Annotated in this window: 417 protein-coding genes, 3 tRNA genes, 2 pseudogenes and 1 riboswitch (1 of these 423 only partly in view); of the genes and pseudogenes, 225 read left to right on the top strand and 197 right to left on the bottom strand. The window is 53.8% G+C overall.

Annotated elements, in window-relative coordinates; genetic code table 11:
* Window positions 1-23: 23 nt before the first annotated feature.
* The 9 genes from ABJV08_RS09555 to aroA all read right to left on the bottom strand — a co-directional run bounded on the left by ABJV08_RS09555 (window position 24) and on the right by aroA (window position 11,490).
* Entirely contained in the window at window positions 24-1,634 is a 1,611-nt protein-coding gene (locus ABJV08_RS09555) for a BCCT family transporter (RefSeq protein ID WP_348036741.1), read from the bottom strand.
* On the bottom strand, window positions 1,631-3,628 hold the full coding sequence (locus tag ABJV08_RS09550; RefSeq protein WP_348036743.1) for a sulfotransferase: 1,998 nt from the start codon (window positions 3,626-3,628) through the stop codon (window positions 1,631-1,633). Before ABJV08_RS09550 ends, ABJV08_RS09555 begins: the two co-directional genes overlap by 4 nt.
* Window positions 3,629-3,702: 74 nt before the next feature.
* Entirely contained in the window at window positions 3,703-6,330 is a 2,628-nt protein-coding gene (locus ABJV08_RS09545) for a TonB-dependent receptor (RefSeq protein ID WP_348052552.1), read from the bottom strand.
* A 307-nt stretch (window positions 6,331-6,637) separates the two neighbouring features.
* Window positions 6,638-6,723 (bottom strand) — tRNA-Leu (locus tag ABJV08_RS09540).
* A 97-nt stretch (window positions 6,724-6,820) separates the two neighbouring features.
* Window positions 6,821-7,102 (bottom strand): integration host factor subunit beta, encoded by a 282-nt coding sequence (locus ABJV08_RS09535; protein ID WP_348039356.1) that lies wholly within the window; start codon window positions 7,100-7,102, stop codon window positions 6,821-6,823.
* A 228-nt stretch (window positions 7,103-7,330) separates the two neighbouring features.
* Window positions 7,331-9,034, bottom strand: coding sequence for a 30S ribosomal protein S1 (gene rpsA, locus ABJV08_RS09530; RefSeq protein WP_348039355.1), 1,704 nt, complete (start codon window positions 9,032-9,034; stop codon window positions 7,331-7,333).
* 208 nt (window positions 9,035-9,242) lie between these two features.
* A complete protein-coding gene (cmk, locus tag ABJV08_RS09525) occupies window positions 9,243-9,887 on the bottom strand; it encodes a (d)CMP kinase (protein WP_348039354.1) in 645 nt (214 codons plus the stop codon).
* Window positions 9,884-10,144: a hypothetical protein gene (locus ABJV08_RS09520; RefSeq protein ID WP_348039353.1), complete on the bottom strand. Its 261-nt coding sequence runs from the start codon at window positions 10,142-10,144 to the stop codon at window positions 9,884-9,886. The genes cmk and ABJV08_RS09520 overlap by 4 nt, the downstream gene beginning before the upstream one ends.
* Window positions 10,144-11,490, bottom strand: a complete 1,347-nt coding sequence (aroA, locus tag ABJV08_RS09515; protein WP_348039352.1) for a 3-phosphoshikimate 1-carboxyvinyltransferase — start codon at window positions 11,488-11,490, stop codon at window positions 10,144-10,146. The genes ABJV08_RS09520 and aroA overlap by 1 nt, the downstream gene beginning before the upstream one ends.
* A gap of 183 nt (window positions 11,491-11,673) precedes the next feature.
* On the opposite strand from aroA, the gene ABJV08_RS09510 reads away from it, so the two are divergent.
* The 5 genes from ABJV08_RS09510 to ABJV08_RS09490 all read left to right on the top strand — a co-directional run bounded on the left by ABJV08_RS09510 (window position 11,674) and on the right by ABJV08_RS09490 (window position 15,980).
* Window positions 11,674-12,000, top strand: a complete 327-nt coding sequence (locus ABJV08_RS09510; protein ID WP_348039351.1) for a TIGR02300 family protein — start codon at window positions 11,674-11,676, stop codon at window positions 11,998-12,000.
* A 50-nt stretch (window positions 12,001-12,050) separates the two neighbouring features.
* Window positions 12,051-12,126 (top strand) — tRNA-Ala (locus tag ABJV08_RS09505).
* 117 nt (window positions 12,127-12,243) lie between these two features.
* Window positions 12,244-13,428, top strand: coding sequence for an NAD(P)/FAD-dependent oxidoreductase (locus ABJV08_RS09500; RefSeq protein ID WP_348039350.1), 1,185 nt, complete (start codon window positions 12,244-12,246; stop codon window positions 13,426-13,428).
* A gap of 99 nt (window positions 13,429-13,527) precedes the next feature.
* Window positions 13,528-15,504: a DEAD/DEAH box helicase gene (locus ABJV08_RS09495; protein ID WP_348039349.1), complete on the top strand. Its 1,977-nt coding sequence runs from the start codon at window positions 13,528-13,530 to the stop codon at window positions 15,502-15,504.
* An 8-nt stretch (window positions 15,505-15,512) separates the two neighbouring features.
* Window positions 15,513-15,980, top strand: coding sequence for a YaiI/YqxD family protein (locus ABJV08_RS09490; protein ID WP_348039348.1), 468 nt, complete (start codon window positions 15,513-15,515; stop codon window positions 15,978-15,980).
* A 6-nt stretch (window positions 15,981-15,986) separates the two neighbouring features.
* On the opposite strand, the gene ABJV08_RS09485 is transcribed toward ABJV08_RS09490, so the two are convergent.
* The 3 genes from ABJV08_RS09485 to ABJV08_RS09475 all read right to left on the bottom strand — a co-directional run bounded on the left by ABJV08_RS09485 (window position 15,987) and on the right by ABJV08_RS09475 (window position 20,959).
* Entirely contained in the window at window positions 15,987-17,927 is a 1,941-nt protein-coding gene (locus tag ABJV08_RS09485) for a hypothetical protein (protein WP_348039347.1), read from the bottom strand.
* Between the two features lie 135 nt (window positions 17,928-18,062).
* Window positions 18,063-19,859, bottom strand: coding sequence for a proprotein convertase P-domain-containing protein (locus tag ABJV08_RS09480; protein WP_348039346.1), 1,797 nt, complete (start codon window positions 19,857-19,859; stop codon window positions 18,063-18,065).
* Between the two features lie 338 nt (window positions 19,860-20,197).
* Window positions 20,198-20,959, bottom strand: coding sequence for a 16S rRNA (uracil(1498)-N(3))-methyltransferase (locus ABJV08_RS09475; protein WP_348039345.1), 762 nt, complete (start codon window positions 20,957-20,959; stop codon window positions 20,198-20,200).
* A 102-nt stretch (window positions 20,960-21,061) separates the two neighbouring features.
* Between ABJV08_RS09475 and ubiA the strand changes: the two genes are divergently transcribed.
* The 4 genes from ubiA to ABJV08_RS09455 all read left to right on the top strand — a co-directional run bounded on the left by ubiA (window position 21,062) and on the right by ABJV08_RS09455 (window position 25,196).
* Window positions 21,062-21,970: a 4-hydroxybenzoate octaprenyltransferase gene (gene ubiA, locus ABJV08_RS09470; RefSeq protein ID WP_348039344.1), complete on the top strand. Its 909-nt coding sequence runs from the start codon at window positions 21,062-21,064 to the stop codon at window positions 21,968-21,970.
* A 95-nt stretch (window positions 21,971-22,065) separates the two neighbouring features.
* Entirely contained in the window at window positions 22,066-23,082 is a 1,017-nt protein-coding gene (locus ABJV08_RS09465; RefSeq protein WP_348039343.1) for an aldo/keto reductase, read from the top strand.
* 17 nt (window positions 23,083-23,099) lie between these two features.
* On the top strand, window positions 23,100-24,035 hold the full coding sequence (locus ABJV08_RS09460; RefSeq protein ID WP_348039342.1) for a nitronate monooxygenase family protein: 936 nt from the start codon (window positions 23,100-23,102) through the stop codon (window positions 24,033-24,035).
* A 27-nt stretch (window positions 24,036-24,062) separates the two neighbouring features.
* Window positions 24,063-25,196, top strand: coding sequence for an NADH oxidase (locus tag ABJV08_RS09455; RefSeq protein WP_348039341.1), 1,134 nt, complete (start codon window positions 24,063-24,065; stop codon window positions 25,194-25,196).
* A gap of 68 nt (window positions 25,197-25,264) precedes the next feature.
* On the opposite strand, the gene ABJV08_RS09450 is transcribed toward ABJV08_RS09455, so the two are convergent.
* From ABJV08_RS09450 to ABJV08_RS09440, 3 genes are read right to left on the bottom strand one after another with little or no spacing between them, the layout of a single operon-like run.
* Window positions 25,265-25,765 carry a hypothetical protein gene (locus ABJV08_RS09450; protein ID WP_348039340.1) on the bottom strand — a complete coding sequence of 167 codons (501 nt, stop codon included), beginning with the start codon at window positions 25,763-25,765 and terminating at the stop codon, window positions 25,265-25,267.
* A gap of 30 nt (window positions 25,766-25,795) precedes the next feature.
* Window positions 25,796-26,176 carry a VOC family protein gene (locus tag ABJV08_RS09445; RefSeq protein ID WP_348039339.1) on the bottom strand — a complete coding sequence of 127 codons (381 nt, stop codon included), beginning with the start codon at window positions 26,174-26,176 and terminating at the stop codon, window positions 25,796-25,798.
* Window positions 26,173-26,574, bottom strand: coding sequence for a VOC family protein (locus ABJV08_RS09440; RefSeq protein WP_348039338.1), 402 nt, complete (start codon window positions 26,572-26,574; stop codon window positions 26,173-26,175). The genes ABJV08_RS09445 and ABJV08_RS09440 overlap by 4 nt, the downstream gene beginning before the upstream one ends.
* Before the next feature lie 165 nt (window positions 26,575-26,739).
* Between ABJV08_RS09440 and soxR the strand changes: the two genes are divergently transcribed.
* Window positions 26,740-27,210: a redox-sensitive transcriptional activator SoxR gene (soxR, locus tag ABJV08_RS09435; RefSeq protein ID WP_348116264.1), complete on the top strand. Its 471-nt coding sequence runs from the start codon at window positions 26,740-26,742 to the stop codon at window positions 27,208-27,210.
* 3 nt (window positions 27,211-27,213) lie between these two features.
* Here soxR and ABJV08_RS09430 read toward each other — a convergent pair whose 3' ends face one another.
* Entirely contained in the window at window positions 27,214-28,728 is a 1,515-nt protein-coding gene (locus ABJV08_RS09430) for a DUF2306 domain-containing protein (protein ID WP_348039336.1), read from the bottom strand.
* Window positions 28,729-28,863: 135 nt separating this feature from the next.
* Between ABJV08_RS09430 and ABJV08_RS09425 the strand changes: the two genes are divergently transcribed.
* On the top strand, window positions 28,864-29,418 hold the full coding sequence (locus tag ABJV08_RS09425; RefSeq protein WP_348039335.1) for a MarR family winged helix-turn-helix transcriptional regulator: 555 nt from the start codon (window positions 28,864-28,866) through the stop codon (window positions 29,416-29,418).
* Between the two features lie 160 nt (window positions 29,419-29,578).
* Here ABJV08_RS09425 and smc read toward each other — a convergent pair whose 3' ends face one another.
* The 4 genes from smc to ABJV08_RS09405 form a co-directional block, all read right to left on the bottom strand.
* The gene (gene smc, locus ABJV08_RS09420) at window positions 29,579-33,016 is read right to left on the bottom strand and encodes a chromosome segregation protein SMC (RefSeq protein WP_348039334.1); all 3,438 of its coding nucleotides are present in this window, start codon (window positions 33,014-33,016) and stop codon (window positions 29,579-29,581) included.
* A 72-nt stretch (window positions 33,017-33,088) separates the two neighbouring features.
* On the bottom strand, window positions 33,089-33,832 hold the full coding sequence (locus tag ABJV08_RS09415; RefSeq protein ID WP_348039333.1) for a thioredoxin domain-containing protein: 744 nt from the start codon (window positions 33,830-33,832) through the stop codon (window positions 33,089-33,091).
* 34 nt (window positions 33,833-33,866) lie between these two features.
* Window positions 33,867-34,559: a thioredoxin domain-containing protein gene (locus tag ABJV08_RS09410; RefSeq protein WP_348039332.1), complete on the bottom strand. Its 693-nt coding sequence runs from the start codon at window positions 34,557-34,559 to the stop codon at window positions 33,867-33,869.
* The gene (locus tag ABJV08_RS09405; protein WP_348039331.1) at window positions 34,556-35,215 is read right to left on the bottom strand and encodes a DciA family protein; all 660 of its coding nucleotides are present in this window, start codon (window positions 35,213-35,215) and stop codon (window positions 34,556-34,558) included. Before ABJV08_RS09405 ends, ABJV08_RS09410 begins: the two co-directional genes overlap by 4 nt.
* A gap of 27 nt (window positions 35,216-35,242) precedes the next feature.
* Here ABJV08_RS09405 and ABJV08_RS09400 point away from each other — a divergent pair, with 27 nt between their 5' ends.
* The 4 genes from ABJV08_RS09400 to ABJV08_RS09385 are packed head-to-tail and all read left to right on the top strand — an operon-like array spanning window position 35,243 to window position 39,637.
* Entirely contained in the window at window positions 35,243-36,310 is a 1,068-nt protein-coding gene (locus tag ABJV08_RS09400; protein ID WP_348039330.1) for an A/G-specific adenine glycosylase, read from the top strand.
* Window positions 36,307-37,650: a serine hydrolase domain-containing protein gene (locus ABJV08_RS09395; RefSeq protein ID WP_348039329.1), complete on the top strand. Its 1,344-nt coding sequence runs from the start codon at window positions 36,307-36,309 to the stop codon at window positions 37,648-37,650. The genes ABJV08_RS09400 and ABJV08_RS09395 overlap by 4 nt, the downstream gene beginning before the upstream one ends.
* Before the next feature lie 57 nt (window positions 37,651-37,707).
* Window positions 37,708-38,613, top strand: a complete 906-nt coding sequence (gene nudC / locus ABJV08_RS09390; protein ID WP_348039328.1) for an NAD(+) diphosphatase — start codon at window positions 37,708-37,710, stop codon at window positions 38,611-38,613.
* Window position 38,614: 1 nt separating this feature from the next.
* The gene (locus ABJV08_RS09385; RefSeq protein ID WP_348039327.1) at window positions 38,615-39,637 is read left to right on the top strand and encodes a glutathione S-transferase N-terminal domain-containing protein; all 1,023 of its coding nucleotides are present in this window, start codon (window positions 38,615-38,617) and stop codon (window positions 39,635-39,637) included.
* Here the strand turns inward: ABJV08_RS09385 and ABJV08_RS09380 are convergent.
* Window positions 39,634-40,047, bottom strand: a complete 414-nt coding sequence (locus ABJV08_RS09380; RefSeq protein WP_348039326.1) for a DUF1489 domain-containing protein — start codon at window positions 40,045-40,047, stop codon at window positions 39,634-39,636. The genes ABJV08_RS09385 and ABJV08_RS09380 overlap by 4 nt on opposite strands.
* Window positions 40,048-40,243: 196 nt before the next feature.
* On the opposite strand from ABJV08_RS09380, the gene ABJV08_RS09375 reads away from it, so the two are divergent.
* Window positions 40,244-40,660, top strand: a complete 417-nt coding sequence (locus ABJV08_RS09375; protein ID WP_348039325.1) for a hypothetical protein — start codon at window positions 40,244-40,246, stop codon at window positions 40,658-40,660.
* Here ABJV08_RS09375 and mgtE read toward each other — a convergent pair.
* Window positions 40,650-42,059, bottom strand: a complete 1,410-nt coding sequence (gene mgtE / locus ABJV08_RS09370; protein WP_348039324.1) for a magnesium transporter — start codon at window positions 42,057-42,059, stop codon at window positions 40,650-40,652. The two genes, ABJV08_RS09375 and mgtE, sit on opposite strands and share 11 nt — an antisense overlap.
* Before the next feature lie 161 nt (window positions 42,060-42,220).
* Here mgtE and ABJV08_RS09365 point away from each other — a divergent pair, with 161 nt between their 5' ends.
* Together ABJV08_RS09365 and ABJV08_RS09360 are read left to right on the top strand one after the other, a co-directional pair.
* Window positions 42,221-42,670, top strand: coding sequence for a peptidylprolyl isomerase (locus tag ABJV08_RS09365; RefSeq protein WP_348039323.1), 450 nt, complete (start codon window positions 42,221-42,223; stop codon window positions 42,668-42,670).
* Window positions 42,671-42,679: 9 nt separating this feature from the next.
* Window positions 42,680-43,243, top strand: a complete 564-nt coding sequence (locus ABJV08_RS09360; protein ID WP_348039322.1) for a carboxymuconolactone decarboxylase family protein — start codon at window positions 42,680-42,682, stop codon at window positions 43,241-43,243.
* On the opposite strand, the gene ABJV08_RS09355 is transcribed toward ABJV08_RS09360, so the two are convergent.
* Window positions 43,240-44,118 (bottom strand): LysR substrate-binding domain-containing protein, encoded by an 879-nt coding sequence (locus ABJV08_RS09355; protein ID WP_348039321.1) that lies wholly within the window; start codon window positions 44,116-44,118, stop codon window positions 43,240-43,242. The genes ABJV08_RS09360 and ABJV08_RS09355 overlap by 4 nt on opposite strands.
* Window positions 44,119-44,525: 407 nt before the next feature.
* Between ABJV08_RS09355 and ABJV08_RS09350 the strand changes: the two genes are divergently transcribed.
* Complete coding sequence (locus tag ABJV08_RS09350) at window positions 44,526-46,790, top strand: CDC48 family AAA ATPase (protein ID WP_348039357.1); 2,265 nt, start codon at window positions 44,526-44,528, stop codon at window positions 46,788-46,790.
* Here the strand turns inward: ABJV08_RS09350 and ABJV08_RS09345 are convergent.
* Together ABJV08_RS09345 and ABJV08_RS09340 are read right to left on the bottom strand one after the other, a co-directional pair.
* Complete coding sequence (locus ABJV08_RS09345; RefSeq protein WP_348039320.1) at window positions 46,787-48,148, bottom strand: MFS transporter; 1,362 nt, start codon at window positions 48,146-48,148, stop codon at window positions 46,787-46,789. The two genes, ABJV08_RS09350 and ABJV08_RS09345, sit on opposite strands and share 4 nt — an antisense overlap.
* An 18-nt stretch (window positions 48,149-48,166) precedes the next feature.
* Entirely contained in the window at window positions 48,167-48,487 is a 321-nt protein-coding gene (locus tag ABJV08_RS09340; protein ID WP_348039319.1) for an antibiotic biosynthesis monooxygenase, read from the bottom strand.
* A 105-nt stretch (window positions 48,488-48,592) separates the two neighbouring features.
* On the opposite strand from ABJV08_RS09340, the gene ABJV08_RS09335 reads away from it, so the two are divergent.
* From ABJV08_RS09335 to ABJV08_RS09325, 3 genes are all read left to right on the top strand, one after another.
* Complete coding sequence (locus tag ABJV08_RS09335) at window positions 48,593-49,219, top strand: methyltransferase domain-containing protein (RefSeq protein ID WP_348039318.1); 627 nt, start codon at window positions 48,593-48,595, stop codon at window positions 49,217-49,219.
* 110 nt (window positions 49,220-49,329) lie between these two features.
* Window positions 49,330-52,242, top strand: coding sequence for a pitrilysin family protein (locus tag ABJV08_RS09330; RefSeq protein WP_348052554.1), 2,913 nt, complete (start codon window positions 49,330-49,332; stop codon window positions 52,240-52,242).
* Between the two features lie 39 nt (window positions 52,243-52,281).
* Window positions 52,282-52,581, top strand: a complete 300-nt coding sequence (locus ABJV08_RS09325) for a hypothetical protein (protein WP_348041251.1) — start codon at window positions 52,282-52,284, stop codon at window positions 52,579-52,581.
* Window positions 52,582-52,658: 77 nt separating this feature from the next.
* Here ABJV08_RS09325 and pal read toward each other — a convergent pair whose 3' ends face one another.
* The 12 genes from pal to ABJV08_RS09265 form a co-directional block, all read right to left on the bottom strand.
* Window positions 52,659-53,165 (bottom strand): peptidoglycan-associated lipoprotein Pal, encoded by a 507-nt coding sequence (gene pal / locus ABJV08_RS09320; RefSeq protein WP_348041293.1) that lies wholly within the window; start codon window positions 53,163-53,165, stop codon window positions 52,659-52,661.
* 75 nt (window positions 53,166-53,240) lie between these two features.
* Window positions 53,241-54,581: a Tol-Pal system beta propeller repeat protein TolB gene (gene tolB, locus ABJV08_RS09315; protein ID WP_348041249.1), complete on the bottom strand. Its 1,341-nt coding sequence runs from the start codon at window positions 54,579-54,581 to the stop codon at window positions 53,241-53,243.
* A gap of 10 nt (window positions 54,582-54,591) precedes the next feature.
* A complete protein-coding gene (locus tag ABJV08_RS09310; protein ID WP_348041247.1) occupies window positions 54,592-55,398 on the bottom strand; it encodes a cell envelope biogenesis protein TolA in 807 nt (268 codons plus the stop codon).
* A gap of 15 nt (window positions 55,399-55,413) precedes the next feature.
* The gene (tolR, locus tag ABJV08_RS09305) at window positions 55,414-55,866 is read right to left on the bottom strand and encodes a protein TolR (RefSeq protein ID WP_348041245.1); all 453 of its coding nucleotides are present in this window, start codon (window positions 55,864-55,866) and stop codon (window positions 55,414-55,416) included.
* Window positions 55,867-55,868: 2 nt separating this feature from the next.
* Window positions 55,869-56,516: a protein TolQ gene (tolQ, locus tag ABJV08_RS09300; RefSeq protein WP_348041291.1), complete on the bottom strand. Its 648-nt coding sequence runs from the start codon at window positions 56,514-56,516 to the stop codon at window positions 55,869-55,871.
* 64 nt (window positions 56,517-56,580) lie between these two features.
* On the bottom strand, window positions 56,581-57,045 hold the full coding sequence (locus ABJV08_RS09295) for a YbgC/FadM family acyl-CoA thioesterase (protein WP_348041243.1): 465 nt from the start codon (window positions 57,043-57,045) through the stop codon (window positions 56,581-56,583).
* 132 nt (window positions 57,046-57,177) lie between these two features.
* A complete protein-coding gene (locus ABJV08_RS09290; RefSeq protein WP_348041241.1) occupies window positions 57,178-57,765 on the bottom strand; it encodes a hypothetical protein in 588 nt (195 codons plus the stop codon).
* Window positions 57,762-58,115 (bottom strand): TraR/DksA family transcriptional regulator, encoded by a 354-nt coding sequence (locus ABJV08_RS09285; protein WP_348041239.1) that lies wholly within the window; start codon window positions 58,113-58,115, stop codon window positions 57,762-57,764. Before ABJV08_RS09285 ends, ABJV08_RS09290 begins: the two co-directional genes overlap by 4 nt.
* Window positions 58,112-59,458, bottom strand: a complete 1,347-nt coding sequence (locus ABJV08_RS09280) for an amidohydrolase (RefSeq protein ID WP_348041237.1) — start codon at window positions 59,456-59,458, stop codon at window positions 58,112-58,114. The genes ABJV08_RS09285 and ABJV08_RS09280 overlap by 4 nt, the downstream gene beginning before the upstream one ends.
* 24 nt (window positions 59,459-59,482) lie before the next feature.
* Window positions 59,483-59,875 carry a VOC family protein gene (locus ABJV08_RS09275; RefSeq protein WP_348041235.1) on the bottom strand — a complete coding sequence of 131 codons (393 nt, stop codon included), beginning with the start codon at window positions 59,873-59,875 and terminating at the stop codon, window positions 59,483-59,485.
* A gap of 11 nt (window positions 59,876-59,886) precedes the next feature.
* A complete protein-coding gene (locus ABJV08_RS09270) occupies window positions 59,887-60,285 on the bottom strand; it encodes a VOC family protein (RefSeq protein ID WP_348041233.1) in 399 nt (132 codons plus the stop codon).
* A 193-nt stretch (window positions 60,286-60,478) separates the two neighbouring features.
* On the bottom strand, window positions 60,479-61,021 hold the full coding sequence (locus ABJV08_RS09265; RefSeq protein ID WP_348041231.1) for a DUF3617 domain-containing protein: 543 nt from the start codon (window positions 61,019-61,021) through the stop codon (window positions 60,479-60,481).
* Between the two features lie 139 nt (window positions 61,022-61,160).
* On the opposite strand from ABJV08_RS09265, the gene uvrB reads away from it, so the two are divergent.
* Window positions 61,161-63,338, top strand: coding sequence for an excinuclease ABC subunit UvrB (gene uvrB, locus ABJV08_RS09260; protein ID WP_348041229.1), 2,178 nt, complete (start codon window positions 61,161-61,163; stop codon window positions 63,336-63,338).
* Window positions 63,339-63,451: 113 nt separating this feature from the next.
* Window positions 63,452-64,261, top strand: coding sequence for a methyltransferase (locus ABJV08_RS09255; RefSeq protein WP_348041227.1), 810 nt, complete (start codon window positions 63,452-63,454; stop codon window positions 64,259-64,261).
* Between the two features lie 512 nt (window positions 64,262-64,773).
* Here ABJV08_RS09255 and ABJV08_RS09250 read toward each other — a convergent pair.
* Window positions 64,774-65,388: a redoxin domain-containing protein gene (locus ABJV08_RS09250; RefSeq protein WP_348041225.1), complete on the bottom strand. Its 615-nt coding sequence runs from the start codon at window positions 65,386-65,388 to the stop codon at window positions 64,774-64,776.
* Between the two features lie 43 nt (window positions 65,389-65,431).
* Window positions 65,432-67,534: a protein-disulfide reductase DsbD domain-containing protein gene (locus ABJV08_RS09245; RefSeq protein ID WP_348041223.1), complete on the bottom strand. Its 2,103-nt coding sequence runs from the start codon at window positions 67,532-67,534 to the stop codon at window positions 65,432-65,434.
* 83 nt (window positions 67,535-67,617) lie between these two features.
* On the opposite strand from ABJV08_RS09245, the gene ABJV08_RS09240 reads away from it, so the two are divergent.
* On the top strand, window positions 67,618-69,291 hold the full coding sequence (locus tag ABJV08_RS09240) for an alkaline phosphatase family protein (RefSeq protein WP_348041221.1): 1,674 nt from the start codon (window positions 67,618-67,620) through the stop codon (window positions 69,289-69,291).
* 27 nt (window positions 69,292-69,318) lie between these two features.
* Here ABJV08_RS09240 and ABJV08_RS09235 read toward each other — a convergent pair whose 3' ends face one another.
* From ABJV08_RS09235 to ABJV08_RS09215, 5 genes are all read right to left on the bottom strand, one after another.
* Window positions 69,319-70,263 (bottom strand): right-handed parallel beta-helix repeat-containing protein, encoded by a 945-nt coding sequence (locus ABJV08_RS09235; RefSeq protein WP_348041219.1) that lies wholly within the window; start codon window positions 70,261-70,263, stop codon window positions 69,319-69,321.
* Window positions 70,264-70,396: 133 nt separating this feature from the next.
* A complete protein-coding gene (metH, locus tag ABJV08_RS09230) occupies window positions 70,397-73,012 on the bottom strand; it encodes a methionine synthase (RefSeq protein ID WP_348041217.1) in 2,616 nt (871 codons plus the stop codon).
* 102 nt (window positions 73,013-73,114) lie between these two features.
* Window positions 73,115-74,164, bottom strand: coding sequence for a homocysteine S-methyltransferase family protein (locus ABJV08_RS09225; RefSeq protein WP_348041215.1), 1,050 nt, complete (start codon window positions 74,162-74,164; stop codon window positions 73,115-73,117).
* Window positions 74,161-75,117, bottom strand: coding sequence for a methylenetetrahydrofolate reductase (gene metF, locus ABJV08_RS09220; RefSeq protein WP_348041213.1), 957 nt, complete (start codon window positions 75,115-75,117; stop codon window positions 74,161-74,163). Before metF ends, ABJV08_RS09225 begins: the two co-directional genes overlap by 4 nt.
* Window positions 75,114-76,133, bottom strand: a complete 1,020-nt coding sequence (locus ABJV08_RS09215) for a metalloregulator ArsR/SmtB family transcription factor (RefSeq protein ID WP_348041211.1) — start codon at window positions 76,131-76,133, stop codon at window positions 75,114-75,116. Before ABJV08_RS09215 ends, metF begins: the two co-directional genes overlap by 4 nt.
* 236 nt (window positions 76,134-76,369) lie before the next feature.
* Here ABJV08_RS09215 and ABJV08_RS09210 point away from each other — a divergent pair, with 236 nt between their 5' ends.
* Together ABJV08_RS09210 and ABJV08_RS09205 are read left to right on the top strand one after the other, a co-directional pair.
* Window positions 76,370-76,771, top strand: coding sequence for a hypothetical protein (locus tag ABJV08_RS09210; protein WP_348041209.1), 402 nt, complete (start codon window positions 76,370-76,372; stop codon window positions 76,769-76,771).
* Between the two features lie 89 nt (window positions 76,772-76,860).
* Window positions 76,861-77,055 (top strand): hypothetical protein, encoded by a 195-nt coding sequence (locus tag ABJV08_RS09205; RefSeq protein WP_348041207.1) that lies wholly within the window; start codon window positions 76,861-76,863, stop codon window positions 77,053-77,055.
* A gap of 3 nt (window positions 77,056-77,058) precedes the next feature.
* Here the strand turns inward: ABJV08_RS09205 and ABJV08_RS09200 are convergent, their stop codons facing one another.
* Window positions 77,059-77,997 carry a serine hydrolase gene (locus ABJV08_RS09200; RefSeq protein ID WP_348041206.1) on the bottom strand — a complete coding sequence of 313 codons (939 nt, stop codon included), beginning with the start codon at window positions 77,995-77,997 and terminating at the stop codon, window positions 77,059-77,061.
* A gap of 308 nt (window positions 77,998-78,305) precedes the next feature.
* Window positions 78,306-79,517 carry a phosphatidylserine/phosphatidylglycerophosphate/cardiolipin synthase family protein gene (locus ABJV08_RS09195; RefSeq protein WP_348041205.1) on the bottom strand — a complete coding sequence of 404 codons (1,212 nt, stop codon included), beginning with the start codon at window positions 79,515-79,517 and terminating at the stop codon, window positions 78,306-78,308.
* 150 nt (window positions 79,518-79,667) lie between these two features.
* On the opposite strand from ABJV08_RS09195, the gene rpoZ reads away from it, so the two are divergent.
* Window positions 79,668-80,015 (top strand): DNA-directed RNA polymerase subunit omega, encoded by a 348-nt coding sequence (rpoZ, locus tag ABJV08_RS09190; RefSeq protein ID WP_348041203.1) that lies wholly within the window; start codon window positions 79,668-79,670, stop codon window positions 80,013-80,015.
* A gap of 96 nt (window positions 80,016-80,111) precedes the next feature.
* On the opposite strand, the gene ftsH is transcribed toward rpoZ, so the two are convergent.
* The 6 genes from ftsH to ABJV08_RS09160 form a co-directional block, all read right to left on the bottom strand.
* Window positions 80,112-82,064: an ATP-dependent zinc metalloprotease FtsH gene (ftsH, locus tag ABJV08_RS09185; RefSeq protein WP_348041201.1), complete on the bottom strand. Its 1,953-nt coding sequence runs from the start codon at window positions 82,062-82,064 to the stop codon at window positions 80,112-80,114.
* A gap of 166 nt (window positions 82,065-82,230) precedes the next feature.
* Entirely contained in the window at window positions 82,231-83,184 is a 954-nt protein-coding gene (tilS, locus tag ABJV08_RS09180; protein WP_348041199.1) for a tRNA lysidine(34) synthetase TilS, read from the bottom strand.
* Window positions 83,185-83,187: 3 nt separating this feature from the next.
* On the bottom strand, window positions 83,188-84,060 hold the full coding sequence (locus tag ABJV08_RS09175) for a hypothetical protein (protein WP_348041197.1): 873 nt from the start codon (window positions 84,058-84,060) through the stop codon (window positions 83,188-83,190).
* Window positions 84,061-84,192: 132 nt separating this feature from the next.
* Window positions 84,193-85,029, bottom strand: coding sequence for a RodZ domain-containing protein (locus tag ABJV08_RS09170; RefSeq protein WP_348041195.1), 837 nt, complete (start codon window positions 85,027-85,029; stop codon window positions 84,193-84,195).
* Window positions 85,030-85,201: 172 nt separating this feature from the next.
* Window positions 85,202-87,484: a phosphoenolpyruvate--protein phosphotransferase gene (gene ptsP / locus ABJV08_RS09165; protein ID WP_348041193.1), complete on the bottom strand. Its 2,283-nt coding sequence runs from the start codon at window positions 87,482-87,484 to the stop codon at window positions 85,202-85,204.
* Window positions 87,485-87,596: 112 nt separating this feature from the next.
* Complete coding sequence (locus ABJV08_RS09160) at window positions 87,597-87,749, bottom strand: YdcH family protein (protein ID WP_348041192.1); 153 nt, start codon at window positions 87,747-87,749, stop codon at window positions 87,597-87,599.
* 193 nt (window positions 87,750-87,942) lie between these two features.
* On the opposite strand from ABJV08_RS09160, the gene ABJV08_RS09155 reads away from it, so the two are divergent.
* Window positions 87,943-88,140, top strand: a complete 198-nt coding sequence (locus ABJV08_RS09155) for a DUF465 domain-containing protein (RefSeq protein WP_348041191.1) — start codon at window positions 87,943-87,945, stop codon at window positions 88,138-88,140.
* A gap of 159 nt (window positions 88,141-88,299) precedes the next feature.
* Window positions 88,300-88,755, top strand: coding sequence for a DUF1465 family protein (locus ABJV08_RS09150; protein ID WP_348041190.1), 456 nt, complete (start codon window positions 88,300-88,302; stop codon window positions 88,753-88,755).
* Window positions 88,756-88,770: 15 nt separating this feature from the next.
* Here ABJV08_RS09150 and ABJV08_RS09145 read toward each other — a convergent pair whose 3' ends face one another.
* Window positions 88,771-89,871, bottom strand: a complete 1,101-nt coding sequence (locus tag ABJV08_RS09145; RefSeq protein ID WP_348041188.1) for an alkene reductase — start codon at window positions 89,869-89,871, stop codon at window positions 88,771-88,773.
* Between the two features lie 130 nt (window positions 89,872-90,001).
* Between ABJV08_RS09145 and ABJV08_RS09140 the strand changes: the two genes are divergently transcribed.
* The 6 genes from ABJV08_RS09140 (at window position 90,002) to ABJV08_RS09115 (ending at window position 95,287) form a co-directional block, all read left to right on the top strand.
* Window positions 90,002-90,667, top strand: a complete 666-nt coding sequence (locus tag ABJV08_RS09140; protein ID WP_348041186.1) for a COQ9 family protein — start codon at window positions 90,002-90,004, stop codon at window positions 90,665-90,667.
* Between the two features lie 121 nt (window positions 90,668-90,788).
* Window positions 90,789-91,058, top strand: coding sequence for a FeoA family protein (locus tag ABJV08_RS09135; RefSeq protein WP_348041184.1), 270 nt, complete (start codon window positions 90,789-90,791; stop codon window positions 91,056-91,058).
* A gap of 3 nt (window positions 91,059-91,061) precedes the next feature.
* A complete protein-coding gene (locus ABJV08_RS09130; RefSeq protein ID WP_348052559.1) occupies window positions 91,062-92,921 on the top strand; it encodes a ferrous iron transporter B in 1,860 nt (619 codons plus the stop codon).
* 45 nt (window positions 92,922-92,966) lie between these two features.
* Window positions 92,967-93,500, top strand: coding sequence for a single-stranded DNA-binding protein (gene ssb / locus ABJV08_RS09125; protein ID WP_348041180.1), 534 nt, complete (start codon window positions 92,967-92,969; stop codon window positions 93,498-93,500).
* 74 nt (window positions 93,501-93,574) lie between these two features.
* Window positions 93,575-94,543: a M28 family peptidase gene (locus tag ABJV08_RS09120; protein WP_348041178.1), complete on the top strand. Its 969-nt coding sequence runs from the start codon at window positions 93,575-93,577 to the stop codon at window positions 94,541-94,543.
* 15 nt (window positions 94,544-94,558) lie between these two features.
* On the top strand, window positions 94,559-95,287 hold the full coding sequence (locus ABJV08_RS09115; RefSeq protein ID WP_348041176.1) for a class I SAM-dependent methyltransferase: 729 nt from the start codon (window positions 94,559-94,561) through the stop codon (window positions 95,285-95,287).
* On the opposite strand, the gene ABJV08_RS09110 is transcribed toward ABJV08_RS09115, so the two are convergent.
* From ABJV08_RS09110 to ABJV08_RS09090, 5 genes are all read right to left on the bottom strand, one after another.
* The gene (locus tag ABJV08_RS09110) at window positions 95,284-95,745 is read right to left on the bottom strand and encodes a DUF3237 domain-containing protein (RefSeq protein ID WP_348041174.1); all 462 of its coding nucleotides are present in this window, start codon (window positions 95,743-95,745) and stop codon (window positions 95,284-95,286) included. The two genes, ABJV08_RS09115 and ABJV08_RS09110, sit on opposite strands and share 4 nt — an antisense overlap.
* A 42-nt stretch (window positions 95,746-95,787) precedes the next feature.
* The gene (ribA, locus tag ABJV08_RS09105) at window positions 95,788-96,867 is read right to left on the bottom strand and encodes a GTP cyclohydrolase II (RefSeq protein WP_348041172.1); all 1,080 of its coding nucleotides are present in this window, start codon (window positions 96,865-96,867) and stop codon (window positions 95,788-95,790) included.
* Window positions 96,864-97,658 carry an exodeoxyribonuclease III gene (gene xth / locus ABJV08_RS09100; RefSeq protein WP_348041170.1) on the bottom strand — a complete coding sequence of 265 codons (795 nt, stop codon included), beginning with the start codon at window positions 97,656-97,658 and terminating at the stop codon, window positions 96,864-96,866. The genes ribA and xth overlap by 4 nt, the downstream gene beginning before the upstream one ends.
* Before the next feature lie 289 nt (window positions 97,659-97,947).
* Entirely contained in the window at window positions 97,948-98,577 is a 630-nt protein-coding gene (locus ABJV08_RS09095) for an outer membrane lipoprotein carrier protein LolA (RefSeq protein ID WP_348041168.1), read from the bottom strand.
* An 81-nt stretch (window positions 98,578-98,658) separates the two neighbouring features.
* Complete coding sequence (locus ABJV08_RS09090; protein WP_348041289.1) at window positions 98,659-100,974, bottom strand: DNA translocase FtsK 4TM domain-containing protein; 2,316 nt, start codon at window positions 100,972-100,974, stop codon at window positions 98,659-98,661.
* Window positions 100,975-101,147: 173 nt separating this feature from the next.
* Between ABJV08_RS09090 and ABJV08_RS09085 the strand changes: the two genes are divergently transcribed.
* A complete protein-coding gene (locus tag ABJV08_RS09085; protein ID WP_348041166.1) occupies window positions 101,148-102,380 on the top strand; it encodes a UbiH/UbiF/VisC/COQ6 family ubiquinone biosynthesis hydroxylase in 1,233 nt (410 codons plus the stop codon).
* Here ABJV08_RS09085 and ABJV08_RS09080 read toward each other — a convergent pair.
* Window positions 102,377-103,144 carry an SDR family NAD(P)-dependent oxidoreductase gene (locus ABJV08_RS09080; RefSeq protein WP_348041164.1) on the bottom strand — a complete coding sequence of 256 codons (768 nt, stop codon included), beginning with the start codon at window positions 103,142-103,144 and terminating at the stop codon, window positions 102,377-102,379. The two genes, ABJV08_RS09085 and ABJV08_RS09080, sit on opposite strands and share 4 nt — an antisense overlap.
* 66 nt (window positions 103,145-103,210) lie before the next feature.
* Complete coding sequence (locus ABJV08_RS09075; RefSeq protein ID WP_348041162.1) at window positions 103,211-103,891, bottom strand: OmpA family protein; 681 nt, start codon at window positions 103,889-103,891, stop codon at window positions 103,211-103,213.
* A gap of 155 nt (window positions 103,892-104,046) precedes the next feature.
* Between ABJV08_RS09075 and ABJV08_RS09070 the strand changes: the two genes are divergently transcribed.
* Window positions 104,047-105,363, top strand: a complete 1,317-nt coding sequence (locus ABJV08_RS09070) for a hemolysin family protein (RefSeq protein ID WP_348041160.1) — start codon at window positions 104,047-104,049, stop codon at window positions 105,361-105,363.
* Here ABJV08_RS09070 and ABJV08_RS09065 read toward each other — a convergent pair whose 3' ends face one another.
* The 3 genes from ABJV08_RS09065 to ABJV08_RS09055 form a co-directional block, all read right to left on the bottom strand.
* Window positions 105,364-105,936, bottom strand: a complete 573-nt coding sequence (locus ABJV08_RS09065; protein ID WP_348041158.1) for a hypothetical protein — start codon at window positions 105,934-105,936, stop codon at window positions 105,364-105,366. It abuts the gene before it with no gap.
* 148 nt (window positions 105,937-106,084) lie between these two features.
* The gene (locus ABJV08_RS09060) at window positions 106,085-106,849 is read right to left on the bottom strand and encodes an OmpA family protein (RefSeq protein ID WP_348041156.1); all 765 of its coding nucleotides are present in this window, start codon (window positions 106,847-106,849) and stop codon (window positions 106,085-106,087) included.
* A 180-nt stretch (window positions 106,850-107,029) separates the two neighbouring features.
* A complete protein-coding gene (locus tag ABJV08_RS09055) occupies window positions 107,030-108,778 on the bottom strand; it encodes a VWA domain-containing protein (RefSeq protein ID WP_348041154.1) in 1,749 nt (582 codons plus the stop codon).
* Between the two features lie 203 nt (window positions 108,779-108,981).
* Between ABJV08_RS09055 and ABJV08_RS09050 the strand changes: the two genes are divergently transcribed.
* Window positions 108,982-110,025, top strand: a complete 1,044-nt coding sequence (locus tag ABJV08_RS09050; protein WP_348041152.1) for an NADP-dependent oxidoreductase — start codon at window positions 108,982-108,984, stop codon at window positions 110,023-110,025.
* Between the two features lie 3 nt (window positions 110,026-110,028).
* Entirely contained in the window at window positions 110,029-110,748 is a 720-nt protein-coding gene (locus ABJV08_RS09045) for an SDR family oxidoreductase (protein WP_348041150.1), read from the top strand.
* Between the two features lie 84 nt (window positions 110,749-110,832).
* On the opposite strand, the gene ABJV08_RS09040 is transcribed toward ABJV08_RS09045, so the two are convergent.
* A complete protein-coding gene (locus ABJV08_RS09040) occupies window positions 110,833-111,765 on the bottom strand; it encodes a DUF1838 family protein (protein ID WP_348041148.1) in 933 nt (310 codons plus the stop codon).
* Window positions 111,766-112,267: 502 nt separating this feature from the next.
* Window positions 112,268-113,548 carry a phosphoribosylamine--glycine ligase gene (purD, locus tag ABJV08_RS09035; RefSeq protein WP_348041146.1) on the bottom strand — a complete coding sequence of 427 codons (1,281 nt, stop codon included), beginning with the start codon at window positions 113,546-113,548 and terminating at the stop codon, window positions 112,268-112,270.
* Here purD and xseA point away from each other — a divergent pair.
* The 3 genes from xseA to ABJV08_RS09020 all read left to right on the top strand — a co-directional run bounded on the left by xseA (window position 113,547) and on the right by ABJV08_RS09020 (window position 116,225).
* Window positions 113,547-115,034 (top strand): exodeoxyribonuclease VII large subunit, encoded by a 1,488-nt coding sequence (gene xseA, locus ABJV08_RS09030; protein ID WP_348041144.1) that lies wholly within the window; start codon window positions 113,547-113,549, stop codon window positions 115,032-115,034. The genes purD and xseA overlap by 2 nt on opposite strands.
* 112 nt (window positions 115,035-115,146) lie before the next feature.
* On the top strand, window positions 115,147-115,356 hold the full coding sequence (locus ABJV08_RS09025; RefSeq protein ID WP_348041142.1) for a DUF2093 domain-containing protein: 210 nt from the start codon (window positions 115,147-115,149) through the stop codon (window positions 115,354-115,356).
* Window positions 115,353-116,225 (top strand): M23 family metallopeptidase, encoded by an 873-nt coding sequence (locus ABJV08_RS09020; RefSeq protein ID WP_348041140.1) that lies wholly within the window; start codon window positions 115,353-115,355, stop codon window positions 116,223-116,225. Before ABJV08_RS09025 ends, ABJV08_RS09020 begins: the two co-directional genes overlap by 4 nt.
* Before the next feature lie 20 nt (window positions 116,226-116,245).
* Here ABJV08_RS09020 and ABJV08_RS09015 read toward each other — a convergent pair whose 3' ends face one another.
* Window positions 116,246-116,815 carry a hypothetical protein gene (locus ABJV08_RS09015; RefSeq protein ID WP_348041138.1) on the bottom strand — a complete coding sequence of 190 codons (570 nt, stop codon included), beginning with the start codon at window positions 116,813-116,815 and terminating at the stop codon, window positions 116,246-116,248.
* A 286-nt stretch (window positions 116,816-117,101) separates the two neighbouring features.
* Between ABJV08_RS09015 and ABJV08_RS09010 the strand changes: the two genes are divergently transcribed.
* From ABJV08_RS09010 to ABJV08_RS09000, 3 genes are all read left to right on the top strand, one after another.
* On the top strand, window positions 117,102-120,113 hold the full coding sequence (locus tag ABJV08_RS09010) for a TonB-dependent receptor (RefSeq protein WP_348041136.1): 3,012 nt from the start codon (window positions 117,102-117,104) through the stop codon (window positions 120,111-120,113).
* Between the two features lie 180 nt (window positions 120,114-120,293).
* Entirely contained in the window at window positions 120,294-120,593 is a 300-nt protein-coding gene (locus tag ABJV08_RS09005; RefSeq protein WP_348041134.1) for a hypothetical protein, read from the top strand.
* 64 nt (window positions 120,594-120,657) lie between these two features.
* Window positions 120,658-120,963: a hypothetical protein gene (locus tag ABJV08_RS09000; protein WP_348041132.1), complete on the top strand. Its 306-nt coding sequence runs from the start codon at window positions 120,658-120,660 to the stop codon at window positions 120,961-120,963.
* A 16-nt stretch (window positions 120,964-120,979) separates the two neighbouring features.
* Here ABJV08_RS09000 and ABJV08_RS08995 read toward each other — a convergent pair whose 3' ends face one another.
* Window positions 120,980-122,026 (bottom strand): hypothetical protein, encoded by a 1,047-nt coding sequence (locus ABJV08_RS08995; RefSeq protein ID WP_348041130.1) that lies wholly within the window; start codon window positions 122,024-122,026, stop codon window positions 120,980-120,982.
* Between the two features lie 37 nt (window positions 122,027-122,063).
* Entirely contained in the window at window positions 122,064-124,658 is a 2,595-nt protein-coding gene (gene clpB / locus ABJV08_RS08990; RefSeq protein ID WP_348041128.1) for an ATP-dependent chaperone ClpB, read from the bottom strand.
* A 158-nt stretch (window positions 124,659-124,816) separates the two neighbouring features.
* Between clpB and ABJV08_RS08985 the strand changes: the two genes are divergently transcribed.
* The gene (locus tag ABJV08_RS08985; protein ID WP_348041126.1) at window positions 124,817-127,027 is read left to right on the top strand and encodes an acylase; all 2,211 of its coding nucleotides are present in this window, start codon (window positions 124,817-124,819) and stop codon (window positions 127,025-127,027) included.
* Window positions 127,028-127,106: 79 nt separating this feature from the next.
* Here the strand turns inward: ABJV08_RS08985 and ABJV08_RS08980 are convergent, their stop codons facing one another.
* Window positions 127,107-128,369, bottom strand: a complete 1,263-nt coding sequence (locus ABJV08_RS08980; protein WP_348041124.1) for an acyl-CoA dehydrogenase family protein — start codon at window positions 128,367-128,369, stop codon at window positions 127,107-127,109.
* A gap of 240 nt (window positions 128,370-128,609) precedes the next feature.
* Between ABJV08_RS08980 and ABJV08_RS08975 the strand changes: the two genes are divergently transcribed.
* Window positions 128,610-129,035 carry a MarR family transcriptional regulator gene (locus ABJV08_RS08975; protein ID WP_348041122.1) on the top strand — a complete coding sequence of 142 codons (426 nt, stop codon included), beginning with the start codon at window positions 128,610-128,612 and terminating at the stop codon, window positions 129,033-129,035.
* A gap of 41 nt (window positions 129,036-129,076) precedes the next feature.
* Here the strand turns inward: ABJV08_RS08975 and nadB are convergent, their stop codons facing one another.
* Window positions 129,077-130,669 (bottom strand): L-aspartate oxidase, encoded by a 1,593-nt coding sequence (gene nadB, locus ABJV08_RS08970; protein ID WP_348041120.1) that lies wholly within the window; start codon window positions 130,667-130,669, stop codon window positions 129,077-129,079.
* Complete coding sequence (locus tag ABJV08_RS08965; RefSeq protein ID WP_348041118.1) at window positions 130,666-131,604, bottom strand: ABC transporter ATP-binding protein; 939 nt, start codon at window positions 131,602-131,604, stop codon at window positions 130,666-130,668. The genes nadB and ABJV08_RS08965 overlap by 4 nt, the downstream gene beginning before the upstream one ends.
* Window positions 131,605-131,759: 155 nt before the next feature.
* Between ABJV08_RS08965 and ABJV08_RS08960 the strand changes: the two genes are divergently transcribed.
* From ABJV08_RS08960 to ABJV08_RS08905, 12 genes are all read left to right on the top strand, one after another.
* Window positions 131,760-132,266, top strand: coding sequence for a DUF4402 domain-containing protein (locus tag ABJV08_RS08960; protein ID WP_348041116.1), 507 nt, complete (start codon window positions 131,760-131,762; stop codon window positions 132,264-132,266).
* A gap of 161 nt (window positions 132,267-132,427) precedes the next feature.
* Window positions 132,428-132,925 carry a DUF4402 domain-containing protein gene (locus ABJV08_RS08955; RefSeq protein WP_348041114.1) on the top strand — a complete coding sequence of 166 codons (498 nt, stop codon included), beginning with the start codon at window positions 132,428-132,430 and terminating at the stop codon, window positions 132,923-132,925.
* 107 nt (window positions 132,926-133,032) lie between these two features.
* Window positions 133,033-133,578 (top strand): DUF4402 domain-containing protein, encoded by a 546-nt coding sequence (locus tag ABJV08_RS08950; protein WP_348041112.1) that lies wholly within the window; start codon window positions 133,033-133,035, stop codon window positions 133,576-133,578.
* A gap of 67 nt (window positions 133,579-133,645) precedes the next feature.
* On the top strand, window positions 133,646-133,855 hold the full coding sequence (locus ABJV08_RS08945) for a zinc-finger domain-containing protein (protein ID WP_348041110.1): 210 nt from the start codon (window positions 133,646-133,648) through the stop codon (window positions 133,853-133,855).
* Between the two features lie 48 nt (window positions 133,856-133,903).
* Window positions 133,904-135,331 (top strand): metalloprotease TldD, encoded by a 1,428-nt coding sequence (gene tldD / locus ABJV08_RS08940; protein ID WP_348041108.1) that lies wholly within the window; start codon window positions 133,904-133,906, stop codon window positions 135,329-135,331.
* Window positions 135,332-135,432: 101 nt separating this feature from the next.
* Window positions 135,433-135,945, top strand: a complete 513-nt coding sequence (locus tag ABJV08_RS08935; protein ID WP_348041106.1) for a DUF924 family protein — start codon at window positions 135,433-135,435, stop codon at window positions 135,943-135,945.
* The gene (locus ABJV08_RS08930; RefSeq protein WP_348041105.1) at window positions 135,929-136,456 is read left to right on the top strand and encodes a CPBP family glutamic-type intramembrane protease; all 528 of its coding nucleotides are present in this window, start codon (window positions 135,929-135,931) and stop codon (window positions 136,454-136,456) included. The genes ABJV08_RS08935 and ABJV08_RS08930 overlap by 17 nt, the downstream gene beginning before the upstream one ends.
* Window positions 136,457-136,469: 13 nt before the next feature.
* Complete coding sequence (locus tag ABJV08_RS08925; RefSeq protein WP_348041104.1) at window positions 136,470-137,024, top strand: pyridoxamine 5'-phosphate oxidase family protein; 555 nt, start codon at window positions 136,470-136,472, stop codon at window positions 137,022-137,024.
* Window positions 137,025-137,030: 6 nt separating this feature from the next.
* Window positions 137,031-137,243 (top strand): DUF2007 domain-containing protein, encoded by a 213-nt coding sequence (locus tag ABJV08_RS08920; RefSeq protein WP_348041102.1) that lies wholly within the window; start codon window positions 137,031-137,033, stop codon window positions 137,241-137,243.
* The gene (locus ABJV08_RS08915; protein WP_348041100.1) at window positions 137,240-138,070 is read left to right on the top strand and encodes a patatin-like phospholipase family protein; all 831 of its coding nucleotides are present in this window, start codon (window positions 137,240-137,242) and stop codon (window positions 138,068-138,070) included. The genes ABJV08_RS08920 and ABJV08_RS08915 overlap by 4 nt, the downstream gene beginning before the upstream one ends.
* Before the next feature lie 142 nt (window positions 138,071-138,212).
* Window positions 138,213-138,551 (top strand): P-II family nitrogen regulator, encoded by a 339-nt coding sequence (locus tag ABJV08_RS08910; protein WP_348041098.1) that lies wholly within the window; start codon window positions 138,213-138,215, stop codon window positions 138,549-138,551.
* A gap of 15 nt (window positions 138,552-138,566) precedes the next feature.
* Window positions 138,567-139,877: an ammonium transporter gene (locus ABJV08_RS08905; RefSeq protein WP_348041096.1), complete on the top strand. Its 1,311-nt coding sequence runs from the start codon at window positions 138,567-138,569 to the stop codon at window positions 139,875-139,877.
* 167 nt (window positions 139,878-140,044) lie between these two features.
* On the opposite strand, the gene ABJV08_RS08900 is transcribed toward ABJV08_RS08905, so the two are convergent.
* The 7 genes from ABJV08_RS08900 to ABJV08_RS08870 form a co-directional block, all read right to left on the bottom strand.
* On the bottom strand, window positions 140,045-141,631 hold the full coding sequence (locus ABJV08_RS08900; protein ID WP_348041094.1) for a GMC family oxidoreductase N-terminal domain-containing protein: 1,587 nt from the start codon (window positions 141,629-141,631) through the stop codon (window positions 140,045-140,047).
* On the bottom strand, window positions 141,565-142,530 hold the full coding sequence (locus tag ABJV08_RS08895) for a sterol desaturase family protein (protein WP_348041092.1): 966 nt from the start codon (window positions 142,528-142,530) through the stop codon (window positions 141,565-141,567). The genes ABJV08_RS08900 and ABJV08_RS08895 overlap by 67 nt, the downstream gene beginning before the upstream one ends.
* Before the next feature lie 47 nt (window positions 142,531-142,577).
* Window positions 142,578-143,006 (bottom strand): TIGR01244 family sulfur transferase, encoded by a 429-nt coding sequence (locus tag ABJV08_RS08890; protein WP_348041287.1) that lies wholly within the window; start codon window positions 143,004-143,006, stop codon window positions 142,578-142,580.
* 92 nt (window positions 143,007-143,098) lie between these two features.
* A complete protein-coding gene (gene recQ, locus ABJV08_RS08885; RefSeq protein WP_348041090.1) occupies window positions 143,099-144,889 on the bottom strand; it encodes a DNA helicase RecQ in 1,791 nt (596 codons plus the stop codon).
* 90 nt (window positions 144,890-144,979) lie between these two features.
* On the bottom strand, window positions 144,980-146,785 hold the full coding sequence (locus ABJV08_RS08880; protein ID WP_348041088.1) for an ABC transporter ATP-binding protein/permease: 1,806 nt from the start codon (window positions 146,783-146,785) through the stop codon (window positions 144,980-144,982).
* Window positions 146,786-146,854: 69 nt separating this feature from the next.
* Window positions 146,855-148,957, bottom strand: coding sequence for a TonB-dependent receptor plug domain-containing protein (locus ABJV08_RS08875; protein ID WP_348052573.1), 2,103 nt, complete (start codon window positions 148,955-148,957; stop codon window positions 146,855-146,857).
* A 133-nt stretch (window positions 148,958-149,090) separates the two neighbouring features.
* Window positions 149,091-149,360: a hypothetical protein gene (locus ABJV08_RS08870; protein ID WP_348041084.1), complete on the bottom strand. Its 270-nt coding sequence runs from the start codon at window positions 149,358-149,360 to the stop codon at window positions 149,091-149,093.
* A 78-nt stretch (window positions 149,361-149,438) separates the two neighbouring features.
* On the opposite strand from ABJV08_RS08870, the gene ABJV08_RS08865 reads away from it, so the two are divergent.
* The 4 genes from ABJV08_RS08865 to ABJV08_RS08850 all read left to right on the top strand — a co-directional run bounded on the left by ABJV08_RS08865 (window position 149,439) and on the right by ABJV08_RS08850 (window position 153,729).
* Window positions 149,439-150,257, top strand: a complete 819-nt coding sequence (locus ABJV08_RS08865) for an SDR family NAD(P)-dependent oxidoreductase (RefSeq protein ID WP_348041082.1) — start codon at window positions 149,439-149,441, stop codon at window positions 150,255-150,257.
* Window positions 150,258-150,398: 141 nt separating this feature from the next.
* Window positions 150,399-151,415 carry a toll/interleukin-1 receptor domain-containing protein gene (locus ABJV08_RS08860; RefSeq protein WP_348041080.1) on the top strand — a complete coding sequence of 339 codons (1,017 nt, stop codon included), beginning with the start codon at window positions 150,399-150,401 and terminating at the stop codon, window positions 151,413-151,415.
* Entirely contained in the window at window positions 151,415-153,181 is a 1,767-nt protein-coding gene (locus tag ABJV08_RS08855; protein ID WP_348041078.1) for a TRAFs-binding domain-containing protein, read from the top strand. Before ABJV08_RS08860 ends, ABJV08_RS08855 begins: the two co-directional genes overlap by 1 nt.
* The gene (locus tag ABJV08_RS08850; RefSeq protein WP_348052576.1) at window positions 153,178-153,729 is read left to right on the top strand and encodes a nuclear transport factor 2 family protein; all 552 of its coding nucleotides are present in this window, start codon (window positions 153,178-153,180) and stop codon (window positions 153,727-153,729) included. Before ABJV08_RS08855 ends, ABJV08_RS08850 begins: the two co-directional genes overlap by 4 nt.
* A gap of 23 nt (window positions 153,730-153,752) precedes the next feature.
* On the opposite strand, the gene ABJV08_RS08845 is transcribed toward ABJV08_RS08850, so the two are convergent.
* Both ABJV08_RS08845 and ABJV08_RS08840 read right to left on the bottom strand, forming a co-directional pair.
* On the bottom strand, window positions 153,753-154,460 hold the full coding sequence (locus ABJV08_RS08845; RefSeq protein ID WP_348041074.1) for a DUF3592 domain-containing protein: 708 nt from the start codon (window positions 154,458-154,460) through the stop codon (window positions 153,753-153,755).
* A 96-nt stretch (window positions 154,461-154,556) separates the two neighbouring features.
* A complete protein-coding gene (locus ABJV08_RS08840; protein WP_348041072.1) occupies window positions 154,557-156,080 on the bottom strand; it encodes a fumarate hydratase in 1,524 nt (507 codons plus the stop codon).
* A 754-nt stretch (window positions 156,081-156,834) separates the two neighbouring features.
* Here ABJV08_RS08840 and ABJV08_RS08835 point away from each other — a divergent pair.
* From ABJV08_RS08835 to ABJV08_RS08810, 6 genes are all read left to right on the top strand, one after another.
* Entirely contained in the window at window positions 156,835-158,829 is a 1,995-nt protein-coding gene (locus tag ABJV08_RS08835; RefSeq protein ID WP_348041285.1) for a ribonucleoside-diphosphate reductase subunit alpha, read from the top strand.
* Window positions 158,830-158,866: 37 nt separating this feature from the next.
* Window positions 158,867-159,262 (top strand): membrane protease subunit, encoded by a 396-nt coding sequence (locus ABJV08_RS08830; RefSeq protein WP_348052578.1) that lies wholly within the window; start codon window positions 158,867-158,869, stop codon window positions 159,260-159,262.
* A 146-nt stretch (window positions 159,263-159,408) separates the two neighbouring features.
* A complete protein-coding gene (locus ABJV08_RS08825; protein WP_348041068.1) occupies window positions 159,409-160,461 on the top strand; it encodes a ribonucleotide-diphosphate reductase subunit beta in 1,053 nt (350 codons plus the stop codon).
* Window positions 160,462-160,547: 86 nt separating this feature from the next.
* A complete protein-coding gene (locus ABJV08_RS08820) occupies window positions 160,548-161,504 on the top strand; it encodes a DNA cytosine methyltransferase (protein ID WP_348041066.1) in 957 nt (318 codons plus the stop codon).
* A 28-nt stretch (window positions 161,505-161,532) separates the two neighbouring features.
* On the top strand, window positions 161,533-162,393 hold the full coding sequence (locus ABJV08_RS08815; protein WP_348041064.1) for a NaeI family type II restriction endonuclease: 861 nt from the start codon (window positions 161,533-161,535) through the stop codon (window positions 162,391-162,393).
* 352 nt (window positions 162,394-162,745) lie between these two features.
* The gene (locus ABJV08_RS08810) at window positions 162,746-163,132 is read left to right on the top strand and encodes a DoxX family protein (protein WP_348041062.1); all 387 of its coding nucleotides are present in this window, start codon (window positions 162,746-162,748) and stop codon (window positions 163,130-163,132) included.
* 109 nt (window positions 163,133-163,241) lie between these two features.
* Here the strand turns inward: ABJV08_RS08810 and ABJV08_RS08805 are convergent, their stop codons facing one another.
* Window positions 163,242-164,099 carry a hypothetical protein gene (locus tag ABJV08_RS08805; RefSeq protein ID WP_348041060.1) on the bottom strand — a complete coding sequence of 286 codons (858 nt, stop codon included), beginning with the start codon at window positions 164,097-164,099 and terminating at the stop codon, window positions 163,242-163,244.
* Between the two features lie 185 nt (window positions 164,100-164,284).
* Here ABJV08_RS08805 and ABJV08_RS08800 point away from each other — a divergent pair, with 185 nt between their 5' ends.
* Window positions 164,285-164,746, top strand: a complete 462-nt coding sequence (locus tag ABJV08_RS08800; protein WP_348041058.1) for a DUF1294 domain-containing protein — start codon at window positions 164,285-164,287, stop codon at window positions 164,744-164,746.
* Window positions 164,747-164,773: 27 nt separating this feature from the next.
* Here the strand turns inward: ABJV08_RS08800 and ABJV08_RS08795 are convergent, their stop codons facing one another.
* Window positions 164,774-165,145 carry a hypothetical protein gene (locus ABJV08_RS08795; RefSeq protein ID WP_348422304.1) on the bottom strand — a complete coding sequence of 124 codons (372 nt, stop codon included), beginning with the start codon at window positions 165,143-165,145 and terminating at the stop codon, window positions 164,774-164,776.
* Window positions 165,146-165,372: 227 nt separating this feature from the next.
* Between ABJV08_RS08795 and ABJV08_RS08790 the strand changes: the two genes are divergently transcribed.
* Window positions 165,373-165,729: a hypothetical protein gene (locus tag ABJV08_RS08790; RefSeq protein ID WP_348041054.1), complete on the top strand. Its 357-nt coding sequence runs from the start codon at window positions 165,373-165,375 to the stop codon at window positions 165,727-165,729.
* Between the two features lie 76 nt (window positions 165,730-165,805).
* Here the strand turns inward: ABJV08_RS08790 and ABJV08_RS08785 are convergent, their stop codons facing one another.
* The gene (locus ABJV08_RS08785; RefSeq protein ID WP_348041052.1) at window positions 165,806-165,928 is read right to left on the bottom strand and encodes a hypothetical protein; all 123 of its coding nucleotides are present in this window, start codon (window positions 165,926-165,928) and stop codon (window positions 165,806-165,808) included.
* Between the two features lie 24 nt (window positions 165,929-165,952).
* A complete protein-coding gene (locus ABJV08_RS08780) occupies window positions 165,953-166,075 on the bottom strand; it encodes a hypothetical protein (RefSeq protein WP_348041050.1) in 123 nt (40 codons plus the stop codon).
* A gap of 237 nt (window positions 166,076-166,312) precedes the next feature.
* Between ABJV08_RS08780 and ABJV08_RS08775 the strand changes: the two genes are divergently transcribed.
* The gene (locus ABJV08_RS08775; RefSeq protein WP_348041048.1) at window positions 166,313-166,531 is read left to right on the top strand and encodes a hypothetical protein; all 219 of its coding nucleotides are present in this window, start codon (window positions 166,313-166,315) and stop codon (window positions 166,529-166,531) included.
* A gap of 36 nt (window positions 166,532-166,567) precedes the next feature.
* Here ABJV08_RS08775 and ABJV08_RS08770 read toward each other — a convergent pair whose 3' ends face one another.
* Entirely contained in the window at window positions 166,568-167,344 is a 777-nt protein-coding gene (locus ABJV08_RS08770; RefSeq protein WP_348041046.1) for an SDR family NAD(P)-dependent oxidoreductase, read from the bottom strand.
* Window positions 167,345-167,574: 230 nt separating this feature from the next.
* Between ABJV08_RS08770 and ABJV08_RS08765 the strand changes: the two genes are divergently transcribed.
* On the top strand, window positions 167,575-167,982 hold the full coding sequence (locus ABJV08_RS08765; RefSeq protein ID WP_348041044.1) for a glycine zipper 2TM domain-containing protein: 408 nt from the start codon (window positions 167,575-167,577) through the stop codon (window positions 167,980-167,982).
* Window positions 167,983-168,109: 127 nt separating this feature from the next.
* Here the strand turns inward: ABJV08_RS08765 and ABJV08_RS08760 are convergent, their stop codons facing one another.
* From ABJV08_RS08760 to ABJV08_RS08675, 18 genes are all read right to left on the bottom strand, one after another.
* Window positions 168,110-172,288 (bottom strand): hypothetical protein, encoded by a 4,179-nt coding sequence (locus ABJV08_RS08760; RefSeq protein ID WP_348041042.1) that lies wholly within the window; start codon window positions 172,286-172,288, stop codon window positions 168,110-168,112.
* A 17-nt stretch (window positions 172,289-172,305) separates the two neighbouring features.
* Window positions 172,306-174,402: a hypothetical protein gene (locus ABJV08_RS08755; RefSeq protein ID WP_348041040.1), complete on the bottom strand. Its 2,097-nt coding sequence runs from the start codon at window positions 174,400-174,402 to the stop codon at window positions 172,306-172,308.
* A gap of 5 nt (window positions 174,403-174,407) precedes the next feature.
* Complete coding sequence (locus tag ABJV08_RS08750; protein ID WP_348041038.1) at window positions 174,408-176,450, bottom strand: heme-binding protein; 2,043 nt, start codon at window positions 176,448-176,450, stop codon at window positions 174,408-174,410.
* Between the two features lie 11 nt (window positions 176,451-176,461).
* Window positions 176,462-177,868, bottom strand: coding sequence for a multiheme c-type cytochrome (locus ABJV08_RS08745; protein WP_348041036.1), 1,407 nt, complete (start codon window positions 177,866-177,868; stop codon window positions 176,462-176,464).
* A gap of 319 nt (window positions 177,869-178,187) precedes the next feature.
* Window positions 178,188-179,627 carry an aldehyde dehydrogenase family protein gene (locus ABJV08_RS08740; protein WP_348041034.1) on the bottom strand — a complete coding sequence of 480 codons (1,440 nt, stop codon included), beginning with the start codon at window positions 179,625-179,627 and terminating at the stop codon, window positions 178,188-178,190.
* Window positions 179,628-179,638: 11 nt separating this feature from the next.
* A complete protein-coding gene (locus ABJV08_RS08735) occupies window positions 179,639-181,285 on the bottom strand; it encodes an acetolactate synthase large subunit (protein ID WP_348041032.1) in 1,647 nt (548 codons plus the stop codon).
* 143 nt (window positions 181,286-181,428) lie between these two features.
* Complete coding sequence (locus tag ABJV08_RS08730) at window positions 181,429-182,379, bottom strand: D-2-hydroxyacid dehydrogenase (protein ID WP_348041030.1); 951 nt, start codon at window positions 182,377-182,379, stop codon at window positions 181,429-181,431.
* A 111-nt stretch (window positions 182,380-182,490) separates the two neighbouring features.
* On the bottom strand, window positions 182,491-183,942 hold the full coding sequence (cysS, locus tag ABJV08_RS08725) for a cysteine--tRNA ligase (RefSeq protein WP_348041028.1): 1,452 nt from the start codon (window positions 183,940-183,942) through the stop codon (window positions 182,491-182,493).
* Between the two features lie 58 nt (window positions 183,943-184,000).
* Complete coding sequence (locus tag ABJV08_RS08720; protein WP_348041026.1) at window positions 184,001-195,355, bottom strand: hypothetical protein; 11,355 nt, start codon at window positions 195,353-195,355, stop codon at window positions 184,001-184,003.
* A gap of 52 nt (window positions 195,356-195,407) precedes the next feature.
* Window positions 195,408-197,201 carry a ShlB/FhaC/HecB family hemolysin secretion/activation protein gene (locus ABJV08_RS08715; RefSeq protein ID WP_348041024.1) on the bottom strand — a complete coding sequence of 598 codons (1,794 nt, stop codon included), beginning with the start codon at window positions 197,199-197,201 and terminating at the stop codon, window positions 195,408-195,410.
* 103 nt (window positions 197,202-197,304) lie between these two features.
* Complete coding sequence (locus ABJV08_RS08710) at window positions 197,305-198,063, bottom strand: hypothetical protein (RefSeq protein ID WP_348041022.1); 759 nt, start codon at window positions 198,061-198,063, stop codon at window positions 197,305-197,307.
* Window positions 198,064-198,091: 28 nt separating this feature from the next.
* A complete protein-coding gene (locus ABJV08_RS08705; protein WP_348041020.1) occupies window positions 198,092-200,146 on the bottom strand; it encodes an adenylate/guanylate cyclase domain-containing protein in 2,055 nt (684 codons plus the stop codon).
* Window positions 200,146-203,214 carry a CHAT domain-containing protein gene (locus tag ABJV08_RS08700; protein WP_348041018.1) on the bottom strand — a complete coding sequence of 1,023 codons (3,069 nt, stop codon included), beginning with the start codon at window positions 203,212-203,214 and terminating at the stop codon, window positions 200,146-200,148. Before ABJV08_RS08700 ends, ABJV08_RS08705 begins: the two co-directional genes overlap by 1 nt.
* A gap of 269 nt (window positions 203,215-203,483) precedes the next feature.
* Window positions 203,484-204,155 carry a nitroreductase gene (locus ABJV08_RS08695; RefSeq protein ID WP_348041016.1) on the bottom strand — a complete coding sequence of 224 codons (672 nt, stop codon included), beginning with the start codon at window positions 204,153-204,155 and terminating at the stop codon, window positions 203,484-203,486.
* A 4-nt stretch (window positions 204,156-204,159) separates the two neighbouring features.
* Window positions 204,160-205,980 carry a cobaltochelatase subunit CobT gene (gene cobT / locus ABJV08_RS08690; protein WP_348041014.1) on the bottom strand — a complete coding sequence of 607 codons (1,821 nt, stop codon included), beginning with the start codon at window positions 205,978-205,980 and terminating at the stop codon, window positions 204,160-204,162.
* An 81-nt stretch (window positions 205,981-206,061) separates the two neighbouring features.
* Window positions 206,062-208,185, bottom strand: a complete 2,124-nt coding sequence (locus ABJV08_RS08685) for a transglycosylase domain-containing protein (protein WP_348041012.1) — start codon at window positions 208,183-208,185, stop codon at window positions 206,062-206,064.
* Between the two features lie 54 nt (window positions 208,186-208,239).
* A complete protein-coding gene (gene cobS / locus ABJV08_RS08680) occupies window positions 208,240-209,223 on the bottom strand; it encodes a cobaltochelatase subunit CobS (protein ID WP_348041010.1) in 984 nt (327 codons plus the stop codon).
* 54 nt (window positions 209,224-209,277) lie between these two features.
* Window positions 209,278-209,889, bottom strand: a complete 612-nt coding sequence (locus tag ABJV08_RS08675) for a DnaJ domain-containing protein (RefSeq protein WP_348041009.1) — start codon at window positions 209,887-209,889, stop codon at window positions 209,278-209,280.
* A 112-nt stretch (window positions 209,890-210,001) separates the two neighbouring features.
* Between ABJV08_RS08675 and ABJV08_RS08670 the strand changes: the two genes are divergently transcribed.
* Window positions 210,002-210,277 carry a BolA family protein gene (locus ABJV08_RS08670; protein WP_348041283.1) on the top strand — a complete coding sequence of 92 codons (276 nt, stop codon included), beginning with the start codon at window positions 210,002-210,004 and terminating at the stop codon, window positions 210,275-210,277.
* Window positions 210,274-210,639 (top strand): cupin domain-containing protein, encoded by a 366-nt coding sequence (locus ABJV08_RS08665; protein WP_348041008.1) that lies wholly within the window; start codon window positions 210,274-210,276, stop codon window positions 210,637-210,639. Before ABJV08_RS08670 ends, ABJV08_RS08665 begins: the two co-directional genes overlap by 4 nt.
* 22 nt (window positions 210,640-210,661) lie before the next feature.
* On the opposite strand, the gene ABJV08_RS08660 is transcribed toward ABJV08_RS08665, so the two are convergent.
* Both ABJV08_RS08660 and ABJV08_RS08655 read right to left on the bottom strand, forming a co-directional pair.
* Window positions 210,662-211,066 (bottom strand): hypothetical protein, encoded by a 405-nt coding sequence (locus ABJV08_RS08660; protein WP_348052582.1) that lies wholly within the window; start codon window positions 211,064-211,066, stop codon window positions 210,662-210,664.
* Window positions 211,067-211,085: 19 nt separating this feature from the next.
* Complete coding sequence (locus ABJV08_RS08655) at window positions 211,086-212,147, bottom strand: DUF2332 domain-containing protein (RefSeq protein WP_348041005.1); 1,062 nt, start codon at window positions 212,145-212,147, stop codon at window positions 211,086-211,088.
* Between the two features lie 45 nt (window positions 212,148-212,192).
* Here ABJV08_RS08655 and hisG point away from each other — a divergent pair, with 45 nt between their 5' ends.
* The 12 genes from hisG (at window position 212,193) to ABJV08_RS08595 (ending at window position 223,106) form a co-directional block, all read left to right on the top strand.
* Window positions 212,193-212,843 carry an ATP phosphoribosyltransferase gene (gene hisG, locus ABJV08_RS08650; RefSeq protein ID WP_348020675.1) on the top strand — a complete coding sequence of 217 codons (651 nt, stop codon included), beginning with the start codon at window positions 212,193-212,195 and terminating at the stop codon, window positions 212,841-212,843.
* The gene (gene hisD / locus ABJV08_RS08645; RefSeq protein ID WP_348041003.1) at window positions 212,843-214,138 is read left to right on the top strand and encodes a histidinol dehydrogenase; all 1,296 of its coding nucleotides are present in this window, start codon (window positions 212,843-212,845) and stop codon (window positions 214,136-214,138) included. Before hisG ends, hisD begins: the two co-directional genes overlap by 1 nt.
* 23 nt (window positions 214,139-214,161) lie before the next feature.
* Window positions 214,162-214,686 carry a DUF1993 domain-containing protein gene (locus ABJV08_RS08640; RefSeq protein ID WP_348041001.1) on the top strand — a complete coding sequence of 175 codons (525 nt, stop codon included), beginning with the start codon at window positions 214,162-214,164 and terminating at the stop codon, window positions 214,684-214,686.
* Complete coding sequence (nusB, locus tag ABJV08_RS08635) at window positions 214,683-215,129, top strand: transcription antitermination factor NusB (protein WP_348040999.1); 447 nt, start codon at window positions 214,683-214,685, stop codon at window positions 215,127-215,129. The genes ABJV08_RS08640 and nusB overlap by 4 nt, the downstream gene beginning before the upstream one ends.
* Window positions 215,130-215,158: 29 nt before the next feature.
* Entirely contained in the window at window positions 215,159-216,082 is a 924-nt protein-coding gene (locus ABJV08_RS08630) for an alpha/beta hydrolase (RefSeq protein WP_348040997.1), read from the top strand.
* On the top strand, window positions 216,079-217,014 hold the full coding sequence (gene thiL, locus ABJV08_RS08625) for a thiamine-phosphate kinase (RefSeq protein WP_348040995.1): 936 nt from the start codon (window positions 216,079-216,081) through the stop codon (window positions 217,012-217,014). Before ABJV08_RS08630 ends, thiL begins: the two co-directional genes overlap by 4 nt.
* A 160-nt stretch (window positions 217,015-217,174) precedes the next feature.
* The gene (locus tag ABJV08_RS08620) at window positions 217,175-219,301 is read left to right on the top strand and encodes a sodium-translocating pyrophosphatase (protein WP_348040993.1); all 2,127 of its coding nucleotides are present in this window, start codon (window positions 217,175-217,177) and stop codon (window positions 219,299-219,301) included.
* A 169-nt stretch (window positions 219,302-219,470) separates the two neighbouring features.
* On the top strand, window positions 219,471-220,682 hold the full coding sequence (locus ABJV08_RS08615) for a GNAT family N-acetyltransferase (protein WP_348040991.1): 1,212 nt from the start codon (window positions 219,471-219,473) through the stop codon (window positions 220,680-220,682).
* Between the two features lie 2 nt (window positions 220,683-220,684).
* Window positions 220,685-221,560 carry a transcriptional regulator gene (locus ABJV08_RS08610; RefSeq protein WP_348040989.1) on the top strand — a complete coding sequence of 292 codons (876 nt, stop codon included), beginning with the start codon at window positions 220,685-220,687 and terminating at the stop codon, window positions 221,558-221,560.
* A 30-nt stretch (window positions 221,561-221,590) separates the two neighbouring features.
* Window positions 221,591-222,100 carry a hypothetical protein gene (locus ABJV08_RS08605; protein ID WP_348040987.1) on the top strand — a complete coding sequence of 170 codons (510 nt, stop codon included), beginning with the start codon at window positions 221,591-221,593 and terminating at the stop codon, window positions 222,098-222,100.
* 155 nt (window positions 222,101-222,255) lie between these two features.
* Window positions 222,256-222,756 (top strand): hypothetical protein, encoded by a 501-nt coding sequence (locus tag ABJV08_RS08600; protein WP_348040985.1) that lies wholly within the window; start codon window positions 222,256-222,258, stop codon window positions 222,754-222,756.
* A 38-nt stretch (window positions 222,757-222,794) separates the two neighbouring features.
* Window positions 222,795-223,106 carry a putative quinol monooxygenase gene (locus tag ABJV08_RS08595; protein WP_348040983.1) on the top strand — a complete coding sequence of 104 codons (312 nt, stop codon included), beginning with the start codon at window positions 222,795-222,797 and terminating at the stop codon, window positions 223,104-223,106.
* A gap of 6 nt (window positions 223,107-223,112) precedes the next feature.
* Here the strand turns inward: ABJV08_RS08595 and ABJV08_RS08590 are convergent, their stop codons facing one another.
* Window positions 223,113-225,668 (bottom strand): ABC transporter ATP-binding protein, encoded by a 2,556-nt coding sequence (locus ABJV08_RS08590; protein WP_348040981.1) that lies wholly within the window; start codon window positions 225,666-225,668, stop codon window positions 223,113-223,115.
* A 231-nt stretch (window positions 225,669-225,899) separates the two neighbouring features.
* Here ABJV08_RS08590 and infA point away from each other — a divergent pair, with 231 nt between their 5' ends.
* The 7 genes from infA (at window position 225,900) to ABJV08_RS08555 (ending at window position 231,492) form a co-directional block, all read left to right on the top strand.
* Window positions 225,900-226,118, top strand: a complete 219-nt coding sequence (gene infA / locus ABJV08_RS08585; RefSeq protein ID WP_066742521.1) for a translation initiation factor IF-1 — start codon at window positions 225,900-225,902, stop codon at window positions 226,116-226,118.
* 111 nt (window positions 226,119-226,229) lie between these two features.
* Window positions 226,230-226,799 carry a nucleoside triphosphate pyrophosphatase gene (locus ABJV08_RS08580; RefSeq protein ID WP_348040979.1) on the top strand — a complete coding sequence of 190 codons (570 nt, stop codon included), beginning with the start codon at window positions 226,230-226,232 and terminating at the stop codon, window positions 226,797-226,799.
* Complete coding sequence (locus tag ABJV08_RS08575) at window positions 226,792-227,790, top strand: ribonuclease E/G (protein WP_348040977.1); 999 nt, start codon at window positions 226,792-226,794, stop codon at window positions 227,788-227,790. Before ABJV08_RS08580 ends, ABJV08_RS08575 begins: the two co-directional genes overlap by 8 nt.
* Window positions 227,791-227,837: 47 nt before the next feature.
* A complete protein-coding gene (gene maiA, locus ABJV08_RS08570; protein ID WP_348040975.1) occupies window positions 227,838-228,470 on the top strand; it encodes a maleylacetoacetate isomerase in 633 nt (210 codons plus the stop codon).
* Window position 228,471: 1 nt separating this feature from the next.
* Complete coding sequence (locus ABJV08_RS08565) at window positions 228,472-228,882, top strand: GFA family protein (protein ID WP_348040973.1); 411 nt, start codon at window positions 228,472-228,474, stop codon at window positions 228,880-228,882.
* A 3-nt stretch (window positions 228,883-228,885) separates the two neighbouring features.
* Window positions 228,886-231,039 (top strand): TonB-dependent receptor, encoded by a 2,154-nt coding sequence (locus ABJV08_RS08560; RefSeq protein ID WP_348040971.1) that lies wholly within the window; start codon window positions 228,886-228,888, stop codon window positions 231,037-231,039.
* A 9-nt stretch (window positions 231,040-231,048) separates the two neighbouring features.
* Complete coding sequence (locus ABJV08_RS08555) at window positions 231,049-231,492, top strand: MarR family winged helix-turn-helix transcriptional regulator (RefSeq protein ID WP_348040969.1); 444 nt, start codon at window positions 231,049-231,051, stop codon at window positions 231,490-231,492.
* A gap of 52 nt (window positions 231,493-231,544) precedes the next feature.
* Here ABJV08_RS08555 and ABJV08_RS08550 read toward each other — a convergent pair whose 3' ends face one another.
* From ABJV08_RS08550 to ABJV08_RS08520, 7 genes are all read right to left on the bottom strand, one after another.
* Window positions 231,545-232,528, bottom strand: coding sequence for a type II secretion system F family protein (locus ABJV08_RS08550; RefSeq protein WP_348040967.1), 984 nt, complete (start codon window positions 232,526-232,528; stop codon window positions 231,545-231,547).
* A 21-nt stretch (window positions 232,529-232,549) separates the two neighbouring features.
* Window positions 232,550-233,521 carry a type II secretion system F family protein gene (locus ABJV08_RS08545; RefSeq protein ID WP_348040965.1) on the bottom strand — a complete coding sequence of 324 codons (972 nt, stop codon included), beginning with the start codon at window positions 233,519-233,521 and terminating at the stop codon, window positions 232,550-232,552.
* Between the two features lie 41 nt (window positions 233,522-233,562).
* Window positions 233,563-234,846 carry a pilus assembly protein CpaE gene (locus tag ABJV08_RS08540; RefSeq protein WP_348040963.1) on the bottom strand — a complete coding sequence of 428 codons (1,284 nt, stop codon included), beginning with the start codon at window positions 234,844-234,846 and terminating at the stop codon, window positions 233,563-233,565.
* A complete protein-coding gene (locus tag ABJV08_RS08535; protein WP_348040961.1) occupies window positions 234,846-235,445 on the bottom strand; it encodes a CpaD family pilus assembly protein in 600 nt (199 codons plus the stop codon). The genes ABJV08_RS08540 and ABJV08_RS08535 overlap by 1 nt, the downstream gene beginning before the upstream one ends.
* Before the next feature lie 21 nt (window positions 235,446-235,466).
* Entirely contained in the window at window positions 235,467-237,104 is a 1,638-nt protein-coding gene (locus ABJV08_RS08530) for a type II and III secretion system protein family protein (protein ID WP_348040959.1), read from the bottom strand.
* Window positions 237,104-238,063, bottom strand: a complete 960-nt coding sequence (cpaB, locus tag ABJV08_RS08525) for a Flp pilus assembly protein CpaB (protein WP_348040957.1) — start codon at window positions 238,061-238,063, stop codon at window positions 237,104-237,106. The genes ABJV08_RS08530 and cpaB overlap by 1 nt, the downstream gene beginning before the upstream one ends.
* A gap of 74 nt (window positions 238,064-238,137) precedes the next feature.
* A complete protein-coding gene (locus ABJV08_RS08520; RefSeq protein ID WP_348040955.1) occupies window positions 238,138-238,620 on the bottom strand; it encodes a prepilin peptidase in 483 nt (160 codons plus the stop codon).
* Between the two features lie 96 nt (window positions 238,621-238,716).
* Here ABJV08_RS08520 and ABJV08_RS08515 point away from each other — a divergent pair, with 96 nt between their 5' ends.
* The 3 genes from ABJV08_RS08515 (at window position 238,717) to ABJV08_RS08505 (ending at window position 241,045) form a co-directional block, all read left to right on the top strand.
* Complete coding sequence (locus ABJV08_RS08515) at window positions 238,717-239,673, top strand: alpha/beta hydrolase (RefSeq protein ID WP_348040953.1); 957 nt, start codon at window positions 238,717-238,719, stop codon at window positions 239,671-239,673.
* The gene (locus ABJV08_RS08510) at window positions 239,670-240,785 is read left to right on the top strand and encodes an FAD-dependent oxidoreductase (RefSeq protein ID WP_348040951.1); all 1,116 of its coding nucleotides are present in this window, start codon (window positions 239,670-239,672) and stop codon (window positions 240,783-240,785) included. The genes ABJV08_RS08515 and ABJV08_RS08510 overlap by 4 nt, the downstream gene beginning before the upstream one ends.
* An 83-nt stretch (window positions 240,786-240,868) precedes the next feature.
* Window positions 240,869-241,045 (top strand): DUF1508 domain-containing protein, encoded by a 177-nt coding sequence (locus ABJV08_RS08505; protein ID WP_348040949.1) that lies wholly within the window; start codon window positions 240,869-240,871, stop codon window positions 241,043-241,045.
* Here ABJV08_RS08505 and rnhA read toward each other — a convergent pair.
* The 3 genes from rnhA to ispH are packed head-to-tail and all read right to left on the bottom strand — an operon-like array spanning window position 241,042 to window position 243,418.
* Window positions 241,042-241,503, bottom strand: coding sequence for a ribonuclease HI (rnhA, locus tag ABJV08_RS08500; RefSeq protein WP_348040947.1), 462 nt, complete (start codon window positions 241,501-241,503; stop codon window positions 241,042-241,044). The genes ABJV08_RS08505 and rnhA overlap by 4 nt on opposite strands.
* A complete protein-coding gene (gene thrB, locus ABJV08_RS08495; protein WP_348040945.1) occupies window positions 241,500-242,459 on the bottom strand; it encodes a homoserine kinase in 960 nt (319 codons plus the stop codon). Before thrB ends, rnhA begins: the two co-directional genes overlap by 4 nt.
* Entirely contained in the window at window positions 242,459-243,418 is a 960-nt protein-coding gene (ispH, locus tag ABJV08_RS08490) for a 4-hydroxy-3-methylbut-2-enyl diphosphate reductase (RefSeq protein WP_348040943.1), read from the bottom strand. The genes thrB and ispH overlap by 1 nt, the downstream gene beginning before the upstream one ends.
* A 161-nt stretch (window positions 243,419-243,579) precedes the next feature.
* Here ispH and ABJV08_RS08485 point away from each other — a divergent pair, with 161 nt between their 5' ends.
* The 9 genes from ABJV08_RS08485 (at window position 243,580) to tatC (ending at window position 250,746) form a co-directional block, all read left to right on the top strand.
* Window positions 243,580-244,236 carry a hypothetical protein gene (locus ABJV08_RS08485; protein ID WP_348041281.1) on the top strand — a complete coding sequence of 219 codons (657 nt, stop codon included), beginning with the start codon at window positions 243,580-243,582 and terminating at the stop codon, window positions 244,234-244,236.
* A 72-nt stretch (window positions 244,237-244,308) separates the two neighbouring features.
* Window positions 244,309-246,030, top strand: coding sequence for an arginine--tRNA ligase (argS, locus tag ABJV08_RS08480; RefSeq protein ID WP_348040941.1), 1,722 nt, complete (start codon window positions 244,309-244,311; stop codon window positions 246,028-246,030).
* Window positions 246,031-246,057: 27 nt separating this feature from the next.
* Complete coding sequence (locus tag ABJV08_RS08475; protein ID WP_348040939.1) at window positions 246,058-246,696, top strand: SPOR domain-containing protein; 639 nt, start codon at window positions 246,058-246,060, stop codon at window positions 246,694-246,696.
* A gap of 124 nt (window positions 246,697-246,820) precedes the next feature.
* Complete coding sequence (gene nagZ / locus ABJV08_RS08470) at window positions 246,821-247,840, top strand: beta-N-acetylhexosaminidase (RefSeq protein WP_348041279.1); 1,020 nt, start codon at window positions 246,821-246,823, stop codon at window positions 247,838-247,840.
* Window positions 247,837-248,622, top strand: a complete 786-nt coding sequence (locus ABJV08_RS08465) for a ScpA family protein (RefSeq protein WP_348040937.1) — start codon at window positions 247,837-247,839, stop codon at window positions 248,620-248,622. Before nagZ ends, ABJV08_RS08465 begins: the two co-directional genes overlap by 4 nt.
* Window positions 248,623-248,668: 46 nt before the next feature.
* On the top strand, window positions 248,669-249,322 hold the full coding sequence (scpB, locus tag ABJV08_RS08460; protein WP_348041277.1) for an SMC-Scp complex subunit ScpB: 654 nt from the start codon (window positions 248,669-248,671) through the stop codon (window positions 249,320-249,322).
* Between the two features lie 25 nt (window positions 249,323-249,347).
* A complete protein-coding gene (locus tag ABJV08_RS08455; RefSeq protein WP_348040935.1) occupies window positions 249,348-249,578 on the top strand; it encodes a twin-arginine translocase TatA/TatE family subunit in 231 nt (76 codons plus the stop codon).
* A 35-nt stretch (window positions 249,579-249,613) separates the two neighbouring features.
* A complete protein-coding gene (gene tatB, locus ABJV08_RS08450) occupies window positions 249,614-249,973 on the top strand; it encodes a Sec-independent protein translocase protein TatB (RefSeq protein WP_348040933.1) in 360 nt (119 codons plus the stop codon).
* A complete protein-coding gene (gene tatC / locus ABJV08_RS08445) occupies window positions 249,970-250,746 on the top strand; it encodes a twin-arginine translocase subunit TatC (protein WP_348040931.1) in 777 nt (258 codons plus the stop codon). The genes tatB and tatC overlap by 4 nt, the downstream gene beginning before the upstream one ends.
* A 21-nt stretch (window positions 250,747-250,767) precedes the next feature.
* Here tatC and ABJV08_RS08440 read toward each other — a convergent pair whose 3' ends face one another.
* Window positions 250,768-250,893 (bottom strand): entericidin, encoded by a 126-nt coding sequence (locus tag ABJV08_RS08440; RefSeq protein ID WP_348040929.1) that lies wholly within the window; start codon window positions 250,891-250,893, stop codon window positions 250,768-250,770.
* A gap of 11 nt (window positions 250,894-250,904) precedes the next feature.
* Window positions 250,905-253,061: a TonB-dependent receptor gene (locus ABJV08_RS08435; RefSeq protein ID WP_348040927.1), complete on the bottom strand. Its 2,157-nt coding sequence runs from the start codon at window positions 253,059-253,061 to the stop codon at window positions 250,905-250,907.
* Window positions 253,062-253,193: 132 nt separating this feature from the next.
* On the opposite strand from ABJV08_RS08435, the gene ABJV08_RS08430 reads away from it, so the two are divergent.
* The 3 genes from ABJV08_RS08430 to ABJV08_RS08420 all read left to right on the top strand — a co-directional run bounded on the left by ABJV08_RS08430 (window position 253,194) and on the right by ABJV08_RS08420 (window position 255,707).
* On the top strand, window positions 253,194-253,667 hold the full coding sequence (locus ABJV08_RS08430) for a VOC family protein (protein WP_348040925.1): 474 nt from the start codon (window positions 253,194-253,196) through the stop codon (window positions 253,665-253,667).
* Window positions 253,668-253,734: 67 nt separating this feature from the next.
* Window positions 253,735-254,925 carry a formate-dependent phosphoribosylglycinamide formyltransferase gene (purT, locus tag ABJV08_RS08425; protein WP_348040923.1) on the top strand — a complete coding sequence of 397 codons (1,191 nt, stop codon included), beginning with the start codon at window positions 253,735-253,737 and terminating at the stop codon, window positions 254,923-254,925.
* 83 nt (window positions 254,926-255,008) lie between these two features.
* Window positions 255,009-255,707, top strand: coding sequence for a glutathione S-transferase family protein (locus ABJV08_RS08420; RefSeq protein WP_348040921.1), 699 nt, complete (start codon window positions 255,009-255,011; stop codon window positions 255,705-255,707).
* 19 nt (window positions 255,708-255,726) lie between these two features.
* Here ABJV08_RS08420 and ABJV08_RS08415 read toward each other — a convergent pair whose 3' ends face one another.
* Both ABJV08_RS08415 and ABJV08_RS08410 read right to left on the bottom strand, forming a co-directional pair.
* Window positions 255,727-256,644 (bottom strand): AEC family transporter, encoded by a 918-nt coding sequence (locus ABJV08_RS08415; RefSeq protein ID WP_348040919.1) that lies wholly within the window; start codon window positions 256,642-256,644, stop codon window positions 255,727-255,729.
* 21 nt (window positions 256,645-256,665) lie between these two features.
* Window positions 256,666-257,517 carry a crotonase/enoyl-CoA hydratase family protein gene (locus ABJV08_RS08410; RefSeq protein WP_348040917.1) on the bottom strand — a complete coding sequence of 284 codons (852 nt, stop codon included), beginning with the start codon at window positions 257,515-257,517 and terminating at the stop codon, window positions 256,666-256,668.
* Window positions 257,518-257,695: 178 nt separating this feature from the next.
* Between ABJV08_RS08410 and ABJV08_RS08405 the strand changes: the two genes are divergently transcribed.
* From ABJV08_RS08405 to ABJV08_RS08300, 22 genes are all read left to right on the top strand, one after another.
* A complete protein-coding gene (locus tag ABJV08_RS08405; RefSeq protein ID WP_348040915.1) occupies window positions 257,696-258,691 on the top strand; it encodes a cysteine synthase A in 996 nt (331 codons plus the stop codon).
* Entirely contained in the window at window positions 258,681-259,052 is a 372-nt protein-coding gene (locus ABJV08_RS08400) for a hypothetical protein (RefSeq protein WP_348040913.1), read from the top strand. Before ABJV08_RS08405 ends, ABJV08_RS08400 begins: the two co-directional genes overlap by 11 nt.
* Window positions 259,053-259,169: 117 nt before the next feature.
* Entirely contained in the window at window positions 259,170-259,844 is a 675-nt protein-coding gene (locus ABJV08_RS08395) for a DUF4350 domain-containing protein (RefSeq protein WP_348040911.1), read from the top strand.
* A 271-nt stretch (window positions 259,845-260,115) separates the two neighbouring features.
* Entirely contained in the window at window positions 260,116-260,619 is a 504-nt protein-coding gene (locus ABJV08_RS08390; protein WP_348040909.1) for a division/cell wall cluster transcriptional repressor MraZ, read from the top strand.
* Window positions 260,616-261,563 carry a 16S rRNA (cytosine(1402)-N(4))-methyltransferase RsmH gene (gene rsmH, locus ABJV08_RS08385; protein WP_348040907.1) on the top strand — a complete coding sequence of 316 codons (948 nt, stop codon included), beginning with the start codon at window positions 260,616-260,618 and terminating at the stop codon, window positions 261,561-261,563. Before ABJV08_RS08390 ends, rsmH begins: the two co-directional genes overlap by 4 nt.
* Complete coding sequence (locus tag ABJV08_RS08380) at window positions 261,560-262,162, top strand: hypothetical protein (RefSeq protein ID WP_348040905.1); 603 nt, start codon at window positions 261,560-261,562, stop codon at window positions 262,160-262,162. The genes rsmH and ABJV08_RS08380 overlap by 4 nt, the downstream gene beginning before the upstream one ends.
* Complete coding sequence (locus ABJV08_RS08375; protein WP_348040903.1) at window positions 262,159-263,877, top strand: penicillin-binding protein 2; 1,719 nt, start codon at window positions 262,159-262,161, stop codon at window positions 263,875-263,877. The genes ABJV08_RS08380 and ABJV08_RS08375 overlap by 4 nt, the downstream gene beginning before the upstream one ends.
* A complete protein-coding gene (locus ABJV08_RS08370) occupies window positions 263,864-265,306 on the top strand; it encodes a UDP-N-acetylmuramoyl-L-alanyl-D-glutamate--2,6-diaminopimelate ligase (protein ID WP_348040901.1) in 1,443 nt (480 codons plus the stop codon). Before ABJV08_RS08375 ends, ABJV08_RS08370 begins: the two co-directional genes overlap by 14 nt.
* Window positions 265,303-266,700 carry a UDP-N-acetylmuramoyl-tripeptide--D-alanyl-D-alanine ligase gene (gene murF / locus ABJV08_RS08365; protein ID WP_348040899.1) on the top strand — a complete coding sequence of 466 codons (1,398 nt, stop codon included), beginning with the start codon at window positions 265,303-265,305 and terminating at the stop codon, window positions 266,698-266,700. The genes ABJV08_RS08370 and murF overlap by 4 nt, the downstream gene beginning before the upstream one ends.
* On the top strand, window positions 266,700-267,770 hold the full coding sequence (mraY, locus tag ABJV08_RS08360) for a phospho-N-acetylmuramoyl-pentapeptide-transferase (protein ID WP_348040897.1): 1,071 nt from the start codon (window positions 266,700-266,702) through the stop codon (window positions 267,768-267,770). Before murF ends, mraY begins: the two co-directional genes overlap by 1 nt.
* Entirely contained in the window at window positions 267,767-269,101 is a 1,335-nt protein-coding gene (murD, locus tag ABJV08_RS08355) for a UDP-N-acetylmuramoyl-L-alanine--D-glutamate ligase (RefSeq protein WP_348040896.1), read from the top strand. Before mraY ends, murD begins: the two co-directional genes overlap by 4 nt.
* Before the next feature lie 44 nt (window positions 269,102-269,145).
* Complete coding sequence (locus ABJV08_RS08350) at window positions 269,146-270,357, top strand: putative peptidoglycan glycosyltransferase FtsW (protein ID WP_348041275.1); 1,212 nt, start codon at window positions 269,146-269,148, stop codon at window positions 270,355-270,357.
* Window positions 270,354-271,538, top strand: coding sequence for an undecaprenyldiphospho-muramoylpentapeptide beta-N-acetylglucosaminyltransferase (gene murG / locus ABJV08_RS08345; RefSeq protein ID WP_348040894.1), 1,185 nt, complete (start codon window positions 270,354-270,356; stop codon window positions 271,536-271,538). The genes ABJV08_RS08350 and murG overlap by 4 nt, the downstream gene beginning before the upstream one ends.
* On the top strand, window positions 271,535-272,941 hold the full coding sequence (murC, locus tag ABJV08_RS08340) for a UDP-N-acetylmuramate--L-alanine ligase (RefSeq protein ID WP_348040892.1): 1,407 nt from the start codon (window positions 271,535-271,537) through the stop codon (window positions 272,939-272,941). The genes murG and murC overlap by 4 nt, the downstream gene beginning before the upstream one ends.
* Window positions 272,942-272,955: 14 nt before the next feature.
* On the top strand, window positions 272,956-273,840 hold the full coding sequence (gene murB, locus ABJV08_RS08335) for a UDP-N-acetylmuramate dehydrogenase (RefSeq protein ID WP_348041273.1): 885 nt from the start codon (window positions 272,956-272,958) through the stop codon (window positions 273,838-273,840).
* The gene (locus ABJV08_RS08330) at window positions 273,837-274,757 is read left to right on the top strand and encodes a D-alanine--D-alanine ligase (RefSeq protein ID WP_348040890.1); all 921 of its coding nucleotides are present in this window, start codon (window positions 273,837-273,839) and stop codon (window positions 274,755-274,757) included. The genes murB and ABJV08_RS08330 overlap by 4 nt, the downstream gene beginning before the upstream one ends.
* Window positions 274,754-275,635, top strand: a complete 882-nt coding sequence (locus ABJV08_RS08325; protein ID WP_348040888.1) for a cell division protein FtsQ/DivIB — start codon at window positions 274,754-274,756, stop codon at window positions 275,633-275,635. Before ABJV08_RS08330 ends, ABJV08_RS08325 begins: the two co-directional genes overlap by 4 nt.
* A 57-nt stretch (window positions 275,636-275,692) precedes the next feature.
* Window positions 275,693-276,952, top strand: a complete 1,260-nt coding sequence (ftsA, locus tag ABJV08_RS08320; protein WP_348040886.1) for a cell division protein FtsA — start codon at window positions 275,693-275,695, stop codon at window positions 276,950-276,952.
* Between the two features lie 105 nt (window positions 276,953-277,057).
* Window positions 277,058-278,596, top strand: coding sequence for a cell division protein FtsZ (gene ftsZ, locus ABJV08_RS08315; protein WP_348116254.1), 1,539 nt, complete (start codon window positions 277,058-277,060; stop codon window positions 278,594-278,596).
* Between the two features lie 134 nt (window positions 278,597-278,730).
* Window positions 278,731-280,617 carry an SPOR domain-containing protein gene (locus ABJV08_RS08310; protein ID WP_348040882.1) on the top strand — a complete coding sequence of 629 codons (1,887 nt, stop codon included), beginning with the start codon at window positions 278,731-278,733 and terminating at the stop codon, window positions 280,615-280,617.
* Window positions 280,614-281,771 carry a deoxyguanosinetriphosphate triphosphohydrolase gene (locus ABJV08_RS08305; RefSeq protein WP_348040880.1) on the top strand — a complete coding sequence of 386 codons (1,158 nt, stop codon included), beginning with the start codon at window positions 280,614-280,616 and terminating at the stop codon, window positions 281,769-281,771. The genes ABJV08_RS08310 and ABJV08_RS08305 overlap by 4 nt, the downstream gene beginning before the upstream one ends.
* The gene (locus ABJV08_RS08300; RefSeq protein ID WP_348040878.1) at window positions 281,761-282,420 is read left to right on the top strand and encodes an NAD(P)H-binding protein; all 660 of its coding nucleotides are present in this window, start codon (window positions 281,761-281,763) and stop codon (window positions 282,418-282,420) included. The genes ABJV08_RS08305 and ABJV08_RS08300 overlap by 11 nt, the downstream gene beginning before the upstream one ends.
* 44 nt (window positions 282,421-282,464) lie before the next feature.
* On the opposite strand, the gene ABJV08_RS08295 is transcribed toward ABJV08_RS08300, so the two are convergent.
* On the bottom strand, window positions 282,465-283,295 hold the full coding sequence (locus tag ABJV08_RS08295; protein ID WP_348052591.1) for a caspase family protein: 831 nt from the start codon (window positions 283,293-283,295) through the stop codon (window positions 282,465-282,467).
* Window positions 283,295-284,296 carry a hypothetical protein gene (locus ABJV08_RS08290; protein WP_348040874.1) on the bottom strand — a complete coding sequence of 334 codons (1,002 nt, stop codon included), beginning with the start codon at window positions 284,294-284,296 and terminating at the stop codon, window positions 283,295-283,297. The genes ABJV08_RS08295 and ABJV08_RS08290 overlap by 1 nt, the downstream gene beginning before the upstream one ends.
* A 210-nt stretch (window positions 284,297-284,506) precedes the next feature.
* Window positions 284,507-284,608, top strand: a riboswitch (glycine riboswitch).
* Window positions 284,609-284,768: 160 nt separating this feature from the next.
* On the opposite strand from ABJV08_RS08290, the gene gcvT reads away from it, so the two are divergent.
* From gcvT to ABJV08_RS08250, 8 genes are all read left to right on the top strand, one after another.
* On the top strand, window positions 284,769-285,911 hold the full coding sequence (gene gcvT, locus ABJV08_RS08285) for a glycine cleavage system aminomethyltransferase GcvT (RefSeq protein ID WP_348040872.1): 1,143 nt from the start codon (window positions 284,769-284,771) through the stop codon (window positions 285,909-285,911).
* 24 nt (window positions 285,912-285,935) lie between these two features.
* A complete protein-coding gene (gene gcvH / locus ABJV08_RS08280; protein ID WP_348040870.1) occupies window positions 285,936-286,307 on the top strand; it encodes a glycine cleavage system protein GcvH in 372 nt (123 codons plus the stop codon).
* A 399-nt stretch (window positions 286,308-286,706) separates the two neighbouring features.
* Window positions 286,707-288,065, top strand: coding sequence for an aminomethyl-transferring glycine dehydrogenase subunit GcvPA (gene gcvPA, locus ABJV08_RS08275; RefSeq protein WP_348040868.1), 1,359 nt, complete (start codon window positions 286,707-286,709; stop codon window positions 288,063-288,065).
* On the top strand, window positions 288,062-289,645 hold the full coding sequence (gene gcvPB, locus ABJV08_RS08270) for an aminomethyl-transferring glycine dehydrogenase subunit GcvPB (protein ID WP_348040866.1): 1,584 nt from the start codon (window positions 288,062-288,064) through the stop codon (window positions 289,643-289,645). The genes gcvPA and gcvPB overlap by 4 nt, the downstream gene beginning before the upstream one ends.
* A complete protein-coding gene (locus ABJV08_RS08265) occupies window positions 289,642-290,625 on the top strand; it encodes a bile acid:sodium symporter family protein (RefSeq protein ID WP_348040864.1) in 984 nt (327 codons plus the stop codon). The genes gcvPB and ABJV08_RS08265 overlap by 4 nt, the downstream gene beginning before the upstream one ends.
* Window positions 290,622-291,227, top strand: coding sequence for a DUF938 domain-containing protein (locus ABJV08_RS08260; RefSeq protein WP_348040862.1), 606 nt, complete (start codon window positions 290,622-290,624; stop codon window positions 291,225-291,227). Before ABJV08_RS08265 ends, ABJV08_RS08260 begins: the two co-directional genes overlap by 4 nt.
* A gap of 67 nt (window positions 291,228-291,294) precedes the next feature.
* Window positions 291,295-292,869 (top strand): long-chain-fatty-acid--CoA ligase, encoded by a 1,575-nt coding sequence (locus ABJV08_RS08255; protein ID WP_348040860.1) that lies wholly within the window; start codon window positions 291,295-291,297, stop codon window positions 292,867-292,869.
* Window positions 292,870-292,948: 79 nt separating this feature from the next.
* Window positions 292,949-294,130 carry an acyl-CoA dehydrogenase family protein gene (locus ABJV08_RS08250; protein ID WP_348040858.1) on the top strand — a complete coding sequence of 394 codons (1,182 nt, stop codon included), beginning with the start codon at window positions 292,949-292,951 and terminating at the stop codon, window positions 294,128-294,130.
* Between the two features lie 110 nt (window positions 294,131-294,240).
* Here ABJV08_RS08250 and ABJV08_RS08245 read toward each other — a convergent pair whose 3' ends face one another.
* Window positions 294,241-295,980 carry an amidohydrolase family protein gene (locus ABJV08_RS08245; RefSeq protein WP_348040856.1) on the bottom strand — a complete coding sequence of 580 codons (1,740 nt, stop codon included), beginning with the start codon at window positions 295,978-295,980 and terminating at the stop codon, window positions 294,241-294,243.
* A 25-nt stretch (window positions 295,981-296,005) separates the two neighbouring features.
* Window positions 296,006-296,884, bottom strand: a complete 879-nt coding sequence (locus ABJV08_RS08240; RefSeq protein ID WP_348041271.1) for a DMT family transporter — start codon at window positions 296,882-296,884, stop codon at window positions 296,006-296,008.
* A 271-nt stretch (window positions 296,885-297,155) separates the two neighbouring features.
* Here ABJV08_RS08240 and ABJV08_RS08235 point away from each other — a divergent pair, with 271 nt between their 5' ends.
* The 8 genes and pseudogenes from ABJV08_RS08235 to ABJV08_RS08200 all read left to right on the top strand — a co-directional run bounded on the left by ABJV08_RS08235 (window position 297,156) and on the right by ABJV08_RS08200 (window position 305,035).
* Window positions 297,156-298,574: an aldehyde dehydrogenase family protein gene (locus ABJV08_RS08235; RefSeq protein ID WP_348116252.1), complete on the top strand. Its 1,419-nt coding sequence runs from the start codon at window positions 297,156-297,158 to the stop codon at window positions 298,572-298,574.
* Between the two features lie 207 nt (window positions 298,575-298,781).
* Window positions 298,782-299,720 carry a polysaccharide deacetylase family protein gene (locus ABJV08_RS08230; RefSeq protein ID WP_348040852.1) on the top strand — a complete coding sequence of 313 codons (939 nt, stop codon included), beginning with the start codon at window positions 298,782-298,784 and terminating at the stop codon, window positions 299,718-299,720.
* 10 nt (window positions 299,721-299,730) lie between these two features.
* The gene (locus ABJV08_RS08225) at window positions 299,731-300,969 is read left to right on the top strand and encodes a dipeptidase (protein WP_348040850.1); all 1,239 of its coding nucleotides are present in this window, start codon (window positions 299,731-299,733) and stop codon (window positions 300,967-300,969) included.
* Between the two features lie 5 nt (window positions 300,970-300,974).
* Window positions 300,975-302,117 carry an acyl-CoA dehydrogenase family protein gene (locus ABJV08_RS08220; protein WP_348040848.1) on the top strand — a complete coding sequence of 381 codons (1,143 nt, stop codon included), beginning with the start codon at window positions 300,975-300,977 and terminating at the stop codon, window positions 302,115-302,117.
* Between the two features lie 8 nt (window positions 302,118-302,125).
* Window positions 302,126-303,169, top strand: coding sequence for an enoyl-CoA hydratase/isomerase family protein (locus tag ABJV08_RS08215; protein WP_348040846.1), 1,044 nt, complete (start codon window positions 302,126-302,128; stop codon window positions 303,167-303,169).
* Entirely contained in the window at window positions 303,166-303,948 is a 783-nt protein-coding gene (locus tag ABJV08_RS08210) for an enoyl-CoA hydratase-related protein (RefSeq protein ID WP_348040844.1), read from the top strand. The genes ABJV08_RS08215 and ABJV08_RS08210 overlap by 4 nt, the downstream gene beginning before the upstream one ends.
* Window positions 303,941-304,831: pseudogene (gene mmsB / locus ABJV08_RS08205) on the top strand (3-hydroxyisobutyrate dehydrogenase); the annotation flags it as partial. The gene ABJV08_RS08210 and the pseudogene mmsB, both read left to right, overlap by 8 nt.
* Window positions 304,832-304,837: 6 nt before the next feature.
* Entirely contained in the window at window positions 304,838-305,035 is a 198-nt protein-coding gene (locus tag ABJV08_RS08200) for a hypothetical protein (protein WP_348040842.1), read from the top strand.
* On the opposite strand, the gene ABJV08_RS08195 is transcribed toward ABJV08_RS08200, so the two are convergent.
* Entirely contained in the window at window positions 305,032-306,567 is a 1,536-nt protein-coding gene (locus tag ABJV08_RS08195; protein ID WP_348040840.1) for a CpaF family protein, read from the bottom strand. The genes ABJV08_RS08200 and ABJV08_RS08195 overlap by 4 nt on opposite strands.
* Before the next feature lie 173 nt (window positions 306,568-306,740).
* Here ABJV08_RS08195 and ABJV08_RS08190 point away from each other — a divergent pair, with 173 nt between their 5' ends.
* The gene (locus ABJV08_RS08190; RefSeq protein ID WP_348040838.1) at window positions 306,741-307,661 is read left to right on the top strand and encodes a DMT family transporter; all 921 of its coding nucleotides are present in this window, start codon (window positions 306,741-306,743) and stop codon (window positions 307,659-307,661) included.
* Between the two features lie 19 nt (window positions 307,662-307,680).
* Here ABJV08_RS08190 and ABJV08_RS08185 read toward each other — a convergent pair whose 3' ends face one another.
* The 7 genes from ABJV08_RS08185 to ABJV08_RS08155 are packed head-to-tail and all read right to left on the bottom strand — an operon-like array spanning window position 307,681 to window position 312,937.
* Window positions 307,681-307,938 (bottom strand): ATP synthase F1 subunit epsilon, encoded by a 258-nt coding sequence (locus ABJV08_RS08185; RefSeq protein WP_348040837.1) that lies wholly within the window; start codon window positions 307,936-307,938, stop codon window positions 307,681-307,683.
* A gap of 5 nt (window positions 307,939-307,943) precedes the next feature.
* Entirely contained in the window at window positions 307,944-308,120 is a 177-nt protein-coding gene (locus tag ABJV08_RS08180) for a glutathione S-transferase (protein WP_348040836.1), read from the bottom strand.
* A gap of 2 nt (window positions 308,121-308,122) precedes the next feature.
* The gene (gene atpD, locus ABJV08_RS08175) at window positions 308,123-309,568 is read right to left on the bottom strand and encodes a F0F1 ATP synthase subunit beta (RefSeq protein WP_348040835.1); all 1,446 of its coding nucleotides are present in this window, start codon (window positions 309,566-309,568) and stop codon (window positions 308,123-308,125) included.
* A 25-nt stretch (window positions 309,569-309,593) separates the two neighbouring features.
* Complete coding sequence (locus tag ABJV08_RS08170) at window positions 309,594-309,896, bottom strand: hypothetical protein (protein WP_348040833.1); 303 nt, start codon at window positions 309,894-309,896, stop codon at window positions 309,594-309,596.
* Window positions 309,897-309,934: 38 nt separating this feature from the next.
* Window positions 309,935-310,810, bottom strand: coding sequence for a F0F1 ATP synthase subunit gamma (locus tag ABJV08_RS08165; protein WP_348040831.1), 876 nt, complete (start codon window positions 310,808-310,810; stop codon window positions 309,935-309,937).
* A gap of 30 nt (window positions 310,811-310,840) precedes the next feature.
* Entirely contained in the window at window positions 310,841-312,370 is a 1,530-nt protein-coding gene (gene atpA / locus ABJV08_RS08160) for a F0F1 ATP synthase subunit alpha (protein ID WP_348040829.1), read from the bottom strand.
* 12 nt (window positions 312,371-312,382) lie between these two features.
* Window positions 312,383-312,937, bottom strand: coding sequence for a F0F1 ATP synthase subunit delta (locus ABJV08_RS08155; protein ID WP_348040827.1), 555 nt, complete (start codon window positions 312,935-312,937; stop codon window positions 312,383-312,385).
* A gap of 292 nt (window positions 312,938-313,229) precedes the next feature.
* Between ABJV08_RS08155 and ABJV08_RS08150 the strand changes: the two genes are divergently transcribed.
* Together ABJV08_RS08150 and ABJV08_RS08145 are read left to right on the top strand one after the other, a co-directional pair.
* Window positions 313,230-314,255 (top strand): methylated-DNA--[protein]-cysteine S-methyltransferase, encoded by a 1,026-nt coding sequence (locus ABJV08_RS08150; RefSeq protein ID WP_348040825.1) that lies wholly within the window; start codon window positions 313,230-313,232, stop codon window positions 314,253-314,255.
* On the top strand, window positions 314,252-315,010 hold the full coding sequence (locus ABJV08_RS08145) for an isocitrate lyase/phosphoenolpyruvate mutase family protein (protein ID WP_348040823.1): 759 nt from the start codon (window positions 314,252-314,254) through the stop codon (window positions 315,008-315,010). Before ABJV08_RS08150 ends, ABJV08_RS08145 begins: the two co-directional genes overlap by 4 nt.
* Here ABJV08_RS08145 and ABJV08_RS08140 read toward each other — a convergent pair.
* Both ABJV08_RS08140 and ABJV08_RS08135 read right to left on the bottom strand, forming a co-directional pair.
* Entirely contained in the window at window positions 315,004-316,545 is a 1,542-nt protein-coding gene (locus ABJV08_RS08140) for a trypsin-like peptidase domain-containing protein (protein ID WP_348040821.1), read from the bottom strand. The genes ABJV08_RS08145 and ABJV08_RS08140 overlap by 7 nt on opposite strands.
* 104 nt (window positions 316,546-316,649) lie before the next feature.
* Window positions 316,650-318,815, bottom strand: a complete 2,166-nt coding sequence (locus ABJV08_RS08135) for a primosomal protein N' (RefSeq protein WP_348041269.1) — start codon at window positions 318,813-318,815, stop codon at window positions 316,650-316,652.
* A 66-nt stretch (window positions 318,816-318,881) separates the two neighbouring features.
* Here ABJV08_RS08135 and ABJV08_RS08130 point away from each other — a divergent pair, with 66 nt between their 5' ends.
* Window positions 318,882-319,562, top strand: a complete 681-nt coding sequence (locus ABJV08_RS08130; protein WP_348040819.1) for a DUF4197 domain-containing protein — start codon at window positions 318,882-318,884, stop codon at window positions 319,560-319,562.
* A gap of 164 nt (window positions 319,563-319,726) precedes the next feature.
* Entirely contained in the window at window positions 319,727-320,380 is a 654-nt protein-coding gene (gene fsa / locus ABJV08_RS08125) for a fructose-6-phosphate aldolase (protein WP_348040817.1), read from the top strand.
* Between the two features lie 50 nt (window positions 320,381-320,430).
* Here fsa and ABJV08_RS08120 read toward each other — a convergent pair whose 3' ends face one another.
* On the bottom strand, window positions 320,431-321,624 hold the full coding sequence (locus ABJV08_RS08120) for a penicillin-binding protein activator (RefSeq protein ID WP_348040815.1): 1,194 nt from the start codon (window positions 321,622-321,624) through the stop codon (window positions 320,431-320,433).
* Here ABJV08_RS08120 and rsmI point away from each other — a divergent pair, their 5' ends adjacent.
* The 3 genes from rsmI (at window position 321,625) to gshB (ending at window position 323,919) form a co-directional block, all read left to right on the top strand.
* A complete protein-coding gene (rsmI, locus tag ABJV08_RS08115; RefSeq protein ID WP_348040813.1) occupies window positions 321,625-322,470 on the top strand; it encodes a 16S rRNA (cytidine(1402)-2'-O)-methyltransferase in 846 nt (281 codons plus the stop codon).
* Window positions 322,467-322,820, top strand: a complete 354-nt coding sequence (locus ABJV08_RS08110; protein ID WP_348040811.1) for a YraN family protein — start codon at window positions 322,467-322,469, stop codon at window positions 322,818-322,820. The genes rsmI and ABJV08_RS08110 overlap by 4 nt, the downstream gene beginning before the upstream one ends.
* A 145-nt stretch (window positions 322,821-322,965) precedes the next feature.
* On the top strand, window positions 322,966-323,919 hold the full coding sequence (gene gshB / locus ABJV08_RS08105) for a glutathione synthase (RefSeq protein WP_348040809.1): 954 nt from the start codon (window positions 322,966-322,968) through the stop codon (window positions 323,917-323,919).
* 38 nt (window positions 323,920-323,957) lie between these two features.
* On the opposite strand, the gene ABJV08_RS08100 is transcribed toward gshB, so the two are convergent.
* From ABJV08_RS08100 to hemW, 4 genes are all read right to left on the bottom strand, one after another.
* Window positions 323,958-325,148: a GGDEF domain-containing protein gene (locus tag ABJV08_RS08100; RefSeq protein WP_348040807.1), complete on the bottom strand. Its 1,191-nt coding sequence runs from the start codon at window positions 325,146-325,148 to the stop codon at window positions 323,958-323,960.
* Window positions 325,149-325,275: 127 nt separating this feature from the next.
* Complete coding sequence (locus tag ABJV08_RS08095; protein ID WP_348040805.1) at window positions 325,276-326,193, bottom strand: tyrosine recombinase XerC; 918 nt, start codon at window positions 326,191-326,193, stop codon at window positions 325,276-325,278.
* A gap of 115 nt (window positions 326,194-326,308) precedes the next feature.
* Entirely contained in the window at window positions 326,309-328,096 is a 1,788-nt protein-coding gene (locus tag ABJV08_RS08090; RefSeq protein ID WP_348040803.1) for a long-chain-acyl-CoA synthetase, read from the bottom strand.
* An 87-nt stretch (window positions 328,097-328,183) separates the two neighbouring features.
* On the bottom strand, window positions 328,184-329,371 hold the full coding sequence (gene hemW / locus ABJV08_RS08085) for a radical SAM family heme chaperone HemW (protein WP_348040801.1): 1,188 nt from the start codon (window positions 329,369-329,371) through the stop codon (window positions 328,184-328,186).
* Between the two features lie 30 nt (window positions 329,372-329,401).
* Between hemW and ABJV08_RS08080 the strand changes: the two genes are divergently transcribed.
* Entirely contained in the window at window positions 329,402-330,031 is a 630-nt protein-coding gene (locus ABJV08_RS08080) for a CAP domain-containing protein (protein ID WP_348040797.1), read from the top strand.
* 33 nt (window positions 330,032-330,064) lie between these two features.
* Here the strand turns inward: ABJV08_RS08080 and ABJV08_RS08075 are convergent, their stop codons facing one another.
* The 4 genes from ABJV08_RS08075 to rph all read right to left on the bottom strand — a co-directional run bounded on the left by ABJV08_RS08075 (window position 330,065) and on the right by rph (window position 333,811).
* Entirely contained in the window at window positions 330,065-331,039 is a 975-nt protein-coding gene (locus ABJV08_RS08075) for a GDP-L-fucose synthase (protein ID WP_348040795.1), read from the bottom strand.
* Between the two features lie 4 nt (window positions 331,040-331,043).
* Complete coding sequence (gene gmd / locus ABJV08_RS08070) at window positions 331,044-332,165, bottom strand: GDP-mannose 4,6-dehydratase (RefSeq protein ID WP_348040793.1); 1,122 nt, start codon at window positions 332,163-332,165, stop codon at window positions 331,044-331,046.
* Window positions 332,166-332,408: 243 nt separating this feature from the next.
* Window positions 332,409-333,038, bottom strand: coding sequence for an RdgB/HAM1 family non-canonical purine NTP pyrophosphatase (gene rdgB / locus ABJV08_RS08065; RefSeq protein ID WP_348040791.1), 630 nt, complete (start codon window positions 333,036-333,038; stop codon window positions 332,409-332,411).
* 59 nt (window positions 333,039-333,097) lie between these two features.
* Window positions 333,098-333,811 (bottom strand): ribonuclease PH, encoded by a 714-nt coding sequence (gene rph / locus ABJV08_RS08060; RefSeq protein WP_348040789.1) that lies wholly within the window; start codon window positions 333,809-333,811, stop codon window positions 333,098-333,100.
* A 322-nt stretch (window positions 333,812-334,133) separates the two neighbouring features.
* Between rph and ABJV08_RS08055 the strand changes: the two genes are divergently transcribed.
* From ABJV08_RS08055 to ABJV08_RS08040, 4 genes are read left to right on the top strand one after another with little or no spacing between them, the layout of a single operon-like run.
* A complete protein-coding gene (locus tag ABJV08_RS08055; RefSeq protein ID WP_348040787.1) occupies window positions 334,134-334,685 on the top strand; it encodes a hypothetical protein in 552 nt (183 codons plus the stop codon).
* Window positions 334,682-335,731 carry a heat-inducible transcriptional repressor HrcA gene (hrcA, locus tag ABJV08_RS08050; protein WP_348040785.1) on the top strand — a complete coding sequence of 350 codons (1,050 nt, stop codon included), beginning with the start codon at window positions 334,682-334,684 and terminating at the stop codon, window positions 335,729-335,731. The genes ABJV08_RS08055 and hrcA overlap by 4 nt, the downstream gene beginning before the upstream one ends.
* 23 nt (window positions 335,732-335,754) lie before the next feature.
* Window positions 335,755-336,348, top strand: a complete 594-nt coding sequence (gene grpE, locus ABJV08_RS08045) for a nucleotide exchange factor GrpE (RefSeq protein ID WP_348040783.1) — start codon at window positions 335,755-335,757, stop codon at window positions 336,346-336,348.
* Window positions 336,349-336,375: 27 nt separating this feature from the next.
* Entirely contained in the window at window positions 336,376-337,002 is a 627-nt protein-coding gene (locus ABJV08_RS08040; RefSeq protein WP_348040781.1) for a DUF3885 domain-containing protein, read from the top strand.
* Window positions 337,003-337,064: 62 nt separating this feature from the next.
* Here the strand turns inward: ABJV08_RS08040 and ABJV08_RS08035 are convergent, their stop codons facing one another.
* Window positions 337,065-337,511, bottom strand: a complete 447-nt coding sequence (locus tag ABJV08_RS08035; RefSeq protein WP_348040779.1) for a hypothetical protein — start codon at window positions 337,509-337,511, stop codon at window positions 337,065-337,067.
* 122 nt (window positions 337,512-337,633) lie between these two features.
* Here ABJV08_RS08035 and ABJV08_RS08030 point away from each other — a divergent pair, with 122 nt between their 5' ends.
* A complete protein-coding gene (locus ABJV08_RS08030) occupies window positions 337,634-338,836 on the top strand; it encodes a PQQ-dependent sugar dehydrogenase (protein WP_348040777.1) in 1,203 nt (400 codons plus the stop codon).
* 13 nt (window positions 338,837-338,849) lie between these two features.
* On the opposite strand, the gene ABJV08_RS08025 is transcribed toward ABJV08_RS08030, so the two are convergent.
* Window positions 338,850-339,638 carry an SDR family oxidoreductase gene (locus tag ABJV08_RS08025; protein ID WP_348040775.1) on the bottom strand — a complete coding sequence of 263 codons (789 nt, stop codon included), beginning with the start codon at window positions 339,636-339,638 and terminating at the stop codon, window positions 338,850-338,852.
* Between the two features lie 247 nt (window positions 339,639-339,885).
* On the opposite strand from ABJV08_RS08025, the gene ABJV08_RS08020 reads away from it, so the two are divergent.
* On the top strand, window positions 339,886-341,238 hold the full coding sequence (locus ABJV08_RS08020; protein ID WP_348040773.1) for a serine hydrolase domain-containing protein: 1,353 nt from the start codon (window positions 339,886-339,888) through the stop codon (window positions 341,236-341,238).
* Here the strand turns inward: ABJV08_RS08020 and ABJV08_RS08015 are convergent.
* On the bottom strand, window positions 341,235-342,362 hold the full coding sequence (locus ABJV08_RS08015) for a serine hydrolase domain-containing protein (protein ID WP_348040771.1): 1,128 nt from the start codon (window positions 342,360-342,362) through the stop codon (window positions 341,235-341,237). The two genes, ABJV08_RS08020 and ABJV08_RS08015, sit on opposite strands and share 4 nt — an antisense overlap.
* A gap of 226 nt (window positions 342,363-342,588) precedes the next feature.
* On the opposite strand from ABJV08_RS08015, the gene ABJV08_RS08010 reads away from it, so the two are divergent.
* On the top strand, window positions 342,589-343,200 hold the full coding sequence (locus ABJV08_RS08010) for a PadR family transcriptional regulator (protein WP_348040769.1): 612 nt from the start codon (window positions 342,589-342,591) through the stop codon (window positions 343,198-343,200).
* Between the two features lie 7 nt (window positions 343,201-343,207).
* Here ABJV08_RS08010 and ABJV08_RS08005 read toward each other — a convergent pair whose 3' ends face one another.
* A complete protein-coding gene (locus ABJV08_RS08005; protein ID WP_348040767.1) occupies window positions 343,208-344,257 on the bottom strand; it encodes an alcohol dehydrogenase catalytic domain-containing protein in 1,050 nt (349 codons plus the stop codon).
* A gap of 78 nt (window positions 344,258-344,335) precedes the next feature.
* On the opposite strand from ABJV08_RS08005, the gene ABJV08_RS08000 reads away from it, so the two are divergent.
* Window positions 344,336-344,761, top strand: a complete 426-nt coding sequence (locus tag ABJV08_RS08000) for a MarR family winged helix-turn-helix transcriptional regulator (RefSeq protein WP_348040765.1) — start codon at window positions 344,336-344,338, stop codon at window positions 344,759-344,761.
* Window positions 344,762-344,780: 19 nt separating this feature from the next.
* Here the strand turns inward: ABJV08_RS08000 and ABJV08_RS07995 are convergent, their stop codons facing one another.
* From ABJV08_RS07995 to ABJV08_RS07985, 3 genes are all read right to left on the bottom strand, one after another.
* On the bottom strand, window positions 344,781-345,266 hold the full coding sequence (locus tag ABJV08_RS07995; protein ID WP_348040763.1) for a GNAT family N-acetyltransferase: 486 nt from the start codon (window positions 345,264-345,266) through the stop codon (window positions 344,781-344,783).
* A complete protein-coding gene (locus ABJV08_RS07990; RefSeq protein ID WP_348040761.1) occupies window positions 345,266-346,621 on the bottom strand; it encodes a GntP family permease in 1,356 nt (451 codons plus the stop codon). Before ABJV08_RS07990 ends, ABJV08_RS07995 begins: the two co-directional genes overlap by 1 nt.
* 97 nt (window positions 346,622-346,718) lie before the next feature.
* Complete coding sequence (locus ABJV08_RS07985; RefSeq protein ID WP_348040759.1) at window positions 346,719-347,879, bottom strand: indoleamine 2,3-dioxygenase; 1,161 nt, start codon at window positions 347,877-347,879, stop codon at window positions 346,719-346,721.
* Between the two features lie 271 nt (window positions 347,880-348,150).
* Here ABJV08_RS07985 and ABJV08_RS07980 point away from each other — a divergent pair, with 271 nt between their 5' ends.
* Complete coding sequence (locus tag ABJV08_RS07980) at window positions 348,151-349,539, top strand: MATE family efflux transporter (protein WP_348040757.1); 1,389 nt, start codon at window positions 348,151-348,153, stop codon at window positions 349,537-349,539.
* Between the two features lie 158 nt (window positions 349,540-349,697).
* Here ABJV08_RS07980 and ABJV08_RS07975 read toward each other — a convergent pair whose 3' ends face one another.
* Both ABJV08_RS07975 and ABJV08_RS07970 read right to left on the bottom strand, forming a co-directional pair.
* On the bottom strand, window positions 349,698-350,147 hold the full coding sequence (locus ABJV08_RS07975; RefSeq protein WP_348040755.1) for a vgr related protein: 450 nt from the start codon (window positions 350,145-350,147) through the stop codon (window positions 349,698-349,700).
* A 12-nt stretch (window positions 350,148-350,159) separates the two neighbouring features.
* Window positions 350,160-350,603 carry a copper chaperone PCu(A)C gene (locus tag ABJV08_RS07970; protein WP_348040753.1) on the bottom strand — a complete coding sequence of 148 codons (444 nt, stop codon included), beginning with the start codon at window positions 350,601-350,603 and terminating at the stop codon, window positions 350,160-350,162.
* Between the two features lie 192 nt (window positions 350,604-350,795).
* On the opposite strand from ABJV08_RS07970, the gene dnaK reads away from it, so the two are divergent.
* The 3 genes from dnaK to ABJV08_RS07955 all read left to right on the top strand — a co-directional run bounded on the left by dnaK (window position 350,796) and on the right by ABJV08_RS07955 (window position 357,104).
* Complete coding sequence (dnaK, locus tag ABJV08_RS07965) at window positions 350,796-352,739, top strand: molecular chaperone DnaK (protein WP_348040751.1); 1,944 nt, start codon at window positions 350,796-350,798, stop codon at window positions 352,737-352,739.
* 105 nt (window positions 352,740-352,844) lie between these two features.
* Entirely contained in the window at window positions 352,845-354,008 is a 1,164-nt protein-coding gene (gene dnaJ, locus ABJV08_RS07960; RefSeq protein WP_348040749.1) for a molecular chaperone DnaJ, read from the top strand.
* Between the two features lie 696 nt (window positions 354,009-354,704).
* Window positions 354,705-357,104 carry an EAL domain-containing protein gene (locus ABJV08_RS07955; protein ID WP_348040747.1) on the top strand — a complete coding sequence of 800 codons (2,400 nt, stop codon included), beginning with the start codon at window positions 354,705-354,707 and terminating at the stop codon, window positions 357,102-357,104.
* Between the two features lie 64 nt (window positions 357,105-357,168).
* Here the strand turns inward: ABJV08_RS07955 and ABJV08_RS07950 are convergent, their stop codons facing one another.
* The 4 genes from ABJV08_RS07950 to ABJV08_RS07935 all read right to left on the bottom strand — a co-directional run bounded on the left by ABJV08_RS07950 (window position 357,169) and on the right by ABJV08_RS07935 (window position 360,995).
* A complete protein-coding gene (locus tag ABJV08_RS07950) occupies window positions 357,169-357,945 on the bottom strand; it encodes a glucose 1-dehydrogenase (RefSeq protein WP_348041267.1) in 777 nt (258 codons plus the stop codon).
* A gap of 97 nt (window positions 357,946-358,042) precedes the next feature.
* Window positions 358,043-358,345, bottom strand: a complete 303-nt coding sequence (locus ABJV08_RS07945) for a hypothetical protein (protein ID WP_348040745.1) — start codon at window positions 358,343-358,345, stop codon at window positions 358,043-358,045.
* A 46-nt stretch (window positions 358,346-358,391) separates the two neighbouring features.
* A complete protein-coding gene (locus ABJV08_RS07940; RefSeq protein ID WP_348116246.1) occupies window positions 358,392-359,210 on the bottom strand; it encodes a hypothetical protein in 819 nt (272 codons plus the stop codon).
* Between the two features lie 120 nt (window positions 359,211-359,330).
* Window positions 359,331-360,995 (bottom strand): hypothetical protein, encoded by a 1,665-nt coding sequence (locus ABJV08_RS07935; RefSeq protein WP_348040741.1) that lies wholly within the window; start codon window positions 360,993-360,995, stop codon window positions 359,331-359,333.
* Between the two features lie 353 nt (window positions 360,996-361,348).
* On the opposite strand from ABJV08_RS07935, the gene ABJV08_RS07930 reads away from it, so the two are divergent.
* Window positions 361,349-362,587, top strand: coding sequence for an MFS transporter (locus tag ABJV08_RS07930; RefSeq protein WP_348040739.1), 1,239 nt, complete (start codon window positions 361,349-361,351; stop codon window positions 362,585-362,587).
* Window positions 362,588-362,620: 33 nt separating this feature from the next.
* On the opposite strand, the gene ABJV08_RS07925 is transcribed toward ABJV08_RS07930, so the two are convergent.
* Together ABJV08_RS07925 and ABJV08_RS07920 are read right to left on the bottom strand one after the other, a co-directional pair.
* Window positions 362,621-363,925: an aminotransferase class V-fold PLP-dependent enzyme gene (locus tag ABJV08_RS07925; protein ID WP_348040738.1), complete on the bottom strand. Its 1,305-nt coding sequence runs from the start codon at window positions 363,923-363,925 to the stop codon at window positions 362,621-362,623.
* An 81-nt stretch (window positions 363,926-364,006) separates the two neighbouring features.
* Window positions 364,007-365,920: a M1 family metallopeptidase gene (locus tag ABJV08_RS07920; protein WP_348040736.1), complete on the bottom strand. Its 1,914-nt coding sequence runs from the start codon at window positions 365,918-365,920 to the stop codon at window positions 364,007-364,009.
* Between the two features lie 374 nt (window positions 365,921-366,294).
* Between ABJV08_RS07920 and ABJV08_RS07915 the strand changes: the two genes are divergently transcribed.
* Window positions 366,295-368,550: an ATP-binding protein gene (locus ABJV08_RS07915; protein WP_348040734.1), complete on the top strand. Its 2,256-nt coding sequence runs from the start codon at window positions 366,295-366,297 to the stop codon at window positions 368,548-368,550.
* Window positions 368,551-368,587: 37 nt separating this feature from the next.
* Here ABJV08_RS07915 and ABJV08_RS07910 read toward each other — a convergent pair whose 3' ends face one another.
* The gene (locus tag ABJV08_RS07910) at window positions 368,588-370,048 is read right to left on the bottom strand and encodes a WecB/TagA/CpsF family glycosyltransferase (protein WP_348040732.1); all 1,461 of its coding nucleotides are present in this window, start codon (window positions 370,046-370,048) and stop codon (window positions 368,588-368,590) included.
* Between the two features lie 282 nt (window positions 370,049-370,330).
* Here ABJV08_RS07910 and ABJV08_RS07905 point away from each other — a divergent pair, with 282 nt between their 5' ends.
* The 4 genes from ABJV08_RS07905 to ABJV08_RS07890 are packed head-to-tail and all read left to right on the top strand — an operon-like array spanning window position 370,331 to window position 374,566.
* Window positions 370,331-371,596, top strand: coding sequence for an oligosaccharide flippase family protein (locus tag ABJV08_RS07905; protein ID WP_348040730.1), 1,266 nt, complete (start codon window positions 370,331-370,333; stop codon window positions 371,594-371,596).
* On the top strand, window positions 371,593-372,522 hold the full coding sequence (locus tag ABJV08_RS07900) for a glycosyltransferase (RefSeq protein WP_348040728.1): 930 nt from the start codon (window positions 371,593-371,595) through the stop codon (window positions 372,520-372,522). Before ABJV08_RS07905 ends, ABJV08_RS07900 begins: the two co-directional genes overlap by 4 nt.
* 29 nt (window positions 372,523-372,551) lie before the next feature.
* Window positions 372,552-373,544 (top strand): glycosyltransferase family A protein, encoded by a 993-nt coding sequence (locus tag ABJV08_RS07895; RefSeq protein ID WP_348040726.1) that lies wholly within the window; start codon window positions 372,552-372,554, stop codon window positions 373,542-373,544.
* A complete protein-coding gene (locus ABJV08_RS07890; RefSeq protein ID WP_348040724.1) occupies window positions 373,541-374,566 on the top strand; it encodes a glycosyltransferase family 4 protein in 1,026 nt (341 codons plus the stop codon). The genes ABJV08_RS07895 and ABJV08_RS07890 overlap by 4 nt, the downstream gene beginning before the upstream one ends.
* 112 nt (window positions 374,567-374,678) lie before the next feature.
* Here the strand turns inward: ABJV08_RS07890 and ABJV08_RS07885 are convergent, their stop codons facing one another.
* The 3 genes from ABJV08_RS07885 to ABJV08_RS07875 are packed head-to-tail and all read right to left on the bottom strand — an operon-like array spanning window position 374,679 to window position 378,471.
* A complete protein-coding gene (locus tag ABJV08_RS07885; RefSeq protein ID WP_348040722.1) occupies window positions 374,679-375,893 on the bottom strand; it encodes an O-antigen ligase family protein in 1,215 nt (404 codons plus the stop codon).
* A 38-nt stretch (window positions 375,894-375,931) separates the two neighbouring features.
* Window positions 375,932-377,344 carry a hypothetical protein gene (locus ABJV08_RS07880; RefSeq protein ID WP_348040720.1) on the bottom strand — a complete coding sequence of 471 codons (1,413 nt, stop codon included), beginning with the start codon at window positions 377,342-377,344 and terminating at the stop codon, window positions 375,932-375,934.
* A 2-nt stretch (window positions 377,345-377,346) separates the two neighbouring features.
* A complete protein-coding gene (locus tag ABJV08_RS07875; RefSeq protein ID WP_348040718.1) occupies window positions 377,347-378,471 on the bottom strand; it encodes a polysaccharide biosynthesis/export family protein in 1,125 nt (374 codons plus the stop codon).
* A 328-nt stretch (window positions 378,472-378,799) separates the two neighbouring features.
* On the opposite strand from ABJV08_RS07875, the gene ABJV08_RS07870 reads away from it, so the two are divergent.
* Entirely contained in the window at window positions 378,800-379,330 is a 531-nt protein-coding gene (locus ABJV08_RS07870; RefSeq protein ID WP_348040716.1) for a heme NO-binding domain-containing protein, read from the top strand.
* Between the two features lie 3 nt (window positions 379,331-379,333).
* The gene (locus ABJV08_RS07865) at window positions 379,334-380,764 is read left to right on the top strand and encodes a sigma-54 dependent transcriptional regulator (protein WP_348040714.1); all 1,431 of its coding nucleotides are present in this window, start codon (window positions 379,334-379,336) and stop codon (window positions 380,762-380,764) included.
* A 105-nt stretch (window positions 380,765-380,869) separates the two neighbouring features.
* Here ABJV08_RS07865 and ABJV08_RS07860 read toward each other — a convergent pair whose 3' ends face one another.
* The gene (locus ABJV08_RS07860; protein ID WP_348040712.1) at window positions 380,870-381,580 is read right to left on the bottom strand and encodes a phosphatase PAP2 family protein; all 711 of its coding nucleotides are present in this window, start codon (window positions 381,578-381,580) and stop codon (window positions 380,870-380,872) included.
* 404 nt (window positions 381,581-381,984) lie between these two features.
* Between ABJV08_RS07860 and ABJV08_RS07855 the strand changes: the two genes are divergently transcribed.
* Together ABJV08_RS07855 and ABJV08_RS07850 are read left to right on the top strand one after the other, a co-directional pair.
* Window positions 381,985-382,458 carry a BLUF domain-containing protein gene (locus ABJV08_RS07855; RefSeq protein ID WP_348040710.1) on the top strand — a complete coding sequence of 158 codons (474 nt, stop codon included), beginning with the start codon at window positions 381,985-381,987 and terminating at the stop codon, window positions 382,456-382,458.
* A gap of 144 nt (window positions 382,459-382,602) precedes the next feature.
* A complete protein-coding gene (locus tag ABJV08_RS07850; protein ID WP_348040708.1) occupies window positions 382,603-383,262 on the top strand; it encodes an SOS response-associated peptidase in 660 nt (219 codons plus the stop codon).
* A gap of 95 nt (window positions 383,263-383,357) precedes the next feature.
* Here ABJV08_RS07850 and ABJV08_RS07845 read toward each other — a convergent pair whose 3' ends face one another.
* On the bottom strand, window positions 383,358-383,873 hold the full coding sequence (locus tag ABJV08_RS07845) for a hypothetical protein (RefSeq protein WP_348040706.1): 516 nt from the start codon (window positions 383,871-383,873) through the stop codon (window positions 383,358-383,360).
* 426 nt (window positions 383,874-384,299) lie between these two features.
* Here ABJV08_RS07845 and ABJV08_RS07840 point away from each other — a divergent pair, with 426 nt between their 5' ends.
* Window positions 384,300-386,672: a sensor histidine kinase gene (locus tag ABJV08_RS07840; protein WP_348040704.1), complete on the top strand. Its 2,373-nt coding sequence runs from the start codon at window positions 384,300-384,302 to the stop codon at window positions 386,670-386,672.
* Window positions 386,669-387,280: a response regulator transcription factor gene (locus ABJV08_RS07835; RefSeq protein WP_348040702.1), complete on the top strand. Its 612-nt coding sequence runs from the start codon at window positions 386,669-386,671 to the stop codon at window positions 387,278-387,280. Before ABJV08_RS07840 ends, ABJV08_RS07835 begins: the two co-directional genes overlap by 4 nt.
* A 34-nt stretch (window positions 387,281-387,314) precedes the next feature.
* On the opposite strand, the gene ABJV08_RS07830 is transcribed toward ABJV08_RS07835, so the two are convergent.
* The 7 genes from ABJV08_RS07830 to ABJV08_RS07800 all read right to left on the bottom strand — a co-directional run bounded on the left by ABJV08_RS07830 (window position 387,315) and on the right by ABJV08_RS07800 (window position 397,854).
* Entirely contained in the window at window positions 387,315-392,066 is a 4,752-nt protein-coding gene (locus ABJV08_RS07830; protein WP_348040700.1) for a hypothetical protein, read from the bottom strand.
* A gap of 382 nt (window positions 392,067-392,448) precedes the next feature.
* Window positions 392,449-393,870: a sulfatase gene (locus ABJV08_RS07825; protein WP_348040698.1), complete on the bottom strand. Its 1,422-nt coding sequence runs from the start codon at window positions 393,868-393,870 to the stop codon at window positions 392,449-392,451.
* A complete protein-coding gene (locus tag ABJV08_RS07820) occupies window positions 393,863-394,369 on the bottom strand; it encodes a hypothetical protein (RefSeq protein ID WP_348040696.1) in 507 nt (168 codons plus the stop codon). The genes ABJV08_RS07825 and ABJV08_RS07820 overlap by 8 nt, the downstream gene beginning before the upstream one ends.
* A 544-nt stretch (window positions 394,370-394,913) precedes the next feature.
* Window positions 394,914-395,063, bottom strand: coding sequence for a hypothetical protein (locus ABJV08_RS07815; protein ID WP_348040694.1), 150 nt, complete (start codon window positions 395,061-395,063; stop codon window positions 394,914-394,916).
* Between the two features lie 42 nt (window positions 395,064-395,105).
* The gene (locus ABJV08_RS07810) at window positions 395,106-396,920 is read right to left on the bottom strand and encodes an asparagine synthase-related protein (RefSeq protein WP_348041265.1); all 1,815 of its coding nucleotides are present in this window, start codon (window positions 396,918-396,920) and stop codon (window positions 395,106-395,108) included.
* Between the two features lie 62 nt (window positions 396,921-396,982).
* Entirely contained in the window at window positions 396,983-397,399 is a 417-nt protein-coding gene (locus ABJV08_RS07805) for a lasso peptide biosynthesis B2 protein (protein ID WP_348040692.1), read from the bottom strand.
* A gap of 140 nt (window positions 397,400-397,539) precedes the next feature.
* Window positions 397,540-397,854 carry a PqqD family protein gene (locus ABJV08_RS07800; protein ID WP_348040690.1) on the bottom strand — a complete coding sequence of 105 codons (315 nt, stop codon included), beginning with the start codon at window positions 397,852-397,854 and terminating at the stop codon, window positions 397,540-397,542.
* Window positions 397,855-397,992: 138 nt separating this feature from the next.
* Here ABJV08_RS07800 and ABJV08_RS07795 point away from each other — a divergent pair, with 138 nt between their 5' ends.
* Window positions 397,993-398,685: a 2OG-Fe(II) oxygenase family protein gene (locus ABJV08_RS07795; protein ID WP_348040688.1), complete on the top strand. Its 693-nt coding sequence runs from the start codon at window positions 397,993-397,995 to the stop codon at window positions 398,683-398,685.
* On the opposite strand, the gene ABJV08_RS07790 is transcribed toward ABJV08_RS07795, so the two are convergent.
* Together ABJV08_RS07790 and ABJV08_RS07785 are read right to left on the bottom strand one after the other, a co-directional pair.
* Window positions 398,666-399,292, bottom strand: coding sequence for a sulfotransferase domain-containing protein (locus ABJV08_RS07790; RefSeq protein WP_348040686.1), 627 nt, complete (start codon window positions 399,290-399,292; stop codon window positions 398,666-398,668). The two genes, ABJV08_RS07795 and ABJV08_RS07790, sit on opposite strands and share 20 nt — an antisense overlap.
* Window positions 399,285-400,370 (bottom strand): putative 2OG-Fe(II) oxygenase, encoded by a 1,086-nt coding sequence (locus ABJV08_RS07785; RefSeq protein ID WP_348040684.1) that lies wholly within the window; start codon window positions 400,368-400,370, stop codon window positions 399,285-399,287. The genes ABJV08_RS07790 and ABJV08_RS07785 overlap by 8 nt, the downstream gene beginning before the upstream one ends.
* Before the next feature lie 151 nt (window positions 400,371-400,521).
* Here ABJV08_RS07785 and ABJV08_RS07780 point away from each other — a divergent pair, with 151 nt between their 5' ends.
* Window positions 400,522-401,577 (top strand): nucleotidyltransferase family protein, encoded by a 1,056-nt coding sequence (locus tag ABJV08_RS07780; RefSeq protein ID WP_348040682.1) that lies wholly within the window; start codon window positions 400,522-400,524, stop codon window positions 401,575-401,577.
* Between the two features lie 76 nt (window positions 401,578-401,653).
* Here ABJV08_RS07780 and ABJV08_RS07775 read toward each other — a convergent pair whose 3' ends face one another.
* Window positions 401,654-402,652, bottom strand: coding sequence for an alpha/beta hydrolase (locus tag ABJV08_RS07775; protein ID WP_348040681.1), 999 nt, complete (start codon window positions 402,650-402,652; stop codon window positions 401,654-401,656).
* 422 nt (window positions 402,653-403,074) lie between these two features.
* On the opposite strand from ABJV08_RS07775, the gene ABJV08_RS07770 reads away from it, so the two are divergent.
* The 3 genes from ABJV08_RS07770 to ABJV08_RS07760 all read left to right on the top strand — a co-directional run bounded on the left by ABJV08_RS07770 (window position 403,075) and on the right by ABJV08_RS07760 (window position 406,015).
* A complete protein-coding gene (locus ABJV08_RS07770; protein WP_348040679.1) occupies window positions 403,075-404,088 on the top strand; it encodes a serine hydrolase domain-containing protein in 1,014 nt (337 codons plus the stop codon).
* Window positions 404,089-404,419: 331 nt separating this feature from the next.
* Window positions 404,420-405,028 carry a DUF6445 family protein gene (locus tag ABJV08_RS07765; RefSeq protein ID WP_348040678.1) on the top strand — a complete coding sequence of 203 codons (609 nt, stop codon included), beginning with the start codon at window positions 404,420-404,422 and terminating at the stop codon, window positions 405,026-405,028.
* A gap of 39 nt (window positions 405,029-405,067) precedes the next feature.
* Window positions 405,068-406,015 carry an MBL fold metallo-hydrolase gene (locus ABJV08_RS07760; RefSeq protein WP_348040677.1) on the top strand — a complete coding sequence of 316 codons (948 nt, stop codon included), beginning with the start codon at window positions 405,068-405,070 and terminating at the stop codon, window positions 406,013-406,015.
* On the opposite strand, the gene ABJV08_RS07755 is transcribed toward ABJV08_RS07760, so the two are convergent.
* Window positions 406,016-408,367 carry a patatin-like protein gene (locus tag ABJV08_RS07755; RefSeq protein WP_348040675.1) on the bottom strand — a complete coding sequence of 784 codons (2,352 nt, stop codon included), beginning with the start codon at window positions 408,365-408,367 and terminating at the stop codon, window positions 406,016-406,018.
* 111 nt (window positions 408,368-408,478) lie between these two features.
* On the opposite strand from ABJV08_RS07755, the gene radA reads away from it, so the two are divergent.
* Genes radA through ABJV08_RS07735 form a run of 4 tightly spaced genes read left to right on the top strand, consistent with a single transcriptional unit; the run spans window position 408,479 to window position 412,581 of the window.
* The gene (gene radA / locus ABJV08_RS07750; protein ID WP_348040673.1) at window positions 408,479-409,843 is read left to right on the top strand and encodes a DNA repair protein RadA; all 1,365 of its coding nucleotides are present in this window, start codon (window positions 408,479-408,481) and stop codon (window positions 409,841-409,843) included.
* Window positions 409,844-409,852: 9 nt separating this feature from the next.
* Window positions 409,853-410,377, top strand: coding sequence for a CvpA family protein (locus ABJV08_RS07745; protein ID WP_348040671.1), 525 nt, complete (start codon window positions 409,853-409,855; stop codon window positions 410,375-410,377).
* Window positions 410,374-410,811, top strand: coding sequence for an iron-sulfur cluster assembly scaffold protein (locus tag ABJV08_RS07740; RefSeq protein ID WP_348040669.1), 438 nt, complete (start codon window positions 410,374-410,376; stop codon window positions 410,809-410,811). The genes ABJV08_RS07745 and ABJV08_RS07740 overlap by 4 nt, the downstream gene beginning before the upstream one ends.
* A gap of 21 nt (window positions 410,812-410,832) precedes the next feature.
* The gene (locus ABJV08_RS07735; protein ID WP_348040667.1) at window positions 410,833-412,581 is read left to right on the top strand and encodes a monovalent cation:proton antiporter-2 (CPA2) family protein; all 1,749 of its coding nucleotides are present in this window, start codon (window positions 410,833-410,835) and stop codon (window positions 412,579-412,581) included.
* Window positions 412,582-412,599: 18 nt separating this feature from the next.
* On the opposite strand, the gene aroB is transcribed toward ABJV08_RS07735, so the two are convergent.
* Both aroB and ABJV08_RS07725 read right to left on the bottom strand, forming a co-directional pair.
* Complete coding sequence (gene aroB / locus ABJV08_RS07730; RefSeq protein ID WP_348040665.1) at window positions 412,600-413,700, bottom strand: 3-dehydroquinate synthase; 1,101 nt, start codon at window positions 413,698-413,700, stop codon at window positions 412,600-412,602.
* Window positions 413,697-414,272 (bottom strand): shikimate kinase, encoded by a 576-nt coding sequence (locus ABJV08_RS07725; RefSeq protein WP_348040663.1) that lies wholly within the window; start codon window positions 414,270-414,272, stop codon window positions 413,697-413,699. The genes aroB and ABJV08_RS07725 overlap by 4 nt, the downstream gene beginning before the upstream one ends.
* A 228-nt stretch (window positions 414,273-414,500) precedes the next feature.
* On the opposite strand from ABJV08_RS07725, the gene ABJV08_RS07720 reads away from it, so the two are divergent.
* The 4 genes from ABJV08_RS07720 (at window position 414,501) to ABJV08_RS07705 (ending at window position 419,892) form a co-directional block, all read left to right on the top strand.
* Complete coding sequence (locus tag ABJV08_RS07720; protein WP_348040661.1) at window positions 414,501-416,366, top strand: hypothetical protein; 1,866 nt, start codon at window positions 414,501-414,503, stop codon at window positions 416,364-416,366.
* 39 nt (window positions 416,367-416,405) lie between these two features.
* Window positions 416,406-417,302: a tyrosine recombinase gene (locus ABJV08_RS07715; RefSeq protein ID WP_348040659.1), complete on the top strand. Its 897-nt coding sequence runs from the start codon at window positions 416,406-416,408 to the stop codon at window positions 417,300-417,302.
* Between the two features lie 31 nt (window positions 417,303-417,333).
* Window positions 417,334-418,281, top strand: a complete 948-nt coding sequence (locus ABJV08_RS07710; protein WP_348040657.1) for an acetyl-CoA carboxylase carboxyltransferase subunit alpha — start codon at window positions 417,334-417,336, stop codon at window positions 418,279-418,281.
* Between the two features lie 111 nt (window positions 418,282-418,392).
* On the top strand, window positions 418,393-419,892 hold the full coding sequence (locus ABJV08_RS07705) for a M48 family metalloprotease (protein WP_348040655.1): 1,500 nt from the start codon (window positions 418,393-418,395) through the stop codon (window positions 419,890-419,892).
* 67 nt (window positions 419,893-419,959) lie between these two features.
* Here the strand turns inward: ABJV08_RS07705 and ABJV08_RS07700 are convergent, their stop codons facing one another.
* Together ABJV08_RS07700 and ABJV08_RS07695 are read right to left on the bottom strand one after the other, a co-directional pair.
* Window positions 419,960-420,124, bottom strand: coding sequence for a Flp family type IVb pilin (locus ABJV08_RS07700; RefSeq protein WP_348040653.1), 165 nt, complete (start codon window positions 420,122-420,124; stop codon window positions 419,960-419,962).
* A gap of 112 nt (window positions 420,125-420,236) precedes the next feature.
* Window positions 420,237-420,410, bottom strand: a complete 174-nt coding sequence (locus ABJV08_RS07695; protein WP_348040651.1) for a Flp family type IVb pilin — start codon at window positions 420,408-420,410, stop codon at window positions 420,237-420,239.
* Window positions 420,411-420,502: 92 nt separating this feature from the next.
* On the opposite strand from ABJV08_RS07695, the gene ABJV08_RS07690 reads away from it, so the two are divergent.
* Window positions 420,503-420,913, top strand: coding sequence for a (deoxy)nucleoside triphosphate pyrophosphohydrolase (locus ABJV08_RS07690; protein WP_348040650.1), 411 nt, complete (start codon window positions 420,503-420,505; stop codon window positions 420,911-420,913).
* A gap of 20 nt (window positions 420,914-420,933) precedes the next feature.
* On the opposite strand, the gene ABJV08_RS07685 is transcribed toward ABJV08_RS07690, so the two are convergent.
* Window positions 420,934-421,800, bottom strand: coding sequence for a methyltransferase domain-containing protein (locus tag ABJV08_RS07685; RefSeq protein ID WP_348040648.1), 867 nt, complete (start codon window positions 421,798-421,800; stop codon window positions 420,934-420,936).
* Window positions 421,801-421,840: 40 nt separating this feature from the next.
* Between ABJV08_RS07685 and ABJV08_RS07680 the strand changes: the two genes are divergently transcribed.
* The 5 genes from ABJV08_RS07680 to ABJV08_RS07660 all read left to right on the top strand — a co-directional run bounded on the left by ABJV08_RS07680 (window position 421,841) and on the right by ABJV08_RS07660 (window position 424,366).
* On the top strand, window positions 421,841-422,578 hold the full coding sequence (locus ABJV08_RS07680; protein ID WP_348040646.1) for a ComF family protein: 738 nt from the start codon (window positions 421,841-421,843) through the stop codon (window positions 422,576-422,578).
* A 78-nt stretch (window positions 422,579-422,656) separates the two neighbouring features.
* Complete coding sequence (gene grxC, locus ABJV08_RS07675) at window positions 422,657-422,914, top strand: glutaredoxin 3 (protein WP_348040644.1); 258 nt, start codon at window positions 422,657-422,659, stop codon at window positions 422,912-422,914.
* 6 nt (window positions 422,915-422,920) lie between these two features.
* Window positions 422,921-423,754 carry a carbon-nitrogen hydrolase family protein gene (locus tag ABJV08_RS07670; RefSeq protein ID WP_348040643.1) on the top strand — a complete coding sequence of 278 codons (834 nt, stop codon included), beginning with the start codon at window positions 422,921-422,923 and terminating at the stop codon, window positions 423,752-423,754.
* The gene (locus ABJV08_RS07665; RefSeq protein ID WP_348040642.1) at window positions 423,751-424,245 is read left to right on the top strand and encodes a DUF1178 family protein; all 495 of its coding nucleotides are present in this window, start codon (window positions 423,751-423,753) and stop codon (window positions 424,243-424,245) included. Before ABJV08_RS07670 ends, ABJV08_RS07665 begins: the two co-directional genes overlap by 4 nt.
* A gap of 44 nt (window positions 424,246-424,289) precedes the next feature.
* Window positions 424,290-424,366: transfer RNA gene (locus ABJV08_RS07660), tRNA-Arg, on the top strand.
* A gap of 77 nt (window positions 424,367-424,443) precedes the next feature.
* On the opposite strand, the gene ABJV08_RS07655 is transcribed toward ABJV08_RS07660, so the two are convergent.
* On the bottom strand, window positions 424,444-425,544 hold the full coding sequence (locus tag ABJV08_RS07655; protein WP_348040640.1) for a helix-turn-helix transcriptional regulator: 1,101 nt from the start codon (window positions 425,542-425,544) through the stop codon (window positions 424,444-424,446).
* Window positions 425,545-425,626: 82 nt separating this feature from the next.
* Here ABJV08_RS07655 and cysD point away from each other — a divergent pair, with 82 nt between their 5' ends.
* The 4 genes from cysD (at window position 425,627) to ABJV08_RS07635 (ending at window position 429,707) form a co-directional block, all read left to right on the top strand.
* Window positions 425,627-426,541: a sulfate adenylyltransferase subunit CysD gene (cysD, locus tag ABJV08_RS07650; RefSeq protein WP_348040638.1), complete on the top strand. Its 915-nt coding sequence runs from the start codon at window positions 425,627-425,629 to the stop codon at window positions 426,539-426,541.
* Window positions 426,541-428,466, top strand: a complete 1,926-nt coding sequence (gene cysN / locus ABJV08_RS07645) for a sulfate adenylyltransferase subunit CysN (RefSeq protein WP_348040636.1) — start codon at window positions 426,541-426,543, stop codon at window positions 428,464-428,466. Before cysD ends, cysN begins: the two co-directional genes overlap by 1 nt.
* Before the next feature lie 8 nt (window positions 428,467-428,474).
* Window positions 428,475-429,206 (top strand): 3'(2'),5'-bisphosphate nucleotidase CysQ, encoded by a 732-nt coding sequence (locus tag ABJV08_RS07640; RefSeq protein WP_348040634.1) that lies wholly within the window; start codon window positions 428,475-428,477, stop codon window positions 429,204-429,206.
* Window positions 429,207-429,479: 273 nt separating this feature from the next.
* Window positions 429,480-429,707: a hypothetical protein gene (locus tag ABJV08_RS07635; protein ID WP_348040632.1), complete on the top strand. Its 228-nt coding sequence runs from the start codon at window positions 429,480-429,482 to the stop codon at window positions 429,705-429,707.
* Between the two features lie 162 nt (window positions 429,708-429,869).
* Here the strand turns inward: ABJV08_RS07635 and ABJV08_RS07630 are convergent, their stop codons facing one another.
* Entirely contained in the window at window positions 429,870-430,031 is a 162-nt protein-coding gene (locus ABJV08_RS07630; RefSeq protein WP_348040630.1) for a hypothetical protein, read from the bottom strand.
* 232 nt (window positions 430,032-430,263) lie between these two features.
* Here ABJV08_RS07630 and ABJV08_RS07625 point away from each other — a divergent pair, with 232 nt between their 5' ends.
* The 5 genes from ABJV08_RS07625 (at window position 430,264) to ABJV08_RS07605 (ending at window position 433,715) form a co-directional block, all read left to right on the top strand.
* Window positions 430,264-430,779: a helix-turn-helix transcriptional regulator gene (locus ABJV08_RS07625; protein WP_348040628.1), complete on the top strand. Its 516-nt coding sequence runs from the start codon at window positions 430,264-430,266 to the stop codon at window positions 430,777-430,779.
* A 62-nt stretch (window positions 430,780-430,841) separates the two neighbouring features.
* Window positions 430,842-431,180 carry a hypothetical protein gene (locus ABJV08_RS07620; RefSeq protein WP_348040626.1) on the top strand — a complete coding sequence of 113 codons (339 nt, stop codon included), beginning with the start codon at window positions 430,842-430,844 and terminating at the stop codon, window positions 431,178-431,180.
* 288 nt (window positions 431,181-431,468) lie between these two features.
* Window positions 431,469-432,236, top strand: coding sequence for a JAB domain-containing protein (locus ABJV08_RS07615; protein ID WP_348040624.1), 768 nt, complete (start codon window positions 431,469-431,471; stop codon window positions 432,234-432,236).
* Between the two features lie 435 nt (window positions 432,237-432,671).
* Window positions 432,672-433,256: a hypothetical protein gene (locus ABJV08_RS07610; protein ID WP_348040622.1), complete on the top strand. Its 585-nt coding sequence runs from the start codon at window positions 432,672-432,674 to the stop codon at window positions 433,254-433,256.
* A gap of 222 nt (window positions 433,257-433,478) precedes the next feature.
* Window positions 433,479-433,715, top strand: coding sequence for a hypothetical protein (locus ABJV08_RS07605; protein WP_348040620.1), 237 nt, complete (start codon window positions 433,479-433,481; stop codon window positions 433,713-433,715).
* 66 nt (window positions 433,716-433,781) lie between these two features.
* Here the strand turns inward: ABJV08_RS07605 and ABJV08_RS07600 are convergent, their stop codons facing one another.
* Window positions 433,782-433,937: a hypothetical protein gene (locus tag ABJV08_RS07600; RefSeq protein ID WP_348040618.1), complete on the bottom strand. Its 156-nt coding sequence runs from the start codon at window positions 433,935-433,937 to the stop codon at window positions 433,782-433,784.
* A gap of 333 nt (window positions 433,938-434,270) precedes the next feature.
* Between ABJV08_RS07600 and sthA the strand changes: the two genes are divergently transcribed.
* Window positions 434,271-435,692: a Si-specific NAD(P)(+) transhydrogenase gene (sthA, locus tag ABJV08_RS07595; RefSeq protein ID WP_348040616.1), complete on the top strand. Its 1,422-nt coding sequence runs from the start codon at window positions 434,271-434,273 to the stop codon at window positions 435,690-435,692.
* A gap of 1 nt (window position 435,693) precedes the next feature.
* The gene (locus tag ABJV08_RS07590) at window positions 435,694-436,803 is read left to right on the top strand and encodes a GGDEF domain-containing protein (RefSeq protein ID WP_348040614.1); all 1,110 of its coding nucleotides are present in this window, start codon (window positions 435,694-435,696) and stop codon (window positions 436,801-436,803) included.
* Window positions 436,804-437,395: 592 nt separating this feature from the next.
* Here the strand turns inward: ABJV08_RS07590 and ABJV08_RS07585 are convergent.
* The 13 genes and pseudogenes from ABJV08_RS07585 to flgB all read right to left on the bottom strand — a co-directional run.
* Window positions 437,396-438,241 (bottom strand): annotated as a pseudogene (locus tag ABJV08_RS07585) (flagellar motor protein MotB); the annotation flags it as partial.
* Window positions 438,242-438,244: 3 nt separating this feature from the next.
* On the bottom strand, window positions 438,245-439,108 hold the full coding sequence (gene motA / locus ABJV08_RS07580) for a flagellar motor stator protein MotA (protein ID WP_348040612.1): 864 nt from the start codon (window positions 439,106-439,108) through the stop codon (window positions 438,245-438,247).
* Between the two features lie 132 nt (window positions 439,109-439,240).
* On the bottom strand, window positions 439,241-440,089 hold the full coding sequence (locus ABJV08_RS07575) for a hypothetical protein (RefSeq protein ID WP_348040610.1): 849 nt from the start codon (window positions 440,087-440,089) through the stop codon (window positions 439,241-439,243).
* Window positions 440,090-440,114: 25 nt separating this feature from the next.
* Window positions 440,115-441,446 (bottom strand): flagellar hook-associated protein FlgK, encoded by a 1,332-nt coding sequence (flgK, locus tag ABJV08_RS07570; protein ID WP_348040608.1) that lies wholly within the window; start codon window positions 441,444-441,446, stop codon window positions 440,115-440,117.
* Window positions 441,439-441,738, bottom strand: coding sequence for a rod-binding protein (locus ABJV08_RS07565; protein WP_348040606.1), 300 nt, complete (start codon window positions 441,736-441,738; stop codon window positions 441,439-441,441). The genes flgK and ABJV08_RS07565 overlap by 8 nt, the downstream gene beginning before the upstream one ends.
* The gene (locus ABJV08_RS07560; protein WP_348040604.1) at window positions 441,735-442,868 is read right to left on the bottom strand and encodes a flagellar basal body P-ring protein FlgI; all 1,134 of its coding nucleotides are present in this window, start codon (window positions 442,866-442,868) and stop codon (window positions 441,735-441,737) included. The genes ABJV08_RS07565 and ABJV08_RS07560 overlap by 4 nt, the downstream gene beginning before the upstream one ends.
* A 21-nt stretch (window positions 442,869-442,889) precedes the next feature.
* Window positions 442,890-443,570, bottom strand: a complete 681-nt coding sequence (locus ABJV08_RS07555; protein WP_348040602.1) for a flagellar basal body L-ring protein FlgH — start codon at window positions 443,568-443,570, stop codon at window positions 442,890-442,892.
* A gap of 29 nt (window positions 443,571-443,599) precedes the next feature.
* Window positions 443,600-444,388 (bottom strand): flagellar basal-body rod protein FlgG, encoded by a 789-nt coding sequence (gene flgG, locus ABJV08_RS07550; protein ID WP_348040600.1) that lies wholly within the window; start codon window positions 444,386-444,388, stop codon window positions 443,600-443,602.
* Window positions 444,389-444,408: 20 nt separating this feature from the next.
* Window positions 444,409-445,155: a flagellar basal body rod protein FlgF gene (flgF, locus tag ABJV08_RS07545; protein WP_348040598.1), complete on the bottom strand. Its 747-nt coding sequence runs from the start codon at window positions 445,153-445,155 to the stop codon at window positions 444,409-444,411.
* A gap of 26 nt (window positions 445,156-445,181) precedes the next feature.
* A complete protein-coding gene (locus tag ABJV08_RS07540) occupies window positions 445,182-446,012 on the bottom strand; it encodes a flagellar hook basal-body protein (protein WP_348040596.1) in 831 nt (276 codons plus the stop codon).
* A gap of 42 nt (window positions 446,013-446,054) precedes the next feature.
* Window positions 446,055-446,723 (bottom strand): flagellar hook capping FlgD N-terminal domain-containing protein, encoded by a 669-nt coding sequence (locus ABJV08_RS07535; protein ID WP_348040594.1) that lies wholly within the window; start codon window positions 446,721-446,723, stop codon window positions 446,055-446,057.
* The gene (gene flgC, locus ABJV08_RS07530) at window positions 446,723-447,109 is read right to left on the bottom strand and encodes a flagellar basal body rod protein FlgC (protein WP_348041263.1); all 387 of its coding nucleotides are present in this window, start codon (window positions 447,107-447,109) and stop codon (window positions 446,723-446,725) included. Before flgC ends, ABJV08_RS07535 begins: the two co-directional genes overlap by 1 nt.
* 11 nt (window positions 447,110-447,120) lie before the next feature.
* Window positions 447,121-447,474: a flagellar basal body rod protein FlgB gene (gene flgB, locus ABJV08_RS07525; RefSeq protein ID WP_348040592.1), complete on the bottom strand. Its 354-nt coding sequence runs from the start codon at window positions 447,472-447,474 to the stop codon at window positions 447,121-447,123.
* A gap of 245 nt (window positions 447,475-447,719) precedes the next feature.
* Between flgB and ABJV08_RS07520 the strand changes: the two genes are divergently transcribed.
* The 8 genes from ABJV08_RS07520 (at window position 447,720) to ABJV08_RS07485 (ending at window position 454,077) form a co-directional block, all read left to right on the top strand.
* Window positions 447,720-448,415 carry a MotA/TolQ/ExbB proton channel family protein gene (locus ABJV08_RS07520; RefSeq protein ID WP_348040590.1) on the top strand — a complete coding sequence of 232 codons (696 nt, stop codon included), beginning with the start codon at window positions 447,720-447,722 and terminating at the stop codon, window positions 448,413-448,415.
* Between the two features lie 3 nt (window positions 448,416-448,418).
* Window positions 448,419-448,895 carry a hypothetical protein gene (locus ABJV08_RS07515; RefSeq protein WP_348040588.1) on the top strand — a complete coding sequence of 159 codons (477 nt, stop codon included), beginning with the start codon at window positions 448,419-448,421 and terminating at the stop codon, window positions 448,893-448,895.
* A gap of 80 nt (window positions 448,896-448,975) precedes the next feature.
* Window positions 448,976-449,473: a flagella basal body P-ring formation protein FlgA gene (locus tag ABJV08_RS07510; RefSeq protein WP_348040586.1), complete on the top strand. Its 498-nt coding sequence runs from the start codon at window positions 448,976-448,978 to the stop codon at window positions 449,471-449,473.
* A gap of 130 nt (window positions 449,474-449,603) precedes the next feature.
* Window positions 449,604-449,987, top strand: coding sequence for a flagellar biosynthesis anti-sigma factor FlgM (gene flgM, locus ABJV08_RS07505; protein WP_348040584.1), 384 nt, complete (start codon window positions 449,604-449,606; stop codon window positions 449,985-449,987).
* Window positions 449,984-450,295, top strand: coding sequence for a hypothetical protein (locus ABJV08_RS07500; RefSeq protein WP_348040583.1), 312 nt, complete (start codon window positions 449,984-449,986; stop codon window positions 450,293-450,295). Before flgM ends, ABJV08_RS07500 begins: the two co-directional genes overlap by 4 nt.
* 99 nt (window positions 450,296-450,394) lie before the next feature.
* Window positions 450,395-451,222: a transglycosylase SLT domain-containing protein gene (locus ABJV08_RS07495; protein WP_348040581.1), complete on the top strand. Its 828-nt coding sequence runs from the start codon at window positions 450,395-450,397 to the stop codon at window positions 451,220-451,222.
* 6 nt (window positions 451,223-451,228) lie between these two features.
* On the top strand, window positions 451,229-453,337 hold the full coding sequence (gene flhA, locus ABJV08_RS07490; protein ID WP_348040579.1) for a flagellar biosynthesis protein FlhA: 2,109 nt from the start codon (window positions 451,229-451,231) through the stop codon (window positions 453,335-453,337).
* Between the two features lie 62 nt (window positions 453,338-453,399).
* Complete coding sequence (locus ABJV08_RS07485; RefSeq protein ID WP_348422303.1) at window positions 453,400-454,077, top strand: sigma-70 family RNA polymerase sigma factor; 678 nt, start codon at window positions 453,400-453,402, stop codon at window positions 454,075-454,077.
* A 102-nt stretch (window positions 454,078-454,179) separates the two neighbouring features.
* Here ABJV08_RS07485 and ABJV08_RS07480 read toward each other — a convergent pair whose 3' ends face one another.
* A complete protein-coding gene (locus ABJV08_RS07480; protein WP_348052617.1) occupies window positions 454,180-454,995 on the bottom strand; it encodes a flagellin in 816 nt (271 codons plus the stop codon).
* Between the two features lie 301 nt (window positions 454,996-455,296).
* Here ABJV08_RS07480 and ABJV08_RS07475 point away from each other — a divergent pair, with 301 nt between their 5' ends.
* The 6 genes in view from ABJV08_RS07475 to ABJV08_RS07450 are tightly spaced (at most 14 nt apart) and all read left to right on the top strand, a layout consistent with a single transcriptional unit that may run on beyond the window.
* The gene (locus tag ABJV08_RS07475) at window positions 455,297-456,568 is read left to right on the top strand and encodes a sigma-54 dependent transcriptional regulator (protein WP_348040573.1); all 1,272 of its coding nucleotides are present in this window, start codon (window positions 455,297-455,299) and stop codon (window positions 456,566-456,568) included.
* Between the two features lie 14 nt (window positions 456,569-456,582).
* The gene (fliE, locus tag ABJV08_RS07470; RefSeq protein WP_348040571.1) at window positions 456,583-456,942 is read left to right on the top strand and encodes a flagellar hook-basal body complex protein FliE; all 360 of its coding nucleotides are present in this window, start codon (window positions 456,583-456,585) and stop codon (window positions 456,940-456,942) included.
* 3 nt (window positions 456,943-456,945) lie between these two features.
* Entirely contained in the window at window positions 456,946-458,700 is a 1,755-nt protein-coding gene (gene fliF / locus ABJV08_RS07465) for a flagellar basal-body MS-ring/collar protein FliF (RefSeq protein ID WP_348040569.1), read from the top strand.
* Window positions 458,693-459,748 carry a FliG C-terminal domain-containing protein gene (locus ABJV08_RS07460; protein ID WP_348040567.1) on the top strand — a complete coding sequence of 352 codons (1,056 nt, stop codon included), beginning with the start codon at window positions 458,693-458,695 and terminating at the stop codon, window positions 459,746-459,748. Before fliF ends, ABJV08_RS07460 begins: the two co-directional genes overlap by 8 nt.
* The gene (locus tag ABJV08_RS07455; RefSeq protein WP_348040565.1) at window positions 459,741-460,412 is read left to right on the top strand and encodes a hypothetical protein; all 672 of its coding nucleotides are present in this window, start codon (window positions 459,741-459,743) and stop codon (window positions 460,410-460,412) included. Before ABJV08_RS07460 ends, ABJV08_RS07455 begins: the two co-directional genes overlap by 8 nt.
* Window positions 460,405-461,373: the 5' portion of a FliI/YscN family ATPase gene (locus ABJV08_RS07450; RefSeq protein WP_348040563.1), read on the top strand. It continues 390 nt past the right edge of the window; the window shows 969 of its 1,359 coding nt (coding positions 1-969); it begins with the start codon at window positions 460,405-460,407; the stop codon falls past the right edge of the window. Before ABJV08_RS07455 ends, ABJV08_RS07450 begins: the two co-directional genes overlap by 8 nt.

The following is a 461,373-nucleotide window of genomic DNA, read 5'->3' as shown; positions in this document are numbered from 1 at the left end:
AAAGTAGGGCGATGCCCATTTCGTCATTCTGCAACAATCTCAGCCTTCAATAGCCGATATTCCGACATCAAACCTTTGAACAGGCTGTAACAACAGACCAGCAATACGAGCGTGAAGGGCAATCCGCTGGCGATCGTACCCGCTTGCAACGTTCCCAGCGCAACAGCGCCACCACCGATCAACAATGCCGCCGCGACCAGACCTTGCAGCACCGCCCAGAAAATGCGCTGTGCGACCGGTGCATCCGTTCTGCCCCCTGCCGTAATCGCATCTATCACCAGCGAGCCGGAATCCGACGAGGTTACGAAAAATACAATGAGCAGGATAATGGCGAGCGATGATGCAACATAGGGAAAGGGCATGTTCTCGAGCATCTGGAACAATACCAGGGGCGCTTCGGTGATGCCGGCCGGCAATTGGCCAATCCCGCCCTTGACCTGTTCCATCGCCGTCACACCGAATGTTGTGAACCATATGATCGCGACAATCACGGGTACGACCAGCACCACGGTCAAAAACTCTCTGATGGAACGGCCTCTTGATATGCGGGCGATAAACATTCCGACAAAGGGTGACCAGCTGACCCACCATGCCCAATAGAATATGGTCCAACCGTGATACCATGTCCGGTCTTCGCGATCGGTCCAGTCGCTCAGCGGAATGGCATATTCTACATAGCTTGCGATGGCTGTTCCAAATCCGCTGAAAATTTTCAATGTTGGTCCAGCCAGAAAAACAAATGCGAGCAGCAAGGCCGCCAACAGCATATTCACATTGCTCAACAATTTGATGCCGCCATCCATGCCCCGGACAACCGACACAATGGCGAGGGCGGAGATCAATGCAATGAGCAAAAGTTGGGACGTTAGCGTGGCTTCAAAGCCAAAAAGGAAGGACAGGCCTGTTGCCGCTTGTTGCGCGCCAAGGCCCAATGACGTTGCCAAGCCGAATAGCGTTGCGATCACCGCAAGTATGTCGATGATATGACCCGGCCAACCCCATATACGCTCTCCCAACATCGGGTAGAAGGCGGAGCGAATGGTGAGCGGCAATCCTTTGTTATAGGCAAAAAAGGCGAGGGCCAGGCCGATGACGGCATAGACTGCCCAAGGCGTTAGGCCCCAATGGAATACTGTTGCGCCCAGTGCCAAGCGCTCGGCCTCGGGTGTTCGGGCTTCGACATTCAGCGGTGTTCCGCCCCAATCGGTATAATAAGCCATGGGCTCGGCAGCACCATAAAATACCATGCCGATGCCGATCCCCGCAGAGAATAGCATGGCGATCCAAGATGCGGTGCCAAACTCGCTTTTGGCATCTGCTCCGCCCAGTCGAATTTTTCCCAATGGCGATACGGCAATGGCAACGCAGAACAGCAGCACGAAATTTGAGGCGAGGACGAAAAACCAGTCAAAATAGTTCAGCGTCCAGGCTTTGGTTGCTTCCAGACTGGTTTTTGCGCTGTCCGGAAACATCAGAGTCAGCGCAACAAATGCGATCACCAGAACTGCGCTGATGAAGAAAACGGGATTGTGCATCTCCAGGCCAAATGTATTCACATTGTCCTGACCGGCTTCGTAATCGGTCTCATAGTCAATATCGACCACGTCAATTGCCGCTGTTTCTGTTCCGCTCACTGTCGAGGCTCCAATATTTTGCTTCCCAGTGCATCTTTCAGCGGCTGCAAATGTGATTGATAGTGGCGCCAAAGATCGACGCTCGCTTTGGTAATGGGTTGGCGGACTTGTTCTGAGCTAGCGGTGCGCACGGCTCGTTCCGTTTGATGAAAATCGACACAGGCTTGTTCAAAAGGCAGACCCAGATAATCCAGCATCCGGCGCACTTGCCCTTCAAGATCATCCAGCACATCTTCATGCTGTACGCGCAAGACAGCATTGGGCAGCACGCTGTCCCAATGGTCCATCAGGCGCACATAGTCGCTGTAGTAGCGGCCAATTTCGTTCAGCCCGTATGTGAATTCTTGTCCTTCGGCGAACAGCTGTTTGAATCCGGAAAAGCAACAGGCCATTGGCTCCCGCCGGGCATCAATGATTTTTGCGTTGGGGAGAATGAGTTTGATCAGCCCTATATGCCGGAAATTATTCGGCATTTTGTCGATGAAAAAGGCAGCGCCTTGCCGATGAATGCGGGTGCTGTCGATAAAATCCTGCCCCATCTCACGCAATTGATCAGCACCAATATCGTGCAAATTGTCTGGATATAGCGAGTCATTGCTGGCCTGTTTCTGTCGCCGCAAGCGATGGGCGAGCGACAGGATGTTGGGCAATTCCAACGTGCCATCAATCTGACTGTGCGAAGCAAGAATCTGTTCCAGCAATGTCGATCCAGCCCGGGGCAGCCCCAAGATGAATATCGGGTCCGGCGCTTCGCATCCCTTGCCGGATTGCTTCGCGAAAAGGGCAGGGGTGCAGGCGGTGATCTGGTTGTCCAGTTCCGCCGTCATCTGGTCGGCGTCATAGCGGGACTGCAGCCGTTTCAATTCATTGCCGCGTTCATAATAGCCGAAGGATGCATTATAATCCTTGCGGTCTTCATAGGCCTTGCCCAGTGCGAAACAGATATGGATGCGGTTCTGATAGCTCAGCCGATTGCCTTGTTCCTGTGTTTCCATCAGGCGCAACTCGTCGTCGCTGAAACGGTAGGTTTTAAGATTGGCTAGTCCGTAATAAGCATCGCCATGACCTGGGTCTGACTTGATGGCATTTTGATAGGACAGGACCGCTTCTTCGTGGCGGCCAAAGGTTTTCAGCGCATGGCCTTGTGAAGTCAGTGTGACCGGATCTTCGGGAAGCCGCTGCAAGACTTTCTCAAACAGACTCAAGGCCTGTTCATAGTTTCCGGTCTGCATGGACTCGATGGCATAGAGCGACTGGAAAACAGGGTTTTCCGTATCGCGTTGATAGAGAAGTTCGCTTTGTTTCAACGCTTCGGAAAATTTCTGCCGCTTACGGAGGGTCTGAATATAGTCAATCCGCACCTGAATATTGTCCGGTTCAAACTCAATCGCGCTTTCCAGCAAGAAGTCCGCGTCTTCTAAGATACCCAATCGCGCGCCAATGTCGGCTAGTAACCGCATTGCTTCGACATGATGGGGATTCTGCTGGAGGAAATGGCGGCAGGCATTTTCCGCCTTGACCAGCTTGCCTTCGTGCAAGAGGTGCGACACGGCAACCAATGGTTTCGGCATTGCGGCAATGCGTTGTTCTTGTCCGCGCATCTCTAAGGCCGCCTGGCGGTGGCCCCAGCCTTCTAGAATCTCTGCTTGCGCCTTCCAGCTGGCTTGCAACACGGGATTGCAAAGGCAAGCGCGGCGATAAGCCGCGATGGCACTCTCAAGGTCGCCGATGGACTTTAGGATATGGCCTTCTTCCTGATAGGCTCTGCCGAAATCAGGAGACAGGCTTTTTAGCGTTTCGACGCTGGCCAAAGCTTCGTCATTATGTCCGCAATAGCGTTCGCAAACCGCTTTCATATAGAGCGCGTCGATGTGCTGAGGGTCGGTCTGTAAAGCCGACTTGGCACGATCCAGCGCATCTTGGAAACGGCCCTCGTACATCTGAGTCCGTGCCAGTTTTAGCTGTTCGTCTATATCAAGGCCAGTTTCAGACATTTATGTTCGGCTTGCTGTCCTTCAATAATAGGGGAAGCCTGCCCAAGGACAGGCTTCCCTTGAATGCGCTTGTCCTAGTAGTTGAACGAGACGCGTGCGCCAACGGTCAGTGGACGGTTCACAGTGACCCGTGCACGATCGTTGACGAAATTGCCGCTGACTTCTGCGCGTTCATCGGTCAAATTGTCACCGAAAATCTCGAAGGACCATTTGTCACTGCTGACGCCTGCGGAAAGGCCGAATGTGGTCCAGCTATTCAAAGTGATCCGGTTGATCTCGATAATGTCGGTTGCAGAAGAAGCAGAATGCGTAATCTGCGGCTGGACGTGAGCCGTCAGGCCGCCGAACGCTTCCCACTCATATCGCGCACGGATATTGCCTTGGAAGCTTGGTGCATAGGCAAGGCTGCGGCCCAATAAGACATCGTTGGTCGGTGTCAAAACGTCGGTAATCTCGGTATCAAGAATCGAGAAAGCCGCACTGACCGTCAAGCCGTCCAGAGAATATGGCGCGATCGTAATGTCCGCCTCGACGCCCTTGATTTCTGCATTGGCCGCGTTGTCCGAGAAGAACAAGTTGGTGATCGCAGGATCAAGGATGGTGGTCTGCAGGTTCTGGATATCGACAAAGAAGGCGTTACCATTGAAGCGCAATTGGTTGTCCAACAGCGACATTTTCCAGCCAAATTCGTAGTTGGTTACGTCATCGGTATCGAGAACGAACGGGACGTTAAAGCCATTGGGCCCCTGTGCGCCGCCGGGACGGTTCAACAAACCAGGACGGAAACCTTCCGAATAGGTTGCATAGAAAAGCAAATCATCGGTTGGTTTCCAAGTCGCGTTGATCTTGAAGATAAATCCATCCGTCGCCGCCTTGTCTGGAGCGTTCAGAGCATTGAAGACCTGTTGTGCCTGACCAGCGCTCAATCCTGCAGCCTGAATGTCGGCTACCGACTGACCCAGTGTAAACGTCTGGCGCAAGGCGTCAGTGCAGCTACCGATAAAAGTAAAACTTCCGTCACCATCATAAAGGTCGCTGATGTTCGTGCCGAACGCATTTTCGTCAACGCCGCTAGAGTTACAGAAAGAAGAGTTTGCACTTCCTTCCAGGTCGACTTCTACGTCATAATAGCGCGCACCCAATGTGATCGCGAATTGATCCGTAATATCATATGTCGCTTCACCAAATATGCCGAACTGCTTGTCGGTGCGGCGCACGTCATTGCGGAAAATAACGCCAGCCGGATATGCGGTGGTGTCGCTATTATAGGCAGTGGGTTGCGAGAAGTTTGCAGGAAAAGAACCGCCGAACAAATCAATCGCGGTGCTGCCAGGATATACGAAATCGTTGAATTCCCGCAATTCCAGGTCGCTGTAGAAACCACCAGCGGTTAAGCGCAATGGATTTTCGGCTGGCGTGTTGAAGCGCAGCTCGTGGGTCATCACTTCGGTTTCGGTGCGCGAATCTACGAAGAGATTCGGTGCTTGGCAGGTGCCGGTTGGTGCACCGCCGGGATAAGAAACTGAACCATCGCAAATATAGTAAGGCAGATATTGGCCGACGAACAGATAGTCGGAATAATCGACCCGCTGTGATGTTTCACGCTTGGTATAAGCGCCAGTATAGACCATTTCCAAGGCGCCAATGCGGCCTTCCAGGGTCCAACTGGTATTGCTGAAGTCATCTTTAATCTCATCGCGTTCAAAGCGTTCGATCTGCAAATCACCAAGCGTCGGATCTTCAAAGAAGACACCGTCAGAATCGAGACCCTGACGGGCATGCGCAACGGTCAGGCTCCAATCATTGGAAAACTCATATTTACCGCTCACCCGAAAGCCGAGATATTGCGTGTCGTTGAAGTTCTTCTCAACCAAAGCCGTATTGTCAGCCAGAATGAAATTCACGCCGGTCAAATCAGCACCGGCTTGCAAGCCGCCGCGGTTGCCGTTCACAGCAACGCCATTGTCGCGGATCGTTCCTGCGGGCCGGAAGCGGGCGCTTTCTGCAGTGCTACGGGTTCCAGCGACATTGTCGATATAGCCGCCCTTATTGTCAAAATAGCCAACCGCACGGATCGCAAAGCTATCCGTCACGGGAATGTTCAACATGGCTTCGATATTATAACTAGGGTCGCCGCTCTTCGTGAAAGAAACGCCTGACTTCACTTTGGCTTGAAACTGTCCGAGAACCGGCTTGTTGGTGATCAAACGCACCGTACCGGCCTGTGAACTCGCACCGAATAATGTGCCCTGTGGTCCGGACAAAACTTCAACACGCTCCAGATCGGCTGCATATACGTCAAGGTTACGGCCTGGTTGTGATACCGGTTGTTCGTCGAGATAGAGCGCCACGTTTGGAGCCAGTCCGGCAACGCCGGCAGTTGTCAGATTTGGTGTGGTCGATGCAAGGCCGCGAATATAGATCGTGCTTTGGCCCGGTCCACCCCCGCCGGCGGTAACGCCAGGCAGTTGCTGCAGATAGTCGTCAAAGACGGTGACGCCCAACTGGTCGAGCGTTTCTTCGCCCAAAGCCTGAACGGCGATAGGCACGTCTTGCATGTTGGCGCTACGCTTTGTCGCTGTAACGACAATTTCCTGCACACCCTTTTGCTGATCGCTATTGTCTGTCTCTTGCGCTTGTGCTGATGCACAGCCCATAGCCGCGATTACCGCGAGCGATGCGCTCGTTTTCAAATAAATCAAGATAAACCTCTTGTGGTTTCAATTAGAATTTTAGGGAAAAACACATCCGACCGGCAAAACCTATCGAACCCATTGCAAAGCCGAAAAAACTGTCCCCTGCGAACCCGGCCTTCAAATCTGGGGCCTTATAGCAGCTGATTCCCTTTTGTGAACCGTGGCGTCAATTCTTTGCACTATGATACATTTATTGGCTGATTTATGCGTGTTTTGAGAGTTAAGGGCCGGTAGGCTTTGTGGGGGGTCCCGAACCCGAGATGTTGATTTGATGCAACACTCATATTGTTACAAAAGCCTGTGGCCATAAAACTGGTGCGGACGGCGGGACTCGAACCCGCACACCCATTCGGATAGCAGATTTTAAGTCTGCTGCGTCTACCATTTCGCCACGTCCGCACCGGTAGCTCCAACTTTCGTCGGAGACTAGCGACAAGCATTATTGCGCGCGTGCGGTCAAGTGCATAGGCACTTTATGCATAAAAAATTTTCGATTTCAGCCTTTGTTGAGGCGCTCGCGGATTTCTTTGCCCGGCTTGAAATAGGGCACCCGTTTGGCGGGAACCTCTACCGATTCACCTGTTCGGGGGTTGCGGCCGACGCGCGGCTTGCGCTCACGTGTCGAAAAGGCCCCAAAGCCGCGTAGTTCAACCCGGCCACCGTCAGCAAGCTTCTGGCTGATCTGGTTGAAGAACAGATCGACAATTTTTTCAATTTCATCCGGTTTCAACTCCGGATTTTCTTCAGCGAGTTTCTCTAATAGTTCAGAACGTATCATCGGTGCGCCTTTCCGATTCTCAGTTGATCCAGCGACTCAATGTAGCAGAGACGCTGGAAGCATGGAGGTCTGCTTCTTCTATACATCTATAGATGGCAGAAATTGTGCCTATTTTCAATGGCGTTGGTAGAAATGTAAAATTCCGCTACGAAACTGGTCGTCGCAAAGAAAAAGCCCACCCCAAGCAAGGGGCGGGCTTTTCCGACATACCGTATTGTTATGGAAGAACTATTCTTCCTTCTTTTTAAGCGCAGCGCCCAAGATGTCGCCGAGGCTCGCGCCTGAATCGGTCGAACCAAATTGTTCCACAGCCTGCTTCTCTTCTGCCAGCTGATGCGCTTTGATCGAGAAGTTCGGTTTCTTCGAACGGTCGAAGCCGGTGATCATAGCGTCCAATTTCTGGCCAACCTGGAAGCGATCTGGACGTTGCTCGTCCCGATCACGGCCCAAATCGTTGCGTTTGATGAAGCCGGTTGCGCCGTCGTCGCCCATTTGGACTTCGAGGCCGCCATCGCGCACTTCGAGTACGGTGACGGTAGCAACAGAACCTTTTTTGAGCCCGCCGGTATCAGCGCCGCCCATTGCAGGTGCACCTTTTTCAAGCTGTTTCATGCCCAGAGAAATACGTTCTTTGTCGACATCGATGTCGAGAACGATTGCTTTTACCTGTTCACCCTTATGGTGGAGGTTGAGCGCGTCTTCGCCGGAAATGCCCCAAGCAATGTCTGACATGTGAACCATGCCGTCGACATCGCCTTCAAGGCCGATGAACAGACCGAATTCGGTAGCGTTCTTGACTTCGCCTTCCACAGTGGCGCCAACGGGATGCGTATCCGCAAAGTCGGTCCAAGGGTTAGACTGAGCCTGTTTCAGACCCAAGGAAATGCGACGCTTCTCGGTGTCGACTTCCAGAACAATGACTTCCACTTCCTGGGATGTGGAAACGATTTTACCGGGATGAACGTTCTTCTTGGTCCAGCTCATTTCGGAAACATGGACGAGGCCTTCGATGCCCGCTTCCAGTTCCACGAAAGCACCATATTCGGTGATGTTGGTAACCGAGCCGTTGAGCTTGGTGCCCACGGCATATTTCTCGGTCGCGCTGTCCCAAGGATCGCTTTCCAGCTGTTTCATACCAAGCGAGATGCGCTGGGTGTCTTTGTTGATCTTGATGATCTGGACTTTCAGCGTGTCGCCGATGTTGATCATTTCATTCGGGTGGTTGACCCGCTTGTAGCTGAGATCGGTAACATGGAGCAGGCCATCAATGCCGCCGAGGTCAACGAACGCACCATAGTCGGTGATGTTCTTGACGACGCCTTCGGTAACCTGACCTTCAGCCAAGGACTCAATAAGTCCGCTGCGCTGTTCGGCACGGGTTTCTTCAAGAATGGCGCGACGTGAAACAACAATATTGCCACGCTTGCGATCCATCTTGAGGATCTGGAAGGGCTGGGCAATGTCCATCAATGGTGTGACGTCGCGTACAGGACGGACGTCGACCTGGCTGCCGGGCAGGAAGGCTACGGCACCATCAAGGTCAACCGTGAAGCCACCTTTGACGCGGCCGAAGATAACACCTTCGACGCGATTGCCTTCGTCATATTCTTTTTCAAGCTTGTCCCAGCTCGCTTCGCGGCGTGCGCGATCGCGGGACAGCATGGCTTCGCCATTTACATTCTCGATGCGGTCGACATAGACTTCGACTTCGTCACCAACAGAAATTTCGGCTTTCTGACCGGGAGCGGCGAATTCGCGCAGCGCTACACGGCCTTCTGATTTCAATCCTACATCGATGACAGCCATGTCATTTTCGATGCCGGTTACGGTGCCTTTGACGACGCGGCCTTCAAAGCCTTGGTCTTCGCCACCGAGTGATTCGTTTAACATTGCCGCGAAATCGTCGCGGGTTGGAAATGCCGTTGAGGCCATATGGTTTAATCCTTGATAGTCAATTTGTCTGGCCAGGCGGTTGGTTCCGCCGGTCTTGGACCAAAATTGCCGCAGCCACCCCATGTGACCGCCGCATCCTTCAGAAAACTACCGATATTTGGTGGATGCGAGGCTAAGCACAAATGCCAAAAGCTGCGCCAAAGCCGAACCGGTTCCTTACCAATCCGTCTTGCACATCATTTGTCTGCTATGCCGGATCTTTGTGTTGCCGGCTGCTTTTCTTCGCATTCACCAAGGCAATCGCCTGCTGAATGGCGGCGTCTATAGTCAAATCGGTGGTATCAAGCAAGTCTGCATCTTTTGCGGGCTTGAGCGGCGCTGTATCGCGATTTTGGTCGCGCTCGTCGCGTTTCAAAATGTCGGCCAGAATATCATCAAAATTGGCGGGTTCTTTGCGTCGCTTCATCTCTTCAAAACGCCGCACCGCGCGCGCCTCTGATGAAGCCGTTACGAACAGTTTGACATCGGCATTTGGTGCGATGACGGTTCCGATATCGCGTCCGTCCAGAACCGCGCCCGCGGGCTGGGAGGCAAAGTCTTTCTGACGTTTGTCGAGCGCCCGTCGAACTTCCGGGTGGACGGAGACGCGGCTGGCCAAGCCGCCGACGATTTCGCTGCGCAGGCCGGGGTTGTTGAGCAGCGCGCTATCAAAAGTACAGGCAGCCAATGCATCAATAGCATTTGCAGAATCTCCGCCTTGCTCCCGGAGTGTCCAGCCGACTGCCCTATACAGCAGGCCGGTATCCAGAAAGGGTAGGTTGAAATGCTTGGCCAACTCCTTGGAGATTGTGCCTTTGCCAGAAGCGGTTGGGCCATCAACAGCGATGATCATGGTTGTTGCCTCGCATGGTTCTGATAGGCTTTCCAAAGACCGCCGACGGCGATGATGATCCAGACTATTTCCAGAAGGAATGACGCGAGATTGAAGTGGACCATCAGAGAGAGGGTTAATAAAAGCGCGCCCAGCAAGTTTGTGCCATTGTAAATGAAGGCGTTAACCGCTTTTGCATAGACGTTATAGGCATAAGCGGAGACGATCAATATACTGCCGATTATGCCGATGATATTGGCCAGGAATCCACTCATCATCAGGATGCCAGTCTGGTCAAAAGGTCACTAAAGCCCGGGAAACTGGTTTGCACTGGCGCAATATCGTCAATCGTCAGGCCTGATTTTGTCGCTAGCCCGGCGACCGCGAAACTCATGGCAATGCGATGATCGAGAGCGGTCTCGATCGCATGTTTGGTTCGACCGCCGGAGAGCGGCTTGCCGCCGCTACCTTCGATAATCAGGCCGTCTTCCTTCTCGGTTAATTCTACGCCGAGCAATTCAAGGCCTTTTGCCATTTGCGAGAGTCGGTCGGACTCCTTGACCCGCAACTCATGCAGGCCACGTGTTTTGGTTGTGCCGTTGGCGATGGCTGCTGCCACAAATAATATCGGAAATTCATCAATCATGCTGGGCGCGATATTGGCGGGCACGTCGATGCCGGTTAGCGCGCTATGTTTGATATGGATATCTGCCACTGGCTCGCCGCCAACCGTTCGATCATTCTCAAAACTGATATCGCCGCCCATCTGCTGCAATATTTCATACAGGCCGGCGCGGGTCGGATTGATTCCGACATTTTCGATGATGATATCCGACCCCGGCACGATCAAGGCCGCGACCGCAAGGAAAGCGGCAGAAGACGGATCGCCCGGCACTTTGATCTTTTGTGGCATGAGCTCGGCTTCGCCGGTTAGAGATATGACTCGGCTTCCTTCGGCATTTGTTTCTACCGTGATGTCGGCACCAAAGCCTTTGAGCATGGTTTCGCTATGATCACGCGTCAGCACCGGTTCTATGATCCGGGTAATGCCCGGCGTGTTGAGCCCTGCCAACAGGATCGCCGATTTGACCTGCGCCGAGGCCACAGGCAGGCGATATTCAAGAGGGACTGCGGGGCAAGTGCCGGTCACAGAAAGCGGCAAGCATGCTTTATGGTCCGAGGTTTCTCTGGCTCGAATATCCGCGCCCATTTGCGATAGCGGTTCTATCACCCGACCCATTGGCCGTTTGGATAGGCTAGCGTCTCCGGTGAACGTCGCACTGATTCCATGCGATGCGATCAATCCCATCAGCAAGCGGGTCGATGTTCCGCTATTGCCCATGTCGAGAGCATTGGTCGGCTGCATCAAGCCACCGACTCCGACGCCATATACGGTCCAGGCATCGCCTTTTTTGTCAATTTTTACCCCCATTGCGCGCAGGGCGTCGGCAGTTGCGAGGACGTCTTCGCCCTCCAGAAGGCCGGTGATCTGGCTTTTGCCAACGGCGAGCGCGGAGAATATCAAGGCCCGATGCGAAATGGATTTGTCTCCGGGAACGGAGATTTTACCGGCGAGCGGGCCAGACGGTTTGAACGTTGCTGGCGTTTGAGAGTTACTGGTCATGACAGAGCTTTATTAGCGGAACGCACAAATGATTCGTGCAGGAATATCAAACGGCTTTTGACAGCGCTGCAAAGCTATGGCAAGGCGCGCCGGATTTCGCGGCTGATTTCAACTAAGCTTGTATGGCCGCTTTGCAGACTTACCTATAAACGACTTGATTTAGACAGGATTTGGACACCAGCCATGGTTAAACCGGAATGGGGCACAAAACGCACATGCCCAAAATGTGGAACACGCTTTTACGATCTGGGCAAAGAAGACCCGGCAACCTGCGTTGAATGCGGGGAAAGCTTTGTGCCGGAAGCGGTTCTGAAGTCCAAGCAGCCTTTGCCTTTCGAAGCTGCGCCTAAGAAAGACGCCAAGAAGGAAGCGGATACCGTCGACGATGATGATTTGGACATCAACATCGATGATGATGAGCCGTCCCCTGACAATGAAGTTGACCTCGGCGGAGACGACGATTTGGGCGTCAGCAAAGGCAAGGGCGACGACGAGCGCGACGAAACCTAATTTTTGATTTGCATTTTGGAGCGCGTCTAGATTAAACGCGCTCCTCAAATGGGGCCTTAGCTCAGCTGGGAGAGCGCTTCGCTGGCAGCGAAGAGGTCAGCGGTTCGATCCCGCTAGGCTCCACCAATTTTTCGGAAAACAGCCCGTCCGGCGGACGGGCGACCGAAAAGTTCCCGAACGTAAGCGACGGGTCCGAAGCGGGCGGTACTCGCGAAACCTCTTTTCGTGAGTTTCCGATAGCCCATGTCCAATCTCCCAGCCCATTATGACGCGATCATCCTCGGTGCAGGCGGTGCCGGTCTGATGTGTGCCGCTGTTGCCGGACAGCGCGGCCGCAAGATCTTGCTCATCGATCACGCAGATGAGCCCGGTAAAAAAATCCTGATATCGGGTGGCGGGCGCTGCAATTTTACCAATAGTGGTACTGTGCCAGACCGCTATCTGTCGCAAAATAAGCATTTCGCGAAGTCGGCCCTGAGTCGTTATTCGGCGAGTGATTTTGTCGGACTGGTCGATCGTTATCATATCGACTGGCACGAAAAGACCTTGGGGCAGTTGTTCTGTGACGGTTCCGCGCGGCAGATTGTAGACATGCTGATGCAAGAATGCCCGGCTGATTCGGTCACGATGTCGTTCGGGAAAGCAATTTCCGATATCAGCAACAGCGATGGACGCTATCGGGTAGAATATGGCGGGCAGACTGCCTTCGCACCTTCGTTGGTTGTCGCCACGGGCGGGCCATCCATCCCGAAAATGGGGGCGACAGGATTCGCTTATGATCTGGCACGGCAATTTGGATTAAAGATAGTGGAACCTCGGCCGGCGCTGGTTCCGCTGACTCTGGGGGGAGAAGAAACCCTGTTCCGATCTCTGTCTGGTGTATCCGCCCCGGTAAACGCGGGATGCGGAAAGACAGCGTTTCGGGAAGCGGCGCTGTTTACCCACAAGGGATTGTCAGGCCCTGCCATCCTGCAGATTTCGTCTTATTGGCAACATGGGGAGGCGGTGGAAATTGATTTCCTGCCCGATTTGCCGGATGATTGGCTCCGTCAGGCGAAGAAGCAATTGCCCCGGCTATCATTGAAAAAGGCGATAAATGCCCATCTTCCAGCGCGATTGACGGAGACTTTGATCGAACGGATCGCGCTTGAAGGGGAATTGGGAAATCTAACCGATAAGAAGCTAGATGAAGCGGCCCGACGCTTGTCCCATTGGCGCTTCATGCCCAACGGGACCGAAGGCTTCGCCAAGGCCGAGGTGACGGCCGGAGGGATCAGCACAGCGGATCTTTCATCCAAAAATATGGAAGCTAGGCAAGTGCCCGGTTTTTATGCTATTGGCGAAGCGGTTGACGTTACCGGCTGGCTCGGTGGCTATAATTTTCAATGGGCTTGGGCAAGTGGCCATGCTGCCGGTAAGGCAATATGATCCCCGGAACGGACCCTTTAACAACATCATATTCTTCATAATCCGCAGGCGATTGGCATTTCCGCGCGGCTTTCACTTTTGCCACGGAATTCAAACATTATGCCTTTCTCCAAAATCTCTCCGCTTCTCGCTGAGGCGCTCACGGCGCGCGAATATGCTAAGCCTACACCCGTTCAGGCGGCTGTGCTTGAACCGAAAGCGGAAGGCCGCGATCTTATCGTGTCGGCTCAAACCGGTTCTGGTAAAACCGTAGCCTTTGGTTTGGCGATGGCGCCACAATTGCTCGATGATAACGGGCGTTTCCCGTTTCTGGTCGAGCCACTGGCATTGGTGATTGCGCCGACTCGTGAACTTGCCTTGCAGGTGAGTCGAGAGCTGACATGGCTCTATCAGCCTGCCGGCGCACAGATCGCTACCTGTGTTGGCGGTATGGATGCATCGAAAGAGCGGCGTCAGTTGCGCCGTGGCGCGCATGTCATTGTCGGGACTCCAGGCCGGTTGCGTGACCATCTGGAACGCGGAGCGCTCGACCTCAAAAACCTCCGGGCGGCCGTGCTCGATGAAGCGGATGAAATGCTCGACATGGGCTTTCGCGAAGATCTTGAAGAAATTCTGGATGCAACCGGCGAAGAACGGCGGACATTGCTATTCTCTGCGACTATTCCGAAACCGATTATCAATCTAGCCAAACGCTATCAGAATGATGCGCTGCGTATCTCCACGGTCGGCGAAGATCGCGGCCATGGCGATATTGCCTATCAGGCGATCACGGTCGCTCCTGCCGATACCGAGAATGCGGTGGTCAATTTGCTGCGCTTTCATGAAGCAGAATCGGCAATGCTCTTCTGTGGCACACGCGAGGCGGTCCGTCGCTTGCACGCCAGTCTGGTTGACCGCGGTTTTAGCGCGGTGGCGCTGTCGGGCGAACATACCCAGAGCGAACGCAATCAGGCGATGCAGGCCTTGCGGAGCAAACGCGCGCGCGTCTGTGTCGCTACCGACGTTGCGGCTCGTGGATTGGACTTGCCGACATTGAGTTTGGTGGTTCACGTTGAAATACCGCGCGATGCAGAGACATTGCAGCATCGGTCCGGTCGTACGGGGCGTGCTGGTAAAAAGGGTACAGCGGTTGTCATCGTGCCTTATCAGCGGCGCAAACGGGTTGAATCCATGCTTCGCGGCGCGAAAATCAATGCCGAATGGAGAGACGCACCGACACGCGCCGACATTCGCAAAAATGACGCAGAGCGTTTGATCGAAACATTGTTGCAGCCGGTCGAGATTGATGAAGATGATCTGGAACTGGCAAAGCGTTTGATGGCGGAAAAAACGCCGGAAGAAATTGCGGCCATGCTGGTGCAGTCTCATCGTGCAAAAATGCCTGCTCCAGAACAGATGCTCGATCGCGGGGCGCAATCTCAACCCGCTCCTGGCGGTCCACGTCCCGGCTTTGAGGATACAGTATGGTTCAAGATGAATGTCGGCCACAATCAGCGTGCGGATGCGCGTTGGCTCTTGCCGGTTCTGTGTCGCCGAGGTCATATCACCAAGAATGAAATTGGTGCGATCCGGATCAATGGTGACGACACCTTGTTCGAAATTCCGCGTCGGGTGGTTGCAAAGTTTACCGCTGCAATTGCTGAGAAAAGAGAAACGGGTGGGGATGATACCGACGATATCACAATCACCCAGTTTGAAGGCAAACCTCGCGATCAAGCCAAGCGCAACCGCAAGGGTGGCCGCGGCGACAATGCACGGGGCAAGCGCGACTACAGCAACGCCAGTGCAAAATATGGCGGCAAGAAATTCGGCAAGAACAAGAAGTTCGGTGACAAGAAATTTGGTGATAAATCCGGCGGCGGGAAACCATATCAGAAGCGCAAGCCTGACGGCGAAAGCGGCTCTGACGGTGGCGCACCGAAGCGCGAATTTGACGGTGGATTCAAAAAGAAATCCGACTTTAAAGGGGGCCGCAAATCTGGATCCAAAGACGGTTTCGGTGGTGGCGGTAAAAAGCCGCATCGCGGAAAACGCCCGTTTGAAGGTTCGAAGCCTAGCGGACCCAAATCCGACTGATCCGATCGATGTCGGGTGCTATTCAGATCCTGGTGGATGCGGACGCCTGTCCGGTGAAGGAAGAAATCTACCGTGTGGCCGATCGCCATGCGGTGGCGGTGGTCATCGTCAGCAACAGTCCGTTTCGGGTGCCGGTCCATCCTCTTATCAGCAGGGTTGTCGTCAGCGATGCCTTTGACGCAGCCGATGATTATATTGCCGAACGAACCGGTCCGCGCACTATCGTGATCACGTCAGACATTTTGCTGGCGGATCGTTGCGTGAAGGCCGGAGCAGCGGTGATCGCATCCAATGGCAAACCCTTTACCGCGGACTCCATCGGAGCCGCCGTCGCAACGCGGGCGATCATGGCCGATTTGCGCGCCGGCATGGGGACAGAAAATATTGGCGGACCACCGCCGTTCAGCAAAGCGGATCGTTCCCGCTTTCTGTCTTCTCTGGATGAAATATTGGTGCGATTAAAGCGCGCAGGCTAGCCTGTGCTAATCCACCGTGACCTGAAAAGTCACCGCAAAACTGTCGGGCGCGGCCAAGGAAGCAGCAGAAATCGAAACTGCTGATCCGCTCGCCGATGCACCATAAGGGTCGCCTTCGTCTGCACCGATAGCATTGTCATCCTCGGGCGTGGCCGCTGTGCCGCAATTGGCGCCACTGCGCATGGAACCTGCAACATAGGTCACATTCCCCGGAATAGTGTCTGTGGCAGACAATGACGTCGCGATGGGACCAGCGCTGTTTGAAATCAAAATACAATATTGAACGGTCGCACCGGGAATGGCCTTCGGATTGATTCCGCCACTGATCGGATCATTGAGCACCTGACTGATTTTGGTGACGCTCACATTCGCGCGGGTGACGTCGAAGAGAATCTCGTCAATGTTCCAGTAATTGGCTTCGATCTCAGGCACAGGCAGTCCATTGCGATGCGCCAGTCCATTCTGTGCACCGATGGTGCTGTTGCTTGCATCCTTAGCGAAAATCCGGACAATCCATCCGGTGCTGGTTACGGTCCCCAGCGGAATCGTATAGGTCGGCTGGGCGGGCACGCTGTTGTCATTGGTCCAGATTGCGTCTCCTGCCGTGGCATCGCCGTGCGTGCCATCATTGTATAAAATGATGTTGGACGCGACCAAGGTGCCGGTCTGGTCATAGACATTGGCCGTGACCGGATTGGTTGAAGCGGTTGGTGCCGCATCGACTTGAGCGCTGATGGACAAAGCCTGGCCGGGTGCGAAGACGCTGGCATCTGCTGGTGATGTTGTCACCACGCCAAAGGCTTCGGGCGTGCCCAATGTGCCATCGACAACAGACCATTCCAGATCATCGACCATGAACCAGCTGCGGAACGAAGAGGCATGGTTTGACGAAAAGCGGATTGTGACGGTTTGTCCTGCAAAGCTAGCCAGGGATTGCGAAAATTCCCACCAAGGTTCGCTGCCGCTAGTCACGGTCATGCCAGCCGTGTGAGTGCCCGCTGTCGTTAAGTCCCAGCCGTTATATGGTCCGTAACCGGAGTTGGTTCCATTTTGGCCACCTGTCCCGAAATTAGGGCTGAACGGACGGGTGGCATAATTACCTGCGGTTGGCCCGACAATCTCTGTTGTGGTTCCGCCAACCACCTCAATTCGCAAAAAGTCCCAACGGTTGGAACCATTTGCCGAACTATCCCAACCCTGTGCTTTCCAACGGACCGTGACATTCCCGGGATTGGTTACGGGAACCGTGAAGGTCCGGGTCAGAACCGCGCGATCGGTGCCGTTGCCATCGGCATTGGTTCGCGATCCGATCAGATAGGAAAAGTCGCCCGTGTTCGCGTTTCCGTTGGTGTTGACGGTTGTATTGTCCACAACGTTCACATTCTCATTGGGCCTGACTTCGGCATCATAGTTGGGTTGCGCCGTCCCGGCCCAGCCGGTCGGGTCTTCTTGTCCAGTGGTAGAACGCTCAAAATTGGCGTTAATCGGGGCCTGCGGATTGGCCGTTTTCGCGCCGTTCTGGATGATATCAAAATAGACATAATAGGTTTGGGCGCCGCCATCCTGCACAATCCACTTTATCTCGCCTCGGTCGTTGCCGGCTGCATCGGTGCTGTCGCCAAAAACCCGATCAGTATATTCTTGCGTGGTTGCGAGCGCACCATTGGGGCGAACCACGCGGACCGAATTGACATCAAATGTTCCGCTGATCCCCAATTGGGTCATCAGCGTAGAGAAGTTGACATCGATTTTGGCGGTGCTGTTTACGGTCGATGTGGCGGGTAGCGTCACCGGCACGCGATAGTGCCAATCCTGACCCGTCGAGACGCCATCGGGATCATACCATCCAGGCGGTGCAGGCGTTCGCAAATCGGCAAGCGCAGTCACCGCCGACAATCCGATGACGGCGAGCGCAATGCCCCAGTAAAATACTGTCTTTTCCCACATAACCGAAAAAAAATAACAGATTAAAGTGAAAAATCGTTAAAACTGCCGGTCTGCTAACTTGTTGATAACTAAGCGACAGACGATATTTTACATCGATTTTTCATCAAAATGTTCAGAACTTCTTCTCCGAACGCATCAATCGACGGTTACCTGAAAGGTCAGGGCATATGCATCTGCAGGTCCTAATGTTGCCGCGGTTGCTACCAGAGATGTGCCGCTTATCGATGCGCCAAAGGGGTCATTTTCATCGGCTCCCGTGGCATCATCATCTTCGACCGTGGCGGCAGAACCGCAATTGGCACCGCTTTTCATTGAGGCAGCCGTATATGTGACATTGCCTGGAATATTGTCTGTTGCGGAAACCGATGTCACGGTCGCGCTGCCAGCATTGGCAACCAATATGCAATATTGCAGGACAGCGCCTGGAATGGCTTTGGGATTTGTTGTGCCGCTGACGGGGTCGCTGACAACCTGACTGATTTTGGTGACACTCAAATTTGTCGCCGGGGAGCAATAGCTAAAGTCATAAATGTTCATAAACTGGTTGCCGGGATTGGTTGGCGCGGTGGTATGATTGCCATAGACAATCGTTACCGTGTCTACCGGCGATGAGAAGGTTACGACGACATTGCCAAAGACTTGATCACCGCTCGAGGAGCCGTCCCCAATCGCGGTATTGCCGATCACATAATTGGCCGTATTGTTCGTCAGAGTCGGAATAACCGTCGCGCCGTTAAATGATCCAGTAACGGTCACTTTGTCTGCCCATTGCCCAGCCCCGAAATCGATGTCGAACATGGTGAATTGCATGCCAGGAACGGCAGTGGGTAGGGTGAGAACTGTTGTGGATACATCGAATACGCTGCTGTTGTTCATGTTGAGAAATAGCGATTGCTGGCCTGCACCATTGCCACCGGTGTTCGTTGCATTGATAGCCGGGCTTCCCGTTACAAAGGCAACATCGGTGGTGAGAGCGTAGTTGATCAAGCCCAAGCCGGTGATTGTATAATTGTTGTTTGTCGTCCCCGCTGTCCAAGCTTTCCCATCCCAATCAAACACAATCGGGGTGTTTGGACCACAAATCACACTTAAATTTGGCGGAACGCCTGCAACTCGGGTGCCGGCAACGGTTAAGCTTCGCGCAGCATAGTCATCTTCCCCCGTCGCACCGTTGTTGACTGTCGAATCGATGTCAGAATGGGATGAAGCCGTAACTTCGGCGACATTGGTTATGGTTGCACCGGCGGTTGCGCTGACTGTCGCATTGATCGTCAGGGTTCTGGTCTGGTTTGGTGCGATTGATGGCACAGCCCAAATGCCAGTGCCTAAAGTATATGTTCCACCGCCAGCAGAGACCGTGTGGCTGGTATAGGTCAAGCCGAGTGGCAGCAAATCGCTTACAACGACACCGGTGGCGGTTTGAGGGGATGAGGCCGCGTTGTTGAGCGAGACCACATATTGGATTGCGGCGCCACTGGTTGGGGTTGCATTGCTTACCGTTTTTGTCACGGAAAGATCGGCATAATTGGTTGGTACTTGAGACAAGAACAGGTCTGCTTGATAGAATGTGCCTGAATCACCTCCAGCATCATCGCATATTTCCAAGGTCCATTGGCCCGCGCCTGTCGAGCTTTCTCCATTGAATGCATTGAGCGAACTTACCGGCGCAAAATCCCTTTGATAGCCGGGAACAACGGTGCCAGCAGTGGCGGTGTCATTTGCACTATGGGTGCTGACAGAAGTCCCTATGGCGCTATCGAGCAGCACATTGAAATTGTCTGCACTTCCGCCATTGCTGTTGACGATTTGTATGCGGGTTCCGGCAGGAGATGATAACCACATCCTAAGATCGGCACGCCAAGTGTGCGCCAAAAGCACACCAATGTTAACGTCAGAAACCGTATAGCTGGTGCCGACTGCAAATGTTCGCACAAAATAATTTCCTGGAGAACAAGCTGTCGCTCCATCGTTGATTCCACCTACGGCAGAATCAGTCGAATTGGTATATTGTGTTGTTTGCGCATGGGCTGCAGATGGCAGGAATGCGGCAAGCATCAATGCAAGCAGCACGGCGCAGCGTAGCAACGCATTGCTAGCGAAGTTTGATGCTCTATCGGTGATGAAAGTCTGGCCCCAATTCATTCGCCGGGCACTAGAAGATAATGGTTAAAATATGCCTAAATCAAACGCCTAGCTTTATAGAAAACAAGATTTTACACATGTTTCTAATCGCAGCATAAAGGCTTGAAAAATAGCGCTAGTTGGTGGTTTTATGCGGTCCAATCACCGCGTCCAGCCATCCATATGCTGACTGCCGCGACGACGGCGGTATCAGCGCGCAAAATTCTAGGGCCCAGTGAAATCGGAACCGCTTGGGGCAAAGCGCGAATGGCGGCATTTTCCTGATCGCTGAATCCGCCTTCCGGTCCAATCAATATGGCGGCGGGGCCTTCATGGGCGACCAGGGCTTTGCGAAAGCTGCCCTCGCCGGTTTCATGGATGCGCTCGTCGGCGAAGAACAGGTGGCGGTCTGTCGGCCAATCGGCGAGCAATTGCGCCAGACCAATCAACGGGTCGAGTATCGGCAAGGATGTCCGCTCGCATTGTTCTGCCGCCTCCACCATATGGGCGCGGAGCTTTTCGAACTTGATGGTCTGACCCTGTGTGCGGTCGGTTTGTACGGGAATGATCTTGGCAACGCCCAGTTCGGTTGCCTTTTCGGCGATCCAGCTAAACCGGTCCTTTTTGATCGGCGCGGTGCAAAGCCAAAGATCCGGAACCGCTTCCCGCTTCCTCGTTTTCCCGTCCACCAACAAGATCAGGTCGCGTTTGCCCAATGCCGTGACATGGGCAAGATATTCGCCGGTCCGGTCATCGAACAGCTTCACCGGATTCCCTTGCTTGATCCGCATGACCTTGAGCAGATAATGCGCATGGCTGCCATCCAGCCGGATTTCAGCGCCATCCGAAAGTTCGGCATCGACAAAAAGGCGTGGGGCGCTGCGCGGTGGATAGGCGGGTGTCGCTGGCATATATCGGGATATAACCATTCCCCTTGGGCTTGTCGAAGGGCGTTTTACGGTAAAGCCCATATGGGCTTCGACAGGCCTGACTTGAATGGATATAGCTATCGCATGACTCAAAATATCGTTCCCGATTCCGAACATAAGGGCATCATTGGCCTGTTGCCCTCGGTGGCTCGGCCTTATGCGCTGCTTGCCCGCTTTGATCGCCCGATCGGTTGGTGGCTGCTATATTGGCCCTGCGCTTGGAGCATTGCCTTTGCTGGCGGGGCAGTCGAGCGATGGGACTTGCTGGTCTGGCTGCTGCTCGGCGCGATTGTGATGCGCGGAGCCGGTTGCGTCTATAATGACATTGTCGACCGCAATCTCGACCGCAAGGTTGAACGAACCCGCTCCCGCCCGTTGGCGAGCGGTGCGACGTCTTTGAAAGCGGCCTGGATATGGCTGGGAATCTTATGTCTGATCGGCCTGCTGGTTTGGTTCCAGATCAACGGGACAGCGAAGATCGTGGCGCTCGGTAGTCTCGCCTTGGTTGCCGCCTATCCGTTCATGAAGCGGATCACCTGGTGGCCGCAGGCATGGTTGGGGTTGGTATTCAGCTGGGGAGCGCTGGTCGGCTGGCTGGCGATCGAACCGCAGTTTCACTGGGCGATGGGCTTGCTGTACCTCGGCTCGATCTTCTGGGTGATCGGATATGACACGATATACGCGCTTCAGGATCTGGAGGACGACGCCTTGGTCGGTATCCGCTCCAGCGCGCTGCGTCTGGGCGACAATGTGCGCTTCGGGGTGCTGGGCTTTTACATGATTGCACTCAGCAGCTGGGCTTTGGCCTTCTGGATGTTGCGACCGCAATGGCTTGGTCTTTTGGCTCTGGCCCCTATTGGTCTGCAACTGCTTTGGCAGGTTACGACGTTGAAAAGCAGTGACGGAGAGGATGCGCTCAACAAATTCCGGTCCAATCGCTTCGCCGGTTTTCTGATGTTTCTGGCATGTCTGGTTCTCGGACAGGCTGGCTAGTCGCCAAAGGGTTTACATTGCCCCTTGCAACTTATCAGGATTGTGGCAGTTAACCGCACAGTTAATTCTGATTCCCATGACCCGGAGCTTCATCGATGAAAAAACGCCGCTTGGGCAAAAGCCCGATATATGTTTCCGACATTTGCATGGGCACGATGACTTTTGGCAGCGGTGCCGATGAGGCGATGTCGCGCAAAATCATGGACGCTTCGGTTGATGCCGGCGTCAATTTTTTCGACACAGCAGAAAACTACCCTGTGCCCCCGAAACGGGAGTGGGCAGGGGAGACCGAGAAGATTGTTGGCCGCTGGATGAAGGACAAGGATCGCGACAGTCTGATCATCGCCACCAAAGTATCCGGCCCGAGCCATGGCTGGATCGAATCCTCGCAGCGGGCCGGCATGACCGCCATGGACCGGCACAATATCGTGAGGGCGCTGGATGCCAGTCTCAAGCGGCTCCAGACCGACTATATCGATCTATACCAGACCCACTGGCCCGATCATGGCACCGCCTATGATGAAACCATGGAAGTGCTGGACGAGGAAATCCGCAAAGGAAAGATTCGCGCCATTGGCTGTTCCAATGAAACCAGCTGGGGGTTGATGAAGTCTTTAGAGGCCTCCGAGCGGCTGGGCGTTACCCGCTATTGCACCATCCAGAATAATTTCAGCATGAACAACCGCCGGTTCGAGGATGAACTGGCGCAGGTATGCCGCGAGGAAGGGGTCAGTCTGATACCTTATTCGCCTCTGGCGGGCGGCGCGCTGTCGGGCAAATATAATGACGGTGCGACTCCGGACGGCGCGCGTTTCTCTGCCTATCTCAACATGGGCGGCCGGCAAAAGAAGATGGCAGAGCGTTTCGTTAATGCCAAGTCGGAGGAATCGACCAAGCGCTTCATGGCCATTGCTGATGAGCTTGGCGTTGCGCCGGTAACGTTGGCAACCGCCTGGTCCAAGCAACATGATTTTGTGGCATCGACTATCGTTGGCGCGACTCATACCGACCAATTGCCCGATATTTTCGCTGCTTCCGATCTGGAGCTTAGCCCCGAGATGATGAAGCGCATCTACAAGATCAGTCGGGAAATCATGTACCCGATGGGGTGATGTAAAAGGAATGACAGGTGAATAGATTTCTACAGCATAGCGGCGCAAAATATCCGATCGTGCAGGCTCCGATGGGCTGGATCGCGCGGTCGCAGCTGGCGTCGGCGGTTTGCAATGCTGGTGGTTTTGGTATCATCGAGACCAGCTCCGGCGAGACTGAAAATTGCATGGCCGAGATTGCCAAGATGAAGGATCTGACCGATGCGCCTTTTGGCGTGAACCTGCCTATCATGTTTCTGAAAGACCCGGCGATCCTGACCCGAGTCTGTGAATCCGGCGTCAAATTCGTAACAACATCCGCGGGCAGCCCGCGCAAATTTGTCGGACCGCTGCAAGAGGCCGGTATCGTCGTCTATCATGCTGTGCCGACCGTTGCGGCGGCAATGGGCTGCGTGGAAGCGGGCGTCGATGGTCTGGTTGTCGAAGGCGCCGAAGGCGGTGGTTTCAAAAATCCGGAAGAAGTGTCCACCTTGGTTCTGCTGCAGGCCATCCGCAGGCAGACGGATATTCCGATGGTCGCAGCGGGCGGGATCGCAGATGGCAAGGGCATGGCGGCGGCCTTTGCTCTGGGCGCGGAAGCCGTGCAGATGGGCACGCGTTTTGTGTCCAGCGCAGAAAGCCCGGTGCACCATAATTACAAGCAAGCGATATTGGATGCCAAGGAAACCGGCACTTATATTCTCAACAAAAAAGCATCACCCTGTATCCGTGCGTTGAAGACCGAACGGACAGCAAAAATTTACGAAGACGGCCTGATGCCGCCGGACACGTTCAAAGGCATAATGGATGTCTATTTTGGTGGCGATATGGAAGCGTCCGTTGGTCTTGCCGGACAATCTTCCGGTTTGATTGACAAGGTGAAAACTGCCAAACAGATTATCGATGAAACGGTGACCGAATTTTTTGAAATCACCGAACGATTGGGCGCGCTGAACGCCGCCAAGAATTTCTAGAAACATACAAAGAAAGAGGAATTTCCAATGAGTCAATTTCCCGATGCAAAGCAATTGTTCACGACCGTTACCGAAGACGGAAAATCGATCTTGTCGATCGAACCTTATGCCGTGCCGGAGCCGAAAGATCATGAAGTCGTCGTGCAATTGGAAGCCGTGCCAATCAATCCATCCGATCTTGGCTTGCTGACCGCTGCCGCCAATATGGACAGCGTGCGCAGCGAAACGGTTGATGGTCATCCTGCGCTGGTTGCGGATGTTGAACCTGCTATGCAGCCTTTCTTCAAAGGCCGTGCGGGCAAAAAGCTTGCTGCCGGTAACGAAGGCGCGGGTACTGTGGTTGCCGCCGGTTCTTCCGATGCAGCACAAGCCTTGATGGGCAAGACCGTCACCATCGTTGGCGGCGAAATGTACCGCACCCATCGGGTGATGCCGGCCGCGATGTGCGTACCGCTTCCTGAAGGCGCGCCGGCCAAGGAAGGCGCTTCCTTGTTCGTCAATCCGATGACCGTACAGGGCTTCCTGAACACCATGCGTGCCGAAGGGCATGAAGGTCTGGTCCACACCGCCGCGGCGTCCAACCTCGGCCAGATGCTTGCCAAGCTTTGCATCAAGGAAGGCGTGCCATTGGTCGCCATCGTCCGCAATGATGCACAGAAGAAGATCCTTACCGACATTGGCCTGACCCATGTGATTGACAGCAGCAAAGACGATTTCATGGAGCTGCTGATCGCGGCTCTGGCGGAAACTGGCGCGACATTGGGCTTTGATGCGATTGGCGGCGGCAAAATGGCGAGCTACATTCTCACCGCGATGGAAAAAGCCGCCGCAGTGCGCGGCGCTGAATTCAGCGTCTATGGCTCCACCGTCAACAAGCAGGTCTATATCTATGGCCGTCTCGACACCGGCGAAACCATCCTCGGCGGCGGTCTCGGCCTCTATTGGGGCGTTGGTGGCTGGTTGCTGACCCCGCATCTTGAGAAAGTCGGCATGGAACGGATGATCGAAATGCGCATGTACACCGTCGCAGAGCGGAACGGCATTTTTAACAGCGAATATAGCAGCGAGATCAGCCTGATGGACATGATCGATCCGGACATTGCCAAAGGCTATGAGAAGAAGGCGACCGGCGAGAAGGTGCTGGTTAATCCTAGCCTGTAGCGATTTTCATCAGAAGAATATTGTCACCCATCATGCTGAACCAGTTTGAGCATGATGGGTGATATCGATCACCCAGTTAGCATCGCAATGCGCGATGTGAACAGCCGCCAAAACAGCCGTAAACCAAATGTGCGATAGCTTGGCGCATCATCGGGCAGGGGCAGGTCCGAATTCCGAAATTGTGTCTGTGTCCGCATTTCAACCGCAGGGATATCTCCGGTAAAACGCTTGGCATAAGATGACGTCCAATGCCCTTTCGAAAATTTCAGAAACATCGCCGTGTTGCAGCAGGATGCGACCATGCGCCGGGTCCGCGCGTTGAGTGAATGCTGGTATGCTTGCAACAATTCGCCGCCTTCGATGCAGCGAAACCGATCGTCGCGATAGGTTAGATAGTGAGTGCCGTCATCCTCTTCGGTGACCTTTGACGCGCCATCCAGCACCTCCAGCAGCTTGGCTCCCGCCTGACAGTCATCACAGTAACAGACACCGCTGATGATCGGCTGCCCGATGCCCTGACAGCGCACTTTACCGCACTGGCAGGAGGAGATCAGGATATCATCGGTCATAGCATTTTCTAACGCGCAAACGGGTTGGTGTCACCCATAGCTCACCACCTCCCACTCTATGCCGTCCCAGTCGAAAAAATAGAAGCGTCGCCCCGGATCATAATCATCATGGTTGAACGGTTTTAACCCAGCGGCCACCACCTTTGGTTCGACCGCATCCAGATCATCGACCGTCACGCCGATATGGTTCATCGGCTGGCCCTTGTTGAAACCGGCCCCTGCGGCACGCACCTCCGGGTTGGTGTAGAGCGCGACATAATGGGTGTCAGTCCCGATGTGGATCGTATGGCCATCCGACATTGATGGCCCCTCCCACCGGATATGCCAGCCAAATAGATCGCTTAGCAGGGCGGCGCTCCTGTGCGGATCGCTGACCGTGATGTTCGCATGTTCCAATTGTCCTTGAGTCATTTTTCATTTCCTTTCTCCTTGGTTGAATGGTCGATCCGCCAGGGCGGAAAGCGGCGATTTTCGCCGCCGTAAAACAGGCAGAGCGGGTTGTCCGCCGGGTCATGAAGCCGCGCTTCGCGCCAGCCCCAGCTCTGGTCGGTCGGCTCTATGTCAAAGGCGATGCCCTCGTTTTCCAGTCGCGCGACGGTTGCGTCGAGATTGTCGCATTCGAAATAGATCATGGTCGTTTGTGGCCCGATCTTGTCGACCCTGTGCAGCGAAAAGGTTTCTCCGCTTGGCGTCTCGAACCGTGCATAGCGGGGCGGCGCATCCACAATCTGGGTGAGGCCCAATTGGCGGTAAAAGGCCACGGACCGGTCATAATCGATGCATCCGACGGTGACTTGATTGAGCTTCATATCCAAATTCCTTGTTGTTCCGGCATCGGTTCACTGGAAGGATTGGAAGCATGTTTGCCGTCTCGCGACCGGCCTTTGGAGCTTACCAATTCTCCATGCTTGCGATTCGTACAACCTCAAGTTAAGTTGAGGTCAAGCTATAATTTTCTCGCCCATTGCGCAGCCATGGAGGGGAGAGACTTGGAGATGAATATGTCCGAAACCAAAGCCCTGACCATCGGCGCGCTTGCCAGCCGTACCGGCCTCTCGGTCTCTGCCATTCGCTTCTATGAGGAAAAGGGGCTGGTCGAACCCTTCCGCTCCGCCGGTGGCCAGCGGCGGTTCCTGCGCTCGGACATCCGCCGGCTCAGCTTCGTCCTGATCGCCCAGCAACTGGGCCTGAGTATCGGCGAGATTGAAGGCCTGCTGGTCAGGCTACCCCATGGCCGAACCCCGACACAGGCCGACTGGACCCGGATCAGCAAGGCGATGCGCAAGGTGATCGAGGCCCGGATCGCGGAACTCGAAAGGACCCGCGACCGGCTGGATGGCTGCATCGGATGCGGCTGTCTCAGCCTGAAGAAATGCGCGCTCTATAATCCAGAGGACCGGGCCGGACTGAAGGGGCCGGGGCCAAGACTGGTCCTGGAGGATTGAGCTTCAGCTGATTTGGCGGGAGCGAGTCTCGCGGCTGTTGAACAGCAGGAAAAAGCCGGTGAACGTGGGGCCCAAAATCGCGCCGCCCGCTGCCAATATATAGCCGTGGCCGACATCAAGATATTGCGGCGGAATAACGTCCAGAGCATACCAAAGCGCATGCATCCACAGGAGTATGACCGGAGCGAAGGCGAAGTTGGAGGCAAAGACCATCACTTCATGCCAGAGATGTTCCCGCCCCAAATATTGGAACAGCAGTGCGATTGAGGGAAAGGCAATCATGGATATGCCGGACACCAAATAAAATCCGCCACCAGAGGTTACGGCCATGCTCGGTTCGCCCAGTTGCAGTCCCCAATAGATTTGGAAAACACCCGCCAATAGCGAGCTGCTATAAAAAGCGTTGCGTGCGTGTGTCGATTTCTCATCGCGGATCATCAGCCAAACACCGGAGACCATTGCGGTGCAGATCGCGGCGGTGAAGATGATGTTTTGCAAGGTTTTGCCATCAAATAATGCCAAGTCGGCGGCCAATGTGCTGGCAGGCACGATGCTGCTGGCTACCGACCAGCTGCCCAGTCCCGGAAAGATCATATATTGTGCCACGGCGGAGATCACGCCCATTGCCGTCAAGACCGTGACAGCGACGGAAAGCGGGCGGCTGGGCGGAATGATTGCTATGGGCTTGGATCTGACCGGTGAAGCGGCCCGGTTCCATGCGAAAATCAGATAACCAACCAGCAGGCTTTGCCAGAAGGTCAGGATATTGACCAGGTTGTTGACCTCTCCGTGTGTCAGGTGCGGGTAAATCGATCCGAATATGATCCAGTCCAAACGCTGTATTGGCGCATTGATGAAGGCGACAAATGTGTAAAGCTGAAAGCCGAAATGGAGCGCGAAATTGCGTTTCTTGATGAAGTAGATCGCCAGTGTCTGCGTGACCAGGGTGCTGATCACCAGGAACCACAGTTGAATGTAGAATGTGAACCCCTGAAACGTATCGGCAACGCCCGTGTGCAGCAGATGATAGATGCTGGCGAAGATCATCGTATAAGCCGCCAATATATAGGTCCCGCCAATGGCGCGATGGGCTTTGCGATAGCTCTTGCGGAAGCCGGGCCAAAACTGGAATATCCCCAAGATGATACAGGCCCCGCCCAAAAACATATGCAGGCTCAGGACGGATTTCTGAGGATCCGTCATCGAGGCATAATAGCGGGTCGGGTCGGTTGTCCCATTGGAGCCAAAGCCAAAGTAGGTGCCGGTTATGCCGGCCATGAAGTTGTTCCAATAGGGATAGGCCTGCTGAGTCTCTTCCGCGACGTCCGCATAGGGGACGCCGGCGTTCCCCTTAGCCTCGACACTGTCATATATGGCGACATAGCTCTCATCATAGCTTGATGGCAGCGTATGTTTGCCAGCTTCCATTGCCATGAACGCGTAAAATGCGATGCCCAGAGCGAAGATGATCCAGATCAGGTTCAAGCCCAGAGCCGATGGCCGTGTTTGCATTCTCATCGTTTACTCCGGATTGGTCCGCCCCACTTCTCTTCCCGTATATAGACTTAATGTTGCAAAAACAACATTAAGTTGTAACTGCAACATTATTGGCTAATCTCTTGTTTCCTGCAATCAAAGCGGATAGCAAAAATCATGGCGCCTCCACCGGAAGATATATTGCCCTCGACGATGTTCCTGTCGGACGTTGAAGACCAGAAAACGGGCGAACTGATGCAAACGATCAGCCTCTCGCGCAGTCCCCTGGCGTTGCTGTCCTTTGCCGCAAACCGTTTCACCGGTGCTGCCGCAGCCTTTTTTCAGGAGCAGAATGATCTTGGGTCCGTGGATTGGCGCATGCTGTTCATGCTCGCACAACAGCCCGGCATCACGGCGGCGCGCGCGTCCAAGACAATCGTTGTAGACAAAGGGCAGGTTAGTCGATGCCTGCATCGGCTGGCTAAAAGAAAACTGGCCATAGCCGGGGAATTGCATGCCAATGGGCGTAGCCGCGGCTGGCGCCTAACCGAGGCGGGTCGCGAAATGCACGACAAGATATTGCAGGCGTCGCTCGACAATCAGCAAAAGCTTCTCTCGGGATTTGCTCCAGAGGAAGTTGAGCAATTGTGCAGCCTTATTCAGCGGTTTCTCGTGAATCTGGAAGCGCTGGAATCCGAACCCGGTCCTGAATTACGCTTGGGTGATTCTTAGGTTCCTAAGGCGCAGTTTTCCGCGAACATGTTATTGCTTCTCTGGCAGATCGACTGGACTTTTTTTGGGCGCAGGATCCACCAGCATCAGGACTTCTCCTGCATCTGCTGTCTTTTATGTCAGCTTCCGATGGCTTTGGCGGAGACAATGCATAGACCGCTTACTCCGCTGCCAATAGTTCTTCCGCGGCATTCAGATCGACGGATACGAGCTGCGAAATTCCTCGCTCGATCATTGTGACGCCGAACAAGCGGTGCATCCGGCTCATCGTCACGGCATTATGGGTGACGATCAGGTAGCGCGTGTTGGTTTCCGCCACCATCTTGTCGAGCAAATCACAAAAGCGCTCGATATTCGCATCATCCAGCGGCGCATCGACTTCATCAAGCACGCAAATTGGTGCCGGATTGGTTAGAAAAAGACCAAAAATAAGTGCCACAGCGGTTAAAGCTTGTTCGCCGCCCGACAGCAGGGTGAGCGAGGTCAGTTTCTTGCCCGGCGGCTGTGCCATGATCTCCAGCCCGGCTTCCAGCGGATCATCGCTGTTGATCAGTTCCAGATGGGCTTTGCCACCGTCGAACAGCGTAGAGAAGAGCCGCTGGAAATGCTGGTCCACTTCCTCAAATGCGGCGAGCAGACGCTGGCGTCCTTCGCGATTGAGGCTTCCGATAGATCCGCGTAGCTGGTTGATGGCTTCGTTGAGGTCCTGACTTTCTTGGGTCGATTTTTCCCATTCGCCTTCCAGTTCGGCAAGTTCGTCGGCGGCGACCAGATTGACTGGGCCGATCCGTTCGCGGCTCAGCGTCAGCCGTTCCAGTTCCGCGGATTCCAGCGACGCATCGCCAACCGTCTTTTCATCAAACTCCAGTTTTCTCGGTAAAACCGCGGCGGGGCATTCAAACTTCTCTGCCGATATCCGGCCCATTTCCATCCGCCGCAGATCCTGATTTTCGGCGCGGGCTTTGGCGCCGGCGCGGGCCTCGCGCGCTTGGCTGAGCATTTCACTGGCATGGTTGAGCCGGCCTTCATGATCGCGCTGGGCCAGTTCCGCTGTTTGTAGGGCAGCATCTTTCTCCGCAACCTTTGCGGTGAGCGCGTCCTGCTGTTCCGACAGTTTGCTGACTTCTACCTCGATCACCCGCGGTCGATCGGCGAGATTCTCGACCTCGGTCTCGATGAGCGCGCCCCGCTTGGCCATTTCCGCCATGCGGGTTTCGGCTTCACCGGAGCGGTCCTGCCAGGACTTGATCTGGGCGCTGGCGACAGCCTTCTGTTCCTTCACCTGCGCCAGCTTCTGGTCGATCGAGGAGAGTGCTGCCTGAGAATTCATGACCTGACCACGCGCGGCATCGCGTTGATCCTGCAAGGCGGCCCGCGTCTGTTCCTGGGCCGCGCCATCCGGCTGGCTATTGCGTTCCTTTTTCGCAGCTTCCAGTTCGGTCAAGGCGGTCGCGGTTTCCGCTTTAAGCGCAGCGTCGCGTTCGGCCAGACTGGCGGTGCGCTTCTGCAGCCATGATAGCGCTTCCTCGGCTTGATCGGCTTCCCGCAGCGCCTGTCGCAGCGCTTCTTCGGCATCGCGTCGGGCATTGCGGGCGTCGGCCAAAGATGTTTCGATCGCAGACATGGCTTCGCGTTGTGCAACCAGAACTGTTTCCGCTGTGTCCACATCATTCTGTGCCGGGAGCAACAATCCCTGCAATTGCCGAAGCCGATTGGCCCGTACCAGCCGTTCGGCGCTGGCATTGCCGTCATCGCGCGCCACGAAGCCATCCCATCGGCGCAGAGCACCCGATTTGGTGACCAGACGCTGGCCCACTGCGAGTGTTTGCCCGTCATCGCTTTCCGCGACAAAAATCTGTGACAGGCGGTTGTGCAATTCCGTTGGTGCCTGAACCTGATCCAGCAAAGTTTCTGTTCGCGACGGTGCTGCACCAGAAGCGGAGATATTGCCGCCGCCCCAGAAACGGTCGCCATCTTCGCCAATGGATGCGAGCAGATCATCGCCCAGAGCCGCCGCCAAAGCGCGTTCATACCCGGCCGCTGCTTTGACCTGATCAATCGCTTTGTGAGTGCTTTCGGCTTTTGACAGCTCGCGATCCAAAGCATCATGTTCAGATTTCAAACCCGCCAATTCTGCCTTCAACGACGCAAGGCCGGATTGGGCCGAATCCCGGGCCGCATTGGCTTGTATCCGTTGTTCATCCAACGTCGCAATCTTGGCACCGCTGCTATCTGCCGTGGCTTGCGCGGTTTCCCGCGTGGCAATGGCTTCCGTGAGAGCGGCGTTTAATTGTGCTTCGTCGCCCATTTCGGCGCGTTCGGCATTCAGCCGGTCCAGCTCCACTGCCAGACGATCATGGCGTGCTTGGGCTGCGTCGACGGCGGCATTGGCAACCTTTATCTCCGCCTGGATGCGGGCTTCCTCGGCAACCGCCTTGGCGAGGTCAACTTCGGTTTCGCTGGCCGCCCGTTCCGCCTTCTCCGCGTCGCGTTCGAGACCGGGCCGTTCGTTGCTCAGGTCAGACAATTCTGTGGAGAGCCTCTTTTCATCTTGCTCCAGACGCGCCAGCGCTTCCATGGCATCGCGGGTCAGCTGGTCTTCGCGGGCATTGTCTTCCTGGATGCGTTGCGCTTGCGCTTGCAGATCGAGCAGCCGCGATTTCAGATTGTCCCGTTCGTTGGTCAGGGTCAGTAAACGGTGGCTGGATTCGCTGGCATCTTCGCGCGCGCGCTGGACCTCGTCGCGAAGTATGCCGAGCGCTTTGGCGCTTTCATTCTGCGCCGACACTGCCGCTTGCTGTTCATTCTGTGCCGCGTTGACTTTTGCTTCTGCGGTTTCCGCTTCGGCCCGGGCGACATCGGCGGCAGCGGCGGCCTCCTGCCAACGCGCATAGATCAGGCGGGCTTCAACTGTGGTAATTTCCGTGCTGAGTTTCTTGTAGCGTTCGGCCTGTTTGGCTTGCCGACGCAAATTGGCGGTGCGCTGTTCCATATCGCCCAATATGTCGTCGAGACGGGCGAGGTTCTTCTCGGCTGCGCGCAATTTCTGCTCTGCATCCTTACGGCGGACATGCAGGCCGGAAATGCCAGCGGCTTCTTCCAGCATTTCGCGCCGGGCTTCGGGTTTGGAAGAAATGATGTTCGATATCTTGCCCTGACTGACCAAGGCCGGGCTGTGCGCGCCGGTAGCGGCATCGGCAAAGATCAGCGCAATATCCTTGGCCCGGACATCGGTACCATTGGCGCGGTAGGCAGAGCCGGCGCCGCGTTCGATCCGCCGGACAATCTCTAGCTCGCTGTCATTGTCCCCGACATGCAGCGATGACACGTCGTTGGTTTCGCGCTCTGCGGTCAAGGACACTTCCGCGAACTGGCGTTCTGGTCGATCCTGTGTTCCGGCGAAAATCACATCTTCCATGCCAGCGCCACGCATCGACTTGGCGGAATTTTCGCCCATCACCCAGCGAATGGCTTCGAGCAGGTTGGATTTTCCGCAGCCGTTAGGGCCGACCACGCCGGTCAGCCCTTTCTCGATGCGCAGCTCTGCCGGATCGACAAAGCTTTTGAAGCCCGAGAGTCTGAGCTTCTTTATTTGCATGAAATAGGCTCCATGCAGCCTGTATCAGTCACCAAATTCAAATCGCACCCTCTCTCGCGATTGGTCCAGCGCTTATCGAGCGCCAGCCTCCTTCAGCTTCGTTTCCACCATGGTCCAATTTGCTGCATCGATTTTTTGTCCGTTGATCAGGAATGTCGGTGTTCCGGATATATCAAGGTCATCGACCGCTTTTTGCGTATCGGTCATCAGTTTTTCAGCGGCTGCCGTATCGGCCAAACATGCCTTTGCCTGATCTTCGGAAATGCCACGCTGTTGGAAAAAGCTGACCAGACCAAGCTGTTCAGCAAGGCGGACAAACCGCGTTTCCGGGGCAGCGCTCAATATGTTGGTATAGGTTGCTTCGCCCATCGCTTGCGCTTTTTCAAACATCGTGGCTTGATAGCCTAGGGCCTGTTCGGTCAAAGGGAAGAACGGGCCTTCGCCGCCGCAGCGGGACAATATGGCCGCAGAAAGATCCAGCGGATCGCGAACAAAATTGCGAATTTCAAAACTGACACGGCCGGTTTCGACATAATTGTCGCGCAGTGGGGCAAAGCCTTGTTCGCCAAAATCCTTACAATGCGAGCAGGTGATCGACATATATTCGACCAGTTTAATCGGTGCTTCAGGATTGCCCATGACAATGCCACCAGCTTCGGTTTTGGTCACTGTTTCAGACCATTTTGTCCCCGCGGGTGCTTCGACAGCTTCCGCGGCACCGGAGGAGCTTGCTCCGGCTTCGCCTTCGGTCGCCTCGCCACAGGCGGTCAGGGCCAAGGCCAGAGCCAAGGGAGCAATATAGTTGAAAGTGCGCATATTCATGTTCCTGTTTTCTAGAATAATCTAAATATTATTGGGGGAGGGCTACCAGATTGGGCCGCAAGGCTGTCCAGCTGTGAACCTTCGCAAGCGGTTTGCCAGCGATCGTGAAACTGGGCGTTCCGGTAAGTTTGAGTGTCTTTGTCGCATGGGTGGTCATGGCCAAAATTTTATCCTGCTCGGTCTTGTTCGACAGGCAGGCATTAATCTGGCTTGCTGAAAAACCCCGATCCTTCATCAAGGAATCAAGGCCGGCCGCAGCAGCGATTTTTTTCAACCGCTCCGGCACGGTCCCGTTGTTGAGAGTCTTCATGACCTCTGGAGAGGTCGACTGGAATGTCTTCAACCAACTTGACTGCTGGAGCAGCAATGCCCGGTGATTGCCGAAGAATTTCGTCCGGCCACCGCAGCGCGCCAGCATCGCCGCGGTCAGGTCAATCGGGTTGAGAATGAAATTCCGGATCTCGAAGCTGACGTGACCCTTTTTGATATAGTTTGCGGTCAGGGCTGTGTGGGAATCTTTTTCAAACGCCGCACAATGATTGCACGTGTAGCTCATATATTCTGCCAATTTATGCTTGGCGAGGGGATTGCCCATGACATGGCCGCCCATGGCCGAGTTGGTTACGCGCTGGGACCAGTCAGTTTCTTGGGCAGCTGCAGGTGAGGCTACCGCCACGGCTGTCACCAATGCCGAAGCAATATACGCGCTTCTAAACTTCATATCTGGTCCTTCTTCTTGTCACCGCCACCGATCTTGCCGATGACTTTTATACTCAATTGGCTATCGTTCTTAGGGTCCGATTCCGCCTTTGCAACCGCAGATGCTAGCGATTCCAGCACCCGGTTCAATTCCGCGTCGCCAATATCGCGCAGGTTTTCGCCCAGCTGGATTGGCGCAGGCTTGAGCGAGGCGGGCAGAGGAACCCTTTTTTCCTTATCTTTCTTAGGGGTTACAGTACCTTGTCTGAATCGTATCTGACTGATCGCGCCATAGCCGAAAAAGCGGTTTACCCTTTCGATAATATCCGGCGCGATATGCTGCATCATCGTCGCATAGGCACCGGTAACCAGCAAATGCAGTGTTCCGCCTTCTTTTTCTCCGCGCGGAAAGCGGATCGATTCGGGTAGGGATACTGCGGCATAGCGTTCGCCGACAATTTCTGCCCAGCGGCTGACCACAGAGCTTTGGATGAAACCATAGCGGCGAAAGGCCGCGCGACCGATTTCGGGCATCAGGTCGGAGATGCTTTTCGCCGGACCGCCCCGTGGCCTTTGGTATTTTTGATATTTCCGGACTGACGATTCTTTGGACACAGGCTTACCGGTCCGGGCGGTTTTCGCCTTTTCGTCGCCATTTGTGCCTATTTTCTTCGCCATATTGGTCTTTTATGGCATGGCGCGGCTATGGCCGTCGATAGTTTCCCCGCCAAAGCACGTAAAATTTCGACCAATATCGGTGCACATTATGTGGATAACGCGCGAATATTGCCCTGGCGATCGCCGCCGGGCAGCAATTTGCCCGATCCCTATCATGTCTGGCTGTCCGAAATCATGCTCCAGCAAACGACGGTTGGTGCGGTCAAAAGCTATTTCGACACATTCACCCAACGCTGGCCGACGGTTCAGGATCTGGCCGGTGCGAAAGAAGCGGATGTGCTGGCCGCCTGGGCGGGGCTCGGCTATTATGCGCGGGCGCGAAACCTCTATAAATGTGCGGTGTATGTCGCTGAAACATTGAACGGAATCTTTCCTCAGAAAGAGTCTGAACTTCTTAAGCTACCCGGTGTGGGAGCCTATACCGCCGCCGCGATAGCCGCGATTGCATTTGGCGAAAGAGCAGTGGTGGTGGATGCCAATATCGAACGTCTGGTGGCGCGGCTTTTTGCGATTGAGACGCCGCTTCCCAGAGGCAGGACGGAAATTCGGGCGGCGATGGATGCGATAACGCCACGCCACGGCGCCGGTGATTTTGCCCAGGCCTGCATGGATATGGGTGCGACGATCTGCACATCGAAAAATCCGAAGTGCGACATCTGTCCGGTGCAGAAACAATGCGCGGCTTTTGCTGGCGGCAATATGGAATATTTTCCGGTGAAGCCGCCGAAAAAGGATAAGCCCGTTCGCCGGGCGCGATTTTTCTGGATCGAGCAGAAAGGCAAAGTCTTGTTGGCGACGCGTCAACCGCAGGGCATGCTTGGCGGAATGCGGAGCTTGCCGGACGACGGGTGGGCGGCCGGAAATGATGGTCACGCCACACCGCCGATGACTGGGGAATGGCAAGTGCATGACAATGTTGTTCAGCACAGCTTCACCCATTTTTCGCTTGTGGTTGATTTGGCAGTTTATCGGAACGAAAAAATCGTTACTAACAACGATGATAATATCTGGTGGGCGCTGGATGATATAGCGAACGCGGGATTGCCGACGCTATATGCCAAGGCCGTGAAATGGAAATTGAAGGAACAAAAATGACCGCTGACACAAATGCAATATCATCGCTTGGATCTTCCTTTTCTCGACGCTCGGTGCTGGGCGGTATCGGCACAGGCGCTCTCCTTGCGGGAATGCCCGGCGTCGCTTTTGCCAAAGAAATGGGCGTTAGCTTTCCCGGTCTGACAAAGATCATCAATGAATATGTCGCGGACAAAAAAGTTGCCGGGATGCTGGCCATGATCGGCTTCGGTCAGGCGGAACCGCAGGTGATTTCAGCCGGCACCCTCAAACTTGGCGGCGACAAGCTGGTCGATACCAATACTTTGTGGCGGATGTATTCCCAGACCAAACCGGTTACCGGCATGGCGACGATGATGCTGGTTGAGGACGGTCTGGTGTCTCTGGACCAACCCCTGTCGGATTTCTTCCCCGAATTTGCGGATATGCAGGTGCTGGTCGATCCCGAAGGTGCACTGGACAAGGTCGAGCCGGCAAAGGCACCGATCACAATTCGCCAATTGCAAACCCATACTGCGGGGCTGGGCTATACGATTATTTCCAAAGGCCCGATCCAGAAAGCCTATCTAGAGGCAGGCCTGACCTCGGGCCGCGTGAGCCGCAGTCCGCTTCCCGGCTTCGATCGGGGGGCACCCACGCCGGATATCATGACGTTCATGAAACGACTGTCCGAATTGCCGCTGGTATATCAACCGGGAACGCAGTGGAGCTATTCCCTCAGCCATGATGTTTTAAGCGCCGTGATTGAAAAAGTCTCCGGCAAGCCGCTCGACCAGTTCCTGCAGGAACGGATGTTCGGGCCGCTGGGCATGGAGAGTATTTTCTACAATGTTCCGGCTGACCGGGCTGTCGATCTTGCTGACAATTATGCACCATTCGCCGGAACGTTGCTCCCGATCGATCCGGGCGCGACAAGTGTTTTCTTGGACAAGCCGCCCTTTGCTTTTGGCAGCACTGGGCTGGTTGGCACGGCGGGCGACTATGACAAGTTCCTGCAAATGCTGCTCGGCTTCGGCAAGGTTGGCGATGTTCAAGTGATGAAGCCCGATACAGTTAAACTGGGCATGTCAAACTTGCTGCCAGAAACGGCCAACACCAAAGGCACTTGGGTTGCCAATCACGGCTTTGGTGTCGGCGGACGCTCTGGCCTTGGCACCGCGGCTAGCCCTTCCGGTACATTTGGTTGGGGCGGCGCAGCGGGGACGTCTGCATTTGTCGACACAGTTCGCGGTTTCCGCGCGGGGGGCTATACGCAATATATTCCGTCGAACAGCTATCCGTTCCAATCGGACTTCCCGAAATATGTATATGCCGACCTGATCGGCAATGCGCAGGCGGGGGCGGGCAACACCAGTCCCTGAACCGCGAGGAATTGCTCGTATTCGAGCAGGCCTGAATGAAATTGTGCCGGAGATAAGATGCTAGAAGCCAAAAAAACGATCGTGCCGACCTTTGCCGGTGGAACTCTGGATCGTTCCGATCAGGTGCGGGTCAATCCCGACAAGCTGCGCGCAGCGATGATGAGCCCCAAGGCCAAGCTGCTCAAGCTTGATGGCCTGAATCCGGTTTTTGATGATCATGGTGATCTTGCCTGGGGCGCAGCTTATGAAGCGTCGCCGGACAATGATCTGCTTTTGCTGGGGATTGAAGACGAGGTACCGTATTTCGCCGAACTTAGCGGGGCGGGTGACGCCGGTCCCGCCGCCAATCGGGCGCTCTGGCAGATGCTGGGTTCCTTGCCAGCAGATCAAGCTGCCATTTACGCGACCGCTCGAAGCCTTGTCGATTGGCACGCGCGTCACCAATTTTGTGCGCAATGCGGGCAACCGACCGCCTCCCGCAAAGGAGGCTGGGCCCGGCTGTGTGATATTGAGAAAAGCGGCTGCGGCGCGGAACATTTTCCGCGGACCGATCCGGTAGCGATCATGTTGTCGGAATGCGAAGGCAAAGTGTTGCTGGGCCGTCAGCCGCGCTTTCCACCGAAAAGCTTTTCTGCGCTAGCCGGCTTTCTGGAACCCGGAGAAAGTATCGAAGGCTGCGTGAAACGGGAATTGTTTGAAGAAGCCGGGATCAAGGTTCGGGACGTTCGTTATGTTGCGAGCCAGCCTTGGCCTTTTCCGTCTTCGTTGATGATCGGCTGTACAAGCATGACAGACGACCCCACGCTGACGCTCGACGAAGAAGAAATCGAGGAAGCGGCCTGGTTCTCACTCGACGAGGTAAAGGCCGCAATGGCCGGTGATCGGGACGCACCTTTTGTCGCGCCGCCGCCGTTTGCGATTGCGCATGACCTGCTGCGCCACTGGATGGATTCAAAGGGCTGATATGACCGACCGGCTTGAACTTATGGGCGCGCCGGGCTCGCCTTATACCCGCAAAATGCTGGCGCTGTTGCGCTATCGCCATATTCCGCACAATATGATCTGGGGCGGTGCAATGGGAGCACCGGAAGGGTATCCCAAGCCCAAAGTACCGTTGCTGCCAACCTTCTATTTCCGCGATAGTGGCGGTGACCTTGAAGCGGTGGTGGATAGCACACCGATCATTCGACGGTTGGAAAAATGCTATGCCGGTCGCTCTGTCATTCCCGAAAATGAAGCCCTCTGTTTTCTCGATCTGCTGGTCGAGGACTATGCCGATGAATGGGTGACCAAGGCTATGTTCCATTTTCGTTGGGCGTTTCAGGCTGATGCCGATCACGCTGCGCCGCTTTTGATCCATTGGGCGAATCCGAATCTTTCCCAAGAACAAGTCGTCGGGATGGCGGCCCAATTTTCGAAGCGCCAGATTGATCGCCTTTATGTTGTGGGTTCTAACGAGATCACCGCTAAAACGATTGAGAATAGCTATGTCCGGTTGCTCGATTTGCTTGACTGTCTGATCCAGCAACAAGGCTTTATTCTGGGTGGTCGACCGTCAGCCTGTGACTTCGCCCTCTATGGCCAATTGACCCAGCTCACCCAAGTCGAGCCAACGTCGATGGCATTGACACGCAGACTGGCGCCGCGCGTGCGCGGATGGGTGGATCGTATGGATGATCTGTCCGGCCATCAGGATGGCGATTGGCTGGCCGATGATCAATATGGCGCGCTGGCGGAACTATTGACGGAAATCGGTCGGGTATACGCTCCCTTCTTGATCGCCAATGCTGCTGCAGTGGCTTCGGGCGCCAGTGACGTGAATACCGAAATTGATGGGCGGAAGTGGCAGCAACCGGTATTTGCCTATCAGGCGAAATGTTTGGTTGCCTTGCGGAATGGCTATCAAGCGCTGTCCGATGAAGCACGGACAAAGGTCGATGCTGTGCTGGCCGGAACGGGCTGTGAAACGATGTTTGCGGACAGCTAGACCAGCCCGAGATTAGCCAGTTCGCCAAGCATTTCTGCAGGCATTTCTTCTGCACCCTCTGCACCCCCGCCAAGATCGATCGGAGCGTCTTTCTCCTCAAGATAGCGCCAGCCCTGATGGGCGCGTTTGGGAATCGGCTGGACGGCAATCAGTTTCGGCTCCAGCCGGATCCATTGACGTCCTTCTCCATTGTCCATGAATCCGATAATCGGCGATCGGCCGACGATTTTCTTCGCGTGTATCCAGAAGAGCGAACCGCCCACCATTTCTTCGTGTCGTTTCGGCAGATAGCGGGTCGTGAGGCGCGCTTCGCCCCCGGTTTCCGCATGGCCTTTATGAGATTCGAGCCAATTGCGCAGCGTTGCGGGGCTTTCGCTGCGATAGGCAATCTTGGTCATGTTGAGTGGCATGAACCATATCTGTGGCGCGCGACCGGTTTAGTCAAGGTTAGTCCTGTTTGCTCATGGTTCGTCAAAACTATTCAGCATTAGTCCGCTGGCGGGGGCTCCGCGGTAGGACAATCGCATAGATCAAATTTGGTATTGCAAATGCTTCTCAATAGCATAATGTGGAGACAGAGAGAGTCGACTGTGGGAGAATATTAGGTTGGAAGAGATATTAGAAAAGCTGTTGTTGCCATCGCCGGACATCCGGACGCTGCCTGCGGTCGAAGCGAAATTGATCATTGCTTTCCGATTGGCGGTGGTCGCGAGCAAGAATGAATATGATTTCAAAGAGCGACTGGCTGACAGGCTTGGAGGAGAGCGGGCTGCGACGCGGATATTGATTTTGGCGGAGACGATCGGGGCTGCATGGCCGGAGCGGTTTCAGATTGGGCGACCGTGCTGTTCGCTGACGACCCCGGAAGAAATATGGCTGATTGCATCCATCCGCCTCGCCGCCGGCGGGAACCGGCCCGCTTTCGATTCGCTTAGCTGTGAAATGATCGGCGAGAGCGAAAGAGAACGAATCTATACTGATCTATGCGGGTTTGTTGCCGCTTATATGGGGACTAGAGGCTAACCATTCCGCTGCCGACGGCCAGGCTAAGGAAGGCCAGGAAGCCCATGGTGTCGGTGATCATCGTGACAAACACCGAAGAGGCCAAGGCCGGATCCTGATTGAGACGGTCGAGCATCACCGGCACGAATATGCCGGCAAAGCCAGCAATTACGATATTGATCAGCATGGCGAGGCCGATGACCCCGCCGAGCATCGGATTGGCGAACATTAGGCCGGTGCCCAGTCCCACTAGAACGGCAATGGTCGCGCCATTGAGTATGGCAATACGAAATTCTCGACCGATAATCCGGCGCGTGTTGGAGCGGGTCAACTCGTTCATCGCAAGCGCGCGGACCGAGACTGCCATAGTCTGGGTGCCGGCATTGCCGCCAATCGAGGCCACGATCGGCATCAGCACGGCAAGCGCAACCATTTGCTCGATAGCTGCTCCGAAAATCGAAATGACAAAACTGGCGACAAGCGCAGTGGCCAGATTGGTGACCAACCAGCGCACGCGAGCCTTGTAGCTATCGCGAATCGGTTCGTTAATGTCGCCGTCGCCGGCACCGGACAGCAGCAGTACGTCCTCGCTGGCTTCATCTTCCACAATGTGAAGAATATCATCGACGGTGATCATGCCGATCAGGCGGCCGTCGTCATTGACCACGGCTGCCGAGATCAGATTGTATTTCTGGAAACGGAGCGCCACTTCTTCCTGATCCATATCGACTGGAATCAGACTCTGTTCGCGCTTCATAACATCGGCAATTGCGATTTCGCGCGGAGTTCTGAGGATCCAGCTCAACTGGCAGGTGCCAATCGGCCGGAAAGCCGGATCGACAACATATATCTCCCAAAATTCGGTCGTCAGATCATCATTCTTGCGAAGATAGTCGATCAGGTCGCCCACCATCATATGCTCGGGCACCGCTACAAATTCGCGCTGCATGATCCGACCGGCGGTTTCCTCATCATAGGTGAGGGCGCTCTCGATCGCAGCGCGGTCTTCGGCATCCAGTTCGGCAAGGACGGCTTGCTGTTCGCCGACGTCGAGATCTTCGATGATTGCGACCGCGTCATCGGTGTCGAGCTGTTCTGTCAGGTCGGCAATCTGTCCGGCGTCGAGCACCTCGATCAGATCTTCGCGAACATGCTCGTTCATTTCTGCAAGCACGTCGGCGCTCACCATGTCGCCTAACGCACCAGCCAACGGCGCGCGCTCATCCTCGTCGACCAGTTCGAACAGATCGGCGATGTCGGCATTGTGCAGCGGGTTGACCAATTCCTGCGCGAGCGTGGAGTCATTCTCCTCCACCGCGTCGGAAACCGACCGCACAAATTCGTCGGTCAAACGGTTGTCACCGTCGAGAATATCTTCGCTGTCGAGAGCGGGGGATGGAGCGTCGTTTATATCGGTCATCGCGATGCTCCCCTTCTGCGCGCGTTTGGCTGCTTACTAGTCGTTTGGACGTTGCAATTGCAATCTTTTGTGACAATTTTCCGATGGCAGGGTGATTTTTTCAAACGCGTTGCCTATATGCGCCTCAAGAACGATTCAATGAACGCAAAGGAATAGACCTGATGGCTCACGAAAAAATGACACTCCACCTTGAAACCGGCGATGTAGAAATCAAGCTGCGCTCCGATCTGGCACCGAACCATGTTGCCCGGATTACCGAACTGGCTGCAGAAGGTTTTTATGATGGGGTTGTATTCCACCGCGTCATTGATGGTTTCATGGCCCAGGGCGGTGATCCTACCGGTACCGGCATGTCCGGCAGCGACAAGCCTGATATTGCGCAAGAATTTTCCGATGCGCCGCATGCTGAAGGCGTTTGTTCCATGGCGCGTACGATGGATCCGAACAGCGCGAACAGCCAGTTCTTCATCTGCCTCGACGACGCAAGCTTCCTTGATGGTCAATATACCGTCTGGGGCGAAGTCACCTCGGGCATGGAAGCCGTTCACGCGCTGCCAAAAGGCGAGCCACCAGCACAGCCGGGCGCGATCAAGTCCGTCACACTCGCCTAATCCTTACGGATGCGCATCGATAAACCCAGAGTCGCCCCGCTCGCCGAGTCTGAACTCGGCGATGAACATCGGGCGATGCTGGGCGATCGCTTCCGGTCCGGGAAAATCTTGAATATTTTCCGGACGCTGATTAAAGCGCCGCGGGCCTACAAGGCGTTCATGTGGTGGGGCGGCTACATCCTCTCCGACCATAATGATCTGCCGGCGCGCGAGCGCGAGATGATCATTTTGCGCACCGGCTTTAATTGGAAAGCGGGCTATGAATGGGCGCAACATGTCCGCATTGGCAAAGATTGCGGACTGACCGATGAAGAAATCGAGCGCATAAAGGCTGGTCCGGACGCTGCGGGCTGGACGCCACTCGAACAAGCTATGCTGCAGGCAACCGATGAGCTGACAGCAGGTGGCCATGTTTCGGATGCCACCTGGGACGCCTTAGGGGATCTGACCGAAAAGCAGCGGATGGATCTGATCATGACCGTTGGCCAATATACCCAGGTGTCGATGATGCTGAACAGCTTCGGCGTACAACTGGATGATGATCTGGTGCTGGACCATGATCTTAAGGCCTAGAGGCCCGCTTTTATAACCCAATCATGGAACACCCGCACGGCACGGTTCTTTTTATCGCGTTTGCGGCAAACGAACCAATAGCTGTAGGGGCTATCGACATCATGGTCGAACAGTCGAACCAGCCTCGGATCATTGGCATCGGAAAAATGACCGCCATGCATGATGGCAACGCCCAGTCCCTGCGCGGCGGCTTCCAACATCAACGGCCCGCTATCAAGATGGTCCACTCCGGCAGGCTCCAGATCGGGTAAACCGGTCGCCTCTTTCCACTGGTCAAAGGCGCGGGTCATATTGCTGTGGATCAGAATATTGTGATTTTTAAGGTCTTCGGGATGCGTGACGGCATTCGGTCCCTGCGTCAGTTCGACGGATGCGATCGCATAGACCTTGTTGCTGTCGAGCTTCACCGAATAGAGATTGGGATTAACATGGTCGCTGATGATGATGGCTGCGTCGACGGCATCTCCCAGCATGTTTTCAGCATGGGCCGACGTGTCGACATCAATGTGCAACTTGGGATATAACTTCTTTAATTCCGGAAGCCGCGGCAACAATCGTGTTGCGCCAAAAAGCGGGAGGACGCCAAGCCGGAGTCGCATCTCGCTGCCGGTGACGGTCATTTGATCCACCGCTTCGCCAATGGTCTCCATTGCCGGTGCAACGGTTTTTAGCAATGATTGCCCATCTTCGTTTAGAACCATCGACTGGTTTCGCCGTTCGAACAATTGTTTGCCGATATGATCCTCTAGCGATTTGATTCGTCGGCTGAGAGCTGGGGCAGACAAAGCCAGTTCTGCCGCCGCAGCCTTGGAAGAACCAAGGCGGGCAACACGAACAAAGGCTTCAAGAGCGCGAAGGGGAGGAAGACGCCGCATAGAAAGTTCAATATCGTGGCAAAATGCACTTTGTGCAATGCAAAATGATAGCAAAACTCCGAAACTACCGGAAAACCGTCACTAGCATTATTATTAAGTTGCAAGATATGCAATCTACAATGTTCTTTTCGCACTTGCACAATAAATCGATTCGATGCATTTAAGATGAGCCTTTCAGGCATCCTCTCCTAAAAACTTTTATAGGCCAGTTCTTCGGAACTGGCCTTTTTTTTTGGCAGATTTTGGCCACTCCGCTTTGCTTTTGAAAATCAGAGTCGCATATCGGTATCGCTATCCCTATCTTGTTGGGAACAATCAATTTGATATCGAGGAGATAAACCCCCTTGTCCGATCCAGCGCCTAGCAAAGACGAATCAGAAAAAGACAAGCAGCAGCTGAAGCTGCAGGTGGCCAATGCGAGACCTGAAGACAGTGGCCGGGGACTTGCGCGGCTATCCCGCGATAATCTCGGTACACTGGGATTGATAGAAGGCGACGTTGTTGAAATCGTTGGCAAACAGGCGACTCCGGCCCGGGCCGTCTTGCCTTATCCGGAAGATGAAGGCCTGGACTTTGTCAGGCTTGATGGCTTGCAGCGCGCCAATGCGGGCGTCGGAGCCGGAGATTTTGTCGAAATTCGCAAAGTTGAATCCAAGCCAGCCAAGAAAGTTGTGTTTGCTCCAGCCCAAAAAGACCTGCGTCTGCAAGGCAATGGTGGTGGCCTGAAGCGGAGCTTCATGGGGCGCCCCCTCAAAGCGGGAGATTTTGTTGCGACCCATGGTCAGCAACAAGTAGACCGCGGTGATATGCCGCCCCAATTGCGCCAGATGCTGGCGGCTCCGGCTTTTTCCTTGACGCAAATACGGCTCAATGTCGTTTCGACCGTGCCGAAAGGCATTGTCCATATCGACGAGGAAACCGAGGTTGAACTGCGTCCCGAATATGAGGAATCGACCGAGCATCGCCGCGCTGATGTGACCTATGACGATATTGGCGGGTTGCATGAGACGATTGATCAACTTCGCGAAATGGTCGAACTGCCGCTGCGCTATCCACAGCTGTTTACGCGGCTTGGCGTCGATCCACCGCGCGGAGTGCTTCTTCATGGCCCTCCAGGTACCGGCAAAACACGGCTTGCAAGGGCCGTGGCCAACGAGAGCGACGCCGAGTTTTTCCTGATCAACGGCCCGGAGATCATGGGCTCTGCTTATGGTGAGTCCGAGAAGAAACTGCGCGAAATTTTTGAAGCTGCTACCAAGGCTGCGCCGTCGATTCTGTTCATCGACGAGATCGATTCGATCGCACCAAAGCGCGGGCAAGTGCAGGGCGAGACGGAAAAACGTCTGGTGGCGCAATTGCTTACCCTGATGGATGGGTTGGAATCGCGAGTCAATTTGGTGGTTATTGCGGCTACCAACCGCCCCGAAGCCATTGATGAAGCGCTGAGGCGTCCGGGTCGTTTCGACCGGGAAATCATTGTCGGGGTGCCGGACGTTGCCGGTCGGCGAGAAATATTGGGCATTCATACCCGTGGTATGCCGATCGATAAATCTGTTGATTTGAAGGAGCTTGCGCGTACAACTTACGGTTTCGTTGGAGCCGATTTGGCGGCGTTGACCCGCGAGGCGGCAATTGAAGCCGTGCGCCGGATCATGCCAAAGCTGGATCTGGAATCGGAAACGGTGCCGCCGGAAGTGCTCGAAGAACTGATAGTCTATAGGCGCGATTTTGTGGAAGCCTTGAAACGGGTGCAGCCGTCCGCGATGCGCGAAGTCATGGTGCAGGCCCCAGATGTCCGCTGGGAAGATATTGGCGGGCTCGACGATGCGCAGTTGCGTCTGAAAGAGGGCATCGAGCTTCCGATGAAAAACCCGGAAGCCTTCACCCGGTTGGGCATCCGTCCGGCCAAAGGCTTTCTTCTCTATGGACCTCCGGGCACGGGCAAGACCTTGCTGGCCAAGGCGGTGGCTCGTGAAGCCGAAGCCAATTTCATAGCGACAAAATCGAGCGACCTGCTCTCCAAATGGCATGGCGAAAGCGAGCAACAGATCGCCCGGCTTTTTGCAAGGGCGCGGCAAGTGGCTCCGACGATCCTGTTTATCGACGAGATAGATAGTCTTGTGCCTGCCCGCGGTGGCGGCAGGGGCCAGTCCCAGGTGACCGAGCGTGTCGTTAATACGATTCTTGCCGAAATGGATGGGCTAGAAGAAATGCAGTCGGTGATTTTGATTGGTGCAACCAATCGGCCGGGGCTGGTTGACCCGGCATTGCTGCGGCCGGGCCGCTTTGATGAACTGGTCTATGTCTCCGTTCCGGATAAGGCTGGACGACGCCGGATATTGGCCATTCACACCTCCAAAATGCCACTCGGAAAAGATGTCGATCTCGATGAGATGGCAGAGAGGACCGACCGATATTCCGGTGCAGATCTTGAAGATCTTGTTCGTCGGGCAGGGTTGCATGCGCTGCGCGAATTTGGCGGACTGGTCGAAACGGTTCAGATGAAGCATTTCGAAAAGGCGCTGCAAGACAGCCGCGCTTCGGTCACGCCGGAAATGGAAGAAGAATATTCCAAGATGGAATCACAGCTGAAGCAAAATGCTATGCGCGCAGAGCCTATTGGCTTTGTCTCACCGGGTATGTTGACGCCGGTCAAGGACAGCAAGCACTAGCTTTCTGCCGTCATCCTGTCGTCGAGCTTGAGGGTTTTGAAGCCCCAGCCGAACAGGAAGACACAGACGGTTGTGGCTAGCCAGAAGGGCAAGGGGCCTGCGTAAGTGTATAGCAGGACCCCCAAAGCGGGAGAGGCAATGAAAGCCATGCCGTTTACCGATGCGACGATGCCGGCGACGCCATTTTGCTCTGACCGTTTCACGGCCAGTGATGCGCCTGCCGTGAAGCCCGGGCGGAACAAACCAAAGCCTAGCGACGCGATTGCAAATCCGATGATGATTCCGTGAAGATCGTGGGACATTCCGATGATGAAGCACCCCAGCGCGCCCAGCACCATGCCCCATAGGATCGAAGAGCGTGGGCCCATTTGAAGCAGCGGGATCAGCCCCCATTGTGCAAGCAAAGTCGCTGCTGCGCCGGCCATCAGCACGATACCGGTCATCTGGATGCCCATCTCCGGGTCTGCGCGCAGCGCGAGACGGTCGAGCACAAGAAAGCCGACGACTCCCAATATCAGCGCATGGGCGTTGCCACCCAGAATACCGGTGATCAGCCAAGGTTTGATACGGTCATCTCCCCAGCGCAATTGCGGCGGCAATTTGCTTTCCGCTTCGCTGCTATCATCTTCGTCTTTCAAGCTATTGGCAGATGGAGCCGAGCTATAGGGCTCCGATGTGACCACACCGCGTGCCGCATAGCCGGGATTATCATTGGGCAGTTTCAACGCCAGCGCGACCATCACGAGCAGGCCAATGGCGGCAAAAGCGAACATCGGGCTGGAGAGGCCCAGAGCAGGAAGGATCAGCAATGGCGCAATCGCCGGACCGACAATCGTGCCGAGGCCAAAAGAAGATGCAATCAAAGACAGTGCTTTGGTTCGATCGGCGCGGGCGGTTCGGGCCGCGACATAGGCTTGCACCGCAGGAGGAGCGGCCGAACCGAGGCCACCATATAGGCTCCGGAAAAAGGCGAAGAGGATGAAGGTCCAAAGCGCGCTATACCAGCCCAATAGGCCAAGAAACAGCGCTAGGCCTGCGAGCGCAAAGGATGCGGTAAAGCCTATCATGCCCAAGCGCATGAGGGCCTTGCGGCCGCGATGATCGGATTGCCGCGCCCATTTGGGGGCTGTGTAAACCCACAGCAGAGCCGACCAGCTGAACGCCGCACTGACCCAGAAATCTGGAATATCAAGCTGTGTCCCGATCGTCGGCAAGATAGATTGCATGGCTGTATTGCCGGACGCGGTCACCAGCATGACCGAAAACAGCACAGCCATGCGGGTGCTGTCGATGGGTTTGGCATCGGGATAGGACGATGTTTTCCGGTTTACAGAATCTATGTCAGGAGAATCAGCCATTGGCGTTCCTATGCCATGCTATTTCTGCCAGTCATAGCCACGTTCAACGCGGACGACATGAAGGCTGTAGGCGCTATACCATTTGCCGCGACCTAGATCACGGATAACGGCATGTTCTGGATTGTCGCGCCATGCCCGGGCACTGGCATCATCACGCCAATAGCTGACCGTAATTCCGAATCCATCGGGCGATCTGGCATGGTCTTCACCGAGATAGCCCGGCTGCTGTGCCGCCAGCGCCCCCATTGCTGACGCAGCCGCTTGATAACCATCCTCATCCACGCCGGTGCGTTGTGCGCAAAAGATAACCGCGATGGAGTCGTCCGGGTGAAGCAACATGCCATTCTTTTAGCGGGTCGGTTGCAACGGGCAACCGCTATTATAATTGTCACCAGCGCAGCAACGCCCTAGTAAGATAGTTTGAACTGTCACCGGAGAGTTGGATTGTCGAACACTGTTGCCAAAACGAAAATTGTCGACCGCATCAAGTCGGGGCTAGAGCGGCGGCTCGGCCCATGGGGTGTTTTCTTTAAGGGTTTTGTGAAGCACCCCGTGATGGTGGGTTCAATCATACCGTCATCGGATATCACGATCAAGAAAATGCTCGAACCGGTAAAATGGGACGAGTGCGATCTGTTTGTCGAATATGGCCCGGGTGTCGGCACATTCTGCCGTCCGGTGCTGGAGCGTATGAAGCCTGATGCGACATTGGTGGTGATTGATTTGAATCCGGATTTCATCGACTATCTTGGCAAGTCGATCCGCGATAGCCGCTTCTACCCCATTCATGGGTCGGCCGCCGACGTCCAACAGATTATTAGTGAGCTGGGGCACGAGAAAGCCGACTATATATTGTCCGGCCTTCCTTTCTCCACATTGCCCGATCAGCTCGGTCCGAAAATAGCCAAAGAGACATATGACGTCATCCGGCCAGGCGGGGCATTTCTGGTCTATCAATTCGTCAAGAAAGCCCGCGATTTCATGGAACCGCATTTTGAACAAATCGATAGCGGCTATTCATTCTGGAACATCTTGCCATGCCATCTGTTCTGGGGATGGAAAGCAAAATAGCTGTTCGTCGATGGATGAATGGCGTTCGTCGAAGCCGATGGCCGAGCAGGTCCGGTTTACCGGCATATCCGACAATATGTAATCCTATTTTGATTGAGAGGAATATCCTGATGTCCCGTTTGTCCCGTTCCCTATTGCTGGCGCTGACCACCACCGCTTTGACGGTCACCGCACCAGCTCTGGCCAAGCATCATGAAACGGCCGAACCAGCGCCGGTTAGCGAATTGGTGGACGCAGTCGATATTCCCTATGAAGAATTTACCCTCGACAATGGTTTGAAAGTCCTGGTTCACACCGATCGCAAAGCGCCCATCGTTGCGGTTTCGATCTGGTATGGTGTTGGCTCCGCCCATGAGCCGAAGGGCAAGACCGGCTATGCGCATCTGTTTGAGCATATCATGTTCAACGGGTCCGAAAATGCACCGGGAGACTATTTCGCACCGCTGCGGCAGATCGGTGCAACCGATCTCAACGGCACGACCTGGTTGGACCGGACCAATTATTTCCAGACCGTTCCGACCTCCGCGCTTGATGTGGCCTTGTTTCTAGAGAGCGACCGGATGGGGCATTTGCTTGGTGCCGTGACGCAAGAGAAGCTCGACAACCAGATCGGTGTTGTGTCGAATGAAAAACGCCAGGGCGACAACCGGCCTTATGGTCTTGTCGGCTATCGTCAGACCGAATTGCTGTTTCCTGCAGAACATCCCTATGGGCATGATACAATCGGCTCTCTGGAGGATCTCGAAGCGGCGTCGCTTGATGATATGAAACAATGGTTCGTTGATCATTATGGACCGAATAACTCGATCCTGGTGCTGGCCGGGGATATTGATACGGCGACGGCAAAAACGATGGTCAACAAATGGTTCGGCGCGATTCCTGCCGGCAAACCAATTCCCGAACTCAGCCCCACCTTGCCGACTTTGGACGCTCCGATCTACGAAGTGATGAAAGACAAGGTCGCAACCACACGCATTTACCGGAATTGGGTGGTGCCGGGCCTGAATGATCCAGACTATACGCCGCTTGATGTCGGCATGACGGTGCTCGGCGGGCTTGCCAGTTCGCGGCTCGACAATATCATGGTACGGGAAGAGAAAAATGCCGTGTCCGTTTCGGCCTATGTCATTCCGTTCGTGCACGGCAGCTTTGTCGAGATTTTGGCAGACGTCAAACCCGGTGAAGATGCGGATGTTGTGGCCAAGCGGCTTGACGAGATTATCGCAGATTTCATCGCCAACGGCCCGACCGAAGACGAAGTGCAACGCGTCGCAACACGCGATGCGGCGGCACGGATTGCTGGCCTCGAACAGGTTGGCGGTTTCAGCGGCAAAGCGGTCGCCTTGGCAAAGGGCAAGCTCTATTCCGACGATCCGGAATTCTACAAGAAAGAACTCAGCCGGCTGGCATCAACGACACCGGAAGCGGTGAAATCTGCTATGCAGAAGTGGCTAACCCGTCCGGTTCTCGGCATCAGAGTGGTACCGGGCGAACGCGATGAATATCAGGAAGTGGGCGCGGGCAAAGGTGCTCGTACCGGCGTATTGACGGCCCCCGCTTTTTATACGCAGGATGGCGAGCCTGCGACCGTGACCGCGCCAGACCGCTCCAAGTTACCGGCAGTCGGAGATATCCCGAACGTCGATTTTCCAGACGTCGAAACCGCAACCCTGTCCAACGGCATTAAAGTCCATTTCGCGCATCGCGATGCTGTGCCCATGACCCGCGTAACCTTGTCCTTCAACGCCGGCACGACCGCGGATTCTGCTGACAAGCTTGGACTGCAGAATTTCGTAACCGCCATATTGAAAGAAGGCACGGCCAGCCTGACATCTGTCGATATTGCAGAACAGCAGGAACGCCTTGGCGCTAGCATCGGCGTTGGCGGCAGCCGTGATCGGACCACCGTCAATCTGCGTGCCGTCAATCCAAATCTGGATGCTTCGCTCGACCTGATGGCGGACATTGTCAAAAACCCGGCGTTCCAGGCGGATGATATAGAACGCATCCGGACAAAGCAGCTGACCGCAATCGAGCGCGCGGGAAATAACCCGCTCAGCATTGCCAACAATATTCTGCCGCCGCTGCTCTTCGGCTCTGAACATCCTTATGGTCGTGGCCTGTCGGGCAATGGCACCAAGGAATCTGTTTCGGCGATCACGCGCGATGACCTTGCTGCCTTCCATCAACAATGGATGCATCCGGAAAAAGCGACCATCTTCGCAGCGGGCAGAATCGACAAGCAAGAGCTGGTCGATAAGCTGGAAATGCACTTTGGTCGTTGGCAGGGCTCGGGCAAAGCCGCACCGGCGAAAAATTTTGATGCAGCCATTCCCGAAGGAGAGGGCAGGGTCATTGCCATCCACCGGCCGAATTCCCCGCAATCGATGATTTTGGCGGGTCAGGTATTGCCTTATAAAGGGTCGGATGATCTATTGAAGCTCAATGCCGCCAATGAAGTTCTGGGCGGCAATTTCCTCTCGCGGATCAATATGGATCTGCGGGAAACCAAAGGCTGGAGCTATGGCACGCGGAACAGCATATTGCGCGGCGAAGACCGGGCGTTTTATACCATGCGGGCGCCGGTCCAAACCAACCAAACGGGCCCCGCTGTGACCGCGATCGATAGCCAGGTCCGGGACTTTCTGGGAGACAAAGGCGTAACAGCGGCTGAACTGGAACGCGCGGTCAACGGCAATGTCCGTCAATTGCCCGGCCAGTTTGAACGCACCACGAGCATTTTGAGCCAGATGCGGGCCAATGTAATGTTGGAACGGCCCTCCAACTATGCGGAAACCATCGCGGAGCGCTACAAGGCGCTTTCCGTAGAAGATTTAAACATGGCCATGGCGGACGCGGTGGACCCGGACAAATTCACTTGGGTGATTGTTGGTGACGTGGACAAAATCAAAAGCCAGCTGGACGCTTTGGATATGCCGGTCGAATATCGCGGCTATGAAGCTAGTGACACTGCTGTTAATAACGAAGGCAGTTCCAGCGATTCGGCGGTCAAAAAAAATTGATCACTCTTTTGCGGGCTAAGAAATTAAAAGGAGAAGAATATGTCTATTGCAGGTGTTTATGATTGCGTAACCAAATCCCCCATGGGTGATCAAAATTCAGTGCTGACGCTGGTTGTCGATGGCGACACGGTGACTGGCACCAATGCCGGCGCAACCGGTGCTATGGATGTTGAAGAAGGCAAAGTGGATGGCGACAGCGCCACTTGGGTCATGAACATGACCGTTCCTATGCCAATGAAACTAGAAGCCAGCGTAACCGTTGATGGTGACGCATTGACCGGTTCGGTTAAGGCTGGCGCGTTTGGCGAAATGGCGATGACCGGAACTCGTCAGGGCTAAGCTCCGTATCTTGATATAGAAAGGGCCGCTACCTAGGAAGGAAGCGGCCCTTTTTTTGTCTCTAATTTCAAACCGTCCTAGCGGACAACGATGCTCACAGCGCGGCGGTTTTGTGCCCAGGCGCTGGCGTTGGAAGCCAAAGAATCAGGGCGTTCCTTACCGTAGCTTACCGTTGTCATCCGTGACGGACTGACGCCCAGTGAAGCGAGATAGTTTTTTGCGGCATTGGCACGGCGTTCGCCGAGCGCCAGATTATAGTCCCGGGTGCCGCGTTCATCGCAATGACCTTCGATGGTGATCCGTGCATTGGGGTTCTGCGCCATCCACTGGGCCTGACTTTGCAAGATCGCCTGATCTTGTGAATCGACATTGAAGCGGTCCGTATCAAACAGAATTCTGTCAGACATTGTGTTGGCAAGGAAATCTCCCTGCGAACCTGGCATATAGCCCGGACCAACAGGGCCAGCCGGTGCTGGTGTCGGCGCGGTGCCTATTGGCGCAGGTGGCAATATTTCGGGTGCTTTTTTCGCGCAGCCAGCCAAAATCAAGCTGGTGGTAATCAGGAGGGGGGTCGCATATTTCATCATCATTCTGCTCCTAGTTTAATTTGCCCTTGGGTGAGTTATAACCTGTTTCCAGTGACTTGTCGCGTTTCTAATTCAGGGTAGCAATGGTCCCCATGCCGGATCCGAGCCATTGACCGGCGTCGGCAATTGACGTTCGTTGCGACCGGTTAGGTCAACTTGCCAGATACCGGTCTTGCCGCTTCCCCGTGTTGTACGGAAAAACTGGATTACCCGGCCGTTGGGCGCCCATGTCGGTGCCTCGTCCTGCCAGCTGTTGGTAAGCAGGCGTTGGCTCCCGCCGCTTGGTGTCATCACGCCGATACGGAAATTCCCTGCCATCTTGGTGAAGGCGATAAGGTCACCCCGCGGACTCCATTCCGGAGTCGCAAAGCGTCCGCCACCAAAGCTGATTCGCCGTTCATTCCCGCCATTGGCATCCATGACATAAAGCTGCTGGCTGCCCGAACGATCGCTTTCAAAGACAATCCGACCGCCGTCAGGAGAGAAGCTGCCGCCAATATCGATGCCGGGGGAGAAAGTCAGCCTTTGCGGATTGGACCCGCCGGCGGCCGACACTTTGTAGATGTCGGTATTGCCGGATATGGCCATGGAATAGAGGATCCATTTGCCATCGGGCGACCAGCGCGGTGCGAAGGTCGGGTTGGTGCTCTGGGTGATCAACCGCTGACGGCCGGTGCCGATATCATAGATATAGATACGGGGATTGCCGTCGAGAAAGCTCAGATAGACGATGCTCTTGTAGCTTGGCGAGAAGCGCGGGGTAAGCGCCGTTGCCTGACCGTTGGTGATGAACCGGTGATTGGCCCCATCACTATCCATGATGGCCAGTCTTTTGACCCGCTTTCCTTTGGGGCCGGTCTCGGCGATATAGGCGATACGGCTATCGAAAAATGGTGATTCCCCGCTCAATCTGGAATAGATGGCATCCGCGCATTTATGCGCAGCTCTGCGCCAGTCGCCGGGATCTACAACAAAGCCCTGCCGCGTCAATTCGGTTTCCAGAGCCACGTCGTAAAGATAGCAACCGACGGTCAGCTTGCCGTCACTATTGGCCCGCACGAAGCCCTGTATCAAGGCCGAGGCGTTGGTGCCGCTCCAATAAGGAAATTGCGGCGCGGTGACTTCGGAATAGCTGATCCCGCGCACCCGGTTGCGGCCCATTGGCTTGAACAGGCCGCTGGAACGCAGGTCACTGACGATCACATCGCTGATCTTGCCGCCCAGCTCGCTGGTGTTGCCAGCCGGCGTGTTCACGCTTTGCTGCGTTGGTAGACCGGGTACGGCGATGACCAGTTCGTCAGAGGCACTATTGTCGACATCAACGGTCAATTGGGCCTGCGCAACGGTGCTCAATCCTAAGCAGCCGACAAGGCCGAGGATCAATGTTCGAAAGCTAAAGGCGGCGCTTTGCATGGCTGGTCTCCTAGACACCAAGATACAGGACAGGTTTTATAACCTTCCATTCATCGTAAAATTTTTCTGGAAATGTTGTGTAAGGTGCTGCGAGCCGCACTGCGGCAATCGCGCGTTCCTTGTGAATATTCACTTGGGATCGGTTGCTGGGCGTAATGCCGGTCGTCGTCGCTGTTGGCGTGCCCACAATCCGACCTTTGCTATCGAGGCGCGCGGTCACGGTTGTGCGCAACAACTCTGCATCGGCGCCCGTTGGTGGCCGCCATTTGAGTTTGATCAACCGGTATAGTTCACGCTGCAAAGAGGCGACGGCCGCTGGCGAGGCCTTTGCCGCCGCGATATTCTGGTTGCGACTGACCGAAGGCGCATCGGTGACGCCTTTCAGGAAGTCATTGCCCAATCGCGATCCGCGCGGTTTGGTCTTCGGTTTTGGTTTCGCCTTGGGCTTGGGCTTTGGAGCAACGCTGGTCGGTTTGTCCGGCCGTCGGCGGGGTTTTTTGGACGCGGGAGTGGGCTTGACGGCAGGCTTTGGTTTCGCTTCCGCTTTTGGCGGTTCCGGCAGTGGCTCTGGTTCAGGTTCGACCAAGTTGCTTTCTTCCGGAGCGCCCAGTTCCGGCGCAACGCTGGTCGCCGGGGTGATCTTTGCAGGATTGGGGGCTGCGCTTTCGAGACCAACTTCATCGGCGATCATGACTTCGATCGGTTTGTTGCGAAAAGCATCGTTGGTGCTGCTCAGGACGCTCAACGACAGCGCGCCGAAAAGGGCCACATGACCCACAGCCGCTATTCCCAAGCCAATTTTTTCAGCTTTCTCCATATCAGCTGTCCACTATTATGGTGTCTCAGATGAACCGGTTGTGACCAGCGAGACCCGGTTCAGGCCAGCCCGGTTGAGTTCACCCATCACGCCCATGATCAGTCCGTAATCCAGCGTCTTGTCGCCGCGCAACATGATCTGGCGCGGATCTTCGGGGTTTTGGTTGGTAGCAATCTCCCGCAATCTTGCAGATAGGGCGTTGCGGCTCAATTCCTCATCTTCGATAAAGACCCGTCCATCGCTATCAATCGAAATCTGAACCGGTTCCTGATCTTGCTCCAGGGCATTGGCGCGGCTTTCCGGCAGGCTGACCGGTACGCCGGCGACGAGCAACGGCGCGGTCACCATGAAAATGATCAACAGCACCAGCATCACGTCAACAAAGGGGGTGACGTTGATCTCGGCCATGGGCGCGCGACCGCGACTGCCGCCGCGCCTGCCAATGCCTGATCCCATATTCATGCCCATGCTCAGTCTCCAAGCTCCAGTTCACGGCTGAGCGTCGCGTGGAAACCATCAGCAAAGCGACCCATGCGGGCCTCAAGCTTGTTCAGGCGATGGGAGAAGCGGTTATAGGCAATGACGGCCGGAATGGCGGCAAATAGGCCGATGGCGGTCGCAAACAGAGCTTCTGCAATGCCGGGCGCGACCACTGCCAGTGAACTATTCTGTTCTGCGGCAATGGCAGAGAAACTGCGCATGATGCCCCAGACGGTGCCGAACAAGCCGACAAAGGGAGCGACACTACCGACAGTCGCGAGAAAATTCAGGCGGTCCGCGATGCGATCCACTTCATGGGCAATGGTTGCATTCATAGCTGTTGCGAGGCGTTGCCGGGTTCCGTCTCTGTCGACAGGTCCCTTAGCGGTCGAACGGCGCCACTCTTTCACGCCGGCGGCTAAGACTTTTGCGCTGGGCAGGGATGACTTGCCATATTCGTCATAAAATCTGTCGATATTCTCGGTTTTCGAAAAGGCTTGTTCAAATTTTTCCGATTTGCGGGCGGTTTGCGAAATGGTCATGCCAAAGCTGACGATGATCGCCCAGGTCCATATGCTCGCCAACAGCAGTCCGATCATCACCGATTTGACAACAATATCGGCTTCCATGAACAGCATGAGAGGAGAGAAATTTCCGGCGGTCGCTCCGAGAGACAGTTGGTCTAGCAAGATTTGATATCCTTCATTTCGTAACGGCTTGATCCATGACGCTCGCGAAAGCCTTTGTCCACGCTTTCGGTTGCCGTCTTGGACGTCCTTCGGGGGTAAGAAAAGCAGCGTGAACAGAGGCTGACGTAATTTGGTCCGATCCTCGCATGATCTTCTGATCTATGACTACGCTGGCGGCGCGCAATTCCTCGACCGTGCTGATGACAATGAGATCATCATTCAACTTGGCGGGCAGAATATATTTCATCGTGAGATCAACGACCGCATAGACGCCTTCGCCGCTGTCATAAGCCGCGCCCTGATCCATATCGAGCAGGCGCAGCATGTCCGAACGAGCGCGCTCCATATAGCGGAGATAATTGGCATGATAGACGATGCCGGAGAAATCCGTGTCTTCGAAATAGATCCGGCAGGCGAAATAATGTTTCCCGTCCACAAAGCGGCCGTCCAATGGCTTGATATCGGCGGATGTTTCCATGGCCCGCACATTAGGGCGATGTTGTCTAACGCGAAAGGGTGAAATGCCACGCGATGATGCACTGAACGCAAATATGACTCGTTTGAACCGGCCTGCACCGCTTCGGATATTCCCAATTTCCAGGGCCCTAAACTATCGCTTTTCTGACGAGGACTTTTTCCTCCATCTGGTTATCAATCGCAGCAATAGAGCCAAAACCAACAGGCCAACGCCGATAATTCCAATGTGGCTCATTTGCGGGTCGCCCAGCCGACCAGCATAGGTGAGCAGATATATGAACCAGATATAGTGAATCCCGAAGCTGTGCAGATATTTCCATTTCGCGCCCAGCTTCTTCATCGACCAATTGTTGGACGTCAGTGCCATAAGGTAGATCAGCAGATAGGCGAGGCCGCCTCCCAATATGGTCACCACATCAGGCGGTGTCCCCGCGATGGCCAGGAAATAGGTCAATGCAACGAGATGCACGCTGTGCGTCCATGCAAAGGCCAGACCCCATTGGCGTCGTCGGCGAATCAAGGCTTTGGTGAGATTTCCTCGACAAATCTGATGCAGGCTCGATGCGAGATAGGCGATCAGAAACAGCGGAAGACCGACGCGTGACGTCCAGCGGGCGGCCAATCGCGCGCCTTCCAGATGATCCGATCCGGCCAAAAATCCCAACCCGACAGCGCCAATGCTCAGGCCCAGTCCCGCCAGCAACGGCAAGGCGCGGCTCATGACGCGCAACTTATGCAGAGCGCTGCGGCCGGATCAATTTCCAGTCGCCGAGAGGCAATGGGGTCGCCGCATTCCGCGCACCAGCCATATTCATCCTCGGTCATCCGGGTCAGTGCCATTTCTATCCGCGCCAGATCACTGGTCCGCCGCCGCGCTTCGGCCTGCGCCATTTCCTGCTGCTGCAAAGCATCCATGCGGGACAGCCGCCCGACGCTTTGCTGGTCGATCTCGACGCTATCGCCCCAGCTGGCGCCTTGCTTGTCACGGGCATTGAGCTCGACCTGCTGTTCCAGCAGTCGCTTTTTCAGGCTGTTGGTCTGGGAGCGAGAGAGCGTCTCGGCCAAGATCATTCCGTTCCCGGTGCGAGCAGGTCCAATGCTGCTGCGGTCATCGCTTCGGTTCCCAATGTCACGGATTCCCGCGGTGCAACTTTGAAGAAGGGCGAATGATGCGATGGGACCGGTGCTCCGCCAGCGTCTTCACGATCAAAGTCGGCTTGCGGCGTTCCGCCAACAGCAAAATAAACACCCGGAACGTCCGTATTGGGCTGGACGAAATAAGCAAAATCCTCTGCGCCCATGCCTTCGCGTGGCTTGTTGTCGAACACTGTGTCACCGAAGCGCGCGCTGAACAGATTCTGGATCCGCTTGGTCAGCGCTTCGTCATTATAATTGGCTGGTGTCGATTCATGGGAGACCTTGACCTCGGGCAATTTGTCTTCTGGCAAGCCATTCATACGGCCGACATTGGTCGCGATACGCTTTATGCCTTCGAGCAATTGCGCCCGCGTGTCGGCGTCATCAGAGCGGACGGTCAACTGCATGGTCGCTTTGTCGGAAATGATATTGTGCTTGAATCCGCTGTGGAAGGAACCAACGGTAATCACGCCCGGTTTCAGCGGTGCGATTTCCCGGCTGACGATAGTCTGCAGATTCATGATGATTTGCGCCCCCATCACGATCGGGTCTTTGCCCCGATGCGGAGATGCGCCGTGCGCCCCCACACCATGAACGATGATATCGACGCTGTCTGACGAAGAATAGCTGATCCCAGGAGAGAGTTCCAGTTTCCCGGTTGGCGTGTCCGCAGATACGTGAAAAGCCATCGCGAAATCGGGCTTGGGGAAACGGGTATAAAGCCCGTCGTCCAACATCAGCTTGGCACCGCCGATACGTTCTTCGGCGGGTTGTGCGATCAGCACCAATGTGCCGGACCATTGGGCCTTTCTCGCGGACATCTGTCGTGCTGTCCCGATGAGCGAGGTGATGTGCACATCATGACCGCAGGCGTGCATGACTGGTTTTTCTTCTCCGTCGATGCTGACCTGTTTGGCGGTGGACATATAGTCGAGTCCGCTGTCTTCGACGAGCGGCAGACCATCCATATCGGCGCGCAGCATCAGGGTTGGGCCATCGCCATTTTTCATCACCGCAACAACGCCAGTGCCGCCAACCTTTTCGGTGACGGTGAAACCCGAGGCACGCCATTGTTTGGCAATGATCGCAGCCGTGCGGGTTTCCTTATAGGATAGTTCGGGATTGCGGTGAAAATCGATGAACAGTGCTTCCAGATTCTGATCATAATCCGTTGCAACGGCAGCGGCGAGATCAGACGACCGCGCACTGTTCTGCGCCAATAGGGGTGTGGTCCAGATTAGAGCGGTTGTCGCGGCCAAAGCCAAAAGATGTTTCATGATTTTCCCCTATATTTTGTATCTCTATGCAGGGCCAAGGCGAAAAGCGCAAAGCTTGTTGCCTTCCGGGTCGCGAAAATAGGCTGCGTAAAATGCCATTGGACCTTCGTCGCCCCGGACACCGGGCGCACCTTCATCACTGCCACCCAGTTCAAGGCCTTTGGTGTAGAAGCCATCGACCTGTGCTCGTTCTTCCATCTGCAATGCGATCATATTGCCATTGCCCGCTTGGGCAGTTTTTCCGTTGTCAGGCTTGGTGATGGCAATGGATGGAGTTGTCATATCGACACCATATAAGGTGAAGCCATTTTCATCCATTTCCATCAGCCGTTTTGCGCCTAGCTCTCCGAGCAGCGCATCATAATAAGCACGCGCCTTGTCGATGTCATTGGTGCCGAGCGTTACATATCCAATCATATTTTCTCTCCTCAGTTTTTGACAGGTATCGATGCAAAATTGGTTTTGCAGACACAGATTTTATTATGGTCCGGATCGCGGAAATAGGCGCCGTAGAACATGTCCGGTGCGCGCCAGTCCGGATCGCCTTCATTGGCGGCACCCTGTGCAAGCGCACGGGCATGATAGGCATCAACTTCTTCGGTGGTGTCGCAGTGCAGAGCGACCATCGTGCCATTGCCAAAACAGGCTTCTCCGCCGTCATAAGGCGATGTGATACAAAGCATCGGTTCGCCCGGTGCTTCGCCATAAAACTGACCGCCTGCCGGTGTTTTGAACAGCCGCTTTACGGCGGTTCCTGCGAACAGCGCGTCATAAAATGCGAAAGCCTGATCCTTGTCCTTGGTGCCAAGCATTGTGTAAGCGATCATCTATTCTCTCCTGCCCATCAATCGGAGCGATTGATTCGGTTTTGGAGTGAAACCTATCATTCGCGGCAAGAGATGCAATGACCTGTAGGGTCATTCTTCCGGAGCCATCTCTGTGGATATCGCTTTCATGCAAAACAAAAAAGGCAGAAGCGATAAGCTCCTGCCTTCCTGTTTTTGGTCGATGTTGCTTGGCTTAACCAGCTGGGCAATCCCCAATGCGCTTGCCGCTGCTCTTGGCTGAAATATTCATTTTCATGCCTGCTGCGCCGCCATTCATATTCATCGTCATATCATAGCTGCTCGGACCATATTGTCCATCCATCGCCATGGTCATGCTACCGGGGGCACCGCCCATATTGCTGCAAGACATTTCAGACGATACAGCGCCGCCGCTCATGTCAAATTTCTTGACCTCGCAATTGTTTTTTTCCTGCGCGGCAAAAAACTGAGCACCGGGTTCTTCGGCTTCTTCCTTGGTGATGCAGGATTTGGTCGTCGTGACTTTGCCCTTCATGCTGTCCATAATACCAGCCGGTGTGCCTTCAGGTAGCCCATCGATTTTCACATCGACGATTTCCACGGTATTTTCCCATTCACCGGGCTCGAGCGTGACCTCATTCATTTCCTCGGCGACTTCCGCTGCGGTGATCTTGCCGTCCCCGTCATGGTCCGCACCTTTGTCCGAACAACCCGCCATCAGGCTAATTGCAGTCACAGATATAAGTAGTTTTTTCACGAAAATATTCCCTCAATTATGCGGACCCGCGAGGCATCTTAAACCGAAGCGTCACGGATGTAAATTTCCTATGATCCCAGTCTTGAGAAAAGGTCATTCTCAGGATGACAATGGACCCTTTTTGTTCCATATGTGTGACATGACAGAATTGGTGATCAGAAGAGGCTTGGCGGAACCGAATACGGACGAGGGTTTTGTTCCGCATAAGCCTAGCCGTCCGGAAAAATCGGAAGGCGGGAGGCCGTTCAAGCTGGTGAGCGATTTTGAACCCGATGGCGATCAACCGGCCGCGATCAAGGAGCTGGTTGCGGGCATGCGCGAAGAAGAACGCGACCAGGTGCTGCTAGGCGTCACGGGATCCGGCAAGACATTCACCATGGCCAAGATGATAGAAGAGTTGCAGCGGCCGGCTCTGATATTGGCGCCCAATAAGATTTTGGCGGCGCAGCTATATGGTGAGTTCAAAAATTTCTTTCCGGACAACGCCGTCGAATATTTTGTGTCTTATTACGACTATTATCAACCGGAAGCCTATGTCGCACGGTCGGATACCTATATCGAGAAAGAAAGCTCGGTAAACGAAGCCATTGACCGGATGCGCCACAGTGCGACCCGTTCGCTGCTGGAACGCGATGATGTGATCATCGTCGCGTCTGTCTCCTGTCTGTACGGCATTGGTTCGGTGGAAACCTATTCTGCGATGATCTTTGATCTCAAGACAGAGCAGACGGTGGATCAGCGGGATATCATCCGCAAACTGGTGTCGTTGCAATATAAACGCAATGATATGGCCTTCGCTCGCGGCAATTTCCGGGTCCGAGGGGACAATCTGGAGATATTTCCATCGCATTATGAAGATATGGCCTGGCGGATCAGCTTCTTTGGCGACGAGATTGAAGAAATTGTCGAATTTGATCCGCTGACCGGCAAGAAGGGCGCGACCCTGAACCGGGTTCGGGTCTATGCCAATTCGCACCATGTCACGCCGGGGCCGACGATGAAACAAGCGATGGAGGCGATCAAACTGGAGCTTGGCGTCCGGCTCAAGGAACTGGAATCAGAAGGCAAGTTGATCGAGCATCAGCGGCTGGAACAGCGCACCAATTTCGATCTCGAGATGATCGGGGCCACTGGAAGTTGCGCAGGAATCGAAAATTACTCGCGTTTCCTTACCGGACGTTTGCCGGGCGAACCGCCGCCGACCTTGTTTGAATATCTGCCCGAGAATGCGCTGCTATTTGTGGATGAAAGCCATCAGACGGTCCCACAAATCGGCGCCATGTCCAAGGGCGATCACCGCCGCAAGATCAATCTGGCGGAATATGGTTTTCGTTTGCCCAGCTGCATCGATAACCGGCCTCTCCGATTCAACGAGTGGGACGCCATGCGACCGCAAACCGTGAGTGTATCCGCGACGCCGGGCAATTGGGAAATGGAACAAACCGGCGGCGTCTTCAGCGAACAGGTTATTCGCCCCACCGGCCTGATTGATCCGCCGGTAGAGATTAGGCCGGTTGAGGATCAGGTGGACGATGTGATCAATGAAAGCCGCAAGGTGGCGGCGCAAGGCTATCGCACTTTGATCACGACGCTGACCAAACGTATGGCCGAAGATCTGACCGAATTCATGCATGAAGCTGGGGTGAAGGTCCGCTATATGCATAGCGATGTCGAGACGCTGGAACGGATTGAGCTGATCCGTGACCTCCGGCTTGGCGTATATGACGTGCTGGTCGGTATCAATCTCCTGCGGGAGGGGCTCGATATTCCAGAATGTGGGCTGGTGGCGATCCTCGACGCGGATAAGGAGGGCTTTCTGCGCAGTGAAACCTCCTTGATCCAGACGATTGGCCGCGCCGCGCGTAATGTTGACGGCCGCGTCATTCTCTATGCTGATCGCATGACCGGTTCGATGGAGCGCGCCATCAGTGAAACCGATCGCCGTCGCGAGAAGCAGGTTGAATATAATCTTGAGCATGGGATTACCCCGCTCTCGATCAAGAAAAATATTGGCGATATCGTCGCTCATGCCACGGCCAAGGATATGGTCACCGGTGCGGTCGACGAGGCAAGCGACACTCTTGTCGGTCATAATCTGAGGGCGCATATCGAAAGCCTCGAAAAACAAATGCGCGATGCTGCGGCTGATCTCGAGTTTGAGACCGCAGGCCGTCTCCGCGATGAAATCCGTAAGCTTGAGGCCGAGGAACTGGGCCTGCCCGCCGACTTGCAGGTTGCGCAACCCAAAGGCCGTGCCACCGAGGGCCGTCCAGGGACGCGCAAGGGCAAATATGGCAGGACCCAAAGAAAGATGTGATCGTCGATCCGTTCGACCAACGGCATGGCTTTATAGACCGACGACATGGCCACCGCTTGTGCCGATGACCGAGCGGGTCCATGATTGCTGCTAGTCTTTTGGGGATAAAAATTATGCGTGGATCGATGTTTTTGCCGCTGGCAACCTCTCTACTGGCACTCACTCTTTCGGCCTGTGCCGCAGTGTCGCCGGAAAATTCGTCCAGCACCGCCCCAGAAGCGGTCACAAAAATAGCGCCTGATTTCGCAGCTGCGGTTACCGCAGCCGGGCGGGGCGAGGCGGATGTCAAAATGGATGACAGCCGTAGTCCGGCCGAAATTCTGGGTTTCATGGGGCTCGAAACGGGCGATGTGGTGCTCGATATTTTTGCGGGCGGTGGCTATTATAGCGAAATATTGGGCCGGGCAGTTGGTCCGGATGGATCGGTCATTGCCGTTAATCCTCCGCAATTTGTCTCCAGCGATCAATCCAAAGCAAAATGGGCTGGCATTGCCAGCCGGCAAGCCAATGTCACCATGGTGCCTTCGCAACTGCCAGATTATAAAGCGGCGGCAAACAGCGTTGATTTTGCAATGCTCCATTTGATCTATCATGACTTCTATTGGTCAAGCGAACGGTTCAAATTTGAAAAAATGGATCCGGCCACTGTTCTGGAAAATCTATATGCGGGCATGAAACCCGGCGGCATTGTTGCCGTGATTGATCATGTTGGATCAGCCGGCGATACACGCGCTATAGTGGAAAAAACCCATCGCATAGATCCTGCGACGGCGCGCTCTGATTTCCTCAAAGCCGGCTTTGTTCTAGACGGAGAGAGTGATATGTTTGCCAACTCCGATGATGACCTCGACAAGAATGTGTTCGATCCGGCGGTTCGCGGCAAAACCGATCGCTTTGTGATGCGTTTTCGCAAACCTGGGTAGAATAAGCCGGACGCGAATCAACGCCAGTATAATTATCTGAAAAATATAGAAAAATTTGAACCGCCTGGAAGCATTGCGTTCGGGCCCGGATTTGCGTGATTTTGGGTTAACAAATATCCACAAAAAACCAGTGGCAGATCAACATCTTACACATCGATACATTAGTTTACAAGACCGTTCATCTCAGGTAGTCTAACGCGTCGGTATAGAGAGCATATCGAACAACAGAAAAGTCCATCCGCAGCGTTGTAGATGGATTTAGAAAGCTAGACCGGGGACGCCTTTAAGTAGGGTCGCACGTTGCCGGGACAGAGGTGGAGGCAGGCCCGAGTTGCGTATTGGGCCTGTCTCCCGACTATCAGAGTCAGCAGCGAATAGCATTGTTTCGCGATTGGGTCCGGGGACTTATCGACAGATGGCCTGCGGGGGTTTCATGCCGTCGTCTAATCTCCGGATCCGGGGACGCAGGGCTGGTGCGCGCGTAGAGTTTGCGCGTCAGTCCTGCACTCTATTCAGGATGCATATTTAACAGAGCAGCCATAAGGCCGCGCTTGCGCGATGCTGATCTTGTCGCCCGATTTCATCTCGTTCAGTGCGGCCAGAACATGATTGCGTGCGGTTTTGATATCGGCGGCATTCGCGGTTGGTTTATTATCGATGCCACCCTGATAAACCAAAATACCTTTGGCATTGATGATATACATATGCGGTGTGGTTTTGGCGCCATAGGCTTTGCCAACCAGACCTTTTGTATCGAGTAGATATTTGCTCGACTGAATTTTTTGAGTGGCGATCAGCGACTTTGCTTCGGCGCTGGTCATATGTCCCTGCTTGTCTTTTGCGCCGCTGTTGATTGTTAGCCAGACAGCGCCTTGCTTCCGGGCGGCTTTCTGCGTGGCTTGCATATTGCCGCTGTTATAATGTTTGGCGACAAAGGGGCAGCCGGGATTATGCCATTCCAGTACAACGGTCTTGCCGCGAAACTGCGATAGCTGGACCGTTTTCCCATTCACATCAGTGAGCTTGAAATCCTGGGCAAGGGCCCCGTTTTTCTGCGCGGCTGCCAAAGGGCTGGCCAGCGCGACGGCGGCGATGGTTGCAACGGTGGAAATATGAAAATTCGGCACTTTTTGTCTCCGTTCGTTCAAAGATGGAATCAAACTATCGATATCATACGGGTTTCGTGAGCAAGTCTGTCAATGTTGCGACCGTCAGAATCTGTGGAAGGATGACGGGCTCTTCACCAGGTGCATAGTAGAGATAGAGCGGAACGCCAGCCCGGCCGTGCTTTTCTAGAAATTTACTGATTTCAGGATCCGGGCGGGTCCAATCTCCCATTAGGACGGCAACCTTCGCTGCCGAAAAAGCATCTGCAGTCTCTGTCCGCTGGATCGCTGCGGCTTCGTTGGCTTTGCAGGTGATGCACCAGTCTGCCGTAAAATAGGCAAAGACAGGTTGGCCGGATGCGCGCAATTCTGAGAGGCGCGTCTCGCTGAAGGGCTCGCTGGGCAGGGTGGCGGTAGATGTGTTCGCCATTTTCTGGTCGTTCATGGCCGCTTCGCCGGGCAGGGCGGCAATTCCTAGAGCGATGGCGGCAACCATGGCGCCGCTGGTCGCCATACCACGGGAAAGGCCTTTCATCTGTCCGCCGCCGAACCACCAGAGGATCAAGGCGACGATGAGCAGGAATATCAGCGACAGTCCGAGTGCATCGGTTCCGATCTGACGGCCGAGGAGCCAGATCAGGCCAATGCTGGTGAGGAACATCGGGATCGCCATCGCTTTACGAAAACCGTCGAGCCATGCGCCCGGTTTCGGCAAGCGGCTTCGTATGGTCGGGACATAGGCAATGATCAGGAAGGGCAGGGCCAGTCCGACGCCAAGCCCGGCAAAAATCACCAGTGCGGCTATCGGCGGCAAGACAATCGTGGCACCCAGCGCGGCAGCCATGAAAGGGCCAGTGCAGGGCGTGGCGACGAAGGCGGCCAACGCACCGGTCCAGAAGGATCCGGCCGCGCCGTCTTTTTGGGCTAGCTTGTTGCCGAAATTGACATTGGGCAATTCGAATAGGCCGGCGAGGTTGAGACCGATCGCGGTTACCAAGGCGAGCAATATGAAGATGATCCGTGGGTCTTGAAGCTGGAAGGCCCAGCCGACTGCTGCGCCGCTGGCCCGGAGACCGAGCAAGACAGCACCAAGCGTCGTGGCGACCATGACGACCCCGGCAGTATAGGCCAAAGCATCGCGCCGAACGACGCTTTCGTTGCCGCCAGCTTTTGCCAGGCTGATGGCTTTCAGGCTGAGTATTGGGAAAACACAGGGCATCAGATTGAGAAGCAGTCCGCCCAATATCGCACCACCCAGTGCGAGGAACAATAGTGAGGCATTGGATTGCGCGCCGGAGCCGCCATCAATGGCTTTGGAATTGACCAAAGGCAGGCCCGACATCTCTACATCGCCTTTGCTGGCGGTGAACAGAAATCCTTTGTGATCGCCGACTTTTAAAATGCCTTCGATGCTCTCCAGAGCATCCCCGCGAGCACCGGTCTCCAGGATCACCCGGTCGCCGTCGCGATTGAATTTTTGTGGTGCAGCATAGTCAATAATGCCGTCTTCCTTGATGAAGAAATAGGCGTCGTCAATTTCGACATCGGCTGGCAGCGGGACCGACAGGCGGAAGATATCGTCGTTGACAGAAAAGCTTGCATCGCTGCCCAAAGGTCGCGGCAGGGCGGCGCGGAATCCGTTGAACCGTTCGTTCAATTTGATCGCGGCGTCTTCTCCAACGACCCGCAAAGTGATCGAAAGCTCGTCTTGCTCGGGTACGCAGATCTCATCGGTACAAGACAGCCATTCGGATTTCACGGATATTGGCAGCGATCCCAGCGGAACATCGTCTGCCAGAACCAGATTGACCAGAACCGCATAGTCGCCCTTATACACATAGTTCATGATGCCGGAGATCAGCAGCGTGTCCGGGACTTGAAATTGCGCTGGCTCTGCAGTGACTCCGGCGGGCAAGGTCCAGTTAAAGCTCATCCCGATGCCGGCATCACCGGGGTTTTCCCAGTATCCATGCCACGTTGGCTTCGGCTCCATGACAAAGGCGAGGGTCACCGATTGACCGGCCTGCGCCTCTTGTGATTCAGCGACCAATGTGGCGGGCACATTTAATTCGGTGTTGCCAAGCCGGTTTTGGGCCTCTGCCTCCGGTGCAAAGGCCAGCGTCCAGAATGCCAATATTATCGCGAGAATGCGAACGTCAAATGTCATAAAAACTCACTATTTCCTGTTTAACCGCATTAGGCTATTGGCTGACTGCTTTCTATAGCTGCTTTTACCAGTGAGGACCATTCGTGAGAAAATCTACCATCGTTACAGCCCTGACAGCGCTTATCACATTTTCGGGAACCGCAAATGCGGAAGATCACAGCGAAACAAAAAAATCGCAACCGAAATTGGTGGTGGCCATCTCGGTCGACCAGTTTTCTGCTGACCTGTTTAGCGAATATCGTAGCAGCTTTACCGGTGGCCTGAAACGACTGGCGAATGGCGTTGTGTTTCCTTCTGGTTATCAGTCCCATGCGGCGACGGAAACCTGCCCTGGCCATGCGACCATCATGACCGGCGTGCATTCCGGGCGCGCTGGGATCATTGCCAACAACTGGATCGACCTCTCCATCGAGCGGGATGACAAGACCGTCTATTGCGCGGAAGATGAACGCATCGAAGGCACTAGCTTTGGGGATATTACGGCGCCGATGCAGGGCGATTATGTGGCCTCCGCATGGCATTTGCTGGTCCCAACGCTGGGCGAACGGTTGCAGAAAATTTCCCCGAAATCGCGCAATGTTGCGGTGGCCGGCAAGGATCGCTCAGCCTTGATGATGGGTGGCAAAGGCGTGGACGATGTCTATTGGTGGAAAGGCAAAGGCTTTGCCACGCTTAAGGGGCGGAACATTTCGCCTTCGCTGACCGCTCTGAACAAGAGCATTGGCGAAAAAATCGATCGGGCGCGCCCGGCATATGCAACGCCGGCTCACTGCGCCTCTCGCAGCGCAAAAATCATGCATGGCGACGGCAAATCTGTGGGTGACTATGCGTTCCAGCGGCCGGATGGCGCTGCGCGAATTTTCCGCCTGTCTCCCGACTTCGACCATGCCGTGATTGCAGCGGCGACGGCGATGTTCGACGAACTCAAACTGGGCCGCGGAGAAGCAACCGACATATTGTCAATCGGACTTTCTGCTACCGATTATATCGGTCATGCCTTCGGGACAGAAGGCCTTGAAATGTGCATCCAGATGAGCGAGCTGGATCGCTCACTTGGTGAGTTTTTTGATATATTGGATGGCACTGGCGTCGATTATACCGTGATGCTGACCGCCGACCATGGTGGTCTTGATCTGCCCGAACGGATGAGCTTGCAAGGCATGCCATCAGCGGAACGGGTCGATGCCAATCTCAATGCCAAGACGATTGGCAAGAAAGTGGCTGAAACGTTGCAACTCACAGGGGACAAGCCGGTCCTTCATGCAGATGCTCCCTTTGGCGACTATTATGTCAGCCTGGATCTTACGGACAAGCAACGGACGCAGGTCAAAGATAGCGCCATGGCGCTCATCGCTGCCCATAGCCAAGTGGAAGCTGTGCTCGACCACGACGATCTTGCCGCGATTGCGGTGCCGAAAGGATCGCCCGAGGAATGGACTTTGGCACAAAGGGCGCGTGCATCATTTCATCCGGACCGGTCGGGCGATTTCATCGTCCTTCTGAAAAAGGCGATCACGCCTATTCCGACCACCGATCGTGGATATGTGGCGACCCATGGCAGCCCGTGGGATTATGATCGCCGGGTGCCCATCTTGTTCTGGCAGAAAGGCATCCAATCTTTTGAGCAGCCGCTATCGGTGATGACCGTTGATATAGCGCCGACCTTGGGTGCGCTCATTGGTGTGACGATTCCGGACGAAGAGACCGACGGGACATGTCTGGATATCGACGGCGGCGCTGCGAACAGTTGCGATTGAGCTAAGGGGAGGCCTTAGGCCCCAGACCTAGCGTCGCTGATAGCGGGTTAGGCCTTGGCCCAGGCTGTTGTTTGCAATGCGCAATTGATCACCGCTCCAGTCGGCTACAAACCAAGTGTTGCGCTTCACGCCTTTGGCTAGTGACGCGCTGTTGGAATGGATGTTCAGGCCCGCTGAACTATTGTTCTTGCCTTCTGCAGCCACCGCGACAAAAGCGCTCCAATTTTCTTTGTTCTGGCCCTGAACGAAGACATTGCCGCTAATCACGCCGGTGGCGCCGGCTGGCAGATCGATCATGTAATTGGTGGTGCGACCCTGGGTGTCGTCAAAACTATTGTTGGTGATGGTCGCTCGGGGAGACCGGCTTTTGACATAATGTCCGCCACTGCCTTTTTCAAAGCGGCTGTTGGTTACCTTCAGCGAACCGAAATCGCCGATATAGATGCTGTGCGCGCAGGACAGGCCGCGATCGCAGCGGCCCAAGCGCTGGAAGGTTGACCGGTCGATGACGATTTCGGCACTGCGGTCATCGGCGCTCAATATGCCTTGCTCTGCGTTGCGAAACATCGCGTTGTAAATATAGAGATCGCCGCGCTCGATGCGGATACCGGCGCCATTGCCATCCGCGACCTGCTGGTTCTGGAATATTATGCCATCGATGGTTGCCGCTTTGCCGCGCAAGACAAGCGATGCCTTGCCTTCACAAATGCCGCCATCGAGCACTGTTCTGCCGGGGATTTCGGCTTTATAGGTGATGCGCCCCGCTTTTTGAACGGCGCAATCGCCATAGGCTCCCGATGCCATGACAATTGTCGCATTATTGCCGCCAACCGCATCGACTGCATCCGACAACCGATAAAAGGATTCCCCGGTTTCCATGATCGTGAAAGGCGCATCGCTTTGAGCTTGCACGGCTGATGCAGCAGCAGAAGCCATTAAAATTGCGGCGATTGTCGAGGCCTTGCAGTTCATTTTGATCATCCTGAATAGGGAGAAAGACACAGTTTCACTATCGCTTGCAGCTATGTCAAACAATGCGAAAGCTTAGATTGTCCCAGATGAATTCAGCATGAGCGCAAAAGATTAACGGGTTAATCTGGCGCGATTATTCATTCAGATTGGGCCGCAACCATTGCCGCGCCTGGTCGATCGTGGTGTCCCGCCGGTTCGCATATTCTTCAACCTGATCCTCGCCAATGCGCGCCACGCCGAAATATTCAGAGTCCGGATGGGCGAAATAGAAGCCTGACACGGCCGCAGTCGGCGTCATTGCAAAGCCGCTGGTCAGTTCAATGCCGGTGTTTTCTGTCGCGTTCATCATGTCGAACAAGATCGGTTTCAGGCTGTGATCGGGGCAGGCCGGATAGCCGGGGGCCGGGCGAATACCTTGATATTTTTCGCGGATCAGATCTTTGTTGTTGAAATTCTCGTCAGCGGCATAGCCCCACAGATCCTTCCGGACATGCGCATGCATGCGCTCGGCAAAGGCTTCTGCCAGCCGGTCGGCCAAGGCTTTGAGCAAAATGCTGTTATAGTCATCCTTGTCCATTTCGAACCTCTGGACATGTTCATCAATGCCATGGCCCGTGGTGACTGCAAAACCGCCGATCCAGTCATCTTCGCTGTCGATGAAATCGGCGAGACAATTATTCGCTTTGCCGCCGCGTTTGACGACTTGCTGCCGAAGCATTGGCAGCACATGTTCTTCATTTTCCGGCGAAACCAGAATATCATCACCATCGCGTCGGGCGCGCCACAGGCCTGCGACTGCTTTGGCAGTAAGCCATTTTTCATCGATAATCTTGTCCAGCATCGCCTGTGCGTCACGGAACAGGTCAGTTGCGCTTTCTCCGACGATTTTATCGGTAAGGATCGCGGGATAGGTTCCGGCGAGCTCCCAGGCCCGGAAAAAGGGAGTCCAGTCAATATAGTCGCGCAGATCTGCGAGATCCCAATCGTCATATATGTGGAGTCCGGGTTTGGCAGGCGCCGGAGCCTTGCGGGTCATGTCGACCTTCGCCGCATTGGCCCGTGCCGCTTCCAGCGTTGCCAGTTTCTTGCCCGTCTTGCCGGCGCGCGCGATGCGCACCTGTTCATAATCTTCACGGGTTTTGGCGACAAAGTCGACTGCCTGTGTGTCACTGACCAATTGCGAGGCCACACCGACGGCGCGGCTGGCATCCAGTACGTGAATGGTCGGACCGGTATAGGCCGGCTCGATCCGCAATGCGGTATGGGTCTTCGACGTGGTCGCGCCGCCAATGAGCAGAGGCATATTCATTTTTGCCCGCTCCATTTCTTCTGCGACGGTCACCATCTCATCCAGCGAGGGCGTGATCAGTCCGGACAGACCTATAATATCCGCATCATTTTCGTTGGCGGCTGTGAGAATGTCGGTCCACGAGACCATGACGCCGAGATCGATGACCTCAAATCCATTGCACTGCAGGACCACCCCGACAATATTCTTGCCGATGTCATGCACATCGCCCTTTACAGTGGCCATGATGATCTTGCCCTTGCCCTTGGCTTTCTCGTCTTTCTCGGCTTCGATATAGGGGAAGAGATGGGCGACGGCCTTTTTCATGACGCGGGCGGATTTCACCACCTGCGGCAAGAACATTTTTCCTGATCCGAATAGATCTCCGACGACATTCATGCCATCCATCAGAGGCCCTTCGATCACTTCGATCGGACGACCAGCGCGACCTTTGACCGCTAGGCGCATTTCTTCAGTGTCTTCGATGATATGCGCGTCGATGCCTTTGACCAGAGCGTGCTCGAGGCGTTTGTTCACTTCATAGCCGCGCCATTCCGCCGCTGCTTTCTCCGCAACTTCATCCGTACCCCGGAATTTTTCGGCGAGCGTGATCAGCCGATCGGTTGCATCTTCGCGGCGGTCGAACACTACATCTTCGCAATGTTCGCGGAGTTCGGGGTTGATGTCATCATAGATATCAAGCTGACCGGCATTGACGATTGCCATATCCATGCCCGCCGGAATGGCGTGATAGAGAAAGACGCTGTGCATCGCGCGGCGCACCGGCTCATTACCCCGGAAACTGAAGGACAGATTGGATAGCCCGCCAGAAATATGGACATGCGGGCAGCGGGCTTTGATCTCGCGGGTCGCTTCGATAAAGTCGAGGCCGTAGCGGCGATGCTCGTCTATACCGGTGGCAATGGCAAAGACATTCGGGTCAAAGATGATGTCTTCGGGTGGGAAGCCAATCCCGGTGAGCAGCTTATACGCCCGTTCGCAAATTTCAATCTTGCGGTCTTTTGTATCGGCCTGACCGGTTTCGTCAAAAGCCATGACCACAACGGCAGCACCATAAGCCATGCACTTGCGGGCGTGATTGAGGAATTCCTCTTCGCCTTCTTTCATCGAGATGGAGTTGACGATGGGCTTGCCCGACACACATTTCAGGCCTGCTTCGATCACCGACCATTTGCTGCTGTCGATCATCACCGGCACGCGTGCGATATCGGGTTCCGCAGAAATCAGCTTGAGAAACGTCGTCATCGCATGATGAGCGTCGAGCAGCCCTTCATCCATATTGATGTCGATGATCTGGGCGCCATTTTCGACTTGCTGGCGGGCTACCTCGACGGCGGCTTCATAATCATCGTTGAGGATGAGCTTCTTGAAGCGGGCCGAACCGGTAACATTGGTGCGTTCGCCGATATTGACGAAATTAGTGGAAGAAAGCTGTGTCATAATATTGTGATGTTATCCGTTGGTCTCGAGCGAAGCCGGGAAAATTTGCTTTATGCTGTTCGCGCGCCTGCGTGGGGTCGCGCGTAAGATGGTGTCGATCGCTTATGCTGCCATGGTGAATGGTTCCAGTCCGGAGAGGCGTGTCTGGACATTGGTATCAGGGATCTTGCGCGGATCCTGATCGGCGACGGCATTGGCAATCGCATGGATATGCTCCGGTGTTGTGCCGCAGCAACCGCCGACGATATTGACCAGACCATCTTTCAGCCAGTCACCAATGAGCTCCGCTGTCTCGTCCGGCATTTCATCATATTCACCCAGGTCATTCGGCAGACCTGCGTTGGGATAGGCCATGATCAACGTATCTGCCTCTTTCGAAAGCATCGTCAGATGCGGCCGGAGCTGATCGGCGCCGAAAGAACAGTTAAGCCCTATGGTCAGCGGTTTCAGATGCCGGATCGCGTGCCAGAACGCTTCTACCGTATGACCGGAAAGATTGCGCCCCGACAGGTCGGTCAAGGTCATTGATATCATCAACGGAACGTCGCGACCGCATGCTTCCGCGGCTTCCATGGCTGCCATTCCTGCGCATTTGGCATTGAGCGTATCGAAGATTGTCTCGATCAACAAAAAGTCCACCCCACCGTCGATCAAGGCGTCGCATTGCGCGCGATACACACCCTTTAGAAAATCATAGTCGATTTCGCGGAAGCCCGGATCGTTAACATCGGGTGACAGAGAGAGCGTCTTGTTGGTGGGGCCGACAGACCCGGCAACAAAACGCGGCCGACCGTCCTTGGTTTCAGCCTTTTCACAAGCCGATCGTGCGATTTCGGCTGACTTTACGTTCAGATCACGGACCAGATGCTCGCAGCCATAGTCGGCCTGACTGATCTCGGTAGAGCTGAACGTATTGGTTTCAATAATGTCAGCCCCGGCTTCGAGATAGGACATATGAATCGCTTCAATAATATCCGGTCGGGTCAAGCTCAGAAGGTCATTATTGCCCTTTTGGTCATCGGTCAGTTCCAGATTACCGCGATAATCGCGCTCGCCCAAACCATAGTTTTGAATTGCGGTTCCATAGCCGCCATCGAACACCAATATACGTTCCGCTGCCAGTTTATGCAGTTGGTCGCGTGCGGTGGTCATGCGGCTTTCTCCTGGTGTTTGCCAACCGGCCGTTTGCCGAGCAGATGACATATGGCGTAGCTGAGCTCTGCTCGGTTGAGCGTGTAGAAATGGAACTGGCGAACGCCGCCGGCATAAAGTTTGCGACACATTTCTGCCGCTACGGTCGCAGCAATCAATTGTCGAGCCGAAGGATGGTCATCCAATCCTTCGAACAGATCATTCATCCATGGCGGTATTTCCGCGCCGCACATGCCTGCAAATTTGCGCGTCTGGGCGACATTGGAAACCGGCAAAATTCCCGGTACCAGCTCTGCATCAATGCCAGCCGCCGCTGCAGCATCGCGAAACCGGAAAAAGGCTTCAGCCGAAAAGAAAAATTGGGTGATCGCACGGCTGGCACCGGCATCCAGCTTGCGTTTCAGATTGTCCAGGTCGCTTTGCGGGCAATTGGCTTCGGGATGGGTCTCGGGATAGGCGGCGACCGAAATCTCAAACGGCGCAATATCGGTGAGGCCTTTGACCAGTTCTGCTGCGCTGGCATATCCTTGCGGGTGCGGTTCGAAAGTCTGACCGGCTGCGGGTGGATCACCGCGCAAAGCGACAATATGGCGAACGCCTGCATCCCAATATGCTTTTGCAACTTCCGCGATTTCGTCTTTGCTTGCATCGACGCAGGTCAAATGCGCAGCGGCCGGTATATTGGTTTCCTGTGCAATGCGCGCCACTGTGGCATGGGTCCGCTCGCGGGTGGTGCCGCCAGCGCCATATGTGACGGAAACAAAACGCGGATTGAGCGGCTCCAGCGTTACAACACTATCCCATAATGTCTGTTCCATCTTTTCCGATTTTGGTGGGAAAAATTCGAAGGAAACATCTGCATCCCCGCTCAATCCCGCAAACAGCGGAACATCAAGGGCGCGTTTGGCTTCTTCCAGCTCGCTTAAAGCCAAAGGCTTCGTTGATTTGTTCATGCTGTTGCTCTTTTCAAATTTTGATTTTCGGAGGCGATGTCATCGGAATTTGGGTTCAAAACAGGTATAGTAGACTTTCTGGCAACCCATATTTTTACGGTAAGTTCGCCGCCATCCAGAGTTCTGGTTTGCACCAGATCAAGCATTGATGATGTGAGCCAGCGTTTCATGCTGTCATCGCCAAAGCCGAGGCGGGCATGGGCATGTTCGGTGCGCAAATCTTCGCGGTCATGTGCAGCAAAATCCGCGATCAGCACCATCCCGTTGATTTTTAAAACCCGAGATACTTCAAGCAGCACAGCTTCGGGATGTTGCGCATAGTGCAAAACCTGATGCAGGATGACACTATCCATTACCCCGTTTTCAATCGGCAGTTGGGTGAAGTCACCTTGCCTCAACTCTGTTTTTTGCACCAAATTTGATTCGCTGGCGGTTTCGCTTTCAAGTAATTTCGCTCGCGCTAGTCGCAGCATTTCGGGACTTTTATCAATCGCAATGATCGACTGTGCCGAAGGACCGAATAGTTCGACCATCCGTCCTGTACCGGTGCCTATATCCAGCATCTTGCCGAGCTGCGCATCTCGCAGCAAAGCCAGCATCGCACGTTCCACTTCCGCCTCGGGCAAATGCAGAGACCGGATCGCGTCCCATTCTTCGGCATGCGCGGCAAAATATTCTTCGGCCATATCTGCACGCGCTTTGCGGACCAACGATAGCTGTTCCTGATCCTGCATGGCTTGCTCAGACTTCGCGACGGTGTCCGAACGAAATATGCGTCCCAATATTTCCAGTTCGACTGCCGGTCCTGGCTTTAGAAAGACCCAGCTGCCTTCCTTACGGCGCTCTGCAAGCCCGGCTTCATCCAGAATTCTGATGTGTCGCGAGATGCGGGGCTGGCTTTGGTCCAAAATCTGCGCAAGCTCGCCCACCGCAAGCTCCATCTTCTGCAGCAAGAGAACGATTCGCAAACGTGTTGGGTCAGCCAATGCTCTAAAAATGTTCAAGATATGGTCCATGTCAGCGGACGTATATAAAGAAATCTTTATATCTGGTCAATCGGCTTGATCTTCTAGGCTTGGCTTTTGTTTCTGTCGACGATCCTAGGAGATTTTACAAATGACTAAAATGGCAAAGGAGGTTCTTCATTGCGTTCATTCCTTCATACCGCTAAAGATAGCCGCCGTAGGTCATTGGAGGCAGAAAAACTCCCGTCCTGCTTGGTTTTTGAGGAATAAAATAGAGGGTTACCCCAATGAAAAAAGTTACAACATCAATCGTTTTGGCCGCTGCACTCGGCCTGTCCGCATGCTCCGGCGCAGACAATGCTGAAGCAGGCGCAGAAGAAGCAGTAGAAGGTGCTGAAGCAACAGCTGAAGAAGCTGCTGACGATGCAATGGATGCTGCTGAAGGCGCAACCGACGCAATGGGCGAAGCTGCTGCTGACGCAACTGCAGAAGCTGGCGCAGCCGCTGACGCTGCTGGTGAAGCCGCTGGCGAAGCTGTAGATGCTGCTGCTGGCGCTGCCGGTGATGCTGCTGACGCCGCTGCCGACGCTGCTGGTGATGCCGCAGACGCTGCTGGCTCTGCTGTTAAAGATGCCGCTGCTGGTGTCGTTGACAAAGCTGCTGACGCTGCGAAAAACGCAATTCAATAAGCTTTCATAAGCTTTGAGAAAAAGGGCTGTCTTCGGACGGCCCTTTTTTTTGTCTTTGGCTCAGTCTGGATTGGCTTTATGGAGCTGCAATGAGAAGCATTTTAACAGTCATAATATCGGCCGGCTTAGTGGCCTGCGGTCCTGCGCAAAATGATCCGGGCCCCGGCGGTGTAACCGTTGGTGAAGCACAAGCGCTGGATGAAGCTGCAAAGATGCTCGACGAGCGCAACGCGCCGCCCCAAATGATCGAGAATGCGGAGACGAGCCCGGCCGAAACCGAATAGGCGCTAGCTGCGGTGGTAGCGGCCGACGGCCCGTGTTACCGCTTGCATCAAACGCATCCGCTCTGGAATGGAAGCGGTTGTATCACCCAGCATCACAACAACCGCATAGCGGGTGCCATCTGGGGCGGTCATGATGCCGATATCATTATATCCGGTCGATACCGAACCGAGAACCTGACCCGTGCCGGTCTTGTGCAAAAATTCCCATCCTCCAGGAACGCCTGCCTTCAAGCGGTTCGGGCCGCTGCGCGTGCGCTTCAATATTGATTGCAGCAATCTTGTCGAATTGTCGGAAAGCAGCTCGCCGCGGGCCAACTTGTCTAGCGCGCGGACGATGGCAAGCGGACTGGCGCCATCAATAGGGTTAGCCAGATAGGCGTTGAGTGATTTGCGCCTTTGCTCGACGGGTATTTTGGCGCGCGCGGCATAAAATGTCCGGCGGTAGGAGAGGTTCTGTTTCCATTCCATTCCAGCAATGCCGCTTTGCAGCAACCGTTCGCCGGGGCCGAAGCGGATTTTCCCGAGCGAATTTTTGGAGATGAAGCGGCGGACGGCGTCCGGACCCCCGGCATGGCGCAGCAATGCATCATTTGCAGTGTTGTCGCTGCTGGCCAGTGCCTTTTCAAGCAAGGTATAAACCGACTTCACAACCGCGCCTTCGCGTTCCACTTCGACTGCCATGGGTTGATGGAAAACTGTCAGGTCTTCCTTGCCGATACGGATAGGGTCAGACAATGAAGCGCGGCCTTGATCGATTTTGTCGAGCAAGGTCGTAGCGACCCAGAGCTTGGAGACGCTTTGCTGTGGAAAATATTCGTCAATCCGGTGACCAATCTCCCATTCGCCGTCGATCCGCTTGACCGCGATTCCGGTCTTTCCCGGGAATTTGCGCCAAAGTTCGCTGATTTCGCGCACCAGGGCAGGGTCCGGGTTTTTTCGCATGTTTTTGGCGCTAACCGGTTGTGAAGGTGCGGGGTTTTGATAGGTGGGCGGTGTATCAGGACGCTGGACTCCTGGCCTGTCCGCCCCAGAGACGCATGCCGTCACCGTGACACTCATCAAAAATATCAATAAATGCCGAAAATTGATCATGGGGTTTCGAATAGCTGTAATTTTATTGTCCATATATTCTTCTAACGAAGCAACTCTGTCTGAACAGGGGCAAGGTTGCGGATTGCGGTGAACGATTCTCCTGCTGCGACAGATTGTGCGCGTTTCTCACAGAGGCTGCTGGTCTTGAGAAAGGCGGCCTATTTCTTGATGCCGAAATTGAGCCGGCGGGCTACGCTATAGTCTAGCGTGTTCACAAAGAAATAGGATATGGTCCAACGCAGACGGTTGAGAATAGACCGTCGGGATTTGTGCAGTTCCAGCGTGATCGTCTCTGCATCCTCGTGCAAAAGAGTGATCACTTCGCGTGCGTGATTGGCGAATGATTCATCTTCGATCCGCAACATCATTTCGACGTTGATAAACAGACTGCGCAGATCAAAATTTGCCGAACCGATATAGACGGCATCATCCACAATCACCAATTTCATGTGGAGTCGCCTGGGCTGAAACTCGAAGAGACTCGCCCGTCGTCGCAACAAATAGCCGTAGAGCAATCTGCTGGCGCCGATCGTCGCGGCATTGTCTGTTTTTCCCGGCAATATGATCCGACTCTTTCCTCCGCGCTTGGACAGGCCGCCAATGCGTCGCAAAAGCCCTTGCCCTGGAGAGAAATAGGCGGTGACCAAGTCCAGCTTCGTGCCTTTTTCAAGGTCTTTCTTGATTGTCCATGCCCAGTGGCTCAGCCGATTGCTTGGTCCGCCCAGCAGCCACCGAAACTGACCTTGCCCAGCGTGCCAGCCACGGATCATCTTTCGCAAAGCGCGAATATTGCCATTGTCCCGATAGACCCAATCCGACAAGAGCTGGAAATAGTTCGCTAGATTTGCGACTTCCGGTCCATTGATTTCTAGTCCGAGATCTTCCCAGCTTTCATCGCCTGAATCGCTATCTTCGTCCGGTTCGTGCAAATCGAAATATTGATCGGCAATGTTAAACCCGCCAATCAAGGCGCGTTGATCATCGGCAATCACCATTTTCTGATGGTTGCGTACGAAATAGCTGGAGGAAAAACGGGGACTGAAAATTTTGAATTTTCCGCCTGCAGCGATCAATGGATCAAAGAATGTGCGTGATGCTCCGTTGGATCCAAAGCTGTCGACCATCATTTCTACGGCTAGGCCACGCTCACAGGCGGCAACCAACTTGCCCAGAATCATCCGTCCCACATTGTCGTCCTCGAACATGTAGAAGAAAAGCTTGAGGCTTGTTCCTGCTCCATCAATCGTTTTTACGAGCGCGGAAAGCCGCTCGTCTGCGCTGTGGACAAGACGCAGCTGATTTCCACCGACATCGAACCATTGAGGTGCATCGGATTGCAATCGCTGGCTTTTCACGGTGGGACTTTTCATGGTTTCGGGGCATAGATTATCCCCGCCAAACCGACAATTCATAAGATTGCTTTGATATGTTGGAATGAGTCCAGATTTGTTGACAAATCGAGCCCTTAGCCTTAGAGGCAGGCCTCATTTTCCAAAAGTTTGCAGAATCAGGAGCGCCTTATGGCTCGCGTTACGGTTGAAGATTGCGTTGATAAAGTCACAAATCGGTTTGATCTGGTATTGTTTGCCTCCCAGCGTGCACGTGAGATTTCAGGCGGTGCCGAGCTGACTGTTGACCGCGACCGCGATAAAAATCCGGTTGTTGCGCTACGCGAAATCGCAGAAGAAACAGTCAAGCCAAAGGATCTTCAGGAAAGCCTGACTCAATCGCTTCAGAAGGTTCTCATCGATGATGATGATACGCCGGATGAAATCGGTTCGATCAGCCAGTCCGCTGAAGCGCTGCGTCTTACCGCCGCTGCGCCACCACGCAGTGCTGGTGTCGCCGGAGACTATGGTCGCCGCTAAATTATATGCTGACCGCAGAGGTTGATTTAGACAAAAGAAAAGGCCGCCGGGATCGTTCCCGAGCGGCCTTTTCTTTTGCCTATGGCTTTTGAGCCGCTAGGCGCCTTGTGGCTTTGGATCGCCAAACGGGCCCTTTTTGTTGCGTCCTGCTTTGGGGATGGATGCGCCCGCCGATGGAACGGCGGTCGGCTTGGCGACTTCCCCGTCCGGGCGATCGAATTTGCCCTTCTCGACCAATTCGTCAATCTCGTCACCGGATAGCGTTTCATATTCGAGCAATGCATTGGCGAGGGCATGGAGTTGCTTCTCATGCTTGGTCAGCACATGTTTTGCCCGATCATAGCTGTCATCAATCAGCTTGCGAATTTCCAGGTCGATTTTCTTCGCGGTTTCGTCCGACATATGGACGCGCTGCGATTGTGAATAGCCGAGGAAGGTTTCGCCTTGCTCTTCTTCATATTGCAACGGCCCCATCAAGTCGGACATGCCCCACTGGGTGACCATGTCCCGCGCGAGTTTGGTTGCATATTGGATGTCGCCGGATGCACCGGATGAGACTTTGTCATAGCCGAAGATGATTTCCTCGGCGACACGCCCGCCCATCGATACCGCCAGATTGGCATGCATCTTGTCACGGTGATAGCTGTAATTGTCACGCTCGGGTAAGCGCATGACCATGCCAAGCGCACGGCCACGGGGAATGATCGTTGCTTTGTGGATGGGATCGGAAGCTGGCTCGTGCACAGATACCAACGCGTGACCGGCTTCGTGATAGGCGGTCATCTTCTTCTCGTCTTCGGTCATCACCATGGACTTGCGTTCGGTGCCCATCATGACCTTGTCTTTGGCATCCTCAAACTCGCTCATCGCTACCATGCGTTTGCCGCGGCGTGCGGCCATCAGTGCAGCCTCGTTGACCAGATTGGCCAAGTCCGCGCCAGAGAAGCCAGGTGTGCCACGAGCGATTGTGCGGGCGTTGACGTCCGGAGCCAGTGGTACTTTTTTCATATGCACGGCGAGAATTTTCTCACGGCCTTCAATGTCAGGACGTGGCACGACAACTTGGCGATCAAAGCGGCCCGGACGAAGCAGGGCTGGATCAAGCACGTCGGGACGGTTGGTCGCCGCGATGATGATGATGCCTTCATTCGCTTCAAAGCCATCCATTTCGACCAGAAGCTGGTTTAGCGTTTGCTCGCGCTCGTCATTGCCATTGCCGAGCCCGGCGCCACGATGGCGTCCGACCGCGTCAATTTCATCGATAAAGACGATGCACGGTGCATTTTTCTTGGCCTGTTCGAACATGTCGCGGACACGGCTGGCGCCGACACCGACAAACATTTCCACAAAATCCGAACCGGAAATTGAGAAGAACGGTACACCCGCTTCGCCAGCAATAGCCCGTGCCAGCAGGGTTTTACCGGTACCAGGCGAACCAACAAGCAGTGCACCTTTGGGAATTTGTCCGCCAAGCTTGGCAAAGCGACCAGGGTTTTTCAGAAATTCGACAATCTCTTCGAGCTCTTCGCGGGCTTCGTCAATGCCAGCAACATCCGCAAACGTAACTTTGCCCTGCTTTTCGGTGAGCAGCTTGGCTTTGGATTTGCCAAATCCCATGGCGCCGGAGCCGCTGCCCTTCTGCATCTGACGCAGAACGAAAAAAGCGATACCGAGAATAAGGAGGAAGGGCAGGGATTGAACCAGAATGATCTGCCAGATGCTGGCTTGTTCTTGCGCCTTGCCACTATATTCAACGCCTTTTTCATCCAGCAGTTTGACGAGAGAAGGATCATTGCCGACGGGGGTGGTTGAGAACATATCGCCGTTGGTCAGTTCGCCAGTGATTTTATCCGGTGCGATAGCAACGCTTTTCACGCTGCCCTCTTCCACCTTGTTGCGGAACGAAGAATAGCTAATCCCTGACGCCGAGTCTGTCGCCGCGCCGGCGCCAAACATCGAAACGGTCAGCAACAGCGCTACGATCACGCCGGCCCAGATGAACATACTCTTCATCCAAGGATTGTCTTTGGGATCCTGTTCGTCATTCATTGCGCATCTTGTCCTGTAATCATTGTTTCAACGGATGACGGGCATCCAGCCGCTATTTTATCTACTGTAAAGATAGGGCTTTTCCTGTGGATGACAATATGAACGCCAATGTTTTTCCCAATCAGTGTGATCGAAACAGCCTGGGCCCATATAAAATGCCAATAACTCAGCTATTTCGCCGCTTTGGAGCGATTTGAAAGACCCAATTTCCGCCACCCTGACACAAGATGTCGCCGAGTGTTACTTTTTCACCTTTTTGCAGAGCGATGATTGTCTGGTCAATTTGGCCGCCGCGCGGCGATAAGGCTGGCTGACAGATATGCAGGCAGCGCAACAGAAGGCGCCGCTGAATTTCGTGCGGAAAGTCCGGTTTGGAGAGCTCACAACCTGTATCTGTGGTTCTTAGATGATCCACAGCAAGTTGCTCCACAATCCATTCAATGGCCTCGCGCGCCGCGCTCAATGCGCTCGCGCTCTGGCTCGCAAGGCTAGTGTCAAATCCCTCCAGGTCTTGAAGCGCGTTGCGCACCCGCACGCGATCATAGCTCTGATCCTGATTGGAGGGATCGTTGACAGCATCAATTTTGTAGGAAACCACGTAAGATTCCAGCTCTGGCTTTTGAATATGGAGCAAGGGGCGGATAATATTGCCGCGCTTCTCACGAATGCCCGACATGCCGTCGATTCCGCTCCCGCGCAAAATGCGCATGATCATGGTTTCCAACTGATCATCGGCATGGTGGGCGGTCGCCAGCCAGTGGATATGTTGATCCTTCATCCAGTCGTTCAGCAATCCGTAGCGCGCCTGTCTTGCGGCGCTTTGGATGCTGCCGCGGATCGGCACAACCGGCCTTAAAATGGCGTGAGATATGTCATGTTCTGCGCACAGCGATGCCACAAATTCTGCTTCTGACCGTGAGGCGGGACGCAGGCCGTGATCGACCGTCGCCGCGGCAATCTTTCCCGGATAGGCACGTTTTGCCAGCAATAGCAGGGCCAAGCTATCAGGCCCGCCAGAGACGGCGAGGCCCAATATCTCGTCATTTGTTTTGAATTCGGGAACCAGCCGATCAAGCGCTTGGACAAAAAGTTGGTCGAGCGAGGTGTTTCCCTTGTCCATCAACTATTTGCAGTTGGCAGCGGCCTTACCCGATCTCACCCGATTGGCCAGACGGCCGGCGGCAACGGCGGGATAGACATCCTGCATCTCTGCCAGCACGCGACAGGCGTCGTCTTTCTTGTTCAATTGGACCAACGCTTTGCTCAGAAAATAGAGGCTGTCAGGCGCGCGTTCGCCCCGTGGGGTTTTCTGGTAATTTTCATATAGCGCGACAGATGCCAGAGCCGGCTTGCCGTCATCAAGATAGGCACGCCCTAGCAAGTTCTGAGCAAAGCTCCCGCGTCTATGGTTAGCATATTTTTCGGATACTTTTTTCAACTGCGTCTGGGCTTCGGGAAAGAATTTTGCGTCCCATAATCTATAGCCATAAATATACGCATCTTCTGCTTCATCCCCGGTCTCAGGCATCACGATCGCGGCGACGCCTTCCACTCGCTCGGGGCTAGGAGCGGCTGTCGGTTGGGTCTTCGCGGCAGCGGTCGGTGCAACGGTTGCGGCAGATGTGCCAGCGCCCGCTGGGTCGGCGGTCGTTGCCTCGGTGGCGGCCAGACGATCCTCAAGCTTCTTCAAACGAAATCCATTTTCCTCAACTTGGCCGGTGAGGCTCGCGAGGCTGGTCTCTAGCGCATCCACCCGAGCGATGAGGTCGGAGACAGCCGAAGTTGTGTTGTTTTTTGTGACCGATGTCGGACCGCTTTTGTCGGCGATCTCGGGTTCGAAGAAACGGGTTGAACCACCAGGGAAAACCTTGCGTTGAACCGCACGCATTTCCTGCTCGAGCCGATCCACCCGCTTGTCTACATTTGCATTTTGCGCCGCTGCCGGTGTGCTGACAAGCAAGCTGGCGAACAAGATTGTGAAACCGAATGTTTTCATCGAAGCCTCCGCTGATTTATTGCCATATTAACCATATACTACGCTGAAAAGTAAAGAAAATTATGCCAGGTAACGGAATGTATCCCGATGCTCGCCACCCCTATCTTATCTTTTGATCGGCTTGGGCGTTCTTCACTCCGCCGATAAATCGGCAGCGGGATTGTCGGCTGCCCCGCGAGAGAGCAAGGCCGCTGCACTGACTCCAACATCTTTGATTGTCCGCTCGGCGGTGCCGAGTTGAGGGACAACCTGGCCATCGATCGTAACGGTGAGCGCATCCGGGCGTCCGGTCAAAATCTGCGGATTGACGGCATCAGAGGGCACTGTGAATGTGTCCCCGGCGGCCATTTCATTTTCGAACAGGCGCTTGCCTTCTTCATCATAGATTTTCATCCAGACTGTCTCGGTCGCCGTCAATATCACCGTGCCGCTGCTTGACGGTGTGGGCGCTCCGTTGTTCGCTGTCTGAGAATTGTTCGTTGATGAAGTGCTCTCTATTTCCGTTGTGGTTTCGTTTTCCGCGATTTGCGTCGGGTCACCCGGATTGAGGATCAATGTGCGCCAAACCAGATAGCCGACCAGAATCAGTGCGCCGACGCCCGCGGCAGTCCAAGCCAGATAACGCGGGGGAATAGAGGATGGGTTGGCTGGAGCATATCCGCTCATTTCGGGCTGATAAGCGCCATGGCCTTGTTCTTCCATTTCCGTGCGCAACTGGGTTCCGATGGAAGCGTCGCTCAGGCCAACGGTTCTTGCAAAGGACTTAGCAAAACCAATAGCATAGGTCCGCCCGGGCAAAGCTTCATAGTCACCGCTTTCGATGGAAGCGAGATGACGCTGAGGAATTCGGGTTTTTTTAGCGATCTCTTCCAGTGACAGATTTTTCTGTTCACGGGCGCGACGCAAGAGGTCTCCGGTGCTGTCCAGATTCGGTTCGACGGTTTCGTCGTCTTTGGTTTCTTCGGCCACGCAATACTCCTTTGGCCGGATCATTTGCGACCCTTTTCGCACTCCCCGGATTATGCACCGAAAAAAGCCACTATAGCTGGCAAAAGTCAATGACAATCATAGCAAACGTACGCCATTTTACGAATTCCCGCAAATCGATGAAAATTATGCAGCGGGATGATCATCAAAGTGACTAATCTAGGTCGATGCCATGCTGATTGGCCCATTGCTCCAGACGTGTCCTTGGATCGGCGGGGGCTTCCTTTAAAATCGCTTCAATTTCCGTTTCTACTTGGCTGAGATCTAGCGAACGGACCATGGCCTTAATGGGGCCAACCGATGCAGGAGTGATAGACAAATTGCGAATGCCCAAGCCCAACAGCGCCAAAGCATCCAGAGGTCTGCCGCCCATTTCGCCGCAAACACCAAGCGGAATATCAAACCGTCCGGCATTGTCGGACGCACGGCGCAAAAATCTTAATATGGCAGGGCTCATCCAGTCAAAGCGCTCGGCTAGTCTTGGGTTGCTGCGATCTGCGGCAAAAAGAAACTGCGTCAGGTCATTGGTTCCGATCGACAGAAAATCGAGCCGTTCAGCCATCAAATCAAGACATTCTGCCAATGCGGGAACCTCGAGCATCGCGCCATATCGGATTTGCGACGGCAGTCTTTTCTTCTGGCTGTGCAAATAGGCGCGTTGGCTTTCAAATACCGCCTTGGCTGCATCAAATTCCCAGGGTTCTGCGATCATCGGGAACATGACATTCAGCTTTCGTCCGGCCGCCGCCTCTATCAAGGCGCGTGCCTGCACTTTCATCAGCGCATCCCGTTCCAGACCTATGCGAATAGCCCGCCAACCCATTGCCGGATTGTCTTCCTTGGACTCACTGGCTTGAAAATAGGGGAGCGGCTTGTCCCCGCCGATATCAACCGTGCGGAATATGACCGGCTTGTCCCCCGCAGCATCCAGAACATCGCGGTAGAAACGGGTTTGACCAGCCCGGCCCGGCATAGTCGCGGCAACCAGAAACTGAAATTCGGTTCGGAACAGCCCGATGCCATCGGCACCGGTCAGGTTGAGCAGAGCCAGATCGTCTCGCAACCCTGCGTTGATATTCACCGTGATCCGAACGCCATCTTTCGTCATGGCTTCCTTGTCCCGCAATTCGGAATAAGCGGCGCGCTTTTTCTGGCTGAGTTCCAGCTGTGCTTCGAAAGCATCCTCAACGGAAGCTCCAGGCCTTACAAAGACAACATTTTCATCCACATTGAGCAAGAGATGGTCATCTTCCCGGACGACTTGCCGAATATTTTTCACCTGCCCGAGGATAGGGATCCCCATTGCCCGGGCAATGATCGTCACATGGGCGGTTAGAGACCCTTCTTCGAGAATGACGCCCTTCAACTTGCGGCGGTCATATTCGAGCAACTCTGCCGGGCCCAGATTGCGGGCAATCAGGATCGTGTCTTGCCGCAAACCCGTCTTGGCCGCGGTGCCCATTTGTCCGGAAACAATGCGCAACAGGCGGTTGGCCAGATCTTCCAAATCATGCATGCGCTCGGCCAATAAGGGATCGTCAATTTGCCGCATGCGCATGCGGGTGTGCTGCTGCACTCTTTCGATTGCCGCTTCCGCCGTGAGCCCGCTGTCGATGGCTTCATTAATGCGCCGGCTCCAGCCTTCGTCATAGGCAAACATCTTATAGGTCTCGAGCACTTCCTCATGCTCGCCTCCGACACCAAATTCAGCCTGGCTGGTCATCTGGTCGATCTGGTCGCGCATCTTGTCGAATGCCGAATAGACTCGATGTCGTTCTGCTTCGGTATCTTCCGCGACCGTATGTTCGATTTTTACCCGCGGTTGGTGGAATACAGCATGGCCACTGGCCTTGCCTTTGACCAACTGCAGGCCGCTCAGGCGGTCGGCGCTGTCGTCGAATGCGGAGGCTTCGTCAGCGAAATTGTCATCGACAAAATCGGCGCTGCTGATCAGTTCCGAGAGAACCATCGCTGCTGTTTCAAACGATTCGATTTCAACTTCCGAATAGCGCCGCGGTTCGACATGCTGGGCACATAATACGCCGATGGCCAGCTGGTTGCGGATGATCGGTACGCCGGCAAAGCTATGGAATTTTTCTTCGCCGGTTTCTGGTCGATATTGAAAATCAGGGTGGGTTGCGGCTTCGTCAAGGTTCAATGTTTCGACATTTTTTGCAATAAAGCCGGTCAACCCTTCGCCCATAGCCAGCTTGGTGACGTGAACGGCTTCTGCGTTGAGCCCGCGTGTTGCGAATAGCTCGAGGACACCATCCCGACGCAAATAGATGGAACAAACCTCGCTGCTCACTGCTTCCGCGATCGTATCAACGACCTGATTCAATTTTATCTGGGCGTTGCCGCGCGACGCCATGATGGACCGCAGGCCAGTTAGAATATTACGGGCCGTCTTTGTACTCGAGGGATCTGTTGTGGACATGATTATTGCCTAGCAGAAAGGCTAAGTCAGTGCGATGTTGAAAAATAAATCTTCTGCCAAAGCAGAATTTACTATTGTCCGGTTGGCTTGAACGGTCCGCGACAGACCGCTGTTAATCCATCAATTCTTCTTTCAGTCGAAGCTTCTCTTTCTTGAGACTATGGATTCGAATCGTGTCGGGACGTGGCCGGGTTTCTTCTTCGATAATCTTGCGTTCCAGCGCTTCATGTTTGTTGCGCAATGCTGACATGTGATTCTGAATCATTAAAGTCTCCTCAAAAATAATAAGATTGAAGTTGAAAGAGGATCAAAGCTTCCTTTCCTGCTGTGATAGCCAAAACCATCTTGGCTATGCGGCTTCATGACTGAATTGTCTTGGTTTCGACATGAACCATGAATAGGGAGAAGATTGCAAAATTGTTGTAGCGACGCAAGGGGGATATTGATCCAGAATGGGGATGAGCGATGAAGAGTTGCAGACGCGGCTCGAACTGCTGAAAATTGAGCATCGCGACCTCGACGAAGCCATTGGTGCGTTGATCGAAGCCGGTAATCCAGATCAATTGCGGATAGCGCGACTCAAGAAAAGAAAATTGCAATTGCGCGACCGCATCATCTTGATTGAAAATCAGCTCATTCCCGACATTATCGCTTGAAGTGCAAGCCGCTCTGCGGGTTAGACATTCGTTAACCAAAGCTATCCACCGGTTAACCCCAGCCCCCCTTGCGTGTCAGTTTGAAACATCCGCGCCAAGCAAATCCGTCAGCCCAAATTTAGCTGTCAAAGGGGCCAAATATTTTGCTACGAAGTGATCATGCCCGATCAAGATTCTCTTTTGACTCAGAAATTATTGGACGCACTTTATACCGAAGCGATGGTGCTTGCGGACGAAGCGCGATCCTATATCGAGTCCGGTCGATTCAATGAGGATTCCGATCACGACAATGTCCTCGCCGTTTCCTTTTCTTGTGAATCGTTGAAAGTCACCACCAGATTGATGCATTGCATCGCCTGGTTGCTGAACCAGAAAGCCTTGCACAGCGGAGAATTGACCGAAGGCGAGGCTTGGAACCGTGATCGCGAACTTGGCTATGCACCCGCAACCGATCAGCCGATGGTGGACTGCTTCCCAGAAGAAGCCCGACAGGTTGTCATGGCGAGCGAGGAACTGTTCCAGCGTCTGCAACGCCTGCAAGCACGCCTGCAACAGGAAATCGAGGCCGAGTCCGCGGTCCAAGATATGTTCCGCCGCTTACAAAGCGCTTTCTAGCCGAACGGGTGTCGTTCAGGCAGTCTCTGCCTTTTTTTCTTCCATTGTCGGATAGTCGATATATCCCTCGGGTCCCTGGCTATACCAAGTGGGGGTAAAGTCGATTGGGTTGAGTTCAGCGCCCGCCCGAAACCGTTCCGGGAGATCGGGATTGGTCATGAACGTCCGGCCGAAGCTTATCGCGTCTGCTTTGTTTTCGGCTAGTGCAGCGGTTGCATTTTCCTGAAAATAGTCACTGTTGAGAACCAGTGGGCCCTTGAACACCGGCCTGATATTAGGGCTCACCCGCGGCACATCGGTATTGCCATAAGTGCCGTGAGCAGGCGGCTCGCGCAGTTCAAGAAAGGCGATGCCGATCTTGTCGAGCAGTTTTGCTGCTGAGGTGAAGGTTTCGATGGGTGTTGCATCGTCGGCACCTTGGGAATCTCCATTGGGTGACAGGCGGACGGAAACCCGGTCGCTGCCCAATATGTCCACGAGACGCTGCGTTACTTCACCCAGCAAGCGGATGCGGTTTTCAATCGATCCACCATATTCATCGGTCCGCAAATTGGTGCCGGACCGGATGAACTGATCGATAAGATAGCCATTGGCAGCATGCAATTGCACACCGTCAAAGCCGGCCTTCAGAGCATTTTCTGCTGCATTTTGATAATCGTCCAACAGGCCAGGAATTTCAGAAACCTCTAGTGGACGGGCCTCGGCATAGTCTTTCTTGCCCAGATAGGTTCGGACGCTGCCCGGCGCGGTTGTGGCTGAGGCGGAGACTGGTTTTTCGCCATCCAGGAAATCGGGATGGACGATGCGACCCATATGCCAGAGCTGGCAGATGATCCGGCCACCTGCCTGGTGGACCTGTTCAACAACCGGTTTCCATGCTTCGGTTTGTGCGTCGTTCCAAATGCCCGGCGCAAAGGGTGTACCCAGGCCTTGCTGGCTGATCCCGGTGGCTTCGGAAATGATCACGCCTGCGCCGGCGCGCTGGCTATAATATTCACCCATCATCGGCGTGGGCACATAATCCATTGTTGAACGGCAGCGAGTGAGGGGGGCCATGAACACGCGGTTGGGGGCTTCGATAGCGCCAACGGTGATCGGATCGAACAATGTGGTCATGATAATATTTCCTGAAACAAGAGGCATGAAAAGTTAATCACACAGTTAAGAGGCGAGGCCTTCAAATGCAATGGTTTGAAACCCAGCAGTTTCTGTCTATATTGATAGCTCTAATTTCAAAGGAACACTCATGCCTGCATCGCTTCCCGAAGATCCGACCCTGGACGAAGTGCGTGTTTTTCTGGCGCCGCAATTGGCTGCGCAGGCTGCTTTTGACGGCTGGAATGAAACGGCTGTGCACGCTGCGGCAGAGTTGAACGGTGTCGATACTGATCTTGCCAGGCTAGCGTTTAACGCCGGCCCGGTCGATATGATTGATGCCTGGTTTCAGGCGGTTGATGCTAAGATGGCGGCGAAATATAGCGCCGATGAGCTGGCTGCGATGAAGGTGCGGCAACGGATAAAATTGCTGGTCGAGGCGCGGTTGGAAGCTGTTGAGCAGGATCGAGAAGGCTTGCGGCGCGCCGTGGCGATTCTGGCGGCACCGCCCCATTTGCGCAAAGCCGCCAAATTGGGCTGGCGTACCGCCGACACAATCTGGCGTCTCGCCGGCGACACGGCAACTGATTATAACCACTATACCAAACGGACGTTATTGGCGGGCCTCTATGGCAGCACGATCAGCGTATTTCTGGATGACGAAAGCGAAGCGTTCACAGAAACCCGAGCGTTTCTCGATCGCCGGATCGAGAATGTCATGCAGTTTGAAAAGATCAAAGCCAAGGTCACCAGCGGTGGCGGTGACCGGTTTAGCATGGCGCGCTTCATTGGACGGTTGCGCTATCGGGGAGCGTGACGAAGCGGCATTGATCCACTTTTGATGCCGCTGCAGGAAACTGTGCAAAAGTGAACAAAAGACTCGCCAAGCGCAAGTAGTATTGATAATCAATCGCAACTAGAAAGGCCGCGTTGCGATTATGCAAACACCCACAACTGTTGACCAACTGTCGCTGAAGCAGAGTGCTGAAATTGTGGCGATCGACTGGACTGCCATTTCCGAAACCGAAGGACGCCGGCTAAGGGCCCTTGGTATTGACGAGGGTGTCGCAGTTGAAAAATTGCACAAGGGCATGTTCGGGCTCAATGATCCTATCGCGCTCAGGGTTGGACGGATGATGATTGCTGTTCGCAAAGCCCATGCGCAGGCGATATCGGTTCAGCCGGTTGCGGCGACAATAGCCGCCTGATTGATGACCAAAGCTGCTCCCCTCATTGTCCTCGCGGGCAACCCCAATTCAGGCAAAAGTGCGCTGTTCAATGCGCTGACCGGCGCGCGTCAGAAAATTGCCAACTATCCGGGTGTCACGGTCGAACGTAAATCCGGGGGCTTTGATCTGGCCGATGGTCGCCCTGCAGAACTGGTTGATTTGCCGGGCAGTTACAGCCTTGATCCAACCAGCCCGGACGAAGAAGTCACGCGTAGCGTTATCATGGGATTGCAGGAGGGCGAGCGAAAGCCCGATGCGATCATTCTGGTGCTCGACGCGGCCAATCTTGACAACCATTTGCGCTTTGCGCTGGAAGTGATCGCGCTTGGCCAGCCAGTGATCGTGGCGCTGAATATGATGGACCTTGCCGAGCGGGACGGGTTGGTTCTGGATCCGGCGAAGCTGGAAGCCGCTTTGGGTGTGCCTGTGCTTCCAACGGTCGCGGTGCGCCGGCGCGGTCTGGACGCATTGTCTACAGCATTGGAGAGCCGCCTGCAGCAGAGCACACCAGCGGTTGAACCCGTGGTTGGCAAATTGCGGGATCACGGTTTGCGCAAGCAGGCCAAGCAGATTGCCAATCAGGCGATTGTTTCGGAAACCGCTGGCCGGCGATGGTCGGAGCGGGCGGACGGTCTTTTCCTGCACCCCTTTATCGGTCCGGTGATTCTGTTCGCCATTCTGTTTGTCATGTTTCAGGCCGTCTTTGCATGGTCCGAGGCGCCGATCGGGTGGATCGAAAGTGCGGGCGAATGGGCCGCTGCTGCGGTTGAAACCAATATGGCCCCAGGCTTCTTGCGCGATTTTATCATCGAAGGCGCCATTGGCGGCGTTGGATCCGTCGTGGTCTTCCTGCCACAGATTTTGATCTTGTTCCTGTTCATTCTCATCCTAGAAGCCAGCGGCTATATGACCCGCGCGGCTTTCATCATGGACCGGATGATGGCCAGTGTCGGGCTGTCCGGACGGAGCTTCATTCCGCTCCTGTCATCCTTTGCCTGCGCCATTCCGGGGATCATGGCGACGCGCAGCATTTCTGATCCGAGAGACCGGTTGACCACCATATTGGTCGCCCCTTTGATGACCTGTGCCGCTCGACTTCCGGTCTATGCGATCATCATCGGCGCGTTCATTCCGCCGACCGCAGTCGGTCCCGGCATCGGTCTGCAAGGGCTGGTATTGTTCGGCCTATATGTGTTTGGCATTGTCGGCGCGATGATTGTCGCTCTGGTGTTGCGGTCGACGGTGACCAAAGGGCCCAATAGCGGTTTCCTAATGGAAATGCCGAAATATCAGCTACCGCGTCCGCGCGACTTGCTGATCGGTCTTTGGCAACGCGCGTGGATTTTCCTGCGCCGCGCCGGGACGATTATCTTTGCCGCCACCGTGGTCTTGTGGCTTTTGCTTACCTTTCCCAAGGTACCGGAAGACAGCGCAATGAGTCAGGTTGACTATAGCGCGGCCGGACGGATCACCAATGTCATCGCGCCGATCGTCAAGCCAATTGGCTTTGATCGCGATATCGCGCTGGCCCTGATCCCGGCGATGGCGGCACGGGAAGTTGCTGTAGCAGCGCTGGCCACCACCTATGCGATTGATGCACCGGATGAAGAGGCCGAAGCAAAGTCCCTGACCGAGCGCTTGCAAAGCCGCTGGTCGCTGCCAACAGCACTGGCGTTTCTCGCCTGGTTTGTCTTCGCGCCGCAATGTATCTCCACCATCGCCGTTACCCGCCGCGAAACCAATGGCTGGAAGTGGCCGACCTTCATGCTCGTGTATCTTTTTGTACTCGCTTATGGTGCAGCCGGTATTACATATTGGAGTGCCGTCGCCCTCGGTCTATAGAGTCTTCAAGAATCGATAATCAGTCTAGTTTTTGGGGAATTTGAAATGGCCGGCGGCATCAACAAAGTTATCATTGTAGGCAATCTGGGTAAGGATCCGGAAGTACGGACCTTCGCCAATGGCGGCAAAGTCTGCAATTTCAGCGTGGCCACCAGCGAAAGCTGGAAAGACAAGCAAAGCGGCGAACGTAAGGAAAAGACCGAGTGGCACAATATCTCGATCTATAATGAAGGTCTCGCCGGGGTTGCCGAACGCTATCTGAAAAAAGGCAGCAAAGTCTATCTCGAAGGCAAGTTGCAAACCCGCAAATGGCAGGACCAGTCCGGCAATGACCGCTATTCGACTGATGTCGTGTTGCAGGGCTTCGACGCAAAAATGGAAATGCTCGACAGCCGTCAAGGCGGCGGTGGCGGCCAAGGTGGCGGCGGTTCCAATGACGGCTGGGGCGGAGGTCAAGGCGGCGGCGCACCATCCGGTGGTGGCGGCAACGACAGCTGGGGCCAAACCGGCGGCGGCTCAGGCGGTGGTCAGGGTGGCGGCGCTTTTGACAGCGACCTTGATGACGACGTGCCGTTCTAGGGCATTTCCCGGCAATGAAACTTTTCATCAATGAGTTTCTAGCAAAAAATCGAACCAATTTGTTTGCGGCCTTAATGGTCGCGGCGATTTTCGCTATCCCGGTTTTAGGTTTGATATGGCTGACGTCTGTGCCGGGCAGTTCCTATCGCGGGGCATTGCCGGAGCTTTCGTCAGGGGAAAATCTTGTTTCGCGCAATCTAGCCAAACATGTCTCCACCATCGGTGCAAAACCTCATAATATTGAGCATCTCGGGAATTTGAACGCAGCGGCTTCCTATATCGAATCCGAATTGAGATCCTTGGGCTACGATGTGGTGGAACAACCGTTTGAAGTTGACGGTACCATTGTTAAAAATATTGAGGTTGTAATTGATCCTGCAGAGAGTGACGCCCAGACTCTCGTGCTGGGCGCACATTATGACAGCTATGGACGAGCGCCCGGTGCCAATGACAATGGCAGTGGGGCTGCTGCTGCGCTAGAATTAGCCAGATTGCTGAAGAATCTCGATGGCAAGAGTCGGTTGCGCATTCGAATCGCTTTCTTCGTCAACGAGGAGCCTCCCTATTTTAAAACTGCGGATATGGGCAGCGCGGTCTACGCCAAAGCTTTAGCGGCCACAGATGAAAACGTTATGGGTATGATGTCGTTGGAAACTATGGGCCATTATAGCGACAGAGCCGGCAGTCAGAAATATCCGTTTCCGCTAAACCTTCTCTATCCCAATCAAGGAAATTTCATTGCCTTTGTCGGCGACACGTCCGCGCGATCCTTTGTGCGCAAGACGATAGAGGATTTTAGACAGACGACAAAGTTTCCGAGTGAAGGCGGCACAGCGCCGGCCTCTTTGCAAGGAATTGACTGGTCGGATCATAGATCGTTCAGTGCGCTGGGAATTCCCGCGTTCATGGTAACCGATACTGCAGCCTTTAGATATCCTCACTACCACGCACGAACCGATACACCGGACAAGGTGGATGCCGAGAAACTGGCGAGAGTGGTGTCGGGTTTGTCAGGAATAGTGCGTGCCTGGAGCCAGCCTTAACGCTAAGCTGCTTATGTGAGCGCGCTCTACGACAAGATTGGCGTTGGTTATGCAAACCTCCGCAAACCGGACATCAGGATCGCGCGCGCGATCCATGACGCGCTTGGTGATGCCAAGTCTGTTTTGAATGTGGGAGCTGGAACCGGTTCTTATGAACCTGATGACCGCGCGGTTACGGCCTTGGAACCATCGGCAGAAATGATCCGTCAACGGCCGCCGGGCTCTGCGAAGGCCTATCAGGGCTGTGCGGAAGATATGCCCTTTGCCGATGATCAGTTTGACGCCGCGATGGCGGTGCTGACAGTGCACCATTGGTCCGATCTTCAGGCAGGGCTTCTGGAGATGCGCCGGGTCACCAAAGGCCCGATGGTGATATTGACCTTTGATCCGGCGTCCCCCTATTTCTGGCTAGCGGACTATATTCTGGAGATCATTGAACTGGACCAGCCGATCATGCCAAAGCTGGGCGCGTTTGACCGGATATTGGGTGAAACCGAAGTCGAGATCATTCCGGTACCGCGCGATTGTACAGACGGCTTTCTGGGTGCCTATTGGCAACGCCCGCACGCGTATCTAGACCCGCGCGTCCGTTCGGCGATATCGACTTTTGCAAAGATCGACACGTTCGACGGTGCCCTGACAAAATTGGAGCAGGACCTGGCTTCTGGTGCCTGGCACGAACGCTATGGGCATTTGATGGAACAGGAGACTCTGGACGTCGGCTATCGTCTGGTGGTTGCTTAGCCGATTGCGAAGATCGAATAAACCGGGCCGCCTGCGGTTTGCTCTCCGGTTCCGGCTGCAACAACGTCGTTGAGCCAGAGATAGTTTTCCGCGCCAGACTCGAACTTCGCCGTCATCGCCAAGGAATATTCATCTGGTTTCAGCAGGTCACCCTTGGCAAGCTTGGCCATGGCTTCCGGTTTGGCCAGAAAGCGGCCTTGATAGTTGAGATAGATCATTGCCCCATCATCCGTTTTGAGGGGCAAGCGCACATCAATTTCCATCACGCCATCGGGCCGGTTGATCACCCAGTCCGCGCCGGGCAGGACCTTGCCGTTCAGCCGTTCGCCGGAAAAGCTACCGCCGGAGACCGGGGCAATACGCCGCAAACCGGCTGGTGTTTGACCCATGACCAGCATGCCCGCGAAGTCGACCGTCAAGGACATGTCTATCAGATGTTCGTGCTTGAGAACTGTCATGGAAATATCTTTTCTGTTGGTCCAGCGGGCTCGCGCCAAATGCTATAATTTGTGTCCGGTCCGGTCGCGCTTGGTATCGAGGTAGAATTCATTGTGCGGATTGGCGGCAATCTTGACCGGCAAGCGTTCTTCAACGGTTACGCCGGATGCTTCCAACCCTTCCACTTTTTCCGGATTGTTGGTCAGCAATTTGATCGTCGGCACGTTGAGCAATGACAGCATTCGTGCCGCGATGGAGAAATCCCGAGCGTCGATGGCAAAGCCCAGGCGCTGGTTTGCATCGACCGTGTCAAAGCCCTGATCCTGCAAGGCATAAGCGCGCAATTTGTTGATCAGGCCAATGCCGCGACCTTCTTGACGCAGATAGAGGAGCACGCCCCAGGTCGCTTCGCCCATCTGTCCTAGCGCCGCGTGCAATTGCGGTCCGCAGTCGCATTTCAGGCTGCCGAGGACGTCGCCGGTCAGGCATTCGCTGTGCAGGCGTACGATCGGGGTGCTGCTATCACGCTTGCCGACGACCAAGGCGATATGATCGGTCGCGTCGGCATCACTGCGGAATCCATAGATATGCGCTTCGGCGTTGGCAGCGACCGGGAGCCTGGCCTGGGCGCTGATGATCAGCGCATTGGCATCGGCATAGTCTGTCGCATCACCGGCTTGCACAATATCTTCCGCTGCATCGACAATGAGGAAAGCAGGAAGCAACCCACCCTGACGCGCGAACTCCATCGCCGCAGTGGCGGCTTGCGGGTTGGTCAGTGGTTCGCTGCGAAAGGGCCCCTTCATCGGATGGCGCATGTCGAGCACGGGATCGACGATGGCGATAATCTCGGCCGCGGTCACAGGTGCGGGCAGGCTGATCTGGATCGGCAGATTGGGATCGGCGGCTGCAAACTGGTTGAGCAATTTGAGGGTTGCCGCGCGGCTGGCGGAGATCAGCAGCGAGATTGCTCCGGTCGAGGGGAGAATCTCCTCTAGATTGCCGGTTTCCACCGGCAACAGGTTCAGCCGCGCGCCGTCGGTTTCGACGCCAATTGGCCAGCCCCGTCTCAGCGCGTCAATCGCGCGTGCTGCCCGGCGGGCCGCCGCCTTCCGGTCACCATCAAGAGGCGTTGTGTTCAAAATTCGAATTCCGTGATCAGGGGTGCGTGGTCCGACGGTTTGCCCCAGCTGCGCGCGTCTTCCAGCACGACATGACTGACCGCTTTGTCGGCCAGTTCCGGGCTGACCCAGACATGGTCGAGACGGCGACCTTTGTCCGATGCTCTCCAGTCCTTGGCGCGATAGCTCCACCAGGTGAAAAGCCGTTCGGGATCGGGAATAAGTTTGCGTCCGATATCGACCCAGCCATGCGCATCGCGAAGCTTGTACAGATGATCGATCTCGATCTGGGTGTGACTAACCACTTTGACCAGTGCTTTGTGGTTCCAGACATCGGCTTCCAGCGGTGCGACGTTGAAGTCTCCCATCAGGACTGTCGGTTCCTTCAAATTCTCTGACCATTCGGTCATCCGGCCGAAGAAATCGAGCTTCTGGCCAAATTTTGGATTCACTTCGCGGTCGGCCACTTCTCCGCCGGCGGGAATATAGACATTTTCGATGCGGACACCATTTTGCAGGACGGCACCGACATGGCGGGCTTCGCCATTATTCTGCCAGTCAAACCGTTCGTCCTTGTGCAAAGGAATACGGCTGATGATCGCAACGCCATGGTGCATGGGCTGTCCGTGCAATGCCATGTGATTATAGCCGAGGCGGCGAAACATGCCCTCTGGGAATTGCTCGTCACGAACCTTGGTTTCCTGGAGACACAGAACATCGGGTGCTTCTTCGGTGAGAAAGCGTTCGACGATGTCGATGCGGGCGCGGACGCTGTTAATGTTCCAGCTGACGACTTTAAGGGTATCACTCATGCGGAGTCTACTAGCCACGCTCGCACAGAAACCCAAGCCCAAAGGCGATAGGGGCATTCGGTTTTTTGCTGGATGGAGAAAGTAAAACCCCCACCTCCGGGGGCATTAAGGAGGTGGGGGTTAACTTGCGTTCGTCACGCACAGGATGGGTCGAAACATCGTTGGTCAGGTAACAGGGGGAAGACCTGACCGTCTCTTCTCATCCTGTAGACGGTTATACTCTGGTGTTTCTGTCGCGAGTATGAACGAAACGAACATGCTGTTCTGCTGAACGGCAGCCCGTCTCGGTTCATCGCTTGCCGCGGCGTTTCTTGCGCGGGTCGGTCCAGTTAAAGCGACTGTTGGCGATCGGAGCCCCGAATTTCTGATTCGAAAGCCGGATAGATGTCCGGTTGTTTTTCGAATCGAGCGATACCCATCCATCGAGACTCAGCCCGCCTGGCGCACCGGCCTTTTTGCTAAAAACCATTGTAATGACGCCATATTCCGGTCGTTTCGGGTCACTGACTTCGACGCTCAGCACCGCCGGATTGCGAGTCGGAATGATTTTCCCATATTTCGACAGATCTCGTTCCGGATTGAGCAACGCTGCAAGCGGGCTGTTGCGGATCGGCCAGCGCTGGACCTGATTGACCTCATAGTCGATCAGCGTCAGGGCTTTTCCATCCCCCACGATCAACATTTTGGCGTCTTTTTGATATTGAAACCGAATCCGGCCGGGCTGTTTTATGATGAGATTTCCGGTCAGCATCTGGCCGCTCCGGCTGGACTGACTGAAATTTGCGGTCATGGTCGACATGGCGCGCAAATGGGTCGAGATTTTGGCAAGATTGTCAGCAGGGCTTTGTTGGGCTGTGGCCGGCAGACTTGCGGTCAGGGCCAACGGCGCGGCGATCAATGCAAGACCATATTTCAACATTACAAAAACTCCAGATTATCTAGCCATTTGCCTAGCCCATGGCGATTGAACCGAGGCTTAATCACTCTGTCAGCATTGAGACTAGAGCGGTTCACCGCTTTGATCGCGCAGCACTTCGCGGCGACCGATATGGTTGGGCGCGCTGATGAATTCATCTTCTTCCATCCGGTCGATAATCCGGGCGGCGGTGTTATAGCCGATCCGCAACTGTCGTTGCAGCCAGCTGGTGGACACTTTCTGACTTTCGAAAACAATCTGGCAGGCTTGCGTATATTGGCGATCTTCCTTGCTGTCGCTCAGATCTGCGCCATCCAGGGCAAAGCTGCCATCTGCCGGTTCTTCGGTAACAGCCTGAATATAATCAGGGGCGCCTTGCGACCGCCAGTGATCGGCAACGCGCCGCACTTCGTCATCCGATACAAAAGGTCCGTGGACGCGGGTCAATTGCTTGCCGCCGGGCATATAAAGCATATCGCCCTTGCCGAGCAGCTGTTCTGCGCCTTGTTCGCCCAAAATCGTCCGGGAATCGATTTTCGAGGTTACGTGAAAGCTGATCCGGGTTGGCAGGTTGGCTTTGATGACGCCGGTGATGACATCGACCGAGGGACGCTGGGTGGCCATGATCAGGTGAATGCCCGCAGCCCGCGCCTTCTGAGCGAGGCGCTGGATGAGGAATTCAACTTCCTTGCCAGCGGTCATCATCAGGTCGGCAAGCTCGTCAACGATGATCACAATCTGCGGCAGAACCTCATAGTCCAGTTGCTCTTCTTCATAAATCGGGCGCGAGGTTTCCGGGTCATAGCCGGTTTGGACGCGGCGTCCGAGCGGCTGGCCCTTGGCTTTTGCGCCCTTTACCTTCTCGTTATAATTGGCCAGATTCCGCACCGAGATGGACGACATCATACGGTAGCGTTCTTCCATCTGTTCCACAGCCCATTTCAGCGCGCGAATGGCCTTGGTCGGCTCCGTCACAACCGGTGACAAGAGATGGGGAATATCGTCATAAGTGCTGAGTTCCAGCATCTTCGGATCGATCATGATCATTTTGCACTCGGTTGGCGTAAGCCGATAGAGCAGTGACAAAATCATGCAGTTCAAGCCGACCGATTTACCGGAGCCGGTGGTGCCTGCGACCAACAGATGTGGCATCGGTGCCAGATCGGCGATGACCGGATCGCCGGAAATATTCTTGCCCAAGATGATCGGAAGTTTGCCGGTCTGCTCTGCGAAGCTGTCGCTACCGACCATTTCGTGCAGCACAACCATTTCGCGATTGGTGTTGGGAAGTTCGATGCCCATGACGGTCCGGCCGGGGATAGCAGCGACACGGGCCGACAATGCCGACATATTGCGGGCAATATCTTCCGCCAGTTGGATCACGCGGCTGGCCTTGATGCCCGGGGCCGGTTCCAATTCATACATGGTGACAACAGGGCCGGGGCGAACCGCGTTGATCGTGCCTTTGACGTGAAAGTCGTCGAGTACGGACTCCAGCAAGCGTGCGTTGCGTTCCAGCCCGGCCTTGTCGATAACATTGTTGTTTTGCTCAGGCGCGGGCGTCAGCAGATCAAGCGAAGGCAATACATAGGGTCCGAAAAAGTCTCCCTGCTTGGCTTTGCCGGTACTGGCTTTCTTCGGTGGCAACGCGCGGTCGCTGATTTCCGGTGGTGGCCGGTTGTCCGGTTGCACCGATTTGCGCGGTGCAGGGTCTTTCTTTGGCTTGGCAGTGGCCGCAGGTTCGGGCTCGATGACCAAAGCATCTTCTTTTTCTTTCAGGCCGAACGGGTTTTTGACCGCTGGAATTTTGAGGGACGTGCCGGACAATAGCGGTTTGTCGAGCCGCAGGCTGGAATAGCCGAGGACCAGGCCACCGGTCAGAGTCAAAGCGATGATTATGCCAGAGATAAGGCCGCTCCAGCTGGCCGATATAGCGTTGAGGGCCGCGCCGGTTCCATTGGCCAGCAGCATCCCGGCAAGCCCGCCCAGGCCAGAGGGCAATTCCATTTCGGGTTCGGGAACCCAGAGCGCCAAAGCGATGCCAATCAGCAAGGTGGCGACCAGACACCAAAGCAATTGCTTTTTCCAGTCGGGCTGGGGAATATCCCGCCACAGGCGGTTTGCCATCACCAGCAGTAGTGGCAGAAACAGGATCACGGGCAGGCCGATTGTCAGTAACAATAGATCGGATAGATAAGAGCCAAAGACCCCCATCCAGTTGTTATCCACGCTGCCTGCGGATGTGCTGAACGATGGATCGCTGGGAGAATAGCTGAGCAAGGCCAAGGCGATAAATATGGTCGCCAGAAATATCGCTATGGCTCCGATAAGCGCACCGCTGCGCAATAGGCTGAGGCGCATGATCTCGCGCCAGTTTGCTTCATTGGCTTTTTCCGCCATCATATACTCCCGTGCGTCACCCCAGCCTAGGGCGAGCATTAACTATCTGCTCCTTTGCGCGAATCGGGGACTCGCCGTCAAGTTTCTTGGCGTTATTTTACTGGATTTGCCTTTCTTTCCATGTAGCGGATGCCTACCTATAGCCTATATTATGGCTCTGAAAGGCGGTCTCCGTGGCAATCGATTCTGGAAATAGTGATATCATCATATTGGGTGCGGGCATGATTGGCCTGACTCAGGCGCTGACGCTGGCTGCTCATGGATTGAAGGTTGCGATTATCGATCGGGCCGATCCGGTTGATCTGCTCAACCCCCAAAATGATGCCCGGGTTTCTGCCATCAACAGCGCTAGCTGGAATATGTTCGAGGCGATCGGATTGACCGACAAATTGAGGCCGCATGGTTGTGACATTGAAAAGATCTTGGTCAACGACGGTCTAAAGCCCGGGACTCTCGACTTTGTGCCGGCCGAAGATGAAGGCCCGATGGGCATCATGGTGGAAAATGCTGTGCTGCGCCGCTTGTTGTTTGAAGCCGTTCAGGCCCATGATGGCATCGCGCTGCACATGACGTCGCAAGTCGCATCCTGTGATCGCCAAGAGCATCAGGTCGAAATCATGCTCGATGACGGACAACAGCTTGCGGCTCCGCTTCTGATCGCAGCCGATGGCAGGGGTAGCCGGATGCGCGAGGAAGCCGGGATCATCATGGCGCACTGGCAATATGATCACAATGCGATCGTCTGCAAAATTGCGCATGAAAAACCGCATGGCAATGCTGCCTATGAACTGTTCTTCCCGTCGGGACCTTTCGCGATATTGCCGATGCTTGACGATGCCGAGGGCAAACACCGATCGGCAGTTGTGTGGACGGTCTCACGGAAAGACGGACCCGCCTTTGCCAATATCAACAAGCGTGCGTTCGTGGCTGAAATGATGAAAAAGACTGGTGGCTTTCTTGGTGAAATTGAGCTGCTCACCGACCGACCGACCTATCCTTTGGGTTTTCACCACAGTTCCCATCTGACCGCTGACCGTCTGGTGCTCATCGGGGATGCGGGCCATGGTATCCATCCGATTGCGGGGCAGGGGCTTAATCTGGGCTTGCGGGATGTGGCCGCGCTGACCGAATGTCTCGTCGAAGGCGCGCGGACCGGCCTTGATCTCGGTGATTCACAAATTCTTGCACGCTATGATCGCTGGCGCAGTCTCGACAATATGATGGTGTCTGCCGCGACCGATATTTTGACGCGCCTATTTGGTTTGCCGGGCGAAACCTCTTCAAAAATCCGTCGCATGGGTATCGGATTGGTTCAGCGCATACCGCCGCTCAAGGCCAAATTCATGGCCGAAGCAAAAGGCGAGACCGGTGATTTGCCAAAGCTGCTCAAGGGCGAACTGGTCTAGCGGGATCCCTGACCATCATCGATTTTGATGACTGTTCCCGTTACCGCGTCCGAAGACGGCGACACCAGAAACAAAAGGGTGCTATCCATCTGCTCCGGCTGACCCAACCGCTTGCGCGGGAAATGGACAGAGAAATCTCCCGACCGCTCTAGCATGCCATCCATCATGTCGGTGGCAAAGGCGCCGGGCGCGATCCCGTTCACGTTGATGTGGAATTTGGCCCATTCTACTGCCAGCGTTTCTGTCACTCTTACGAGACCGGCTTTGGTGGTGGAATATAGCGCCGCGCCATTGCCGTCATAACGTGTCGCCGCGATGGAAGAAATGTTGACGATCCGACCCGGCATTTTCTTTTCGATCAGCGGGCGGGCAAATTCGTTCGAGAGAATGAAAGCGCTTCGTAGATTTGTATCGAAGACATCATCGATCAGTTCGATCGACATTTTCGTAGCGCGCTCTGCATCCACAATCCCGGCGTTGTTCACCAATATATCCGGCTGGCCCAGCGCATCGGCTACCGTCGGTACGATGGCTTTGAGTTGGTCCGCATCCCGGACGTCTAACGCAAAGGCTTGCGCTTCTCCGCCATCGGCCTGGATCTGGGCGACCAACGCGTCCAACCTGTCTTTGCGACGAGCGGTGCAGGCGACTTTGGCACCGCAGGCGGCCAGAATTTTTGCGAAACGGGACCCGAGACCGGCTGAGGCGCCGGTAACAATGGCCGTACGACCTTTAAGGTCTAGCGAAAAATTGGGTGTGGTCATGAAAGGGCATCCTCTTCAAATTTTGTCGAGGATGCCCGCAATCATAGGATTAGCGCAAGCGCTATATTAGTTATTCAGGTCGCTTTGGGCGATCGGAACGATCTTGATTTCCACACGGCGGTTGGCTGAGCGGCCTTCCTCGGTGCTGTTGCTCGCAATCGGTTGGCTTTCGCCAAAGCCCTTTGTGGCCAGGCGTGCGCGTTGGACGCCGCTATTAGCGAGGAAATTGGCAACCGATTCAGCCCGTCGTTCGGATAAAGACTGGTTATAGGTGTCGCTGCCCGTGCTGTCGGTATGGCCGAGCACATCAACATAGCTTTTCTCATAGCTAGAGAGCGTGTTGGCAACGTCGCCGAGCGTGGCTTGAAAAGCGGGCGATATAGCGCTGCTGTTGACTGGGAATGTCACGTTGGATGGCATGTTGAGGATCAGATTGTCGCCTTCGCGGTTTACATCGATACCGGTGCCCGCCGTCTGTTCGCGCAATTTCTTCTCTTGCTCATCCATATAATAGCCGATGCCCGCTCCAGCGAGACCACCAAGGCCTGCACCCACGATTTTGGCGGTGCGATCATTGCGTCCGCCAAGAATATCACCGAGCAGATAGCCGCCGACGACGCCGCCTAGGCCGCCAATGGCGCTTTTTGAAATGGTCCGGTTTCCGGTTTCAGGATTGGTTACGCAACCACTTGTTAGTGCGAGAGCGCTTAGCGAAACGGCCGTAAATATTGATCTGTTCATCCGCATTTTCTTTTCCCTTATTGGTTGTTTTTGTTGATCAGCTCTAAGCCCCGCCGACCAGAAAGACGCAAATACCGCAGGATAAATGAATGGCAACTGACAGCAAACTTGAGATTTTGTAAAACTTGCTGCTAAAGGGCTTATGGCATTTCGCCCTTTAAATGGACAATATGACACCCTTTCCCTGGTTTGATGTTGCAATCATAATAGTGCTCGTACTGATCAATGGCGTATTTGCCATGTCGGAACTGGCGATCGTTTCCGCGCGCAAGGCGAATTTAAACAGCCTCGCGGATCAAGGCAGTCGCGGTGCGAAAACCGCGCTTCTGCTGGCGAGCGATCCCGGCAAGTTCCTGTCCACCGTTCAAATCGGAATCACTTTGATCGGTATTGTCGCCGGCGCATTTTCCGGCGCTAGTCTCGGTGGTCCGGTCGCGGAGCGTTTTCAAGCGCTGGGCATGGGGGCGGAAATGTCCTCCACGGTTGGATTCGTACTTGTAATTGGTTTGACGACCTATGCGTCGTTGGTGATTGGTGAACTTGTGCCCAAGCAGATTGCCCTGCGCTCGGCCGAGCGCATTGCGGTGACCATGGCGCAGCCGATGGCTATGCTCGCACGCATATCGGCTCCGCTGGTATGGTTGCTGGACAATAGCAGCGCCGCGATCTTCCGGTTGATGGGGATGAAACGCGACAAGACCAGCCATGTGACTGCCGATGAATTGCAGATGGTTTTTGCGGAAGCGACCCGCTCCGGCGTGATTGAAGAGCATGAACGTGCGGTTATCGCCGGTGTTGTTCGAATGGCGGATCGGCCTATTCGCGAAGTGATGACACCGCGGACCGAGGTCGACTGGCTGAACGTTGGAGCGACAACGGGGGAAATCCATAAATTGCTGATAGAATCACCGCATAGCCGGTTTCCGGTGGCGGAGGAGTCCGTGGATGACATCCTCGGTATCGTGCAGGCCCGCGATATTGTTGCGGCGCAATTGGGGGGAGAGACCCTGGACCTGCGTAAATTGATGCGTCCGCTCGAGAAAGTACCCGACCAACTCGATGCCCTTGATGCTCTGGACATTCTGCGGGCAGCCGAAGTGCCGATGGTGCTGGTGCATGACGAATATGGTCATTTTGAAGGCATTGTGACGCCCAATGACCTGTTGAGCTCCATCGCGGGCGAATTCGTGTCTGATCAGGATGAAAAAACCCAGCGCAGCCTTATCGAGCGGGCCGATGGCAGCTATCTGGTATCCGGGGCCATGGCCATTGACGCCTTGGCCGAACGGCTGGGAATCAGGCTGTCAGAAGACCGGGACTATGCGACGGTCGCTGGCCACGCCTTGGCCCAATTGCGTCACCTACCGGAAGAGGGCGAGACTTTTGAAGACCAGGACTGGCTGTTCGAGATTGTCGATATGGATGGCCGGAAGATCGACAAGCTGATCGTCCGCGGTAGCAATCCGGAAGTGGATTGATCAGAGCTTGCCGTATTTCTTCTCAAATCCGGCAATATCATCCTTGGCAAGAAACTTGGCCTGATCGATCCATGAGTCTCTGGTAATCCGCCCGCTGAACGTTCCGAGATATTGATCGACTTCGGCTATTTCAGCCTCTTTCCAATCTGCTACCTGATCGAAGCGCGTTACGCCGAGGCCGTTGAGAAGCGTGTTTAACTTCGGACCAACACCTTTGATAAGCCGCAGGTTGTCGGGCTCTCCAACAGCATCCGGTATTTTGGGTTTTGCGTCAGCAGGTGCAGCAGCTTTTGCAGCAGGCTTTGGCGCGACCGCAGCGGCGGTAGCGGCTACAGCTGCTTTAGGGGCTGGCGGAGTGGCTGGTGCTGGCGCTGGTGCGGGAGTTGGTGCCGGAGCGGGCGCTGGATCTTGGACAGGTTCGCCTGCCTTTTCCAGCAAGCCATCATCGCCATCAAAATTGTCAACTTCGGAAGCTTCCCGTCCGGTTGCAGCCCAGATCCAGAAAGCTGTAACCACACCAATGAGCAGTGCTATCAAATATAACAACCAGTTGGCCGTAATCAGCGTAATCATCGTATTAAACCCCGTTCTGAATTCTGTTTATCGCCGCTGTCGGCTAGAAACTTTCTGTGTCGCGGCCCCAGATAAGCCAGCCAATGGCGAGGCCAATTGCAAAAGTAACGAGCAGGAGCAACAGATTTTCAAGTAATAGTGGCATAGATCAATTCCCCTGTTGCGCTTTGGCATCATTTTGCGACGAACCGTTTGCAGCTCCGAGACGGAATTCAATCCGGCGATTTTGAGCATCGGCGGCGGAATCCGTGCCATCCGCGCTCGGTTTCGTCGAGCCATAGCCCGTGGCGCTGATCAGATTCTCTGACATTCCGCGTTCGATCAGTCCGGCTTTGATGCGATCGGCACGCTCTTGCGACATCGCCTTGTTGACTCCGGCATCTCCGTTGTCATCCGTATGGCCTTCAACCGCGATCGATAGGCCATCGCACGCTTTCAAAGCGGCATGAAGTTCGTCCAGGATAGCATTGGATTCCGGCGACACATAGGCACTGCCAGACCGGAAGTTGATTTTCTTGGCTGCGACAATTTTATCGATGTCGCCCTGACAGGTTTCGATTTTTGCCTGGGTGGCAGCCGTCACAGGAGGGGTGGCGGTGCCGTCACCATTGTCACTCGTCTCGGCATCAACGGCGCCTTTCCAACGTGCGCTGGAAACGCCAGGGATGGCCATGACCACGCTCATGGCTTCTTGCTTGGAACTGTCTGCCAGCTCACCGTCCAGAACGGCAGCGCGGGATAGAGGCGAACGATTGAAGCTAACACTTGCAGAATCAAGCCCCCGAGCAGCCAATTCCGTCTGCGCTTTTTGCTCCAGTCCGGATACAAAGCTCTCGCCCATGGCAGCATGGCCGACCAAAGCCAAAATCGCAGTTGCTGCTGCGCCGGTCAATATTTTGCTTCCGATTTCCACTAGATCACCTCAGTCATTGCTTTGTCCATTTCGAAACAATTGAACAAAATGGCCGATAACTTCCCTTGAGTCCAGTTTCTAGCTGGTAGGGTTGATCCAATGATGTAAAATCTGTCCCTTTATGAAACAGAGGGTTAATAGATAGGGTTAATAGAATTACCTATTTCGGTTCAGATATTTTCAACTTCGCGAGTTGCTGTTCGCCACATCATTCAGCTTGCGAAATTCTTGTCGCCAATAGTCCCCGCCATTGCCGCTGAGCCGTCCGATATTCTGAAAGCCATAGTCGCCGAGATATTTGTCCCCGCGCAATTTCTGACCAAAGGCAGCCACCGCGACGGCAAAGGCCATGTCGCCGCGCGGTTGCCGCGCATTGCTCAAACCATCCGCAGAAATCTGGCGGGTAATCAGACGCGACTTCGACTCTTCCGGCAATTTGTAGCGCAATTTCACATTGGCCATTTCGCCATTAAAGTCCGGTTGCCATTCGACCACACGATTGGCGGGATAGCGTCTCTCGGGAAGCCAGCCGGCGGCTTTCGTCGGCATGATTTCATAGAGCGCGGTAACCTGATGCCCGGCGCCAATGTCACCGGCATCAATTTTGTCATTGTTGAAATCTTCTTCGGCCAACAGGCGGTTCTCATAACCGATCAGGCGATATTCCTTCACATGGGCCGGATTAAACTCAATCTGGATTTTAACATCCTTGGCAATGGTGAACAGGGTCGAGCTGAGCTCTGATCCCAGCACTTTGCGGGCCTCCATGGCGCTATCGATATAGGCATAATTGCCGTTGCCTACATTGGCGATGCCTTCCATCAGTTCATCGCGAATATTGCCGCTGCCATAGCCTAGCATGGTCAGTGTCACGCCGCTCTCGCGCTGCTTGGCGACATATTTCTTCAGTTCATCGGTGTTGGATGTTCCGACGTTGAAATCGCCATCGGTGGCCATGATGATCCGGTTTATCCCGCCCTTGAGGAAATTCTGGCGGGCCGTCGAATAGGCCAGTTTCAGCGCATCACCACCTGCGGTCGATCCGCTGGCATAGAGGCAATCGACAGCCTCTTTGACATGGGCTTTGTTCGATGTCGGCGCGAGCAGCGTTCCGACCGTGCCCGAATAGACGACGATCGAAACCCGATCGTCGCGGCGCAATTCGCCGGCTAGGGCGGTCAGGGTCGATTTGACCAAGGGAAGCTTGGCTCGACTGTTCATCGAACCGGAGACATCGACCAAGAATACCAGATTGGCGCGGGGCCGCTCGGCGCTGTCGATATCATAGCCGCGGAGACCGATGCGCAGCAGCCGGCTGGACTCATTCCAGGGCGTTGCGCTCATATCGGTCGAGACGCTGAATGGCGTCGTCCGGTTTTTTGGCTTGGGATAGTCATAGCGGAAATAGTTGATCATTTCCTCGGTCCGCACCGCCGCTTCTGGCGGCAAGCGTCCTTCATTCAGAAACCGCCGGACATTGGAATAGCTACCGGTATCAACGTCTACGGCGAAGGTAGACACCGGTTCGTCAACCACCCGTTTGATGCTGGCGACCTCTTTGCCGTCATAGCGTTCCCGCTCCTGCAGTTGGGGGCGCGGCCGGGGGTAAGGATAAGGCGCAATGCTGCGTTCGGCAGCAGCAAAGCCGGCTGCTGTAGCTTGTTTTGCCGGAGCCACCTGTACCGGCGCAGGTGGCGGTGACGGAAGCGCATTTTGAACCGACGGTTTCCTTGAGTTCATGACTCCGGAGCTGGCTCGGCGGTTGCTATAACGGTTTTCATTGACCCGGGAGAAGATGCTGCAGTTTACCGGGTTCACAGCCGGTGGTCGCGCAATCGACCGCGCATCGGCGGCTGGGACGCTCGGCGCGCCCACAAGTCCGATAGCCGCCAATCCACAAATCGCTTTTGAAATAACATTATGCCGCATGATAATCCTTCCCATTCCAATCCCGCGACGAGTGGTGCCTGATCGAAGGTGACTGGAAAGTGAACGGATGATATGTTGTTACATGGAGGGGCTATCTGAAGGCCGGAGACCTTGAACCAATCTTGTTGATCTTTTGTAATCAAGATGCACTGTTGTCGGCAACTTCGGCCGTAAACACTCAATTCACAGAGGCATTCCGACCTATGAAGAACCTGCAATGGCAGCTGAAAGCCCACCCAACCGCCGATGAGACCGTCGGAGTGCAGCATTTCAATCTAGTAGAAAAGGAAGTTGTCGCGCCAGGGCCGAATGAGTTGTTGGTCCGTACGCTGGTGTTGGGAACGTCTCCCGCACAACGCGCATATACAATTGAAAACCCCCGCTTCCATGAAAGTCTCAAAATTGGCGATGTCATGCGTGGTCGGGGCATTGGGGTGGTTGAAAAATCGAACCATCCGGATTTCGCCGTCGGTGACTGGGTTGCTGGTTCGCTCGGCTGGCAGCAATATTCGATCCAGAAAATTGGGCTTGGCCCTAAAGGGACCGTAGACGTTCTGTCCGTACAGAAGGTCGATGACTCGATACGGCCTAGCAGTCTGCACCTCGGAGCTCTTGGCAATGCTGGCTATGCAGCGCTCTATGGCATGGAGGATGTTGGCCAGGTCTCCGCTGGAAAAACCGTCGTTATCTCAGCCGCCGCCGGCGGCGTTGGTTGCATGGCCGGTCAAATCGCAAAGGCCCATGAGGCGCGCGCCATTGGCATCGCGGGCGGTCCCGACAAATGTGACTGGCTTTGTCAGCAAGCGGGATTTGATGCGGCTATCGACTATAAAAATGAGGATGTTGCGGAGGCGTTAGATCGCCTGTGCCCCGACGGGATAGATATTTTCTTCGACAATGTCGGTGGTCCTATATTGGATATTGTGCTGCAGAGACTGGCAATGGGATCGCGGGTTGTTTTGTGCGGATTGATTGCAACGGAATATCTCACAGAACGTCCGCCCGGGCCTGCCTATTATTCAGAATTGCTTTACAAACGCGCGCGGATGGAAGGCTATGTGATCTGGGACCAAGTGCGTCGCTATCCCGCGTTTCAAGCAAAATTGAAAGCGTGGTATGACCAGCAATTGATAAAGCCGTTGGATGATATCTCTGTGGGGATCGAAACTGTGCCAGACGCGTTGTCCAGCCTGTTTAAGGGCGGTAATACCGGTATCCGGCTTGTCCGTGTTAGCGAGGATGATTAGGCAATGACGACAATATTGATCACCGGCGCAAACCGGGGATTGGGCCTGGGATTGACCCGGTCCTATGCGGAGCAAGAGGGCACTTCCATAATCGCCTGCTGCCGTTCGCCCGTTGATGCGGAAGAACTGCATGCGCTCTCGGCGGAGAAAGGCTCCATCCAAATCGAAGCGCTGGATGTCGCTGACGAACAATCAATCGCGCAATTGGGTGAGAGGCTCACTGGCAGACCCATTGACATTCTGATCAACAATGCGGGAATTTTTGGAAAGAACCCGCCGGCGACAACCGGCTTTACCGATCAGACATTCGGCAAGTCAGACTTTGAAGCCGACTGGATTGCTCCGTTTCGCACCAATGTAATCGGACCGATGAAAATCGTGGAAAGCCTGATCGAGAATATCGCAGCGTCGCATGAGAAAAAGGTCGTGATTGTGACCAGTATCATCGGGTCCATCTCGTCCGCCCACGGCTTCATGTTCGGCTATGCAGCCTCGAAAGCTGCGGCCAATATGACCGCCAAAAATCTGTCGGTGGCTTTGAAGCCCCAAAAGATAATCGTGAACCCTCTCCATCCGGGCTATGTGAAAACAGACATGAGCGGTGAAGGCGCAGACATCGATGTTGTGGAATCCATTTCGGGAATGCGGGCCCAGATCGATTCCATGACCATGGAGAAGACGGGTTGCTTTCTCTCCTATGACGGCAATGATCTACCTTGGTGACAGTGCACTGATCAATCCAGACTTTGGAATGCCCCGCACTGTCACCGTATAGATTGCGTGTCGCTATTGTCGCGCGAACGGCAATTATTCCCCTGAAACCGGCGTCTGTGTGGCCAAATAGTCCAACGTATCCAATCTGGGTTTTGTCCAGCTTTTCCGATCGAAAATTTCCGGCGTATATTTTTCAAAATCCGTCCGGATCTTGGCTGGCAGTTCATCCAGACTTTTGATTTTTGCGCCGCGTGCATTGCCATAGGTCCGTCCAGGCTTCAGGCCCATGCGCAACCAGGGGTGCCAGGTTGCCAAATTCTGGAAATGGCAAAAGGCCGGCGCAGAACTTAGGTTTTCGTTAAATGCATTCTTTGCATCAGCCGCAAACGTGGCTTGGGATTCCCAATAGGTGACAGGGCCGGAATAAGATTGGGGGTATTTTTTCTGATCGACGAAATTGGGCAGGACCATGCTCGCGATTGTTGGCACCATCAGCAGATTGCCAATTTGTTCCATGCGCAAAACCTGCGGCTCGAGATCGGCGTCTTTGGTGACCACGCCATCGGCGCCGACATTGACCGAAAATGGGCCGCCAAGAAAATTGAATACGTCGAGCTTTTCCTCAGTGACCGGGTTTTCCCAGAACTCGAGCGGTTCATCCGTATCAAATTTGCAATAATAGCCACATTCATAGGTGGTGGAATTATACATATTGTCTGCGGCAGGCGCCCAGTCCGCTACGGAGAGATGGTTCATGGTGAAAAACGGAACAAGGTTGCCGTCGCCCATATAGCCGTAGATGTTGAGCCGATAAAATTTTATCGAGACTTCTTCCTCGCACGATCCAATGACTCGTGCTCTCACCCGTGCGCGAACGGCCGGGTCTTCGAGGATTTCAGCAGTTTTGGGGTCAAAGCGAGCAAAGGATGGGCTCGCGCTCAGGCCAGCCATGCCTGCTAGGCCGGCACCTGCTGCGAGAGGCGCTGCCCCCAAAATGCCTCGTCTGCTAATCGGTAAATTTGCCATCGACTTTCCCTCTGTTTCAATTGTTTTGGTTTGGTGCTCGGCGCTTCTCTGTTGACGCTGGTTTCACCGAGCATTGGCATGTCTTTGGACGGGCGAATGCTAAAGCTGCTGATCGGAAGGGTATCGCTTTTCCTTGCCTGTCGCAGGAGTACGGCGGGGCTATTCGTTAGGCGAATAGTTTGTGATAAGCGTTTATCAAATACCCTGTCCCTCGGAGGGCAGGGCGTCAGCCGCTGTCCTACATCCGAGCCACTGGGTTATTGTCGAGGCCCTTTCTGCAACAGGCGCAGGACCGGCTCTTTGACAATTTGAACAATTGGCGCGGCTGGGTGCCGTTCGAATGTTTCAGTGGACCAGGCCTGGGGGCAGTTGGGTAGGTCACACTCGGTCGCCGACATATAGTCGAAAAAAGAGAAAATTCCCGGATTCCCGGGCAAAGGTCAAGGAAACAAAAAGCCATTCATTGTAAATTTCACGGCTTCGTGGGGAGCGGACAGAAGGCCTAATTCCCAGCTTCCCGAGCTACCTCGCGCCAGCCGATATCGCGACGGCAGAAGCCGGTGTCATATTCGATTTCGTCGACAGCGGCATAAGCTTTGGATTGCGCTTCGGTGGCGCTGTCGCCGAGGGCAGTGACGTTGAGCACGCGGCCGCCGGAGGAGATCAGCGCGCCATCGACTTCGGCGGTTCCGGCGTGGAATATTTTGGCGCCTTTACGCTCCGCCCGCCCGAGATTGCGAATCCGGCCGCCTTTTTCCGGCGTACCGGGATAACCGTTGGCGGCCATCACGACGGTGAGCGCGGTTTCCGGAGCAAAGACCGGGGCGCTGGTTTGAGCGAGATCGCCTTTCGCGGTGCGCATCAACAATTTGGCGAGATCGCTTTCCAGACGCATCATCAGCACCTGGCATTCCGGATCGCCAAAGCGGGCATTATATTCAATCAGCTGCGGGCCGGTCTCGGTCAGCATCAGTCCGGCAAACAGGACGCCGCTATAAGGCGTGCCTTCTGCAGCCAAAGTGTCAACGGTCGGCTGGATGATCTCGTCCATCACTTGCTTCTGCAAGGCGTTGGAGAGAACCGGGGCAGGACTATAGGCGCCCATGCCGCCGGTGTTGGGGCCGACATCGCCTTCGCCAACCCGCTTGTGATCTTGCGCGGTGCCAAAGGGGACGACGGATTTGCCGTCGGTAATGGCGAAGAAGCTGGCTTCCTCCCCGGTCAGAAACTCCTCGATAACCACTTCTGCGCCGGCTTCGCCAAAACTGCCGTCGAACATATCGTTGATCGCTGCAACGGCAGAATCACGGGTTTCGGCGATGATCACGCCTTTGCCCGCTGCGAGACCGTCGGCCTTGATGACAACGGGAATGGAGAAGTCATTCAGCGCTTTCAGGGCATCGGTTGCATTGGTGGTGCGGACGTAGCCAGCGGTGGGGATATTTGCCCGGGCGCATAGATCTTTGGTAAAGCCCTTGGACCCCTCAAGCTGGGCGGCGGCCTTGTCCGGTCCGAAAACAAATATGTCGGCGGCCCGCAGGCTATCACCAAGGCCATCGACCAGCGGCGCTTCCGGACCAACAACGACGAGGTCGATGCGTTTGCTGTGGCAGAATGCGACCACTGCGTCGTGATCCGCGGTGTCCAGTTTTACCAATTCACTATGCTGAGCGATGCCGGGATTTCCGGGTGTCGCATAGAATTTCTCGAGAGAAGGGGATTGCGCCAGCTTCCAGGCCAAGGCATGTTCGCGGCCGCCGGACCCGATCAACAGGATATTCATGGACGATTCCCTTTCTTTAGATGCGAAACTGTTAGCCGAGAGCGGGCAAGGTGACAACGCCCCGCCGTTGTCAGTTTCAGATATTTCTGGTGCGCTCAAGCGCGTAGTGGAGGATCGCTTTGGCTATGTCCGGATCCGCGGTGAAATTTCGGGCTTTAAGCGCGCTGCGTCAGGCCATGTCTACCTGGCGTTGAAGGATGACAAGGCCGTTCTCGACGGCGTAATGTGGAAGGGCAACGCAGGGCGTCTGCCGTTCCAGCCGGAAGATGGCATCGAAGTCGTGGTCTCGGGCAAGCTAACGACCTATCCCGGTCGCTCCAAATATCAGGTCGTCATCGACAAGATGGAACTGGCGGGCGAGGGCGCTTTAATGGCTTTGTTCGAGAAGCTGAAAGCCAAGCTGCTGGGTGAGGGCCTGTTCGATCAGAATCGCAAAAAAGCAATGCCGTTTCTGCCGAGGACCATCGGTATCGTGACGTCGCCAACGGGCGCTGTGATCCGGGATATACTGCATCGGCTCGCAGATCGCTGCCCCAGCCATGTGATTGTCTGGCCGGTGCTCGTTCAAGGGGAAGGCGCAGCGAAGCAGATAGCAGCGGCGGTCAATGGCTTTTCCAATATAGCGCCGGGCGGACCGGTCCAGCGGCCTGATCTGGTGATCGTGGCACGTGGCGGCGGTTCCATCGAGGATTTGTGGAGCTTCAACGAAGAAGCTGTGGTCCGAGCAGTGGCGGATTGTTCGATCCCGATCATCTCGGCAGTCGGCCATGAGACGGATACAACATTATGCGACTTTGCCGCCGACCTGCGGGCTCCAACGCCCACAGCCGCTGCTGAAATGGCCGTTCCGGTTCGCGCCGAGTGGTTGGCCACTTTATCGGAAAGCAAAGCAAGAATGGCGCGCAGCGTGCAGCGCGGCCTTATGACAGCACAGGAACGGCTAGAGGGGCAACGGCGGTTGATGCCGGCACTAACCGACCTTTTGCGGCCGCATCAACAACGGGTGGATGAAATGTCCGAACGGATGAAATATGGCATGAGCCAGAACGTCGCCCATGCCCGCACTCGTTTTTCCGCAAGCGCCGGCGCTTTGCGGCCTTCTATATTGAAGCAGCGGGTGGAGCGTTCACAAGAGCAGCTCAAACGACTCGATATGCCGGTCAGCTTGGTGCAACGCCCACTGGATGACGCGCGTCAAAGATTGAACGCTTTATGGCGGCTGGCCGAGCAATTGTCTCCCGATGGTCCTCTAAAACGTGGATATGCACGAGTATCCGGGCTGGATGGCAAGTTGATCGCCAATCGCGCGGCGGCGCTGAAGGCCGGTAGACTGGATCTGCATTTTCAGGATGGGGCCATTGGTGCTCAAGTGACGGAAGCCGGTTCGGAGGTGAAAGAGGTTGGTATCAAGACCAAAAAAACCTCCAAGACATCGGTCAATCGAGTCAAAAAGCCGTCGGATGACAGGCAGCGGGATTTATTTTAGAAGAAGTCTTGATATATGGGGTTGGCATTGACCGCTTCTGTGGCCAGCATTCCGGTGGTGCCAAGTGCGTTCGTAAATCGCCGGTAAAGAATTCAGGGAGTATAAGCGTCCAATGTTAATGTCCAATCGCAACAAGGTGGCAAAGCTACACTATATGCCCAATGGGTTTCGCCCTTTGTCTGGCGGGGACCATGTCTTATGCGCGGTTACCGGAGAAGCCATTTTGTTGGACGAGCTTCGCTATTGGAGCGTTGAAAAGCAGGAACCTTATGCAACGGCTCAGATTTCAGCGCGTGCACATCTGCCGGAAAATGAACAATGACCGGTCGGTTTCAACTCACGCTTGGCATGCTTGCAATTTCGGTCGCTGCGGTCCCTGCGGTTGTCGCTTACGCTGAAACGGATGGCGCTGAGCAATCCGCATTTCGGGAAGCGATCAAATTTGGTTTTTCGGGTGATGCAATTCAAGGTGGCGTCATGATTGGCGATGCGCCTTCCGGGACGCGCAGCCTGTCTTTCGACGGCGCGCCAGTGCCCATTGATGACGATGGCAAGTTCATCATCGCTTTTAACCGCGATGCCGGTCAGGCAGCGCAGCTGGTAGCGACGTTAGACAATGGTGAAACGGTCCGTAAATTTTTCAATGTCGCGCCGCGCAAATGGAAGATCGAGCATGTGGCTCTCAATCGGCGAGGACGTACCGCCAGTGCGGCGTTTAAGAAACGCCGGGCGCCAGAATTGGCCCAGATCAATGCAGCGCGTCGGATGCAAACCGATAGTGAGGGATGGCGGCAGACGTTTATTTGGCCAGTTAAAGGCCGGATATCGGGTATGTTTGGTAATCAGCGGATCTACAACGGATCCCCTGGCAGCTATCACAGCGGCACGGACATCGCGGCGCCGACAGGGACCTATTATGTCGCTCCTGCGGATGGAGTGGTTACACTGGCTGCGGCCAGCCCCTTCTCCTTGGAAGGAAATCTTTTGATGATCGACCATGGCATGGGACTGAACAGCGCATTTCTGCACAGTTCGAAAATATTGGTCAAGAAAGGGCAGCACGTGAAGCGCGGCGAGCCGATTGGCCGTGTCGGCTCAACCGGCAGCGCGACCGGGCCTCATCTGCATTGGTCGATGAAATGGAACAAGGCGCGAATCGATCCCATTCTGCTGACAGGACCCATGCAATAGTTGTTGATGTCTGGCCGGGGCTAATTGACGACCCTTTTGACCTTGAAGCCACGGCCGTCGTTGACCTTGGCCAGGAAGCTTCCCAACGAGCCACGCTTAATGACAATGCTATCACCTGTTTTAGGGCGTCGCATCGTGCTGCGGGCCGGCTCCGTCTGTTGCCATACCGCTCCATCTTCTAGGCGGATCAACCATTTGCCGCTCCGAATCGTTCGAGCAGACTTGATAACGCCTTCGACTTGCTCGATCTGCGCGCCTTCGTCGCCGTCACCGTCGAAGAGTTTGATTCTCGGTAATGTCAGTCCAAACAGACCGCGTCGGGCTTCTCGAACCTGTTCTCTGTCGGCAATGACGACCTTATTGGTTGCTTGGGCTGTTTCCAAGGCCGCGACCTTTTCATCATAACAAGCCAGCCGGGCCATAGACTCTGCCACATCCTTGCAGGCCACCAGGTCAGTATAGATTGTCGGCGGCGCGGTTAGCGCAGCTTTTTTGTCAGTTTCCTGCGCATCTGCAGGGGACGATAGGGTGAGGGAGGCGGCAGCGGCGGCCGAAAGTAAGCCCGCGATATGCAAATTAGAATGTGCCATTTGTATTTTTCCTGTCATCCATTTCCAAGTTCCTTTGGGCATAATCAATCGCGTCATCAGAGGCAATTCATTGTTGGTCCGGTGCTGATGGGTTGCTTGTCGTCAAACAGTGCAATGTAAAAAGATGTTGATTGGTTCCGATTTTGGCGGTTTCGAGACTGTGACAAAATAGTTACAATCTGTACAAAATCCGCCCTTTTGGCTGAACAGAAGCTTTACAGCTAAGGAGCCTTGTTGCAATTGGCGTCCAACTCGGTGGTCGAATCCGTGCGTTTGGGGCGTGCAGATGGCCATCGATCAACAACCGGGGATAGGTCATATTGGCCTACCTCTCCAGAATAAGGGACTGGATTACATGAGAAAATATTCAAACCTAAAGGCATCTGTTGCACCAATGGTGCTCGGACTCGCTATGGTTTCTACTCCTGTGCTCGCACAGGATCAGGACGTACAAGACGCAGACGCAGCTGACGAAAGCGTTATCGTTGTTACGGGTTCGCGCATTAGCAACCCTAACCTTGAGCTTTCCAGCCCAGTTGGTGTTGTCACTTCTGAAGAACTAGAGCTTCGCCAGACCAACACCGCTGAGCAGTTCCTTCGCGAACTTCCATCGGCTATTCCTTCAACCGGTTCTGCAGTGAACAACGGTAACGGCGGTTCTTCCTTCGTTAACCTTCGCGGCATCGGCTCTCAGCGTAACCTGGTTCTGCTTGACGGACGTCGCTTCGTTCCTGCTGACACAACCGGTCGTGTCGATCTTAACAGCATCCCACTCGCGGTCATCGAGCGTACCGACGTTCTGACCGGCGGCGCAACCACCACTTATGGTGCGGACGCTATTTCTGGTGTTGTTAACTTTGTTACCAAGCGTGACTTTGCTGGCGTTGAACTCAATGTCGGTAGCCAGATCACAGAGCAAGGCGACGGAAACGTATTCCGTACCGACCTGACCATTGGTGCCAACTTTGACGATGGACGCGGTAACGTTGTTCTGAGTGTTGGTTATCAGGATCAAGATCCTATCTTCCAGGGCGATCGTTCTTTCGGTGAATTTAACGTAAGCTCCTTCAGCGGAAATGCTGGTGGTTCTTCGAACGCTATCCCAGCCGTTATCGTTGGCCCAATCCCAGGTGGCTTCGGTCAGATTTCGCCAGACGGAACAGTTGTTCAGAGCGGCGTTTTTGATCGTCCGTTCAACTTCAACCCGTTCAACATTTTCTTGACCCCATTTGAGCGTTTCAACATCTACAGCTCGGGCCGTTATGAAATTAACGAAAATGTCGAATTGTTCTCGCAGGCTGTATTCTCGAAGCAGACCGTTAACACGATCATTGCTCCGGGTGGTTCGTTCTTCAACAACTATGACATCAACCTGAACAACCCAACCATTCCGATTGGCATTGCTAATCAGTTCTGTGCGGGTCTTGGTTTGACAGCTGCAGCTTGTACCGCTGGTATCAACACGCCATTCGGCCCAACCTTGGCTGATGGTTCGGTGAACCCTGACTTTGTGAACGTAAACACACAGGTTCGTCGTCGGACAATCGAAGCTGGTACGCGTCAATCTGCGTTTACCTCTACATTGTTCAACATCGTAGTTGGCGCACGTGGCGCGATCACCGACAACATCAGCTATGAAGTGTCGGGAACCTATGGCGAAAGCGAACGCATCCAGACCCAGACCGGTTTTGCGCGTCGTTCACGTCTTGATGATTCGCTTCAGGCTCTTCCAAACGGAACCTGTATTTCTGGAAATGCTGGTTGTGCTCCAATCAACCTTTTCGGTCTTGAAGGTAACCTTGGTACGCAGGATGCTATCGATTATGTGTTCAACCTCACACAGCAGGTTATCACCAGAACTTCGATCGCGACTGTAAACGGCACCGTAGTGGGCGACTTGGGCTTCGGCTTCTCGGAAACCCCAATTCAGTTCGCTGTTGGTGGTGAATATCGTAGCTTCGAGGCAACTCGGAACTCTGACTCCGCTTCGCAAACGCCAGGCGCTGTTGTTGGTGCCGGTGGTGCCGCTCCGGACATTGCCGGTTCGTACGACGTCTATGACGCATTTGGCGAACTTAGCATTCCGATTTTCGAAGGTGAATCTTTCGCAGAAAGCTTGACCCTTGATCTTGGTGCTCGTTATTCGGATTACTCGACTGCTGGTACCAAGTTTACTTGGAAAGCTGGCGGTACCTGGGAAGTCATTCCTGGTCTGACCTTCCGTGGTAACTATCAGCGCTCTTCACGCGCACCGAACATCGGTGAGCTGTTTGCGCCGGTTTCTACGGGCCTCAGCAACCTTGCGAATGACCCTTGTCAGGGCGCTGCTCCGGTTGGAAATGCTACCTTGGCTGCTGTTTGTATAGCTCAGGGTGCTCCTGCAGGTGTTGTCAATGCTGGTACAATTCTTCCACCGGCAGCTGGCCAGATTAACATCACCACCGGTGGTAATCCAAATCTGAGCACAGAGCAGGCAAACACATGGACAATTGGTACGGCTTTCCAGCCTGACGCAATTCCAGGCCTGTCGGTAACGGTTGACTATTGGAACATTAAAGTAACCGGCGCAGTATCTTCACCAACTGTTGGTGATGCGATTGCGGCTTGTTTCGACAATGCCAATGTTGCCAACCCGTTCTGTAGTTCGCAGTTCATCTCGCGTAACCCATCAACCGGTGGCTTGGACGGAGATCCTTCGAATACTAAGGGTCTTATCCTGCAACAGAGCAACCTTGGTACAATCTCAACCGATGGTGTTGATGTAAGTGTTCGTTACAACACCGACATCACCGACAACATCGGCTTGGCAATGTCCTTCGACGGTACCTGGACGAACAAGAACTTGTTCCAGGCATCATCAACTGCTCTTAACCGCGAATGCGTAGGCTTCTACTCGGTCAACTGTAATCCACAGTCCGAATTTGCCTTCTCTCAGCGTACGTCTGTGACGATTGATGAAGATTACACAATCTCTCTTCGCTGGCGTTATCTGAGTGGTGTTGAGCAAGAGCCACAGGACATTCTTGACAATGGTCAAGCGTTCATCGGTAACTCACCATTGTTCGGCGACGTCGACTTCACGCAGATCCCGGCGGAAAGCTATTTTGATCTTTCCTTCCAGTGGGACGTTAACGAGAATGTTCTGTTCACGCTTACCGCGCAGAACATCTTGGACAACCAGCCAACGGTTGTTGGTTCGAACATCGGTTCGACAGCGTTCAACTCCGGTAACATCTACCCATCATCATATGATGCACAGGGTCGTCGTTATGGCGCGAGCGTTAAGTTCAAATTCTAATCGCTTCTACAGTGATTGAAAAAGAGGGCGGGCCATTTGGTCCGCCCTTTTTTGTTGTCTCATTGAAATTTCACGACTGTCATGCTATCGTTTCTGCAGCAGAATCATCAAATTCAATGCATGTTCGACCTGGCAAAGGACTCGATATTTAGCCGGACCAATAAATAGTGGGTAACGTCTATGAAGTTAGCAAGGCATAGCGTGATTGCAGGAGCAATCGTCATTGCTGCATTGGCTGTTTCGCCGGCAGCGGCTTCTGACGAAGATAATGTTGAAGTTCAGGCGAAGAAGCCGAAGAAAATTTCGGACCGGCGTCATCCAGACTATGTCCGTTGTCGGTTAGAACCGATAATTGGTTCACTCACGCGAAAGCGTCGTGTATGTATGACCAATGCTGAGTGGGTCGATTATAGTCGCACTGGATCTCGAAACGCCAAGGAATTTGTCGATGACAACCAACCGGGCTTCATGATGCAATAACATAGGACTATTGAAAGATTCAGATTTCTGTGAATTTGTTAGCCAATAAAATACTGGAGTAGTTATGAAAATTCTTATTCAAACCTTGATTACGGGTGCATTCGCAGCAACCGCGTTGACGGTGCCTTCGGCATCAGCCGCTGTTGATAACAACGAAACCAAGACCGAGGCCAAAAAGCCTAAAAAAATTACGGATCGCCGGGATCCTAATTATGTCCGTTGTCGTTCTGAACGCGTTATTGGTTCTCTCACCAAAAAGAAACGCATTTGCATGACGAACGCAGAATGGGTTGTATACACGCGGACCGGTTCCAGGGATTCCAACCAGTTTGTGGAGGATATGCAGACTGGATTGAGCTCGAACAACTGACGGACTTTTGAGGCCGTTATTCGAACAGCCTGTATCCAATATCCATTTGGATATTTTGGCTATCGGCAACTGCCTTTGCCCATTGGGTGACCATGTCAATCTCTGCGCCGTGTAGCGCGGCCATTTCGGTCTGTTCTTCTTGCCGTGCCTTGGCATCGAATGTGCCGCCGCGCTTTGCCTGATCCAGTTTTGAATGGCTGTTGAAGGCAGGGCCATTCAGTGTTTCTGCGATTTTGTCATCATCCATATTCAGTCTGAAAAACCGATTGAGCGATTGGAGCGCTGTTCTCTGGTTTGACAGAAAGCTGTCACTGTCGAGCGTTGTAACGCGATCACTGCCAATGGTTTCAACGATCTTGGCAAAGGCGGCGTGCTGCGAAAGCCAGCCGATTGCCGCGACTTGGAGGTCGGTGAGCTGTAGCAACTGATCCTGAGAAAAACCGCCAATGGCATAGCCATCTTTCAAGGTTCCGATCAAAACGTCGCGCACCCAGATACGGCCCCACATTTCCTTTTTGACGATTGACTGCAGATAGGATTCCAACGGGGCGTATAACAATAAAGCCTTGGACTGTTGGCGCAATTGGAGCGCGGGAATTGCCAAGGGTGTGCAGATGTTCGATGGTTTGATGATGACGGACCGATCACCTTCCATCGGGCGGGCAAGAAGCTCGAGAGATTTATCGAGTACAGTTACCAATTTCTGTTTGTCGGCCCCACGTCGCCGCCAACCAATCATATCATTCAGAACCTGAGGCTCTTTCAATCCCATGGAAACGCCCGGAATGTCAAACGCGCGGGCCATCATCGTGGAGCAGCAATAAGCCGAGTGAAAAATGAAATGGATCGGCGACGTTTGCAGTGCCGTTGCTTCCAGATCTTTGCGGCTGATCAAGTCGAACCGGTCAACATCGGGCAAATGCTCATCGGTGATGAAGGTGCTATTGCGATGGACTTCCCGCGGCACATGGACGAAGCGAAATCCATCGGCAACCTCATCATAGCGATGCGCCAGATATGCGGCGTCGTTTATAATCTCAGCCTGTCTAGGGTCTACACTCATCCGTGCTATTTGCCTGTCGCAAGCCATTTGCGCAAGGTTAAGCTGCCTCGGTCGCCACGGGCTCCATCTTCAATGCACCGTCACCTTCGTCGATGCTGACCGTGCTATTATCCGGCACGTCACCCCGCAAGATAAGATCCGCCAAGGGGTCCTGAAGATATTTCTGGATGGCTCGCTTAAGCGGCCGTGCGCCGTAGACTGGATCATAGCCAACCCGGCCCAGCCAACGCCGTGCAGCATCGGTGAGGACAAGCTCAATCTTCCTGTCTTTGAGCAGTTTTTGCACCCGCAAAACCTGAATATCGACGATTGGAGCCATATGTTCTTCAGCAAGTCTATGGAACAGGATGATCTCGTCCAGACGGTTGAGGAATTCGGGACGGAAGTGCGCGCGGACGACTTCCATTACCTGCGGTTCGACATCCTTGACCTTTTGTCCGTCTTCGAGGTTCGCCATATATTGGCTGCCCAGATTGGATGTCAGGATTATCAACGTGTTTGAGAAGTCGACTTTCCGGCCCTGACCATCGGTCAAAATGCCGTCGTCCAGCACCTGCAAAAGCACGTTGAACACGTCGCCATGGGCTTTTTCAACTTCGTCGAACAGGATTACTTGATAAGGACGCCTGCGAACGGCTTCGGTCAATACACCGCCTTCATCATAGCCGACATAGCCCGGAGGGGCACCAATCAAGCGTGAGACGCTGTGCTTCTCCATATATTCCGACATGTCGATGCGAACCATCGCCTGATCATCATCAAACAGGAACCCCGCCAGCGCTTTGGTGAGCTCGGTCTTGCCAACACCTGTGGGGCCGAGGAAGAGGAAACTGCCCAAAGGCCGGCTCGGATCCTGCAAGCCTGCCCGGCTGCGGCGGACTGCCGCAGACACGGCGCCTATCGCATCGGTCTGACCAATGACGCGCTTGCCAATCAACTCTTCCATTGCCAGCAGCTTTTCGCGCTCGCCTTCCAACATTTTGTCGACCGGAATGCCGGTCCATTTGGAAACGACGGCAGCAATATCTTCGGAGGTAACCTCTTCGCGCAACATCGCGCCTTCTGTGGCTCCGGCGGCTTCCTCGAGCGCCTTCTCGAGATTGGGGATCGTACCGTAGCTTAGCTCCCCAGCCTTGGCGAGATCGCCTGCGCGTTCGGCCTGTTCAAGCTCTAAGCGGGCATGGTCCAATTGTTCTTTTAGCTGGGACTCTGCGTTGATCTTGTCCTTCTCGCCCTGCCACCGCGTTGTCAGTTCCGCAGATTGCTGCTCGAGTTCGGCCAGTTCCTTTTTGAGCGTTTCAAGACGGCCTTTTGAAGCATCGTCACTCTCCTTAGAGAGCGCTTCCCGCTCGATTTTGAACTGGATGATCCGTCGGTCGAGGGATTCAATCTCTTCCGGTTTGGACTCGACTTCCATACGGATGCGAGACGCGGCTTCATCCATCAGATCAATGGCTTTGTCCGGCAGGAATCGGTCGGAAATATAGCGGTTTGATAGGGTGGCTGAACTCACAAGCGCGCCATCGGTAATCCGTACACCATGGTGCAGTTCATATTTTTCTTTCAGCCCGCGGAGGATAGAAATCGTGTCCTCGACGGTTGGTTCACCAATGAACACAGGCTGGAACCGACGCTGTAATGCGGCATCTTTTTCTACATATTTCTGATATTCGTTGAGCGTTGTCGCGCCGATACAATGGAGCTCGCCGCGTGCCAATGCTGGCTTCAAGAGGTTGGACGCGTCCATCGACCCTTCCGAAGCACCTGCACCAACCAATGTGTGCATCTCGTCAATGAACAGGATGATTTCGCCATCGGCGCCGCGAACTTCATCGAGTACGCTTTTAAGGCGCTCTTCAAACTCGCCACGATATTTCGCGCCGGCGATAAGAGAGCCCATGTCGAGTGACATCAACCGACGATCCTTGAGACTGTCAGGCACATCGCCATTGGCAATACGCAGAGCCATGCCTTCCGCAATGGCGGTTTTACCGACGCCGGGCTCCCCGATCAGGACTGGATTGTTCTTGGTCCGGCGGGCCAATATCTGGATGGTGCGACGAATTTCTTCATCGCGGCCAATGACCGGGTCGAGTTTACCATCGCGCGCAGATTGCGTAAGGTCGGTGGTGTATTTTTCCATCGCTTCATAGGCATCTTCGGCCGATGCCGTGTCGGCGGACCGGCCGCCGCGCAAATCGTTGATTGCGGTGTTCAGGGCCTCTGCTGTCACATTGGCAGATTGAAGCGCTTTGCCGGCTGCGGTGTCCTTGGATAAGACCAGGGCGAGCAACAATCGTTCGACGGTGACATAGCTGTCTCCCGCTTTGTCCGCGATCTGCTCTGCCTGATCTAGAGCGCGAACGGCATCATTGTTCAGGCCGGGTGTCTGCTGCGCGCCGCCTCCGGACACTGCTGGAATTTTGGCGAGGACTGCATCAATTTCTTTATGCGCTTTCTTGGCGTCGCCGCCCGCCTTGGTAATCAACCCCGCAGCCATGCCCTCGTCGTCTTCGAGCAATGCCTTGGCGATATGCGCAGCGGTGATTTGCTGATGGCTCATCCGGATTGCTACGGTTTGAGCAGATTGCAAAAACCCTTTGGCACGGTCGGTGAATTTCTCAAGGTTCATCGGTTCATCCTGTTCAATCTTGGTCTCTTATCATAAATATGGTGTTGTAGTCGTGCAACACAACCACATTGATGCCTTTTTCCATCGAATTTATATGGTAAGCCCTCATCAGAGAAAAGTTTGTGCAGCCTATTAGGCTGTCGGAGAAGGAAAAATACGTGAAAACACTTAAGCGTACCGGCGTTGGATTGCTCATTGTCATCTTGCTTGCGGCTATTGGTCTCGCTCTATGGGAACCGTTGAGCATTGACGAAGCTGCTTCACCACCAGAAGCCACCTATGAAGCCCGGATTGTCCGCGATGATTTTGGCGTCCCACATATTTTCGGTAAGACCGACGCGGATGTCGCTTATGGTGTTGCTTATGCCCATTCGGAGGATGATTTCTCTACGCTGCAGGAAGTCACCGCAATGACGCGTGGCCGTATGGCTACGCTCAATGGCGCGGAAAGCGCGCCCATCGACTATATAGCGGCCCTGCTCGATGTGCGCGGCACCGTGACGCGCAAATATGATGATCTGCCGCCAGATGTCCGGGCGGTTCTTGATGGCTATGCATCCGGACTGAATGCTTATGCCAACGAGCATCCCGAAGAAGTCGAACTGGCCAAACTGTTTCCTGTAAACGGACCGGATATCGCTGCCGGATTTGTTTTGCGTTCGCCCTTTTTCTTCGGGCTCAACAACCCGATTCAAGCACTGGTCGAAAACAAGGATTTGCCCCGTGAGGGCGGCCCACCCTTGGTCGACGAACCCACCAAAAAATCCGTCCACCCCCTAAGCCCGGACAAGATGGTCGATGATAAGCAGATCACGCCTGTGGGCCCAGATCCAGATGAAAACGGTTCCAATGCATATGCTGTTGCACCGGAGCGCTCACCCGAGGGCAAGACTCGGCTGATTTCCAACTCGCACCAGCCATTGCGTGGCAATGTTGCCTGGTATGAGCTGGTTGTGCACAGCGAAGAGGGATGGGATTTTGCCGGTGCCAATTTCCCGGGATCACCGTTCCCGTTCCTGGGACATAATAAATATCTTGGCTGGACCAACACCGTGAACCGGCCGGATCTGATTGATGTCTACAAACTTACGCTTAACGAGAAGAAAGATGCATATCGTTTTGATGGCGAGTGGAAGCCACTCGAAAAGAAACGCGTCTGGCTGAAGATTAAATATGGTCCGTTCGTTATTCCTTATCCGCAGGTAGCCTATCGCTCTATCCATGGTCCGGTGATCATGAACGACAGCGGCGCTTATGCCGTCCGTTATGCCGGTATCGACCAGCTCGATATGCTGACCCAATATTATCGGATCAACAAAGCGAGCAATTTTGATGAATGGCAGGCCGCAATGGCCGGGCAGGGCGTTCCGGCCACCAATTTCATCTATGCTGATGCCGAAGGTAATATCGGGCTCTATTATAATGCGATGTTCCCGGATCGCCCGGAAGGCTATGACTGGCGTACGGTGTTGCCCGGCGACAGTTCCAAAGCATTGTGGCAAAAAACGTTGCCGTTCACGCGGGTTCCGGCACTGGTCAATCCAGCCTCGGGCTATGTTATGAACGCCAACAACACGCCCTATATTGCGGCGGGACCGGGAGATGAACTCAACGCTGACAATTTCTCGGCGCTGTTGGGAGTCGAAGGTGACCAGACCAATCGATCACGCCGTTCTATTGCCTTGCTGGAGAAGGCCAATGCCGACGGCAAGTTGACCGACGAGGAATTGTGGAACATCAAATATGACACCGGCTATGAAAAGGCGGGCTATGCGAAGGACTGGCTCGACAAGATTGCCGAACTGGACCTGAAGGACAGCGAAAAGCTCAGCAAAGCACAAGCACTGCTGGCGCAGTGGGACTGGAATTTGGATGGCAAGGGGTCGGCCGATGCGCTGGCTCTCATGGCCCTCCGTCCGGCCAACAAGGCTCATTACAATCGTGGAACCATTCCTGATCCACGACAGATATTGGAAGAAACGGTTGATCATCTGACGCAATATTTCGGAAAGATCGATCCTCCGATGATGGAGGTCTTGCGCATGCGGCAAGGTACGGTCGACCTGCCTGTTGATGGCGGGAATGATACGATCCGCGCATCGACACTCTGGGATGTGGAAGAGGATGGCCGGCTGTCTGTGCGCCACGGTGATAGCTATATCATGTTCATTGAATGGGCAAAGGATGGCCAAGTGCAATCCCGATCGATCCAGCCCTTTGGTGCCGCGACCACACGACCGGAATCTCCGCATTATACCGACCAGATGCAATTGTTTGTGGACAAGAAACTGAAATCTGTGTGGTTCGATCCAGCAGACCTTGAGAAGCACAAGACCAGTGACAAGATTGTCGGGACGGCCATCCAATAACGCCAACCGATCAATATCCCGAAAAGCAGAAAGGCCGGACAATCATGTCCGGCCTTTCTTGTTTCATGGGTGCGTGGTTTTAGCGCTGTGGCTTGTAACCTGCATTGGCCATTTCATTGCGACCAACCACCATATGGTGGACTTCGTCCGGACCGTCGGCGAGACGCAAAGTTCTCTGGTTGGCATACATGCGGGATAGCGGCGTCCATTGGGATACACCGGCAGCGCCGTGGATCTGGATGGCTTCATCGATAATCCGGCAGGTGATCTCAGGCACATAGGCTTTGACCATAGAAACCCAAACGCGAGCCTGTTTGTTGCCCATGACATCCATGGCTTTGGCAGCTTTGAGGACCATCAGGCGCATCGCTTCAATGTCGATCCGCGCACGAGATATAACTTCAAGATTTTTGCCGAGCAATGCCAAGGGTTGGCCAAAAGCTTCCCGGCTTCCGCCGCGATGAATCATCAAGTCCAAAGCTCTTTCTGCAACGCCAACACTGCGCATGCAGTGGTGGATCCTTCCGGGGCCCAGACGAAGCTGAGAAATTTCGAAGCCCCGGCCTTCACCCAAAAGGATGTTCTCTTCCGGCACCCGTACATTGTTGAATTTGATGTGCATATGACCATGCGGCGCATCGTCATCACCAAAGACATGCATCGGTCCGACGATTTCGACGCCTGGTGTATCGATGGGAACCAATATCTGTGACTGTTGTGAGTGTGATGGACCATCCGGGTTGGTTCTGACCATCGTAATCATGACCTTGCAACGCGGGTCGCCCGCACCGGAGATATAGAATTTCTCTCCGTTTATCACCCATTCGCCTTTTTCCAGGACGGCTTCTGTCCGAATGTTGCGAGCATCCGAAGAAGGATGGCCAGGCTCAGTCATGGCGAATGCAGAGCGGATTTTGCCTTCAAGCAGCGGAACGAGCCATTCTTGCTTCTGCGCGGTTGTGCCGACGCGTTCGAGCACTTCCATATTACCGGTGTCGGGTGCGCTACAATTCATACATTCTGATGCCAGTGGGTTTTGGCCCAGGATTCCAGCGATAAACGCATAGTCCAGGTTTTTCAGCCCTTCACCTGATTCCGCATCCGGCAGAAAAAAGTTCCAAAGCCCTTGTTCGCGCGCTTTGTTTTTCACGCCTTCCAGCAATTCCAATTGTCCAGGAACATAGCTCCAGCGGTCTTGGCGACCTTCTCCCATGGAAAAATATTGCTCAGTGATGGGGTCTACTTCCTCGGCAACAAATCGCTTTACCCGGTCATAAAGAAGCCGGCCGGCGTCGGACATTCTTAGGTCATTCATTTCTGAGTCATTGGGATCATGGGTCATTGTTGTTCCTTTTCTGGGCTGTTGAGACGGTCACATCCGATAGCAGAGTGACACAATTACGAGTCGTCAAATTAGTTCATTGTCAAACTATATCACAATGGCATAAGATGGCAATATCACAATAAATTCCCAGAAATACGATGAACATACCTTGCTGGATCTAATTCCAAGATCAATTATAATTCAAGAGTGAACTTATAATTGGTTCACAAACTACCAAAAATCCACTATTGATGAGAAATGTCGGCAAAAAACCTCAGATTTTATTCGCGGCTGCAAATTGCCGCGCACGCGCTCAAAAAAAGTTCGGATCGCCGGATGCTGGAGGTGGCCGGCGTCACAACGGCGCAAATGTCCGCCTTAGCCATTATCGCATCGGAAGAAGCGACAACGCAGACTCGATTGGCAAAAGAGCTCGGTCTTAATGATTCTGCGATTACCGCAATGATGCGCCGGCTTATCGACCTCAATTTGGTGGAACGGGTGCGAGATGACAATGATGGCCGGGCATGGTTGCTGAAGCTGACCAGCTTTGGCGACGAAGCCGCTAGAAAAGCCGCGTCGATCACGGATCAAACCAGTTCTAAAGTTGATGAGATGCTTGGCGAAAAAACAATTGCCACGGTTGTCGCGGCGATGGAGCTGATCATCAATGATTTGGATTGACGGCCAGACTTTGTACCTGTGAACCTGGAGTGCTGGTTCTGCTAAGGTGCTAAAACCGTATCGACGGCTTCATTTGCCAACTCCGGATAATCGGTAATATAATGCAATCCCCGACTTTCCTTGCGCGCCAGGGCTGATTTTACGATCAGATCCGCTACTTCGATCAAATTGCGCAACTCGATCAAGTCTTGGGTCACACGGAAATTTCCGTAATATTCCTCCACTTCGCCACGCAATAAGTTGATGCGATTCTGGGCGCGTTCGAGGCGTTTTGTGGTGCGGACGATGCCGACATAATTCCACATGAATCGCCGGATTTCGGTCCAGGTCTGTTTGATAACCACTTCTTCGTCGCTGTTGGTGACGCGGCTTTCGTCCCAAGGGCGGATCGGTGGCGGGGCAGGGAGGTCATCCCAATGTGCCTGTATGTCCCGCGCCGCCGCGTCGCCGAATACAAAACATTCGAGCAAGCTATTCGATGCGAGGCGGTTCGCGCCATGCAAGCCACTTTCGCTGGCTTCGCCCGCAGCATAAAGGCCCGGCAAGTCTGTGCGACCGGCCAGATCGATCAATATCCCGCCACAGGTATAATGCTGCGCCGGCACGACCGGGATCGGTCCGGTCGTCATATCGATGCCCAGTCCGATCAGCTTGTCATAGATGTTCGGAAAATGGCCTTTCACGAATTCTGGATCGCGGTGGGAGATGTCGAGATGGACATAGTCCAGGCCGAGCCGTTTGATCTCGTGATCATTGGCACGCGCCACGATGTCACGTGGGGCCAGTTCCATCCGCTCGGGATCAAAGCGCTGCATATAGCGTTCGCCCGCTTCGTCGTCTGCATCATCCGGCAACTTCAGATGTCCACCTTCGCCGCGAACGGCTTCGGTGACCAAAAAGTTTTTGACCTCGAGATTGTAGAGGCAGGTCGGATGGAACTGCATCATCTCCATATTGGAAACCCGCGCGCCGGCGCGCCACGCCATGGCAATGCCATCGCCGGTTGCCCCGCGCGGTGCGGTCGAGAATAAATAGGTGCGTCCCGCGCCGCCGCTGGCCATGATGGTCGCGCGCGATGTGAGAGTTTCGACATGACCGCTTTCATTGTCGAGCGCATAAACGCCCCAGACATTTTTAGCGCCGGTCGGTGTTTCTGCATGGCGATCGACGATCAGGTCAATCGCAACCATATGGGGGCGCAGCGTAATATTGGGGTGAGCCGCGGCCGTGTTTTGCAACGCCTCCTGCACCGCCCAGCCGGTTGCGTCATCGACATGGACGATCCGCCGGTGGCTGTGCCCACCTTCGCGGGTCAAGTGAAGCGCTTCCTCTTCTTCATTAAATGGCACACCCATATCGACGAGACGCTCGATCGCAGCTGGTGCATTTTCAACGACAAATTCTACGGTTTCACGGCGGTTCAGGCCTGCGCCTGCGCCCATCGTGTCGTTGATATGATTCTCAAATGTATCTCCGGCGTCAAGCACGGCTGCAATGCCGCCTTGGGCCCAGGCTGTCGAGCCGGAGGTCAGTTCACCTTTGGCAAGAACCAGCACTTTGTGGGTTCGGGCCAAAGTGATCGCGGCGCTCAGTCCCGCTGCACCGGAACCGATAATGATGACGTCGTGGGTCACGCTGCTCTGTCGCGGGTGAGGTTGAGGAACACATCCTCCAGATCCGCCTCTCTTGTAGTGACATCAACGATGGCGAAGCCACATTCTTGCACGGCAGCCATCACGCCGCCGGCATTGGTTCTATCTTTATTATAGGTGACCGCCACCGTCCGCGGACCGATAAATTCTGCTTTGTCGAAAAGCTCATTGGTAAAGGATGCGGCATCATTCGCTTCGCTTATGTCCCGGTCCAACGTCAATTCGACTAGTTTTTCGCGGGCCATGTCGACCAGCTCTGGAGTCGGTTTGTTGGCAATCAATTTGCCGTGATTGATAATCGCAATGCGTTCGCACAGATTCTCTGCTTCTTCGAGATAATGGGTCGTCAGGACAATTGTCACGCCCAGGTTGTTGAGTTCCTGTACATATTCCCAAAGCTGCTGCCGTAGATCGATGTCTACACCGGCAGTCGGTTCGTCTAGCACGAGTATCGGCGGCGAATGAACCATGGCCTTGGCAACCAGCAGCCGTCGTTTCATACCGCCCGACAAAGTGCGAGCGTAGGCATTGGCTTTGTCCCCGAGATGGACGGCTTCTAACAATTCCATCGTGCGGCGATTGGCTTTCCCGACGCCATAAAGCCCAGCTTGTACTTCCAGTGATTCAAAGGGCGTGAAAAAGGGATCAAAGATAATCTCTTGCGGTACGATTCCGATCGATGCCTTTGCATTGCGCGGGCTATCATCGATGTCAAAGCCCCAAATGCTTGCGCTGCCTCCGGTCTTGCGAACCATCCCGGACAAAATGTTGATGAGCGTTGATTTGCCGGCACCATTGGGGCCCAGAAGGCCAAAAATCGAACCGCGGGGCACTTCAAAACTGACGTCGTCGAGTGCCTGTTTGCCGCCGGTGTATGTTTTCGACAGATTCGTAATCGAGATTGCTGCATTGGTCATGGGCTGCGCATAAACATCTTGGCGAGGACAATCAAAGGCTTTGCTGCATATCGTTTCGATAGACCCTAATGTCAGGTTAACCCTTCTGATAAGTCTAAATTTGTCATGTTCCCCTTAGCTGCGGCAAAATGACCATTATCGGAAACCAGAACCACATGCGCAGAGCGATGCTTGTCACAGCATTACCGCTTGCGGCGCTGTGTTCGGCTGGTCCGCTAGCGGCGGCTTCAAATTCTTCTGACAGCAAAGTATCGGTGCGCAAGTCGGTGACCCTGAGTAAGACGTCTGACTTGATGTTTGGTGATTTTGCAGCAGGCACCACCAGAAGCATTTTTCGCCTCAATCCGCGAACGGGTGCACTGGTTCAGCGAAGCGGCGATGCGGTATCGTTGGGTGGTACACAGTCTCTCGCGTCTTTTGATGTGACCGGAACAGCGCGCCTTCGGGTCCAGATTTCGACCGGACAGAATAGGATATTCATCGTGCGGGATGGCGGAGCTGAGAGGATGCGCATAAATCGCTTCCGCTTTGACCGTCGCCGGAAAAGATTGAATGCAGCGGGCGAACGAACCTTCAATATCGGCGGACAATTGCGCATTGGCGCGAACCAGAGAGCCGGTGTCTATCGCGGTTCCTTTGAAGTGTCGGTTGATTATTTCTGACTGCTTCTGGCGGGGCTGCGGCTGATCCGATAATATGGTAAACCAGCGGTTAACCCTCAAATTCAAGAATATTTAGCAGTTTGGGCGTTATAGATCCTGCTGTGGGAAAAGAGACATCTTCAGTTCTGACCGGATGGTCAGGGATAAAGTGCGCGCTATTGATGCCGTTCTGTCTTGCTATGTTCGCGCCATCCACGGCTGCGGAGGCGGCCAGTCGCAACGGCCAGACTCGAACAACAGTCAGTCAAGCGGTGAGCATCACCAAAAATGCAGACTTGCACTTTGGGGATTTTGCCGCCGGAACCAGCCAGAGTCGTTTCCGGTTAAACCCTGCAAATGACACGGTCACTCAATTGAGTGGTAACGCTGTTCCTTTGGGCGGAAGCCAGACAGCTGCATCTTTCACTGCATTTGGTACACCGCTCTATAGAGTTCGGATGACGGTTAATCAGAATCGGATCGACTTGACCCGAGTGGGTGGCACCGAAACCATGCGGGTCGATCAATTCCGTTTGGATGGCGGCAATGGAACGCGCAACCGAACGCTCAGCGCAAGTGGATCCGTCGAATATAAAGTCGGGGGAAGGCTCACCATAAACGCTGGCCAAGCGGGCGGTGCCTATGCGGGAACGTTCAACGTCAACATCGATTATCAATGAAGAGAATGATCACTTTCAATAGATTACCCCGAAATTAACCAAGCGGGTAAAGGCAATATTACAACGTTTGATCTAGAGAAGTGATCAACCAAATTAGGGTAGATTTTGTGAAGACCAGAGACCAGATTTTACCGCGCCTGATCGGCGGCCTGTTTTTTGTGCTTGTCGCGTTGACGAGTGCACCGGCTGTCTTTGCCCAAACCGCAGCCGCTGATTCCAGCGCGATCACAATCGGCCCGCTTTCCGTAGTGAAAACCGCTGACCTTCAATATGGGAATATCATTGCCGGACCGACCAACGGCACAGTATTCATTGATACCCGAAACGGCAATGTAACCGCAGCCGGCGGCGCGACGCTTGCTGGCGGGGCAGTAAATCGGGCCAATTTCATTATCTATGGCGGACCAAACCAGATCGTCGAGATATCGATCCCCGGAGCGCTATGGGTAAACCATGCAAATGGTACGGACCGCATGCGGATCGATCAGTTGGCGATTGGCAACGGCAACCGGAATTTCAGCACTTTTGTGCGCGGCTTGCTCGGTACGCTTGGCATTTACAATCTGACCGTTGGCGGACGATTGCGTGTCAACGGCAGCCAACAGGAAGGCGCTTATACTGGCTCCTTCGTGATGACGGTCGATTATCTCTAATATTGGGTTGTTAAGGGTCGCGTGGGAAAATATTGCGCGACCGCACATCTGTTGCTAATTCAGCCGCATGATCGAATCTCCCGAAATAGTTAAAACCTCCAAAAAGCGCGTGTCCTGTGATGGCGCGACCGATATTCCGGGTGGTGCCGCGCTGGGTCATCCGCGTGTCTGGCTGGAAATCGATGAAAAAGGCTATGTCGAATGCGGTTATTGCGACCGGCGATTCGTTCTGGCCGGCGGACCGGCAGACATATCTCCGGTACAGTCCCAAGAATAATCCGACATAAGGGGTGCAAGCCACCCGATATATTTCTATATAGGCGGGATGATAGATAATCTTGACCCCCGCTCGTTTCTGTATCGCCCTGATGGCTTAGACCCGGATAAAGCCAAAGCGCTGGTTTCCCAAAGTCTCTCCGCTTGCGATGATGGCGAACTTTATTTGCAATATAGTGCCGTCGAGAGCTTTGGCTTTGACGATGGTCGCTTGAAGACAGCCGATTACAGCACCGATAGCGGCTTTGGCCTGCGCGGTGTCTCGGGCGAGATGACCGGTTTTTCCCATAGCAATGAAATCAGCGAGGCGGCTATTCGTCGTGCGGCGCAAACCTTGCAATTGTTGGACCCGGCCAAAGGAGAAAAAGCCGCGCCACCCCGAGGCAGCAATCGTCACCTTTATGGCGAAGCCAATCCATTGGAAGCGATTCCGTTCGCGCAAAAAGTCGCACTTTGCCAACAGATTGATACCGCGGCGCGCGCCCGAGATCCCCGTGTTTCGCAAGTGTCTGTCGGCCTGTCCGGCAGTTGGAGCGTGATTGAAGTTGTTCGTCCCGATGGTTTCGTTGCCACCGACGTGCGGCCGCTGGTGCGGCTCAATGTTTCGATTGTCGCCGAACAAAATGGCCGTCGTGAAAGCGGCAGTTTCGGTATGGGCGGGCGTTACCTCTATGATCAACTGTTTGAAGAGGCGCGTTGGGATCGGGCAATTGATGAAGCTTTGGCGCAAGCCCTGGTCAATCTCGAAAGCGTCGATGCGCCTGCGGGTGAACAGACTGTATTGCTTGGCCCCGGCTGGCCCGGCATCATATTGCACGAAGCCATTGGTCATGGTCTCGAAGGCGACTTCAACCGCAAGGGCACGAGCGCCTTTTCTGGAAAAATCGGCCAGCGCGTTGCTGCTCCCGGTGTCACTGTGGTTGACGATGGCTCGATCAAGGAACGGCGTGGCTCACTAAGCATTGATGACGAAGGCACGCCGACACAGGAAAATGTCCTGATCGAAGACGGCATATTGAAATGTTATATGCAGGATCGGCTGAACGCCCGTTTGATGGGAGTGCCGGCCACCGGCAACGGGCGCCGCGAAAGCTATGCCCACGCGCCCATGCCGCGGATGACGAACACGTTCATGCGGGGCGGTAAGGACGATCCGGACGAGTTGATGAGCCGCGTCAAAAACGGTATTTACGCCAAGAGCTTTGGGGGAGGGCAGGTCGACATTGTGTCTGGCAAGTTCGTCTTTTCCTGCACCGAGGCGTATAAGATTGAAAATGGCAAGCTTGGTGCTCCGATCAAGGGGGCAACATTGATCGGTGACGGTCCAACCGCGCTGACCAAAGTGAGCGGCATCGGGAATGATATGGCGCTCGACGAAGGCATTGGCATGTGCGGCAAGGGTGGGCAGTCCGTGCCCGCTGGTGTCGGACAACCGACCTTGCTGGTGGAAGGATTGACCGTCGGAGGGACGGCTTGAGCTTTCCGCGCATTATGTTTCCGCCAAAGATCCGAGATTGGATCGGATATGTCTGCTTCTAAGAGAATAGGTTCATCCCGGTGAATTGGCCCGAAGAAATATTGTTATTTTGGTTTCGCGAGCTCAACCCGAAAGACTGGTGGATCAAGAGCGACGCGATGGACACGATTTGCGAAACCCGGTTTCTGGATCTGTGGGAACAGCAAAAATTGAAGACCGCTCCGGATTTTCTCACGTCTCCAGAGACCGCGATTGCGGCCATCATTCTCTTTGATCAGATGCCGCGGAATATGTTCCGGGACCATCCCAACGCGTTTACTACAGACTATCTGGCGCAGCAGATTGCTGAAAAGGCCGTTGATCTGGAAATAGATCAGCATTTGCCTGAGCAGCAACGGGCATTTCTCTATATGCCGTTTATGCATGCAGAGGATATTCGGCTGCAGGATAAGTCTGTTGCTTTGTTCGCCGCCTTGGGCAGCAATCAGAAATTTGCCAATGAACATCGGGATGTTATCGCAAAATTTGGCCGCTTTCCTCATCGCAATGCAGTTCTTGGGCGTCCGATGAAACCGGGAGAGCAGGCGGCAATAGACGATGGCGCGAGCTGGTAGTCTGATGCCGATCGCTGCCATAAAACAGACTTGGCGGGCGCTGCTGATATGGCCCGATAGCGGCCGTTGGAAAGCGGCCTTTGGCGTTGCGCTGCCAACGACAGCAATCATCGCATTATGTGGCTATCTGGGGGGATGGCTTCGTTTTGACCCCGTGATGGACCTCCAGTCAGCGCTGGTTGCGGCCATGATCCTGTTCTTCATTCCCGCCTTGGTCGAAGAACTGGTCTTTCGCGGCGTGCTGCTATCCTGGTTCGCGACATTCTCCCAGCGCTGGGGAAACTGGCTTTCTGCCATATTGTTCACGCTATGGCATCCGTTTCAGGCGCTGACCTTTGGGCCGCCATGGTCTGCAATCTTTCTGCAGCCTTCGTTTCTATTTGCTACCTTCCTATTGGGCATTGTATTGATCCATGTTCGTATTGTTTCGCAGTCACTATGGCCGGTGATCGTGATACATTGGATATTGGTGCTGCTGTGGAAATGGTTTTTCGGCGGTCCGTTTTACTGAACAGGAAACTGCCATGGCGGAATTTTTTAATGCGTTGAATGATGATCATATCGCCTTCATTGCCAAACAACCGATGTTCTTTGTCGCAACGGCGGCTGCAGACAGCCGGATCAATCTGTCGCCGAAAGGCTATGACGCGTTTCGGGTGCTTGGCCCCGACCGGGTTGCTTATCTGGATCTCGGTGGATCTGGCAATGAGACGCATGCCCATCTGATTGCGGATGGACGGATCACCATCATGTTTAACAATTTTGCCAATCCGGCGCTGATCATGCGACTTTATGGCACCGGAAAGCCGGTGCTGCCGCAGGATGCGGGCTGGGATGAATTGGCAGCGCATTTCGATATTTTGCCGGGTACGCGCCAGATTTTCGATATAACGCTCGATAATGTGCAGACGAGTTGTGGCTGGGGCGTGCCGCAGATGGAGATGAAAGCCGAGCGCGAGACGCTGGTTAAATATCATCGTCAGGCTGATCCGGAAGCCTGGGTGGAAAAAACAGCAGACCGGGTGAAAAGTATCGATGGTTTGCCGACACGCGCGACGGACCGTTATTTTGGCGGATAATCGGTCATGAGCCTAGTCGAATTGTCTCGACATATGCATGGTGTGGAAGCCGAGATTGTCCGCGGTCGCCTTGAATCGGCCGGAATCGGCGCTGTCTGCTTCGATAGCAATGTTAATATTGCTGAGGGCGCAGGGATTGCATTGCCTGCCAGAGTGATGGTGCTGGCCGAAGACTTGGCCGATGCGAAAGCCATATTGGCAGAGGATGTGTCTCTATGAGCGATATCGGGAAAATTTCACTTGCGCTTGGCGGCGGCGCGGGCCTCGGCTGGACGCATATTGGCGTGTTGAGAGCGATTGATGAATCACCGCTCGAAATAGCCGCAATCGCGGGCACATCTATGGGTGCGATCGTCGGTGCAAGCTATGCCGTTGGCAGGCTGGACTATATCGAAGACATGGCGCGCAACGTGAATTTCCGCAAGATGCTGCGGTTCATGGATCCGCATTTCAAGCGCGGCGCCGTTATGGGCGCGCGCAATATCGAAAAAGAGCTGGAGACCGAACTCGGTCATCTCAACTTCGAAGACCTGCCGTTTCCGGTCGCGGCCGTCGCGGCTGATCTGCGGACAGGGGATACGATTGTGATGAAGTCGGGCAAGCTGGTGCCAGCGATCCGCGCATCCATGTCCTTGCCGGGCATATTTAAGCCCGTGGAGCATGAAGGTCGCCTGCTCGTGGACGGAGGAGCGGCGTTGCCCGTTCCTGTTTCACCGGTGCGAGAGCTCGCCCCGGAAGCCCTCTGCCTGTCGGTCAACCTGCAGGATGATTTTATAAACCGTTCGATTGCAGCGGGCATTGCCGTCAACAATGGCAAAGAGCCCAATAGTCTAGCCATCGTCAAGGCATCGGTGGGTCTGTCGTTGCGGAATCTCGGCCGCTATTCGCTGGCATTGGACCCGCCAGATTTTTTAATGTCTCCACCGGTTGGCCATATTGATATCCAGAATTTCACCCGTGCTGACGAACTGATCGATATCGGCCGGCGTGAAGCCGAAAAAATCATCCCGGAAATCCTGGCAAAATTGTCCGACTGTGCTGCCTAAATTTTGTGCATCAGTGCTGCGATGCACAAAATTTACTCTTTCTTAAGCGGTTGAGATTCAAGAAATCCCTTTGAATCCATAGTATTACGATTCTGGCACGCGCTTTGCGAGGTCCCTATTGGTAACAACAATAGGGGGCGTAATGAAATTTATCATAGCCATAATCAAACCGTTCAAGCTTGACGATGTTCGGGAAGCTCTGACTGGCGTCGGCGTGACCGGCATGACCGTAACCGAAGTCAAAGGCTTTGGTCGGCAAAAAGGTCAGACCGAAGTCTATCGTGGTGCGGAATATACCACCAACATGGTTCCGAAACTCAAAATCGAAGTGGCTTGTGCCAGCGCTGTTGCTGCTCAAGCGGTTGAGGCGATTCAAGCCGCTGCCGGGACGGAATCGATAGGCGACGGCAAGATATTCACGCTCGCGCTGGAAGACGCTGTTCGGATTCGGACCGGCGAAACCGGCGACACAGCAATATAATCGGGGAAACAGATAATGAGAAAATTTTTAACGATTTCTGCAGGATTGGCGGTCACGGCTGTCGCTGCTCCTGCGCTGGCGCAGGAGGCAGCTGAAGTGGCTGACCCAAGCGCCAATACAGCCTATATACTCAACACGCTTCTGTTCCTGATCGGTGGATTTCTGGTCATGTGGATGGCGGCCGGATTTGCGATGCTGGAAGCCGGCCTCGTTCGGTCAAAAAATGTATCCATGCAGTGTCTGAAGAATATCGGCCTCTATTCGATCGCCGGTATCATGTTTTGGGCTATCGGCTATTCAATCGCTTATCCCGGATTTGAAGGCGGCTTTATCGGTATCGCCGATTTCCCTTATGCCATGCAAGGCGTCGGAGAAGCTGACGTGGGCACTGGTTATTCGGTTGCTTCTGACTGGTTCTTCCAAATGGTCTTTTGCGCGACGACCGCTTCGATTGTTTCTGGCACCGTCGCTGAGCGCGTGAAGGTCATCCCGTTTTTCATTTTCGTATTCGTGCTGACCGGATTTATCTATCCTGTCGTCGTAAGCTGGGAATGGGGCGCTGGCTGGCTCGATGCGATGGGCTTCAGTGATTTCGCCGGTTCAACATTGGTCCACTCGACTGGTGGCTGGGCAGCTCTCGCTGGTGCATTGATCATCGGACCTCGTCTCGGACGCTATGTTAATGGCAAGATCACGGTCATGCCGGGTTCGAGCATTCCCTTGGCAACCTTGGGTACGTTCATCCTGTGGCTCGGTTGGTTCGGTTTCAACGGCGCATCGCAGCTCGCAATGGGCACGATCAGCGACGTCAGCGATGTGTCTAAGATCTTTGTGAACACCAATATGGCTGCGGCTGGCGGTGTTGTCGTAGCGATCATCCTGACCCAAGTGATGTACAAGAAGATTGACGTTACCATGGCGTTGAACGGTGCATTGGCTGGTTTGGTTTCGATCACGGCAGAGCCACTCACTCCATCGGTACCGCAAGCTTTGCTTATCGGCGGTGTCGGCGGCGCGATTGTTGTCTTCGCCGTTCCATTGCTCGACAAGCTGAAGATTGATGACGTCGTTGGCGCCATTCCGGTTCACCTTATGGCCGGCATCTGGGGCACGTTGATCGTTCCTTTTTCCAACACCGAGGTGCCATTTGTTGCGCAGCTAACCGGTGTTGTCGCAACCGGCGTATTCGTGATGATCGCGAGTTCGATCGTCTGGTTTGCAATCAAATATACCATTGGTGTCCGTCCATCGGAAGAGCAAGAAATGCTCGGCATGGATATCGCCGAGGTAGGCGTCGAAGCCTATCCGGAGTTTGCCAAAGGCTAACCAGTTTGGCGCTGACCTTCTCCTCCCATAATCGGGTCGGCGCCTCACCTTGTTCCTCCTGCGAACAAACAACTCATGGCCGGTGATGTGAAAGCATCCCGGCCATTTTTTGTGCGGATCAGAGAAAGTCTCAGCCCAGTCGTTGCCGACAAGAACCGGCGTTGGTCTTAGCGCATATCAGCCTTGATAAACTCTGCGACGCGCTCCCCGATGACGATACTGGTGGCATTTGTATTGCCACTGATGATCTCGGGCATGATCGAGGCATCTGCGATATAGAGGCCTTCCAAGCCGCGGAATTTCAAACGCGGATCGACGACGGCATCTTCATCCGCCCCCATCCGGCAGGTGCCGACAGGGTGGTATACAGTATCTGCACGATCCCGGATCAGCCCATCCAGCTCTGCGTCATTGTCTATGTCGATGGGATGGCGGTCCGTCGGTGAAAATTCCGTCAATGGTGGGGTTTCCAATATGCGTTTCATATGCCGAACCCCTTTGCGCAAGGTGGCGATATCCCGATCATCGTCGAGAAAATTCGGATCAATTGCTGGCGGCGCTGTGGGATCGCTATCGTTCAATCTGACCGATCCCTTGCTATAGGGACGCAAAACGCAGGCGTGGCAACTAAAGCCGTGGCCCTTGACCTTCTCGCGGCCATGATCTTCGAGCATTGCAGGCACGAAATGATATTGGATATCCGGTGCCGGAACGTCAGGGCCGCTGCTCCAGAAACCACCTGCTTCGGCATAAGGCGTGGTCATGATTCCTGTGCGCTTCATCCGGTGCTCCAGGATCGCTTTGCCCATGCGCATGGTGCCTTGTAGAGAATCTCCGATAAGCTCTTTGGACTCGGTCTGATAACCGGAAACAAAGTCGATATGGTCCTTCAGGTTCGCACCCACTTCCGTTTTGTCCAGCGCGACATCCACGCCCTTGTCTTTCAGATGCGCTGCGGGTCCGATACCGGAAAGCTGCAGAATATGGGGGGATCCGAACGCGCCAGCCGACAGAATGACCGCCGCCCGTGCGTTGATCGTTTCTTGCCCGGAGCCGCGCTTTATCTGTACGCCCGTAACGCGACCTTCCTTAACGATCAGCTTTTCGACCAGTGATTTGGTCTTGATCGTCAGATTGGCGCGAGAACGGGCCGGTTCTACATAGGCGCGTGCTGCAGACCAGCGTTCACCGGCTTTCTGGGTCACTTGATACAGGCCTATGCCTTCTTGTTTTTCTCCATTGAAATCATCGAGTATCGGCAACTGCAAGTTGCGCGCCGCTTCGACAAAGGCAAGACTGCCCGGGTTGGGCCATTTCTGATCGGACACGGAAAGCGGGCCGTCGCCGCCATGATAATCATCGCCGCCCCGAACATTGCCTTCCGATTTTTTAAAATAGGGCAGAATATCGTCATAGGACCAGCCGTCACAGCCCATGGCTGCCCAATTGTCATAATCCCATTTGTTGCCGCGAATATAAACCATCGCATTGATCGCGCTGGAACCGCCAAGACCCCGTCCCCGCGGTTGATAGCCGATCCGCCCGTTCAAACCCTTTTGGGGAATAGTATCAAATTTCCAATTGGCGTTCTTCAAAAGAAACGGCATCATCCCGGGTGTCTTGACGAGAAAATTGTCGTTCCGTCCGCCCGCCTCGATGAGGCAGACCGTGTGTTTTCCGTCTTCGCTTAACCGTCCTGCCGCTGCACTGCCGGCGGAACCGCCGCCGATGACGATGATGTCAAATTCTGCCATGTTTCATTCTCCTCTTTTGCCCAGCGCGCCTTTATGGTTTCGCTGCTCTCCCGGGAACCGTCATGGCTCCACCCCGGCGGTTTTATCAAATAGTTGATCTTGAAACGCCAAGGCGCACTCCAAAGGTCCCGGGCGATGCCGATCCATTCATGAAAGGCCGCCCATAGCAAGTTGAAACTTTGAAGGTTTTTGATGATGCCATATTGAATTTTCTCTGCATCGGTTTCAGGTTCGAACGTGCCGAACATCTTGTCCCAAATGATGAATACGCCAGCATAGTTGCGATCGAGATAGCGCGGGTTGGTCGCATGATGAACGCGGTGGTGCGAAGGCGTGTTCATCACCGCCTCGAACCAGTGCGGCATCCGGTCAATGGCTTCGGTATGGATCCAATATTGATAGACCAGATTGATGCCTGAAAGGAAAAAGACCAGCGCCGGAGGAATGCCAAGCCAGAACAGGGGAAGCGAGAAGATGAAGCTGAGGGCAAAAAAGCCGGTCCATGTCTGTCGCAAGGCGGTGGTAAGATTATAATGCTGGCTGGTGTGATGGATGACATGTGCGGCCCAGAACCATCGAACCCGATGTGCGGTGCGGTGGAACCAATAATAGGCAAAATCATCCAGCACGAAAGCAACAGGGACGAGCCACAAGAGGTTTTCCCAACTCGTCTCGATCTCGAAAATTCTATGCTCATAGACCCATAAGCTGAGGGCAAGCACAAATCCGCCGGTCAGGATTCCGGCAACGACGCTGCCCGTTCCCAATGCCATAGACGTGAACGCATCTTTGGTTTCATAGCGGATCTTGCTGTTTTTCCGACTCCACCACCATTCCAGCGCAACAGTGAGGACGAAGAAGGGAATAGCCCAAATGGTCGGAGATGGCAGGTTTTCCATGGACACAACTGCTTACACGAATGTCAGTGGCTGTCCAGTTTCAGGCGTTAATTCTCGCCGGTGAGCGCATCAATCATCGCTCGGATCGGCGTGATATCATAGCCTGCGTTGCCGGCTAGCCGGGCAATTTCTTCCGGTGCCACACCCTGTTTTGCTTGCGCCAGAGACCAGAGCAAGGTGGACCGTGTGCCGGAACGGCAATAGGCCAGCGTTTTTCCCTTGGCTTCGCCCAGAGCCGCAATCATCGCTTCTACCTGCGGAGCGGAAAAACCGCTGTGGGTGATTGGAATCGCAACATAGCTGATGCCAGCGGCTTCGGCTGCGGCTTCAATATCGGCGCTTTGTGGTGCGGAGGGCTCCTCGCCGTCGGGGCGATTGTTGATGATCAGAGTGACCCCTTCGGCCTTGGCCGCGGTGACATCATCCAAAGTGATTTGGGGTGAAACGCTGATCTTGTCATCAATTTTACGGAACATGCTTTGGGACTCCTCGGTCGGAATATTCGTGTCGGTAGATGTTGCGGCACCGCAGCCGATCAAGGCAATCGGTAATATTGCGGATAGAATTCTCATACACCCTCCTGCTGCGATTCCGAGACTTCTTGAATGACGGCCAAAAAGGCGTCGCCATGTTTTTCCAGTTTCGCCGCGCCGATGCCGGGCAGTTCGCTCAGCGCTGCGAGGCTATTGGGTTTCAGGCCGGTCATATCACGCAAGACGCTGTCATGAAAGATCACATAAGGAGGGACGCCCAGTTCCTTGGCCAGCTCCATGCGTTTTGCGCGTAAGGCCTCAAACAAGGGGTCACCAAAGGGATTGGGAGAAGCGCTGTTGCCGCGCCGTTTTCGCGATGCTCGCTTGGGTGGTTCAACGATGGCAATTTCTTGCTCGCCCTTGAGAATTTTGCGGGCATCGGGGCCGAACATCAGGCCGCCATGTTCGGTGTTGCGCAGCGCGTCGCGGAGCAAAAGTGATCGGGCTACCGGTTTGATCAAGGGCGATTCTTCTTCATCGACAATGTCGAAGACGGACAGTTGATCATGACCACGGGAAAGAATTTTCTCATCCTGTCGTCCAGTCAGCACGGCCTCGAGATGGGTGACGCCGAAGCTTTGTCCAGTGCGATAGACGGCGGACAAGAATTTGCGGGCGAGCTCGGTAACATTGCGGGTGATCGGTGCGTTCAAGCAGTTGTCGCAATTGCCACATTGTTCGGGCGGTTTCTCGCCAAAATGCCGGAGCAAGACCGTGCGGCGACATCCTGCCGCTTCGACCAGGCCGCCCAAAGCGGCCAGCCTCGTGCGTTCGCTGTCCATCCGCTTCTCATCGATTTCAGAAAGCCGTTGCCGCGCTTTGGCGAAATCCTCTGCACCCCAAAACATATGGGCTTCGGCCGGGTCGCCGTCGCGACCCGCGCGGCCGGTTTCCTGATAATAAGCCTCGATTGATTTGGGCAGGCCAGCATGGGCGACAAAGCGCACATCCGGCTTGTCGATCCCCATGCCAAAGGCGATGGTAGCGACCATCACCATATCCTCGGATGCGACAAAATCCGCCTGGTTCTGTTGGCGCACTTCGGGCGGCAGACCTGCATGATAAGCACGGGCGCTGCGCCCGGTGGCTGCAATCTGGCTGGCCATTTTTTCGGTCGCTGCCCGGGTTTGTGCATAGACGATCCCTGGGCCTGCGATGCGATCAACCAAGTCGCCAATCTGACGCGTCAGTCCGCTGCGCGGGCTCATGCTGTAGCGGATGTTGGGACGGTCGAAGCCTGCGAGGATCAGGCCATCTTGCTCGATGCCCAATTGAACCAAAATATCATCGCGCGTATGCGCATCGGCGGTGGCCGTTAGCGCCAGCCGCGGTACCGTAGCGAAATTGTCGAGAAGCGGACGGAGCAGCCGGTAGTCGGGTCGGAAATCGTGCCCCCATTCGGAAACGCAATGCGCTTCGTCGATTGCAAAAAGAGAAATGTCGGCCTGTTCCAGCAGCTCACGAAAATGGGGTTGCGATGCTCGTTCGGGCGCTGCGTAGAGCAGATCCAGCTCGCCTGCTTTCAGACGGGCAATCGTCTCGGCACGGTTGTCATCGGCAGAGGTGAGGGTGGCCGCCCTGATTCCCACCGCTTCGGCACTGCGCAATTGATCGTGCATCAGGGCGATCAGTGGTGAAATCACGATCGTCGTGCCGGAGTTTTTCATCGCGGGGAGCTGGTAACAGAGCGATTTACCGGAACCGGTTGGCATGACGGCCAGTGTATTTTGCTTTGCTATCACGCGCGTCAGGACATCGCCCTGCATGCCCCGAAAGCTGCTAAAGCCGAAAGTCGATTTGAGCAGAGGAAGGAGGGCTTCGGTCATTCTTCTTTCCCTAGCTAGAGACAGCTCTATGCGAAACCGCAAAAGCAGAATTGTCCGAAATTGTTGTTCCCGTGATCGGCATTTATGTGGCTAAGCCAATTCTCGCTCCTCCGCTTGCCGCTTCCACATATCCGCATAGAGTCCGCGTTTGGCTAACAACTGCCGGTGACTGCCACGTTCTGCAATGCGGCCTTCGTTGAGCACGATAATCTCGTCTGCATGGGTGATCGTCGAAAGCCGATGGGCGATGATCAATGTGGTTCGTCGTTCCGAAATTTTTGCCAGCGTCGCCTGGATTTCATCTTCTGTGCGGCTGTCGAGCGCCGAGGTGGCTTCGTCCAATATCAGCACCGGCGGATTTTTCAGCAGCGTACGGGCAATTGCGACCCGCTGTTTCTCGCCACCGGACAATTTTAACCCGCGTTCGCCAACCTGCGTATCATAGCCATCGGGCAGTTTGGCGATAAAGCCATCAAGGGCTGCTCCGCGTGCGGCTTCCTCAATCTCTGCCTGGGTCGCGCCTTCGCGGCCATAGCCGATATTATATCCGATACTGTCGTTGAACAGCACGCTGTCCTGCGGGACGATGCCGATCGCGCCGCGCAGACTGTGCTGCGTGACAGCGGCAATGTTCTGACCGTCGATCAGTATCTGGCCGGCTTGCGGGTCATAGAAGCGGAACAACAACCGCGCGATGGTCGACTTACCGGCCCCGGAAGGGCCGACAATGGCCAACGTCCCGTCCGGTGGAACCTCAAAATCAAGGCCATGTAATATCTGGCGATCTGCGTCATAGTTGAAAACCACATTCTCAAACTGCACTGCACCGTCGGAAACCTGCAGCGGCTTCGCGCCTGGCTGATCGATGACTTCTTGTTCCGTATCGATCAGCTTGAACATCGCGTCCATATCAACCAGCCCCTGTCGAATGGTGCGATAGACCATGCCAAGCAGATCCAGCGGCCGGAACAGCTGCATCAACAAGGCGTTGACCAGCACCAGATCGCCAACGGTCAAATTGCCTTGTTTCCATCCATAGACGCTGAACGCCATCGCGCCGATCATGGTCAGATTGGTGATGATGGATTGCCCGATATTGAGCAAGCCTAGCGAGTTTTCCGATTTGACTGCAGCATTCGCCCAGTCCTGCATTGCCTTGTCATACCGTTCGCTTTCGCGGCGCTCGGCGGTAAAATATTTTACCGTTTCATAATTTAGCAGGGCATCGACCGACCGGCCGATTACCCGCGTGTCCATATCGTTCATTTTCGCCCGGAGGGCATTGCGCCAGTCGGTCACTTTGCGCGTGAAGGTGATGTAGACCGCGACCATGGCCATGGTCGCGGCCACCAGCCCGAAACCGAATTTGATCTGAAAGATGATCAACACCGCAGTCAGTTCGACGATTGTTGGCGCGATGTTGAACAACAGAAAATAGAGCATGATATCAATGCTCTTGGTGCCGCGTTCGATGATCTTGGTCACTTCTCCGGTGCGCCGACCCAGATGGAACCGCAGCGAGAGGCTGTGGAGATGGGTGAAGACATTTGTGGCCAGGCGTCTTGCCGCTTGCTGGCCAACCTTTTCAAACACAATGTTCCGCAGATTGTCGAACATCACCTGACCGAAGCGGGCTAGGCCATAAGCGGCAACAAGAGCCAGCAATATGGTGAGTTCGGTATTCATGTCATCGCCGGACATGCCATCAACAACGGCTTTGTAGAGGAACGGCATTGTCAGGATGGCTGCCTTAGCGCAGAGCACCAGGAAGCCGGCTGCAATGATTCGCAACCGCAAGCTCGGCGCACCTTTGGGCCAGAGATACGGCAGAAAACGCTTAAGCGTAGGGATCATCGGCGGGTCAATTTGACCCTGGGTAGAATAATCAGGTGGCATGGATGCGGATGTAGGACCGCGCGTGCAGAAAGTCTATCCGGCTATGCGATGCACCAGTCCGGTGCGCGGTTAAAAGCTACCGCTCACCGTTAGGCGATAGATTAGTCCGAATTTGCGATTGCGGTTTTCGATAAAATTGATCGGACCATCGCGGCGCGCCACATAATCCGTTCTAACGAACCGGTCAGAACGGTTGAACAGATTCCCAAGATTCGCGTTCACCGTCAGGCCGAAGACATCCTTATGCTCAATGAAGACCGCTGCATAAGGGGCAAGCTCATCAAAGTCGGCTGTTTGATCCAGCCGTGTTTGCGGGAATCCATCAAATCTTTGTATACTGCCACCATAGGCGAAATTGGAATTGGGAATGTCGTGGCGGAAGTTGATCTCATATTCATATATGAAGTCATTGCTAATCCGTCGCTTCACGCCGGTTAGCGGGTCGAGCACGCTGCTGCGCCGGGCCTCTGCTTCGACATCGATCTTCGCGCCTTTCCAGCCCAAGGAGTCCAGCAAGAAGGTAGAAACGACAGAGATGCCATATTGTGTGGCGCTATCCAGATTCCCCAAAGCTTCGGTGGTTGCGGTGATCGGGATGGCGTCCACGATATCGCTGATCTTATTATAATAGCCCGTCACGGTCGTCGAGCCAAATGCGCCCAAATTGAAGGTGCCTTCAACTTCCGCATTCCAGCTTTGTGGCGGCACCAATGCGGGATTGCCCGCATTGCGGACATCATTGGAGACGTCGACGGACGCGACAAAGTCAAAGAAGTTGAGTTGGTCGACTTTGCGCTCAAGCTTGAAGCTGAAGTCCAGATCATCCTGGGGCTTCCACGCCAGTGAGATCGATCCTTTCGGCCGGATGAAGGAGCGCGTTTGTCCAAGCGGCCCATTCTGGCTGATCTGGCTATACTCGCCGCCCAAGGTAGTTTGCAGAGTCAGATTGTCGGTTAGCGCGCGTCCGTAGGTTCCGATAATTTCACCGCGATATTCCGTCACCTTGCTGTTTGCGTTGTCCAAGAGGATCGGTTGGAACACGCCTTGAGCATCGCGGACGAGCAACGCGCCCTCGCTTTCCAAGAAGTTATACGCGCCTTCCACATTGACGCCCCAGTCGGTTCCGCCATCGGTTTTCCAGCTATATTCGGCGCGCAACACAGATTCGCCTTCGTCGATGGTGCGATTAAACTGATTGCCGCGAGGCGGTGTTACGCCATCGGTGAATCTTTGCTCGAAAATATTCTCGAAGGGGCTGTGCTCCAATCGTTGCAGGCCGATCAATTTTAAGCGGCCACCGCCCAAATCAAACTCGTAGTCGGCGCTGACCTCTGCATTCCATTCGTTTTCGCGGCCGGCAAAATTTTCGGTTATATCCAGTTCGCCGGGCTTGCTGCGATCGGTGGCGACCCGTTCGCGAAAATGGTTGATTCCATATTCCGCGTTGATGTTGAATATCGAGCCCGTTGTGCTGGTCGACGTATAGGATGTGCTGAGCGTAGGGCGATCTCCGCGAACCCGGGCGACTTCATCGCGAATAAAATTGCGATCGGTAGCATTGGGGAATGTGATATGTTCGCGGCCCTGTGCGCCGTTGCGAAAAGCATCATTCTCTAGAGCAATGGTGAACTCGCCCTTGCCGAGCGGTCCGCTTATCGAAATGTCTCCGGCAAACCAGTTCTCGCCAGCCCGACGGAACTGAGGCTGCCATCGGAAGTTGCCGGTTACACCCCGGTCATCATCACCGTTGGTGACAACATTCAATACCTGTCCAGAGAGACCGCTAATACTCAACGTGGCTCCATCGACGATTTCAAGGCGGACGATATTTTCAACAGAGATGCGGCGCAGCATTGTAAATGCATCATTATTCTTGCCCGATATTCGGGCACCGTTGATCAGGACATTCTCATCGGCTTGGCCAAGACCACGTTCGTTGTTATCCCCTGTATCGACGATGAAGCCCGGTATCTGATTAACAATATCCAGCGCCGTCCGCGGATTGAACCGCTCGAACTGAACGACATCATAAATTTGGCGTCCGTTTTCGGTGCGGGGCTGCAAGTTGGATAGGGCGGGTGTTTGGGCATGGGCCGCCATGGGGAAGAGGCTTGAGGCGATTATTGCACTCATTGCAATGCCAACCAAAGCCTGGGTTCTATTGTTCAACATGCTTCCCCAAATAGTCCGTTTCGAATGAGGCGCTGCTATGCTCGATTGGTTGCAGTCGATACTGGCTTTCGATAAACTACATTCGTAGTCGGATAAACGGCTTTGCCCATTATGGCTGATAAGTCACTCAATCTTAGTGTTTGTTGGAAAATAGCACCCAGACGGCTGCACCATTGGCGAGCGTGTAGACAGAGTAGAAAATCACGGCGGTTAGCAGTCCCATACTGGCAAAAACCATGGCCGAGACGAGCATGAAAAATTCCAGAATATAGCTGCCATAGGGGCCCAGCACTTTGTTAAAACTGGTGCGCGCCTCGGCAATGATCGGATGCTTGCTCTCAAGCATAGCCTTGTGCATCGCAAAATTGGCGACGCCGCAGAGGAAGATGACAAAAACATACATGGGTTCAACATAAGCCCATTGTCTGTCATTGTCATGGGAACAAAAATAAACCTCCCAGTTGAGGTGAAGGAGCGGCATATGGATTTTGCAGGCAAGACGGCGGTCGTCACCGGCGGCGCAACTGGCATCGGACTGGCATTGGCCAAACAGATGGGCAGGGCGGGGGCTCGGATCATATTGTTTGAACCGCGAGAGAACCGCTTGCAGGAAGCAGTCGCAATCCTTGCTGAAGATAATATTGATGCGAAATATTTTGTCGGAGACGTCAGCAAGCCGGAGGAGATCGAGGCGCTCGCGGCATTCGCATGGGCGGAAAACGGACGCGGCGACATCATCATCAACAATGCCGGAGTGAGCGGTGGTCGCTTGTCGGTGCTCGATATGGACATGGAGCAGGCGAGGGCGCTTTACGATGTCAATTTCTGGGGCGCATGGAATGGCATTTCAACATTCGGCAAACGCTATAAGGCCGATGGTCTGCCTTCCGCAATCTATACGGTTGGTTCGGAGAACAGCTTGTTCAATGCTTTGCCGAAAACCGGTGGTGCATATGTATCCAGCAAACATGCCGTGCTTGGTTTGATGGATGTGCTGCGTCGCGAGGCTCCGGACAATATCGAATTGGGTCTGATCATCCCTGGTTGGGTGAAGTCGGAACTGTCAGAGCTGCAAGCCGACGAGGCAATGGATACCGATAAATTTGCCGCGACCATTTTCAAGCAGATGCAGGCAGGCGAATTTTATCTGGTCAGCCATGCCTATAACGTCGTGCGGATGGAAGAGCGTTGGGCCGAGGTTTATGGCGCTTACGAAAAATATGCACCGCGTCATGACGGCGATGAGGTCGGTGATGTCCAGCTTTGGGTGGAACGGATGCGGGCGACACGGAAAGGGTGACGCCGGTGTCGCTTCTCGACACCATGATCGGCGGGTAAAACGCAGGTGTAACGTTCGAGAATCCAACTCTCTTGTTCTGTTAAGCGCAGGATACTATGGTCACGTTGACAAAGGGATAGCCCCATTGGGGGGGGCAATGATATGGCAGATATTTTCATAAGCTATTCGCGAAACGACCGCGAACGATGCACGGCTATTCGCGACATATTGGAAAGTTTGAAAGTCAGTGTCTGGTTTGATGCCGGCATCGGAGCAGGTTCATCCTTTGACCGGGAAATCGAACGCGAAATTGAAGCGGCCAAGGCTTTGCTAGTTCTGTGGACGGAGGAGTCGGTGGAATCCGATTGGGTGCGCAACGAAGCGCGCACGGGCAAAGAACGCAGCGGACTGATCGCGGTGCAATTGCGACCCTGTACCTTGCCGCTGGAATTCCGGTCCGTGCAAGCGGAAGTCCTGCCGGAAGGCGCCGAAGGAACCGACAATGCGATCTGGATCGGTATATTGGAACGGATTGGTGAATTGCTCGATCGGCCAGGCCTGGTTGAATATACCCGATTGAAAGAAAAGAGCAGCGTCGCTGACTGGAAAAACTGGTTGGCGCGTTTTCCCAAAGACCCTCTGGTTCCTGATGTTATCGATAATCTCGTGGCTAGCGCTACGCCCGACATGAGCCAGCAACTGGCCGGTGAACGCGCAAAGCGTAGCGCGATGGAAGCGGAATTGGCGGAATTGGCGGCCGCCTCCAAAGCACAATCGGGCGAGTTTGCCACAGGCGCTCGTGAACTGGTCCGCCTGCGCCGCGAGCTGGATGAGGCGCAGTCGGGTCAGCATGACGCTGAGAGTGAACTGGCTCGGTTTCGAGAAGCCAGCGGAGGCAAAAACAATGGCGATGGCGAACTATCCGGCCTTGGCATTGTTCTGAACGATAAAATCGCAATCTATCTTGCCGCATTGCTGTGGATTGTGGCCATCCGGTTTTGCTGGGATCATCTGAACCAATTGATCAAGGGCTATGGTGCGCTCGGCGATGTGTTCTGGATAATATTCGGCATCATGACATTGGCCGTGCCGGCGACGCTGCTCACGATCAAGATATTGCGCAAACGGAAAGCTATGCAGCGGGAAGAAGAGACGTTGGCGCATAATGTTGCCGACTGATGGCGACCAATGATGCAACTGCTCTGACGAAAGCCGCTATTGATAGCGGCAATCTGCTACTGGCTTATGATACGGCAGTTTCGGCCCTTAGTGATGGCGATACGTCGATAGAATTGCGCCATCTCATGGTGCTCGCGCTCGCTCGAATGGGCAATGGTGAGCAGGCGCTTGAGCTTTTCCATCAATATGGTTTGGATTCTTCACCCGATGCCCACCATCGCGCGATCGCCGCACGAATATTGAAAGATGCGGCGCTGGCGACTGTGGAAGAGGCGGAGCGAAAATCCGCACTGCAGGAAGCGTATAAAGCCTATCGGCAGATATTTGAGGATAGTGGCGATGCCTATCCCGGGATCAATGCAGCAAGCTTGGCATTCCTCGGCGGTCTGGCGGAAGAAGCACAAAAAATTGTCGAGTCCATCCTCCAAATTCCTGCCATTGGACACCCAGGCAACTATTACGATCTGGCGACAAAGGCAGAAGCATATTTGATTGCGGGTCGGTTTGAAGAGGCTGCCGCAACATTGTCTGACGCCGGAGCAATGAAGGATGCGAATGCCGGCGCGCGCGCTAGCAGTTTCAAGCAATTGAAACTGGTCGGGCATGAGGCGGGGCTGGATAGAGAAGCAATCGATCAATTGCTGGCACCAATTTCACCACCCATGGTCATCCACTATTGCGGGCATATGTTTCTGGAAGGCGTTGAAGCGGAAGCCAGGTTGAGAGCGGCAGTCGATGACTATCTGAGCCGCAATGATGTCGGATATGCTTATGGTGCGCTCGCATCTGGCGCCGACATTCTGATCGCCGAAGCAGTGCTTGCCCGGGGAGGAGAGCTCAATGTGGTTCTTCCATTCATCCAGGAAGATTTTATAGCCCAATCCATTGTGCCGGCGGGCGAGGGTTGGTTGAAGCGTTTCGAGGCCTGTATGCAACAAGCCAATAGTGTCAACTATGCAACCGAAATGCACTATGTCGGTGACCCTGACCAATTTGGCTATGCTAGCAAGGTCTCTATGGGAATGGCCAGGCTCCGGGCACAATATCTCGGAAAACCCGCCCGGCAACTTGCAATATGGGATGGTGTGGACTCTTCAGGGCCAGCGGGAACCGGTGCCGATGTGGCGGCGTGGAAGGCCTTTGGAGGCGAAACCCATAGCGTGGATGCGGGCGATATCGATCGCAATCTAAGTGGTTCGCAAAATCCGGATGATGACCTGCACAAGCGGACCGTCGCAGCCATATTATTCACTGACTTTCCAGGATTTTCAAAGCTTGCAGAGACAGCATTGCCGGTGTTTTGGAACGGTGTGATGGGCAATATGGCGACGGTGTTGGAAAAATACCCGGGCCAAATTCTTGCCCAGAACAGTTGGGGAGATGCCCTTCTTGCCGTCACACCCGATGCGCCTTGTGCCGCCAGTCTGGCGTTAGAGCTTCACAGCTCGCTCCGAGATTTTGATTATGCATCATTGGGTATGGCCAAAAGTGGGGGCATGCGCATCGCGATCCACTATGGCCCAGCCTATGAAATTCGGGACCCGATTACCCAAAAGACAACATTATACGGCACAGAAGTGTCCCGGGCTGCGCGGATCGAACCGGTAACGCCTCCGGGCGCTGTGTTTGTGACTGAACCTTTTGCTGCAGTCTTGGCACTTGAGGCACCAGACCGATATCGATGCCGATATGTGGGAAAAATTGAATTTGCGAAGGGTTACGGCACTTACCCTATTTATCAACTGACGGATCGGAATCGGAATTGAGCAAATTTCGCAACCAAACGGGGAGAGGCTTCTCTGATTTATATCGCAAAAAATTGCGCCGATTTGATAAGCTATGCGGCAAATCCAAGCGGCTAGTTGCATTTTTCGCCACGCTGGCACTTGCAGCTTGCTCGCCGGCCAATGATGATCCTGAGACGAGTGCCGAAGCCGCTTTCGCAGACTATGTCGCGGCCTTGAACAATGGAGACGTAGAAGTAGCAGCATCGATCTATGATGACGCTGATGGGTTCCACTGGATCGAACGCGGCGCAGTGCAATATGCAAGTGCAGCCGAGGCTGCAAATTCGTTGAAGGCTTCACTACGGTCTGGTGGGAAGGCGAAGATGCGCACGGATAATGTTCATGTCGCCGAGATGGGCACAGATAGTGCGCTAGTCTCTGCACATTTCGAATATACGATGTTTGATGACGCGGACAAAGCGCTGTTTTCCTTTGACGGCTGGATGACCGTTGGCATGGTCAGGCGAAAAAACGGCTGGAAAATTGCCGGCGGTCAAACGGGACCCGGTGCAGCCGAACAAGAATGAAGACCCTGGTTCAACGGCCTGAGCTAAATGTTATCGGCCAACCATTCTACATCGAGCATATGGCGGGATGAATTGTTGGGATCGACCAATACTCGCAACTTCCTGTCGGGCAAATATTCTGTTGGATCGATCCAGACGGCTTTGCTCAAATATTGCTCCAGCTTACCGGTGAAGGGGTTCTTGCCCTGGGCCAGAATCCGATAAGGATTGCGACCATTCATGCTCTGCCCTAAATCTCGTTGAACCTCGAGAAAATCGACAGAAAATGCCGTGCCGTTTTCAAGCAACCATAATCTGGTCCGCGCTTTGTGAACTTGCCAGAAATACATCCCGCCGCCGATCGAAGAAAAGATGGTGCCCAGGCAGCCAAAGATGATCACCATGGCCCATCGGCCCCAAAAGTCATTTATGATGGCATCGGCCGGATTGTCGGGCGCATAAAGCAGGATGACGTCTTGCCCCTTTGAATAGCGCGGCGGATTGGAACCGACGCGATCGATAAATTCATGGGTGACGGCTTCGTCATCTGTAAACCGCACCAATGCGGAATATGTGTAGCTTGTGTTGCCATCCTTATTCTGCTGTTTGCGAACGAGATCGATGATCTGGCCTTCGGCCTCTTTCGCATCGGCGATAAAGTCGTTCTGATCGATATAGAGATAAGAAGTGGCGGCAAGCATCATCAAGCCGACCAGCAAGAAAATACCACCCACAGCCTTCACTAGATTCATCGATATCTCACTTAATCAAGCGCAATGGTTTTGCAGCGGATAATATATCCGAACTTGTGACTGATGATATCTGCCCGTTTCGCGGATGTTCGCCAGTCAAACCCCTTCGAGTAGCCCTTCCTTCTTGATCTTCTCCTGCCAGACCAGTGGTGCGAGATGGTGCACACTCGCTCCTTCGGCATCGACCGCTACCGTGACCGGCATGTCTTGCACTTCAAATTCGTAAATGGCTTCCATGCCGAGTTCTTCAAAGCCGACAACCTTCGAACCTTTGATCGCGCGGGACACCAGATAGGCGCTGCCGCCGACCGCCATCAGATAGGCGCTTTTGTGCTTCTTGATCGAACCGACAGTATCCAGTCCGCGCTCGGCCTTGCCAACCATTGCGAGCAAACCTTGTTCCAGCATCATGTCGGTAAACTTGTCCATCCGCGTGGCGGTGGTCGGGCCGGCTGGGCCAACCACTTCTTCACCAACCGGATCGACCGGACCGACATAATAGATAACGCGGCCTTTGAATTCGACCGGCAATTCTTCGCCAGCTTCCAGCATGTCCTTGATCTTTTTGTGCGCGGCATCGCGGCCGGTCAGCATCTTGCCGTTTAGCAACAAGCGGTCGCCATGTTTCCATGTTGCAACTTCAGCGGCATCGAGCTGGTCGAGATGAACGCGTTTGGCTTCCGATGATGGCGTCCAGTTGACGTCCGGCCATTCGTCGAGCTTCGGCGCTTCGAGATAAGCAGGGCCACTGCCGTCGAGCGTGAAATGCGCATGGCGGGTCGCGGCGCAATTGGGAATCATTGCAACCGGTTTGCCCGCAGCATGACAAGGCCAGTCATTGATTTTGACGTCGAGGATGGTGGAAAGTCCGCCCAATCCTTGTGCGCCAATGCCAAGTGCGTTGACCTTGTCGAAAATTTCGATCCGCATTTCTTCCATATCATTGCGCGGTCCGCGTTCTTTAAGTTGCCCCATGTCAATTGGATCCATGAGGCTCTGCTTGGCGAGCAACACGGCGCGTTCGGCGGTGCCGCCAATGCCAATGCCGAGCATGCCGGGAGGGCACCAGCCCGCGCCCATCTGCGGAACCATTTCCAGAACCCAGTCGATGATATTGTCGCTCGGGTTCATCATTTTGAACTTTGATTTATTCTCGGACCCGCCGCCCTTGGCTGCAACATCGACAGAGACTTTGTCGCCGGGCACCATCTCGACATGCAAGACGCTTGGCGTATTGTCTTTGGTGTTGCGCCGGGTGAAGGCAGGGTCGGTCAGGATCGAGGCGCGCAGCTTATTCTCTGGATGAAGATAAGCACGGCGCACACCTTCATCGACAATCTCCTGCATGGATTGCGATGTTTCATCGAGCCGACAATCCATACCCCATTTGACGAACACGTTCACGATGCCGGTATCCTGGCAAATCGGACGATGGCCCTCGGCGCACATTTTGGAATTGGTCAGGATCTGCGCAATCGCGTCTTTGGCAGCCGGGGACTGTTCTGCATCATAGGCTTTCCCGAGCGCGCGGATATAATCCATCGGATGATAATATGAAATAAATTGCAGCGCATCAGCGACGCTTTCGACGAGGTCGGCGGTCTTGATAGTGACGGTCATATTGGCTCCAAGAAACTGGCGATGGGCGATCCATCTGCCTTTTGGCTGATATGACTGTGCCGGGCAAGTTTTTGTCAGCAAGCAGCGTGACCTGCTGTGATGACGATGATCGGTTCCTTGTGGCTCGAAAACGAGTTGCTGGCACAATTCTTCTGATGTGCGGCTTTATGTGAATAAAGTTATCGACCACCAGATATGGTGTCATAATTTTGTCAACAGCCCCTGTGCATGATTTGTGGATAGTTTTTTTGTAAAATTTGCGAAGAGGTCTTGCACTTTGCCGGACGCTTAGAAGGTCCACGCGTCGCTGCAATGCAGCATGAATTGGCCCTCGACGAAGCGATTCATTTATACGACGAACGGAGTCGTTAAAATGTCATTTACCCTCTTGCATATAATTTCGATTCAGCCACTATAGGTTGTGGTTAGGCCAAGGGGGCATAGCAACTTATAGTGTTCGTCGTCTTTAACACCGACTCGGTGGACGTCTCCCCTTGCGCCAAAAGCAACGTAATATTCGGGGTTTTGGGCAGGAAAATAAATGCCCGCCGCGGTGCGAATACTGTTAGGATAAGGGCTTCGGCCCGAGTCGAACAAGACAGGAACAAACGCCCGCGAAAAATCCCGGTGGTCGACCGGCCTTCAGGCCGTTGTGATTGTTGGATTAGTAGAGTGAATTTAGGGGGCTTTGATGGATTTTAGAGATAACCGCGACAACGAGAATGTGTCCGGAACAGATGCGAGTGAGATGGAAATGGGCGCGGAAGTATTGGATACGCCAAAAAGCAAAGCCGAAAATTCAACACCAACAAGTGAACCGGAAGTCAGCAAAAAAGTAGCTGCTGAAACCGCGTCGGCGAAAGCCAATGACGAAAAAGAACTGAAAGCCGAGCGCGACAGCCACAGCGTTGAAAAACGCCGGTTCAAGATCGAGCAGGATGACAGTCGCGACGATTTGCTGACCGACTTCGGGAAAGAGACTCTCAAGGATCGCTATTTGCTGCCCGGCGAATCCTTTCAGGATCTGTTCGCCCGTGTTGCGGACGCTTATGCGGATGATCAGGATCATGCCCAGCGTCTCTATGATGCGATCTCCAAGCTTTGGTTCATGCCAGCAACGCCTGTGCTGTCCAATGGTGGCACCGGACGTGGCCTGCCAATCAGCTGCTATCTCAACAGCGTCGATGATAGCCTTGGCGGCATCGTCAACACCTGGAACGAAAACGTCTGGCTTGCGTCACGCGGCGGCGGCATCGGCACCTATTGGGGCAGCGTTCGCGGCATTGGCGAACCGGTTGGGTTGAACGGCAAGACATCGGGCATCATTCCTTTCGTCCGTGTGATGGACAGCCTGACCCTAGCGATTTCGCAGGGCTCGTTGCGCCGCGGTTCAGCCGCTTGCTATCTCGATGTTGATCATCCCGAGATTGAAGAATTTCTTGAAATCAGAAAGCCTTCTGGCGACTTTAACCGGAAAGCTCTGAACCTGCACCATGGCGTGTTGCTGACCGACGAATTTATGGAAGCGGTTCGCGATGGCACCGAATTTGACCTCAAGTCGCCCAAAGACGGTTCGGTCCGCGGCACGGTTGATGCGCGTAGCCTGTTCCAGAAGCTGGTCGAAACACGACTGGCAACTGGCGAACCTTATATCATTTTCAGCGACACGGTGAACCGGATGATGCCGAAACATCACCGCGATCTGGGTCTCAAGGTTTCCACCTCCAATCTCTGTTCAGAGATCACCTTGCCGACAGGCCGTGATCATCTGGGTGAAGACCGGACCGCCGTATGCTGCTTGTCCTCGCTCAATCTTGAAAAATGGGATGAATGGTCGGTCGAGAAGGGCTTTATCGAAGATGTCATGCGCTTCCTCGACAATGTGCTGCAGGACTATATCGACCGCGCACCGGATGAAATGGCGCGTGCCAAATATAGCGCAGAACGCGAGCGCAGCGTTGGCCTTGGCGTGATGGGCTATCACAGCTTCCTGCAGGCCCGCGGCCTCGGCTTTGAAAGCGCATTGGCAAAATCATGGAACTTCAAGATCTTCAAGCATGTTTCGGCGAAGGCGTCCGAAGCCAGCATGATGCTCGCGAAAGAGCGCGGACCTTGCCCCGATGCCGCCGATCAAGGCGTTATGGAGCGCTTCAGCTGCAAGATGGCGATCGCACCGACCGCGTCGATCAGTATCATCTGCGGCGGCGCATCGGCCTGTATCGAACCGATCCCGGCAAACATCTACACCCACAAAACGCTCTCGGGCAGCTTCGTGGTGAAGAACCCGCATCTCGAAAAATTGCTGCAGGAGAAGAGCAAGGATTCGACCAATGTCTGGAATTCGATCCTGGAGAAGGGCGGCAGCGTCCAGCATCTGGATTTCCTCAGCGCCGACGAGAAAGACGCGTATAAGACTAGCTTCGAGATTGATCAGCGCTGGCTGCTCGAACTCGCTGCCGACCGGACGCCGTTCATTGATCAGGCGCAGTCGCTGAACCTGTTCATCCCGGCAGATGTCGACAAATGGGACCTGTTGATGCTCCACTTCCGCGCATGGGAGCTGGGCATCAAGTCGCTCTATTATCTGCGTTCGAAATCGATCCAGCGCGCCGGTTTCGCCGGTGATGACTCGATGTCTAGCGAAGCCGGTGGCGGCGTCGAAGCCGACAATACGCTCGATCCGAAAACGGTCGAGCTAATGACCACCGCCGGTTCCACCGACTATGATGAGTGTCTCGCCTGCCAATAGGCAGCGAAGCATAGCGTATTAGGATTGAGCAAATTTCATGAGATTAGGGGCAGCAGGATATTTGGTAATTTTTGGGATCCTAGCGATCCTGATCATCTTGATCATGGCAGTCTATCCCCAATATCGTGTCTATTCTCAGCGATTGGCAGGGGAGGCTTCCTTGGCTGAAGCGCAGTCATCCCGACAAGTCGCGGTGCTTGAAGCGCGTGCCAAACGGGAAAGTGCAACGGAACTGGCCGCTGCTGAAATTTTGCGTGCCGAAGGCGCGGCCAAAGCCAATGCGATTTTGCAAGACAGTTTGGGCGGGCCGGAAGGATATTTGCGATATCTGCAGATTCAGGCACTGGAATCGTCCAAAGCGTCTTTAATTTACGTTCCAACCGAAAGCGGCCTGCCGATCACCGAGTCCGCTAGAATCAGACAAGCTCAATGACGGAAAATTGATGCAATAGACTTTGCCCACTGCCCCCTCCCTTTTGCTCCTTTTGGGAGGGGGTCGTTTTTTTCAGAGATCAAAGGGGTATTATCCATCCTTTCCAGCACGGGGAAAGCGACGAGTAAAGCGGAGAACGAGTTAATATGTCACTTCTGGAAGCACGCAAGACCTACAAGCCCTTTGAATATCCATGGGCCTATGAATTCTGGAAGCGGCAGCAGCAGATTCACTGGATGCCGGAAGAAGTGCCTTTGGGTGAGGATTGCCGCGATTGGGCGCAGAAGCTGACCGATCACGAGCGCAACCTGCTCACGCAAATCTTCCGCTTCTTCACGCAAGCCGATGTCGAGGTGCAGGATTGCTATCACGACAAATATGGCCGCGTGTTCAAACCGACCGAAGTCAAGATGATGCTGACCGCGTTCAGCAACATGGAAACCGTCCATATCGCCGCTTATTCGCATCTGCTCGACACGATCGGGATGCCGGAAAGCGAATATTCGATGTTCCTCGAATATGAAGCGATGAAGGACAAGCACGACTATATGGGCACATTCGGCGTCGAGAATGACGAGGATATTGCCAAGACGCTGGCGATGTTCGGCGGCTTTACCGAAGGCCTGCAGCTGTTCGCCAGCTTCGCGATGCTGATGAACTTCCCGCGCTTCAACAAGATGAAGGGCATGGGGCAGATTGTGTCCTGGTCGGTCCGCGATGAAAGCCTGCACTGCGAAGGCATTATCAAGATGTTCCACACATTCGTGCAGGAACGCGACTGCCTGACCAAATCGGTCCGCGATGATATTATCGACTGCTGCCAGAAAACCGTGCGGCTGGAAGATGCCTTTATCGATCTGGCGTTTAGCGACGGTCCGGTGACGGGCATGACCGCCAAAGAGATCAAGAAATATATTCGCTATATCGCCGACTGGCGTCTGGGACAGCTGGGCTTCCAGCCGATCTACATGATCGACGACCACCCGCTGCCATGGCTGGCGCCACTGCTCAACGGTGTCGAGCACGCCAATTTCTTCGAAGCCCGCGCCACCGAATATTCAAAAGGCGCGACCAAAGGCGAATGGAACGACGTCTGGTCCAGCTTTGACCAGCGCAAAGGCAAGGTCGCGAACGAAGACGAAGCGGTCGCCGATGACGGACCGGATATGTTTGCAGATGCAGGGGTTGCTGCGGAGTAGACTTAAGGCGGTAGCTTTTCGAGAGATTGATAAATCTTGACGTGAACAAATAAAGAACATAATCTGCGGAAAAGCAGGAGTTGAACATGCAATCCATCGAATTTTGCGCAGGGGCAGGCGGGCAGGCTTTGGGGCTGGAGCAGGCGGGTTTCTGCCACAATGCCTTGGTTGAGATAGATAAGGACTGCGCGGCAACGCTTAAATTGAATCGCCCTCACTGGGATGTCCGCTGCGAAGACATGAACGGGTTTGACGGTCGGCCCTTTGCGGGCACGGAATTACTCACCGCCGGGTTGCCTTGTCCACCTTTTTCAGTAGCTGGCAAACAGCTAGGTGAACTAGATGAGCGCAACCTGTTTCCCGCAGCGCTACGCTTGATAGATGAAATTCGCCCCAAGGCAGTAATGATCGAGAATGTTCGCGGTTTTCTCTCTGCAGTGTTTGAGGATTACCGACTGGAACTCAAGGCGCAGTTAAAAAAACTCGGTTACCATGTCGACTGGCGCCTGTTCAATGCATCCGATTACGGAGTCCCGCAACTGCGTCCGCGCGTTGTCATCGTTGCTATTCGGAACGACCTTGTTGAGGCCTTCGACTGGCCTACGCCTTATCCGCATAATCCGTTATCCGTCGGCGAAACACTCTACGACTTGATGGCTGCCAACGGCTGGCGCGGCGCACGTAAATGGGCTGATGCTTGCGATGATATCGCGCCGACTATTGTTGGTGGCTCCAAAAAGCATGGCGGGCCCGACCTCGGTCCGACTCGGGCCCGTAAGGCATGGGCTTCGCTCGGTGTTGAGGGTAAAAGCCTTGGCAACGATGCCCCCGGGCGCGATTTTATTGGGACGCCCCGCCTCACGGTCAGAATGGTCGCCCGCATTCAGGGCTTTCCCGATGACTGGCAATTCCATGGCAAAAAAACTGCCAGTTACCGGCAAGTCGGCAACGCGTTCCCGCCGCCAGTCGCGAAGGCTGTCGCTAATAATTTAAAAATTGCACTCGCGGTCCAGAAACTTTTTCCGGTTCGAGCTGTTGCCTAACCTATTCTCGAATAACGGATATCGTCCGTTGGCGTTGGATCACCAAGACTATTCCGATCTTTCTGCATTGGAAGCCGGACTTCTTGATGCTGTAGGCGGCAAAGAATTATTTGAAGAAAAGCTGCGAAGCTTTTTTAGGTCTGCAATCGATGAGGTAATTGATACTGCAAGGACGGGCCGGTTCTTTTTCAGTGATCTTGAGAAGACCGAGAAAACTTACCTTGGAACGAAATTCGAAATATTGCTTCGGGATTGGCTTCAAGTGCCAAAAGGTGTGGTCCTAGATCTCTTGATTGGAGATCTCGAAGTTGATGTGAAATCAACAACCGGGGGAGGTTCTGGCTGGATGATTCCGCCTGAGGCTTTTGAACAATTTTGCATATTGTTGAGGGTTAATGAGAGTTCGGCAAAATGTGCAGTTGGATTAGCAAGGGCGAGGCGACCCTATTTGCGTGATCGCCCTAATCGAGATGCGAAAACACAATTTTCAGCTGCGGGAACGAAAAACATCTGGTGGCTCGCATCCGAATTTGAATACACGCCCAATTTTTGGACGCTAATAGATGATGAATTACGGCAACGAATTATCTCCAGTGGGAAGGGAACAAAGCGCCTAGCGACATTGTTCGAAAATTGTCTTGGTCTCCCAGTTTCAAGGATTCAAGTTGCCGCGATCGCCGCTCAAGATGACTATATGAAACGAATTCGGAGAAATGGAGGTGCGAGAGATATTTTGGCGCCAAAAGGCATTGCGATTCTATATTCTGAAACTGATCGAGAATTGATGCATCAACTTGGACTGAAATTTGGATACCGGGAGTTCTTGTCGCATCGGGCATTGGATGATGGGCAGGCTGAACTATTACGAAAAGTAGGCCACATCGACTAAATCACAGCAGTTTCGGCGATAAAATATTGTAACTTTTTCCATCCCTCGGTCTTTAGACGTCTAGGCACAACACATCAATGCCGTCTTTCGTCATGCTGAACTCGTTTCCGAATCTCGCGAGGGTGCGCACTTTACCGTCGGAATCCTGAGCCAAAAGCCAGCGAAGTTAAACAAACTCAGGATGACGATTGGTTTGGTCCGCTTACCCTCTCGACCTCGCGCCGCATTCCCGTACACCCACCCCACAATAACTAAATCGGCAACAAATTGTTGCTCCGCGCCTGTCACCTCCCGCGTTGACGCCAAGGCAAGCGCGACCTAGTCTTTCTCCACCAAAAAATGGGGAGGAAAAATGATGAAATTTCTAGATGCTTATACCGAACATAGCTACGCGCTGCTGCGGATTGTCGCGGGGTTGGGCTTTATGGCGCATGGCGTGCACAAATTCTTCGGCTTCCCGATTGCTTTCGAATATCCGATGAACGCCATGACCTATGGTGCCGGCGCGATCGAACTGGTCGGCGGCGCTCTGATCATATTGGGCCTGTTTACCCGCCCTGCGGCCTTTATCGCTAGCGGCATGTCGGCGGTCGGCTATTGGCTGGTGCACGGCACAGGTGGTCTGTTCCCGCTTGCCAATGGTGGCGAATTGCTGATGCTTTATTGCTTCATCTTCCTCTTCATCGCCGCGCGCGGTGCCGGTATCTGGAGCATCGAAGGCAAGACGGCCAAGAGTTAAATCCAACGGGCCTAGGCTGTAAAAACAGGGGTGCAGGAAACCGGATCGGCGGCCCGCACCCCTATTGTTACCCATGTGGTCCCGCGCCGAGGGGGCGGGTGCAAAGGCGCTAACGTTTCTTGCGCTTCACCTTGAACACCTTCTTCTCCACATATTCCGGGAAGTTTTTGGAATAGGCATCTCGCAATTCCAGCTTCGCCGGCGCGATCATGTCTTCGGTCTTGGGTGGAAAATTTTCCAGTGGATTTTTGACCTGGCCCTTGCCGACTTTGGTCTGCTTTTCGCCATCAAATTCGCGGAAGATCCAGCCGGTGAACAGATTGCTGCCGTACATCATCGCCTTGTGATAGAAAATATGGGTGGTGAACAATTCGGCATAGCAGGGGGCTTTGGAGTCGGTGAGCCTTTGCTTCGCCTTGATTGTTTTGTTCATCGCCTTGGCCTTGGCTTTGATCTCCGGATCTTTCTTGGCATCATCATGGGAAGGCGAAGGATCCTCGACAATCACCTTATAGCCCTCCAGTTTGAGCAGTTTGGTGAATTCGAGTTGATCCAGCTGTTCCAGTTGGACGCGGGGACCCAGATAATCCTCCATCAGGTCCTTGACCGTGGCGACCTTGCCTTTGTTGACTTCCTGATCGGCAAGAACACCGACAACGCCAAAGCCTGACAGCAGGCCCATGTTGATGCCGATATAATTTTCTGTAGGCCAGACGTGCAATTCGCATATCGAGCCGTCGCTTGCCTTTGTGTAGACGGGCTCTGTTCCGTCGGCCGGGAGTTCGGGCCCTTCCGCGAGATCCTGCATTGGTGCAGGCTCTGGCCCAGCGCCTTGCGTTCCGGATGATTGTTCCGGTGTGATCATATCGGCTCGTGTGACCGGTTCAGCAGCATCCTGCGCCAGTGCCGGTGCAGTTAGGACCATCGAAGCCGCCAGCGCGGCTGAACCAAAAAGCGTGTTATTCATGAAATATGCTCCCCTAAGTCACTAAAGTTCAGCATGATTTTTGGGTAACGACAAGTAAATTGCTGGGCTGGGCACCTGTTCAATCCGCATCCCGTTTGTGCGAGCCTTCCAAGTTCGTGCATTTGGCCGCTTCAGTCAAAGCCGAGTTTCATGAGTCCTTAAGCCTGTCGGCGTAATTTCAGCCCATGCTAAACGCGACCAATATTTTTCTGGTGTTCCTCCTGATCAATGGGTGGACTTTCGTCCTCTTTGGTTGGGACAAGATACAGGCAGAAAAATTCCAGTGGCGCGTGTCAGAGGCGACGCTTTTGCGGCTTGCGCTATTTGGAGGGTCGCTGGGCGCTTATGCCGGCCGCGCGCTGTTCCGACACAAGACGCGCAAGCAGCCATTTGGTGCGCGATTGCAGGCGATCGCGATGGTCCAGCTGGTGGGACTGACTTTTGTCGGGGTCTTCCTATATCCATCATCGGGACAGGCGGGGCAGGCGGCCAATTTCGCTGCTCGTGATATGACTTACTATCCCAATTGTGATGGGGCACGGGATGCCGGCGCAGCCCCTATCCGGCGCGGCGAACCCGGATATCGCGGCGCTCTGGACGCCGATCATGATGGGATTGCCTGCGAACCCTATCGGGGATGTTACTAGAGCCGTCGGAATTGACTGGTCCCACTGTCAACGCCGTGGCGGTGGCAGCAATTGGCGCCAGTCGCCCCATAGGACCACCACCAGACATGCCGTGATGATCACCAGATCAACGATGGAATCATTGGGGCTATATTGAAAGCCGCCGAGCGCCGCCAATCCGGAAAGCGCGGCCCAGATCACGAATAGCTTGCGCCCACCGTCCCATCCTTTGACCAGACCGATGCCGGCGGCAAAAAGCAGCATCGGTACGATCATCATCATTACCGATCCAAGTCCGGGCAGCAGCATGAACATCGATGATGACAGCATTGGCGGCAGCGCGGGCAGGGGGATGGGGAGAAAGCTGAGCGCCGCTATTATGATGGCGCCCCAACCGATAGTGTCACGATATTTTTCCATGGTTGATCCAATATCACGGTTGACCATCTTTGCCATCCTCTCTTGCGATTTTCCGGACGCTGTCTCTGTCCTACAAAGGCTGGCCATGATAAAGGCAGAGACATGAGACGCTTTATAGCCACCCATGTGCAACCGCCTGTAAAAGGCCTGGAAACCACTATTTTTCATGGAGGAAGATTTCTTTCCTTTAACACTGTAAACTTTGTAAAGTTCAAGCGGGAGTCGATATGAAATTTGTTCGTACTATTTTCCTCCTGGCCGCTGCCTGGGGCTTTTTTGCACTGGTACCGGGTCTGTTTGCAGAACCGGGGCCGCGGCCGGAATATTATTACGGCTTTGTCGGGCTGGCGCTGGTGTTTCAGCTGATCTTTGTGATGATTGCGATCGACCCGCTTCGCTATCGCATGTTGGTGCCGATCGCCATATTGGAAAAACTGTCTTTTTTCCTGCCCGTCTCGATCCTCTATTTGCAGGGCCGGATGGCGCTAGGCCCCGTATTTTACGGCGCGATGGTCGACGGGCTGTTGATGCTGTTGTTCGGGCTGGCGTGGTTTCTGTTGCGCAAGGAAGCGAAGGCGGATTAGCACCAGTCGCGGGTGATGGTCTTAAGCTTGGGGTGGTTTGTCATGGTGGTCATCGGGCAACGCTATCCTCTGGTGATCAGATCACCAGGGATGCGCTGTTGTTGACGGCAGGACCGATGGAGGCGGTGAGCAAGATGGTGGCCGAGATGAAGGCGGCAAAGGCGGCGGCGATGCGGTTTTGAAAATCGGGGGATAACATGGTCTGGGTTCCTTTAATATTGGGTTATGCAACCAGGGTGGTGGCATTGTTGATTGCGGGACCGATGCTGGCGCTAACGAAAACAGCGGCAGTGAAAAGAGCGGCAAAAGCGGCGGCGACTTGGTTCTGGATGTTGATGCTTGTCATTTTGAGTTCCTTTTTGGTTCAATCTGTTTTTCCGCAATTTGTTTTGCGAAGATGCCAATAGCTTTGCACAGGCCGTGCCAGTTTATAAAAAACTATATAAAACAGATAGATAAGAATATATGGCGTTCGATGTGATATGAACGAAAACTGAATAATGGGGAAATATACCAATATTTGGCAACTGGCTTTGCAAGAGGTGGCGAGAAGTTGTTAACGCCCCGATGCTAGAGGCGACCGATGTTCGGACCGCGCCTCACCCGTGTCTTTGCCAGTCGCAACAATGCGCTATGGTGGTCAGCCATGGTGCTGGTCACCGCCTATTGCGTCGCCGCCGATCCGCCCGCCGAAGTGGCGCCAGTGACGGACGCTGCGGTTACACAGGCGGATAGACAGCCGGCCGACCCTTGGTCGGATGTGAAAGATGTCGCCAAGAAGCGCGAAGAATTGCTCCGCTAGACTTTCTTTAGATTGCCGCTGTTCAGCGTGGCAGCGTCAATATTGTGCGGTACCGCCGTCGACACTCAGCGTCGCTCCGGTAATGCCGGCGCCGGCTTCCGATGCCAAGAGCACTGCCATTGCCGCGACCTCTTCTACCTTGCCTGGCCGTTTGAGGGCGCTTTCCTGGGAGAACATATCGATCATCTCGTCAAAGGTCATGCCAAGGCCTTCAGCTGTGGCTGGGCCGCTTTCCATGATCAAGTCGGTCAGGATCAGTCCTGGGCAAATGGCATTGACCGTGATGCCCGAGGTGCCGACCTCCTGTGCCACGGCCTTGGTCATGCCGTTGATGCCATGTTTCGCAATCGTATAGGGCGCGAATGTGGGTTTGCCCATCTTGCCTTCGGTAGAGCTGATATTGATGACGCGGCCCCATTTCTGGGCGATCATTGGCTTAAGAGCCCGGCGGGTTGCCCAGAACGTGGCATAGATATTCCACTTCATCGCCTGGTCAAAAGACTCATCGGTAAGGTCGACAAGGGGTGCCAGATCTCCGGCGCCGCCAGCATTGTTAACGAGAATATCGATGGACCCGAAATGGGCGGTGGTCTTGTCGATAAAGGCTTCGACCTGATCCTGTTCCATGACGTCTCCGGCAACAAACAAGGCCCGGTCTCCGACATCAAGTTCGGCAATGACCTTCGCACCCTTGTCCGGATTGCGAGCCATCAGAGCGACATTGGCGCCTTCGGCCAGAAAGGCTTCGGCAATCCCGCGCCCAATTCCCGCTGTTCCACCCGTTATCGCTGCTGTCTTGCCGGTCAATTTCATCACTCATCCTCTTCGTTATTTTCCCGATTGCTATCGGACAGCAGGAAAGGCAGCAATGGCTTAAAACGCTAGTCCGGCCATTTTCAGAAGCATCATTCAGAAAAAGCGCTCCGAATATGAACCTGAGATAAAGTCACCATTCAGTCTCTGGTTAAGCCAACGCCGCTAGACCGAGCATCGATGAACAGCAATTGATTCGAATGTCGCAAAACCCTTTTGGAGTAGAGAAAATGATCAGCAAAATTTTGGGAAGCCTGGCAATTTCAACCGCAGCCATTGCAACTATGGCCTTCGCCACACCTGCAGAAGCGCGCGGTGGCTATAACAATGGCGGGTATTACGAACAGGTCCGCGGCAACGGATATCGTCAATATCGCCGGGGCGACACGTATCGCGGTGATCGTCGCTATCGGGATCGCCGTGATTATCGTGATCAGCGTCGTTATCGTAACAATCGCTATTCCAATCACCGTCGCTATCGGGGCTGTGATCGGGGAACCGGTGGTACAATAATTGGTGCCATCGCCGGCGGGTTGCTAGGGAATGAAGTGGCCGGTCGCGGCAGCAAGACCGAAGGAACCATCATTGGCGGTGCCGTAGGCGCTCTGGCTGGTCGCGCGATCGACGGCAACTGTTAGTCCTGGATCATTCCGGTCAACTCTTGAATGGCCTGAGTTAATATAAACAGAAAATATGATGACCCCCGAGTTGCTTACCGGGGGAAAGGGGGCCGGAGCTTTGGAGCTATCCGGCCCCCGACCATTTCTAGCGGTTGGTTAGCAGCGCAGGTGCTTCGCCAACCCAGTCAGCGATGTCGGGCTTGTCCTTGACGAAATATGGATCACCCTTGCTGTTCAGATAGAAGCGCTGCATTTCGCTGCGTGTGAAGGGTCTAGAACCAAGCCGTCCGAAGACCGCCATCTGCCCACCGGTCTCATCGACCGCGCGATCACGATCCAGCCCCTTAGACAATGCCAGAGCGGGCTTCGGAGTGCGGGCAAATGCTATCAGCTCCGGCTTCGGTGCCGGTGAGAAACCATAATAGTTTTTCTGACTATCCGGCGTGGTAAGCTGAATAACCTTCAAGCCATTGCGCCCATCTGCGACATAGGCAAACAAGGTCGCATTGGTTGAACCCACAATCACATCCTCTGCATCGTTCATCGTACCGCCAAAAGTTTCTTTCCGGTAGATTTCGGGCGCTTCCGGTCGGGTAATATTGGCTATCACCAATCCTTCGTCCTTAGCCGCGATATAGGCATATGTCCGCGCAAGATATAGGCGTTGGGCGTTGCGCAGCGCTATGGTGCCTGACGGTACCGCCACCGGATTTTCCATGTCGGTCACATCGAACAGCTTCACTCCATCGGTATCGGTGACCCAAAGATACCGGAATTGGAGCGCGGACGCCCGGGCATCTACCAGCGGAATGGTGATGACGTGGCGCGGTTCCAGAGGCTTATCAAGGTCGATCAGGGTTAACCCCTGGTCTGTGGTAATATAGGCATAATGGCCTGCGAGTGTGATATGGCGCGCGCCGTTCAACACCCCGTCTTCATTCCAGGTCAGGCTGCGCTTGAAGAAGTTGTTGCGGAACTCGCCATCAGCCAAAGTGTTGACGTCAACCAATATCAAGCCTTCCTCGCTGTCCGTGACAACCGCATAATTATATATCGGATGGAAGGCCTGCTCTTCGTTAACCTCACGAAGTTCTTTGGTGTTCCGCGTCGGCGCAATCGGTTGGTTGGTCGCCAGTGCCATGCAGGTCGCGTTCTTACTACTGACATGCGTATCATGGCCGAGTGAAGAGAATGGTGATTTGACGATTCTTTCAGAAAAGCCCTTGTTGCCGATCGAAGCGACATCATAAGCGCGGAATCCGCCTTTGCCTTCTGCAACGAACATATATTCGCCGCGCAGCTGCAAACAGCGGACTGCATCGCCGGTTCCCTGCACAACATTCTTAAATTCTTCGAGTGCCTTGGTTTCGCCGGACAGATTCTCATCAAGCGTGTCACCGCGCACCCAGTCAATCAGTTCCCGGTCATTGTCTTCCACATGCATCCGCCAATAATCGGGGTAGGCATATTTTTGAAGATAGGAACCGATAACCGCCTGAGGCTCATCCCATTCGGTGATCCGGACCGCTTCAAATCCCTTTTCAAGCCCGACCCATGCGTGGAGGCCTATGAAGTTGACGAAATTGGTGCCTTGCAACAGCGTTTGCGCCATGATTGCGTTGTTATCGTTGGTCTCGCTCACGTGGCAATCCGAGCATTGCTTGGTCTCGGTTTTCCGCACGGTGTGCGGGAAATGCGGCGCGAAGGCTTGTGATGAAAAGCCGATGCCAGAGATCGGAGGCTGCTGCACATAGATGCGTTCGCGGTTGATGTTGGTCGAGGACAGGATCAGCGCCGATGTGGAGCGAACCGGAGCAATGACATTGCCTTTGCTGGTCTGGTGACGGCCCAGTTGGAACATCTGGTCGCGGGCTACTTGTGGATTGTAAGTCGCATAGTTCCGGGTCGTACCGCCTTCATATTTGTGGTTGTCTGCTTGCCAGTTTGCTTCGATGGGAAGGTGACAACCTCCGCAGCTTGTCGTCCAGCTAAGGTGACAGGTGAAGCAGACCATATTCTCGTCTTTATGCGCCCGATCATCTTCCGATACGCCGCTACCGAACGCATATTTACCCGTTTCCGCTCCGGTTTTGGACATGAGCTTGGCCCGTGCTGCCTTCAGATTGAAGTCAGGATGGGAACGATCAACGCTGTTCTTGACCAAGCTAACCCGCCAGCTGAGCTCAGGGTCAATGATGGACCGTTGAACCAGGACGCGTTTGCCGCTGGGTTCTTTGAACCATTCAAAGCGCCGCTCGCCATTGGCATTGCGCAACAGGCCGAGGTTGTTGCCCTTTGGTCGAGCTGCGAGGTTGCTCGTCATTAGGGTCGGATATGCATCCGCTGTGCCATGGCAATCTTTGCAATTTATTTCGACAGCATTGGCAACTTCGCCGTAAATCAGGCCATTACCATGACTGTCTTGTGCGAAATGGCAATCGGCACATTGCATGCCCACTTCGGCATGAATGCTCATCATATGAACCGATTTACCGGGATTGATTCCAGGTTCGACAAATTTACCTTCGTCTTCCCTACGGAATTTTTCCGGATCGTCATTGGCGACGATATTCTCCGTATCGGTGCTGTAGCTAGCCTGATTGCCTTCAGCATCGAGCAGATTACCGTCGCGGTCGCGCTTCAGGATCGCCCGGAAGTTCCAGCCATGGCCGTGATAGTCGGCGAACTGCGTGTCTTTGGCATCACTGTTGACGTCGTAAACGTTCCGCAGGAAGTCAATGTCAGCCCAGAGGCCTTTCGGTGCAGCCCCTTCTGGGTTTCTGTCCAGAACTTTGCGAACTTCTTCGGCATCAGGGTATTTCTGTTGCTTATATTTCTTCTGATATTCTTCTTCGCTCATGCCTTCTGGCTTGGGACTCAGGTTATCCGGACCGGGCCACATATAGGGTGCGTCTGATTCATAATCCCACATGGTGTAGCCGAGATAGCTATTCAGGAAGATATTGGGTTGGTGCATGTGACAGTTCATGCACTGGGCGGTCGGAATAGCCCGAGTGAAGGCATGTTGAATCGGATGGCCTTTTTCACGTTTGGAAGGATCAATATCCGCTGCATGATCGTCGCCATGGGGTTTCTCGTCACCATGTGCGTCTTTGTCTTTTCCGTGGGCGCTGCCATAAGCACCCTTGGCGCTATAGGACGCATCATAAGTGCCATAGCTACCCAAACGATGCTCGCCTTCTGCGAGGTTGCGAATAGTCGGATCGATAGTCTGCGTTTGCCCGTCGCGACCGAATTTGGCCCAGATCGAACTGTGTCGCGGCTCGCGGTCATTGGCATAGACAACGTGACAGCCGGCGCAGCCTGACTGGCGATAGTCGCCGGGCTGATCATTGGTTCCCATGAACCACATGAAGGGATCGTTGAGACGGGTCTTGTGGATATTGAGCACCGGAATGGCGACGCGCAGGCCTGTGCCTGGCCCACGATTGGACTGCTTCAGGTCAGGACGTCCTGGCTCTTCCAGCCGCTGGATGATGCCGCCGATATTGGGCAGTCCTATCTCTGGGAACTGGGTGTTCACATTGCGGCCGCCGCGCTCAAACACCCGGAATACGTCGCCGGGAGGAACAACATGCCATGTCGGCAAGGGGTAAAGGATAGGAAGCGCACCGCGCTTCTTTTCGGCTTCAGTCACGCTGCCGTGCGGATTACCCGGCGATTTGATCGTCGCGGGTGCGCCATCGCGCGTATAGGCCTCGCCAAAGATATAATTTTTAAATGGAACAATACCGTTATTATAGGCCGCTCCGCCCCATAGCATAGCGCCGGTGGCCATCAGCGACCGTTCGGATGCTTCAATGATCTCCATATGGCAGGCACCGCAGGATTCACGAGCAACCCGATAATCAGACGGATTCACAAAGCGCACGAATTCGGGTGATTCCTTGTTCAACAGTCCATAGCTGCGCTTCGGATTGGCAGAAGAAGGCCAATGCCAGCTTTCAGGGTACTTCGGTAAAACATGCGCTTTTGTTAGCGCATCCATATAGGCGAGGCTGTTTTTGCCCCATTTGTTGTCCCCGACAACAGAGGCGTCACCACCGTGGCAATCCACACAACCCAGCACCACCGCTGGCGTCTCGTGCATGGTCTTTTGATCGGAATCCGTATGGCAGCTCTGGCAACCAATGCTCTTTGTCTGGGCTTCGTCCCACGTTTGGTTTTGGGGAGCAGGGGGCGTGAAGCTATAGTCGACCTTCTGGGCTTTCTCTTTGCCAGCGGCGAGCAGCATTGACGCTGGTGCAATGGTCAAAGCCAATGCGCCCAAGCTTGCGAGGATCAATTTGCTATTGCTTGTCATAATGTTCCGCCAGCGCATCAGAAGGCCAATATCGCGTTGAGCAAGATAGAATAGTGGAAGTCGCGTTTATCCGTTTGATCAAACAAATCCTTGAATCCTTTTCCGGGTATCAAAGCCGCGCCTGACAGGCGGAATACCATATTTTGTGTAGCTTTTGGCCGGTAAATTGCAGCCATCGAGAGATCCCAGCCAATGTCTTTTGGAATAGACCCTTCTACCCGCAGCGCTTCGAGGCTTTCCGTTTTGTGGAACCAAAGATGGTTCGCATTGGCGGAAATCCGAAAGTCTGGCGTGAGGTCCGCATCGACGCCAATCCCAGTCAAAATCGTACCGGGATTGTTGAAGTTGCTCTGTCCTTGCTCTTTTGACGAACGGAGCGAGTTGAGAATGCCATTGCGGCCGTTGATCGAGATTACCCGACCACCGCCAGCGAAGGGAATGGTCTGGCGAATCCAGTAGCTCGTATCGGCTCCGGCAAAAATCGGGTTTTCGAAAATAGCATCGAAACCCGCCTCGGTATTATTATATGGATTGCCGTCCCCACTGGCGAACAGGCCAGAAGCGCGGAAACGCAGGAAGTCGACATCATAGCTCGCTTCCAATGCGCCGAAATAAGCGGCGATATTGGCTGGCTCGCTGGTAAAAATACTGTTCCGGTCTTCGCCAAACGCGCCGTAAACCTGACCCGTGAGATTGATCCGTCCGATCCGTCCATCAAAAGCATAGCCCGGATAAACGACATCATAGGCGCGGCCCCTGAGGTCGCCGATCAAGGCCGGACGGACTGGAAAGCCATTGTCATCAATCTCTACATCAGACCGTTCACGGTTCATATTATAGGTAAGACTGAACTGGCTGGTTAGGCCGACAAAGGGCAAATCCTGCCGGTAAAGGTTGGCGAAGAAAATATAGCTTTCGCGCGGAGTCTGGGTGATGTCGTTTAGGCCGGAATTTGTGTCTTTTTCCAATTGGAGAAAGGCACCAAGATTATATTGGATCCGGTTGTTATCGCGAGTCCCGAACAGGCGAAAACCGAGCTGGTTATCCTGGAACAAAAAGCCGCGAAAATCAGCCTGCATCGGTTGAATACCGATACGGAAACTGTCGAAATCATAGCGTGCCGAGGTGTTCCGAATATGATAATCGAAAAATGCTTCCTGGACACCGACAAACCAGTCTGTCCGGTTGGACGTTTTGGATGGCTCGACGAACAGCACCCGGCGTTCGGGAACATTCACATGATTGATCTGAGTGGCCAATGTCAGGCGATATTCTACGTCAGGTGGTTTGTAAGCGGTCGACCCTTTGATCAGGGCAAAGCCGGTGATGAAGGTCTGGGCATAGACTTCTGATCCGGATCTGCCGAACACATCAAGGTTGTTCGGGCGTTCCGTCGTCTGGACGCCGACGGGTATCGGGAAGCTGCGCGGTTCGACGACTGTATCCGAGATTGCATTGACGATGAAAAACCAGTCATCGCCTTTTAGGAAGCCAGGTTTTTTGTCCGCCGGGATCGGCTTGTCACCCTTGAGAACATTTTGATTATAAGGGTTTAGCGTCGAGTGACAGTTGTTCCGCAAGGATCCGAACAGCGTATAGATTGATTCATCACCGCCTTTTGCCGGGCAAAGACTTTGCATGATCCGCCAGCGATCGGGGACCGGGAATTCGTCGGTTGGAAAGGCTTCCGGTGGCGGCGCGCTGATGGCTCCGGGATTGTTCTGGGTGACCGGATCGGGCAGCTCTTTTTGAACGCCTGGCCGGCGGCGACCATCGATTAGGACTTCATCGGCGGTTAGGTCGATAATATCCATTTCCAGCGGTGCAGGTTGAGCGGAAATGGAAGAATTGGAGGCATGTTTCGCCTCTGTGCTATCATCTGGCTCTAAGCCGTCTTTTTTGTCCTCTTCTGTGTCCGGTTCTGGTCCACCCATGCCCATTTTTGGACCAAAATTGTCAGAATGCGGCCTCGTCCAGTCGAAATCTTTTCCGGCCAGCAGAGCGGTTAGCGAAGATTCCATCTGCTGCACGGAGGCCTGCTGAGCCTCCATTTGCTCGGCCTGGCCTGACATTACCGCTAAGATCGGTACAAAGGAGGCAGAAAGTCCCGACATCCGCCCTAGAGTCCCTCGCAGACATTTTGTTCGGCCGTATCGAGGAACGGCGCAAAAGGGCAGCTGACATAGCGCAACCGAACATTCGCATTGCCGAGGTCTACGACCACATTGTCGGCTCGGATGGCCTTTGCTGCATTGCCGATTCCACCAACACGTAGGCCGGCATTGTGCAAGCCAAGAAAGCTCACCATGTCATCCTGATCAATTCCGTCACCCGATACACCAATGCCGCCGATGAGCGTGTCACCCCGATAAATTGGTACGCTGCCGGGAAATATCTGGATCCCGTTGGATAGGCGATTCTGGCCGCCGGTACCGGCTATCGTCGGTATTTCTGTACATTGTGGTCCGGTGTCGGCGCTGGCACCGCCGGAGCGGACATGCCCCACATGCTGCACAATATTCGGGAACACTAAGTCGAGTTGCAAGCCAACAGCGAACGGACTGAATTTTTCGGACTGTTCAATAGACAGAGGGCCGGGTGGACGTCCGACTTCGCCATCAGGAAAATAGGGGCGGGATAGATTGCCGCCGGAGCGATCGGCAAACGCCACCGTGCCGGTTAATGCATTGGGATCACCCAAAAAGGTGCGAACGCGTTGCACATGTGATGGCACATTGGCCAGATTCGCAAAAACTGGCGTAGCAAGCAATTGTTGGCCTGCGACCGCATTGGAGAAAAATGCCGCTGTTCTTGCTTTTTGTAGCGAAACGTCAGTGCCAAAAATCGGACCATCTGGCGAACGCACGATACCCAATATCTGACCATGGGTATCAACCACGCTGACAGTTGCCTGCATGCGGCTATCGAGCGGCTGCCGGATTTGCGCTCTTGAACGGCTGAGAACCTTGAAGGCCTCTTCCAGAACCGCGCGCACTTCGGTCGCCGTCAGGGGGGTGGTTACGGCAGCGCTATCGGTGCCACCGCGGATCGGGAAACGATTTGCACCCGTGCCATCGGTCAGCACGAACGCATCAGAATTGGTGAATTCGGCTGCGGTTGCGGCCCGAATTCCGGATGCTTCTGTACCATAAGCGGTGCCAGCGATGATCGGACCATTGGTATAGCCTTGAACGGTCGAAAGACTGCCAACGCTATTGTTTATTGCGGCAAAGTTGCTTTGTAGCGGCGACAGATCGGAAACCACCATATCGCTGAATCTCAAGGATGTTCCGTCTACCGATATCCGGTTTGCGGTTATCGAGGCAGGAGGCGCAAAGCCCTGAATGCCGGCAAGGGCAACCGCTTCTTCATCATCAACGTCGATATCGAGGATATTATTGTCAAACCCATAGTCCCCATCGCCCATGACACCGATGCCACCAACAACGACGCCGTCTTTATATATTGGAAAACCACCGGGATCAGCGGCCAATCCGAGCGGTGATCGTTTTGGGCCGATCAGCGACCCTACTCCGCCCGCCATATTGAAGCGCTGCGACAGGTCGGAGCAAGGCAATTGGCTGAATTGGACACCAAAAAGCGGTCCGCTTTCCAAACCAACGGTGGTCGGTGCGGGCGGAAAATGTTCTTGCGTGATCTGACTGGCCGTCCGCGAAGAAAAGGCGTTACCGCTGCTGGACAGATAGGCTCCGGTAACAGCCTTAGCGATAGCTGCGGCAGCCGCGGGGACTTGTTGGCCCTGAAGGCCGACCAAATCAGCCGGACTTGCCAAGCCGCCAATCTGTCTGTTGCTAATCGTGATTTCGGACGAATTGTTGTTCGAGCCGTTCATGTCAAACACGGCAAGAACGTTGCCGACTCGATCGACGACCGCGATTACAGAAGGGAGATTGCGCGCCTGCGCCTCACTCACAGCCTGGGCAATGATGGTTTGCACGTCCGTCACTGTCAAAGAACGTTGCGCCGGTGCCGTAAACAAACCGCCTGTTCCGGTCGGCGGGGTCGTTGGTGCCGGTGTCGGTGAGGGGGCTGGCGAAGGCGAGGGCGTTCCGCCAAAATCATTGCTGCCACCGCCACCACCACAGGAGGTGAGTACCAGCGCCGCAGCGGAAATTGCAGAGGTCAAAAATGGTTTACGCATGACCAAGGCCCCTATCTAAGTGAACGTATCGTACGGACGGCACCGCCCAATGCCCGACGAAATTTCAGAGGTTTATAAGCATTGGGCTCGGCGACAGCGGCATAAGCGACATTGATTTGCCCGCGCAGGCTAGCGGCTGCAGATTCGCTGACTTGACCGCTATTGACCAATCCGTTGAGCAAAGTGTCGACAGCCATGACCGACTGTACGCTGCCCTCATAGTCGGTGAAGCGGGGCGATATTGCTTGTCCGGCAATGGTCTCCATAATCTGAAATGTTTGTGCCCGACTAAAGTTTGCGCGGGAGAATCTGTCCGCAAGCTGTGCTGCATATTGCCGCAACCGCGCCGCTTCCTGGACAGCAGGGCCGCGTCCTTTTGCCATTGCTGCATGGAATGCGCGAGAGCGGCGATCGAATTCACCGGCAAGATCTGGCGCTGCCACTTTGATCGCAGCACTCAACATGATCATGTTCTCGTCATTATAGGGCGGCATGCCTTCGGGAATGGGGCGTCCAGGATTGTTGACCGATGTTGGACGGGCAGCAGGATCATCATAAATGCGGCGGTGGCAGCTGTGGCAGTCGTAGAAATAAAATTCAGGGAAAATACCCTCGGCACCGAAAGCAGGTTTTGTGAACAGGTTGAGCGAGCGTTCCAACGCCATCGCCTGACCCACAGCCCAGAATTGGACACTGTTCGTACGGCCCTTGCGGCGGACATAGTCCACATCCTCGTCATGATGCTGTTGCAATGTCGAAAACAGATCCATTTCAAAGGAGATACGCGGATGACCAGCGGCCATGATTCTATGGTCGACAAACTGACCCTTTTTCGCGCTGCCAAAGTGGCAATCGAGACAAACGCTCGCCCGAGCCTTTGGATTATCCAATGGAATCAATCCTTGCGAAACATTGCGCGCGTGATTGGCGCCCACGGCATAGTGGCTGGAAAGCCAACCCGATGAGGCTCCGTGACACGATTCGCAGCCAACCCCATCGTTGATCTGAAATCTAGGCCCTTTGCGGGTTACCGCTGTGGTGTGGCAGCCGATGCACTGGGATGAAGACGCTGCATCTTTGATCCCCAGTCGCTTGGCGATTGCAATACTCCGGGGTTCTTTGAGAACGCGGAAAGCGCGGCTGTGCGCGCCGCCGGGCGTGGATTCTTCTTGCCAGCGCATGATTTCGTCTTGCCTGACAATCTCGCCGTCGGCTTCCTGCCGTCCGTGGCAGGTGGAACCGCCGCATGTCGCCACGCCAAGATAAGTGCCGCTGGCAACATCAGGCGCCGCTTCTACTGGCGCGGTGCTTGCTACGGTTGATATGAATAAAGCTGTTCCGAGCAATGCCGAACAGAATAGGCTAGCGGCCAGTACTGACCAGCCAGGTACCCACGCAAATTTTTTCTTCGTTTGCATCGTTGCCCAATCCGGTTTTGAAACCGGTCCCCTTATCCAGCACGACGCGACCCTTGCCGTTAATAATAACGTTAAGGTTACCTATCCCCCAACCGATGCTCAATGCAAACGAAAATCGACCAATTTCTTTTATTTTTTAGGGTCTTGCCACTTGACTAGTGCCGTTACGGAAACACAGTGTGGCGCATAGGCAACGGTCCTGTGCCTTTGTCTATGATCTTATGCCATCGATTCGCGGGATAGGAGCAACGCCCGAAACTGAGCTGTCCAACCGAAGGCAAGAACGATCGCTCTTGCCCGCGGCTGATTCTCTCGGATTCTAGCCAGGCCGGCGGCGGACTACCAGATTGCGGATTTCGGTCATATCTTCCATCGCAAATCTTATGCCTTCGCGACCCAGGCCGCTGTCCTTGACGCCGCCATAGGGCATATTGTCGACCCGATAGGACGGCACGTCATTGATCACCACGCCGCCAACATCGAGACGATCCCATGCATCAAGCGATTTGAACAAGTCGCGCGTAAAGATACCGGCTTGCAGGCCGAACTTGCTGTCGTTGACCTCATCCATCGCTGCGCCAAAGTCGCTGAATTTGGACAATAATGCCAGTGGTCCAAACGCTTCTTCGCGATTGGCATCAGCATTGCGATCGACATTTTCCAACAGCGTTGCCTCGAGCATATTGCCGGTGCGATTGCCGCCGCACAACAAGGTCGCGCCGTCGGCGACCGCGCCTTCGATCCAGCCGTGGAGACGCTTTGCCTCGCCTTCCGAAATCATTGGGCCGATGAATGTGTTGCGATCTTTCGGATCGCCCGCGATCAGCGTTTTGGTTCTAGCGACCAGCATGTCTTTGAATTGGTCGTAGACAGATTCATGAACGATGATTCGCTGCACGCCGATGCAGCTTTGGCCAGACTGATAGAATGCGCCAAAGATAATCCGTTCGAGTGCATCGTCTAGATCGGCATCATGATCAACAATGACCGCTGCATTTCCGCCGAGTTCCAGGATCACGGGTTTCTTGCCAGCTTTTGCTTTCAAGTCCCAGCCAACGCCCGGCGACCCGGTGAAGGACAAGAGTTTCAGCCGCTCATCAACCGTGAACAGGTCAGCGCCATCGCGGCTGGCAGGCAATATAGAAAAAGCACCCTTCGGAAGATCCGTTTCAGCCAGAACCTCGCCCATGATGATCGCGCCGAGCGGTGTTTTGCTGGCCGGTTTCATCACAAAGGGGCAACCCACGGCAATCGCCGGTGCTATTTTATGTGCTGCCAAATTCAATGGGAAATTGAACGGAGAAATGAAGCTGCACGGACCGATGGGAACGCGTTTCCACATGCCCATATAGCCTTTGGCCCGTTCCGCGATGTCCAGCGGCTGTACTTCACCATAGTTGCGCACAGCTTCTTCGGCGGCGATGCGGAACGTATCAATCAGACGTCCGACTTCACCCTCTGCATCCTTGATCGGTTTGCCAGCCTCTACGCAAAGCGAATAGGCCAGTTCATCAAACCGTTCTGTGAACCGATCGACACAATGTTGCAGCACATTCTGCCGTTCATAGCTCGCCATAGCGGCCATTGGTTCGGCAGCGGCTACGGCTCCCGCGATGGCCTCTTCAATGACATCGGGTGTCGCGAGAGCGGTCCGGAAGGCGACTTCATTGGTAAATTTGTCGGTGACTTCCAGGTCAGTATTGGGCTGCACCGCTTCATTGTTGAGATAAAGCGGATAAACGTCTTTTAATTTTGTCATATGATCCTCACTCACACCTTCGCGCTGAGTTCCTTGATCTCGATATTCAAAATGCGATCATTGTCGGAATAATCTACCGGGCAATCGATCAGATGAACGCCTTCGCTGTTCAAGCATTTGTCGATTGTTTCTGCCAGATTTTGCGCGCTGGTGATCCGGTGGCCATTGGCACCATAGGATTCTGCATATTTGACAAAATCAGGGTTGCCATAAGTCAAACCCCAATCCTTGAAGCCCATATTGGCCTGTTTCCAACGGATCATGCCATAGCTGTTGTCGTTCAGCACCAGCACGGTGATGTTGAGTTTCAGGCGAACAGCGGTTTCCATTTCCTGGCTGTTCATCATGAAGCCGCCATCGCCACAGATCGCCATAACCTTGCGGTCGGGATAGACCATCGCCGACGCCATGGCGGAAGGAAGGCCTGCGCCCATGGTTGCCAGTGCATTGTCGAGCAATACCGTATTGGCTTCACGCGCTTTATAGTTGCGGGCAAACCAGATCTTGTAGACGCCATTGTCGAGACAAATAATACCGTCTGCTGGCATCGCTTCGCGCACGACTTTTACGAGATGCGGCGGATAGATTGGGTGACGCATGTCGTCGTCCATAGACGCGGTATGATCTTCTTCGGCCTTGCGTGCCTTGTACATTTTGTCGAAATTCCAGCTGCCGGATGGAACAATGTCCTCCTTCATCTGCCAGATTGCATTGCCGATATCGCCGATCACTTCGATCTGTGGATAATAGACCGGATCTACTTCTGCGCTGTTCATCGATACGTGGATGACCTCGGCGCTACCGGGGGCCATGAAAAATGGCGGTTTTTCGATCACGTCATGACCAACATTGATGATCAGGTCGGCTGACTCGATTGCCTGGTGGACAAAGTCATTCGCAGAAAGTGCTGCACAACCCATGAATTCTTTGTGGGTTTCATCGACGACGCCTTTGCCGAGCTGCGTGGTCACGAAGGGAATGCCGGTTTTCTCGATAAATTGCGTCAGCATGCGGCCGGTGGTTGTCCGATTCGCGCCGCCGCCGACAACGATGATCGGAGATTTGGCATTCTCGATTTTCTTGGTCGCCGCGCGGACCGCCTTGGCTTCTGCAACGGGGCGCCGGGTCAGGCTTGGAGTGATCGGGGTTGAGTCTGTTTCCTCATCCGCAATATCTTCCGGAAATTCTATATGGGTCGCACCGGGCTTTTCTTCTTCAGCCAGGCGGATCGCTTCGCGCACGCGGCTCGGGATATTGTCCGCAGATGCCAGTTGATGCGTGAATTTGGTAATCGGCCCCATCATGTCGACCACGTCGAGAATCTGGAAGCGGCCTTGTTTGGATTTCTTGATCGGTTTCTGGCCTGTGACCATCAGGATCGGCATGCCGCCCAATTGTGCATAAGCCGCAGCCGTCACAAGATTGGTTGCGCCGGGTCCAAGTGTTGCCATGCAGACACCGGTCTTACCTGTATGCCGTCCATAGGTCGCAGCCATGAAGCCGGCGCCTTGTTCGTGGCGGGTTAGAATGAGTTGGATTTTTGTGGAGCGCGATAAGCTGTCGAGCATATCGAGATTTTCTTCACCGGGAACGCCGAAGAGATATTCAACGCCTTCATTTTCCAGACATTCTACAAAAAGATCGGATGCTTTGGTCATGTGGGTCCTTCCCTGATCGTGATGACCAGTGCTTGTGCGAGTAAACGGCAGCGACCCCGATGACTCTCTTTCCCCTCAAGAAGGAGACTCACCTTACCCTATGTTCTTGGTTGATAAGTCAAAAAAGTCAGGAAGTCACCCCCTCAATATCCGCGATCAAAGTCGGCGACGGCAATCATCTTTTCGCCACTCTGAAATCGCTTTAGATTTTCGACAAACCGGGCCGCGGCGCGCTGGAACATGCCGGTTTGGGCCTGGCCGGATAAATGCATGGTGATGATGCAATTGGGGGCGGTCCAGAGCGGATGGTCCGACGGCAGTGGTTCGGGGTCGGTGACATCTAGCGCTGCCCCGCCGATCGCCTTGCTGTTCAATGCTTCCAGCAGCGCATCTTGATCCACCAATGATCCGCGTGCCACGTTGACCAACCAGGCAGAGGATTTCATGGCGGCAAATTCTTTCGTGCTCAGAAGATGTTTGGTTTCGCCTGTCGCGGGTGCCGAAACAAAGACCCAGTCAAATTCTCCAAGCCTTTCGCGCCAGTCGTCCAGCCCGATGACCTTGGGCTCGCCGGTCGCGGTCCGTCGGACGGCGGTGACATCGACATCAAAGCCGGAGAGTTTTTTCGCGATCTGTTGGCCGATACCACCAAAGCCGATAACCAGAGCTTTGGTGCCGTCAATCTCCGTGGTTCCAGGCGGTGATGCCAGCCAGTTGCGCTGACGTTGATTGTCGACAATGATATCGCTGCGTTTGGCCGCCATGAGCATCTGCATCACTGCAAACTCGGCGATCTGGGCGCTGTTCAAACCTGCACCGTTGGTCAGAATAGTGCCTTGCGCCTTCAGCTGATCGAGCGGAAAATGTTCCACGCCGGCATAGATGCTGTTGAGCCATTTCAAGTTGGTTGCAGCCCCGATGACCGCCGTCATCTTGTCCTTGTCATACATATCGAACCAGCCGATGTCGGCATATGGCGCGACCTCCATGGCTTCTTCGGTGCTGGTAAACCAGGTCACATCGAGGCCATCGCAATAGGGCTCAACCATCGGGCGAACGAGAGAAGCCATGGCGGCTTTTGGTTTGGTGGACATAGAGTTCGGCCTCCTAAAAAATTGTCATTCCCGCAAAGTACGGAATCAAGTTTCGGATTCAGATATTGCGTTGCTGGTTCCCCATCTTTGCGGAGGTACCAAAAAGAAAGTCTACAGCTCGATCTTCCAATCCCAACGCAACGGGTCGCCATCCATCAATTCAACGCCTTGGGCTGTGAGTTCATCACGAATGATATCGGCCGTTGCGAAATCTTTCTCTGATTTTGCTTTTTGGCGCTGGTCGAGCTTTGCTTCGATGGCGGTTTCATCGACCTCGGCATCCATGGGACGGACGCGCAACGCAGTACGCGTCAAAGAGGACAGTTCGAGACCCAAGACCGAGTCCATTTCTGACAGCAAGGTGAGTCTTTGATCAGCCGGCAATTTTTTGAGCGTGAGCAATTCTTCCAGCAGCGGCAAAGATTTGGAACTGTTCAAATCTTCGCTCAGGGCGGCATCGAATTTATCCTGCAACGCAATGAGGGCAGGATGTTCGATTGCCGCTGCGTTGGTCTCAGCCTTTTGCAACAACCGTTCCACGCCCATCACAATCCGCTTCAGCCGGGTCAGGGCAGCAACCAGATTGTCCCAGCTAAATTCTAGCTCGCTGCGATAATGGGCCTGCAGGCACATCATGCGATAGGCGAGGGGATGGAAGCCCCGGTCGATCAGAACCTGAAGGCGCAGAAAATCACCGCTGGATTTAGACATCTTGCCAGCCCGATCGATCAGGAAATTATTGTGCATCCAGATATTGGCACCGCTATGTTCCGAGCAATTATGGGCCTGGTTTTGCGCGATTTCATTGGGGTGGTGAATCTCGCGATGGTCGATACCGCCAGTGTGAATATCAAATGTTTCGCCAAGATATTTGATACTCATTTGTGAGCATTCCAGATGCCAGCCCGGCGCGCCCTTGCCCCAGGGACTGTCCCATTCCATTTGCCGGGTCTCACCCATGGGCGTCTTGCGCCAGATGGCAAAATCCTGTGGATTGCGTTTGCCTTCGACCGTGTCGATCCGACCTTCAATATCATCGCTTTGCGCCCCAGCGAGCCGACCATAATCGGGCACGGTGCTGACATCAAAATAGAGTCCGCTATCCAGTTCATAGCAATGCTTGTCGGCGATGCTCTTTGCAAATGCGATCATCTCTTCCACATGGTCGGTGGCAATCGCCCATTTCGCTGGCTGCCGGATGTTGAGACGTTCAATATCTTTCCAATAGGCATTGGTATAATATTGAGCGATATCCCAAGCTGACTTGCCGGATTGGGCTGCTGCTTTTTCCATCTTGTCATCGCCGGCATCTGCGTCGGAGGTCAAATGACCGACATCGGTTATGTTGATGATATGGGTGAGTATATGCCCCTTCCAGCTGAGCGTGCGGCCGAGCAAATCAGCAAAAATATAGGCGCGCATATTGCCGATATGTTGGTAATTATAGACTGTCGGCCCGCAGGTATAAACGCGGGCTTCGCCCGGATGAACGGGCGCGAAGGTCACCATCTGGCGACTGAGGCTGTTGAACAGTTTTAGCGGATGTGCGGCATTGTCATTCATGGTCTATCGCCTAATGGCTTTCCGCGCAAAAGGTCAACAGATCAATTGTAGGCTGCTATTATTCCGCCGGCTCGAGCTCTTCTTCTTCTTCTTCCTCGTCTTCTGCTTCGCTGACCCACAGGTCGTCATTGCCCGCGCCCGTCACCGGTTCGTCGATCAATGGTTCGTCGGCCAATTCCTCATTCTCTTTGATCTCGATGAGGTTGGTTGCAAACGGGTCTGCGGTATATTCTTCAGGAGTTACCTCTTCTTCAATCACGTCCTGAACTGAATCGCCAAGCACCGGCTCAGGAGTAGGCGTTGGAGTTGGAGTTGGGGTAGGAGTTGGGGTAGGAGTAGGAGTAGGGGTTGGGGTTGGGGTAGGCGTTGGAGTTGGAGTTGGAGTTGGAGTTGGAGTTGGTGTCGGGGTTGGCGCGCAACTCGCCGGGTTTGCGATAATGCAACCATTGATGGTCGATCCAACAGCAGCAGCGGTATTGATTGTGGTCGGTGCTATTGCGGCAATACCTGTATTCCCTGCAAGCACTCCGTTTGCGACAATGCCGATGGTCCCAGATGTTGGGCCATTGATAGTAAGCGTGTTGGCGACAAAGCCGCGCCGGTCATCAAAGTCTGTACCGTCGGCGGTGTTTTGAATGAACAGGCCAGTATCGACAGTGAATGTCAGACTGTCTGCCTGGAAGAAGCCATCCGCCAAAGTGATGCCATCATTATTGGCAAGTCTCGTGTCAGCATCTGCCGCATTCAAGCCCAATATATCGGCAGCGGCTGCATCGGTTGCAGCAGTGATAGTGAACGCTGAGAGCTCCATTGCGCCTGCAATGTTGCCACTCGCATCTTCGCTACGCAAATTGCCTCCATTTGCATTGATCCGAATATCGTTGCCCGCATCAATCGCTAGAAGGTTGTCGCTGCTCGCATTGGATAGCGTCAGTGCACCATCGATGCGGACATCATTTTCCGCTTCGAGGAACAAGCCTCCATCGGTGCCTATATTGCCGCCGCTTGCAGCGCCCGTGCCGGTCGCAACGGTCGCATTCAGGTCCTGCACGAGCAAATCAACATTGCCAGTGCCGGTGCCCAAGGCAGTCAACGTAAGGTCGCCGCCGCTTCTTATCCGGGTAAATTCATCGGCATCCAGGCTGAAACTGCTGGCTGTTCCGGTACCACCAAGGACAAACTGGCTGGTGCCGTCGTTGGAAATCAGGATGTCCTGCGTCAGATCGGATGTGCCCAACTGGGCGGTGCTGGCGATATTGATGTCGCCACCGAGTATCTGGATATCTGTTCCCGTTGCCTGGGCTTGTATGTCGACCAGATTTCCAGCTGTGATGGATAGGTTGGCCGCTGCGGTTGTCGCGCTTGCGACAATTGCATCGGTGGCCGCGGTGATCGTAATATTGCCGCCGCTGGAACTGATGGCCTGAGCAGAGACACCACCGCCCGACCCGGGCAATGCGCTGCCTCCGGATGGTCTCGTAAATGTATCGCTGATCGTTGCCGATCCGCTGGTACTCGCCAGAGTGATATCGCCGGTAGCATCTGCGCCGCGAACATTGAGGTTGCCGACGGTAGAGATGTCAACATTGCCTGCGGTTGCCTGTGCGCGGGCATTTAGATCATTTGTTGAGCGCAGCAGGACATCTTCGCCAAAGGCCTGAATATCTCCGCTGACATCGATATCCGTGCGGACAGCGATGGCGCCATTGGCGGCAAAGAGATCGACTTCATTGCCGGACACGGTGTTGAGCTCGATACCGTTATTCGCGTCGATACGAACCGATCCCTGACCGGTTTGTTGGGCTATGGCGGTATCAGCGATCAAGGCGCCGCCGACACGGAGGTCGATGTTGGTTGCACTGTCGATGGTTCCGGCCGTCAGATTGCTGGTTGCACCAACAGCTGATATACGCACGTTGGCGCCGCCGGTCACATCGCCCAATGTCACGGAGCGATTGGCATCAATCGATATGGCATTCCCGACGATATCACCACCGGTCAAGGTTCCAAAATTTGCATCAATGCCAACGTTGCCGGTCGCGTTTAGAAGACCAAAGTCAATCGCCCCATTGCTGGTAATATCAATGTCATCACCAGTGGCTGTGCCGATCGCAATTGCATCACCATCGATGGTGACATCGCCACCCGCTGCATTTTGAACATCAATATCACCACCGGTAATGCTGATGCTGCCTGCCGACACATCACCCAAGGTGACGTTAGCGCCATCAAAGGAGGCTGCCTCGGTGATGATCGCGCTATCCAGCGTCAAACCAAAGCGAGCGACAAAGGAACCCGTAAGATCTGATGTTACAGTTTCGCCCAATATCCCGCCATCCGCGCTCATCGCCATGGCGCCAGAGCTAGCTGCGGCGGTGAAGCTTATATTCCCGCCAGCATCAACGGTGAACGCACCGCCCTGAGCATTGAGATCGTCAAAGTCGACATTGCCGGTAGCGTCTAGATCGATCGCTCCGCCAACCGTTACAGCACCAACGACATCGACATCACCTGCTGTTGCATTGAGTGTCAGATTGCCGTCGATAGTGCCGTTGTTGAGCGCCACCGATTGACCGGTAATGCTGGTGTTGCCGCCGCTGATCGCGTTGGCGATCGTTGGTGTGCCGGTCGCCGCGATGGTGATATCATTGGTCGCATCTATGGTGCCAAAGCTTGCATCTCCGGCCGTTGCGTCCGCGGTAACCGATCCGCCAGAGGTGACATTGCCGATTGCAATGGCCTGTGCGGTTAGATCTACGTCGCTGTCGCTGTCGATATCACCAGGGCCGGTGTTCGCGCCAATGATTCCATTGACCGCGCTCAGCGCAATCGCGTTGGGTGAAGCCAGGGAGTTAAACAGAATATCGGTATCACTGGTGATGCTGAGGTCCGTCGCGCTGGCATCGCCGATGACGATATTGCCGCCCGTCAGGCTCAAAGCGTCGGCGGCGCTAAGATCACCGCCGTTGATGGCACCTACCGCAGTCATATTGATGTCGCTGGAGCTTGTCGCGCTGGTGAAGTTTATGTCCCCGCCAGCATCAGCTGTGAATGTACCCCCATTGGCTGCGAGCGAACCAAATCCGACATCGCCGGTTGCGTCCAGGTCAATGGCACCTCCGACGGTGACAGAACCGCTGCCATCGACATTGCCAGCCGTGGCATTAAGCGTCAGATTGCCGTCGATAGTGCCGTTGTTGAGCGCCACCGATTGACCGGTAATGCTGGTGTTGCCGCCGCTGATAGCGTTGGCGACCGTCGGCGTGCCGCCCGAAGTCACGGTGATATCTGTTGCGGCATCAAGGACACCAGTGGTCAGATTGGTGCCGGTAACAAGGGCGATGGATGCGAGCGAGCTTACATTCCCGACATTGCCTGAACCATTTGTCGCGGTTAAGCGCAGTGCCGTCGTATTGCCATTTGCTGCAGAAGCGATTTCGAAGCTGTCACTGGCGTTCACGACGATGCTCAAGCCCGCATTGAGTGCGCCGGTTGTTACGCTGCCGGCAGTCGCATCAATGGTCAGATTGTCGACTGCGGTTACGTCTCCAACCGTAACATCGGTGCCATCGATATCAACGAAAGCGCCGGCGCTGATGGCACTACCGGTAATCACGGTGCCGTTCACGTCGACCAGACGGTCGGCGGTGATCGTACCGAAGTTCACTGTGCCGCCCGCGTTCACGTTGACATCGCTCGCGCCGCCGCCGGAGGCGGTCAAATCGCCTGTTGAAATATTGCCATCCAGGGCACGTGCAAGAATTGATGTCCCTGTCACTTCACCGGTTGAAACGTCGCCGCCTGTGGAGAGAGCTTGAACAGAAGTGCCGGAGAGCGCGCCCGTTGATACGCTGCCATCAAAAGCGGTCAATAAAACAGCACCACTGGATGTAGTGTCGCCGGTGGTGATGTCGTCGGCTTCGATACGAACAAGTGAATTGCCTGTGATGTTGCCAAAAATTGCGGTTGCGGCATCGACATCGACTATTTCTAGCGCTGATAACAAGCCAATGTCTGCTGTACCGCCCGATGTCAGGTTTATGTTTCTATTGGCGCCGGCTCCATTCGCGGTGAGGGAATTGCCGGTTATGTCCGCTCCAGCGGTTAGACCGATTCCGCGCGCGTTGATGTCGGTGAAGTTGATCGAACCATTGTCGGCAGTAGCATTGAAATCAGAGACCGTGTTTGCCGTCTGGATGTTGATGTCGCCATTTTGTGATTCCAGACGCAAGCTGACATTGCCGGCTAACGTCTCAATGTCGAGATCACCGGCTGTTGCGGTTATGGTGCCCAATTGATCAGAAACGAGGCTGGTGACATCAATAGACCCGGCTGAAATCGTGGTCAGGAAATTGGAGGTCAGCGTGTCCGCTGTCAGCGCTCCTCCGACGGTCAGGTCCATAACGTCCGTTGATGTGGCTGTGCCCAGTGTGAGATCACCTGTGGCATTGATCTGCAAATTATTGGGCGCGCCGCCGGTTACCCCTAATGATTCAATGTTGTTCCCGAGAACATTGGCTGCGTTCACGCTAATGCTAAACGCGCTGACATCATTGAAGTTGAAATCACCAGTCACGCCAGAGGTAGTGGTCAATGATCCACTGCCGGTGATCTCATTCACAGCAATATTGCCGGTGGCATCCAAAGTGATGTTATTGTTGCCGCCGGATAAATCTCCAACATTTACGTCACCGCCAATGGCCTCGATATCCAATATATTTGTTGTGACCGCGTCACCACCACTCACATCGCCATTGGTCGCCAATATATCAATGCGACTTATCACGCTGGAACTGGCATTCAGGTCGGTGAAGGCAGCATTTTCGCCGCTTAGGAATATGTCGCTGGATCCCGTTGAGGTTCCCAAGAAAACATCACCGGGACCGGTCTGAGCCGCCAGCAGCTGAACCGAGCGCCCTGGCGCACTGATCGAACCGAAGCTGATATCATTGCCCGCCTCGACGCGGAACCGTTGGGCCGCGCCTTGGGTATAGGCGCCGATATTGATGCTGCCCGGAACCGTGTAGAGGCTCTCCGTCCCGCCGCCGACGAGGGCAACGGTGGTTAGCTGACCGCCGGTCGTGATCGAGGCGGCATTGATATCGGCTCCGACCGTGATGCCAATATCATTGGTGCTGTTGAGGGCTGCTGAACCCAATAGACTGCCAGCGGCTTGAATGGTAATCGCGTCGCTTGCGGCGGAAACCTGGGCCAGATCGACATCGCCTTCCGTGCTTTGCAAGGCCAAAACATTCGACGCGTTCAGAACAGTGGCGATACCATCGGTTCCCATGATGATGTCACGGCGCGTGGTCACCAATATTTCATTGGCCGTGACAGAACCGCTCTCGACGATCCCTTGTATCACATCATTGTTGCTGTTCTGGCCAATATGGACGAGATTCGTCGCATTGATCGCGCCGAAACAGGCGTTGCCTTGCACACATTGTGCGCTGAGCAGGCCGTTGTCATCAAATTGGGTGGCTCCATTGGCGGGCGCGTCATTGATATCCGCCAAAAGCGAATTGGCGGTGATCGTGCCGCCAAGCCCATCAATGGCATTGGCTGACATCACGACCGCGAAATCATTGGCGTTGATGTCGCCGGCGGCAACGATTGATGCAAAGGGTGTTAGGGTAGTCGAGATCAGATCAGCGGCTAGATCGCCTGCTCTGAGGAACAAGTTATTTGCATTGGGGAATGGGTTAACGGCACTTGGCGTCGTGGCCGCATTGGCTCCGGCAACGACACTCGCGCCAGATTCGACTATGATGTCATCGCCGGTTCGAACAGACAGTCCATTGTCCGATACAGTGCTGCTTCCGCTCACGAATCTGGCATTGCCGCCAGCGTTTACAAAAATACGTCCTGTTGAAGTTACATTACCATCGATGGTTGCGCCAAAGCTCGGATCGTAAACTGGGGTTGGGGTTGGCGTTGGGTCATAACCGGCGTTGATAGTAAGTGTGGGGCCCGTCACTATCGAGCCTGCACCGCCGGTAAACACAAAAGGTACGCCTGTGACAGCGGCATTGGTGACGGTGACATTTTGCAAAGCGGATAGATCCACGGCCCCGACGCCGACTATGTCTGCAATGGTAGCATTGCGTTCAGCGCGCACAGTGACTGTTTCGCCTGCATTAATCAGCGACCCATCCATGCTGTTGAAATCAAGCCCAGCATTGGCGTCAAATGTGCCAGTAACGTCAATTGAATTGACCAAAGTTGCATTGTTGGTGTGGGAAACAAAAATATTTTGCCCAGCAATCAGATCAGCATTGCCACCCACCACCATCTGGCCATCGCCATCAAATGTGTAGTTGATATCTCCTGCGACATTGACCGTTAGGTCGCCTGCCACGTCAATCACGCCGCTGTCACCGCTGACAAAAAATCCACCCAAAACCGAAGATGGGGAGCCAATACCGGTCCCAAGGTTTGTATCAAACGCATTCACCGTCAGGCTGTTGAGCGAGATTAGTCCAGCGGGGTCAGTGGATGTGTCGGTGATTTCAATTCTGCCACCAGCCCCAACGCCAACGAGCGGGCCTCCGCCGCCTGTTCCGTTAGATTCAATCAGGACGTCGTTAAAACTAACAATGCCGGGACTGCCTTCCTGGACTTCGACTAAGCCGGTGCCGCCTGTTCCATTGCCGCCGACGCCATCTTCGCCAGGATCCGCCGTAGGTGCGGAATAATAGCCAACGTTGCCAGCCATTCCGCCATCACCGCCCGTGCCTGCAGTTGTAATGGTGATATCGTCGCCTATCAGCGTACCGCCTTGAGCTAGAAGCCGGCCGACACCGCCAGTGCCATCACCGCCACTGCCACCATCACCTGAACTTAAGTCATAAGAATAACCGCCATCTCCCGCATTCCCGCCTGTCCCAGTGCTTGTCATGGAGAACGTACTGCCGGAGATATCAATGGTTCCTCCCGTACGAGCGAGCAATTCTACTGTGCCGCCGTTTGCGTTACCACCATTGCCACCATTGCCGCCATTATAGCTACCGAAGCTGCCATAGCCGCTTTCCCCATTCCCTCCAGTTGCATTGGCTTCTTGTGTAATGAAGCTTAGATCGATGCTTCCATTGTCGCCCGTTACCTGCAGCCTGGCTGTACCGCCCATTGCGCTACCGCCATTGCCACCATTGCCGTTAATTCCGTTCGAATAGCCACCGTTACCGCCAACCGCATTGGCTCTGATTTCTGGATCATCAAGGCTTACATTGGCATCATTGATGTTTATCGTTGCCAAGCCTGCGGTCGCATCACCGCCGGCTCCGCCGTTTAAGCCGCCGCCGCCGCGACCACCGGTTGCGCTAGCATCAACAATATATAACGGGTTGGTCAGGTCGTCTTGATTCAGATTGATCGTCGCATTGCCGCCCGATCCGCTGCCACCATCTCCTCCGTTTGTTATGGCCCCGCCCGTGGATGCGCTGTTGCTTCCGCCATTACCGCCGGTTCCAACAGATTGCACAGAAAGCTGACCAAAGCTTATTGTACCAGTTGTGTTGTTAAAGACGGCATCACCGCCAGTCCCATTGCCTCCGGTACCGCCAACACCGGCCGGCGTGGCACCATCGTCGAACGAGCTTCCAGCATCACCGCCAAAACCATCGGTACTGACTACCACATTTCCTGTTGAGACTGTGGATGTACCATCCAGATTGAACGTAGCGGTGCCGCCGGTTCCTGATCCACCGTCACCGCCATCTGTCCCGGATCCGTAACCGCCGCGACCTCCGCTATACGGAGCATTGCCGTTCGCTGAAACGGTCAATGTATTGGTCACCGTCAAAGTACCATCAATCGCATTAAATGTCGCATTGCCACCGAAACCGGCGCCACCATCGCCTGCTACTGTGCCATCATATGCTCGCCCGCCGCCGCCATCGCCGCCGATGCCATCGGCTGTCACGCTAAGCGTGTTCATTGTGGTATTGCCGCCGTTTAGGTTGAACGTGACATCACCGCCGACGCCGTCACCGCCATTCAGCGGGACGGCAGAAGGGGTGTAATAACCGGCATATCCATCTCCACCGGATCCGTCGGCTCCGAATTGAACAATGTCCGCCGCAAAAGTGCCCGAATTTATGTTAACAGTGATCGAACCCGCCGAGCCCAATCCAGCTGTTCCGTCAGCATCAGGGGCAATTTCTAACCCATCAAAAAGGGGCGGCGCGGGCGCGGCCTGCGCTTCTCCAATAAATGGTTGTACCACTCGCCCATCGGCATCAGCGCGGATATCGTCCACTTGAATCGATGCCGCGGCTCCGGTCAGTCGGAACTCTATTGCGCCACCAACACCTTCCCCACGCTCGAGCGCAGCGGCATCGCTGTTGTTGTTGCCTTGGCCATTGGCATCGATATCAATGTCACCGGTCAATGCCAGGCTGCTGTTATTCACGTTGATCAGAACATCCGATGCCCTTGCCGCTCCGCCATTGGATTCGTTATTTGCATTGCCGTCAATGGTAATACTGCCGCCCGTTAGAACTGCATTGTTGGTTGCATTAATCTCTATCGCACCAGAGCTAATTTCCGCGCCGCCACTATTATCCCGGAGGATCGTCGTATCCAGACGCAATTGACCGAAGTTGAAATTGCTATTGTCGACATTGATGATGATATCGCCGGTTGTATTCTGTGTGGGAGTTGTAAATCCACTGGCGGTGAATATGCCGGTTGAAGAGCCGTCCAGTGAAAGGGTGTTTTGGACATCCAATGTCGAACCACCGGTGACATTCAAGATATTGTCTTCACCGATACCAATCGTATTTATCGTTAGGCTGCCGTTCACATCCAACGTGCCGCCATTGATTATATCAAAGGTAAAAGTGCCAAGCTCATTCGGGTCAGCATTTGCTGATACGTCCAATGAAAAATCAAAATTTGTCCCAATATTCACGGTAGCATTGTCGATCAGAAAATCGACATTGGGGCCTGTCGCTAATCCTCTGATCGGGTCCCCATTCTCATCAAATCCGCCGCCGCCAAAGGACCGCGTACTGACATTCAACTCGCCAATATTATGAGTGCCGCCGGCAAAATTTATCGAAATGTCACCCGCTGTCGCATCATTGCTTTGAACGATCGAAGGGCTTGCCCCGCCCGAAGCGAAAACAGCGGCGATAATGTCGGTCCGTCCTCCAATGGACAGGCTTCCGTCCTGAATATCCACGTTGATATCGCCGCCAACACTGTCATTGCCTTCGCGGCCAATACCATTGCCTCCGATTTTGCCGTCATTGGCTGGTCGCACCTCGGCATCAAATTCCACATCGCCGGCAATGTTGATCGAACTCGCTGCGCCTGTCATCGTGACAGAAATATCTCCGGACTGCGCAAAGCCATTTAATATTTCGCCTTTGCCGCCCTGCGCATCGGTCAGGAATTCTGCGTTCCCATCAACTTGCAGTCTACCGCCGTCAGCAACAGTGATGTTAATATCACCGCTAACAGCATCTTGCCCGATACCGGTATTGCCATTGTTCCGAACTATGAAGAAGTCATCGAGACCCATTGTTCCGGCATCAACAGTGAGGTCTCCACCCACCACGATACGGCCCAAGGCGTCCACGTCAGCGGTATCGCGATCTACAAAGATATTGATGGTGCCGCCTTGGGTGTTGGTTCCTGCGCGGAGCGTCACGTCGCCGTCTGCGGATATCCGACCGCCGGCCGTACCACCAAAGTCAATTTGATTGATCGCGTTTAAATTGAAATCATATCCAACAGCGCCCGTGTTTAAGTTAATCGCCGAGTTTCCATTGACAACCGCGCTAATGCTGTCGCTCGCAAAAGCTTCGATATCAGAATTGAATGTGCCACCGGTAAATTGAATGTTGGACGAGTTGGTGTTGGTGGGATCACTAGCAAATTCAACCGTGCGATTGTTGACATTGGAACCAACCTCCACATCGAATCCGGCGCTCAGAATAACCTTGCCGTTGACAATATTTGCATTGGTGGCGGGCCTGTAACCAATGTCGCCGCCAACCAGCATGGTGACAGCCGTGTTTTTGGCAAGCGAAACCAAATATGTTGCTCGCAGGTTATTCCGAGTTTCGTTCGTATTGTTTGTCCCAGGATCGTCAGGGGTCGGCACAGCCGAATTGCCGGTTGTGGTGCCCGTGTGAACCACCCCGTTTGAATCGTCTGTACCTACGCCTATTGAAATATCAAAAAGGCCACTGTTGATGGTCAGGTTCGCCTGTTCCGCTCCAACATACGCAACAGAGCCATCTACGTCGACATTCCCACCTTGCACAACGCGCGGTGCCACAAGCGCGACATAGGCTTCGCCGCCGAAATTATTGGCATTGATCTGCTCGGTACCCGGACTCCCCGCCAAAAACGGCTCTATTGTAACGGCTCCGCTTGCTGCGCTGCCTTCAAACCGTATCTCGCCTGAGGGTCCGAACAATCCGCCGGCTACATTGATGGCGTTGGTTGTGAGCACGAGACTGCCAACATCAAAACGCGCATTTCCTCCCACGACAATGCCGCCAGGACTGTAGAACCAGACATTCCCGCCTTGCCGTGGAATAACCGCCAGCGGATTGGAAAAATCCGGTACCGTACTTGTGACATTCCCATCAAAACGGATTCCACGAGTCAAATCAGTCGGCACGATACGGTTAAGCACTGTGAAGCCAATACCACCAGAAAATGCGAGAGTATTGCCATCGGGCAGGAACGAGATGGCGCCCGTTCCGCTCTGATCGACGAGAGTCCAGTCAATGATAGTCTGACCCGTCAGTCCAGAAATGCTAGAGACTACCCCTCCTGGCGTGAAGGCACCGGCGCCGGATGTGAAAACCGGGTTGGCGTTGACAGCATGTCCACTGGCCGTTGGACCGGCCTGAGCCTGAACCAGACCGGGAACTGGCGCGTTGATCCTGATATTCTCCAGATCAATTGGTGAAGGTGCCGAGATTCTAATTTCGCTGGGGTTGAATTGCTCGCTGGGTGTATGCGGTTGATAGGCGGCAGGCAGCGAAACCGGGCTGCTGATCCGGATGTCCTGTGATGGAATTGGGGCAGCCGGGTTGGATATTCTCAAATTGCGTGGATTGAAGTCGGGTTGGGCAGCGGGTGCGCTGATCGGCACATCATTGACCGGCAAAGGAGTGATCGGCGCGGAAATCCGGACATTATTCCCTGCAACAGGGTTTAGCGGCGATGTTATTCTAACGTCACGGGCATGGAAATCCGGCGCGCGATTGTGTGGCGCGTTCTCGACCATCATATTGGGCGCGCGCAGCAAGGACTGAGCCTTCGCAGCTTGTGGCGCGGAGGCCAGCAGGAACGCCGCTGCGGCTATGGAACCGCTGGACCGCCAGCGCATTTTGCTGCCTGTTTTCAAACCTTTTTCCTGACTTTCGCTTTGCAGTCTTCTGGTCATGATTCTGTCCTTGATTCAACAGCGGCTGGTCTCGGGTTGAAAAATTCGGTCATTATCTACGCTTCCACGGGGCAAGCTGGACGGTCAGCGATAGCAAGACGCGCGCGCTATCTCTGCGGGTCTGGAAGGCCGAGCGTTTTAACGGTACGACGGTGGTCAAGTCGAGATTGGCTTGCTGGCCGATGGTGGCGCGGAACCCGCCGCCAGCGGAATAGAGCTTCTGTGGATCACCCGGAATATTCTTGTTCCAGACTCCCATCAGGTCAAAAAACAAATAGGGTTGGATCGCAACACCATTGGGCGTGTCAGGAATCAACGAGCCGTAGCTAACTTCGGTCTGCAAACCATAGCCGCTGTCGCCGATAATGGTTCCGGGATCATAACCACGGCCGGTGGTATAGTTGCCGCCGGAAATCTCTTCATAGGAAAACAAGGCGTCTGGCGAATATTGTAGCCGCGGCTTCAGGGTGAATGCCAGTAACGGCGTGGGTCGATAGTCGATTTTGGCTTGTCCTCGGACGACAAAGGCCGTCGGGTCGCCATCAGCCCGCGTTGGAAAAACGGTCTGGCCAATGCAGTTGACAAAGGCCGGGCCACACCCCTGGCTGGCGCCCAATATGTTCAGGCCCTGACGCAATTCTAGCGAGCCGCCAATGCCCCATTTGGGTTCGAAAGCGGAATAATCGCCCCGGCCGGAAATGCTTTCAGGATCAATCTGGTTAAAATCCATCCGCGCATAAGCAATGCTCAACCGGTCTTCATTGGTGCGGACGCCCAGGATGTCGGTGCGTTGGTCGATATAATCGAGACCGATGGTCCCAAAAATATTGCGCGATTGTTTGCGGACAAAGGGATAGTTCGCATAAGCGCCAGCCACCAGCGTTTCGGACCGGACATCAAATCCGCCAGCCAGTTCCGGTTTGGTCCAGGCATAGGTGAAATTGGCACCGAGTTTCAAACCTTCGCCACCAACCCGGAATTCATGGCTGGCTTGCAGAACCTGCTGTTCTTTGAAATCGGATGTTGAATAGCCACTGATGATGGTTTCATCACCCATTCCGGTGAGGCCGTTGAACCGGAGCCGCGCCAAGCCACCGAAGCGGCCAACTTCCTCGGATCCAAAATTCTGGATGTTGATATCGGCGTAAATTGGCGTGCGAACAACGTTGAATTCGCCAACCACTTCGCCAGGTTGTCCACCGGATTCGGCTGAAACCGGGCGCAGCGAAAGACGGACATCCAATCCTGGTATGTCACGCGCAAGCAACAGATACCGGTCTGCTACGTTGATATTGAAAACTTCCTGATCGGCGAGTTTCTGGATATATTTCTGCAACAGGCCTTCGGATGGTCCGGCATTGCCCCGGACTTGGACGGCAGTCATGCGCGCCATCAGTACATCGAAGCGCACTGTGCCTTCATCTATGGTTTGTGGCGGCACTTGGACGGCAGCCAAATAGCCTTGGCTCCGCAAGATGGTGGCGGCCCGGTCCCGGATATCGCAAACGATCGAAACAGGCACGTCTTTGCCTACATAATCTGCATAGGATGATGACAGGGATCCAGCATCAACCGACAACAGTCCCGAAAAATCGACATTTTTCAGGGTGAACCGGATATCGGTAAATTCTGGTCCAGCGAGCGGGCAGGCGGAACGTTCGATGTTTCCGTCTACCGACAACGTCTGTGCCTGGCCTTTCAGAGCCTCATCAACGACCCCGCGTTGAATTTCCTCCCGTGTCGGCGCGGCAACAGAAGTCTGTCCCCAGGCCGGCAGGCTTGTTGAAAATATGGCGCAGCTTGTCGCCACAGCAGTGAATTTGATTGTCGTCCGCGCTAGCGACATGTTTATCCCCGTTTTGCGATGATGCTTTGCGCGACCCAATATATCATCGTTTATTGATTCTGCCGTCTAGCCCTCATTCCGGACGGCAGAATATATTCAAATGTTAACCGTCAGTTGTTGGATTCTCATTGTTCATATTCAACGTTTCCACCAACAGATCCAACTGACCATCGCAACCGCTTTCGATTAGCATCGATGCTGCGTCATCAAGGTCGGTCGGCTTATTTTGCAAGACCACAAAATTCACTTCAACCGATTGCTGAACGCTTGATCCCAGCAAACGGTAGCTCTTGCCATCGGTAACCGGCAGAACATCCTTCGGCCACGCTTTGAGCGCGCTGCCTTTGCGCCACGCGATTTCGGTTACGTTGCCATTGGCTGGTTCGACAATCGATGCCGTTGCCGATCCGGTATAATCGGGCCGCCAGACGACAAGCGCGTTGGCATCCGCGACACAGAATTTTCCGCCTTTGTTGACATCGAGATACCAAAGATTTGGATTGCTCGGCGTTTTTACGGCGGTGCTAACGGCAGCACGGACCGCTCCGGTTCTCGCCCGACTGCTTCCCCGATTGCTGATGAAGCTTGAAAGCCGGCGCGATGCGCTCGATGCGGATCTGCTGCCTTGCGCAAGCGAAAATACGCCCGGGCCTTTTAGGATGCGCGTTCCTGATCTGGTCAGGACCGTGACTTTATCCTGAGCCTTTAGCGTGACTTTTGCATCATTCGCCATTTTTTTGCCGGCCGGATAGCTGCTGGCAGAGGGTCCGGTTGAACGCACAACCATATTCTGCGCCATTGCAACGCTGCCGGTGCCTAAAAGCAAAAGCGTGCCAAGCGCCGCTTTCGCAACGCGGGGCATGATGGTTGAGGATCTTGCCTGATTGTTCTTATCCAAGTGCATAGCTTTCTCCATTTTTTGTCTTTTTCAGTCGTTTGAGCAAATTCGCGAGGCCTAGATCCTCGCCATGATGCGTGATCATAGCATCCAGTGTCTGAACAGAAGCAATATCACCTGATTCATGGGCTGCTATGACTGCCGTCACTGCATCGCGATCTTTTTCTTCCCAGTCGGGAATAGGTTCAAATACTTCTACCGGCGTAGAGCGACCGCGCAGCGTGATCTTGCCCATCGGGCGGTACCAGTCAAGACCGGTTCGCTCCATGGCTTCCCGGCTCACCAATACTTTGGTGTCCAGCGCCTTATTGGCCGCTTCCAATCGTGCGGCGGTGTTCATCGCATCGCCGAGGGCGGTATATTGTATCCGGCCTTCGCCGCCAAAATTACCAACAATGGCATCACCATAATGCATGCCCACCCGCGTTCGACCGATGGGCGGTAAGCCTTCCGGAACATTTTTGCGAAAATCTTCGCCTGCCAGATATAGAGCATATGCCGCACGGGCTGCGCGTTCGCCATCATCGGGATAGGAGATCGGAGCGCCCCAGAATGTGACCAGCGCGTCGCCGACAAATTTATCGATGGTTCCGCCATATTGCAGTGCCACTTCGCTCAATCGATCCAGATAATCGTTCAGCAAGGTTGCGACCATCTCCGGTTCGATTGCATGGGTCAATTTGGTAAAACCTTCGAGATCGGTAAACACCGCGAATATTTTCCGCTTTTCGCCATGCAATGCCAGTTTCTCTGGATCCTTCAGAATTTCACTAGCAATGGATTTTGGCAGATATTTACCCAAAGCGCTCTGCGCAAAAGCCCGCTGTTTTGAATTGATGGTACGCGCTGCCGATCCGACAGAAGCATAGCCAAACAACCATCCTACCCCCCAGCCAAATGCAGGTAGCGAAAGCGTGTCCACACCAGTATTTTGCAATAGAAAGGGAAAAATCAGAAAAAATGCAAACTGGCCGATGAGCACCAGGCCAACTTTCCAGGCATTTCCGATGATCAAGGCCGACAAGCCACCACAAATTGCCACGATCAGGGCGCCAATCCAAAGCGACCAATTGGGAACGGGGGCTGGGAGGTCGTCGTTAAGCAACTGCGCAAGCATATGCGCGTGCACTTCCAGCCCGATCATCTTGCCATCATCCCCTTTGATGTCGGCCAATCCGCCGATCGGGGTTTCAAAACGATCGCGGTCGATAAAATCGCCGCCGATGAGCACATGTTTGCCGGCAATGAAAGAACCAAGCATGTCGGCGATTGCCGGGTCAGCGAAGCTTTCGATCGGAAATTTGTCGAACACCGGAACATCGGTTTCTGCAGGGACGTGATAACGGATCGCGCCATTATTCTCGGCAAATTTCGGGTTCGGAGCTGTCAGTGCAATTGCCATGAACGGGGGCGCGCCCGGCCGGTGTGGCGTCCATCGACGCTGCACGCCATCGCTATCGGTGTCCAACTTGATATTGGTCGGCTGGATATTCTCGCTGCGCGCGTCTTCAAAAAACTGCTGCAAAAATTCATGTTCGGCAAACGCAATTTCTGGATTTTCCACTGGGTCTGCATAGGCTAGAAAAGTAGGCGTTTTCATGCTCTTGAAGGCAGAAATGAGCAAGTCATCATCGTCTTGTGGCATGGTGAACAGAATATCTATTCCGATCGACTTAGGGCCTGCAGCATCGATTGTCTCAAGCGCCTGTGCCAAGATTGTCCGGTCAACCGGCGACCGTTGCCCCGTCAGTTTTAGCGTATCTTCGTTATAGACGATCATGACGATATTTTCGTCTTTTTCGATTTCCGGCGCGAACACCGATGCGCGCAAGTCGTACAATGCGCGCTCAGCTTCTTGGATCAACGGTGTTGTCCAGCTGAACCGCGCGACTAGTAGCGCAAGGATCATGAACAAGACAGTCGATGCGATGCGGATTGGGCCCAGTTGCTCGAACAGACGGCGCAAGGACTGCATCACCCCTTTTGCGCCTTCTTTGACATCACGGTTATTTTTAACCGGGTCAGTCTGAGCAACCGTCTGCGTCACTATTTCAACGCGGCTTCAGTTGATGTCGGCGGAGCAGCGGTAGTGCTGGCGGTTGCCGGGATCTTGTCGCCTGGCAAAAATGGTCTGGCACCGTCACCGATCAAGGCAAAGCCTGCCCAGTAATAAGGATGTGACGTTTCCGGATCATCCATCAATTCGAGCTGTGAGTTTCTTAGAGCTCCCGTAATCGAAAGCCCTCTACCGCCGCTGAACAGTCCGTTTATCAGCCGTTCTGTGGCACGAAAATCATCCGGTGCAGGCCAGTGACTGGCTAGCACCGACCGACCACCCGCTCCGATAAATGAGCGGACGAGGCCATCCAGAGCCGTTCCGCCACCGCTGCTAACACCAGCTTCGCGGGTGACTGCAATACTGGCTTTGCCAGCTGTGTCGCAGGCAGAGAGAATGACGATATCGGCATCGAGTTTGAGGTCAAAAATTTCATCAAATGCCAACAGGCCATCCGATCCGTTTTCTCCAAAAGACGTCAACAGAGCTGGCTTAGCGGGGCAAGACGGGCTGGGTGCGGTGACCAATCCATGCGTGGCAAAGTGCAGGATCCGATAATCGCTGATATTGTTATTCGACAAAATCGAGTTGTCCGTAAAGGCCGCTCCGGTGATGACATCCGAACTGTCTGCGCCGATTAGTTTCTGGGCCGCATGCAATTCGCTATCGGATATCGGGCTATTCCACTGGCTCAGCGGCCATTGGCAATTGGCGTTCGCATTCTGACCGCCACCACGGGTTCTGGCGACTTTGGTATTGGCCGCAATCGGCACATTTTTGCCAAGTCCCAAATATTGGCGCGAGGCCTTGGACTGCTGGGCCTGACGCGCGTCGGCGAAGGCCCTTGCAGAGACAGCCGTGCTGACCTCGAGGTCTTTACCAAGCCATTTGACGCCGGCAAAATCAAAGGGGTCGCCATCGATCGCTTTTGCCCTGTCCAGATATTCCGCCACCGATGCATCATCGGCAACGAGCAGGTTGATTGGCAAGCGTAGCATCGCTCCATCGGGTTCGAATATCAGATGGCTCTTGCTTGCCAGCTTGTCAGAAACCGGGGCAAAAAGATCGGAATATAAGGAGCGGGCCGCTTCGATGTCGAAAGGATAGGTGACATATTGTCCGTTCTCGAAAACCGAAATTGATGCGCGGATAGTATCAACTGTTTGGTCGAGCCCGGAATCCTTGAGCGGTACCCGATAGGTTTTTGCTTCGGACTGATCGGCATAGAACATGAAAATATCGCCGCCGACGATCGCCATGCGCATATAGGCTTCTGTCGGCTGCATTGTCCCGCGGAGCTCGCTGAGGCTCAAGAAACGATCCGCGACCGCTCTATATTGCGGAAATTCAGCAAGCTTGACCTGGGTAAACTGTTGGCTTTTTTCCAGTTCTTCTATTTCTGCAGCCAGATCGTTGCTCTGTTTGCTGACCGCGGCGCTCTGCTTCACTCTACCCAAAGCGGAGAAACGGATCCGTAAACGTTCAATGTTACGGGCAAGATTGGTGGACTGCCGGAACAAGCGAGAGGCTTCATCGGTGCCGCCGCTCAATTCACGAGACAGAACAGCCTGGGTTTCGGCGACCCCGGGGCGAACCAATATCTGGGAAGCTTTGAAAAATTGACTGTGGCCAGTCTCATCGGCGGCAAGCAGTTTAAAATAGGGTGCAAGCTGGTTTGCCATGCCCGAAATCGCGCTGCGCTTGCCCAATGAACTGTCAATAACCTCCGCATAAAGACGGCGTGCTTCGGATTCTTGTCCTTGACGCAGCAGAAAAGCTGCGAGACGAGCTTTCGCACCGTTTACGGCTCTTGTTTCGGGATATTGCAAGCTGAGCAAATCTAGCCCGTCGCGCAGCAATTGCTGTGCGTCATCATTGCGGCCTTCGGCTTCTGCAATCAAAGCCAATTCAGCCAATGTTTGCGCTCTTAGACGGGTTATTGACGTAACCCGGCCGTCCCGAACGGCTACAGCGCGGTTATAGGATGAGATAAGCGATGTTTGCGCAGTTTTTCGATCACCTTTCAAGCGTTGCGCGGTGCCCAAGAGTTGCAAGGCTTGCGCATCGATAATTTCGGCGCGCTCTTCCGCACTCAATTTTGTTTCGTCGACAAAGCCAAGCAAACTGCGAGTTCTGACGCTGCCATTGATCCTCGTGGAAATCGGAGCTGTGATTTCCAAACGTTCCGACAACGCGATCTGCTTTTCTAGCGATGTCTTGAGCGGTGTGTTGATCCGATCGATGGCAGAATTCAAAAGCCCCTGATTTAGCAGGTGCATCGCTTCAAAATTTCTTTGCAGCCGCTCTGTCACGGGATCTTGGCTGTCTAGCGCGCGAGCTTGTTTGAAGAGGTCATCCGCTTCCGCAAGTTCACCGAGATTGGATTTTTGCAAGGCACGATTGATCAGATATTCATCAGGGTTGATATCTTCTCCTTTCATACCGGAGGTGCGTTGTTGCAGCGTTTCGAAAAAGGCGGCTGCTTCCGCATAATTCCCGCTGAGGTTTCGCCGATAGCCCTCTGCCAGAGCCTGGCTTGGCTTGAGCGTTGCGGCCTGCACGCGAGCAAAAGCAAAAGGATCCTCTACCGACGTCGAGGCGACATCAATTTTGCCTTCGACGATCGTGTCATTCAAAACCGACTTGAGCGCCAACAAGGTCGCGCTGTCATAGGCCGCCAAGCCTTCGGCGATATAGGAGGTGCCATCCTGGCGACCTAGAATTTGAGAATAAGCGACCGGTTCTTCTGTAAGCGTGCATTCGGTGAGCCGAAAACCATCCAGTGTCGCTGGCCCCTGATTGCCGTTACAGGTAACAGGATCGCTGCGAAAAGGTGAAATACGGGTCAGGAGATCCTGCTCCGATGATCGCGATGCATATATAAAACCAACCGGTCTTGCAGAGTCGCGGCAAACAACCGCCCAACTGCGGTCGAACATATCTGCCTTTGCCTTATTCTCGATGCTGCGATCTTGCACTTGGCATAATATGCCTTCGCTGCTTCCGATCGCAAAGCTGTCACGTAATGATACTGGCGTACCTTGGGCAAATGCCGCCATTGGACTGGATGCCAATGCTAGTGCCAATAATGATGTGCCGATCTTGGTCCGGTGCACGTTTTTTCCCCAACAAAAATTGCGCACTGACAAGCCCCCTCAGACTTGTGCAATGCTTGTCGCGACCCAAAACACTGCTACAATTCCCACTGTTAGCCGCTTTTTCCGAGTCTTGGATAGTAAATTATCGACTCCGGCGCAGGATTGGGTGATCATTGTCACATTCCGGGACAAATATTGAGGTTTCCCCTGATATTCAGAGGCTTTACCGGTTAAAAACCACGTAACTTTATGGCGTCGTCAATCGCAACACGTGGCACTTCAAAACTGTTGATCGGAGCATCAGGGTCCCGATATCCGATGGCCATGCCACAAAAGAAAATATAGTCGTCACCAAGGTCCAGCAATTTACGCATATGGGTGCCGTACATGGCCCAGATTTCTTGAGCGCAGCTATCGAGGCCTTCTTCGCGTAACAGTAACATGACGGTTTGTAGCCACATGCCAATGTCTGACCATTGCGGCGGCCCCATATATTTCTTGGTATAAGTGAACAATTGCACCGGCGCGCCGAAGCTGTCCCAGTTCTGTGCCATTTGCGCTATGCGACCGGCGCTGTCCCCACGCTCCAGACCGACGCTGTTGAACATCTCCCTGCCAACGGCTCGACGCTGTTCTTCATAGCGGCCGTCCAGGTCTTTGGGGTAAATCGCATATTCTGCATTTTCACCCATGGGCGCTGTCGCCGCTTTGGCCTTTATCGAGTCGGTGATCCGGGTCAGCTCGTCGCCTGTGACAAGGACCGCATTCCAGGGCTGGGTGTTGCCGCCGGAAGGGGCGCGTTGTGCGGTTTCCAGCACCCGTTCGAGGGTGGTTCTGTCGACCGGCTTGTCAAGAAACTGGCGAACGGAACGGCGAGAGGTCACGGCTTCGGTTACGTTCATTCACTCAATCCTCATCAAATAATCCGGCGAGTTGCTCGACCATCGTTCCGCCCAATTGCTCGGCATCCATTATCGTCACGGCTTTCTTGTAGTAACGGGTCACGTCATGGCCGATGCCGATGGCGACCAATTGCACCGGCGATCGGCTTTCGATCCATTCGATCACCTTGCGGAGATGGTTCTCCAGATAGGCGCCATGGTTGACCGACAAAGTGCTGTCATCAACCGGCGCGCCATCGGAAATCACCATCAGGATGCGGCGTTCTTCTGGGCGTGCGATCAACCTGCTATGGGCCCAAAGCAGAGCCTCGCCGTCGATATTTTCCTTGAGTAATCCTTCTCGCATCATCAGCCCGAGATTTTTCTTGGCGTGGCGCCAAGGCTCATCCGCCTTTTTATAGACGATATGACGCAAGTCGTTGAGCCGTCCGGGATTGGCCGGACGATCTGCGGCGAGCCAATCCTCGCGGGTCTGGCCGCCTTTCCAGGCGCGCGTGGTGAAGCCGAGGATTTCGGTTTTGACTCCACAGCGTTCCAGCGTGCGGGCCATGATGTCAGCGGATATGGCCGCGATGGAAATCGGCCGTCCGCGCATCGATCCACTGTTGTCGATCAACAAGGTTACGACGGTGTCGCGGAAATCGGTTTCGCGCTCGATCTTGTAGGACAGGCTGTGCGAAGGATTGCTGACCACGCGGGCAAGGCGGGCGGCGTCTAGCATGCCTTCTTCCTGATCGAAGTCCCAGCTGCGATTTTGCTGCGCCATCAGACGGCGTTGCAGACGGTTGGCAAGCTTGGTCACAGCGCCCTGCAAATTGGTCAACTGCTGGTCGAGGAAAGCGCGAAGGCGCGCCAGTTCTTCTTCATCGCAAAGCTCGGTGGCGCTGACGACTTCATCATATTTCTCGGTCCAGGGCGCATAGTTGAAACCCGGGGGCAGGTCGGACATGGCCCGGTTGGGACGCACGGGCATCATGCCATCGTCGCCGGCATCCCCCATTTCCTCTTCCGCGCCTTCTTCCAGCTCTTCGGCGTTTTGTTCGCTTTCGCCGTCCTGAGACTCGTCATCGGATGGCTCTGAGCGCATTTCGGATTCGCCTTGATCGCCGGTCGCCTCTTCATCGGCGCCGTCATCCTGGCTGTCGTCACTCTCGTCTTCGCTATCGTCTTCGCTGTCTTCGGCTTCGGATTCATCGTCGCTTTTGATCAGGTCCAGATGTTGCAGCAACTGCGTCGATAATTTTGCAAAGCTCTGCTGATCATCAAGCGTCAGATTGAGGCCGTCCAGATCAGCGCCGGCGCCTTCCTCGATCCAGTCGCGGAGCATGTCGAGCCCCTTGATCGTTCCCGCTGGCGGTGCTTGTCCTGTCAGCTTCTCTCGCGCCAGCAGGGCGAGGGCGGTCGAAATCGGCACTTCATCCCGATTTTGGGCGCGGGCAATGGGGTCAGATCGCATCCGCATTTCCAGCGCGGAGTTTAGATTGTCCTTGGCACCGGACATGCTGCGCGATCCCAGTGCGTCGGTCCGCACCTGTTCAAGGGCATCGAAGCAGGCGCGGGCAATGGTTTCTTGCGGCGCATTCTTTCGATGCGTCGCTTCATCATGGTGGCGTAATTTCAAAGAGAAGCTGTCAGCAAAGCCTCTGGCCTCGGCTACTTGCGCTGGCGGTAGGTCACGCGCGGGCATCGGCACTTTGAGATGTTCGCCGGATTGTGATGGGGCTTCGGCTGTATAGGCTAGTTCCAGATCCGGGGCTTGGGCGAGCGCACGCGCCGTGCCGCCAAGCACGTCTTTCAAGTCATCAAGTTTGGAACGATCAGCCATAGAAGCGGATAGCATTAAGCGGAAAGGTCGGGGGAATCAAAGGTCTAATTTTCCGCTTTTTTGTTAGGCGGAGTGATGCCGTTAGGGATTCTGCCCCGAAGGGTTTTCCTCCGGGCGCCGTTCTATTGCCACGCCGTCGCCATCGATCCTCAAATCAATCGGAATGCCGCCGATCTCCGTGCCCAGACGGACGCCGGAATCACCATCTATTCTAAGCTCAGCATCACCGATATCGATCGGGATTTCCGGGACTGTGGGAAGGTCGAGCGGAATGATCGGGCCTTCAGGGTCGGGCTTTTTAACCGGCTTGGCGGGGCGAGCGGGTTTCTTGGCTTGCACGGCCTGCTGCATGAAGCCCTTCCAGATTCGTGCGGGCAGGCCGCCGCCACTGATGCCCTTGAGCGGACTATTGTCATCATTGCCGATCCAAACGCCGACAACCAGGCGCTTGTCGCCTTCTCCGGCATAGCCGACGAATAGTGCATCTCTATTGTTTTGGCTGGTGCCGGTTTTTCCGTAATTCGGGATCGACAGCATCGCGCGGCGTCCCGTCCCAGTATTGACCGCCGATCGCAGCAAAACCTCCATATTCTGGTGCGTGTCCGAGTCATAGCGTCCTGGCCAATCGAACAACCATTCGGCCCAGCTCTGCTCTTCTTTCTCAAAGGCATAAGGCTCTATCGGCCAACTGTTGCCGGCGACCCCTGCATAGGCGGCGGTCAGTTCCAGCAGATTTGTCGTCGACGTCCCGAGCGCCAGGCTTGGGTCATCCGTCGCCAGTTTTGACCTGATCCCCAAGTTCCGCGCTTCACGGATCACCGCTTTGTCGCCCACCTGGCCAAAGAGCCGGACAGCTGCGACGTTGCTTGATCGAGCGAAGGCTTCTTTCAGGCTGATTTCACCCCGATATTTTTCGCCGGAATTTTTGGGGAGATAGCCGCCTTTGGTGATCGGAGTGTCGTCGACCATATCATCCGCATCCATGCCCGAACGCAAGGCCGCCAGCCAGACAAACAGCTTGAAGGTAGAGCCGGGCTGGCGCTTTGCCTGGGTTACCCGGTTGAACGAGGATTTAGCATAGTCCTTGCCGCCAATCATCGCCACAATCTCTCCGTCGGGGCGCATGGCGACCAAGGCGACCTGCGCTTGACCAAGAGGCGCTCGGGCCACGGCTTTGCGGGCAATATCCTGCAAACGGGCATCGAGGGTGGTCGTCAGCGTCAGCTTTTCATAGCTTAGATCGGTCAAAGCCCGTGCCTGCGGCATCGCCCAGTCGGCAAAATATGTGCCGGTAGGTAGCGCATTTTTGGCCCGCACATCCAGCTTTGCCGGACCTAGCTCATCAGCTTCGTTTTGGCTGAGATAACCAACGCTGACCATGGCCGATTTGACGAGATTGGCCCGCTTTTCTGCCAGTTCCGGGTTGCGGGTCGGGGCCAGACGTGATGGCGCCTGCACCAGGCCAGCAAGCACGATGGCCTGTTCCAGCTTCAGATTTTCCGGCTGGCGGTAATAATAATGGAGCGAAGCGGCGCGCAGGCCGTAGACATTGTCTCCGAAATAGACGTTGGAAAGATAGCGTTCGAGTATCTCGTCCTTGGTGAGCCAAGTTTCGAGCCAGAAGGCGATCAGCATCTCCCGCGCCTTGCGGGTCAGGCTGCGTTCCGGGGTTAGAAATGTGGTTTTGGCCAGCTGTTGTGTGATCGTGCTACCGCCTTGGGTGATCCCGCTGCCCGCCATGTTGCTCCACAAAGCGCGAGCCAGTCCGCGTGGATCAATACCCCAATGGGAATAGAAGCGGCGGTCTTCGATCGCCATGAAGGCTTGCATCACATGGTCGGGAAGCTTTGCGACCTCCACAGGGGCGTCGACGACCGCGCCATTGCGCGCGAAGGGCTGGCCGTCGGATGTCAACAGCGTGATTTGCGGCGGTGCGATGGGTTGTAGTGATTTGGATAAAGGCGCGGTGATTGCAAGATAGGCGATCAGCAGGATGAAAATGAACAACCCCGCCGCAAGGGCCCGGCTGATCCACCACCACTTGACGCGCGGCTTTTTTAGCGGTGCAAGCGGTTCTTCGATGCGCGGCGGTATGGCATCGCCATAGGGCTGGTAGAATGTGGTTTCGGCAGCATTTTTGCGGCCAAAAGGCCAGTACCAGCGGCGATGCCGTTGTTCGGGGATAGAGGACTGCTCGTTCACCATTGCTGTATTATATCAATAATACGGTAATGACCAGTCAGAAAATGGAGCAGTCGACTAGCTGCCCATTATGCTTTCCGGCAAATCTTCGCCAAACACCCGCTGATAATATTCCGCCACCAGCATCCGCTCTGCTTCATCGCATTTGTTGAGGAAGGAGAGGCGGAACGCGAAGCCGATATTTTTGAAGATGGCCGCATTTTGGGCCCAGCTGATCACGGTCCGTGGGCTCATCACCGTGGAAATGTCGCCGTTAACGAAGCCATTTCGTGTGAGATCAGCGACCTTGATCATATTCTCTACCGTTTTGTCACCGGCATCCGGAACTTTGGACAGGATCACTTTTGCTTCGGTTGCTGCCGGCAGATAGTTCAGTGTCACCACGATATTCCAGCGATCCATCTGGCCCTGGTTAATCTGTTGGGTGCCGTGATACAGGCCGCTGGTGTCGCCGAGGCCAACCGTATTCGCGGTCGCAAAGAGACGGAAATGCGGGTTGGGACGGATGACGCGGTTCTGATCGAGCAGCGTCAATTTGCCTTCTGCTTCCAATATCCGCTGGATCACGAACATCACGTCCGGGCGACCGGCATCATATTCGTCGAACACCAATGCGGTTGGCGTTTGCAGTGCCCAAGGCAAAAGGCCTTCGCGGAATTCGGTGACTTGCTGGCCGTCCTTTAGAACAATCGCATCACGCCCGACCAGATCAATCCGGCTGATATGGGCATCGAGGTTGATCCGGATGCAGGGCCAGTTGAGGCGCGCTGCAACCTGCTCGATATGGGTCGATTTTCCGGTGCCGTGATAGCCTTGGACCATGACCCGGCGATTGAAAGCAAAGCCCGCAAGAATGGCCGTGGTGGTTTCCGGATCGAAAACATAGGAAGGGTCGAGATCGGGCACGCGCTCGTCTTTTTTGCTGAACGCTGGAATTTCCATGTCCACGTCCACGCCAAAGATTTCGCGTGCATCGACGGTCATGTCGGGCGCGTTTAAAACTGTTTCGCTGTTGCCGTCGGGATTGGGTAAATCAGTCATCGTCGTCCTTCAAAAATTCTCGGCTTCCTTATGCAATGCACAGGGGGCGAGCCACTATCTAAAATCTGGTGATTCCTTAAGCTGCGTATAGGCCTCGATCACTTTTGCCAACTGTTTCTCGTGGCTACGATCCCCGCCATTGCGATCGGGATGATATTTGCGGACCAGTGCGGAATAGGCGCGGCGGATTTCGCCGCGGCCAACGGATTGGGAAGCTTCGTCGCCAAGCCCTAGCGTCTTTAGTGCTTTCTGGTCTGCGCCGGATAAGGGTGGCCCCGCGGTTTGGTTGCGTTGAAGGCCGGCGGCAAATCGCGCGCCGATCGCATCCAGAGGGTCGGTAAAATCTGCCCAGGTGGGCGGCACATTGGGGCCGGTGTCATAGATTCGCCTTGTCGAATCCCATCCTCGCACCGGGTGCTGGGCATCGAAAATCTGTTCCTGATCCATGCCTTCGAAATAATCATAACCCTGATTAAACTCGCGAACATGGTCGAGACATAACCAGCGATATTCGCCCGGCCCGTCATAGCTGCGTCCGGACCCATAGATAGGCGGCGCGCGAAACTCGCCATTTTCCGGGCAGCCTTCGATCGCGCAGGGCTGATCCTCGGTTTCGACGCGGCCATGGAAGCGGTTCGATTTTCTTTTGGGGGGAATGTCTGTCAAATCCGTGCGAGCTGAGCCTGTTGAAGCCAGTCTTTCCTTTGTCGAGAAACGCCCTTCGACAGGCTTGGGGCGAGCGGTTATAGCAATGGTGAACGAGCAATATGGAGATTCGATGCCCAAAGGTCCAGTCCACAGCGAGATAGAAAAAAGGCTCACCGCCGAACTCGCGCCAATATCGCTGAACGTCATCAACGATAGTGCCAGCCATCACGGCCATGTCGGCGATGACGGCAGCGGAGAATCACACTTCACCGTCGAGATTGAATGCGCCGAATTTGCCGGCCTGTCGCGGCTGAACCGTCAGCGGATGGTCAACAAAGCGCTGGGCGATATGATGCGGGACAAAGTCCACGCTATGGCGATAAAGGCGAGGGCGCCCGGCGAGTGATCGAGAAAGTCAATCTTGCGGATGCCTTCGCCAGCTTCTCCGATCATTGGTCCCCGAAAATCGCCGGTGATATCAACGACGCACAGGTGAAGCTTGCCAAATTCGAGGGTAAGTTTGACTGGCATCACCATGATGAAGAAGACGAGCTGTTTCTGGTGGTCAAAGGCACGATGCGCATGGGCTTGCGCACCGGCGATATTGATGTCGGGGCAGGGGAGTTTATCATTGTTCCAAAGGGCGTCGAACATTGTCCGGAAGCTCTGGACGGCGAATGCCAAGTGCTTTTGCTTGAACCAAAATCGATCCTCAATACCGGCAATGTGGAAACCGACAAGACGGTTAGGGATCTCGATAGAATCTAGCCGAGTTGGCGGTGGTCTGGTTTCAATTTAACATTCGCAAAGGAATATCCTCTGTCCCGGGAATACCTTCATCACAATGCCCGGTCCGATCGCAGTCAAAATTCTCTTCGATAGTGTCGCGTACTGTTTCGAGTTTATCACATGGCACCCCCATTTCAGTTACAAAGCGCACCATTGGTTGGGGAAGGAATGTTCTAGACTTCTTGAGGAACATAGTGATTTCCTGAAGTTCACGGACTTCTTGGTTCCAGTAGGTTTGACCGCTTGAATCCAGCGCGATCTGATTTACTAAGATTAACTCATGCGCCCACGGGCCGCTATGGTCGGATTCCCAAGATGCGCGCGGCGGACTGCAAGCTTTATCGGCGTCGGCGTCCGCACAGCCTGTCATCAGTATGCAAATTATCAGGCTGGCAAAATATCTCATTGGAACAACCCTAGCCAGATCATTTTTGAAGATCAAACCACTCCACCCAAGCGCCATGGGCATGAGCGCGACCCAATAAGGCTTTCTCTTCATCGCCCGGCCAGTAGCGTATGATCAGTTCGTGGCTGAAGGTCTTGCGGTTGGTTTCCAGTGACATCCATGCCAGCGGCTTTTCTGTCGTAGCTTGTTTGCCAGCAGTCTCCATCGCCATGGTGATCCGGTCTTTGGTTTCCTGCGGCAGATATTGCCAGACGATCGAATGCATCAGCACCCGGGTGACGCCGCTTTCCTGTGGGCGGATTAGCTGATCTTCGACCCAGTCGGCGCCATCGGCTTTGGCGATATCCGGTGGATACTGTTTGGCGAGCGCAATGGAGGCTTCCATCCGTTCGAAACGCGCTGGCATTTCCGGCCAGATATAGCCCTTGAGCCGCGCGGCGGTTTCGTCATCGGTGAGGTCGATTGGATTTTGGTCGCAACCGAGGGCGCTGACAATGTCGACCGGAGCCTGCGGGGGAGGGGGACCGCGCCATTCGGGCTTGATCCGCATCGGGGAGTCTTCCGGCCCCGCCTGAATGCCATTCAGATCATAATGATAACGGCCCATCATCGTGTTCACGCCCGCGCTGGCGCCTAGTTCAAGCAGTTCGAATCGCGGACCGACATGACCCGACAGCCACAACAAACCAGCCATGAAACTGGCTGAACGGCCGGACTCATTGGTCTGGGGCGGGCTGTCAAACCAGGGGAGTAAATCGGTGTCATGATCGCTCACAACCTGTCCGACGAGACGATCGATCTGGTCCTGATCGGTGATGCGGCCTTCGTAAATCTCGGCCAGTCGCGGCTCTTTGCCGCTGAGATAAAGATGGTGGAGTCCGCCGGTGAGCCGCAGCGGCATGGCGTCTTCCAGCGGTTTTCCTGGCCAATTGGTGATTTTTTGCCCGCAGGCTGTTGGGCCATTGATGAGCGCCAATTGGGCGATAATGATAGAGGCGGTAACCGGGGCATCGTTGCGGCGACAATGTTCCGCCTGACCGCGCATTCCTTGCGCAATATCTTCAACGTCCAAAATGTCCATAACTCGTTGCCCTTTCATCTGCGAACCCGTAAAGCCGCGGCCATCATGGCCAAACCACTTATCTTTGCAATTCCGAAAGGGAGGATTCTGGACGATGCTTTGCCGCTCTTGGAGCAGGCGGGGATTGTGCCAGAGGATGCCTTTTTTGACAAGTCCAACCGCAGTCTGCAATTCGCGACGAATCTGCCCCATATGTCGATCATTCGGGTGCGGGCATTCGATGTTGCGACCTTCGTGGCCCACGGCGCGGCCCAGATCGGCATTGTCGGTTCTGATGTGATCGAAGAATTTGGCTATAGCGAGTTATACGCACCTGTAGACTTGGGCATCGGCCGCTGCCGCCTGTCGGTAGCGCAGCCGAAGGACGATGCGGAAGAGGTGGCGAATATCTCCCATCTGCGGGTCGCCACCAAATATCCCAATCTCACCAGCCGCTATTTTGAAGGCAAAGGCATTCAGGCGGAATGCGTGAAGCTCAATGGCGCGATGGAACTGGCGCCTTCGCTCGGCCTGTCGCGGCATATCGTCGATCTGGTCGAATCTGGCAGCACGCTGAAAGCCAATAATCTGGTCGAAACGGACAGGATATTGGATATTTCCGGCAGGTTGGTGGTCAACCGGGCGGCGTTCAAAATGCGCAGCGCCGAGTTGACGCCATTGGTGCAGAGGTTCCGCGAGCTGGCGGAGCAGGTCTGATGCCCTTGCGCATTGCCATCAGCGATTCCGGTTTTGCCGAGTCTTTTGACGCGCTTGTCAATGCCAGACGTGAGGCAGATGCCGATGTTTCCGCCGATGTGAAGGCGATCATTCAGGATGTCCGGGATCATGGCGATGAAGCGCTGTTGCGGCTCACGAGCAAGTTTGACCAGCATGATCTGGAGCAGACCGGCTGGCGCGTGGACAAGACTGAATCCGCTGCTGCATTGGAAGGATTGGAAGCATCTTTACGGGTCGCGCTGGAACTCGCAGCCTTAAGAATTCGTGATTATCATGAAGGGCAAGTTCCTGATAACAGGGACTATATAGATGAAGCTGGCGTGCGTATTGGCGCTCGCTGGAACGCCGTCGAGCGTGCGGGCATCTATATCCCCGGTGGCCGGGCAGCCTATCCATCGTCAGTATTGATGAACGCCATCCCGGCCAAAGCTGCGGGTGTCGATCATCTTGTCATGGTCACGCCGGCGCCCGGCGGAGAGATTAATCCTCTCGTGCTGGCGGCGGCGGAATTGGCCGGAGTGGACGAGATCTGGCGGATTGGCGGCGCGCAGGCCGTGGCCGCTCTAGCTTATGGTACCGAAAATATTGCACCGGTCGATGTTGTCACTGGCCCGGGCAATGCCTGGGTCGCCGAGGCGAAGCGACAGGTTTTCGGTGTTGTCGGCATCGATATGGTCGCCGGTCCTTCGGAAATTGTGGTCGTCGCCGATGGGAAAAATAACCCCGACTGGATCGCCGCCGACTTGCTCAGTCAGGCGGAACATGATCCGACCAGTCAGTCTATATTGTTCACAAATGATAGTGAGTTTGCAGATCAAGTATCTGAAAAAATTAATGAACAGTTAATGTCTTTTGCGACTTCGGCAACTGCAACGACCAGCTGGGATGACAATGGTGCGATCATTGTTCTCGACCGTCTCGAGCAAGCCGTGCCTTTGGTGGACCGGCTGGCCGCCGAACATCTGGAGCTGGCCATCGACGATCCGGATGGCTTGTTTCGAAAAGTCCGCCATGCCGGTTCCGTCTTTCTGGGTCGGCACACGCCGGAAGCCATCGGCGATTATATTGCTGGTCCCAATCATGTATTGCCGACCGGTCGGCGGGCGCGTTTTTCGTCCGGTCTTTCGGTCACCGACTTTATGAAACGCACCAGTTTCATCCACTGCGATGATCAGGCTCTCCGCAATATCGGTCCGGCGGCGGTTGCTCTGGCAGAGGCAGAAGGCCTGCCGGCCCATGCTGCGAGCATTCAAAAACGGCTCGACCGAAGCTGACAAATAACAGAAAGAACATGTCCATGACCATTTCATTATATGACGCCGTAATCCCGACCCAACTACAGATCATTGCCGCCGTCCGCGCGCTGGTCGATAAAGCCAAGGCCCATTGCGAGAGCGAAGGCACAGCGGCGGAAGAGATTATCGGCGCCCGACTGATCGAGGATATGCAGCCTTTTTCCTATCAGGTGAAATGCTGCCGTGAGCATTCGCTGGGCGCGATTGAAGCGGTGAGAGAAGGTGTGTTTACTCCAAGTCTGGTCGCGCCACCCAGCGATTGGGAAGGCTTGTACGAAAAACTCGATGAAGCCAAAGCCGGACTGGAAGCGGTTACGGAGGCCGAGATGGCGGGCTTTATCGGCCAGCCAATGGAGTTCCGCTTCGGTGAGATGGTGATGCCTTTCACGGCTGAGAATTTTCTGCTGAGCTTTGCACAGCCAAATTTCTATTTCCACGCCACCACGGCTTATGATCTGTTGCGTGAGCGCGGGTTCCAGATTGGTAAGGGTGACTTCCTGGGCACGCCACGGATGAAAAGAGCATGACCGCGAAATCGACATCCCGATCTGCTGCTCGGCTGGCAGCCGTTCAGGCACTTTTCCAGCACCAGATGGAGAAGACGCCGGTTCCGAAACTGCTGAAGGAATTCCACGACCATCGGCTGGGTCAAGAAATCGAGGATGATCAATATCATCCCGCAGAGCGAGACTTCTTTGATGATCTAGTGATCGGCGTAACGTCGCGACTCGAGGAAATCGACGGACTGGTGGATTCAAAACTCGCTTCCGGCTGGACATTGGGCCGCCTCGACAAGACAATGCTGCAAATATTGCGGGCCGGGACATTTGAATTGGTCGCACAGGAAGACGTACCAATCGCAACGGTGATTGACGAATATCTGGATGTGGCGCATGCATTCTTCAGCAAAAAGGATGCAGGCTTTGTCAACGGCTTGCTGGACAGCATCGCGAAACAAGTACGGGGCTGAACAAAACCCCGGCTGGCTTGGGGGTAAAAATGTCAGACTTTCTAGACCGGTTGGACCCTGACTTTCGCGATATCATCCTATCAGAGGGGCCCTTTCTTTTCGAGATATTGAGAACCGACGTGGATGGAGCGCGGGCTGCGCTGGACGCGCTTTTCGCTCAAATGGCTGCTGACACGCCGGAATATGAAGGTCAGAAAGACGAATATCATATGCCCGGATTGGACGGTGATCCGGATGTCGCGGTCATCGAATATCGTGCGCGGGATGTCCTTTATCCCGATTGCACGATTATCTGGTTGCATGGCGGCGGATATTTGATGGGCAGCGTCGATGATCTTTCCGCTCAGGGCTATTCTAACCTAGCGCCGGTGGTTTCGGTCGACTACCGGATGGCACCAGAATATCGCGCACCAGCGGCAGCGCGGGATGTCTGCGCGGTGATTGAGCGGGTGGCGAAAAACCGCAGTCCGCGCAAGATCATCCTTGCAGGCCCGAGTGCCGGCGGCGGCCTGGCGGCGAGCGCCGCGCTGCTGAACCGCGATCGTGGTGGCCCGGAAATCGCCTTCCAGTTGCTGATCTACCCGATGCTTGATGATCAGCACGATACGCCTTCGGGGCATATGGACATTCCTCCATCGACCTGGACACGCGCAACATCGCTATATGCCTGGTCCCTATATGCAGAAGAAGATGGTGCTAGTGCTTATGCTGCTGCGGCGCGGGCAACGGATCTGACCGGCCTGCCGCCTGCCTATATCATGTGCGGCGACCTCGACCTGTTTCTTGATGAAAATATTGCTTATGCCAATCGGCTCCGTTCATCGGGTGTACCGGTTGAGCTTGCTATCTACCCTGGTGCACCGCACGGTTTTAATGGATTTGCACCACGAGCGGCGGTCAGCAAGCGCGCCAACGCTTCCATTAGAATGGCACTGGAGCACGCCCTGTCTTGAGCGAGATCGCATTTCTTGACCGGTTAAAGGCCATCACGACCCATCCTGCCGCGCGCGGATTGGCCGATGATGTCGCGATGATGCCCTTTGGTCGGCACAAGCTGGTGATGACCCATGACATGATGGTGGAAGGCGTCCATTTTCTGCCGGACGCTGATCCCGCCGATGTGGCCTGGAAGCTGGTTGCCGTAAATCTCTCCGATCTTGCGGCAAAGGGCGCGAAACCGCTGGGTTTACTGCTCGGCTATGGTCAGGCCGCTAGTGATGCATGGGACGCGGCGTTTGTCGACGGCCTCAAGCAGGCGATCAACCATTTTGCTGTTCCGCTTCTCGGCGGTGACACGGTCGCGATGGGCGAGCAGGGCCTCCGAACCTTTGGTCTGACCGCCTTCGGTGAAGCAAAAGGCCATATCGTGCCGTCTCGCAGCAATGCCATGGCGGGCCATGCTGTCTATGTCACCGGAACGATCGGCAATGCATGGGCTGGACTGCAAATTGCAACGGGTGCACTGACATCCGTCGATATCGAAGTGACGGCGGCGCTGCTGAAAGCGCATACCCGTCCTATGCCAAAGCTGGATGATGGCCGGGCATTGTCCAATCTGGTCAGCAGCATGATGGATGTGTCCGATGGGCTCTTGCTTGATGCCTCGCGCATTGCAGCAGCCAGCGGTATTCAGATCGAGATTGATCTAGCGGAAGTGCCATTGTCCGAACAATATCAAACCCTTGTTGGTGATAGTCAGGACGCTCGCATCAAGGCCGCGACCGGCGGCGATGACTATCAACTGTTGCTCACTGCCAGTCCCGAAACGGTTCTGCCGGTTCCGCTGACCTGCATCGGAATCTGTCGTTCTGGATCGGGCATAGCTTTGCACAGCCATGGCGAACGACTGGATTTGCCCGAGCATTTGGGTTTCCTGCACGGCTGACCGTGTTCGACAACCGTTGATTGGATTGGTCGCAATCATCCTGTTAATGACTGGTTAAATCAAGGCTTGCACGATTTGCGTTCTCCGCCCTATAGCCATGAGGGACAGCCCCGCGTCTGATGGGGCGTTTTACTATAACAAACGGAGGGGATTTGAAGCGATGACCGTTGTCACCATTTCAATTTTATGCGGGTTTATCGCCATTGTTTATGGCTTTATAACCAGCCGCCAAGTGCTCAATGCGCCTGCCGGCAATGAAAAAATGCAATCTATAGCGGGCGCAATTCAAGAAGGTGCACAAGCCTATTTGAACCGCCAATATCGGGCCATTGGTATCGTCGGCATCGTTGTCGCGGTTCTGGTCTACATTTTCTTGGGGGCAATCTCGACGGTTGGCTTCTTGTTGGGCGCCATTCTTTCGGGCGTCGCGGGCTATATCGGCATGAACATTTCGGTTCGCGCCAATGTCCGCACCGCGCAGGGTGCTAGCGAAAGCCTACAAACCGGTCTCACCGTCGCGTTCCGCGCTGGTGCAGTAACAGGTATGTTGGTTGCTGGTCTCGCTCTGTTGGCGATCTCGATCTTCTTCTACGTGCTGACCACCCAGATGGGCATGGCTGCCAATGACCGGACGGTCATTGACGCTTTGGTCGCTCTGGCCTTCGGTGCTTCTCTGATTTCGATCTTTGCGCGTCTCGGCGGCGGTATCTTTACCAAAGCGGCTGACGTTGGCGCCGATCTGGTCGGCAAGGTTGAAGCGGGCATCCCGGAGGATGATCCACGCAACCCGGCAACGATCGCGGATAATGTGGGCGACAATGTTGGCGATTGCGCTGGCATGGCGGCTGACTTGTTCGAGACCTATGTTGTGACCGTTGGTGCCACGATGGTGCTTCTGGCGCTGCTCTTTGGTGACCTGGTCGGTAGCGCGATGCTCTATGACCTAATGTCACTGCCTCTTATCGTGGGCGGTGTGTGTATCCTGACCTCGATCATCGGTACTTACATGGTTCGCCTGGGCAGTGGCACGAACATTATGGGCGCGCTGTACAAGGGCTTCCTGACCACTGCCGTGCTTTCGATCCCGGCTATCTATTATGTCACCATGCGCACGCTGGGTGATATGGATACGCCCATCGGAACCGCGCTTGATGGATCTGGTGGCTTTACCGGCATGACCTTGTTCTGGTCGATGATGGTTGGTCTGGCTGTTACCGGCCTGATCATCTGGATCACCGAATATTATACCGGTACGGAATATCGTCCGGTGCGGTCGATCGCCAAATCATCAGAAACCGGCCACGGCACGAACGTGATCCAGGGACTGGCGATTTCGATGGAGTCCACGGCCTTGCCAACGCTGGTTATCGTCGTTGGTATTGTTGTCGCATATCAGCTTGCTGGTCTGATCGGCATTGCCTTTGCGGCAACCTCGATGCTGGCGCTTGCCGGTATGGTTGTGGCGCTGGATGCTTATGGTCCGGTAACCGACAACGCGGGCGGCATTGCTGAAATGTCCGGTCTGGAAGAAAGCGTACGGGATAAAACCGATGCGCTTGATGCTGTTGGTAACACGACCAAGGCTGTGACCAAGGGCTATGCCATTGGTTCTGCTGGTCTGGCGGCACTGGTATTGTTCTCGGCTTATACCGCTGATCTGAAGGAGTTCTTCCCGAACCTCGAAGTCAGCTTCAGCCTTGAAAATCCCTATGTGATTGTCGGTCTGTTGCTCGGCGCGCTCTTGCCATATCTCTTCGGAGCCATGGGCATGACCGCTGTGGGCCGCGCTGCGGGTGACGTTGTGAAAGACGTTCGCGCGCAATTTGCTGCTGACAAAGGCATCATGGATGGCACGTCGCGTCCGGACTATGCCCGGACCGTGGATCTGGTGACCAAGGCTGCGATTAAAGAAATGGTTCTTCCATCTCTGCTGCCGGTACTCGCTCCAATCGTGGTATATTTCGCGATCACGGCGGTTGCTGGTCAAGCCAATGGCTTTGCGGCTCTTGGTGCCTTGTTGCTTGGTGTGATCGTCTCCGGCCTGTTCGTTGCCCTGTCTATGACAGCGGGCGGCGGTGCTTGGGACAATGCCAAGAAATATATCGAAGACGGCAATCACGGCGGCAAGGGTTCAGAAGCCCATAAAGCTGCTGTGACCGGCGATACCGTTGGTGATCCCTACAAGGATACCGCGGGTCCAGCTGTTAACCCGATGATCAAGATCACCAATATTGTCGCACTGCTGCTTCTCGCAGCGCTCTATGCGGCACAGGGCGGCGTTCACTAGAACATCGACCTTATTGGTTTAAAACAAGACCCCGCCGGAAGCGATTTCGGCGGGGTTTTTTTGGGCTTAAGCCCGAGGTTTCCTGTCTGTTTAGCGTTAATCTCCTATTACCTCTTTTCCTGTAGTTCGAGGGCTTGAAGAAAAAATAGGACGGGCAGGCGGTTTTTTAATGAATTTGGGCGGGCTACAAAAGCTTGAAGGCAAGAATATCCGGGCCAATGGTTTCCGGGATAGCCTGTCTGCATCAAAGCCTCAGGCCATGTTCCATCCGGTGGCCGAACTGGATAACAATCTGGTGGACGCCTGGAGTGAGCTGGCCGGACAGGCGAGTGAACCCAATATCTTCTACGAACAATGGTTCCTGCGTCCTGCGTTGGAGAGACTGGACCATCACCATGATTTGCGGTTGTTTCTCCTGTGGGCCGGAGAGCCGCGCCATTCGCAACTGCTAGGTTTGCTTCCGATTAGCCCGGAGAGCCGGTTCGGTCGCTGGCCGGTGCCGCATGTGCAAAACTGGCTGCATCATAATTGTTTTCTTGGCACACCGCTGGTTCGGAAAGGTTGTGAACAGCTGTTCTGGGAACAGATGCTGAAGGCACTCGACAACGGCGAATGGCCGGGTTTCCTGCATATCAACGGTATGACCATTGGTGGGTCGTTGGATCAGGCGCTCCGTTCGGTTTGTAGTGAACAGAAACGCCGGTGCGATCTTGTGCATAGTGCAGCAAGGGCATTGTTGCAGAGCGATCAAGATGCAGAGACTTATTATAGTGAAACCGTGCGCGGTAAAAAACGCAAGGAGCTGCGGCGACAGGCCAAGCGCCTGGATGAACTGGGTGAAATTACCTTTTCCCTTCATCGCGACGCGAAGGGCCTGGATCAGTGGATCGACGAATTTCTGCAACTTGAGCAGCAAGGCTGGAAAGGCCATGGCGGATCGGCGCTGGATTCGTCTGAAGAAACGGGTGGATTTTTCCGCGATGCTCTGATTGGAGCTGCAGCGGCAGGGCAGCTGGAACGCCATGACATTCGCCTCGAAGGCACAGCTCTGGCAATGTTGGTGAATTTCCATAGCAACCGTGGCAGCTTTTCTTTCAAAACGGCTTTTGATGAATCCTTCTCGCGCTTCTCCCCCGGGGTTTTGCTGCAGTTGGAAAATCTCAAGATTCTCGAGAACCCGTCGATCGCTTGGATGGACAGCTGCGCGGCGGAAGGCCATCCGATGATCGACAGCCTGTGGTCCGGTCGCCGTCATATCGGGCGTTTCTCGATTGAATTGAAGGGCGTTTCCCGCCGTGCCATTTTTCGCGGTTTGCGGTTGGGCGAAGATCTGATGGCGCAGATCAAGGGGCGCGAAGTTTTTGATCCGACAGAGGTGTAGCAATGAATCAAATCACCGGAAAAGACGCGTTTCAGCGACAGGTTTTTGGCGAGGAAACCCGGCGGCAATTTGACGCCTGCTATCCCGAACAGCCGCAGGTGCTGGATCATAATATGGTGGCGCATGAACTGCTGACACTGGACGCGCTGGCACAGCTGGGCGAAGCGCTGCCAAAGGCAAGCGTCGAATATAATCCCGGTGACCTTCCTGTCGGTATCAAGCCGGAAGATGTGCCGGACAATGGGATGGCCATCGGCGACACGATCCGGATGATCGACCGTTCGGCCAGCTGGGCGGTACTGAAGAATATCGAGCAGATGCCCGAATATGAAGCCTTACTGCTGTCGCTGCTCTCGGAAATTCGTCCAATATTGGAGGCCAAGACCGGGAAGATGTTGAAGCCACAGGGCTTTATCTTCGTGTCCTCGCCCGATGCGGTGACGCCTTATCATTTCGATCCGGAGCATAATATATTGCTGCAATTGCGCGGTGAAAAATGGATGACCACATTCCCGGCTGGCAACGCCCGTTTTGCGGCTGACGAAATTCACGAAGGCTATCACGTCGGCGGACATCGCAACCTGGTCTGGCAGGATGATTTCAAGACCGATGGCACAAAATATCACCTGACCCCCGGAAAAGCGATTTTCGTCCCTGTCATGGCCCCGCATCATGTGCAGAACGGATCAGAGCCCAGCATTTCGCTCTCGATAACCTGGCGCAGCGACTGGAGTTTCGAAGAGGCAGACGCCCGGGCCTTCAATGGCTGGCTCCGCAAGCGCGGCGTGACGCCCAAAGCACCGGGCCGCTTTCCTGCGCGGAGCAAGGCAAAAGCGCTGGCGTGGCGGATTTTGCGGAAGGTTGGGATTAGTGGGTGACAATCAGTTGGAAGGGCATATTATTGAAGTATGTTAAATGAAGTTGATTGGCGAAATATCCAAGCTCTAGTTGATATGGAACAATCATTGAGCTCTCTCACTTTTTTTGAAGATATCCCCGATAAAACAAACCGAATTGAACGACGTAAATTTAGGTGTTTTCATGATTCGATGGTGATTTCCTATTGTCGACCCTTCACTGAATCCAAGGGTTTACCAAAGCTTTCATTGAAAAAACTAGGGGTTAAGTTGGACGATCAAGAGAATGTCTTGCACAAAAGACTATTCAAATATCGGAATGAAGTTGCAGCGCATACTGACAGAGATCGAATGCGAATTGCGCAAACTTCCTTCCAAGTTTCCGATAATATTCGTATCCCGCACATTGTGCATGATGAGTCGTTCGAGTTCCTTGATGACCTCCGCAAAATTGAAGACTTAGTACGTAAGATTTTACGGGCTTTATCAAGCTTTGTGTATGAACAAGTTCAGGATCAAGATGATGGTGCCATAAACTGGCGGGACCACCTAAGAGAATGAATTGTCATTGGCGATAAAAAGATACCATGCTCGTAATCGGCAAAGCCGAATCCTGTATGCTTGTCACATTGTAGTAACCGGCTAGGTTCACAGCCAATCTTGCTTGACATTCCCCCCACCACCGTCACTCTCTGCGACAAACAGGGAGAGAGATTTTGGCCGGCAACAACAGCGCAGCACCTATCAGCATGGACGCCTTTGTCGAGAAACAGGCGCGCGGGGATGCAGTGGTGAATATCGTGCTGGCGGGCGGTATCAATTATTGGCTGACCCGTGATTTGCTGTCTGTGCCTGCCACGCTGCCCTTTGGCGATTCTGCGACGAATTTGGGAGGCACTTTGATCGGCATTGCGGTGTTGATGAGTCTGTTGCTGACGTTGATTGTCTACGCAATCACAGTGTCGCAGCGCAAATCGGGAAAAATCACGCCGGAATTGCCGAAAGACAGGCGCGCGGGTTTTGCGCCGCTGCTTCTGGCGCTGAAACATCTGCTGCTGACGCTTGTTCCGGCAGTTCTGATCGGGATGCTGCTGCAAAATGCTGCGCCGGACCTGCAATTCTCGCCGATCATGTTTACCGCAATGGTCACGGTTATTGCTGCGGTGCTGGCCTATGTCATGTCCAAAAGTACGACGCGGGCGACGCTGCGCTTGTGAGCATTTGCAAAGTGGCGCTGTTGGTCTAGTCTCCCAACATGATCATTATCACTGCCACCATTTCCACCCAATTTGCGGCCAGCCGCGACGAAGTGCTTGCTCTGTGCACAGAGCATTGCATGCGTTCCCGCGCGGAACCGGGCTGTATTGCGCATCATATTCACGCCGACTGCGAGGATCCGGAGCGGCTATTCTTTTACGAAGAATGGCAGGATGAAGACGCTGTTGCCGCGCATTTTGCGATCCCAGAATCCCGCAGCTTCGTCAAACGCCTGACCACGTTGCTTGGCGAACAGCCTGAGATTAAAATGTCCCGAACGGAAGTTCTGTCGCCAACCGATCTGGTCTGACCAGACCTAGAACCGCTTGCGAAAATCAATCTCGATATAGCGACCGACCGGATCGACAAAGCCTTGCTGATAACTGAGCGGGATCAATCCATTGCCGTCGCGAACGGTCTGGATATCGTCAAAAATATTGTCCACCCGTAGGGCAATCCGACTGTTTTTCAGGAACGGGACATTCTTGGTTAGATTGCCGCGATCATCCATATTTATGAACAAACGGATGTTGAGCGTGGTCAGGTCCGAAAAGCGCAGGTCGGAACCGGTCAGGCCACCATTGACGCGGGTTGCGGTCTGGTGCTTGCCATTGATGCGAAAGCCCATGCCATTGTTGAACCAGCCACCGTTGACCTCAAATTCATGACGAGGACTGCCGCCGGTTGAACCGATGGCGGAGCCGTTCAGAAGATCCAGTTCATCGACGCCGTTGCGGATTTTAATGCGGTCTTCGAGCCTTATGGTGTGATAGGCAGATGCCTGCCAGCGTCCGCCGCGAGGGCGCCCGCCCGCGCGACGCGGAGGGCCTGAGCGAGCACCGGCTCCGGGCTGTCCCGGCTTTGCGGTGGGCCGTGTTGCTGGATTCCCGTCAGGAGCAGCTGCCTGAGGCGGTTTTGCATCTTGTGCCGTGCCACCCGGAGTGACTGCACCGGCTGGCGCTCCTGCACCAGCGGGCCGTGCGGCTCTGCCCTGTCCTCCCGGTCTGCCTCCGCGCCGTTGGCCGAAGCGTTTGGAGAAGTTGATGCCGTAGCGGATGCGTTCGCTGCTGACATTGGCATAGTTTACCGGTCGCCGATCAATTGCAGTCAGACGGCCGGTTGCGTCGCGGGTTACCCGGCCCGGGAAGGCTGCCTCAATTTCCGGAGTTAGCAAGGGGAAGCTGGATGCGACATCATTGCTGTAGTTGCGGAAATATTCGCCGAGAAAGGTCATGCCATCGATCCATGCCGGGCGATAATTGATCGCCAGCTTGATATCCCGACGGGTCTCCGCGGGAAGCGCCAGATTGCCGCCTGTGGTGATCGCGGCCAGTACGGTTTCGCCATTGGTGAAATCGAACAAGGTTACGTCTGGCGTGATGATCACCGGATTGCCCAGCTGTGCGATGCTGGGGGCTGCTTCCTCGCCGATCGCCGAAGCCGAGAGGACCAGGCCGTCAAATGGCTCCCAATTGAGGCCAAAACCAAATTCCACCAGGCCGCCGAAATCGGACAGGTCCGCATAGCCGACATTGCCGTTGATCGACAATTTGCCAATGGCTTCCACAACGTCAATATTCTCGTCCGCCAGCGGGATGTCGATATTGATGCCGGTGCTGAGCTCATCACGGCTAAGGTCTGTAGTGGTGAGAATGCCGCTGCGGGTTTCCTCGCTGTTCAAATCTTCCCGATCATAGCCACCGCGGATGGTGGTTGTGACTGTGCCGGATGGTAAAACGAAAAGAGTGCCGGAAAGTGTTGCGAGATTGGTGATGCTCTGATCAACAACCCGGGCAGTATCGGTGACCGGCGCACCAAGCAGATTGCCGAAATCGGCAGCAAGAGGATCGATTGAGCCTGCGTCAATTGCGGCTTGCAATGCGCTGCTGTCGCCGGACCGGTCGGTGTTGGTATTGACCTGCGTGCGGGCGTAGTCGCTGGTCAGTGACCAGCGCCAGTCGGCGATCGTGCCGTTCAATGTCAGGCCTGCCTGCGCGGTATTCGTTTCCTGCTCCCGGATCAGCGGGCCATATTGGGTGAAATAGCGGAACAGCGGAGCGCCGCCGACTTGCAGCGTTGCATTGGGAAGGCCCTGTAAGCCAAGGGATTTGTCATAAACATAACCACCATTGAGCGAGAGCGACATGCCGCTATCGAACGTCCGGCTGTAATTGGCATTCAACTCCACATTGTCGGACGGGGCAACCAATGTGCGAAACTCTCCTAGATTCACGAGATCGCCCGCTGCGTCCTGAATGATATCACGTTCATTTTCGGTGATTGCGGTGTTGTTTTGCCATTCCAGGTCAATATTGAGCCGGCTGTTTTTGCCGATGCGGGTAAGCGTAGTATCAACCTCTGAACGGCCCTGACCACCGCGCGTCGGAACGCCATATTCCGCCGAAACGCTGACCCCGGTATATTTGTCTTTGAGGATGAAATTGATCACGCGTTGATCTGGCCGATAGCCATATTGCAAAGCGAGTTCTTCCGGAAAAACCTGTACCGTGCGAATGGCTTCGGGAGGCAGGTCCCGTATCTCGCGAAAGCCGGATGTGCGTTGGCCGTTGATCAGAACAATCGGCCGTCCGTTACCCCGCCCTCGGCTCGAACTGGTCTGGGAAGAGATAGCGCCGAGCAAATCCTGTACCGAAGAAACGCCAAAACTGGCGATATCCTCTTCACTGAGTTCGACCACGGCGGGTATTTCGGTGATGACCGCGCCACGCGGCAGCTCGGCGGTGACGACGATCTCATCATCCTGATAACTGGTTTCTGGTTCAGCGGTTTGCGCGGTTGCGGTCGTCGCGACCAACAGATTGGCCAAGACCAAGGCGGATGAGCTGATGAGGAAGTTTGGGGGAGAGGACATCATTTGCTTCTTTAGTCTTCTTACTGGGGGAGGGAATATGTCCGAAATGCCATGTAAAATCAGTCTATGGTATAGTTTCTTTGTATTAAATTGTCGCAATAGAGTTGCGAGCGCACCGATAGATTCTATCATTTCGGTAGATGCAGCTAATCCTTCCCTTTTTGCACATTTGCCGTTATGGCGCACTGCAACACGCGGGATTGCCGCAATATTAGGGAAACGCAGCGCCATATGGCAAAAGAAGAATTACTGGAAATGAAGGGGATGGTTCGTGAACTGCTCCCCAACGCTATGTTCCGGGTCGAACTGGAAAACGGCCACGAGATTTTGGGTCACACTGCTGGCAAGATGCGCAAAAACCGCATCCGTGTTCTGGTCGGTGATGAAGTCCTCGTTGAACTCACCCCTTATGACCTGACCAAGGGTCGTATCACCTATCGCTTCAAGTGATGGTATGCCGTTCGTCCTGAGCGTGTCGAAGGACAGCGATCGGCAAAGATTGCATTGGCGTAAGCCGCTTCGACAGCCTCAGCTCGAACCGCTTAGAATGTATCTACCGATATGAAACTGGTTCTCGCCTCATCCAGCCCGCGTCGTCTGGAGCTGCTCGGTCGTCTGGGCGCAACCCCGGACCGCATAATCTCCCCCGATATTGACGAAGATCCTCGTGTAGGCGAATTGCCGCGCGATTATGTGCTGCGTATGGCGCAGGAAAAGGCATTGGCTGTCGATCGGGAAGACCAAGAGTTTCTGGTCGCTGGAGACACAACCGTAGCCGTCGGTCGCCGGATATTGGGACAAGCGGCCGATGCTGCGGAACAGCGTAAATTTCTGGAATTGATCAGCGGGCGGCGCCATCATGTGATGTCGGCGGTTTGCGTCATTGCAGCCGATGGCACCGCGCGGACCAAATTGTCGGACAGTATCGTGAAGTTCAAACGCTTCGAAGCCAGTGAGATCGACGCCTATATCGCGTCCGGTGATGGCGACGGCAAAGCCGGCGGCTATGCGATTCAGGGGCAGGCAGAAGCCTTCGTAACCTGGATGTCTGGCAGCTACAGCGGGGTCATGGGCCTGCCGCTTTATGAAACGCGCAATCTGCTGATCAGCGCGGGCTATCCCCTTGGCTGATTACGCAAATGGCTGGCTCTACGAAGCCGGGATCGGCGAGAACCGGGCGTTGCGGCTGGAAAATGACGAGCCTGTTCAGGTGCGGGTCGAGCGGGCAGATGGAAGCGCGAAGGCGGGTGCGGTCGTCAATGCGAAATTCACCCAGCAATGGGTTGCGGGGAGGTCCGGGATTGTCACATTGGCAGACGGGCAGGAAGCGCTGTTGCAGCCACTCCCCAAAGGACTGACTGAAGGGTCGGTGGTGCGGGTCGAGATCGTACGGGCGGCAATGGTGGAACGTGGCGGACAGGCCAAGCGGGCTAAAGCACGGCCGTCTGAGCCCGATAGAGCATCATGTAATGGCCTAGATTTGTTGGCCGAACTTGAGGCATCGGGACTGCCTGTCAAACAGGTTCATGCCCATGACGAAGATATCTTTGCCCAGCATGGCTGGCACGAATTCATCGAGCAAGCCGAAACCGGTCGGATCGATTTTGAAGGCGGGAGCCTCTTGATCTCCGTGACCCCAGCAATGACAGTGATCGATGTCGATGGACCTCTAGCGCCGGGGGAGCTAGCCAAGCGCGCCGCCGAGGAGATAGCTCAGGCGCTGGTGCGGTTCGAAATTACGGGCAATGTCGGCGTGGATTTTCCCACGCTGCAAGCCAAGACAGAGCGCGCCGCTGTGACCGCTATTTTTGATGAACATATGACCAGCAATTGCGAGCGGACGGCGATTAATGGCTTCGGTTTCATGCAAGTCATCAGTCGCAAGCTGCGGCCATCAGTGCTGGAAATCTTGCAGGCCAATCGCTCTACCAATGCTGCGCTGAATTTGTTGCGGCAGGCAGAGCGGGATCGCGGCACAGGTGCGTTGCGGCTGCAGGTACATCCGGCAGTGGCGAACAAATTGCAGGCTTCGGCTTTGGAACAATTGGCAAAACGGACAGGACGTTCGGTATCTGTTGAACCGCAAGGCGATATTCCGATCCATGGCGGTTCGATCGGCTAGCAATAGCCAAGCTTGCTTTTCCGCTGTCCAATCTTCAAAGCCAGTCCATGACAAATATCATTCTCCACGATTATTGGCGCAGCTCCGCGAGCTATCGCGTGCGTATCGTATTGAACCTGAAAAATGTGCCGCATGAACTGCGTTCGGTGAACCTGCTGGACGGCGACCACAAGGGCGCGGCTTATAAGGCGATCAATCCGCAAGGGCGGGTGCCGTCTCTCACCGTTGACGGAGAGGGTATTATCCAGTCGCTGGCGATCATCGACTATCTCGACGCGACTTTCCCCGAGCCCCCAATGGTCTCATCCGATCCGCTGGAACGTGCGAAAATATTGGGGCAGGCGTTGATCGTTGCGACCGATATCCACCCGATTAACAATATGGCAGTTGGCAATTATCTGAAAAGCGAATTTGGCGCGGATGGCAAAGGCGTGGTGAAGTGGATGCAGCATTGGATGCAAACCGGCTTTGCGGCCTTAGAGGAACTGGCACCCGACACAGGTCTGTTTGGCGGAGACACGCCTAACTTGGCGGATGTTTGCTTGGTCCCGCAAATGTATAACGCGCGGCGGTTTGAGACCGACTTGAGCGCCTTTCCCAAACTCGTGCGCATTGACGCAGCTTGCAATCAACTAGAGGCTTTTCAAAAGGCCACCCCAGAAGCGGTGAAGGGACAATGACATGAAAATCGAGGGCGGATGCTATTGCGGCGCGATACGCTACAAAGCCGAGGGTGAGCCGATGATGAAGGCAGAGTGTTTCTGCCGGGAATGCCAATATATTACCGGTGGCAACTCATTGCTCGCCATGGCGATGCCCGCGGATGGCTTTGCAATCACCAAAGGGGCCGTGAAAGGCTATAAACGAGCCGATCTTGAAAATGGTGTGACGCGGGAATTTTGCGCCGATTGTGGAACCCATTTAACCACGCGCGCGCCGGGCTTTGAAGTGGGCGTTATCCTGAAAGTAGGGACGCTGGATGATCCGAGTGTTTTCGGCAAAGCGGACAGCGCCAATTTTGCATGCGATGCGCAAGACTATCACAGGGTTCCGGACGATATGCCGGTTCATCAGAAGTGGATGCATAGCTAAGTCATGAAAAAATCAGTCTTGGTGTATCCGCTGCTAGCATCGGTGGCGTTTGTAGGCGTTCCGGCTTGGGGTCAGGAATCCTATCCTTGTGATATCCGCTATGAAACTTGTTCTGCACAGAGGCCGACAGAAGATTTGTCGCTGATTCCGAGCGCGATCACAGCTATTGATGTTATCGGCAACACATTAGAAGACCCGCTCGGCAATTGGGTCTATGCGCAATCGCAAGTGCCGACCCCGGAATCTGATCGCGTTGAAAACGCGCTCCGGTCGGTTCCTGGTCTGCAACAATTTCGTCGCAGCGACGGACGCTCTGCTAACCCGACAAGTCAGGGCATTACCTTGCGCGGATTGGGCGGCAATGCATCATCTCGCGCTTTGCTGTTGCTCGATGGTGTTCCGCAGGCTGATCCCTTTGGCGGCTGGGTTGCTTGGCCGGGCTATGACGCGCTGCCCATTCGGTCTGCCCGTATTCGCCGCGGTGGCGGCAGCGGTGCAGACGGGCAGGGCGCTATTGCCGGAACCGTTGAGCTTTTCAGTGACAATGTCGGCGACCTGATCGAACTGGGCGCTGCTTATGGCAGCCGCAACAGCGTCGATGCCGATCTTCTGTTCGGTCGCGAGCTAGGGCAGGGGCAATTGACCATCTCTGCCAACTATGCCCGCGGAGACGGTTTTATTCCGATTGCCGAAGGGCAACGCGGTTCTGTGGATCGGCCGGCGGAATATGAGCAAGCCGGTCTTGCCGTTCGCTTTGTTGCGCCTCTGTCGAACAATGTCGAATTGCAGAGCAATGTTCGCGCTTTTACCGATGATCGCGAACGCGGTTTTGCATTCAGCGAGAACCATAATGATGGTGCTGATGCCAGCATCCGTCTGGTCGACCGCAATTCCGACTGGCAATGGTCCGCTTTGGCCTATGTCCAGATCCGTAATTTCGATGTCAGTTTCGGCGGCGTTGCGGCGGATCGTAACAGCGTCAATCGTGTGTTTGAACAGTTTAATGTGCCGTCTACCGGCCTTGGTGCGCGCTTCGAAGTGCGGCCGCCGGTTGGCGAGGATGTTGAGCTAAGGATCGGTGGTGACTGGCGCAGGACCGAAGGCACGACCAATGAAAATTTCTTCTTCCTCGATAATGATACACCGCGCCGACAGCGCAGGGCAGGCGGCAGCACCGCTACCTTTGGCGGCTTTGTCGAAGCCAGTGTTCAGGCCAGCGACGCGCTTGTCCTGACAGGTGGTGGACGTCTTGACTTCTGGTCCATCGACAATGGTTTTCGCAAAGAGATAGAGCTGATCAACCCGTTCCCCGGGTCAGTGCGAACAGACGCACAATTTGCCAAGCGCAATGGCAGTGAATTTACTGGACGTGGAGGCTTTGCTTTTGATGCTTCCGATCAAATAACCCTTCGCGGCGCGGCCTATCTGGGGTGGCGCTTGCCGACCTTGAACGAACTGTTCAGGCCCTTTCGCGTCGGACCGGATGCCACGGCCGCGAACGAGCTGCTCGAACCCGAGCGAGTCAAAGGGGCGGAGCTGGGACTTGATTGGGACAGCGGTTATGTGTCGATTGGCCTGACCGCTTTTTACAACGAGTTGGATAATGCGGTGGCCAATGTCACCTTGGATAGCGGCCCCGGCCTTTTTCCCGGCGTTGGTTTTGTATCCGGCGCCGGTGTCTTCCGGCAGCGACAAAATCTAGACAATATCAGGTCAAAAGGTATCGAGATTGATACCGAATTCGATCTGAGCGAACTTGTCGAAGACCTATTGATCCGGGCGGCCTATTCCTATGTCGACGCCGAAGTGAATGCTTCCGGAGCGGCGGCTGGCGTCAACGGCTTCCGTCCTGCGCAAATACCGAAACATAATGCATCCGCTTCAGTGCGTTGGGAACAGAGCAATGGAACCGGTGCCGCTTTGTCTCTCCGCTATATCGGTGGCCAGTTTGAAGATGACCAGAATAGCAGAAGTCTAAAGGATGCTCTGACCATTGATGGCCGGTTGGGTTTCGCAGTAAATGAGCGTCTGTTGGTCGAAGGACGGATAGAAAATCTATTCAATGCCCGCATAGAGACTGCGATATCTAGCAACGGAATAATAGAACGCGCATTCCCCCGGACATTTTGGATTGGACTTCGCACCAAAATTGAATAAATATTGCTTATGACCTTTAAACTTGATGATTATCTGCCCTACCAGCTCTCGACGACGTCCAACGCCGTCAGTGACGTGATCGCTGGTGAGTATAAGAGCCTCTTTGGGCTGAAAATTCCGGAATGGCGCGTAATGTCTGTGCTTGGTGTGCGAGGCGCTTCGACCCAGAGACATCTGGTCGAAGCAACGTTGATGGACAAAGTGACCGTCAACCGTGCGGTAAAAAACCTGGTGGATCGCGCGTTGCTCGATCGCAGCCCCAATTCCGCTGATGGTCGTTCCCACCATCTGTTGCTCAGCGCGACTGGCCGTGACCTCTATGATCAGATCATGCCAGCGGCACAGGCGATGGAAAAGAAAATCATGGCGGTGCTTAGCCCGTCCGAGAAGACCGAATTGTCCGCCATGCTGGCAAAGATCAAGGAATCGGCCGACACCATCGCTGCAGAATGAAAAAGAGCGGCAGGTGAGTGCCGCTCTCTTGGTGTTTCGAATGGATTATTCGCTATAACATTGCATCGGATATCGAGCAGGCCGCAGGGCCGAGGATCACGATAAACAATGTTGGCAGAATGAACATGATCAATGGAATGGTCATGATGGCCGGCAACCGTGCCGCTTTTTCTTCGGCGCGCATCATCCGGTCATTACGAAATTCTGCAGAGAGTACCCGCAGAGCAGATGCCAGAGGAGTACCATATTTCTCTGTTTGGATCATCGTCGTTACCACGCCTTTGACATGGTCTAGGGCTACACGATAGGCGAGGTTTTCAAAGGCCTGTCGCCGCTCTGTCAGAAAACCCAATTCGATGGATGTCAGGGAAAATTCATCAGCCAGCTCCGGATAAGCGCCGCCCAATTCTTTGGAAACCCTGGCAAAGGCAGTATCGACCGTGAGACCGGCTTCCGCACAAATGACGAGCAGATCGATCGCGTCAGGCAAGCCTTTGCGAACCAAGTCCGTTCTTTTAGAGATCAGGTTGTTGAGGTAAATGTCCGCGCCCTTATACCCCAAGATAGTAGCGCCTGCAAAAGCAGCAAACCGTTTGATGTCGGTCGAGTCAGCCATATAGTCGAAAGCATAGATGGCCAGCGCTGCACCGCCACCGAACAGGATAGGCAAAACAAGTCGGCTGAAAATAATGACAAAGGCCAGATCTTTCGAACGGATGCCGGCCTGAGCCAGTTTTTGTTGCGCTTCTTGAACTTGGGTATCTTGCAGAACTTTCATCGACGACAACCAATTGCGCATGCGGTCGGTTGTATCGTTCTGCTGGACGAGCTTGGCCCGCTTTTTCGTCGAAGCCGTGATGCCAGCCTTTAGCTGCTCACGGCGCTCGTTGAGGGATTTTACCCGCTTTGCCATCGGGTCGCGCACGGTGATCGCTGCATAAATTGCAAAAAACACCGCACAAGCTGCAACGGCCGACAATATTGTCGCCACCCACAGCACGTCCACGCCTAATAATGTTGGTCCGCCGCTAGTCATGATTTGCTTTGCACCTTCATCTTAAATTTCAAAGTTGACCATTTTGGCCATGATGAATACGCCGATGCTCATCCAGCATAGTCCACCCAGACCCGCGATAATCAGGCGTTCTTCGTAGAAGAACCCAGCGAGATACAAAGGGTTCACCGAGTAAACCAAACCAAAGACGATGAACGGCAATGAGCCCACGATATAGGCAGACGCCTTGGATTCCGACGACATTGCTTTGATTTTCAGCTTCATCTGGCCACGTTTGCGCAGCACATCGGCAAGGTTTGACAGCGTTTCTGCCAAGTTACCGCCAGTTTCACGCTGAATGGCCAAAGTGATACAGAAAAACTTGAATTCAGGCGTTTCCATGCGCTTTGCGCTTTCTTGCAGCGCGTCTTCCATCGTCTGGCCAATCTTGATCCGATCAACCACTTTTTGGAATTCTTCACCAACCGGTCCGCCAATTTCTTTGGCAACAACCCCGATGGTTTCGGTGACTGGCAAACCTGAACGCAAGCCGCGGACCAGCAATTCGATCGCATCCGGAAAGGACGCCGTAAATTTGCCGACCCTTCGACTAATCATGAAGCCGACTACAAAGTGTGGCAATCCAGCGCCGACCAGAAGGCCGACTCCAATGCACAGCAATATGGGAGCGCCCTTGAGCAGCAAAAGGCCGAATATGATCAGGAACAAACCACCGACTGCGTAGAAAAAATAGGATAGCGGCCAGCTCTTGCCCGTTTTTTCCAAACGGATAGCCAGGGTTTCCATCCTGGTCATATTCTCGCCCTTGGGCCGCGTGGTTTTGCGGCGCGCGGACATGGCTTTCTTCATCTGCGCTTCGACACGCACATTGTCGCTTTCGGAATGGCGGAATTTTACCTTATCCAGTCTGCGCGCGCTTGCGCGGGACTGTGAAGGGCCAGCAAAGGCAACGCCGAGCAGCAGCAGAACCGCTAGAACGCCAGCACCCAATATTGCAGTTTGCATTATACCCATTGTCTAATTCCCTTTAAAGCTGAAGAAAGTTCGCACCGGCTTCAGGCTTTAGGAGCATCCTCTTTGACTTTTTTGGCAGGCAACATCGCTTTCAGACCGCCAAGCTTGCCCATGAACGATTTCTTCTCGTCCGCCGCTTCATCTTCGCCGCCATCGACGGAGCCGAGGACGAGGTTCGTCAGTTCAATTATTTTCGCTGAGGCTTTGCTCGATTTTCCGGCTTCAACCATCGCCTGACCCAATTTTGCTGCCTGCGCTGCCGTTTTAGGGTCGTTCGGAATCATGATGTCGATTTTGCGCTCGATGGAGTTTTCAAAATCCTGACGGCTAATTTCCAGATTGCTGGATTGAACCTTATTGGCAACGACATAGACTTTGCTTTGCGCCGCGTGTGATTTCAGCCAGGACAGCAAACGAATGCAGTCGCGGGCCGACGCCAGAGTCAGCTCCGTCACGATGACCGTCGCATTGACGTCGCCCAGGAGATGCGGATAGTTGATCAGCATATCACGTGGCAAATCGATCATGGTGCAATCGAAGGCTGCCCGGAATTCTTCCTGTAACTGGAAGAAGGCAGTGCCATCGGTCATCATCGGAGAATTGATCGGTGCTTCCGCAGAAAGCAGCGACAATTTGTCGTTGGCTTTGATCATGGCACGCTCAATGAAAAGGCCATCAATCCGGCTCGGATTGTCGATCGCATCGGTGAGGCCGCGACCGGGTTCCAGGTCAAGCGTCAAGGCGCCGGTGCCGAAATGGATGTCCAGATCGAGCAGAGCGGTAAAACGATCCCTGTCATTGCTAAGCAACCAAGCCAGCGATGTCGCGACTGTTGAAGCGCCAACCCCGCCGCGTGTTCCGATGACCGCTGTTGAAACATGCGGTTTCTCGGCTTGTGGATCGTCGGTTTTTGGTGCGTTGATCACCGCCTGTGCTTGCGACAATACGTCGCGCAGCTGTTCGGGACTAAACGGCTTCAGAAGATAGTCCTGCAAGCCGCTGACGATCAAATCGCGATATAGGCGGACGTCATTGACCTGGCCCATGGCGACCACAATGGTGCCCGGTTCGCAGACTTCAGCCAGCGAGTTAATGTCGTTGAGCGGATCGCCTGATTCTGACAGATCGACCAACAAGATATTGGGACTGGCGGACACGGAGAGGGTTTGGACGGCATTGCGCAGCCCACCCTTGTGACATTTGTCGACGGCCCAGCCCATTTCTTCAGCAACCGGACGGAGCAATTCCAGCGTGTCCTCATCGCAGACAAATGCGGCAAACGGATCACGCCCGTTGATTGAACCAGGTTTCCAGGGAGCGTTCATTATTGTCCTCCAACATTCTTGTCACGATAGGCGCGAATGGCTTTGGAAGCCTGCGACTGATCTTCACCATCGACTTTCTGTCCACGGACGAGATCTTCAGGATCTGCGATCATGGCAGCTAGAGTGCTGTTCGTTCCGCAACCATAGTTGGCGCTTGTGCGCGCTTGAAAATCTGTGTGGCTGCGATGGCTGAAGTCGGGGCATCCAGGAACGGTAGCTTTTGTCCGTGTTACAACAACCCGCATCAGGCCAGCAGCTACATAGCCGTTGGTAATAGGCGCTGTCTCGCTAACGAGCAGACCGTAGTCAGCAACAATCGCTTCGACCGCGTTCCTTGCAACGGTGCTTGCAGAATAGCTGGGATCATCGATCGAAACACGATCACCATAGCCCAGTTCCAGAGCGTCGAACCAACCGGAAAGGCGGTTTTTCTCGGAAGAGGACAATCCACCATTGCCAGCGTTTAGGTCCAGAACGAAGTTCGATTTGGAAACGACTGGTTGGCGTTCGCTATAGACGCTGCGGTTGGCGGTTGTGCTGCCACAAGCCGTAACCGAGAGCCCGAGGGCGGTGATGAGTGCCATTGAAACGATGCGCATGATCTGTTCTCCTGATCGAGCTTATTTGTCGAAACTGAAACCAGGGGCAGAGCCGCCGGATTTTTTGGATTTTTTGGATTTTTTCGCCGATTTGACAGGAGCTTTTGATTCCAGGCTACCGAAGGCTTGGCCCTTCGGTGTGGCTGGAGCCACAGTCGGTTTGGGTCGATCTCCGCCGGAACCGGAATGGTTGCGGTTCATCAAGAACCGTTCTGCATCATTGGCGGACTTAAAGCCGTCTGTTGGCAGCACGATCTCGCTGTCGCTCACTGGTTTCACCAGATACGGCGTCACCACGATCATCAACTCGGTTTCGTTGCGGCGATAGCCGTCGGATTTGAACAAGGATCCCAAGATCGGAACATCAGCAAGACCTGGTGTCTTGTCGATTGCCGAGTTGTAGGTGTTCTGCATCAGACCAGCGATCATGAAGCTTTCACCCGAACCGAGTTCCACAACGGTCTCTGCCCGTCGGGTAGACACTGCCGGGATGCTGAAGCCGTTCAGGACGACAGCGCCGTTCGAGGTGATTTCCGAAACCTCTGGTGCAACGCGAATGGAGATGCGTCCGTTGGAAAGCACTGTTGGTGTGTAAGACAGGCTCACACCATAGTTTTTATACTGAACGGAAACTTCACCCAGTCCGGTAGACATCGGAATGGGGAATTCACCGCCTGCGAGGAAGGTCGCGGTTTCACCCGAGATCGTGGTCAAGCTTGGCGAAGCCAGCGTGCTTACAAGGCCAACGCGCTCTGAAACATCAAATGCCGTCGCAATATCGAGGCCAAACAGGCGTCCTGCGGCTTGTACGGTGTTCAGGCCTCCTGTTCCAGGAGCGTAGTTGAATTGCGTTCCACCCTGAGTCACATATTGTCCGGTTGCCGGATTGAATGGCAAAGCGATCGAACCCGCTGGCAAACCAAAGAGCTGGGATGCATCGAGATTGGGAAAGGACGATGTGTCGAAGTTTGAAATCGTGCCGATTCCACGTCCCCGTGAAACACCAAATTGGAATCCTTGGGTTGTATCGCGGGTTAAAAGATTGCCGTTGATTTCTTTCGCCAGCGTGCGGCTGACTTCAGCAAAGCGGACCTTCAGGCTAACCTGCATAGGTGTTGCCGTTTTCAGGCGGCTGACCACACGGGCGCTATCGCCAACAAAGGCCTGTACCAGGTTTTCCGCCTCTTCCGCATCATCCGGATTGGCGATGGTGCCGGTCAACAGGATGAAGTTGTTGGTCGTGCTGACGGCGATGTTCGCTTCCGGCATGGCCAGGCTTAACATCTGGTCAATCGATGAGATTTCTGCGCCGACCGCCACTTCAGCCGAATAGACGACTTTGCCGGATGCGCTGGTTGCATAAAAGCTGGTTTGACCACCTTTTTTACCAAAAATATAGATTTGACGCGGTGAACGAACCTGAACATCAGCAATGTTGTTCTCAGCAATGAAGATATCTTCAATGGGTGAGGGCAACGTGATCAACTTGCCGCGGCCAACCGCAATTGAAATGCGGGAATTTGGCTGTGAGATGTTGACCGACTGAGCATTCAGCGGCGTGGTGCTGTTTGCAACCAGAGCCAGAGCGAGGGCAGCAATGACGGTAACGCCCATTGCCTTTTTCGCTGAACGGCTATGCTGTGCATATGGAACGGCCATTATTTGTCTCCAAACTGGATATCATTGACCGTATTGCCGCGAGCGACGCGAACAACAGGACCTTTGGGTTTTTCCTTCTGGGCCAGTGGCGGCGGCGAGCGCGTTTCAAAGCGCGACACGTCTCCACCCGTCGAGAAGGTTGATTTTTTGCTACTCGGGCGCGCGGCCAGCGAACGGATCATGTCGGCTTCAACAACGGGGTCATCCGTTTTTGGCAGCTTGATTTCGCCCGATGCTATGGCTTCTTCCAGTTCAGCAGCGCTGTCAGCCAGCGAACGAAGAGACAGGCTCAATGTACCCAGAGTCTGAGCAACAGAGATCTGCTCTGCAATTTTCGGAGTGGCTTCCAGAGTGACAAGCTTCGCTTTTTTGGCGATCTGTTGTCCGGCTTCATTTTTGCTTGCGGTCACCCGGTTGTCTGTCGCGAGGACACGGAGGTTGCGGATCACGGTCTCGGACACTTTGAGCTCTGGACCTTCGCCATTGACCGACTGGGTCAGCATCAAATCCACCCGATCGCCCGGGAAGACAAAGCCGGCTACGCCCGTAAGCCCTGATACAGGGATGGTGACTGCGCGCATGCCGGGGCCGAGCGCAGCGGCGAGAAATCCGCGATCACCCGGAGCAACAAGAGCGCCTTTGGTCATAGGCTGGCCAGCCGTGATCGGATTGCGAACAACCGTGCCAGCAAGTGTGTTCACATCTGTGCCTTCTTTCATGAAGTAAACGTCTTCAATCAAGTTTTTCGGCCATGGTTGGAAGCGGAAGCTATCGGGCGTGATAATCGTTCCAACGGGAAGGGCGCGGGTTGCGACGAGGACTTCCTCGCCCACGACTTCGGTTTTCTTTGCTTCCGCCTGAGGTGCGGCTGCACCATCAAACATGTTCTTGGCGAGCAATGCCGTGACCGCAGCCACGATCAACGCACCAACCAGCAAAATGATCTTCTTCTTGTCCATGACGTCTCACGCCTCCTGAATGCCCCCGCCGAAATGGTTCCATTGGCGGTCATTTCCTCTTTCGAGTAAAATGGTTAAAATATCGTTTGTGAACTTTGCCCCGTGATGCCCCAGATGGTCCAAAGCCCTGAAAAAGCGATGGCAACACCGTAAGGCACCTTTACTGGACCCTCAGTCTTTTTGATTTTCTTGCTGATCATCATTAACAATGTGAGCACGCCGCCGGCGATCGACATGATCACCAGTAGCTCGAGAAATGTCAGCCAGTGCATCCACAAGGCTAGAGCTGTCAGCAGTTTGACGTCGCCACCGCCCATCGCGCCGATCGCGAACATGCCGCCGAATATGGTAAATATGACAGCAGCCAAACCCAATTGGCCGATCATGTCCGGCCAAAATGCCATGCCACTGATGATCCAGAAGACCGGTGCGCCCAGACCAATGATAAGGTTGAGCCAGTTCGAAATACGACGGCTTTTGAGATCGGTGATGGCTGCTACAATTAGTGCAATTGCCAATCCGCCCCAGAGCAAGTAGATGAAGGTTTCGCTATCCATGGACAGGCTATCTAGTTAATTTGCCTTACCAAATAGTAACCACGATTCCCGGAACGAAAATTATCCTCCGACACGGCGATAACAATAAAGCGTGATATGACAGATTTGAAAGATGAAGGCTTTGATCGCAGATCGGTTCCGTTAGAGGCGTTAGAGACATCTTGGACGGGTCCAGACGGTTGGTCGTTTCGGAAACTGGATTGGCAGCAGGACAAACCGCGAGGCTCCATCCTGTTCATGACCGGTCGCGCGGATTTCTATGAAAAATATCTCGAGACCTTTCACGATTTTCACGAGCAGGGTTGGAATGTCACGACATTGGATTGGCGTGGGCAAGGCGGATCAGGCCGTTGCGGGCCGCATCCCCATGTCGGGCATATCGATGATTTTGCAACATGGGTCAGCGATCTGGTCGCGCAGTTTGAGCAATGGCGTAGCAGCCACCCCGGGCCGTATGTCGTCATAGGCCATAGCATGGGTGGGCATCTGGTGATGCGGGCCTTGACAGAACAACGCATTCAACCTGATGCTGCTATATTGAGCGCGCCAATGTTGGCTCCTGCTAGCGGATCCATGCCGGAATGGACGGCACAATCTATTGCCAAATTAATGTGCCTTGTCGGTCGCTCTGAGCGGCGTGCTTGGAAGCCTATTGAAAATCCACTGGAACCATATGTGCCCCGGCAGGAACTGCTGACCCATGATGCCGAGCGATATGCGGATGAATTTTTCTGGTTCCGAGACCGACCCTTTGTGCGGTTGGGACCTGCCAGCTGGCGCTGGGTGGAGCGGGCTTATGCCTCGACCAGAAAGTTGCGCAATCGAAAGCGGCTGATGCAGATGAAAATCCCGATTCTCGTGTTGGCAACGTCGACGGATGAACTGGTTGATCACGCGACGATCGAACGTGCGGTGCATTGGACGCCAAATGCCGAGATGAAATTATTCGGCGCTGAATCCGCGCATGAAATATTCCGCGAGGTTGATGATGTTCGCCAGGCTGCGCTCGCCGCTTGCTATGCTTTTCTGGATCGGGTGGCACCCGAAGCATGACGTCGTTTGATGTTGCCATCATCGGTTCCGGCATAGCCGGCGCCAGCATCGCCTCTGAAATTGGGGCCGATCGTTCGGTGCTGCTGCTCGAAGCGGAAGACCATCCCGGATATCATTCTACGGGTCGCTCAGCAGCGTTCTGGACGGAGACCTACGGTGGACCTCTGGTGACGCCTCTGACGTCAGCATCTCGGGCATTTTTGGACAATCCGCCAAAAGATTTTTCAGAAACAAGCTTCCTTCGACCGCGCGGTGCCATCAACATCGGTCGCGAGGACCAGGAAGATCTGGCTGACCAGTTTCTAGCGGATTTTGCCGATAGTGGCTTAGCTATGGAACGCTGGTCCTGGGAGAAGTCTATCTCTCTGTCTCCGGATTTGAAGCCAGTGTGGAAACACGCAATTTATGAACCGGAATGCTGCGATATCGATGTAGCGGCGTTGCATGCTGCCTATCTCAGGGATGCCAAGCGCAAGTCTGTGGAGTTGATTTGCCGCGCGCCGGTGACAAATATCCGGAAGAAGGATGATGCCTGGGAACTGGTTGCAGGCGATGAAATGTATCGCGCAACCATATTGATTAATGCGGCTGGTGCTTGGGCCGATAGCGTTGCCCGAATGGCCGGTGCCAAGCCTGTTGGCATCCAGCCGTATATCCGTAATATGGTGCAGATTGAATCCGACCCGCCTTCATCTCCTGATATGCCACTGGTCGTTGGGTTGGATGGAAGCTTCTATTTCAAGCCCGAAGCCGGCGGAGGCTATTGGATCAGCCCGCATGACGAATTGCCGACAGAACCATGCGATGTCGCACCCGATGAACTGAGTATCGCCATCGCCATTGATCGGTTTGAAAAGGCTGTGGATGTAGAGGTGAAGCGGGTCACCCGAAAATGGGCGGGCTTGCGTAGCTTTGCTCCGGACCGGCTGCCGGTCATCGGATTTGATTCGAAAGTTGCTGATTTCTTCTGGTTTGCCGGCCAGGGTGGTTTTGGCATCCAGACAGCCCCGGCTGCAGCAAAACTGGGCGGTGCCGCTTTGTTGGGACGGGCAGCAGATGCAAGTTTGCACGCTGTGGATGCTGGTCTTTATGCAGCCTCACGTTTTCGCTAGAAATCATGTTTTACATCTAGGCCATTGCACAGGCGGGTTGAAAGCGTAATAGTCTTGTCATCCATTGGAAGGAGAGCATGAGAATGGCGCATAAATTTGAAATCTGGAAAGATAAAAAGGGCGAGTTTCGCGTTCGTTTTAAATATAATAGCGAAGTCATTTTTTCGACCGAAGGCTATTCCAGCAAAGCCAGTGCCAAAAATGCGATCAGTTCAATCCTGAAGAACGGGCCGAAGGCAGAGATTGAAGATAATAGCTAGGAGCTGTAGCTATTGCCGCCGGCGTTGATAGCAGCGTCGCTGGCCAAAATATCTGCGCGCTCATTGTCAGCGTCACCGCTATGACCCTTGACCCAGTGCCATTCGATTTGATGGGGCTCGACAGCCTTTAGCAGGTCCTGCCAGAGGTCTGCATTTTTGACAGGCTTTTTTGCGGCCGTCCGCCAACCGTTTTTCTGCCAGCCAAATATCCATTTGGTAATACCATCTTTCACATAGGTACTGTCGATAGATAGCTTTATCTTGCACGGCCGTTTCAGCGTATTGAGAGCCTCGATCGCAGCGCGCAACTCCATTCGGTTGTTGGTGGTCTCCGGCTCTCCACCCGATATTTCTTTTTCTTTGTCGCCAAAGCGGATCAGCGCACCCCAGCCGCCTGGTCCAGGATTGCCCTTGCAAGCGCCATCGGTAGCAATTTCTACAATTTGTGTTTCGGTCATATGGTAAAAATTTCCGGATGAGCCTGATAAAATTGCAGACGATTGAGGAAGGCTTGAGGAGGCTTGCGTGTCACCAGAGCATCGGCCGGGGTGTTGATCCAATCAAAAGCGCGGGTCAGCAAGAAACGCAAGGCTGCCCCGCGGGCGAGCAGAGGAAGCGTTTTGCGTTCCGCCTCGCTGAGCGTGAATGCTGACTCATATCCCGCAATCAATGCCTTTGATAGCTGATCATCGAAAGCCGTGCCGTCTTCGGAAAAGCACCATGCCGCATGCGTGACGGCGAGATCATATGCGCGCACGTCGGTGCAGGAGAAGTAAAAGTCGATCAGGCCGGTTACCCGATCGCCAAGCATCAATACATTGTCAGGAAACAGGTCTGCATGAATGGCGGAGCGGGGGAGGTCATGCGGCCAATGTTCATCGAGATAATCGAGTTCCTGCGCAATCGCAGGGGATAGGCCTGGTGCAATCTCATCAAGTTGTTCGGGCCCGCATTGCTCCGCCAGCGCGCGCCATCCGTCATGATCAAGGCTGTTACGCCGTTCCATGTCAAAATCTGTTAGGGCACGGTGCATATCGCCCAACGCTCGGCCGGTTGCCTCAGCTTGGGCCTTTGTCGGATGGCTGACCGACACACCGGGTAAAAAGGTAATGAGACAGGCACTGCGGCCGCAAAGCTGGTGAATTTTTTGACCGTCGCGGTCCGGAATCATGGGCGGAACCAAACAATCATGCTTTGCCAGATGATCGAGCAGAGCGATAAAAAACGGCAGATCGGCCGGATCGACACGCTTTTCGTACAAGGTCAGAATATATTTGTCTTTTGTGGTTTCGAGCAGATAGTTGCTGTTCTCGACGCCCTCGGCAATGCCTTTGGCGGAGACGAGTGTTCCTGCATCGAAACGCGAGAGGAATACGGCGATGTCCTCTGCACTGACCTTCGTATAAACGGCCATCAGGCTGTTTCGAGCCCACGCGGAAGTTTGAAGATCATATTTTCAGCGGTTGTTTGAACCGTCTCCTCATTGATATCAAAATGCTCTGCAAGCAGGTTTTTAACCTCCTTCACCAGAATTTCCGGCGCGGAGGCTCCGGCGGTCAATCCAATTTTGCTGATGCCTTCCAGCCAAGCGGGGTCGATGTCTTCTGCGCGCTGAATAAGCTTTGCTTTAGACCCAATGCGCTCGGCAACTTCGACCAGACGTAGGCTGTTGGAGCTATTGGGCGCGCCTATGACCAAGACGAGTTCACAGGTTTCGGAAATTTTCTTCACTGCGTCCTGGCGATTGGAGGTAGCGTAACAAATATCCTCGCCTTTCGGACCGATAATATTGGGAAAGCGCGTCTGCAGTGCATCGACGATTGCATGGGTGTCATCGACGGACAATGTTGTTTGGGTTAAAAATGCGAGCGCTTCCGGGTCTTCCGGGTTGAGCGCTGCAACGTCGTCCAGTGTTTCAACCAAGGTCATCTGACCATCTTCGACCTGTCCGAAGGTCCCGATGACTTCAGGGTGATTGGCATGGCCTACGAAAATGATATGCCGGCCCGCATCGGTTTGCCGCTCTGCTTGACGATGGACCTTGGAGACGAGAGGGCAGGTCGCATCGAGATAATCAAGCCCGCGTTCTTCTGCTTTGTGCGGCACGGCCTTGGGCACACCATGAGCAGAAAATACCACCGGAACGCCATCGGGTACTTCATCGAGCTCTTCGACAAATATCGCGCCCAGCTTCTTCAATTCATCGACAACATAACGGTTGTGGACGATTTCGTGCCGTACATAGACGGGCGCGCCATATTTTTTGATTGCCAGTTCGACGATTTTTATTGCTCGGTCGACGCCTGCGCAAAAGCCGCGAGGCGCTGCCACAAGCAAGTCAATCTGCCGTTTTTGCTTATCTGAGTGAATCATATTTAGAGCCATAGGGAATAACTTCACCGGCGAAAAGCCTGTCTGTTCATCTTCTGGACGGTTGCACCGGATTAAAGGCACAGATAAGGGTTGCGAAACTTTTATCGATGCGCATGAAGCCTATGTGTGTTGCCCGAGATTAAAGGCAAGGATTGAGAATGATGGTGAATGGCCGAGTGAAAAAAATGATTTTGGCGGCGGTCACGGTTTTGGCTGTTTCCGGTTGTGCCAGAGATGGCGCACTGGATGTTAGTTCAGGTGTCGGTGTTTCGGTGACCCGCACCGGGTGTCCGCCGGTCGCCGTTCCAGACCACACTGGCGATGTTACCATTTTTAGCCCGGTAAACAGCACCGATGCCAATGCGATTGACGTTGTTGCAAATATCACCAATGTTCGATCGACTTGCAATAGCGAAGGCGCGCGGATTTATTCCGAAGCGACCTTTGACATTCGTGCTTCAAGAACGCGAACAAATGGCGCGCGGACGGTTACAATTCCCTATTTCTCGACCGTTGTCCAAGGCGGCACCGCGGTGGTGGCAAAGCGCGTTAAAAATGTGACATTGCAATTTGCTGATGGTCAGTATCTGGCGACGGCTTCGGGCAAAGCTGGCTCTTATATTGACGCATCTGCTGCTCGTTTGCCGGAAGACGTGATTGAGCGCCTGACCCGACGACGCAAAGCCGGTGACCCGGATGCTGCGCTTGATCCGTTGGCTGATCCCGCGATCAAATCAGCCGTTGCGCGCTCCTCGTTCGAACTTCTTATCGGTTTCCAGCTTACCCAGGCGCAGTTGCAATATAACGCCACGCGATAGGGTTGCCGGAATTGTTAATTAGACGAGCCTGAACGGATCGGGCCGTTTTCTCTATGACGAATTGAACCAATCATGCTGTTCCAGATTTTCCAGAAACATGTCGATGCAATATTGGATGCCCTAACCGAATCCGGTGTGTTGCCGCCCGGGGTTGACCGCTCCAATGTCACGTTGGAACCGCCCCGTGATCCCGCTCATGGTGATCTGTCGACCAATGCCGCAATGGTATTGTCGAAAGCGGCTGGGATGAAGCCGCGCGATCTGGCTGAGCAAATTGCAGAAAAGCTTGGTGCGTTGGATGATGTGCAATCGGCCGACATTGCTGGACCCGGATTTATCAATTTGCGCGTTGCGGCGCCTGTGCTGGTTGGTGAACTGCTGGAAATCGCGCAATTGGGCTCTGAATATGGCCGGTCGGACAAGGGCAAAGGCGTTACCGTCAATGTTGAATATGTGTCTGCCAACCCAACGGGCCCGATGCATATGGGACATTGCCGCGGTGCTGTTGTCGGCGATGCGCTGGCCGACCTGCTGGAAGCCATCGGCCATAAGGTCATCCGGGAATATTATGTCAATGACGCTGGATCTCAGGTCGATACGCTCGCCCGTTCGGCGCATTTGCGTTATCTGGAAGCGCAGGGCGAAGATATCGGCGCTATCCCAGAGGGCCTTTATCCGGGCGACTATCTGAAACCGGTCGGGGAGGCTTTGGCCGCCGAATTTGGTGACAAATATAAAGATTGCCCAGAATCCGATTGGCTTCTGATTTTCCGTAAGGCCGCCGTGGCCAAGATGATGGATATGATCCGTTCGGATCTGGCACTCTTAGGAATAGAGCACGATGTTTTCTCGTCTGAAGCTGAACTGCATGAAGCAGGCAAGGCCGACATCGCCGAAGCAGAACTGCGGTCTCGCAATCTGGTCTATGACGGCGTGCTGGAACAGCCCAAGGGCAAAGTGATCGAAGATTGGGAAGCGGTTGAACTGCCATTGTTCAGGTCCACCCAATTTGGTGATGATCAGGATCGTCCGATCAAAAAATCCAACGGTCGCTGGACCTATTTTGGCGGCGACCTCGCCTATCATTTCCAGAAAGCCCAAGCGGCTGATGAACTTATCGATATCTGGGGCGCCGACCACAGCGGAACCGTGAAGCGGATCAAGGCTGCTGTGGCGGCGTTGACCGAAGGCAAGACCAAATTTGATGTGAAGCTGGTCCAGATGGTGCGTTTGTTGCGCAACGGTGAACCGGAAAAAATGTCCAAACGCTCAGGCAATTTTGTCACCATCGCAGATATGGTCGAAGAAGTCGGCAAGGATGCGGTGCGTTTCACGATGTTAACTCGCAAGGCGGACGCGCAGATGGATTTTGATTTCGCGAAGGTCATGGAAGCCTCTCGCGAAAACCCTGTCTTCTATGTGCAATATGCGCATGCCCGGATCCAGTCGACCTTGCGCAAAGCAGCGGACGAAGGGCTGATGCCTTCGGTTGATCATCTCGACCGCTTCGGTGATGAGGAAATGGACCTCATCAAGATGGCGGCACAATTCCCGCGCATTGTCGAATCTGCAGCAGCGTCACGTGAGCCACATCGAGTCGCATTCTATCTAAATGACCTCGCAGCAGCGTTTCATGCTTATTATAATTTGGGCAATGATCGGCCTGAGAAGCGGATCATAATGGTTAACGACCCGGAAACCACATCGGGAAGGCTTTTCTTAGCCAAGAATATAGGGCAGACTGTCAAGAACGGTCTGGCACTTATGGGGGTTGAGGCCGCAGAATCGATGTGAGAAGCCCTTTGGCCAACGGAGCGTAAAATGTCAGATACCACCCGCGAAAGTCTTGATCTGGACGATGAAGATCGTTTGCCATGGCTGGAAACAGCTGAAGATTATGATGAAGATGGAGAATATTCACCGGTACGGGTGACGTTGTTCGTTTTGGCAGGCGTATTGTTGCTCGGCGCCATAGTCGGCGGCATATATTGGTTGCAGAACCGAGATGGCGGTGGACTGGATGGCAATGGCGAGCTGATCGCCGCACAGGAAGGCGACTATAAAGTGCGTCCTGACGATCCGCAGGCAAAGCAATTTGAAGGCGAGGGCGATGCTAGCTTCGCGGCGAGTGAAGGCGAAGAAACGCCTGCGCAACTGGGCAATCCCGAGCAGGCAGAAGCGCCGATTCGCAAATCCGATGCGGCGCCTGCGGCAGATGCAGCCGGTTCCGTTTTGATCCAGCTTGGTGCTTTCAGTTCAGCTGGTCTCGCTGATAGCAGCTGGTCTGGCTACGCGCGGCGCTTTGAATCGATCGGTTCTCTGCCGAAAAAAATTCTGCCCGGTTCGGTCGATGGCGGTACGATATACCGCTTGAACGCCGTGGCTCCAAGCCGTGAAGCGGCGCAGCAGATTTGTAACAATCTAAAGGCTGCTGGTGAAAGCTGCCTGGTGGTTCGTTAGGCCGTTCGCCAGTTTTGAGAAAATTGATGGTTGAAGCGTTGTGGATAACGGCGCTTTCGCCTTTACCCGGTCGCGAAACGGCGCAAGTATAAGATATGTTGCGTGAGAAGATATTATCATGGCTATGACACCGGCTGTCTTTGGAATTCAGGGCCTAAGCCTGACAGCAGACGAAAAGGCCTTTTTCCGGGATAGTGATCCCGCGGGATATATTATTTTTGGCCGGAATATCGATAGCAAAGCGCAATTGCGAGCGCTGACGGACGAATTGCGCGCGGTCCATGGTCGCGATGATCTGGCGATTTTGATCGATCAGGAAGGTGGCCGCGTAGCGCGGATGCAGGACCCGGTCTGGCCGAAATTCCCGGCGGGGGAAGTTTTTGACAAGCTTTATGATATTGCCCCGGCCACCGCGATTGAAGCGGCGCGGCTCAATGCACAAGCGATTGCCACCAGTTTGCGCGAAGTCGGTATCACGGTGGATTGTCTGCCACTGCTAGATGTCCGTCAGCCCGATGCGAACAATGTCATCGGTGACCGCGCGCTGGGCAGCGAACCGATGCGGGTTGCTGCTCTCGGTCGGTCGATATTGGATGGCCTGCAACGCGGCGGCGTCGTCGGCGTGGTGAAACATCTGCCAGGCCATGGCCGTACCAGCGTCGACACGCACAAGGCATTGCCGACGGTGACGGCCAGCGAGGAAGAGTTGCAGCTCGATCTGGCCCCGTTCAAAACGCTCAACACCGCCCCCATGGGCATGACCGGCCATTTGCTGTTTACGGCCTGGGATGCAGAGAGACCATCGACGCTGTCTCAAACGGTTGTTCAAGATATTATCCGCAAGCAGATTGGCTTTGACGGCCTGCTGTTCACAGATGATCTCGACATGGAAGCGCTATCCGGAACCGTTCCCGAGCGGGCCGAGCGGGCACAGGCCGCGGGCTGTGATATCGCTCTAAACTGCTGGGCCAAGATGGATGATATGATCGGTATCACCGAACGGCTCTCGCCGATGTCCGAGAAAGTGCAGGAACGCCTGGGCCGGGCTATGGCAACGATAGCCGGCACCAAAGATATCGACCCTGTCGACGAACTGGCTGGATTGCTGTCTCGGCGTGACGAACTCATAGCGGCGACGGCATGAGCGGCGAAGCGGAAACCGAAGAGTTTTTTTTCCCGCCTGAAGCGGCTGCATCCGACGAAGGCGCGCTGACTCTGAACATCGACGGCTGGGAAGGTCCGCTTGATCTGCTGCTCGCTTTGGCCCGCAACCAGAAAGTGGATTTGCGCGAAATCTCGATTCTTGAACTGGTTCAGGAGTATCTCAAATATATCGCCAGCGCCCAGACGCTGCGCCTCGAACTTGCCGCTGACTATCTGGTGATGGCGGCCTGGTTGACCTATTTGAAATCGGGGCTGCTTTTGCCTCGCGATCCGGAAATCGATCCGTCGCCCGAAGAGCTGGCCTTGCGATTGCAAATGCGGTTGGAACGGTTGAACGCGATGCGGGAAGCCGGAGCCCGGCTGCTGGCGAGGGACCGGATTGGTCGGGACGTGTTCCCGCGCGGCGCTCCCGAAGGCTTGCGGGTGGTCAAAGAACGGCAATGGCAGGCGGAATATTATGATTTGATCGCCGCTTATTCGCGGGTGAAGGTGCGTGGTGCACCGGCGATCCATATCGTAAGGCAACGCATGGTGATGACATTGGAGGATGCGCTAGCGCGTGTTTCTCTCATGCTGGGCGAGGCGATCGACTGGATGGATATTAGACATTTTCTTCCTCCCGGTGCACCTCCGGAGCTAAGAAAATCGGCACTGGCTTCCAGTTTTCTGGCAACGTTGGAATTGGCCCGGCAAGGAAAGCTGGAATTGCAGCAGGAAGATAGTTTTGCACCGCTTAGAATAAAGGCGACGACACATGGGTGAACATGACATGGAAGACACCAGCCTGATTGAACCCATGCCTGTGGCAATGGATATCGGAAAACGGTCCGTAGAGGCGACGCTTTTTGCTTCCGAGAAGCCCATGACCATTGCGGATATCAAAGCCTATGTTGGCGAAGAGCTGGATATTCGTGAAATTTTGCTAGAGTTGCAGGGCGATTATCAAGACCGTGGCATTGTCCTGATCAAAACCGGCGACCGTTGGCATTTCCAGACCGCTCAGGATTTGTCCCACTTGCTCCGCCGCGAGCGCGCAGAACTGCGTAAGTTGAGCCGGGCTGGCATGGAAACGCTGGCGATCATTGCCTATCACGAACCGGTCAGTCGGGCCGAAATAGAAGCTATTCGTGGTGTTCAAGTGGCCAAAGGCACGCTCGATGTGCTGATGGAAGCCGGCTGGGTCCGTCCTGCAGGACGCCGTGAGGTGCCGGGCAGGCCGTTAATCTACGCGACCACTGCTGAATTTTTAACCCATTTTGGTTTGCAAAGCCGCAAGGACCTACCGGGGATTGATGACCTGAAAGCCGCAGGATTGCTGGACCCTGTCGACCTCGTGCTGGAGCAAATGGAGCTTGAAGACGAAGCCGAAAGCCAATTGGAAAAGGGTTCCGAAAAATCCGATCTGCGAGAGTTTGCAGATGATGATGGTGTTTTGCTGGAAAATGAGACCGAAAGCGCTTAAATAGACCGCTTAAGGAGAAAATCGCATGCAACCGAGTGTTTGGCAGATTGTAATAGTAGCGGCGCTGGTTCTGATACTGTTCGGCCGTGGCCGGATTTCTGAAATGATGGGTGATGTCGGCAAAGGCATCCGCTCTTTCAAAAAAGGGATCACCGAAGAAGAAGCAAGCGTTGCTAGTCCGGCCCCGAAGATTGACAGCAAAGCTGCTGATGCGTCGGCTGATACCAGCAAAACAGCCGATAAAACGGCCGGTTGATCAGGACGGCCTGATATTTCAGGGCCGCATAGAACATGTTTGACCTTTCCATATCCGAGATCGCGATTATCGCGATCATTGCTGTTGTTGTCATAGGCCCCACGGAATTGCCGCGCGCATTGGCGACGGCTGGTAAGTGGATGGCCAAAGCCCGAGGTGTGATGGGCAATTTCCGGACCGGACTTGATGCCATGGTCCGGGAAGCAGAGCTTCAGGAGATGGAAAAAAAATGGGCGTCAGAAAACGACCGGATCATGAAAGAGCATCCGGCTGTGCCTGACGACAGCATTGTATCAGAAAACCAGATGGAACCTTTGGACGGACCTCCCGCAGAAGTCTCTAAACCTATCGAAAACCCTCCGGAACCACCACCCGCGGGTGACCCGAAGCCATGAACGATCAAAGCAAGTCGGACATGGATGAAAGCAAGGCACCCTTGATCGAGCATTTGATCGAATTGCGGCAGCGGCTGCTATGGTCGGTTGCGGCGCTGACTGTCGCCTTTCTCGTGAGCATATTTTTTGCGGACGAGATTTTCGGTATACTCGTGCAGCCGTTGACCGACGCCTTTCCTGCCGGCGAAGGCAAGTTGATTTATACCAAGCTATACGAAGCGTTTTTTGTTGAAATCAAAGTGGCGATGTTTGCGGCATTTTTCATCGCCTTTCCGATCATTTCAAACCAGCTCTGGGCCTTTGTCGCACCGGGACTCTATGCCAATGAGAAGAAGGCTTTTCTGCCCTTTCTTGTAGCGACGCCCGTGCTTTTTATGGCAGGGGCCTCGCTTGCATATTTCATCGTTATGCCGACGGCGTTCCGCTTCTTTCTGGGGTTTGAGGGGGAGGTTGGCGGGCTAACCCAAGAGGCGCTGCCTGCGATGGGCGACTATCTATCGTTGGTGATGCAGTTTATTTTGGCTTTCGGTGTCTGTTTCCAGTTACCAGTGCTGCTCCTGTTGCTCAACCGCGCAGGAATCGTCAGCCGTCAGCAGTTAAAAGGAATGCGCCGGTATATGATTGTCGCAGCATTTGCTCTGGCCGCTATTTTGACGCCGCCAGACGTGGTCTCTCAGTTGATGCTCGGGATACCCCTCATCCTGCTCTATGAAGTTTCGCTGGCCATCATGTGGTTCACAGAACGGAAGAAGAGCGAAGTGGTTCCTTCCTAGACAACCGCTGAACCGCCAGGTTCAATCAATCGCGTCCTGGCCAGCCTGACCAATGGATTCAATATCGCGACCAACGCCTTTGACCGTGGCGCAAGCGCTGAGCAATAGCAGTGATGAGATCATAACCGTTGCGACAATTTTCTGCATTTTACCATATCCTAAAAGCTGAATTTCGCACTCACGCGAAAATCCCGACCGGACAGTGGTACATAGTCTTTCGTGAACGACGCATGACGGCGGGCGTTCACATCAAAAATATTGTTGGCAGAAGCGAGCAAGGTTACGCCGCCTTCTTTTCCGAATGGACGCCATGCTGCGGTCGCGTTGACCATAGTGAAACTGTCTGTCGGGGTTTCAAAGGCCGTCACCTTGTTCTGGCTGCCCGACCATTCCAATTCAGCGCGCAGGTCTAAATTGTCGCTATGGGCCTTGATTCCGCCAAGCAAGCGCAAGGGCGGGATCCGCGGAACCGGGCCGCCGTCATTATCGATCTTGGCACGGACATAATCGGCTACACCGTCAGCTATGAGGTCAAATCCACCCAGTTTAGCGACGACGACAGAAGCTGATGCTTCAAAGCCATAATAGGTCGCGTCGCGCTGGAAATATTGGAACACGGGCAACTCGTCCTGTTCCGCGCCGGTTTCCGTTTCAAAAATATAATCATTGAAAAAATTCGCATAAACGGTCGCGCTGAGCTGCACGGCATCGCTATCCCAGCGGGCATAGAGCTCTCCGCCCCAGCTTTTCTCGGTGGTGAAATTGGGATTACCAATTTCAAAAGCCTGGGTGGCAATATGCGGGCCGTTCGACAAAAGCTCTTCAGCTGATGGCGCGCGTTCCGACCGCGATAAATTGGCCCCGATTTTAAACGCGGCGTTGTCAGGCGCATAGGCTAGGCCCAAAGCACCAGAAACCGTGTTGAAACTGCGGTCGAAATTGATGCTGTTCGCAGAAATATTGGTTTGGTCGAAACGAAGTGCGCCTTCCAGTTCAATATCACCAAAATCCGCCTCTTGCAGAGTGAACAAAGCCCAGCTTTCAAGGCTGTTCTTGGGCACGAACGCTTCGGCGCCAATGGCGTTGAAATCCCGCACAAGCACTTGCGTACCGATAACCCCGCGCCAGCTGCCGCCCGCTAAATCATTTTCTGACTGAACCAGTTCCGCACGGGCTTCGATCCCAGAGACAGTAAAGACCGTACCGATTTCATCGCCTTCAAATTCTGTATGCGTATAGTCCGAATAGCCTGCGCGAAAGTTTAACGCTTTGAAAAAGCCGCCAATGTTGACGCCACCGCGCAGATCCGCCCGGATCTGTTCAAGGCCGATGGTAACTGGACCTTCTTCCTCTTCGCCTTCTTCCTCTTCTTCGCCTTCTTCTTCACCATGGTGGTGACCGGCGCCGGGACGAGAGGGGACGCCGTAATTGCTATCATAATAGCTGACGGAGAATCCGAGATTGCCGCCGTCATCAATGAAGGCGATGCCGGCACCTGCCGTCGTGGTGCTACTGGCGGTATTGGGTATGTAACCGGATTGATTGGCCGCTTCGGTCAGTTCTTCTGCTTCGTCGAGATGGCCTTCTTCGGTTTCTTCTTCGGCATCAGCCAGGAGATCCGCTCTCAGGTCGGGCGCAAGAACAAAGCCGGGCACGCGAACATCGCTGGTGTCTCGAAAGCTGCCATCGGCATGAATCACCAGTTTCGAGCTTAGCGGAATGTCGATAGATCCGGCGGCGCTCCAGTCATCCGCTGCGCTGCCAAAGCCGCCAATAGCATCAAGATGGACGGCATCATCGGGAATGTCGCGGGGAATGCGCTTGTCGATGACGTTGACGGCACCGCCAATCGCATCGCCACCAAAGAGCAGGACCGCCGGTCCGTGCAATATTTCTACCCGTTGCGCCGTCAGGGGATCAATCGTGACCGCGTGATCAACAGAAGTATTGGAGGCATCAAGGGAGCCGATTCCATCCGTCAGAACCCTGACGCGCGGTCCCTGAAATCCTCGCAAGACCGGACGCGATGCGCCTGGAGCAAAGGAGGTTGATGAGACACCGGGCAGGCTGGTCAGACTGTCACCAATTTGACCGCGCAGGTCTTCGGTTAGCTCGTCGCCGGCCAATGCCGATGTGCCGGCCAGAAGGTCCAATTGATCAACATAAGGCGCGGTGACAATGATCATATCATCATTGTGGAAATCATCAGACAGTCCCCGGATATCTTGCGGAGGCGATTCGTTTTGCTGTGCCAAGGCTGGTGCTAAGGGAAACGCCAGAATTGCGGCAGAAAACAGGAATTTTTTATGGGACACGATATGCTCTTCCGTGTTGGGGGATTGGAACTGAAGGTCGGATAAGCATAATGATATAATATATCAACACATAGTTTCATAGATTCGGCAAACTGCTCGAAATTTGCTACCAACAACCAGAAAAAAAAGAGGATGGCGACGATGACGGACTGGAAGGAAGAGGGCTATTACAGCGTAACACCCTATATCACCGTGGATAATGCAGAAGCGGCTATCGCATTTTATACGGAAGCGTTCGGCGCGCGCGAGCACATGCGCTTGCCGATGGGTGACAAGATTGGCCATGCTGACATTGTAATTGGCGACAGTCACGTAATGCTGTCAGACGAATTTCCTGAAATGGGCAAGCTTGGGCCAAAAAACCTCGGCGGCGCTTCCGCTAGTCTGATGATCTATGTCCCGGATGTTGATGCAGCTTTCGCTAAGGCAATTGCTGCTGGTGGCGAAGTTGTTAGACCGGTGGAGGATCAATTTCACGGCGACCGTGCCGGCTGGTTGAAAGATCCGTTCGGTCATGAATGGACATTGTCTACCCGCATCGAGGATGTTTCGGTAGACGAAGTGGTGCGCCGGATGGCAGAGATGATGGCCAGCGACGAAGCCTAGCGAAAGATTCAATGCGCAGATAAGTTCCGGATGACGAGCGAGACTTGTTTGGCTATGACCCGTCGTCATGACTTACACCAAAAAAATCCTTCTGCTTGGCTCGGGTGAGCTGGGTCGTGAATTCGTCATTTCCGCGAAACGGTTGGGCGCTTATGTCATTGCTTGCGATGCCTATGACAATGCGCCCGCGATGCAGGTCGCGGACGCCCGTGAAATTTTCTCAATGCTCGATGGCGCAAAATTGCGCACGGCGATCGCAAAGCATCAACCCGATCTGATCGTTCCAGAAGTCGAAGCCATTCGGACGGAAATTTTGGCCGACATGGAGGCCGAGGGTTTCCATGTCGTGCCGTCCGCCCGGGCCACGCAATTGACGATGAACCGTGATGCGATCCGCGATGTCGCGGCCAAAGAACTGGGACTGACGACATCGCGTTATCACTATGCTGAGAGTTTTGATGAAGTTGCCAGCGCGGCGGACGATATCGGCCTGCCATTGGTGATCAAGCCGGTCATGTCTTCGTCTGGCAAAGGCCAGAGCAAGGTTGATAGCGCCGACAAGCTGGAAGCAGCATGGAACTATGCCGTGGACAATATGCGCGGCGACCGGGCGCGGGTTATTGTCGAGCAATTTATCGACTTTGACTATGAGATAACTCTGCTGACGGTCCGCACCCGTGACGGCGTTCACTTCTGCCCGCCAATCGGTCACCGGCAGGAACGCGGCGATTATCAGGAAAGCTGGCAACCGGCGGCGATGACCGATGCAGCGCTCGCCTCGGCACAGGATATGGCGCGCAAGGTCGTCGAAAATCTTGGCGGCGGCGGCAAAGGCTGGGGCCTGTTCGGCGTAGAATTTTTCGTCACCAAGCAGGGCGAAGTTATCTTCTCCGAACTCAGCCCTCGACCGCATGACACTGGTATGGTAACGTCTATTGGTCAAAATCTGACCGAATTTGACCTGCATGCCCGCGCCATCATGGGACTACCCGTCCCGCATATCGCTCTGACTGCACCGGCCAGCGCAAGCGCGGTGATTCTGGCGGATCGGGACAGCGAAGATTTTGAGTTTCACGGTGTCGCAGAAGCCTTGGCATTGGGTAGCGAGGGCGCGGAAACGGACGTGCGTATATTCGGCAAGCCAGTGACGCGGCCTTATCGGCGGATGGCGGTTGCCCTGGCGACCGGGCCGGACACGGATGCCGCGCGGGCTTTGGCAAAGCGGGCGGCTGACGCGGTCGATATTGAATATAGATGAGGGCCAGCTTCGCAGCGTTAACAGCTCTCCCCAATCTCTAAACAATGCGCCAAAGACTTTTCAAACATCAGGAGCAATCATCCATGACCGCATCTCTCATCCTCTACGGCTCGCCTTTGTCCCCCTTCCAACGCAAGGTGGAGGCGGTGATGGCGCTGAAAGGTCTCGACTATGATTGCGAGGACGTCAACGTCATGGGCATGCCGGACTGGTATAAGGCAATCAGCCCACTTGCACGCATCCCTTCGCTGCGGGATACAGATATCGCTGAAGAAGGGCCGGCTGGCACGATCACCGACAGCTCCGCCATTTGCGGCTATTTGGAAAAGCGGCAGCCCGAACCGGCCGTCTATCCCGCCGATGCGTTCGATCATGGCCAAGCGCTTTGGCTCGAAGAATATGCCGACACCGGAATGGCGATGGCGGGCGGCATGGGCTTGTTTCGGCCGATCATCTTCAACCTGTTTCAGCGTAAAGAACCGGATCTGGATACAGCGCGCAAGACCTGGAACGAAAAACTGCCGCCACTATGGGATTATCTTGAGAAATATCTGGATGGCGGTTCTTACTTCATCGGTGATACGATCACGATCGCCGACATCGCCGTGGCCAGCCAGATCGCCCAGACCGACATGCTCGCTGGTCTCCCCGACAAATCCAAGTGGCCCGCGTTGGTCGCACATTATCAAGCGATGAGAGCGCATGACTGTTTCCAGCGCAACAATGCAGGCTGCGACAGGATTTTGGCGAAAGTCGTGCCGGAGAAGTTCGACCTTAGCTAGCTTGAGTGACGAGCGCGCTTCAAGCCTGCGTTAGCAAAAAGAGCGCATAAAATGCGGGCATGGTGAGAACCGAAAATACCGTCTGAACGGCGATTAAATTGGCTGACAACGTTGCATCGCCACCCAATTGTCTTGCCAATATATAGCCGCTGCTCGCGGTGGGTGTGGCGGCTGCGATTGCGACGATTGCCAAGCTATTCGACGGGAGATTGATCAGCAGTCCAGCAGCCAATGCGACAATAGGGAAGACGAGCAAGCGGACCATTGACCAAGTCAAAGTGGTGCGTCCGGCGCGTTTAAAAGCCTCCAGATCGACCGCCGCTCCGACGACCAGAAGACCGAGGGCAAGCGTCGCCTGTCCCAAGATGTCTAGCGTTTCCTCGGCAATGCCTGACGGAGCAATGCCCATTAGATTCAATACGATACCGACCACACAACTCACGATCAGCGGATTGCGGATCATATCCATCAATATGTGCGGTTTTTTCTTCTCTGATGCTTCGGCGAAATGGGTTAAGGCCAGCACCGACATGACGTTGGCCGTCGAGGTGAGGACAGCGACCGCAATCGCCATCAGGGCGAGCCCGGCTTCGCCGAACAGAGCGCTGCCCATGGATAGGCCGACAAAAGTGTTCCAGCGGACGTTGGACTGGATGATCGAACCCTTTCGTGGCCCGTCGTCGGCGCGCTTCGCGAGCAAACCCAATAGTGCGAGGGTAGATTGCGAGCCGATCAGCACCAACACCATCGCCCACGGCACGGTTTCAAAGGAAGCGCCGGCCAATACATTGATAATCAATGCCGGGAAAAATATGAAATAGACCAATTTCTCGATCGCCCGCCAGCCGTCGGCAGCAAGAAAGTTTTGCTTGGCCAATAGCCAGCCCAATGCCGTGATCAAGACCACCGGGATCAGGGCATAAAAGAAAGCTAACATGGGTGAATCGCCAGCGCGAAATTACATCGGTGTTGTTCTGAGCGGCAACAGATCGGGGAAATCCGGTTCGCGTTTTTCGCCCATGGCGGCCACCGCTTCTTGAATATGCGATGGCGGGAACATAGCGGCATTCCAGACGCCGATATAATCCAAAGTATCTGCTGTGTTATGGTCACGGCCATAGTTGATCAGGACCTTGCAGCCGGTCACTGCCAATGGAGATTTAGACGCGATCTCTTTGGCGGTTGCCATGACATGGGCCAGACATTCTTCCTGCGTATCAAATACTTCATTGACCAAGCCGATGTCTTTCGCTGTTGCCGCGTCAATCCGGCGACCGGTATAGGCCATTTCCTTGACCCATCCTTCAGGGATATAGCGCTGCAGGCGCGGGAAAGTGCCGACGTCCGCCGTCATGCCGATATTGGTTTCCTGAATGCAGAAGACCGCGTCTTTGGTGCACCAGCGAATGTCGCCCGCGCTGATCATATCTATCGCGCCGCCAATCACTGCACCATGAAGCGCAAACAAAACCGGGATGCGGGATTCTTCCAGTGCGTTGAAGCTATGCTGGATCTGCTTGACGTTGGAGCGGAACATTTCCGCAATCACATGCTTGTCTGCGCCGTCGATTTTATTGTCCGGCTGCGGTGCGAATACGGATAGGTCCATGCCTGCAGAGAAATGCTTTCCGGTCGAACTGATCACAATGGCTCGGGCACGGGCATTGATGTCGATATCTTCGACAATCTCCGGCAGATCATTCCAGAACGCTCTGTTCATGCTGTTGAGTTTTTCAGGACGATTCATCCGGATATGGGCGATGCCATTTTCTATTTCGACATCGAAACATTCATATTTTTTTTCAACCATGATGTGATCGTCCCTCGTGTTTTTCTGGAAGTTTGCGAAAGCCTAGCATGATAATCTGTCGTGGCGCACTGACAAATTGCTGGGTTTGGGGCTGCAGGTGCAGGACTAAAGCCATGCTATTGCCCCTGATAAAGCTTCAAGCTTGCCGCACGAAATTGCTGGCACTATATATTGGGCTATGACCATTATCCCAAATAGCCTCGATCTGATCGGCAACACCCCGCTCGTTCGCCTTACTGGCCCTAGCGAAGAAGCGGGCTGCGACATTTATGGCAAGTGCGAATTTGCCAACCCCGGAGCATCCGTGAAAGACCGTGCGGCGCTGTTCATCATTCAAGATGCTGAAGAACGCGGGTTGCTCAAACCCGGGGGCAGGGTTGTCGAAGGGACGGCGGGCAATACCGGAATCGGTATCGCGCTGGTCGCCAATGCCAAAGGCTATAAATCGACCATCGTCATGCCGGAAACCCAGAGCCGAGAGAAAATGGATACGCTGCGCGCATTGGGGGCGGAGTTGATAACGGTTCCGGCTGCGCCTTATTCCAATCCGGGGCATTTCGTGCACACATCCCGTCGCATCGCAGAAGAGACAGAAGGCGCAGTCTGGGCCAACCAGTTTGACAATGTCGCCAACCGTCGCGCCCATATCGAAACGACCGCCGAGGAAATCTGGACACAGATGGACGGCAAGGTTGATGGCTTTGCTTGCGCAGTGGGCACCGGTGGTACCTTGGCCGGTGTCGGCATGGGATTGAAGGCAAAAGACGAAGCAGTGGCCATCGCATTGGCCGATCCCCATGGTGCGGCGCTCTATGAATTTTACAAGAATGGTGAATTGAAGTCCGAAGGCAATAGTGTCGCAGAGGGCATCGGCCAGGGACGGATTACCGGCAATCTGGAAGATGCGCCGATCGACAAGCAATATCGCATTTCCGATGAGGAAGCGCTGGTTTGGGTCGAACGGCTGCTGATGGAAGAGGGGCTTTGTCTGGGCTTGTCATCCGGTGTCAATGTTGCCGGCGCGATTGCGCTGGGCAAAGAGTTGGGGCCGGGGAGCCGGGTTGCGACCATTCTTTGCGACACCGGTTTTCGCTATCTCTCGTCGCTATACAATGCCGCTTGGTTGAGAGAGAAGGGGTTGCCGGTTTTCCCGTGGCTGGACAATGATGGATAAACAAGAGCAAGATCGTATTCGACTGGACACGATGCAACGCATCCAGGTGGGCGTGGTTGGCCTAGCCGCGGTGCTCTTGCTGGTCAGCGTCGCCAATTTCGTTATTCAACGGGCCAGCGATGAGCAGACGGTGATCGAGGAAATGCAGGCTGATGCGGGAGTGGCCCCTCCGCCGATTGTCAGCAAGCCCGAAGAGGCACTCGCCGAACCATTGGCCGAATTGGGAATCACCCCGGCACCGGAAGCAGACACTGAACAAGCCGAGGTTCTGGACCCTTCCGCGAATATTCCGGGACAGACCGTCCCCGATCTTAAGCCGGATCCCAATCTGGATGCGCCTATGGATCAGGAAAGAAGATAGTTGCCGGGCTTTTGGCAGACGGTCTCGTCGGCCATGCTGGCGCTGTTCTTTTTGACGCAATGCAGCGCTGTTGAATCCCCGCCGGAACAGGAGCGACCCAAGCCCCATATTCAACTTATGACAAGTCTGCCGCTTGTCTGGGGCGATGATGCATCGATGGAATCAATATTGTCAGGCGGTTCTGAGCCGGCGCCAATCTACCAATATTGGCAGGAACAATATGACATAACGGCAGTCGACAGTCTTGAAAATCTTGTCCCGGACGATCCGGATATTGTCATTCTAGCCCAGCCGCGCGCTATGGATCCGGCCGACTTGACCGATCTGGACAGTTGGGTCCGTTCAGGAGGTGATGCTATCATCCTCACTGACCCAATATTGGTCTGGCCGTCCGAACTGCCATTGGGCGATCCGCGGCGGCCTCTGGCCATTGGTTTCCTATCGCCTTTGCTCGATCATTGGGGATTGGAACTTGTTCGCGTGGAGGAAAATAGCGCTGATATCGCAAACCTCCGTTTTGGAGGCTATTCTTTTGCCACACGCGGTGTGGGTAGGCTTGAAAACCTCAAATCAAGGCGTGCAACTGACATTGCCTGTGAAACAAGCACCGCCAATTTTCTTGTTCAATGTTCGATCGGTAAGGGACAAGCTTCCATCGTTGCGGACGCAGATTTTCTAAATTCAACATTTTGGACTGAGAAAGCAAAGAATTCTCCGAAGAGCAGCGGCGCGGCCCAATTTGTCGATGGGCTGGTGCAGGATCATATCGAGCGCGCAAGTGGCGGCAAATGAGTTATTTTGCGCCTTTCCAAAGACTAAGCCCCGATGCCTCGACGGAGCAATGCAATGGCCTAAAAATAATATCTATATTTATCAATGGTTTAAATATTCTCACCCATAAATTCCCGTAAAATCCCCTTTCATCCCAAGCCATCCCCTGATAACCCCAGTTTGTTATCGGGGTATTCTTCCTGTCCGGGATTCTATTTCCGGAAGGGCGTTGAAATGCGCGCTTCTGGAGCGGGGAGAATATTGTCTCCGGTCCGAGTGAGGGATTTCCATTGTGCCAATTGCTTATGCATATTCAGGCTCTGCAATATCGGCGATAGATGACAAGGGTCGTTTATCGGTTCCCGCCTTCCTGCGCAAAAACCTGGTCGAGAGCAGCGATGGCAGAATGCTCTGCCTGGGCACCCATGAAAAATGGGATTGTCTGGTTGGTTTCGGCCTCAGCCGCAAATCTGACATGCTCACCGAAATCGACAAACAATGGGAAGCGGCTATCGCGCGTGGCGATGCGTTTGACAAAGATGCCGCCGGCGCCCGAAAATTTTCTTCTCTGCAAGACCTCAGCTTCGATGCCAGCGGCCGCTTCATCCTGCCGACCCAGTTGAGGGAAATCGGGCAGCTCGATAGCCATGTTCTCTTTCACGGAATCGGGACGACGTTTTGTCTTTGGAATCCGCAAATCTTGCTCGACACGACAGATGATGTTCCGGTCGACCGCCGTCTGGTGGAGCATCACCTGAAAGAGGCTGATCAAAAAAGCGGAGGGAAGCAGAAATGACCCCTGCTGCAGCCGCGCGGCATGTTCCTGTTCTGATGGATGAAGTGATTGACGCGTTGGCCATCGCCCCGGGCGAGACACATGTTGATGGGACATATGGTGCTGGTGGATATAGCACCGCGATGCTGGGTGCCGGAGCGATTGTCCATGCTTTCGATCAGGACCCGGATGCCATTGCTGCTGGTCAGTCCATGGTTGACGGCGCCGAAGGAAAGCTGGTTCTTCACCACGCTCTTTATTCGGAAATGGCAGAGGTGCTAGTCGAAGAAGATATTGACGGCGTGACACTGGATATCGGTGTATCGTCGATGCAGTTGGATCAGGCTGAGCGCGGTTTCTCTTTTCAAAAGGATGGCCCGCTGGACATGCGCATGGCCCGCGATGGCGAGAGTGCTGCTGATTTCCTCAATGAGGCCGCTGAAGAAACGATCGCAGATGTGATCTACCGCTATGGTGAGGAGCGTCGGTCGCGGCGCATTGCCAAGGCGATTGTTGCAGCGCGACCTTTGACCCGGACATCGGAGCTCGCGCAAGTGGTTAGAAAAGCGTTGGGATTTCGCGCAGGTGACAAGAAGGATCCTGCAACCCGAACATTCCAGGCGATCCGCATCCATATCAATCGCGAACTGGGCGAACTGGAAGACGGTTTGGTGGCAGCGGAAAAACTTTTGCAGCCAGGCGGCCGTTTAGCGGTTGTGACATTCCATAGCCTGGAAGATCGCATCGTCAAAAATTTTCTGCGGGACCGCAGCGGACAAAAGTCCGCCGGATCCCGCCATCTACCCCAGGTTAACGAGATACGGCCGGCACCCACCTTTCATAAACCAGCCAAAGCGGTGCGTCCGGCCGGGGCGGAGCAGGCCCTTAATCCCCGAGCCCGCTCCGCCACCCTCAGATCAGCGGTGCGCACAGATGCGCCGCTCAACAAAGGTGGCGAGCAATGAAGCTGGCTGTCAAACGTCTCGAAGGTATGGGATGGCTTGCTCTGGTTTTTCTAGTGGCGATTCTGCTTTATCCGCTCTCGCTCAGCGTCGCCACGTTGCGGAGCGACCTTACGCGAACCGACAGCAAGATTGTCGAGGTCAAAAAAGAAATCCGTTATCTGGAAACAGAATTTAGCGCTCGCGCCAATTTGCGTCAGCTTGAAGACTGGAACAAGCTCGAGTTTGGCTATTCGTCCCCCCGTGCCGCGCAATATCTTGACGGCGAAAGAGCGCTGGCCAATCTTGGCGGTAAGAATTTGCGGAAACCTGTGCAGGTTGCTGTGATTAGCTCCATGGATGGCATTAAACCGGCCGGTATTATCGGTTCCGTTTTCGGCACGGCCAAGGCGCAAGATCGGAATGCAGATGGCAGCGCTATTGGCAGCAAGAGCAAGTCTACGGACACGGCAAAAGATGCTGATCCAGCTGCAGGAGCGGAAGAGACTGAGACTCGGACGGCACGGTTGGCGCAAATGGAAGACAAGCTGTTGGATGACGGGCTTGTCCGCGATTTAAGCCGGAAAGCCAGTGAAGAAAAAGCCGAAAGTGCAGCCGAATGACTGCGCTTCTCGCCAATAGCAAGAAGGTGCAGTTTTCCGGAAAAGCCAAAGAAATAACCGCCAGCGCCCATTTTCGACTGATGATATTGTTGCTGGTATTTTTAGCGGCCTTCACCATCATTGTTGGGCGATTGCTCAGCCTCACAATTTTAGAAGATGCGGCGCCCTATAGAGTGTCAACGAGTACCTTTGTTCCGCCACGTGGCGATCTTGTTGATCGCAACGGTGTTGTCATGGCGCGAACGATGCGCGGCTACGCCATTCGCGTCGTGCCTGCCAGATTGCTAGGTGACACGGACGTTCTGTCGCGTCAGCTTGCTTCGATTTTCCCTGACACGACTGCAGAAGAATTTTCGGAAAAGCTTAGCGGGTCGCGGCCAACCTATTTGCGTCGCCGGGCGCTACCGGAGCAGGTGAAGCAAGTACACGCGCTGGGCGAAATTGGAATCGAATTTCCTCGCGAGGATGAACGACTCTATCCCCAACGCGAGCTGGCAGCCCATGTTCTTGGCTATGTCGACGCGGACGGCAAGGGTGTTATGGGCATGGAGCGCGCACTCAATGAGCGCCTTGCCGACGAGAATCTCCGAGCGACCAGCACAATGCTGTCGATCGATAGCCGGGTACAGGCGGCGCTGGAAAGCGAACTTCAGGATGCGATGATTTCGACCCAGGCACGGGGTGGCGCGGGTATTATACTGGATGTCCAGACCGGGGAAGTCATGGCACTTGCCTCTTTGCCGATGTTCGATCCGAACAAAATCCGTAAAGCCTCGATGAAGCATCAGAATAACGAAGTAACCCAAAGCGTTTTCGAATTGGGGTCGACGTTCAAGCCGTTCGCGGTTGCTGCGGCTCTTGATGCCGGGACGGTTACTGATCTAGCGGTCCGCTATAATGCGATGGAACCGATCAAGGTCGGTGGCTTCACGATCAAGGATGATCATAGCCAAGGGCGTTATTTGAACGTTCCCGAAACGCTGGTTCACAGTTCGAATATCGTCACTGCCCGGATTGCCGACAATCTGGGCAAAGAACGCATGGAAAACATGTTCCGCCGTCTTGGGTTTGACGAACGTCCTCATATCGAACTGGTTGAAAAGGGGCATCCCATCTGGCCGCGAAACTGGGGTCGTGTCACCAACATGACCGTGGCTTACGGCCATGGTATCGCTGTGACACCGCTTCATCTCGCCAGCGCTTATGCCGCGATGGTCAATGGCGGAATTTGGCGTCCGGCTACGTTGCTGAAGGTGCCTGCCGGCGAGGAAGCTGAAGGTCGCCGCGTCTTCAAGGCGGCTACCAGCGCGCGGATGCGTCAGTTGCTGAGAATGATCGTTTCGGACGGAACTGGCCGCAAGGCCGATGCGCCGGGTTACCGAATTGGCGGGAAAACAGGGTCAGCTGAAAAGCCATCGCAAGGCGGTTACAACAAAACGTCGCTGGTCTCCACTTTTGCTGCGGCTTTCCCGATGGACAATCCCCGCTATGTGGTCATCGCGATGCTGGATGAACCAAAAGGAACGGCGGCAACATCATTCCAACGGACCGCCGGTTGGACAGCAGCGCCGATCGTCCGGAAAGTTGTTCCGCGTGTCGGCCCGATGCTGGGGGTGATCCCGGACGAACATCGTGATGTTGATGTGTCCGAATTGACGCCGCTGCTGTGGAAACCAAAATCCCGACCCAAAGAGCAAAGCCATGCGACTGAATAATTTGGTTCCGGCACTGAACGGGGATGCTGGCGAGCAGACGGTGACCGGTTTTGCTATCGATCACCGCAAGATTGCGCAGGGTAATATTTTTGGCGCTTTTCGAGGCGCAAATTTCAATGGCGAAGATTTTATTGAAGCGGCCATTTCCGCTGGGGCCGTCGCTATTGTCGCACATCCAGATGCGGAGGTAGACGGCGCGGTTCATATTGTGGATCAGGAACCAAGACGCCTGTTTGCGCAGATGGCAGCTCAATATTTTACACCGTCTCCGGCCCATGTTGCTGCGGTCACCGGAACCAACGGCAAGACATCGATTGCAGAATTAACGCGCCAGCTATGGCGGATGGATGGTCACAATAGCGCGTCGATCGGCACGCTGGGCGTCACGACTGCCGATGAGCAGGTGAAGACCGGACTGACGACGCCCGATATCGTCACTTTTCTATCCAATATGTCAGGCTTGGCGCGTGAAGGCGTTGGCCACACGATTTTTGAAGCTTCGAGCCATGGCCTATCGCAATATCGCACAGAAGGCCTGCCAGTGCAGGTAGCCACCTTCACTAACCTAAGCCGGGATCATCTCGATTATCATGGCGATATGGACAATTATTTCGAAGCGAAGATGCGTTTGTTTGACGAGGTTGTTGAAAGCAGCGGAACGGCGGTAATCTGGGCCGATGATGAGCCATGGTCGGGAAAAGCGATCAAGCGGGCTGAAAATCGAGGGCTTGAACTGTTCACGGTCGGAGAGAATGGCTCCACGCTGCAACTGGTTTCGCAAACGCCAACCCATTTGGGTCAAGTTTTAATGGTGAAGGCGCAGGGCAATACCCATCGCATTTCGCTGCCGCTCATCGGAGCTTATCAGGCTGCCAATATCTTGTGCGCTGCGGCCATCGTGTTGGCAACCGGCGGTCAATTGGACAATATATTCGATCATATGCAACGGGTCCAACCGGTGCGCGGTCGGATGGAGCGGGCTGTCATTACGCGGGCAGGAGCGCCAGTCTATGTCGACTATGCGCATACACCCGATGCGTTGCGCGCGGCAATCGAGGCCTTGCGGCCCCATGTGAATGGTAAGTTGATTACAATTTTTGGTGCCGGCGGCGACCGTGACAAAGGCAAGCGCCCGGAAATGGGCAAAATTGCGGTCGAGAATTCTGATCATGTGATCGTGACAGATGATAATCCACGCAGTGAAGACCCCGCCGCAATCCGTGCCGAAATCATGGCTGGTGCGATTGGCGCAGAAAATGTTGCCGATCGTCGTGCCGCTATAACCAAAGCTATAGAGATGGCGGGGGCGCAGGATATTGTGCTGCTCGCCGGCAAGGGACACGAGCAAGGCCAGATTGTCGGCGATAGGGTCATCCCCTTCGATGATGTTGAAGTGGCAAGAGAATGCGCAGGAGCGCAGACATTATGACCGCATTATGGACATCTACCGCGATAGAAGCGGCTACGTCAGGCAAGGCGAGTGTCGACTTTGAAGCAAATGGCGTCGCTTTTGACTCACGTGAAATTGGTTCTGGTGATCTATTCATTGCGCTCAAAGGTGAAAATAGTGACGGGCATCTGCATGTCGATCAGGCTTTTTCTTCCGGGGCTGCGGCAGCGATCGTCAGTCAACCGGTTGATGGTCCGTATATATTGGTGTCCGATACAGTGCAGGCTCTCGATGCATTGGCAAAGGCCTCGCGGGCCCGCACTGGTGCAAAAATTATCGGTGTGACGGGATCTGTTGGTAAGACGGGAACGAAAGAAGCGCTATATTCGGCATTGGATCGCTGCTCTTTTGGCAAAACGCACCGGTCGGTCAAAAGCTACAACAATCATGTCGGGGTCCCGCTCAGTCTTTCGCGAATGCCGGCGGATAGCCAATATGGTATTTTCGAGATGGGCATGAATCATGCGCATGAATTGTCGGCTCTGACACGCCTGGTGCGACCCGATGCCGCGATTGTTACCGCGATTGCACCGGCGCATATCGGTAATTTCCCCAATGGCGAAGTTGGCATTGCCGATGCCAAGGCTGAAATATTTGAACAATTGGCGCCGGACGGCACGGCGATCATCCCGCATGATAGCCCCCATTACTCGCGTCTTCGAAAAAAAGCAGAGCGCCACGCAGCACATGTGGTGTCATTTGGCTTCGATAAGGAAGCCGATGTTCGCGCTGTTGATGTCGTTGCTGCTCCGCGGGGCGGCTCGCTTGTTACGGCAAAGCTAGGTGATCACAGTCTTTGCTTCACCATTGCCGAAGCAGGACAGCATTGGGTGTCCAACTCACTGGCTATTCTTGCTGCGGTACAAGCGGTGGGCGGTGACCTGGCATCAGCCGGGCTAGCTCTTGCCGAAATGAGCGGCATTGATGGCCGCGGTCGCCGCCATGTCATATCCTTGAAATCCGGTGGAAAGGCGGCTGTCATCGATGAAAGCTACAATGCCAATCCGGCGTCGATGAAGGCGACATTACAACATTTTACCAACGAAGCCTGCACAGGGAAAAAGCTGCTTATTCTGGGCGCCATGGGCGAGCTGGGCGAGCAATCGGCGGATTATCACGCAGCGCTTGCCGACGACATTCTAGTGAGTGGAGCCAGTGCCGTGATTTTGGTCGGCGACGATATGGCACATACTGCCGCGAAACTTGAACAGGGCCTTGATCAGGGCGTGAAAATGTCACATGCCGCCAGCGCTTCGGAAGCGCTGACCGAGGTCGCAAAATTGCTCAGCGACGAAGACATCCTTTTAATCAAGGGGTCAAATTATCTGGGACTTTCCTCCGCGGTTTCCGCGCTGGTTAGCGGGGAGTATTGATGTTTTATTTGCTAGCCCAATGGCTTGAGTTTGAAGGCGTTTTCAATGTCTTTCGGTATCTGAGTTTTCGTTCAGGCGCTGCCATTTCGACATCTCTGTTTATCGGTCTTTTGATTGGACCGAAATTCATCAACATGCTGCGGATGCGGCAGGGCAAAGGGCAACCGATCCGTGAAGATGGTCCGATCACCCATCTCAAAAAAGCGGGTACGCCAACCATGGGGGGATTGATGATCCTCATTTCAGTGGTGACATCGCTATTGCTTTGGATGGATCTCAGCAATGTGTTCGTCTGGGCTTGTATCTTTGTGACGCTCGGTTTTGGTGCCATTGGCTTTCTGGATGACTATGACAAGGTTCGAAAAGCAAGCCACAAAGGCGTTCCCGGGCGGGTTCGGCTGTTGCTGGAATTTATCGTCGCCGGTTTTGCGACCTGGCTGATTGTCGAGCAGATTGGCACCAGTCTCTATGTGCCGTTCTTCAACGACGTCCAGATTGACCTCGGCTATTTCTATATTCCTTTTGCCATGTTCGTCATTGTTGGCGCGGGCAATGCGGTGAATCTAACCGACGGGCTCGACGGTTTGGCGACTATGCCGGTGGTGATTGCCAGCGCGACTTTTCTTATTCTTGTCTATCTTTCCGGCAATGCGGTTTTCTCTGAATATCTGGGTATCCCATTTGTTCGCGGAGCCGGTGAGCTGGCGATTTTCTGCGCCTGTGTGATCGGTGCCTGTTTGGCCTTCCTTTGGTTCAATGCGCCACCGGCTGCTGTCTTCATGGGCGATACCGGTAGTCTGGCACTCGGCGGCGCGCTGGGAGCGATTGCTGTATCTATTCATCATGAAATCGTGCTCGCTCTGGTGGGCGGCTTGTTCGTTCTCGAAGCGGTGTCGGTTATTGTTCAGGTGTTTTTCTTTAAACGCACCGGTCGCCGTGTGTTTCGTATGGCCCCGATTCATCACCATTTCGAACAGCTTGGCTGGTCTGAATCCACCATTGTAATTCGCTTCTGGATTATCAGCCTAGTGCTCGCACTCGCTGGATTGGCGACGTTGAAACTGAGATGATTGTCTCCTCCGCCTTTTCCGGAAAACGCTATGCCATCCTCGGACTGGCCCGTTCCGGGATGGCGGTGCTGGAGAGCCTTCACGCAAGCGGCGCAGAATTGCTCGCCTGGGACAATCGGGAGGAGTTGCGGGAAAGCGTCGCTGATAAGGCCCGCATTGCAGATCCTCTGGAATCGGATTTGACCGGTTTTGAGGCTATTGTTGTCTCGCCAGGTGTCCCGCTTAACAGTCACCCAATCGCGCAAAAGGCTGCCGCGAGCGGAGTGCCGATCATCGGCGACATTGAACTATTTGCACAAGCCCGATCTGCGTTGCCACCGCACCGTGTTGTCGGCATCACCGGCACCAATGGCAAGTCGACGACCACCGCTCTCGTCCATCATATTCTGGAACGTTCTGGCTTGCCTGCGGTTATGGGCGGGAATATCGGCCTTCCGATCCTGTCGCAGAAACCGATGGCTGAAGATGGAGTCTATGTTCTGGAATTGTCGAGCTATCAGATCGATTTGACCCGCAGTCTCGATTGCGATGTTGCTCTTCTGCTGAATATTAGTCCCGACCATCTTGATCGTTACAGCGGGTTTGACGCTTATGCGGCGTCAAAGGCACGACTGTTCGATATGTTGGGATCCAACCATCATGCAATATTCGCCAGCGCTGACGAGAAAACCCAATTGGCGCTCCACGGTTTACGAGATCTGGGCAGGGTCGAAAATATCGTCGACACCAGTTCTGTCGCAATAGCAGGACAGTCAGATTGGCCGTCACTGCAAGGGCCCCATAATCTGCAGAATGCCATTGCGGCCATCGCTACGGTCGAGGCTTTGGGCATTTCTGAGGACCAATGGCGGCCAGCGCTGGAATCGTTTCAAGGCCTCTCTCACCGTATGGAACGAATAGCGGAATCCAATGGCGTTTTGTTTGTTAACGATAGCAAGGCGACCAATCCCGCTTCGACCGGCCCAGCGCTGGGCGCCTATCCAAAAATTCACTGGATAGTTGGCGGATTGCCGAAGAGCGACGACCTGATCGAATGCGAGCCTTTCTACAAAAATGTAGTAAGCGCATATACGATCGGCGAGGCTGGTCCTTTGTTCGGGAAATTGCTGGCGGATCATATGCCGGTTATATCCTGCGAAATGATGCTGACTGCAGTTCAGCGTGCGGCTGCCAATGCCAAACCGGGTGAAGTGGTCTTGCTATCGCCGGCTTGTGCATCTTTTGATCAGTTTCGGGACTTTGAAGCGCGCGGCGATTGTTTTCGCAGCGGAGTCAATTCGGTGATTGAGAATAATCTGACCCGAACCGCCAGTGGGGAGGCGAACCTATGAGTTCATCTGAACAAAGCGCAACTATGGCAAACGAACCTAGTGCAATGGCGAGCAATGTTAAAAAGAAGCGCTTCCAACTGCAATCGCGTCTGGGACGCAGCGACCGTTCTCCCCTCGCGATATGGTTCTGGGAACTTGACCGGGTTCTGCTCGGACTGATCCTCGCCCTCATCGCGATCGGTTTGATCGCGGTTGCTGCGGCATCGCCGGTAACCGCGTTGAAGCAGAGTACGGCAGCGGTCACGATCGATCCGCTCTACTATTTCTACCGGCAGCTTGGCTGGGTCATTGTTGGTCTTCCGTTGATGCTCGTGGTGTCGATGTTGCCGCGAGAGCAAGCACGGCGATTTGCGATAATGGCCGGTATCGCCGTTTTTGTGTTGCTCTTTCTCGTCCCCATATTCGGCAAGTCGGTCAACGGCGCCCAGCGCTGGATTGGCTATGGCTTTGCGACGATTCAGCCCGGTGAGTTTCTCAAGCCCCTCTATGCCGTGACCTTGGCCTGGCTGTTGTCCCTGAGGATCAAAGACCCAAGTCTGCCGGTGATTTCATTGTCTGTCGTGTTGACCGGAATCATAGCGGTGCTGCTATTGACGCAACCCAATTTGGGTCAAACCATTATCTTCTGTGGTATCTGGTTCGCGGTGATGACGGTTTCCGGTCTATCGGCGCGCCTCATCGCGGCGGTTAGCGTCGGCGGCGTTGGTGGTCTTGTTGGAGCCTATTTTCTCTATCCAGTTGCAACGCAGCGGATCAATGCATGGTTGTTCGGCGGCGGTGAATTTGATCAGGTGATGTTTGCGCATAAGGCTCTGACCGGCGGCGGTTTGCTAGGTACGGGTCCAGGCTTAGGCACAGCCAAATTCAAATTGCCGGAAGCGCACACGGATTATATCTTCTCGGTCATCGGCGAGGAATTCGGTTTGCTGGCCTGCATGGCCATCGCATTGGTCTTCTTGGCGATCATCGTTCGCGTCTTTTTGCGTCTCCTTGATGAGGAGGATAATTTTGTCATTCTCGCGGTTACCGGATTGACCGCTCAATTCGGTGGGCAAGCCCTGATCAACATGGCGGTAAATCTTCAGCTCTTCCCATCCAAGGGCATGACTCTCCCGTTCATCAGCTACGGTGGTTCTTCAATATTGGCACTCTGCATCGGGATCGGACTTTTGCTCGCATTTACCCGCAGGAACCCGTATCTTGACCGTTCACAATATGTCTCGGCATGGCCCGAGCGAGGACAGGTAGCGGTATGAGTTTTTCGAAACATTATGTGTTGGCGGCAGGCGGCACTGGCGGGCATATGATCCCCGCTTATGCGCTGGCCAAAGAACTGGTTTTGCGTGGCCATCGGGTTGCTTTGATCACCGACGAACGCGGCGAGAAAATCCCCGGCATGGTCGATGAAGGTCAAGTGCATGTTCTACCCGCTGGCCGGATTACCAAAGACCCGCGCAGTTGGCTCAGCGGGACCCGCGCCATTCTTAAAGGCCGCAAGATGGCATTGCAGCTTTACGAGACATTCCAGCCATCGGCTGTTGTAGGATTTGGCGGCTATCCAGCCTATCCGGCGCTGCTCGCTGCGAACAGCCGGAAGATAGCTTCGGTCGTTCATGAACAAAATGCGGTGCTAGGCCGGGTCAATAGGCTCGTGGCCCGGACGGTCAACGCCATTGCCACCGCATATCCCGATGTTCTCCGTATAAAATCCAAGCATCAGGACAAGGTCCATCTTGTTGGAAACCCGGTGCGCGAGGAAGTCGTTGCGCTGCGCGAAGAGCCGTATCCGCCCTTATCCGAAGAAGGTGTGTTCCGGGTCTTGGTGACTGGCGGCAGTCAGGGTGCATCGATCTTGTCCGATGTCGTTCCGGATGCGATGGCGATGTTGCCGATGCATTTGCGCCGTCGTCTCCAAATCACACAGCAGTGCCGCGAAGGTGATATAGAAACCGTGCGGGCGAAATATGCCGAGCATGATATTCCCGCTGAACTGGCGACCTACTTGCCGGACCTACCGCAGCGTCTCGGCTGGGCACATCTGGTCATTGGTCGGGCTGGGGCTTCGACCATTGCCGAGCTGACCACCGCTGGTCGCCCGGCAATTCTCATTCCGTTGCCCAGCGCGATGGATGATCACCAGACTTATAACGTCAAAGAAATGGTAGCATCCGGTGGCGCGCGTTCGATCCCGCAATCCCGGTTTACCGCCAAAGAATTGGCCAAGCAGATGCAAAAAATGGCCTTGCAGCCTGGTGCGTTGGAAAATGCCGCACGCTTCGCGGCAAAATGCGGTCGACCGGAAGCGGTGAATGATCTCGCTGATCTGGTTGAAAGCATTGGCACTTCGCCACTCGGCAAGACGATGAAGGCGGATAAGGAAAAGCAGCAGATGATTTCGGCCCCCAAGGAAGCATTGGCAAAGGATAGCGTGCAGTGAAGGGCGTCGGTACAGATATTGGCACGATTCATTTTGTCGGCATTGGCGGGATCGGCATGTCTGGCATTGCCGAAGTCATGCACAATCTGGGCTATAAGGTGCAGGGTAGTGATATTGCCGAGGGCTATGTTGTTGAAGGCCTCCGTGCAAAAGGCATTGATGTCAAAATCGGTCATAGTGCGGAAAATGTTGAGGGCACTGCTGTTGTTGTTACTTCCACTGCGGTCCATCGCGGCAATCCGGAAGTTGAAGCGGCGTTGGCCAATCGGATACCATTGGTTCGTCGCGCGGAAATGCTCGCAGAATTGATGCGCCTCAAATCGACAATCGCCATTGCCGGCACCCATGGCAAAACCACCACGACGTCGATGGTTGCGGCAATGCTGGACGCGGGCGATATTGATCCAACCGTCATCAACGGCGGTATCATCAACCAATATGGTTCCAATGCCCGTCTTGGTACGGGCGAATGGATGGTGATCGAAGCAGACGAAAGCGACGGCAGTTTCTTGCGGCTAGATGGTACAATCGCCGTGGTCACCAATATCGATGCCGAGCATCTCGATCATTATGGTAGCTTCGACAAGATCAAAGACAGCTTTGTCGAGTTTATCGAGAATGTGCCTTTCTATGGTGCTGCGATTCTATGTGTGGACCATCCCGAAGTACAGGCGGTGCTGACGCGCATCCGTGACCGGCGGATCATCACTTATGGCTTCTCTGCTCAAGCAGATGTCAAAGGGATTAATGTGACCCCGATACCAGGAGGCAACCGTTTTGATGTTGTGGTCCGTGATCGCGATGGTGAAACCCGAACGATCGAGAATATCACCTTGCCGATGCCGGGGCGCCACAATGTCCAAAATGCCATTGCCGCCGTCGCAGTCGGTCTCGAAATGGGCATGAGCGACGCACAAATCGCCAAAGGTTTTGATGATTTCGGCGGTGTGAAGCGGCGCTTCACAAAGGTCGGAGAAGTCGATGGTGTGGCAATCATCGACGATTATGGCCATCATCCGGTCGAAATTCAGGCGGTGCTGTCAGCGGCCCGTGAAGGGGCAGAAGGCCGAGTGATTGCTGTGGTCCAACCTCATCGCTTCACCCGCTTGCGAGATCATATGGAAGATTTCCAAGGTGCGTTTAACGATGCTGACATGGTCTTTGTCACGCCTGTTTTTGTGGCCGGCGAGGACCCGATTGACGGCGTTGACAGTGACGCTCTGGTCACAGGATTGAAAACGCGCGGGCATCGTCTGGCGGAAACCGTTGCGGACGAGAAAGACTTGGCCGAACGACTGGCAGAAGAAATCCGGCCGCAAGACATGATCATTTGTCTCGGGGCAGGTGATATTACCAAATGGGCCGCGGGCCTCGCGGACGGCATTGCGGAGGCGCGCAAGTGAGCGCTGCCGCCGCCATGACTTTGCCGGCCACACGCGGCAAGCTGACCGAGAATGCGCCTTTGGCTCCGCTTGTCTGGTTCAAGAGCGGCGGATCTGCGCAGTGGCTGTTTGAGCCCAAAGATATTGACGATTTGCAGAAATTCCTGCGCGACCTTGATCCCGCGACACCCGTCTGGCCGCTGGGCCTAGGGTCGAACCTGATTATCCGTGATGGCGGCATCAGGGGTGTGGTCATCAGATTGGGTAAGCCTTTTGCGGCTATCGAGGCAGACGGATTGATGATGCGCTGTGGTGCCGGTGCTCCCGGTATTTCTGCTGCCAGCAAGGCGCGTGATCATGGGATCGCAGGGATGGAGTTTCTCCGCGGTATTCCCGGAACCGTTGGCGGTGCCGTCCGTATGAACGCCGGTGCATATGGTCGTGAAGTCTGTGACATATTGGAAAGCGCGGACGTGATCTTACGCAATGGTGATCGGGTGACGATCGCACTCGCCGACATGGGCTTTACCTATCGTCATTCGGCCCTGCCTGAAGGGGCGATCGTCGTAAGTGCCACATTTGTTGGGCAAAGTGGCGATCCGAAAATCATTGGCGCGGAAATGAAGCGCATCGCCGAAGAGCGCGAAGCCTCACAGCCGTTGCGCACCAAAACAGGCGGCTCCACCTATAAAAACCCCGAAGGGCAAAAAGCCTGGCAGCTGGTCGACGCAGCCGGATGCCGTGGCCTGCAAATCGGACAGGCACAAGTGTCGGAAAAACACTGCAATTTCTTGATCAATCTCGGTGGCGCGACATCGGCCGATATCGAAGCGCTGGGTGATGAAGTTCGCAAGCGGGTCAAGACGCATTCGGGTGTTGAACTGCAGTGGGAAATTCAGCGCGTAGGGGATGTGGCATGACTGATAAACTGCATATCGCTGTCCTGATGGGCGGTTGGTCTGCCGAGCGTGATGTCTCGCTGAGCAGCGGCAATGGCGTTGCCGACGCGCTTGAGAAAAATGGTCATAAGGTGACCCGCGTCGACATGGATCGTAATATTGCGATGGTGCTCGATGGTATCAAACCCGATGTGGTGTTCAATGCCTTGCATGGTGTACCGGGTGAAGATGGCAGCGTGCAAGGCATGCTCGATCTGATGCAGATTCCTTACACACATAGCGGTCTTGCCACTTCGGTGATCGCGATCGACAAGGAACTGACCAAGCAGCAGCTTGTGCCCGCAGGCATCCCGATGCCGGAAGGCACGATTGTTTCCACGGCTAGTTTGTACGAAGCGGACCCCTTGCCCCGTCCCTATGTCCTAAAGCCTGTTAATGAGGGCTCTTCTGTCGGCGTGGCAATTGTTACCGAAGGCGGCAACTATGGCAATCCGATAGGCCGCGATGTTTCTGGCCCCTGGCAGGAGTTTGATGAACTGCTGGCTGAACCCTTCATCCGGGGACGCGAGCTGACAACGGCGGTCATTGATGGAAAAGCAATGTGCGTGACCGAGTTGAAAACCGCACAGGGTTTTTATGATTATGACGCAAAATATACCGAAGGACTGACGGAGCATGTCTGTCCTGCGGATATTCCGACGGATATCGAAAAACTGTGTCTCGACTACGCCGTGCGCGCGCACCAGGTCTTGGGTTGCAAGGGTGCGTCGCGAACCGATTTCCGGTGGGATGACGAACAGGGTGCTGCAGGCCTGTTCGTACTTGAGACCAATACCCAACCGGGCATGACTCCCCTCAGCCTCGTTCCGGAACAAGCCAAACATGTAGGGATCAGCTACGAACAACTGGTCGAATTGATCGTGAGAGAAGCGCTATGACAGCTACCCAAAAACGCACCAACCGCAAAGCCAAAGGCAAGCCACGCAAGCAGGCGAAGCGCAAAGTCAAGCAAGTCTCTATCTTCGACAAAATGCTGCGCGCTATGCCGGTGACCGAAGCCCAGGTTCAGAAAGGCCTGACTTGGGGACTGGTAGGGGTGTTCTTGCTCGGTGCTTATAGCGTCGCCCACTATTCCGGTATCAATGAGCGCATCAAAAGCGAGGTCGCCTCGGCGGTTGGCGATGCCGGTTTCGAGGTGAAGCGCGTCGAGGTCAGCGGCGTCAATCGTATCGACGAGCTCAAAGTCTATGAAATCACATTGGCCCAGAAAGACCGTTCCATGTTGCTGGTCGACATTGACGAGGTGCGAGATGATCTGCTTGCCAATGGCTGGATCAAGGACGCGCGGATTTCCCGCCGGTTGCCCGATACGCTGGTGGTCGATATTATTGAACGCGAGCCGGTTGCGGTTTGGCAGCATAAAGGCAAATTGTCGCTGATCGACAAGACCGGCTATCCATTGGAAGAAATCGCCAAGGAAGAAATTCCTGATCTGCCTGTTGTTGTGGGTAAAAAGGCCAATCTTCAGTTTACGGAACTGGATGCTCTTCTCGATGTTGCACCGGCGTTGCGCCCGATGGTGACCGGAGCCACTTGGATCGGAAACCGGCGTTGGGATATTGAATTTGACAGCGGCGAAACGCTGGCCCTTCCGGAAGGCGAAGAGACGGCGTCAGCAGCTTTGTTGAATTTTGCCCGCATGGATGGCGTTAATCGGTTGCTCGGTCGGGGCGTTGTTCATTTTGACTTGCGCGATGCTGAGCGGGCCTATCTGCGGATGCCGCCAAAACCGGTTCCCGTTGATCCGGATAGTTGATGGTCAGAGTGATTGGTTGCATGATGACGAAATTGACCGAGTTTAAGGACTAGACACATGGCAGTACGGGTAGAAAAAATCTTCACATCCCTGGATATTGGTTCGTCAAAAATATCGGCGATGATCGCCGGGCGAATGGACAATGGCGAACTGACCGTTCTTGGAACCGGTCAGCGGGCCAGCAAAGGCGTGAAGCGGGGCTATATTGCCGATACCGAAACAACCGAACTGGATGTCAGGGACGCGGTCGAGCAAGCAGAGCGCATTGCCGGGACCAATATTGACGATGTTTGGGTAAGCTTTTCGGCGGGTGGTTTGCAAAGTATGCTGACATCGGTTGAAACTGAATTGGGCGGTCACCGGATTGAGCAAGAGGATATTGATCTGTTGCTGGATTCTGGGCGCGCCAGCATTGATCCCAAAGGCAAGATGGTGCTGCATGCGCAGCCAGCTCTCTATACGCTAGATGGCTTGAACGGAGTGAAGAAACCGAAAGGCCTTCATGCCGATCGCCTCGGTGTGGATATTCATGTGATACTCGCCGAAGCTTCGCCGGTCCGCAATATTGATATGAGCGTGCGCGGCGCACATTTGAACGTTAGATCCATTGTTGCCTCCCCGATCGCAGCCGGCACTGCCTGCCTGTCTAAAGAAGAGCGTGAACTTGGCGTTGCTTTGGTTGAAATGGGCGCCGAAGTCACAAATGTTTCGTTGTTCGCTGGCGGTATGCTGGTTGGCTTGACCACGCTCCCATATGGCGCCGCTGACATTACAGACGATATTGCTTCGGCCTTTGGTTTGCGGCGTGCGCAGGCAGAGCGGATCAAATGTTTTTATGGCTCGGCCACGACTAGCCCTCGGGACAATCACGATGCCATCAATCTTGATCTTGAAAAAACCACCGAAACCGCGGACGAAGACGGGCGGATTACCCGCGCGCAGCTGATCGCTGTTATCCGGCAACGGCTGGATCATTTGATCGGTGAAATCGGCCGAGCACTTAAAGAATTGGGATTTACTGGTCCGGTTGGTCGCCAAGTCGTGCTGACGGGTGGCGGAGCCGAATTAAAGGGCATCGCGGATTATGCTCAGTCTGCATTGGGACGGACGGTTCGCATCGGCCGCCCCACAGGGCTTAACGCTCTCCCTGAAGCGCATAGCGGCCCTGCTTTTACCGGTCTTGCCGGCCTAGCGCTTTATGCTGCGCAAGAGCCCGTTGATCTGCGTTTCATGTCTGGAAGCCACCAAAACGTCCAGAAATATGGCGGATCAGCTGTGATGGGGCGGCTGATGTCGGCGATCCGAGGAAACTTTTAAACAAATTGACAAAAAAATTAACTTTTCGGGTGATTCCGGCGCGAAATTTGTGCAAAGCGTTAACTAATTACGACAGCATTACAAAAAGTCTCGGGAGACAGTGAGATGAGTATCAATATTGGCCCACCAGAAGTCGAAGAACTGAAGCCGAAAATCGCAGTAATTGGTGTCGGTGGTGCCGGTGGAAACGCCATTGCCAACATGATCGCGGCTCAGGTCGAGGGCGTGGATTTCATCGTTAGCAATACCGATGCACAATCGCTTAACAGCTCTGCGGCGGAACGGCGTATCCAGCTCGGGCCGGATATTACCCAGGGACTGGGCGCTGGTTCACGGCCTGAAGTTGGCCGAGCAGCTGCGGAAGAAACAATCGATCTGGTCGAAGCGGCGCTTGAAGGCACCCACATGTGCTTTATCGCGGCTGGCATGGGTGGCGGTACCGGTACCGGCGCTGCTCCTGTAATCGCAAAAGCGGCGCGTGACCGCGGTATTTTGACCGTTGGTGTCGTGACCAAGCCATTTACGTTCGAAGGCACGCGTCGGATGAAGGCAGCCGAAGCAGGGATCGAAGAACTGCAGAAGAATGTCGATACTCTGATCGTCATTCCAAACCAGAATCTGTTCCTGGTCGCCAACCCGAACACGACGTTTAAAGAAGCTTTCTTGCTCGCTGACGAAGTCTTGCAGCAAGGTGTTCGCGGTATCACCGACCTCATGGTCATGCCAGGTCTGATCAATCTCGATTTCGCTGACGTACGCAGCGTGATGCACGAAATGGGTCAGGCGATGATGGGCACTGGCGAAGCAGAAGGCGACGGACGTGCGCTTGAAGCCGCTGAAAAGGCCATCGCCAATCCGCTGCTCGACGGTGTATCGATGCAAGGCGCCAAGGGTGTTATCGTTTCGATAACCGGCGGCGAAGACATGCGTTTGATGGAAGTCGACGAAGCAGCCAATCATATTCGCGAACTGGTCGATCCAGACGCAAATATTATCTGGGGCAGCGCGTTTAACCCGAATTTGGACGGACGGATCCGCGTATCTGTTGTTGCCACTGGCATCGATAGTGAAGGCAGCAGATCTTCAACCGCGCCAACGGCATCTTTCGCCATGAGCAGCCCTGTGAGAGAAGAGGAAGCAGCTCCTGCAACGCCTAGTTTCGCATCATCCATTGCCAGTGATGAAGATGAAGACGTGGCTGAAGCGGAAACCGAAGCAGAAGCAGAAGCAGAAGCAGAAGCAGAAGCAACTGATGAACCAGAAATTGAAGCAGAAGTATCCGCTTCACCGACTCCTGTCGCCACTTATGGTGATGATGACGAAGTAGAAGTCGAAGCGGCCGGAACACCATCGTTCGCATCCCTTACGCCCGATATGGCAGCGGCCAAGCCGGAAGCGGAAGATGACGAGCTTGTGCTTGGCGATGATTCGATACAGCCGGCCGATGAAGACGCTTCTTCTGCGGGCAGCGATGCCGCGCCGGCCCCGCGCGTTGCGACCGGTGGTGGTACATTGTTCGAGCGGATGTCCAATCTGACTCGGAGCGGTTCCAAGAGCGATGAAGAAGATGATGGTGGTGAGGATGATCAATCCCGCGACCCTCTCGATATTCCGCGTTTCTTGAACCGGCAGAACAATCAGTAAGTTCGGAAGAAATTTAAGCGGATCGATATGCTGATGGGGCGGCGCGAGGGAGTTTGTCTTTCGCGTGCCACCATTGGCCTTGCTGAATTGCGGGAACGTTTGATTTCGAGTGCAATCCTTCCTTTATGTATTTTGTGAAACATAAATTTAAAATCATTCTGGCCATATCGGCCGCGCTTGTCGGTACGAGCGTGCCGCACGCGACTGCTATCGCCAAATCGAGTGCTCAATCCAATTCGGCAGACCTGCAGGATGCACTGCGGCGGATTGCCCGCAATTCTAATGATTCATCTGCTCTTGCAGATGCAGGTCTGGCAGCCCTTGAACTGGGCGATACACGCGCCGCAATCGGCTTTCTTGCCAAAGCAGATCAGATATATGCCTCTAGTGGCAGGGTGAAAGCCGGCCTGGGCCGAGCATTGCTGTTCGAAGAAAACCCATTCGGTGCGATCCGCTATTTTGATCAAGCGATCGCCAATGGTATTCCTCCAAAAGACATAGCGGCTGATCGCGGCTTGGCTTATGATCTTGTCGGGCGGAACATCGAGGCTCAAAAAGACTATGAATTGGCGATGCGTTACGGTCGTGATGATCAACTGATTGCGCGCTATGCAATATCATTGGGCATTAGCGGTAATGTCGATGCCGCGGATGCGCAGCTCAATCCGCTGCTTCAGAAAAGCGACCGTGATGCATGGCGCAATCGCGCGTTTATATTCGCCATGAATGGCAAGAAAAAAGAAGCCAATAACATAGCGAAAAAGACCATGGAACGACGGATGGCAAAGGCTATTAAACCGTTCTTGGATGGGATGCCCAGGTTGACTGCAGCTCAGAAGGCCGCAGCGGTTCATCTTGGGCATTTTCCGGCCAGCGAAAATATTGGTGTTGACGTGGCTGCGGTACAACTTGCTTCCAATATGGCTGTTCGGGGTGGCACCGGAGCGGATGCAGGTTTGATCCCCGTTGGAGAAGCTTTGGGTGCGAAAGCAGACCGTCCACGGGTGCTCGCAATGCCCGATAAATCGCCTCGCCGGCGTCCCGGTCTAATCGATCGAAGGTTTCCCGACCGCAAAGCAACTCGGCGTGTGAAAAAGAAAGAAGTTGTTGTCTTGTCTCGAACCGAATTGCCAGCGCCGGATGGCACAGGCACAGGCTCTGGCGGTACGGCCGATGCTGTTCGTGCTTTTTTGAAATCAACACCGCCTCCAAAGCCAGAACCGGTAAGGACCCAAAATAAGGTCGAACCGACCCGAGTGACATCAAGAAAACCGGAACCGCCCAAACTGGCAAAGGCACAACCACTTCCGGTTGAAACTGCGAAAACCAAAACAGATATTACCAAGCCGCCTTTTAGCAATGCTGGTGAAGTCAGTAAGAAGCAACCGCCTGTGTTGGTGTCTCAAACGATCGAGCGGAAGGTCGAAATCGCCGGGCGTAAACCCGGTACCAGGAAATCGCCTCCGGTAGCGGTGAAAAGTCCACCAGTGGTAAAGGCGAAGGCTGAAACGCCCGTCAATCTCATCAACTTTGATCTCGCAAATTCACGCTCCGACACGAAAATAGCTGCGGTAAGCCCAGCCTCAAGGCCGCTTTCAGACATTATCAAAGGCATCAATATCCCGGACAAAGAAACCAGCAGCAAAGTGGTGCCTGTTGATCTGGACAAAATTGAGCCCGCAAAAGCAAAGCCCAAGATCGCGCCCAAACCGGAAAAGAAAGAACCGGTAAAACCGAAAGAACCAGAGCATCCCAAACGCTATTGGGTGCAGATCGCGACGGGATCCAATCTAAGCGCGCTCAAATATGACTATCGTCGGATGTCTAGAAAGCAACCGGATCTGTTCAAGGGTAACACGGGCTGGACTTCGCCCTGGGGCAAAACACGACGGCTGGTGGTTGGGCCGTTTGACGATTTCAAAGCCGCCAAGGCTTTTGAGGCTGGTTTCCGCAAAGGCGGCGGAGATGGCTTTGCTTGGGTCAGTGCCAAAGGTGTCGAGGTTAACGGGCTGCCCAAATGATTCAGTTGAAAAGCTATGCCAGTGATCCTGGCAAGAGCCGGGGGCGGCTGCACAATGAAAAACGTGAAGTGACCCGCGGCCCGCGCGATGATTTTCAACGTGATCGCGACCGGATCATCCACAGCATTTCCTTCCGCCGCTTGCGCCACAAAACGCAGGTGTTTGTCGCACCCGATGGCGACCATTATCGTGTCCGGTTGACGCACAGTCTAGAAGTCGCGCAAATTGGTAGAACAATGGCGCGCGCGCTGGGCTTGAACGAAGATCTGACAGAGGCGCTCTGTCTAGCCCATGACATCGGCCATCCGCCCTTTGGCCACGCCGGGGAGGATGCGTTACAAGAAGCATTGGCAGGTTTTGGTGGTTTCGATCACAATGCCCAAACGATCCGGACATTGAGCAAGCTTGAAACGCCTTATCCGCGACTGGATGGCCTTAACCTGACGTGGGAAATGCTGGAGGGGCTCGCCAAGCATAATGGTCCGGTCGATAGTCCCACCTGGGCGCTGGAGGAGGCCAATGCTGCAATGGACCTTGATTTGCATAATTGGCCCTCGCTTGAAGCACAGATCGCTGCGATTGCCGATGATATCGCCTATGATAATCATGATATAGATGATGGACTACGCGCCGGCCTGCTGACGCTCGATCAGTTGCTTGAATTGCCCTTCATTGCGGACCGATGGCAAGTGCTTAGTGACCGTTTCAGCGACGTGACGCAAAGCCGCTTGTTGCCAGAGCTTATCCGCGATCAAATCGGCCTGATGGTCAATGACGTGTTGGAAACCACTCAGGACCGCATCGATCAACTGGGGATAAAGACATCAGAAGATGTAAGGCTAGCAGGTCAGATGATTGGCGGTTTTTCAAACGCGATGGCGGAGCAAGAACGGATGCTAAAAGGCTTCATGTACGAAAATCTCTATCATCATCCCAAGCAAATGGCAGCGGCCGAAGAAGGCAAGAGGATGGTGGCTGATCTGGTGAAGGTCTATCGCGAGCAGCCCGAGCTTATGCCGGAAAGCTGGGCTTCGGTCTTGCCGGAAAAAGAGCCGGGGCGGATCAGACATATTGCTGATTTCCTCGCTGGAATGACGGATCGCTACGCCAGAAACAGACACCAGGAAATTTTTGGAGAAGATCATGGCCGGTAAAATCCTGATTGTCGGGGCAACTGGTTTAATCGGCGGTTTGCTAACTCGAGCATTGGTAGAGCAAGGAGCGGACACAAAACTCCATCTTTTGCTCCGTCGGCCGTATCGAGAGGATGTTGGTAAGGCAAAAATCCATGTCCAACTTCAAGAAAACTGGCCTGCGACCATCGCCAAAATCAAGCCCAATATCGTAATTTCTTGCCTCGGCTCGACGATGAAAAAGGCGGGGTCAAAAGAGGAGTTCGCGGCTGTTGATCGCGACCTAGTCGGTGCAGTGGTTGCTGCTGCCAAAACGGCCGGAGCGAAACAATGTATCGCTGTTTCGTCCACTATGGCGGACAGTGGTGCGTCGAGCTTCTATCTCAAAACCAAGGGTGAGGCCGAAGACCAGATGCGCGCCCAGCAGTTCGATAGGCTGGACATCATCCGGCCGGGCCTGTTGCGCGGCGAACGCGCCAATGACCATCGACTGGGCGAAAGCCTTGCCATCACATTCAGCCCTATTCTGGATCTTTTGCTGCAAGGGAAGTTTCGCCGGTACCGATCGATCCTCGCGAGCGATGTGGCGGCTGCAATTTTGACGCTTATGGACGAAACCGCATCGGGCGAATTTGTGCATGAAAATGATGCAGTCTGGGAAATGGTTTGAATGGGATTGCGTTAACTTCGTAGACCGTCAATTTGTTTGTCATCCTAAGGGATAGGTAAGCTCCGCATGCCGGCCAAATATACATCAAAAGCCAAGTCACCCTGCCGCCAAGGAGATTGGCGACCTTTTGTCTGTTTGTTCACGCGCACAGCGGTTTTGCGCATCACCTCGTCCAAAGACTGACGCTTTTTGATTTCGCGCGCGAAGGCTTTTGCAAACGGACTGCCTTTTCCGGGTTCATCGCCATCTTCAGCAACATTTCCGGGTTCTGTGGAGAACAGCAAGATAGCCGAGAGTCCCCGCAAATTGCCGAGTTGAGCTAGTCCTGATTCCGCGTTTTTGATGTCATCGAGCGTGACGGTCTCCACCTCTCGGGTTGCGCTCGCAACGATTTGCACTTCCATCGGCCGGGGCGCTGAATTTTTTGCCAGCGGATTGTTCCGGCAGGCATCGATAATTATGATCGCGCCTTTCGCCGACTCTGTCATTTTTTGAACCATGGTATCAAGCGGGATGAGCGAAACGCCATCGGATGCGAGGAAATAGTTCCGGCCCCTGATCTGGAACCCATGGCCGGCATAATAGAGAAGGGCGATGTCGTCAGGGCCAAGGCTATCGGCAAAGGCATTGAACTTTTCATCCCAATCTTCGGCCTGTGGCTCGTTAATCAAGGTGATATGATCAATGCCACCTCTCGTCATCGCCTTTGTGACCAAAGTCGCATCTGCCATCGGATTTGCGAGAAACAGGTCGGGATTTGTATCAATCAGATCATAGTTGGAAGCCATCACCAACGCACGCGTTTCGGCCGAGGCCGCAGCGGGTGTAAGCCAGCAAAATAGCAGCAGACAAAGAGAGAAAATTCTGGTCATCATCAGAGCCGGAATGACACACCCATGTTGACCCCATGATTAACGCGGGCGTCGCTGAACGAAAAATCCCCTGAAAGCGGAAAGAACAGTATTGCTCGATAGCGGACGTCGAACGAGATATTGTCGGTGATCAGAAATTGGGCGCCAACGGCAATGTCGGGTCCCGCACTGATCTCGCCGCTATTGCTAAATTCGTTGATGCCGATCACTTCGTCGTTCACTCCGAAAAGCGTGTCGGTGACGGTGTATTTCGGTTGATTGCTGACATGGGCCATGCCGTTGAAAAAAGCGATGAGAGACTGATTAACCGGCACAAATGCGGTCACACCTGCGCGGAGGCTGTAAGTTTCCAACTTTGATTTTGTGTTGAGACGCTGAGGCAAAGGTTTTGCTTCTATATTAGCGGTCGGCCCATCAACACCGTCCAGTTCTGCGAAGAAATTGTCTATATTGTTGGTTGCTGATCTCCTGACGATCACCGGTCCGCCAGTCTCCAAACGCTCGTACCGAACCCCGGCGAAGACAGCGAATTTTTCGTTTAACCGTCTTTGCCACGTAAGCTCTACGTCAAATTTGTCCGTTTTTATGCGGTCATTCGCGCGAATGACCGCCAGATCCAAAAACTCAACGTCGCCAACGGATAGTCGCTGGGACGAGGTAAAAACCGTATCAACCCGGCCCTTCCCGGAACCGTATAAAGCATTGAGGGTGAACCGGTCGCGATCATCGCCGACCGTGATGGCGCCGCCATACATCGGAAATGTGACCTGATCCGCTGTCTGTCCGGATCCTTCGCTTTGCGATTCAAGCAGGGCGTCATCGCCAAATACATCTTGCAGCCGCTGGGTGCGCGCTTGATCCACCACAGGGTCAGGCTGGATATTGCTGCTGAGATCCGAGACACGCAAGTTGCTATTGTCAAAATAATAGGAAACACGAGGGCTAATGATGACTTCCGCATTGGCAGAATGGAATGCTGGCAAAACCGCTAAGGCAGTTACCATGAAGACTTTTTTCAACCGCTAATCCTCCGTCTAATAGGCTTTCGCCAACGTCTTTAACGATGATCACCGACTGACGCAAACACTGGTCAGGCCGCATAGTCTGACCATTGAAGGAAATATTCCGCACTGCACAACAGAATCATTGACTCCTCCGACCGGCTCATCCACTTATGAGATTGCTTTTTGATTGGCGGTTTCGAGCGCGGATCATGAGGTGTTGCGGGAGAGCGTTTTTCTGTCCCAACAGACTGTAAAGCCGCCGAAGGAGCAACCGCCCCGGAAACTCTCAGGCCACAGGACCGCAACCTCCTCACAAGCACTCTGGAAAGAGGGCGGATGGTCGTAATGACCAGCGCCCCACCGAAGGGGTAAATGACGGGTTGATTCCGCCATGAAACTCTCAGGTTCCGTGACAGAGGGGGCAGTTTTGCAGGACTTTGCTGTGAGCTGTCTTTTGTGATGCGGAAAATAGATGAGTCAAAATATCGACAATTTGAAACAATTACCTCTTGGTGACTGGCATCGTGGCTTGGGCGCGCGGATGGTGCCGTTCGCGGGCTATGAAATGCCGGTGCAATATGAAGGCGTCATGGCCGAGCATATCTGGACCCGGACCGAGGCGGGACTGTTTGATGTGTCCCATATGGGGCAGTTGCAGTTGAGTGGGGAAGGGGCTGCCGAAGCCTTGGAAGCGATAGTGCCGGGCAATCTCTCCGCGCTGGCTGCGGGCAAAATTCGCTATACCCTGCTGCTCGCTCAAGATGGCGGGATATTGGATGATCTTATGGTCACCAACACCGGTCGTAATCTTTATCTGGTGGTCAATGGCGCGACCAAGCATGATGACATTGCCTATATGCGGTCACAACTGCCGGATAATCTAAAGCTCGACCATATGGAAGATGCTGCGCTTTTGGCACTGCAGGGGCCGAAAGCTTCTGCGGCGCTGGCGAAACTCAACATTCAACCGTTGCAAGAAGGATGGCCGCTTCCGACCGATCTCTATTTCATGGAAGCCGGTCCGTTTTTGTGGAACGATATTCCGTTGGGGATTAGCCGTTCAGGTTATACCGGCGAAGATGGTTTTGAAATTAGCGTTCCAGCCGAACATGCGGTGGCACTGGCAACCGCTCTCACAGCATTGGAGGAAGTGCGACCTATCGGCCTCGGTGCGCGGGATAGTTTGCGTTTGGAGGCGGGATTGCCGCTCTATGGCCATGATATGGGTCCGGAAATTCTGCCGGTTGAAGCGAACCTGAGCTTCGCACTGTCCAAAGCACGGCGCGAAGAAGGCAATTTCGCTGGCGCGGAGCGGGTGCTCTCGCAATATCCGAACAAGGCCGCGAAAAAACGGGTCGGACTGTTCGTCGATGGTCGCCAACCCATTCGGGAGGGCGCCAGCGTAGTTGATGATGCAGGTGCCGCCATTGGTAACGTGACCAGCGGGGGCTTCTCACCCACGCTCCAGCGTCCGATCGCGATGGCCTATGTGCCGATGGGATTGGCGGAAACGGGAACCGCTATCATTGTGGAACAGCGCAAGAAGCAGATCGCTTGTACGGTCGCCGACATGCCCTTTGTGCCGCATAACTATTACCGCAAACCAAAATTATAGAAGTCACGAGAAGGGGATGGGACTATGAGCCGATATTATACCGATGAACATGAATGGGTCGATGTTGAAGGCGACACCGCGACCGTCGGGATTACCGATTATGCGCAAGAACAGCTGGGCGACATCGTGTTTGTCGAAACACCGGATGTTGGAGCGCTATTGGGCCAAGGCGATGATGCTGCGGTGGTGGAATCGGTCAAGGCCGCCTCTGATGTTTATGCAGCGGTCTCGGGCGAAGTGGTCGAAGTGAACGAAATGCTGGAAGATGAACCGGGATTGGTCAATTCATCGGCTGAAGAAGACGGCTGGTTTTTCCGGATCACTTTGTCCGACAAAAGCGAACTCGATGACCTGATGAATGAGAAAGCTTACAAGGCTTTTGTCGACGATCTGTAGTGCGGTTTGTCGTTCTGCTTTTTGTCTTCGTGACATTTTCTGCTTGTTCCCATTTGGACAAGGCAGACACAGTATATTCAATTGCAGAAGTCATCAAAAATCAAGAAACGCTGGCAAACAGCAGAATACAAGTTCGAGGGTGGATTACCGATTGCCAACCGCTGAGTTGCGGGTTGTTGAGCAGCAAAGAAGACGGCAAGTATATATCGATCGGCAGCAATCTCCCGTTTGACAAGCGCGTAAAGGGCCTTCGAGGCCGTCTCGTTGTCGTTGAAGGGGTATTGGACCCTCATTGCCTTCCAGTATCCGGACAGTCTGGAATTATAGTTGCCTGTACCGACCGACCCAAAACCTTGGTCGACCCCTCTTTTGTTAGAGCTATAGAATAGGAACCCGAGAATGCGTTATCTCCCGCTAACTCCCGATGATCGGCAGTCCATGCTGGCCAAAGTTGGAGCTCAATCTATCGATGACCTCTTTGTTGATGTGCCCGAAGAAGCGCGGCTGACGGGGCCGATTGACGGCCTGCCGATGCATGCTGGCGAGATGGCGGTGGAAGCGCATATGAAGGCGCTAGCGAAAAAGAACCATGCTGCGGGTGACATGCCATTTTTTCTGGGGGCAGGGGCCTATCGTCATCATGTCCCGGCATCGGTTGATCACATCATTCAGCGTGGTGAATTCCTGACCGCCTATACCCCTTATCAACCTGAAATCGCACAAGGGACGCTACAAACCCTGTTTGAGTTCCAGACTCAGGTCGCGCGGCTCTTTGGCGTCGATGTGGCTAACGCGTCCATGTATGATGGCTCGACCGCATGCTGGGAAGCGATTGTCATGGCGCGCCGGATCACCAAGCGCGGCAAGGCAATCCTCTCGTCCGGACTGCACCCGCATTATGTGTCTGTGGCGAAAACCATGGCCCGCTTCACCAAAGATGCGATTGCCTATACAGCGCCGCAACTGGATGCCGCAACCGACGGCCAAAGCCTGCTCGACCAGATTGACGATGAAACGAGCTGTGTGGTGGTGCAATATCCCGACATTTTGGGACGCATTGATGATATGTCTGCGCTGGCGAAAAAGGCGTACGACCATAAGGCGTTGTTGATTGCCGTGGTTACGGAACCAGTGGCACTCGGCGCGATCCAATCACCGGGAGAAATGGGCGCGGATATTGTGGTCGGCGAAGGCCAGTCGCTGGGCGTCGGCCTGCAATTTGGCGGGCCCTATGTCGGTCTGTTCGGTTGTAAGCAAAAATATGTCCGGCAGATGCCGGGTCGACTGTGCGGAGAGACGGTTGATGCCGAAGGCAAGCGGGGCTTTGTGCTGACGCTGTCCACACGCGAACAACATATTCGCCGGGAAAAGGCGACATCGAACATCTGCACAAACAGCGGATTATGTGCTTTGGCGTTCACTGCCCACATGACTTTGCTTGGCGAGAAAGGTTTGCGCGAATTGGCGCTGCTCAATCACAAAATGGCGGTGCAGACGGCGGATCGACTGGCGCAAATCAATGGTGTCGAGCTTTTAAACGATAGCTTTTTCAACGAGTTTACACTCATCCTTGATAGAGATGCTCGGCAGATCGTACGGCAGCTGGCAGAACAACGGATATTGGCCGGCGTCTCTCTGGGGCGGCTTTATCCCGAGGACAGCGAACTGGCCAATGGCTTGATTGTAGCCGTGACCGAAACCTCCAATGATGACGAAATCGAGGCTTTTGCCAGGGCTTTAGAAGGAGCGCTGTCATGAACATGCTCGCGGAAGGTCGCCCGACCAAACAGGAAGAAAATTTGGTCATGCCTGAACAAAACTCCGTCACCACCCATAGCGGTAACCGCGCCTTGATCGTGGACGAACCGTTGATCTTTGAGACGGGGTCCCCGGACCGCAGTGGTGTAGATCTGCCGGCTGCTCCAGATGTTGCAAGCCGCTTGGGTGGTCTCGAACGCACGGCACCTATTGGATTGCCCGGTCTGTCCGAGGGCGAAGCGGTCCGTCACTATACCCGTCTGAGTCGTCAGAACTATGCGATTGATGTCGGCTTGTTTCCGCTTGGCAGTTGTACGATGAAGCACAATCCCAGGCTCAACGAAAAAATGGCCAGGCTCAAAGGTTTTGCCGATATTCATCCGCTGCAGCCGGTGGAAACGGTTCAGGGCGCTCTGGGCGTGATCAACGAACTGGCGGTTTGGCTGATCGAGCTGACCGGCATGTACGGTGTGGCGATGAGCCCCAAGGCCGGTGCCCATGGAGAGCTGTGCGGCATTCTCTGCATAAGAGCCGCCCTAGAGGCCCGCGGTGATGCTCGGGAAGTCATTCTGGTACCGGAGAGCGCTCATGGCACCAACCCCGCTACGGCCGCTTTTGCGGGCTATAAGGTAGAAGACATTCCTGCCAATTCAGACGGCCGGGTTGATTTGGAAGCGCTCAAGGCGCGCCTTGGCCCCGATGTTGCCGGAGTGATGATTACCAACCCCAACACTTGCGGTCTTTTTGAGCCGGACATGAAGGCGATTTCCGACGCTGTCCATGAAGCCGGCGGGTTCGTTTACTGTGACGGCGCGAATTTCAATGCGATTGTCGGCAAAGTCCGTCCGGGCGACCTTGGCGTTGATGCGATGCACATCAACCTGCACAAAACCTTCTCGACACCGCACGGCGGCGGTGGCCCTGGTTCCGGACCGGTGGTGCTATCGGAAGCTCTCGCCCCATATGGACCTTTGCCGTTTACCGAACGTTTTGCTGACGGGCATTTCACTTTGGTCGAAGAGGAAACCGTGGCCGAGAGGCACCCGGACGGATTTGGACGGATGACAGCCTTTCATGGCCAGATGGGTATGTTCACACGAGCGTTGGCCTATATTTTGAGCCATGGTGCCGATGGTTTGAAGCAGGTTGCCGAAGACGCGGTGCTCAATGCCAATTATATTTTGCGCAGTCTCGAAGATGTGCTTGATGCGCCCTTCGCCCATAGCGGCCCATGCATGCATGAAGCGCTGTTCTCGGACAAAGGCTTCACCAACGATCTCTCCACTCTCGATCTTGCGAAGGGCATGATTGACGAGGGCTATCATCCAATGACCATGTATTTCCCGTTGGTTGTGCATGGCGCGATGCTGGTGGAACCAACCGAGACCGAGAGTAAGGCGGCGATTGATGATTTTATCGGCGCTTTCCGTTCGGTAGCAGAGCGGGCCAAAGCGGGCGATGAACTGCTGAAAACCGCCCCTCATTTTGCGCCGCGTCGTCGGTTGGATGAAACCCAGGCTGCGCGCAAACCGATATTGGTGTGGACGGAAGCTGAGGAATTTGCTCAAGCGGCGGAATGATCCACCGCCTGACAAATCTCTTTGCCCTGTGGACAGTTTTGGGGACAGCATGGGCATGGTTTGTGCCGGAGCATTTTCTGTGGGTCGTTGACGGCCGCTTCCGGCCGCTGGGACAACCGTTGATCAGCGTGATGCTGGGCCTGATCATGCTCGGCATGGGTCTGACCCTCTCCTTTGATGATTTCAAACGGATCGCGAGAATTCCCAAATGTGTGGGGGCAGGGGTCGCCCTGCAATTCACGGTGATGCCGTTAGCGGGAATCTCGCTTGCGATGATCTTTGGACTAGAAACCGGACTGGCAGTTGGTTTGATCCTTGTGTCCTGTTGCCCGGGAGGGACGGCTTCCAATGTTGTCGCCTATCTCGCCAATGCCAATCTGGCGCTGTCGGTGACGATGACCATGGCTTCTACCTTAATCGCAGTCATTGCGACCCCTTTGTTAACTGGCCTGCTCGCAGGAAAATATGTCGAGATTGATCAATGGAACCTGTTCATCAATATGGTTTCTATTGTGTTGCTGCCGGTTGTCGCCGGTGTCCTGCTTAACCGCTATATGCCAAAGTTGACGGAGAAGGTCGCCATTATATCGCCGCTGGCTTCGGTGGTGGTCGTGGTGCTTATTGTTGGCGCGATTATCGCCAATAGCAAAGCATTGATCGAAGCACATTTCGGAATATTGATGCTCGCGATTTTGTTTCTCCATATATTCGGCTTCGGTCTGGGCTATCTGATTACAAAGGCGCTCGGCTTTGGCGTCGAGGAACGCCGCACGATCAGCATCGAAGTCGGCATGCAGAATAGCGGCCTTGGGTCGAGCCTTGCTTCCACTCCCACTTTCGCCGCTCAATTTGCCACGCCGATGCAGGCGGCACTGGCTCCTGTGCCAAGCGCTATATCCGCTGTCTATCACGTGGTAATCGGTAGCTTTCTGGCGGCCATCTGGCGGCGCCAGGCGTTGGCTAAGGCGGATAGATTATGACCGGCGCGGAGCAACGCCATGCACCGGCCACATTGCGCAACCGTGATGCGATAGTTGCTGTCCTCGAAACAATCTTGCCGTCCAGTGGCACGGTCCTTGAAATCGCCAGCGGCACCGGTGAGCATGCGATCTACTTTGGTCGGAAGTTCCCGCAACTTATCTTCCAGCCGAGCGACCCTGATCCGGTCAACCAACAGTCCATCGCCGCTTGGACGGCGCGCGAGAATGTCGCCAACATTCTGTCACCGCTGGAGCTGGACACGATGGCCCGCCGCTGGAACATTGAACAGCCGGTAGCAATATTGTGCATAAACATGATCCATATTGCGCCGTGGGAAGCTTCCATCGGATTGTTCGAAAAGGCTGGCAAATTGCTTGCATCTGGCGCGCCGCTCTTTCTTTACGGCCCCTATTTTCGCGATGATGTGGAAACAGCGCAAGGCAATCTAGACTTCGAACGCAGTCTCAAGAGCCGCAACCTGCAATGGGGCCTCCGCGATGTTGCTGATATCGACGGGCTCGCCTCAAGCAACGGTTTCGTTCGGGAAAGCCTAACCGAGATGCCGGCAAACAATATTTCTCTTGTCTATCGTAAAAGCTGATATCCCCGCTCTTGCCATGGCTTAATCGCACGATTAACAAGGCTTAAAATAAATTGGGAGCGGGCACATGACAGAGACACGCAGATGCATGGGATCTTCGATTGCGCATTGGGCAGCGAAGACACCCGACAATATCGCGATTGATGATCCGAACGGTCTCGTCAGCTATTCCGCACTCGACGAACAAGTCACGACATATGCTCAGGCCTTTACCGGTGCTGGTTTGGCCAAAGGCGACCGTATTTGTTATCTCGGCAAGAATAGCGGCCTATATTTCACTCTTTTCGCCGCGGCCGGCCGCGCTGGTGTCGTGATCGCTCCGATCGGCTGGCGCCTTGCCGCGCCTGAAGTCGCTTATGTTCTCAAAGACACAAAGGCTCCGTTGTTTATCTGCGAACCCGCTTTTGCCGAAACCGCGCAAAATGCTGCCGCGGAAGCAGCTACGGTTGAGACCATTTTGTGCACCGAGGCAGGCACCGATCTGCAAAGCCTGACCGAGTGGGTCGCAGCGACAGCGGTTGGCGACTTGCCTGAGCCCAATCCATCAGAAGGCGTGCTGCAGCTCTATACTTCCGGCACCACCGGCAATCCCAAGGGGGCGGTGCTGACTGGCGACAATCTCTTCAAATTCCGACCGTTGGTTGAGGATAAGCCGGAACATGCCTGGATTGATCTGAAGCCAGGCGATAGCACACTGGCGGTCATGCCCTGCGCGCATATTGCGGGATCCGGCATCGGACCCATCGCCTTCTACAATGGCGCGACAATGATGGTCATTCCCGAATTTCATCCCGATCATGTGCTTGATTGTGTCGATAAAGGCCTCAACCAGTTTTTCCTCGTGCCGACCGCGCTGCAGATGCTGGTCGGTTGGCCTCGCGCCAAGGAGACGGATTTCTCTAGCGTTCGGTCCGTAACCTATGGGGCTGCGCCGATCCCTCTGGAATTGCTTCGGGAGTGCATAAGCACCATGCCGAAAGCGCTTTTCTGTCAGCAATATGGCATGACCGAAACCACAGGCACCGTCTGCATCCTGCCGCCGGAAGATCATGATCCGGCGGGCAATGAGCGGATGCGCGGCATCGGCATCCCGCTGCCCAGCGTGGAAATGAAAATTGTTGATGAAAATCATCAGGAAGTTCCGCCAAACACTATTGGAGAAATCGCAACCCGCAGCGGCCTCAATATGCTGCACTATTTCAACAATGATGTAAAAACGGCCGAAACAATAGACGCCGACGGCTGGCTCTACACCGGCGATGCCGCAGTCATGGATGAAGACGGCTATTTCTATATCAAGGACCGGGTCAAGGATATGATCATATCCGGTGGTGAGAATGTCTATCCGGCGGAAGTCGAAAATGCGATTTTCGGTCACCCGCAAGTTAATGAAGTGGCAGTCATTGGTATCCCCGATGCAAAATGGGGAGAGGCTGTGAAGGCGGTCATTTCTCCCAAGCCAGACGCTGGCGAGATTGATACCGACAGCATCATCGCCTGGGCGCGCGAACGCATTGCCGGTTTCAAAGTTCCCAAGACGGTCGACGTGATCCCCGAATTGCCGCGCAACGCCAGCGGTAAAATATTGCGGCGGGAATTGCGCGCACCTTATTGGGAGGGAAATGATCGAGGGGTCAATTGAGGTCTATTGATCAGTCTCTTCATTGTGAGATGATCTGACATTGGTTTAGGGCCGCAGCAACGAGAAGGTGATTAGTCCGATGAAGACTCAAAATGTTATTTCGTTCGACGGGCTCCGGCCTCCTTGCCCCTGGATGGATGAAAGCCATTCTCTGTGGCGGGATAGTGTTCGCAACTTTGTGGACCGGGAGATCATGCCGCACATTGAGGAATGGGAAAACGCCGGGCGTATTCCGCGCGACTTATATCCAAAGGCTGCCGAGGCGGGACTGTTGGGAATGAATTATCCCGAAGCGCTTGGCGGCATCGGGGACGAAACGGACGCCTTCCATGCGATTATCACCAGTGAGGAGTTATCGCGTGCTGGGGCTGGCGGCATCGCCGCAGCCTTGATGATCCACGGAATCGGTCTGCCGCCTGTGATGCGACTTGGGACCGAAGCGATGCAGCAGGAAATTGCGCCGCAAGTTCTGTCCGGTGCAAAGCAGATTAGTCTGGGTATCACCGAACCATCTGGCGGTTCAGACGTTGCAAAACTGAAAACCAAAGCCGTGCGCGATGGCAATGGTTGGCGGGTCAATGGATCCAAAACGTTCATCACAGGCGGGATGACGTCGCAATGGTTGACCACCGCTGTGCGCACCGGCGAAGACGGTATGGCAGGAATCTCGCTGATGCTGATCGATCTCGAAAGCGAGGGTGTCAGCCGGACCGAACTACCAAAAATGGGGTGGTGGAGTAGTGACACCGCTACAATCCATTTTGATGATGTGTTTGTCCCGGCCGACAATTTGATCGGGCAGGAAAATCACGGTTTTTACGGTATCATGGCCAATTTCAACAGCGAACGACTGGGAATGGCAGCGCAAGCAACCGCCTATGCCCGCGTGTGCGTCGAAGATGCCGCAGCCTGGGCGCAGGAGCGCGAGACGTTCGGCAAGCGCCTCGCCGATCATCAGGTGATACGGCACAAAATGGCGAGCATGGCGCAACGTGTTTGGGCGACGACCACGTTTCTCGATAATTGCGCGTGGCGTGTCGTGAATGGTGAAAGCCCGGTTGCGGAACTGGCGATGCTGAAAGTGCAGGCCACCGAGACGATGGAATATTGCGCGCGCGAAGCGATGCAAATGCTGGGAGGCGCCGGCTTTATCCGGGGTCACCGTGTCGAACGCATCTATCGGGAAGTGCGTGTGATGGCCATTGGCGGCGGTTCCGAAGAAATTATGCGGGACTTAGCCGCTCGCCAGATGGGCTTTTGACTCAATAGATCATGATGGTTGGCATATGGCCTCCGCTGCCGGGTTGGTGAACGAACACGCGAATTTACCGGCAATCGAGAACCGAGTTTTTCTCTACGTTTGTGAAGAGTTTATTTCGCCGGGAACCAACGCCCTTCGAACAATACGCCCTGTACCTTCACATCGCGAAGCTTTGCAGCGCCTACGACATAGGGGTCTTTGTCCAGTACGGTAAAATCGGCTTTCTTGCCGGTCGCGATGGAACCGACCATTGCATCCAGTCCAATCACCTGTGCGGCTTCAATCGTCACTGCTCGCAAGGCCTTGTCGAGAGACAGGCGTTCTTTTGGCGCCTTAGCATTGCCGTCGAGTGTGATGCGATTGCTTGCCACCCAGGCGAGATAGAGTGGATCAATCGGTGCCATATTGAAGTCGCTGTGCAGGCCCAGGGGCACGCCTTTGCGTTCCAGTGATCCGAGCCGGTTCATTTGGGCTGCGCGGTCGGGACCTAGGCCTGTCTTGGCGTAAGTGTCACCGAGAATGCGGATATAATTGGGTTGGGCGGAAACATAGAGACCCATTTCGCCAATCCGTCTATTTTGAGCCTCGGTGGAATAGCCGAGATGCTCCATGACGATATCCTGGCCGTTTCTGGGTGCAAGCTTTTCGGTAATGCCGAGCACCACATCGAGACCTTTGTCGCCGTTGACATGGGTGTGCAAATTCCAGCCTGCGTCCCAGAAACGCTTGGTTTGCTTCAACAATTTTTCCGGTTCGGTCAGCCATTTTCCTTCATGGCCGTCGCTGTAGCCGGGCGGGTTCATCTGCATATATTGGGCAAAAAAGGCGCCATCCGCAAACAGCTTTACCCGGTTGGAAAAGAAGAATTTCGGGCTTTCATATTTGGCTTTCATATCGGCAAGCCATGCGTTCGGATCGCCAGTCACCAATGGCGCGACCGGAATGGCAAGAATGCGAGAAGGCGTGGTCGGCTGGTCATAGAGGCTTTTGAACAGTGCCGACTCCATCTCCGGCCCACCAAAACCGCCAAAGGCGAGGTCAGCGCTGGTGGTCACGCCATTTTCCAGCATCATTTGCCGCATATCGATCAGGCCCTGTTGGATTTTCGCGGGCGAGAATAGATAGGGACGAAGTCTCTCAATGCCGCTAAACAGAGCGGTCTCATGGATAACTCCGCTGTTGAAGTCTGCATGTTTGGGGTCAATCTGCGGTTTGGTGAAAGCCTCGGTGAAAGTTTCCAAAGTGCCGATGCCGAGAAGGTCCAAAGCCTTGCTGTTGGCGATAATCTCGTGGAAACTGCGCTGCCAGATGACCACCGGCCGGTCTGGTGCGATACGGTCGAGCTCTGCGCGATCCATGTCGCCATGGAATAATTTGTGGTGACCCCAGGTGATGAACAAAGCGTCTTTGCTCTTTGCCAATTCTTCGCGCAACCGTCGCTCATATTGCGCCTTGCCACGCGCTGCCGGATAGGTCTTGCCAGGAAGCTTCCATTGCTCTGGGCTGATGAACGGCATCGGCAACATCATGATTGTCTGCATCGGGTGGACATGGGGTTCGATGAAGCCGGGCATCAGAATTTTGTCGGCAAATTGTCGATCGATGGTCGTGTCGCGGCGATCAATCCATGGAGTCAGGTCATCGAGCGACTGGGCCAAGCCAAGAATAATCCCATCCGCCGTTGCTACATATTTGGCATCCGGATAGCCCGGTTCCATGGTGATAATCTTTGCTGCTTCATAGACTGTGACCTTGGGATAGGGGAGTGTCGAAGACGCCTCTTCTGCTTGCGCGTTGGTCGCAAAAAGCAGCGTAAGTCCGATGGCCAGCATCTGGATGGTCTTCAACATATCTCTCTCCCTTAGCTCAGGGTGACTATGCGCTTCTCTCGGCCTTAGCAACCATCAGCTTGCTCGCCTTTACATGCTCGCGCCAGGCAATGAACAAGCCTGATCCGATAATGATCGGTGCGCCAAACCAGATAGATAGACCGGGATACTGACCGAAAATGAAAATGCCGAACAGGGTGGCCCAGATGAGCGCGGTATAATCCATTGGTACGATGGTCGATACCGGAGCATAGCGCAGCGACTGGGTGATGCCCAGCTGACCCAAAGCACCGAAAACACCGATGCCAAGCAAATAGCCCCAAGTTTTGGCATCATGTCCGCCGCCATAAACAAAGGCACAAACGGCCAGCGCGGGCAGGGTGTAGATGGAGAACCAGAAGATCGTCACAATGCTGGCTTCGGTGCGACCCAACATCCGAATGACCAGTGTTACGCATGCGGTCACCAGAGCCCCGATCAGAGCGATGGCCGCTCCAAAAGCCGGGATCAGGGAACCGCCTGGCTGGATAACGATCAAAACACCCACAAAGCCGAGGAGAATTGCAGACCAGCGCTGGATGCCGACTTTCTCACGCAGGATCAGGGCTGCCAGCAAAGTCGCAAAAATAGGAACGGTAAAGCTGATGGTGGTCGCGTCAGCGAGCGGCAAGAGGGTCATCGCCCAGAAATTGAGACCCATGGCGAATATGCCGAGCAGAGACCGCAAAATATGGAGCCTGTGCTTGTTCGAAACGATCGATGGCCAGCCCGCGCTGCTCCGCCATATCAGAAAGCAGATCAAAGGCATGGCGGTAAGCTGGCGGTAGAACAGGCTTTCGGTGACATGGACGCCTTGCTCGCCAGCCAATTTCACAAACACGAACATGATCGAGAGCGAAAGCATGGCAGCCAGGCGCGTAACAATACCAGCAGTCGCGCGATTTTGCCCGACTTGCGCTGCTTTTTCTCGGCTTTCTGTTTCTGGATGTTCGATAGTGATGATGTTCCTGTTCGATGTCGGAATAGGCAGCGCCGTGGGCCAGTCAATGAAATATCGCGGAATGATGCTTAGAAATGATAGCGGTTTGGCCGTTGCATGGGCATCTGCGGTAATTTATACGGCTCGGGATTATCTCGCACCAATTTGCGAGTCACAGACGAATGCCGTTTTGGCAAAATTATCAGGAACCGATACCATGCTGGATACAACAACCAACCCAAATGACCCGATTGTCGACGAAATCGCTGCATTGGTTGCTCGTTCGCGCGCGGCACAAGCGCAGATCGAAAATTACACGCAGGAACAAGTGGACGATCTGATCCGCGCTATGGTTTGGGCGGTTGCCGAGGAATCTGTAGCCGAGAAAATCGCTCAGCACACTGTCGAGGAAACGCAGCTTGGCAATTATGATGGCAAGTATCTCAAGATTTTCAAGAAAACCCGCGCGACCTTGTTTGATATTATCAATGACAAATCTGTGGGTGTTTTGGAAGAAGATCACGAACGCAATATCGTCAAAATCGCCAAACCCATGGGTGTGATCGGGGCATTGTCTCCATCAACCAATCCTGAAGCTACTCCGGTTATTAAGGCGATCTCCGCGGTTAAAGGACGCAACTCAATCATTGTTGCGCCTCATCCTCGGGCCAAGCTGACCAACAAATTGATCTGCGAGCTGATGCGCGACGCCATTGTCAAAATGGGCGCTCCGGCCGATCTAGTGCTTAGCATCGATGTGCCATCGGTTGAAAAGACCAATGAGTTGATGCGGCAATGTGACCGTGTTCTGGCCACCGGCGGCGGTGCGATGGTCACCGCGGCTTATTCCAGCGGAACGCCTGCTTTGGGCGTTGGTGTTGGCAATGCCGTTATCACTGTGGATGAAACCGCTGATCTTGATGATGCGGCAACCAAAATTCATCTGTCGAAGACGCTTGACCTTGCGGCTAGCTGTTCTTCCGACAATGCGGTCATTTTGGTGGATGCGATTTACGACGAAATGCTTGCGAAACTGGTCGCAAAAGGCGGCTATATCATGAGCGATGATGACAAGCAGAAATTTGAAGATGTTCTGTGGATCGATGGTCATATCAACGCCAAGGTCGTTGCCCAGACACCGGCATTCATCGCGGGCATCGCTGGTTTTGATATTCCGGAAGAGACCGAGTTCTTCATCATTCCGGAAACCGGTTTTGGGCCAGACCATCCTTTCTCCGGTGAGAAAATGACGGTTTCTATGGCATTATACCGGGCTCGCGACATTGATCATGCAATTGAACTGACCAACAATATCCAAGCCTATCAGGGGCAGGGGCATAGTTGCGGTATCTATTCCCAATCCGACGACAATATCATGAAGCTGGCCAATGCAACCCGCACGTCTCGTGTGATGGTGAACCAGCCACAGGCCGCATCGAACAGCGGAAACCTGTGGAATGGAATGCGCCAGACCTTCTCGCTAGGTTGCGGAAGCTGGGGCGGTAACGGCACCAACAACAATATTAGCTGGCGCGATCTGATCAACGAAACCTGGGTTTCCAAGCCGCTTGCCGTGACGAAAACATTGCCCGATGACGAAGAGCTATTTGGCGATGTGATGCGCAAGCTGGCTTAGGCGTCGGTTCCACAAGGGCCATAGAAGACTGGCCAATCGCCCGGTAAGGCTTGGGGGCGCTACAGTTCCAAATCAGGACATGCGCTTCAAAACGCTAGATATTCTGGCGCGAGCGGGGGACATGCAGGTCATGGTTCTTCGCTTAACTTTGATCCCGAGGCTGTGTTGCTAGCGCTGTCACCAAGGGTGCTTCTGCCATCGATCCTGTTGGCGATTTGTCTGTTCACCTTCTGGCGACCGGACCATATTGCGCGCCAAACGGCGGTAGAAGCTGTGGATGTTGCGGTTTCCGACAAGCGCATAGCCTTCAGCATTGATGATGCTCCAAGAGGTGTCGGCGCTTACCTGGAAGCCGGCGAAAGACCCAAGCTCTTAATGGAAGCCATGAAAACGGCCGGCATCGAGCAGGCGGTGTTTTTTGTGAATCCGGGCCGGGTAACGGACAATGACGGTGATGAAGCCACTATATTGGCTTATGCGGAGGCCGGGCACCTGCTCGCCAATCACACAGCAGATCATAACAGACTGTCCGACGTGTCGGTCGCGACTTATCTTGCCGATATCGACGAGGCGGAGAAATGGTTGAAGGGCAAGCCCAATTATCGCCCGTGGTTTCGATTCCCTTATCTCGACGAAGGGGGCAAGAACAAAGCCAAACGGGATGCAATCCGCAAGGGGCTGAAAAAGCGCGGGCTGATGAACGGCTATGTCACAGTCGATGCATCGGACTGGCATCTGGAGGATCTGGCGTTAAAGGCAAGCAAGGCCGGTCAGCTGATGGACTGGAATGCGATGGGCGAACTATTTGTCGAATCCTATGTGCAATCAGCGGAATTTTCAGATGATCTCGCGCGACGCACTTTGGATCGCGCGCCTGTGCAGATGGTTTTGTTGCACGAGACCGACCTCGCGGCCATGTTCATCGATGATCTAGCCGCAGCGCTGAAAAAGAAAGGCTGGACCATCGTGTCCGCTGACGAAGCCTATCGGGATCCGATTGCCCATATGGAGCCTGATACCGATTTTGCGGACGGGACCCGCACGCAAATGCTGGCCGCAGAACGCAATGTTGGCAATCGCTGGTATCAACGCAATGATCAAAAAGTAGCAAAAAAGCTATTTGCCGAGAGGGTATTGCGCGAGTAAGTCTCGAAGCATGAAAAGCAAGCTTCTCCCGCTCACCATTGCCACAATCTCGTTGATCACTGGTTCGCCCGCCGCCTTTGCACAATCAGCGGAGGTTATGGCCCAAGAGGTTCTGGATTCACATCCGATAATTGATGGACATAATGACGTCCCGGAGCAGATTAGAGGGCGATTTGATGCCGATTTTTCGCAATTTGATTTTCGGGATACGCTAGATACTCTCGGAACTGCCGAAAAACCGATGCACACCGATATAGCGCGATTGCGTAAAGGCGGGATAGGCGGGCAATTTTGGTCCGTATGGATTGATCCCGAATTGCCACGCGCGGAGGCTGTCGAACGAGTCATTCAGCAGATTGATGTTGTCCACCGCTTGGTCAATCAATATCGCGATCTGGAAATCGCGCTCACAGCAGATGACATCGAACGCGCGGCCAAGTCGGGACGCATTGCATCGTTAATCGGGATGGAAGGCGGACATTCTATCGGCAATTCATTGGCTGTGCTGCGCCAAACTTACGCGCTGGGTGCTCGCTATATGACGCTGACTCACTGGAAGACACTAGACTGGGCCGATGCCGCTACCGACGCACCGAAAAGCGATGGCCTGTCAGAATTTGGTGTCCGGGTGGTGCATGAAATGAACGCAATGGGGATGATGGTGGATATCAGCCATGTGTCGCCAGCAACGATGCATGATACTTTGGATGTTGCCAGAGCGCCGGTGATTTTCAGTCACAGCTCGGCCAGCGGTGTAGCCGAACATCCGCGCAACGTTCCCGATTCCGTTTTGAAACGGCTTCCGGACAATGGTGGTGTTGTGATGGTCACCTTCGTGCCATCCTATCTCAAAGCGGAACGGCGCGATTGGGAAGCGGCAGAAAAAGCGGAAGATGCGCGGGCCAAGTCGTTGTTTCCCGGCGAAGAAAAGCGCCGTGATGCGCATATGGCAAATTGGCGGCAATCCAATCCGATGCCAGCCGTCACCGCGTCCGACGTTGCGGATCATATCGATCATGTTCGCAACATTGCCGGGATCGACAATATTGGCATTGGTGGCGACTATGATGGCATAAAATTTTTACCCGACGATATGAAGGACGTTGCGACCTATCCTGTGCTGTTCACCGAATTGGCTCGACGCGGGTATAGCAAGGATGATCTCGCCAAAATTTCCCGTGGCAATATATTGCGAGTGATGCGCGCTGCCGAGCGGGTTGCCGGCCATCATAAAATGGATGTGAAGTAGATGATATGACCCAATTTTCCCTGACCGAAGACCAATTGGCCATTCAGGAAATGGCCCAGAAATTTACCGCAGATGCGATTACGCCGCATGCGTCCGAGTGGGACGAAAACCATATCTTTCCGCGTGACACGATCAAGCAAGCGGCTGAGCTTGGCTTTGGTGGCATCTATGTGTCGGAAGAATCCGGTGGCATCGGTCTCGGGCGGCTTGAATCGGCGATCATTATGGAAGCGATGGCCTATGGCTGCCCCTCTACCAGCGCCTTTATTTCGATCCACAATATGGCCGCATGGATGATTGATACATTCGGGGCGCAGGCGGTGAAGGACAAATATCTTCCCGCTCTCGTTCCGATGGATAAGATTGCCAGCTATTGCCTGACTGAAGCCGGCGCAGGGTCAGACGCCGCATCGCTGAAGACCAAGGCTGTTCGGGATGGTGATCATTATGTGGTCAACGGTTCCAAACAATTTATCTCTGGCGGCGGCGAGAATGAAATCTACGTGACCATGACCCGCACGTCGGATGATGGTGCGAAAGGCGTCACTTGCCTGGTAATCGAGAGAGATATGAAAGGCGTCGGTTTCGGCGCGCAAGAAAAGAAGCTGGGCTGGCATTCACAGCCCACTGCACAGGTGAATTTCGACAATGTACGGGTACCGGTCGAGAATCGTGTCGGCGATGAAGGCGAGGGCTTTCGTATCGCCATGGCGGGCCTTGATGGCGGACGGCTCAACATCGGTGCCTGCTCGCTGGGCGGTGCGCAGCGCTGTCTCGACGAAGCGGTGAACTATACGAAAGAGCGCAAGCAGTTCGGCAAGGCGATCAGCGATTTTCAGAACACTCAGTTCATGCTCGCGGATATGGCAACCGATCTGGAAGCGTCACGGGCGCTGCTATATCTGGCCGCCGCGAAAGTCACGGAAGGCGCGCCTGACAAAACGAAATTCGCTGCCATGGCCAAGCGACTGGCGACCGACAATGGTTCGAAAATTGTCAACGATGCGCTGCAACTGTTTGGCGGCTATGGCTATTTACAAGACTATCCCATCGAGCGTTTCTGGCGCGATCTGCGGGTGCATTCCATTTTGGAAGGCACCAATCAAGTCATGCGTATGATCGTTTCGCGCGAAATGCTGCGACAATAAGGTATATTATGACAGACGATATCATCATTAAAAAATCGGACCGCATAGGCCATATCAGCTTGAATCGCCCCAAGGTGATCCATTCGCTTAATCTCGACATGTGTCTGGCGATGACCGAAGCATTGCTTGCCTGGCGCGACGATGATGCTGTGGAGGCGGTCATTCTCGACCATAGTGAAGGTAGGGGCTTCTGCGCGGGTGGCGATATTGCCATGCTGCGGGAATCCGGACTCACAGATGGGAAAGAAGGCCGTGATTTTTTCTACAAGGAATATCAACTCAACCATCTGATGTTTGAATATGCAAAGCCGATTGTCGCTTTCATGGATGGAATCACGATGGGCGGCGGCGTCGGCATCTCGCAGCCAGCGAAATATAAGGTCGCGACCGAGAACACCCGCTTTGCTATGCCGGAAACGGGGATTGGCCTGTTCCCGGACGTTGGTGGCGGTTGGTATCTCTCGCGTTTGACCGGGCGACTGGGACAGTTTCTGGCGCTAACCGGTGCACGCCTCAATGGGGCCGAGTGCAAGGAAGTGGGGATTGCTACCCACTATCTGGAATCGGAAGCTTTGGAAGAAGCGAAGCAGCGTATCTCGGAAAACCCCGACCGGATCGAAGGCATATTAGGGCAGTTGTCCGGCAAGGTTCCGGAAGCGCGGATCACCAACAATCTCGACAAGATCGACAAGTTTTTTGCCTCCGATCGATTCGAAGACATATTGGCGGCGCTGGAAGCCGATGACAGCGATTGGGCTGCTAAAGAGCGCGATACGCTCGGCACCAAAAGCCCGCAGACCTGCAAGGTTGCTTTGCGCCAATTGAAAGAAGGCGCGGCAATGGAGAGCTTTGCCGATGAAATGCGCAACGAATATCGCATTGGTCATCATGTGCTGGTGATGCACGATTTCCTTGAAGGTGTGCGGGCCTTGATTGTCGACAAAGACAATGATCCGAAATGGAATCCGCCGACTCCGGAAGACGTCAGCGCCGAATGGATCGACAATATTTTTGCGCCGTTATCGGCAGATGAAGAATGGAAACCACTATGACTTACGAAACAATCCTCTCCGAAAAACGGGGCGCTGTAACCCTGATCACGATCAACCGGCCTAAGTCGCTCAATGCGCTGAACAGCCAGGTGCTGGATGAACTGATCGAAGCCTTTGCCGCGTTCCAGGCAGATGAAACACAAAATTGTGCAGTGCTAACCGGCTCTGGTGACAAGGCTTTTGCCGCCGGTGCCGATATCAAGGAAATGTACGAGAAGTCGGCTGCCGATTTCTATCTTGAAGATTTCTTTGCAAAGTGGACGAGCCATATCGTCAAGGCCACGCGCAAGCCCTGGATCGCAGCCGTGAACGGCTTCGCATTGGGCGGTGGCTGTGAGCTTGCGATGATGGCCGATATCATCATTGTCAGCGACAAAGCAAAATTCGGTCAGCCGGAGATCAAGCTTGGTGTCGCGCCGGGTATGGGGGGGTCGCAGCGTCTGACCCGCGCTGTTGGCAAATCCAAATCGATGGATATGTGCCTGACTGGCCGGATGATGGATGCCGAGGAAGCAGAGCGTTCTGGGCTAGTTGCTCGCGTGGTGCCGCATGACGAATTGCTCGACGAGGCGCTTAAATCCGCTGAGACCATTGCATCGATGCCGCCAATGGCCATTCAGGTGAACAAAGAGATGGTCAATTCGGCGTTCGAGAATAATCTTGAACAAGGCCTGGTGCACGAACGGCGTCTGTTCCAGATCCTGACCGCAACAGAAGACAAGAAAGAAGGCATGGCAGCGTTTATCGAAAAGCGCGAAGGCCAATGGAAAGGACGCTAGAATGAAAATCGGATTTATCGGCCTCGGCAATATGGGCGGCGGCATGGCTGCCAATCTCGCAAAAGCGGGCCACCAGGTCTTTGCCTTTGACCTGTCTGGTGAAGCACTGGCGCGCGCTGGCGAAGCCGGCTGTCATCCGGTCAGCGATGCAGCTGAAGCTGTCAACAATATGGACGTTGTCGTCACGATGCTTCCTGCGGGGACCCACGTCCGCAAGGTCTATGAATATGAAGTCATCATCAACGCCAACCCTGGCACTTTGGTGATTGATTGCTCCACCATCGATGTCGATAGCGCCCGTGATGTTGCCACTATGGCGGACGCGAAAGGCCTCGTTCCAGTCGACGCACCGGTCTCCGGTGGTATCGCTGCGGCAAACGGCGGCACGCTGACCTTCATGGTCGGTGGCAGCGACGAAGGCTTTAAACGGGCTGAAGCGATCCTATCCGACATGGGCAAGGCGGTGATCCACGCCGGTGGTAACGGGGCAGGGCAGGCTGCGAAGATCTGCAACAATATGCTGCTCGGCGCATCCATGATCGCGACTTGCGAGACATTTAAAATGGCTGAGAAGCTAGGCCTCGATTTGCAGAATTTCTATGACATTTCGTCCAAGGCATCCGGTCAAAATTGGTCCATGACCAGCTATTGCCCTGTGCCCGGTGTGGGTCCGCAAAGCCCAGCGGACAATGGCTATGAAGGTGGTTTTGCCGCAGCGTTGATGCTCAAGGATCTGCGACTGGCGATGGAAGCTGCGAAAAGCGCTGGAGCGGAAGTGCCGATGGGTACGCAGGCGGCGAAGCTCTATGAGCAATTTGCTGAAGCGCAAGAGCAGGGCGGCAAGGATTTCTCCGGCATCATCAATATGCTCGATAAAGGCTAAGCGCTGATGCCGCCGCTGTGGATGGTGCTTTGCGGTCTGTCCGGTACAATTGCCGTGATTTCAGAGATCGGCAACAGACGCCGCAACAACCGCCGTGATATCGAGAATGTTGGTTTCATGCCGTGGTCAACAATCACCGCTTTGGCGTTGCTGACGTTTGGCATCTCTATTGCATTTGGTTTGGGGTTGCTCTCGACAAATTAGCCAATGCAGGCTTCGAGCAGGGGCTGATCAAAGCCATATTGGCGCGCTTTATCGAGCGTATACGGACGCAATCCAGCGGATTGATATTCCCCGATGATCTTGCCATCGGCATCCTCGTCCAGATATTGATATTTGAACAATTCCTGGGTCACGATCACATCGCCTTCCATCCCGATCACTTCGGTGATGTTGGTCGTACGACGCGAACCGTCACGCAGACGTTTCACCTGAACGATCAAATCGACTGATTCAGCGATCTGACGGGATATGGCTTCTTTCGGGATCTTGATGTCGCCCATCAAAATCATATTTTCCATACGGCCGAGACACTCACGTGGAGAGTTGGCGTGAAGCGTACACATGGAGCCATCATGACCGGTGTTCATAGCGGCGAGAAGGTCGAAACATTCCGCTCCACGAATCTCACCGAGGATGATCCGGTCTGGACGCATACGCAGGGCGTTTTTCACAAGATCGCCAATCGTGATCGCGCCTTCGCCTTCCAGATTAGGTGGCCGGGTTTCCAGCGGCAGCCAGTGCGGTTGTTGCAGACGGAGCTCGGCGGCATCCTCAATAGTCAGCACGCGCTCACCGGGATCAATCATCTTTGACATGGCGTTCAGCATGGTTGTTTTACCAGAACCCGTACCGCCCGAGATAACTACATTGAAGCGGCAGGCACCGGCAATCTTGAGTGCCGTACACATTTCATCGGACATCGATCCGAAGCCCTTCATCATGTCGAGCGTGATTGGCTTTTCGGAAAACTTACGAATTGAGATGGCCGTGCCTTTGAGGCTCAGCGGCGGAACGATGACGTTCACACGCGAACCATCTTTTAAGCGCGCATCAGCAAGAGGCGTGGTTTGGTCGACCCGTCGACCAACCTGGTTCACGATCCGTTGGGCGATCTGGAACAGATGTTCTTCATCGCGAAACTGGATCGGTGCGATTTCAAGCTTACCCTTGATCTCGATATAGGTCTGTTCGGGGCCGTTGACCATGATATCCGAAATATCCGGATTGCCGAGCAGCTCTTCGAGAGGGCCAAAGCCAAGCAGTTCGTCGACCAGAACTTTTTCAAGCGCAAATTGCTCACGCCGGTTGAGCGTTAGCTTCAACTCGGTCAGCACTTCCATGATGATCGGACGGAATTCTTCGGTCAGTTCTTCTTTGTTGAGGGTTGCCGCAGCTTCCGGATCAACGCGCTCGAGCAGACGAGGGAGAACCTGTTCCTTGATTTTGTGGACGGAAGCGCCAAAGCCTTCTTCCTTGTCTGTGGCTTCCGCCATTGGCTGCGAACGCTCGGAAAGCCGCGTCATCGCGTCACTTTGTTCTGGAGCGGCTGGAGCTTCGACTTCGTCTGCGCCTGGAAGCGGAATGGATTCTATGGGAGGAAACTGATTGCCACCCAGTTTGTCTTCTGGATTTTCGGAATCGGCCATTTTCTTGCCGCCGCCGCCCATCGGCTTTGCCACACCAAAGGATGGCTTTCCGCCGCCCAGTCCATTTTTCTTACCAAATGCGCTCATGCTATTCTGTCCGATATGTCTGTAGTCATTCGATCAATGCCCTCTTTCCCCGAAAATGGTTAACAAACCGGTAAGCTGGTCAGATTGAATAGGGTTGTCTGCGAATTTTCATTTGGGACTTGTTTGGTACAATATAGCGGCTAAGCCCTGAAAATGACTAAAGAAGCCAATTTTTGACCGAGAAGCATCAACAGGAACGGATGGCGGCTGCGGGTGGAATTACGCTGGCGTTGCTTGCCTTTGCCGGTTTTCCGCTGGGCGATGCTGTGATCAAGTCGATGGCTGGGGATTGGCCAGCCCAGGCCGTTGCCGCTTTGCGCTTCTCAATCGGGGCGCTAGCCTTGGGCATCATTTTGCTCTTCAGGGAAGGACGACAAGGCTTTAGCGTAAACCGGCCGTGGTTGCATATGGCTCGCGGATTTTCGATCTTCGTCGGAACGATCACGTTTTTCTCCGCCATTTACATCATGCCGCTCGCGGACGCCGTCGCAATATCCTTTGTCAATCCGATATTGACCGCGCTATTCTCTGGTTGGTTTTTGAAAGAGAAGATGCAGCCGCGAACATGGATTGCCACGATCGTTGCCTTTTGCGGGGTATTGATCATGCTGCGGCCCAATGTTGCGGCGTTTGGCTGGGTCGCGATCCTGCCGCTCATTTCCGCCATTGCGATGGCTGCGATGCTCATCCTTAACCGGATGGTATCAAGCCAACGCTCGGTTTTTGCCGCGCAATTTTACAGCGCTTTCTGGGCGGCCACATTTCTTGTCATCGCGACGGTGATAGGACATTGGCTGGTTCCGGTCATGGCCGTTCCCAGCGTACCTGACTGGGATGTTATCCTGCGCTGTGCATTGGTAGCTTTGACCGCCACGGGCTGCCATTTTCTGCTGTTCATGGCTACGATGCGGACGACTGCGGCGGCCATTGCGCCGATTGTCTATATCCAGCTGCTTGTTGCAACAGCCATCAGTGTATTTGTCTTCGGCGATCCGATCGATCGGACCTCGATGATGGGGGGATTGCTGATCATTTTCAGCGGGTTGCTTCTATGGCGCAGTGAACGAAAAGCCGCTCCGGTAACTGCAGCCTAAGGGATCGACCGAATGGTCCTTAGCCGACGGCCTCGGCCAGCACCGTCAGGCCCTTTTCGTTCACCTGGGCAAAGCCACCCTGAACAGAAATCGTTTCCGGCTCGCCGCCTTCGGTTGCGTAGATGACCAAATCGGCATCCCGGATCGTCGACATCACACCAGCATGGTTGGCAAGTACACCAAAGTCGCCTTCTGTGCCGGGAACCACCACCATGAAAACATCATCCGACCGGACGAGTTTTTCAGGGGTTACGAGTTCAAAATGTAGATTTGCCATCGTGATTAGTCCTGTATCGCCGCGTCAAACATTGATGCGGCTTTTTCAAATTTGTCCCGGCAGCCGGTGTTGCAAAATCCAACAACCGCACCTTGGTAAAGGGTCAAAGAGTCTGCCGAAACCGGATCACCCGACCACGGGCAGACTTCATTGACGCAATCTTCAAGGCGCAGTGCAGCCATATTTAGGCTGCTTCAGCCGCCATTTCTTTGCCTTTTTCAATCGCTTCTTCAATGCCGCCAACCATGTAGAAGGCATTTTCAGGAAGGTGATCATATTCGCCATCGACAACAGCCTTGAACGATTTGATCGTGTCTTCGAGATCAACAAATTTACCTTTGATGCCGGTGAAGACTTCAGCAACGTGGAAGGGCTGTGACAGGAATTTCTGAATTTTCCGCGCACGTTGAACGACCAGCTTATCTTCTTCAGAAAGCTCGTCCATGCCGAGAATGGCGATGATGTCCTGCAAAGACTTATATTTTTGCAGGGTTTCTTGAACAGCACGGGCCGTATCATAATGTTCCTGGCCAACGACACGTGGCTCAAGAACACGAGATGTGGAATCGAGCGGATCAACAGCAGGGTAGATGCCCAGCTCTGAAATCGCACGGTTCAAAACGGTCGTAGCATCCAAGTGGGCAAAGCTGGTTGCCGGTGCAGGGTCGGTCAAGTCATCGGCAGGAACGTAAATGGCCTGCACCGATGTAATCGAACCCTTGTTGGTCGAAGTAATACGCTCTTGCAGCGCACCCATGTCCGTTGACAGGGTAGGCTGATAGCCCACAGCCGAAGGAATACGGCCTAGAAGTGCGGACACTTCCGAACCAGCCTGGGTGAAGCGGAAGATGTTGTCGATAAAGAACAACACGTCCTGACCTTCTTCATCACGGAAATATTCCGCCTGAGTCAGACCGGACAAAGCAACACGAGCACGCGCGCCAGGAGGTTCGTTCATCTGACCGAAGACCAGAGCCACTTTGGAACCTTCCGACTTCGGATTGCCGTCGGCATCCTTGGCGATAACGCCTGCGTCGAGAAATTCGTGATAGAGATCGTTACCTTCACGGGTACGCTCACCAACACCGGCGAAAACGGATGTTCCGCCATGGCCTTTTGCGATGTTGTTGATCAGTTCCTGAATAAGAACGGTTTTGCCCACGCCGGCGCCGCCGAACAGACCAATTTTACCGCCTTTTGCATAAGGTGCGAGCAGATCGACAACCTTAATACCGGTTACCAGAATTTCATTCTCGGTTGACTGGTCTACAAAAGGAGGGGCTTCCGCGTGAATAGGAGACGTGGTTTTGTTGCCGATCGGGCCGCGTTCGTCGATTGGCTCACCAATCACGTTCATGATGCGTCCCAGCGTTTCAGGGCCAACAGGCATCTGGATCTGGGAACCGGTCGCCGTCACTTCCTGACCGCGGGTCAGACCTTCGGTCGCATCCATTGCGATGGTACGAACCGTGTTTTCGCCGAGATGCTGTGCAACCTCGAGTACAAGCCGGTTACCGTTATTATCGGTTTCCAGAGCCGAGAGAATTGCCGGGATTTCCGTGTCAAAGGATACATCGACGACAGCGCCGATAACCTGTGAAATGCGGCCTGTATTTTTGGTCTTTGCCATTTGTCTTACTTCCTTGCTCAAATCTTTAATTTTCAACTTCAGGATATACTTCCCACCATTCGCCAGAACGATTTTCTACAACCAAATTCAACCTATTGCTCCGTTTAGAAGAGGCGCTTCGCCATCCTACTCTACAATAAAAATGGTTTGGTTCTTTCCTTCGCTTACAAGAATGAAACGTGACTTTTTCGATATAGTTGAAAACAGGGAGTGTTTCAGTTTCGATCATCCACTGATAATCGGCATCCTGACCCTGCTTAATCACTTTTTTCAATTCTTTTGCAGTTGGTGGTTTAATCCTTTCGTTCGTTAATACGCATCCACTCATCACAAATAATCCGACAAATAGCAGCGCGGGTCTCAATGTTATAGCGCTTCAGCGCCAGCAATAATTTCAATCAATTCGGTGGTAATCGCGGCCTGACGGCTGCGGTTGTAAATGATGGTGAGGTTGTCGATCAGATCTCCGGCATTGCGGGTCGCATTGTCCATTGCGGTCATCGACGCGCCTTGTTCCGACGCCATATTTTCTAGCAATGCGCCGAAAACCTGCGTGGTTAGGTTACGTGGCAACAGTTCGGCGAGAATTTCTTCCTCATCCGGTTCATAATCCACAGCCCCTTCAGACTCGGCAACAGCGCCTTCTGCAACCGCAATCGGAATGATTTGCTGAACCGTCGGTTCTTGAACCAGTGCCGATTTGAATTTGCCGAAGAAAAGATGGGCAACATCAAATTTGCCTTCTTCGACCAGCGTGGTCAGCTCGGCAGCAATGGCTTTGGCTTCCTCAAATCCGGGTGTTTTGGCATTCGACGTATCGAAATGCTTCAAAATCTGACCGGGATAGAGGCGCTTGATGATCGGGATGCCTTTGCGTCCGACCATGTAGAACAGCACCTTGTGACCGTCGCTGGTCAGTTGCTCTGCTTTGACGCGGGCTTCCTTGACGATGTTGGCATTGAACGCGCCGCAAAGACCGCGGTCCGATGTGGCCACAACCAAGAGGTGCGTCTCATTCTTACCCGTGCCGGCCAAGAGCTTTGACGAATTCTCGTCAATCGCAACCTTGGAAGCGAGGCTTGCCATCACTTTTTCCATCTGCTCTGCATATGGACGTGCAGCTTCAGCTGCCATTTGCGCCCGGCGCAATTTGGCAGCGGCGACCATTTGCTTGGCCTTGGTGATCTTCTGGGTCGATTTTACCGACCCGATCCGATCTTTCAGTTCCTTAAGATTAGCCATATTCTCTCTTTCCCGTAGGGTTAGTCAGGCTTAGCTAAAGGTTTTGCCGAAAGCAGCGAGTGCAGCTTCGAGCGATGCTTTTGTGTCATCTGCCAAGTCACCGCTTTCACGGATCGTTTTCAGAACATCAGCATGTTCGCTGCGCATATGCGCCAGCATGGCTTCCTCATAACGAACAACGTCAGTCACGCCGACGCTGTCGAGGTGGCCGTTGGTGCCTGCGTAGATGGAAGCCGTCTGCTCTTCAAATGGAAGAGGCGAGAATTGTGCCTGTTTCAGAAGCTGGGTCAAACGCTCACCACGAGACAGCAATTGCTGTGTCGAAGCGTCAAGATCAGAACCAAATTGCGCAAACGCCGCCATTTCACGATATTGGGCAAGATCCAGCTTAATCGAACCGGACACTTTCTTCATAGCTTTGGTCTGAGCCGCGGAACCCACACGAGAAACCGACAGACCCACGTTAATAGCAGGACGGATGCCTTGGTTGAACAGATCGGTTTCGAGGAAGATCTGACCATCGGTAATCGAAATCACATTGGTTGGAATATACGCCGAAACGTCACCAGCCTGAGTTTCAATGATTGGCAATGCGGTCAAAGAACCGGATCCATTGTCTTCGTTCATTTTCGCGGCACGTTCGAGCAAACGACTATGCAGATAGAAAACGTCGCCAGGATAAGCTTCACGTCCTGGAGGACGACGAAGAAGCAAGGACATCTGGCGATACGCCACGGCCTGCTTGGAGAGATCATCATAAACGATACAAGCATGCTTGCCGTTGTCGCGGAAATACTCGCCCATCGTGACACCAGTATAAGGTGCAAGATATTGAAGGGGTGCAGGCTCGGAAGCGGTCGCAGCCACAACAATGGTATATTCCATCGCGCCATTTTCTTCGAGGCTCTTCACGATTTGAGCAACAGTCGAACGCTTCTGACCGATAGCAACATAGATGCAGTAAAGTTTCTTGCCTTCGTCATCGCCAGCATTGACTGTCTTCTGGTTGATGAACGTATCAATTGCCACGGCGGTTTTACCGGTTTGACGATCGCCAATGATAAGCTCACGTTGGCCACGGCCAACAGGAACAAGCGCATCAAGTGCTTTCAGACCAGTCTGGACAGGCTCGTGCACAGATTTCCGAGGGATAATGCCCGGCGCCTTGACTTCAACACGGCTACGTTTCTTGGTTTTGATCGGGCCTTTGCCATCAATCGGATTGCCAAGACCATCAACAACGCGGCCAAGCAATTCCGGTCCGATGGGAACGTCCACAATCGTGCCGGTCCGCTTAACAACATCGCCTTCTTTAATTTCAGCGTCAGAGCCGAAGATCACGACGCCGACATTGTCAGCTTCAAGGTTCAGGGCCATGCCCTGAATGCCGTTGGAGAATTCAACCATCTCACCAGCTTGTACCTGGTCGAGACCGTGGATACGGGCAATACCGTCACCGACGGCAAGCACGGTTCCGACTTCGGAAACCTGAGCTTCGTTGCCAAAATTGGCGATCTGGTCTTTGATGACCTTTGAAATTTCTGCGGCGCGAATATCCATGTGTATCTTCCTTTAGCCCTTCATGGCCTGCGATAGGGTGTTCAAACGGGTTTTAATCGAGCTGTCGATCATCTGGCTGCCGATTTTCACGACCAGCCCGCCCAATAAAGACGAATCAACGGCGGTGGAAACGCTAACATCGCTTCCCACACGTTTTTTAAGCTGCGCTTTCAGCGCAGTAATCTGCTTCTTGTCCAACGGATGAGCCGAGGTGACTTCCGCGGTGATTTCTCCACGATGACCGGAAGCCAAAGTCGTGAAGGCGCGAATGACCGCCGGGATCTGGTCAAGACGACGGTTCGCAGCGAGCACGCCGAGAACATTCGTCGTCAAGCTATCCAACTTCATTGCCTTGGCTGTCGCTGCAACGGCTTTGCCGGCATCGATACGGGACAGAACCGGGCTGCTGGTAAGCGCCCTGAGGTCTTCCGATTCGGCCATTGCCCCGCTGAGCGTGTCGAGGCTGGTTTGAACCGCTTCGATGCTCTTATTTTCTTCTGCAAGAGTGAATAGGGCAGTGGCGTAACGCCCTGCTAAACTCGCTCTGATGCCGCTGGAATGATCCACGCGTTTGCTTCTCCCTGACCGAAATTCTGGTCTGAAAACCGTTTAAGAAATGGTCCGCTTTATGGCCGAAAATCCTGCGATTCCGCCCACGGATGCGCGGCGTCTAGCAACCATTTTACTGCGATGCAAGATGGCTTGAGGAATCATTTGCAAATGTTGCCAAAGCGGCAGAATTCAGGTCGTTTTAATTCATGGGCTCACAAAATTTGCTTTGATCGCAAGATACCGGAAGCGGTCCTGTGCGGATGCGTGCAAATGGGCTACATCAGTAAGCGCGAATCCCGAGGCAAAGATGGTCGACGACAAAATAGCATGGCAAGCGATGGAGAACCGTGATCGTTCGTTCGATGGCAAGTTCGTCACCGGCGTTCTGAGCACGGGGATATATTGCCGCCCTTCCTGTGCGGCGCGCCACCCCAAGAGAGAAAATGTAAGGTTCTTTGCCAAGCCGGAGCAGGCTGAGGCAGCGGGGCTCCGCGCCTGCTTGCGTTGTCTCCCCAATGATGTGGCGCGCGACGAGGGCGCGGTGAAGTTGGTGATTGATGCTATTCGCATGGCTGAGACAGCGCCGAAGCTGAACGAGTTGGCCGAACTGACCGGCTATTCGCCCACCCATTTGCAACGGATTTTTAAACGCGACACTGGATTGTCACCCGCTGGCTACGCGCGCGCGTTGCGCTCTGAACGGGTCGAAGATGCGCTCGCCGGCGGGGCATCGGTGACCGAAGCTATTTACGATGCTGGCTATGGGTCGGCTTCGCAATTTTATGAGGAACGCAAAATGGGCCAGAGAACAGGCATGAATCCAAATATTTGGAGTAACGGCGGCGAAGGGGTCACGGTGCACTGGGCCACCGTCGAAACTTATCTCGGCACTATGTTGGTTGCGGCAACCGAAAAGGGGGTCTGCTGCCTTTCCTTCAACGAAGGCGAGACAGAATTGCGCCACCGCTTTCCGAAGGCGGATTTGCAAATTGGCGGCAGGGAATTTGAGAAACTTCTGGGTGATGTGGTGGCCCAGGTCGAGGCGCCGGGTCGTTCTCATAACATTCCACTGGATGTGCAGGGTACAGCCTTTCAGGAAGCTGTATGGCGGGAGTTGCGGAAAATTCCAGAGGGCGAAACACGCAGCTATGCGGATGTCGCCGCTGCCATCGGCAAGCCGAAAGCGGTGCGCGCAGTTGGCAGCGCCAATGGCGCGAACAATGTGGCCGTCCTGATCCCTTGCCACCGGGTGGTGCGCAGCGACGGGACCATGGGCGGCTATGCTTATGGGTTGGAAATCAAGCAATTGCTGTTGGAAAAGGAAATAAAATGAACGAGAAAGTACAAAGCTTTGGTGATCTTCACATTCCCGGCAATCCCCTCATCCTGGTCAATATCTGGGACGCGGGCAGCGCAAAAGCGGTTGCAGCAGCCGGCGCAAAAGCATTGGCTACCGGAAGCTATGGGGTTGCCGGCGCGCAAGGCATCGCCGACGGCGAGGCTTTTCCTCTTGATGATGCGATGATCAATCTAGAGCATATCGCGGCTGTGACCGATCTACCGATCAGCATCGATCTCGAGGCCGGCTATGGTGATGATTCAGGCCGAGTGCGGCAATCCGCGCAACGTGCCTATGATGCCGGTGCCAGCGGCATCAATATGGAAGATCGGATGCCGGGCGAAGACCCGTTGCTCGCGCCAGAGGTTTTTGCAGAACGATTGGCTGCCGCAGCCTCTTCGGGGCTTTGGGTGAACGCTCGCTGCGATGTGTTCCGCGGTCAATCGGCGGAAGAAAATGGAGAAGCCTTGGTCGCGCAGGTGCTCGAGAGGGCGAACATATATGCCGATGCCGGGGCAGGGAGCTTGTTCGTACCGTTTCTAAGCGATGCAGTCTGCATCGGCACCATCTGTGAAGCCTCCCCGTTGCCGGTGAATATATTGCGCGCTCCTGACGGGCCCGATCACAAGGCATTGGCTGGCCTTGGTGTCGCCCGGATCAGCCATGGCCATCAATCTTGGGCTGCGGCGATGGATTGGTTGACCGGTCAAGCGCAAAGAGTGTTTGAAGGCGGCGAGCCCGACTATTGAGCGGAGAGCTTGCACTCATAAACCAGTCGCTCATTTGCCTGGTTTGGCAATTCTGCTCTGATCGCCTTCACCATATCCTCGATATCGGCGAGTGACTTGCTGTCGCTGGTGCAAGCCTTGTTGCCATATTTTGAGCGGATGGCGCGGGCTTTGGTCATGGCGTCGAGGCCAACCAGATAGCGCTCTTCGGTAAATTCGCCGCGATCCGTCTGGAAACTGCTGATGGTGACGGTCTGTTCTTGGTTGGGCACGAATATCCGCGACCATTTGGCACCGTCGCGGCCATATTGGGTGCGGCCGTTGACGCAGCCACCCTCTGCCCATTCCAGCGGCAGTTCATTCTGTTGTGATACCGTGATCCGGCTGCGCTGCGGGTTGATTGTACATTGATATTTTCCAGAGAGCACCGCGCTTGCTTGTTGAGGAGCGGCCTTGTCTGCATTGGCCCGCAAGGCCGCGGCAACGCGGTCTTCGATTTCGCTAAAATCCGGCCGGGATAAGAATGTGAAGATCGCGCCCAGCAGAAGGATCGCCGCGGCGCCCGCTGCGGCAATAGCCGGATTGCGTTTGCCTTGCACCATCAAGACGCCAGCGCCACCGGCTGCCAACAGCGCCAGAACCAAGATCAGCGCCGCTATCGCCATCCGGTTTTCGCGCTCGGTTATAATATCTTGGGATATGCCGGTGCGCAATTTGGTTTCGGCGCGCTCCCGCTCGTCGGCTTCCGCTGCCTTTGCGGCTTCCACCTGGGCACGGGCAGCCGCTTCCCGCTGCTGTTCTGCCTGACTGATTTCCGCTGCAGAACGGCAGGGCGTCGCAGTCGCCCCGACTTTAACCCCGGCCTTGCGGAGGAAGTTCAATATCTCGCGCGCCGAAACGGCAAACCCAAATTCGGCGTCATTGCCATTGCTCAAGGATCCGAAACTATTGGCGCCAAGGATTCTGCCACAATTGTCGATCAAGGGCCCGCCGCTATTGCCCGAAGCAATGGGCGCCGTGTGCAGGATCGTATCAAACTGTTTGGTTGTCCGTCCGCCGGAGACTGTTCCTGTGGTTTTGACCGGCGACATCGGGTTGATCAGGTCATCCAGGTCGAGGCCTTGTGCGCGATCGACGGATCCGGGATAGCCGATGGCCACGACATCCGCGCCATCACCGACCTGACCGCCGAAAATCGACATGGGCGGCAAGCGCCCGCCATCCAGCACTTGAATAAGTGCTAGATCATTGCTCGGCGAATAGGCGATGATCTTGCCGCCATAGCTTTTGCCGCCTTGTGACGGGATAATGCCGATGACAACAGACGCTTCCTGTCGGGCGATTTCTACGACATGGGCGTTGGTTACGATCTTGTCCGGAGCCACGGCAAAGCCGCTACCATGACCGACGAAGGCGACTTTTTTGCCATCTTTTGCGGCGATCACCACCCGAACAACCGAGCGGCTGGCGGCACTAATATCGGCTGGGTCCGCTTGAACGGGCCCGGTTAGTAAGGCGGTGGCCACAAGAGTGAGGATCAGAAGAAAACGATTCATGCCGGAGCTTTCAAAATTATATGCTCTGCATTCGATGCAAAGCCTTGTTCGACATTAGCGCTAACTTACCCGATGCCGCGCATCAAGTGCATAGCCGCATCGGATCAAACAAAACTATAGGGATCAACATCGACGCCCACCCGAACGGCCCGCGGCCATTCCAGCTTTTCCAGCCAGTCGCGCATGATATTCTGCAAGTCGACCGAACGCATGGCGTGCACCAACAGCCGGTGCCGATGGCGTCCGCGCAGCATAGCCAGTGGCGCAGGCGCGGGGCCGTAGACCGAAAAGCCGTCTAGCTTTGGCGCTGTCTGACCGATCAGGCGCGCGGTTTCCATCGCTTCCTGATTGTCTTCCGAGGAAACAATGATGGCGGCCCAGCGCGCGAATGGCGGGGCGTGTGCCTGACGCCGTGATTCAATTTCAGCGGCATAAAAGCCTTCCCGATCGTTCTTGATCAAGGCCTGAATCACAGGCGCGTTTGGCATTCGGGTCTGGACATAGACGCGGCCTGGCTTCTCGGCTCTTCCGGCCCGGCCCGCAACCTGTGCAATCTGTTGGAAACTGCGTTCGGCGGCGCGCAAATCGCCGCCCTCCAGCCCGATATCGGCATCGACGACACCGACCAATGTGAGATTGGGAAAGTGATAGCCCTTGGTTACCAACTGGGTACCAACGACGATATCAATCACTCCGGCTTCCATCTGATCGACGAAATCGGCGGCGCGCTGGGGAGACCAGATCGTGTCTGAAGTGACAATGGCGGTCCGCGCAGCGGGGAATAGCATTTTGACTTCGTCGCAAATTCGTTCGACTCCGGGGCCGCAGGCGACAAGACTGTCTTCGTCTCCGCATTCCGGGCATTTTTCCGGGATCGGCATGACATGGCCGCAATGATGGCAGGCTAAGCGGCGGGTCAGGCGATGCTCGACCATCCATGCGGTGCAATTGGGGCAGTCGATCCGATGGCCGCAGGTCCGGCACAAAGTAAGCGGCGCGAAGCCGCGTCGGTTGAGGAACAGGAGAGATTGCTCGCGCTTTTCGAGATTTTCCTCCAGCGCGTGGACGAGAGTCGGGGCAAGCCAGCTGCCGCGCTCGGGTACATCTGCGGTGAGGTCCAGAGCTTCGATATCAGGCATCGTTGCACCGCCAAATCGTGCAGGCAATTCGAGCAGTTCGTAATTGCCCTGCTCGACTTGATGGCGGCTTTCTATCGCAGGAGTGGCGGAAGCCAAGATGATAGGGATTTGTTCATATAGTCCGCGCATCACCGCAACATCGCGGGCATGGTAACGCACGCCATCTTCTTGCTTGAAGCTGGTTTCGTGCGCTTCATCGACGATGATCAGGCCAAGATTGGCATAAGGCAGAAACAGGGCAGAGCGCGCGCCGACAATCACGCGGGCATTGCCTTCCGCCAGCGCTCTCCAGTTCTTCTTGCGCTCTGACTGTTTCATGCCGCTATGCCAAGCTAGGGGCTCCGCGCCGAAGCGCGCCTCAAATCGATTGAGAAACGGTTCGGTTAAAGCGATCTCGGGGAGCAGCACAAGCACTTGCTTGTCTTGCCGTAACGCCTCGGCGACGGCTTCAAAATAGACTTCGGTCTTGCCCGATCCGGTGACGCCGTCGAGCAGAAATGGTTTGAATTCAGAAGACCGCACCGCTTCGATCAAAATATCACTCACGTCGCTTTGATCCTGGCTGAGGTCGACCGTGCCGAAATTGGGCGTGGGGTCAGCGGTGATTGCGAAGGGAGATATTTCTTCCCTGTCGAACACGCCCAGCTTTTCCAGCCCGCGGATGACCGCTACCGAAACTCCAGCTTTTTGGGCTAGTTCGGTGATCGTGCCTTGGACATCGATGAGCTTTTCCAGCGCCTGTTCGCGCTGTGCCGTCATACGATCGGGAATGCTGCCGTTCAATCTATATTCGCTGATCGGGCGATTGTCGGCAAAGGCCGCTCCGCTCGACAGGACCATGCGCAAGACCGATGCCGGCGACGCAAAATAATAAGCGGCCGTCCATTCGATCAAGCGCCGCAGCGGCGCACGCAATGGCGGTACTTCCCGAAGTTCGAGTAGGGGACGCAGCTTTTTCGGATCGATTTCTTCAACCGGAAAGCTCTCGGCTTCCCATACAACGCCCGGAACCTTGCGCGGACCAAGAGGCGCCATGACTATGGAGCCGGGTTCGGCAGGCATGCCATCGGGAACGCGATAGTCGAGTGGACCGAGAGCGGCATTGAGAAGAAGGACGCGGACGCGATTCATATTCATGCTATAGGTATGGAATCATCATTCGTCATTCGTGCATTGGCGAAAAATTGGAGAGGGATCATGATCTATCATCGCAGAACTGTTCTGGGCTTTGGCGCCGCCGCCGGATTGCTTGCGCTTCCCGGCTGTTCGAGCTTGCCGGGCCTTAGTCTGACAGAGGCCATCAAGCGACTGCTCACCTTGTCGTCGCAAAATGCCTTTGCCGAATTGCTGCAACCCAACGGCTTTTTCGACAGCCAGGTCGCACGCCTTTCTGTGCCGGATTCGATCGGCGGTTCGCGGGTGACTAGCATCGCAACCGCTTTGCTGCGTTCGGGACCGATGCAGGAGCGGTTGTTGAAACAGGTCAACCGCGCTGCGGAAAAAGGCGCTGAACTTGCTGCCCCGATCGTTGCGGAAACCATCCGCAATATGAGCATCGCTGATGCCGCTGCCATCATCAATGGCGGACCACGCGCGGCGACCAGTCTTCTGCAAGGCCAATTGGGCAACACGCTGGTTGACCAAATGCTGCCAGGCGTTGGCAGCGGATTGAAGCTGTTTGACAATGAAATCATCAATCTCGTGCTGTCGCAGGTCACCAATGTTGATTTGGGCAGCATCAGCCGGGATGTGTCCAGCAAAGCCAATGATGCCATATATCGTTCGATCGGCGCACAGGAGGAGTCGATTCGCGCCAATCCACGAGCGACCAATGATCCACTGCTGATTGCGGTTCTGGGTGTCGGCAAAGCCTTTTAACGGGATGGATCGATCGGCAGGCTGATTTTTTAGTCCCGGAATTCTCCCCCAATCTATCCACAGCTTTTTGCCGGCAAAGGCGGAGCGGCAGTTTCACGCCTGATAGAAAGCGGATAGGCCATCGTCACAGCCGAATTTTCCTTATGTTTTTTGGAGTCAGAGTGATGAAATTCTTTGTAGATACCGCCGATACCGCGGAAATCGCTGATCTTGCTGCGACCGGCATGGTCGATGGCGTCACCACCAACCCTTCGCTAATCAAGAAATCGGGTCGCGACATTATCGAAGTCACCAAGGAAATTTGCGGCCTGACCGACGGACCCGTTTCTGCCGAAGTCATCGCGCTCGATCATGATGCCATGATGAAAGAAGCGGAAGTCCTGCGCAAAATTGCAGACAATGTCTGCATCAAAGTACCGTTGACGATTGACGGCCTGAAAACCTGCAAGGCGCTAACCAGCGAAGGCACGATGGTCAATGTCACGCTTTGTTTTTCCGCCAATCAGGCGCTGCTTGCAGCTAAGGCCGGCGCAAGCTTCATCTCACCTTTTGTCGGGCGTCATGACGACAACGGCCTCGACGGTATGACGTTGATCGAAGATATCCGGTTGATTTACGACAATTATGCCTTTGATACGGAAATTCTGGTGGCGTCTATCCGTCACCCAATCCATGTGCTGGAATCGGCGCGCATCGGTGCTGACGTCGGGACTATGCCGCCCAATGTCATCCGCAATCTGTTCAAACATGTGCTGACCGACAAGGGGCTTGAAGGCTTCCTCAAGGATTGGGAAGCAACCGGCCAGAATATTGGTTGAATAGAGCCTCGTCATCCTGGCACAACCCCGGGATGACGAAGGGCTCTAGGTCACAAGGCCTTCGGTGCTGGATCAACCACGGCAAAACTGCCGTTGCGGATTTCCTGAACTTCCAGCGCACGCTCGGAAATTCCATTTCTTTTGAACCGGAACACGCCGTCTAGTCCGATGAATCCACCGGAATCGGTGAGTTGGTTGATCGGAAAGGGCGAGCCGACTTTCCAGTTGCGCGCAACCTTGACGGTGAGCAGAACGGAATCATAGCCAAGGCTGGATAGACGGAAAGGCGCTCTGCCGTAGCGTGCGCGATATTTATTGGCATATTGCTTGTAGAGACCATCCGACACGCTGGCGAATAATGCACCGCGCATAGAGACGGAACCGGCCAATTTGCTGCTGGTGTTCCAAAGGTCCGTACCGAGGATTTTCGCAGAGCTGCTCGCATTTTTGCGGATATACGGAGCGGCCTTGATCGCCATATTGCCGTTGTCTGCAAGCAGAACTGCTTCAAAATCGCCATTTTGCGAAAGCTTCTTGGTCGCCGATTCTATGGACCGGGAATCCCGATTGAATGTCTGGATCGACACCACGGTGCCGCCGACATCTTTCACGCGGCGCAACAGAGTTGACGAGGCGCGCTGTCCATAAACGCCATTGGGGACCAGCGCCGCAAAGCGCGTCATGCCTTTTGCTTTGGCATAGTCAACAACCCGGTTGATCGACTGGGAGGGAATATGCCCCAGAATGAAGACATTGTTTCCGGCTACGCCGCTGTCATTGGAGAAGCTTAAAATGGGCACACCGGCAGGACGCGCTATATTGGCGGTCGCCACAACATTGTCGCTCAGCAACGGGCCGATGATAAGCTTGTTGCCATCGCGGATGGCGCTTTGCGCTGCTGCCGTCACGCCTTTGGCTGTGTCATAGCTTGTCATCCGGATGTTTGCTGCCTTGGTATCCAGCAGCGCCATGGTGGTAGCATTGGCGAGTGACTGGCCGACGCCGGCGTTTTTACCAGAAAGCGGAACCAGCAAAGCAATGCGGTGATGTTTTTGATCATCGGGAAGGCCGGTGGTTACCGGCGGTGGCGTCGGAGTAGCTGTTTTCGGAGGCTCGGCACCGCGCGGTACGACGGTGGAACAGCCCGCGAGGAAGACAAAGGCCGTTGCGCCCGTCCATTTCAAAAAGCCGCGCTTCTTGGTTTGATCTTGTCCTTGATGCAACTTGTCTGCCATGACCGTCATATGTCTGCTCCTACCCTCTCCGGTCTCTATATCGTCGCCACCCCAATCGGCAACCTTGGAGATTTGTCGCGCCGCGCCGAAGAAATTCTCGGCGTGGCTGATATCATCTTAGTCGAGGATACAAGAGTAACAGGCAAGCTATTGAATCATATTGGTAAAAAGTCAAAGATGATAGTCTATAATGACCATAAGTCGGCAGCGGACCGCAATGGCATTTTGGAGTCGATTGGATGTAAAATTGTCGCACTGGTCAGCGATGCCGGAACGCCTCTGATCTCTGACCCCGGTTATAAGCTGGTCCGCGACGCGCAGGCGGCCGGGCTATATGTCACTACGATTCCCGGTCCCAGCGCGGCTATCGCCGCCCTGACTCTGTCCGGACTTCCCAGCGACCGTTTCCTGTTCGAAGGCTTTTTGCCAAGCAAGACCAAGGCCAGAAGTGAAGGGCTAGAGGCGCTTAAGGCACTAAACGCCAGCCTGATCTTTTACGAAAATGGTGCCCGGCTTGGCGGGATGCTGTCCGACGCGCTCGCGATATTGGGGGATCGCAAAGCGGCTGTCGTCCGCGAAATTACCAAGCGATTTGAGGAGACCGTGACCGGTTCACTCAGCGAACTGGCAGAACGCTATGATTCGGAGAAACCCAAGGGCGAAATTGTTGTCATCATCGGCCCTCCCGGTGCACCGGAGGCGGCTAGCGAGCAAGAGATTGAGGCGGCACTTCGAGAAGCCTTGGAGCGTTTGCCGGCGTCCAAGGCGGCAGGAGAGGTCGCGCGCGCATTCAGCACCGACCGCAGGGCGCTTTATGACCTCGCCAATCGTTGGAAGGCAGACGGTTCGGCATGAAACGTGAGGCAGCGGAAAAGCGGGGGCGTCAGGCCGAAAAGACCGCGGCCCGCTTCCTGCGCTTGAAAGGCTGGCGGATATTGGCGGAAAGGGTCCGGACGCCTCGCGGTGAGGTTGATCTGATCGCTAAGCGGGGCGGACTGGTGGCCTTTGTCGAGGTCAAGGCTCGCAGCAAAATTGCGGATCTGGAGCAGTCGATTGATCTAAAGCGGTTGAAGCGGGTCGCTGATGCTGTGGAAATTCTCTATTCTGAATATTGCAAGAAGGGCGAAGATGCGCGGATTGATGTCATTTTGGTCACCCCGCGCCGCTTACCGGTCCATCTCACAAATGTTTGGCATGGATTCTGATCCGCTTTGATGCGTGATCTGTCCCGAAGCATAGCTTTCCTGCGCTAAACCAAAACGGCCTTCGACAAGCCTAGAATGAACGGTTATGGATTGCTGAGAAAGCCGCACTGCATATGCGGCACAGATTGGAAATTGAGGACTACGCATGACCCTGAAAATTGCCGTACAGATGGACCCGATGGAAAGCGTGAACATCGCGGGAGATAGCAGTTTTTCTCTGATGCTGGCGGCTCAGAAACGCGGCCATCAGCTTTTTCACTATGATGTGAAAGGGCTTACCTTGCACGCCAATGGTCGTCTGACCACGCCAGCTCATCCCGTGACGGTGCAGCCGGTGAAAGGCGATCATTTCTCCTTTGGTGATCCGGTAAAACTCGACCTTGGCCGCGATGTGGATGTCGTCTTGATGCGGCAGGATCCGCCCTTTGACGTTGGCTATATCACCGCGACGCACTTGCTCGAGCGGATCGAGAGCGAGACGTTGGTGGTGAACAATCCCGTCTCCGTTCGCAACGCACCCGAGAAAGTCTATGTGCTCGATTATGCGCAATATATGCCGCCAACCTTGATCACCCGCGACCTGGACGAGGTGCGTGCGTTTCAAGCTGAACATGGTGGGGTCGTGGTCAAGCCGCTACACGGCAATGGCGGTAAGGCGATCTTCCTGGTGCCAGAAGATGGCAGTAATTTGAGTGCCTTGTTCGAGGTTTTTAATCAAACCTGGCCAGAGCCGCATATGGTCCAACCGTTTCTTCCCGAAGTGCATGAAGGCGATAAACGCATCGTATTGATTGACGGCGAAGTGGCAGGCGCGATCAACCGCAAGCCCAGCGAGGGCGAATTTCGCAGCAACCTAGCGCAGGGTGGCTATGCCGAGCCGGCCGAGCTGACCGAACGGGAAAAGGAAATCTGTGCGGCCATGGGGCCGGACCTAAAGCGGCTCGGACTGATCTTTGTCGGTATCGATGTGATTGGCGGCAAATGGCTGACCGAGATTAATGTTACCTCGCCGACCGGGATTGTCTCGATCAGCGAATATGATGGAACCGATTTGGCGGGGATGATCATGGACGCGATCGAAGCGAGAGTGGGCAGTTAGTAAGCCTGCACTTCCATGGCCATCGTCTCCATCGATAGTTAAGCCGCAAGTTCAACTCGATTGCGGCCGGAGACTTTTGCCTGATACATGGCTTTATCGGCCTTGGCGATGCCAGTTGCCAGAGCATCCTGAGAATCCCAGATGGCAACGCCAAAGGAGCCGCTGACGCTCAACCCCTCGGGCCATTGTGGATCTATATGACCAGCAATACGGGCGCGCAGACGTTCCGACACTGCAGCGGCTGCGTCAATCGGGCATCCGACCAGAGCGATGATAAATTCCTCACCGCCCCACCGGGCCGCGGCTTCATCGCAGCGCGCGGAAAAGTCATTGGGTCTCGTGATATTGTTGATAAGAGCCGCGGTCGACGTCAGCACAGCATCGCCGATATCATGACCAAAATTGTCATTCACGGCTTTGAAATGGTCCAGATCAATCAAGATGATGGAGATTTCTGCCTCGGGTTGCTGTTTGCGGACTTCTTCCAATTTCCACTGAAAGGCCCGGCGGTTTAGCAAGCCAGTCAGACTGTCATGCTTGGCAAGATAATCTGATTGTTTCAGGGCTTCTTCAAGATTTACGGCAAGCTGCTCTTTCTCCAATTCATTCACAAGCGCGGCTTTTGCCTGTTTCGCCTGCAGATCGGTTACCCAGAGCAAGGACGGCGGCAAAAGCAGCGTCGCAACGAAGGGAAGCGGGCCAAGAATGTCGTAAAAATAGATGGTCTGTGGGAAAAGGGTTGCGAAAAAGCCTGCAACGACAGCAATGCTCAAGATCCGGACGGATGCGGGCATCATCGCAGAGATCGTGATGATTACGATAAGCGTTAAACACACAAAAAGCGGTCCAAGTCCTTGACCCAAAACCGCAGCCACTGGCAGCATCATCAGGCCCCAAACGGCCCCCGACAGGCCTTCTGCGGTGACATAGGCGGCGAACAGCAGGCGATCGGGTTGCTTGGCTTCCATTTTGCGGCGCAACGTACTGTTGATGGCAGCGATCACAAATTGAATAACAGTCTGTGTAGCAATCAAAGCCCACATCAAGGTTTCTGTGCCAATCCCGATAACGGCAAACCCCATGAGTGCGGCTGCGACCAGCAGAGGGATTTGCCCCGTGACGCCCATCGAAAGCACACGCTGGAGCAAGATATTCTGAATCTTGCTTGGTTCAATTGCAATCGAATCCAGTGGCTTGGCATCTGCCGTAAATTCTGATGGCGGGGTCATCTTCATAAGAAAAGGGCTCTGATCTCTGTTATCGCTCCCATTGAGTAACGGGATAATGCCAGTTTACTTAACGAGAGAAGGTTAAGGTCCCGTTGCCCAATATCTGTCGCGCTTCTGTGACGTGACCCTAGTCGGCCCTGGGATGCGCGTTTTGATACACATCCAGCAAGTGCGCTGCGTCAACCGCAGTATAGACCTGGGTGCTACTCAAGCTTGCATGGCCCAATAGTTCCTGCAAACTTCGCAAGTCTGCACCACCAGCCAATAGATGCGTGGCAAAGCTATGTCGCAGAGCATGCGGGGTGGTCTTGTCCGAAATGCCCAGCTTGCCGCGCGCCTGCTGGACGACGCGGCGGATGATATTGGGAGAGAGCGGACCACCGCGTTTGCCCCGGAAAATCGGCTGATCCGGCTCCATCACATGTGGACAGAGATCGATATATTGTTCGATCGCATCGCGTACTTTGGGGAGTATCGGTACGATCCGGACTTTGCTCCGTTTGCCGGTGACACGCAAAACGTCGGTCAGAGGCAGGGCATCAGCGGTCAAGTCGAGGGCCTCGCTGATCCGAAGGCCGGAACCATAGAGTAGCAGCAGTACCGCCCAATCGCGAGCGCCGACCCAGTCTTCGCTGGCGCTATCCTGCACATCCCCGGCCAAGGCCAATATGTCATCTGGGGATGCGGGACGCGGGACGCCGCGATTGACTTTGGGGCCTTTGATTTTCGGTATTTGAGCTTCATCTCCGCCCACATGTTTGAAAAAGGCCCGCAAGGCCGACAATTCCCGGGCTGCGCTGTTGTTCGTCAGGCCGTCAATCTCGTTATTAGCGCTCCGCCGGAAAGCCAGATAGGCACGGATATCGGTCTGTTTTAGCGCTTTGATGTCCTCCGCTCTGACGTCGTTGCCAATATGATTCATCAGAAAGGCACAGAAACGCTCGGCTGTGATCACATAGGCGCGCACCGTATGTGGCGACCGCCGCCGGTCATCACGAAGATGGGCGGAAAAGCCGGTGATGAGGGCGTTTGCGGTATCGGTCATACGCTCCGTTCATGCTGCGCTTGTCAAATAGGGCGGTTGCCACCCTACGCTAGGATCAGGGCCAGTGATCAATGATTAGCAGATGCGGATTCAATCTCCAAATCGAGCAGCCCTGTCAGAGACGATATTCACCGGAAAGGATCATTGCATGCTCGGCCTGGGTCAAGGCTTCATATCCGTCCGTATTCGGTTTGCTGAACCAGATCGGATCGCTGACGATCGCCACATCAAAGCCTTCCTCGACCAGCTCGACCTTGCGATATTTGAACGTCCCGGTGGTTTGTGCTTCGGGTTCAACTCTGATGAACAAGGGCACGGCATAATGGGGCAATTCTTTGGCTAGATAAGCGCGCAGCTCCGCAATATCAAAATCATCCGCGACGGTTAGCGAGGCCATACCCGCCCGACCATCTGTATCGGGAACTTCAACGCCATAGACATTGGCGGTCTTGATTCCGGGATATTGGGACAGCACCTCGGATATCTCATTGGTCGCGACATTCTCGCCTTTCCATCGGAATGTATCGCCGATCCGGTCTTTGAAATAAATATATCCAGAACGGTCCCGGCTCATCAGATCGCCGGAACGAAACCAGGCGTCGCCTTTTTCAAACACATCGCGCAGGATTTTCTTTTCGGTTGCTTCCTTGTCTTGATAGCCGGAAAAATCGGAGGGGCTATCGGCGTGGATCCGTCCGATCAATTCACCGGCCTCGTTCCAGTCCGTCTTGATGCAAAAGCCGTCTGCGCCGCGTATCGGCTGCTCCTCGGCAATATCGAATTTCACGATCCGGACATCGCCAAACTGCTTTTCCAAGAATTTCGGAATCCGGCCCACTGCACCGATCTTGCCGTCGAAATTCATCAAGAAGATATTGCCCTCTGTCGAACCATAGATTTCGAGCAGTTTGGGAACCTGAAACCGGTCGACAAATTGCTGCCAGATATCGGAACGCAGGCCGTTGCCGATGCCGACCCGCACTTTATGCGCGCGTTGCTTGGGATGTTCCGGCTGGTTCAGCAGATAACGGCACAATTCGCCAATATAGACGATCACCGTAGCCCCATAGTCGGTGGCATCATCCCAATATTTTGAAGCCGAAAATTTGCGCCGCAATATGACCGACGCACCGCTCAGCAGGGCACCGCCTTGACCGATGAATCCGCCGGTTACGTGATAGAGGGGCAGGGTGATGTAGATGCGGTCCTCTGGCGTCAGCGGGCAGGTGGAGATCGCAATGCGGAAACTGCGCCGGGCGCGGGCATGGGATATGCGCGCCGCTTTGGGTAGTCCGGTGGTACCCGATGTATAGACGTAGAGAAATTGATCCAGTCCGGTCAGATGGGCGCGGTGGCTTTTGTCCGGGCGATCCTCTGGAAGCTCTGCCAATGCGCTGTTGAGGTTTTGACCGACGTCTCCATCCCAGTCCCAAAGGGCAGGAGATCCATCGAGCTTGGCAGTGATTTTTGATATGCGCGGCGCCAGATCGGCGGTGGTGATAATCGCCTTGGTCGCGACAATGTTCAGGCAATGGGTCAAGCCGGCACCCTCGAGGTTGCTGTTGATCAGCGCGGTGACGATCCCGATCTTTGACAATCCAAACCAAGTGGCCACATAATCGGGCGCATTTTCCATTAACAGGGCGACTGTATCTCCCGGCTTGTAGCCTTCTTTCAGGGCCCAATGGGCAATCCGATTGGCGCGGGCTTCAAATGCCGCATAGGTGACTGTACCGCCTTCAAAATGAAAGGCGACATTGTCCGGATAGCGTTCGATTGTGGATTCGATATCGTCGGTGATCAGCGTGTGGGCACTCGGATCAATGCCTTTGACCTGCGCCATCACGTTCTGAAGCGAACGCGTGAATTTGATATCGCGTTTGATGGCGCTGAATATACCCATGGCTTTTCTCCGAAATGTAACCAAGACTCTGGCAGCTAAGCGGATAGAATTCAACGCCCGTTAAACGATGGGAAACGGCATGTGCATTCAGATATCTGCGATGATTTTTGGTAAGAGCGCATCCAGCAAAGGCATGCCTCGAGCTGAAATTGTAATATGGCCTGCGGTCATGTCGAGCATGCCCAAGTCATTCAGATGATCTAGCGCTTGCCGGTCGATCATGTCTGCAACATTCAAGTCCGTTTTTGCTGCCAATGCGTCCAGTCCGACACCTTCTGCCAGTCTGAGGCCCATCATCAGCGCTTCCATTGCACGGGTTTCCGGCGAAAGTGCCTGTTCAACCTTCAATCCGTTGCCATTGCGTTCCACCGCCGACAGGAAGTTTTCCGGTTTCTTGTGCCGTTCGGTAGCACTGTTCAACCGCCGCCCATGCGCGCCAGGGCCGACGCCGACATAGTCTTCGTAGCGCCAATAGGTCAGATTATGACGGCTTTCCTGACCAGGGCGCGCGTGGTTGCTGATTTCATAGGCGGGGAGGCCGGCTGTACGCATGATTTGTTGTGTGAGTTCAAACAGGTCGGCGCAATGATCGTCGTCGGCCGGGATGAGATCCCCTTTGCGCACCAAGGTTTCAAACCGCGTGCCCGGCTCAATGGTGAGCTGGTAAAGCGACATATGCCCGGTCCCGAAAGACAGCGCGCGCTCCAGTTCTGCACGCCAATTTTCTAGCGATTGGCCGGGCCGTGCATAAATCAGGTCGAAACTGACACGGTCAAATTTTTGCTGCGCGGTGGCGAGTGCGGCGAGGCCTTCGTCGACATCATGAGCGCGCCCCAAAAATTCCAGAGTTTGATTGTCAAGCGACTGTAATCCCAGCGATACTCGGTTGACTCCTGCTTCTGCCAAGTCTGCAAAGCGTGCCGCTTCGACCGATGATGGATTGGCCTCTAACGTGATTTCGCAGGCGCTGCCCAAGCCCCACAATTCATCCGCTTTTTCAATCAATCCGGCGACGAGCCGAGGGGGCATGAGCGACGGGGTGCCGCCGCCAAAAAAGATCGAACTGATTGGCCCGCCGGGATTAACTTTATGTTCATGCTCAAGGTCAAAAATCAGCGCTTGTAACCAAGCGTCGTGATCAATCCTGTCACGGACATGGCTGTTAAAGTCACAATAGGGGCATTTCGAAACGCAAAATGGCCAATGGATATAGAGCGCTAGTCCGCCCGGACGGTCTGGTATGGTGGACAATGGAAGGGACGGATCATGCGACATTGCAAAATCACTAGGGTTGGGACACTGAGCATGCAAGTCGCAATGGTCGCGTTGCTGGCCGGTTGTGGCGGCGGAGAGGGCGGTTCGGTCGCAGGACCGCCGCCGGTAACACTGCCCGGATCGCCGCCAACTGCAACGCCACCAGGCCCGGCCCCTGCGCCCGCACCGACACCCGCTCCAACGCCCACCCCGTCTCCGACACCGCCGCCCACCGGAACAGCCATGCTGGATGTCATGTTGGCCGCCCATAACCAAGCGCGCGATGATGTCGCTGTGGGTCCTATGGCGCTGGATGCGGATCTAAACGCTGCCGCGCAGGCCTATGCCGAGGAACTTATTGCCAACGGCGGTTTTGAACATAGTCCGGGCGATACGCGCCCCGGCCAGGGCGAAAATCTCTGGGCTGGCACTGCCAGCGCCTTTTCGTTCCAGCAGATGGTCGATGGCTGGATAAATGAAAAACGGTTTTTTGTGAGGGGCGTGTTTCCCAACGTCAGCACGACTGGCAGATGGCAGGATGTCGGTCACTATACCCAAATAATCTGGCGCGATACGACCAAGCTGGGCTGCGGTATAGCTAGTAACGCGCAGCGCGATGTGCTGGTTTGCCGCTATAGCCCGCCGGGTAACTTTATCGGGCAGGATCCGTTGCAGGATTGACGGAATTTTCAGCAGGCGGGTTTCAAGGGCCACTCAAACCGTGCGCAGGTCCTCGTCCCGCTGCTGCAAAAACCAGTCATAGGTAGCGCGAATTCCATCTTCCAACTCGATGGAATATGTCCATCCCATATTGGCTAGCCTGCCGACATCCATCAACTTTCGCGGTGTGCCGTCCGGCCTCGAAGCATCAAAACGAAGCTGACCTTTGAATCCTGCTATATTTGCAACAGATTCAGCCAATTCTTTGATCGTCACATCGGTGCCTGAACCGACGTTGATATGACTGAGCATCTCTTGCGTTTCTTGCCGGTAAGTTTCGCTTGCCAAATCCATCACGAATAGCGACGCAGCGGCCATGTCATCAACGTGCAGAAATTCCCGTTTTGGCTTGCCACTGCCCCAGATTATCACTTCAGGATCATCATTTTTTACAGCATCATGAATGCGGCGGATGAGAGCAGGTAAAACGTGGCTGTTCTCGGGAGAAAAATTGTCACCCGGTCCGTATAGGTTGGTAGGCATCACCGAACGATAGTCTGTACCATATTGCCGGTTATAGCTTTCGCAAAGTTTGATGCCTGCGATTTTGGCGATGGCATAAGGTTCGTTTGTGGGTTCCAGCTTCCCGGTCAGCAGGGCATCTTCTTGCATCGGTTGGTCGGCATTTTTGGGGTAGATGCAACTTGACCCCAACTGCAACAGCTTTTGAACGCCCGCGGCATAGGCCTGATGAATGATATTGCATTCGATCATCAGGTTTTCGTAGATGAACTGAGCGGGATAATTATTGTTGGCAACGATGCCGCCAACCTTAGCCGCTGCCAATATCACTTGATCGGGTCGCTCCGCCTGCATGAAATCCCGAACCGCTATTTGATCAGTCAGGTCTAACTCTGTGCTCGTCCGGGTCACCAGTTCCAGTTGTTCTCCAGCATCCTTGCGAGCTTGCAACTGACGTAAAATTGCACTTCCCACCATACCGCGATGGCCAGCGATATAGATTTTCATGCGCCTAACCTTCGATCGAGACTGGCAAGTCCATGCCATGCTCTTTCAGCAGCGCGTGGCGCTTGGCGGTCTTCAAATCTTCCATCATCATTTCGGCGCACATTTCCTGCGCGGTGATTTCCGGAACCCAACCCAGTTCCTTCTTGGCTTTGCTCGGATCGCCCAAAAGCGTTTCCACTTCTGCAGGACGGAAGTAGCGCGGATCGACCCGCATAACGACGTCACCGACGCTGAGTGCAGGAGTGCTGTCGCCGTCTATGGCTGTTACCGTGGCTATTTCATCCACGCCGGTTCCAGAGAATTCCAATGTAAGGCCCAGTTCAGCGGCCGACCAGGTGAAAAACTGACGCACCGAATATTGAACGCCGGAGGCAATGACAAAATCATCCGGCTGGTCTTGCTGCAACATCATCCACTGCATCCGGACATAATCCTTGGCATGGCCCCAGTCACGAAGTGCGTCGATATTACCCATATAGAGACATTTCTCGAGCCCTTGAGCAATGTTCGCCAGTCCTCGCGTGATCTTGCGGGTTACAAAAGTCTCGCCCCGCCGTGGACTTTCGTGGTTGAACAAAATACTGTTGCAAGCATACATACCATAAGCTTCACGGTAATTGACCGTGATCCAATAGGCATACATTTTGGCTACGGCATAAGGGCTTCGCGGATGAAAGGGTGTGGTCTCGCTCTGCGGTGTTTCTTGCACCAGTCCGTATAGTTCGGACGTAGAGGCCTGGCAAAAGCGTGTGCTTTTTTCTAGCCCGAGAAACCGGATGGCTTCCAACAAACGCAGCGTGCCCATCGCATCAACATCGGCGGTATATTCAGGTGCTTCAAAACTGACCGCCACATGACTCTGGGCGCCAAGATTATAGACCTCGTCCGGCTTCACTTCCTGCAAGATACGTGTCAGATTTGAACTGTCGGTCAAGTCGCCATAATGCAATTTGAACCGCGCATTATCGGTGTGTGGGTCCTCGTAAATATGATCGATACGCTGCGTATTGAATGACGACGAGCGTCGTTTTATCCCATGGACTTCATAGTCCTTACTTAGGAGATGTTCTGCCAAATAGGAGCCGTCTTGACCGGTGATGCCGGTGATGAGCGCACGTTTTGTCATTTGTAATTTCGCCTAAAAACTATCTGATATTATTGGGGCCAGCTGTGAGAATTGCCCTCATTCCAGAACTCTGTTGTTTCCATCTCAGTTGCCTGTCGATCTATTTCTGTAAAAAGGGACATTTCAATGTCCGAATGGTTTCCGGCATTTTCCTACAGTAAGTCAAGTTAATCTGTTGTGATGATTGGTGAAGAGCCAGAATTTACGCCAATCCAGCTCCTGTGCAAGCGAGGGTTTTCTGTGTCAAAAACAGGCTGCCACCAGTTTTTTGAAAGCATCCGCCCGGTGGCTCATCTCGTGCTTCTGGGCCGGATCCAGTTCCGCAAAGCTCTGGTCAAAGCCGATCGGCTGGAAAACCGGATCATAGCCAAAGCCTAAGGTTCCGCGCGGTGGCCAGATCAGATTTCCGGATACGCGGCCTTCGAATATTTCCGAATGCCCGTCCGGCCAAGCGAGCGCGAGCGTGCAGATAAAATAGGCACTGCGATCGGCATCCGGCCCTTGTTCGGCGAGTTTTCCTTCAACCTTGCCCATGGCCATGTACCAGTCGCGGCCTTTGTCGCCTTCGAACCATTGGCGCTCGGCCCAGTCGGCGGTGTAGACACCCGGTTTGCCGTCCAGCGCCGTGACGCAGAGACCGCTATCGTCGGCCAGTGCCACGCAATCGGCCCCCTTGGCGCTCGCCCGTGCCTTGAGCAGCGCATTTTCTGCAAAGGTCGTCCCGGTTTCTTCCGGCTCGGGCAGGTCAAGATCGCCCGCGGACACCGGTTCAATGCCAAAAGGCTCCAGCAACGCACGGATTTCGCGCACCTTGCCCTGATTGTGGCTGGCGATGATGAGCCGTCCGGGAGTGAGTTTGCGGTGGGTGGTCATTTGTTTCTCATATCGTCATTCTGAAACAAGTTCAGGATGACGACTTCTGTCCCTGTGGCTTAGCTAACCGCTTTGTCCTGCGCTTCGAAAATTTGGTCACAACCAATTTTCGCCAAGCGCATCAGCCGCATCAGGCCTTCGTCGTCAAAGGTCTGGCCTTCGGCGGTTGCCTGGGCTTCCGCGATATTGCCATCGCCGGTCAGCACGAAATTGGCGTCGGCGCCGGCGTTGCTGTCCTCGTCATAGTCGAGGTCGAGCACAGGCGTGCCTTCGAATATGCCGCAGCTGATCGCGGCGATCTTCTGTTCGATCGGATCTTCGCTGATCAGTTTCATATCGAGCAATCCGTTGACCGCGAGGCGCAAGGCGACCCAGGCGCCACTGATCGAGGCGGTTCTTGTGCCGCCATCGGCTTGTATAACATCGCAATCGACCGTGATCTGGCGCTCGCCGAGTTTTTTCATGTCGACGACGGCGCGCAGACTGCGTCCGATCAGGCGCTGGATTTCCTGTGTCCGGCCGCTTTGCTTGCCGCGTGCGGCTTCGCGTGAATTGCGGGTATTGGTGGCGCGGGGCAGCATCGAATATTCGCCGGTCACCCAGCCTTCACCCCTGCCACGGAGCCATGGCGGAATGCGCTCTTCGATACTCGCGGTGCAAATGACCTTCGTATCACCAAAGCTGATCAGACATGATCCTTCGGCATGTTTGGTAAATCCGGTTTCGATTGAAATAGCGCGCATTTCGTCTGGCGCGCGTCCTGATGGGCGCATGTGATGATTCCTTATTTTGAGTTGGTGCGTTCTTATCTACTCCCACGGGGAGAGACAACCGCTCATCCGGTCCCTTCGGGGAGGGAGGCATTTTTCCTCTCCCAGAGGGAGAGGCAAGCAAGACTTGGTAGCGAAGCTACCCTAGTCGCGCTCGGTGAGGGGGTACGCCCTCGCGATGGCACCCCCCCCCCCCGACCTGCGCTATTCATCAAAGATGCTAAGCTCCGGTTGCCTCTCCCGACAGGAGAGGGTGAGGAATATTCTCCTGTGGTATTGAATGAACAGGACGGCTAATATGTGAATGTCGGCATAGGGGGAGATTATGCGAATAATAGATTTGGCTCTGTTGTTTAGTAGCGCCCTTTTGATGGTGTCTTGCAGCCCAGAAGTTGAACCATTTTCCGATGTGCCACATCACACGATTTCGCCATCTCTCAGAATTGATATTTTTGGGTACGTAAGCGCAACGACCTATTTCGTTAGGCCGGATATGGAGGTGTCGATACTTGATTACGACGCAGCTGCTCCGGCTGGGAAAAAGCGATTGCTTGCTAGAGATGATTTCGCAAAGATATCTGAATTGCTTGGTCCTTTGATCAACTATCGAGGAACCGAGACAGTCAAAGAGCTGATGGCCGGTAAAATTGATTGCGGCCTCTGGGCAACAGATAGTCCAACCGCTACGATCCATTGGAATTATTTTGTCTTGGACGGTGAGAAAGAAGAATTGAACCTCTCTGAAAGATCGGACTATTATTTTGGTTGTGGTTCAAATGAGGCCAAGGCGGCAAAAGAACGTATCCAAAAAGTAGCTGAGATTATTGAAAATGCATCAGATGATACAATTTCGGATAAAATAGCGGAAAAACAATGACCACCACCCCCATCACCGAAATGACCACCCGCGCGCAGGATATTTTCCGCGTTGTTGTGGAATCCTATCTGGATAGCGGTGCGCCGGTCGGGTCGCGGACGATATCCAAGGCGCCGGGGCTCGAACTTTCCCCCGCCTCAATCCGCAATGTCATGCAGGATCTGGAGGAGCTGGGCCTGCTCGCCGCGCCACATACCAGCGCTGGGCGGGTGCCGACCGAACTGGGGCTGCGGCTGTTTGTCGACGGCATGATGCAGGCAGCCGCGCCGTCGCAGCAGGAGCGGGAGGCGATTGAAAGCCAGATTACCGAACAAGGCCCGGTCGAGGATGCCCTACGCGCCACGACCTCGGTGCTCTCCGGTCTGTCTTCCTGCGCCGGTCTCGTGCTGGTGCCGAAGCGCGAACCCTTGCTCAAACAATTCAGCTTCGTGAAATTGTCCGAAGGGCAGGGGCTGGCGATTCTTGTGTCCCAGGACGGGGTTGTAGAAAACCGCGTGCTCGATCTGCCGCCCGGCGTGTCGGAATCGGTGCTGGTGGAGGCGGGCAATTATCTGACCGCGCGCTATGGCGGGAAGACGCTGAGCGAGGCTCTGGCGACCGTAGGCGGAGAAATTAGTGCCGGTGAATTGGCCATCGACAAGGCTTCGGAGGCTCTGGTGAAGGCCGGTATGGTCACCTGGAGCCGCGATCCGTCTGACCGGCCGGTGTTGATCGTGCGCGGGCAGGCGAATCTGTTGCAGGACAATAGCGCGCTTGAAGATCTCGACCGCGTACGCAGTTTGCTGGACGAGCTGGAGGGCAAGCAGGAAATCGCCCGCTTGCTCGACAATGCCCGGGACGCGGAGGCGGCAAAAATTTTTATCGGTGCAGAGAATAAATTATTCTCGCTTTCCGGCTCATCTGTGATAGCGGCCCCCTACAAAGACAGCGACGGACAGGTGGTCGGCGTGGTCGGCGTGATTGGGCCCACAAGGTTGAATTATGCCCGCGTGGTACCCATGGTAGACTTTACTGCACAAACCCTGTCGCGTTTGCTGACAAAATGAACAAAATTAGAGTGATTTAGAACATGAGTGATACCGAGAAGAACCCCGCAGCCGATAATGCCGCCGCCGCCGCCGCTGAACTGGAAGGCGTGCCGGAGAGCATGAAAGAAGGCGGAGAAGGAGAAGCTTCCCAGCCGGAAAATTCCGACAATCGCATTGAAGCGCTGGAAACTGAATTGGCAGAAGCCCAGCAGGCGGTTCTCTATGCGCAGGCCGAGACCCAGAATGTCCGCCGCCGCCTTGAAAAAGACGCGCAGGACGCCCGTGCTTATGCCGCGACAGGTTTTGCCCGCGACATGCTCTCGGTGATGGACAATATGAACCGCGCGCTGGAGGCTATTCCATCGGAAGTGAAAGACGAGGAAAAGTGGAAAGGCCTGATCGGCGGCATCGAAGCCACCGGCCGCGAGCTGCAATCCGTGTTCGAGAAAAACGGCATCAAGCGTGTCGCATCGGTCGGCCTGCCGCTTGACCCGAACCAGCATCAGGCGATGGTCGAAATTCCCACTGGTGACGAAGAGCCCGGCACGATCGTGCAGGAGATGCAGGCTGGCTATGTGATCAAAGACCGCTTGCTGCGGCCCGCATTTGTGGGGGTGGCTAAGAAGCCGGAGTGATATGTCCTCGCAGCCAAGGGTGGACGTGTGAAATTTAAAGAATTGGAGGCTGCATTCGGCGTACGGGAACTGCCGCATGCCATCTTTTACAATTTTCCGTGGGGGCTTCGTTTTGATCTCTCAGATGTCGAAACGAGCTCGGGTACGAAGCATATTGAACGATTTCTCGATTCGCTGAAGCGGGCCAAAATCATAACTCATGGGTGTCTCGAACATTCGCAAAATTTGACGGTGTTATTCTCGCATCATGGACCGAAAGCGCCAGTACCGGCGACCACACGGGCCATAAGTCAGCTCGAAGCCATTGGATTTGATGGCTCGCGATTGGGCTATCTTGGCGCTGTTCGGCAAGATGATGAATTCGAAGATCAGTCTTATCGGCACTGGTATTCCTGTCGTCTGGCAAGCGAACCGGCTGAAATCGACAAACTGCTGTGGAATTGTATTGCCGAGGACATGGGTGTCGAGCCTTATGCGGAGTGGGCCGATATCCATTTTGTCGATTTTGACAAGAGGATGATTGTTCACGTCTATGACGACCGCGGGATGGATGTCATCGCGATGGACAAAGGGACGATTAAGCCATTTTATAGCAAGTTCAATGATTGGCTATTGGATTATGATCGTGAAAAAATGGATCAACAATTCGGTTGATGCTCGTCATGCCAGCGCAGGCTGGCATCCAGCCTGCTTATGTGAATCTCGCGACCTTCGGTTCAGGCCCCGGTCCTCGCCGGAGTGACGCGTTCAACAGCCACCTTCGCAAATACCCAACCGCCAATGGCGCCGGCAAACACTTGCGACAAGAAGCCCATTGTTGATCGGGCGCCGCTAATCGGCACGGTTTGAAACACGATATACATGGCGCCCAGTGTGACCGCGATCGCGGCGGCGCCGGCAATCGGATAGGCGACGCGCGCCAGATTGGGTAAAAAGCGCTTCAAAATCGTGGCAATAACAAAGCCGAGCAGCAGCGCGACGGCAATGATCACAAGATAAGGAACCATGTTGGAAATATCGAACATGGTCATGTTGAACCGGTCGCCGATGCTCACGGAAATATCGTGCATGGCGATGACAAATTGAGAATTAAGCGCGGTTCCGACAATATATGTCGTAATCGCCGCCGCGATCAGACCCAAAATCCACCGAACAAACCGCATCCTGAAACTCCCCTATGAGCCTTCCAGCCTAATTGCTTTGTTGTGACGATCAAGCATTGATTTAGAGAGGGTGAAATGGCCGGATAAATTTGATAGACGGGATGTTCATGCAGGGGACCAACATGCGAAATTTCAAGATCATTCTTTCTGTTGTTGCGATGGGCGCTTTGGCGGCCTGTTCAAACCAGGGGGCCTCTTCAAACGGTACGAAAACCAGCGAAGCGGCGGGTCGCATGGCGGCGGCTCCGGTCAACTATACGGTAGAAACAGTCGCTGATGGTCTCGACCATCCATGGTCACTGGCTTTCCTGCCGGATGGCAATATGCTGGTCACCGAGCGCAGTGGTAAGCTCAAACATATCGCCGCAGACGGCACGACGACGCTTGTCTATGATTTCGGCAGCGGCGAGGAACACCCGAAGGTGCATGTATCAGACGGCGCTCAGGCCGGCCTGTTCGACGTGGCCCTACACCCGGAATTTGCAGAAAATGGCTTTGTCTATATTTCTTATGCGGCTGAACAGGACGACGGCAAAAACACTCTGTTGCTGATGCGCTTTGTCTATAGCGATGAAGGCGGCAAGCCGCAGATCGCCAGCGGCAAGCAGATATTCGCGGCTTCGCCAAGCCGGATCCAGAGCAATCATTATGGTGCGCGGATCATCTTCCTGCCCGACGGGACGTTGATGATGCCGGTTGGCGATGCTTTCCATTTTCGCGAGGAAGCCCAGAAACTGGACAATCATTTCGGCAAGACCGTTCGCTTGAATGCCGATGGATCTGCGCCAAAGGACAATCCCTTTGTCGAGCAGGAAGGCGCATTGCCGGAGATTTGGAGCTATGGTCACCGCAATCCTCAGGGCATCATATTGGCGGCTGACGGACGCGTTTTCGAAAATGAGCATGGCCCGGCGGGTGGCGATGAAATCAACGAGATCAAACGCGGCGCCAACTATGGCTGGCCAACCGCGTCCTATGGGCTGGATTACTCCGGCGGTCGAATTTCTCCTTATGAAGCTTTCAAAGGGACCGAGCAGTCTCTGGTCCATTTCACGCCGTCCATCGCGCCATCGGGCTTTGCCCAATATGCGGGAGAGGCTTTTCCGGACTGGCAGGGTGATCTCTTCCTGTCCGCGCTGGCGCTCAAACATGTGCGCCATGTGGATATGAATGCAGATGGATCGCTCGGCAAACAGGCGGAACTATTTGGCGAGCTGGATGCGCGCTTTCGCGACGTCCGGACCGGTCCGGACGGATATCTCTATCTGTTGACCGAAGACCAGAGCGGCCCGGCCAGCAAGATATTGCGCGTGCGGCCGAAATAGGCGCGCATCTCGACTAGAAAATCGAATTGCCCATGCCGCCGTCGACGACCAGGCTCTGTCCGGTGGCATAGCCGGCCATGTCGCTGCAGAACATCGCGACAAACATGCCCATATCTTCCGCGTCGCCGAAACGCCCGACCGGTATCCGCACCTGTTTGACGAATTTTGCAACTTCCTCGTCATAGCTGGTGCCATTGGCTTCCGCCTGACCATCAAACATGCCTCTGATTCCGTCCGTATGATGCATGCCGGGCAAGATGTTGTTGATCGTCACGCCATGTTTCGCGACCTGCTTCGCCACAGCAACGGTATAGTTGACCAGAGCCGCGCGCGGTGGTCCCGATAGCACGCGCATCGCGGCCGGATATTTGGCGGCGCCGGTCGCGATATTGACGATCCGACCCCATTTGCGCTCGACCATGCCATCGATCACCGATTTGATAAACTCCACTGGGCTGAGCAGGGTGAGTGAAAGCGCTTCCTCCCATTCCGCTCGTCCGACCGTGCGGAAGTCCCCGGAAAAGGGGGGCGGCGAGCAGGTCGCTACCAATATGTCGGGATTTGGGCAGATAGAGAGAACGGTCTCCCGGCCTTCGTCGCTGCTGTGATCGGCAACAATCGGGGTAATATTGGCGCCGGTTTCGCGGACCAGCTCTTCGCAGGTCTTGTGCAGCCGCTCTTCGCCCCGCGCGGTGATGAACAGCTCAGTCTTCTCTTTCGCCAATGCCAAGGCAGCCCCGCGCCCCAGTCCGGCGCTGCCGCCGTTGACCAGTGCAATTTTTCCGGTAATTCCTAAATCCATAGCAGACTCTTCCTGAAAAGGTGAAGCCTATCACTAGCGGGCGTGATGCTCTGTGCCGACTAGCCAATATGAGCAACCGACGGCAGCCAGCACCATTGCACCGCTGCGCGCAGCATGCATGGATGTCCGGAAATTTTGGCAATCTGCGTAACTTTCTGGAATAAGGGTCTCATTCAGGGAGACAGTCATGCGTTCTAGCCGGCTTTTTATACTCTTTATATTGGCGGTCCTCTTTGGAACACTGCCTATGGCGCATGCGTCCACCGCAGATATTCAGACTTTTGTGGAGCGGGAAGCAAAAGCCGCCTCTGTGCCTGGCGTTGCATATGCGTTGATCGACGGCGACCAAGTCCACACTGGTCATTTCGGGCAGACCAAGGATGACGGCGGACGGTCCGTTTCGGAACAAACGGCTTTCGCAATCGGCTCGATTTCCAAATCTTTCACCGCTTTTGCCATCATGCAATTGCGGGAGAAGGGCCTGCTAGAGCTGGATATGCCGGTGTCGACATATTTGCCCGAGCTGGAAAAAGCCGCCGTGGGCGCGATGACCGTTCGCCAATTGCTGAGCCACACGTCCGGATTGTCGATTGTGCAAGGCAATAGCAACCAGACCGACGTCACCACCGACAGAGATGCGCTCAAACGCCGCGTGGTTTATCTTGCGACAATTACCCCTGCACGGGCACCCGGCGAAGTCTGGGACTATTCCAACGCAAATTATCAGCTGCTTTCCCGGGTCGTAGAAGTGCTGAGCGCAACAGAATTCGGTGACTATGTCGAGTCTCAAATCCTGAAGCCGCTGGGCATGAATGACAGCCGGATGATCGACTGGGAACATGGCCCCGATGATGCAGCCCCCCACCGGCCGTGGTTCTGGACCAAGGTGCAATTTGATGGTCGGGGGACAGGGCGCGGTTCCTTGGGGCAGGGTGGTGTGATGGCCAGCGCCCGAGACATGGCGACCTATCTGAATATGATGATGAACGGAGAGAATGATATTCTCACCGCCGATTCCAAGGCGGAGATGATGCAGCCAGCCAGCTCTATATCGCCGAGCTACGGTCTGGGATGGTTTATCGCGCCCGAGCGCGGGCTTGTTTTTCACAGCGGAGCAAATCCCGGCTTCGAAGCCTTTGCATCCATGCGTCCGGATCAAAAAAAGGGGTTCATCATCTTGGCCAACGGAGGCTCTGGTTTTGGCTTTGGGGAAACCGGATATCTCCGGCGCGGAGCAGCCGTGCTCGCGCTGGGTGGGCAGGACGAGAGGCGACCCGGTTGGATGATGAAAGCTGCTTTTCTGCTGATAGTGGCGCTACCGCTGTTCTGCTTGCTCGGCGCCTGGCGATCATGGAAGCGCAGAGCGTCAATCAAAGCAAAAGGTCGCGGCATCGCCCACAGCCGAATTTGGATGCCGCTGTTGGCCGCCGTTGGGTTCGCCTATGTCCTGTTGATCTTCTTGCCCGGATCCTTTGGTGTGAACATCCAAACCGCTACATTCTTTCAGCCGGATTTGGGCCTATTGTTGATCCTGTCGGCCATTGGTATCGCAATATGGGCTGCTATCCATTCCCTCGTCGCGCTATATTCCAGGGCCTAGGCCATTGACATATACATAGCGGCGGCCAGCCCAAATCCGCGGGGGTCGCCCAATAGTCCGGTTTCCATTTTGTTCATGACATAAGAGAAACACAGGTGCGCATCCTGATCAACGATCACGGATGATCCGCCATAGCCGCCCCAATAGCAGGTGTTGGTGTTGGGGCTGATCGGTGTGGCCGGACTGTTGAGGCCATAGCCCATGCCGAACGTCACGGGCACACCCAAGACCATATCTGTGCCTTCACTCTGTTTTTCAAAAATCGTTTTGGTGCCTTCTTCGGAGAGGATGGTCTTGCCAAAGGCCTGGCCGCCATTGGCCATGGCGGTTTGCGCGCGGACGATGCTGCGGGCGTTGCCTTGGCCATTGGCCGCCGGGATTTCTGCGGCGCGCCAGGCCCTCTCTCTGGGCAGGGTGGCATCGACGCCAGGATTGGAGAAAGTCCGGCCGGCTATAGATTCAGGATTTGGCGTTGGACCAGATTTTGGCGGGACAAGATTGCCGATACGCGCATCCAAAGCCTCGTCAGCGCCAATGTGAAAATCGGCACCGGTCGGTTCCGCGATTTCTTGGCGGAAGAAATTGCCGATAGATTGGCCGGTCACCCGGCGCACGATTTCACCGATGAGATGGCCTTGGGTCAGCGCGTGATAGCCGGACTGGGTTCCCGGTTCCCACCAGGGGGCTTGCTTTGCCAGGGCGGCGGTCATCCACTCCCAGTCATAGAGCGCATCGCCTTCAACCTTCTCGTCCATGCCTGAAAGACCGGCTGTATGGCTCAGAAAATGCCGAACTTCGACAAGATCCTTTCCATTTTGGGCAAATTCCGGCCAATATTTGCTAGCCGGTGCATGAAGATCTACCGCGCCGCGATCTGCGAGCATGAGCAGCGACATAGCCGCCATCGTCTTGGTGCTCGACCATACGTTCACCAGCGTATCTTCCTGCCACGGAAGGGTCCGCTTCTCATCCAGATGACCGCCCCAAAGATCGACAACAAATTCACCATTCAAGGTGATCGCGACCGAAGCGCCTAAATCGTCATGCTCGCTGAAATTTCTCTCAAAGGCTGCTTTGACCGCTGCAAAGCGGGGATCACATTGTCCGTGAATTGGGGTCGCCATATGTCACTCCATCTTGGTTTTAACCAAGTGATTAACAGCTTGTGGTGGTTAGTCCAATATCTTTTGCGCACGGTTTTCGGGCTACCGTGGTGAGACTTTGCATAATATTTCAACGAATTTTCAATCACTTGGGTAGTTTTCGTAAAATGGCTATTGCAAAGATCATATAAAGATATATCTTAGAGTCATCTTAGATATAAAGATAAACATAAAGAAAGACTATAATATGAAACATGGAATGAAATTTGGATCAGGAGGCCCCGGTGGATCCGGGCGCGGTTCTGGACGAGGCCGCGGCCGCCGCGGAATGACAGGCGAGAAATTCGCTCGGGCCTTCGCACAAGCCGCTTTTGAAGGCGGCAAAGGCAAGAAGCGCGCACGGATGTTCCGGCGCGGCGAACTGAAACTGGTGCTGTTGCATCTGATCGCGGAAGAACCGCGGCATGGCTATGATCTGATCCGTCAGATCGAAGAGCTGACCGGTGGCCATTATGCGCCCAGTCCGGGGATCGTCTATCCGACGCTCACCCTGATGGCGGAAATGGACCAGATCGACGAAGCGGTCGATGATGATGGCAAGAAAGTCTATTCCATCACCGACGCGGGCTCTGCTCAACTAACCGAGGAAGCAACGCATATTGCGGAAATCCTGGACCGTTTGGATGGCGTGTCGAAAATGGGACAGGCGAGCGATGGTGCGTCCGTCCGCCGCGCGGTTCACAACCTCAAAAGCGCGATCGGTATTCGTTTGGCGGATGAGGAAAAGGGGTCGGACAAGATTTTGGAAGTCACGGCGATCATCGACGAAGCCGCAAGCAAGATTGAACGTTTGAAATAGAACCGATCTAACTTGCTTCAAACACCAGTTTGATATCCGGATCGGTCATCACCTCCTGCGCCTGTGCAAACGGAACGTGGGTGGTGATGACATCTTGAGGCCGGAGATGACCGTCACAGGCGCATTGCAGCACTTTCTCGATTTCGGCCCGTGCGTGCACGCGGCTGATTTCATATGTAATGCCCTTCATATACATCGATGCGAGAGGAATATTGTCCATCGTCCGGCCTGGAGCGGATATGCCCGTACAACGACCGCAAGCTGCCGTGGAACGCAGGGCATAGATAAGCCCTTCTGGTATATTCGAAGCGTCTACAACGATGGGAAACTGGCCATCCGTTGGCATATCGCGTGCATAGCGGCGCTCCAATATTTCTGCGCCCAAGGCTTTTGCTTGCTTCAGCCTTCCGTTGTCGAAGTCGCTATAAAAGACACGCCCCGCTCCAAGCGCTACGGCTGCTTGCACGGCAAATAGGCCAACGCTTTGCGCCAAGCCTCCAACAATCAAAACATCCTCACCCGGACGTTGTCGGAGGGGCTCGGCAACCGTGCGATAGCCGTCACTGGCATTGTCTGAAATGGCAGCCGCGACAGGCAGCGATAGACGTTCTGGTATTTTGACAAGCATCGCATTGGCGAACGGGACGTTGATATAATCACTCAGCCCACCGCCCCATTCTACTCCGGAGCTTTGTGCAAGCCCATAAGCGGAGAATGGTGCCACGTTGGTGCAGCCATTGGTAAATCCGGCTCTGCAGTTTTTGCAAGTGCCGCAGTTGATCTGAAAGGGCACAATGACCTTGTCCCCTGGCTTGCAGCAAGTAACTTCATCACCAATTTCGACGACCACGCCGGCAATTTCATGGCCGAAAGCAAAGGGACCATCCTTCATGGGGATTGTGCCATTTGCGATGTAGAGATCAAGATCGCATCGTGTGACCGCCAAAGGCTTCACGATGGCTTGGCCGCCATTTTCGATTCTGGGTGCGGATACTTCGTGCCATTCCAATGTGCCGGGGCGTATAAAATTCAATTGCTGCATGCTGTTGTCAATCATCAATGGCTCCTAGATGTAGTTCATTAGTGAAGTATATTCCAGAAGACAAATTCAAGCAAGGGCGATAACAGACGGTCTATGTCCGCATCCAAACTCAGACTATATTGGCGCCTGCAACTGGCCGCCCATTTTCTGCAGAAACAGGCTGATCGTGATTTGCTCAAGGATGCTGACATCACAACGGCCCAATTTGGCGTTTTGTCAGCGATCAGCAATGGCGAGAATGTAACGCAAAAAGACATTGCAAACGTGTTGGGGCTCAATCAATCAGCGATTACTGCGATGGTTAGGCGGCTTATGAATTTGAGCTATGTTGAGCGGCAGGACAGTCAGACTGACGGCAGATCCAAGACGCTGACGCTGACCAGTGATGGTCAAAACGTGATCAAAAATACACGCTCACCATTCCGCAAAATCAACAAACGCATCGAGTCCAGTTTGAGCGAGGCAGAAATCGCCAATCTTGCCGACTATCTAGAACGGCTCACCAAAACCTTTCGCTGAAGGATATGATGGTCTACCGCTAAGCTTCCAGGACCATCTGCACATTGCAGCGCGCATAAGGCGTTGGCCACAATTCGTCCGCAGCCAAATGCCGGAAACCGCTTTTCTCATAGAGGCGGATTGCGGCTTTCAGGTCTCCATTGGTTTCCAGCCAGATGGAATCGACTCCCATCGACCGGGCTTCTGCGATAAGCGCCTCTAAAACTGCGCGCCCAATACCTTGGCCACGGACATCTTTCCGTGCCGCCATTTTGACGATTTCCAACCATTTGCGCCCGTCACCTGGATCAATATGCGGTGGCAATATGGCACCGGTTCCGACAACGACATCATCAAGCAGGGCAACGACAATCTGTCCGCCTTTGCCCAGTATAGATGCTTCCAACCCTTCCAGTTGTTCGCGGTCGCTATGCTCCATGGTGAAATATTCCTCGATCCAAGCGCGGTTGAGGTCGATGAAAGATTGGCGATCTTCGGGGCGATAATGGCGGGTGGTGACGGCCATTAGAAAATCCCGAACAGGATAACTGCCATGATGGTTCCCACCACCGGTATCACAACGGTCAACGCGCCGACCGCACCATATGCATCTTTATGGGTTTCTCCGCACACAGCGCGAATAGTGGTCACGACATAGCCGTTGTGCGGCAGGCTATCGAGCGCACCGGAAGAAATGGCGACCACACGGTGCAACTCGTCAGGTTGCGCGCCGACATCCATATAATGGGGTGCGATCAAGGGCAGGGCGATCGTCTGTCCGCCGGAAGCAGAGCCGGTAAGGCCTGCGATAACCGTAACCGCGATGGCGGCCCCGATTAGCGGACTACCGGGAATATTTTGCACGATGATCAGGGCTTCCTGAAAAGCCGGGGATAGTTTTGCGACAGAGCCAAAGCCGACAACCGCGCAGGTGTTGGTGATCGCGACAACCGCGCTGGTTGCGCCGCGCGAAAAGGCTTCGGGCATCGATTTCAGCTTTTGATAGCCGACGATCAGAGCGACCACCGCGCCAGACCCCAATGCTGCGACCAAGGCCCATTTATCGAGCGACTTTTTTGGCAGGATCGCTGATAGCGGTCCCATATCCTGGGGATATTGGAAGATCAGAAAGATGCTCAGAACGGCGGCAAGCGGCAGAATGCAAAGCAATGGTGCTGGCAAATTGCTATAGTCGGTATTGTCGTCATCGCTTTCGCGACCGACAAAATGTTCACCCTTGGCAACGGCGCGCTTGACCATATGGTTGAGCCAGAAATGGCCGGTCACAGCCATGAACAATGCAACGACCAAACTGACCTCCCATCCAGCATAAGCGGTGGTTCCCAGAAACTCCATTGGGATCAGATTCTGGATTTCCGGACTACCGGCGCTGGTCATGGTGAAGGTCACCGATCCGAAGGCCAGCGCCCCAGGGATGAATCGCCTTGGCAGATCTGCTTCACGAAACAGGTGGACCGCTAGCGAATAGACGCTGAACGATACGATGAACACGCTGACACCGCCATAGGTGAGTATCGCACAGGCAGCGACCACGGCCAGAACCGCATGTTTGATCCCGATTTTCTCGATCACCCAATGGGCGACGCTGGCGGCAGCGCCGCTGGCACCCATAATTTCGCCAAAAATCGCGCCCAGCAAGAACATGAAGAACCAGCTTTTGAAGAAGCTGACGAATCCGTCCATATAGGCCGTGGCAAAATCCGGAGCGCCTTCAACGGCCAGAGGCGGGAGCCATGCTATGCCGCTGGTTAACGCGACAATCGCGGCAGCCACAGGACCTGCAATCAGAATATTCACCCCGCGAACGGTCATCCAGATAAGCAGAGCAAGTCCGCCAATAAGTCCGATTGCAGATAGCATGAAAGTCCCCCAAACTTGACCTCTGCCTCATGGCAGAGGTCAAGCCGGAGGTGCAACTGATAAAAGCATCATCCCAGCCGATGCTGGGGTGAGTTTTTTAGATCACTTGCGCTCTATTTTCATCACGGTGCTTTTTCAGATATTTCATGAATGGCGTACCGCCGGTGCCAACCTCGGTATCATTGCCTGTACCGTTCATGGCCTGCTTGTTGATATAGCTGGCCGCATATTCAAGATGCCTGGTGCGGAATCGTGCAACCTGTTCGACACTGGCATTAAAGGCTTCTCTGAGCGCCGGATCGCCGCTGGCAATCGCAAATTCGCGCAGTTTGCTCTGTTCCCGCAAATCCTCGATGAAGCGACGATGCTGGACCGGGCGATAGGCGTGCAGCTCGTCCAGATAGGCGCGCAGCGGGTCATTTTCGTGGCTCACCTGGAACAACGCATCCATGCTTGGCACGATCGAGCTTTGTGATCCTGTCTGGCCGCGAAATACCTGTCCTTTACCTTCATATTTATCGACACCCTCGTAAATCAGGCCATCGGGAAGCGCCGGATTATTAGCCCAGCCATGGATATAGGGGCGCACCCGCTGATAATAGATATAGGGATCACAGAGGTCCGGCATCCGGTCAAAAATGGCGTTTACCGCATCCCAATGTCCGTCCATTTCTTCCAGCAATCTGGTAGCTTTGGCCACGTCCTCTGTCTTGGCTGCTTCAACGAGATCGCAAGCAAGGTCGAGAAGTGGTCCGGCCGCGGCTTCGATGGCAACATGGATCAGGACAAACCAATTCTCATCGGCACCGCCCAGAAAATTCTGAACCATATAGACATTGTCGAGGTCGATTGGGGCATTGCGATCCAGCCGAGCCCAATTGTCGAGCACATAGCCGCTATAAGGAAGCAGCGGTGCCTGATCGAGGCGATCGGCGAGCGCGACCATTGGGCGTGCGAGATTGGCGGGCAGGGTAGTGGGTGCGTCGCTTTCACCCCAGACATAGGCTTGCACGAGGAAGGAATAGCGTACCATGGCTATGCGAACCTGTTCTTCCGGGGCGTTGGCCGCCCAATCCACAAGATCGAGCGCCGGCAATTGTTCTAACCAGTGTCGCACCCGGCCGGTGGTCATCAGGCCGGAAAGATTCTCTGCTGCCTGCAGAACAGGAGCAAAAAGATCGGGAAGGTCAATATCGACAATTTCGAAACACGAAAGAAATCCGCGAGACGCGGACATATCATAATCTAACAATTTCATAGAGTCACCACTTGGGCAAGCGCGGGTTGGGCCGCTTGCACAACAGCATGATGGTATCAAATGAAATCAAGTGGAGCAAACCCAAATTTGTTTTCCCTTCAAGAATCCGAAAAACCAGCGCCGTGAAGCATTCTCGCTGATCGAAAAATGTCAGCCGTACAAATGAAGGGAGACTTTAATGCGGTCGATCATAGCCCAATTAGTGCCAGAAACTCCAATGTGAATCGCAGTTTCACTGGCCTCGCAACGTTGCTTGAGCTAACGCGCGCGCATGACAAGTGTCGCTTTTAGTCTGCGAGAGCAATACCCATGGCGGCATGAACTGCGCGCCACCCTCTCGCTTGCCTGGCCGCTGATTCTATCGAACCTGACTATGGCGCTCATTGGCGCGACCGATGTGTTGATGCTTGGTTGGTTGGGGGCACGTGAACTTGCTGCGGCCACTCTGGGGTTCAATCTGGCGATGAGCGGTGCGATTTTCTGCATGGGGCTGATCACGGCATCGGCGCCTATGATGGCAACGGAAATTGGCCGGATGCCGCATAGCGTGCGCGATGTGCGTCGGACCTTTCGTCAGGCGATGTGGGCCGCCATAGCGGTTGTTTTGCCTTTGTGGATACTTCTCTGGAACACCGAAAATATCCTGCTGACATTTGGTCAACAGGCGGACCTCGCGGAGATAGCGGGAACCTATGTTGGCGCCTATATGTGGTCGATCTTGCCGTTCTTGTTCTTCCTTATATTGCGAAACTTCATCTCTGCATTGGAGCAGACAGTGTGGGCGCTGATCATCAGTGTCATTGGCGTCCTTTCCAATGGATTTTTCAACTATGCCCTGATTTTCGGCAAGTTCGGTGTCCCGGAATTTGGTGTTGTCGGTGCGGGAATAGGCAGTGTGATGACCAATGGATTGATGTTCGCCGGGATGGCGATCGTCGTGATGCGTCACAAGCGCTTTCGTCGCTATCATCTATTTGGGCGTTTTTGGCGTAGCGACTGGCCGCGGTTTCGGGCGCTTTGGAAGCTGGGCCTGCCGATTGCGATCACCATGGGCCTTGAGGGCTCCGTTTTCGGTTTCGCGGCTTTGCTCATGGGATTGATCAGCACCGCTTCTGTTGCGGCCCATGCCATTGCGCTGCAACTCGCTTCTCTGACATTCATGGTCCCAATGGGTTTGGGCCAAGCGGCAACGGTGCGTGTGGGCATTCAATATGGCCGCAAAGATCACGCAGGAATCAAACGTGCTGGCTGGGTCAGCTTCCTTCTCGGTACATCCTTCATGGCCGCCATGGCCCTTGTGTTCGTTCTTGCCCCCAATGTGCTGATCTCGATATTCATCGACGCCGGAGCCCCTGGCAATGCCGAGGTTGCTGCGCTGGCGGTTGGTTTTCTCGCCATAGCAGCCATCTTCCAGATCGTTGACGGCGCTCAGGTGGTCGGTGCCGGCATGTTGCGGGGTCTTCACGACACCACTGTGCCGATGCTCTTTGCGTTGATGGGATATTGGTTCATTGGCATTGGTCTGGGTGCCAGTCTCGCATTCTGGCAAGGCTGGGAAGGTCTGGGAATTTGGGCCGGGCTAGCCGGCGGATTGGGCGTCGTCGCAGTGTTGATGCTGGCCCGTTGGATGTTGCGCGATAAAATAGGGCTTCTGCCATAATCAAAGACAGTTGCGGACGGCCACTATTCCATCACAGCAGGCAAGTTCACTGAATTCCCGATCAGGGCAATTGCGTATGGTGGCAAATTTTTTGTATGGCGAGAGGGATGGCGGGACGCAGGGCTTCTTGATCATCTCGCCCGCCGTTTGATTGCGGGCTAGAAGGGTAGCAGGTCTTCATAGACTTCCATGCTATAACCATTTTTCAAGTCAGCGCCGATTGTCATCAGGAAATAGTGGCTGACTATTTCGGCCTGCTGTTCGATTCCAAAGGCGGCAAATGGCTTTCCTGGCAACAATTCATAATCATAGCGAGAGAAGGGATGGCGGGCCAAAGGCAGGAATATGCCTTGCTGATGCTGCCACACATGCACCATCTCATGAATGAACAGCGCTTGCACTTTGAACGATGACGCACAGAAATCATCGCAGAATAGATTGCTATTCGGGTGAAACCAGAGATTACCATCAGGTGCCATCGTCACCCGCTTCGGTTGAAACAACCACCATTTGCGCTTGAAGACGGTTACCTGATCATAGTCGATTGCATGTCCGAAAATGGATAGGCAAAGCGCAATTTCTGCAGAGGTTAGCGCACGGCTGGTCACCGGAATGCCTTACTATTCGGCAACGGGTGCAGCTTCGCCGGCTTTCCTGACCGCTGCATTAATTTCAATGCGGTCGTTGTTGGAATAGATCAGGGTCATGGTCAGCAACCCCCGTTGTTTTGAATATTCGCCGACACCCCAAATCATCAAATGTTTTCCGCCGGGTTCCAGTTTCACTGTTTCTCCGGCTGGAACTGGAATCGATTTGAGTTTTTCCATGCTGGCCATGCCGTCTTTCTCGACCGTTTCATGCATTTCCATCCGCATGACGTCGTCGGATGTGACGCCTACCAAAGTCACGTCAAGACGGCCGCCGTGCAGTTCCATATAGCCAGCCGAAGGGTTGCCATCGACAGGAGATAGGTTGACCACTGCCTTGTCTGCGAAGAGCACGTCACCCTGACCGCAAGAGGCCAGCATTAGGGGAGCAGCTAGCATGATCGAGATCTTGTTCATTGTGATACCTCATTAAACCGACGGAATTCTATTCAGTAACGGTTGTTTTGTGTTGATTTTTCAAATGTAGGATGTCCGATGCCTTGTGCCAAGAAAAATGCCACCTATATCGCATTGCGAAGCCGTAGCGGTGCCATTTAACAAGGGCCGGGCGGCAATTTTGCTAATGTTAGAAAATTGATTGAGGGATTTATGGGTAAAGTTATCGGAATTGATCTGGGTACAACCAACAGCTGTGTTGCGGTTATGGACGGCGGCAAGCCAAAGGTTATTGAAAATGCAGAAGGCGCGCGGACGACACCGTCTGTTGTTGCGTTCACCAAGGACGGCGAGCGCCTGATTGGTCAGCCAGCCAAACGGCAAGCGGTCACCAATCCGGAAAGCACGATTTTTGCGGTGAAACGTCTGATCGGTCGCCGGTTCGATGATCCGATGACGAAAAAAGATATGGAACTTGTTCCTTATGAAATCGTCAAGGGTTCTAACGGGGACGCTTGGGTAAAAGCAGGCGGCGAAGATTACAGCCCATCACAGATTTCTGCCTATACTTTGCAGAAGATGAAAGAGACGGCAGAAGCCTATCTCGGTGAAACTGTAACCCAGGCTGTGATCACCACACCGGCCTATTTCAACGATGCCCAGCGTCAGGCAACCAAGGATGCGGGCAAGATTGCCGGTCTTGAAGTGTTGCGTATCATCAACGAGCCAACCGCTGCGGCGCTGGCTTATGGCCTCGACAAGAACGACGGCAAGACCATTGCTGTCTATGACCTTGGCGGCGGTACATTTGATATTTCCATCCTCGAAATTGGTGATGGCGTGTTCGAAGTGAAATCGACCAACGGCGATACGTTCCTGGGCGGAGAAGATTTTGATGCCAAGCTTGTCGAATTTCTCGCGGCAGACTTCAAGAAAGCGGAAAACATTGACCTGACCAAGGACAAGCTTGCTCTGCAGCGTCTGAAGGAAGCAGCGGAAAAAGCGAAGATCGAGCTTTCCAGTGCGCAGACGACCGAAATCAACTTGCCATTCATTACCGCGGATCAGAATGGACCGAAGCATCTGGTCAAAGCGATCAGCCGTTCCGACCTAGAAAAACTGGTTGGTGATCTTGTGAAGCGCACCCTCGATCCTTGTAAGAAAGCGATCAAGGATGCTGGTCTTGAAGCGAAAGACATTGACGATGTCGTGATGGTTGGCGGCATGACCCGTATGCCGCTCGTTCGCGAAACCGTTGAAAAATTCTTCGGCAAAGAACCGCATACCGGCGTGAACCCCGATGAAGTTGTGGCCATGGGTGCTGCCATTCAGGCTGGCGTTCTGCAGGGCGATGTTAAAGACGTTCTGTTGCTCGACGTGACACCATTGTCGCTGGGCATCGAAACGCTTGGCGGCGTGTTTACACGCATGATCGACCGCAACACCACGATCCCGACAAAGAAAAGCCAAGTCTACTCGACCGCTGATGATAATCAGGGCGCTGTGACGATCCGGGTCTTCCAGGGTGAGCGGGAAATGGCTGCGGACAACAAAATGCTCGGCAATTTCGACCTCGTCGGTATTCCGCCAGCACCGCGCGGCGTGCCTCAGATTGATGTGACCTTTGATATTGATGCCAACGGCATCGTCAACGTGTCCGCCAAAGACAAAGGCACCGGCAAGGAGCAGCAGATTAAAATCCAGGCTTCTGGTGGTCTTAGCGATAACGACATCGATCAGATGGTTCAGGACGCAGAGAAATTTGCAGAAGAAGACAAGCAGCGGCGTGCCGAGGCGGAAGCCAAGAACAATGCGGAAAGCCTTGTCCATACCACTGAGAAGCAGCTTGAAGAGCATGGCGACAAGATTGATGCCGATCTGAAAGGCCAGATTGAAGAAGCCGTGAAGGAAACCAAGGAAGCCATCGAAGGTGGCGATCCCGAAGCGATGAAGACCAAGTCTGAAGCGCTGGCGCAGGTTTCCATGCAAATGGGTCAGAAGATCTATGAAGCGGAACAAGCGGCTGGTGGCGATGCTGCCGATGCAGCTGCAGCGGACGCGGCGGCAAAAGCCGACGATGATGTTGTTGACGCGGAGTTTTCGGAAGTCGACGACGCCGAAGATGACAAGAAAGACGATGCCAAGGCGGCTGAGTAAAGATTGGAGCGTCGCTTCTGTGCGAACCGGAACCGTTGGACCTAGTGCCAGCGTTTCCGGTGTCGGCAGGAGCGACGATTCTCTCGCTTTGGGGTAAGCACGAATATGGCATCCGAAATCGATTATTATGAACAATTGAACGTCTCGCGCGATTGCGATGGCGCGACTCTCAAGTCATCCTATCGCAAATTGGCAATGCAGTGGCATCCGGACAAAAACCCCGGTGACGAGGCCGCAGAAGCCAAATTTAAGACGATTAGCGAAGCCTATGATGTGTTGAAGGATCCGCAGAAGCGGGCGGCCTATGATCGATATGGCCATGAAGCGTTTACCAATGGCGGCGGAAACAATGCGGGCGGCGGTCAGGGCGGCTTCGCAGGCGCGGCTTTCAACGATATCGGTGATATTTTTGAGACTATATTTGGCGGTGGTGGCGGCGCCGGCGGTGGCTTTGGCGGACAGCAGCAGCAACGCGGCCCTGCGCGTGGTGCGGATCTGCGCTATGATATGGAGATTACGCTGGAAGATGCGTTCCATGGCAAGCAGACCGAAATAGAAATTGAAGTGTCGGCCGGTTGTGACGAATGTGACGGCTCCGGCGCGGAACCCGGCACCGGGGCGAAACGTTGTGGAACCTGTCAGGGCCACGGTAAGGTTCGTGCGCAACAAGGGTTTTTCGTGGTTGAGCGCACCTGCACGAGTTGCCAGGGGCGCGGCGAAGTGATCGAAAGTCCTTGCCACGTCTGCTACGGTGAAGGCCGGGTTGATAAACCGCAGGTTCTAGAAGTTGAAATTCCAGCTGGCGTTGATACCGGAACACGGATCCGTCTGTCTGGGAAAGGTGAAGCAGGCGCGCGCGGCGCTCCGTCGGGTGATCTTTATATATTCATCCACTTGATACGGCATGATATTTTTGAGCGCGAAGGCACGACTTTGTTCACGCGCGTGCCGATCAGCTTCACTCTGGCGGCCTTGGGCGGAGATATTACCATTCCCGGCCTGGACGGTGAAAAACATGAAATTCGTATTCCAGCCGGAATCCAAAGCGGGAAGCAAATTCGCCAGCGCGGCGCCGGCATGCCGGTCCTGCGAGGGCGCGGCAATGGGGATATGGTGGCCCAAATAGAGGTCGAAACGCCGACGAAGCTGTCCAAGCAACAAAAAGATTTGCTGCGTCAGTTCCAGGATACGGAGACCGGTGATGAGACACCCAATTCGACCGGATTTTTCGGGAAGCTAAAAGATGCTTGGGAAGATCTGACCGAGTAAAACTGCTGGGTCGCCTTGAGACCGAAACAGCAGGAATTTAGACCTGTCGATCGACCATTTTGGATAATTCCGAAGCAACGGCGGGTCTCCATTTTTGATGTCTGTCCGAAAAACGCAATGTCCACCACTGGATATCTGCAGATGTTGCAGCCTAAAGCCATGCGTTCATCAAATTGCTGTGATAGTGAAGATAAGGTCTCGTCGGAGGCCGGATATCCAACGCTCTTGGACATCGGGGAACAACCAGTCGGTTGGTGGTGCGTCGTTATTCTAGGAAATAAGCGGGTCAGGAAGGGACCAGCCAACCCGACCCGCTAGATTTATGATCAGCATCCTGGTTCATAACCGCATCAAATTGGCCTGTGTGGGAAAAGGGCCAAATTGGGTTGGATTAATTCCGCTGAATCATCAATCAAAACTACTAACGGTCAGACCGGTGATGGATTAACCTGTGGTGCGTATTTATTTGATTGCGCGTGCGAAGACTGGCCATTTCGAAACGCATCAGTCTGACAAAATATCATTGCCGGAACTTCAGTGATTGGGTTCAATCGTCGCAAACCCATCTTCCGTATAATTAGGGCTTCCCTTAAATATTGCAGATTATGCCCGTCAATGCCTACGTCCGCGTTCAGATAGACTTGCGGTTAATGGTCGGCATTTTCGACCCAGATTCTGGGGAAACAGGGTGAATCTATGATTGCAAATGTCATGCTGCAGCGCCTGTTCGAGATTTGCAAAGAATTTTGGACGTTCAAAGCAGACGGTGATCCACTGACAAAAGAGTTTATTGTTCGGCAGCAGCTTAAGCTGATCGCCGACGTGTCGCGGATTGTGGCTATCCTGACGCTCCCCATCGGTATTTATATGGTGGCGAATCTCTTCATATTTGCCAGCAAACCTTTTCTCTATGCCGGTCTCTTTGGGATGGCTGTCGTCACGTTTGCTTCGGTTCGAAATTTTCGCCGCCCCGATCCACAAGGCTCTGACATGAAGCATATCTATGCCTTGCGGCACACGCTTTGTGTGGAGAGCGTTGTCGTTGTGTGCGGGTTGAATCTCTGCCTGGCCGTTCCTCTCGCTTTCGGGCAGATTCCGTTCGACGAGAACAGTATGATCATGGCTCTGGGAAGCATTGTCATTGGGGGCTTTTCTTATGGCAGTATCCCGCGAGCGCAGACCTTTTATATTGCAATACAGACCATGTTTCTGGCGTTCAGCATTGTGTTCATAAATGGTGTTGCCGGGTTACCATCGGTCGCTCTTCTGATTTTTTTTGCAGCAGCGGTGGATTCGATTTATCGCCTCTCCTTTCTCAATTTTGTGAAGCGGCATATTTATGCTGCCAAGCAAAAAGATGCTGCAGAAACGGTCAAACTTTTGCTCAATGACTATGCCGAGCAAAGTTCAGATTGGTTGTGGGAGACTGACGAATGCAAACGGATTGTCCAATCATCAGAACGTTTTGCCATGGCAGCTGGGATGACGCCTAGCGATTTGGATGGCACTCATGTCGCAGATTTGTTTGCGGAAAGCGCGGAACGCCAATCGTTGTCGCAGTTGATAGAACAGGGAGAGGCTGTTCGCAATTTAACGCTTCCAATATCAATCCATGGTGACGTTCGTTGGTGGCGAATTTCTTGCCGTTTCATGAACAATTCGAACGGCGTATCTGGCGCTCTGCGCGGAGTTGCGACGGATATAACGATCGCCAAGCAGGCGAAGGATCAGATCGCTCATCTGGCCCATTTCGATAGTCTAACCGATCTGCCCAATCGATCGTCCTTTCATCAATCCCTTCAACATTCGGTCACGCGTTTACAGTCTCATCAGCGGCTCGCCGTGCTCTATCTGGATATTGATCGCTTCAAGGAAATCAATGATACAATGGGCCACCGAACTGGTGACTTGGTATTGCAAGAGGTAGGAAACCGTCTGGCTGAAGCCGTCGGATCTGGAGATGTTGTTGCTCGATTAAGTGGTGATGAGTTTGCGGCCTGCCTGAACTACATTGACAGTGTCGAGGATGCTGTTCGGACAGCGTCCGAGATTGTCGAGAAAGTATCGGTGCCGTTGATGATAGATGGTCACAGGGTTGTTTCGGGGGTAAGCTTGGGGATCGCCATTTCCAGCGAAGACTGCGATACTGCCGAAGGGCTTCTCCAATATGCTGATATAGCATTGTATAAGTCCAAGCAGAATGGGCGAGGCTGCGTTACGATCTTCGAACCTTATATGCTCACAGCGATCCAGGATCGCCGGACCATCGAACTGGACCTGTTGACCGCCCTAAAGGGAAGAGAGTTTGAGCTCCATTATCAGCCTTTGTGCGATATAGAGACCAGAGAACCGATCGGATATGAAGCATTAATTCGATGGAACCATCCCACAAAAGGCATGATAGCTCCCAATGATTTTATTCCCGTTGCGGAAACAACCGGAATGATTATTCAATTGGGTGAATGGGTTATTCGAACCGCGCTGGACGAGCTTAAAAACTGGCCCGAACATCTCAGTGTGTCGGTCAACCTATCGCCCGCACAGATGCGTAGCCCCAATCTGCTGCCCACAATAGTTCATGCCTTAGCGTCCGCGGGAGTAGAGCCGCATCGCCTCGAATTGGAGATTACCGAAACGGTGATCATGACCAATAATCAGGCCAATTTCGATCTTTTGAACAAGATCCGTTCGCTAGGAATAAAGATCGCTTTGGATGATTTTGGCACCGGCTACAGCTCACTCAACTATTTGCGGAGCTTTCCCTTCGACAAGATAAAGATCGACCGTTGTTTCGTTGAAGAGGTGGTTAGTCGGGATGATTGTCAGGCCATTATTCGATCTATCACAGGCTTGGCATCCAGTCTCGGCATGGTAACGACCGCAGAAGGTATCGAATGTGAAGAGCAGCTAGCCCAACTGAAGATCGACGGATGCCAACAAGCGCAAGGCTATCTGTTTAGCAAAGCAATGCCTGCAAGCGAAATTGCAGGACGGGTTGTCAACGCTTCGACCAATGTTGCCATTCTGGATCATATGTCGAAGTCAAAATTCAGATCATCAATCGAATTCGATAAATCAAAACGGCAGGCTGGCTAGCATCATTTTGATGTTTATGAATAACGGCAATAGCATCATGCTGTCGCGGTTAATCCATTACCGTTCAGGGACGGGAAATCATACCGCCATCAAGAACAAGTGCTTGACCAATCATCCAGGACGATGCGCGCGAGCATAGATAAAGCGCTGTGCCCGCGATATCTTCCGGCGCGCCCATCCGGCCGCGCGGTATCTGTGAAATTGCCAGTTTCGTCATGTCATCATTCTCGACGATCTGTTTGGTCATGTTGCTTGGAAAAAAGCCGGGCGCGATGGCATTGACGTTGATATTATGATGCGCGAGATCGGTCGCCAGATGTTCGGTCAAATTGATGACAGCAGATTTGCTGGCGGTATAGGCGTATGTGGGCATGCCCGAATTGCGAATGCCATTGATCGATGCAATATTGATCACGCGCGCTGGGTCATCTGCCGTTCCGCCGGCTTTCAGCAACGGTAGGAATTTCTGCGTAGCAAAGAAGATCGACTTGATGTTGATATCCATCACCTTGTCCCAACCCTTTTCCGGGAAATCCTCGATCGACGCACTCCAGTTTGCACCGGCATTGTTGATTAATATGTCAATCTTCTCTTCGCGTTCGCCGATAGCTGCAGCGAAAGCCTCAATGCCTTCGACATTTGAAAGATCTGAGGGAATGGCAATGCACTCGCCAAGCTCAGACAGTTCAGCAGCTTTGGCCATCAGCCGCTCTTCCTTGCGGGCGGTGATGTAGACCTTGGCACCATTTTCTATCAATCCGCGGGCCATCATGGCACCGATGCCGCTGGATCCGCCTGAAACTACCGCGACTTTACCACTGACGTCGAATAAGGTCTGCATCGTCACGATCATTCTCCTGTTTGATTGTAATCGGGCTCTCCTTTCACATCGCCCAGGAAAAGTCTACGCGCGATCGATCGCAGCCGCTTCAAGTTGTCTATTTGACGCAATATTTTCCGGAAGTCTTCAGTCCGCTGGAGCAACTGCCGCTTTTGACTTCGGCATAGTCGCCTTTGTCACCGACGCAATAGTTGGCGGATGATTTGAAACCAGTGGGGCAGGAGCCGACTTTGGTAATCGCAACTTTTCCGGAACTGGATTTGCATGAATTTCCCGATGATTTGAAGCCTGACGGGCAACTACCATCCTTGGCAACGGTGGTGCCGCTAGATTGAGCAAAGGCAGTCGGGACGGCGAAGCTGGAAATGACGAGTGATGAGAGGGCGATTGCGTAACGCATTTGGTGGTTCCTTCTGGGAGTTTGATAAAATTATAGGATTTTGAAACTAGCGAGCCGGAGCGCTCAGATATTCAAAGCCGACAAGGCTTTGGCCGGATCTTTTGTTATAATATTGGCAATAGAGCTTTTCCGTTCTGGCGTTGCTATGTTCGTTGAGGCGCGCCATGAAACTAATGCCATATTTGCCGCGTTTTTTCCGGTCGGCTGTATAGGCCGAGGCGCGAGAAGAGTTGCTGCCGGTGGCGCAATCGCTTACGCCCTGATCATTACCGCAATGCAATTTCATATGGGAATCGCCAAGATATTGATCGCTATTCCACGTCCAATAGTTGGTCGTACCGGCACTAGGGTTGTCAGACTTTACGCACTGCCACGTCCAATCATTGCCTTTGTTTAGAGCTTTATATTTCTTTTCGTCGACTTCAAAATATAGGATCTCTTGCGGTTGCAGCGATGGAGCAATACATGATCCGGATATTTTGCCGGGTTTCCGGTTGATAAAGCCGGTGCGCTTTTCTTTGCTAAAGCCTTGTTGAAACGTATAGCTCCCCAAATTGCCGACCGTTACGTTGGACAATGCCAGACCGGTACATTTTGTCAGCGACGTTAGGCTTGAAGATGGTTTTCCGAGCGTAGCAGAGCCGTTGCTTTTTCTCGACCTAGATGATGTGCCTGTGGTTCCACCAATTGCCTTGTTGATCGCTTTTTCGGCTTCTTTAACGGCTTCTTTTTCCGCATCGCGTTTTGTTTTTTTGGCTTCTCTTTTGACGGCATTCTTCAAGCCGCCAAATTGAGCATGGGCTGCCCCACTGCTGATCATGGATATTGCAAAAAGTGCGGCAATCGCTGGTTTCGTATATTTCATCATTGGCCTCCATCGGGTTCACCGTGCGAACTAGTGGAGCCTTGGGGGCATTAGAATATACCATATGGTACATATCGAGCGATTATCTGAGCATAGATGTCTTGTGTGGCAGCGCGATGGTCAATCTAGGCCGACTTTGGCGGCTTCTCGGAAGATTTGGTCAGGGACCTGTTGAATGGCCAAACTCCCAACATCTTGCAACGGGCCGATCAGATTAAAGCCATATCTAGCGCAAAATTTCTTGACCATGTCGGGCGGCGCCAGGCGATCTTCAATGCCGCTGATAACGGTTACGGGGACTTCCAGATTTTGGCACCAATCCGACCAGTCGCTCGCCGTCAATATCGCTTGCTGGGCAGTGGATTCATAGCCATCTTCGAATGTCCGTTTCATCGATCGTTGCATCAGTTCGGCAACGTCCGGCCGGTTGAGCGTGATCATGTCGGCAGCGCTTTCACCATAGATGCTTTTGAAATAGGCCAAGCTCTTGCCGCGGCGGACCATCGTTGCGGCTGCGGCAAAATATAGACGTACAAAAGATGGCGCAATCCGGGCCAGCCGAAGAGGCGCCCGATAGCCCATGGCGAGATGGGAGAAGTCATTGGCATCATCGGCCGGTAAGATCGTGCCCGCCATCACCAATCCGCAAAACCGCCCCGGGTGGCTCTTGATGGCCGCCATGCCATATGGTGCGGCAACTCTGGCTGAAATGATGGAACAGCGTTCGATTTTTAGTTGATCCAGAAGATAAACAAGCCGTTCTACAAATTCTTCAACGACGGCCAATCCCGAGTTCGACATTTTGCTGCCCGCGTAAAAGGGGAGCCAGGGGGCGATGATGCGCAGATCCTGCTGCTCGGCGGCTTCCTGCTGTCTTGCGGTCAAATAGGCCCCATCGATAGTGGCGTGCAGATAAAGAACCGGCTTTGCTGTTGGATTGCCATAGACTTCAAAAGGCAGATGGCTGCCATCCGCTAAGGTCAATCTATGGCTTGAACCGCCGACAACCGGATTCTGGCGCTTTGATTCTGCCGTAGCAAAGGCAATGCTGAAACCCGCGTAAAGGGAAATGAGATCGGTTTGAGAACTGATGCCCAATTTGCGAAACAGGGCCTTGAGCTGGTTCCGTGCTGTTCCCAAAGCGCGGTTTCGGTGTGTTGCAAATTCTTGGACAGATAGGCCGTTGACCAGATATTCTGCCAGCTGCTCTTCTGTTGCCGTTAGTTCCAACGATCGTGCAAATGCGCTACCAATGGCGGAATTCCAGCGCAGTCGCATGGTGTGGAAATCCAGCGATGGTTTGTCCGAATCTGACAATTGAGCGGCAAACAGCAAGCCTTTGTCGTCATCCTGATCGGTATAGAGACGAACAATTGCGGTGGTAGCTTTTGCGCTGCCTTTGATTAGTTTTTCTATCTCTGCATATGCTTCACGATCAACGCCCAAAAGCCAGTCGGGTATGGATTCACCCGGAAAAATTTCAGAACTTTTGAATATATCATCATCGACCCTTAACACGGTCATTGATGTGGAGAGCGAAAGGTCTGCACCCGTCAGCCGGTCGCTGGCTTGTTCCAAATCGCGAGCATAGGAAGAAAAATCATTGCCGACACTGGGATCAATCTCGGTCAAGAGCTCGGTGACATTTGCAAAATGGGGCTGGAGCGCGCCTTCATCTTCAGTGCCCGGTTTCTGCAATATGGTGAGTAGCTTCATCAACCGTTCGGGCTGGGCAGCGATTGCATAGGCGTCGCGTATCAGGGGATCGAGAGATTCATTCGTCATAAAGTTCGACTATAGAAGCTTGTGTCTAACGCAATGAAAATCGTTAGATTTCAAGCCCTTTATGAGCCAGTTAGGCGTTATTTTATCCTTCGGTTTTTTTGCACTAGAGAGAAATTTTTCGCAGTATGTTCAAACAAAAGAACTGACCATATGATTCTGTGGATAAGAATGATGTTCTCAAGTCGGACGAATAGTTGTTCACCCTGCGAACATTTATCGGGAGTCGCTGTCTAGTCAGCTTCCTGATACATATCCCACGAACGGAGTTTCCTGGATATTATCTCCTTACCCACAAAAGGGAGAGCCGGTAATATCAGAGCGTCGGAAATGCGCTATTCCCGCGCAATCATGAGGTGACCAATTTGGAACGTGCTGGCGGATTTATTGATGAGGCCCGCAGCGGCGGGTGGAAAATGCTTTGGGCCGGCGTCATTGGCATGATGCTGGGTATCAGCGCCTTGCCATTCTACACATTGGGTGTGTTTGCACAGCCGGTAGCCGACGATTTCGGTTGGTCCCGAACACTGGTCGTTTCGGGCCTGTCGTTTCAGATGGTGGGAACCGTCCTGGTGGCTTGGCTAGCGGGTTGGATGATCGACCGCTACGACGTCCGGAAAATTGCTTTGTACAGCCAGATGGGTCTGGCCTTGTCCTTCTTTCTCATGGCTCAGCAAAATGGCACAGTGTGGCTCTGGCAGCTAAACTGGTTCATTCTGGCTTTGTTGGGCATCGGCACCTCTCCCATGAGTTGGTCTCGCGGCATAGTGGAACGCTTTGAAAGCGGTCGCGGACTTGCTTTGGGTATTGCCTTGTCTGGCAGCGGGATCACGGCCTTTGCTGGCCCGCCCATAATTGAAGCCATTATAGAGGCTTATGGATGGCGAGCAGGCTATTATGCTTTGGCAGGGGCGATTGCCGTCATAGGCCTTCCATCAACTTGGTTTCTCTTCCAGGTCACACGTCCGGAGGAACCGGGAGAGCAAGTCAAGCCAATGGCAATTCTGAAGGGATTGACGTTCAAACAGGCGCTCTGCACGCGGCAATTCTGGTTGATTCTATTGGCCTTCTGCACGATCACTTTTGCCGTCAGCGGCACCATCCCCAATCTGGTTCCGATCATGCAGACGATGGGCATTGAACAAGCGGCTTATTATGTAAGCCTGATCGGTATTGCGGTTATTTTTAGCCGCCTGATCAGCGGATATCTCATCGACCGCTTCTGGGCACCCGGCGTGGCTACCGTGCTCGTGCTGGTGGCCGCGATTGCCTGTGCGATGTTGTCGCAAGGCATTGCTCCGGCTTTTGCGGTCATTGCCCTCGGTGTGGCTGCCGGCGCTGAATTCGATCTGATCGCCTTTCTGTGTGTCCGCTATTTTGGAATGCGGGCTTATGGTCGTATCTATTCATGGCTTTGGGCCGGATTTGCACTCGCCACTGGCGCCGGTTCGCTGACGATCGCCTATCTCTTGGAAACCGGACTTGGGCCTGCCGGCGTGATGATGGCGGTGGTCGGCGCGTTGATGATTGCCGCAGTGACGCTGTTGGCCTTGGGGCGCTATCCAAATGCAGATAAGTGGGAACAGCAAAGCTGACGTCGATTGGGCAGGCATATGGCTGCCAGCGGATCAGGCCAGCGCCGCAATCCCCGCTAGCGCCTGATCTATTTCCTGCTCGTTGTTGAGCAAACTCGGCGCGAAACGAGCGAAACTCTTCCGGTACGGCGAGTTGCTCATGATTACTCCTTTGTCATGCATCTTTTTGACCACGTCGGGCGGGGATATGCCATCCACTTCAAAACAGGCGAAACCGGAAGAATATGCAGCCGCCATGGGCGTGTGCAGTTTGACATGAGTCATCTTCGCCAAGCCTTCTTTGGACTGGGTGTTGAGCTGGTGGATGCGCCGTTGAACATTGTCCTTGCCCAGAGCCAAATGCAGATCGAAGGCTGCGGGGAGGGCCCAGCGATGTTCAAAGCTGTGAAAGCCGCCCGGACTCATATGGGCACCGACCGGCACTTGATCCTGCGCGATCAAACCCCGCCAAACATAGGTTGAAGCGCTAAAGCTCGGAATGATGGCCTCGCAGCGTTGCCAGCCGCGGTCGCTGCCCCAGACGATGCCAGTCCCGCGTGGGCCAAATATCCATTTATGGGTGCCGCCAATGAAGAAGTCGCAGCCCAGCTTGCTGACATCCTGATTTTCTATGCCCAGTCCATGGACACCGTCGACGCAGAAGATGATCTGTTGATCCGGTTCTCTGTTGGCATTCACCGCATCGATAACATCCGCCATTGCACGGATCGGTAATTTGACACCGCTCGAAGAATGCACCCAGGTGACCGCAACCACACGCGTTTTGTCGGCGATCGCGTTCTGCAAGCGTTGCACGCAATCTTCCTCCGTAAACGCGGAGGCCTCTTCATAAAGCGCGATTTTTCTAATGGTTGCACCAGAGCGGCGGGATCCAAATTCGAGCGACATATCCGATGAATAATGTTCATGCTCGGTTTGCAATATCTCATCGCCAATGCTCAGCTTCAGTCCGCTATAGACCATCGCCAATCCCATGGTGGTGCTGTCGGTCAGCGCATATTGATGCTGCTCCCCACCCATATAGCGGGCGGCGGCGGCTTGGACGCCATAATCGCGGGCCGGAAAGGCATTTTTCAGGAAATCGGATGGATTTTCGTCGAGCGCTTGTCGGATTTTGGCAATGGCATCAGACACCGGTTTCGGATGGGATGCGATCAAAAATGTCGACAGTTGAACATAGTCGCGGGTGAGGGGGAACAGGTCCCTGAACGCCGTCCAGTCCGCGGCGGCGATAGGCTCCGCCTTCGTTCCGGCAGCCGCCGCAGCTTTGGTGCCTCCAACAAGAGCGGTTGCCCCGACGGCGACGCCGGCCCCGCCCAGAAATTGCCGTCTCAACATTTCGGTTCCTCCCTTTTCAAGAGTTTGGCTAACACGAAATGCCAATCTATCCTAATATCGAGGACTTGCCTCGCTATCCAATCACTTGCCGTCAAGAACCACCGCGTCGACGGTCCCCGTTGTGACGGAGTGATAGCTGCTGCGCGTTTTGGCATAGATGCGTTTGGCGATCGGCTTGCCCCAGTCATCCTGCTCCACCAGTGTTTTAAACAAGGGGGCGACAAATTTTCTGCGACCAACGGTCGCGAGAAATGATTCAGCCAGTTGCACCGCTGGTTCATAGCGATTCTGTAGCGCTAGATTGAGCCAGACGAAGAGGATTTCATTGTTGGCAGATGCCGTCAGGCCGAGATCGCGATCCAGCTTGGCCAGTTCCTCATCTGGCAATTGCTTCGGCAATTTGCTCAACAAGCGCAGGCGCTCTGCGCTTGTCCAGTTTGCCCAGACTGCTTTGTCGAGCGTTCGGCTCGCGGCATAGGCTTCTGCAGCCTTGTCTACCTCGGCAAAAGCGGCCGGATCGGGGCGGAGCGCGTTTGATGGCAGGCCTGGCTCATACACCCATTCATCCAGCATGAGTTTTGCTTCCAGCGCTGCGTCACCCTTTATGAGGTTTTTGCGCAAATCGGCGAGGAACATGGCTGATGTTGCGGGTTCGAAGGCGTGCCGGTCGAACCAGCTTTCCAGCCATTCGTCGAATTTTTCGCGTCCGACGATTGCTTCGACCGTGTGCAGGAAGTTAGCGCCTTTGTCGTAAATGACACCGCTTGTTCCGCCTTCAGGGGCGGCGTTATCGCCGGTCAGATGCAAAGCCGTGATATCAGAATCAGAGCCTTTCTCTGCGATGGTCTCTTCCATCGCGGCGAAGTTCAGCGCGCGCTCCTGGCTTGCGCGCTTCTCACCATATAATTTCTCGATGATCCGGTTTTCGAAATAGCTGGTGGTACCTTCGTTCAGCCAGCTGTCTGACCAATTGGCATTGGTCACCAGATTGCCGGACCAACTGTGCGCCAGTTCATGGGCGACGAGGCCGGTCAAACTGCGATCACCAGCGATAAAAGTCGGCGTCAGAAAGGTCATGACCGGATTTTCCATGCCGCCATAAGGAAAGCTTGGCGGCAGAACGATCATGTCATATCGGCCCCAGCGATATTCACCGTAGAGCTCTTCGGCCGCGTCGATCATCTTCTCTGTATCGGCCAATTCTGCAGCCGCTTTGTCAAGCATCACCGGCTCGGTCCAAACACCGGAGCGAGGACCAAGCGGCTGGAATACAATATCGCCCGCTGCAATCGCGATCAGATAAGGCGCAACCGGCTTGTCCATGGCAAATGTGAAGGCTCGACGCCCTTTATCTGCCTCAACCGGATCGCCGCCGGAGAGCCCTGACATCACCACGGTCAACGGTTCAGGTGCTGTAATCTTCGCCTCCCAGGTCTGGCGAATACCGGGGCTGTCTTGGGTTGGTATCCAGGTGCGGTTCAGCGTCGGTTGGCCCTGACTGAGCAAGTAGGGATGTTTGCCACCGGCGGTCTGTTCGGGAACGAGCCACTGTAGCGCTCTGGCTTTCGGACCGGATGTATAGGCAATCACAATCTGTCTTTTGCGACCCATCGATACCGTCAGCGGCGCACCCATGCCGTCATTGGCCTCGCCCAGTTCAAAGGGCAGGTCACTGCCTGTTTCGTCGGTGATCGAGGATATTATGAGCCCCATCGTATCAAGAATGACTGTATCCGCGCCGTCTGCCGCTAAGATGTCCAGCGTGGCGGTGCCACTGACATTTTCCTGAGCAAAATCCAGCGCCAGATCGAGCGCCACATGCGTTACCCGCGCTACTTCCGGCTGGGCATAGCTAAACGGGTCCTTCGCATCATCGCTGGTGAGTATCGGTGAAACCATCGGCTCGCCGTCGACAGCGGCCGTTTCATTTTGTGGGGAACAAGCACTTAGCGCGGCGACGCTGAGTATGAGGGACAAAGCAGCAAGAAAACGCATGGAGGCACTCCAGAAACGAGGGATTTGTGCATCTCAATACGGTCTAGAAGGAATGGCTGCAAATGATATTCATAAGAGTGACATGCCGCCAGCAAATGCTGTGCACAGACTGAGGTCGGCGCAATCGACCCAATCACCCGGTCAAACGAACCGGGCAACATTCGGCGGACGCCGTTGGGTTCGATTGGGTCATTGCCGGCTTTGACACATTGTTTGAAAACAGCCTCCGGCTCCGAACCAACCGTGAATCATTGTATCGATTGCTTGTGACCGTGATTTCTGATGCCCGCTTTCCGCTTTAAGCAGCCATTGCAGGTCCTGCACAAAATCTGAGATGTTCACCATCATGAAAGCAATATATGCTAGTGCAAGCTATGGCTAAGCTTGTGGAAGATGAGGCGGCTGATCTGGCATCTGAACGCGAAACCTTATTGCAAAGGCGATTGGCGCGCAGTGAGACTGCGCGCATCGAAGCCGAAAATCTCTTGGAAACAAAAAGCCGATCTCTGGCCGCCGCCGAAGAAATGCTGCGACAGAAAGAGGCCGACCTGCTGGAGCAGGTCAATCGGCAAATGCTTTCGCTGGTTAGCGCGCAAGAACTGGCGCATGTTGCCACTTTCCATGGTGACGAAGATCAACGCTTCATCGGTTCCAATAATTTCGCCGACGTTGTTGGTTCAAAAACGCCCGTCACGAGTTTCCAGCAATTTTCAAAAATGCTCCATCCAGACGACCGCGAAGAGGCAATGGAGATCCTCTCGTCTGCCGGACTAGGCGAACTCGTTGGAAAAAGTATAAAACGCGATTTCCGATTTTGTGATGACTATGGAAAGACCCGTTGGTTGAGATGGTCTGTCACACAAAAACGATCGCCAGACGGAATAAGGTTCTTCGGATATGGAGCTGTCCGCAATATTACCGAAGAACGGCAAGCAGAAAAGCAGGAAAAACTTCTACTCAAAATCAGCGAGCAGAAAGCCAGCGAGTTGCTGAAACTCTCTGAAGAACTCAAGGCGGCGCGTAACAAAGAGGAACTAAAAGGCGAGCAATTGGGGCAGCGCTTAGCCGAAATGGAAGTTTTGGGAGCGGCATTGGAAGATGCTCGTGAAGAAGCTGTCGCCGCAGACAGATCAAAATCCCGATTTTTGGCGATGATGAGTCATGATATTCGGACTCCGATGAACGCAATTTTAGCAACGCTAGAGTTGTTGAGCATTTCGGATCTGAAAGCCGAGCAGATCAAACAAGTGGAACTGGCCAGAAATAGCGGTGATCAGCTCCTTTTCTTGCTCGCCGATATAATTGAATATGCACGAACCGATGGGTGGAATCTTGAACTGAAGATTGAGGAAATGAACCTCGCTGACCTCGTCGAGAAAGCTACGGACAGTTGGCGTCCACTGGGACGCAAAAAGCATCTTGAACTCTTGGTGGATATTGGCAGCAATTGCCCAGAATTCATTCTCACGGACCCCACTCGCACACGCCAAGTCATCGACAATTTCATTAGCAATGCGATCAAATACACCAGCGATGGTGAAATCAAGCTTTCGATCGAGATGATCACCCAAGCTGATCAACCCTTTCTAAAATTGATGGTTTCGGACACCGGCCTTGGCATTCCGCCAGACGTTCAGGATCAGCTGTTTGAAGATTTTGATCGAGGCAATGCCGCGGGCAGTGAAATTGAAGGTACGGGGTTGGGCCTCTCTATTTGCAAACGGATTGCTGTTGCAATGGGCGGCGATATCGGCCTTGAAAGCGAAGTTGGCAAAGGCAGTATGTTTTGGATCTCTATTCCCGCTGCGATCAGCGATGGATCCAAAATTGCAAATAAAAGTTCAAAAACCGCATTGCCAAAGAAACTGATGATCGATGGCCGTGTCCCCAAAATTTTGGTGGCGGAAGATGTCGAGGCCAATCAGATTGTGATCGCTTCGATGCTCGAAGCAATGGGGTGTGACATTGTGGTCGTCGGTGATGGCGCAGAAGTATTGACGGCGATAGAAAATGAAAATTTCGATGGCATTTTAATGGATGTGTGGATGCCGACAAATGGCATGGTTGTGACGCGCAAAATCCGGGCTGGTAAGCGGCATGCCAATATACCAATCTACGGTGTAACGGCCTTTGCTGCCGATGATGAACGCTCCGCAATCTTGGCTTCCGGCATGGATGGCGTGATATCGAAACCTATAAATCTGGCCGGACTGCATTATGCTATCGGTCAAATATGTGGTCTCGGCGAGCAGCTGACACCGATCGCGGCACGGGTAGAAAATTCTATTCCTGATTTTGATCATGTGAACGCCATCAATTTCGAAAAATTCCAGGAGCAATTGTTCGCAGTACCTGCGTCACGGAGAGAACCGCTCGTGCAAGCCGTTGTGGCGGATATTGAAAAATGGTGTGATGATTTTGGCCAAGCCTGGAAAGCAAAAGACGAGCAGGGCGTGAAAAGCGCTCATCATGCATTGCGAGGCATTTGCAACGGTTTCGGTGCCTATTCGCTTCTGGAAAAGATCGATTTGGTGCATCAGCAAGGAACCATTGGCGATGCTGACGCACTGCAGTCGGTCCAGGAAATGATGAAGATCACCATAAATACCATCCGCCGGCCTGACCAATAGTCAGACCGGCGAACGGGTTGGAAGAGGTTTAGGAGACCTAGTAGGCACCTCTTCCGGAGATGACGGCCGGAACCGTCTGGGTAATGAGTTTCAGATCTTTCATCATGGATCTGTTGGTAAGATAATCCAGATCCATATCGACTTGCTTGTTGAACGGGATGTCCGCTCGACCAGATACCTGCCAGGTGCATGTCAGGCCAGGCTTGCCGCATAGTCTGCCACGTTCCTTTTCGGCATAAGACAATACTTCATTCGGCAAGGCTGGTCTCGGACCGACAACCGACATTTCACCGGACAATATGTTCAAAATCTGGGGCAGCTCATCCAGTGATAACCTTCTAATCAATTTTCCGACGCGCGTGACGCGTGGATCCTTTTTCATTTTGAAGCATATAGAGTCTCGCTCATTTTGGTCCGAAAGCTGTCCTTTTCTTGCTTCCGCATCCCGATACATTGAGCGGAACTTCCATATTTTGAAGGGTTTTCCATTGGTACCGATCCGGGTTTGCCGAAAGAAAGGGGAACCTCTGTCTTCCATCGTTATCAAAAGGCATATCGCTGCGGCCAATGGTCCCAAAAGCACCAAGGCAAGCAACGCGATGGCCAAATCCAATGTGCGTTTCGATGCCGCCGCATAGCGCTGCGCATATCCGCGGACCACAAAGGCATGGGCGACCGCATGGCTGACGAAACTGATGTTGCCCCATAGATAGCGCTTGGCAAGGCGACGCGGTTCCATAGCCAGTCGCCAAGACCATTCCATTCCCATTTCGCGTACGATCTTAGGTGCCCGGGGGATATTGTTCGAATAATAATCAAACAAACCGCCCACGCCCATGATCACGGGAATGGTGATCTGGCTGCGATGCTTCTCAATCCAGTTTTCTTGAATGGGCACGCCCATTCCGACCATCAAGATAGAAGCACCGGATTTGTTGATCATGGCGATAATTTGCTCATCCGTCTGATCACCCAGATACCCGTTCCGGGTACCAGAGAATTTCAGTCCTGGAATCGTTTTTCGCATATTTTGGGCGGCGGCTGACGCGATCCCGGGCTTCCCGCCCAATAGAAATATAGACTGGTTCCTTTTTGCTGCTGCTTCGCAAATATGGGGAAACAGATCTGTTCCATTCAAATTGCTCACGGCACCTGTGCGGGCAAGCGACCCAGCCAATCGAAGGCCGGAGCCATCCGGAAGCAGAACGTCTGCTGATTTTAGGGCAGTGCCATATTGCTCGTTGTGACGCATCACATTGACGCAATGGGCATTTACAAACTGAATAATATTGCGCTCACCGCTCGCGGCCGCATCAACAATCTGAGTTGCAACTTGGGCCAATGATCCGTTGACCAAGGCCAATCCAAACAACGATGTAGTCGTTCTATCATAAAGCGAGATTGCCAGTTCAGAAATTCTAGACCGGCCAATTAGATGGGATGAAATTTGCCGGCTTTCGCTTTCTGAAAAACTGGCGGCAGACTGATATAGGCTCATGATGCAACTCCAAATTGATTGGTCACATCTGAGCATTTCCCATGCCAAATTCGAGTAATGCCCTGATTTCAGAGGGTTACACCGTTAACGCTTTGTTAGGGTTCGATCGTAGCAGCGCAAAACGCAAATATTGTCGCAAAATGCATGAAATAATATTCACATTGCAAAGGCTTCGTTGCGGTAAAGATTTCGGTAACCGCCAGCGGCCCCAAAAATCCGGCATTCAAGGAACTTGGCACAACAATTGAACAGTAGTCCTCAAACCAAACCGGGAACCTGTTCATGTCTTTCGCCGTAACAACATTCAAAAGCACCGATGCGCTGGGCATTGCCCGAGCATTGCTTGCTTATGGGTCGGTCGAACTGATGAATCGGTTCGTGCGTATACTGGTCGTCGTTGTTATTGCACGTCAGCTGGTCCCTGAACTGGTCGGCGTTGCGGCCCTGACTCTTAGTTTGTTTGAATTGATCCGAGTGATCGCCAATATTGGCGTCGGTCAAAAAATCATCCTTGCTTCTGACGAGATGTTGGAGCCGGTCTGCAATTCCGCTTATCAGATTTTCTGGAAATGGTGCGGCGTGGTTGCGCTGATACAGATGGCTAGCGCTGCTGTTCTGTTTCTAAACTTCGATCAGCCGCTCGCGGCAAAAATGCTGGCGCTACTATGTGGCGTCTATGTTTTTATGCCTGGGGGACTCGTCCAATGCTTCCGGCTGATGCGTGCCAAAAAGCTCGAGACCGTGGCAAAAATTTCCGCTTCACAAACGATCGTTGATCACTTGCTGACCGGCGCGCTCGTGCTGGCTTGGGCAAATCCCTGGGCGATAATATTGCCAAAGCTGCTTACCGCTCCGCTTTGGCTGATCATGATGCGCAGAGCCGAGACATGGTCATTTGATCGACGCAAGGGGCTCGCCAATCGTTCGGAGATGTTGAATTTTGGTGCCGCAATTTTGGCGACGGACATTCTTCTCGCTTTGCGCAACAACCTCGACAAGCTGATCATTAGCGCATTGCTGGGCGTGTCGGCTCTGGGCAGCTATTATTTTGCTTTCAATGCCGGAATTGGAATTGTCGGTGCACTGGCAACGGCATTTGGGACGGTCATTTATCCCTATCTGTGCAATCCCTCAGCACAAAGCCATTCTCGGGATACGCTGAAATTTATATGTGCGGCCGGATTAATAGTGTTTGGCGGCTTGTCGGCGGCACAATTCATTCTGGCACCGGTCTATGTGCCGCTGATCTTCGGGGCGCATTGGGTGCACGCCATTCCGCTGATTCAAATTCTCTCTCTTGCCGGTATCCCGCTTGTGATGGGGGCAATTTATTCAGCTTATCTAAGGGCTTCGGGCCAGACAACAATAGATGTCTGGGTCGGGCTGTTCATTTGTGTCGCAGCACTCAGCGCAATGTTTGCTGGCGCGCAATTCGGACTAGTCGAGGCGGCTGTCGGTTGGGTCGGCGGCACGAGCACCGCCATCGCAATCATCACAATAATTATCACCATCAACCGGCGTTCGCGCCAACTGGAGACATCCAAATGAACCTCCCATCTGTTTCAGTCATATTGCCCGTCTACAATGCGGCAACCCATTTATCGGCGACAATCCGTTCGGTACTAGACCAGTCTTATCAGGATTTTGAACTGATCATGATCGATGATGGCAGCTCGGACGACAGCCTATCCATCATGATGGCCTTTGCAGCCGAAGACCAGCGTATCAAGCTGGTGTCGCAATCCAATAAGGGTGTTTCGGAAGCCCGGAATTTGGGTCTGTCTCTGGCGCGCGGGTCGTTGGTGGCCTTCATCGATGCCGACGATCTGTGGCGCGTCAACAAGCTCGCAATCCACCGGGATTTTCACAATCGTCAGCCAGGAATAGCCGCAAGCTATGCAAAAATTGCCTTCATGGGCAGCAATGATGCCGATGGTCAAAATGCGAAAACCTATTCCCAGATCAAGCATAGCGCCTTGACCGTGAATGAAATTATCTCGGAAAACCCGGCCTGTACGATGTCCAATATTGTGGTGTCAAAAAGCGCAATTGATGCGGTGGGGGGGTTCCTTCCGGACATGTCTTATGCAGAAGACCAGGAATGGTTGGCGCGCATTGCCAAGGCGGGGCATCTCATTCACGGGATAGATCAGGCTCTGGTAGATTATCGGCTTAGTCCGAAAGGATTGTCGGTTGATTTGCCCGCGATGTATGTTGGTTGGCGACAGCTTGTTTCCGAATATGCAGCCGATCATGCGGTTCCGTCAGCGGAAGCGGTTTTCTGCCGATATCTGTCGCGTCGCGCGCTCCGCGCCGGTGCGCCGGCAAAAGTCGCTTTGGCTTATGCCGTTCAAGGACTCCTAGCGGATCGCTCTGCATTTCTCGATGATCCGAGACGGGGTTGGTTGACTTTTGTCTCGGCCTTCGCGGCGCTCCTGATGCCGCGGACAGCGCGCATCCACATCTTCGCTTAATTTGCCAGTTTTTATTCAAGGAAGAAACAATGACCAATCCATCCATCACCGTTGTTATGCCAGTCTATAATGTGGAAAAATATATCGTTGCAGCGATCGATTCCGTCTTGGCGCAAACATTTACCGACTTCGAAATTGTCATCATCGATGATGGTGGCACAGACCGTAGTATCGAGATTTGTGAGTCCTACACTGACCCCCGTATCCGTATTATTTCTCAGAAAAACCGCGGTCTCGCAGGCGCGCGCAATACCGGCATATTGCAATCACGCGGCGAATATATTGCATTCTTGGATTCAGATGACATCTGGGAACCCGAAAAACTGGCGCTGCACAAGATTCATTTGGATAGCAATCCAAGAATAGGGATTAGCTATAGCGGTTCGCAATTTATCGATGAGCAAGGGGCCCAGCTTCGCCAAGCCCAGCGGCCCAAGCTAGAGAATATTACCGCAAAAGACATTCTGACGCGTAATCCGATTGGGAATGGATCGGCTCCGGTCATCCGCAAATCGGCCTTGGAGGTGATTGCCTTTGGCCATCATGAGGAACCGCAGCGTATTTGCTTTTTTGACGAAAGCTTCCGTCAATCGGAAGATATCGAACTCTGGATAAGACTGGCTTTGACCGGTCGCTTTGCATTTGAAGGAATTGACGGGCTGCTGACCCGCTATCGGATTGTGACGGGCGGTCTGTCGGCCAATATTGCAGCACAATATGAGAGCTGGAACCGTGTGATCCAGAAGACTTCCGGCTATGCTCCTGAATTTATTGCTCAATATAGAGATGAAGCGCGGGCTTATCAATTGCGGTACCTTGCACGCCGCGCCGTGCAAATGGGTGAGGGTGCCTTCGCATTGTCGTTGTTGAAAGAGTCGCTCGCCATTTCCTATGCTCCGCTGCTTAAGGAGCCTGTCAAATCCTGCACGACCTTGGTTGCTGCAGTGATGATGCGCTATTTGCCCGCAAATATCGTGGAGAAACTGGCCATGCGTTGGACAGGCGGGAAGGTTGCAGCATGAACAACCGAATAGATTTCATCCATCTGCTCGATGACAGTTCCTTAGGTGGCGTCACCAAGAGCCTAGAGCTATTTCAGCACCCGCTCCTCAGCAGATATTATCGATCTTCTATCGAAAAGGTGCATCCAGAATGGAGCATAGCTCCAAAATATGATGGCTCGGTCATCGTTGTGCATTTTTCAGGAAGCTGGAAAACGATGCCTTTTCTATATTCATTGGCATCGCGCAATCCAAACGCGAAGCTCATTCTTGTAGAGCATAGCTATTCGCGCGAATGGGAGCAGCTCAATGTAACGGAGCAAGGCCGTTTTCGTTCGATGCTGAAGCTTTTGCATAGAATTTTTGATCGTGTCATTTGCGTGTCCGAAGCACAGGCAATCTGGATGAAAGAAGCGGCCGGATTGACCGCGCCGAAACTAGAAATTATTCATCCTTGGAGCGACCTGCAGGGGCTTGCAGGGCTGTCTCGGCCATGTTTCTCATCGAACGACCCGATCACCATTGGCGCATATGGCCGCTTTGTCGAGACGAAGGGCTTTGAACGGTTGATCTCTGTCATGAATGCTCTTGGCCATCAGAACGACGTCCGGCTTCGCCTTGGCGGTTTTGGTCCTGATGAGGAGAAGCTAAAGCGACTGGCGGGATCCAACAGCAACATTTCTTTTTTCGGGAAGATTGATCGCGTGGCTGATTTTCTCGATCAATGCGACATGATCGCCGTGCCTTCCAAATTTGAAGCTTATGGATTGGTCGCCACGGAAGCCCGCCTAGCGGCACGGCCTATTCTCGTTTCAAACGTGGGCGGGTTGCCCGAGCAGGTCGGCGATGCGGGCTTGATTGTAGATTTTGATGACAAGGTAGCCGTGGTCAAATTGTTTGAGAGAATACGGCAACTGCCGCTGGGCAAAATGTCTGCGGTCGGTCGTGATGACTGCCGCATGGTGACCGCAGATCGCGTCGGATCTTGGCTGGTGATGCTCTCCAGATTGGGACTAAGTGAAACCCAGCTGAAAGCTGCCTAGCGAAAAGGAAAGTCACCTTTCCCATTGATCAGAAAACTGGCCCCCAAGCTGTTGGGGGCCTTTTTCGTGTCTTCGGCATGCTGTTGATGTGGGATAGGCAAGCCAATATTGCTTAGCCAATGGTTGCTGTTTCGTCCGCAGATGGGCGGGTGCCGCAATTTTGTAGGGCCATGCCGATCAATATAAGAGCCGGCCAATATAGATAGGCGAGGGACTCTAGATTCTCACCAAAGCTATACATCAGCAGAAGAGTGATCATCGGCAGGCCGACTCTGCCAAGGTCGGTTGTCAGCGCCGACCGGACAAGCAACAGGATGCTCACACAAAAGGGAATCGCAAGGGCAAGAAAGCCGAATATGCCTTTGACAAACAGCAGTCCGTACCAGCTGTGATGGCTGCCGATTGGCATATATTCTACCAGATGGGGTCCGCGTTCGACTATGCCGTGCCCGAACCAGAAGGCTTCGCTTTGCCAGCGTTCTACTGCAATGCGACCCAATGTCTCGCGTACTCTGGTGGAATCCGCGCGTGCTCCTGAAAATTCAGATTTTGCCAGGTTGAACATTTCCAACAGGTCTAGCGCAAACCAGCCGGCCAGAAGAACAATCGGTAAGACAAGAAACCAGATAATAGGTCGGGTGATTTGCTGGAGAAGGAACGGCATGGGGCCGATTATAATCAGCCCGACCAGTGCCAATCGTGATTGCGAAAGGATGATGATTGCAAGCGCAGCCGCAATGCCCCAAGCTTTCCATCGAACATTTTTTTCTTGCAGCGCACAGATGAAATAGACGAGGCCAACCATTCCTGCCGCTGGAGACCAAGGCGCAAAAAACTGCCAACGCGGTGCGCCGGATCCGGGTTCCAATGTATACAGCGTGGCTTTGAAATATTCGGACCCTGAGCCACCGATAATTTTGAGAGGCGAAACCCAAAGCGTGTCCGGCAATCCAATGAAGGGCGCCGCGAGGAAAATGGGCAGAAGGAAAATTGTATATTTCCCGGTCTTACAAATCGCCCGATAGATGACTTCCGGACGGATCGGCAGGACGGCACCTGCAAAAATGAACAATGCGATCAGCAGCCAGCCTTTCGCCCATCCGATGGACGATTTTATGGTCGCTGCTGCGCCGAGGCCGAAATTTAGATGGCCGACCAGCAAGATGCCCAGCATCGCAACCATTCCGCCAAACCAAATATTGATCGCCCCATGCGGCCGATCCAGCCGCTGGGCCTTTGGCAGCGCCGGCGCAATATAGTAGAAATAGAGGGCCTGAAGGCTGAGCGCGACACCCAGAACCGGGCCCGCGATGTAAAGCCCGCCCACCAACCATAATAGCCAAGTGGCCAATATAGTGTGGTAGACTAAACGTTCCGGGCTATTTTGCGGATGATGGGGCGTCTGAACCATAATAATCCCAATCCGATCAGCATGATGAGGGTGGCGCCCGTCGCACCGGCCAGGGCAAGCAAGGTCGATGGACTGGACGGCGATTGTGGCAACGATGGTTGTTCCAGAGTCTGCACGAGCGGATAGGAAGCAAATGGGTCCTGCTTGTTGGTGTCGATACGAGCCAGTGCCGAAGAAAATACCGCTTCTGCCACGCGATGGTCCCGAACGAAGTCAGCAAGCTGGGAAGCCTGTTTGACCAGCTTCTCGCTTTTTGCCGACTGGCGGGAAATGTCCTTTTGGATCTCTGCCAAGCCGGCTTGCGCGCCGGCACTTTGCGAATTCGCCATAACCATGCCTTGCATCAAATTGGAGCGGCCATCGGCAACGGCAATGTCGACATTTTTCAATATGGCATTGCTACCCAATCCGGTCAGCGACTTGCCTCTTTTTACCAAAGCCTTTTTTACCTGATCACGTTCGGAAACCGCTTGTACCAGATCCCCATGATTATCGCCCAAGGTTGCTTCTTTTTGCTGGGCATCCACCGCCAGATTGGCATAGCGATCTGCCAGTTGTTGAAAGACCGGGTCCGAGCGCAATCGCAAAGCGGTGTTGGCGCCGCTGACACCCTTTCCAAGGATTGAAGAAAATCGTCCGAACTCTGCAGACCTCTGCCGCACTGCGATCCGCGCTTCACGCTCTTGTTGGCGCAAGGAATCCATGTTCGCGATTCTTGTGTTGAACTGATCGAGCGAAACAAGTCCCGTTTTTGCTTGAAAATCCAGCAGTGCCTGTTGCGTAGACCGCACCTTTTTCTCCAGCGCGACTAGGTTTTTGGCATCAGAATTTTCGCGCATTTTCGCTTCGTCCTGACGCAAGCCATCCAGCTGGGCAAGGAAGCTGTCTTTCAGCGCAATGGCGCGCTTGTTCGCCTGCTCGCTGCTGCGGCCTGACACTTCAACCTGGATCAAATTTGTCTGGTCGATCAACTTTATCTTTGGTGCCGGGAATTGCCCCGCTTTGTCACCGGTCTTCTTGGCGCTTTCCCGCAGCGTGATATCGGTCATCAATAGCCGCTTATAATTTTCTGTCGGGCTCAAGCTCGCGCTTGAAAAGGCCGATGAGATGGATGATTGGGCCTGGCCAATATTCTCGACATTCAACGATCCTCCAGCGCCTGATCCCGGCAAAATCAAGGTGAATTTGCTCCGATATTGATCCGGTGCCAAAGCCAGATATAATGCCGTCAGCACCCAGATTGCGGCAATCCACACGCCCACCGTTTTTAGATAGCGTTTGTGACGCATCAGCATGGGCGGCCGGTTCTTGATGGCGTTCCAAATCCGCTCGGGCAAACCCGGTAGCTCGATAACTTCGTGTTTCATGATCAATCGATGCTTTTCAGGAGGACATAGGGAGATGCCGTCTGTCCCACCAAGCTGATCACATCGCGCAGATTCATTGCGAAACTGTCGTAGCAGGTGAGGCCATCTCCGGGCATCAGATAGGGGTCCTTGGCATCCCGGTCAGCGTTTCGAACGAGCTTTTCGACCGACCTTTGAATCACAACCGACTTCCCATTGATAGGATTGCGGGACATCAACACGACTCTGCGTCCCGCATTCATGGCCGATCCGCCGACGCAATTTGCCGCAAGCATGGCTTGTGACAGGCGGGTGCCATAGGGCAAGTTTGTCGCATCCCGGTTGATAGCCGAAGATGAATTGCTGCTCGCTGGGCGAGACAGGTTTGACATATAGACCCTGATCCCTGGCGCCGTAATGCGCGATGGTTTTACGAGCGCTTCCTGAAAGCAGGACCGGGTTCCGACGATGACGCGATCGTTGGCGGTCAATGCGATATCATCAACCGAATTTCCGTAAATCGCACCATTTAAATCAATCCGGGACCATTGGTCACCGCGGATCAGATATACGGCGGAAAGGTCGGCATCGGGGCGCACGCCTCCGGCCGCCCGCAACGTTGTTGTCAAAGTTCGGCTGGCGTTCCGATCCCCTGAGTCACTATTGTTCAAATTGACACCACGGGTTTCCGCGTTGCGGTCGCCAACACGGATCATCCCGGGTTGAAAGACGGCCCCGCTGACCGAGACGCTGACGCCGCCCAGTTCGAGCAGTTGCACCCGCACGCTGTTTTTCAGTCCGCGGACGAGCCCTTCTGATAATAATCTCTGAGAAATAGTCCGTTCTGCCTCGACAATCGGTTTGCCCGCCAGTTGGATCGTCAACCGGCCGTCCAAAGTGATCATGCCGTTGGCAGCCAAAACATAAACCCGCGACAAGCGTTCTTCATCGCCTGCGACTTTCAAACGGATGCGATCTCCTGATGCTAGAAGGTCGGGCGTGCTAGCGAGGATATGGGAAGCCACTTCTGTGGCAGGCAAAGCGTTCACTGGGATGATCGCATCTCGACATTGCGCAAAGCCTTGGCCGGTCGCTTCGAATTGCTGCGGCGCATATTGACTGCCGACCGCATTTGCGGGTTTTCCCATGGTTGCGCAGCCTGAAAGAAGCGATGCGGAAGCCAAGAGGGCTATGAGTTTGTGCATTTTGGATCACCTGATTTGTTCAGGTCTAGATTAGCAACCAACGTGCCAGTTGGAGTTTTGTGGGGCTTTCATTGCTTAATTTCTGAAAAAGGGTAAATAAATCGAGGAATGTTTGCATTTTGCAAATCTATTTGTTGCATATTGCGAACAAATAGACGTGCATATTGCGATAATGCCTGTGGGAACCGCCCAATTCTGCCGTTCGCATTTTGGCACAAATGCTGCTTGGTACATCTAAGCCGATAAAGGCGTGCAAATAGGAGCAATGAATATGAAGGGTATAGTCTTCACCGAGTTGGTGCGGTTCATGGAGAAGGTGCAGTCGCCGGAATTTGCCGATCAGGTATTGACCGGAGCGGCGCTGCCCAACGAAGGCGCCTTCACATCGGTGGGCAATTATCCGTCGGAATATGCTTTGGCGATGGTGGGGGAAGCTTCTCAAAAATCGGGTATCGAAGCAGCTGAACTGTGCAGGCTTTTTGGCAAATATCTCTACAATCGATTTACGATTCTATATCCGCATATCATGGAGTCCTACACCACGGCTGAGGCTTTGCTGACCCATGTGGGCAGTCATATCCATACGGAAGTTTGCGTGCTCTACCCGGACGCAAAACCGCCGCAGGTGAGTGCGGAAGTCGAAAATGGGAAAACCGTTGTGCGCTATCAATCCCATCGGCCGATGGCTGCGATTGCTCATGGTCTGGTTGAAGGGTGCATGCACCATTATAACGATCAAAGAACTTTGGAGTGGAACTGCGCCGACGATGGGAAATCAGCAGTTTTCACAATTGGAGGATAGACGTTGGTTGGTCAGAAAATACTGATTGTCGAAGACATTGCATCGCTGTCGATTGCCTATGCGGGCCATCTGGAGTCCGCGGGCTATCAATGTGTGATTGTTGACAATTTAGCGGATGCCAGTGGCCAGCTCCGACAAGACCCCTCTGGTTTCTCCGCCATTCTTTTGGATCTGCAGTTGCCCGATGGAAACGGCCTCGATTGGTTAGAAAACGAGTCGGATATCGTTGCGCGTATATCGGTCATCGTGGCGACAGCTGACGGCTCGATAAACCGGGCAATCGATGCCATGCGCCTGGGTGCCTATGACTATATGGTAAAGCCATTGTCGCCCGCGCGTCTGGTAACGGCCATGCGCGGAGCTGCAGAAGTTACAAAAGCAGCCCGTATGGAAACAACGGACACGCCAAAATCGACCAAAGCAGATAGCGCGTTACAAGGGTTCATCGGGAAGAGTGCACCGATGCAGGAAGTTTACCGACAAATAAAAAATGTAGCCCATTCCAAGGCCACTGTCTTCATTACGGGAGAAAGCGGGACCGGCAAAGAAGTCTGCGCCGATGCCATCCATAAATCCGGACCGCGTGGCAAAAAGCCCTTTGTTGCAATCAACTGCGGGGCCATTCCCGAGGATCTTTTGGAATCTGAGCTTTTTGGCCATTTGAAAGGGTCTTTTACCGGCGCGATATCGGATCGCGTTGGCGCGGTGCAGGCGGCGCATGGCGGGACGCTGTTTCTCGATGAGATTTGCGAGATGGAGCTTAAGCTACAAGTGAAAATGCTCAGGTTTTTGCAAACCGGGACCGTGCAACGTGTGGGCGCGACCGAGCCGGAGAATGTCGATGTGCGTATCATCTGCGCAACCAATCGCGACCCGGTGGCGGAAGTCGCAGAAGGTCGTTTTCGTGAAGATCTATATTACCGGTTGGCGGTTGTTCCGATAAAACTGCCTCCTCTGCGGGACCGGGGCAGCGACATAAGCTTGCTTGCCAATAGTTTTCTGTCAAAATTTGGGGAAGAAGAAGGTAAGACATTCGAGCCTTTGACGGCCGAACTCTCCGCCAGCTTCGAAAGCCATGGCTGGCCGGGAAATGTCAGAGAGCTCCAAAATCTCATGCGAAGAGCCACCGTGATGTTTAGCGGGCCTCATCTGGATGCGACGATCATTTCAGAATTTGTCGATCCGTCGACACAGATTTCTGAAACGGCACGGCTTGATGCGATGCCGGCTAATGTTCCTGACAAATCCCTGCCTAGCGCAGGCTTTCATGCATTGGATGGCATGACCTTGGATCAAGTTGAGCGATTGGTTGTCGATCGGGCCGTTGATCAATGCAACGGCAGCCTGACCAAGGCGGCGAAGAAATTAGGCGTAAGCCCATCAACTCTGTATCGAAAAAGAGAGAAGTGGCAAAATCCTGACTCCTCGGATTGAATAGATAATGTGCGCCACATCGATCCGTTGGATGCGCACAGTCAAACAGAAAAAAAGCAAAAAACCTCCGCCATCTACCCTTCAGGCGACAACGAACGCCTTTGGCTATAATAATTTTATCAACTGGGAAAAGGCGCGGACATCTTCCAGCATGGTTGCAACCTGGAAAAGAAAGAGGAAAAAGATTGGATAGAATATTACCGGGTTTGAATCTGACCAACCCACGGTGCGCTTAAGGATCCCGCTGTTCCGCATCAGACGAACGCCGACAATGGTGAAACCTATGCCGATGATAGCGCCAATCACAATATCGCTCATATAGTGTAACCCCAGATAGACGCGAGGCAGGGCGATAAAAATGCTGCTGTATAAAAAGGCAAGGGCACCGAAACCTCTCGATATCATGAATATTCCGGTCGAGATGGCGAAGAACAGGATCGCATGATCGCTCGGGAAAGAGCTGTTCATCATCATTTCCGGCGCAAGAAGCTGCAATCTATCCGGGACCTGCATATCAAGTGATGTCTCCAAAAACGGTCGCAAACGGAAAGCGGAACAGTTAGAAAGCAGTCGAGCGAAAGTCTCGCCAAAGACGCTGGCAACCAGCGCTGCCAATATCGTGGTCCGGTTGCGGATGGGGTCAGATTTCTTCCTGCCATCATAATCCAGTGGAACCGAAATCCATGCAAAAAGCATGATTGCAACCAACATTGCACCTTTCGCGAGGTGGCTCGCCGAAAGAGTCAACACGGCTTCGTCAAACAACGGGGACCTGCCGTGCAATTGGCTCATCCATTGTGCAATAATAATATCCATTTTGTTTGCCCTTCATGATTGGCCTGAGGCGATCATTTCCCCAGTCGATTGTCCTTCAAGCGGGCGAACTTCGTGATCAGGCCTCTCTGACGTCTAGATGTTTTGAGAATGTCACCCCGCTGGTGAACAGCTTCGCAAGCAACATGCCAAAAATGAAAACGGTAGTTTTGTCACGAAATTGAACCCAATGCCTGGCTGGGCAACGCATTTTGAAAGTCTTTTTTTTGCACTTTGCAAAAGAATTTCCGCATTTTTCAAACTTGAGCGGACGGGCTTTGTCAAAAACCCGAACCGGCTTTTTCCATATAGGTTTCACGAGGAGGCTTCGGGAAGAAGAAGGTCTTAATTCTATCGGGAAATGTCCGTAACTATTGTGAAGCAATAAAAGCTAGGTTTGATCAAATATGAAAAATGGCGAAAACGTGAGGCAATTGGTGCTTTTTGGAAAGCGTCCTCTTTTACTCGTCAATTCTGATTTTACCGAAAGCTCTATTTCCGGACATTTCTCTAGCTCTGTGTTGCGGAAAAATGACCATTTAATGGGGGGGATACTCCTGTCAAATGGGCAAGGATTTCTGCAAGCCCTAGAAGGCCCTACCGAAATTGTTGAAATCGTGAGCAGCCGCGTGAAGGCCCGTATGAAGCTCTTCGATGTCTATTCTTTGTCGGATCGGATCTTGCCGGTTCGTGAATTCGGCTCGTGGTGTTTGACGATAAGTGGGCGCAATTCTTTAGCCCAGACCAAATCTCTTGAGAGTCTTCTCGCAGGGGTCTCGGATCCATTGATCAGTCGCGCGTTTTTGGATTTCAGCGCCGGACTTGAGGTGGATATGGCGATTGACCATGACGAGGCCGAACTTCTAAATCTCCACGGGTAGTTGACGAAGCATCAACGTAATACAGGATGCGCGTCGCCATTGCGCTATCAACATGCCGAAGCCCGGCGTCCGCTGTTGCACCCACAGCTGACGCCGGTTTACCGAGTTTTTGACTTCCATCTGTCTCGCTGCCAAGCTGCGCCCATGTGTGGACGGAAATATGCCAGCGAAGAACTGACTTGGGCCGAATATCGTGAAGCCCTCGACATCACCGGCACGCCGCCGAACACCAATTTTCAACCAAATTACAACATCGCGCCGACGCATGTCATGCCGGTTGCTGTGCATGAAAGCACGCAACATGTCTTGCGGCCTATGATGTGGGGCTTGGTCCCAACTTGGGCGAAGGATGCAACGCGATCCTACAATATGATCAATGCGCGGGCGGAAACGCTGGAAGAAAAACCTTCGTTCAAAAATTTACTGAAATCATGCCGGTGCGCTGTGCTGGTATCTGGATTTTACGAATGGAAGCGGGACGGCAAGACTAAACAGGCATATCGGATTGAGCGAGCGGATGGAGAGCCGATGATCCTGGCCGGCTTATGGGCCGAGAATGGATATCTGGAAACGACAACCTATTCGATCATCACAACGAATGCGACGCCTGCGTTCGGACCAATTCACAATCGGCTACCGGCCATCCTAGAGCGCGATCAGGTGGCGACCTGGCTCCATGGGCAATGGAGCCATGCAAAGTCGATGACCGAGCCATATAGCGGTGATCTGGACGTCAAGCCGGTCGGCAACGCAGTTGGCAATGTCCGGAACAATTATGCGGAATTGCTCGAGGTGAAAAACTAGGCCCGGGTCTTGAAGTTCAATGCCGAAACGAGAGAGGCTATAACCCCATAAAGCCCAAGCGGGTGTTTGAATGCATAACATCCCGAAAGCGGACGCTAGTCTTGATTGTCAATAGCAGGACTTTCAATCACATTTAGCCAGAAGGGTAGGATTTCTGAGAGCCGAAGATGTGCGAATGACACCCCCGGTAGTAGGCTATGTTCTTCACAAGAAAATTGAAGCAATTGTTTACCAAATCTAGAAGTATCTAAGACATCCCCATACGCAGGACCATCAGTGACACCTAATACTTCACCCGCATCGTTCTGAAATTCGGCTTTCGAAATTTCGCCACGATGCTCGGCGCAATTTACGGTCATGTCAATTATTGCCTGCGCAGCTTCAACTCCCAGAGTTTCATCGCGCTGACCTTCGTATATTACCCCGAGCTGCAATCTAACTGAATCTTGCGAGGTTCGGTCCACAGAATCTCTATCAACTAGTCTAAAATGACGACTAGGTTTCTCGCCTTCAATGTTTAAGAGTACCCACTCTTCTGCTGAAGTACCAGGAGCCGACGCAATGAATATCAAAGCGGCAATCGGAGAAAGAAGAATTCGCGCAAAATGCATCCTTGCAACTCATCAGAATAAATTGAGAAGTCAAGTTTTAGATATGGATCTGCGTATGCTCCGGTAACGACATCCACATGCTATAAACTTAGTGTCCGCTTTTGCGCCCAAAGCGGATACTGGCCATTTGACCGTTTAATCCCAGCACCAGATAGCTGGAAAACCGGTAATCGGAACATATCATGCATTGTTGGCTCGACCTGCAAATCGCTATATGTGATTTGTCAGCTGGTTTTGTGTTCTGCGTGCTAGTTATGTGGAACTGCTGCTGTGGTGGGGGCTGGGGCAGTTTGGAACAGCGACGATCGCTAAGAAATTTGTGCCTAGAGGCGGTTTGGCACTTGCTCGTTTCACCGACATAAATCTGTTCAGTCTGGCGGATGGTTATTTTCTCGTTGGCCGATAATCCAATATTGGTTTAGGGTCTTGTCAGGGAAGCAAGTCACGGCGTTCAATCGCGCATTCTGGAGCTTGGTTTACGCGATGAAGTGGGTGTTCACGATCAAATATGTCATCGCGACTTTGCTCATAATGAGCATGGGCTTGAGTGCACCTGCCACTGCTCAAACCGGTGTTGACGCTGCAGATATTTCGCCCACTGTTTCTAGCGTCACAGCGCAACGTCGAACGGTTGCCCGTATATTCGGTCCACCTGCACGGCTAAAGGCGGGAGAAAGCCAAGCCAACCTCGAGCCCTATATCCGCTTTGCACCGAATTTTAGCGGCAAGCTGACGGCAGAAAATCTTGCCGATTTTGCAGACGATGCCGCATTCGAGCGAACCAGAATTAGCAACTACGGGTCGCCCGGCGCGCGGTTCATGCTGACGGTCGCGGTGAAAAATGCAGGCCCCGAAACAGGCAGCTGGCAACTTTTTACCAAGCGCGCTGGTTTGCCCGAACTCACTTTTGCCGAGCTGCGCAATGACCAGATAGAAATCATCAGGGATCGCGATGATTCTGATTTGGGAGAGCATCTCCAGACCTATCATGGGTTTGCGCACTCCTTCCAACTTAAAGCAGGAGAAACACGCTATTTCATCGTCCTTTTCAGAGGCGTGCATTCCTCATCTTTGCCATTGAGAATTTCCGATCCGGCCACGGCCTTGAAGCGACAGAATTTCAAGATCGCCGCGATTACTGCCTCGACCGCCAGCATGTTGGTGCTGATGCTCGTCGCGACGTTATTCTATCTGGTCACTTCTGGCAGGCACTATCTGTGGCTTGCGCTTGCGGAACTCAACCATGCAGCATTTGTCGTCCATGTAAATGGCTATTCAATCCATTATTTGCTGCACGATACTGGCATATGGATCTATTCGCTTGGCTGGGTAATGCCTTGCCTATACGGGCTAGCAATGGTGCAATTTACGCGTGGCTTGCTTGATACTGCAATCACCTTGCCGCGGCTTGACCAGATGCTGAAATGGCTCGCGATCCTGCTAGCAGCGACTTTAGCGCTGATCATGATTGCAGCGATAACGTCTTCGGAATGGCTGCTTTCCTTGGCCGGCTATCCGGTGCCTGTATCGCTGACAATCTATACTTTCGGTTTGCCGTTTGTCGGCATCATTGCGGTTAACCGATTGGGCAAGCAATATATCCCGTTGCTATTGGCATGGACATTGATGGCGGTGTTCAGCGCCTATTTTACCATTGCATTGCTCGACCTTGGTGTGACCTTGCCGTTCGACTCCTATTTCTATGGACCTGTGGGCGTGATCGTCTCTCTTCTGATGACGTTGACCATGGTGCTGCATATGCGCAAAGTTATGGCTGACAAACAACAATCCGAACGGGATTTGATCACCAGCCTCGAGGCGCGCCTTCAACTCAGCGAAGAAAAAGCCTCCGCGCTTGCAACGATAAGCGATCAAGACAATTTAATGCATGCTTCGGGGCATGACAGCCAGCAAGTGATGTTGGCGCTCAATGCTATCGTCGATTTTGCTGAATCCGATGAAGAGTTGGAGTTGCCGAGCGTGCTGACTCAAACGTTGAAAGCCTCGGTCAAACAATTGGACTATATCGCGCAAACCGGCATGCGTGGTCCTCTTTCGGTGGGAGACAGTCTATCGCTCGTGATGCTGAGCCGAATTGAGCTTCACGATCTCTTCGACCAAGCAGAGTTGATCTATCGCCCGATCATTCAAAAAAAGGGCCTGGTTCTTAATATGCCCGCGAAAAACGACTTCATATTGATTTCCGATCGCGCTATTTGCGCTCGCATTCTATCAAACTTGCTCAACAATTGCGCGAAATATACCGATCGCGGGTCGGTTACCGTTGACGTTATCGCGGAAGATTCAAATATCCTTATTGAATTTCGCGATACTGGGTGCGGGATGGAACAGGACTTTGTCGATCGGCTGGTCAAAGGTGAAAATGGAAGGCTACGCGCGGATGAAAGGGTGGAAGGATCAGGTAGCGGATTTGCCGCCGCTCTTAAGGCCACTCGCATGTTGGGTGGCTCGATTGAGGTGAGGAGTGAGCTCGGCAACGGTTCAAATGTCCTGGTAAGACTGCCTGCCATCTCTACCGTCCCAGAATGTACTGTCGACGCGTTCATCGAAGATGCCCGTACCGTAGGGATAGACGTGATCAATAGCGATGTTCCTGGTGTAGAGGTTGCACGCGCTCAATCCCGAGAAATACCTGTTACTGGCGATCCCACGGCCAAAAACCGCAATCGACTTTCCGCATCCAGCTCGCTGGCGCTTCTCAAACCTGTTAGTCTTGATATGCTGGAGCATCCGGTACTACTCGCCAGTTTAGAAAGTGAAAGCCACCGACCATTATGAAGCGGTCCATTCTTCTTGTTGATGATCATGAATTGACACGGGCGGGCTGTCGATTGTTGCTGGCGCGATTGGACAATTTCCAAATCACCACCGAGCTTGATGTCGGTGGGGGGGTTATCCAAGAGGTATCGGAAAACCGCCCTGACATTTTGATCCTCGATATCCATTTGCCCGACATGAATGGGATGAGTCTGCTAGCCGAACTCGTCGATGTCCACGAGATACCAGTATTGATTTTGACCGGACAGGATGACCCCCGCGATTTTGCATTTGCTTTACGAATGGGCGCGCGCGGTGTCGTTCGCAAAAATGACCCGTCATCGGCGATCATCGATGCGATCCAAGCAATAGGTGATGGAGAAATATATATTTCGGCCAGCGTCTCCGAAATGCTTGCAGAGATGGGGCAACCCAATATTGAGCTGTCCCCTCGTCAGGCCGCAATTCTCCATTATCTGTCTGTTGGCGAAACCAACAAAGAAATCGCCTACAAATTGCGGATTGCCATGCCAACAGTGTCATTTCACATCGGCGAGATGCGTAAGAAATTGGGTGTCGGCACCAACAAGCTGATTTTGAATGCAGCAAGAAGTGAAAAACTTCTCTGAGCACCGACCATCTGCAAAGCAGCAGATTTTGCATCTACCAGCCAAAGGCAATGCCGACCCGTCCGCCCGTAGAACCTTTAACAGTCGATCCGGAAATCCCGCCGGTGATATAGACATGGTCGGAGACCTTGCCCACAACCGAACCAGCGAAACCCTGTTCTCCGCGATAAGTTGCCAGATTGAAATTCACCGCAAAAGTGGTGTCTGCGGGCATATAGGTTCCGCCCAAGGCAAGCGCCGCTGCAATACCCCCGTTTGCATTGCGATCTACCTGAGAAACTGCGTTTCCGAGACGGCCCACACCGTTTTCCAGCCTATCCAGCCGTTCGTCCTGCACGACATTTTGCCCCAAAGCGGTATTCGCCAAATCACGGACGACCCCCAGCTGCAGATCTTGAAGCGTATTTTGCGCAATGGCAGCATTGGCTTGCGACAGAGCTGTATTGGACGTTGATGTGTTGGTGTTTATCCGTGCAAAATTTTGCGCGATTTGTATGACATTGTTCGAAATATCGGAACTGTTGGTCGTAATCTGTGTCACATTTTGCGCAATTTGGCTGCTATTTGCAGAGATATTCGTCGTGTTTGCTACAATCGCGCCATCTTGGACAGTATTTTGAGCAATCGCGGTATTCGCTTGTGACAGCGCGGTATTGGCCGTTGCCGTGCTCGACGCAATCTGTGCAGAATTTTGCGCGATTTGCGTGCTATTGTCAGAAATGTCCAAAGCGTTGGTGGCAATCGCCGCGTCTTGAATCACATTTTGCGCAAGCGCCGTATTTGCTTGCGACAAAGCGTTGTTGGCGATCTGGTTATTGATGCTAATTTGCGTAGCATTCTGTGCGATCTGTGCCCCATTGGTAGAAATGCTGGATGCGTTAGCCGCAATAGCGGAATCCTGTGTTGTATTTTGCGCAAGCGCTGTGTCCACACGACTGCTATTGTCGGCGATCCGGACAGATTGTTGATCGATCCGACTATTTTGAGCGCTATTGTCCGCCTGAACTTGCACGATCGCATCCGCATTGTCCTGAATTGCCTGTCCTTGGGCAGCGCTGGCAGCAATAGCGGTGTTCGCTAATGTTGTATTATTGGCGATCAATGAATCCTGCGCGACATTGGTCGCTGCATTGGCGGTAATTCCAGCCGTGTTGGCATTAATCTGCGTGTCTTGTGCCACATTCTGATCAATTGCATTTTGGGCTAGCGTCGCTGCATTGGCAATCGCAATATCCTGGTTTGTATTTTGGATTAAGGCGGTGTTGGCGAGATTACGGACCACGTCAAGCTGGCCGAGATTGACAGCGTCCTTACCATTCACGCCATCGGCCAAATTGACGAGCCTGCGTTCGTTGCCAACCGCACCGATGGAAACCGTATTCACCTCAACCGCTCGCGATTGGAAGCCGATTGCGATGCTATTGCGCGCGTTCACAAAGGCCTCTGCACCTATGGCGGTGCCTTCGCGGGCTATAGCCATGCTGGTGGCTCCAACCGCGGTGGTCGACCGCCCGGAAGTTTCGGTTCTGTAACCCACGGCCGTCGATTCCCGACCCTCCGCTTTAGCCGATCCGCCGACTGCGCTTGCTCCCAATCCGTCTGTTTCTGCCGCTGTACCAACAGCAAGGGACTGCTGCCCAACGGCTTCGGTCAGAGCACCGAGAGCAACCGAGATAGCCCCTCTGGCTTCGGCAAGATCGCCAATCGCGGTTGAATCCGTTCCAGTAGACCTTGCGCCACCGCCTGCTGCCAAGGATCTATTGCCGGATGCGTTTGCGGGCGCTCGGCCATCACTGTCCTTGTAGGTGAAGAAGGGGCTTCCGCTGCTGGATATCCCTGAAACAGCGCTCGTTAATTGCTGAACCGTGACAGCATCGGTAGCGTTGGTTCCGGCGGCCAGATTTGTGACCTTCCGCTTTATGATTGCCGAACCGACAGAGACACTATTCGCCTCATCAGCCACTGATCCACCACCCAATGCAACGCTTTCAAGAGCGTTTGCCTGTGCTGCGGTTCCCAAGGCTAGAGCGTTTATGCCATTGCCTTGTGCCCCGCTGCCGATGGCTATGCTGGTATCGGCGGTGGTTGTTGCTTGAGCACCAATGGCTATCGACACCTCGCCAGTGGCCACGCTGTCGCCACCAAGCGCAATCGCGTCGGCGCCCAATGCGTCGGCATTGGCGCCTGTACTATTGACTTCTAGATAGGGATTGGAGCCCCCGCCTCCGACGCCCACACCCGCTATTGCGGTGGTCAGTTGACTAAGGGTTACGGCATCGCTCAAGTCCGTGGCATCCGCGACATTTGTGATCCGTCTTTCCGCGCCAGCCGCACCGACGGAAACAGTATTTGCTGCATTTGTGACCGAACCAGAACCAATCGCCACAGAATCGTCAAAGAGCGCTGATGCTTGATAGCCAAGCGTGACACTTCGGGCACCTTGCGCAAGCGATTCCACACCAATGGCTATCGAATTTACAGTCAGGGCGTTGGACAGGCCACCGAAGGCAAGAGATCCTGCTGCATTTGCAGTCGCGGTTTGCCCCAAGGCTATTGCGGCATCGCCGTTGGCGGTGTTGCTATCACCCAACGCCAGTGCACCATCTCCCGTTGCGGTATTGTCTTTACCGATGGCAACAGCGCCTTCGCCTGTCGCCAGATTAGGGTCACCGATCGCAACCGCGCCATCACCATTGGCATTATTATCCAGCCCGATCGCCACCGCGGCGCCATTTTCTGCCGTTGCACCATTGCCAATGGCAACTGCATTTTCACCACTGGCGTTGCTATTCCCACCGATTGCAAGCGCTTCAATTCCTGTCGCCTCCGCTGGTGCGCCAGCACTGTTGATTTTCACATATGGCGTTTTGCCTTGGACAACACCGGCAACCGCGGCGTTCAACTGCCCAACTGTAGCAGCATCGCTCGATACGATACCGGCTGCAACATTGGTGATGCGGCGTTTGATCAAGGACGATCCCACCGAAACAATATTATCTTCATTTGCCTGAGAACCACTACCCAGCGCCACACTGCCGCTGCCGGCAGCCTCGCTTTCTGCACCCAATGCGGATGAAGCCAAGCCCGAGCTGCGTGCTTGCTGCCCCAGAGCAATGGATACCCCGCCGCTCGCAGAGCTGGCCAGACCGACGGATATGTCCCCCAGCTTGTCGGCTCCTGCTCCATTGCCAACAGCAACCGTTCCTTGACCTTCGCCTTCCGCAAAGCTGCCTATCGCTATAGCGCCGTTCTGATTGGCCGTAGCGCTGGCACCCACGGCTACAGTTGACTGTCCGGCTATAGAATTTCGCCCTACAGCTATACCATCAATGCCACCGGAGAATGAATCTGCACCGACCGCAACACCGCCCCGCAAAAATACCGTCGCACCTTCACCGATCCCAGTTGAACCTTCACCACCAACCGAACTGTCAGCTCCAACGGCGACATTGCCCTCTCCGCTTGCCCGCGCATCTTGTCCAATGGCAATAGCCTGCACAGCAAGCGCATTGGCGCTCCGGCCCGCAGCGATAGAGTTTGCGGCAGCAGCTTGGGCCGCCGCCCCAAAGGCGAGAGAATTCACACCCAAAGATTGGGCTTCCACGCCGATTGCAACTGCATTGCCAGCCGCCGCGCCTGAAAGCAGGCCGATCGATATGGCACGATCTCCCGTCGAGGCGCTAAAATAACCAAGAGCGATACTGTCTTCTCCGCCAGCCTGGTTGTCTTGGCCAATTGCGACCGACCGGACGCCCTGCGCGCGGGCAAGACTACCGACTGCCACAGCATTGGCTGCGCTTGCTTCTGAATAGCTACCCAGAGCAGTCGATTGCGCTTCCGAGGCATTGCTTCCTGTGCCCAGTGCGGTCGTTTCGATGGCAGTGGCGCGCGAGTTTGCACCGATAGAAGTCGCGGCGACGGCTAAGGAAGCTGCGGCATTGCCTATCGCTAGGCCTGCTTCATTCTCGGCCACCGACGCATTGCCGATCGCGATCGAACTCTGGGTCACGCTACGCGCCAAGACACCGCCTGTACCCGCTCCACCAACGGCACCGCCGCCCAGGGCGATCCCGGCTTGATAGGATTCCCCATCTGGGTTGCCGAGAGTGATAGCACCGCCAAATGTTGATACGCCCTGCCCAAAATTGGCGTTCGCAAGGCCAGTCACAGTGCCGGTAAAAGTCGAACTGCAAAAGTCGAGAGTGTTGACGTAAGTACTGAGAATATCATTTCCGAGGCCGATGCCATCACCGACCAGTTGGGTGACGACGCCCGGCGTCTCTGATCCTAGCACGCCTAGGATAGAACCGGCGGCCTCCGCGATGCCGCCCGCGAGTCCCAGACTGCTGGCTGTAATCGCCAGGGAATCCGTGATAGGATCAAATTGTTGCACGCACGGGCCGAAGACACTGCCAAGACCAGACCCACTCTGGTTGACGTCAATATTTTTGGTTCGCAACGCCCCTGCGATAATATCCTGAATTTTCTGTTCTTTGAATTCCTGCGAGCGAACGCCCAGCGCAACCTTGCGGATTTGCCGTTCGAGCTCCTCCTGTTCCTCTTCAGTGAACACATCTCCATTGCCGATCGACCCACCACCCAGAGTATCATTCTCGATTTTGAGTCTGTCATCAGGGTCGCCGGGCAGCACTATTATACTATCTGGTGTGGTGGTTTGCGCGAGAGCAATATTCGGTGCCGCAACCAGCCAAGCCGCGCTCAAGCTGAGACAGGTCAATGTTGCGGTCTTGGACTTTAAGCTGCGCGTTTTGGAATATGCGATCATGATAACTGCCCCATCTAGTTGAACCGGACCATCTGCGGTCCGCGACCAAGATTTGGTCGTTTCGGTAAATTGGGAAATCAAAGCTCTGCTTGCCTAAATGCCGGACGAACCAATATCGCAGCCACAGAAAAACCTCCCCGCCAGCACTGATGTTCAGGCCGACGTGGGGGTAATTCTATGTAAAACTAAGGCTGTTGGAACCCTGAATTAGTTTAGGGTGTTGGGCCCGATAGGTGCTGTTTGCCAATTTTGAAACACCAATGGAAAAAGTCCACCTTTGCGCCCAAAGCGGACACTGCAATTGAAAGTAGGGGCTAGTGGTTTCGAACTCTCGGCCAACCTTTATCTGTCGCTGATATCATCCAACCGGAACTCCAGCATATTAGTCTAAATAGCCCAGCGCCCGGAGTCTTTCGACCACTTTCGGATCAGCATCTATGTCATATAAAATGTCTTCGCCGATCACTGGATTTTTGGATCTCAATATGTTCAGAAAGCCTGTGCTTACGTGCTTTAGTCTCAGTTGATCGAAACGCCGGGAGACGGAATCATCCTTGTTATATATATCGTGTCTTTCATCTTGGTCTTTGGATATTTCAAATAAGAAGCAACAATCGCGATCACCGTCATATATATATTTATAGCCGTCATGGATGATGGAGAGTCGGTAGATCGTCGAATTTCGATGTCCATGCATCTCGCTGTAAACCGGTCTTTGTTCACTTTCATTTTGGTTCGCAAGGCTGCCTGTTAGGCTTTGTCCCAGCATAGACTGCGGCTGGGACACATCGGCTAGATCAAGAATGGTGGGAGCAATATCTATTTGGCTGACCGTTTTTGCCACATTGGGGACTTGCTGTGTCTTTGCCTTGTGGACAATCAGCGGCACGTGGGCACCTTCTTTGTGCATTTGATTCCAACTATGCGCCCAAGTGCCATGTTCGAAAAACTCTTCGCCATGATCGCTAGTCAGAACAACATGAGTATTTTCCCAGTTCTCCATTTCATATAGCGCGTCGAACAAATTCCCAAAATGCCGATCCATCTCTTCCAATTCTTCGCGGTAGAGCTGCTTCCAACGTTCGCTGCGTTCCGGCCCTGGATCAAACTGTCCTCGGCAACTACGATTATTTTTCCACAGAATCCGGTCTTTCCAAACCGCTTCCTTTTCATCGCTGGTTTTCGGTCTTTGCGCCGACTGATACGGCCAATGCAAATCCATAAAATGCAGCCAGAGAAAAAACGGCTTGTCATGACTTTCTTTCAGCCTCGATAGACCTTGATTGATGACTTCGCCGGCATTGCACGCTGGTCTTGGTGGATCCGGATGCATGCCGACTAGGGAAAGAAACTTGCGGACCAGCCGTCTACTCAAGAAGATACCGGAACCCCGGAGCGCAAAAATCCGGTCGACAAGGCTGGTTTCTACAACTGGTTGAATATCAACAAACTCATCGAAACCACGATCAAACCCTTGTGCGGCCCCGCATACCGGATTTGAAGTAATGCCGATCGTTTTATAACCTGCTGCTTGCAATTGATCCGCCAGCATTGGCCGCTCGCTCTCAATTTTTCCCTGAGCAAAATTAAATTGAGATGAGTATGTAGAAGAGAAAAGCGCAGTCATCGCTATTTTGGTCCAGCCACCACAGGTATAGTGGTTGGAAAACCAAGTAGCCTGACGGGCAAATTTATCAATATTCGGCGTTTTTGTAGCAGAGCCATCTTGCAGTCCAATATGATCCCCACGCCAACAATCGACCGACAACAGGATAATATTGGGACGTTCGCTTTGCTCAGCCATGGATTGTTCGGAAATCATCAAGAATGAAATTTGCTAACTCTTCAAGTCGCGACAGATTATCCGGCCGCCTGATCGCGCGACTATGTTTTTCGCGAGCGAATTCCGCGAACAGAGAAAAATCCTGCCGGCGCATCTCATCATCCATCATATATTTGCCATAGCTATTGCTGTTGAGAATACGCGCCGCTGTGTGCGGTTTAAGCTGTTCGATATGAAAAGCGGCGTCCTCTACCTCGCGCCCAGACAGGATATATACGGCATCCAGTAACTGAGGCTTGTGCGGAAATGCACCGCTGGTTTCATCTTGCGCCGCTACATATCGTTTCTCGCCAATCGACAGAAGTTCCCTGGATTCCGACAGGTTACGCCCGGTCAGTTCTATAGCGGGCTGGGCCAGTCGCATGAATGGATAGCCGGGCTGCACCCAGAACTGGCCTTCTTCTTGGTTCACAACAGCGATATCATCGGCAACCAGCGATGCGCCACATTTGGTGAGCATAGCCGACGTTGTTGATTTTCCCGTTCTTTTATCGCCAGTTAACGCAAATGCGCGCCCATCCAGTTTCAGCACACTGGCATGAAGACAACTCTTCTTGCGCAAGCGGGATATCACTCCGCATACTGGGCCAATGAAAAAAGAGATCGCATCGATTTGAGGAATAGGGTCCGGTCGTAGGAGACAAACATTTGAGCCGTCTCTGGATACTATAAATTCCAGCGCACTGTCGGAATCACGCCTGAACAGCAGTTTTAGCTGCTCCGCATGTTCGGCAATCTCAATACCATGTTCAGGTGCATCAGGAGAAGGATATGTCTTCTTCCATGGAGCGGCTCTCAAATCACTATCGGTATCGCCATCTAACTGGAAGCAGACGTCCACATCTATGGAAGCATCTGATTCGGCAGGCGCTAGGAAATCAATAGGCACGTCAGACCGAATATTTAGGCCATACGCTCCGTAAACCAATACCATTTCATTTGCTCATCACATAGAAAAGGCACCAAGCCATAAGCTCCGGTGCCTTTTTTTGGAGGTGTTTTTTTTAAAAAACGCTTGCTGTGTAGGACGGATATCCGCCATCGTCTCCCGTATCACCGGATATTGTGTCGGTGAGTTCACTGACCGGGCCATAATCCTCGAGATGCGGAGCTTTGTAAGCTTCGGCTTCAATTTTGTTTTCGTTTTCTGCCATGTTCATTCCCCTTAAATCTATCTTCTTTCGGTGTCTTTACCACTATGTACGACATTTGTATTTTTCTAGGCTAACACGATTTTTCTCAACATAAGCAGCAAGTTGGAGATATCGGTTGAGCCAGTGATTTAGCGTAACAACCCGAACAATGCCTTTTGTGTCCGCTGACGTCAATCTATCAAAATCAAGTGCATTTTCCAAGAATAGATTGAGGTCTATAAAATCGCCAATATGATCCGGATCAGGAATGGATCGCTGCCAGTCTGGTTCACCATATTCTTCGATATTGGCGAGCATCGGATTGCCCGGAAGCGCGGTTTTTGAACGCACTAGTATTTCGTTTGGCAGTTGGCCTTTCATGATTTCTCTGAGTAAAAACTTGCGGTGCAACCACGGATATGGCGGGATAGTCTGACCATATTCGATCAGTCTAATGTCAAAAAAAGGAAATCTTACCTTCATCGGTAAAGACGAATAGGCTGGGCTATGCCATTCAAAAACGCGCCGCCACAGAGGATGTGTTTGCATATCGATGCGGGCATTCTGATTTACACTGGCACTGCCACGAAGCCGGTTGTAGCGATCCTCCAAATTGGAACTTTTGACAAAGTCACCTTTCAGCCAGTTTGGAAGAGGTTGGCGGCTAATGGCGTTCGCACTCTTTTTTCGACTCCGTTTCATCCTGGTTATGAATGTGGGTGGAGGTTGGCGATGAAATTTCCAGTTTTTCATGGCATCTGACAAATACAGCCCGACCTTGCCCGATTTCCACAAATCGCCCCAGTAACCTTGAGTAGGCATCATTAGTGGATCGCCACCATAGCCCGCAAAAAAAACAGGACTTTTGCTGGCGCTATCAGAGAAAATATCAAACCGGGGCGAATGACGGTGCGCAAAACTCGGTTCTGGTGGCAAGTCAGCAATGTCATCAATATCAGGGACCAACACCTCGTCACTGCCTTTGTATACAGTCAAAGGCAGATTCAGCTTTCTAGCAACCTTTTCCGCAAAAGGCTTCTCAAGGCTTAGGCTGTCGACCGATGGTACATGGGTATAAGCTTCCACCCTTTCCGCCTGACCTTCATCTTTCAGGTTTCCAAGTACTGCGGCAATAGACGTGGAGTCCATGCCCCCGCTTAAATGAGTCCCAGCAGCATCTGCGCGCATTCTATCGGTAACAGATTGTTTGAAAATATCACCAAACTCTTCCAGATACTGCGCATGGGATCGTCTTTGGTAATTGGGCTCCGGGACGGTCCAATATTGCTGCACCTTCAACTTACTTTGATCCATTTGAAGGCTGTGGCCTGGAGGCAGTTTTTGAATATCGCGAAAACTTGTGCTGTCAGGCGTATGGTTCATCCGGAACAATAGATAATCGCCAATGGCCTGTTCGTTCAAAGCATCCGAAACGTCTGGATGCACCCTTATTGCGCTCACGTTGTTGCTGATCAGAAAACCACCTTGCAATTGAGCATAATAGAGTGGGCAGACACCCATATGGTCGGTTGCACAAAATAGCCGCTTCAACCTTTCATCCCATAATATGAAAGCAAAATCGCCAACGAGATGATCCAGACAATCTAACCCCCAAAGCGTGTAAGCATGCAAAATCAAATGATCGTCAGTTGCCGATTGTTCGATGGTTGCGCCTTTGCCGCGCATTTTTGAAATGAGTTCAGCGCGCCCGTCAATTCGCGCATCTGCTGTAAGCCAGACTGCGCGGTCCAGTGTCGATGGCTGCGACTCTTTTATGGATTCGCGAGTTGTTTTCAGCAACGTATGACCAAGCGCGATGGGCCCATTTTGCCAATAGGCCTGATCATCGGGTCCTTGCTTTTCGAGCAGGAAAATCATGTCGGCCAAAACCCGGTTTTCTAACCGATTCCCGTCAAAGCGGAAATATCCGCAAATTCCGCTCATGTCATATCTTTCGGTTGCTCAAACTGGGCGATCGACTTGTATCTTTCGCGGACATGCTTACCAGCATTTAGGATCTGACCATCAATTTCGAGCCAAGCATGGGCTTTGAATATTTTCTTCTTGCTCACGCCTATGTTCAGTGTGGCGTTCACTCCTTTTCTCTTCAGCTGCCACCAAAAAACCAGAGACCTGGCCAGACATTTGTTTTCCATCGGCGTGATCTGCATTGCTTGTTTGAGGCTAGCAAGGCTTTGCAGGACTTCGGATCGAGGAACATTTGAACGTTGAGGTTTGTTGTTGGTAGTCGCGTTCAATGCCTGCCATGTCGACTTCAACCCTATGGTTCGCAGACACAATTCAGTAATGGGAACCAGTACAATATATTGCAGAACAGTGATCCGGGATACTGGCACGAGCAGTTAGGTTCGTTGTTCCAAAAACCGCGAAACGATTGCACATCGCTGGCCAGCTAGAACCGGAGTGTTTTCGTGAACCAGATGGGCAGGATATCCAACAAGCATCCCTTGTTCGCCGCGCAATGCGACCCCTTTGCTCAACTGTCGACCTGATCAAAAGTCAACAGGCCTGCATTGTTCAGCTCCACAACAAAGACACCAAGATCTTTTTTCAATATGTCGGGATCAACATCATAGGCTTCGACTGCTCGGGCCAGCGCTTTGTCAACATCGCCTTCTTCTTTCAACCAAGTCCAGAAATTGATGCCGTTTCGGTCCAAACCATAATAGCGCTCATTGTTGATATTCAAAATGACCGCTTCCTCACCCATATCTTCAAGCAGCGCATTTTCTGAAATTGTTATTTTTCCAGCAGACATGTCGCCGCTCGTTTCGTTCGATTCTTCCGACATGAATGTCCCTTGTGAGATGTCTATATTCGTTCGAACTATGGTTGAGAACGACCGGTGTCAAGCAAGTAGATTGCCGAAAAATTGCTCGATGATGAATAACCTCTTGGCTTATCAATTGGACACTGGATATGAAAGGTAATGGTTGAACCTTATCTTTCACAAATGACTCCAGAACGCATTGCAGAATTCGGTCAGCGCTATCGTTCGCATCCGCTGCGGATGGTGCAAATTGAAGACGTTCTTCCTGACCATATTGCCGACACCGTAAGCGGGTTACTCACATCCGGTACCGAATTCGGATCGGTTTATGGCCTGCACAAAACGCGGGGGCATGTGGTCGATCGGGACAGCTGGCTGAACGCCGAGGAAGAAAACCGGTTTTTTCACTATGAGATGATGTCCGGCAGCAAAGGGCAGAAATTCGGCAAAGAAAATTTGACATTTTTGAAGCTAAGGCAGTTTCTGTCCTCCGATGAATTTTGTGCATTTGTAAGAGATGTCACCGACCAAACTATCTCGTCTGTCACCCGGTCCCGTGTGCACAGACTTAAGCTTGGTCATTACCTTCGCCCCCATCATGATCGATCAGGGGCCAGAACGATTGCGTATATTCTTTATCTGAGCCGCGACTGGCACAAGCAATTCGGAGGTCAATTGACGCTGGTCGGATCCGATGGTTTCAAAGAACATCTTGAGCCAAATTATAACAGTCTGATCCTCTTCGACGTTACCCAGAACAAAGAGCATTACATTGAAGAACTGACTATTCAGTCCAAAGGTTTCGCACGCGACACAATGAGCGGCTGGTTCCTTAACGAAGCCAAGAAGTAAATCGGGTGACCAAGCTATTTTTTGATCTGTTACGATAGAGCTTCGGATCAACGACGGCTGCCATCGAACCAGCTTCCGACGCAATATCGCGATCTAAAAAAGAGATGATTTTCTGTATCTCATGTGCCGGACTTTTGATCAGCTGGCGATGGTCCACAATCAAACTTTCGAAATGACGAGCCGTTTGCATCCATTGCAAGATCTGGTCATTATGGTTCTTTAGCCGCACTGTCGTTTCTGCCAAACTCTCAATGTCAGTCGGTTCGCCGCGAGCGGACAGCATTTTCTGCTGCGACCGGACGACCTCATCAATGTCCCTTTGGACAAAAATGATTTTATAGTGATGTGCTTTTGGGAGCCTTGGAAGCAATGTGGAAATCACCTTAATCGCTTTCCCTGTTCCCACCACCAGTTCGAGAATGCGATGGTCTTGCCCAATTCTCTTTATCTCTTCCCACTCGAAATAACCCCGAGGGTTGTCATTATCCGCTGACCTTATGTCGTCTGTGAAAGCTTCAATGCCGCCTGCTTCCAGAATCTGCATCATCAAGGACGTCCCGCTGCGTGGCAAACCGGAAACAACAATCTGTTCCTTTTTCCTATCCATTGGAATTGGGTACGATATCAAAGGCTATGGAAATACGGGGATAATTGGAGCCAGTCGGATAGGTGCGATGACCAAAATAGGAGGGAAAAAGGAGCAGCATGTCAGCTTCGGGTCTTATCCGTTTCTTCGGCCAGGTATCGAGCGTATTGTCTGTGTCCAGCATGAGGGGGCCAAATTCAATCTGCCCGGCCAAATCAGGTTTGTCGGATAGTTCTGGAACATCCAGATAATAAACACCGCTCAACCATCCAGCCGGATGGCAGTGCCAATCTTCATGACCATCGTCGACACAAATATTGCCCCAAGATTCTATTGTAGCATTTTCGGGGATATTGGAAACAGCCGGGGGAGCCACATTGTCGGCAAGGAGTTGTCCAAAATTCCCAACTTCTATCTTAATGCGTTCAAATATTTCGGTTACCGGATCGATCCCAATATCGGATATTCTATCGATGCGCTGGCCTGATCCCTTACCCGCATAGATAGTTGGAAAATTGGAACGGGCTTTATGATTCAACAGGGTTTCGCAAAGTTTGTCGTGAGTGGCAGACCCGGTGAAATTTTGAATGCAGACTGGATATTGATCCACCTCGACAAGCTCGCGTATCAACCCGTTATGTTCATCTCCACGAGCCGTGTAGGCTAGCGCTGAAGGCAATACTGCATTCCATTGGCCATTTTGCAAGCAAGCGGACGTCCATTGTTCGAGCTTCTCCCATTGACCCGATGCGATTAGATTTCTGCACAGCATTTGAGCTGCTGCAAAATTTGTACTGTCTCGGTCTAGCAATGAATAGCAGATCGATATCGCATCATCACATTGATCTCTTCCACCCAATAGTTTGGCAAGATCGAGGCCCGCTTCCGTTACACCCCGTTTCCATGCCCGCAATAGATATTCCTGAGCCAATTCATTGCGACCTAGAGCGCGTAACGTTTTTCCAAAGACAGCCAGCCAATCAGGATCATTTTGAGTTTCAGGCAAGGAGGCTTCGAGCAGATCAAAGGCAGCCTCTGTCTCTCCCAGATAAAGATGCTGTTCAGCTAGTTTCAATCGAATGTCTAGCCGATCGGGCATCCGCCGCAAAAACTTTTCAAGGGCAGCTTTCCGAATATGCACATCCGGCTTAGGTTTGATTGCTTGCCATTGAATCATGAGATAGAAAGCTTATCGGGTTTGATCAATATGGTCGAGGCTAAATCGCTGTAATCCATTTTGAAAGCAACAGATGAGTAGCGAAGCCATGATTGAAAACCCGCTCACGAAATCTTTGGCCGATATCTTGCGGGAAAAACTGATTTTGGGAGCGACCGGTTCCTTGCCGCCAATCAGTCAGGAAGTGGCAATTCATGCTGGGAAAAGACACCGTATTGCGCCGATCCTTTACAGTCTTTTGAAGTCTGGACAAATCGAAGCGACTTCCGCTAGCGAGAAATTCTTGCACGATAGTTACCGACATGCAGGTTTGCAGGCCGCCCAGCAGCAGCGAGTCCGAAGCAGGATTCACAATATTCTGATCAATGCGCAACTTCATTATGTTGAACTGAAAGGGAGAGGGCTGGCTGAACAATTATACGCCAATCCGGTCGCCCGGTTTTCCAAAGACATAGATATTTTGATCCGCAAGAAAGATAGCACTAGTGCCTTGCAAGCTCTTTCGGATGCTGGCTTTATCGCCAAAGCGAAAAGGTCAAGAAAGACGAATAAGCTGGCGCGGTATGAAATGTGGGCTGCGAAAGACACCTCTCTCTATGACCCAGATTTTGACCAGCAAATAGAGCTTCACAGTAGACTCCTTCAGTCGGAACCTGCCAATTTCAGCACTGTATTTATGGATAGTGTTCTAGATTCGGGGACCCCGCAAACTACCAACCCATTTTATGTTTTCTATTTGATTATGCATGGAGCTCATTGCCATTGGGCATCGCTCAAATGGATTCTGGATTTGGTCCTGATCGCCCGCACATCAGGTGTTTCTGCCAATGATATGGCTGACTTGGCACGCACTTACCATAGCCTCAGTGCGGTATCGGCCAGCGTTGAATTTATTGATGCCGTTTTCCCAAACAGTTTGCCACAGGATTGGATAACCTTAGCTCGTCAGATTGAAACCTCAAAATCTCAAGAGCTGCTTGCGGCGTTTTCCGAAATGTTGTCCGGTTCCCCGCGCGAAGTAAAACAAGCGGGATATCCATTTGCGGACTGGTATATGTACGATGGCGGGATTAATTATTGGCAGGCCGGCCCCCGGCGTTTGATCAAGCCATTTTTCCGATTTTTATAATGTTGAATCCGCAATCACGGTCATTGTCTGCAGCCATAATCGCTAATGCCCTTCGAATCTTTTTTCTGCCGCTGTTTCAATCGACAGAAGGGCGCAAGCTGCGATCCAGAAATTGAACGATCCGATCAATGACCGACACTTTGTCGAACTGCGATGATAAACTCGGAGCCTCTTTTGGATAGAAATGACCAAAGCCCGGAACCCATGCTTGAGAAGTGGGAACATTCCTAGAAGCAAACAACTTTGTGATACTGGCACTACCTTGTCTGATGCCAGCCAGATCCCATTGGCCGGCAACAATCAGAAGCGGGGGGAGCTTCCCTGAAACGGTTTTGTTGAGATCGTAACCCCAACTCGTTCCAGACAGGGAAACCACCGCCTGAACATTGCATCCTTTGCCATAGGCCAGATTTATCGCCGTCATGGCACCCGCCGAAAATCCGCCGACAGCGATGTGATCAGGGTCAATCCCATAACGATCGGCATTGTTGCGGATATATTCCAGCGCGGTTTCCAAATCTTCCACTGCTGCAAAAGTGGCATTCCACAATTGTTCACGAGATTGATCGTCCAGCGGTGGCAAGCCCATCCGCTGGCGAACAGTTTCCACCCGACCCGTCACAATTGGGCTGCTCAAGAGCTTCTTTGACATGAGATTGGTCTGATCCAGTCCATTGGGAAAGGCGGGGTCTTCCGGAGTCAGGCGGTAGTCTACCGAGAAACAGGCAATCCCGCGCTTAGCAAGAGCCTGACAATAATCCGCCATCGATGAATCACTCGCGCCGTCTTCGGAGAATTGATAATCTCCCTTTCCGCCGCGATGAAATGCACCGCCGAACGCGAGGATAATCGCTGGATGGGACTTTTCATTCGCGGCTGTTTGATTTGGCAGATAAGCGTCGAAGAACAGCGGTCTCAAGCGACTTGCGCCCGAAGCATCTACCCTGCCATGCCCATAGACAACATCTTTTTGAACGTTGGCCGCTAGCGTTTGGGCATTGGAAATGTTTGACCAACCGATCAATGAGATCGCGAGTGCCCATAGCGCCTTAGAGATGGTTTGTGAGACGGGCATATTGATCTGTTCCTTCATCAAACGCTGCAAGCTAACGAACGGCCTTACACCTGTCTAACCTGTTTTCCGAATGTCCGCTTTTGCATCCAAAGCGGATATTAGCGTTGCGTTTGCAATATCTTGCGATCGGACATCATAAATTTCAGCAAGTTTCTATAGACAGTCTTCGGTTCAGCAGACCCGCTCGAGCCCCGTTGTTCGAATAATTCATGAAAAGCGCGAAGGGTTTTTGGTCTTCGTGCGTTTTGACGATAGAAGCGCTCGATATGTGAAGGCATGATGATGATTTTGAGAAGCAGTTTATGAAAATTTTCCGAGGGATATCGTCACTGTCTGGGATCGGGATGGCTTTGGCCCTATCTGCTTGCGGAGGAGGTGGGGATTCCTCGTCCGCTCCCGCTCCTGTGTCGCTACCACCTTCTATGCCAGCGCCGACACCGGCACCGCCAACCACGCCGCCAACGCCTGCGCCTGCACCCAACGACTTCCAACCCGTTATCGATGCGATAGAATCGTCCAATGATCCGGACTTTGCTGTCATCATTGGCGATGCAAACGGCATCTTGTTCGAACATGAGAAAGGCAATTATCGTCTTGAAGACAATGTCCTGATAGCCTCGGCGTCAAAATGGTATACCGGCGCCACGATCATGCGACTGGTCGACAAAGGTCTTATGGATCTGTCGGACAATCCGCAGGATTATCTGTCCTTCTGGACGAGCGACCCATCCGATCAAAGATCGCAAATCACGCTCGAGCAACTATTGTCTTTCACATCGGGTTTCAATGCAGAGCCAAACACCGTCAGTTGCGTTGGCGATGGTGCGATCACGATCCTGCAATGTGTCCAGCAGATTTATGACTCTGGCCTGGGCTCGGACCCCGGCACTGGTTTCTACTATGGCCCGCATCATATGCATGTGGCGGCTGCAATGGCGGAACAAGCGACCGGATTGTCCTATAATGACATTTTCCGCCGTGAAGTAGCCAATCCACTGGGCTTTAGCCAAGTTACAAGATTTGCGACGCCCAGCGCCAGCAATCCGAGGGCGGCCGGTGGCGCTTTTTCCAATGCCTCTGATTATGCACTTTTCCTAAGAGCATTGCTCGATGGCAGCCTGATGGCAGAGCCCGATGTTTTCTTTAAAGACTATACTAGCGCTGTCGAATTCCTCTCTCGGCCCGCCGGCGCCGGGGGCGACTGGCATTATGCATTTGGTGCCTGGTTGGAATGTGACGAGGCCAATTTCGTCCCATCATGTGCCGATGCCCAAATCTATTCCAGCCCGGGTTCCTTTGGCTGGACACCTTGGATTGACCGGCGTAACGGCTATTTCGCTCTTATTGCGCGCGACGGTGCCCGTGCTTCTGCTCCGGTCGCCATAGCAATAGAACAAGAGCTTCAGCCATTGATTTTGCAGGCTCTCGGCAAATAGAAGACGCAATCCAGAAAACGGCTTGCCGAGAATGGCGTCCCCCACGAAATGTCTGCCATTGTTGCGCAACAAATCTATGTCCTACAGCCGGTGACCTATGATAGGGTTCCACCATGGCTGCCGGATTTTCTTCCTCTTCATTCTTATGTCTTGCCAATGGGTTGCATGACGTTTTTTGCATTCGAGGGAGAGCAGGGCATTCTTTCTTTAACCCTGTAAACTTTGTAAAGTTCGTCAGCTTAACCGCTCGCAATATGAACGAAGCTATGGCACAATTTGTCATCGGGCTTATGATTGTATCTGGCCTGCGACTCTGCCGGAGAAATTTTTGATGTTGCCGTCTCTGCTCATTATTGACGATTTTATTGCGGATCCGATAGCGGCGCGCAACGCGGCGTTGGCGCTCAACTATGATCCGGATAACAAGAATGGCAATTATCCCGGCCATATTTCAACCAAGCCGCTCGACATTCAGGGACTGAATGCGCGTATCGAGAACATTATCAATGTCCCTGTAAAGGCAGCAGAAAACACTAGCCACTTGCATTGCCGGGTCACTCTGAAAGGGGACAAAGGGCGCAGCGGTGTGCATATTGATCCGGCATTCTATTCCGGCATTCTCTATCTTTCACTGCCGGAAGATTGCAAAGGCGGAACCGAGTTTTTTCGCCACAAACGCACGGGACTGGAGCGCGTGCCGACTGATCCGCTAGCGATCCGTAAGGCGGGCTATGACGATATCAATGCGCTGATCGAAGATGTCGTGAACAAGGACACCAACCACCCGGCACAATGGGCGAAGGTGATGACCGTGCCGATGCGCTTCAACCGGTTGATCCTGTTTAGCCCCTGGATGTTCCACAATAGCGGGATGGCATTCGGCAAGACGCCGCAGGATGGTCGTCTGGTGAATCTGATGTTCTTTGCCAAAGATATATGATCGGTTAGAAGGTTTTTTTGCCTCAAGGAGGATTTTCCCATGCGCAGCTACTTCAAAGCAACTTTCGGTCTTGCCCTGCTGGCGACCACATCATTAGGTCTGTCGGCCTGTTCGCAGAGCATTGCACAAGAGGCCGACCGTTTTGCCGCTGTTGAGATTAAGGCGCAGCCATTGGGTGACGGCATTGCCGTATTGTTCGGGGCAGGGGGCAATATCGGCGTTTCTTACGGGCCCGATGGAACGGTGTTGATCGACGACCAGTTCGCGCCGCTGACACCCAAAATTCAGGTAGCTATTGCCGATCTTGGCGCTGAACCTGTGGCTTATTTGATCAACACCCATTGGCATGGCGATCACAGCGGCGGCAATGAAAATTTTGGCAAGGCTGGCGCGCTGATCATGGCGCATGATCACGTCCGCGAACGCATGCTCGGCATCCAGAAATCGGGGCGCGGCAATGATCCGGCATCACCGGCAGAGGCGTTGCCCACGATCACCTATCATGATGGGTTGAAACTGCATCTTAACGGTGACGAAGTGCATATCAAACATATGAAACACGCCCACACCGATGGTGACAGCATTGTGTTCTGGAAGAAGGCGAACGTGCTGCATATGGGGGATCTCTATTTCAACAAGATGAGTCTGCCTTTCATTGATCTGAAAAGCGGTGGCAATGTGCGCGGTGTTCTGGCGGCAGCGGAACAGGCTTTGACGATGGTGGATGACGAGACGCAGATCATTCCCGGCCATGGGCCGATGGCGACCAAGGCGGATTTGGCGGCCTATCGCGATATGTTGGTGACGGTGATTGCTGCCGTGGAAAAAGCACAAGGCGAGGGCAAATCATTGACGGATGTGCAGGCTATGAAACCGGTACAGCAATGGGATATCAATCCAAAGGCTTTCATAAAGGGTGATGCCTTTGTGGAGGCGGTTTATCGAAGCCTGCAAAAGCCTGTACACGCCCATGACGAGCGCCAATGATCAGAGGGTTGCATTCTCGATTTCGTAGCGCAGAGAAGCGATCAATGGTGCGATTTTGGTCAACCGGCCTTCTTCCTCATTGACGATTTTGTGGAAGATGGTCTTCTTGAATCCCAGCACCGCGTCGGCACCCGGCCGCTTGGCATCGGGCACGGTCGACAGGATGATGTCGATCATCCGGTCAGCGCCATGCAAGCGGCCCCAGAGATAGTCATTCTCCCGGTAAGTGCGGCTAAAAAAAGCACCGAAGTTATTGAATTCAATGCCTTTTAATGTCGCTGCGACTCCACCTTTGCGGATCGTCTTGGCATCTTCAGGAGAGATGCGATCGACTTTGATCGGATCAAATTCGTCCAGGCCTTCTCCCTGGAGCAAGGGCAGGGTGGCAACGTCATAGAAGGGGAAGCCAAGGAACGCGAGCAGCATAGAACGCTTCTCGACCTTCGGAATCACCGCCATGGCTTCTGCCAGCTTGGCATCGACGATGGCATCGGCTGCGGACAAGTCGCGGGCCTTGGCGAGCGCATCCAGCATCGCCCCGGGATGTTCCTCGGCGCCTTCGGCAAGGGAAACAAAATCATCGCCGAGATAGTCGATCGTCTCGCGTTCGATATAGAGTGAAAGGCAGTCATAGATAACGTCGTGCATCACCTCCATGACTTCATAGTCGGCGGGATCAGCGCTATCGAGATCCTCGGCCAGTTGCCTGGCAAGGAACCGGAGCCGGCGGACGCGGTAACCGAGATCATGCTGCCGGAAAAAATCTGCCGCCAGCTTGGTCGGCCCGCCGCCTTTCTGACCGATATTATCGAGGCCGAGGCGCCGTATCTCGGCCCATAATGCGCTGCGCAAACCCGGGTGGTTGTGCGAGTTCGGATCGGACTTGGAGCGTCGCACAGTATGGGCGATGTCTTCGATCACGGTGGCCAGTTTGAGGTGACCGTAAGCGCTATAAGAAAATCCTGCGAGCTTTGCGGCTTTGTCGCGTGACTTGCGCCGCCAGGCCGCCAGGCGAGGGGCAGTCGGCCGGTCGAGGAAAAAGGTTCGACCGAAGAGACTCTCCACATGCTGCTCGACCTCGCCCCGTAGGTTCTCGGTGATCAAGCGCATCTGGATGATGCGGTTGGATCGTCCGGCGATTGCATTGAGATTGTCTCGGATTGGCTGTTCGCGGGGAATGTTCGAAATGGCTCCGAAAATTGTAGAGAAGAAGCCGGGCAGTGCTTCTCCCTCTTCCTCCTGAGCCGCTTGCAGGCGTTGAGTGGCTCTGTCGCTTTTGGCGAGGTCAAGATCCGGGCGCGGGTCAATATAGACAAAACGCCGGTCGACCTGGCGTTTGGCTGGTCGATTTTTCAAAGCCTCGATCGCTTGCGCAAAGGGTGCATTGGCAAGAACGGATCCATCGATGAGCACGGTATCTTCATCCGTGCCGGCGCGATATTGATTGGGCAATATACGTTTGAGGAACGCTGACCGTCCTCCCCAGACATAGTGATGGTCGGACAAAAGCTCATCCAGCTCTCGCACCGTGAATGGCGGAAAAGCACCCGGGAAGCTGGCAGTGGCGCGACCGGCGAATGTCAGCTCCGCGGGATCGGCAATCGCGCCGTCATTCTTGCCCCGGGTCGAAAACCCGATGGTGATGCGATGCTCCATCTCGAGCGCTTCAGGCGGGCTGTGCAGTTGCAGCTTCTCTGGATGTCCTACAAAATCGGTCACGGTAACGAACAGGTCGAGCGGTTGGCCGGGTGGCAAAAGTCGCGGTCCGCGCTCGGTTGCCTCGACCGCTGCGAGCGCATCCCAGATCAGGCCGCTGAAGACCTTGCCTCCGAACGGCGGAGCAAACCAGCGTGCCCGGACAAAACGGGAGAGTTTCATTTTGACTTCTTCGCGGGCTTCCTTGGATACGGTCTGCTCAACCGCACCGCCTTTGCGGCCCAGCGCCATCCATGCGATTGGCTCTGCCCAGAATTTGGAGAAACGGGAGAGCGGGCGGGCATCGGGGTCGAGCAGCTTGTCAACATCAGCGGTGTCCAGCCACAGGTCGGTCAAAGGGTCGAGCGATTTGCCCGAGAGGATTGCTTGCGACAAAAATATACCGTTGATACCGCCGGCGCTGGCTCCCGATATAATATCGGGCAACACTCTAAGCTTCGTGCCGGTCTCTTGCTCCAGCCATGCCAAAATATCAAAATATATTCCGCGACTGCATTGGTCTACACGCGCGCCATCATGAAAATCCCGGCTGGCTTGCGCCAGTTTCCAGATTTCCTTGGTTATGCCGTGCATATAGATGGCGAGGCTAACGCCGCCATAGCAGATCAAGGCCAGTCGGAGCTCTTTCTGTCGCATGGGTTTTTAACTACAGGATGGGGGGAAGGGTGCAAGCAGCAATCCACGCAAACTACTGTCCGGTCTTCAAATTTTCCTAGCGTTCCTTGTTTGTTCTGCTAGATGGAAGGCATGGCCAAAAGTAAGAAAAAGTTCGTCTGTCAAAATTGCGGTTCGATTGCCCCGCGTTGGGAAGGCCAGTGCGGAGATTGCGGAGAGTGGAACACGCTGGTTGAAGAAGCGGGGGACACTGTCTTTGCTGCCAAGCATAATTTGCAAAGCGGCGGTCGGGAAGTGCGTCTGGTTGGATTGGATAGTGAGATAGCGCTGCCGGAGCGCCGGACGACCGGCATCGCCGAATTTGATCGCGCAGTGGGCGGTGGCTTGGTTGCTGGATCGGCTACGCTCATGGGCGGCGATCCCGGCATCGGGAAATCTACGCTCTTGTTGCAAGTGTCGGCGCGCTTGGCCGAGGCTGGACTTTCAGTGGCCTATATCTCAGGCGAGGAAGCGGCCGATCAGGTCCGGTTGCGCGCCAGGCGGCTGGGATTGGGCAAGGCCCCGGTCAAGCTGGCTTCGGCAACTTCGGTTCGCGATATCCTTACCACCTTGGGCCGCGATGCACCAGATTTCGTGGTAATCGATTCCATCCAGACCATGCACAGCGATTTGATCGAAGGGGCTCCGGGAACGGTAAGCCAGGTCCGTGCATCGGCACAGGAGATCATTAAATTTGCCAAAGAACATGGCACGATGGTGATGCTCGTCGGTCATGTCACCAAAGACGGCAATATTGCTGGTCCGCGCGTCTTGGAGCATATGGTCGATACGGTGATGAGCTTCGAGGGCGAGCGGAGCCATCAATATAGAATTTTGCGGTCCATCAAGAACCGCTTTGGCGGAACGGATGAAATTGGCGTTTTTGCGATGGAAGAGGCGGGGCTCACAGAAGTATCCAATCCATCGGCGCTGTTCCTGACAGACCGCCAAGAGGAAGTAACCGGCGCCACTGTGTTCCCCGCTTTGGAAGGCACGCGTCCGGTGCTGGTGGAGATCCAGGCACTGACCGTCAGATTGGCGAGCGGGGCGACCCCACGGCGATCTGTGGTCGGTTGGGATAGTTCGCGGTTGGCGATGATATTGGCGGTGCTGGAAGCACGCTGCGGCCTCAGTTTCTCAGGGGCTGAGGTTTATCTGAATGTTGCGGGCGGTTACCGGCTTACAGACCCGGCGGCCGATCTGGCTGTCGCCGCGGCGTTAATCTCAGCGCATGCCGAACGACCGATGCCCAGTGACGCTGTGATATTTGGCGAAATTGCGCTGTCCGGAGAGATTCGACCGGTGTCCCGAACGCCGCTCCGCCTGAAAGAAGCGTCTAAACTTGGCTTCGACCGCGCACTCTTGCCTTCATCTGGTGAGAAAAGCGGCGGCACAATGAAGAAACTACAATTTGCAAAACTCGCCAATCTCGTTGACCATATGCTTAGCCGTGACTAGCTAGAACTCATGACGGGTTTTGATATTTTTGTACTGGTTTTGATGGGCGGAGCTGCAGTCCTTGGCTTCCTGAGAGGGTTTGTCCAGGAAGCGCTGTCGTTGGCGGCTTGGATATTGGTCGTTGTTGGCGTGCGAACACTGCATCTGCCAGTAACAGACCGTCTGATCGGCCCAGTGGGAAGTGAGAGCGGTGCTTCGGTTCTCGCATTCGCGTCGATCGCTATTGTGACCTATGCGTTGGGCCGATGGATCGCGAAATCTATCGGCGCTCGATCTCGGAAATCCATATTGGGTCCCATTGATCGGGTGCTGGGCTTTGGCTTTGGAATGATCAAAGGACTCATCGGGGCTACATTGCTCTATCTGCTGGCAGTGTTGATTTATGACACAATCTACGGCCCAGAGACCGAAAGGCCGGCTTGGCTTTCGGAATCACGAACCTTTCCGCTTCTCAACGCGAGTGGCAATGCCATGGTCGATTTCGTGCAAGAACGCAGGAAATCGACAGTCGATGGCGCGGAGGTCGCCGAATGAGCGCAGCTCTATACACGCGGGACATCTTGCGTCTTGCAGTTTCAATCCCGCATCAGCAGCGACTAGAAAAGCCAGATGGCAGCGCCGAGCTTCGTTCTCGGACTTGCGGCAGCGTTGTCGCGGCAGATGTAATCGTGTCGGACAATGGCGAGATTGCAGAATTGGGAATGATCATCAGCGCTTGCGCTTTGGGTCAAGCTTCGGCTGCCATATTGGGGGCAGAGGCAATCGGCCGGACCCAATCTGATATTGTCAAAGCACAGTCCGGGTTGCATGCCTTTTTCGATAAGAGGGCAGACTCCCCCGGCGACTGGCAGAATATGGATAAATTGGAAGCGGCCAGAGAACATAAGGGGCGCCACGCAGCTATTCTGCTCCCTTATGATGCCTTGGTCGCGGCCTTGGCGGATGCCGCCGAACGAAAGGCCGCTTAAGTTTTGGAAACAGAAACGCATATGGGCGACTTGCTGCTAGGCGGTTTCATTATGCTTGGCGCCGCTTTGGTCATGGTGTTGGTGTTTCGCCGATTTGGTATTGGTGCGGTCCTCGGCTATTTGATTGCCGGAATTTTGATTGGCCCGCATGGCTTTCAATTGATCAGCAATGCCGAGGCAATTCTCGAATTCTCTGAAATCGGGATCATTCTTCTGCTGTTTATCGTTGGTCTAGAGCTTGCTCCAGCGAGACTCATGCGCTTGCGGCAAGCGATATTCGGACTCGGTATGAGTCAGGTCGTGTTGTGCGGTATCTCTCTGTTTCTGCTCATCATGGCCACCACCAATTTCACGCTGGCGGCTTCGATTGCTATCGGCTTGCCTCTTGCGCTTTCTTCAACCGCTCAGGTGCTGCCGATGTTGCAATCTTCCGGCAGATTGAACACGCCGTCAGGAGAAAAAGCGTTTTCAATCCTGCTCTTTCAAGACCTGTCCATTATACCCTTGCTGACGATAATCGCCGCGCTGTCGCGGGCACCTCAGGAAGGTGACGGACAATCAGGATGGTTGACCGCGATATATGGAATAATCGCCATCGGCGGTCTTATTGCGGCCGGTAAATATCTTCTGCAGCCTTTGCTGAAGGTGATCGGCAGGATCGCCGAACGCGAGCTGTTCATCGTCGCCGGACTCGTGGCCGTGTGCGGCAGCGCTGCTCTGATGGACTTTATCGGACTTTCTCCTGCTTTGGGTGCTTTCATCGCAGGGGTGATGCTTGCCAACTCGCCATATCGGCATGAACTGGAAGCGGATATTGATCCGTTTCGGTCGTTGCTCCTCGGCTTCTTTTTCCTCGCCGTGGGTATGATGTTGGACCTCGACGTCGTCGTCGAAAATACCGGTTTCATCGTTGGGGCGGCCTTTGCACTGGTGGCGGTCAAAATCGCGATTATTTTTGGATTGGGCAAACTATTCGGCATGGATACCAACCCTGCGCTGGCCATGGGTATGCTGCTTAGCCAAGGCGGAGAATTTGGATTCGTGCTCTTTGCCGAAGCCGAAAAAGCCATTTTGATAGAGCCCGAAGCGAGCAGCCTGTTTGGAGCAGTCATTACCGTGTCTATGGCCACGACGCCTTTTTTGATGTTGCTCGCAAGGCGTTTTGGTGAAGGGGGAAGCAGAACGAGCGCAAATCTGGATGATCCTGCAAACGCCGATAGAGCGTCGGTTATTGTTGTTGGACAGGGGCGCTTTGGACAGACTGTCTCTCAATTGCTGTTGGCTGCGAAAATTCCATTGACGCTGATTGATATCAAGCCTGAGCAGATAGATATTCATGAGCAATTTGGAGCAAAAGTCTTCTATGGTGATGGCACTCGGGTAGACCTTCTTCGTCGCGCAGGTGCTCAAGCAGCCGATGCCATAATCTTCTGTATGGATGACAAAGAATTTGGTCCCGAACGAGCCCGTGAAATTGTGCAATCCTTTCCCGAAACAAAATTATTCGCCCGAGTTTATGACCGCCGTCAACTGATTGCGCTCAAGGGAGTGGGTATAGTGGGAATGAAGCGGGAGCTCTTTGAATCCGCGATCCATCTCGCCAAACAGGCGATGTATGCCATTGATATCGATGACAGTCTGATCGATGAAGTCGATGAAGAATTCCGTCAGCGCGATTGCGATCGACTGGAGGCGCAGATGAATTCTGGTGGTGATATGTTTGCCGGCGGCGAACTTAGATTTGGAACCGATTTTTCTAAAAAAACCTGAGTCTCCGTCCGCAGGATGCTATGCGGACTCGTCCAGAAATGCAGCAATGTCACCCAGTGCCACATCATCGGCCAGAAAGGTTTGACCGATGCCACGGGCGAGTAAGAAGGGAAGGGTCCCGCCGCTCATCTTTTTATCATGCATCATGTGCTCAACGAGCCGCTGGCCGGAAGCTTGGATCGATGATGTGGACAAATTATAAGGCAATCCCACTGATTTCAGATGGGCTGCCACGCGCTCGGCATCTGCGGTTTTGCAATCCCCACGGCGGGCAGAATATCCAAATGCAAGGGCCATGCCGGCAGCAACCGCTTCCCCATGGACAAGCTTGTCCGAAAAGCCGGTCTCAGCCTCCAACGCATGGCCAAATGTATGGCCAAGATTGAGAAGGGCGCGGCGGCCGCTGCGCTCTTTTTCGTCTTCTGCGACGATTTGTGCCTTGGTGCTGACGCTATGGATAATCGCTTCGCTAAGAGCGTCTGGATCGCGCTGTAAAATCTTGTCGCCATTGGTCTCGCACCAGGCGAAGAAATCCGCATCATTGATCAAGCCATATTTGACGACTTCTGCGTAGCCTGCCTTCAACTCTCTATCTGGAAGGCTTGTCACAACAAGTGGATCAATCAGCACAAATTGTGGTTGGTAAAAACTGCCGACCAGATTTTTGCCGGCGGTGCTGTTGATCGCGGTTTTGCCGCCGACGCTGCTGTCAACTTGCGCCAGAAGGCTAGTGGGGATCTGCACAAAGGAACAACCGCGCTTGATGATTGCTGCCGAAAAACCTGTCAGATCGCCAATGACGCCGCCGCCCAGTGCTACAAGCGTATCTGAGCGTTCTACACCCTCGGCCAAGAGCCAATCCGTCACCTGTTCCAGTTGCGACCAGCTTTTGCTTGTTTCACCAGCGGGGAGGGTTTTTACGACAAGTTCGATGTCGCTGCCGTCAAACGCTGAGCGTATAATGGGCAGCAAATGTGATCCAACATTCTCATCGGTGAGGATGAATAGACGATGATTGTTGGCAAACTCCCGCAGATGGGTTGCTGCCAATTCTAAGGCGCCAGGCTGAACCAATATGGGATAGCTGTTTTCGCCTAATTCAACAGTGATTTGGGTCAACGTTGCAACGCCTCAATAATTTTTTCTACGGTGGTTTCATGTGGCGAATCATTGCCGGTTACATGAATATGTGCGGTGGAATAAACGGGATTTCTTTTGGCGGCCAGATCGGCCAATATTTTCGCTGGATCACCTGATTTCAGCAATGGTCTAGTGTTGCGTCGCGATACTCTCTTCACCAGTGTATCCAGATCTGCGTCTAGCCAGATTGCGGTTGCTTGCTCGAGAATCAGCGCGCGCGTGTCATCATTCATAAACGCGCCGCCGCCAGTGGCGATAACCTGATGTTTGCCTTCCATGAGACGCGCTATCACTCGCCGTTCTCCATCTCTAAAATAATCTTCGCCAAATCGACTGAATATTTCTTCGACTGTGAGCCCTGCCGCTCGTTCGATTTCTTCGTCTGCGTCTGCAAATCCAAGGCCTAGGCGCTTTGCGAGGCGGCGGCCTACCGTGGTCTTGCCCACGCCCATCAAACCAACCAGTACAATCGACTGGTCGGGTGCGAAATCCAGTTTTTCACCGGAATTTCTATCAATATTGTCGAAAGAGGCTTTTATGTTTTTGTCCATTGGGGCAAAGGCTATACAACGGTTGGCTAAGGGTGCAAATTCCAATGCTGACAAAACTAGTTTTTAACGGTTCTAAAGATTGAGTAACATTAATGCCGCGTCAGTTGGTCTATCTAATTCTATTTGTTGCACTCTTAATTGGTGCGGCAGTGCTATTGTCTTCGATGGATGTCGAGCAACCACTCCAACCGGTTGAAAAGCCGGTTATTGGCGACGATTTGCAATAAAATGAGAATACGCTTTAAACATATTTCACTAGCCGCAGTGAGCCTCGGCGCTCTTTTGGTTGCAATTCCTGTTGCTGGGCAGGACTCTCCCGAGTCACTGCTGCCACCAGGATTTGGAGATCCGGCTCCAGCTCCGGCCCCGACTCCTGCACCGAGCCCTGCGCCTTCAGCTTCTCCCACACCAGCACCAGGCCCGGTCGCCGCGCGACCTACCCCAACTCCCTCAGGCAGTTCTGAGAGCTTAATTGTGGGGGGGGAGAATATTACGACATTTGACCCCGATTTACCCTCTTTGGTGCTCGACCAGGATGGTGAGGTCGATTTAAATGCATTGGATGATGCGCTTCAGCCACAATATTATCTGCCTGCAAGCGAAAGACGCTCGATGGCAGAGATCGGTGTATTGACGCCCAAATATAATGGTTTACCCAAAGATGCCTTTGGTCAGGAGGGTGGCGAATATCTGACAAATTTGATCAGAAATTTAAATGGTCCGATCATTTCGCGTTGGGGTTCTATATTGCTGCGTCGAACGTTGCTCAGCAGGTTGACCAGTCCAGACAATGTAAATGCCGCGGACTGGACCGCTGAGCGCGCTTGGCGATTGCTGCTGATGGGCGAGGCCGATGCCGCTCGTTCGCTTGTTTTGAAAGTTGACGGCGGCAACTACACGCCGCGGCTCTACGAAGTGGCGATGCAGGCGCATTTGGCAACGGCCGACCCCGCTGGAATTTGCCCTCTCGTTGAAGGTGGCGCGCGCGCGAGCGATGCGCCGACATGGATAATGTTTCGTCCGATATGCGCATCCCTTTCGGGTGAACAAAGTCGTGCGACGAGTCTACTTCGACAAGCGCGACGCGATAAGGCCGCTACTGGCATTGACTATCTGCTAGCAGAAAAGACGATCGGCGCAGGTTTCGAAGGCCGGAGAGCCGTATCTATTCTGTGGGATGACATCGAGTTTTTCAACAACTGGCGCTTTGGCTTGGGTGTGGCAACCGGTGTTGAACCGCCAGACCGCTTATATGCAAAGGCCGGCCGTCATGTGCAAGGTTGGCGCGCCCGGGCCCCAATGCTTCCGCTTGATTCTCGTATGAAAGCTACGGATACAGCGGCCGCCATGGGCGTGGTATCGAGTGAAGCCATGGTTGATATCTATGCAGCTGCATATGATGATCCCGAGGTCAGCGACGATAAAAAAGCTCTGGCTTCGGTATTGCGCCAAGCTTATGCGAATGACACCGTTGAGGCTCGCCTCGCGGCGATGCGAGATTTATGGGGGCGTTCGAAAAATTCTCTTACGCAATATTCGGCCAAGATATTGACGGCACGCGCCGCAGCAAAAATCCCGCCGAGAGAAGTTTTGGCGGACCAAAGCGCTGACCTTATCGCATCCATGCTCGCTGCTGGCTTGGATCAGAGTGCTATAAGATGGGCGGATATTGTTGCACAAGGTAGTGACGGCTGGGCACTGTTGGCGGTAGCATCCCCTACGAATATTCCCGTGTCATATGATGCGATGGATGGCTTTGGCGACAATGACGCCAGCGAAGAACAATTGCGCAGTAAATTTTTGCTGGCAGCAGTCGCTGGATTGGGACGTGCGGACGCGAAGGCGATCGATGATTTCGCAGATGATTTGGAGATAGATTTGAACCGCTCCACACGGTGGACAAAAGCGATCCAGTCAGCGGCGAGACGCGGCCAGCAGGGGACAGTGGCTCTTCTGGCAGCGGTAGGTATGCAAGGTCGAAACTGGGATGCGATGTCGCCATTGCATCTATTCCATATCACGCAAAGCTTGAAGCGTGTTGGCCTGGAGTCGGAAGCTCGCATGATTGCCGCAGAAGCCTTGTCTCGGACATAGGCTTTGCATGAGACGGCGCGGGGCTTATTCGAATAAGATATGAGCGATGATGCCAATCTGATCGAACGTTTTCTGGAAATGCTTGTCGCAGAGGCCGGTGCATCTCAGCATACATTATCAGCCTATCGTAGCGACCTGGAACAGGCGTCCGCAATTGCCGGAGGTAAATTGTTCTGTGCGGATAGAGATATGGTCAAGAGCTTGCCATCTCATTGGCGCAAGTTGCAAAATAGCACGGTCGCTCGGAAATCGTCTAGCTTGAAACGCTTCTTCGGATTTCTCGCGGAAGAAGGGTTTAGAGAAGATGATCCCTCCGATGCTCTTCCCAAGCCTGGTCTGGTCCGTTCGCTGCCCAGAACGTTGTCGCATGCGGAAATTGCTGCATTGTTTGAATTAATAGCCAAGGGGTTGGATGAAGTCCCGGTAAAGTCCTCCACCATGAGGCTTTCCGCAATCTTGGAACTGCTCTACGGATCAGGACTCAGAGCCAGTGAGTTGGTTGATCTACGACGATCATCGATTTCAGCCGACAAGCCATATTTGATTGTAAAGGGTAAGGGAGGAAAGGAGCGTTTGGTTCCGATCTCTCAACAAGCCCGCACCGCCGTGCGACGATGGCTGGAATATGTCGATCCGAAGGAAAAATGGCTCTTTCCTTCGCGAACTGGTCACATTAGCCGTGTGCGGCTTTTTCAGATTATCAAGGAACATGCTGGCAAGGCAGGAATCAATCCGGCAAAAATCAGCCCGCATGTTTTGCGCCATGCCTTTGCGACGCACTTGCTGGAAGGGGGAGCAGATCTTAGAGCGTTGCAGACGTTGCTGGGCCATAGTGACATCAGCACGACGCAAATCTACACACATATCGACAGCGCCCGCTTAGTTGAACTGGTGAATAATCGTCATCCGTTAAGCCAAGTAAATCTCGCGCGTTGACGTTTTGCTTGTCCGGTTCTAACTCATTTTTATGACATCATATCTCGATTTTGAAAAACCAATCGCAGCTCTCGAATCCCGTATTCTTGAATTAAGAGATACAGCGGATGAAGGGTCTCTTGATATCGAAGCGGAAATCGAAAAGCTGCAGGCCAAATCAGCCAAGATGCTTAGTGATACCTATGGCAAGCTGACGCCTTGGCAAAAAACACAGGTGGCCAGGCATCCCGAGCGGCCGCATTTCAAAAATTTCACTGCTGAACTCTTTGATGAGTTTATCCCGCTAGGTGGTGATCGCAATTTTGGTGATGATCAGGCAATTCTTGGTGGATTCGCGCGTATTGGTGACCGGAGGTTTGTCGTTATCGGTCATGAAAAAGGCGATGATACAGAAAGCCGGTTGCGGCATAATTTCGGCATGGGCAAGCCAGAAGGATATCGTAAGGCAATACGCCTCATGGACATGGCCGACCGGTTCTCGCTTCCTGTTTTGACGTTGGTCGATACATCGGGCGCATTTCCTGGTGTGTCTGCCGAGGAACGCGGGCAGGCTGAGGCTATTGCGCGCTCCACCGAAAAATGCCTGTCTCTTGGAGTGCCAATGGTGGCTATAGTTGTCGGGGAAGGCGGCTCCGGCGGTGCAGTCGCATTGGCCGCTGCAGAACGCGTGCTGATGTTCGAGCATGCTGTCTATTCGGTTATCTCACCCGAAGGTTGCGCATCAATCTTGTGGCGCACCGGAGACAAAGCCGATGTCGCCGCAGATGCAATGCAAATCACTGCTCAAAATCTCAAAAAACTGGGAGTTATTGATCGAATAATCAAGGAACCCGTGGGTGGCGCGCACCGGGATCAGGCATTGGCCATAGCAACTCTGGGTAAGGCAATTGAAGAAGAGTTCGAAGCGCTCAGTAAGCTTGATCGTAAGACGTTGAGAGGGTTGCGACGCGAAAAATTCCTCCAAATGGGCGCGCTTTAGCGATCAAAATCTAGATTCTACGTTGTCTTGAGTCGTTTAAACGTCATTTTACAAGCACAGCCCTTTACCAGATGATCTGTTCTTATACACTGCGACCTTGAGGAGCTTGATATGAGACAGTTTTCGACAAAGTTGATGAGTGCTGCCGGCGCTATTTCATTGGTTGCGTGTACGGGCAGTGGAGCAGACGCCGGTGCGATTGAATCGGCAGGAAGTCAATCGAGTGAGGCCCGCTCGATATCAGCCGCTGACAAACAGAAGGGTGCAAAAGCCCATCCACAATTGTTAGAGGAATTCGGTGGCGCCTATACTGGCCCGCAGGTCGCTTATGTTGTTGGTGTTGGTCAAAATATTGCGGTGCAATCAGGTCTTGGCAATGCCCGCAGTGATTTTACCGTAACCTTGCTAAACAGTCCGGTGAACAATGCTTTCGCCATCCCGGGAGGATATGTTTATCTCACACGACAATTGATGGCGTTGATGAATGATGAAGCCGAGATGGCCGGTGTTCTGGGACATGAAGTCGGCCATGTTGCGGCTAGACATAGTGAAAAGCGGCAGAAAGCCGCGAAGCGCAATAGCATTTTGGGAATATTGGGCCAAATAGGGTCGCAGGTTCTGCTGGGAGATTCGGCTATTGGCCGGATTGGGCAAGAAGTTTTTGGGACAGGCAGCCAGTTGCTGACTCTGAAATATTCGCGCAAGCAGGAATATGAAGCCGATGACCTAGGTATTCGCTACCTGGCTTCGGCAGGCTATGATCCTCAGGCTCTGTCATCGATGCTATATTCACTCGCGGCGCAATCGGCCATTGATGTGCGAGCCGCAGGACGCGATGCCCGTACGGCACCGGAATGGGCGAGTACGCACCCCGATCCTGCGCGCAGAGTTTCGCGCGCGGCGACCAATGCCGGGAAATTGACGCAATCTGGCGGACTTCGCAATCGCGATAAGTTCCTTCGAAACCTGGATGGGATCATGTATGGTGATGATCCCAAGCAGGGTGTAATCGAAGGAAATAGCTTTTTACACCCCGATCTGAAGCTGAAGTTTTCAGTGCCCAACGGATTTTCAATGCAAAATGGCGCCCGTGCTGTGTCGATTGTGGGCTCCGGCGGGCAGGGGCAGTTTACCACTGCAGCCTATAGTGGAAATATGACGACTTATATTGATGCGGCATTCAAAGGCTTGGCGGGGGAAGGAAAGACCATTTCACGCGGCGCCATTGAACGGACGACAGTAAATGGACTGCCGGCATCTTATGCCATGGCTAGAGTCGACAGCAAGAATGGTCAGGTTGATGTGACCGTCTTTGCTTATGAATTCTCTAAGAGCAGTGCATTTCACTTCGCCACCATCGCCCCGGCTGGAAGCGCTTCTGTTTTCTCGCCAATGTATCGCAGCATAGCTCGGCTCTCTGCCGCCAAAGCAGCATCGATCAAACCTCGCAGGGTTGACGTTGTTACGGTCAAAAGTGGAGATACGATATCTAGTCTTTCAGCGCGGATGGCATACACGACTCTCAAACAAGACCGATTTTTGGTACTCAATCGGATGCGCGCCACCGATGGACTTCGGGCTGGGCAGAAGGTCAAGATTATAACCTATTGATTACACTAGGCACAAAAAAAGACGGCAGCCAGAAGGCTGCCGTCCTCTTTTTCTAACAATCCGAAGATTAGTTAGACATTGAATTTTCGACTTCGCCGAAGGTGTTGCTGAGGGTGTTGCCCAGCTGACCCATTGCAACAATAGCTGCAACAGCGATCAAAGCAGCGATCAGGCCATATTCAATAGCCGTTGCGCCTTCTTCATTCTTAAACATTTTACGTACGATTTTCATGTCTGGTCTCCTAGATTTGACAAACTTCACTTACCCAATTGAACCAAATTAAAGTCCAATATTCAGGATCCTAGATCATAAACCTTACCAAAAGTTTAAGTGCGAAAGACTTTTATGAAACTTCAGTTACCCGATTGGCAACATCAGTCCACATGTTGACGGTTTCGTTGGCAACACCGCCAATTGCAACAACAGCTGCAAGCGCGATGAGGGCCAATATCAAACCATATTCAACAGCCGTCGCACCCTTGTCAGAGAGAAATAATTTTTTCAAAAGATCAATCATGTCTCTCTCAACGTAGGTAAAGTTCTGCTAAGTCGCGAACAGACCCGTTTTCACAGAAAGGCGTTAATAAAATCCTTACATCGCAGAAAAAAATGGAAAAAAATCCGACATACTTGTTTGTCTCTGCTGCTGCGTTAGTTGATCAGAATGGCAGAATTCTGGTGCAGAAGCGGCCAGAAGGCAAGCCTATGGCAGGTCTTTGGGAGTTCCCTGGGGGAAAGGTTGAGCCAGGAGAAACACCGGGAGCTGCTTTGGTTCGCGAGCTGGAGGAAGAGCTGGGTATCGATGTCAGTGAATTGGATATTGAGCCAGTGACGTTCGCTAGTGAAGCAGTTGGGGACCGGCATCTGGTTCTATTGTTATATATATGTCGCAAATGGACCGGCCAAATGCAGAGTGCGGATTCATTGGACATGCAATGGCTGCCGATTGAAGCGTTGCATGATATCCCAATGCCTCCCGCAGACGGACCCCTGGTCGATAAGCTGTCTTATTTTCTGTAAAGATCGACTCGGTTGCCCGATCAGTTTTGATCACCGCCCGAAAGGGCTTTGGTAAGAGAAGCCTGTCCACTTCCGCGCGGCGCTGGCTTCGGTTGGTCCGGATGGGGTGCCCATGCGCAAAGATATAGTAATGTGACGCTTTCCTCGAATTTTCCCGTCGGTTTTGATCGCGCATCAAATAACGATTGAATGATATTTGAGGTTTTCCGGCTAATCGAGGGGGCTCTGCCGGTCAGAATATTGCTGCCTCCCATGTTTCTAATGTCCGAAATCAAGCGCTCGAGGCTTGAATATCTGAGGCTTAAGATATCGCTGTCAGCCACTGGTAATGTGAGTCCTGCGCGCGCCAAGAGGTCGCCAGCGGTTCGGACGTCAATTTGCGGATGAATATGAGCTGCCACCCTGTCGCCCTCAGCCTCCATGATCACAGATTTGAGGGATGTGAAGCTTTCCGCGCACACGAAGGCTGCTAGCAGCAATCCATCGGGAACCATTATCCTACGGCACAAGGCGAGCGCGCCTGGCAGATCGTTTATCGTGTCTAGAGAACCCATGTTGATGATCAGATCAAAGCTATGATCCGCAAATGGCAATCGGTCGTCATCGCATATTACACCGCCAAGTGCGCTCGCTAGTTGCTCGCTGGAGTCGGCGAAGACAACGGTCATGCCTCGCTTCTGCAACTCTCTTCCTAGAGCTTCTGCGGACAAACCAATAATGAGTACGCGTTTAAATGTGCGTTTGACCGCATCAAGTCGTTCCAAAATTTCCTCAACCATGATCTGGGAGAAGAAATCTTCGCCATTTGCGCGCGAATAAGCACGATCGCGGACGCGGCGTCTGAGATTGCGGTTAAACACTTCAGGAACATTGACTGTATCGGTCATAGGGTCTTGTGGCTTTAGGGACGCTGGGCAAAAAGATCAAATGCCGTTGCCAGCCATTTTCAGACCATTATTTGACTTCGCTTTGCCGCCGAGGTGCCCCGTTTGTGGTCTCACAGTGGAGGCTGATAACCGGTTCTGCTTGTCTTGTTGGCAGCAATTGCATTTTTTGGTCAGGCCGTGGTGCGACGCCTGTGGTTTGCCATTTGCTTTTGATCGTCCGGACGATAGCCGTTGCGTCAAATGTCTCGCAAATCCACCGGACCATGATGGGGTTCGGGCGGTAGTCCGTTACGACGATCTGAGTTCGCTTATAGCGATGCGCCTTAAATATGGCACAAGACTGGGACTTGCAAAATTGATCGCAGAGCATTTGCAAAAATTCGTTGTCCAACCGTCCAGTAACATGGTCATTGTCCCGGTACCGCTCCACGCCGCGCGGCTATGGCGGCGGGGCTTCAATCAGTCGGTTCTTATTGGCAGTGAACTCTCAAAATACACCGGCATCGAGATGAGTTATAACGCAATTTATCGCTGCAAAATAACGCCTCCGCTAAAAGGTATGACCGCTAAGCAGCGACAGAGAATCGTCGACAAGGCGTTTGCGCTGCGGGCCGGTGCGCGGTCAACGCTGTCAGGAAAGTCTATTCTGCTGGTCGATGATGTTTATACAAGCGGTTCGACGAGCAATGCTTGTGCGCGGCTACTCAAACAGGCAGGTGCTGAGCAAGTACTCGTTTTCTGCTGGGCGAGGGTTATCAACGAGCTCGAAACAGGTTAGTGATCCAAAGCGATAGGGATGGCTTGAAGTTCGCCCAGCAACAGCCCATCTGAAATCTGATGGAAGAAAGAACAGAATATGTCGAAAGTTGAAATATATACGAAATTTACCTGCGGCTTCTGCTTTCGCGCCAAGGCGTTGCTGGAGGAAAAAAAAGTGAGCTTTGACGAGACAGACATCTCCATGGATGGAGAAAAGCGCGAAGAGATGATTCAGCGTGCCGGTGGTCGGACAACCGTGCCGCAGATATTTATCGACGACCGCCATATCGGTGGTTCAGATGAGCTTGCAGCATTGGAGCGTTCCGGCGAACTCGATGCACTTCTGGCGAGTTGACTGGATTTGAAAATTGCGCTCGCCCAAATGTGCAGTGGCATCGACCCGAGTGAAAATGCCCGGCAGTTGCGCGCGCTTATAACCGAAGCTGTGGCTGGCGGCGCTTCAATGATATTCACGCCGGAAATGACAGGAATGATGGACTGCAATCGGTCGCGCGCAGAAAATGTAATCCGAAATGAATCCGAAGATCCTGTTCTTTTGGTAGCGCGGTCCGAGGCACGGAAAGCAGGGATCTGGGTTCAGCTTGGTTCTTTGGCCATTAGGGACACTGACCGTAAGAATCAGAAATGGGTAAACCGTTCTTTTCTGATCGATCCCGAAGGCGCGATTGTCGCGCGCTATGATAAGATTCATCTGTTCGATGTGGATCTGGGCCCCAATGATTCACAAAGAGAATCTTCTGCATATGCTCGCGGCGATGGTGCGGTTGTAGCGCCGGTCCCTGGCGCCACGTTGGGAATGTCTATATGTTATGATCTTCGTTTTTCCGGGCTTTATGAAGCTATGACCAACGCCGGTGCTGACCTTCTATCGATACCTGCAGCGTTCACAGTTCCCACAGGGAAGGCGCATTGGGAAGTCTTGCTTCGAGCCCGGGCGATCGAGGCCGGTGTTTTTGTCGTGGCGGCGGCACAATATGGCAAGCATGCAGATGGCCGTTCAACGTACGGGCACTCTATGGTGGTTGATCCTTGGGGCAAAGTTTTGCTTGATATGGGCGAGGGCATCGGACTGGATTTCTGCAATCTTGATTTGCAGAAAGTCCAAGAGGTTCGTTCGCGCATCCCGGTGATAGCCCATCGCAAAACGTTCGAGTTGCCGGTGAACCAGGCATGATAGTCTTCGATTTGATTTGCGCGGATGGCGAGCATCAGTTCGAGGGCTGGTTTGGTTCTTCGCAAGACTATAGCGAGCAACTGGATCGCGGATTGCTGGACTGTCCGATGTGCGGAAGTAAAAATATTACCAAGGCCGCCATGGCCCCGAGCGTTGGTCGAAAAGGCAATCAAGAGCCAGTGTCCGAAAAACCAAACGACAATCCATCTGTGCCTGTTGCGGCCCAACCGGTGACCAACAAGACGTCCACTCCCGCTGAATATCAAGAAATAATCGGCAAGCTGGCAAAGGCACAAGAGGGGTTGCTTTCCAATTCCGAATGGGTCGGCGATAAATTTGCAGATAGGGCCCGCGATATTCACTATGGAGATGCTGAAGAGGCGCCAATTCACGGCACGGCGTCGCCAGAAGAAGTCACCGATTTGGAGGAGGAAGGTATCGTTGCTCAACCCCTTCCACTTCCCGTCTTGCCGCCAAAATCCAAAAATTGATTCTGGTATGCCGCTACCAATGGGGTTAGACACGCAAGGACTATGCGCCCGTAGCTCAGTTGGATAGAGCATCAGATTCCTAATCTGGGGGCCACAGGTTCAAATCCTGTCGGGCGCACCATTTCTCCAAAAATTGGATTGCAATCAGGAATGGGGGCGTTCTAGGGGCATCTTTCATGAGCCAAAAGATTGTATATTTTAAGCCAATGCCACAATACTGGCAAGGATAAGCCTAACAAGATCCGCCTGTCCTCTTGTGCCCGTTTTGGCGTAGATGCGTTTTGAGTATAGACGAGTGGTTTCAAGGGTGAGGCCCAAGAGCATGGCCGCTTCCCTGATCGTTACGCCACGACTGATATGCACGGCGAGGCGGGCTTCCTGAAGGGAGAGGCCGAACAGGTTCGCTAGATGTTGGCTGCGATCGACGCTACTGGATCTCTCGCCATGAACAAAGGCAATGGCAACAGGCTGCAACGCCCCTGGAAGATCGGCCGGCGGATTGGTGAGCAGCATATCGAGCCATGGTTCGTCGGAGAGGTGCACGGTCCGGACCGCATTTTCTCCTGCCTGTCGCATTTTCAAAAATTTGTGCAAAATTCCTTGCGCATCGGAGCGCTCGGTTATCAGCCGTCCATCTGGCGATTTGCGTAGGGTTTGTGCCTCTTGTACCAAAACCTCTGCCTGCTCGCTCATATCAATGATCCGGCCAGACGCATCGAGTAAAAGCCAACCAAAATTGAGACGCATGATCGCATCGGCCGAGATACCAGCTTTCAGCCGTTGTCGTTCAAGCTCGGAATGCGTTCCCGCAGCAATAGCCAAATGGTTGGAGAGGGATCCAAGTAGCGCGCCATCACTTGCCGAAAAATCACTTTTCTCACGACCAAGCGAAATCCATATCTGTCCACCATTGGGTTCTGCTACGCGCATGTTGCGGGCAAAACGTATGTTTTCATCTTGCACAAAGAGCGCTTTAAAGCGATTTTGCAGCGGATTGTTTGAGTCGATTAACTCATCCAGGGAGTAGACCCGATTGAGCCGCATTGTGTTGTGCGGCAGGGTTTTTGTGTCTCCGGAATCCCATTGATGGATTTCGTTTATGGCATCGGAGGTGCGATTGAGCGCCGGAATTCGGACAGATTGTAGCCAATCATGCTCTCCTTGAAAGAAAAGGCTGGCATAGTCTGCCGCGGTTCTGCGGCGTAGCTGTTCCAGAAAATCTTCCCATGGAGGCGCGCCGAGTGTGCCGCGGTGAAGCGCCGCTATTAGATCATGTTCTTCGCTCAGAATGATGGACATTCCCATTTTGTATCCCATTTGGGAACTGTATGCGAGAAGAAAGCAGTTATTGGGGCTTTAAATCATTGAGAATGGAACGACTGTGACCCGTATATTAACTCACTTAGAGCGGCTTGAAGCAGAAGCTATCCACATCATGCGTGAAGTGATGGCTGATGCAAAGAATCCAGTGATGATGTACAGCGTTGGCAAGGACAGCGCGGTTTTGTTGCATCTTGCCAAAAAGGCATTCTATCCTTCTTCTCCACCGTTTCCGTTGCTTCATGTCGATACGACCTGGAAATTCAAGGACATGTACGCGTTGCGGGAAAAGGCCGCAGAAGATGCGGGTATGGAATTGATTGTTCACCAAAATGCAGAGGCGCAAGAACGGGGTATAAACCCGTTTGATCATGGTCCGCTTCATACGGATATGTGGAAGACTGAAGGGCTCAAGCAGGCGCTCGATCTTCATGGATTTGATGTAGCGTTTGGCGGTGCTCGGCGTGATGAAGAGAAAAGTCGTGCAAAAGAGCGCATATTCTCATTTCGTACGGCGAGCCATGGATGGGATCCCAAAAACCAGCGGCCGGAACTGTGGAATCTTTACAATGCCAAAAAGGCCAAAGGTGAGAGCATAAGGGTCTTTCCCATTAGCAATTGGACAGAGCTTGATATCTGGCAATATATCATGGCTGAGAATATCGAGATCGTGCCGCTCTATTTTGCCGCACCGCGTCCAACCTATATATATGAGGGTGGACTGTTCATGGCTGATGATCTGGACCGGCTGAAAAAGGTCATGGGTTTTGAACCCGAAATCACTACGCGTTCTGTCCGTTTCCGTACATTGGGCTGCTCCCCCCTTACCGGTGCGGTCGAAAGCACCGCATCGACCCTATCGGAAGTCATTCAGGAAATGCTCCTGACGACCACCAGTGAACGGCAAGGCCGTGTCATAGATAAGGATGAAGGTGGTGCTGGCATGGAGAAGAAGAAGCAGGAGGGCTATTTCTGATGACCGAACATACCGGCAAAGAACCCATTTATCAGACTGAGGCGTTGATCGCAGACGATATTGACGCGTATCTGGCCCAGCATCAGAAAAAAGAATTGCTGCGTTTCATTACCTGCGGGAGCGTGGATGATGGCAAAAGCACACTTATCGGTCGTTTGCTCTACGACAGTAAAATGATCTTCGAAGATCAATTGGAAGCGTTGGAGGCTGATAGCAAAAAATCTGGCACCCAAGGTCAAGAGATTGATTTCGCATTGCTTGTGGACGGGCTGGCTGCGGAGCGCGAACAGGGTATCACCATCGATGTTGCTTATCGGTTTTTCGCGACGGAAAAGCGCAAGTTCATTGTCGCTGATACGCCGGGGCATGAACAATATACCCGTAACATGGTCACTGGTGCATCGACGGCTGATGCTGCTGTCATTCTGGTCGATGCCCGAAAAGGCGTCCTGGTTCAGACGAGGCGCCATTCCTATCTGGCGCATCTGCTTGGGATCAAAAACCTTATTCTTGCTGTGAATAAGATGGACCTCGTTGACTATAGCCAGGACAAATTTGACACTATCGTGAAAGAATATGCCGAATTTGCTACCGAAATTGGCATCAAGGATTTTACAGCAATCCCGATTTCGGGTTTCAAGGGTGACAATATCACGGTTGCGCCGTCAGAAAATATGGCGTGGTATGACGGCCCGGCCTTGATCGGGCATCTCGAGAATATCGAGATTGCCGCCACCGCGGCGCAAGACAAGCCGTTTCGCATGCCGGTGCAATGGGTCAACCGGCCCAATCTCGATTTTCGTGGTTTCTCTGGGCTTGTTTCGGGTGGCACTATCAAGCCGGGTGACCCGGTCCGCATCGTGCCTTCGGGCAAAAACAGCTCTGTTAAGAGCATTGTCGCACTGGGAGGTACGCTTGATGAAGCGGTGGCAGGCGAGTCTGTTACGATCACTTTGGAGGATGAAGTTGATTGTTCACGCGGAGATGTGATTGCGACTGCAGATGATCCACCTGAAGTGTCTGATCAATTTGAATCCACCATTGTTTGGATGAGCGATGAAGCGTTGAAGCCCGGCCGCGGCTATTGGCTGAAACTGGGCTCGCAAACGGTCGGCGCATCGGTACAGGAACCCAAATTTGAGATTAACGTCAACACTATGGAGCGTCTGGCAGCCAAAACGCTGGAATTGAATGCCATCGGTGTGGCAGAAATCCAAACCGACAAGCCAGTGGTGTTCGAACCCTATGCTGACAGTACGGAACTTGGCGGGTTTATTCTGGTCGATAAGATCACGAATGCGACGGTCGCAGCAGGCATGCTGCATTTTAGTTTGCGCAGGGCAGCCAATGTTCATTGGCAGCAGACCACGATTACCCGAGAAGAGCATGGCATTCTCAAGAATCAGACTCCTCGGGTGCTTTGGTTCACCGGTCTCTCTGGTTCGGGTAAATCGACGATTGCCAATGAGGTTGAAAAAAGCCTCAATCTGATGAATCGCCACACCTTCTTGTTGGATGGCGACAATGTGCGGCATGGTTTGAACAAAGATCTTGGTTTTACCGAGGCTGACCGGATCGAGAATATTCGCCGCGTTGGCGAGGTTGCCAAGCTGATGACCGATGCTGGACTGATCGTGCTCACTGCCTTCATTAGCCCGTTTCGGGCCGAGCGGAAAATGGTCCGCGACATGTTACCTGACGCAGAATTTATCGAGATTTTTGTGGATACACCGCTGGAAGTTGCCGAAGAACGGGATGTGAAGGGGCTTTACAAGAAAGCCCGCAGCGGCAAGCTGAAAAACTTCACCGGCATTGATAGCCCTTATGAACCTCCGGAAAATCCCGAAATTCGGGTAAATACGGTTGAAATGACTCCCGCCGAAGCAACCGACTTTATCTTAAGCCAAATCATGCCGTTGAAATGAGCAATGTTATGAACGACTCCGATCTCGCTGCCCATCTCGCACAAACTGCGGGGCGCATTTTGTTGGAAGTGCGCGATAGTGCAATGTTTGATGGGAAGGCACTGGGCAAAGCCGGAGATCAAACTGCGAATGAGTTCCTGGTCCATGCTTTGCGTCATCAGCGGCCTGACGATGGACTGCTTTCCGAAGAAAGCAAGGATACGGAAGATCGTCTGGCCAAATCGCGGGTGTGGATAGTCGATCCCGTGGACGGTACGCGAGAATATGGTGAAGCGCGGGCAGATTGGGCAGTGCATGTGGCACTTGCTGTAGACGGGGTCGCTTCGATCGGGGCTGTCGCGTTGCCGGGCCTTGATGGAAATATCGTTCTGCGAAGCGATGAAATCGATGCGCATCCGACCCATGACGGTCCGCCCCGCTTGGTGGTCAGTCGCACGCGACCGGCGGCTGAAGCAGTCTCTGTAGCAAAGAAGCTCGAGGGTGAATTGTTACCAATGGGTTCTGCCGGAGCAAAGGCCATGGCTATTGTCCGGGGAGAAGCGGAAATATATCTCCACTCAGGCGGTCAGTTCGAATGGGATAGCTGTGCCCCTGTCGCAGTCGCATCCGCTTATGGATTGCACTGCTCACGCATCGATGGCTCGCCTCTCATTTACAATCAACGGGATACGTATATGCCCGACTTGCTGATCTGTAGGAAAGAATGGACAGATCGAGTTTTTGACGCACTGAACACCTAAATGGAGAGGCTTTGCGATTCATCGCCAGTTTTGACCATTTCGAATAGTCGCGACAGTATCTGGCCGACGACCGCAATCTGAAAATACGTTCTCAACGTTCCCAATAGCGCGTTTTCGCTCTCGAAATTTTTTTGGTTTCCGGGCTAAAGTATAGCGATGTTTTGCCGTTCAATATTATATTGTCGAGCCAGACAGAAACTAGCGAGCATCGAAAGAATCCTATGGCTCAATGTCTTGGAAAATCCTGGATTTTCCTGATTAAGGAATCGAGCTATGACCATGTTGACGGCTATATTGACTTCTGTCTCTCTGATGGTCGCCGGTGGAAGCAATTTAGAAAGTGACGACAATCAAGCTAAGCGACAAAAAACACTAGAGATTCAATCTACATGGGAATGTTCTGAAACAGTGCTTGAATTCCAAGTCGCTGGCACCGTGCACGAGACCGAGAGTGAATATTGCGCTAAGTTGAAAAAATTGCGTGATCCCGAGATAGATTAGGATTTCTACTCTCGATCGACCGACCCAAAACTGAAAGTTTGTTTTACGATCTTCAAGTATATGTCCAGACGAGGAATGATTGAATCCTCCTACTGAGAAAATAGCAAAATTGTCGGTTGTTTGGGCAGGGCGCGTAAAATCTTGAGCCGTGGTTTTTCCAAATTAATTGGTTGGCGTATCTTCCTGATCTTCAGAGAGAATATCAAGTGCTTCGACAATTTTCAATGCAGGCAGAAAAAGCTGATGTTCGTCGAGTTCGGACAATATTTTTTCGAGTGCGCCAATAATCGCATCTTTCCTGTCCTTCTTTGCATTGTCGGGCATGATGGAAATTCCTTAGCCTATTCAACGCATCGATATTTTTCGTTTGGCCTCGATGCTGCTGGCAATATGTGGTTAACGGGAAAGCACCCTTATTCTTAATCTTGGACTCCGGTTTTTGTCGCTGTGCAATCCAAATTGATACTGCGTTTCATCCAAATTTTGATCGATCTGTGTTGGTTGCGTTCCCTCAATCAAGACGGTATGAACAATGAGAATTTATGGGGCATTAACCTTGGAAGAAATCGCGCAAGATCTATCGCGTATTGCAAAGCTTACTGAAAAGCAGCGAGAATGCTTACACCTAGTGGTTCTGCGAAAATCTTCTAAAGAAATCGCGCGAATCCTGGATATTTCCAAACCTGCTGTGGATCAACGATTGATTGGCGCTCGAAGAGTGCTGGGGGCTTCGACCCGAGGCGAGGCGGCTCTCATCTATGCACGAGCATCGGGAACCTATGACCCGATACTATATGATCCGGCATGTGTTCCCTCCTACGAGACTTTCGATCAAGAGGGCTCTCGGGACGAGCGATCAAATTCCGTCATGCTCGAAGAAGTATCAACCTCTTATGATTTTGATACCGAGCATGACATGAATTTTTGGCCGCAAAGCCTGAAGGAGCCTCGAGGCAATTGGGGAACCGCTCAACGCATAGCCATCATCGTCGTGCTGACGATCGGAATATTGGCAATTGTTTTGATTGGTTTGTCAGTCTCCCAGTCTCTTTCTAGTCTGTTGACAGCCTAAGCAGCCACTGGGCTCTCATTTTTTGAAACGGCAGAATCCGCAATTTGCGGAAAGGATGGACTATGTCTTATCAAATCAGAATTGCGAAAGATAAAATCAAGCAAGAAGTCCCTCAAACAGAGGCCTCCATCGATCAAGCGCTAGTCTCGGTGTCGAGCTTAATGGTCACTTTGATTGAAGCACGCATGAATGCCGGCACACCAGCGGGGACAGGGCAGGTCGCTGTCCGTAGGTTGGCAAAGGCTCAAATGGCGCTAGTTGAAGCCAGCAGCGATGTTTTCCGGGTACATGGAGAACTGAAGAAGGTTGGTCAGGAACTGGCAGGCATGGATACGCACGAAAACTGTCCGCCAGCTCAAGCGTCAGGCGCTGAAGGCAAATTACATTCTGTTGCAGCTTGAATAATCAGAGGTTGACTGGAATGCTTGAGACTGTTTCAACTAGGCGATGCGGACCACAATTTTCTTCATCTTCTGCTGCGCGGCGTGCCTCTATGCCCTGTATCGTGGAGGGGCGCCAGAGCGTTGGATTGCGGCCGTCGTTATTGCGATGTGGGGATTGGACCCGCTCGTTCATCTCGTTACCCCGCTCGAATATGCAAAGTTGGATCCTGGGCACTTGGTCATTGATTTGGCCTCATGGCTCTGCCTTTTTGCTGTCGCGCTGTGCGCAAATAGATTTTGGCCATTATGGGTAGTCTCGCTCCAGACAATCGCGGTCGTCGCCCACATAACGCGGATGCTCGACGTGACGATTCATCCAAAAGCCTATATGATCATGCAAATAGCTTCTTCTTATCCGTTGGTGGTCTTGTTGATAATGGGAACTTACTATCACCAGAAAAGGCTGAAAATCACCGGGGCCGACAAGCCCTGGCGCAGTTCATAGAGATTGTTGCACCCAACGACGGGGGGCAACTCTCATCCGAACTACTCGATGAATTTGGATCTATTGGTCGAATGTTGGGGCAGTCTGAAGCAGCACTTCACCGGGTTCTCCCGAGTAACCCTGTCTTGGTAAAGCTTCTCACGACAACCGAGAAGTTGATCGTTGCCCGATTGAAGAATGAACTGCCCCGAAAGATTTTTTCGGCCACCGATCAGCGTCTGGTAAAGTATCTTCAGGCCCGTATAGGCGCGCGAACATCAGAGGCGATGCGAGTGTTGTTTTTGGATGGTGCGAACCATTTGTTAGGAGATGAGGAGTTTGGCGCAGGGTCTCCGCAGCGAATATTCGTCCAGCCGCGGAGTATCTTGAAGAGGGCTCTGGAACTCGATGCCAGTGGTATGATTCTGGCGCACAATCATCCGGGCGGCGATGTTAGACCCAGTAAGAGAGATATTGAGTTTACCAAGTCTATCAAAACTCTGTGTGTGGAGCTGGAGATACGCCTGCACGATCATATCATCATCGCAAGTGACAGCTGGACGAGTTTCAGAAAGTTAAAGATAATATGACAAGCGAGCGCACGCCTCGAAATATCGAACGCGCGACAAATGAATTGCGTAGGCAGCGGCGACGGAATTTAAGCTTTTCCAATCCGCATATTTTTGGTGATCCAGCTTGGGAGCTTTTGCTCGAAGCTTATATCGCGGCGAATAAGGGTCAATGCATTGTTCCGTCTGATTTGGGCAAAGACCTTCGAAGGCCCGTATCCGTTGTAAAAAGACTGTCGTCGATTCTTGAAACGGAGGGCTATATTGAGGAATGTCGCTTGCACAGATGCGAAGGACTGGGCTGTTTCCAATTGACGGATGATGCGACAATCTGGTGCGAACAATGTATTGCACCAGATGGTTTTCAAAATAACTGATTGTCACATTCTCTTCGTTGACCCAATATGAAATTCTAATGTTTGAAAATGAACTTGGGGTTCAACTTCGGGAAGAGCTATGGAATTTACTTACAAAGAAATTCAAGAAATTCTGTCGCAGAAACATAATATTGATGATGCCAATAGAACCGCATTCCGTGGCAGGATTCAGCATATGCAGCGCCTTGGTTTCCCGACCGGTGTAAATACCGGAAAAGGAAAGCCAGCCGTCTATTCCTGGCATGAGCTATTGCTCCTCGGACTGGCCTTTGAATATTTGGAGATCGGATCAACGCCTGACCGGTCCATCGCAGAAATCATCAAAATCGAAGATATGTTGTTGGCGGGGGTTTCAAAAGTTATTCTAGCGGGTGAGCAGGCTGAACAGTCTGAAGAGATAGATTATTTTCTCTTTGCCGAATTATCGGCATTGTTGACCTTAAGGTCAGAAGACAGTTGGCACCAGCGATGCAAGATTCTGTCGTTCAAAGATATCAGGCAAATATTGTCTTCGGAAGGCGACGACGCCTATCGATCTCCTTATGCAATAATCGATTTGCGGCAGTTCCTCGGCGGTATTTTTGTGGGTGTTCTGAGTGTCTGCGGGATCAACAACGAAATCATGGCCAGGGACATAAGATTATGGGCTTCCAGGCAATCATAGCGCGCAAGACAATAGCCTCAAATTTGCAATTCCCGTTTTCAAGACCTTCAAAGCCATTTCCATAAGCAGATGCCAAAAGGTTAAAATCAATCCGGCTCGACCGTCAATGACTCCACGGACTGACTTTGCGTCAGAATTGGAGGAGTTGCCGTCATCGACCAAATTTCTGGACCGCATGCAGCTTTCCGACCGCTCATGTTGGTTTTTTGCATCTGCTTATCTATGATCTTCGGAATATCGGGGCTGACTGCGGAGGCCCATGCAGCAGACAAAGGCGGTGTCACGACCGCGACCGCATCGGCCGTCATTCACCGAAACATCCAAATCAGGCAAGATGGATCGGTCGACTCTGATGCTTTTGATAGCCCCAATTCGATCCAGGTGACGAGACAGGCCTGTGATCTTGAAATGCGTGGTCCACTGACCAATTGTGTGTTTCTAGTCTATGAGCTTCAATAGCGTTGAAAACGAAAATAATCTGATAGACAGAGCTCATCCAATGCAATCTGGCTTGGCCAGTTCAATTCAACTATCTGTCTTTTCCAACTCTGCCTGTTTCAGCGCATTGATGGCCTCTTCGATTTTGATCGCAGGAATCGACAGGTCATTCGCATCAAAATATTGCAACACGTCTTTTAGGTTTTCAATCAACCCATGCACATTGACGTCCTCATTCATCATAAGGAATCACATCGGTTGGAAAACTATTGTGCGATATCATGATCGACAGTCTCAACTTTTTGAACTCAAGAAATTAGTTAGATACCCAATCTACGCGAACCTCTAAGGTTAAGCGGTTGCAAATTCAATCAAAAATAGTCTTTTACGTTGAATTGCTACATCTGTTTAACTATTTTACAAGATGATACAAGTGTTAATTTGTAATTGTCCGTAAAATCGATTGGATTTAGCCAACGAAATTGATGTTTCAAGCGGATTGAATCAAATTAGATTGCCTGGATGCTTTAAGTATTTCTACCTTCACCGTTAACCACAGTGTGAAGGAACCAAGCTATGGCTGAATTTGACTATGACTTTGTGGTAATTGGAGGAGGGCCGGCTGGTCGTCGAGCCGCTATCCAGGCATCTAAACTCGGCAAATCTGTTGCCGTCGTAGATGATCAAAAATCGATCGGAGGTGTCTCAGTTCATACTGGTACATTGCCGTCAAAAACGATCCGAGAATCGGTTTTGTCCGTGACCGGTTGGCGCGACCAGCATTTTAAATCCAGACAACATCGCAATGGCATCAAGATGATGCAGGATTCTATCAATTCTCGTCTCTCAACTACCTTGGGGGATGAAGTCGAAGTTATCGATAGCCAGCTTGCGAGAAACAATGTTGCTATTCTAAACGGAAGGGCGAAGTTTGTCGGTGTTCACAAGCTTGCGATCCATCAGAATTTTCAAGGCAAGAAAACAAATTTTTCGGTGACCGCTGACAAATTTCTCATTGCTGTAGGAACAAAACCCTTTCGTCCAAAAACCATCCCTTTCAATGGAACCACTGTCATTGACAGTGATGGAGTGGCCGCCAACTTGCCCATGCCCAAAAGCATTACGGTTGTTGGTGGTGGGGTCATCGGTTTGGAATATGCCACGATTTTTTCGACATTGGAAATTCCGGTCACAGTGGTTGAAGCCCGCGAAAAGATTCTGGAGTTCATCGATCGCGATATTGTCGCGAATTTTGTCCATCAACTCTCGGAACGGGGAATCAATCTTCGACTTGGGCGGTCAATCGATAAGATCTCATTGAATGAGCATGGGCACCCGGACATTGTCCTGGACGATGGCCGGCTTCTTCGGTCGGAAATGCTTCTGTTCACAGCAGGTCGTGTCGGTGCGGTAGATAGTCTGGGGCTCGAGAAGGTCGGAATTGAATGTGATAGTCGCGGCCGACTGACGGTAGACAAAGAAACTTTGCAGACAGCTCAGTCGAATATTTATGCGGCCGGCGATATCATCGGTTTTCCTGCATTGGCATCAACGTCAATGGAACAGGGGCGGCAAGCTGCCTGTCATGCCTTTGGCGTACCGATCCAGAATTCAGGTCATAGCTTTCCCTTGGGAATTTATTCCATTCCCGAAATCGCGAGTATTGGTTTGTCGGAAGAAGAAGCGCGAGAGCAGGGCTTTCAGGTCGAAATTGGTGTCGCGCGTTTTCAGGAAACATCCCGCGGACACATTTTGGGCAATTGCAAGGGCATGCTCAAATGTATCTTTGATCTCAACGAACGGAAGTTGCTCGGCGTTCATATCGTCGGAGAAGGCGCAACAGAATTGATTCACATCGGACAAGCGGTGATCAACCTCAATGGAGGCATCGATTATCTGTCGGATAATGTTTTCAATTTTCCAACGCTAGCCGAAGCATATAAGGTGGCCGCCTTGGATGCCTTTAACCGCATGCCACTGCCGAGGCTGAGAGCCTGACATGAAAATCGATATCAAAAATATACTGGATTCGTTCACGAACGAGAAGGATGGTGGCGACGCGTGTCCGGTCTGCACCGATCGGCAAGGTAAACCATCCACGCTGTTTGAGATCGGGGACTTTATTACGCGTCACAACCTGTCATTGGGGCCGAAAAATCTCGAGCAAACCTGGGAGTATGTTTGCGGCAATAACCAGGCATTGAAAGCAGAGTTGGATCAAGCGGCATCGACTGCCGAGCTCAACGACGAAACCGCCATGGAAATTTACGAAAAATATTTCAGCGACGATCTCAATGAGCGGATCGAGAAAATTTTTCTGGAAGCAATAGAGCAAATTCACAGCACGCAGGAAATCATTAGCACTGGCAATGACAACGCCATCAAACATGAAAACCAGATGATCAAGCAGGCTGACCACATCCGGGGGAAAAGAGGCAGCGTTGATAAAGCCATTGAAAAGCTACTAGATCTTTCCCGAGTCATGGTTGAATCCACCCGGGAAAATAGGGAGCAGATCTCGCAAACGAACGAGAAGCTCGCCAAACTCCAAAATGAACTAGAAGTCGCGCGCAGCGAAGCTGACCATGACAAATTGACGCAGCTTCCTAACCGCCGAAAATTTGACAAGGTTCTGGACGCTGCTTTCCAGCGGCTAAAAGAAGCCGAGCAACCCTTTGTGTTGGCGTTTGTTGATATCGATCATTTTAAACGCGTGAACGATACATTCGGCCACGAATGTGGCGATCGCGTCCTTCGTTTGATTGCAGATCAATTGTCTGTGCTATCCAACAATCGTTGTCATATCTCCCGCTATGGTGGGGAGGAATTTGCGATATTGTTCGAGGGTGAAGACTTCGATAGCGTCTTGCATAAGATCAATGATTGCCGGAACGCCTTGGCACGGAAATCCCTTGTCGACGTTGGATCCGGACAACCAATTGGTCGGGTGACATTCTCGGCCGGGATGGCAGAATGCTTGCCTTCAGACACCAAGTCGGCGGTCCTTAGAAAGGCAGATCTTGCGCTTTACAACGCAAAGTCAGAAGGCCGGAATATGGTGTGTACTTATTCCCAAAGCTCCGAGAACCGCAGAATTTCTGATAGCTAGTATCGAGGTTCTGACAATCGCTAGAGATTAGCGAAAAATCCAAGCAATAAACATCCGGATGCGACGATCAGCGCCGCACGCAATGCGATGGCTCGCGCTGATGAATGCGCCGACCATAGGCAAGTTCGATCCCGTCACCTTTGAGCTCGTCTTACAAGTTCCAAAAAAGTTTGCCATCGATAGTTAACGCATTAGCCTATTGATGGGGATAGTTGGGTAGGGCGAAACAATCGCCCTACCCAATCCTGAAGAGCGCATACCAGGTGCACTGCGTTCACCAAGACTGGGGCCTGCGGGGGCTGGTCAGTCTAGGTGGAAAGAGTTCATCCTTTCCAGATCCCTCTTATCCGAATCCAAGCTGCACAGAGCAATGCATATCCCACCCAATCTGGTGCGATGCCAAGATTTTATATCCAATTTGGTGCAATTGTAAAAACATGCCCAACCGAATTACGGTCAAAACAGCTCGTGTACTAGCGAAGCGATGCTTGATTTCTGGGCCGCGCCGGCGGCCATGCTTATACAGCGGTGACGTTTAGATTGGGTTGAATGTAAACCCCGTTGATCGATCTGATCGCGATCATTCCCGTTTCAACGTGATAGAAATTCGCCTGTTGCGATCGTCCATCGGGTCTTCTGGGTTATAGGGCTCAGTGTCCGCCACGCCTTCAATTCTGGACATTCTGTCATTCGTAACACCGCGATCGACCAGTCCTTTGCGAGTGGCTTCGGCTCTGGCAGAAGATAGCAGCCAATTGTTCATATTCTTCCCGCTCGCATAGGGTAGGCTATCGGTGTGACCTCGGATGACGAGGAGATTGTCGACACTGTCCAATATTTTCGCAACTTCCCCGATCAGGACTTTTGCCTGCGGATTGAGATTGTCCGTGGCAAGTGCGAACATACTGAAGTTGGCTTCATCGATCAGATCAATACGCAGGCCTTCTTCGGTATCGGTAAAACGAATGTTCTTGAGCAGCGCGAGTTTGCTCGGATCATTTTTCAACTGCTCTCGAATTTTCTTTTCAAATTCTTTGGCATCCATTGCTTTGGTGCTTTTGCTTTTTTTGCCTTTGTCATCCTGGGTTCCTGTCGCATCGCGTGGGATGGTTATGGAACGCGTGCCCGTTTGCGCCGCTTTGTGAGGATAATTGTCTTTGTCTGTGAGAGATGATCCGCCGAAGGGACCGTTAGCCCCGGCGCTGCTTTCGCGCATCTGCACAAGCGTTGGTGCGAAATAATCAGCCAGCGCTTTACGTTGCTTTTCGTTGGTTGCACCCAGCAACCACATCAGAAGAAAGAAGGCCATCATGGCCGTCACAAAATCGGCGTAGGCCACCTTCCATGCACCGCCGTGATGGCCGCCATGTTCCTCGACGATTATTTTTTTGACAATGATCGGCGGCTGATTGGAAGCAGCATCTGCTTTTTTAGCCATGGATCAACGCGCCCGTATTGCGTCAAAGACATCGGCGAAGCTCGGCTGGTTTGCATGCTGCAAGCTGGTCCGTGCTGCTTCGATAATCAGTGGTTGAGGGTGACCATGCAGGCTAGCAATGATCAGTTGTTTTGCGACATGATAGATGCTGGCATCGCTTTCAATAACGGCGCGAACGCGGTTCGCCATCGGTCCCACCAGGCCATAGGCAAGCAAAACGCCCAGAAATGTTCCAACCAGTGCCGAGCCGATCATGCCGCCCAGAACAGATGGCGGTTGGTCGATGGAGCCCATCACTTTAATGATGCCCAAAACAGCTGCAACAATCCCCAAAGCGGGCAGGGCGTCTGCCAGGCCTTGAAGGTCGTCGGCTGGCGAAATAGCTTCATGATGGTGGGTTTTGATTGCTTGATCCATGACATCTTCGACCGCGTGCGGATCCAGTGTTCCGGAGGAAACCACCACGAGCCTCAGGCTATCGGCGATGAGATGAATCAAGGATTCATCCTTCAGAAGCTTTGGATATTCGCTGAATATTGGGGAAGCTTTCGGATCCTCAATATGAGGTTCCAGTGCTACCGGGCCTTCACTTTTGAGAATCTTGGTCAGTTTTGACACCAGCAATATGCAGTCCATAAAATCCTGCTTCACATATGTGGGGCCTTTAAAAACTTTGCCGAAGCCACCCATCAGTGATTTGAGCCGCGCGCCGCTGTTGCCTATGACCAGAGCGCCGACGGCGGAGCCGCCAATAATGCCCATTTCAACCGGCAATGCTGCCACAACCACCCCTAGGTCGCCGCCAGACAACATGAAGACGCCAAAAACCATGACGAGCAAAATGACTATACCAATACCGGCAAACATATTTTAATTCCCCATCAACGAGATCCAATTGTGATGTTGGTTCCCATTCAGGCTTTTCAGGAAGCAAACACTTTTAAGGTAAACGGAAGAAGATGACTTTGGTTAAGAGCAAAGATCATGTATTTTGACCGCTTAACCGATCAATTGGATCAGCGAAGTGCTGCTTGAGTTTGCATAAAGCCGTTGTGCGGCCTCAAGATTGACCAAAAGAGACTGAAAGCGGGTCACAGCCTCCGCAATATCGGTGTTTTCCAGTGTTGATCGCCTCTCGGTCGATGTGAGTTGGGACTGCAGCAGCCTGTCTTCCTGTTCGTCCAGTCGATTGACCATCAAGCCCTGACCCGCGACCAAGGTGGCAAAATGACTCACCAATGATTCCGTCCGTTCGAGCTGTTGGCTTCGGTCAGCGGCTGTACCTGTGCGAACGGCGGTGATCATATCATTCATGATCGTATCAAGATCGCTTGTGGCGCCACCACCAATGTCAATCGATTGGGCAAGGCTTTGTAGATTGGGAGAGGGGGTAACCAGGACGTTGGTATCAATCCGCATCTGGATCGGGTCGCCCGCATGAAATAATTTGCCACTATAGCTGTCTTCAGCCTGACTCAATTGGTTGAACTGGTCGCGCAAGCTTTCCAGTTCGATGGCAATCACGTCCCGGTCAGCCGTTGAGAGCGTTTCATTATTTGCCAGAATGACCAGTTCCTTGGCGCGCGTCACGCCACTGGCGATCGTATCCATCGTGGATTCTGCTTGCTGCGCCTTGATGCGAGCTCGTCCGATATTGATCAGCCATGAATCTTCGATCGCGGCTTTCCTGCCCAGGCTAGATACTTCCAGCCAACTGGACGGTGCTTCGGATGGCCGATTGAAACTTTTGCCGCTCGCTATGGATTCTTGCGCCTTGGCGATGAGAGTCGACAAGCCTCGTTGCTGCTGAATAGCATCATTGGGTCTGTTCCTATTGATCGATTCCATTTTATGTTCCTTCGCACGCGATCAACTAGAATATGGCCAATATGGATTGCATCGTTTCGCGGGCGACTTGAATGATCCGCGCGGATGCTTCGTAAGATTGCTGTAGCCGGATAAGGTCCGCAGCCTCGCGATCAAGGTCGACGGCTGAGACATTGTTCCGCGCTTCGCGGGTCGCGCGGTCAAAAGCTGTTGCAGCTTCGCTTTCGCTTCTGGCCGAAAGCAAATTCTGTGCTTGGCCCATGACTATCGCTTCATAGCCCTGTTCGGTTCCTGACGCCGTGCGCAAGTCTACGAATGCAAGAATGTTACCATTGGCAGCACCACCCGGCGATGCCAAAGCCAAATCATCGGCTGTCAGACCTGTTGCAGTGAGGCTAGCAGCGGTGCCACCGTGTGACACGATAGCAGCTCCGACGGCTCCGGCATCGGTTTGGCCATTGGCTTGCCAAGTATTGAGTTCGGTCGCAAATTGAACCGCGAGACTGTCGAGATCATTACTCATTGTGACGAGAGTTGACTGCGCCCTGTGTATGCCACCCAAGGTACCATTGCTGGGTGCAGCCTGCGTGACACCGCCAATTTCGATGTCGAAACTGGCCCCGGCTGTGGTTACCAAATTTACCGGGCTAGCGACGTTGAAGGCGAGCAGATCTGTCCCATTGCGAGTGATGTTTGTTGTGCCATCATTGGCAAAGCTGATCTCAACATCCAGTTTTTCGGTGATGACAGTCAAGGCTGAATCCCGGCGATCAAGCAAAGCGGCATGTTGTGCTGTGCCCGATGGAATGGGGCGCAACTGCTCGTTCAAGGTTGCAAGTTCATTAAGGGCTGAGTTGAGACCCTCGGCTTCCTGAGCAGCAGCACCGTTGATGCGGGTGATCGTGGTCGAAAGATTGCTCGCGGTCTGATTAAAGCGCTGAACCGAAGCTTCGACATCTCCGATAAATTGATTGCGCAATGCTGGTTCAAACGGAATCGCCGCCAGCTCTTCAGCCGTTCCAAACAACTGAGTGAGCTGAGCACCGATGTCAGTTTCATTGTTGGAAAGCGCTAACTCCCCTTGATCCAGCCATTGCACCAGAGCCTCGCCTTTGACACGGCTTGCGCCTGTCTGCCGGGTTGCCGCTTCCAGAAATTGATCGCTGGATCGCGTGATGCCGTTGACGGCAACACTGCCGGTTCCGGTATAGTTTCCATATAGGGGATTGTTGACACCATAGATGGTCGTATCGCCGACGCTTATGGATCGCCTGACATAGTCCGGGTTTTCCGCATTTGCGACATTGGACCCCACAATTTCCAACGCTCGGGCATTAACTTGAATAGCCGCTCGACCAATACTGAAAAGGTCAGACATCATTATTCTCCAAATGGCGGGTTAGCAATTGGGCTATCCCGAAGACGCCCCTCTGAGCCATCGATTCTGCGATTTTGGCATCTTGCATATCACGGAACTGCTCCATGCCTTGGTTGTCAAACAACCCTTCTCCGAGAGAGGAATCACGCATGGTAGACAGCATTTGGCGTACAAATATGGCTTCAAAATTGGCTGCCATCGACTCAATTTCGGCCTTCTGTTTGTCGACAGCAGAATTGGCCGGAGCCATGGATGACGCCGTGGCAATCGATGTGGATGAAATTGCGTTCATATGATGATCAACTCCGCTGACAAAGCACCTGCTTGTTTGAGCCCTTCCAATATCGCTGTTAAATCAGACGGTGAAACGCCAAGAGAATTAATAGTCTCGACAATCTCAGCCAATGAAGCGCGCCGTCCGATTTCGAAGGCAGGATTGATGGGTTCATCTATCGCAATCCCGCTATCTTCTTCGATCGCCGTCTCTCCGCGGCTGAAAGGAGCAGGCTGCACCACCGTTGGATTCTCTTCCACGCGGACGGTCAACTTTCCGTGGCTGACCGCAGCCGGACCAATCCGTACCGCTCCGTTTATGACAACGGTGCCGGTTCGGGCATTGACGATGATCCGCGCCGGCGCATCTGCCGGTTTGACTTCCAGATTTTCGATCTTGCCCATCAACATCACACGTTCTTGCGCGCCCGGAGGAGCGGCAATCCGAACCGTGACGGCATCGGCTGCGATGGCTTGTTTCGACTCCAGCGCTTCGTTAATCGCATCAGCGACGCGCAGTGATGTGGTTAAGTCGGCGTCGGTAAGGTTGAAACTTAGAAAGGGCTGGCTTTCAAATCCGGTGGCCACTGTTCTCTCAATCGAGGCACCGCCGGAAATTCGTCCAACGGACGGTATGTTGACCGTGACCTTGGAACCATCTGCGGCGGTGACACCCAGGCCACCGACCGCCAAATTCCCTTGCGCCATCGCGTAAATTTGCTGATCAGCACCAAATAGCGGCATCAGAATTAATGTGCCGCCGCGCAATGATTTGGCTTTGCCAATGGCGGATACGGTAACGTCAAGCCGTTGACCGGGTTTCGCGAAAGCCGGCATTTCTGCGGTGACCAATACAGCTGCCGCATTTTTCGAAGCGGGATTGACTCCGGGAGGGAGCGTCAGACCGAAGCGGTTGGCCACACCCTTCAATCCCACCGTTGCATATTCCAGGCTATCATCTCCGGTTCCCGCAAGGCCTACAACAACACCATAGCCAACCAACTGGTTGGTTCGTAAGCCGGCAAAATTTCCGATGTCCTTAATCCGTTCGGCTTGTGCTGGCGGAACGACCAATAGGGCCGATGCTAACAGCACAAGCAAAGTGCAAAGCCACTTTCCGAACTGGAAAAATTTTGAAGAATTGGTCATAATATCTCTTATGCTTGAGTGCTAAAAGGGCGAAACGAAGGAGAAGAACTTCTGCAACCAACCTTGTTTGCTGGCCGTTGCAATCTCTCCGGTACCGCCGTAAATTATTCGGGCATCAGCGACTTTTGTGGATGGGATGGTGTTGTCTGCCGATACGTCAATCGCGCGAATGAGACCGCTAAATTGCGTATGTTCATCACCGCGGTTTAGCGAGGTTAGTTTTTGGCCACGTACCAGCATTGTCCCGTTCGGATAGCTTTCCGCTACCGTGACGCTTATCTGTCCTTTCAGGCTGTTCGATTGATCCGCGCTGCCGCTTCCGGAGAAGTTCTGGTTGCCGCTCGTGGCCACATCGCTGGGCGAAAATAGGGAGAAAAGACCTGTGGTTGGTGGTGCCAAAGAAAAACCACCATTTCGGTCTTTGGAAGCGCTGTTGGATTTTGACGCTTGCGTACTCTCGACAAGCAAAATGCTGATTATGTCGCCTTTCTGGCTTGCTCGTGTTCCGCTGGTCAAAGCTGAATAGCCCGAAGTGACTTGAAAGATTGCCCCGTTGGGAGCGGCAACTTCGGGGCGGGGCGGAGCTGCCGCTGGCGCAAATTCGGTTGTCGAGATGCCAGAGTTCGAGCCCATACAACTCACAAGAAGAAAGGGGGCTACACCGATCAAGAGGCATTGTTTGGAAAACAGTTTATAGGTCATGATGGTTCCGCTTCTTTCTTATGAATTGATTAGAGCTGCTGGTTCACGAACTGCAGCATCTCATCAGTTGCCGAGATCATTTTGGAATTGACTTCATAGGCGCGCTGGGTCTCGATCATGTTGACCAGTTCTTCGACAATATTGACGTTGGATCCTTCGAGGGCACCTTGCCGGATATTGCCGAGACCGTCCTGACCACCTTGGCCCACCTGCGGTGCGCCGCTCGCGGCTGTTTCGGTAAGGATGTTGTTGCCGACCGAGAGCAGACCTGCCGGGTTGGTGAAGTTGGCAAGTTCAATAACGCCAAGCTCGCTGGGTTCATTTTGCCCGTCCAGCGAAGCCGACACGGTTCCATTCTTGCCGATTGTTATCGCGGTCGCGCCCTGCGGGATCTGGATGGCAGGAATCAAAGGTAGACCATCGCTGGTCACCATATTGCCTTCGGCCGTCAGGCTGAAATTACCGGCTCTAGTAAAGCCCGTTGTTCCATTGGGCATCTCGACCTGGAAATAGCCGGCGCCTTCGACCGCAATATCCATGGCATTTTCGGTGTTTTGCAAGGTGCCTTGCGTGGCGATTTTGGCGATCCCCGAAAGCCTGGCGCCGGTGCCCAATTGCAATCCGCTGGCAAATCGATTCTGAGCATCGGCTGGCGCGCCAGGCGTCACAATATTCTGATAGGCCAGCGTTTCAAAATCCGCGCGATCCCTCTTGAATCCGGTGGTGTTTACGTTCGCCAGATTGTTGGCAATCACGCGCATTTTTGTATTTTGCGCATCCAGTCCGGTGCGCGCAACCTGTAGGGCAGCATTACTCATTCATCTTCTCCTGCATGCTATTATCCTTGCGGCAGATTCATTATCCCAGCGCCGCTGCTATCCAATTCCTCGGTCATTTTGAGCAATCGTGCTTGCGTTTCCCAAGCGCGGCTGGTTTCGATCATATCGACCAATGCGCTCGTCATATTGACGTTCGACTTTTCCAATGCACCTGACATGACTCTGGCGTTTTCATCGACTGGCAAAACGCCGTCATCGGGAACATGGAAAAGGGTATCCGGGCCTTTGGACATCTCGGTGCCGGTTGAACTGACGAGTTTCAGCCTGCCAATCTGCTGTGGTTGTGCTGGATCACCACCAACCGGCACGATGATAATTGTACCATCTGCTCCAATGTCTACGCGCTCTGCAGGCGGTAAAGTAACCGGGCCTGCATCGCCCAATACCGGGAAGCCATCGCCGGTCAGTAGCGCCCCAGATGGCGCGACTTTGAGATCTCCGCGCCTCGTATAAGCTTCTTCCCCGTCGGCGTCCTGAACGGCGAGCATAGCATCGCCTTCGAGGGCTATGTCGAGTGAGCGATCAGTTTGCGTGATCGCTCCCCCGTTCATATCCGCTTGCATATCCCGCTCGACAGACATCGCCCGGCTTTCGTGTCCCGGACCATTTAGATACTGGGCCTTCGCCGATACCATATCGGCTTTGAAACCTATGGTTTCTGAATTGGCCATATTGTTGGCGATTGCCGTCTGGCGGTTCATCAACGATTTCATCGCGTTGACGGTGGTATATGCAAGCTTATCCATGGTTCATTCCTTCAAAAGATCAGAAGTTAGACCTGAAGGTTTATGATTGTCTGGGTGAGCGTGTTGGATGTTTCAATCGCTTGGGCGTTGGCCTGGAAATTGCGCTGCGCAGCAATAAGCGAGACCAGTTCATCCGTTATGTCGACATTTGCCAACTCCAAAGAACCCGAACGAATTTGTCCCACAGCCCCATTCCCGGCCTGAGTGAATAGCGCTGGCCCTGAATCTCCGGTTATCTGCCAATGCCCGTCACCCACTGGGCGAAGGCCATCTAGAGCAGAAAAGCTCGCCAACGCGACGGCGCCAAGACTGACCTGGTTGCCGTTGGTAAAAGTTGCGGAGACAACGCCTTCGTTGCTGATATTAATATTCGCGAGCAAGGCTGTGGCATCTGACGGGTCGGCCTCTGGTAATACAAAATCGAACATATCGGCAGGATCGGTTGAGGTCGCAATACCATTGGCATCGACCGGAAAAAGCTGAGCACTATTTCCGACTGTATCCACCACCTGTCGATCGGCTCGGACCGATAGAGCACCATTTCTTGTAAATGTTAGGTCGTCGTGTGGCGGCTGTCCTTTGACCGCAAAAAAACCTTCACCGGCAATCGCTATATCGAGCGTTTTATCAGTAGATTGAAGCGTGCCCTGGGAAAATTGTTGGGTAACCCGATTCAATCTCACGCCTTGTCCCGAAACGGTTTTTGTCGTTTGCGTCGGAGCGGCGGCAAAAAGGTCACCGAACTGGGCTTTGCTTTTCTTAAAGCCAGTCGAGTTGGTATTTGCGACGTTGTTCGAAATAACATTCAAGTCTGTTTGGGCGGCTTTTAGGCCGCTGAGTGAGGTAAAGAATGACATGTAATCTTCTCCTGTTTTGAACTAGATAATGCTGGGATTAAATCACCCGATTTTGAGCGCCTCGGCTGGAAATACATTGCCGATCGGGGTGACCAATATGGGAGGGCCATTGCCTTCCGACGTTTTGACGGATGCAACAGGCACCCATGTCGCTACTTCAGACGCTGAACCGCCATTGATGCGAACTCTCAAGCGCCCCTGATCGAGAGGGTTGCCGGCTTCATCTTTGCTATCGAAGTTAAATTCCACCGGACCGGCTTCTTGCCGTCCCAGTTCAACAAACATCACGATTTCGCCGGCTTCGTTGAGCAGGTCGATCGAAAGATTGTCGGTAGCCTGATTGAGTTCGAATTCGCCTGAATATTGACCGTTCTTGTCCGCAACCGAGATGTTTCCTGGGACCAGGACTGAATGTCCGATCCACTCTTTAGCATCAGACAGCCGGTTGTTGCCCAAAATGGAGGCAATATCCGACAGAGACTGTTTCATCTCTGATATGCCAGCGACGCTCGAAAACTGAGCCAACTGTGCAACCATTGCTTGGTTGTCGAGCGGATCAAATGGATCCTGAAATTTCAACTGCGTGGTCATTAAACGCAGAAAAGATTCTTGATCCAGTCTATTGTCACCTGTGGCGTTTTCCGGTTGCGCCTGAGTCAGGCCGGCGAGATCCGTTGCCGGTGTCTGAAAAATTTCTGGTGCAATATTCATTATTGATTCCTCACTGTTTCTAGAATTAAAGACTTTGCAGTTTGCATAACCTGTACGTTGTTTTGGTAGTTTCTGGCGGTTTCGAGCATGTCGATTAGTTCCGCTGTTTCATCCACAGCAGCTTCCCAGACGTAGCCTTCTTCGTCTGAAATGGGGCTGGTTGGATCATAACGTTTCTGCGGGGCCGCATCGGTTTGCACGATGCGCTCCACATCCACGGTGGCGAGATTGTCTTCGACCACAGAACGAAAGACCGGGCGCATGGCGCGAAAGGCTTCCTCTTCGCTGGCATAGTCGGTGCGGGCATTGGCCAGATTGGACGCGGTTGTGTTTAACCGAACCATCTGGGCGGACATTGCCCTGCCGGCAACGTCAAAGACGTTCATATTACCCATGCTCATTCTCCTTTCAAGGCGCGTCGAATTGAAGACACTTGTCCCTGCATGAAGGACAGCGTTGTGCGATATTGAATGGCATTTTCGGCAAAGAGGGTCTGCTCGACGGATAGTTCCACTGTGTTTCCGTCTAGCGACGGCTGGAGCGGAGTCCGGTAACCCGTATGATCGTTCATTGCCTGATCGAGCGAACTACCATTTTGAGCCTGTTTCATAGCAAGGTCAAAATCGAGGTCTTTTGCTTTATACCCGGGCGTCGATGCGTTTGCGATGTTTGACGCCAGCATATTGAGCCGTTGAGAGCGAAGCTGCAACGCACCGCCGTTCAATGCAAATATCTGATCCAAACTAGGCATTTGTTCTAATCCCGTATTAACTATCTGGTCCAACGACCGTTCTTGTTCCTGAGAAACACCGCTATTGGTGACCTCGAACATGACGATGCATAAGGCGTGCCAATTTCGTTGGGTCTTTGGTTTTGTGCCGGTTTTTTGAGGTTTGTCGTCAGTATCTCGAGGTGGATTGTTCTGGTTTTATCCAGAACGGCAAAATCTTGCCGCATGTCGGCAATAATTTGCCGCTCAATTTAGGATCGGGATTGATGGACATTCTATTGACGAGCATTGGGCGCTTTTTTGACCCATTGGTTTTCTGCCTAGTTTTGGGCAGCGTCTTGGCAATGGCATGGATCCAAAACGGCCGTCACTCAATATTGCAAGCATTCGCGGCCCTGCTTAAAAGCGGCCGAAACCCGTTTGAAGAAACCGGCGAGAACGCAACATTCATGTGTCGACGCATTGATTTCACTCTGCGGCAACAGGGAATCCTCGGTTTAGAAAAAGTACGCAGCCAGGATGATTTTGTCGTCCATATCCTTAGTAAACTAGCCAATGCGCAGGATGCCAAAAGCTTTGAAGAATGGGTGGTTCTTGAAGAGTCCTCCGGCAAGGCGAAGCAGAATTTAAGCGCCAGTTTCTGGCATTCCGCGGCAGAGATTGCTCCGGCCATTGGCCTCATCGGAACTATAACGGGGCTAATTCAACTCTTTGCAACGGGGATTGACCCGTTGAAAATGGGGCCCGCTATGAGCTTCACATTGCTGACAAGCCTATATGGGTTGTTCATCTCCCACATAATATCCTTTCCGATCTATGTCCGTTTGCATGAAAGAGCAGAGATATTGAACGCATATCGAGCGAAAGTGGTTCAGCATGCGATAAGCGTCGCAACGAAAGAACTGGGTCCCTTAGAGCCTGTACATTTTGTTCCAGCGAAAGCTGCGAAGAAGCGCGCGTGATCCGTGAACAGCGGGCGCACCACCTTATCGTTTCTTGATTTAGCGCTGATGCTGCTGAGTGCCTTTGCCTATACGCATTTTGTGAACATCGCAGATGCTGAGACCCAGAAGAAAATGGCGATAGCGGCGATGCCAGCCGCCAAAAACCTAGGGTCTTATAGCTATGAAGCGGGTGAATTCTTTGGCGGAAGCAACGCGATGCTAACGGATTTTGCCAAAATAGAAATTGCTGAAATATTGACCGTTCAACAAGGGCAGATGCTGGTCGTCAGTGTGGCTGCTACGCCAGAAGGGCGCGATGGATCGCGTTTACGTCAATGGGAAACGGTGTCGGCAAGGTCCGCTGCCATTGCCGATGCTTTTGAAAGAGCCGGTCAGGATGGAGAGATGATCGTCCTTGAGGTGCCCGAAAGGTTGGTATCCAAGCCCAATAAGAAGCAGTCCGTAACGCTGACGTTTCTACCACTGAAAAAGCCATGATTCTGGACGTTGGGTGATTTTACACAAAACTGGCATGATATCTGCTTGGTTTCTTCCATATTAGATTAGGAACAAATTATATGGCCTACCATCATATCGCACTGCCAATCATATCCATTCTTTCGATCGCTGCCGTCCCGGCGTTTGAAGATACCACATTCTTGGACCGACAAGTCGCATCCTATTTGGGGGCTGGTGTCGGCGATGCGGGCGGTGCGCACGCCGTCATCGATCCGAAGCTCAAGTTAAAGCGCTGCGGCAAGGCAGTTCAAATTTCGGCGACGAACAAGAACGCTTTGCTGGTCAGTTGCCAGGAACTCGGCTGGCGGATATTTGTTCCCATTCGTTTCGGGCGAAATGGCACTGACCAGAGCAACGGCGGCTCTGTGGAGCCTATGGTACAACGAAATCAGCCGGTGACGCTTGTTGTCCGTCGCCCGACATTCAGTATCAGCTATAGTGTGATTGCGCAGAAGAGCGGCGGGATGGGAGAATATATTCCTGTCCGATCAGATCGCAAGGCCAAGCAGTTAATGGCGAGAATCTCTGGGCCAGGCGAAGTTGAACTGACAAATTGAAATTTCTTTTGGGAAGAACTTAATTTTTTCCCAACGAGCCGTAAATGGTTATGAAAGAAGTGATAGGCGCCACCGAAATCGGTATAGCAACAGACTATTTGCTATTACGGCGCAGTAAGGATGGAATGTTATGAAACCAGTTGATAGCTATTCGGCCATTAATGCTAGGCTAGATCGCCCGGCTCCGAACGACGCCGCAGCGAAAAATGCTAAGGGCGATGCAGGTGCTGAGAAAACCGAGATGCCCAGTGCGATTTCCATGACAGCGGCGCAGCTGGAGCGTGCTGCTGCTGCCGAAACCGCAAAAAGTGCGGCCAATGCAGAGAAAGCATCGGCATCCGTTGCGATTTCTACAACTGCTTCACAGTTGGCGACCGAAAAGCCGCCATTTGATGCGCAGAAAGTTTCGGACATTAAGCAGCAGATTGCATCCGGTAACTACAAAGTAGACACTGACAAATTGGCTGAGAAGATGCTGGATTCCGGCGTGCTTGGCGTGGATTCGAAACAATGAATCAGATCGTTGAAACCTTTCGGAATTCTCAGAACAGTCTAGTCGCCGCGCTGGATGGCCATGACAGCGATGCGATTTTTCAGGCGAGTAGAGAATTGGGCCGGGCTGCTTCGAATCTCAAAAACCTGAACGCGGTTGAAGTCGAGCAATCGTTGCGTCCACTGATATCTGACGTTGAAGAATTGATGCAGGCGTCAATCTATCGTCTCCGATTCTTGCGGGATCACAGTTCTTCTCGATTGCAATTGCTTTCCGGCTGGCGTGAAAATCAAGCAGACACATATTCGAATGCCGGGCGCAGTCGATAAACGCCGCAAAATCGTACAAAAATAGACTAAAAGTCCGCAGAATTACGAATATTGGCATGATCATTGCAGTTCTCTTTGGCAGGAGAATTTGAGCAAAACATGTCTAACCTATCCATCATTCAAGGTTCTGAACCACGCAGCTTGCCGCATGTAATCGCGCGATCGGCGCAACGCAGCGGCGTGGATTTCAAATATTTGATGGCCCAAGCCCAGCTGGAAAGCGGGATGCGGCCAGATGCCAAGGCGTCCACTTCATCCGCTACCGGTCTTTACCAGTTTGTCGAGCAAACGTGGCTTGGACTGGTCAAACAAAAGGGTGACGACCACGGCCTAGGCTGGGCCCAGGATGCGATTTCCCAAAATCGGAATGGTAAGTTTACGGTCGCTGATAGCGGACAGAAATCAGCCATTCTTGCGTTAAGGAATGACCCTGTTTTTTCAGCTAATCTTGCGGGCGAATTTGCGCGGGATAATAGCGCTTATCTAGAGCGTCGGATCGGCCGGGAGCCAGAGTCTGTTGACTTGTATATGGCGCATTTCCTGGGTCCGGCGGGTGCTAGTAAATTCTTGAACGCACTGGATGCAAATCCCGCAGCACCTGCCGCACCGGATTTCGCTAGGGCTGCAAAATCCAATCGCTCGATATTCTATGACAAGGCAGGGGCTGCCCGCAGCTTTCAGGAAATACGGGATCGCTTTGCGACGAAATTGGACAAGGCCTCTGCGTTGGCAGGCAGCGGCAATCATTTTCCGTCAACCGGAAATTCTTTGCCGCCTTTGGAAAAGGCGCTGCCGATGGTTCAGCCAGCGGATTATCTTCGGATCGCCAAAAACCATATCACGGATCAGAGCAATTCAGAGAGGTCTAAGCCTTTCGATGAATCTGCTCGGGTCGCTTATTTGATGCTCGCGTCGCTTGGATTGTAAATGAACATGATACAGAATATTTTTGCCCTGGACAAAGTCGCGGGCCAATTGAAATCCGGATTGCTGCCGATGGCCACGTTGCTGTTGGTCGTGTTCATGGTTTTGCCACTGCCAACCATCATGCTGGATATTGGCTTCATCAGCAACATAATGATCTCGCTTGCGATTTTGATGGTCGCGCTAAACGCACGGAAGCCGTTAGACTTTTCAAGCTTTCCGACGGTCTTGCTTTTTGCAACGCTCATGCGGCTAGGGTTGAATGTTGCATCGACGCGAGTGGTTTTGGTGGAGGGGCACGCCGGAGGGGATTCCGCTGGTCAGATCATTGAAGCCTTTGGCGGATTGCTTCTTGGTGGCAATTATGTGGTTGGTATCTTCGTTTTCAGTATCGTGATGATCATCAATCTCATCGTCATCACCAAAGGTGCCGGCAGGGTTTCAGAAGTGTCAGCGCGTTTCACGCTAGATGCGCTGCCAGGCAAGCAAATGGCGATTGATGCCGACTTAAATGCCGGACTCATCACGCCTGAGGAAGCAAAGGCCCGCAGATCTGAAGTCGCTACCGAAGCCGATTTTTACGGTTCGATGGATGGTGCTTCGAAATTTGTGAAAGGTGATGCCGTTGCCGGGATCTTGATTCTGGCGGTTAACATCATAGGCGGAATCATTCTTGGGCTGACAACGCACGGACTGTCTTTCGGCGAAGCTGCGAGCACCTATTCGATGTTGGCAATTGGCGATGCTTTGGTTGCACAGGTACCAGCGTTGGTTTTGTCCATTGCGGCTGCCGCCATTGTGACGCGGGTAACGTCAGCAGAGAATTTGGCTGATCAGATCACAGGGCAATTCGGTTCTGGCGCAGCCTGGGTTCCTGTAGCCGTGATTTTGACGATCCTCGGCATTCTTCCCGGGATGCCGCATGCTGTGGTTCTTCCGGCCGCCGCCGTCGCTGCCGGAATTGCCGTTTATCTGATCCGCAAACCCAAGCCTGTCGAAGCTGTTGAAGCACCAGTAGAAGAGAAAAACCCAGAGCAGATAGATTGGGATGATGTTTCTGAAAAAGCCCGACTGGGCATTGAAATCGGATATGGTCTGGTGCCTCTGGTTGAAGACCGTAAGGGCGCACCATTGATGAAACGGATCACCGGAATCCGGAGGCAGATATCGAAAGAGCTTGGTTTTGTTGTTCCTCTTGTCCGGATCAAAGATGATCTGACCCTGGAACCCAACAGCTACCGGATCATGATGGGCGGTATGGTTCTGGGCGAGGATACGGTGTGGCCCAATGATTTTATCGCGCTGGATGACGGCCATGTGGACTCGGTTATCGAAGGGCGCCCATGCAAGGATCCCACTTTCGGGATGGACGCAATCTGGATCAGCGCCGACAAAAAATCTCAAGCGATTGCTGAGGGATATACGGTTGTGGATGCCCCTACCGTCGTTGCGACCCACCTTAATGACGTTGTTCGTCGCAATGCTGCAAAATTATTTGGAATGGATGAAGCGCAAAAATTGCTCGATTTCCTCAAGGAATCTTCACCGCAATTGGTCGACAGCCTCACGCCACAGCCGCTGTCACTATACGGCATTACCGCAATTTGCCGCGATCTGCTGACCGAGAAAGTGCCTGTCAAAGACTTCCAGCAAATCTGTCTAGCGATGTTGGAAGCATCCAGCCTGCATACGGAAACGCCGGATATGGTTGACGCGATCCGTCAGAGGATTGGTAATTTGATTGTCCAGACTCTGGTTCCGATCAGCCTACCGCTTCCCGTTGTGACATTGGATGCGGAACTGGAAAGCTTGTTGGTCAAAGCATTGAAAGTCGGTGAAGATGCAAATTACCCGATCGAGCCGCAATTGGCGCAAAAGATAATTGAAGCAGTGGATGCCGCCGCTCGCACCTTGCCTTTGGAGGCCCGCAACGTGGCGCTGATCACGTCGCCGATCGTTCGGCGACCGCTGGGTGCCTTGCTCAAACAGCGCTTCCCGGATCTCACGGTTCTTTCTTACCAGGAGCTGCCCGATGACAAATCAATTGAAGTACTGACCAAAATTGGTGTTCCACAAGCCGATCAAACCATGGCTGTCACCGACGCAAACCAAATTTAATTAGCAATCGAAAGCACGATATGTTGAAACCGAGAAACCGAGCTTCGCAAGCCTATAGCGCGATGAAAATCGATGAAAATCGACTGATTGAAGAGAACCAGTCTCTCGTCACGAAAATTGCTTGGCAAGTGAAATCATTTGCGCCCGATCAAATGGAGATCGAAGATCTGATTCAAGTCGGATTGGTTGCGATGGTCGAGGCGGCCAAAAAATATGTAGATCAGGGTCATAGTTTCAGCACATATCTTTATGTCCGCGTTCGCGGCGCGATGATTGATGACCTGAGATCAACGTGTAATTTGCGGAGAACATCGGTTGACTGGCACAAGAAGGTACGGCGGGTGCGGGGGAAACTCGTGCAGGAATTGGGCTATGAACCGAATGATGCCGAATTGGCGCGGGCTATGGATATGGAGCCGAGCGAGTTTCGTAAGAATACCGACCGTGCGATCGATGTGAATTTGGGATCGCTTGATGAAGTATATTGCGATTCCAGCACCTGGTTTACAGACCAAGAGGAAGATCAGCACCAAAAGTTGGAAAAGTCCCAGATGGCAGAGCTTCTGTCTGCAAATTTGAAGCAGCTCAACGAACGCGAGCAACTGGTGCTCAATTGCTATTTTGTCGAGGAAATGCAGCTAGACGAAATCGGCGCGATCCTCGATGTGTCGGCAGTTCGTATATGCCAGATCAAAAAACGGGCGTTGGAAAAACTGCAAACCGCGATGACAGCAGATTAAATTCCGACCTAAACACTATGCCAATTACGGACAGTAATATGGGCAAAAAAAAAGCCTCCTCCCGAAAGGGAAGAGGCTTTTCCGTGTTGGTGGTCTCAAATATTACCGGAGGAGGCTTAGTACAGACTGCTGAGACTGGTTGGCCTGCGACAACATTGCTGTCGATGCCTGGCTCAGGATCTGGTTTTTCGCCAGCTCGGTTGTCTCTGCTGAGAAATCAACGTCCATGATACGTGAGCGTGATTCTGCGGTGTTCGCAACCCGGTCAGACAAGTTGGAAACCGTGGTCTGCAGACGGTTTTGGCTAGCACCCAAAGATGCCTGTGCGGTGGTTACCGTGTTCAAAGCGGTATCCAATGCGGTCAATGCAGCAGTCGCGCCGGCTTCGGTGCTGATGTCCAAAGCGTTGACAGCGAGTGCAGTGGCATCGACATCGGTCAGGGTAATCGCAACTGTCTGCGCAGCGTCGCTACCGGTCTGGATGTTGATCGATGCGTTCGTACCGTCAAGCAATGCCACGTCGTTGAACGTTGTTCGTGTTGCCACGTCGCCGATCTGAGCGATCAATGCGGTAACTTCGGTCTGCAGGTTGGTGCGGTCACCAGCTGCAAGCGTGCCGTTGGCAGATTGGACAGACAGTTCACGCATACGTTGCAGCATGCTGGTGATTTCGTTCATGCCGCCTTCAGCGGTCTGAGCCAGCGAGATCCCGTCATTGGAATTCCGGATCGCCATGTTCAAGCCACGGATATCCGAGGTCATACGTGTGGCAATCGAGTTACCAGCGGCGTCATCTGAAGCAGAGTTTACGCGGCTGCCGGTTGAAAGGCGTTCAATAGATTTCGCGAGACCCATTTCAGCTTGGTTAGAAGCATAGCTGGTTCTCATCGCAGTTACGTTGGTTCCTATTACGGTCATGGTGTCTTCCTTTTCACAAATTACTTAGTCGGTTCATCTAGTGGGTCACCTCGTTAGATGAAGCGGCCTCGAAGAAGTTAACGGCGGGCCCCAAATTTTATTAAGCGAAAAACTGTCGGGTTCCCGACGACACCTAGGAAAAGTGTCTGTTTTCCGACGGAAATGACGGATTTCCGACAGTCAATATCGATGCAATCGGCAGATTTTTGCCGTTTTAGAAACTGGCACACCCATTGCAAAGTAGTTGGCGAGCATGAGGATATTGCATCCAACGCTCGATCTACAACGTGAGGGAATGGCCATGATCAATGATAAACTGAACCCTAGCCTGGTCTCTAGGTTTCCAGAGCTTGTCGATTTGCTAGCGAGTGTTGAAGCAATTCACACCGCACCTGAACATTCATCTTCTGCCGCGCAACTACCCCACACAATTCGCGAAGCACCTAAAGATGATATTAAAGGAGCAAAAGATCCGGTCGTGGTTTACCGCGATGGTCCATTCCATTTCGTTCCGGCTACCCTCAGCCAACCACTGCGTATCGAATTCGGCAACGCCGACAGAGAATTTGGTCTGTCTTTGATTGTTGAATCGATGCGCGGTGGCAAGGGGCCAGCTTACGCCGACCCCAATTCTATTGCCCTATATAAATATGCCGCCCGTGTGGCGCGCAGTGATGCCAATGTCATGATCACCGGTGAAACCGGTACCGGCAAAGAAGGCATGGCGAGGTTCATCCATGAAAATAGTGAACGGGCCAGCAAGCCATTTGTCACCGTAAATTGCGCAGCCATTACAGAGTCTATGATCGAGTCCATTTTGTTCGGTCATAAGAAGGGGGCCTTCACGGGGGCCTATAATAGTGCCGTTGGCTTGTTCAAAGAAGCCGACGGCGGCACAATATTTCTCGACGAGATTACCGAGATGCCGCTTGAGAGCCAATCCAAGCTGTTGCGTGTGCTCCAGGAAGGCGAAATATTGCCTGTTGGCGCTTCCCGTCATGAAAAAATCGATGTCCGCGTATTCTGTGCGGCCAACCGCGACTTTGCTGAAGAAGTAGGGGCAGGGCGCTTTCGCGAAGATCTATACTGGCGACTGAATGTTATGCCGGTAGAGCTAGTACCCCTTGCTGACCGGCCCGCTGACATTGTCGCGATCGCTGCCTTCATGATGATTGACTTTCAAAAGCGTAGCAAAAGATTCATCTCTCTTTCGCGCTGCTGTGTTGAGCGCCTGAAAGGCCACAGCTGGCCAGGCAATGTTCGAGAACTCTCCAATGTTCTGCAGCGTGCGCTGGTCATGTGTGACGGCGATCGGATCAAAGCGGATGATTTGATTTTTTCCGGAGCACGTCTGAGCAAAACGCCCAAACAAGATGATGTTGCCACTGGTCATTCCTCGCGTTTCATCCGCGGGCGTGATCTGCACTCGATCTCGAAAAATGTCGAATATGAAGCCATCAACCAAACATTAGAAAAAACCAACGGCAATCGTCGTGATGCAGCGAAGCAGCTCGGTATCTCGGAACGCACCCTGCGTTATCGGATGGCTGATATGCGCGCGCTTGCGGCATAGGGAGGAGATAGAGCATGTCTTCAGTCAATATGAACAGCCTAATGGCCGCTAGGAATGCGATCCTTAACCAGAACAACGCGCTAAAGGATATTGCCAAAAGTGGCGGACTTGGCGGACCGGGGCAAACATCTGGTCCGACAGAGGTTGCGGGAACAGACAGTTTCTCCGCGCAACTCACCGGTGCTCTTCAAGAAGTGAACAAGCTTCAGGCCGATGCCAAGGAAGAAATGCGAGCCTATCAGATGGGCGAAAGCAATGACGTCGCTGCGGTAATGCTTGCGAAGCATAAGTCATCCCTAGGATTTGAATCCACATTGCAAGTCCGCAACAAATTATTGTCCGCCTACAAGGACATAATGAACATGCAGGTATAGTAGATGGCCGATCAAAACTCTGCCGGTCAGGCGCTGAATCCCTCAAACCCGAATGCTTTGTCGCCATCGAATGGCGGCTTTGCAAATGCGGGTGGCGCGGTTGGCTCGCTGCAATCCTTCTTCAAACAGCCAGCTATCGGGCGAGCGATGCCGCTCATCATTCTGTCAGCGGTCTTGGTGGCCGCGATATCTGTTTGGCTGGTGCTGCGTGAACCGCCACAACGGGATCTGTTCCGCGGTCTACCTGACAACGACAAATCAGCGGTGATGCAAGCGCTGCAAGTCGCCAATATCCCTTATGAAGTCGATGATGACACCGGGACACTAACGGTAAGCAAGCAGGATTATCACTCGGCCAAGATTGAGCTGGCCGGGCAGGGTCTGCCCCGGTCGGCGCCGAGCGGTGATGCCATCATGTCAAGCATGCCGATGGGCGCTAGCAGGGCAGTTGAATCTGAAAAGTTACGCAACGCCCGAGAAATGGATCTGGCGCGGTCGATCGAAGCGATCGACAGTGTCTTGTCGGCACGTGTGCATTTGGCGGTCGAGCAACCCAGCATATTTCTGCGCGATCGGAACGAACCATCCGCCTCGGTCATTTTGCATCTCGCGAGTTCGGCGAGACTGGACGAAAAAGAAACCCAAGCAATCCTGAACCTTGTTGCCAGTTCGGTTCCTGGGCTTTCTGCCTCCAACGTTTCGGTGATTGATCAAAATGGTCGGCTATTGTCCAGCACTGGCGATGACGGATCGCCAGGAAGCGATGCTCAACTGAAAGTGAAGGCGGCGATTGAAGATCGCTATCGCCAGTCCTTAGCAAGCTTGCTGACGCCGTTGGTCGGTCCCGGAAATTTTGTCGCCGAAGTTACCGCAGACGTTAATTTTGATGAAAAACAAGCCACTAGTGAGACCTATCCGGTTGATGGTTCTGTGCTACGCTCGGAGCAAGGTCAAACGTCTAGCGAGTTTGGTGCCGCCGGAGCCGATGCAGGCGGGATTCCCGGGGCACTGGCCAACCGACCGCCGGATGCTGCTGAATTTCAGGATCAGCCAGAGGGTGCCGAAGAGCAAGCTGCAGGAGCCGCCGGGCCGAGAAAGACCAGCGAAGAATATCGCCGGAACTTTGAACTCGCCCGAGAAGTTGCGATTACCAATAAGGCGCCAGGCCAAGTGTCACGGCTATCCGTCGCGGTTGCGATAGATGATGGCGCGATCAAAGACAAAAAGTCTCCCGTTGAACTTCAAGAGATTGAAAAGCTTATCAAAAGCACGGTTGGCTTCAGCGTTGACCGGGGTGACCAAGTGGCTGTGACCGCACGGCCGTTTAAAGCCGTGGCCGATGATCCGCTTGCAGAAGCCTGGTATGATGCATCGTGGTTCAGCATGTTGGTGAGAAATCTCTCCGCCCTGATTGTTGCCTTGCTTATCATATTCGGCATCGGCCGTCCGGTGCTCAAACGCTGGCAGGAATCAGAGAAGGCCCTGCGTGCCAAACAGGATCAATTGGCCGGTCCTGTTAATGAAGATGGGTCTGCAAGCGGTGAGGATGCCGGCACTCAAGATGGTGGTTCTCTAGAGAACAAAACGGCGGGAGCACTGGATTCACCCGTGACCATCGACATGATTACATCTGCCAAAAGCTACCAAGAGCGCGCGGTTCTGACCCAGAATTTTGTCAAACAAAACCCAGATCATGCAGCCCTTGTGGTGAAGGAATTGCTGAAAGAATCTGATGCGTTGGAGGAAGCCGATGGCTGAGGAACTTGAAGACGAGGATGGTATCGAAAATCCGGAGCAGGAAGGTCAGTTAGAACTGATCACCGGACGCCAGACCGCGGCCATATTGATGCTGCTATTCAACGATGAAGAGGCTGCCCAGATACTGGAACGGCTTGAGCCCCAGGAAGTGGAGGCGCTTGGCGAAGCGATGTTCAGCGTCGCGGATGTCGATGCCACGCAAATCGATGGTTCTTTGGACCGGTTCCTATCGTTGACCCTGAATCAGTCGATGTTGGCTTACAAATCCGATGAAAAAGTGAGCCGGGTATTTCGTCGGGCGCTTGGGACGTCGCGCGCAGAAACAATTATGAATCGGTTCGCTCCCAAAAGGCCCAGTAATATTGCTGAAATGCTAAAATGGATTCCGGCAAAAGATGCCGCCGAACTGATATCGAACGAACCACCGCAAATCTCTGCGGTCCTCATGTCATTCCTGACGCCTGAGGCCGCTGCTGAAATACTTCAATTGCTCCCTGGTGAGATCCAGTCTGACTTGATCTACCGGGTGGCGACCCTCGGCCCGGTCAGCAGCAAAGCCCTTGCCCATATTCACGGGCTTTTGGAGAATACCACGCCGTCAGAAGAAGAGTCCGCGCCCCCGATGCAGGTCGGTGGTGTGCTTGATAGCGCAACCATTATCAATAATCTCTCGAAGGAGCAGGGGCGTTCTTTGCTGAAGGCGCTGATGAAGCGAGACAAGGTTACTGCAAAATTGATCGAAGACGAAATGTTCGTGTTCGCCGATCTGATGAATCTCTCCAGCAAAGACATCGGTTCTGTGGTTCGAAAAGTCGATTCCAGCATTCTTGTTCCTGCGTTGCGAGGCGCATCCGATGATCTCAAAGACAAGATATTCAGCGCTATGTCCAAACGTGCCGCTGAAACCATCCAGGATGATATGGCCGACGCACCTCCACAACCCATGGATGCCGTTATCGCTGCTCAGAAAGCGGTGATTGCAGTTGCTAAAGTCATGCTCGACAACGGCGACATAAATATGGCTGGCGCTGGAGCGGACTATGTCTGACCTGCAGCAGCCCGATAATTATGGTGAAGGCGAGGTCGTACCGTTGTGGCGGACAACGGCCGAGCAGAAAAAATTCTCGTCTTGGGCCAGCGGACTAGCTGGAGGCGGAGATGATGGCCTTTCGAACTTTTCCACGAACCGTTCCGCCGAAACACCAGCGTCGTCGGAAGACCCGGATGCCGATATTTTCGATGTTGCCTATAAAAAGGGATGGGAAGATGGGCAGGCTGCGTTGGCCGAAGAACATTCTGCCGCCAGCCAGGCGAGTGATGTACTGGCGGAGGCGATCCAGCATCTGAATGATCTGTCATCTTCCGGCAGCTGCGCTTTCATTCTCTCCGCAGTTGAATCTCTATTCCGGCGATGTGCCGAGATCGCTGTTCCTGATCCGAAATTACTTCAATCCTGGGCCATGCAATTGGCAGAATTGGTGGACCAAGATCAAAAAGGGGTGACGCTGGTTCTGCATCCCGATGATATCAGCCTGATTGACAGCAGCGAATGCACATTGGCCCTGCGCGGCGATGAATCGATGTTGCGAGGCAATTTGAAACTCAGTCATGCCGGTGGTTGGATCGAAAAAGGTTCGGAAGTCGTTCTAGACGAATTGCGGACTCTAATAGACGAATTTGACAATTCTGCATCGGTAGTTCCGCATGACTGATGCCCCCGCAACCGAAGTTGGTCCGGTCAAGGCCCCGCCAGCCGTATGCAACGTGCTTGCCCGGCTTGATGATATTGGAAGTGAGCCGCGATATGTCGGCAAATTGTCGGCACATGATAGCGGGATGTTGGAAGTAACCGGCTTTGAATATCCATTGGGTTATTCTGGTCGGGTCATTGCAACCGATGGTCGCGAAATCAACGCCGAGGTGATTGGGTTTAAGGGTGCGAGAGCGCTAATGATCCCCATGGTGCAAGATGCGCCGTTGCGAAGCGGTAGCCGCGTCTTGCCATACGCCAATTCCAATCAAGCCGCTGTCGGAGAAGCCTTATTCGGCAGAGTGATTGGACCAATGGGTGAGCCGATTGATGGCAATGGCCCGATACTGACAACCGATAGCGTTCCATTGGCGGGGCAAGAGGGCAACGTCCTTCGTCGCGCTAGCGTTTCCAGACCAATTGATATTGGAATCCGCGCGCTCAACGGTTTGCTGACCATCGGGCAAGGGCAACGTCTGGCAATTATAGCCGGGTCGGGTGTCGGCAAGTCAATGTTGATCAACCAGATTTTGGATGGCGTGGTAGCAGATGTCGTCGTTGTCGGCTTGATTGGTGAACGGGGTCGCGAGGTAAATGATTTCGTTAGCCGTCGCCGAGAACAAAAGGATGCCGTGCCCACGGTGACCGTTGCGGTTCCTGCGGATCATTCTCCATCATCACGATTAAAAGCAGCTTTTCGGGCCACCGCTATCGCAGAGCATTTTAGATCGAAGGGCCTTTCGGTCGTTTTGGTTATCGACAGTCTCACAAGGGTGGCCCACGCGCAGCGGGAAATTGGATTGGCTGCTGGTGAACCGCCGACGATGAAAGGCTATCCGCCATCGGCGCTTTCCATGATTCCCCGGTTGATCGAACGTGCAGGCAATGACAGCGAAACCGGTGGTTCCATTACCGCTATCTAT

The sequence above is a fragment of the Parasphingorhabdus sp. genome (assembly GCF_039982395.1).
Lineage (GTDB): Bacteria > Pseudomonadota > Alphaproteobacteria > Sphingomonadales > Sphingomonadaceae > Parasphingorhabdus.
This window is presented reverse-complemented; position numbering and strand designations above follow the sequence as displayed.

Coding starts and splice junctions, on each gene's coding strand:
- ABJV08_RS09550 (WP_348036743.1), bottom strand. CDS start 3,628: ATGTCTGAAACTGGCCTTGATATAGACGAACAGCTAAAACTGGCACGG.
- ABJV08_RS09535 (WP_348039356.1), bottom strand. CDS start 7,102: ATGATACGTTCTGAACTATTAGAGAAACTCGCTGAAGAAAATCCGGAG.
- rpsA (WP_348039355.1), bottom strand. CDS start 9,034: ATGGCCTCAACGGCATTTCCAACCCGCGACGATTTCGCGGCAATGTTA.
- cmk (WP_348039354.1), bottom strand. CDS start 9,887: ATGATCATCGCTGTTGATGGCCCAACCGCTTCTGGCAAAGGCACAATC.
- ABJV08_RS09520 (WP_348039353.1), bottom strand. CDS start 10,144: ATGATGAGTGGATTCCTGGCCAATATCATCGGCATAATCGGCAGTATA.
- aroA (WP_348039352.1), bottom strand. CDS start 11,490: ATGACCAGTAACTCTCAAACGCCAGCAACGTTCAAACCGTCTGGCCCG.
- ABJV08_RS09510 (WP_348039351.1), top strand. CDS start 11,674: ATGGTTAAACCGGAATGGGGCACAAAACGCACATGCCCAAAATGTGGA.
- ABJV08_RS09500 (WP_348039350.1), top strand. CDS start 12,244: ATGTCCAATCTCCCAGCCCATTATGACGCGATCATCCTCGGTGCAGGC.
- ABJV08_RS09495 (WP_348039349.1), top strand. CDS start 13,528: ATGCCTTTCTCCAAAATCTCTCCGCTTCTCGCTGAGGCGCTCACGGCG.
- ABJV08_RS09490 (WP_348039348.1), top strand. CDS start 15,513: ATGTCGGGTGCTATTCAGATCCTGGTGGATGCGGACGCCTGTCCGGTG.
- ABJV08_RS09485 (WP_348039347.1), bottom strand. CDS start 17,927: ATGTGGGAAAAGACAGTATTTTACTGGGGCATTGCGCTCGCCGTCATC.
- ABJV08_RS09475 (WP_348039345.1), bottom strand. CDS start 20,959: ATGCCAGCGACACCCGCCTATCCACCGCGCAGCGCCCCACGCCTTTTT.
- ubiA (WP_348039344.1), top strand. CDS start 21,062: ATGACTCAAAATATCGTTCCCGATTCCGAACATAAGGGCATCATTGGC.
- ABJV08_RS09465 (WP_348039343.1), top strand. CDS start 22,066: ATGAAAAAACGCCGCTTGGGCAAAAGCCCGATATATGTTTCCGACATT.
- ABJV08_RS09455 (WP_348039341.1), top strand. CDS start 24,063: ATGAGTCAATTTCCCGATGCAAAGCAATTGTTCACGACCGTTACCGAA.
- ABJV08_RS09450 (WP_348039340.1), bottom strand. CDS start 25,765: ATGACCGATGATATCCTGATCTCCTCCTGCCAGTGCGGTAAAGTGCGC.
- ABJV08_RS09445 (WP_348039339.1), bottom strand. CDS start 26,176: ATGACTCAAGGACAATTGGAACATGCGAACATCACGGTCAGCGATCCG.
- ABJV08_RS09440 (WP_348039338.1), bottom strand. CDS start 26,574: ATGAAGCTCAATCAAGTCACCGTCGGATGCATCGATTATGACCGGTCC.
- soxR (WP_348116264.1), top strand. CDS start 26,740: ATGGAGGGGAGAGACTTGGAGATGAATATGTCCGAAACCAAAGCCCTG.
- ABJV08_RS09430 (WP_348039336.1), bottom strand. CDS start 28,728: ATGAGAATGCAAACACGGCCATCGGCTCTGGGCTTGAACCTGATCTGG.
- ABJV08_RS09425 (WP_348039335.1), top strand. CDS start 28,864: ATGGCGCCTCCACCGGAAGATATATTGCCCTCGACGATGTTCCTGTCG.
- smc (WP_348039334.1), bottom strand. CDS start 33,016: ATGCAAATAAAGAAGCTCAGACTCTCGGGCTTCAAAAGCTTTGTCGAT.
- ABJV08_RS09415 (WP_348039333.1), bottom strand. CDS start 33,832: ATGCGCACTTTCAACTATATTGCTCCCTTGGCTCTGGCCTTGGCCCTG.
- ABJV08_RS09410 (WP_348039332.1), bottom strand. CDS start 34,559: ATGAAGTTTAGAAGCGCGTATATTGCTTCGGCATTGGTGACAGCCGTG.
- ABJV08_RS09405 (WP_348039331.1), bottom strand. CDS start 35,215: ATGGCGAAGAAAATAGGCACAAATGGCGACGAAAAGGCGAAAACCGCC.
- ABJV08_RS09400 (WP_348039330.1), top strand. CDS start 35,243: ATGGCCGTCGATAGTTTCCCCGCCAAAGCACGTAAAATTTCGACCAAT.
- ABJV08_RS09395 (WP_348039329.1), top strand. CDS start 36,307: ATGACCGCTGACACAAATGCAATATCATCGCTTGGATCTTCCTTTTCT.
- nudC (WP_348039328.1), top strand. CDS start 37,708: ATGCTAGAAGCCAAAAAAACGATCGTGCCGACCTTTGCCGGTGGAACT.
- ABJV08_RS09385 (WP_348039327.1), top strand. CDS start 38,615: ATGACCGACCGGCTTGAACTTATGGGCGCGCCGGGCTCGCCTTATACC.
- ABJV08_RS09380 (WP_348039326.1), bottom strand. CDS start 40,047: ATGCCACTCAACATGACCAAGATTGCCTATCGCAGCGAAAGCCCCGCA.
- mgtE (WP_348039324.1), bottom strand. CDS start 42,059: ATGACCGATATAAACGACGCTCCATCCCCCGCTCTCGACAGCGAAGAT.
- ABJV08_RS09365 (WP_348039323.1), top strand. CDS start 42,221: ATGGCTCACGAAAAAATGACACTCCACCTTGAAACCGGCGATGTAGAA.
- ABJV08_RS09360 (WP_348039322.1), top strand. CDS start 42,680: ATGCGCATCGATAAACCCAGAGTCGCCCCGCTCGCCGAGTCTGAACTC.
- ABJV08_RS09355 (WP_348039321.1), bottom strand. CDS start 44,118: ATGCGGCGTCTTCCTCCCCTTCGCGCTCTTGAAGCCTTTGTTCGTGTT.
- ABJV08_RS09345 (WP_348039320.1), bottom strand. CDS start 48,148: ATGGCTGATTCTCCTGACATAGATTCTGTAAACCGGAAAACATCGTCC.
- ABJV08_RS09340 (WP_348039319.1), bottom strand. CDS start 48,487: ATGTTGCTTCACCCGGACGACTCCATCGCGGTTATCTTTTGCGCACAA.
- ABJV08_RS09330 (WP_348052554.1), top strand. CDS start 49,330: ATGTCCCGTTTGTCCCGTTCCCTATTGCTGGCGCTGACCACCACCGCT.
- ABJV08_RS09325 (WP_348041251.1), top strand. CDS start 52,282: ATGTCTATTGCAGGTGTTTATGATTGCGTAACCAAATCCCCCATGGGT.
- pal (WP_348041293.1), bottom strand. CDS start 53,165: ATGAAATATGCGACCCCCCTCCTGATTACCACCAGCTTGATTTTGGCT.
- tolB (WP_348041249.1), bottom strand. CDS start 54,581: ATGCAAAGCGCCGCCTTTAGCTTTCGAACATTGATCCTCGGCCTTGTC.
- ABJV08_RS09310 (WP_348041247.1), bottom strand. CDS start 55,398: ATGGAGAAAGCTGAAAAAATTGGCTTGGGAATAGCGGCTGTGGGTCAT.
- tolR (WP_348041245.1), bottom strand. CDS start 55,866: ATGGGCATGAATATGGGATCAGGCATTGGCAGGCGCGGCGGCAGTCGC.
- tolQ (WP_348041291.1), bottom strand. CDS start 56,516: ATGCTGTTCATGGAAGCCGATATTGTTGTCAAATCGGTGATGATCGGA.
- ABJV08_RS09295 (WP_348041243.1), bottom strand. CDS start 57,045: ATGGAAACATCCGCCGATATCAAGCCATTGGACGGCCGCTTTGTGGAC.
- ABJV08_RS09290 (WP_348041241.1), bottom strand. CDS start 57,765: ATGAGCCGCGCCTTGCCGTTGCTGGCGGGACTGGGCCTGAGCATTGGC.
- ABJV08_RS09285 (WP_348041239.1), bottom strand. CDS start 58,115: ATGATCTTGGCCGAGACGCTCTCTCGCTCCCAGACCAACAGCCTGAAA.
- ABJV08_RS09280 (WP_348041237.1), bottom strand. CDS start 59,458: ATGAAACATCTTTTGGCTTTGGCCGCGACAACCGCTCTAATCTGGACC.
- ABJV08_RS09275 (WP_348041235.1), bottom strand. CDS start 59,875: ATGATTGGATATGTAACGCTCGGCACCAATGACATCGACAAGGCGCGT.
- ABJV08_RS09270 (WP_348041233.1), bottom strand. CDS start 60,285: ATGATCGCTTACACAATGCTTGGCACCAAGGACAAGGATCAGGCTTTC.
- uvrB (WP_348041229.1), top strand. CDS start 61,161: ATGACAGAATTGGTGATCAGAAGAGGCTTGGCGGAACCGAATACGGAC.
- ABJV08_RS09255 (WP_348041227.1), top strand. CDS start 63,452: ATGCGTGGATCGATGTTTTTGCCGCTGGCAACCTCTCTACTGGCACTC.
- ABJV08_RS09245 (WP_348041223.1), bottom strand. CDS start 67,534: ATGACATTTGACGTTCGCATTCTCGCGATAATATTGGCATTCTGGACG.
- ABJV08_RS09235 (WP_348041219.1), bottom strand. CDS start 70,263: ATGAACTGCAAGGCCTCGACAATCGCCGCAATTTTAATGGCTTCTGCT.
- metH (WP_348041217.1), bottom strand. CDS start 73,012: ATGACACAGCTTTCTTCCACTAATTTCGTCAATATCGGCGAACGCACC.
- ABJV08_RS09225 (WP_348041215.1), bottom strand. CDS start 74,164: ATGACCACCGCACGCGACCAACTGCATAAACTGGCAGCGGAACGTATA.
- metF (WP_348041213.1), bottom strand. CDS start 75,117: ATGAACAAATCAACGAAGCCTTTGGCTTTAAGCGAGCTGGAAGAAGCC.
- ABJV08_RS09215 (WP_348041211.1), bottom strand. CDS start 76,133: ATGGACCATATCTTGAACATTTTTAGAGCATTGGCTGACCCAACACGT.
- ABJV08_RS09210 (WP_348041209.1), top strand. CDS start 76,370: ATGAAAAAAGTTACAACATCAATCGTTTTGGCCGCTGCACTCGGCCTG.
- ABJV08_RS09205 (WP_348041207.1), top strand. CDS start 76,861: ATGAGAAGCATTTTAACAGTCATAATATCGGCCGGCTTAGTGGCCTGC.
- ABJV08_RS09200 (WP_348041206.1), bottom strand. CDS start 77,997: ATGCGAAAAAACCCGGACCCTGCCCTGGTGCGCGAAATCAGCGAACTT.
- ABJV08_RS09195 (WP_348041205.1), bottom strand. CDS start 79,517: ATGAAAAGTCCCACCGTGAAAAGCCAGCGATTGCAATCCGATGCACCT.
- rpoZ (WP_348041203.1), top strand. CDS start 79,668: ATGGCTCGCGTTACGGTTGAAGATTGCGTTGATAAAGTCACAAATCGG.
- ftsH (WP_348041201.1), bottom strand. CDS start 82,064: ATGAATGACGAACAGGATCCCAAAGACAATCCTTGGATGAAGAGTATG.
- tilS (WP_348041199.1), bottom strand. CDS start 83,184: ATGGACAAGGGAAACACCTCGCTCGACCAACTTTTTGTCCAAGCGCTT.
- ABJV08_RS09175 (WP_348041197.1), bottom strand. CDS start 84,060: ATGAAAACATTCGGTTTCACAATCTTGTTCGCCAGCTTGCTTGTCAGC.
- ptsP (WP_348041193.1), bottom strand. CDS start 87,484: ATGTCCACAACAGATCCCTCGAGTACAAAGACGGCCCGTAATATTCTA.
- ABJV08_RS09160 (WP_348041192.1), bottom strand. CDS start 87,749: ATGATTCAGAATCACATGTCAGCATTGCGCAACAAACATGAAGCGCTG.
- ABJV08_RS09155 (WP_348041191.1), top strand. CDS start 87,943: ATGAGCGATGAAGAGTTGCAGACGCGGCTCGAACTGCTGAAAATTGAG.
- ABJV08_RS09150 (WP_348041190.1), top strand. CDS start 88,300: ATGCCCGATCAAGATTCTCTTTTGACTCAGAAATTATTGGACGCACTT.
- ABJV08_RS09145 (WP_348041188.1), bottom strand. CDS start 89,871: ATGACCACATTGTTCGATCCGATCACCGTTGGCGCTATCGAAGCCCCC.
- ABJV08_RS09140 (WP_348041186.1), top strand. CDS start 90,002: ATGCCTGCATCGCTTCCCGAAGATCCGACCCTGGACGAAGTGCGTGTT.
- ABJV08_RS09135 (WP_348041184.1), top strand. CDS start 90,789: ATGCAAACACCCACAACTGTTGACCAACTGTCGCTGAAGCAGAGTGCT.
- ABJV08_RS09130 (WP_348052559.1), top strand. CDS start 91,062: ATGACCAAAGCTGCTCCCCTCATTGTCCTCGCGGGCAACCCCAATTCA.
- ssb (WP_348041180.1), top strand. CDS start 92,967: ATGGCCGGCGGCATCAACAAAGTTATCATTGTAGGCAATCTGGGTAAG.
- ABJV08_RS09120 (WP_348041178.1), top strand. CDS start 93,575: ATGGTCGCGGCGATTTTCGCTATCCCGGTTTTAGGTTTGATATGGCTG.
- ABJV08_RS09110 (WP_348041174.1), bottom strand. CDS start 95,745: ATGACAGTTCTCAAGCACGAACATCTGATAGACATGTCCTTGACGGTC.
- xth (WP_348041170.1), bottom strand. CDS start 97,658: ATGAGTGATACCCTTAAAGTCGTCAGCTGGAACATTAACAGCGTCCGC.
- ABJV08_RS09095 (WP_348041168.1), bottom strand. CDS start 98,577: ATGTTGAAATATGGTCTTGCATTGATCGCCGCGCCGTTGGCCCTGACC.
- ABJV08_RS09090 (WP_348041289.1), bottom strand. CDS start 100,974: ATGGCGGAAAAAGCCAATGAAGCAAACTGGCGCGAGATCATGCGCCTC.
- ABJV08_RS09080 (WP_348041164.1), bottom strand. CDS start 103,144: ATGACCACACCCAATTTTTCGCTAGACCTTAAAGGTCGTACGGCCATT.
- ABJV08_RS09075 (WP_348041162.1), bottom strand. CDS start 103,891: ATGCGGATGAACAGATCAATATTTACGGCCGTTTCGCTAAGCGCTCTC.
- ABJV08_RS09070 (WP_348041160.1), top strand. CDS start 104,047: ATGGACAATATGACACCCTTTCCCTGGTTTGATGTTGCAATCATAATA.
- ABJV08_RS09065 (WP_348041158.1), bottom strand. CDS start 105,936: ATGATTACGCTGATTACGGCCAACTGGTTGTTATATTTGATAGCACTG.
- ABJV08_RS09055 (WP_348041154.1), bottom strand. CDS start 108,778: ATGCGGCATAATGTTATTTCAAAAGCGATTTGTGGATTGGCGGCTATC.
- ABJV08_RS09050 (WP_348041152.1), top strand. CDS start 108,982: ATGAAGAACCTGCAATGGCAGCTGAAAGCCCACCCAACCGCCGATGAG.
- ABJV08_RS09045 (WP_348041150.1), top strand. CDS start 110,029: ATGACGACAATATTGATCACCGGCGCAAACCGGGGATTGGGCCTGGGA.
- ABJV08_RS09040 (WP_348041148.1), bottom strand. CDS start 111,765: ATGGCAAATTTACCGATTAGCAGACGAGGCATTTTGGGGGCAGCGCCT.
- xseA (WP_348041144.1), top strand. CDS start 113,547: ATGGACGATTCCCTTTCTTTAGATGCGAAACTGTTAGCCGAGAGCGGG.
- purD (WP_348041146.1), bottom strand. CDS start 113,548: ATGAATATCCTGTTGATCGGGTCCGGCGGCCGCGAACATGCCTTGGCC.
- ABJV08_RS09025 (WP_348041142.1), top strand. CDS start 115,147: ATGTTAATGTCCAATCGCAACAAGGTGGCAAAGCTACACTATATGCCC.
- ABJV08_RS09020 (WP_348041140.1), top strand. CDS start 115,353: ATGACCGGTCGGTTTCAACTCACGCTTGGCATGCTTGCAATTTCGGTC.
- ABJV08_RS09015 (WP_348041138.1), bottom strand. CDS start 116,815: ATGGCACATTCTAATTTGCATATCGCGGGCTTACTTTCGGCCGCCGCT.
- ABJV08_RS09010 (WP_348041136.1), top strand. CDS start 117,102: ATGGCCATCGATCAACAACCGGGGATAGGTCATATTGGCCTACCTCTC.
- ABJV08_RS09005 (WP_348041134.1), top strand. CDS start 120,294: ATGAAGTTAGCAAGGCATAGCGTGATTGCAGGAGCAATCGTCATTGCT.
- ABJV08_RS09000 (WP_348041132.1), top strand. CDS start 120,658: ATGAAAATTCTTATTCAAACCTTGATTACGGGTGCATTCGCAGCAACC.
- ABJV08_RS08995 (WP_348041130.1), bottom strand. CDS start 122,026: ATGAGTGTAGACCCTAGACAGGCTGAGATTATAAACGACGCCGCATAT.
- clpB (WP_348041128.1), bottom strand. CDS start 124,658: ATGAACCTTGAGAAATTCACCGACCGTGCCAAAGGGTTTTTGCAATCT.
- ABJV08_RS08980 (WP_348041124.1), bottom strand. CDS start 128,369: ATGACCCATGATCCCAATGACTCAGAAATGAATGACCTAAGAATGTCC.
- ABJV08_RS08975 (WP_348041122.1), top strand. CDS start 128,610: ATGTCGGCAAAAAACCTCAGATTTTATTCGCGGCTGCAAATTGCCGCG.
- ABJV08_RS08965 (WP_348041118.1), bottom strand. CDS start 131,604: ATGACCAATGCAGCAATCTCGATTACGAATCTGTCGAAAACATACACC.
- ABJV08_RS08960 (WP_348041116.1), top strand. CDS start 131,760: ATGCGCAGAGCGATGCTTGTCACAGCATTACCGCTTGCGGCGCTGTGT.
- ABJV08_RS08955 (WP_348041114.1), top strand. CDS start 132,428: ATGCCGTTCTGTCTTGCTATGTTCGCGCCATCCACGGCTGCGGAGGCG.
- ABJV08_RS08945 (WP_348041110.1), top strand. CDS start 133,646: ATGATCGAATCTCCCGAAATAGTTAAAACCTCCAAAAAGCGCGTGTCC.
- tldD (WP_348041108.1), top strand. CDS start 133,904: ATGATAGATAATCTTGACCCCCGCTCGTTTCTGTATCGCCCTGATGGC.
- ABJV08_RS08930 (WP_348041105.1), top strand. CDS start 135,929: ATGGCGCGAGCTGGTAGTCTGATGCCGATCGCTGCCATAAAACAGACT.
- ABJV08_RS08925 (WP_348041104.1), top strand. CDS start 136,470: ATGGCGGAATTTTTTAATGCGTTGAATGATGATCATATCGCCTTCATT.
- ABJV08_RS08920 (WP_348041102.1), top strand. CDS start 137,031: ATGAGCCTAGTCGAATTGTCTCGACATATGCATGGTGTGGAAGCCGAG.
- ABJV08_RS08915 (WP_348041100.1), top strand. CDS start 137,240: ATGAGCGATATCGGGAAAATTTCACTTGCGCTTGGCGGCGGCGCGGGC.
- ABJV08_RS08910 (WP_348041098.1), top strand. CDS start 138,213: ATGAAATTTATCATAGCCATAATCAAACCGTTCAAGCTTGACGATGTT.
- ABJV08_RS08905 (WP_348041096.1), top strand. CDS start 138,567: ATGAGAAAATTTTTAACGATTTCTGCAGGATTGGCGGTCACGGCTGTC.
- ABJV08_RS08900 (WP_348041094.1), bottom strand. CDS start 141,631: ATGGCAGAATTTGACATCATCGTCATCGGCGGCGGTTCCGCCGGCAGT.
- ABJV08_RS08895 (WP_348041092.1), bottom strand. CDS start 142,530: ATGGAAAACCTGCCATCTCCGACCATTTGGGCTATTCCCTTCTTCGTC.
- ABJV08_RS08890 (WP_348041287.1), bottom strand. CDS start 143,006: ATGTTCCGTAAAATTGATGACAAGATCAGCGTTTCACCCCAAATCACT.
- recQ (WP_348041090.1), bottom strand. CDS start 144,889: ATGACCGAAGCCCTCCTTCCTCTGCTCAAATCGACTTTCGGCTTTAGC.
- ABJV08_RS08880 (WP_348041088.1), bottom strand. CDS start 146,785: ATGCCACCTGATTATTCTACCCAGGGTCAAATTGACCCGCCGATGATC.
- ABJV08_RS08875 (WP_348052573.1), bottom strand. CDS start 148,957: ATGTTGAACAATAGAACCCAGGCTTTGGTTGGCATTGCAATGAGTGCA.
- ABJV08_RS08870 (WP_348041084.1), bottom strand. CDS start 149,360: ATGTATGTTTTTGTCATCTTCCTCTGCGGCGTCGCCAATTTTGCGATG.
- ABJV08_RS08865 (WP_348041082.1), top strand. CDS start 149,439: ATGGATTTTGCAGGCAAGACGGCGGTCGTCACCGGCGGCGCAACTGGC.
- ABJV08_RS08860 (WP_348041080.1), top strand. CDS start 150,399: ATGGCAGATATTTTCATAAGCTATTCGCGAAACGACCGCGAACGATGC.
- ABJV08_RS08855 (WP_348041078.1), top strand. CDS start 151,415: ATGGCGACCAATGATGCAACTGCTCTGACGAAAGCCGCTATTGATAGC.
- ABJV08_RS08845 (WP_348041074.1), bottom strand. CDS start 154,460: ATGAATCTAGTGAAGGCTGTGGGTGGTATTTTCTTGCTGGTCGGCTTG.
- ABJV08_RS08840 (WP_348041072.1), bottom strand. CDS start 156,080: ATGACCGTCACTATCAAGACCGCCGACCTCGTCGAAAGCGTCGCTGAT.
- ABJV08_RS08835 (WP_348041285.1), top strand. CDS start 156,835: ATGGGCGCGGAAGTATTGGATACGCCAAAAAGCAAAGCCGAAAATTCA.
- ABJV08_RS08830 (WP_348052578.1), top strand. CDS start 158,867: ATGAGATTAGGGGCAGCAGGATATTTGGTAATTTTTGGGATCCTAGCG.
- ABJV08_RS08825 (WP_348041068.1), top strand. CDS start 159,409: ATGTCACTTCTGGAAGCACGCAAGACCTACAAGCCCTTTGAATATCCA.
- ABJV08_RS08820 (WP_348041066.1), top strand. CDS start 160,548: ATGCAATCCATCGAATTTTGCGCAGGGGCAGGCGGGCAGGCTTTGGGG.
- ABJV08_RS08810 (WP_348041062.1), top strand. CDS start 162,746: ATGATGAAATTTCTAGATGCTTATACCGAACATAGCTACGCGCTGCTG.
- ABJV08_RS08805 (WP_348041060.1), bottom strand. CDS start 164,099: ATGAATAACACGCTTTTTGGTTCAGCCGCGCTGGCGGCTTCGATGGTC.
- ABJV08_RS08800 (WP_348041058.1), top strand. CDS start 164,285: ATGCTAAACGCGACCAATATTTTTCTGGTGTTCCTCCTGATCAATGGG.
- ABJV08_RS08795 (WP_348422304.1), bottom strand. CDS start 165,145: ATGGAAAAATATCGTGACACTATCGGTTGGGGCGCCATCATAATAGCG.
- ABJV08_RS08790 (WP_348041054.1), top strand. CDS start 165,373: ATGAAATTTGTTCGTACTATTTTCCTCCTGGCCGCTGCCTGGGGCTTT.
- ABJV08_RS08785 (WP_348041052.1), bottom strand. CDS start 165,928: ATGTTATCCCCCGATTTTCAAAACCGCATCGCCGCCGCCTTTGCCGCC.
- ABJV08_RS08780 (WP_348041050.1), bottom strand. CDS start 166,075: ATGACAAGCATCAACATCCAGAACCAAGTCGCCGCCGCTTTTGCCGCT.
- ABJV08_RS08775 (WP_348041048.1), top strand. CDS start 166,313: ATGTTCGGACCGCGCCTCACCCGTGTCTTTGCCAGTCGCAACAATGCG.
- ABJV08_RS08770 (WP_348041046.1), bottom strand. CDS start 167,344: ATGAAATTGACCGGCAAGACAGCAGCGATAACGGGTGGAACAGCGGGA.
- ABJV08_RS08765 (WP_348041044.1), top strand. CDS start 167,575: ATGATCAGCAAAATTTTGGGAAGCCTGGCAATTTCAACCGCAGCCATT.
- ABJV08_RS08760 (WP_348041042.1), bottom strand. CDS start 172,288: ATGACAAGCAATAGCAAATTGATCCTCGCAAGCTTGGGCGCATTGGCT.
- ABJV08_RS08755 (WP_348041040.1), bottom strand. CDS start 174,402: ATGTCGGGACTTTCTGCCTCCTTTGTACCGATCTTAGCGGTAATGTCA.
- ABJV08_RS08750 (WP_348041038.1), bottom strand. CDS start 176,450: ATGCGTAAACCATTTTTGACCTCTGCAATTTCCGCTGCGGCGCTGGTA.
- ABJV08_RS08745 (WP_348041036.1), bottom strand. CDS start 177,868: ATGCAAACGAAGAAAAAATTTGCGTGGGTACCTGGCTGGTCAGTACTG.
- ABJV08_RS08740 (WP_348041034.1), bottom strand. CDS start 179,627: ATGACAAAATTAAAAGACGTTTATCCGCTTTATCTCAACAATGAAGCG.
- ABJV08_RS08735 (WP_348041032.1), bottom strand. CDS start 181,285: ATGACCAAAGCATCCGATCTTTTTGTAGAATGTCTGGAAAATGAAGGC.
- ABJV08_RS08730 (WP_348041030.1), bottom strand. CDS start 182,379: ATGTCCACCAAACCAAAAGCCGCCATGGCTTCTCTCGTTCGCCCGATG.
- cysS (WP_348041028.1), bottom strand. CDS start 183,942: ATGAATGACAATGCCGCACATCCGCTAAAACTGTTCAACAGCCTCAGT.
- ABJV08_RS08720 (WP_348041026.1), bottom strand. CDS start 195,355: ATGACCAGAAGACTGCAAAGCGAAAGTCAGGAAAAAGGTTTGAAAACA.
- ABJV08_RS08715 (WP_348041024.1), bottom strand. CDS start 197,201: ATGTCGCTAGCGCGGACGACAATCAAATTCACTGCTGTGGCGACAAGC.
- ABJV08_RS08710 (WP_348041022.1), bottom strand. CDS start 198,063: ATGCCCCGCGTTGCGAAAGCGGCGCTTGGCACGCTTTTGCTTTTAGGC.
- ABJV08_RS08700 (WP_348041018.1), bottom strand. CDS start 203,214: ATGGCGGCATTTGCCCAAGGTACGCCAGTATCATTACGTGACAGCTTT.
- ABJV08_RS08695 (WP_348041016.1), bottom strand. CDS start 204,155: ATGAACGTAACCGAAGCCGTGACCTCTCGCCGTTCCGTTCGCCAGTTT.
- cobT (WP_348041014.1), bottom strand. CDS start 205,980: ATGGCTGATCGTTCCAAACTTGATGACTTGAAAGACGTGCTTGGCGGC.
- ABJV08_RS08685 (WP_348041012.1), bottom strand. CDS start 208,185: ATGGTGAACGAGCAGTCCTCTATCCCCGAACAACGGCATCGCCGCTGG.
- cobS (WP_348041010.1), bottom strand. CDS start 209,223: ATGACTGATTTACCCAATCCCGACGGCAACAGCGAAACAGTTTTAAAC.
- ABJV08_RS08670 (WP_348041283.1), top strand. CDS start 210,002: ATGCCCAAAGGTCCAGTCCACAGCGAGATAGAAAAAAGGCTCACCGCC.
- ABJV08_RS08660 (WP_348052582.1), bottom strand. CDS start 211,066: ATGAGATATTTTGCCAGCCTGATAATTTGCATACTGATGACAGGCTGT.
- ABJV08_RS08655 (WP_348041005.1), bottom strand. CDS start 212,147: ATGGACATTTTGGACGTTGAAGATATTGCGCAAGGAATGCGCGGTCAG.
- hisG (WP_348020675.1), top strand. CDS start 212,193: ATGGCCAAACCACTTATCTTTGCAATTCCGAAAGGGAGGATTCTGGAC.
- hisD (WP_348041003.1), top strand. CDS start 212,843: ATGCCCTTGCGCATTGCCATCAGCGATTCCGGTTTTGCCGAGTCTTTT.
- ABJV08_RS08640 (WP_348041001.1), top strand. CDS start 214,162: ATGACCATTTCATTATATGACGCCGTAATCCCGACCCAACTACAGATC.
- nusB (WP_348040999.1), top strand. CDS start 214,683: ATGACCGCGAAATCGACATCCCGATCTGCTGCTCGGCTGGCAGCCGTT.
- ABJV08_RS08630 (WP_348040997.1), top strand. CDS start 215,159: ATGTCAGACTTTCTAGACCGGTTGGACCCTGACTTTCGCGATATCATC.
- ABJV08_RS08620 (WP_348040993.1), top strand. CDS start 217,175: ATGACCGTTGTCACCATTTCAATTTTATGCGGGTTTATCGCCATTGTT.
- ABJV08_RS08615 (WP_348040991.1), top strand. CDS start 219,471: ATGAATTTGGGCGGGCTACAAAAGCTTGAAGGCAAGAATATCCGGGCC.
- ABJV08_RS08610 (WP_348040989.1), top strand. CDS start 220,685: ATGAATCAAATCACCGGAAAAGACGCGTTTCAGCGACAGGTTTTTGGC.
- ABJV08_RS08605 (WP_348040987.1), top strand. CDS start 221,591: ATGTTAAATGAAGTTGATTGGCGAAATATCCAAGCTCTAGTTGATATG.
- ABJV08_RS08595 (WP_348040983.1), top strand. CDS start 222,795: ATGATCATTATCACTGCCACCATTTCCACCCAATTTGCGGCCAGCCGC.
- ABJV08_RS08590 (WP_348040981.1), bottom strand. CDS start 225,668: ATGTCCTCTCCCCCAAACTTCCTCATCAGCTCATCCGCCTTGGTCTTG.
- infA (WP_066742521.1), top strand. CDS start 225,900: ATGGCAAAAGAAGAATTACTGGAAATGAAGGGGATGGTTCGTGAACTG.
- ABJV08_RS08580 (WP_348040979.1), top strand. CDS start 226,230: ATGAAACTGGTTCTCGCCTCATCCAGCCCGCGTCGTCTGGAGCTGCTC.
- maiA (WP_348040975.1), top strand. CDS start 227,838: ATGACAAATATCATTCTCCACGATTATTGGCGCAGCTCCGCGAGCTAT.
- ABJV08_RS08565 (WP_348040973.1), top strand. CDS start 228,472: ATGAAAATCGAGGGCGGATGCTATTGCGGCGCGATACGCTACAAAGCC.
- ABJV08_RS08560 (WP_348040971.1), top strand. CDS start 228,886: ATGAAAAAATCAGTCTTGGTGTATCCGCTGCTAGCATCGGTGGCGTTT.
- ABJV08_RS08555 (WP_348040969.1), top strand. CDS start 231,049: ATGACCTTTAAACTTGATGATTATCTGCCCTACCAGCTCTCGACGACG.
- ABJV08_RS08550 (WP_348040967.1), bottom strand. CDS start 232,528: ATGACTAGCGGCGGACCAACATTATTAGGCGTGGACGTGCTGTGGGTG.
- ABJV08_RS08545 (WP_348040965.1), bottom strand. CDS start 233,521: ATGGGTATAATGCAAACTGCAATATTGGGTGCTGGCGTTCTAGCGGTT.
- ABJV08_RS08540 (WP_348040963.1), bottom strand. CDS start 234,846: ATGAACGCTCCCTGGAAACCTGGTTCAATCAACGGGCGTGATCCGTTT.
- ABJV08_RS08535 (WP_348040961.1), bottom strand. CDS start 235,445: ATGCGCATCGTTTCAATGGCACTCATCACCGCCCTCGGGCTCTCGGTT.
- ABJV08_RS08530 (WP_348040959.1), bottom strand. CDS start 237,104: ATGGCCGTTCCATATGCACAGCATAGCCGTTCAGCGAAAAAGGCAATG.
- cpaB (WP_348040957.1), bottom strand. CDS start 238,063: ATGGACAAGAAGAAGATCATTTTGCTGGTTGGTGCGTTGATCGTGGCT.
- ABJV08_RS08520 (WP_348040955.1), bottom strand. CDS start 238,620: ATGGATAGCGAAACCTTCATCTACTTGCTCTGGGGCGGATTGGCAATT.
- ABJV08_RS08515 (WP_348040953.1), top strand. CDS start 238,717: ATGACAGATTTGAAAGATGAAGGCTTTGATCGCAGATCGGTTCCGTTA.
- ABJV08_RS08510 (WP_348040951.1), top strand. CDS start 239,670: ATGACGTCGTTTGATGTTGCCATCATCGGTTCCGGCATAGCCGGCGCC.
- ABJV08_RS08505 (WP_348040949.1), top strand. CDS start 240,869: ATGGCGCATAAATTTGAAATCTGGAAAGATAAAAAGGGCGAGTTTCGC.
- rnhA (WP_348040947.1), bottom strand. CDS start 241,503: ATGACCGAAACACAAATTGTAGAAATTGCTACCGATGGCGCTTGCAAG.
- thrB (WP_348040945.1), bottom strand. CDS start 242,459: ATGGCCGTTTATACGAAGGTCAGTGCAGAGGACATCGCCGTATTCCTC.
- ispH (WP_348040943.1), bottom strand. CDS start 243,418: ATGATTCACTCAGATAAGCAAAAACGGCAGATTGACTTGCTTGTGGCA.
- ABJV08_RS08485 (WP_348041281.1), top strand. CDS start 243,580: ATGGTGAATGGCCGAGTGAAAAAAATGATTTTGGCGGCGGTCACGGTT.
- argS (WP_348040941.1), top strand. CDS start 244,309: ATGCTGTTCCAGATTTTCCAGAAACATGTCGATGCAATATTGGATGCC.
- ABJV08_RS08475 (WP_348040939.1), top strand. CDS start 246,058: ATGTCAGATACCACCCGCGAAAGTCTTGATCTGGACGATGAAGATCGT.
- nagZ (WP_348041279.1), top strand. CDS start 246,821: ATGACACCGGCTGTCTTTGGAATTCAGGGCCTAAGCCTGACAGCAGAC.
- ABJV08_RS08465 (WP_348040937.1), top strand. CDS start 247,837: ATGAGCGGCGAAGCGGAAACCGAAGAGTTTTTTTTCCCGCCTGAAGCG.
- scpB (WP_348041277.1), top strand. CDS start 248,669: ATGGATATCGGAAAACGGTCCGTAGAGGCGACGCTTTTTGCTTCCGAG.
- ABJV08_RS08455 (WP_348040935.1), top strand. CDS start 249,348: ATGCAACCGAGTGTTTGGCAGATTGTAATAGTAGCGGCGCTGGTTCTG.
- tatB (WP_348040933.1), top strand. CDS start 249,614: ATGTTTGACCTTTCCATATCCGAGATCGCGATTATCGCGATCATTGCT.
- tatC (WP_348040931.1), top strand. CDS start 249,970: ATGAACGATCAAAGCAAGTCGGACATGGATGAAAGCAAGGCACCCTTG.
- ABJV08_RS08440 (WP_348040929.1), bottom strand. CDS start 250,893: ATGCAGAAAATTGTCGCAACGGTTATGATCTCATCACTGCTATTGCTC.
- ABJV08_RS08430 (WP_348040925.1), top strand. CDS start 253,194: ATGGCGACGATGACGGACTGGAAGGAAGAGGGCTATTACAGCGTAACA.
- purT (WP_348040923.1), top strand. CDS start 253,735: ATGACTTACACCAAAAAAATCCTTCTGCTTGGCTCGGGTGAGCTGGGT.
- ABJV08_RS08420 (WP_348040921.1), top strand. CDS start 255,009: ATGACCGCATCTCTCATCCTCTACGGCTCGCCTTTGTCCCCCTTCCAA.
- ABJV08_RS08415 (WP_348040919.1), bottom strand. CDS start 256,644: ATGTTAGCTTTCTTTTATGCCCTGATCCCGGTGGTCTTGATCACGGCA.
- ABJV08_RS08410 (WP_348040917.1), bottom strand. CDS start 257,517: ATGGTTGAAAAAAAATATGAATGTTTCGATGTCGAAATAGAAAATGGC.
- ABJV08_RS08405 (WP_348040915.1), top strand. CDS start 257,696: ATGACCATTATCCCAAATAGCCTCGATCTGATCGGCAACACCCCGCTC.
- ABJV08_RS08400 (WP_348040913.1), top strand. CDS start 258,681: ATGATGGATAAACAAGAGCAAGATCGTATTCGACTGGACACGATGCAA.
- ABJV08_RS08395 (WP_348040911.1), top strand. CDS start 259,170: ATGACAAGTCTGCCGCTTGTCTGGGGCGATGATGCATCGATGGAATCA.
- rsmH (WP_348040907.1), top strand. CDS start 260,616: ATGACCCCTGCTGCAGCCGCGCGGCATGTTCCTGTTCTGATGGATGAA.
- ABJV08_RS08380 (WP_348040905.1), top strand. CDS start 261,560: ATGAAGCTGGCTGTCAAACGTCTCGAAGGTATGGGATGGCTTGCTCTG.
- ABJV08_RS08375 (WP_348040903.1), top strand. CDS start 262,159: ATGACTGCGCTTCTCGCCAATAGCAAGAAGGTGCAGTTTTCCGGAAAA.
- ABJV08_RS08370 (WP_348040901.1), top strand. CDS start 263,864: ATGCGACTGAATAATTTGGTTCCGGCACTGAACGGGGATGCTGGCGAG.
- murF (WP_348040899.1), top strand. CDS start 265,303: ATGACCGCATTATGGACATCTACCGCGATAGAAGCGGCTACGTCAGGC.
- mraY (WP_348040897.1), top strand. CDS start 266,700: ATGTTTTATTTGCTAGCCCAATGGCTTGAGTTTGAAGGCGTTTTCAAT.
- murD (WP_348040896.1), top strand. CDS start 267,767: ATGATTGTCTCCTCCGCCTTTTCCGGAAAACGCTATGCCATCCTCGGA.
- ABJV08_RS08350 (WP_348041275.1), top strand. CDS start 269,146: ATGGCGAGCAATGTTAAAAAGAAGCGCTTCCAACTGCAATCGCGTCTG.
- murG (WP_348040894.1), top strand. CDS start 270,354: ATGAGTTTTTCGAAACATTATGTGTTGGCGGCAGGCGGCACTGGCGGG.
- murB (WP_348041273.1), top strand. CDS start 272,956: ATGACTTTGCCGGCCACACGCGGCAAGCTGACCGAGAATGCGCCTTTG.
- ABJV08_RS08330 (WP_348040890.1), top strand. CDS start 273,837: ATGACTGATAAACTGCATATCGCTGTCCTGATGGGCGGTTGGTCTGCC.
- ABJV08_RS08325 (WP_348040888.1), top strand. CDS start 274,754: ATGACAGCTACCCAAAAACGCACCAACCGCAAAGCCAAAGGCAAGCCA.
- ftsA (WP_348040886.1), top strand. CDS start 275,693: ATGGCAGTACGGGTAGAAAAAATCTTCACATCCCTGGATATTGGTTCG.
- ftsZ (WP_348116254.1), top strand. CDS start 277,058: ATGAGTATCAATATTGGCCCACCAGAAGTCGAAGAACTGAAGCCGAAA.
- ABJV08_RS08305 (WP_348040880.1), top strand. CDS start 280,614: ATGATTCAGTTGAAAAGCTATGCCAGTGATCCTGGCAAGAGCCGGGGG.
- ABJV08_RS08300 (WP_348040878.1), top strand. CDS start 281,761: ATGGCCGGTAAAATCCTGATTGTCGGGGCAACTGGTTTAATCGGCGGT.
- ABJV08_RS08295 (WP_348052591.1), bottom strand. CDS start 283,295: ATGATGACCAGAATTTTCTCTCTTTGTCTGCTGCTATTTTGCTGGCTT.
- ABJV08_RS08290 (WP_348040874.1), bottom strand. CDS start 284,296: ATGGTAACTGCCTTAGCGGTTTTGCCAGCATTCCATTCTGCCAATGCG.
- gcvT (WP_348040872.1), top strand. CDS start 284,769: ATGAGTCAAAATATCGACAATTTGAAACAATTACCTCTTGGTGACTGG.
- gcvH (WP_348040870.1), top strand. CDS start 285,936: ATGAGCCGATATTATACCGATGAACATGAATGGGTCGATGTTGAAGGC.
- gcvPA (WP_348040868.1), top strand. CDS start 286,707: ATGCGTTATCTCCCGCTAACTCCCGATGATCGGCAGTCCATGCTGGCC.
- gcvPB (WP_348040866.1), top strand. CDS start 288,062: ATGAACATGCTCGCGGAAGGTCGCCCGACCAAACAGGAAGAAAATTTG.
- ABJV08_RS08265 (WP_348040864.1), top strand. CDS start 289,642: ATGATCCACCGCCTGACAAATCTCTTTGCCCTGTGGACAGTTTTGGGG.
- ABJV08_RS08260 (WP_348040862.1), top strand. CDS start 290,622: ATGACCGGCGCGGAGCAACGCCATGCACCGGCCACATTGCGCAACCGT.
- ABJV08_RS08255 (WP_348040860.1), top strand. CDS start 291,295: ATGACAGAGACACGCAGATGCATGGGATCTTCGATTGCGCATTGGGCA.
- ABJV08_RS08250 (WP_348040858.1), top strand. CDS start 292,949: ATGAAGACTCAAAATGTTATTTCGTTCGACGGGCTCCGGCCTCCTTGC.
- ABJV08_RS08245 (WP_348040856.1), bottom strand. CDS start 295,980: ATGTTGAAGACCATCCAGATGCTGGCCATCGGACTTACGCTGCTTTTT.
- ABJV08_RS08235 (WP_348116252.1), top strand. CDS start 297,156: ATGCTGGATACAACAACCAACCCAAATGACCCGATTGTCGACGAAATC.
- ABJV08_RS08225 (WP_348040850.1), top strand. CDS start 299,731: ATGAAAAGCAAGCTTCTCCCGCTCACCATTGCCACAATCTCGTTGATC.
- ABJV08_RS08220 (WP_348040848.1), top strand. CDS start 300,975: ATGACCCAATTTTCCCTGACCGAAGACCAATTGGCCATTCAGGAAATG.
- ABJV08_RS08215 (WP_348040846.1), top strand. CDS start 302,126: ATGACAGACGATATCATCATTAAAAAATCGGACCGCATAGGCCATATC.
- ABJV08_RS08210 (WP_348040844.1), top strand. CDS start 303,166: ATGACTTACGAAACAATCCTCTCCGAAAAACGGGGCGCTGTAACCCTG.
- ABJV08_RS08200 (WP_348040842.1), top strand. CDS start 304,838: ATGCCGCCGCTGTGGATGGTGCTTTGCGGTCTGTCCGGTACAATTGCC.
- ABJV08_RS08195 (WP_348040840.1), bottom strand. CDS start 306,567: ATGAGCGCATTTGGTAAGAAAAATGGACTGGGCGGCGGAAAGCCATCC.
- ABJV08_RS08185 (WP_348040837.1), bottom strand. CDS start 307,938: ATGGCAAATCTACATTTTGAACTCGTAACCCCTGAAAAACTCGTCCGG.
- ABJV08_RS08180 (WP_348040836.1), bottom strand. CDS start 308,120: ATGGCTGCACTGCGCCTTGAAGATTGCGTCAATGAAGTCTGCCCGTGG.
- atpD (WP_348040835.1), bottom strand. CDS start 309,568: ATGGCAAAGACCAAAAATACAGGCCGCATTTCACAGGTTATCGGCGCT.
- ABJV08_RS08170 (WP_348040833.1), bottom strand. CDS start 309,896: ATGAGTGGATGCGTATTAACGAACGAAAGGATTAAACCACCAACTGCA.
- ABJV08_RS08165 (WP_348040831.1), bottom strand. CDS start 310,810: ATGGCTAATCTTAAGGAACTGAAAGATCGGATCGGGTCGGTAAAATCG.
- atpA (WP_348040829.1), bottom strand. CDS start 312,370: ATGGATATTCGCGCCGCAGAAATTTCAAAGGTCATCAAAGACCAGATC.
- ABJV08_RS08150 (WP_348040825.1), top strand. CDS start 313,230: ATGGTCGACGACAAAATAGCATGGCAAGCGATGGAGAACCGTGATCGT.
- ABJV08_RS08145 (WP_348040823.1), top strand. CDS start 314,252: ATGAACGAGAAAGTACAAAGCTTTGGTGATCTTCACATTCCCGGCAAT.
- ABJV08_RS08140 (WP_348040821.1), bottom strand. CDS start 316,545: ATGAATCGTTTTCTTCTGATCCTCACTCTTGTGGCCACCGCCTTACTA.
- ABJV08_RS08135 (WP_348041269.1), bottom strand. CDS start 318,815: ATGAATCGCGTCCGCGTCCTTCTTCTCAATGCCGCTCTCGGTCCACTC.
- ABJV08_RS08130 (WP_348040819.1), top strand. CDS start 318,882: ATGATCTATCATCGCAGAACTGTTCTGGGCTTTGGCGCCGCCGCCGGA.
- fsa (WP_348040817.1), top strand. CDS start 319,727: ATGAAATTCTTTGTAGATACCGCCGATACCGCGGAAATCGCTGATCTT.
- ABJV08_RS08120 (WP_348040815.1), bottom strand. CDS start 321,624: ATGACGGTCATGGCAGACAAGTTGCATCAAGGACAAGATCAAACCAAG.
- rsmI (WP_348040813.1), top strand. CDS start 321,625: ATGTCTGCTCCTACCCTCTCCGGTCTCTATATCGTCGCCACCCCAATC.
- ABJV08_RS08110 (WP_348040811.1), top strand. CDS start 322,467: ATGAAACGTGAGGCAGCGGAAAAGCGGGGGCGTCAGGCCGAAAAGACC.
- gshB (WP_348040809.1), top strand. CDS start 322,966: ATGACCCTGAAAATTGCCGTACAGATGGACCCGATGGAAAGCGTGAAC.
- ABJV08_RS08100 (WP_348040807.1), bottom strand. CDS start 325,148: ATGACCCCGCCATCAGAATTTACGGCAGATGCCAAGCCACTGGATTCG.
- ABJV08_RS08095 (WP_348040805.1), bottom strand. CDS start 326,193: ATGACCGATACCGCAAACGCCCTCATCACCGGCTTTTCCGCCCATCTT.
- ABJV08_RS08090 (WP_348040803.1), bottom strand. CDS start 328,096: ATGGGTATATTCAGCGCCATCAAACGCGATATCAAATTCACGCGTTCG.
- hemW (WP_348040801.1), bottom strand. CDS start 329,371: ATGTCGCATGATCCGTCCCTTCCATTGTCCACCATACCAGACCGTCCG.
- ABJV08_RS08080 (WP_348040797.1), top strand. CDS start 329,402: ATGCAAGTCGCAATGGTCGCGTTGCTGGCCGGTTGTGGCGGCGGAGAG.
- ABJV08_RS08075 (WP_348040795.1), bottom strand. CDS start 331,039: ATGAAAATCTATATCGCTGGCCATCGCGGTATGGTGGGAAGTGCAATT.
- gmd (WP_348040793.1), bottom strand. CDS start 332,165: ATGACAAAACGTGCGCTCATCACCGGCATCACCGGTCAAGACGGCTCC.
- rdgB (WP_348040791.1), bottom strand. CDS start 333,038: ATGACCACCCACCGCAAACTCACTCCCGGACGGCTCATCATCGCCAGC.
- rph (WP_348040789.1), bottom strand. CDS start 333,811: ATGCGCCCATCAGGACGCGCGCCAGACGAAATGCGCGCTATTTCAATC.
- ABJV08_RS08055 (WP_348040787.1), top strand. CDS start 334,134: ATGCGAATAATAGATTTGGCTCTGTTGTTTAGTAGCGCCCTTTTGATG.
- hrcA (WP_348040785.1), top strand. CDS start 334,682: ATGACCACCACCCCCATCACCGAAATGACCACCCGCGCGCAGGATATT.
- grpE (WP_348040783.1), top strand. CDS start 335,755: ATGAGTGATACCGAGAAGAACCCCGCAGCCGATAATGCCGCCGCCGCC.
- ABJV08_RS08035 (WP_348040779.1), bottom strand. CDS start 337,511: ATGCGGTTTGTTCGGTGGATTTTGGGTCTGATCGCGGCGGCGATTACG.
- ABJV08_RS08030 (WP_348040777.1), top strand. CDS start 337,634: ATGCGAAATTTCAAGATCATTCTTTCTGTTGTTGCGATGGGCGCTTTG.
- ABJV08_RS08025 (WP_348040775.1), bottom strand. CDS start 339,638: ATGGATTTAGGAATTACCGGAAAAATTGCACTGGTCAACGGCGGCAGC.
- ABJV08_RS08020 (WP_348040773.1), top strand. CDS start 339,886: ATGGCGCATGCGTCCACCGCAGATATTCAGACTTTTGTGGAGCGGGAA.
- ABJV08_RS08015 (WP_348040771.1), bottom strand. CDS start 342,362: ATGGCGACCCCAATTCACGGACAATGTGATCCCCGCTTTGCAGCGGTC.
- ABJV08_RS08010 (WP_348040769.1), top strand. CDS start 342,589: ATGAAACATGGAATGAAATTTGGATCAGGAGGCCCCGGTGGATCCGGG.
- ABJV08_RS08005 (WP_348040767.1), bottom strand. CDS start 344,257: ATGATTGACAACAGCATGCAGCAATTGAATTTTATACGCCCCGGCACA.
- ABJV08_RS08000 (WP_348040765.1), top strand. CDS start 344,336: ATGTCCGCATCCAAACTCAGACTATATTGGCGCCTGCAACTGGCCGCC.
- ABJV08_RS07995 (WP_348040763.1), bottom strand. CDS start 345,266: ATGGCCGTCACCACCCGCCATTATCGCCCCGAAGATCGCCAATCTTTC.
- ABJV08_RS07990 (WP_348040761.1), bottom strand. CDS start 346,621: ATGCTATCTGCAATCGGACTTATTGGCGGACTTGCTCTGCTTATCTGG.
- ABJV08_RS07985 (WP_348040759.1), bottom strand. CDS start 347,879: ATGAAATTGTTAGATTATGATATGTCCGCGTCTCGCGGATTTCTTTCG.
- ABJV08_RS07980 (WP_348040757.1), top strand. CDS start 348,151: ATGACAAGTGTCGCTTTTAGTCTGCGAGAGCAATACCCATGGCGGCAT.
- ABJV08_RS07970 (WP_348040753.1), bottom strand. CDS start 350,603: ATGAACAAGATCTCGATCATGCTAGCTGCTCCCCTAATGCTGGCCTCT.
- dnaK (WP_348040751.1), top strand. CDS start 350,796: ATGGGTAAAGTTATCGGAATTGATCTGGGTACAACCAACAGCTGTGTT.
- dnaJ (WP_348040749.1), top strand. CDS start 352,845: ATGGCATCCGAAATCGATTATTATGAACAATTGAACGTCTCGCGCGAT.
- ABJV08_RS07955 (WP_348040747.1), top strand. CDS start 354,705: ATGATTGCAAATGTCATGCTGCAGCGCCTGTTCGAGATTTGCAAAGAA.
- ABJV08_RS07950 (WP_348041267.1), bottom strand. CDS start 357,945: ATGCAGACCTTATTCGACGTCAGTGGTAAAGTCGCGGTAGTTTCAGGC.
- ABJV08_RS07945 (WP_348040745.1), bottom strand. CDS start 358,345: ATGCGTTACGCAATCGCCCTCTCATCACTCGTCATTTCCAGCTTCGCC.
- ABJV08_RS07940 (WP_348116246.1), bottom strand. CDS start 359,210: ATGAAATATACGAAACCAGCGATTGCCGCACTTTTTGCAATATCCATG.
- ABJV08_RS07935 (WP_348040741.1), bottom strand. CDS start 360,995: ATGACGAATGAATCTCTCGATCCCCTGATACGCGACGCCTATGCAATC.
- ABJV08_RS07925 (WP_348040738.1), bottom strand. CDS start 363,925: ATGTTGAGACGGCAATTTCTGGGCGGGGCCGGCGTCGCCGTCGGGGCA.
- ABJV08_RS07920 (WP_348040736.1), bottom strand. CDS start 365,920: ATGCGTTTTCTTGCTGCTTTGTCCCTCATACTCAGCGTCGCCGCGCTA.
- ABJV08_RS07915 (WP_348040734.1), top strand. CDS start 366,295: ATGGCTAAGCTTGTGGAAGATGAGGCGGCTGATCTGGCATCTGAACGC.
- ABJV08_RS07910 (WP_348040732.1), bottom strand. CDS start 370,048: ATGAGCCTATATCAGTCTGCCGCCAGTTTTTCAGAAAGCGAAAGCCGG.
- ABJV08_RS07905 (WP_348040730.1), top strand. CDS start 370,331: ATGTCTTTCGCCGTAACAACATTCAAAAGCACCGATGCGCTGGGCATT.
- ABJV08_RS07900 (WP_348040728.1), top strand. CDS start 371,593: ATGAACCTCCCATCTGTTTCAGTCATATTGCCCGTCTACAATGCGGCA.
- ABJV08_RS07895 (WP_348040726.1), top strand. CDS start 372,552: ATGACCAATCCATCCATCACCGTTGTTATGCCAGTCTATAATGTGGAA.
- ABJV08_RS07890 (WP_348040724.1), top strand. CDS start 373,541: ATGAACAACCGAATAGATTTCATCCATCTGCTCGATGACAGTTCCTTA.
- ABJV08_RS07880 (WP_348040720.1), bottom strand. CDS start 377,344: ATGAAACACGAAGTTATCGAGCTACCGGGTTTGCCCGAGCGGATTTGG.
- ABJV08_RS07875 (WP_348040718.1), bottom strand. CDS start 378,471: ATGGGAAAACCCGCAAATGCGGTCGGCAGTCAATATGCGCCGCAGCAA.
- ABJV08_RS07870 (WP_348040716.1), top strand. CDS start 378,800: ATGAAGGGTATAGTCTTCACCGAGTTGGTGCGGTTCATGGAGAAGGTG.
- ABJV08_RS07860 (WP_348040712.1), bottom strand. CDS start 381,580: ATGGATATTATTATTGCACAATGGATGAGCCAATTGCACGGCAGGTCC.
- ABJV08_RS07855 (WP_348040710.1), top strand. CDS start 381,985: ATGAAAAATGGCGAAAACGTGAGGCAATTGGTGCTTTTTGGAAAGCGT.
- ABJV08_RS07850 (WP_348040708.1), top strand. CDS start 382,603: ATGTGTGGACGGAAATATGCCAGCGAAGAACTGACTTGGGCCGAATAT.
- ABJV08_RS07845 (WP_348040706.1), bottom strand. CDS start 383,873: ATGCATTTTGCGCGAATTCTTCTTTCTCCGATTGCCGCTTTGATATTC.
- ABJV08_RS07835 (WP_348040702.1), top strand. CDS start 386,669: ATGAAGCGGTCCATTCTTCTTGTTGATGATCATGAATTGACACGGGCG.
- ABJV08_RS07830 (WP_348040700.1), bottom strand. CDS start 392,066: ATGATCGCATATTCCAAAACGCGCAGCTTAAAGTCCAAGACCGCAACA.
- ABJV08_RS07825 (WP_348040698.1), bottom strand. CDS start 393,870: ATGGCTGAGCAAAGCGAACGTCCCAATATTATCCTGTTGTCGGTCGAT.
- ABJV08_RS07820 (WP_348040696.1), bottom strand. CDS start 394,369: ATGCTCACCAAATGTGGCGCATCGCTGGTTGCCGATGATATCGCTGTT.
- ABJV08_RS07815 (WP_348040694.1), bottom strand. CDS start 395,063: ATGGCAGAAAACGAAAACAAAATTGAAGCCGAAGCTTACAAAGCTCCG.
- ABJV08_RS07810 (WP_348041265.1), bottom strand. CDS start 396,920: ATGATTTTCCTGCTCGAAAAGCAAGGACCCGATGATCAGGCCTATTGG.
- ABJV08_RS07800 (WP_348040690.1), bottom strand. CDS start 397,854: ATGTCGGAAGAATCGAACGAAACGAGCGGCGACATGTCTGCTGGAAAA.
- ABJV08_RS07795 (WP_348040688.1), top strand. CDS start 397,993: ATGGTTGAACCTTATCTTTCACAAATGACTCCAGAACGCATTGCAGAA.
- ABJV08_RS07790 (WP_348040686.1), bottom strand. CDS start 399,292: ATGGATAGGAAAAAGGAACAGATTGTTGTTTCCGGTTTGCCACGCAGC.
- ABJV08_RS07785 (WP_348040684.1), bottom strand. CDS start 400,370: ATGCCCGATCGGCTAGACATTCGATTGAAACTAGCTGAACAGCATCTT.
- ABJV08_RS07780 (WP_348040682.1), top strand. CDS start 400,522: ATGAGTAGCGAAGCCATGATTGAAAACCCGCTCACGAAATCTTTGGCC.
- ABJV08_RS07775 (WP_348040681.1), bottom strand. CDS start 402,652: ATGCCCGTCTCACAAACCATCTCTAAGGCGCTATGGGCACTCGCGATC.
- ABJV08_RS07770 (WP_348040679.1), top strand. CDS start 403,075: ATGCCAGCGCCGACACCGGCACCGCCAACCACGCCGCCAACGCCTGCG.
- ABJV08_RS07765 (WP_348040678.1), top strand. CDS start 404,420: ATGTTGCCGTCTCTGCTCATTATTGACGATTTTATTGCGGATCCGATA.
- ABJV08_RS07760 (WP_348040677.1), top strand. CDS start 405,068: ATGCGCAGCTACTTCAAAGCAACTTTCGGTCTTGCCCTGCTGGCGACC.
- ABJV08_RS07755 (WP_348040675.1), bottom strand. CDS start 408,367: ATGCGACAGAAAGAGCTCCGACTGGCCTTGATCTGCTATGGCGGCGTT.
- radA (WP_348040673.1), top strand. CDS start 408,479: ATGGCCAAAAGTAAGAAAAAGTTCGTCTGTCAAAATTGCGGTTCGATT.
- ABJV08_RS07745 (WP_348040671.1), top strand. CDS start 409,853: ATGACGGGTTTTGATATTTTTGTACTGGTTTTGATGGGCGGAGCTGCA.
- ABJV08_RS07740 (WP_348040669.1), top strand. CDS start 410,374: ATGAGCGCAGCTCTATACACGCGGGACATCTTGCGTCTTGCAGTTTCA.
- ABJV08_RS07735 (WP_348040667.1), top strand. CDS start 410,833: ATGGGCGACTTGCTGCTAGGCGGTTTCATTATGCTTGGCGCCGCTTTG.
- ABJV08_RS07725 (WP_348040663.1), bottom strand. CDS start 414,272: ATGGACAAAAACATAAAAGCCTCTTTCGACAATATTGATAGAAATTCC.
- ABJV08_RS07720 (WP_348040661.1), top strand. CDS start 414,501: ATGAGAATACGCTTTAAACATATTTCACTAGCCGCAGTGAGCCTCGGC.
- ABJV08_RS07715 (WP_348040659.1), top strand. CDS start 416,406: ATGAGCGATGATGCCAATCTGATCGAACGTTTTCTGGAAATGCTTGTC.
- ABJV08_RS07710 (WP_348040657.1), top strand. CDS start 417,334: ATGACATCATATCTCGATTTTGAAAAACCAATCGCAGCTCTCGAATCC.
- ABJV08_RS07705 (WP_348040655.1), top strand. CDS start 418,393: ATGAGACAGTTTTCGACAAAGTTGATGAGTGCTGCCGGCGCTATTTCA.
- ABJV08_RS07700 (WP_348040653.1), bottom strand. CDS start 420,124: ATGAAAATCGTACGTAAAATGTTTAAGAATGAAGAAGGCGCAACGGCT.
- ABJV08_RS07695 (WP_348040651.1), bottom strand. CDS start 420,410: ATGATTGATCTTTTGAAAAAATTATTTCTCTCTGACAAGGGTGCGACG.
- ABJV08_RS07690 (WP_348040650.1), top strand. CDS start 420,503: ATGGAAAAAAATCCGACATACTTGTTTGTCTCTGCTGCTGCGTTAGTT.
- ABJV08_RS07685 (WP_348040648.1), bottom strand. CDS start 421,800: ATGACCGATACAGTCAATGTTCCTGAAGTGTTTAACCGCAATCTCAGA.
- ABJV08_RS07680 (WP_348040646.1), top strand. CDS start 421,841: ATGCCGTTGCCAGCCATTTTCAGACCATTATTTGACTTCGCTTTGCCG.
- grxC (WP_348040644.1), top strand. CDS start 422,657: ATGTCGAAAGTTGAAATATATACGAAATTTACCTGCGGCTTCTGCTTT.
- ABJV08_RS07665 (WP_348040642.1), top strand. CDS start 423,751: ATGATAGTCTTCGATTTGATTTGCGCGGATGGCGAGCATCAGTTCGAG.
- ABJV08_RS07655 (WP_348040640.1), bottom strand. CDS start 425,544: ATGTCCATCATTCTGAGCGAAGAACATGATCTAATAGCGGCGCTTCAC.
- cysN (WP_348040636.1), top strand. CDS start 426,541: ATGACCGAACATACCGGCAAAGAACCCATTTATCAGACTGAGGCGTTG.
- ABJV08_RS07640 (WP_348040634.1), top strand. CDS start 428,475: ATGAACGACTCCGATCTCGCTGCCCATCTCGCACAAACTGCGGGGCGC.
- ABJV08_RS07635 (WP_348040632.1), top strand. CDS start 429,480: ATGACCATGTTGACGGCTATATTGACTTCTGTCTCTCTGATGGTCGCC.
- ABJV08_RS07630 (WP_348040630.1), bottom strand. CDS start 430,031: ATGCCCGACAATGCAAAGAAGGACAGGAAAGATGCGATTATTGGCGCA.
- ABJV08_RS07620 (WP_348040626.1), top strand. CDS start 430,842: ATGTCTTATCAAATCAGAATTGCGAAAGATAAAATCAAGCAAGAAGTC.
- ABJV08_RS07615 (WP_348040624.1), top strand. CDS start 431,469: ATGGGTAGTCTCGCTCCAGACAATCGCGGTCGTCGCCCACATAACGCG.
- ABJV08_RS07610 (WP_348040622.1), top strand. CDS start 432,672: ATGGAATTTACTTACAAAGAAATTCAAGAAATTCTGTCGCAGAAACAT.
- ABJV08_RS07605 (WP_348040620.1), top strand. CDS start 433,479: ATGATCTTCGGAATATCGGGGCTGACTGCGGAGGCCCATGCAGCAGAC.
- ABJV08_RS07600 (WP_348040618.1), bottom strand. CDS start 433,937: ATGATGAATGAGGACGTCAATGTGCATGGGTTGATTGAAAACCTAAAA.
- sthA (WP_348040616.1), top strand. CDS start 434,271: ATGGCTGAATTTGACTATGACTTTGTGGTAATTGGAGGAGGGCCGGCT.
- ABJV08_RS07590 (WP_348040614.1), top strand. CDS start 435,694: ATGAAAATCGATATCAAAAATATACTGGATTCGTTCACGAACGAGAAG.
- motA (WP_348040612.1), bottom strand. CDS start 439,108: ATGTTTGCCGGTATTGGTATAGTCATTTTGCTCGTCATGGTTTTTGGC.
- ABJV08_RS07575 (WP_348040610.1), bottom strand. CDS start 440,089: ATGGAATCGATCAATAGGAACAGACCCAATGATGCTATTCAGCAGCAA.
- flgK (WP_348040608.1), bottom strand. CDS start 441,446: ATGTCTGACCTTTTCAGTATTGGTCGAGCGGCTATTCAAGTTAATGCC.
- ABJV08_RS07565 (WP_348040606.1), bottom strand. CDS start 441,738: ATGAACGCAATTTCATCCACATCGATTGCCACGGCGTCATCCATGGCT.
- ABJV08_RS07560 (WP_348040604.1), bottom strand. CDS start 442,868: ATGACCAATTCTTCAAAATTTTTCCAGTTCGGAAAGTGGCTTTGCACT.
- ABJV08_RS07555 (WP_348040602.1), bottom strand. CDS start 443,570: ATGACCTATAAACTGTTTTCCAAACAATGCCTCTTGATCGGTGTAGCC.
- flgG (WP_348040600.1), bottom strand. CDS start 444,388: ATGAGTAATGCTGCCCTACAGGTTGCGCGCACCGGACTGGATGCGCAA.
- flgF (WP_348040598.1), bottom strand. CDS start 445,155: ATGGATAAGCTTGCATATACCACCGTCAACGCGATGAAATCGTTGATG.
- ABJV08_RS07540 (WP_348040596.1), bottom strand. CDS start 446,012: ATGTCATTCTTTACCTCACTCAGCGGCCTAAAAGCCGCCCAAACAGAC.
- ABJV08_RS07535 (WP_348040594.1), bottom strand. CDS start 446,723: ATGAATATTGCACCAGAAATTTTTCAGACACCGGCAACGGATCTCGCC.
- flgC (WP_348041263.1), bottom strand. CDS start 447,109: ATGAACGTCTTTGACGTTGCCGGCAGGGCAATGTCCGCCCAGATGGTT.
- flgB (WP_348040592.1), bottom strand. CDS start 447,474: ATGCCTAGTTTGGATCAGATATTTGCATTGAACGGCGGTGCGTTGCAG.
- ABJV08_RS07520 (WP_348040590.1), top strand. CDS start 447,720: ATGGACATTCTATTGACGAGCATTGGGCGCTTTTTTGACCCATTGGTT.
- ABJV08_RS07510 (WP_348040586.1), top strand. CDS start 448,976: ATGGCCTACCATCATATCGCACTGCCAATCATATCCATTCTTTCGATC.
- flgM (WP_348040584.1), top strand. CDS start 449,604: ATGAAACCAGTTGATAGCTATTCGGCCATTAATGCTAGGCTAGATCGC.
- ABJV08_RS07500 (WP_348040583.1), top strand. CDS start 449,984: ATGAATCAGATCGTTGAAACCTTTCGGAATTCTCAGAACAGTCTAGTC.
- ABJV08_RS07495 (WP_348040581.1), top strand. CDS start 450,395: ATGTCTAACCTATCCATCATTCAAGGTTCTGAACCACGCAGCTTGCCG.
- flhA (WP_348040579.1), top strand. CDS start 451,229: ATGATACAGAATATTTTTGCCCTGGACAAAGTCGCGGGCCAATTGAAA.
- ABJV08_RS07485 (WP_348422303.1), top strand. CDS start 453,400: ATGAAAATCGATGAAAATCGACTGATTGAAGAGAACCAGTCTCTCGTC.
- ABJV08_RS07480 (WP_348052617.1), bottom strand. CDS start 454,995: ATGACCGTAATAGGAACCAACGTAACTGCGATGAGAACCAGCTATGCT.
- ABJV08_RS07475 (WP_348040573.1), top strand. CDS start 455,297: ATGATCAATGATAAACTGAACCCTAGCCTGGTCTCTAGGTTTCCAGAG.
- fliE (WP_348040571.1), top strand. CDS start 456,583: ATGTCTTCAGTCAATATGAACAGCCTAATGGCCGCTAGGAATGCGATC.
- fliF (WP_348040569.1), top strand. CDS start 456,946: ATGGCCGATCAAAACTCTGCCGGTCAGGCGCTGAATCCCTCAAACCCG.
- ABJV08_RS07460 (WP_348040567.1), top strand. CDS start 458,693: ATGGCTGAGGAACTTGAAGACGAGGATGGTATCGAAAATCCGGAGCAG.
- ABJV08_RS07455 (WP_348040565.1), top strand. CDS start 459,741: ATGTCTGACCTGCAGCAGCCCGATAATTATGGTGAAGGCGAGGTCGTA.